Origin of the sequence: Nocardia sp. alder85J (assembly GCF_020176955.2) — a bacterium.
Taxonomy (GTDB): Bacteria; Actinomycetota; Actinomycetes; order Mycobacteriales; family Mycobacteriaceae; genus Nocardia.
The window spans coordinates 1-461,373 of record NZ_JAIUCZ020000002.1 but is presented as its reverse complement, the minus strand read 5'-3'; the positions used below and the strand labels follow the sequence as shown (position 1 = coordinate 461,373).

The 461,373-nt window shown below is 69.3% G+C and carries 357 protein-coding genes, 1 tRNA gene and 1 pseudogene (1 of these 359 only partly in view); 142 read left to right on the top strand and 217 right to left on the bottom strand.

Annotated features, from left to right (window positions below; translation table 11 throughout):
* The 8 genes from LBW94_RS08285 to LBW94_RS08250 all read right to left on the bottom strand — a co-directional run.
* A protein-coding gene (locus LBW94_RS08285) for an ATP-binding protein (RefSeq protein WP_225055355.1) crosses the window boundary here: on the bottom strand, window positions 1–1,048 show its start. 2,306 nt of this gene lie to the left of the window's left edge; only the first 1,048 of its 3,354 coding nucleotides appear in the window; its start codon is at window positions 1,046–1,048; the stop codon falls past the left edge of the window.
* Window positions 1,049–1,072: 24 nt separating this feature from the next.
* Window positions 1,073–2,188 carry a hypothetical protein gene (locus LBW94_RS08280; protein WP_225055353.1) on the bottom strand — a complete coding sequence of 372 codons (1,116 nt, stop codon included), beginning with the start codon at window positions 2,186–2,188 and terminating at the stop codon, window positions 1,073–1,075.
* The gene (locus LBW94_RS08275) at window positions 2,185–3,780 is read right to left on the bottom strand and encodes a dynamin family protein (RefSeq protein ID WP_225055351.1); all 1,596 of its coding nucleotides are present in this window, start codon (window positions 3,778–3,780) and stop codon (window positions 2,185–2,187) included. The genes LBW94_RS08280 and LBW94_RS08275 overlap by 4 nt, the downstream gene beginning before the upstream one ends.
* Window positions 3,777–5,819 (bottom strand): dynamin family protein, encoded by a 2,043-nt coding sequence (locus LBW94_RS08270; RefSeq protein WP_225055350.1) that lies wholly within the window; start codon window positions 5,817–5,819, stop codon window positions 3,777–3,779. Before LBW94_RS08270 ends, LBW94_RS08275 begins: the two co-directional genes overlap by 4 nt.
* A gap of 23 nt (window positions 5,820–5,842) precedes the next feature.
* On the bottom strand, window positions 5,843–7,405 hold the full coding sequence (locus LBW94_RS08265) for a hypothetical protein (RefSeq protein WP_225055348.1): 1,563 nt from the start codon (window positions 7,403–7,405) through the stop codon (window positions 5,843–5,845).
* Window positions 7,402–7,935 carry a hypothetical protein gene (locus tag LBW94_RS08260; protein ID WP_225055346.1) on the bottom strand — a complete coding sequence of 178 codons (534 nt, stop codon included), beginning with the start codon at window positions 7,933–7,935 and terminating at the stop codon, window positions 7,402–7,404. Before LBW94_RS08260 ends, LBW94_RS08265 begins: the two co-directional genes overlap by 4 nt.
* A gap of 20 nt (window positions 7,936–7,955) precedes the next feature.
* A complete protein-coding gene (locus tag LBW94_RS08255) occupies window positions 7,956–8,663 on the bottom strand; it encodes a C39 family peptidase (RefSeq protein ID WP_225055345.1) in 708 nt (235 codons plus the stop codon).
* Between the two features lie 68 nt (window positions 8,664–8,731).
* Window positions 8,732–9,493, bottom strand: coding sequence for a sigma-70 family RNA polymerase sigma factor (locus LBW94_RS08250; protein ID WP_225055343.1), 762 nt, complete (start codon window positions 9,491–9,493; stop codon window positions 8,732–8,734).
* 329 nt (window positions 9,494–9,822) lie between these two features.
* On the opposite strand from LBW94_RS08250, the gene LBW94_RS08245 reads away from it, so the two are divergent.
* The 3 genes from LBW94_RS08245 (at window position 9,823) to LBW94_RS08235 (ending at window position 12,715) form a co-directional block, all read left to right on the top strand.
* Entirely contained in the window at window positions 9,823–11,112 is a 1,290-nt protein-coding gene (locus tag LBW94_RS08245) for a hypothetical protein (protein ID WP_225055342.1), read from the top strand.
* On the top strand, window positions 11,109–12,086 hold the full coding sequence (locus tag LBW94_RS08240) for an ARPP-1 family domain-containing protein (RefSeq protein WP_225055340.1): 978 nt from the start codon (window positions 11,109–11,111) through the stop codon (window positions 12,084–12,086). Before LBW94_RS08245 ends, LBW94_RS08240 begins: the two co-directional genes overlap by 4 nt.
* A 242-nt stretch (window positions 12,087–12,328) precedes the next feature.
* Window positions 12,329–12,715, top strand: coding sequence for a nuclear transport factor 2 family protein (locus LBW94_RS08235; RefSeq protein WP_225055338.1), 387 nt, complete (start codon window positions 12,329–12,331; stop codon window positions 12,713–12,715).
* A 91-nt stretch (window positions 12,716–12,806) separates the two neighbouring features.
* Here LBW94_RS08235 and LBW94_RS08230 read toward each other — a convergent pair whose 3' ends face one another.
* Both LBW94_RS08230 and LBW94_RS08225 read right to left on the bottom strand, forming a co-directional pair.
* Window positions 12,807–14,615 carry a DEAD/DEAH box helicase gene (locus tag LBW94_RS08230; protein ID WP_225055336.1) on the bottom strand — a complete coding sequence of 603 codons (1,809 nt, stop codon included), beginning with the start codon at window positions 14,613–14,615 and terminating at the stop codon, window positions 12,807–12,809.
* A 282-nt stretch (window positions 14,616–14,897) separates the two neighbouring features.
* The gene (locus LBW94_RS08225; protein ID WP_225055334.1) at window positions 14,898–15,527 is read right to left on the bottom strand and encodes a TetR/AcrR family transcriptional regulator C-terminal domain-containing protein; all 630 of its coding nucleotides are present in this window, start codon (window positions 15,525–15,527) and stop codon (window positions 14,898–14,900) included.
* A gap of 80 nt (window positions 15,528–15,607) precedes the next feature.
* Between LBW94_RS08225 and LBW94_RS08220 the strand changes: the two genes are divergently transcribed.
* The 5 genes from LBW94_RS08220 to LBW94_RS08200 all read left to right on the top strand — a co-directional run bounded on the left by LBW94_RS08220 (window position 15,608) and on the right by LBW94_RS08200 (window position 21,493).
* Window positions 15,608–16,156 carry a peroxiredoxin-like family protein gene (locus tag LBW94_RS08220; protein WP_225055332.1) on the top strand — a complete coding sequence of 183 codons (549 nt, stop codon included), beginning with the start codon at window positions 15,608–15,610 and terminating at the stop codon, window positions 16,154–16,156.
* Window positions 16,157–16,267: 111 nt separating this feature from the next.
* Complete coding sequence (locus LBW94_RS08215; protein WP_225055330.1) at window positions 16,268–18,673, top strand: nitrate- and nitrite sensing domain-containing protein; 2,406 nt, start codon at window positions 16,268–16,270, stop codon at window positions 18,671–18,673.
* 19 nt (window positions 18,674–18,692) lie between these two features.
* Window positions 18,693–19,082 carry a DUF742 domain-containing protein gene (locus tag LBW94_RS08210; RefSeq protein WP_225055328.1) on the top strand — a complete coding sequence of 130 codons (390 nt, stop codon included), beginning with the start codon at window positions 18,693–18,695 and terminating at the stop codon, window positions 19,080–19,082.
* On the top strand, window positions 19,066–20,715 hold the full coding sequence (locus LBW94_RS08205; protein WP_225055327.1) for an ABC transporter substrate-binding protein: 1,650 nt from the start codon (window positions 19,066–19,068) through the stop codon (window positions 20,713–20,715). Before LBW94_RS08210 ends, LBW94_RS08205 begins: the two co-directional genes overlap by 17 nt.
* A gap of 343 nt (window positions 20,716–21,058) precedes the next feature.
* Complete coding sequence (locus LBW94_RS08200) at window positions 21,059–21,493, top strand: MarR family winged helix-turn-helix transcriptional regulator (protein ID WP_225055325.1); 435 nt, start codon at window positions 21,059–21,061, stop codon at window positions 21,491–21,493.
* A gap of 5 nt (window positions 21,494–21,498) precedes the next feature.
* Here the strand turns inward: LBW94_RS08200 and LBW94_RS08195 are convergent, their stop codons facing one another.
* From LBW94_RS08195 to LBW94_RS08175, 5 genes are all read right to left on the bottom strand, one after another.
* Window positions 21,499–22,434, bottom strand: coding sequence for a metallophosphoesterase family protein (locus LBW94_RS08195; RefSeq protein ID WP_225055324.1), 936 nt, complete (start codon window positions 22,432–22,434; stop codon window positions 21,499–21,501).
* Window positions 22,435–22,609: 175 nt separating this feature from the next.
* Entirely contained in the window at window positions 22,610–23,107 is a 498-nt protein-coding gene (locus tag LBW94_RS08190; RefSeq protein WP_225055322.1) for a MarR family winged helix-turn-helix transcriptional regulator, read from the bottom strand.
* Window positions 23,104–23,526 (bottom strand): EVE domain-containing protein, encoded by a 423-nt coding sequence (locus LBW94_RS08185; RefSeq protein WP_225055321.1) that lies wholly within the window; start codon window positions 23,524–23,526, stop codon window positions 23,104–23,106. The genes LBW94_RS08190 and LBW94_RS08185 overlap by 4 nt, the downstream gene beginning before the upstream one ends.
* On the bottom strand, window positions 23,523–23,984 hold the full coding sequence (locus tag LBW94_RS08180; RefSeq protein WP_225055319.1) for an SRPBCC family protein: 462 nt from the start codon (window positions 23,982–23,984) through the stop codon (window positions 23,523–23,525). Before LBW94_RS08180 ends, LBW94_RS08185 begins: the two co-directional genes overlap by 4 nt.
* A gap of 63 nt (window positions 23,985–24,047) precedes the next feature.
* On the bottom strand, window positions 24,048–25,643 hold the full coding sequence (locus tag LBW94_RS08175; RefSeq protein ID WP_225055318.1) for an ABC-F family ATP-binding cassette domain-containing protein: 1,596 nt from the start codon (window positions 25,641–25,643) through the stop codon (window positions 24,048–24,050).
* Between the two features lie 481 nt (window positions 25,644–26,124).
* Here LBW94_RS08175 and LBW94_RS08170 point away from each other — a divergent pair, with 481 nt between their 5' ends.
* On the top strand, window positions 26,125–26,949 hold the full coding sequence (locus LBW94_RS08170; protein WP_225055316.1) for a hypothetical protein: 825 nt from the start codon (window positions 26,125–26,127) through the stop codon (window positions 26,947–26,949).
* Between the two features lie 5 nt (window positions 26,950–26,954).
* Here the strand turns inward: LBW94_RS08170 and LBW94_RS08165 are convergent, their stop codons facing one another.
* Window positions 26,955–27,605 carry a nuclease-related domain-containing protein gene (locus LBW94_RS08165; RefSeq protein WP_225055315.1) on the bottom strand — a complete coding sequence of 217 codons (651 nt, stop codon included), beginning with the start codon at window positions 27,603–27,605 and terminating at the stop codon, window positions 26,955–26,957.
* Between the two features lie 274 nt (window positions 27,606–27,879).
* Between LBW94_RS08165 and LBW94_RS08160 the strand changes: the two genes are divergently transcribed.
* From LBW94_RS08160 to LBW94_RS08150, 3 genes are all read left to right on the top strand, one after another.
* The gene (locus tag LBW94_RS08160) at window positions 27,880–28,650 is read left to right on the top strand and encodes an SDR family NAD(P)-dependent oxidoreductase (RefSeq protein WP_225055313.1); all 771 of its coding nucleotides are present in this window, start codon (window positions 27,880–27,882) and stop codon (window positions 28,648–28,650) included.
* 138 nt (window positions 28,651–28,788) lie between these two features.
* Window positions 28,789–32,112, top strand: a complete 3,324-nt coding sequence (locus LBW94_RS08155; RefSeq protein ID WP_225055311.1) for a serine/threonine-protein kinase — start codon at window positions 28,789–28,791, stop codon at window positions 32,110–32,112.
* A 303-nt stretch (window positions 32,113–32,415) separates the two neighbouring features.
* Entirely contained in the window at window positions 32,416–32,607 is a 192-nt protein-coding gene (locus LBW94_RS08150) for a hypothetical protein (RefSeq protein WP_225055309.1), read from the top strand.
* A gap of 125 nt (window positions 32,608–32,732) precedes the next feature.
* Here LBW94_RS08150 and LBW94_RS08145 read toward each other — a convergent pair whose 3' ends face one another.
* The 7 genes from LBW94_RS08145 to LBW94_RS08115 form a co-directional block, all read right to left on the bottom strand.
* On the bottom strand, window positions 32,733–33,545 hold the full coding sequence (locus LBW94_RS08145) for an ABC transporter permease (protein ID WP_225055307.1): 813 nt from the start codon (window positions 33,543–33,545) through the stop codon (window positions 32,733–32,735).
* Complete coding sequence (locus tag LBW94_RS08140) at window positions 33,542–34,501, bottom strand: ATP-binding cassette domain-containing protein (RefSeq protein WP_225055306.1); 960 nt, start codon at window positions 34,499–34,501, stop codon at window positions 33,542–33,544. Before LBW94_RS08140 ends, LBW94_RS08145 begins: the two co-directional genes overlap by 4 nt.
* Before the next feature lie 26 nt (window positions 34,502–34,527).
* Window positions 34,528–35,373 carry a DUF4097 family beta strand repeat-containing protein gene (locus LBW94_RS08135; RefSeq protein ID WP_225055304.1) on the bottom strand — a complete coding sequence of 282 codons (846 nt, stop codon included), beginning with the start codon at window positions 35,371–35,373 and terminating at the stop codon, window positions 34,528–34,530.
* Window positions 35,374–35,455: 82 nt separating this feature from the next.
* The gene (locus LBW94_RS08130; protein WP_225055302.1) at window positions 35,456–35,980 is read right to left on the bottom strand and encodes a YlcI/YnfO family protein; all 525 of its coding nucleotides are present in this window, start codon (window positions 35,978–35,980) and stop codon (window positions 35,456–35,458) included.
* A gap of 354 nt (window positions 35,981–36,334) precedes the next feature.
* Window positions 36,335–36,967, bottom strand: a complete 633-nt coding sequence (locus LBW94_RS08125; RefSeq protein ID WP_225055300.1) for a hypothetical protein — start codon at window positions 36,965–36,967, stop codon at window positions 36,335–36,337.
* Window positions 36,968–37,131: 164 nt separating this feature from the next.
* Window positions 37,132–38,082: a hypothetical protein gene (locus tag LBW94_RS08120; RefSeq protein ID WP_225055299.1), complete on the bottom strand. Its 951-nt coding sequence runs from the start codon at window positions 38,080–38,082 to the stop codon at window positions 37,132–37,134.
* A complete protein-coding gene (locus tag LBW94_RS08115; protein ID WP_225055297.1) occupies window positions 38,079–38,633 on the bottom strand; it encodes a hypothetical protein in 555 nt (184 codons plus the stop codon). Before LBW94_RS08115 ends, LBW94_RS08120 begins: the two co-directional genes overlap by 4 nt.
* A gap of 388 nt (window positions 38,634–39,021) precedes the next feature.
* Between LBW94_RS08115 and LBW94_RS08110 the strand changes: the two genes are divergently transcribed.
* Together LBW94_RS08110 and LBW94_RS08105 are read left to right on the top strand one after the other, a co-directional pair.
* Complete coding sequence (locus tag LBW94_RS08110) at window positions 39,022–40,506, top strand: dihydrolipoyl dehydrogenase family protein (RefSeq protein ID WP_225055295.1); 1,485 nt, start codon at window positions 39,022–39,024, stop codon at window positions 40,504–40,506.
* Window positions 40,507–40,754: 248 nt separating this feature from the next.
* The gene (locus LBW94_RS08105; RefSeq protein ID WP_323137833.1) at window positions 40,755–41,108 is read left to right on the top strand and encodes a hypothetical protein; all 354 of its coding nucleotides are present in this window, start codon (window positions 40,755–40,757) and stop codon (window positions 41,106–41,108) included.
* A gap of 62 nt (window positions 41,109–41,170) precedes the next feature.
* On the opposite strand, the gene LBW94_RS08100 is transcribed toward LBW94_RS08105, so the two are convergent.
* Entirely contained in the window at window positions 41,171–42,643 is a 1,473-nt protein-coding gene (locus LBW94_RS08100; RefSeq protein ID WP_323137806.1) for an MFS transporter, read from the bottom strand.
* Between the two features lie 101 nt (window positions 42,644–42,744).
* Here LBW94_RS08100 and LBW94_RS08095 point away from each other — a divergent pair, with 101 nt between their 5' ends.
* Entirely contained in the window at window positions 42,745–43,215 is a 471-nt protein-coding gene (locus LBW94_RS08095; RefSeq protein ID WP_225055290.1) for a MarR family winged helix-turn-helix transcriptional regulator, read from the top strand.
* A 145-nt stretch (window positions 43,216–43,360) separates the two neighbouring features.
* On the opposite strand, the gene LBW94_RS08090 is transcribed toward LBW94_RS08095, so the two are convergent.
* Window positions 43,361–43,434: transfer RNA gene (locus tag LBW94_RS08090), tRNA-Met, on the bottom strand.
* Window positions 43,435–43,664: 230 nt separating this feature from the next.
* On the opposite strand from LBW94_RS08090, the gene LBW94_RS08085 reads away from it, so the two are divergent.
* From LBW94_RS08085 to LBW94_RS08075, 3 genes are all read left to right on the top strand, one after another.
* Window positions 43,665–44,081 (top strand): Zn-ribbon domain-containing OB-fold protein, encoded by a 417-nt coding sequence (locus tag LBW94_RS08085; protein ID WP_225055288.1) that lies wholly within the window; start codon window positions 43,665–43,667, stop codon window positions 44,079–44,081.
* Window positions 44,082–44,092: 11 nt separating this feature from the next.
* A complete protein-coding gene (locus tag LBW94_RS08080; protein WP_225055286.1) occupies window positions 44,093–45,235 on the top strand; it encodes a thiolase family protein in 1,143 nt (380 codons plus the stop codon).
* 611 nt (window positions 45,236–45,846) lie between these two features.
* Entirely contained in the window at window positions 45,847–46,386 is a 540-nt protein-coding gene (locus LBW94_RS08075; RefSeq protein WP_225055285.1) for a transglycosylase family protein, read from the top strand.
* Between the two features lie 74 nt (window positions 46,387–46,460).
* Here LBW94_RS08075 and LBW94_RS08070 read toward each other — a convergent pair whose 3' ends face one another.
* On the bottom strand, window positions 46,461–49,460 hold the full coding sequence (locus tag LBW94_RS08070; RefSeq protein ID WP_225055283.1) for a UPF0182 family protein: 3,000 nt from the start codon (window positions 49,458–49,460) through the stop codon (window positions 46,461–46,463).
* Between the two features lie 170 nt (window positions 49,461–49,630).
* On the opposite strand from LBW94_RS08070, the gene LBW94_RS08065 reads away from it, so the two are divergent.
* The gene (locus LBW94_RS08065) at window positions 49,631–50,230 is read left to right on the top strand and encodes a PPA1309 family protein (protein ID WP_255633831.1); all 600 of its coding nucleotides are present in this window, start codon (window positions 49,631–49,633) and stop codon (window positions 50,228–50,230) included.
* 4 nt (window positions 50,231–50,234) lie between these two features.
* Here the strand turns inward: LBW94_RS08065 and LBW94_RS08060 are convergent, their stop codons facing one another.
* Window positions 50,235–51,260: a PDZ domain-containing protein gene (locus tag LBW94_RS08060; protein ID WP_225055279.1), complete on the bottom strand. Its 1,026-nt coding sequence runs from the start codon at window positions 51,258–51,260 to the stop codon at window positions 50,235–50,237.
* Window positions 51,261–51,310: 50 nt separating this feature from the next.
* Between LBW94_RS08060 and LBW94_RS08055 the strand changes: the two genes are divergently transcribed.
* The 5 genes from LBW94_RS08055 (at window position 51,311) to LBW94_RS08035 (ending at window position 57,177) form a co-directional block, all read left to right on the top strand.
* Entirely contained in the window at window positions 51,311–52,720 is a 1,410-nt protein-coding gene (locus LBW94_RS08055; protein ID WP_225055278.1) for a zinc-dependent metalloprotease, read from the top strand.
* Window positions 52,721–53,066: 346 nt separating this feature from the next.
* Entirely contained in the window at window positions 53,067–53,924 is an 858-nt protein-coding gene (locus LBW94_RS08050; protein ID WP_225055276.1) for a hypothetical protein, read from the top strand.
* A gap of 71 nt (window positions 53,925–53,995) precedes the next feature.
* Window positions 53,996–55,339: an ABC1 kinase family protein gene (locus LBW94_RS08045; RefSeq protein WP_225055274.1), complete on the top strand. Its 1,344-nt coding sequence runs from the start codon at window positions 53,996–53,998 to the stop codon at window positions 55,337–55,339.
* Window positions 55,340–55,589: 250 nt separating this feature from the next.
* Complete coding sequence (locus tag LBW94_RS08040) at window positions 55,590–56,159, top strand: TetR/AcrR family transcriptional regulator (RefSeq protein ID WP_225055272.1); 570 nt, start codon at window positions 55,590–55,592, stop codon at window positions 56,157–56,159.
* Between the two features lie 286 nt (window positions 56,160–56,445).
* Window positions 56,446–57,177 carry a cupin domain-containing protein gene (locus LBW94_RS08035; RefSeq protein ID WP_225055271.1) on the top strand — a complete coding sequence of 244 codons (732 nt, stop codon included), beginning with the start codon at window positions 56,446–56,448 and terminating at the stop codon, window positions 57,175–57,177.
* A gap of 144 nt (window positions 57,178–57,321) precedes the next feature.
* On the opposite strand, the gene LBW94_RS08030 is transcribed toward LBW94_RS08035, so the two are convergent.
* From LBW94_RS08030 to LBW94_RS08020, 3 genes are all read right to left on the bottom strand, one after another.
* Window positions 57,322–57,606, bottom strand: a complete 285-nt coding sequence (locus LBW94_RS08030) for a WhiB family transcriptional regulator (protein WP_323137805.1) — start codon at window positions 57,604–57,606, stop codon at window positions 57,322–57,324.
* A 161-nt stretch (window positions 57,607–57,767) separates the two neighbouring features.
* Window positions 57,768–58,148, bottom strand: a complete 381-nt coding sequence (locus LBW94_RS08025; RefSeq protein ID WP_225055269.1) for a hypothetical protein — start codon at window positions 58,146–58,148, stop codon at window positions 57,768–57,770.
* Between the two features lie 67 nt (window positions 58,149–58,215).
* Complete coding sequence (locus tag LBW94_RS08020; protein WP_225055613.1) at window positions 58,216–60,414, bottom strand: ATP-dependent DNA helicase UvrD2; 2,199 nt, start codon at window positions 60,412–60,414, stop codon at window positions 58,216–58,218.
* Between the two features lie 138 nt (window positions 60,415–60,552).
* Here LBW94_RS08020 and LBW94_RS08015 point away from each other — a divergent pair, with 138 nt between their 5' ends.
* Together LBW94_RS08015 and LBW94_RS08010 are read left to right on the top strand one after the other, a co-directional pair.
* Complete coding sequence (locus tag LBW94_RS08015; RefSeq protein ID WP_225055268.1) at window positions 60,553–61,011, top strand: YbjN domain-containing protein; 459 nt, start codon at window positions 60,553–60,555, stop codon at window positions 61,009–61,011.
* 51 nt (window positions 61,012–61,062) lie between these two features.
* Entirely contained in the window at window positions 61,063–61,314 is a 252-nt protein-coding gene (locus LBW94_RS08010; protein WP_323137804.1) for a mycoredoxin, read from the top strand.
* A 92-nt stretch (window positions 61,315–61,406) separates the two neighbouring features.
* Here LBW94_RS08010 and nudC read toward each other — a convergent pair whose 3' ends face one another.
* Both nudC and LBW94_RS08000 read right to left on the bottom strand, forming a co-directional pair.
* Window positions 61,407–62,333: an NAD(+) diphosphatase gene (gene nudC, locus LBW94_RS08005; RefSeq protein WP_225055266.1), complete on the bottom strand. Its 927-nt coding sequence runs from the start codon at window positions 62,331–62,333 to the stop codon at window positions 61,407–61,409.
* A 64-nt stretch (window positions 62,334–62,397) separates the two neighbouring features.
* Entirely contained in the window at window positions 62,398–63,459 is a 1,062-nt protein-coding gene (locus LBW94_RS08000) for a potassium channel family protein (RefSeq protein ID WP_416276868.1), read from the bottom strand.
* Between the two features lie 90 nt (window positions 63,460–63,549).
* Here LBW94_RS08000 and LBW94_RS07995 point away from each other — a divergent pair, with 90 nt between their 5' ends.
* Together LBW94_RS07995 and LBW94_RS07990 are read left to right on the top strand one after the other, a co-directional pair.
* The gene (locus LBW94_RS07995) at window positions 63,550–63,921 is read left to right on the top strand and encodes a hypothetical protein (protein ID WP_225055262.1); all 372 of its coding nucleotides are present in this window, start codon (window positions 63,550–63,552) and stop codon (window positions 63,919–63,921) included.
* A 71-nt stretch (window positions 63,922–63,992) separates the two neighbouring features.
* Window positions 63,993–64,406 carry a DUF6924 domain-containing protein gene (locus LBW94_RS07990; protein WP_225055261.1) on the top strand — a complete coding sequence of 138 codons (414 nt, stop codon included), beginning with the start codon at window positions 63,993–63,995 and terminating at the stop codon, window positions 64,404–64,406.
* A 13-nt stretch (window positions 64,407–64,419) separates the two neighbouring features.
* On the opposite strand, the gene LBW94_RS07985 is transcribed toward LBW94_RS07990, so the two are convergent.
* Together LBW94_RS07985 and LBW94_RS07980 are read right to left on the bottom strand one after the other, a co-directional pair.
* The gene (locus LBW94_RS07985) at window positions 64,420–68,268 is read right to left on the bottom strand and encodes a UvrD-helicase domain-containing protein (protein WP_225055259.1); all 3,849 of its coding nucleotides are present in this window, start codon (window positions 68,266–68,268) and stop codon (window positions 64,420–64,422) included.
* Window positions 68,265–72,218 carry a PD-(D/E)XK nuclease family protein gene (locus LBW94_RS07980; RefSeq protein WP_225055257.1) on the bottom strand — a complete coding sequence of 1,318 codons (3,954 nt, stop codon included), beginning with the start codon at window positions 72,216–72,218 and terminating at the stop codon, window positions 68,265–68,267. The genes LBW94_RS07985 and LBW94_RS07980 overlap by 4 nt, the downstream gene beginning before the upstream one ends.
* 469 nt (window positions 72,219–72,687) lie before the next feature.
* Here LBW94_RS07980 and LBW94_RS07975 point away from each other — a divergent pair, with 469 nt between their 5' ends.
* Window positions 72,688–73,365, top strand: a complete 678-nt coding sequence (locus LBW94_RS07975) for a type 1 glutamine amidotransferase domain-containing protein (RefSeq protein WP_225055255.1) — start codon at window positions 72,688–72,690, stop codon at window positions 73,363–73,365.
* Window positions 73,366–73,378: 13 nt separating this feature from the next.
* Here LBW94_RS07975 and LBW94_RS07970 read toward each other — a convergent pair whose 3' ends face one another.
* The 7 genes from LBW94_RS07970 to LBW94_RS07940 form a co-directional block, all read right to left on the bottom strand.
* Complete coding sequence (locus LBW94_RS07970) at window positions 73,379–74,338, bottom strand: LysR family transcriptional regulator (protein ID WP_266270251.1); 960 nt, start codon at window positions 74,336–74,338, stop codon at window positions 73,379–73,381.
* A gap of 76 nt (window positions 74,339–74,414) precedes the next feature.
* Window positions 74,415–75,146 (bottom strand): HAD family hydrolase, encoded by a 732-nt coding sequence (locus tag LBW94_RS07965; RefSeq protein ID WP_225055251.1) that lies wholly within the window; start codon window positions 75,144–75,146, stop codon window positions 74,415–74,417.
* Window positions 75,143–75,685, bottom strand: a complete 543-nt coding sequence (locus tag LBW94_RS07960; RefSeq protein ID WP_225055250.1) for a type 1 glutamine amidotransferase domain-containing protein — start codon at window positions 75,683–75,685, stop codon at window positions 75,143–75,145. The genes LBW94_RS07965 and LBW94_RS07960 overlap by 4 nt, the downstream gene beginning before the upstream one ends.
* Window positions 75,686–75,721: 36 nt before the next feature.
* Window positions 75,722–76,477 (bottom strand): cupin domain-containing protein, encoded by a 756-nt coding sequence (locus LBW94_RS07955; protein WP_225055248.1) that lies wholly within the window; start codon window positions 76,475–76,477, stop codon window positions 75,722–75,724.
* The gene (locus LBW94_RS07950; protein ID WP_225055246.1) at window positions 76,474–77,166 is read right to left on the bottom strand and encodes a type 1 glutamine amidotransferase domain-containing protein; all 693 of its coding nucleotides are present in this window, start codon (window positions 77,164–77,166) and stop codon (window positions 76,474–76,476) included. Before LBW94_RS07950 ends, LBW94_RS07955 begins: the two co-directional genes overlap by 4 nt.
* A 6-nt stretch (window positions 77,167–77,172) precedes the next feature.
* Window positions 77,173–78,159 carry a hypothetical protein gene (locus LBW94_RS07945; RefSeq protein ID WP_225055245.1) on the bottom strand — a complete coding sequence of 329 codons (987 nt, stop codon included), beginning with the start codon at window positions 78,157–78,159 and terminating at the stop codon, window positions 77,173–77,175.
* A 409-nt stretch (window positions 78,160–78,568) separates the two neighbouring features.
* Window positions 78,569–79,726: an epoxide hydrolase family protein gene (locus LBW94_RS07940; RefSeq protein ID WP_225055243.1), complete on the bottom strand. Its 1,158-nt coding sequence runs from the start codon at window positions 79,724–79,726 to the stop codon at window positions 78,569–78,571.
* An 88-nt stretch (window positions 79,727–79,814) separates the two neighbouring features.
* Here LBW94_RS07940 and LBW94_RS44195 point away from each other — a divergent pair, with 88 nt between their 5' ends.
* The 6 genes from LBW94_RS44195 to LBW94_RS07905 all read left to right on the top strand — a co-directional run bounded on the left by LBW94_RS44195 (window position 79,815) and on the right by LBW94_RS07905 (window position 87,067).
* Entirely contained in the window at window positions 79,815–82,811 is a 2,997-nt protein-coding gene (locus LBW94_RS44195) for a helix-turn-helix transcriptional regulator (protein WP_323137802.1), read from the top strand.
* Between the two features lie 132 nt (window positions 82,812–82,943).
* Entirely contained in the window at window positions 82,944–83,705 is a 762-nt protein-coding gene (locus LBW94_RS07925; RefSeq protein WP_225055242.1) for an alpha/beta fold hydrolase, read from the top strand.
* Window positions 83,706–83,707: 2 nt separating this feature from the next.
* Window positions 83,708–84,022, top strand: a complete 315-nt coding sequence (locus LBW94_RS07920; protein WP_225055240.1) for an MGMT family protein — start codon at window positions 83,708–83,710, stop codon at window positions 84,020–84,022.
* A gap of 66 nt (window positions 84,023–84,088) precedes the next feature.
* Complete coding sequence (locus tag LBW94_RS07915; RefSeq protein WP_225055239.1) at window positions 84,089–84,820, top strand: VOC family protein; 732 nt, start codon at window positions 84,089–84,091, stop codon at window positions 84,818–84,820.
* 78 nt (window positions 84,821–84,898) lie between these two features.
* A complete protein-coding gene (locus tag LBW94_RS07910; protein ID WP_225055237.1) occupies window positions 84,899–86,632 on the top strand; it encodes an NTP transferase domain-containing protein in 1,734 nt (577 codons plus the stop codon).
* Between the two features lie 63 nt (window positions 86,633–86,695).
* Complete coding sequence (locus tag LBW94_RS07905; RefSeq protein ID WP_225055236.1) at window positions 86,696–87,067, top strand: nuclear transport factor 2 family protein; 372 nt, start codon at window positions 86,696–86,698, stop codon at window positions 87,065–87,067.
* A 30-nt stretch (window positions 87,068–87,097) separates the two neighbouring features.
* On the opposite strand, the gene LBW94_RS07900 is transcribed toward LBW94_RS07905, so the two are convergent.
* The 4 genes from LBW94_RS07900 to LBW94_RS07885 are packed head-to-tail and all read right to left on the bottom strand — an operon-like array spanning window position 87,098 to window position 92,365.
* The gene (locus LBW94_RS07900; RefSeq protein ID WP_416276856.1) at window positions 87,098–88,900 is read right to left on the bottom strand and encodes a dipeptide ABC transporter ATP-binding protein; all 1,803 of its coding nucleotides are present in this window, start codon (window positions 88,898–88,900) and stop codon (window positions 87,098–87,100) included.
* Window positions 88,901–88,950: 50 nt separating this feature from the next.
* On the bottom strand, window positions 88,951–89,823 hold the full coding sequence (locus LBW94_RS07895) for an ABC transporter permease (RefSeq protein WP_225055234.1): 873 nt from the start codon (window positions 89,821–89,823) through the stop codon (window positions 88,951–88,953).
* Window positions 89,820–90,779 (bottom strand): ABC transporter permease, encoded by a 960-nt coding sequence (locus LBW94_RS07890; RefSeq protein ID WP_225055233.1) that lies wholly within the window; start codon window positions 90,777–90,779, stop codon window positions 89,820–89,822. Before LBW94_RS07890 ends, LBW94_RS07895 begins: the two co-directional genes overlap by 4 nt.
* On the bottom strand, window positions 90,776–92,365 hold the full coding sequence (locus LBW94_RS07885; RefSeq protein ID WP_225055231.1) for an ABC transporter substrate-binding protein: 1,590 nt from the start codon (window positions 92,363–92,365) through the stop codon (window positions 90,776–90,778). Before LBW94_RS07885 ends, LBW94_RS07890 begins: the two co-directional genes overlap by 4 nt.
* 336 nt (window positions 92,366–92,701) lie before the next feature.
* Between LBW94_RS07885 and LBW94_RS07880 the strand changes: the two genes are divergently transcribed.
* The 5 genes from LBW94_RS07880 (at window position 92,702) to narI (ending at window position 102,605) form a co-directional block, all read left to right on the top strand.
* Window positions 92,702–94,999 carry an arylsulfatase gene (locus LBW94_RS07880; RefSeq protein WP_225055230.1) on the top strand — a complete coding sequence of 766 codons (2,298 nt, stop codon included), beginning with the start codon at window positions 92,702–92,704 and terminating at the stop codon, window positions 94,997–94,999.
* 486 nt (window positions 95,000–95,485) lie between these two features.
* Window positions 95,486–99,163, top strand: coding sequence for a nitrate reductase subunit alpha (locus LBW94_RS07875; protein ID WP_225055609.1), 3,678 nt, complete (start codon window positions 95,486–95,488; stop codon window positions 99,161–99,163).
* A gap of 10 nt (window positions 99,164–99,173) precedes the next feature.
* The gene (narH, locus tag LBW94_RS07870; protein ID WP_225055607.1) at window positions 99,174–100,946 is read left to right on the top strand and encodes a nitrate reductase subunit beta; all 1,773 of its coding nucleotides are present in this window, start codon (window positions 99,174–99,176) and stop codon (window positions 100,944–100,946) included.
* A gap of 244 nt (window positions 100,947–101,190) precedes the next feature.
* Window positions 101,191–101,871, top strand: coding sequence for a nitrate reductase molybdenum cofactor assembly chaperone (gene narJ / locus LBW94_RS07865; RefSeq protein ID WP_225055228.1), 681 nt, complete (start codon window positions 101,191–101,193; stop codon window positions 101,869–101,871).
* Entirely contained in the window at window positions 101,868–102,605 is a 738-nt protein-coding gene (gene narI, locus LBW94_RS07860) for a respiratory nitrate reductase subunit gamma (RefSeq protein WP_225055227.1), read from the top strand. Before narJ ends, narI begins: the two co-directional genes overlap by 4 nt.
* A 58-nt stretch (window positions 102,606–102,663) precedes the next feature.
* Here the strand turns inward: narI and LBW94_RS07855 are convergent, their stop codons facing one another.
* The gene (locus tag LBW94_RS07855) at window positions 102,664–104,313 is read right to left on the bottom strand and encodes a class I adenylate-forming enzyme family protein (protein WP_225055225.1); all 1,650 of its coding nucleotides are present in this window, start codon (window positions 104,311–104,313) and stop codon (window positions 102,664–102,666) included.
* Between the two features lie 138 nt (window positions 104,314–104,451).
* Window positions 104,452–104,787, bottom strand: coding sequence for a TfoX/Sxy family protein (locus LBW94_RS07850; protein ID WP_225055223.1), 336 nt, complete (start codon window positions 104,785–104,787; stop codon window positions 104,452–104,454).
* A 134-nt stretch (window positions 104,788–104,921) separates the two neighbouring features.
* Here LBW94_RS07850 and LBW94_RS07845 point away from each other — a divergent pair, with 134 nt between their 5' ends.
* Entirely contained in the window at window positions 104,922–106,625 is a 1,704-nt protein-coding gene (locus LBW94_RS07845; protein WP_225055222.1) for a metallophosphoesterase, read from the top strand.
* 79 nt (window positions 106,626–106,704) lie between these two features.
* On the opposite strand, the gene LBW94_RS07840 is transcribed toward LBW94_RS07845, so the two are convergent.
* The 5 genes from LBW94_RS07840 to LBW94_RS07820 form a co-directional block, all read right to left on the bottom strand.
* On the bottom strand, window positions 106,705–107,805 hold the full coding sequence (locus tag LBW94_RS07840) for an alpha/beta hydrolase (RefSeq protein WP_225055220.1): 1,101 nt from the start codon (window positions 107,803–107,805) through the stop codon (window positions 106,705–106,707).
* 40 nt (window positions 107,806–107,845) lie between these two features.
* The gene (locus LBW94_RS07835; RefSeq protein WP_225055219.1) at window positions 107,846–108,568 is read right to left on the bottom strand and encodes a DUF6875 domain-containing protein; all 723 of its coding nucleotides are present in this window, start codon (window positions 108,566–108,568) and stop codon (window positions 107,846–107,848) included.
* On the bottom strand, window positions 108,565–112,701 hold the full coding sequence (locus LBW94_RS07830; RefSeq protein WP_225055217.1) for a non-ribosomal peptide synthetase: 4,137 nt from the start codon (window positions 112,699–112,701) through the stop codon (window positions 108,565–108,567). The genes LBW94_RS07835 and LBW94_RS07830 overlap by 4 nt, the downstream gene beginning before the upstream one ends.
* Before the next feature lie 475 nt (window positions 112,702–113,176).
* A complete protein-coding gene (locus tag LBW94_RS07825; RefSeq protein WP_225055215.1) occupies window positions 113,177–113,626 on the bottom strand; it encodes a VOC family protein in 450 nt (149 codons plus the stop codon).
* Window positions 113,627–113,692: 66 nt separating this feature from the next.
* On the bottom strand, window positions 113,693–114,262 hold the full coding sequence (locus LBW94_RS07820; RefSeq protein ID WP_225055214.1) for a hypothetical protein: 570 nt from the start codon (window positions 114,260–114,262) through the stop codon (window positions 113,693–113,695).
* A gap of 14 nt (window positions 114,263–114,276) precedes the next feature.
* On the opposite strand from LBW94_RS07820, the gene LBW94_RS07815 reads away from it, so the two are divergent.
* Window positions 114,277–114,480, top strand: coding sequence for a hypothetical protein (locus tag LBW94_RS07815; RefSeq protein ID WP_266270236.1), 204 nt, complete (start codon window positions 114,277–114,279; stop codon window positions 114,478–114,480).
* An 863-nt stretch (window positions 114,481–115,343) separates the two neighbouring features.
* On the opposite strand, the gene LBW94_RS07810 is transcribed toward LBW94_RS07815, so the two are convergent.
* The 6 genes from LBW94_RS07810 to LBW94_RS07785 all read right to left on the bottom strand — a co-directional run bounded on the left by LBW94_RS07810 (window position 115,344) and on the right by LBW94_RS07785 (window position 123,566).
* Entirely contained in the window at window positions 115,344–116,063 is a 720-nt protein-coding gene (locus LBW94_RS07810; RefSeq protein WP_225055212.1) for a sirohydrochlorin chelatase, read from the bottom strand.
* Window positions 116,060–117,265 (bottom strand): uroporphyrinogen-III synthase, encoded by a 1,206-nt coding sequence (locus LBW94_RS07805; protein ID WP_225055210.1) that lies wholly within the window; start codon window positions 117,263–117,265, stop codon window positions 116,060–116,062. Before LBW94_RS07805 ends, LBW94_RS07810 begins: the two co-directional genes overlap by 4 nt.
* Entirely contained in the window at window positions 117,262–117,663 is a 402-nt protein-coding gene (nirD, locus tag LBW94_RS07800) for a nitrite reductase small subunit NirD (RefSeq protein WP_225055208.1), read from the bottom strand. Before nirD ends, LBW94_RS07805 begins: the two co-directional genes overlap by 4 nt.
* A 67-nt stretch (window positions 117,664–117,730) precedes the next feature.
* Window positions 117,731–120,316, bottom strand: coding sequence for a nitrite reductase large subunit NirB (gene nirB, locus LBW94_RS07795; protein ID WP_225055206.1), 2,586 nt, complete (start codon window positions 120,314–120,316; stop codon window positions 117,731–117,733).
* A 44-nt stretch (window positions 120,317–120,360) separates the two neighbouring features.
* On the bottom strand, window positions 120,361–121,854 hold the full coding sequence (locus tag LBW94_RS07790) for a nitrate/nitrite transporter (protein ID WP_225055204.1): 1,494 nt from the start codon (window positions 121,852–121,854) through the stop codon (window positions 120,361–120,363).
* A 314-nt stretch (window positions 121,855–122,168) separates the two neighbouring features.
* Entirely contained in the window at window positions 122,169–123,566 is a 1,398-nt protein-coding gene (locus LBW94_RS07785; RefSeq protein WP_225055202.1) for an MFS transporter, read from the bottom strand.
* Window positions 123,567–123,631: 65 nt separating this feature from the next.
* Here LBW94_RS07785 and LBW94_RS07780 point away from each other — a divergent pair, with 65 nt between their 5' ends.
* Window positions 123,632–124,300 (top strand): FadR/GntR family transcriptional regulator, encoded by a 669-nt coding sequence (locus tag LBW94_RS07780; RefSeq protein WP_225055200.1) that lies wholly within the window; start codon window positions 123,632–123,634, stop codon window positions 124,298–124,300.
* Here the strand turns inward: LBW94_RS07780 and LBW94_RS07775 are convergent.
* From LBW94_RS07775 to LBW94_RS07765, 3 genes are all read right to left on the bottom strand, one after another.
* Complete coding sequence (locus tag LBW94_RS07775) at window positions 124,297–125,148, bottom strand: TIGR02569 family protein (RefSeq protein ID WP_225055198.1); 852 nt, start codon at window positions 125,146–125,148, stop codon at window positions 124,297–124,299. The two genes, LBW94_RS07780 and LBW94_RS07775, sit on opposite strands and share 4 nt — an antisense overlap.
* 67 nt (window positions 125,149–125,215) lie before the next feature.
* Window positions 125,216–126,397, bottom strand: coding sequence for an adenylyltransferase/sulfurtransferase MoeZ (gene moeZ, locus LBW94_RS07770; RefSeq protein WP_225055196.1), 1,182 nt, complete (start codon window positions 126,395–126,397; stop codon window positions 125,216–125,218).
* A 106-nt stretch (window positions 126,398–126,503) separates the two neighbouring features.
* Window positions 126,504–127,472 (bottom strand): DUF3152 domain-containing protein, encoded by a 969-nt coding sequence (locus LBW94_RS07765; RefSeq protein ID WP_225055195.1) that lies wholly within the window; start codon window positions 127,470–127,472, stop codon window positions 126,504–126,506.
* Between the two features lie 317 nt (window positions 127,473–127,789).
* On the opposite strand from LBW94_RS07765, the gene LBW94_RS07760 reads away from it, so the two are divergent.
* A complete protein-coding gene (locus LBW94_RS07760; RefSeq protein WP_225055193.1) occupies window positions 127,790–128,464 on the top strand; it encodes a TetR/AcrR family transcriptional regulator in 675 nt (224 codons plus the stop codon).
* Here the strand turns inward: LBW94_RS07760 and LBW94_RS07755 are convergent.
* Complete coding sequence (locus tag LBW94_RS07755) at window positions 128,461–128,688, bottom strand: DUF3107 domain-containing protein (RefSeq protein ID WP_225055192.1); 228 nt, start codon at window positions 128,686–128,688, stop codon at window positions 128,461–128,463. The two genes, LBW94_RS07760 and LBW94_RS07755, sit on opposite strands and share 4 nt — an antisense overlap.
* Before the next feature lie 134 nt (window positions 128,689–128,822).
* On the bottom strand, window positions 128,823–129,521 hold the full coding sequence (locus LBW94_RS07750) for a ferritin-like fold-containing protein (protein ID WP_225055190.1): 699 nt from the start codon (window positions 129,519–129,521) through the stop codon (window positions 128,823–128,825).
* Window positions 129,522–130,096: 575 nt separating this feature from the next.
* Here LBW94_RS07750 and LBW94_RS07745 point away from each other — a divergent pair.
* Both LBW94_RS07745 and LBW94_RS07740 read left to right on the top strand, forming a co-directional pair.
* Window positions 130,097–131,920, top strand: coding sequence for a DEAD/DEAH box helicase (locus LBW94_RS07745; RefSeq protein ID WP_225055605.1), 1,824 nt, complete (start codon window positions 130,097–130,099; stop codon window positions 131,918–131,920).
* A 239-nt stretch (window positions 131,921–132,159) separates the two neighbouring features.
* Window positions 132,160–133,383, top strand: a complete 1,224-nt coding sequence (locus tag LBW94_RS07740) for a PQQ-binding-like beta-propeller repeat protein (RefSeq protein ID WP_225055188.1) — start codon at window positions 132,160–132,162, stop codon at window positions 133,381–133,383.
* A gap of 200 nt (window positions 133,384–133,583) precedes the next feature.
* Here LBW94_RS07740 and LBW94_RS07735 read toward each other — a convergent pair whose 3' ends face one another.
* The 3 genes from LBW94_RS07735 to LBW94_RS07725 form a co-directional block, all read right to left on the bottom strand.
* Window positions 133,584–134,972, bottom strand: coding sequence for an NtaA/DmoA family FMN-dependent monooxygenase (locus LBW94_RS07735; protein WP_225055186.1), 1,389 nt, complete (start codon window positions 134,970–134,972; stop codon window positions 133,584–133,586).
* Window positions 134,969–136,060 (bottom strand): LLM class flavin-dependent oxidoreductase, encoded by a 1,092-nt coding sequence (locus LBW94_RS07730; RefSeq protein WP_225055184.1) that lies wholly within the window; start codon window positions 136,058–136,060, stop codon window positions 134,969–134,971. The genes LBW94_RS07735 and LBW94_RS07730 overlap by 4 nt, the downstream gene beginning before the upstream one ends.
* A 184-nt stretch (window positions 136,061–136,244) precedes the next feature.
* Window positions 136,245–137,543: a serine aminopeptidase domain-containing protein gene (locus LBW94_RS07725; protein ID WP_225055183.1), complete on the bottom strand. Its 1,299-nt coding sequence runs from the start codon at window positions 137,541–137,543 to the stop codon at window positions 136,245–136,247.
* Window positions 137,544–137,598: 55 nt separating this feature from the next.
* On the opposite strand from LBW94_RS07725, the gene LBW94_RS07720 reads away from it, so the two are divergent.
* From LBW94_RS07720 to LBW94_RS07705, 4 genes are all read left to right on the top strand, one after another.
* Entirely contained in the window at window positions 137,599–138,171 is a 573-nt protein-coding gene (locus LBW94_RS07720; RefSeq protein WP_225055181.1) for a helix-turn-helix domain-containing protein, read from the top strand.
* 7 nt (window positions 138,172–138,178) lie between these two features.
* On the top strand, window positions 138,179–138,784 hold the full coding sequence (locus LBW94_RS07715; RefSeq protein WP_225055179.1) for an acid phosphatase: 606 nt from the start codon (window positions 138,179–138,181) through the stop codon (window positions 138,782–138,784).
* Window positions 138,781–139,257 carry a GNAT family N-acetyltransferase gene (locus tag LBW94_RS07710; protein ID WP_225055177.1) on the top strand — a complete coding sequence of 159 codons (477 nt, stop codon included), beginning with the start codon at window positions 138,781–138,783 and terminating at the stop codon, window positions 139,255–139,257. Before LBW94_RS07715 ends, LBW94_RS07710 begins: the two co-directional genes overlap by 4 nt.
* Before the next feature lie 154 nt (window positions 139,258–139,411).
* Window positions 139,412–140,965: an ArnT family glycosyltransferase gene (locus LBW94_RS07705; protein ID WP_225055175.1), complete on the top strand. Its 1,554-nt coding sequence runs from the start codon at window positions 139,412–139,414 to the stop codon at window positions 140,963–140,965.
* 389 nt (window positions 140,966–141,354) lie between these two features.
* On the opposite strand, the gene LBW94_RS07700 is transcribed toward LBW94_RS07705, so the two are convergent.
* Window positions 141,355–141,777 carry a hypothetical protein gene (locus tag LBW94_RS07700; protein ID WP_225055174.1) on the bottom strand — a complete coding sequence of 141 codons (423 nt, stop codon included), beginning with the start codon at window positions 141,775–141,777 and terminating at the stop codon, window positions 141,355–141,357.
* 98 nt (window positions 141,778–141,875) lie between these two features.
* On the opposite strand from LBW94_RS07700, the gene LBW94_RS07695 reads away from it, so the two are divergent.
* Together LBW94_RS07695 and LBW94_RS07690 are read left to right on the top strand one after the other, a co-directional pair.
* Window positions 141,876–142,916, top strand: coding sequence for a diacylglycerol/lipid kinase family protein (locus tag LBW94_RS07695; RefSeq protein ID WP_225055172.1), 1,041 nt, complete (start codon window positions 141,876–141,878; stop codon window positions 142,914–142,916).
* A 237-nt stretch (window positions 142,917–143,153) separates the two neighbouring features.
* A complete protein-coding gene (locus LBW94_RS07690) occupies window positions 143,154–143,408 on the top strand; it encodes a WhiB family transcriptional regulator (protein ID WP_019930908.1) in 255 nt (84 codons plus the stop codon).
* A gap of 130 nt (window positions 143,409–143,538) precedes the next feature.
* Here LBW94_RS07690 and LBW94_RS07685 read toward each other — a convergent pair whose 3' ends face one another.
* Both LBW94_RS07685 and LBW94_RS07680 read right to left on the bottom strand, forming a co-directional pair.
* A complete protein-coding gene (locus LBW94_RS07685; RefSeq protein WP_225055170.1) occupies window positions 143,539–145,053 on the bottom strand; it encodes a sensor histidine kinase in 1,515 nt (504 codons plus the stop codon).
* Window positions 145,054–145,095: 42 nt separating this feature from the next.
* Window positions 145,096–145,311, bottom strand: coding sequence for a biotin/lipoyl-binding carrier protein (locus LBW94_RS07680; RefSeq protein WP_225055168.1), 216 nt, complete (start codon window positions 145,309–145,311; stop codon window positions 145,096–145,098).
* Window positions 145,312–145,747: 436 nt separating this feature from the next.
* Here LBW94_RS07680 and LBW94_RS44380 point away from each other — a divergent pair, with 436 nt between their 5' ends.
* Complete coding sequence (locus LBW94_RS44380) at window positions 145,748–145,822, top strand: 50S ribosomal protein bL37 (protein ID WP_115061593.1); 75 nt, start codon at window positions 145,748–145,750, stop codon at window positions 145,820–145,822.
* Between the two features lie 69 nt (window positions 145,823–145,891).
* Here the strand turns inward: LBW94_RS44380 and rsrA are convergent, their stop codons facing one another.
* The gene (gene rsrA / locus LBW94_RS07675) at window positions 145,892–146,149 is read right to left on the bottom strand and encodes a mycothiol system anti-sigma-R factor (RefSeq protein WP_225055603.1); all 258 of its coding nucleotides are present in this window, start codon (window positions 146,147–146,149) and stop codon (window positions 145,892–145,894) included.
* Between the two features lie 107 nt (window positions 146,150–146,256).
* Complete coding sequence (locus tag LBW94_RS07670; RefSeq protein ID WP_225055166.1) at window positions 146,257–146,979, bottom strand: sigma-70 family RNA polymerase sigma factor; 723 nt, start codon at window positions 146,977–146,979, stop codon at window positions 146,257–146,259.
* A 285-nt stretch (window positions 146,980–147,264) separates the two neighbouring features.
* Here LBW94_RS07670 and LBW94_RS07665 point away from each other — a divergent pair, with 285 nt between their 5' ends.
* The 4 genes from LBW94_RS07665 to LBW94_RS07650 all read left to right on the top strand — a co-directional run bounded on the left by LBW94_RS07665 (window position 147,265) and on the right by LBW94_RS07650 (window position 150,623).
* A complete protein-coding gene (locus LBW94_RS07665; protein ID WP_225055164.1) occupies window positions 147,265–147,774 on the top strand; it encodes an aminoacyl-tRNA deacylase in 510 nt (169 codons plus the stop codon).
* A gap of 135 nt (window positions 147,775–147,909) precedes the next feature.
* On the top strand, window positions 147,910–148,470 hold the full coding sequence (locus LBW94_RS07660) for a MarR family winged helix-turn-helix transcriptional regulator (protein ID WP_225055162.1): 561 nt from the start codon (window positions 147,910–147,912) through the stop codon (window positions 148,468–148,470).
* The gene (locus LBW94_RS07655) at window positions 148,467–150,161 is read left to right on the top strand and encodes an MDR family MFS transporter (RefSeq protein ID WP_416276855.1); all 1,695 of its coding nucleotides are present in this window, start codon (window positions 148,467–148,469) and stop codon (window positions 150,159–150,161) included. The genes LBW94_RS07660 and LBW94_RS07655 overlap by 4 nt, the downstream gene beginning before the upstream one ends.
* Window positions 150,162–150,329: 168 nt before the next feature.
* Window positions 150,330–150,623: a hypothetical protein gene (locus LBW94_RS07650; RefSeq protein ID WP_225055161.1), complete on the top strand. Its 294-nt coding sequence runs from the start codon at window positions 150,330–150,332 to the stop codon at window positions 150,621–150,623.
* 47 nt (window positions 150,624–150,670) lie between these two features.
* Here LBW94_RS07650 and LBW94_RS07645 read toward each other — a convergent pair whose 3' ends face one another.
* The gene (locus LBW94_RS07645; protein ID WP_225055159.1) at window positions 150,671–151,465 is read right to left on the bottom strand and encodes an SOS response-associated peptidase; all 795 of its coding nucleotides are present in this window, start codon (window positions 151,463–151,465) and stop codon (window positions 150,671–150,673) included.
* Between the two features lie 163 nt (window positions 151,466–151,628).
* Here LBW94_RS07645 and LBW94_RS07640 point away from each other — a divergent pair, with 163 nt between their 5' ends.
* From LBW94_RS07640 to rsgA, 3 genes are read left to right on the top strand one after another with little or no spacing between them, the layout of a single operon-like run.
* A complete protein-coding gene (locus LBW94_RS07640) occupies window positions 151,629–153,131 on the top strand; it encodes an aldehyde dehydrogenase family protein (RefSeq protein WP_225055158.1) in 1,503 nt (500 codons plus the stop codon).
* 39 nt (window positions 153,132–153,170) lie between these two features.
* Entirely contained in the window at window positions 153,171–154,463 is a 1,293-nt protein-coding gene (aroA, locus tag LBW94_RS07635) for a 3-phosphoshikimate 1-carboxyvinyltransferase (protein WP_225055156.1), read from the top strand.
* Entirely contained in the window at window positions 154,460–155,563 is a 1,104-nt protein-coding gene (rsgA, locus tag LBW94_RS07630; protein WP_416276867.1) for a ribosome small subunit-dependent GTPase A, read from the top strand. Before aroA ends, rsgA begins: the two co-directional genes overlap by 4 nt.
* A 2-nt stretch (window positions 155,564–155,565) precedes the next feature.
* On the opposite strand, the gene LBW94_RS07625 is transcribed toward rsgA, so the two are convergent.
* The gene (locus LBW94_RS07625) at window positions 155,566–156,651 is read right to left on the bottom strand and encodes a phage tail tip lysozyme (RefSeq protein WP_225055152.1); all 1,086 of its coding nucleotides are present in this window, start codon (window positions 156,649–156,651) and stop codon (window positions 155,566–155,568) included.
* Between the two features lie 177 nt (window positions 156,652–156,828).
* On the opposite strand from LBW94_RS07625, the gene LBW94_RS07620 reads away from it, so the two are divergent.
* Window positions 156,829–157,347: a hypothetical protein gene (locus tag LBW94_RS07620; protein WP_225055150.1), complete on the top strand. Its 519-nt coding sequence runs from the start codon at window positions 156,829–156,831 to the stop codon at window positions 157,345–157,347.
* 15 nt (window positions 157,348–157,362) lie between these two features.
* Here LBW94_RS07620 and LBW94_RS07615 read toward each other — a convergent pair whose 3' ends face one another.
* The 6 genes from LBW94_RS07615 to LBW94_RS07590 form a co-directional block, all read right to left on the bottom strand.
* On the bottom strand, window positions 157,363–159,795 hold the full coding sequence (locus LBW94_RS07615; protein WP_225055148.1) for an ATP-binding protein: 2,433 nt from the start codon (window positions 159,793–159,795) through the stop codon (window positions 157,363–157,365).
* A 161-nt stretch (window positions 159,796–159,956) separates the two neighbouring features.
* On the bottom strand, window positions 159,957–161,639 hold the full coding sequence (locus LBW94_RS07610) for a hypothetical protein (protein ID WP_225055146.1): 1,683 nt from the start codon (window positions 161,637–161,639) through the stop codon (window positions 159,957–159,959).
* Window positions 161,640–161,746: 107 nt separating this feature from the next.
* Entirely contained in the window at window positions 161,747–181,066 is a 19,320-nt protein-coding gene (locus tag LBW94_RS07605) for a 4'-phosphopantetheinyl transferase superfamily protein (protein ID WP_225055144.1), read from the bottom strand.
* Window positions 181,067–181,268: 202 nt separating this feature from the next.
* Window positions 181,269–181,844: a dihydrofolate reductase family protein gene (locus LBW94_RS07600; RefSeq protein ID WP_255633826.1), complete on the bottom strand. Its 576-nt coding sequence runs from the start codon at window positions 181,842–181,844 to the stop codon at window positions 181,269–181,271.
* A 174-nt stretch (window positions 181,845–182,018) separates the two neighbouring features.
* Window positions 182,019–182,555, bottom strand: coding sequence for a hypothetical protein (locus LBW94_RS07595; protein ID WP_225055141.1), 537 nt, complete (start codon window positions 182,553–182,555; stop codon window positions 182,019–182,021).
* 139 nt (window positions 182,556–182,694) lie between these two features.
* Window positions 182,695–183,423, bottom strand: coding sequence for a MerR family transcriptional regulator (locus LBW94_RS07590; RefSeq protein WP_225055139.1), 729 nt, complete (start codon window positions 183,421–183,423; stop codon window positions 182,695–182,697).
* Window positions 183,424–183,606: 183 nt separating this feature from the next.
* On the opposite strand from LBW94_RS07590, the gene LBW94_RS07585 reads away from it, so the two are divergent.
* A complete protein-coding gene (locus LBW94_RS07585) occupies window positions 183,607–183,990 on the top strand; it encodes a DUF1707 SHOCT-like domain-containing protein (RefSeq protein ID WP_225055138.1) in 384 nt (127 codons plus the stop codon).
* 13 nt (window positions 183,991–184,003) lie between these two features.
* Here the strand turns inward: LBW94_RS07585 and LBW94_RS07580 are convergent, their stop codons facing one another.
* Together LBW94_RS07580 and LBW94_RS07575 are read right to left on the bottom strand one after the other, a co-directional pair.
* A complete protein-coding gene (locus tag LBW94_RS07580) occupies window positions 184,004–186,430 on the bottom strand; it encodes a serine/threonine-protein kinase (protein ID WP_225055137.1) in 2,427 nt (808 codons plus the stop codon).
* 193 nt (window positions 186,431–186,623) lie between these two features.
* On the bottom strand, window positions 186,624–188,162 hold the full coding sequence (locus LBW94_RS07575) for an amino acid permease (protein WP_225055136.1): 1,539 nt from the start codon (window positions 188,160–188,162) through the stop codon (window positions 186,624–186,626).
* A 238-nt stretch (window positions 188,163–188,400) separates the two neighbouring features.
* Between LBW94_RS07575 and LBW94_RS07570 the strand changes: the two genes are divergently transcribed.
* The gene (locus LBW94_RS07570; RefSeq protein WP_225055135.1) at window positions 188,401–189,441 is read left to right on the top strand and encodes an SPFH domain-containing protein; all 1,041 of its coding nucleotides are present in this window, start codon (window positions 188,401–188,403) and stop codon (window positions 189,439–189,441) included.
* Window positions 189,442–189,539: 98 nt separating this feature from the next.
* On the opposite strand, the gene LBW94_RS07565 is transcribed toward LBW94_RS07570, so the two are convergent.
* From LBW94_RS07565 to LBW94_RS07530, 8 genes are all read right to left on the bottom strand, one after another.
* A complete protein-coding gene (locus LBW94_RS07565) occupies window positions 189,540–194,381 on the bottom strand; it encodes an NAD-glutamate dehydrogenase (RefSeq protein ID WP_266270209.1) in 4,842 nt (1,613 codons plus the stop codon).
* 123 nt (window positions 194,382–194,504) lie between these two features.
* Complete coding sequence (locus LBW94_RS07560; RefSeq protein WP_225057487.1) at window positions 194,505–195,311, bottom strand: hypothetical protein; 807 nt, start codon at window positions 195,309–195,311, stop codon at window positions 194,505–194,507.
* On the bottom strand, window positions 195,311–196,402 hold the full coding sequence (locus tag LBW94_RS07555) for a hypothetical protein (protein WP_225057486.1): 1,092 nt from the start codon (window positions 196,400–196,402) through the stop codon (window positions 195,311–195,313). Before LBW94_RS07555 ends, LBW94_RS07560 begins: the two co-directional genes overlap by 1 nt.
* Window positions 196,403–196,486: 84 nt before the next feature.
* On the bottom strand, window positions 196,487–196,861 hold the full coding sequence (locus LBW94_RS07550; RefSeq protein WP_225057485.1) for a helix-turn-helix domain-containing protein: 375 nt from the start codon (window positions 196,859–196,861) through the stop codon (window positions 196,487–196,489).
* A complete protein-coding gene (eccE, locus tag LBW94_RS07545; protein WP_225057484.1) occupies window positions 196,861–198,609 on the bottom strand; it encodes a type VII secretion protein EccE in 1,749 nt (582 codons plus the stop codon). The genes LBW94_RS07550 and eccE overlap by 1 nt, the downstream gene beginning before the upstream one ends.
* Entirely contained in the window at window positions 198,606–199,970 is a 1,365-nt protein-coding gene (mycP, locus tag LBW94_RS07540; protein WP_225057483.1) for a type VII secretion-associated serine protease mycosin, read from the bottom strand. The genes eccE and mycP overlap by 4 nt, the downstream gene beginning before the upstream one ends.
* The gene (gene eccD / locus LBW94_RS07535) at window positions 199,970–201,484 is read right to left on the bottom strand and encodes a type VII secretion integral membrane protein EccD (protein ID WP_225057482.1); all 1,515 of its coding nucleotides are present in this window, start codon (window positions 201,482–201,484) and stop codon (window positions 199,970–199,972) included. The genes mycP and eccD overlap by 1 nt, the downstream gene beginning before the upstream one ends.
* Window positions 201,481–203,049 carry a MinD/ParA family ATP-binding protein gene (locus tag LBW94_RS07530; RefSeq protein ID WP_225057481.1) on the bottom strand — a complete coding sequence of 523 codons (1,569 nt, stop codon included), beginning with the start codon at window positions 203,047–203,049 and terminating at the stop codon, window positions 201,481–201,483. Before LBW94_RS07530 ends, eccD begins: the two co-directional genes overlap by 4 nt.
* Between LBW94_RS07530 and LBW94_RS07525 the strand changes: the two genes are divergently transcribed.
* On the top strand, window positions 203,011–203,814 hold the full coding sequence (locus tag LBW94_RS07525) for a hypothetical protein (protein WP_225057480.1): 804 nt from the start codon (window positions 203,011–203,013) through the stop codon (window positions 203,812–203,814). The genes LBW94_RS07530 and LBW94_RS07525 overlap by 39 nt on opposite strands.
* Before the next feature lie 1,150 nt (window positions 203,815–204,964).
* Here LBW94_RS07525 and LBW94_RS07520 read toward each other — a convergent pair.
* The 8 genes from LBW94_RS07520 to eccA form a co-directional block, all read right to left on the bottom strand.
* Window positions 204,965–205,873, bottom strand: a complete 909-nt coding sequence (locus LBW94_RS07520; RefSeq protein ID WP_225057479.1) for an ESX secretion-associated protein EspG — start codon at window positions 205,871–205,873, stop codon at window positions 204,965–204,967.
* A 14-nt stretch (window positions 205,874–205,887) separates the two neighbouring features.
* Window positions 205,888–206,181 (bottom strand): WXG100 family type VII secretion target, encoded by a 294-nt coding sequence (locus LBW94_RS07515; RefSeq protein WP_225057478.1) that lies wholly within the window; start codon window positions 206,179–206,181, stop codon window positions 205,888–205,890.
* A 46-nt stretch (window positions 206,182–206,227) separates the two neighbouring features.
* On the bottom strand, window positions 206,228–206,614 hold the full coding sequence (locus LBW94_RS07510) for a hypothetical protein (protein WP_225057477.1): 387 nt from the start codon (window positions 206,612–206,614) through the stop codon (window positions 206,228–206,230).
* A 47-nt stretch (window positions 206,615–206,661) separates the two neighbouring features.
* Window positions 206,662–207,987, bottom strand: a complete 1,326-nt coding sequence (locus LBW94_RS07505; protein WP_225057476.1) for a PPE family protein — start codon at window positions 207,985–207,987, stop codon at window positions 206,662–206,664.
* A gap of 50 nt (window positions 207,988–208,037) precedes the next feature.
* Window positions 208,038–208,364 carry a PE domain-containing protein gene (locus tag LBW94_RS07500; RefSeq protein ID WP_225057475.1) on the bottom strand — a complete coding sequence of 109 codons (327 nt, stop codon included), beginning with the start codon at window positions 208,362–208,364 and terminating at the stop codon, window positions 208,038–208,040.
* 156 nt (window positions 208,365–208,520) lie between these two features.
* A complete protein-coding gene (gene eccCa / locus LBW94_RS07495) occupies window positions 208,521–212,525 on the bottom strand; it encodes a type VII secretion protein EccCa (RefSeq protein WP_225057474.1) in 4,005 nt (1,334 codons plus the stop codon).
* A 27-nt stretch (window positions 212,526–212,552) separates the two neighbouring features.
* Window positions 212,553–214,109 (bottom strand): type VII secretion protein EccB, encoded by a 1,557-nt coding sequence (gene eccB / locus LBW94_RS07490; RefSeq protein WP_225057473.1) that lies wholly within the window; start codon window positions 214,107–214,109, stop codon window positions 212,553–212,555.
* 16 nt (window positions 214,110–214,125) lie between these two features.
* On the bottom strand, window positions 214,126–215,889 hold the full coding sequence (gene eccA, locus LBW94_RS07485) for a type VII secretion AAA-ATPase EccA (RefSeq protein WP_225057472.1): 1,764 nt from the start codon (window positions 215,887–215,889) through the stop codon (window positions 214,126–214,128).
* 305 nt (window positions 215,890–216,194) lie between these two features.
* Between eccA and LBW94_RS07480 the strand changes: the two genes are divergently transcribed.
* Complete coding sequence (locus LBW94_RS07480; RefSeq protein WP_225057471.1) at window positions 216,195–217,892, top strand: aKG-HExxH-type peptide beta-hydroxylase; 1,698 nt, start codon at window positions 216,195–216,197, stop codon at window positions 217,890–217,892.
* A 120-nt stretch (window positions 217,893–218,012) separates the two neighbouring features.
* Window positions 218,013–218,825 carry a hypothetical protein gene (locus LBW94_RS07475; protein ID WP_225057470.1) on the top strand — a complete coding sequence of 271 codons (813 nt, stop codon included), beginning with the start codon at window positions 218,013–218,015 and terminating at the stop codon, window positions 218,823–218,825.
* A 74-nt stretch (window positions 218,826–218,899) separates the two neighbouring features.
* Here LBW94_RS07475 and LBW94_RS07470 read toward each other — a convergent pair whose 3' ends face one another.
* Together LBW94_RS07470 and LBW94_RS07465 are read right to left on the bottom strand one after the other, a co-directional pair.
* Entirely contained in the window at window positions 218,900–220,735 is a 1,836-nt protein-coding gene (locus LBW94_RS07470) for a hypothetical protein (RefSeq protein ID WP_225057469.1), read from the bottom strand.
* Between the two features lie 15 nt (window positions 220,736–220,750).
* Window positions 220,751–221,668 (bottom strand): C40 family peptidase, encoded by a 918-nt coding sequence (locus LBW94_RS07465; RefSeq protein ID WP_225057468.1) that lies wholly within the window; start codon window positions 221,666–221,668, stop codon window positions 220,751–220,753.
* A gap of 298 nt (window positions 221,669–221,966) precedes the next feature.
* Here LBW94_RS07465 and LBW94_RS07460 point away from each other — a divergent pair, with 298 nt between their 5' ends.
* Window positions 221,967–223,046 (top strand): hypothetical protein, encoded by a 1,080-nt coding sequence (locus tag LBW94_RS07460; RefSeq protein ID WP_225057467.1) that lies wholly within the window; start codon window positions 221,967–221,969, stop codon window positions 223,044–223,046.
* A 100-nt stretch (window positions 223,047–223,146) separates the two neighbouring features.
* On the opposite strand, the gene LBW94_RS07455 is transcribed toward LBW94_RS07460, so the two are convergent.
* Together LBW94_RS07455 and LBW94_RS07450 are read right to left on the bottom strand one after the other, a co-directional pair.
* Window positions 223,147–225,249 (bottom strand): hypothetical protein, encoded by a 2,103-nt coding sequence (locus LBW94_RS07455; RefSeq protein ID WP_225057466.1) that lies wholly within the window; start codon window positions 225,247–225,249, stop codon window positions 223,147–223,149.
* On the bottom strand, window positions 225,249–227,156 hold the full coding sequence (locus LBW94_RS07450) for a type VII secretion target (RefSeq protein WP_225057465.1): 1,908 nt from the start codon (window positions 227,154–227,156) through the stop codon (window positions 225,249–225,251). The genes LBW94_RS07455 and LBW94_RS07450 overlap by 1 nt, the downstream gene beginning before the upstream one ends.
* 218 nt (window positions 227,157–227,374) lie before the next feature.
* Here LBW94_RS07450 and LBW94_RS07445 point away from each other — a divergent pair, with 218 nt between their 5' ends.
* Genes LBW94_RS07445 through LBW94_RS07435 form a run of 3 tightly spaced genes read left to right on the top strand, consistent with a single transcriptional unit; the run spans window position 227,375 to window position 231,012 of the window.
* Window positions 227,375–229,618 (top strand): hypothetical protein, encoded by a 2,244-nt coding sequence (locus tag LBW94_RS07445; protein ID WP_225057464.1) that lies wholly within the window; start codon window positions 227,375–227,377, stop codon window positions 229,616–229,618.
* Window positions 229,555–230,574 carry an alpha/beta hydrolase gene (locus LBW94_RS07440; protein WP_323137831.1) on the top strand — a complete coding sequence of 340 codons (1,020 nt, stop codon included), beginning with the start codon at window positions 229,555–229,557 and terminating at the stop codon, window positions 230,572–230,574. The genes LBW94_RS07445 and LBW94_RS07440 overlap by 64 nt, the downstream gene beginning before the upstream one ends.
* Before the next feature lie 12 nt (window positions 230,575–230,586).
* Entirely contained in the window at window positions 230,587–231,012 is a 426-nt protein-coding gene (locus LBW94_RS07435) for a YbaB/EbfC family nucleoid-associated protein (protein WP_225057462.1), read from the top strand.
* Between the two features lie 60 nt (window positions 231,013–231,072).
* On the opposite strand, the gene LBW94_RS07430 is transcribed toward LBW94_RS07435, so the two are convergent.
* The 8 genes from LBW94_RS07430 to LBW94_RS07395 are packed head-to-tail and all read right to left on the bottom strand — an operon-like array spanning window position 231,073 to window position 239,244.
* Complete coding sequence (locus tag LBW94_RS07430) at window positions 231,073–233,688, bottom strand: hypothetical protein (RefSeq protein WP_225057461.1); 2,616 nt, start codon at window positions 233,686–233,688, stop codon at window positions 231,073–231,075.
* A gap of 7 nt (window positions 233,689–233,695) precedes the next feature.
* On the bottom strand, window positions 233,696–234,013 hold the full coding sequence (locus LBW94_RS07425; protein ID WP_225057460.1) for a hypothetical protein: 318 nt from the start codon (window positions 234,011–234,013) through the stop codon (window positions 233,696–233,698).
* Between the two features lie 35 nt (window positions 234,014–234,048).
* Window positions 234,049–234,402, bottom strand: a complete 354-nt coding sequence (locus LBW94_RS07420) for a hypothetical protein (protein ID WP_225057459.1) — start codon at window positions 234,400–234,402, stop codon at window positions 234,049–234,051.
* Between the two features lie 8 nt (window positions 234,403–234,410).
* On the bottom strand, window positions 234,411–235,088 hold the full coding sequence (locus tag LBW94_RS07415) for a hypothetical protein (protein ID WP_225057458.1): 678 nt from the start codon (window positions 235,086–235,088) through the stop codon (window positions 234,411–234,413).
* Window positions 235,085–235,423: a hypothetical protein gene (locus LBW94_RS07410; RefSeq protein WP_225057457.1), complete on the bottom strand. Its 339-nt coding sequence runs from the start codon at window positions 235,421–235,423 to the stop codon at window positions 235,085–235,087. The genes LBW94_RS07415 and LBW94_RS07410 overlap by 4 nt, the downstream gene beginning before the upstream one ends.
* On the bottom strand, window positions 235,420–236,955 hold the full coding sequence (locus LBW94_RS07405; RefSeq protein ID WP_225057456.1) for a PPE domain-containing protein: 1,536 nt from the start codon (window positions 236,953–236,955) through the stop codon (window positions 235,420–235,422). The genes LBW94_RS07410 and LBW94_RS07405 overlap by 4 nt, the downstream gene beginning before the upstream one ends.
* A 45-nt stretch (window positions 236,956–237,000) precedes the next feature.
* Window positions 237,001–238,647: a hypothetical protein gene (locus tag LBW94_RS07400; protein WP_225057455.1), complete on the bottom strand. Its 1,647-nt coding sequence runs from the start codon at window positions 238,645–238,647 to the stop codon at window positions 237,001–237,003.
* Between the two features lie 9 nt (window positions 238,648–238,656).
* Entirely contained in the window at window positions 238,657–239,244 is a 588-nt protein-coding gene (locus tag LBW94_RS07395; RefSeq protein WP_225057454.1) for a hypothetical protein, read from the bottom strand.
* A 399-nt stretch (window positions 239,245–239,643) separates the two neighbouring features.
* Between LBW94_RS07395 and LBW94_RS07390 the strand changes: the two genes are divergently transcribed.
* Window positions 239,644–240,810 (top strand): transglycosylase SLT domain-containing protein, encoded by a 1,167-nt coding sequence (locus LBW94_RS07390; protein ID WP_225057453.1) that lies wholly within the window; start codon window positions 239,644–239,646, stop codon window positions 240,808–240,810.
* A 223-nt stretch (window positions 240,811–241,033) separates the two neighbouring features.
* Here LBW94_RS07390 and LBW94_RS07385 read toward each other — a convergent pair whose 3' ends face one another.
* The 10 genes from LBW94_RS07385 to LBW94_RS07340 all read right to left on the bottom strand — a co-directional run bounded on the left by LBW94_RS07385 (window position 241,034) and on the right by LBW94_RS07340 (window position 253,513).
* Window positions 241,034–242,482, bottom strand: a complete 1,449-nt coding sequence (locus LBW94_RS07385) for a C40 family peptidase (RefSeq protein WP_225057452.1) — start codon at window positions 242,480–242,482, stop codon at window positions 241,034–241,036.
* A gap of 218 nt (window positions 242,483–242,700) precedes the next feature.
* Window positions 242,701–243,585, bottom strand: coding sequence for a hypothetical protein (locus LBW94_RS07380; protein ID WP_225057451.1), 885 nt, complete (start codon window positions 243,583–243,585; stop codon window positions 242,701–242,703).
* A gap of 98 nt (window positions 243,586–243,683) precedes the next feature.
* A complete protein-coding gene (locus LBW94_RS07375; protein ID WP_225057450.1) occupies window positions 243,684–246,167 on the bottom strand; it encodes a hypothetical protein in 2,484 nt (827 codons plus the stop codon).
* A gap of 3 nt (window positions 246,168–246,170) precedes the next feature.
* On the bottom strand, window positions 246,171–248,681 hold the full coding sequence (locus LBW94_RS07370; protein WP_225057449.1) for an ATP-binding protein: 2,511 nt from the start codon (window positions 248,679–248,681) through the stop codon (window positions 246,171–246,173).
* On the bottom strand, window positions 248,681–249,178 hold the full coding sequence (locus LBW94_RS07365) for a hypothetical protein (RefSeq protein ID WP_225057448.1): 498 nt from the start codon (window positions 249,176–249,178) through the stop codon (window positions 248,681–248,683). Before LBW94_RS07365 ends, LBW94_RS07370 begins: the two co-directional genes overlap by 1 nt.
* Window positions 249,175–249,438: a hypothetical protein gene (locus LBW94_RS07360; RefSeq protein WP_225057447.1), complete on the bottom strand. Its 264-nt coding sequence runs from the start codon at window positions 249,436–249,438 to the stop codon at window positions 249,175–249,177. The genes LBW94_RS07365 and LBW94_RS07360 overlap by 4 nt, the downstream gene beginning before the upstream one ends.
* A 30-nt stretch (window positions 249,439–249,468) precedes the next feature.
* The gene (locus LBW94_RS07355) at window positions 249,469–250,386 is read right to left on the bottom strand and encodes a conjugal transfer protein (RefSeq protein WP_225057446.1); all 918 of its coding nucleotides are present in this window, start codon (window positions 250,384–250,386) and stop codon (window positions 249,469–249,471) included.
* Between the two features lie 167 nt (window positions 250,387–250,553).
* Window positions 250,554–251,699, bottom strand: coding sequence for a GAF domain-containing protein (locus LBW94_RS07350; RefSeq protein ID WP_225057445.1), 1,146 nt, complete (start codon window positions 251,697–251,699; stop codon window positions 250,554–250,556).
* Window positions 251,700–251,967: 268 nt separating this feature from the next.
* Window positions 251,968–252,861, bottom strand: coding sequence for an ROK family protein (locus LBW94_RS07345; RefSeq protein WP_225057444.1), 894 nt, complete (start codon window positions 252,859–252,861; stop codon window positions 251,968–251,970).
* A 49-nt stretch (window positions 252,862–252,910) separates the two neighbouring features.
* Window positions 252,911–253,513, bottom strand: a complete 603-nt coding sequence (locus LBW94_RS07340; RefSeq protein ID WP_225057443.1) for a hypothetical protein — start codon at window positions 253,511–253,513, stop codon at window positions 252,911–252,913.
* Between the two features lie 279 nt (window positions 253,514–253,792).
* Between LBW94_RS07340 and LBW94_RS07335 the strand changes: the two genes are divergently transcribed.
* Window positions 253,793–254,485, top strand: coding sequence for a MerR family transcriptional regulator (locus LBW94_RS07335; RefSeq protein ID WP_225057442.1), 693 nt, complete (start codon window positions 253,793–253,795; stop codon window positions 254,483–254,485).
* A gap of 148 nt (window positions 254,486–254,633) precedes the next feature.
* Here LBW94_RS07335 and LBW94_RS07330 read toward each other — a convergent pair whose 3' ends face one another.
* Complete coding sequence (locus LBW94_RS07330; RefSeq protein WP_225057441.1) at window positions 254,634–255,653, bottom strand: AraC family transcriptional regulator ligand-binding domain-containing protein; 1,020 nt, start codon at window positions 255,651–255,653, stop codon at window positions 254,634–254,636.
* A gap of 221 nt (window positions 255,654–255,874) precedes the next feature.
* Here LBW94_RS07330 and LBW94_RS07325 point away from each other — a divergent pair, with 221 nt between their 5' ends.
* Entirely contained in the window at window positions 255,875–256,972 is a 1,098-nt protein-coding gene (locus LBW94_RS07325) for a GAF domain-containing protein (protein ID WP_225057440.1), read from the top strand.
* A gap of 156 nt (window positions 256,973–257,128) precedes the next feature.
* Here LBW94_RS07325 and secA read toward each other — a convergent pair whose 3' ends face one another.
* Both secA and LBW94_RS07315 read right to left on the bottom strand, forming a co-directional pair.
* Window positions 257,129–259,993 carry a preprotein translocase subunit SecA gene (secA, locus tag LBW94_RS07320; RefSeq protein ID WP_225057439.1) on the bottom strand — a complete coding sequence of 955 codons (2,865 nt, stop codon included), beginning with the start codon at window positions 259,991–259,993 and terminating at the stop codon, window positions 257,129–257,131.
* A 161-nt stretch (window positions 259,994–260,154) separates the two neighbouring features.
* Window positions 260,155–260,676, bottom strand: a complete 522-nt coding sequence (locus LBW94_RS07315) for an Rv3235 family protein (RefSeq protein ID WP_225057438.1) — start codon at window positions 260,674–260,676, stop codon at window positions 260,155–260,157.
* Window positions 260,677–260,832: 156 nt separating this feature from the next.
* Here LBW94_RS07315 and LBW94_RS07310 point away from each other — a divergent pair, with 156 nt between their 5' ends.
* The 6 genes from LBW94_RS07310 (at window position 260,833) to bluB (ending at window position 267,737) form a co-directional block, all read left to right on the top strand.
* Window positions 260,833–262,215 carry a WS/DGAT/MGAT family O-acyltransferase gene (locus LBW94_RS07310; RefSeq protein ID WP_225057437.1) on the top strand — a complete coding sequence of 461 codons (1,383 nt, stop codon included), beginning with the start codon at window positions 260,833–260,835 and terminating at the stop codon, window positions 262,213–262,215.
* Window positions 262,216–262,240: 25 nt separating this feature from the next.
* Window positions 262,241–262,810 carry a DUF6912 family protein gene (locus LBW94_RS07305; protein ID WP_416276866.1) on the top strand — a complete coding sequence of 190 codons (570 nt, stop codon included), beginning with the start codon at window positions 262,241–262,243 and terminating at the stop codon, window positions 262,808–262,810.
* Between the two features lie 121 nt (window positions 262,811–262,931).
* Entirely contained in the window at window positions 262,932–264,080 is a 1,149-nt protein-coding gene (locus LBW94_RS07300) for a ferredoxin reductase (RefSeq protein WP_225057500.1), read from the top strand.
* Window positions 264,081–264,185: 105 nt separating this feature from the next.
* Complete coding sequence (locus tag LBW94_RS07295; RefSeq protein WP_225057436.1) at window positions 264,186–265,664, top strand: fatty acid desaturase; 1,479 nt, start codon at window positions 264,186–264,188, stop codon at window positions 265,662–265,664.
* A gap of 97 nt (window positions 265,665–265,761) precedes the next feature.
* Entirely contained in the window at window positions 265,762–267,018 is a 1,257-nt protein-coding gene (locus LBW94_RS07290; protein ID WP_225057435.1) for a fatty acid desaturase family protein, read from the top strand.
* Between the two features lie 80 nt (window positions 267,019–267,098).
* Complete coding sequence (gene bluB / locus LBW94_RS07285) at window positions 267,099–267,737, top strand: 5,6-dimethylbenzimidazole synthase (RefSeq protein WP_225057434.1); 639 nt, start codon at window positions 267,099–267,101, stop codon at window positions 267,735–267,737.
* Window positions 267,738–267,787: 50 nt separating this feature from the next.
* Here bluB and hpf read toward each other — a convergent pair whose 3' ends face one another.
* From hpf to cofD, 11 genes are all read right to left on the bottom strand, one after another.
* Window positions 267,788–268,621: a ribosome hibernation-promoting factor, HPF/YfiA family gene (hpf, locus tag LBW94_RS07280; protein WP_225057433.1), complete on the bottom strand. Its 834-nt coding sequence runs from the start codon at window positions 268,619–268,621 to the stop codon at window positions 267,788–267,790.
* A 180-nt stretch (window positions 268,622–268,801) separates the two neighbouring features.
* Window positions 268,802–269,446: a ComF family protein gene (locus LBW94_RS07275; protein WP_225057432.1), complete on the bottom strand. Its 645-nt coding sequence runs from the start codon at window positions 269,444–269,446 to the stop codon at window positions 268,802–268,804.
* Window positions 269,447–269,504: 58 nt separating this feature from the next.
* Complete coding sequence (gene lpqB / locus LBW94_RS07270) at window positions 269,505–271,328, bottom strand: MtrAB system accessory lipoprotein LpqB (protein WP_225057431.1); 1,824 nt, start codon at window positions 271,326–271,328, stop codon at window positions 269,505–269,507.
* Entirely contained in the window at window positions 271,325–273,244 is a 1,920-nt protein-coding gene (gene mtrB, locus LBW94_RS07265) for an MtrAB system histidine kinase MtrB (protein WP_225057430.1), read from the bottom strand. The genes lpqB and mtrB overlap by 4 nt, the downstream gene beginning before the upstream one ends.
* 44 nt (window positions 273,245–273,288) lie before the next feature.
* On the bottom strand, window positions 273,289–273,966 hold the full coding sequence (gene mtrA, locus LBW94_RS07260) for an MtrAB system response regulator MtrA (RefSeq protein ID WP_255634164.1): 678 nt from the start codon (window positions 273,964–273,966) through the stop codon (window positions 273,289–273,291).
* A 78-nt stretch (window positions 273,967–274,044) separates the two neighbouring features.
* Window positions 274,045–274,692 (bottom strand): dTMP kinase, encoded by a 648-nt coding sequence (locus tag LBW94_RS07255; RefSeq protein WP_225057429.1) that lies wholly within the window; start codon window positions 274,690–274,692, stop codon window positions 274,045–274,047.
* Window positions 274,693–274,862: 170 nt separating this feature from the next.
* Window positions 274,863–276,338 carry an adenosylhomocysteinase gene (gene ahcY / locus LBW94_RS07250; RefSeq protein ID WP_225057428.1) on the bottom strand — a complete coding sequence of 492 codons (1,476 nt, stop codon included), beginning with the start codon at window positions 276,336–276,338 and terminating at the stop codon, window positions 274,863–274,865.
* A gap of 91 nt (window positions 276,339–276,429) precedes the next feature.
* Window positions 276,430–277,551, bottom strand: a complete 1,122-nt coding sequence (locus LBW94_RS07245) for an alkane 1-monooxygenase (protein WP_225057498.1) — start codon at window positions 277,549–277,551, stop codon at window positions 276,430–276,432.
* Between the two features lie 539 nt (window positions 277,552–278,090).
* The gene (locus LBW94_RS07240) at window positions 278,091–278,609 is read right to left on the bottom strand and encodes an NUDIX hydrolase (protein ID WP_225057427.1); all 519 of its coding nucleotides are present in this window, start codon (window positions 278,607–278,609) and stop codon (window positions 278,091–278,093) included.
* A 55-nt stretch (window positions 278,610–278,664) separates the two neighbouring features.
* On the bottom strand, window positions 278,665–280,032 hold the full coding sequence (locus LBW94_RS07235; RefSeq protein WP_225057426.1) for a coenzyme F420-0:L-glutamate ligase: 1,368 nt from the start codon (window positions 280,030–280,032) through the stop codon (window positions 278,665–278,667).
* 52 nt (window positions 280,033–280,084) lie between these two features.
* The gene (gene cofD / locus LBW94_RS07230; protein WP_225057425.1) at window positions 280,085–281,098 is read right to left on the bottom strand and encodes a 2-phospho-L-lactate transferase; all 1,014 of its coding nucleotides are present in this window, start codon (window positions 281,096–281,098) and stop codon (window positions 280,085–280,087) included.
* A gap of 637 nt (window positions 281,099–281,735) precedes the next feature.
* On the opposite strand from cofD, the gene LBW94_RS07225 reads away from it, so the two are divergent.
* From LBW94_RS07225 to LBW94_RS07195, 7 genes are all read left to right on the top strand, one after another.
* Entirely contained in the window at window positions 281,736–281,969 is a 234-nt protein-coding gene (locus LBW94_RS07225; protein ID WP_026343708.1) for a WhiB family transcriptional regulator, read from the top strand.
* Between the two features lie 68 nt (window positions 281,970–282,037).
* Window positions 282,038–282,514, top strand: coding sequence for a metallopeptidase family protein (locus LBW94_RS07220; protein WP_225057424.1), 477 nt, complete (start codon window positions 282,038–282,040; stop codon window positions 282,512–282,514).
* Between the two features lie 81 nt (window positions 282,515–282,595).
* Complete coding sequence (locus LBW94_RS07215) at window positions 282,596–282,985, top strand: DUF3499 domain-containing protein (protein WP_255634197.1); 390 nt, start codon at window positions 282,596–282,598, stop codon at window positions 282,983–282,985.
* Between the two features lie 370 nt (window positions 282,986–283,355).
* The gene (locus LBW94_RS07210; RefSeq protein WP_225057422.1) at window positions 283,356–284,732 is read left to right on the top strand and encodes a phosphomannomutase/phosphoglucomutase; all 1,377 of its coding nucleotides are present in this window, start codon (window positions 283,356–283,358) and stop codon (window positions 284,730–284,732) included.
* 91 nt (window positions 284,733–284,823) lie between these two features.
* Window positions 284,824–285,996, top strand: coding sequence for a tobH protein (locus LBW94_RS07205; RefSeq protein ID WP_225057421.1), 1,173 nt, complete (start codon window positions 284,824–284,826; stop codon window positions 285,994–285,996).
* Window positions 285,996–287,243, top strand: a complete 1,248-nt coding sequence (gene manA / locus LBW94_RS07200; protein WP_225057420.1) for a mannose-6-phosphate isomerase, class I — start codon at window positions 285,996–285,998, stop codon at window positions 287,241–287,243. Before LBW94_RS07205 ends, manA begins: the two co-directional genes overlap by 1 nt.
* Window positions 287,244–287,372: 129 nt before the next feature.
* A complete protein-coding gene (locus LBW94_RS07195) occupies window positions 287,373–288,308 on the top strand; it encodes a cation diffusion facilitator family transporter (protein ID WP_225057419.1) in 936 nt (311 codons plus the stop codon).
* A gap of 270 nt (window positions 288,309–288,578) precedes the next feature.
* Here the strand turns inward: LBW94_RS07195 and LBW94_RS07190 are convergent, their stop codons facing one another.
* The 5 genes from LBW94_RS07190 to rfbD form a co-directional block, all read right to left on the bottom strand.
* Complete coding sequence (locus LBW94_RS07190) at window positions 288,579–290,039, bottom strand: phytoene desaturase family protein (RefSeq protein ID WP_225057418.1); 1,461 nt, start codon at window positions 290,037–290,039, stop codon at window positions 288,579–288,581.
* Window positions 290,040–290,172: 133 nt separating this feature from the next.
* The gene (locus LBW94_RS07185) at window positions 290,173–290,748 is read right to left on the bottom strand and encodes a TetR/AcrR family transcriptional regulator (RefSeq protein ID WP_225057417.1); all 576 of its coding nucleotides are present in this window, start codon (window positions 290,746–290,748) and stop codon (window positions 290,173–290,175) included.
* A gap of 93 nt (window positions 290,749–290,841) precedes the next feature.
* The gene (locus LBW94_RS07180) at window positions 290,842–291,936 is read right to left on the bottom strand and encodes a sugar phosphate nucleotidyltransferase (RefSeq protein WP_225057416.1); all 1,095 of its coding nucleotides are present in this window, start codon (window positions 291,934–291,936) and stop codon (window positions 290,842–290,844) included.
* Window positions 291,937–291,999: 63 nt separating this feature from the next.
* Window positions 292,000–292,893, bottom strand: coding sequence for a glycosyltransferase family 2 protein (locus tag LBW94_RS07175; RefSeq protein ID WP_225057415.1), 894 nt, complete (start codon window positions 292,891–292,893; stop codon window positions 292,000–292,002).
* A 73-nt stretch (window positions 292,894–292,966) separates the two neighbouring features.
* A complete protein-coding gene (rfbD, locus tag LBW94_RS07170) occupies window positions 292,967–293,893 on the bottom strand; it encodes a dTDP-4-dehydrorhamnose reductase (RefSeq protein WP_416276854.1) in 927 nt (308 codons plus the stop codon).
* Window positions 293,894–294,296: 403 nt separating this feature from the next.
* Between rfbD and LBW94_RS07165 the strand changes: the two genes are divergently transcribed.
* The 3 genes from LBW94_RS07165 to LBW94_RS07155 all read left to right on the top strand — a co-directional run bounded on the left by LBW94_RS07165 (window position 294,297) and on the right by LBW94_RS07155 (window position 297,817).
* Entirely contained in the window at window positions 294,297–295,706 is a 1,410-nt protein-coding gene (locus LBW94_RS07165) for an LCP family protein (protein ID WP_416276865.1), read from the top strand.
* Window positions 295,694–296,419, top strand: coding sequence for a TIGR03089 family protein (locus tag LBW94_RS07160; RefSeq protein ID WP_225057414.1), 726 nt, complete (start codon window positions 295,694–295,696; stop codon window positions 296,417–296,419). The genes LBW94_RS07165 and LBW94_RS07160 overlap by 13 nt, the downstream gene beginning before the upstream one ends.
* A 90-nt stretch (window positions 296,420–296,509) precedes the next feature.
* On the top strand, window positions 296,510–297,817 hold the full coding sequence (locus tag LBW94_RS07155; RefSeq protein ID WP_225057413.1) for a cytochrome P450: 1,308 nt from the start codon (window positions 296,510–296,512) through the stop codon (window positions 297,815–297,817).
* Here LBW94_RS07155 and LBW94_RS07150 read toward each other — a convergent pair.
* The 6 genes from LBW94_RS07150 to LBW94_RS07125 form a co-directional block, all read right to left on the bottom strand.
* On the bottom strand, window positions 297,810–299,393 hold the full coding sequence (locus tag LBW94_RS07150) for a carboxylesterase/lipase family protein (RefSeq protein ID WP_225057412.1): 1,584 nt from the start codon (window positions 299,391–299,393) through the stop codon (window positions 297,810–297,812). The two genes, LBW94_RS07155 and LBW94_RS07150, sit on opposite strands and share 8 nt — an antisense overlap.
* 287 nt (window positions 299,394–299,680) lie before the next feature.
* Window positions 299,681–299,953 (bottom strand): SelT/SelW/SelH family protein, encoded by a 273-nt coding sequence (locus tag LBW94_RS07145; RefSeq protein WP_225057411.1) that lies wholly within the window; start codon window positions 299,951–299,953, stop codon window positions 299,681–299,683.
* Between the two features lie 124 nt (window positions 299,954–300,077).
* Window positions 300,078–300,494, bottom strand: coding sequence for a YchJ family protein (locus tag LBW94_RS07140; protein ID WP_225057410.1), 417 nt, complete (start codon window positions 300,492–300,494; stop codon window positions 300,078–300,080).
* Window positions 300,491–300,712 (bottom strand): hypothetical protein, encoded by a 222-nt coding sequence (locus tag LBW94_RS07135; RefSeq protein WP_225057409.1) that lies wholly within the window; start codon window positions 300,710–300,712, stop codon window positions 300,491–300,493. The genes LBW94_RS07140 and LBW94_RS07135 overlap by 4 nt, the downstream gene beginning before the upstream one ends.
* A gap of 573 nt (window positions 300,713–301,285) precedes the next feature.
* Window positions 301,286–301,675 (bottom strand): hypothetical protein, encoded by a 390-nt coding sequence (locus LBW94_RS07130; protein WP_225057408.1) that lies wholly within the window; start codon window positions 301,673–301,675, stop codon window positions 301,286–301,288.
* Window positions 301,660–304,107 (bottom strand): AAA family ATPase, encoded by a 2,448-nt coding sequence (locus LBW94_RS07125; RefSeq protein ID WP_225057407.1) that lies wholly within the window; start codon window positions 304,105–304,107, stop codon window positions 301,660–301,662. Before LBW94_RS07125 ends, LBW94_RS07130 begins: the two co-directional genes overlap by 16 nt.
* A gap of 501 nt (window positions 304,108–304,608) precedes the next feature.
* Between LBW94_RS07125 and LBW94_RS07120 the strand changes: the two genes are divergently transcribed.
* From LBW94_RS07120 to LBW94_RS07105, 4 genes are all read left to right on the top strand, one after another.
* A complete protein-coding gene (locus LBW94_RS07120; protein ID WP_225057406.1) occupies window positions 304,609–307,491 on the top strand; it encodes an SWIM zinc finger family protein in 2,883 nt (960 codons plus the stop codon).
* Entirely contained in the window at window positions 307,488–308,591 is a 1,104-nt protein-coding gene (locus LBW94_RS07115; RefSeq protein WP_225057405.1) for an ATP-binding protein, read from the top strand. Before LBW94_RS07120 ends, LBW94_RS07115 begins: the two co-directional genes overlap by 4 nt.
* Window positions 308,588–311,104, top strand: a complete 2,517-nt coding sequence (locus LBW94_RS07110) for a DUF5682 family protein (RefSeq protein WP_225057404.1) — start codon at window positions 308,588–308,590, stop codon at window positions 311,102–311,104. The genes LBW94_RS07115 and LBW94_RS07110 overlap by 4 nt, the downstream gene beginning before the upstream one ends.
* A gap of 151 nt (window positions 311,105–311,255) precedes the next feature.
* Complete coding sequence (locus LBW94_RS07105) at window positions 311,256–312,443, top strand: VWA domain-containing protein (protein ID WP_225057403.1); 1,188 nt, start codon at window positions 311,256–311,258, stop codon at window positions 312,441–312,443.
* 317 nt (window positions 312,444–312,760) lie between these two features.
* Here LBW94_RS07105 and LBW94_RS07100 read toward each other — a convergent pair whose 3' ends face one another.
* Window positions 312,761–315,262, bottom strand: coding sequence for an ABC transporter permease (locus tag LBW94_RS07100; protein ID WP_225057402.1), 2,502 nt, complete (start codon window positions 315,260–315,262; stop codon window positions 312,761–312,763).
* Between the two features lie 17 nt (window positions 315,263–315,279).
* Window positions 315,280–316,035: an ABC transporter ATP-binding protein gene (locus LBW94_RS07095; RefSeq protein ID WP_225057401.1), complete on the bottom strand. Its 756-nt coding sequence runs from the start codon at window positions 316,033–316,035 to the stop codon at window positions 315,280–315,282.
* Between the two features lie 123 nt (window positions 316,036–316,158).
* Here LBW94_RS07095 and LBW94_RS07090 point away from each other — a divergent pair, with 123 nt between their 5' ends.
* Entirely contained in the window at window positions 316,159–316,881 is a 723-nt protein-coding gene (locus LBW94_RS07090; protein WP_225057400.1) for a phosphatase PAP2 family protein, read from the top strand.
* 7 nt (window positions 316,882–316,888) lie between these two features.
* On the opposite strand, the gene LBW94_RS07085 is transcribed toward LBW94_RS07090, so the two are convergent.
* A complete protein-coding gene (locus LBW94_RS07085) occupies window positions 316,889–318,256 on the bottom strand; it encodes a serine/threonine-protein kinase (protein WP_225057399.1) in 1,368 nt (455 codons plus the stop codon).
* Between the two features lie 383 nt (window positions 318,257–318,639).
* Here LBW94_RS07085 and LBW94_RS07080 point away from each other — a divergent pair, with 383 nt between their 5' ends.
* Together LBW94_RS07080 and LBW94_RS07075 are read left to right on the top strand one after the other, a co-directional pair.
* Window positions 318,640–318,885 carry a hypothetical protein gene (locus LBW94_RS07080; protein WP_225057398.1) on the top strand — a complete coding sequence of 82 codons (246 nt, stop codon included), beginning with the start codon at window positions 318,640–318,642 and terminating at the stop codon, window positions 318,883–318,885.
* A 75-nt stretch (window positions 318,886–318,960) separates the two neighbouring features.
* The gene (locus tag LBW94_RS07075) at window positions 318,961–319,728 is read left to right on the top strand and encodes a deoxyribonuclease IV (protein WP_225057397.1); all 768 of its coding nucleotides are present in this window, start codon (window positions 318,961–318,963) and stop codon (window positions 319,726–319,728) included.
* 284 nt (window positions 319,729–320,012) lie between these two features.
* Here the strand turns inward: LBW94_RS07075 and LBW94_RS07070 are convergent, their stop codons facing one another.
* From LBW94_RS07070 to LBW94_RS07045, 6 genes are read right to left on the bottom strand one after another with little or no spacing between them, the layout of a single operon-like run.
* Entirely contained in the window at window positions 320,013–321,962 is a 1,950-nt protein-coding gene (locus LBW94_RS07070) for a hydantoinase B/oxoprolinase family protein (RefSeq protein ID WP_225057396.1), read from the bottom strand.
* The gene (locus tag LBW94_RS07065; RefSeq protein WP_225057395.1) at window positions 321,959–324,007 is read right to left on the bottom strand and encodes a hydantoinase/oxoprolinase family protein; all 2,049 of its coding nucleotides are present in this window, start codon (window positions 324,005–324,007) and stop codon (window positions 321,959–321,961) included. The genes LBW94_RS07070 and LBW94_RS07065 overlap by 4 nt, the downstream gene beginning before the upstream one ends.
* Window positions 324,004–324,813 carry an ABC transporter permease gene (locus LBW94_RS07060; RefSeq protein ID WP_225057394.1) on the bottom strand — a complete coding sequence of 270 codons (810 nt, stop codon included), beginning with the start codon at window positions 324,811–324,813 and terminating at the stop codon, window positions 324,004–324,006. Before LBW94_RS07060 ends, LBW94_RS07065 begins: the two co-directional genes overlap by 4 nt.
* On the bottom strand, window positions 324,806–325,687 hold the full coding sequence (locus LBW94_RS07055) for an ABC transporter permease (RefSeq protein WP_266270165.1): 882 nt from the start codon (window positions 325,685–325,687) through the stop codon (window positions 324,806–324,808). The genes LBW94_RS07060 and LBW94_RS07055 overlap by 8 nt, the downstream gene beginning before the upstream one ends.
* Window positions 325,668–326,714 (bottom strand): ABC transporter ATP-binding protein, encoded by a 1,047-nt coding sequence (locus tag LBW94_RS07050; RefSeq protein WP_225057393.1) that lies wholly within the window; start codon window positions 326,712–326,714, stop codon window positions 325,668–325,670. Before LBW94_RS07050 ends, LBW94_RS07055 begins: the two co-directional genes overlap by 20 nt.
* Window positions 326,711–327,796, bottom strand: coding sequence for an ABC transporter substrate-binding protein (locus LBW94_RS07045; protein ID WP_225057392.1), 1,086 nt, complete (start codon window positions 327,794–327,796; stop codon window positions 326,711–326,713). The genes LBW94_RS07050 and LBW94_RS07045 overlap by 4 nt, the downstream gene beginning before the upstream one ends.
* Window positions 327,797–328,082: 286 nt before the next feature.
* Here LBW94_RS07045 and LBW94_RS07040 point away from each other — a divergent pair, with 286 nt between their 5' ends.
* Window positions 328,083–329,039 carry a TauD/TfdA dioxygenase family protein gene (locus LBW94_RS07040; RefSeq protein WP_225057391.1) on the top strand — a complete coding sequence of 319 codons (957 nt, stop codon included), beginning with the start codon at window positions 328,083–328,085 and terminating at the stop codon, window positions 329,037–329,039.
* A 114-nt stretch (window positions 329,040–329,153) separates the two neighbouring features.
* Here LBW94_RS07040 and LBW94_RS07035 read toward each other — a convergent pair whose 3' ends face one another.
* A complete protein-coding gene (locus LBW94_RS07035) occupies window positions 329,154–330,347 on the bottom strand; it encodes an amidohydrolase family protein (protein ID WP_225057390.1) in 1,194 nt (397 codons plus the stop codon).
* Window positions 330,348–330,619: 272 nt separating this feature from the next.
* Between LBW94_RS07035 and LBW94_RS07030 the strand changes: the two genes are divergently transcribed.
* Window positions 330,620–331,225, top strand: a complete 606-nt coding sequence (locus LBW94_RS07030) for a TetR/AcrR family transcriptional regulator (protein WP_225057389.1) — start codon at window positions 330,620–330,622, stop codon at window positions 331,223–331,225.
* 7 nt (window positions 331,226–331,232) lie between these two features.
* Here LBW94_RS07030 and LBW94_RS07025 read toward each other — a convergent pair whose 3' ends face one another.
* The 3 genes from LBW94_RS07025 to LBW94_RS07015 form a co-directional block, all read right to left on the bottom strand.
* On the bottom strand, window positions 331,233–331,571 hold the full coding sequence (locus LBW94_RS07025; RefSeq protein ID WP_225057388.1) for an MmcQ/YjbR family DNA-binding protein: 339 nt from the start codon (window positions 331,569–331,571) through the stop codon (window positions 331,233–331,235).
* An 82-nt stretch (window positions 331,572–331,653) separates the two neighbouring features.
* Window positions 331,654–332,151, bottom strand: coding sequence for a carboxymuconolactone decarboxylase family protein (locus LBW94_RS07020; protein ID WP_225057387.1), 498 nt, complete (start codon window positions 332,149–332,151; stop codon window positions 331,654–331,656).
* Window positions 332,148–333,227 carry a dihydrodipicolinate reductase gene (locus LBW94_RS07015; protein ID WP_225057386.1) on the bottom strand — a complete coding sequence of 360 codons (1,080 nt, stop codon included), beginning with the start codon at window positions 333,225–333,227 and terminating at the stop codon, window positions 332,148–332,150. The genes LBW94_RS07020 and LBW94_RS07015 overlap by 4 nt, the downstream gene beginning before the upstream one ends.
* 95 nt (window positions 333,228–333,322) lie before the next feature.
* Here LBW94_RS07015 and LBW94_RS07010 point away from each other — a divergent pair, with 95 nt between their 5' ends.
* Window positions 333,323–333,682: an HNH endonuclease family protein gene (locus tag LBW94_RS07010; RefSeq protein WP_225057385.1), complete on the top strand. Its 360-nt coding sequence runs from the start codon at window positions 333,323–333,325 to the stop codon at window positions 333,680–333,682.
* A 169-nt stretch (window positions 333,683–333,851) separates the two neighbouring features.
* Window positions 333,852–335,783, top strand: a complete 1,932-nt coding sequence (locus tag LBW94_RS07005; protein WP_225057384.1) for an N-6 DNA methylase — start codon at window positions 333,852–333,854, stop codon at window positions 335,781–335,783.
* A 409-nt stretch (window positions 335,784–336,192) separates the two neighbouring features.
* Here LBW94_RS07005 and LBW94_RS07000 read toward each other — a convergent pair whose 3' ends face one another.
* Genes LBW94_RS07000 through LBW94_RS06990 form a run of 3 tightly spaced genes read right to left on the bottom strand, consistent with a single transcriptional unit; the run spans window position 336,193 to window position 339,688 of the window.
* On the bottom strand, window positions 336,193–337,020 hold the full coding sequence (locus LBW94_RS07000) for a hypothetical protein (RefSeq protein WP_225057383.1): 828 nt from the start codon (window positions 337,018–337,020) through the stop codon (window positions 336,193–336,195).
* Window positions 336,986–339,352 carry a hypothetical protein gene (locus LBW94_RS06995; protein WP_225057382.1) on the bottom strand — a complete coding sequence of 789 codons (2,367 nt, stop codon included), beginning with the start codon at window positions 339,350–339,352 and terminating at the stop codon, window positions 336,986–336,988. The genes LBW94_RS07000 and LBW94_RS06995 overlap by 35 nt, the downstream gene beginning before the upstream one ends.
* 3 nt (window positions 339,353–339,355) lie before the next feature.
* On the bottom strand, window positions 339,356–339,688 hold the full coding sequence (locus tag LBW94_RS06990) for a hypothetical protein (RefSeq protein ID WP_225057381.1): 333 nt from the start codon (window positions 339,686–339,688) through the stop codon (window positions 339,356–339,358).
* 143 nt (window positions 339,689–339,831) lie between these two features.
* On the opposite strand from LBW94_RS06990, the gene LBW94_RS06985 reads away from it, so the two are divergent.
* The 4 genes from LBW94_RS06985 to LBW94_RS06970 all read left to right on the top strand — a co-directional run bounded on the left by LBW94_RS06985 (window position 339,832) and on the right by LBW94_RS06970 (window position 350,057).
* Window positions 339,832–340,269: a hypothetical protein gene (locus tag LBW94_RS06985; RefSeq protein WP_225057380.1), complete on the top strand. Its 438-nt coding sequence runs from the start codon at window positions 339,832–339,834 to the stop codon at window positions 340,267–340,269.
* Between the two features lie 628 nt (window positions 340,270–340,897).
* The gene (locus tag LBW94_RS06980; protein WP_225057379.1) at window positions 340,898–342,751 is read left to right on the top strand and encodes an N-6 DNA methylase; all 1,854 of its coding nucleotides are present in this window, start codon (window positions 340,898–340,900) and stop codon (window positions 342,749–342,751) included.
* Window positions 342,748–345,945 (top strand): DISARM system SNF2-like helicase DrmD, encoded by a 3,198-nt coding sequence (gene drmD / locus LBW94_RS06975; RefSeq protein WP_225057378.1) that lies wholly within the window; start codon window positions 342,748–342,750, stop codon window positions 345,943–345,945. Before LBW94_RS06980 ends, drmD begins: the two co-directional genes overlap by 4 nt.
* Before the next feature lie 2 nt (window positions 345,946–345,947).
* Window positions 345,948–350,057 (top strand): Eco57I restriction-modification methylase domain-containing protein, encoded by a 4,110-nt coding sequence (locus LBW94_RS06970; protein WP_323137828.1) that lies wholly within the window; start codon window positions 345,948–345,950, stop codon window positions 350,055–350,057.
* 14 nt (window positions 350,058–350,071) lie between these two features.
* On the opposite strand, the gene LBW94_RS44375 is transcribed toward LBW94_RS06970, so the two are convergent.
* From LBW94_RS44375 to LBW94_RS06955, 4 genes are all read right to left on the bottom strand, one after another.
* Complete coding sequence (locus LBW94_RS44375; RefSeq protein ID WP_225057376.1) at window positions 350,072–350,395, bottom strand: hypothetical protein; 324 nt, start codon at window positions 350,393–350,395, stop codon at window positions 350,072–350,074.
* Entirely contained in the window at window positions 350,368–350,970 is a 603-nt protein-coding gene (locus LBW94_RS06965) for a hypothetical protein (RefSeq protein ID WP_225057375.1), read from the bottom strand. Before LBW94_RS06965 ends, LBW94_RS44375 begins: the two co-directional genes overlap by 28 nt.
* A gap of 787 nt (window positions 350,971–351,757) precedes the next feature.
* Window positions 351,758–354,442, bottom strand: a complete 2,685-nt coding sequence (locus LBW94_RS06960; RefSeq protein ID WP_225057374.1) for a DEAD/DEAH box helicase — start codon at window positions 354,440–354,442, stop codon at window positions 351,758–351,760.
* 113 nt (window positions 354,443–354,555) lie between these two features.
* Window positions 354,556–355,449 carry a DNA-processing protein DprA gene (locus LBW94_RS06955; RefSeq protein WP_225057373.1) on the bottom strand — a complete coding sequence of 298 codons (894 nt, stop codon included), beginning with the start codon at window positions 355,447–355,449 and terminating at the stop codon, window positions 354,556–354,558.
* A gap of 175 nt (window positions 355,450–355,624) precedes the next feature.
* Between LBW94_RS06955 and drmA the strand changes: the two genes are divergently transcribed.
* From drmA to LBW94_RS06925, 6 genes are all read left to right on the top strand, one after another.
* Window positions 355,625–359,443, top strand: coding sequence for a DISARM system helicase DrmA (gene drmA / locus LBW94_RS06950; RefSeq protein WP_225057372.1), 3,819 nt, complete (start codon window positions 355,625–355,627; stop codon window positions 359,441–359,443).
* The gene (gene drmB / locus LBW94_RS06945) at window positions 359,443–361,341 is read left to right on the top strand and encodes a DUF1998 domain-containing protein (RefSeq protein ID WP_225057371.1); all 1,899 of its coding nucleotides are present in this window, start codon (window positions 359,443–359,445) and stop codon (window positions 361,339–361,341) included. The genes drmA and drmB overlap by 1 nt, the downstream gene beginning before the upstream one ends.
* On the top strand, window positions 361,338–362,054 hold the full coding sequence (gene drmC, locus LBW94_RS06940; RefSeq protein WP_225057370.1) for a DISARM system phospholipase D-like protein DrmC: 717 nt from the start codon (window positions 361,338–361,340) through the stop codon (window positions 362,052–362,054). Before drmB ends, drmC begins: the two co-directional genes overlap by 4 nt.
* A 25-nt stretch (window positions 362,055–362,079) precedes the next feature.
* Entirely contained in the window at window positions 362,080–363,594 is a 1,515-nt protein-coding gene (locus tag LBW94_RS06935) for a serine/threonine-protein kinase (protein WP_225057369.1), read from the top strand.
* A gap of 266 nt (window positions 363,595–363,860) precedes the next feature.
* The gene (locus LBW94_RS06930; RefSeq protein ID WP_225057368.1) at window positions 363,861–367,253 is read left to right on the top strand and encodes a hypothetical protein; all 3,393 of its coding nucleotides are present in this window, start codon (window positions 363,861–363,863) and stop codon (window positions 367,251–367,253) included.
* Window positions 367,250–372,175: a DEAD/DEAH box helicase gene (locus tag LBW94_RS06925; protein ID WP_225057367.1), complete on the top strand. Its 4,926-nt coding sequence runs from the start codon at window positions 367,250–367,252 to the stop codon at window positions 372,173–372,175. Before LBW94_RS06930 ends, LBW94_RS06925 begins: the two co-directional genes overlap by 4 nt.
* On the opposite strand, the gene LBW94_RS06920 is transcribed toward LBW94_RS06925, so the two are convergent.
* Window positions 372,176–374,407, bottom strand: coding sequence for a 3'-5' exonuclease (locus tag LBW94_RS06920; protein WP_225057366.1), 2,232 nt, complete (start codon window positions 374,405–374,407; stop codon window positions 372,176–372,178).
* Window positions 374,408–374,697: 290 nt separating this feature from the next.
* On the opposite strand from LBW94_RS06920, the gene LBW94_RS06915 reads away from it, so the two are divergent.
* Together LBW94_RS06915 and LBW94_RS06910 are read left to right on the top strand one after the other, a co-directional pair.
* On the top strand, window positions 374,698–375,279 hold the full coding sequence (locus LBW94_RS06915; RefSeq protein WP_323137798.1) for a DUF3558 domain-containing protein: 582 nt from the start codon (window positions 374,698–374,700) through the stop codon (window positions 375,277–375,279).
* 3 nt (window positions 375,280–375,282) lie between these two features.
* Window positions 375,283–375,432, top strand: coding sequence for a hypothetical protein (locus tag LBW94_RS06910; RefSeq protein ID WP_225057364.1), 150 nt, complete (start codon window positions 375,283–375,285; stop codon window positions 375,430–375,432).
* Window positions 375,433–375,466: 34 nt separating this feature from the next.
* Here the strand turns inward: LBW94_RS06910 and LBW94_RS06905 are convergent, their stop codons facing one another.
* The 4 genes from LBW94_RS06905 to LBW94_RS06890 are packed head-to-tail and all read right to left on the bottom strand — an operon-like array spanning window position 375,467 to window position 377,938.
* Window positions 375,467–376,054 (bottom strand): hypothetical protein, encoded by a 588-nt coding sequence (locus tag LBW94_RS06905; protein WP_225057363.1) that lies wholly within the window; start codon window positions 376,052–376,054, stop codon window positions 375,467–375,469.
* Entirely contained in the window at window positions 376,051–376,890 is an 840-nt protein-coding gene (locus LBW94_RS06900; RefSeq protein WP_225057362.1) for a hypothetical protein, read from the bottom strand. Before LBW94_RS06900 ends, LBW94_RS06905 begins: the two co-directional genes overlap by 4 nt.
* Window positions 376,890–377,213, bottom strand: a complete 324-nt coding sequence (locus LBW94_RS06895; RefSeq protein ID WP_225057361.1) for a hypothetical protein — start codon at window positions 377,211–377,213, stop codon at window positions 376,890–376,892. Before LBW94_RS06895 ends, LBW94_RS06900 begins: the two co-directional genes overlap by 1 nt.
* Window positions 377,210–377,938 carry a hypothetical protein gene (locus tag LBW94_RS06890; RefSeq protein ID WP_225057360.1) on the bottom strand — a complete coding sequence of 243 codons (729 nt, stop codon included), beginning with the start codon at window positions 377,936–377,938 and terminating at the stop codon, window positions 377,210–377,212. The genes LBW94_RS06895 and LBW94_RS06890 overlap by 4 nt, the downstream gene beginning before the upstream one ends.
* A gap of 276 nt (window positions 377,939–378,214) precedes the next feature.
* Between LBW94_RS06890 and LBW94_RS06885 the strand changes: the two genes are divergently transcribed.
* The 3 genes from LBW94_RS06885 to LBW94_RS06875 all read left to right on the top strand — a co-directional run bounded on the left by LBW94_RS06885 (window position 378,215) and on the right by LBW94_RS06875 (window position 382,701).
* A complete protein-coding gene (locus tag LBW94_RS06885) occupies window positions 378,215–379,165 on the top strand; it encodes an LLM class flavin-dependent oxidoreductase (protein WP_225057359.1) in 951 nt (316 codons plus the stop codon).
* Between the two features lie 12 nt (window positions 379,166–379,177).
* Window positions 379,178–380,470, top strand: coding sequence for an NtaA/DmoA family FMN-dependent monooxygenase (locus LBW94_RS06880; protein ID WP_225057358.1), 1,293 nt, complete (start codon window positions 379,178–379,180; stop codon window positions 380,468–380,470).
* Between the two features lie 179 nt (window positions 380,471–380,649).
* Complete coding sequence (locus tag LBW94_RS06875; RefSeq protein ID WP_225057357.1) at window positions 380,650–382,701, top strand: hypothetical protein; 2,052 nt, start codon at window positions 380,650–380,652, stop codon at window positions 382,699–382,701.
* Between the two features lie 6 nt (window positions 382,702–382,707).
* On the opposite strand, the gene LBW94_RS06870 is transcribed toward LBW94_RS06875, so the two are convergent.
* Window positions 382,708–383,148, bottom strand: coding sequence for a DUF4189 domain-containing protein (locus LBW94_RS06870; RefSeq protein ID WP_225057356.1), 441 nt, complete (start codon window positions 383,146–383,148; stop codon window positions 382,708–382,710).
* 224 nt (window positions 383,149–383,372) lie between these two features.
* Between LBW94_RS06870 and LBW94_RS06865 the strand changes: the two genes are divergently transcribed.
* Window positions 383,373–384,626 (top strand): CaiB/BaiF CoA transferase family protein, encoded by a 1,254-nt coding sequence (locus LBW94_RS06865; protein WP_225057355.1) that lies wholly within the window; start codon window positions 383,373–383,375, stop codon window positions 384,624–384,626.
* A 71-nt stretch (window positions 384,627–384,697) separates the two neighbouring features.
* Here the strand turns inward: LBW94_RS06865 and LBW94_RS06860 are convergent, their stop codons facing one another.
* Complete coding sequence (locus LBW94_RS06860; protein WP_323137797.1) at window positions 384,698–387,313, bottom strand: ATP-dependent Clp protease ATP-binding subunit; 2,616 nt, start codon at window positions 387,311–387,313, stop codon at window positions 384,698–384,700.
* A 281-nt stretch (window positions 387,314–387,594) separates the two neighbouring features.
* Between LBW94_RS06860 and ctaD the strand changes: the two genes are divergently transcribed.
* Window positions 387,595–389,358 (top strand): cytochrome c oxidase subunit I, encoded by a 1,764-nt coding sequence (ctaD, locus tag LBW94_RS06855; RefSeq protein ID WP_225057354.1) that lies wholly within the window; start codon window positions 387,595–387,597, stop codon window positions 389,356–389,358.
* A gap of 16 nt (window positions 389,359–389,374) precedes the next feature.
* Here the strand turns inward: ctaD and LBW94_RS06850 are convergent, their stop codons facing one another.
* Complete coding sequence (locus tag LBW94_RS06850; protein ID WP_225057353.1) at window positions 389,375–390,121, bottom strand: SDR family NAD(P)-dependent oxidoreductase; 747 nt, start codon at window positions 390,119–390,121, stop codon at window positions 389,375–389,377.
* Between the two features lie 432 nt (window positions 390,122–390,553).
* Between LBW94_RS06850 and LBW94_RS06845 the strand changes: the two genes are divergently transcribed.
* Together LBW94_RS06845 and LBW94_RS06840 are read left to right on the top strand one after the other, a co-directional pair.
* A complete protein-coding gene (locus LBW94_RS06845) occupies window positions 390,554–391,207 on the top strand; it encodes a class II aldolase/adducin family protein (protein WP_225057352.1) in 654 nt (217 codons plus the stop codon).
* A 180-nt stretch (window positions 391,208–391,387) separates the two neighbouring features.
* Window positions 391,388–391,903, top strand: coding sequence for a hypothetical protein (locus tag LBW94_RS06840; RefSeq protein WP_225057351.1), 516 nt, complete (start codon window positions 391,388–391,390; stop codon window positions 391,901–391,903).
* Here the strand turns inward: LBW94_RS06840 and LBW94_RS06835 are convergent.
* Window positions 391,890–392,951 (bottom strand): Fic family protein, encoded by a 1,062-nt coding sequence (locus tag LBW94_RS06835; protein WP_225057350.1) that lies wholly within the window; start codon window positions 392,949–392,951, stop codon window positions 391,890–391,892. The genes LBW94_RS06840 and LBW94_RS06835 overlap by 14 nt on opposite strands.
* 332 nt (window positions 392,952–393,283) lie before the next feature.
* On the opposite strand from LBW94_RS06835, the gene LBW94_RS06830 reads away from it, so the two are divergent.
* Window positions 393,284–393,619: a hypothetical protein gene (locus tag LBW94_RS06830; protein WP_225057349.1), complete on the top strand. Its 336-nt coding sequence runs from the start codon at window positions 393,284–393,286 to the stop codon at window positions 393,617–393,619.
* A gap of 36 nt (window positions 393,620–393,655) precedes the next feature.
* On the opposite strand, the gene yidC is transcribed toward LBW94_RS06830, so the two are convergent.
* From yidC to LBW94_RS06780, 10 genes are all read right to left on the bottom strand, one after another.
* Entirely contained in the window at window positions 393,656–394,489 is an 834-nt protein-coding gene (gene yidC / locus LBW94_RS06825) for a membrane protein insertase YidC (protein WP_225057348.1), read from the bottom strand.
* A gap of 89 nt (window positions 394,490–394,578) precedes the next feature.
* A complete protein-coding gene (locus LBW94_RS06820; RefSeq protein WP_225057347.1) occupies window positions 394,579–394,875 on the bottom strand; it encodes a DUF6412 domain-containing protein in 297 nt (98 codons plus the stop codon).
* A 202-nt stretch (window positions 394,876–395,077) separates the two neighbouring features.
* The gene (locus LBW94_RS06815; protein ID WP_225057346.1) at window positions 395,078–395,695 is read right to left on the bottom strand and encodes a hypothetical protein; all 618 of its coding nucleotides are present in this window, start codon (window positions 395,693–395,695) and stop codon (window positions 395,078–395,080) included.
* Window positions 395,696–395,710: 15 nt separating this feature from the next.
* A complete protein-coding gene (locus tag LBW94_RS06810; protein ID WP_225057345.1) occupies window positions 395,711–396,670 on the bottom strand; it encodes an MlaD family protein in 960 nt (319 codons plus the stop codon).
* Window positions 396,667–397,731, bottom strand: a complete 1,065-nt coding sequence (locus LBW94_RS06805) for an MlaD family protein (protein WP_225057344.1) — start codon at window positions 397,729–397,731, stop codon at window positions 396,667–396,669. Before LBW94_RS06805 ends, LBW94_RS06810 begins: the two co-directional genes overlap by 4 nt.
* Complete coding sequence (locus tag LBW94_RS06800; RefSeq protein ID WP_225057343.1) at window positions 397,728–398,825, bottom strand: MlaD family protein; 1,098 nt, start codon at window positions 398,823–398,825, stop codon at window positions 397,728–397,730. Before LBW94_RS06800 ends, LBW94_RS06805 begins: the two co-directional genes overlap by 4 nt.
* A complete protein-coding gene (locus tag LBW94_RS06795) occupies window positions 398,825–400,897 on the bottom strand; it encodes an MCE family protein (RefSeq protein ID WP_225057342.1) in 2,073 nt (690 codons plus the stop codon). The genes LBW94_RS06800 and LBW94_RS06795 overlap by 1 nt, the downstream gene beginning before the upstream one ends.
* Entirely contained in the window at window positions 400,894–401,919 is a 1,026-nt protein-coding gene (locus LBW94_RS06790; RefSeq protein WP_225057341.1) for an MlaD family protein, read from the bottom strand. The genes LBW94_RS06795 and LBW94_RS06790 overlap by 4 nt, the downstream gene beginning before the upstream one ends.
* Window positions 401,920–401,923: 4 nt before the next feature.
* Entirely contained in the window at window positions 401,924–402,790 is an 867-nt protein-coding gene (locus tag LBW94_RS06785) for an MlaE family ABC transporter permease (RefSeq protein ID WP_225057340.1), read from the bottom strand.
* Between the two features lies 1 nt (window position 402,791).
* Window positions 402,792–403,637 carry an MlaE family ABC transporter permease gene (locus LBW94_RS06780; protein ID WP_225057339.1) on the bottom strand — a complete coding sequence of 282 codons (846 nt, stop codon included), beginning with the start codon at window positions 403,635–403,637 and terminating at the stop codon, window positions 402,792–402,794.
* Window positions 403,638–404,264: 627 nt separating this feature from the next.
* On the opposite strand from LBW94_RS06780, the gene LBW94_RS06775 reads away from it, so the two are divergent.
* Window positions 404,265–404,834, top strand: a complete 570-nt coding sequence (locus LBW94_RS06775; RefSeq protein WP_225057338.1) for a YbhB/YbcL family Raf kinase inhibitor-like protein — start codon at window positions 404,265–404,267, stop codon at window positions 404,832–404,834.
* Window positions 404,835–404,850: 16 nt separating this feature from the next.
* Here the strand turns inward: LBW94_RS06775 and LBW94_RS06770 are convergent, their stop codons facing one another.
* Complete coding sequence (locus LBW94_RS06770; RefSeq protein WP_225057337.1) at window positions 404,851–405,447, bottom strand: TetR/AcrR family transcriptional regulator; 597 nt, start codon at window positions 405,445–405,447, stop codon at window positions 404,851–404,853.
* Window positions 405,448–405,531: 84 nt separating this feature from the next.
* On the opposite strand from LBW94_RS06770, the gene LBW94_RS06765 reads away from it, so the two are divergent.
* A complete protein-coding gene (locus LBW94_RS06765; RefSeq protein WP_225057336.1) occupies window positions 405,532–406,641 on the top strand; it encodes a Gfo/Idh/MocA family protein in 1,110 nt (369 codons plus the stop codon).
* A gap of 136 nt (window positions 406,642–406,777) precedes the next feature.
* A complete protein-coding gene (locus LBW94_RS06760; RefSeq protein ID WP_225057335.1) occupies window positions 406,778–407,500 on the top strand; it encodes a VIT1/CCC1 transporter family protein in 723 nt (240 codons plus the stop codon).
* On the opposite strand, the gene LBW94_RS06755 is transcribed toward LBW94_RS06760, so the two are convergent.
* Together LBW94_RS06755 and LBW94_RS06750 are read right to left on the bottom strand one after the other, a co-directional pair.
* The gene (locus LBW94_RS06755; RefSeq protein ID WP_225057334.1) at window positions 407,461–408,135 is read right to left on the bottom strand and encodes a response regulator transcription factor; all 675 of its coding nucleotides are present in this window, start codon (window positions 408,133–408,135) and stop codon (window positions 407,461–407,463) included. The two genes, LBW94_RS06760 and LBW94_RS06755, sit on opposite strands and share 40 nt — an antisense overlap.
* Complete coding sequence (locus tag LBW94_RS06750; RefSeq protein ID WP_225057333.1) at window positions 408,132–409,307, bottom strand: sensor histidine kinase; 1,176 nt, start codon at window positions 409,305–409,307, stop codon at window positions 408,132–408,134. The genes LBW94_RS06755 and LBW94_RS06750 overlap by 4 nt, the downstream gene beginning before the upstream one ends.
* Before the next feature lie 128 nt (window positions 409,308–409,435).
* On the opposite strand from LBW94_RS06750, the gene LBW94_RS06745 reads away from it, so the two are divergent.
* Window positions 409,436–410,722, top strand: coding sequence for an SDR family NAD(P)-dependent oxidoreductase (locus LBW94_RS06745; RefSeq protein ID WP_225057332.1), 1,287 nt, complete (start codon window positions 409,436–409,438; stop codon window positions 410,720–410,722).
* Between the two features lie 18 nt (window positions 410,723–410,740).
* Here the strand turns inward: LBW94_RS06745 and LBW94_RS06740 are convergent, their stop codons facing one another.
* The 3 genes from LBW94_RS06740 to LBW94_RS06730 all read right to left on the bottom strand — a co-directional run bounded on the left by LBW94_RS06740 (window position 410,741) and on the right by LBW94_RS06730 (window position 412,732).
* Window positions 410,741–411,388, bottom strand: a complete 648-nt coding sequence (locus tag LBW94_RS06740; RefSeq protein ID WP_225057331.1) for a pentapeptide repeat-containing protein — start codon at window positions 411,386–411,388, stop codon at window positions 410,741–410,743.
* Between the two features lie 43 nt (window positions 411,389–411,431).
* On the bottom strand, window positions 411,432–412,238 hold the full coding sequence (locus LBW94_RS06735; protein ID WP_225057330.1) for a hypothetical protein: 807 nt from the start codon (window positions 412,236–412,238) through the stop codon (window positions 411,432–411,434).
* A gap of 101 nt (window positions 412,239–412,339) precedes the next feature.
* The gene (locus tag LBW94_RS06730; RefSeq protein ID WP_225057329.1) at window positions 412,340–412,732 is read right to left on the bottom strand and encodes a nitroreductase/quinone reductase family protein; all 393 of its coding nucleotides are present in this window, start codon (window positions 412,730–412,732) and stop codon (window positions 412,340–412,342) included.
* Window positions 412,733–412,784: 52 nt separating this feature from the next.
* Between LBW94_RS06730 and mmuM the strand changes: the two genes are divergently transcribed.
* Window positions 412,785–413,651 carry a homocysteine S-methyltransferase gene (mmuM, locus tag LBW94_RS06725; RefSeq protein WP_225057493.1) on the top strand — a complete coding sequence of 289 codons (867 nt, stop codon included), beginning with the start codon at window positions 412,785–412,787 and terminating at the stop codon, window positions 413,649–413,651.
* Between the two features lies 1 nt (window position 413,652).
* Here the strand turns inward: mmuM and LBW94_RS06720 are convergent, their stop codons facing one another.
* Both LBW94_RS06720 and LBW94_RS06715 read right to left on the bottom strand, forming a co-directional pair.
* Window positions 413,653–414,681 (bottom strand): zinc-dependent alcohol dehydrogenase family protein, encoded by a 1,029-nt coding sequence (locus tag LBW94_RS06720; protein WP_225057328.1) that lies wholly within the window; start codon window positions 414,679–414,681, stop codon window positions 413,653–413,655.
* Window positions 414,678–415,115, bottom strand: a complete 438-nt coding sequence (locus LBW94_RS06715; protein WP_225057327.1) for a hypothetical protein — start codon at window positions 415,113–415,115, stop codon at window positions 414,678–414,680. Before LBW94_RS06715 ends, LBW94_RS06720 begins: the two co-directional genes overlap by 4 nt.
* Before the next feature lie 87 nt (window positions 415,116–415,202).
* Here LBW94_RS06715 and LBW94_RS06710 point away from each other — a divergent pair, with 87 nt between their 5' ends.
* The 5 genes from LBW94_RS06710 to LBW94_RS06690 all read left to right on the top strand — a co-directional run bounded on the left by LBW94_RS06710 (window position 415,203) and on the right by LBW94_RS06690 (window position 422,232).
* Window positions 415,203–415,991, top strand: a complete 789-nt coding sequence (locus LBW94_RS06710) for a helix-turn-helix domain-containing protein (protein ID WP_225057326.1) — start codon at window positions 415,203–415,205, stop codon at window positions 415,989–415,991.
* 72 nt (window positions 415,992–416,063) lie between these two features.
* Window positions 416,064–416,720, top strand: a complete 657-nt coding sequence (locus LBW94_RS06705; RefSeq protein WP_225057325.1) for a PadR family transcriptional regulator — start codon at window positions 416,064–416,066, stop codon at window positions 416,718–416,720.
* Window positions 416,721–416,906: 186 nt separating this feature from the next.
* The gene (locus LBW94_RS06700; protein ID WP_225057324.1) at window positions 416,907–418,112 is read left to right on the top strand and encodes an FAD-dependent oxidoreductase; all 1,206 of its coding nucleotides are present in this window, start codon (window positions 416,907–416,909) and stop codon (window positions 418,110–418,112) included.
* 251 nt (window positions 418,113–418,363) lie between these two features.
* Window positions 418,364–418,489, top strand: coding sequence for a hypothetical protein (locus LBW94_RS06695; RefSeq protein WP_255634162.1), 126 nt, complete (start codon window positions 418,364–418,366; stop codon window positions 418,487–418,489).
* Entirely contained in the window at window positions 418,486–422,232 is a 3,747-nt protein-coding gene (locus tag LBW94_RS06690; protein WP_225057323.1) for an AAA family ATPase, read from the top strand. The genes LBW94_RS06695 and LBW94_RS06690 overlap by 4 nt, the downstream gene beginning before the upstream one ends.
* Before the next feature lie 23 nt (window positions 422,233–422,255).
* On the opposite strand, the gene LBW94_RS06685 is transcribed toward LBW94_RS06690, so the two are convergent.
* The 5 genes from LBW94_RS06685 to LBW94_RS06665 form a co-directional block, all read right to left on the bottom strand.
* Window positions 422,256–423,008: an ESX secretion-associated protein EspG gene (locus LBW94_RS06685; RefSeq protein ID WP_225057322.1), complete on the bottom strand. Its 753-nt coding sequence runs from the start codon at window positions 423,006–423,008 to the stop codon at window positions 422,256–422,258.
* Window positions 423,009–423,011: 3 nt separating this feature from the next.
* Window positions 423,012–424,211 carry a WXG100 family type VII secretion target gene (locus tag LBW94_RS06680; protein WP_225057321.1) on the bottom strand — a complete coding sequence of 400 codons (1,200 nt, stop codon included), beginning with the start codon at window positions 424,209–424,211 and terminating at the stop codon, window positions 423,012–423,014.
* Window positions 424,208–424,720, bottom strand: a complete 513-nt coding sequence (locus LBW94_RS06675) for a hypothetical protein (RefSeq protein WP_225057320.1) — start codon at window positions 424,718–424,720, stop codon at window positions 424,208–424,210. Before LBW94_RS06675 ends, LBW94_RS06680 begins: the two co-directional genes overlap by 4 nt.
* A gap of 58 nt (window positions 424,721–424,778) precedes the next feature.
* Window positions 424,779–425,291 (bottom strand): DUF3558 domain-containing protein, encoded by a 513-nt coding sequence (locus tag LBW94_RS06670; protein WP_225057492.1) that lies wholly within the window; start codon window positions 425,289–425,291, stop codon window positions 424,779–424,781.
* A gap of 241 nt (window positions 425,292–425,532) precedes the next feature.
* On the bottom strand, window positions 425,533–427,542 hold the full coding sequence (locus tag LBW94_RS06665; protein ID WP_225057319.1) for an MDR family MFS transporter: 2,010 nt from the start codon (window positions 427,540–427,542) through the stop codon (window positions 425,533–425,535).
* Window positions 427,543–427,733: 191 nt separating this feature from the next.
* On the opposite strand from LBW94_RS06665, the gene LBW94_RS06660 reads away from it, so the two are divergent.
* The 3 genes from LBW94_RS06660 to LBW94_RS06650 are packed head-to-tail and all read left to right on the top strand — an operon-like array spanning window position 427,734 to window position 429,506.
* Window positions 427,734–428,609, top strand: a complete 876-nt coding sequence (locus tag LBW94_RS06660; protein WP_225057318.1) for an oxidoreductase — start codon at window positions 427,734–427,736, stop codon at window positions 428,607–428,609.
* A 58-nt stretch (window positions 428,610–428,667) separates the two neighbouring features.
* Window positions 428,668–429,123, top strand: coding sequence for a transcriptional regulator (locus tag LBW94_RS06655; RefSeq protein ID WP_225057317.1), 456 nt, complete (start codon window positions 428,668–428,670; stop codon window positions 429,121–429,123).
* Window positions 429,120–429,506 (top strand): DUF3817 domain-containing protein, encoded by a 387-nt coding sequence (locus LBW94_RS06650; protein WP_225057316.1) that lies wholly within the window; start codon window positions 429,120–429,122, stop codon window positions 429,504–429,506. The genes LBW94_RS06655 and LBW94_RS06650 overlap by 4 nt, the downstream gene beginning before the upstream one ends.
* A gap of 43 nt (window positions 429,507–429,549) precedes the next feature.
* Here the strand turns inward: LBW94_RS06650 and rdgB are convergent, their stop codons facing one another.
* The 10 genes from rdgB to clpS form a co-directional block, all read right to left on the bottom strand.
* Window positions 429,550–430,158 (bottom strand): RdgB/HAM1 family non-canonical purine NTP pyrophosphatase, encoded by a 609-nt coding sequence (rdgB, locus tag LBW94_RS06645; protein WP_225057315.1) that lies wholly within the window; start codon window positions 430,156–430,158, stop codon window positions 429,550–429,552.
* On the bottom strand, window positions 430,155–430,913 hold the full coding sequence (rph, locus tag LBW94_RS06640; RefSeq protein ID WP_225057314.1) for a ribonuclease PH: 759 nt from the start codon (window positions 430,911–430,913) through the stop codon (window positions 430,155–430,157). The genes rdgB and rph overlap by 4 nt, the downstream gene beginning before the upstream one ends.
* A gap of 63 nt (window positions 430,914–430,976) precedes the next feature.
* Entirely contained in the window at window positions 430,977–431,744 is a 768-nt protein-coding gene (locus tag LBW94_RS06635; protein WP_225057491.1) for a cyclic nucleotide-degrading phosphodiesterase, read from the bottom strand.
* Between the two features lie 60 nt (window positions 431,745–431,804).
* Window positions 431,805–432,455: a rhomboid family intramembrane serine protease gene (locus LBW94_RS06630; protein WP_225057313.1), complete on the bottom strand. Its 651-nt coding sequence runs from the start codon at window positions 432,453–432,455 to the stop codon at window positions 431,805–431,807.
* Between the two features lie 47 nt (window positions 432,456–432,502).
* Window positions 432,503–433,465, bottom strand: coding sequence for a PLP-dependent cysteine synthase family protein (locus LBW94_RS06625; protein ID WP_225057312.1), 963 nt, complete (start codon window positions 433,463–433,465; stop codon window positions 432,503–432,505).
* Window positions 433,466–433,468: 3 nt separating this feature from the next.
* A complete protein-coding gene (locus LBW94_RS06620) occupies window positions 433,469–433,774 on the bottom strand; it encodes a MoaD/ThiS family protein (RefSeq protein ID WP_225057311.1) in 306 nt (101 codons plus the stop codon).
* Window positions 433,775–433,817: 43 nt separating this feature from the next.
* Window positions 433,818–434,246: a M67 family metallopeptidase gene (locus LBW94_RS06615; RefSeq protein WP_323137796.1), complete on the bottom strand. Its 429-nt coding sequence runs from the start codon at window positions 434,244–434,246 to the stop codon at window positions 433,818–433,820.
* A gap of 272 nt (window positions 434,247–434,518) precedes the next feature.
* Window positions 434,519–435,580 (bottom strand): P1 family peptidase, encoded by a 1,062-nt coding sequence (locus tag LBW94_RS06610; RefSeq protein WP_225057309.1) that lies wholly within the window; start codon window positions 435,578–435,580, stop codon window positions 434,519–434,521.
* 10 nt (window positions 435,581–435,590) lie between these two features.
* Complete coding sequence (locus tag LBW94_RS06605; RefSeq protein WP_225057308.1) at window positions 435,591–436,160, bottom strand: DUF2017 domain-containing protein; 570 nt, start codon at window positions 436,158–436,160, stop codon at window positions 435,591–435,593.
* 22 nt (window positions 436,161–436,182) lie between these two features.
* Window positions 436,183–436,527 (bottom strand): ATP-dependent Clp protease adapter ClpS, encoded by a 345-nt coding sequence (gene clpS / locus LBW94_RS06600; RefSeq protein WP_416276864.1) that lies wholly within the window; start codon window positions 436,525–436,527, stop codon window positions 436,183–436,185.
* Between the two features lie 122 nt (window positions 436,528–436,649).
* Between clpS and LBW94_RS06595 the strand changes: the two genes are divergently transcribed.
* From LBW94_RS06595 to LBW94_RS06585, 3 genes are read left to right on the top strand one after another with little or no spacing between them, the layout of a single operon-like run.
* Entirely contained in the window at window positions 436,650–437,975 is a 1,326-nt protein-coding gene (locus tag LBW94_RS06595) for a nicotinate phosphoribosyltransferase (RefSeq protein WP_225057307.1), read from the top strand.
* Window positions 437,976–438,018: 43 nt separating this feature from the next.
* Window positions 438,019–438,600, top strand: coding sequence for an isochorismatase family protein (locus LBW94_RS06590; RefSeq protein ID WP_225057306.1), 582 nt, complete (start codon window positions 438,019–438,021; stop codon window positions 438,598–438,600).
* A 46-nt stretch (window positions 438,601–438,646) separates the two neighbouring features.
* Complete coding sequence (locus LBW94_RS06585; RefSeq protein WP_225057305.1) at window positions 438,647–440,701, top strand: ATP-dependent DNA helicase; 2,055 nt, start codon at window positions 438,647–438,649, stop codon at window positions 440,699–440,701.
* Window positions 440,702–440,845: 144 nt separating this feature from the next.
* On the opposite strand, the pseudogene LBW94_RS06580 reads toward LBW94_RS06585, so the two are convergent.
* Window positions 440,846–442,207: pseudogene (locus LBW94_RS06580) on the bottom strand (NCS2 family permease).
* Window positions 442,208–442,475: 268 nt separating this feature from the next.
* Between LBW94_RS06580 and LBW94_RS06575 the strand changes: the two are divergent.
* A complete protein-coding gene (locus LBW94_RS06575; RefSeq protein ID WP_225057304.1) occupies window positions 442,476–444,524 on the top strand; it encodes an AMP-binding protein in 2,049 nt (682 codons plus the stop codon).
* A gap of 367 nt (window positions 444,525–444,891) precedes the next feature.
* Here the strand turns inward: LBW94_RS06575 and LBW94_RS06570 are convergent, their stop codons facing one another.
* The gene (locus LBW94_RS06570) at window positions 444,892–445,023 is read right to left on the bottom strand and encodes a hypothetical protein (RefSeq protein ID WP_255634210.1); all 132 of its coding nucleotides are present in this window, start codon (window positions 445,021–445,023) and stop codon (window positions 444,892–444,894) included.
* A 137-nt stretch (window positions 445,024–445,160) separates the two neighbouring features.
* On the bottom strand, window positions 445,161–447,728 hold the full coding sequence (gene glgP / locus LBW94_RS06565; protein WP_225057303.1) for an alpha-glucan family phosphorylase: 2,568 nt from the start codon (window positions 447,726–447,728) through the stop codon (window positions 445,161–445,163).
* Between the two features lie 213 nt (window positions 447,729–447,941).
* On the opposite strand from glgP, the gene LBW94_RS06560 reads away from it, so the two are divergent.
* Window positions 447,942–448,316, top strand: coding sequence for a DUF2255 family protein (locus tag LBW94_RS06560; protein ID WP_225057302.1), 375 nt, complete (start codon window positions 447,942–447,944; stop codon window positions 448,314–448,316).
* A 209-nt stretch (window positions 448,317–448,525) separates the two neighbouring features.
* Here LBW94_RS06560 and LBW94_RS06555 read toward each other — a convergent pair whose 3' ends face one another.
* A complete protein-coding gene (locus tag LBW94_RS06555) occupies window positions 448,526–449,281 on the bottom strand; it encodes a dienelactone hydrolase family protein (protein ID WP_225057301.1) in 756 nt (251 codons plus the stop codon).
* Window positions 449,282–449,442: 161 nt separating this feature from the next.
* Here LBW94_RS06555 and LBW94_RS06550 point away from each other — a divergent pair, with 161 nt between their 5' ends.
* Entirely contained in the window at window positions 449,443–451,443 is a 2,001-nt protein-coding gene (locus tag LBW94_RS06550) for an alpha-1,4-glucan--maltose-1-phosphate maltosyltransferase (RefSeq protein WP_225057300.1), read from the top strand.
* 98 nt (window positions 451,444–451,541) lie between these two features.
* A complete protein-coding gene (gene glgB / locus LBW94_RS06545) occupies window positions 451,542–453,695 on the top strand; it encodes a 1,4-alpha-glucan branching protein GlgB (RefSeq protein ID WP_225057299.1) in 2,154 nt (717 codons plus the stop codon).
* A 13-nt stretch (window positions 453,696–453,708) separates the two neighbouring features.
* On the opposite strand, the gene LBW94_RS06540 is transcribed toward glgB, so the two are convergent.
* The 4 genes from LBW94_RS06540 to LBW94_RS06525 form a co-directional block, all read right to left on the bottom strand.
* Entirely contained in the window at window positions 453,709–454,086 is a 378-nt protein-coding gene (locus LBW94_RS06540) for an SSI family serine proteinase inhibitor (protein WP_225057298.1), read from the bottom strand.
* Between the two features lie 900 nt (window positions 454,087–454,986).
* Window positions 454,987–455,841: a tetratricopeptide repeat protein gene (locus LBW94_RS06535; protein ID WP_225057489.1), complete on the bottom strand. Its 855-nt coding sequence runs from the start codon at window positions 455,839–455,841 to the stop codon at window positions 454,987–454,989.
* A gap of 61 nt (window positions 455,842–455,902) precedes the next feature.
* Window positions 455,903–456,256 carry a DUF3817 domain-containing protein gene (locus LBW94_RS06530; protein ID WP_225057297.1) on the bottom strand — a complete coding sequence of 118 codons (354 nt, stop codon included), beginning with the start codon at window positions 456,254–456,256 and terminating at the stop codon, window positions 455,903–455,905.
* 129 nt (window positions 456,257–456,385) lie between these two features.
* Window positions 456,386–457,567 (bottom strand): acetyl-CoA C-acetyltransferase, encoded by a 1,182-nt coding sequence (locus tag LBW94_RS06525; RefSeq protein ID WP_225057296.1) that lies wholly within the window; start codon window positions 457,565–457,567, stop codon window positions 456,386–456,388.
* 109 nt (window positions 457,568–457,676) lie between these two features.
* Here LBW94_RS06525 and mce point away from each other — a divergent pair, with 109 nt between their 5' ends.
* Entirely contained in the window at window positions 457,677–458,156 is a 480-nt protein-coding gene (gene mce, locus LBW94_RS06520; RefSeq protein WP_225057295.1) for a methylmalonyl-CoA epimerase, read from the top strand.
* Between the two features lie 87 nt (window positions 458,157–458,243).
* Complete coding sequence (locus LBW94_RS06515) at window positions 458,244–459,245, top strand: hypothetical protein (protein WP_225057294.1); 1,002 nt, start codon at window positions 458,244–458,246, stop codon at window positions 459,243–459,245.
* Between the two features lie 90 nt (window positions 459,246–459,335).
* On the opposite strand, the gene LBW94_RS06510 is transcribed toward LBW94_RS06515, so the two are convergent.
* The 3 genes from LBW94_RS06510 to LBW94_RS06500 are packed head-to-tail and all read right to left on the bottom strand — an operon-like array spanning window position 459,336 to window position 461,128.
* The gene (locus LBW94_RS06510) at window positions 459,336–459,641 is read right to left on the bottom strand and encodes an ATP/GTP-binding protein (RefSeq protein ID WP_225057293.1); all 306 of its coding nucleotides are present in this window, start codon (window positions 459,639–459,641) and stop codon (window positions 459,336–459,338) included.
* A gap of 10 nt (window positions 459,642–459,651) precedes the next feature.
* Window positions 459,652–460,338, bottom strand: coding sequence for an endonuclease NucS (gene nucS / locus LBW94_RS06505; RefSeq protein WP_225057292.1), 687 nt, complete (start codon window positions 460,336–460,338; stop codon window positions 459,652–459,654).
* A gap of 52 nt (window positions 460,339–460,390) precedes the next feature.
* Complete coding sequence (locus LBW94_RS06500; protein ID WP_225057291.1) at window positions 460,391–461,128, bottom strand: rhomboid-like protein; 738 nt, start codon at window positions 461,126–461,128, stop codon at window positions 460,391–460,393.
* Window positions 461,129–461,373 lie beyond the last annotated feature (245 nt).

The following is a 461,373-nucleotide window of genomic DNA, read 5'->3' as shown; positions in this document are numbered from 1 at the left end:
GATAGATCGAGGTCCGCCACCACCCCGACGAACGCGCCGCCTGCAATCTGACGCTGTGATGGGTCAGCAACTCCTCACAGGCCTCGGCACCGGCATCGAGGAGATCCGTTGTCTCGCTGTCGGTCCGGTTGGTGCTCGCCGTCTCGGTGACCGAGGTCCGCGGCTCCCGGAACACCAGATTGGCCGTGGAGGCCATGCCCATCAACGCGGTCATCGCCGGCATCGGGAGGCTTCCGGCGATCCCGCAGAACGCCGCCAGACCGGCCAGCGCGAGCGGCACCGCCACCTCGCCGGCGCGCTGCCGTTCCGGGGTCGTCGTGCCGGTGCTGCTGCCGCTGCCTTCGGCGTGGGATACGGTGCGGCGCACCAGGGTATGGATTTCACTGCGCAGCTTCCGGCACCGGTCCAGCGTCTCGTCCAGCGCGGTGGCGGGCAGCGGTTCGGCGACGACGACCAGTGCGTACTGCCGTCCGGCGGCGGCCGCCGCGAGCCGGTCGATGTTCTGGAACACCGACGAATCCGCCCCGGCGCGGATCGAGGGCACCCCGGTCATGACGGCCGTCGCCGGAGCGGTGCGGAGAAAATCCGCCAGTTCGAGGCTCGCGGTATCGCCGAGCACCGCCGGCGGGGTGAGCACCAGGCCGGGAATGTGCGCGCGCAGCGCCCCGGACTGCCCGTCGAGGAACTCCTCGGTCGACTCGAGCGAGCCGTCCGGCAGCCGCCGGCCACCCACGAAGATCCGGTGCCGGTCGGCCGTTCCGTAGCTGACGGTGATCATGGCATGGCCCTGACCGTGCGTGCCGGTCAGCATGTGCGGCATGGCACGCGTCCAGTCCTCGCCCGGCTTTTCCTTTGCCATGCCGACGATTTCGCACAACTGCGGCGGGACGTTGTCGGCGGCGATGTCCAGGTTCCAGGTTCGTGGCTCGAAGTCGTGCAGGTAGCGCCGCTCGAGCAGCGCGATCAGGATGTCCGGCAGGTTCATCCCGAATTGGGTTGCCTGCGCGAGCGTCAGCCGGGGGGCGAGCAGCGGGAGATCATCGATCATGATGGGGTCCTGACGGGGGAGAGGTCAGTGCAGCCACGGCGGGGTCGATTCGGTGCCGGCCCGGCGGACGGGCGGATCGGGAACCGATGCCGGTGGGGCGCTGGATGTTCGGGGCTCGACGGAACTGCCGAGGGCGGACCAGGCCGCTCCGATGGCGATGTCGGCGCCGGGATCGTCGCTGATCCACACCTGCCCGAACTCGCGTGCCGCCTCGGCGACGCAGGGCCAGATCGCTCCCATCCCGCCGACCAGCACGATCGGCGTGTCCGCGCCGGCGGCCAGCGGCCGGATCGCGTCGCGAACCGCGCGGGTCAGCGCGACGACCTCGTCCCACTGCGCCATGGCCGCGCGTGACAGGCCGAGTGCGGTGAACATCCGATCGGCGAACGGCCCGTCCCACGTCGCGACGCGGTCGGGTGGCAGGGCACGCAGCATGGCCGCGAATTCGGCGCACCCGTCCAGCAACGCCAGCAGCATGACCGGCGGGACACCCTGTTTGCAGTTGAGCAACACGCGCCGCGCCAGCGCCGCCGACACCGCCCACGCCCCGCCCTCGGCGCAGGCCGAGTCCAGCACGGTCACCCGGGGCCGCTGCTTGGATCGCTCGACCCGATACCGGCCGGTGGCGATCTGTGTCTCCCCGCAGGCGACGGCCACGACCGTCGTGTCGGCCGCGGCGCCCGGCGGCAGGTCGCCGATCCAGCGGTGGACGAGTGCCTCGGCGGGATGCACGCGGATCGGCGCCGGGAGGCCCGCACCGGTGATCGCCGCGGCCGCGGCGGCCGAGAGGGGCTCGTGCCCGGCGAGGCACAGCCGGTAGTGCTCGAGCGGCGTCTGCGCCGTCACGCCCACATAGGCGCGGACGCGGTGTCCGATGCCGGTGAGACAGGCCGGATCCAGCGGATCGCGGCGCCAGGTGAGCAGATGCGGCACCAGCGCACCGGCCGAGCGCTCGTCGATTCGCGCGAGCCGCCGTTCGGCGGCGAGGCTACCCCAGTCACCGGATTCGCAGGCGTTGGGAATCAGCCGTCGCCTGCCGTCACCGATCTGCCTGGTGCTGGACAGACCGCCCCGCGGCCCTTCGGCCAGTGCGAGACCGGTGCGGGTGAACTGGGGGTCCAGCCCGAACACGCCGTTCACGAAACCACCTCCGCCACAGCGATTTCCGCCGCCGCGGCGAGCGTCGCGGCGAGATCGTCCAAGGCGCGGCGCAGGTTCGCCAGCGCACGCGGCTGCTCGTCGCCGGGTGCCGGCGGGATCGGCAGCACCGGGTGGAGGACCAGGTCGAGGGCATACGGCCGGCGGTCCCACAAGGCGTTCCGGATCCGTGCGTGGGCCGCATCGATGTTCGCGACCGCGACCGCCCGATCTGCGGCCGGATTCCCGGTCGACCACGCCGTGATGCCGCTCGCCGAGTAGGGCACCACAATCGTCTGCGGCCCCGGCCGCAGCAGATCGTGCAGCGCCCGAGCGGTGTCCGCGGTGACCGGCGGCAGCTCGCGGGCCCGCGCGCATTCGGCCGCGGCCGCGACGATCGCGTCGGCGAGTTGCGCGGTCAGAGCCGTGAGGGCCGCGGTGATCGCCCACCCGTAGCTGTTGTCGTACCGCAACGGATGATGGGCGGCCCACCGGCGCACGTTCGATATCTCGTGGTCGATATCGGCCAGCCGAGCGGCGTAGAGCGCGCTCGCCGCAGTGAACACGGTGCGCCGGTAGTCTTCTCGCCGCTGTTCGAGGGTCCGGATCCGGTCGGCGTGGGCCTCGATCAGGCGCCGGGTCCGTTCCCGTTCCCGCCCGGCGCACGCGCCGACGCGATCGGCCAGGCGCCGCAGCCGGTGGGCCGCCCGATGCAAGCGGGCCGGGGTGACCCCGGCCAACGCGGCCGCGAGGCCGAGCCGCAGCTGTGGTCCGCCGAATCCCGCACCGGCCGTGGTCATTCCACGGGCGGAGACCACGACGACCCGTGGTGGCAGTGGGCAGGTGAGTCCGGGCTCGGCGATCCGGTCCCGCATATAGGGCGCGCGGTCCGCCAGAAACGCGGCCCAGCGGTCCGGCGTGTCCTCGGCCAGAAACGCATTGACCACGAACAGCACACCGGCCGGTCCGTGACCGGCGATGTATTCGCCGACGAATTCCTGCTCGGTCTCGGCGAACGGCTGTCGGGAGTTGACCACCCACACCAGAATGTCGGCGTCCGCCGTGGCCGCTCGAGTGCGTTCGGTCATGGCGGCCGTGTCGTCGATACCGGGCGAATCGATCCACCACACCCCCTCGGGCGGATGACCGTCGCTCAGCTCGATCACCATCTCGGCGGTCGCACTCACCTCCGCGCGCTCGTTGCCGTCGTCGCCGATCAACCGGACCCGGCTGCTGACGGCGTCGGCCCCGAACGGCAATTCGGCGGTCGCGTCGTCGGCGGCGATCATCTCGACCCGGTCGACGGCGCCGCGGCGCACCAGACACGGCACGCCGGTCTCGGGCAGATCGCCGGTGGGCAGCAGCGGCCGCCCGATGAGCGCGTTGATCAGGGTCGATTTACCGCAACTGAAATGGCCCGCGAACACGATCCGGACCGGCTCGGCGTACAGCGCCGCGCAGATGGCCGCCAACTCACCGGCCACCTCGTCGGCGACGGATCGGTCGGTGACGGCGCGCAACAACGGGGCGAAGTGCGGGCCGTCGGGGCGGAGCGCGTCCACCGGGCTCGGATCGGTGCACAGTGCCGTGGTCATGCACCTGTCACCTGACGCGCGATGGTGGTCGCCTCCTTCAGCGCCAGCCGATATTCGGCAACGGTCACGGCAGTCTGCGCCAGATCGGCCAGGATCCGATCGCGCTCGCTCCGATCGCGCTGATTCTCCTCGACCATCAGGGTGATGTTGCGTTCCTCTTGTTCGATCAGGGCGGCGACCTCGTCGGTGATCGTGACCGCGATCGCCTGGAAGCCCGCGGACACCTTCGCTTCGATCGCGGGCAGTCCGCGCTCGCCCAGCTGGGCGATCTGCGGATCGCACTCCTTCACGACCGCTTTCTTGAGCCGATCGACGAAGCCGAGGCTACCGGCCCCCAGACCCACGGCCGCCGCCGCGATCAACGTGATCGGCAGGGCGACGATCGAGGTGGCCGCGATACCCATCAATCCGAGCACGAATGCCGAACCGAACGCGCCCGCGATCCCGCCGGCCGCGCCGCGCCACCCGCCCGCGCCCCCGGTGAAGGCGGCGCTGAGGTCGCCGAGGAACAGGCCGGTCGCGGAGGCGACCACCCGCTCGAACATGCTCACGGTGGCCACCTTGCCCGCGACGATCGGATCGACCTGCCACCCCGTCAGATGCTGGTGCAGCCGGCTGAAATCCTGCTCGATCTCCCCGACCTCCCGTTCCAGTTCGAGATACAGACGTTCCAGCAGCGGCTCCAGCACCCGCGACACCTCCGTTCGTCCCCAGGCCTCGATCCGATCGGTGACGAACTTCTCGACGAACTCCCCCGCCTGCCTCTGCAACTTCTTCTGTTTCAGCAGATCGACCGCGCCGAACCGGGAACCGAGCTCGTAGCCGGCCAATTCCTGGGGCAGATCGCGGCGGATGTCGGCGATCGCCTGCTGGAAGCCGGCGACGACCACGGCGATCCCGTCGGCGGTGAATTTCTCCAGCGTCCGGGCGAGGTCGACCGGTCGGGTCCGGATGGCCGCCAATTGCGGCTGGATCTCCTGGAACGCGATGTTCAGGCTCTCCCTGTCCATCTGGGCGGCCTGCCTGCGCTGTGCCACATGCTTCTCGACGGTGTCGCTGCACAGATAGGCCTGCCGGGCGAACTTGGCGACGTGGACCTGAGCGCGATCGTGGGCGAGGAAGTCGAACAGCCGTTCCTCGAACGCCGCCATCCCCGACAGCCGGATCCCGTCCGGATCGCCCGGAGACCGGCCGTAGCGGCTGTTGCTGGCACGCCGGCCGTCGATGAAGAAGAAACGCCGATCGGTGAGACCCTGTGGCCCGGCGTACGGAATGCCTTCCGCCCCCGCGGACCGCGACCAGACGAAGCGCAGCAGCCGATCGTCCACCGTCCGGCCGTCCCACAGGTTGATCACGCTGAACAGCGTCGCGCCGTCACTGAGCACCTCGCTCGCGTCCTGCATCTCGCCTTGGCCCATCAGCGTGTCGGAGCGGTAGACCACGATCGCCGCATCGCACTCCCGCGCCGCCTGCCGGGTGATCACCGTCCGTTCCGGGTGGTCGTCCAGTCCCGGGGAGTCGTACACCATCACCCCGGCCTTGCACAGTTCGGCGGGGTAGTGCAGCTCGAACACCTGGATGCGCTCGAACTTCCTACGGGTCTCGTCCGGGTCGGCCTCCTGGGTGGATTCGCGCATGTAGCGCTCGAGCGACCATTCCTCCGGGTTGTTGTCGAAGTCGTAGGCGATGACCTTGGGGGTGGGCGCGTAACGGACGCAGGTGAGAATCGCGGTCGCGGGCAGGTCGTCGACCACCATCGGCCCGGCCTGTCCGCCCAGATCCACCGGGCTGGACGTGCCGCCGAGGATCGCGTTGAGCAACGTGGATTTCCCGTTCTTGAATCGGCCCATCACCAGGATCTTGAATTGGTGGGAACCCAGATTGCCGTGGATGTGCGCGAGATCGTCCACGGTCATCGACATTTCGAGCCGCTCCGCGATCTGTGTCAGGCCTTCGATCGCGGTCAATGCCGACTGTTTCGCCTCCTGTCCACGGCGCGAAAGCTTGTCCGCCAGTGATTCGGTTGCGGGGGTAGACATATCGGATTCTTCCTTCGGTGCGACTAGGACATGGTCGAGGCGGCGCGGAGTGCGGACAATTCGGCCATCAAGGCCGGATCCGGGCCGCTGTGGGTGGCCTCGGAGACGGCGGCGGTCAGCGCGGAATCGAGTGCGACGAATTCGTCGACGATCCGGGCCGGGAGGATCGGGTCCGTCGTGTTCCGATGTGCCCGAAGGTCGGTGCGCAGCCGGTCGATCACGGCCGTGACACCTTGCCGGACGTACTCGACAGCGCCTCGCCGGTCACGGACGTGGCTGACCCGCAGACCGGCGAGCACCCCGCCGGTGGCACTCGCCGCGGTGACCACGAGTGCCCCGCCGAACAACGGCACCCCGACGATCGGCGCCAGCACGAGCGAGCCGAGGATCGCGGCGACACCGCCGTAGCCGGCACTGCGCAGAACCGGCGGCCAGGGGCTGGAATCCGGTTGCGGCGCAAGCGGATCGATCGGCGTGCCGACCGTGGGAGTGGAGAACCGCCGCAAGTGGGTGAGCAGCACCGCGGGATAGCGCTCGGTCCGCTCCCGTCCCAGCGCGGCGTTGATCGCGGGCCAGTCGACACCGTCGAGCAGCGCTCTGGTCTCCTGCTCGGTCCGCTGCATGCGGGCGGCCACGAGGTCGGTGGCCTGCCGCTGCCAGGTCCGCACGGCATCGGCCAGATACTCCGACGTCCACTGTCGCAGCGCCGGGCCGCTCACCGGCGCGTCCCCGGCGCCGACCCGATCGATCACCTCGGCGAGCAGATCCCGTTCGAAGGTGTCGAGGGTGGCGTCCAGTTGCCGGGCGAGCACGGCGAGATCACCGGTCAGGCGATCGCGCAGGCGATCACCGGCGCGCCGGGCCTGTACCCGCGCGGTGTCCACCGGTGACATGGCGCCGCGATCCCGCGCCAGCACATGTTCGGCGGCTTCGGTTTCGGCGAGCGTGATCGCATACGACAACCGCGCCGCGCCGAGCGGGTCCCCCGCGGGCGGGCCGTCCACCGACCATCGGGTCAGTCTGTCCATATCGGCGGTGATGGTTTCGCGCAGGGCGGCGTACGGGACGTCCGAACTCCACAGCAGGCAGCCGTGTGCGGCCAGATCCTGTCCGCGCCAATCGATCCCGGGACCACCCAGCAGGACCTGCCAGACCGCGCGCCGCACGATGTCGAATTCGTCGGGGCCGGTGAGGGTTTCCGCGCCGCAGAGCACGACGACGAAGGTGCCCGCGGGCCGGGCCAGGACGTCGGAGACGGCGTCGACGATGCTCTGCGAGAGCAGTTCACCGCAGGACAACGCGACGACCACACGATTGGCATTGTGGATCCCGGCCGGATCGGCGCCCGCGGACAGCAGCGTCGCGCGGCGGACCGGCGCGGCGGTGCCGCGTGATGTCAGCCACCGCGCGAGCGGCTCGGCGTCGATGTCGACGGCGTTCAGCAGCAGGATGCCGCGATCGTCGGCATCCGGTATCGCCGCGACGAAATCCGCTGTGCGGGAGAGCCCGTGGTCCGCCGAGAGTTCCGCGATCCGCTGCGCGGCGGCGGATGCCGGCCGATCGCCGCCGGTGGTTCGGACGGTCATCGCGGCCCGCCTTCGAGCCAGCCGAAGAAGTCGGGTGCCAGCGCTCGATACCACGGCAGCACGGCGGCAGTGACGTTGAGCGTCAACACTTCCGACAGATCCGCGCACAGCATCGGGTCGCCTGCCCGGTGCTCCAGGAACGGAGTCAGCGCTCGATCCATCAGTTCGTCGAGGATCCGCTGGTCCTCCTCGACGGCCGTGATGTCCCAGTTCGCGCGATCGACGACCACCAGGTCGTCGGTGACGGGTGCGCCGAAGTCCAGCACGCCGGTCGAGGCGTAGACGATCAGTTTGCCGGTGTACGGATCCAGTGCCCACCACCGGTCGGGTGTGGCCAGCGCCAGCGGCCGGCCCGGCCGGCGCACCGCGGCGCTCGCGAATCCGGCCATGCCGGGTAGCTGCCACCGGAACGTGGGCAGCGGCACCGAGATCGAGTGCTCGACCGGGACGGCTGCCCGCCGGACCGGATGCTGCGCGAAGTCGTCGCGTAGTTGCCGGTAGGGCGCGGTGACGGTCTTGCCGAATGTCATCACTTCTCCTGGAGATCGATTCACGCAGCGGTGGTCGCGGAGTCGCCACGGACCAGATCGGTGACCAGGGCCTGGCCACCGGTGTTCAGCCACGCCTTGGTCATGGTGGCCGAGTCGACGAATTCGCCGGACTTGCCCGTACCGCTGTCGTTGATGTAAAAGCCTTGGATCGCACCGGTTTCCGGATCGCGCGCCACGCCGGTGACGGTCACCGCGTGGTTGTCCTGGCCGTTCTCGACGTAGCGGCCGTCGTGCCAGAGGTATCCGGCGTTGGCCTCGATGATCACGCCGTGGCCCTGCTGTACCTCGGCCGCCAGATCCTCGAACGACTGCTGCTGCTCGGCATGAGCGGGAATCCCGTAGTCGGCCAGGACGGCCGCCTGATCACCGAGCGTGGTGCCGCCCGCGGCCTCCGGGTTGCCGGAGACGTCGCATTCCCCTTTTGCCACTGCGTGATCGACGATCTGCGCCTCGGTGACATCGCCACCGAACTGGGCGATGACGTCCTCGCAGGAACACAGCCCGCAGGTGCCCTGGAAGCCGTAGGTGTTGTCCCCCTGCTGATGATTGAACTTGGCGTCCCCGGTCACGTCGCCGAAGACGATCGCGGTCCGTCCGTCCGGCAGCACATCGGTGGACGTCGGAACCTCGTTCACGGCCTCCGGCCCGGGCTGACCCGGATCCGGTGGCACGTCGCCACCCGGCCATCCGGCACTGGTGAAATTCATGGCGTGGTACTCCTTTTCCGGCGCGCTACACCTGTATGGAGGCGGCCGGTCCCCGATTCATTGCAGAGTTACGAGTCCGCCTCGCGGTCTCGGTCGTCGACGTCGCCACGCAGGTGGACGGCGACGAGGGTGCAGGCCCGCCGCAGGTGTGCCTGCCAGCCGCGCCGCCGGTAGTCCGTGCGGCCGGCCAGCACGACGAACTCGAACGCCGCCCGTTCGGCGCCGGACAGCGGTTCGGCCGGATCGGCGCAGGCCCGCCGGTAGGCGTCGGCGATCACCGCGGGACCGCCCAGGGCGGACCGACAGTGCTGGAACAGAAAGACTCGCAGTTTGGGTATCGCCCGGCAGTGCACCACCGCACACGCCGCCGGGGACAGGCCGAACCGCGGGGCCAAGTCCTTCCAGGAGGAATCACCATCGGCCAAGCGCGCCAGTATGATTCGGTGTTCGATCGCGGTCAGCACGCCGAGGCCCGCGGCCCGGCCGACGGCCGCCGGCAGCCACTGCCCCGACTCCGGCGGTGGTTCCCGCGGCGCTCCCGGAACATCCCACTCGGGCTGCATCGGCACCTCGTGCCTGCGGCGCCGCTCGAACTCGGCCTGCATCCGCAGCGCCTCCCGCTCGCCGATCCGCACCACCCACGTGGCGAACGCCGACTCCCCGCGGAAACCGGCGTAACCACGCCATGCCGCGATCATCGTGCGCTGCAGGAGTTCGTCGGCGGCCTCGCCGGTGTCGGCGGCCCAGACACAGTAGGCGCGAACCGTGCGCTCCGCCCGGCGCCACGCATCCTCGAATTGTTCTGCCGCAGTGGAATTCGTCTCGCTCACCGCAACCACCAGCTACTCGGACGGCACCACGAACAGATGCCCTTGACGTCATGAATTCGCCCCGACCCATGCGCAGCACCTACGCGCCTTCCCGCACAGCATAACACGAGGCAAATTAAACCTACTGCCCCGCAATTACTTTCGAGTCGAGCGTGACAAAACGAATCAAGCGCCCGGGATCGCGCCGAAAGAGTCATCACTCGGAGCCCGGCGCGATCCGGCGACGGGTCCGGGCGACGCACCGGCATGTCCGTTCGGAATCAGCGAAAGGGGTTGGGCAGCAGCTAAATCAGTGGACCGTCCGGTATCCGGATCCCTACACTTCCGGAATGCATACCGTCGAGTTGCTTCAGCATTTCCGCACGCACGCGGCACCCCTGGGGTTGTCGCGCGGCGGCGCGCCGGAATGGGACGACGCGGAACTGCATCGTGCCGCCTACGCCGCGGACCCGGAGGGGTATCTGCTGCTGGCGCTGGTACCGGGAGTGCTGCCGGAGCAGCGGGCGCGGGTGTTGTTGCAGGCGCTGTCGGCATCGCGGGCCGGGGTCGGCGAGGAGACTCGCCGGGTGCTCGACAAGGTCACGCGGGCTGTGCTTTTCGATCTGCCACCGGGGCCGGTGCTCACCGTGTTGCTGGCGTTGCGGCGGCTGCGGGTCAATCACAAGCACAGCACGCGGGCCGTGCTGACCTTCGTGCTCGACCATCCGCAGGCGGACACGCTGATCGATGCGCGACGGCCCACCCTGGTCGACTGTTTCGAGCACGCGCTCGGCAGGGCCACGGCGCGCGGGTGCGCGCGGCGGATCGCCCAGGGCGAGACGGATTCCGGATATCTGCGCCGGAATCTGTTGCGGTTCAGTGCGAATCCAGGGCAGGCGGCGGCGCGGGTCGCCGCGCTGTACGGGCCCGGGGTACCCGGGGTCGGCACGCCGCATGCGGGTGTCGCGCCGCTGGATCCGGTGCGCGAGCGGGAGCAGGTGGTGACCGTGACCAATCGCGGTGACATCGCGGCCACGCTGGTGCATCTGTATCGCGGCGGGCCGGAGGCGGAACTGCGGCCGGCGCTCGGGCGCTACGTCGCCGAGGTCACGGCCGGGCTGCCGCCGATGCCGGGATATGTTGCGCTGGTAGCGGATACGTCCGAGTCGATGCGTGGCTACGGCGACCGGGAGTGGGCGCTGCTGTCGCAGGCGACGGCGCTGCGACTGGTGCTCGCCGAGGTGTGCCCGCGGCTGAGCGTCTTCGAGACGGGTGGGCCGGAGCCGACCGATCTGGCCGGTGGGCTGCTCGACGCGCTGGCCACCGAGCCCGAGCTCGTGGTGCTCGTCACCGACGGATACGAGAACCGGCTGTCCGGTGATCTGGCGCGGGTGCTGGCGACACTGCCGCGGATCGGCGTGCGAACCCCGATTGTGCTGTGCCGCAGCATGTTCACCGGACGCGACGAGATGACCCTGCGCGATCCGGCCCCGGGTCTGCCGCGCCTGGACTTCTGGCATCAGGACGACTTCGCCGGGCTGCTGCCCGCGTTGTTCGCCCATACGGCGGCGGGCCGGGACTGGATCAACGCCGCCATGCGGCACCGACTCGACCGACGGCGGCAAGGAGCTCAGCTGTGAACCTCACGACCACACTCTCGGCGCTGGTACCCGCCGGCGGCGACCTCACCGGCTATCGGATCGGTGCGCCGCAGCGGGCCGGTGCGCTCACCGTGCTGCCGATCCACGGACCGCAGCGGCCCGGCATCGTCGCGCCCCGGTCCGGGCTGAAGCTGCACCAGGTGGTCGGCTACGGCTCGGTCGAACTGCACAACGGCGCCGCCGCGGGGGTGGCTGTCGTGCCGCTGCACATCGGCTACATCCAGGAGGGGGCGCAGAACCACGCGCTGTGCTCGGCGGCGCTGCTGGCCGCGGGGCAGACCCGGCGTTTCCCGGACGCCTGCTGTGTGCAGGCGGCCCAGGGCGGTTATCTGGAGGGCCGCGACCAGTGGTTCTTCGTGCTGCCCTGGGAGCTGCGCGGCGCCGCGTTGCGGCTGCGCGGCCAGGAGGGCTACTCGAAGCTGTGGGGCGACATCAGCGCGCTCAACCGCGGCTACGGGCTGGCGGCGCGCGGGCATCTGGAGCAGATCGTCAGCCGGCAGCGAGCGGTGCTGACCCAGTTCCGCAGCCGGTTGGAGTTGCTGCCCGGTCAGCTCGGGGCGCTGTTCTTCGTGGGCGACACCTTCGCGGGGATCGAAATCGCCCCGGACCCCGGCTATTTCGCCGAGGTGTGGATGCCGTTGGTGTGCTTCGCCTACGGGGTCGCCGCCTGGCGGGCCGAGCCGGAGCCGGTCGCGGCCGAGCCGTTCGACGCCACCGATCCGGCGAGCCTGCGTGCGGAGCTGACCCGCGACCGGGACGAGTATCGCGAGCGACTGCTGGCGAGCCTGCCGAGCACCGCCGGTGCGCACGCCGACGAGGAGGAGCGGTACCTCGACCTGCGCCTGCACACCGTGACCGGCGGCGGTCTCGCGGGGCAGTTCGTCGCCGAGCAGGACCGGCTGGTGTACGCCTCGTTGTTCGCCGAGCGGGAGCCGGTCGGCGCGACGGCCTAAAAGCGGTTGCGCACCAACCGAATCCGAGATTGAATAGCAGCATACGGGAACTCCACCCGAGCCCAGTGTCAGCACCTTCGTACCAGATGAAGCGAGAATCGCACCAGAGCGATAACCATTAGGCACTACCGGCGTCGGGGACCTGTCCCGTTCTCACTTCCACGGCCGGTCCGCCCCCCTCGGGCGGATCGGCCGGTCGTAGGAGTCTTGCCGCATCGCACCGCCGCGCCTACCGTCGAGGCGTGCTGGATGAACAGACCGTGCAGAAATTGTTGTGGCACTGGGACGACGGCTGGAATTCCGGCGATCTCGACACCATCATGTCGCCCTTCGCCACGGACGTGCTGTTCAGTTCGCCGTTCGTGCCGAAACTCCTCGGCGATCCCACCCGGCTCACCCTGGCCGGCGCCGACGCGCTGCGCGACTACGTCCGGTACGCCCTGGAGCACGCCCCCGGCATCCGCTACACGGTGGACGGATCCTATGCGGGCACCGACACTCTCGTGATCGTCTACACCTGCCACAACCCGGACGGCAGCACTCGCAACGGTTCCGACTTCATGCGCGTGCACCCCGACGGCACCGTCGCCGAGTGGCGCTGCCACTACTTCCGCGAGCCGGACCTGTAACAGCCGGCGAGGCGGGCACCGTCGCAGGACGGCGCATCGAAGCCGGGTGCGGCCGGACCCTCCTCGGAGGTCCCGACCGCACCCGACGATGTCAGCGGCCTCGTCGACCGGCGCCGGCGCGGGAGAACCCGGCCACGCCACCGGTGCGGCCGGCGGGCACGATCCCGTGACCACCGGAATTCCGTCCGGCAGCGCCACTCTTGCGACCGCCGGTGTCGGCTCCACGCCCGGCCTCACCACGCGAAGCGGACCCGGCTGCGGCGCTACCGCGCCCGGTACTCCCGTGACCCGCACTCTGGGCGGCGCCGCCGCGACCGGCGCCCCCACGGCCGCTTCCGGTGCCGGTTGCCCGGGTGGCATTGCCACGAGCACCGTTATGGGAACCGGCACCGTCGGCGTGCCCACGACCGGCATTCCCGCGACCGAGGCTGTCGGCCGTACCTCGACGACCGCCGTTCGCACCACCGGTGCCGCGACCGGCGTTCTCGGCCGTGCCCCCGCGACCGGCGGAACCGCCGCGACCGGTACCGCCCGCCGCGACACCGCGACCGCCGCTCCCCCGGCCCGTGCCCTCGCTCACAACGGTCTCGCGACCGGCACGACGACGGCCGCCCGAACCACCGCCGCTGTCCCGCGCCTCGCCCGTACGCCCCTGTCCCGCAACGGAATTCTTCCGCGCGCCACCGGCGGAACGACCCGCCGGCTCCGGCGCCACGGCGGTGACCAGCGGAGCCACCTCACCGACGAGCCGGGTCACCGCGGGCGAATCGGCCGGAACCCGTTGCGGCGTCACGGCGATGTCGGCCTGGCGCATCAGGGCCGCGAGATCGCGGCGCTGCTCGGGCAGCACCAGCGTGACCACGTCACCGGAATTGCCGGCGCGGGCGGTGCGGCCCGAACGGTGCAGGTAGGCCTTGTGTTCGGCCGGCGGGTCCACGTGCACGACCAGTTCGACGCCGTCGACGTGCACACCACGGGCGGCCACGTCGGTGGCGACCAGCACCTTCGACGAACCCGAGGCGAAGGCCGCCAGGTTGCGGTCGCGGGCGTTCTGCGCCAGGTTGCCGTGCAGGTCGACCGCGGGAATGCCCGCCGCCGTCAGCTGTTTGGCCAGTTTGCGCGCCTGATGCTTGGTGCGCGTGAACAGGATGCGGCGGCCGGTGCCGGAGGCCAACGCGTGCACCAGATCTCGTTTGGCCGTTGCGTCGACCGCCTCGAAGACGTGGTGGGTCATCGCGTCGACGGGCGAATTCGCGTTGTCGACCGAGTGCCGGACCGCCCGCGACAGGAAGCGTTTCACCAGCTTGTCGACCCCGTTGTCCAGGGTGGCCGAGAACAGCAGGCGCTGGCCGTCTTCGGGGGTGGCCGCCAGGATCCGGGTCACGGCGGGCAGGAAGCCGAGGTCGGCCATGTGGTCGGCCTCGTCGATGACGGTGATCTCGACGGCGTCGAGGGCGATCAGCCCCTGTTTCATCAGATCTTCCAGGCGGCCGGGGCAGGCGACGACGATGTCGACCCCGCGCCGCAGCGCCTGCACCTGACGATGCTGTGAGACGCCGCCGAAGACCGTGGTGACCGTCATCCGGAACGCCGACACCAGCGGTTCCAGCGCCGCCGCGATCTGGGTGGCCAGTTCCCGGGTGGGAGCCAGGATCAGCCCGGCCGGGCGGTTGGGGACCGCGCGGCCGGAGTCGGCGAGCCGATCGACCATGGGGATCGCGAAGGCCAGCGTCTTACCGCTGCCGGTGCTGCCGCGGCCGAGCACATCGCGACCGGCCAGCGAATCGGGCAGCGTATCGGCCTGGATCGGGAACGGCTCGGTGATGCCGGCACGTTGGAGGGCCTGCACCAGCGGGGTCCGGACGCCGAGCGCGCCGAACGAAGGAGATGCGTTGTTCATGGGTGTGGCAGTGCCTTTCGGGCATGTGGTGCCCGGAAGGCCGCGGACATCGGTCCGCGCCCGGGGCACGAGATGGCGAGATTGCCGTTGGGCAAAATCGATCGCCGTAAGAAGTGCGTTGCTACGCGGCCGACGCGGCCGGGTAGCGCGGAAATTGCTATCCACGACGCTGGACATGACCCTTGTCACATCCGTGGCAGCAACGGCCCCGTCCGGGCCGTTGTGTTGCCCTCAGTGTAGCGGTCGAGCGCAAACCCGCCGACACCGGCCGGGCAACCGGGGTCACGAGTCGCCGGGCGAGTGCCCGCCGAGCCCGCGCAGCACGATGCCGGCGCCGCCGCGGAACTCCTCCTCGACCGACAGCGTGCGTGCCGTCGCGGCGGTCTGCGTCAGCAGCGGGAATTCGTCCACGGACAGTCCCGCGAGTGCGGCGGTGCCCGGCCCGGCGATCGACGCGTAGTGCTCGTTCTGGAGGAAGCCGAGCAGATATCCGACGATCGCGCGCTGGGCCAGCACCCGCTCGCGGCCGGTGAATCCGGCCGCGGTCAGCACCGTCAGCATCGCCTCCATCCAGCGCAGCACGGTCAGGTCGGACTGCCGATACCGCAGCACCAGCGGCACCGCCTCGGGATGGACCGAGACGGCCACGCGCACGCGGTCCAGCAACTCCGTCACCTGCTCGCGCCAGTCCCGGCCGGGCGGCGGCGTCACGTCGACCGCCGCCAGGACACGAGTGACGACCAGCGTCTCCAGTTGTTCCCGGTCGGCGACGTATCGATACAGGGCCATGGTCGCCATCCGCAGTTCGGTCGCGACCGCTCGCATCGTCAGCGCCGCCAGTCCGTCGCGATCCAGCACCGCGAGTGCGGCCGCGGCGAGATCGGCGGTGGTCAGCGAGCGAGGGCGGGGCACGGATCGACAGCGTACAAGCTACGCGTAATACTCGACGTAGGCGTATAACGTACGCCTACGTCGGAGCGTCAGGAGCTGTCATGTCTCTGTTGTCCACCGTGTCCAGCCGGACACTGACCACCGTGACCGGAACCGAGGTGCCCGTCCCCGACCCCGGGGGACTGATCCATCTCCAGTTCCGGCGGTTCGCCGGCTGCCCGGTCTGCCACCTGCATCTGCGGTCGATCGTGGCGCGGCGCGCCGAGATCGCCGCCGCCGGCATCCGTGAGGTCGTCGTATTCCATTCCAGCGCAGACGAATTGCGGAAGCACACGGCCGACTTCCCGCTGGATCTGGTCGCCGATCCGCAGCGGAAGCTGTACCGGGAGTTCGGCGTCGAGGCCGGGCGGCGCGCGTTGCTGGATCCGCGCGCCTGGCCCGCGATCGTCCGGGGCGTCGCCGCGACCCTGCGCGCCCATCGGCGTGGGGAGACGGAAATGCCACCGCGGCAACCGGAAGGCGGCCGGCTCGGCCTACCGGCCGATTTCCTGATCGGTCCGGACGGCCGGGTGATCGCCGCGAAGCACGGCGTCCATGCCGACGACCAGTGGTCGGTGGACGACCTGCTCGCCCGGGTGCCGTCCTTGTGACATCCCTGGTGAAGTGCTGGTTCCCGGGTTGACGTGAATAAGGGCGTATGGGATGTTTCTCGCAGACTTCCGTGAGCTGCCGGCCACGGCCGTTCGAGGGAGTGGCAGGTAGTGCGCCTACGGCAGGAAAAGCCCGAGGACCAACCCGATTCGCAATCCACACCATCGACCCCTCCACGGCGACTGTCCGGCCTGGTCACGACCGCGATCCTGCATCCGCGGACCATCGGCGGGCAGCTGTCGCGGATCCTGGTGTTCGCCCTGATCCTGGTGCTGCTGCTGGTGGCAGCCGCTGTGCAGCATGCGTATTCGGATTATCGCGAGTCGGATGCCACCCGGCGGGCGGTGTCACTGGCACTGAACGTCCAGGACCTGACCGACCAGATCCAGCGGGAACTGGGCCTCAGCAACGGGCTGCTCGGCGGTGACGGCAACCTGCAACAGCCGCTGGCGGCCCAGCGCCGCAACGTCGACACCACCCTGGCCGCCGTCGAGGGCGGTGTCGACTCGAATGCGCCGGGCGCCGACCAGGTCCGGTCGGCACTCGCCCAGCTCGGCATGCTGAACAGCATCCGGACCCAGATCGACACCCGGCGCATCAGCAGACCCGTCGCCTTGCAGTTCTACAACGACGCCGCGGGCGCGCTGAGCCACCTCACCCTCGGACTCGATCAGGCCAACGACCCACGGCTGCAACGCGGTTTGCAGGCGTTCTACGCCTTGGGCTCGGTGAAGGATCAATTCGACCGGGAGCGTGGATTCCTCAACGGGGTCTTCGTCGCCGGGCACTTCTCCGGCGGCGAGTACGGCCAGTTCATGGAGATCCGGGCCGCCAAACAGGATGCGCTGCAAATCTTCTCGCGCTACGCCGACAAGGACCGGCAGTCCGATCTGGACGCGGTGCTGCGCGGCGACGACGCCGCGGCGAGCGAGCAGGCCGAAAGCGTCGCGCTGGCCTCGGGCGACGGCCCGCTGGTGCGACCGGTCGACCCGGCGACCTGGTGGACGCGCATGACGACCGTGATCGACGCGCAGCGCGGCGTGCAGAAGGCCGTCGGCGCCGACATCCGCGTCCGCGCCGACGAATTGCGCGGCGCGGCCGAGACCAACCTGATCGTGTTCCTGGTCGGCGCGGTGATCGCGATCATCGCCATGATCGCGCTGGTGATCGCCTCGGTGCGTGCCCTGGTGCGGCCACTGGCCACGCTGGCGGCGGCGGCCGACGAGGTGGCGTCGCGGCGGCTGCCGCGGGTCATCGAGGCCTGGGCGCAGGCCGAGGACAGCGCACCGGAACCGCCGGAACCGGTGCGGACACCCCCGGGTGCCAGCGCCGAGATCGCCGCCGTCGCCGACGCGCTGGATCGGGTGCAGGCCACCGCATTCGAGCTCGCCTCCCAGCAGGCGTCGCAGCGCCGCAACACGATCGAGTCGATGGGCAATCTGGCCCGGCGCAATCAGAATCTGGTCCGCCGCCAGCTCGCGCTGATCAGCGAATTCGAGCGCGAGGAACTCGATCCCAAGGGCCTGTCCAACCTCTTCGAGCTCGACCACCTCGCCACCCGCATGCGCCGCAACGCCGAAAGCCTGCTGGTGCTGGTGGGCGAGAGCAGCCCGCGCCGGCTGACCCGGCCGGTCACCCTGATCGACGTGATCCGCGCCGGCATGTCGGAGGTGGACGACTATCGGCGGGTGGTGCTGCGCCGGGTCGAGAACGTGCTGATCGCGGGGGCGGTCGCCAGCGAACTGTCGCACATGCTCGCCGAATTGATCGAGAACGGGCTGGCCTTCTCCCCGCCGGACCTCGAGGTCGAGATCTATGCCCGGCCCGCCCCGCAGGGGTATCTGGTGGCCGTCGTCGACCACGGAATCGGCATGTCCGCCGAGCAATTGGCGCAGTCCAACGCGAAACTCAGCGGCGAGCAGGATTTCGTCGTGGCGCCCACCCGCTATCTGGGCCATTACGTGGTCGGCCGGCTGGCACAGCGGCTCGGCATCATGGTCGAGCTGACCACCTCGCCGGTCAGCGGTGTCGTCGCACGACTCACCCTGCCCGCGAGCATCCTTGCCGCACAACATGATCAGGAGCAGTACGCGACGGTGCAGGCACTCGCGCCCGGCACCTCGCTGCAACCCTCGTGGGGCTCGGACACCGAGGTCCGGGGCATCATGCCGGCGCCTCGCGCGGTCGCCGCGCCGCCGCCGGTCGCGGCGGTGACCGCCGCGCCCGCGCGGCGCATTCCCGACCCCGGGGCGCAGGGCAGCGCGCCGAACACCACCCGCAACGGCCTGGTGAAGCGCACCAAGCGGACCGGTGAGGCGGCGCCGAAGCCGCGCACCGAGACCCCCGCCGTATCGCGGTCGGATCCCGGTCCGGCCACCCAGCGCTGGGCTCCGGAGCAGACCCGGGATCTGTTGTCGTCCTTCCGCGCCGGCCACCAGCGCGGCGCCGCGGCCGCCGCCTCGCCGCCGGACACCCACGGCTCCTCCGGGTACCCCGGCGGTCCGGCCCGGCCGTGACCACCGCAGAGGAGTGCCGGTGACCACCGACGAGAGTTCCGGGCGGTTCGATCGCGACGGTCGCGACGATCTGGAGAACATCGACAGCGACGACGAATTCGTCCGGCCCTTCGTGGTCACCGGCGGTCGCACCACCCCGGTGATCGACGGCCTGCGGATCGAAACCCTGGTCCAGGCACCGCGATCCGCCCTCTCGGCGCCGCTGCAACTGGAGCAGCGCACCGTCGTCGAACTCTGCCAGGAACCGCTATCCATCGCCGAAATTGGTGCCGCACTTCATGTTCCGGTCGGACTGGCCAAGGTGATCGTGAGCGACCTCGCCGCCGCCGGATTTCTCACCGTGCAAGAATCGGCGGACCTGACCGTCTCCGCCATCGAGAGGATACGCAATCTTGTTCGGGCGCTCTGAGCTTCGCGGACCGATCCGGGCACTCGCGGCCGTCGCCGTCGCGATCGCGCTGGCGTCCTGCTCGTCGGCACCGCCGCCGGTGCACGTCGCCACGACGCACGCCGACGACTACGGCACTCCGGTGGGCGGGCAGAAGGTCCGTCAGGGCGGTGATCTGGTGATGGGCCTGTCCAACGAGCCCGACCGGCTCGACCCGACCACCTCCAGCTCGCTCTACATGCGTTACGTCATGAGCACGATCTGCGAGAAGCTCTACGACAACGACTCGTCCGGCAACCTGGTCCCGCAACTGGCGACGGAGCTGCCGCACTTCTCCGACGACGGCCTCACGGTCACCATTCCGCTACGCACCGGAGTCCAGTTCGCCGACGGCACCACCTTCAACTCCACGGCGGTCCGGACCAGCCTGCAACGCCACCTCACGCTGGAGGGCTCGCAGCGCACCGGCGAGATGGGCCCGATCACCGAGATCGACACGGACGGTTCGGCGTCGATCGTGCTCAAGTTCAGCACGCCGTTCGCGCCGATCACCGCCGCCCTGGCCGATCGGGCCGGGATGATCATGTCGCCGACGGCGCTGCGGGAGGAGGGCAAGGACTTCGGTGATCATCCGGTCTGCGTGGGGCCGTTCAAGTTCGCCGAACGCATCCCGCAGCAGTCGATCGTGGTCGAGCGCGATTCGCTGTACTACGACGCGCAGGATGTGCACTTCGATCGGATCGTCTACCGGACCATGACCGATCCGAAGGCCCGCGCGGCGGCGCTGCGCTCCGGCGACATCCAGGTCGCCGACACCATGTCCCCGCAGGACGTCGACGCGCTGAGCACCGATCCGCGCCTGCACCTGCTGGTCTCGGGTTCCTTCGGGTTCCAGGGGTTCTACCTCAACATCGGCAACGTCGACGGCGCCGGCAAGCCGGCCAAACCCATCGAGACCCCGCTGGCCACCGATGCCCGTGTCCGCCAGGCACTGTCGCTGAGCATCGACCGGCAGGCCCTGGTGGACCAGGTGTTCAAAGGCTGGTACGAGCCGGCCTGCACCCCCATCGCGCCGCGCACCTCGTACGCCACCCAGGCCGACACCGCCTGTCCCGCCTTCGATCCGGATCGCGCGCGGCAACTGCTGGCCGAGGCGGGCGTGCAGACCCCGTATCCGGTCACGATGCAGGTGATGAACGTCTCCGACCAGCTCCAGTACGCGCAGGCGCTGCAGGCCGACCTCGCGCTGGGCGGCTTCGATCTGCGCATCGTGCCCACCGAGTACTCGGCGATGCTGGAGGCGCAGAAGCGCGGCACCTACGAGGCACTGCTGCTGGGCTGGTCGGGACGACTCGACCCGGACGGCAACATCTCCCGCTTCCTGACCACCGGATCCAGCGGCAACTACAGCGGTTACAGCTCCGCCGCGCTGGACGAGGTGCTGTCCTGGGCGGCGCACACCACCAGCCCGGCCCGGCGCGGCGCGCTGTACGAGCAGGCGGTCCGCGCCGTGACGCGGGCCAACCCCTACGTGTACACCTACCGGCTGCGCAACCTCACAGTGCACTCGAACGAGGTGACCGGGATCGAGGTGTATGCCGACGGCGCGGTGCGGCTCGGCAAGGCGGCTTTCGTCGCCGACGGCAACAGCTGACGCGATTTCTGCTGGTGACGGCGTATTCTGGTGGTGGGACACCGGCGCCTCGGTCGTGCAACCGCCCGCGAATTCACCGGGCGCGTCGACCCCGGCTGCCGGTGACCTGCTCCTCGGACGCGGGCGCCCTCCCGGGCGCACCGCGGATCCGCGCTCCCGGGTGATCGCCGGATCGTAGCCCGCTCCGGCGGGGCCGACCGGAATCACTTGCGCAGCAACTCGAATCATCGGCCGCGTGATCGGCGGTCCGGGGCGGGACGCGGGCCCGTGACGACGCCGACGCCGCAAAGATGCTCCGGCACCGTGGTTTCCGCAGGGATAATGGCGGTGAGGAGGTGGCGCGATGTCGTCATCGATCGGTCACGACTATCTGAGCGGCACGGGGCGGCGCTGGCTGGAACTGGCCGCCGCCTACACCGCCGTACTGAACAGCATCGAACGCTCGATCCAGCAGCAGATCGGTATCGGCTATTCGGATTTCGTCGCGCTGCGCGCGGTGGCGCGGGCCGACGGCGGGGAACTGCGGCTACAGGAGGTGGCGCGGGAGACCGGGCTCAACCAGAGCTCGGTCAGCCGCCTGGTCGACCGCTTGCAGCGGGCCGGGCTGACCGAACGCCGCTTCTGCCGACAGGATCGGCGCGGCGTCTACATCGGGCTCACCGAGGCCGGTGCGGCGGTCCACCGCGCCGCGGCCGATGTCCTGAACGCGGCGCTCGCGGCGGCCCTCGCCGACGAGCGGGCCGCGGGCATCGCCGCCGCCTTCCACGCGACGGACTGAGCGGCTCAGTCGCTCTCGCCGTGTGTTCCGTCGCCGCCCTTGCCGGCCACCGCGAAGCCGGGGTGCTCGCGGGCGGCGGCCCGGGCGGCGGGCAACAGGCCGGGCGGGCCGGACAGGGTCCAGAGCACCGTGCGGGCGGTGGTCGAATACGCGGCGAAACGCTGCCGGATCTCGGATTCCGTGCCGGCGTGCAGCATCTCGCGCACGATCGGTGCGGTGTCGACCGGATGCGTGGTGACGGCGTCCGCGCAGCGGACCTCGACGAAGCCGCGTGGACCGCGCTCGAATTTCCTTGCCGGATGCGGATTTCCGGCGAAGCCCACCGCCGGTTCGGTGGCGATCACCAGCCGCTCGTGCACATGTCCCAGGGCCCAGTAGTCGTATCCGAATCCGGTCAGGGTGGGGACGGTGGTCGGTGCGCACACGCGGCGGCTGCGCTCGCCGCCGAGGCTGGTGTGCAGCAGGCCGATATTGGTCCAGCCCGGCGCCGCCTTCGGGTAATCGGCGGCGAGGTCGCGCAGTTCGTCGGGCACGGCGACGGAACGGGCGTGCAGCGCGACGCCGAGATCGGGCCAGTGCCGGGTGGCCGCCGCGCCGGCGGGTGCCACCCAGCAGCTCGGCGGCAGCCGGAGTTGCCCGGGTAGTGGCGATTCGGCGTCGTGATTGCCCCAGGCCAGCGCCACCGGAACACCCGCGTCGTGCAGATCGGCCAGGAGCGCGGCCGCGGCCGCCAGCGCGCGCGGGGTGGGCTCGTGGCGGTCGAACAGATCGCCGGCGAGCAGCACGCCGTCGTATCCGCCGGCGAGCAGCCGCCGCCGCAGCGCCTCGAAGGCGTCGTAGGCGTCACCCACCGGATCGATGGGCGGGCAACCGGGATAGTCGGGGATCGCCCGCAACCGGGCGCCCAGGTGCACGTCCGCGACGTGTGCCAGCCGGATCATCGGATTCGCTCGTCAGCGTGGGTGCGCCGCAGGCCCTCGACCACGACCCGGGTGCCGAGCCGGTCGATCGCCACAGCACACACGATTCCGGAAGGTAGAGGCCGATTCTGACGCGCCGGAGCGTGGCCGGTGAACGATGGATGACATCTCATGCACCATGCACGAGATCACACCGTCAGCCCCGGCCGGGCCCTTCCGGCACCCGCTGATCCCGGTCGCGCAGCCGCCGGAGTGCGGCGGTGAATTCGCCGACCCGGTCACCGAGCGGCCCGAAGAATTCGCGGTCGCAGGACTCCACCGCGGCGATCGCGCGATTCGCCAGTGCCACACCGCTTTCGGTGGGCACCAGCGATTTCGCCCGCCGATCGGCGGGGTGATCGCGACGCTCGATCAGCCCCTTCTGTTCCAGGGCGCGCAGCACCTGGGAGGTCATCATGGGGTCGGTGGCCGCGTGCGCGGCCAGATCACGCTGCTGCACGTGATCGGTGTGCGCGGCCGCGGCCAGGTAGGTGAGCGAGGCCAGCAGGACGAACTGCACGTGGGTCAGCCCGAACGGCGCGAGCGCCGCGCGCTGCGCCGCCTGCCAGCGGTTGGTCACCTGCCACAACAGCAGCCCCGGGCTCTCGTCGGCGCTGTCGAACTCGGTCCGCAGCCGGTCGTCGGCATCGCTCACCGTCCGACCATGGCCCGCGAGATGGCGGCGTAATCGTGGGCGGTGAGCTCGACCAGGCCGCGGCGCAGCACGATGCCCCAGTTCGGCGTGGCGGTCAGCTCCAGTTCGCCGCGCAGCCGGTCGATCGGAACATCCTGTGCCGCTTCCTGATACGTCACCGAGCGGCGCCAGGGGCAGAAGCCGCCGCCCTGATCCTCGGCCTGCCACGGCGAGGCGTCGTCGACCGCGCCGAGCGCGGTGAACGACCGGATCTGCTCCCCGTCGCGGATTCCGGTCCGCGGCGAGTAGTAGACCAGCCCGTCACCGGGCGCCATTCGCTCGACGGCCGCGCGCTTGCCGTGATTGGCCTGCGCGATACCGAGTTTCACGGCGCGGTGGACATGGTCGCGCGAGACGACGGCGAGCCAGTAGCGGGTCATCGGACCACCTCTTCCGGTCGGGCCGGCAGCGAGCCGGCGGCGGACAGGGCTTCGGCGGCACCGACCAGCGCGTCGAGATCACGGCCCACACCAGCGGCCAGGTCGGCGCCCATCACCTTGCGCCAGAACCAGCGCAGCGGGCCGGTGAGGGTGATCGACACCGAGACCTCGGTGCCCGCGGGGGTGACCTCGACGCGGTGCGCGAAGGTCAGCCGGCCACCCGGCAACCGGGACACGTCCACGAACTCGGTCTCGGTGAGGGTCGCCACCTCGAACGAAACCTTCGGGCCGCCTGCGGGTTTCAGGGTGCCGGTGGCGCCCTGGACGAACGGGCCGTCGAGCCGCACCCATTCGGTGTCGGCATTCCACTCCGGCCAGGTGGCCATGTCGGCCCACTTGGCGAAGAAGGCGGCGGGAGCGGCGGTCGAGGTGGCGGTGGCGGAAGCGATGTGCGTCATGTCATTAGTATGCGCGCTTAGTATTCTTCGCGCAAGTGCGGACCCGGACCGGGGCCGGGGCCGTCACCGCGCGGTGATCTCGGCCAGTCCGTCCGCGGTCAGCTCGAGCGAACGTGTGACGCCGATGTCGGACAGGAAGTGCGGGTCGTGGCTGACCACCACCAGCGCGCCCTGGAAGCTCGCCAGGGCCTCGGTGAGGTGCGCGAGGCTCGGCAGATCCAGGTTGTTGGTGGGTTCGTCGAGCAGCAGCAGTTTCGGCGCGGGATCGGCGAGCAGCAGCACCGCCAGAGCCGCGCGCAGCCGCTCCCCGCCGGACAGCGCGCCGGCCGGGATGTCGGCGTCGGCGCCGCGGAACAGGAACCGGGCCAATTGCGCCCGGATGCGTTCCGCGCAGGCGTGCGGCGCGGTGGCCGCGACGTTCTCGAAGACCGAGCGCTGCTCGTCGAAGATGTCGAGGCGCTGCGGCAGCATCCGCCACGGCACCCGCGGTCCGGTCGCGCGGATCCGGTGCAGCAGAGTGGTTTTGCCCGCGCCGTTGCGGCCGGTGAGGGCGATGCGCTCCGGGCCGGTGATGCGCAGCGTGACCACCGGGCCATTGGCCAGCCGGACCTGTTCCAGATCGACCACGTCCTGCCCCGGATACACCCGGGTATCGGGCAGGTCGACGCGGATCTCGCGGTCGTCGCGCACCTTCTCCTGCGCGGCGGTCAGCCCCTCCTCGGCGTCGCCCAGCTTGCCGAGGTGGTTGTTGCGCAACTTCCCCGCCGACACCTGGGCCGCCCGCTTGCGCGCGCCCATGACGATCTTGGGTTCGCGCTTCTGCTCGGCCATCTTGCGGCCGTAGCGTTGCCGCCGGTCGATCTTGATCTGTGCCTCGGTCAGCTCCCGGGCCTGTTTGCGCACATCGCTTCTGGCATCCCGGACGGCGGCGCGGGCGGCCTCCTGCTCGACTGCCACGATGCGCTGATATTCGGTGAAATCGCCGCCGAACACCCGGATTCCGCCCTCCCGCAGCTCCGCCACGGCGTCGACACGGTCCAGCAGTCCGCGGTCGTGACTCACGGTGACGACGGTGCCGGGGAACTGCCCGATCACCTCGTAGAGCCGTTCGCGCGCAGAGGAATCCAGGTTGTTGGTGGGCTCGTCGAGCAGCAGCGTGTCGGGCTCGCGCAGCAGTTCGGCGACCAGGCCCAGCAGCACCGTCTCGCCGCCGGAGAGGGTGTCCAGCCGCCGATCCAGTTGCGTGACATCGCTTGCGAGATAGTGCAATCCGAGCCTGCCGAGCAGCGCGACCGCGCGCTCCTCGACATCCCAGGCGGCGCCGACGGTCTCGAAGTCGGCCTCGCCGCCCGCGCCGGATTCGATGCGGTGCAGCGCCTTCCGGACCTCCGCGATGCCGAGCACCCGATCCACCCGCAGTCCGTCGGCGAGGCCGAGGTCCTGGCGCAGGTACCCCGATCGGCCCGGCAGCGTGATGGAACCGCGCGCCGGACGTAGCGCACCGGCGATCAACCGCAGCAGGGTGGATTTGCCCGCGCCGTTGGCGCCGACGAGCCCGATGTGCCCGGGTCCGAGTACGACGTCCAGACCGTCGAAGACGGGGGTGCCGTCCGGCCACGCGAAGCCGAGATCGGAAATGGTGACAGTAGACGATGACACAGGGACTCCCAGGGGCAAACGCAGGACATGCGGCGCGCATCTGCGGGCCACGCGGCGATCACCTCAGAAGGACAAGTCCCCACTCCGTTCGACGACAATAAGTCGTCGAGTAATTTATCAGACGGTACACATCGGTGCAAGCTTCACGATGCGGGACTCACGACTCGACGGCCGGCCCGACCCCTAACCCCGCAGGTGGCGGCCGGGCCACCGGCGCCCGCCGACTCTCCGGACGCGGCAACGCCACTCACGCGATCCACCCTCGGCGATGTCGAATTCCCGCCCGCGGTATGCACACTCGCCCAACCCGATCGGCCCGCCACCACGCCCCACCGCGCCGAGCCCAATCGACGCCACTTGCCGTTGTGTGACATCACATTGCGGCACACAGGTTTCCGACTTGCCACAGCACCCGATCGCCGGTACTAGTAGAGCGAATTACACCGATGTTCACTGCACGACACAAGGAGAGTGGGGGAACATGGCCGGTCGCCATCGCGCTGTGCCTACCGGGCGGGCGGCCATCGCCGGTACCGTACCGGTCGCACTTGCCGTCGCCTGTATCACCGACGCGGCATCTGCGCATGCGGCGGCCAACACGGCCTCGGCGATCGCCTCGGACGATACGGACATGCCGGGCGTGCACGATCTCTCGCGGCAGCCGAACACCGACACCGGCCGCTACGTCGCCCCCCAACCGGCCACTGCCGTCCCCGAGGTCGCCCCCTTCGACAGCCTGCCGACGGCAGCGGATGCGACCGACGCCGAGAACGGCCTGAAGTCCGCGGCGCCGCACCAGACCACGCAGCCCGACACGGCCACCCCCGCCCTCGACACCACCGACGCCGCTCCCCCGGCCCCCGCCCCCGCACAGATCACCCCGCCGCCCGGCCCCACGCCCGAGAAGATCGGCCGGCACGCGCTCGAGGGCGCCGGCGCCGGCGCACTGGTCATGGGTGTACCCGCCGCCCTGGTGGGCGGTCTGGTCGGTGGTGTGGCCGGCGCCGGAGTCGGGGCAGCGGCCGGACTCGTGGCCGGCACCGGTGGCGCCGCGCTGACCGCGATCGCCACCGACATCGCCCTGGGCTCCACCGGCGTCGGCGCCGCGGCCGTGATCCCGGCCGTGGCCGCCGAGGTCGCCGCCGCCCTGCCCGTAGCCGGTGGCGCCATGGTCGTCGGCGGCGTGGTCGGCGCGGGAGTCGGCGCCGCCGTGGGCGCCGCAGCCCTCGGCCTCCCCGCCGCCGCGGTGGGCGGCGTGGTCGGCGCCGGAATCGGCGCAGGCGCCGCCGCCGCCGGCCTGGACTGACCCGGTCAGCGCTCCACGACGGCCGGGGGCGGGGCGGGTTCGCCCATGGCGGTGGCCAGGTCGGTGTGGGGGCCGTAGAGGTGGCGGAGGCCGAGGGTGTCGATCAGGGGGGCGATTCGGTCGGAGGTCCAGTCGATCGGCTGGTCGGAGACGCGGTCGAGGTAGTAGCGGAAGACGTCGAAGTCCTCGACGATGATGTCGGTCATCGGCGGGCGCTGGGGGGCGTCCAGGCCGGGGACGTCCTGGCCGGGTAGCAGCAGAACCAGGATCAGGCCGTGGACGGCGCAGCGGACGCCGGTGGTCTGTTCGAGCCAGTTCTTGGTGGCCATGGTGTTGGCGTGGACCTGATCCATGGGGTTGTGGTCGTCGTCGTTGCCGTAGAGGGCGGCCGGTCGGCCGTCGGCCATGCGCCACGGGCCGTTCGGCGGGACCCGCAGCACGCCGTCCTGGCGGGTGCGAAAACCTTTGAGCTCCAACGTGATACAGCGTTGCGGGGTCCAGATCAGGGCGTCCAGCTGGCGCGTGCGGTGGGCGCGGTCGGGGATCTGGACGTTCATCAGGACCACGCCCGGTTGATCCGGGCTCCACCGAATCCATTCGGCGAAACGCTGTTCCGTGGTGGACAGCGCCGACTCGTTGTTCAGCAGCAGCAACACGACTACCTCCCCGCCTGGCACCACTTCGGGCACGTGGCGAACGAAAGCCGCGGGCCACGTGCGTTGTTCGAGCTTAGCGCGCGAAGGTGGGTCTGCGCGTTGGTGTTTCGGTATTCGAGGTGAGCGGGATCGGGTCGCGGGGCCGATCGTCCGGGCATCGGGTTCGGCACCGAACGGTCTCGATCCGGTCGAGGCCGGGTGAAAAGGGCCGGATCGCGACCGGGCGAGTGGATCGTGGGGACCAGTGCCCGATCCGAGCGGAAGGAACAACCTCATGGCTCGCTTGCAGGACAAGGTCGTGCTCGTCACCGGGGCCTCCAACGGCATCGGCGCCGCCGCCGTGGCGCGGTTCGCCGCCGAAGGCGCGGTGGTCGTCGGCACCGATATCGAGGAGGCCGCGGGCAAGGAGGCGGCCGAGCGGATCGCCGCGGGCGGCGGCCGCGCCGAATTCCTGGCCCACGACGTCACCGACGAGGACGGCTGGATCCGGATCACCGACCGGGTGCGCGCGGCGCACGGCCGCATCGACGTGCTGGTCAACAATGCCGGCATCTACCTCATCGCCCCGCTCGCCGAGACCTCGCTCGCGGACTGGAACCGGCTGATGGCCGTCAACGTCACCGGCGTATTCCTCGGGATGAAGCACACCGCGCCGAAGATGGCCGAGACCGGCGGCGGCGCGATCGTGAACCTGTCCTCGATCGCCGGTCTGGTCGGCGTGGCCGGGCACACACTGTACGGGGCCAGCAAGGGAGCGGTACGGGCCATGTCCAAGGATGTCGCGGCCGAGTACGCCGCGGCGAATGTGCGGGTCAACTCGCTGCACCCCACCTACGTCCGGACCGGCATGGCCGAATACGGGGCCGCGGCCGCGGGCAGCACCGTCGAAGCGCTCGGACCCATGCTGTCCCCGCTGGGCCGCATCGCCGAACCGGCCGACGTGGTCAATTTCCTGGTCTTCCTCGCCTCCGACGAGGCGGCCTACCTGACCGGATCGGAATATCTCGTCGACGGCGGCGGCACCACCCTGATCAGCCTGGGCTGACCCGCGGCACCGCGAACCCGACTACCCTGAAAGGCGAGGTCCGGACCCGATCGGAACGGCCTCAGCTCCGAACCGACGCACTGAGACGATCGTGACGAGGATATGGCCCTATCGAGCGGTGTCGCGACACAACGAGACATGTCGAGCGGGGTCGTCGCCGAACTGGCGGCGGCCGGTTTCGACGAGCCCCAGGAGATCGGGCGCGGTGGTTTCGGCGTGGTGTACCGGTGCCTGGAGTACGGCCTGGAGCGCTATGTCGCGGTCAAGGTGCTGCTGTCGGAGGTCCAGGGCGACGAGCGGGAGCGGTTCGTCCGGGAACAGCATGCGCTGGGCCGCTTGTCCGGCCATCCGCACATCGTGCAGGTGCTGTCGGTCGATGTCACCGCGAGCGGCCGGCCGTATTTCGTGATGCCCTACTTCGCACAGGGCTCCCTCGACCGGGTGCTGCACGCGGCCGGGCCGCTGCGCTGGCCGGAGGTGCTGTCGATCGGGGTGAAGATGGCCGGGGCGCTGGCGGCGGCGCACGCGCTGGGCATCGTGCACCGCGACGTCAAACCGGGCAACATCCTGCTCACCGACTACGGCGAACCGCAGCTGTCGGATTTCGGGATCGCCGAGGTCGGCCAGGCATCCGCCGCGATCTCGCCGATGATCGAGGGCACGCCCGCGTTCACCGCCCCGGAGGTGCTGCGCGGCCACGCCCCGACCCCGGCCGCCGATGTGTACGGGCTCGGCGCGACGTTGTTCTGCCTGCTGACCGGGCATTCACCGTTCCATCGCGGGACCGGGGAACCGCTCGAGGTGCAGTTGGCCCGGATCATGGGCTCCCGGCTGCCGAATCTGCGCGATTACGGCGTTCCGGATGCGGTCTGTGTGGCGATCGAGGCGGCGATGGCCGTCGACCCCGCGGACCGCCCGGCCTCGGCGACCACGTTCGGCGAGCAGTTGCGCGATGTGCAGCGCCGCGCCGGCCAGCCGATCGACGTGATGGCGGCGCCGGCGGATCTCATCCCGCACGCCGAACCGCGGGGTGCGTTGCCGTCGTACTCCGCCGGGTCGGTGTCCACCCCGCCTCCGCCGTTCGCGTCGACCAAGTTCCGGCCGCCGACCGCGCCCCGGACCGCGGTCGAGCGGACCCGGCTGCTGGAGATCCTGCGCCGCAGCGGCCGGCGGCGGCTGATCCTCGTGCACGGTCCCGCCGGATTCGGCAAGACCACGCTGGCCGCGCAGTGGGCGCAGGAGGTGGAAGCGGCCGGGACGCCGGTGGCCTGGCTCACCACCGACCCCGACGACGACAACGTGGTCTGGTTCCTGACCCACCTGGTCGAGGCGATCCGCCGGGTGCGCCCGGAGCTGGCCCGGGAGCTGGGCGCCCTGCTGGAGGCCCGGTCCTCCGACGCCACCCGCTCGGTGCTGTCCGCGCTGATCGACGAGATCCACGACAGCGGAACGCCGATGCTGCTCGTCGTCGACGACTGGCAGCAGGTGCACGGCCGCCGCACCGTGGAGGCGATGGACTATCTGCTCCGCAACGGCTGTCACCACCTGCGGGTCCTGGTGACCGGCCGCAACCGGTCCGGACTGCCGCTGGCCACCCTGCGCGTCCAGGACGAACTGGTCGAGATCGACGCCGCCGCACTGCGTTTCGACACCGGGGAGGCGAGGACCTTCCTGGTCGACCGCAACGGGCTGGAGCTGGACGCGAAAGAGGTGGACAAGGTGCGGCAGTCCACCGAGGGGTGGGCGGCCGGGCTGCAACTGGCCCAGCTGTCGCTCAACGGCCGCGACGACCCGGCCGGATTCATCGACAACCTCACCGGTCGCTATCACGTGATCGGGGAATATCTGGCCGAGAACGTGCTCGACTCACTGGATCCCGCGCTGCTGGACTTCCTGATGGCGACGACGGTCACGAGCAGGATCCGCGCCGATCTGGCCGTCGCGCTGTCCGGCCGGTCCGACAGCCAGGAACTGTTGCAGCAGATCGCCGACCGGAATCTGTTCCTGCAACGCCTGGACGACACCGACGAATGGTTCCGCTATCACCGGCTTTTCGCGGATCACTTGCAGCGCAAGCTCACTCAGCAGGCTCCGGACCGGGTGACGGCACTGCACGCCCGCGCGTCGACCTGGTTCGCCGAACGCGACATGCTCGTCGAGGCCGTCGATCACGCCCTGGCCGCCGGCGAGGCCGATCGCGCGGTGGATCTGGTCGAATCGCATACCGTCGGCCTGGTCCAGGATCTCCGGATGGCCACCTTCCTCGGCCTGATGGCGAAACTGCCCCGCCACCTGACCGAATCGCGGCCACGGCTGCAACTCGGGGTCGCCTGGGCCAATTGCGGTATGGAGCGCACCGATCAGGTGCGCTTCGCCCTGGACCGGGTGCTCGCCCTCGTGGCGGAGAGCGATCTGACGGAGGAGGAGGCACTCGCGCTGCGGATGGAGGCGGCCGTGGTGGCGAGCCTGGACGAGTACATGCGCGACCGGTTCGAGAAGCTGCCTGACATCCTGGCCGACAACGCCGACCGGTGCATCACCCCGATCATGGGGGTGGCCATCGCCGATCTCGCCTCCGCCGCCGCGTTGAACCGGTACGACTACGACGCGGTGGAGCAGTGGTTCCGCACGGCGGTCCGCTGCGGCGCGGTGGTCGGGCCGGTCGTGTTGCAGCACAGCCACTGTCTGGCCGGGCTGGCCGCGCTGGAACGATTCGACATCGCCGCGGCCGAGATGCACTACACCGCGCCGGTGCGGGTGCCACGCAACGCCGAACTGGGAGTTCGTCTCTCCCTCGAGGTCGGCGCGCTGCTCGCCGACCTGCGCTACCGGCAGAACCGGCTCGACGAGGCCGACCAATTGTTGCGCGCCGCCAGCACGTTGAATCGTCAGGCCGGAGCGGTGGACTTCATGGCGGCCACCTACATCATCGGCGCGCGAGTGGCCGTGCTGCGCGGCGACCGCGAGCGCGCCGAGCGGCTGCTGACCATCGGCGCCCAGCTGGCCGTGGACAAGTCGACGCCCCGGATGGCCGCGGCGGTCGTCGCCGAGCGGGTCCGCGCGGGACTGCCGGTCGCCGACGACGTCCGGGATCGGTTGCTGAATCGTCCCCCGTATCGTCGGCAGGACAACAGGATTCGCGCGGTCACCGCCGAGCTGGAGGAGGAGGCCGCGATCCGGTTGCTGCTCGCCACCGGGACACCGGAGGACACGGCGGCCGCCTGCCGGCGTGCCGAAACCATGGTGCGCGAGATCGAATCGCAACCACGTCCGAAGGCCCTGGTCCAGGCCCAGCTGCTGTATGCCTGCTGCCTGTGGGCGAACGGGCAGCGAGACGAGGCGAAAGCTCTTGTGCGCCCCGCTCTTACGCTGTGTACCGAACACGGCGTGATACGGCTGGTACTCGACGGCGGGCCGGGTATCGACGACATCCTCGCGTCCCTGGTCGACCGCATCGGCTGAATCGTCCGCCCGCTCGAGGTCGGGTGGCCTCCGCTGGACCGTTCACTCGCGCTGGACCGGTCGGCGGCCGGTGGTTCCGGCCAGGACGACGCCGAGTACGACGTGAGGGCGGTGGCCGTCGACCTGGATGTGCTGCTCGCCCGGCGCAAGATGCCCGTCGGTGAGTTCGCCGCCGTCGTGGGTGGAATGTCAGCCGGGCGACATCCTGCGCTGGGTGCCCGATCCTGGACGAATAGTCCGTTCCGAGACGGCTGCTCATGAATCACGCGGAAACTTGTCGGTACCTCGCGCCATGATGCCGCTATGGACATTGTTCCCAGTGCGCGGCGGCATCCGCTGCGTCCGGTCGACGACACGTTCGGCTGGGACCTCAACCCGAACTGCGGGCATCGCGCCGCCGAGTGGTGCGCCGGTTGCGACGCCTGCACCATCTGCGACGGTGAATGTTATTGCAGCGGCGCCGTCGACGAACCGTGGTATCTGCTCGCCGGTTGAGCAGGCCGACATGCGTTGCGGCTGTGGATGATCGGGTCCGGATCGCCGACGAGCCGGACCACCCACCGTCGCGGTGGGTGATCCGGCTTGCGGAGGATCCGGCGGGCACCGATCACGAGGCGCGGTCAGTGGGCGGGCTCGCGGTCGAACAGTCGCTTCGACCAGAGGTATCCGCCCAGCGCCAGGGCGGCGCTCCAGAGCAGCGCGATCCACCAGTCGTTGCCGATCGGCTGATCCATCAGCAGCCCGCGCAGGGTTTCGATGATCGGCGTGAACGGCTGGTACTCGGCGAACCAGCGCAGACCGGCCGGCATCGAGTCGGTGGGCACGAATCCGCTGCCGAGGAAGGGCAACAGCACCAGCGGCATGGGCAGGTTGCTCGCGGCCTCGACCGTACCGCTGGCCTGGCCGAGCGCGACCGCCAGCCAGATCAGCGCGAACGCCACCGCCAGCAGGAAACCGATCGCCGCCACCCACTGCACCGGCCCGGCGGCGGGCCGGAAGCCGGTCAGCAGCGCCACGCCGATCACGATCGCCACGGCGAGCATCGCCTGGATCAGGCTGCCCAGCACATGTCCGGCCAGCACCGAGACGCGGGCGATGTGCATCGTGCGGAACCGGGCGATGATGCCCTCGGTCATGTCCATGGCGACCGAGATGGCGGTGCCCTGCACCGTGGCCGTCACGGTCATCAGAATAATCGCGGGCGCAACATAATTCGCGTACTCGGCGCGGCCGCCGTGACCACCGAGCCCGGCGCCGAGCGTACCGCCGAACACGTAGACGAACAGCAGCAGGAACACGACGGGCATCCCGATGAGCGTCAGCGTCATCGACGGATAGGCCAGCATGCGTTCGAGGTTGCGGCGCAACATCGTCGACGAATCGCGCAGCGGATGGAAACGGAGGGGCGCGGCGGCCGGGGCGGCGGTGGTCATCGGGAGGTCACTTTCTCGTTGCTGGAATCGCCGGTGAGGGCGAGGAAGACATCGTCGAGATCGGGGGTGTGCACGGACAATTCGTCGACCTCGACCGCGCCGGCGTCGAGCCGGTCGATCAGGGTCTTCAGCGCGCGCAGACTGCCGTCGCTGGGCACGCGCAGGGTGAGCGCGTCGCCGTCGTGCGCGACCGGGCCCAGTGCGCGGACCGCCGCGTCGAGGCCGTCCTGATCGGCGAACCGCAGCCGCACGTGCCCGCCCGGGATGCGGCGCTTCAGCTCCTCCGCGGTCCCCTCGGCGACCACCCGGCCGTGGTCGAGCACCGCGATCCGGTCGGCCAATTCGTCTGCCTCGTCCAGGTATTGGGTGGTGAGGAAGATGGTGACGCCGTCGGCCACCAGTTCCCGGATGATCTGCCACATGGTGCGGCGGCTGCGCGGGTCGAGTCCGGTGGTGGGCTCGTCGAGGAAGATCACCTGCGGGCTGCCGACCAGCGTCATCGCCAGGTCGAGCCGCCGCCGCATGCCGCCGGAGTAGGTCGAGGCCGGCTTGTCGGCCGCGTCGACCAGATCGAACCGCTCCAGCAGCCCGCCGACCCGGCGGCGGCCCTCGTCGCGGCCGAGGTGGTGCAGATCCGCCATCATCCGCAGGTTCTTCGCGCCGCTGAGCAGGTTGTCGACCGCGGAGAACTGACCGGTGACGCCGATCGCGGCGCGCACCGCATCCGGTTCCCGGATCAGATCGTGCCCGGCGACCCGGACCGTGCCGGCGTCGGCGCGGATCAGGGTGGACAGGATCCGGACGGTGGTGGTCTTGCCGGCGCCGTTCGCGCCGAGCAGCGAGAAGACGGTCCCCCGTGCCACATTCAGGTCGAGTCCGTCGAGAACGACCTTGTCGCCGAAGGATTTCCGCAAGCCGGACGCGACGATCGCGGGCTCCGGTCGGGTGCTGGTCATGATGGGCCCTTTCACGAGGCGGGATGTCAGGAGCGGTGAATGGTGATGTCGCCGTACGAGGTACGGGCACGGACCTCGACGGTCCGATCGGTGTCCTCGGGCCGGATCGCATCGGTGAGCAGGTTGCGGACCCGGCCGAAGCCGGTGTTCACCTCCAGCCAGGCGGCGGTGCCGCCGGCCACGCCGATCTCCAGATCGCCGGTGGCAGTGGCGAGTACGATCGAGCCCTGCACCACCTCGCCGACCCGGATGGCGCCGTTGGAGGTCTTGGCGTCGACACCGGCCCCGGCATGCTCCACCTGGATGGCGCCGTTGGCGGAGCGCACCCGTACATCGCCGGTGACCGCGTCGATCGTGGTGTCCCCGTTGGAGTTCTTCACCACCGCGGCGCCGTCGATCGCGCCGACGCGGATTCTGCCGGTGCCGGTGGAGATGTCGGCGTCACCGGCGACGCTGTCGGCGGTGATGTGACCGGCCGAGGTGTCGATGCGCAGCGGGCCGGTGTGCTCGAGCGAGTAGTTCCCCGCCGAGATGTCGAATCGGCACTCCCCCAACTGCCCGGTGCTGCGGATGTCACCGGCTTGCAGGTGTCCGGTCACCCGGGAACCGCTGGGCACGGCGATGGTCACATCGACCGAGCGGGACTTGCGGGAGAAGTCGAACAGGCGCGCCTTCGGGCCGGTGACCCGCAGGACGCCGTTGCTGAAGTCGACCCGAACCTGCTGCGCGGCATGCACATCGGATTCGTCCGCGCCGTCGCTGGGGTTGATCTCGACGACGGTGTCGGCGCGATCGCCCGCGGCGATCCGCACCTCACCGGCGCCGAGTTCCACCATCACCGAAATCGGTTCCGGGGTCAGGTATTCAGGCATGGCTGTCTCCACATCGAAAAGGGGTTCGTCGAATCGCCCCCCGGCACATCCGGGGGACGCAGGAAAAGAGGATTGGCGGGAGCTACCGGACCCAGCCGGTGAAGCCCTGTTTGGTGCGTTTCCCGCCACCGCGCTGCTCGGCCCGCTGCACCTGATCCGCACGCTGCAATCCAGCCGCCGCCGCCCGGACCAGCCAGGCGTTGACCGATCGGCCCTCCCGCGCCGCGGCCTCCTCCACCGCGGCCTTCAGCTGTTCCGGCAGGCGCACATTGATGCGCGCCGCCGGACCGTCCTCGGCGAACAGCGGTTCACCGTCCGGCGCGCCGGCCACCACCGCCGCGACCCCGGCCTCGGCCGTCTCGGCCAGCGGCAGGGTCACCACGAAATCCGGATTCCGGCCACGCAGGCGTAGTTCCACCGAACCCGGCGCCAGATCGCGGGTGATCTCGTCGGCCGCGCCGGACAGCGCGTCCAGCAATGTCATCCGGATCGCCGATTCCAGTGACCCGGCCAACCGCTCGACGAGCGCGCGAGCCTCCTCCCCACCGGCTTCGGCAAGCGTCGCGAACTCGAGTCCGAGGTTGCTCACATACGTTGTCAAATCCATGATGCCATCATGGCACAGTCATGGCACCATAGCAAGCCATTGCGGCCCAGAATTTGTGCCATGGATGGCGCAACGTGGCTCAGGATAGAGAAGTGGCAGGTAGATCGCCTGAGATGATGCCGACGAAGCCCCACTCGCCGGCCGTCGATTCCCTGCGGGAACCGACACAAGAAGGCTCCACCAACCCCATCGACCACACCGGGTGCCATCTGCGGCACCCCGTGGCACCCGAAGTGGCACCGTCAATCGCGAAGTGGCGCCACGACACGTGCCGAGGGCACCAACTCGGCCATCGGCGGCGGCCGACACCCCAGCAGCGGCACGATGGCCGGCCGCATCGGTGGCGGGGCCGAACTATGCCGGGGCCGGGCCGGTCGCGCCGACCGGCCCGGTCGACAATCGCCGGGTGGCCGCGAGGAAGGCGGCTTGGGCGGCGGTGTTGCACAGTTGTTCGGCCCATTGCAGAGCGACGGTCTGGCCAGGGCGGGCGCCGAGTGGGCCGAGCACGAAGAAGGCCGCCAACTGGATGCCGATCAGGACGGCGGCGGTCGTGTCACGCTGCCGCCGGGCCAGCAGGATCAGGTGGACGCCGGTCGCGGTGGCGAAGACGGTGGTGCTCACCAGCATCGGCAACGGGTCCGCGGCCCACAGTGCGGCCAGGGCGCACACCGCGACGAGGACCGGGGCCGAGACGGCGAGCCACCGCGGCGTCCGGCCGATGGCACGGCGGACCAGAGTCCGGTACAGCAGCGCGAATCCGAGGGTCAGCAGCGGAAAGAGCAGGCCGCGCAGCCACGGGAGGTCGGGGCCGCCCAGCGCGACGATCAATTTGGCGGTGGCCTTGGCGAATCCGCCGGCGCCGATCAGGGACGCCGCCACGAGGACGCCCCGGCTTCCGGCACGACGGTACAACTGGAGGACGCCGCAGGTGGTGAGCAGCACCGGCACGAAATCCTCGCTCGCCAGCGCGATCATGGACACGCTCATCCGCGTCGTGCCACATCGGGATGTCGTTCCACATCAGGAAACCACGTATCCATCTGATGATGGTGCCTGGCCCGCGCGTACCTGTCCATCCGAACACGCGAGTGCGCGGCCTGCCCCTCGTACGGGAGCAGGCCGCGCATTCCTCGGTGCGGTACGGGTTTCCGTTACTGCCCGACGGTCAGCAGCTGATCGAGGAAGGCGCGGTAGCCGCGCAGCGCCTGCCGCAGGTCCTCGGTATCGCCCGCCTCGTCGGCGCCATGTGACCAGCGGCCTTCGAGCGATCGTTTGCGCTCGGAGACGACGGTGGTCAACTGCTGAATGGTCTCGGTGACGAGTTCGTCCGCCTTCGTCACGGCGTCACGCGGATCGTCCACGAAAGTGCCCTGCAATTCCCGGAATTGTGTCCGCAATCGGTCGATATCGGTGATGGCGAACAGGGCGTCAGCCGACAGACCGGACGGCGTCTGCGCGGCAACGGGTTTCGGTGCGTCGGCGGTGGCGGCACTGCCCGCGGCGCCGAAGCCCGGCTCCGCGTCGGCGAGCCCGGCCGGGCCGGACCCGGTGGACCGCTCGGCTTCCGCCGCGTCGGCGAGCCCGGCCGGTTCCGTATCCCCGGCCCGCTCGCTTTCGGCCGTCGGTTCCGAATCGAACGGCGCCGCATCGGTTTCCGGCTCGAGATCGGAAGACCGCTCGCTGACCACGTCCCGCTCGGACTCGTGCCCGGCACCGGTCACGGACTCGTATCCGGCATCGGCGACCGGTTCGTGCTCGGCCGCCGACTCCTCCTCGGCCACCGACTCGTACCCGGCCGAGGCCGGCGACTCGTCCGCACCGGCGGTCACCGGCTCGTACCCGGCGGCCGACGACGATCCGCCCTCCGCACCCGCAGACGACTCACCCTCGGCATCGGTGAGCGACTCGTCACCGGCGTCGGCGACTCCCCTGCCTTCGGCAGCGGCGTCACCGGCCGGTTTCCCGGCCTCGTGCCCGGATTCCGGCACCGGATCGACATCGATGATCTCGTGTTCGTCGTTGTCCCGGAACTCGTTGTCCCGCCAGGATTCCTGCTTCGAGGTGTCGTGGCGGTCGTGGGTCCGGTCGTATTCGGTAGTCATGAGCTGGCAGCTTTCTTGTTGCGGGTTTCGCCGTTGAGCAAGTCCTCGAACAGTTCTCGGTAGTTCACGATCGCGGCGCGCCGGTCCTCGGTGGACACCTCGGTATCACCGGCACGCGTCGAGATCTCGTGGGCCGAGCGATAATGCTCCAGGGGTTCGGCATGCCGCACCGACAGATCGGCGACCTGCCGGTCGAAATCCTCGGCGGGATAACCACGTTCGGACATGATCTCGGCGATCAGCCGGTCGGCGTCCTGCAACGCCGCCTCGGGATCGTCGACGAAGCGCTCCTGCACCTCGGTCCACTGCCCGGTGTAGCGTTGCCGCTCTTCGTCCGTCAGCTCGCGCAGGTCGTATTCGGCATGTCTGCGTTCACGTTCGGCGAGTTCGTGCTCCGCGCTGCGGCGGTCCCCGGTCTCGGTCACCACCCGGTCGTATTCGGGTCCGAACCGGGAGCGCAGGCGCTGACGACGCGCCATCGGCCAGGCCGCCGCCGCCAGCGCGGCAACGACCACCACAATCACTACGACGACAATCACCACGGATGACATCTGAACCTCCTTGTCCACCCTGAGGCGTCGACAGCGCTATTCCTCACACGCGGGTCTTCAAACGCTCACCACGGCAGCACTGTTCGCACCACGTGCGGACCGGCGGCGCCGGTGCGGAGCCGGGACGGCACGCCGACCGCGTGGTGCGGTTGCGATGCGAGCGCTCGCAGGCTGGAAGGATGTGCACGGTGGACGATTCCCGACCCGTGGGATCGTCGGCAGCGGCGGCACGGTCACGACGGTCGACGGGTTCGAACCGGTCCGCGATTGGTATCCGGCCGGAGTGGGCATGCGACCGTCCCCGCCGATGCCGGGCGCGGCGGCCGATTGCCGTGACCGACCATCCGGCTCGCAAGAGCCGCTGACCCGACGATCCGGAAGGCCTCTCATGTCCGACGAGAATTCCCGCAGCTACGACGTCATCGTGATCGGCGCCGGTCCGGTCGGCGAGAACGTCGCCGACCGGACCCGCGCCGCCGGGCTGGACACCGTCGTCGTGGAGGCGGAACTGGTCGGCGGCGAATGTTCGTACTGGGCTTGCGAACCCAGCAAGGCCCTGCTGCGTCCGGCACTGCTGTACGCCGAGGCCCGCGGGTTCCCGGGGGTCGGTCCGGCGGTCATCGGCCCGCTGGACACCGAAGCGGTCTTGCGGCACCGCGACCGCATGGTCTCCGACTGGGACGACAAGGGACAGGTGGACTGGCTCGATTCGGCCGAGGTCGCGCTGGTGCGCGGGCACGCCCGGATCGAGGGCGTGCGGGCGGTGACGGTCCTGACCCCCGACGGCGAGACCGTCCGGCTGCGGGCCCGGCACGCGGTGGCCGTCTGCACCGGCAGCCGCGCGGCCCTGCCGCCGGTGCCGGGCCTGGATACCGTGCGCCCGTGGACGAGTCGCGAGGCGACCAGCGCTCGTGCGGTGCCGCCGCGGCTCGCCGTGGTGGGTGGCGGCGTGGTCGCCGTCGAAATGGCCACGGCCTGGCGGGCTCTCGGCTCCGAGGTCACGCTCGTGGTCCGCGACTCACGGCTGCTGGGCCGGATGGAATCCTTCGCCGCCGACCTGCTCGCCGATCGGCTGCGCGAGACCGGTGTGGATCTGCGCTTCGGCCGCAGCATCACCCGCGCGCAACGGCCCGGTGGGCCCGGCGACAGCATCACGCTGACCTTGGACGACGGTGCGACACTGGCGGCCGACGAACTGCTGCTCGCGACCGGACGAGCGCCGCGCACCGACGATCTCGGCCTGGACACCGTCGGGCTGGCGCCGGGATCGTGGCTCACCACCGACGACACCTTCACGGTGTCCGGTGTGGCAGGCGAATGGCTCTATGCCGTAGGCGATGTCAACCATCGAGCGTTGCTCACCCATCAGGGCAAGTATCAGGCGCGGATCGCGGGGGCGGTCATCGCGGATCGCGCGGCGGGGCGGGAACTCGACACCGCGCCCTGGGGAAAGCACACGGGCACAGCCGATCTCGTGGCGGTGCCGCAGGTCGTGTTCACCGATCCGGAGATCGCCGCGGTCGGCCTGACCACCGACGAGGCGGCGCGCATCGGCCGGGTCGTCGACGTCGTCGACTACGAGATCGGGCAGGTGGCCGGGGCCGTCCAGTTCGACCCGGAGTACCGGGGCCACGCGCGCATCCTGGTGGACCCGGAACGGCACGTCATCGTCGGCGCCACCTTCGCCGGGCGGGGTGTGGCCGAACTGCTGCATTCGGCCACCATCGCCGTCACCGGCGAGGTCACCCTGGATCGGCTGTGGCATGCGGTGCCCTCGTTCCCGACCATCTCCGAGGTGTGGCTGCGACTGCTCGAAACCTACCGGGACCAGCGGCATCCCCGCGAGAATCCCGGAGCCGGTGCGCGATCGTGACGTCCGGGAGCGCCGGGGCGGCCACCACGAACTCCGCATAGGATGGGGCGATCTGTCCCGATCATGTCCGGGACAGGTGTTCGACCGGACCATCTCCCACTCGGTCGCCCCGCCGCGGCCGCCGGAAGGAGCGCTCGATGTCGACCACGAATACACCCGCCGACCCGGCCCGCTCGGATCCACCTGTCCCGGATACCGGCCGGACCACCCCTGCCCGCACACTGGCCCGATCGCTGCTGGCCGGTGCGATGATCTTCGCCGGGCTCAGCCACCTGTTCTGGGCCCGGGACTCCTTCCGGGCCCAGGTGCCGGACTGGGTGCCGCTGGACGCGGACGGCGTCGTCATGGCCTCCGGCGGCGTCGAGATCAGCCTCGGCGCCATGCTGCTGCTGGCGAAGCAGGACCGGGCCAGGGCCGGGCGGCTGCTCGCACTCTTCTTCGTCGCGGTGTTCCCCGGCAACCTCGCCCAGTACACCGGCCGGCGCGACGCCTTCGGGCTCGACACCGACCGGAAACGGCTCATCCGGCTGTTCTTCCAGCCGGTGCTGGTGCTGTGGGCGCTGTGGAGCACGCACCCGGTCCGCCGGCCCGGCAGGTCCTGAGTCCGTCCGGCGAACGGATGAACGGCCTTGCCGGCGGGCACGACCCGGCGGCCGGCCGCCGGTCAGCCGACTGCCTCGGCAACGGGCTCGGCGGCCACGGTCACCTCGTCGGCGCCGGCCCGGCGGCCCGGCACACAGAACGCGAAGGCCGCGCCGACCGCCGCGGCGACCGCACCGACGATGAAGCAGAGCCGGAAGGCGTTCAGCGTGGGGATCTCCGGCAGGCCGGGGCCGAGCCGGGACGTCTGGCTGGTCAGCACGACGGCCATGACGGCGCCGGCGATGGTGGTGCCCACCGAGCGCATCAGCGAGTTGACACCCACACTGGAAGCGGCCTCGCTCGCGGGGACGTTCTCCAGGATGATCGTGGGCATGGCGGCATAGCCGATGCCGACACCGGCCGAGGCGACGCAGCTGGCCAGCATCAACTGCCACGGTGCGTGCAGCAGCACCGCCCCGATCACGTAACCCAGGGCCAGCACGGCGGCGCCGAGCGTCAGCGCGGTCCGGCCGCCGAACTTCGTCAGCAGGTAGCTGGAGACCGGGGCGAAGAACATCATCATCAGACCGGCCGGGGCCAGCCACAATCCGGCCGCGAGCAGGGTCTGCCCGAGTCCGTATCCGGTCTGCTTCGACATCTCCAGCAGCTGCGGCACGACGATGGACTGCGCCATCATGCCGAAACCGATCAGCAGGGCCGCGATATTGGTCAGCAGCACGGGCCGCCGCACCGTGTTCCGCAGATCGACCAGCGGGTCGTGATGACGGAGTTCGTACCAGCCCCAGGCCAGCAGCACCACGACACCCGCGACGATCATGCCCAGCGTGCCGGCCGACCGCCAGCCCCAGTCGTTGCCCTTCGAGACACCGACCAGCACGGCGACCAGTCCGAGCGCCAGCCCGACGGCGCCGACGATGTCGAGATGTGCGGCATGCGTGTCGCGGATGTGCGGCAACGCCAGCGCGGACAGTGCGGTCATCAGGACGGCCAGCACCGTCGACATCCAGAACAGCACATGCCAGTCGTAGTCCTGCGCCAGCCAGGCCGCCAGCGGAAGTCCCAGTGCGCCACCGACTCCCAGCGTGGCACTGATCAAGGCGGTCGCCGAGTTGACCATGCGGGCCGGCACGACCTCGCGCACGAAACTGACGGCGACCGGGATGTACCCCATCGCCACACCCTGGAGCACCCGGCCGATGAGGACGGGCACCAGCGCGCTGGACAACGCGCACACCAGCGACCCGACCAGCAGCAGCAGCGCCGAGACGACGAGTACCGGGCGTTTGCCCAGGATGTCGGCCAGCCGGCCGGCGACGGGCATCGCCACGGCCCCGCCGAGCAGGGTGGCGGTGAGAACCCACGACGAGTTGCTCGCCGAGGTATGCAGCAGATGCGGCAGCTCGCTCTGGATCGGGATCACCAGCGACTGCATCAGCGCGACGCACAATCCCGAGAAGCCGAGGATCGCCACGATCAGTCCCGGGCTTCTGGTCCTGCCGCTCGCGGCGTCGACCTCGGTGGACGCTGTCTTCACGAAAAGCCTCCTTCGACGGTACCAATATGTAAGATACATACACATCTGATATGTATGGTACACACCAACGCGACGGGGGCAAGCCGGAGAGGACGACAGGCATGGACGAGGCATCGCTGGCCGCACTGGCCACAGCCGGAACCCCGGCGAGCAGGCGCCTCGCCGATATCATGGCACAGTTGGAGCGGCACCGCCGCCACCAGGAACAGCATTCCCCCCTGGGCACCGCCGATCTGCGGCTGCTGTGGCTGTTCAGCGACGGCACCCCGAGAACGCTGCGCGTCATCGCCGACGACCTCGGGCTGGAGCAATCGACGGTCAATCGCCAGGTCAATGCCGCGCTGTCGGCGGGCATCCTGCGGCGGTACCGGGAGACGGGCGCCAGCGCCCATCTGGTGGAGGCCACCCCGCGGGGAGTCGCGGCGTTCGAGCAGGGGGTGCAGGAGATACTGCGGTCCTACGATGCGGTGCTGTCACAGATGACGGAGGCGGACCGGGAGCGCCTGCTGGAGTTGCTCGACACCTTCGTCGGCATGTACACCCGCGCCGATCGTGTCACGACCGAACCCTGACGGCCCGAACGTATTTCGCGGCGGAGGCCGCCGATCACCCGGCGCGGCAGCGGAATCCGCCGAGGATGCGGAAAGGGTCCGGACGCGCAAGGGTCCGGACACGAAAAAAGCCCGGAACCGTTGGTTCCGAGCCCTTTTCGTTCAGTAGCGGGGACAGGATTTGAACCTGCGGCCTCTGGGTTATGAGCCCAGCGAGCTACCGAGCTGCTCCACCCCGCGTCGCTGAGGATTACGCTACCGCATGCCGGGCACTATTACCCAATCGCCTGATCAGGACGGGTTTCCCGAAACCGGCCGAAGCTTCGACCGGTGTGAACGGTCACTACTTACCCTCGACGATAACCGTGTGTACAATTCTGAGAATCACATTTCCAATATCGACATAGGTGATCGGCCGCTGACCGCGATCGGCGCGGTGACCTGGGCAAACGAATTACGGAGGACGGGACATGGCGAAGGCGCTCGCGCCCGAAGCATCCACGTGGCCGGCAGAGAACCCGCAGCTCATCGGCAGCCGGTGTGGTTCGTGCAGCGCGGTGACGTGGCCCAAGCAGGATCGCTGCCCACGATGCAGCGGGCCGGACATGTCGGAGCGGCTGCTGCCGCGCCGCGGCACCCTGGTGGCCTGGACGACGCAGGGCTTCGTCCCGAAGCTGCCGTACGCGGGCAAGGAGACCGCCGACACCTTCGAGCCGTTCGGCGTCGGCCTGGTCCAGCTCGGTGACGAGGTGCGGGTGGAGTCGCGACTGACCACCGCGAACCCCGACGAACTGAAGGTCGGCATGGAGCTCGAGCTGATCTTCGTCCCGCTGTACGTCGACGAGGCGGGCGACGAGGTCGTGACCGTCGCATTCCAGCCGGCCTGAAGGAGATCGATATGAACGACGTTGCCATCATCGGCGTCGGCCTGCACCCGTTCGGCCGATTCCCCAAGACCGCCATCGAAATGGGCGCCGACGCAATCCAACTCGCGCTCGCCGACGGCGGGGTCGAGTGGAAGGACATCCAGTTCGGCTTCGGCGGCAGCTACGAGGTGAGCAATCCGGACGCGGTCACCCGGCTGGTCGGGCTCACCGGAATTCCGTTCACCAATGTGTTCAATGCCTGTGCGACAGCGGCGAGTTCGATCGAGCAGACCGCCGAGGCGATTCGCTCGGGCCGCTACGACATCGGCATCGCGGTCGGGATGGACAAGCATCCGCGTGGTGCGTTCACCGACGATCCCGCGAAGCTCGGGCTACCGGGCTGGTATGCGGAGAACGGGCAGTTCGTCACCACGAAGTTCTTCGGCATCAAGGCGAATCGCTACATCCAGGATCACGGCATCTCGCAGCGCACCCTGGCGAAGATCGCCGCGAAGAACTTCCGCAACGGTGCGTTGAATCCGAATGCCTTCCGGCGCAAGCCGATCCCGGAGGACGAGATTCTGAACTCGACGATGCTCAATTATCCGCTGACACAATATATGTTCTGCTCGCCGGACGAGGGCGCGGCGGCGGTGATCATGTGCCGCGGCGACATCGCACACCGGTACACCTCGCAGCCGGTATATCTGCGGTCCACCGCGATCCGCACCCGCCGCTACGGCGCCTACGAGGTGCACAGCACCTGGGCCGCGGTCGACGAGGACGTCTCGCCGACGGTCTACGCCTCTCGGGCCGCCTACGAGGCCGCGGGCATCGGGCCCGAGGACGTCGACGTGATCCAGTTGCAGGACACCGACGCGGGCGCCGAACTGATCCACATGGCGGAGAACGGTTTCTGCGCCGACGGTGACCAGGAGAAGCTGGTCACCGAGGGCGCCACCGAGATCGGTGGCCGACTGCCGGTGAACACCGACGGCGGCCTCATCGCCAACGGCGAGCCGATCGGCGCCTCCGGTATCCGGCAGGTCTACGAGCTGGTGTTGCAGTTGCGCGGACAGGCCGGCGAGCGTCAGGTGCCGGGCAATCCGCGCGTGGGCTACGCCCAGGTCTACGGCGCTCCGGGCACCGCGGCGGCCTCCGTGCTGTCGCTCTGACACACCTCCGGCCGTATTACGGCACACACCATCGGGACCGAGGCACGCGCCTCGGTCCCGACGCATATCAGGACATTCCGGCGTACCGGTCGCGCCGCCGCGGTTCACCCGCAGCGCGGCGCGACCGGTACGCCGGTAATGTCTCAACGGCACACGCTGTGTGACGCTTGGTATTTCCGCTCGGAAAGACTTTGATCCCGTACGGAACCGGATATTTCGATTCTCGCGCCGCGCGAAATCATGCGTGTTTCGGCGTGCAGTCGCGCGCGTCGCCAGATTCGAAGCCAGCAAACGTGACGCAAGTCACCTCGGCTGTGTGATTAACAGCACATCACGTCCAGATAACAGACCGTCCAGAACTTACGCTCGAGGCATTGCCCACCTGCAACGAAACCCTTTACGCGGTTATGCGTTTCATACAATTACCTGTGTTATCAAGACGTGATCTGATCGAATTCCTTCGTTAATCTCGTGCTCGGCCCGGATTCGGGCTCCGACCCGAACCGCTGCACACCGGCACCCTGCCCCGCGGTTCGGGAGACCCCGACTCCTGGGGGCAGGAACGTGGGCGCTGCGGCGCCGGCACGGTGTGCACGGGGAGGGACACCACCATGACCAAGAACCGGAAGTTCTCGAATCGCGTCCTCGGCGCGGCCGCCCTCACCGGCGCGCTCGCCGCGGTGCCGTTCGGTCTGACCGCACTCGCCTCCGCCGCACCGGCCCACGACTGGGACGGCGTAGCACAGTGCGAGAGCGGCGGTAACTGGCACATCAACACCGGCAACGGCTATTACGGCGGCCTGCAGTTCACCCAGAGCACCTGGCGCGCCAACGGCGGCAGTGGCATGGCCAACGAGGCCAGCAAGGACGAACAGGTCCGCGTCGCCGAGAACGTCCTCGCCAGCCAGGGCGCCGGCGCCTGGCCCGTCTGCGGCAGATACCTGCGCTGGGGCCCGACGTCCCAGGAGCCGATCGTGGAGTCCGCGCCCGAGCCGGAACCCGTTGCGCCGCAGCCCCCGAACGACCGCCAGGCCCTCATCGACCAGGCGCGCGCCGCCGGCGATCAGATCGCCACCCAGTTCGGCGTCACCGGCGAGTACAACCACTTCCTCCAGGACAACGACGGCCTCATCCAGTCGCTGGGCCGCTGAACGAGTTCTCCCGCAACGGGAACGGCGCTGCCATCCGATCGGATGGCAGCGCCGCACGTTTCCTTCCGGGGCCGCTATCCTCCGGTCTTGTTGTAGTCGTCGATCGCCTTCTGCAAAACCTCCAGGGCCCGGCCGAGCTGGCCGAGATCGCCGGAGTGCTGCGCGTCCTCGACGGACTTCAGGGCGTCGTTCATCTCCTTGACCGCGGCGTCGCGGCCGGCCGACCCGGTGGGGGGCAGCACCGGCGGCGGCACCGAGGTACTCGGGGAGGGCTGGGTACTGGGCTGGCTCGGGGGCAGCACCGACTGCTGACCGGGCTGCTGGGTGGCGCCGCCGCCCAGACCGTCCTTCACGTCGTTGAGCGCGTCACCGAGCGTGGCCTGATAGCCGACCTTGTCGCCGTAGCTGGCCAGCACCTTGACCAGCTGGGGGAAGGAGGCGGCGTTCGGCCCGCTGTTGCGTTCCAGATACCAGGGTTCGACATACAGCACGCCACCGTCGCCGATCGGCAGCGTCAGCAGGTTGCCATACTTGATCTTGTTGGTATTGCCGCCGGTGAGCACCGTCCGGTCACTGGACACCCGGGCGTCCGTGGTCATCGACGTCTGAACCTGTTGCGGGCCCGGGGTCTGCGAATCCGTCGGCAGCCGCAGCACGGTGAACCTGCCGTAGTTGTCCGGGTCGGAATCCACGGATATATAGGCCGCCAGGAAGTTCCGGCGGAAGCCGACCATCGCGCTGGTCAACCGGAACTGGGCCTTACCGGTCTTCGGATCGCCCATCAGCACGTAGTACGGCGGTTGATGCGCGGTCGTCGGCGCGTCCGAGGTCGGATCGCTGGGCACCGACCAGAAGGCGTTGTTGGTGAAGAACTCTCGCGGATCGTTGACGTGGTAGCGGGCCAGCATCTCCCGCTGCACCTTGAACAGATCCTCCGGATAGCGGAAGTGCGCCCGCAGTTCCGGCGACACCGCGCTGGCGGGCTTCACCGTGCCGGGGAACACCCCGCGCCAGGCTTGCAGCACCGGATCGGTCGGATCGACCTCGTAGAGGGTCACCGTACCGTCGTAGGCGTCGACGGTCGCCTTCACCGAGTTGCGGATATAGCTGACCTCCTTGCGGGGCAGCACCCGGCCGGTGTTCTGATCGATCGAATCCTCCGCGACCCCGTCCAGCGAGGTGCGCTGCGCGTAGGGGAAGTTGTCGAGCGTGGTGTACGCGTCGACGATCCACAGGATGCGGCCACCGACCACCGCCGGATAGACGGCGCCGTCGGCGGTCAGCCAGGGCGCCACCTGCTGCACCCGGTCCCGCGGATCGCGATTGAAGATGATCTTCGAATCCGATCCGATGGCGCCGGAGAACAGGATGTTGCGCTCGGCGTACTTGGCGGCGAAGGCGAAACGGTTGAACCAGTTGCCGATCGGCACGCCACCCTGACCGGTGTAGGTGTATTGATCGGTGCCGGTGTCGTATTCGCGCGGCGGCTGGCCGTTGCCGCCGACGATCGCGTAGTCGGCATCCGACTTGGAGATCATCTCGCCGTAGTAGATGCGCGGCTGATCGACCTTGATGGCCTGCTTGTCCTTCGGCGTGAACAGGTCACTGACCGTGGACTGGTCCCCCAGGTTGAACACCGGATAGCCGTAACCGCCGGTGGAGGGGTTGCTGCTGCCGGAGCCGGTCGCCGCCTGCTGGGTCTCCTTGGGCGGCGCGACGTTCACCCGGTTGGCCGGCGCGGCCACGAAACCGTCGCCGTGGGTGTAGACGGTGTGCTTGTTGATCCAGTCGGTCTGGTTGCCGGACAGGTTCTGCGGCACCAGTTCCCGCGCGGCGACGATGTAGTCCTGCACCTCGCCGTTGATGGTGTAGCGATCGATGTCCAGCGGATCCGGGAAACCGTAGAAGTTCTGGAGCTGCTGGCGCTGGATGAAGGTCTGCGTCAACAGGTTCGGATCCAGCAGCCGGATGTTCTTGATGGTCTGCTGATCGGCCGGGATCGTCGACGGGTCCTTGGTCTCCACACCCTTGTAGTCGACGTAGGAGACCTTGTCGTCGGTGAGCCCGTACGCCTGCCGGGTGGCGGTGATGTTGCGCTGGATGTAGGCGGATTCCTTGGTGGCGGCGTTCGGCCGCACCTCGAACTGCTCCACGATCAGCGGCCACACCGCGCCCACCAGGATCGACGACAGCACCAGCAGCGCCGCCGCCATCGCCGGCACCCGCAGATCCCGCAGCACCACACCGGCGAAGAACGCCACCGCGCAGATCACCGCGATCGACAACAGGATCAGCTTCGCCGGCAGCACCGCGTTGATGTCGGTGTAGGAACCGCCGGTGAAGGTCGACTCCTTGCGGGTGCTCGACAGCAGCGAGTAGCGGTCGAACCAGTACGCGATCGCCTTGAGCAGCACGAACAATCCGGCGATCACCGCCAGCTGGATACGCGCCGGGCGGGTCAGCGTGCCCTCGCGACCGGACAGCCGCAGACCGCCGAAGACGTAGTGCGTGATCAGATTCGCGAAGAACGCGATCACGATCGCGACGAACATCCAGTTCAGCAGCATCTTGTAGAACGGCAGATCGAAGGCGTAGAAGCCGACGTCGAGGCCGAACTGCGGATCCTTGATATGAAATGCGCCACCGTGCAGGAACAACTGCACCGTCACCCAACTCGACTGTGCCACCAGCCCGGACAGCAGACCGACCAGGCCGGGGATGCCGATCCCGAACAGCCGCAACCGGCCCATCACCGTGGTGCGGTAGCGCGCGATGGGGTCGTTGGGCCCGGCGGTCGGCACGAACACCGGTCGCGCCCGGTAGGCGAACAGCATCGCCAGCCAGATCACCGCACCCACGGCGACCGCGACGACCAGGAACAACAGGATCCGGGTGAGCAGTACGGTGCCGTACACCCGCCGGAATCCGACCTCACCGAACCACAACCAGTTGGTATACGCGTCGGTCAGCCGCGGCCCGACCAGCAGCAGCGCCGCCAGCACGAGAGCCGTCAAAAGCAGCACCCGGCTGCGTCGAGACAGCGTTGGTAAGCCTGTCGGGGGGCGCATGCCCACGATGCCACTCTCCCAGGTCCGGCGGCGCCCATCACTGCACGCCGCTCCGATGTCGGGGTGGTCCCAGCGGACCATCGCGCCCCACTCTACGTAAAACGGCTTGCCTTGGATCGCAATGCCTCGCCACCAGGGCGCGCTGGGTGTCCGCGGGTGTGCTGGAGGCTTTACAGTTGCCACCCGTGACTCTTGGTAACCCAGCCTCCGCTCTCTACCGTTGCATCCGCGAGGTCGCGGAATACGCCGACGCCGAGGGCTGGGACCGCCCGCCGCAGATGTTCGCGCTGGTGCCGACCATGGATCTGGTGGCGGCCGAGCCGACGTTGCAGGACCAGCTCGACGACGGCGCCGAACTCACCCCGATCGCACAGGAGCCGTTTCCCGAGGACGTGGAAGGCGAACTGGCACTGGACGAATTCCTCGCCACCACCAGCTGGCCGGACGCGGTGACCGGATGTGTGCTGGTGCGGCAGATCGTGGTGCTGCCCCCGGACGCCGAACAGGCGCTGGACGACGCGATGCTGCCGGTGCTGGCCGATCGCGACGCGGCCGACCAGGCGGCCCGGGACGCCGCGGCCACCCATCCGGACCGCCGGGATGCCCGGCTGTACGCGGGGGTGCTGCGCGACGGCACCTCGCTGGCCCTGTTGCAGGTCAGGCCGGACGACGACGAGGAGGATCCGTTCGGCGACCTGGACCTGCGGACCTATCCCAACCTCGCCGGGGAGATCGTCGAGGCGCTGCGCAACACGCTGGAGAACGACCCGGAGTAGCGGCTCAGCCGCAGGTGGGGGTCGCCTGGCCGGCGGTGATCGCCTCCAGGGACTGCACGGCGGTGGTCAGGGTGTCGACCTTGACCAGCCGCAGGCCCGACGGGGTGCGCTGTTTGGCCTCGTTGCAGTTGTCGGCGGGGACCAGGAAGGTCTCCGCACCGGCCTCGCGAGCGGCGATCATCTTGTATTGGATGCCGCCGATCGGGCCGACCTTGCCCTGCGGGTCGATGGTGCCGGTGCCCGCGACGAACTTGCCGCCGTTGAGGGTTCCGCTGCTGAGCTTGTCGATGAGAGCCAGGCTGAACATCAGACCGGCGGACGGGCCGCCGATATCGGCCAGGTTGAAGGTGACCTGCAACGGGCCCTGCGCCGTCTCGTCCGGCGTCACGCCGAGATAGCCCTTGGTCGAATCATCCGGGCGCGCACCCAGTTTCACCTGCACGGTCTGCTCGGCGCCGTTGCGGCGCAGCACGATCGGCACCAGTGTGTTCGGCTGCGCGCCGCGCACCGCGTCCACCACGTCCTGCGAGGACGCGACGGGTTTGCCTGCGACGCTGACCAATTCGTCGCCCACGTTGAGCAGGCCCTTGGCCGGGCCGTCGTCGGCGACCACCCGCAGCCGCACCCGGGTCGGGTACTTCAGATAATGCAGAGCGGCGAGTTCGGCGTTGTCCTCGGAATCCTTGAAGTCCTGCTGATTCGACTTGTCGACCTGATCGCGCGGCACGCCCGGGGGGTACACCTCGGCACGCGGCACCAAGCCGAACCGGCCGTCGGCCCACAGCCCGAACGCCTCGAAGATATTCAGCCCGTCGCGAACGGAGACCGTGGTCATATTCAGGTTTCCGGAGGTCGGATCGACCGGTGCGCCCTGCACATCGACCACCTGTTTACCCTCGACCTCACCGAGCGTATTGAAAGTGGGACCAGGCCCCAAGGCGACGAAAGGCACCTCTACGGCACTGCCGACGACACCGAGCACGAGAATGGGCAGCAGGGCCGCGATCAGGGTGAGGATCCGACGGTTCACCCGGCCCACAGTAGCGGCTCGGCCTACGGCACCAGCGTAACGTTAGCTCTATGAGCGACGTGCCCTTCGGTTTCTCGAACCGCGACGACGACCCGGACAAGCGGGACGATCGGTCGGGTTCCGGCGCGAACAATCCGTTCGGATTCCCGATCGGTGGTTCCGGAGCCGGATTCGATCCGGCCGCGCTCGGCCAGATGTTGTCCTCGCTGGGTCAGATGTTCGCGACGATGGGTCAGCCGGGCAGCCAGGCCGGACCGGTCAACTACGACCTCGCCAAGCGGCTGGCCCGCCAGCAGCTCGGCTCGACGGTCGCCCCGGTCTCGGCCGGTTCCCGCAGCGCCGTGGCCGATGCCGCGCATCTCGCCGAGCTGTGGCTCGACGCCGTCACCACACTGCCCGCCGGCGCCTCGAAGACGGTGGCGTGGACGCCGAACGATTGGATCGAGGAGACGGTCCCCACCTGGAAGCGGCTGTGTGATCCGGTCGCCGCGCAGGTCTCCGGCATGTGGACCTCGACGCTGCCCGAGGAGGCCAAGCAGTTCGCGGCCCCGATGATCGGCATGCTCGGGCAGATGGGCGGTATGGCGTTCGGCTCACAGCTGGGCAACGCCCTCGGCCAGCTGGCCAAGGAGGTCCTGACCTCCACCGATATCGGCCTGCCGCTGGGGCCGGCCGGTACCGCGGCGCTGCTGCCCGCGGCCATCTCGGAATTCGCCCAGGGCCTGGAGCGGCCCGAGAGTGAGGTGCTGGTGTACCTCGCCGCCCGCGAGGCCGCCCACCAGCGGCTGTTCGCCCACGTGCCGTGGCTGCGGCAGCAGGTGCTGGGCGCGGTGGAGTCCTACGCCACCGGTATCCGGATGGACTTCTCGGCGATCGAGCAGGCCGCGCAAAACTTGGATCCGATGGCGCTGGCCGACCCGTCCAAGCTGGAGGAGCTGTTGTCGCAGGGCACCTTCGAGCCGCAGACCACCCCGGAACAGAAGGCCGCGCTGGAACGGCTGGAGACCCTGCTGGCGCTGATCGAGGGCTGGGTGGAGATCGTGGTCGCCGATGCCGTCGGCGACCGGCTGCCCGGCGCGAGCGCCTTCGCCGAGACCCTGCGCCGCCGCCGCGCCTCCGGCGGTCCCGCCGAACAGACCTTCGCCACCCTGGTCGGCCTGGAGCTGCGGCCGCGCAAGCTGCGCGAGGCGGCCACGCTGTGGCGGCGGCTGACCACCGACGCCGGCCTGGAGGCCCGCGACGCGGTCTGGGCCCACCCCGACCTGCTCCCCACCTCCGACGACCTGGACAACCCGGCCGGCTTCATCGACGGCGTGGTCGGCGGCGGCACGGGCCTGTTCGACGACCCGCTGGCCCAGCTCGCCGAGACCGAGGCGCGGGAGCGTGCCGAGCGGGAGCGCAAGGAACGCGAATCCGGTGACGACAAACCGGAATCCGACGAGGGCGGCACTCTCGCCTGAGCCCGGGTACCCGTCCCGGGCGGGAGACGTTCGGCGGCAACGCGATCGCCGCCGACGCCGCGTGAGCGGACTCCGGGGTACGCCCCGTGACGATCGACAACACCGACTCGCGACACATCGCCCGCCTGGTCCCGGTGCAACAATGGCCGGTCGCGTCGGCCCCGCTGTTCGGGGCACCGCGACATACCTTGTGCGAGGCGCCGACATGGTGGGCGGCAAGCTCCAGGGTCCGCGCGGTCGGTGACCGGTATGACCGGCGCGCGGGCACGGTATGCGAAATCTTGGTCGGTGTGCGGCTGTGGCCTGGGACTTTTCTCCGGGAGAGGCGCTGGGGATACTTCCCGGTATGACCATGTTCCGGCCTGCCGGGCCGATGCTGCATCCGCGGGTGGCCGTGCTGCGGCGGCCCGGTGGGGTGGTGCAGCTGGGGTGGGATCCGGAGCGGGCGGTGGTGCTGGAGCCGCCGGGGGTGGGGTCGGAGGTGGTGGTCGAATTCCTGCGGTTGCTGGACGGGTTGCGCAGTCATCCGGAGGTGGTCTGGCAGGCCGATCGGCTGGGGATCGAGCCCGATGCGACGCTGCGGTTGCTGGCGGAGATCGAGGCGGCCGGGTTGCTGTTGCTGCCGGAGGCCGGGGGTGGCCGGGTGCGGGCGATCCATGTACACGGGCGCGGGCCGCTGTCGGAGGCGGTGGCCACGGGGGTGCGGCGGCTCGGGCTGCGACCCACCCGCACGCGTGATCTCGACGGAGCCGAGACGGCGGCGCGAGGCGCGGACCTGGTGTTGCTCACCGATCTGCTGGTACCGGAGCCGCAGCTGGTCAGCGCACTCGTCGTGCATCGGGTACCGCATCTCCAGGTACGGGTGCGAGACGGGCGGGGCATCGTCGGGCCGCTGGTGCTGCCCGGTGGCACCAGCTGCCTGCGCTGTGCGGACCTGATCCGGGGTGAGCTCGACGCGCACTGGCCGCATCTGGCGGCGCAGTTGCTCGGGCGGGTGGGTTACGCCACACCCGCGACGGTGGCCGCCACCGCCGCGCTCGCGCTGCGGGAACTGGAGGTGATCCTCGCGGGCCGGGTCGCCCGGCCGCCACGGACGCTCGACGTCACGCTGGAACTGGATCCCGATTCGCATCGCATCCACAGCCGCCACTGGCACCCGCATCGGGCGTGCGGCTGCCGCCGTCTCGGTGAATCTGCACCATGAATCGCCCGGTCGGCGGATGCGTGGCCCAATTCGCGTGGCACATTCCGTGATAATTCCGCCATGATGGGAGGGTGTCAGAGATCGTAAGTCGCCGGTCGTCCCGCAATGCGAAGCTGGCCAAGATCCCGATCGGGATCGCCGGCCGCGCTGCGGTCGGGTTCGGCCGCCGCCTGGCGGGTGGCGACCGGCACGAAATCAACGCCCAGCTCAACCAGCAGGCCGCCGAGCAGCTGTTCAGCGTGCTCGGCGAGCTCAAGGGCGGCGCCATGAAGTTCGGACAGGCGCTGTCGGTCATGGAGGCCGCGGTACCCGAGCAGTTCGGGGAGCACTATCGGGAGGCGCTCACCAAGCTGCAAGCCGAAGCGCCCCCGATGCCGGCGGCCGCCGTGCACCGGGTGCTGGACCAGCAGTTGGGCACCGCGTGGCGCCGTCGCTTCCTGGAGTTCGACGACACGCCCGCCGCCTCGGCCAGCATCGGGCAGGTGCATCGCGCGGTGTGGTCCGACGGCCGGCCGGTCGCGGTCAAGGTGCAGTATCCCGGGGCCGACGAGGCGCTGCGCGCCGACCTGAAGACGCTGAGCCGGATGACCGGCATGATCAGCACGCTGTTGCAGGCCTCCGACGTGAAACCGGTGATCGCCGAGCTCACCGAACGCATGGAGGAGGAACTCGACTACCGCATCGAGGCCGGGAACCAGCGCGCCTTCGCCAAGGGTTTCGACGGACACCCGCAGTTCGTGGTGCCGAAGGTGGTGGCCAGCGCCCCGAAGGTGGTGGTGTCCGAATGGCTGGACGCCACGCCGGTGTCGGCGATCATCGCGCAGGGTATCGAGGACCCCGAGGGCACCCGCGAGCTGCGTAACCGGGTGGCGAGCCTGATGGCGGAATTCAACTTCTGCTCACCGGCGATCGTGGGTCTGCTGCACGGCGATCCGCACCCCGGCAACTTCATGATGCTGGCCGACGGCCGGCTGGCGGTCATCGACTACGGCGCCTGCGCGGCGCTGCCCGACGGCTTCCCGCCGATCCTGGGCCGCATGGTGGCGCTGGCGGCGGAGGACCGTTACGAGGAGCTCACCGAGCTGATGCAGGACGACGGCTGGGTGCTGCCGGGCCGCACGGTCACCCACCGCGAGATCGACAGCCTGATGCGCCCGTTCGCCGACCCGATCCGCACCGAGACCTTCCACTTCACCCGCAGCTGGATGCGCCGGGTCGCCGGCCGGGCCACCGACATCTCCGATCCGGACATCCGCACCTCGTGGTCGCTGCAACTCCCCCCGCAGCACGCCATGATCTTCCGCGTCCTGATGGGCTCCATCGGCATCTCCGCCCAGCTCGACGCCGAGGTCCCGTTCATGCGCCTGATGCACGACTGGGTTCCCGGCTACGCCGAATACCGCACCGCCGACTGAACTTTCACCCGGATTGCTCACCGGCCCCCACCGGTGAGCAACCACACCACCGGCGATTCAGCCTCGCACCCGGCGGTCGCGGCAGTGAGTCCTCACGTATCGCCCGCAGCCGCGGACGCCCGGCCACCGGCACCATGCCGAAAGGGAACGGGCCCGCACCCATGGGGATCGGTCAGGTTCGTGCCGACGCTCGGGTCCGGTCACGGTGGCCACACTAGTTTCTGTACCTATCAGTATGTACACTGACAGGGTGGGAACACGGGATCGCCTCATCGACAGCACTCGCGAATTGCTCTGGGAGCGTGGGTATGTCGGCACCAGCCCGAAGACCATCCAGCAGCGGGCCGGCGCTGGGCAGGGCAGCATGTACCACCATTTCACCGGCAAGGAGGAGCTCGCGGAGGCCGCCATCCGCCGGACCGCCGCGGAGATGCGAGCGGGCGTCGAGGCGCAACTCACAGTCCCCGGCACGGCCTTCGATCGCATCTCCGCATACCTGCGTCGTGAACGAGAAGTGTTGCGCGGCTGCCCGATCGGCGGGCTCACCCAGGATCCGGACGTGATGGGCACTCCCGCGCTCCGGGCGCCGGTGGAGGAGACGCTCACCTGGCTGCGTGAGCGGCTCACGCGGGTGATCCGGGAGGGGCTCGATCGCGGCGAACTACGGCCGCCGCTCGATCCCGCAGCCACCGCCGCCGCACTCGTCGCCACGCTGCAAGGCGGGTATGTGCTCGCGCGCGCGGCCGATGCGGCGGAGGTCTTCGATCAGGCCGTCGCGGGCATCCTCGCACTCCTCGCCGCGCACGCCACCGGATGGTGACACCCCTCCGCAGACCGGATCACCGGCCATGAGCGTGCGGCAGCAGGCCATTGCTGCCTCGACGGACCACCCCCACACAGCTGAATTACAGGCCACGCACACCGCACGGTTCGCGCCGCCGATCGAACCGTGGACAACGCTGCCGCACAGGCTGCGGCGTGACGCCGGAATTTCCGAGGCCCGCCGCCGGTATCGACCGGGACAGGGGCACCCGCGCGCGTCACGTGCATCGGCGACGCCGCGCGTGGAACACATTGCCGGACAGTACAACCGAAGGAATCGACACATGCGTATCTCACGGGCCGCCGTCACCGTTGCTCCCGCCGAATGGTTCACCGGTGACGCCTGGATCGAGCCGATCGTGGCGCCGGACGGGCGATCACGGACGCAGGTCGACAGTGTGCGGTTCGCGCCGGGGGCTCGCACGGTCTGGCACCGGCATCCGCTGGGCCAGACGTTGGTCGTCACGGCGGGTAGCGGGCGGGTGCAGCGGCGGGGTGGGCCGGTCGAGAATGTCGGGGCCGGGGATACAGTGCACATCGATGCGGGTGAATGGCATTGGCACGGAGCCGCTCCCGCCGCACCCATGACCCATCTCGCGATCGAGGAGATCGCGGCCGACGGCAGCGGGACCGAGGCCGGGGGCCCGGTCGGCGATGCCGAGTATCTCGACGGCGGCGCGGACGTCCTGCCGATCGATCGGGTGATCCTGCTGGATCAGGCGCTGACGCCGGCGCGGGCCACCGAGCGGGTCGAGATCCGGCGCATCACCCTGGCTCCGGGGGTAGAGGGCGGGCTGCATGTGCACAACGGGCCGGTGTTCGGCAGCATCGAGACCGGGTCGGTGGTCTACGGGATCGAGGGTGAGCCGGAATCGGTACTGCGGCCCGGGGATACCTTCTACGAACCGGAGGGGGTTCGGATCGCGCGGTTCGACGCGCTGGCGGAGGGGGTGACGTTCCTCGGGTATTTCCTGCTGGACCACGGCGAGGTTCCGGAGATCACCTTCCCGGCTTGATCGGCCTCGCCCCGGACCCGGCGACCCGGACACAGAACGAGCCCCGCATCTCGGGACAGAGATGCGAGGCTCGCTGGTCGTAGGGAACACGGGCGGCGCGGGCGGTACGCCCGGGGCGGTGTGACCGAGGGCCGGAACCGGCGCTCACACCAGGGCGATCTTGCGCGGGCGGCCACGCGGCCGCTTGCGGGCGATCACCTCACCCTGATCGAAGATCTCGCCGCCCCAGACCCCCCAGGGCTCGGCGCGATCCAGGGCCGCCCGCAGGCAGCCGGTACGGATCGGGCAGGTTGCGCACAGCGCCTTCGCCTCTTCCAGCTCGGCCGGGCTCTCGGCGAACCACAGATCGGGGTTACCGACTCGGCAGGGCAGGTTGAGCGCGACTCCCCGGGTACGGGGAGTGGAGGCCACGGTGTTTCGGCATGTCACGCGAGGAGTGGTCGCGGTGGACACGTCTTGCTCCTTCAGCTCGTTGCAGCGGTGGTTTCGTTGTCTTCCGCGAAACCGGGGCCGGGTGGCTGAAGGGCCTTAAAACTGTGGCCACGGTTTCGCTTCGAGCGATCCGTGGCCAGGAGGCTGGGTGGTGTTCCCTACCGTTGTCGACTTCGTAGTCGAACTCTGCTGATCACGGGCGCTGGGCTGGCATTGCGGAGGCGGGCTGCCTGCTGGTCGACCGGCCGGTCGGCTGCATAGGCATCGATGGCTGCTTTCGCGGCTACCGGGTGCCAACCCCACGCGTGCTTGTCCGTCTTGATTTCATGCTTCGGCGCTTGCATTCCGGCACCGAAAACGCTTGCAATCGACAGACCGGTCCCCTGCGGAGCGAGGACCCCCCGGGAGACGGACACGAACGTCATCTCGGACATGCCGGTGTACATACCGGCGCTCACGAAGTTCGTGATTCCGTTCATCTGTCTGCCTCCCTCCATGAACTCGTCGTGATGGTCGCTGTATTCGTGGTCTGAAACCACTGTGCGCACCGGGAATTGTTCCCGGTCCGTGATCCCACCCTAAAACGGGCTCACACGATCGCACAACTTATTTTTGACCTGCGGTTTTGGGGTCTTGCGCGGGATAGCGGGATCGCACGATACGCAGGATGTCGGGGCCGTACTGCCGCAATTTGGCAGCGCCCATCCCGGGGATGGCGGTGAGCGCCCGCTCGTCCAGCGGCGCCTGTTCCGCGATCGCGGTGAGGGTGGTGGCGCTGAGCACGGCGAAGGTCTTCACCGACAGCTCGACCGCCTTGTCCCGCCGCCAGTCCTGCAACGCGCCCAGCAGCGTGGTGTCCACTTCACCCGGACAGCCGGAGCAACGGCCGAGCAATGTATCGGTGGTATTGAGCAGTGAGCGACCGCACACCCGGCAACCCGGCAACCGGCGATTCCGGTCGCCGCGGTCGCTCGCGGGCCGGGCCACCAGCGACGCCGGGGAGTCCTCGGGTACCAGACCGGTGAGGAACCGGCTGCGGCGGCGCACCCGGCGACTGCCCTGGGCCCGCGACAGCGCCCACGACAGTTGCAGATACTCCCGGGCACGGGTGACACCCACGTAGAGCAACCGGCGCTCCTCCTCCAGCGCGGCCTCGTCGGTGACCGCGCCGCCCTCGCCGAGGACATGGGCGATCGGCAGCGTGCCGTCGGCCAGGCCGACCAGGAAGACCGCATCCCATTCCAGCCCCTTGGCGGCGTGCAGCGAGGCGAGGGTGACGCCCTGCACGGTCGGTGGGTGCCGGGATTCGGCGCGGGTCGCCAGCTCGCGCAGTAGGCCGGACAGGTCCAACTCGGGCTCCGCCGCGGCCAGCTCCTCGGTCAGCGCCACCAGCGCCACCAGCGACGCCCAGCGCTCCCGGGCCTGGAGACCGGACGGCTCCTCGGTGGTGAGGCCGAGCCGGGCCAGCACCGCGCGGACCAGGGTGACCAGTTCGGGGCCGCGGGCGTCCGGCAGATCGTCGCGGGCCGCCGCCTGCCGCAGGGCCAGCACCGCCTGCCGCACCTCGGGCCGCTGGAAGAATCCTTCGCCGCCGCGCACCTGATAGGCCACCCCGGCCTCGGTGAGCGCCTGTTCGTAGGCCTCCGACTGCGCGTTGATGCGGTACAGCACCGCGATCTCGGCCGCCGCGACGCCCTGGCCCAGCAGGCGGGCGATGGCCCGCGCGACGGCCGCGGCCTCGGCGGGCTCGTCGTCGAATTCGGCGAAGGTGGGCTCGGGGCCGTCGGGGCGTTGCCCGATCAGCTGCAACCGGGTGCCCGCGATGCGGCCGCGCGCGGCGCCGATGACCCGGTTGGCCAGCGACACCACCTGCGGGGTGGAGCGATAGTCACGTTCCAGCCGGACCACCGTCGCCTCCGGGAAACGCCGGGAGAAATCGAGCAGGAAGCCGGGGGTGGCGCCGGTGAAGGAGTAGATGGTCTGGTTGGCGTCGCCGACGACGGTCAGGTCGTCGCGGTCACCCAGCCAGGCGTCGAGCACCCGCTGCTGAAGGGGGGTGACGTCCTGGTATTCGTCGACGACGAAGCAGCGATAGCGGCCGCGGAACTCCTCGGCGACGGAGGAGTAGTCCTCCAGCGCGGCCGCGGTGTGCAGCAGCAGATCGTCGAAGTCCAGCAGCAGGCCGTCGGCGGTGCTCTTCAGCGACTCGTAACCGGCGTAGACATCGGCCACCTTGTGAGCGTCGTAGGGGGTCTCGCGGCGCAGCCGGGCGGCCACCGCGGCGTAATCCTCCGGGGCGACCAGCGAGGCCTTGGCCCATTCGATCTCACCGGCCAGATCGCGGACGCCCTCGGCGGCCCCGCCGCCGGCGCGCAACACCCCGCTGCGCTGCGCCGCCTGGGCCACGATCTGGAATTTGCTGTCCAGCAGCCGCCACGGCACGTCGCCGACGATCTGCGGCCAGAAATACTTCAGCTGCCGCAGCGCTGCCGCATGGAAAGTGCGCGCTTGCACCGCGGCCGCCTCACCGCCGAGCCCGAGCGTGCGTAATCGGTTCCGCAGTTCGCCGGCGGCACGGGCGGTGAAGGTGACCGCGAGCACCTGGTCGGCCCGGACATGCCCGGCGGACACCAGATTCGCGATGCGATGGGTGATCGTCCTGGTCTTTCCGGTGCCGGCGCCGGCCAGCACACAGACCGGCCCGCGCGGCGCGAGCACCGCCGCGGCCTGCTCCGGGTCGAGTCCGGCGGGCGGCGGGCGATGTGCGGCGGAGGTGGCCGGGACCGTGGGAGACACGGCCACCATCATGACAGCGCGCACCGACACGATGACGGGCACCGGCGTCGTGACCAGCCACCCGGCCGCATCCGGCAGGATGGTCAGCGAAGCACGAGTGGAAGGGGATAACCGGTGGCCGCGGACGTGTCGGGGGAGAATCAGTCGATGCCCGACGATGCGAAGCAGTTGGTGCGACCGAACCGGGACCTCGTCGCCGAGTTGCTCGACCAGATGGAGCTCACCTACGGGGTCGACGACGAGGGTGACCTCGTCGCGCCCTACGAGGGGTTCCGGATCTATTTCATCTTCCGGGGCACACAGCACGAGCTGTTCGCCATGCGTACCTACTACGACCGGGTCTTCCCGCTGGAGGCCAAACCGGTGCTGCTCGGCGCGCTCGATGCCTGGAACCGGGAAACCTTGTGGCCCAAGGCCTACACTCTCACCCAGGAGGACGGGTCGGTCCGGATGGTCACCGAGTACCAGCTGATCGTCCCGAACCGGGTCGACCTGAACTTCTTCGTCAGCAACATGACCAGCTGGATGGAGGCGTCCATCCAGTTCGACGGCTGGATCGCCGACCAGCTCGGCTGGGACGGTGATCTGGACGACACCGACGACTGAGCCCCGTCGCGCCGGGGGAACACGATCCACCGGCACGTTGTTGCAGGATGGGTGACTGCTACCGACCTGACCATGTACTCGACCACCTGGTGTGGCTACTGCCGGCGCCTCAAGACGCAGCTCGACGAGGCCGGCATCACGTACACCGTGGTCGACATCGAGGAAGATCCCGCCGCCGCCGAATTCGTCGGCAGCGTGAACAACGGCAACCACGTGGTACCGACGATCAAGTACCGCGACGGTTCCACCGCCACCAATCCCAGCCTGGTGCAGGTGAAGCAGGCCCTCGCCGCGATCAGCTGAGCGGCCGGGCCGCTCGCACCACGTCCCCTACCGAGGCGGGGCTTCCGGCCCCGCCTCTTTCCGTGTGCCCGGTTACCGGGGATGCGCCCGGGTTACTGCTCGGCCCACGCCTCGATGATGCTGCGGGCGATCGAGATCGAGCCCGGCAGGACGAGTTTGTGCTCCTCGGCCCCGGCGCTGCTGCGGCCGGTCACCGAGCCCCAGGCGCCGAGGGACAGCGCGTGCCGCACCTCGTGGCGGGTGAACCAGTGCGCCTCGGCGATCTCGCCGTCGGAAAAGGCCAGCGGCTGTTCGGGATCGGCGACGGCGGCGAAGCCGAGCATCAGCGAGCGCGGCAGCGGCCACGGCTGACTGCCCAGGTAGCGGATGTCGCGCACATCCACGCCGACCTCCTCCTGGATCTCCCGGGCCACGCAGCGCTCCAGCGACTCCCCGGCCTCCACGAAACCGGCCAGCAGCGAGAACATCGTCGGCGGCCAGGTGTGCTGACGGGCCAGCAGGACTCGCTCGCCGCCGTCGTGCACCAGGCAGATCACCGCGGGATCGATGCGCGGGAATTCCTCGTGACCGGATTCGCTGATCCGGGACCAGCCGCCCTTCACCGGGCTGGTGACGGTGCCGTCGCCGGCGCTGTAGCCGGCCCGGTCGTGCCAGTTCAGCAGTGCGATGGCGGTGGTCAGCAGGCCCAGGCTGATGTCGTCGGCGGGCAGCGATTCGCCGACCGCGCGCAGATCCACCAGGGTGCCGTCGATGTCGTTGTCCCGCACCGCCCAGACGTGGCTGCCGCTGTCGACGCCGAGGAACACCGCCTGCGGGACCGGTTCGGCCGCCAGTGTGCTCGCCTCGTCGAGCACCGGAACGCCGTCGGCGAGCCGGATCTGGCCGCGGCGGTTCATCCGCAACAACCGCGCCTGCGCCCAGCCTTCTTTCAACGCCTGCTCGTCATCGCGTAGCGTCTCGGCCCGGTCGAGGGCGGAACGCGACAGCAGCGGCACATCCTTCAGCTCAAATCCAGACACCAGACGAGCGTACTGCGCAACGGAGTACGGACCGGAGGCGGCGGCGAGCATCGCGGCCCGGGCGTCAGCCATGGACCCGGCGGAGGTAGAGCAGTTTGTCGCCGGCCTCGAGCGCGTCGACCCGCGAATCGCCGACCTCGATGAGCGTGCCCGCGCGGTCCACCCCCAGCACGATGTCGCCCAGATGCCGGGGCGACACCCCCACCTCGCCGGGTTCGATGTCGCGTTCGGTCACGGTCAGGCCCTGTTCCGGGGTGAGCAGATTCTCGATCATGTCGACCACGTTCGGGGTGGTGGTGGCGATGCCCAGCAACCGGCCCGCCGTCTCCGAGGAGACCACCACCGAGTCGGCCCCGGACTGCCGCAGCAGGTGGGTGTTCTCCGATTCCCGGATCGAGGCGACGATCTTGGTGGCCGGGTTGAGCTCGCGCGCGGTGAGCGTCACCATCACCGCGGTGTCGTCGCGGTTGACGGCCACCACGACCGCCGCCGCGCGCTGTACCCCGGCCAGCCGCAGCACGTCCGCCTGGGTGGCCGAGCCGTGCACCGTGACCAGACCCGCGTTGGCGGCGGCCTCGAGCCTGACCGGATCGGTGTCGACGACGACGATCTGATCGGGCCGGACCCGATCGCCGAGCATCGCGTCGACGGCCGTCCGGCCCTTCGTGCCGTATCCCACGATCACGGTGTGGTTCCGCACCTTGCGCCTCCAACGCTGGATCTTGAACGCCTGCCGGGACCGTTCGGTGAGCACCTGCAGGGTGGTGCCGACCAGCACGATCAGGAACATCACGCGCAGCGGGGTGATGACCACGATGTTGATCAGCCGGGCCGCCGGGGTGATCGGGGTGATGTCGCCGTAGCCGGTGGTCGACAGCGAGACCGTCGCGTAATAGGCGGCATCGAGCAGCGACAGTTCCGTGCCCTTCACGTCGTGATAGCCGCCGCGGCCGAAATACACGACCAGCGTGGACAACACCAGCATGCCGACCGCCGCCGACACCCGCCGGGTCAGCGAGGCCCAGGGGCTGGTCTCCAATTCGGGGACGCGCAGCACCCCGACCAGGGCGTAATCGGGACGGTCGGTCAATCGCGGCAGCCCGCGTCCGGGCTTGTCACCGAACACCGTGTTCACCGATCGTCTGCGGCACGACACCAGATGCTACCGGCGGTGGTCCCCTCGACGCCGAGGGCACGCGCGTGGAATGCTGCCTCCATGGCCGATCGCCGAGTACGATTCCTCACCAGTCTGCTGTTCGGTACGGGCGTGCTGCATTTCGCCGCGCCGAAACCGTTCGATTCGATCGTGCCGCCGCAATTGCCCGGCAGCGCACGCACCTACACCTACGCCTCCGGTGTCGCCGAACTCACCGTCGCGGCCGCGCTGGCGGTGCCGCGCACCCGCCGGCTGGGCGCGTCGCTGGCGGTGTTGTTGTTCCTCGGGGTCTTTCCGGCGAATATCCAGTTCACTCTGGATTCCCTGCGAAATCCCAAGACGTCCAAGCTGGTTCGGATCGTTTCGATACTGCGGCTGCCGATGCAGATACCGCTGGTCCGGGCCGCGCTGCGGGTGCGTGCCACGGCCTGACGGCCGACTTTCGTTGCGAGGTGGCAGGCAACGCCGTAGTGTCTCGGCCTGAATAACAGGGAGGCTGGTCGATGAAGGTTCTGCCGCAGGTGGATTCCCCGCTGTTGGTTCGCACTGATTTCTCCGACGAGACGGCGTGGCAAGCGCTGCTGGCGGTGGTCACCACCCCCGCCGCGACCGGCGCCCGCGCGAACACCCACATCGTGGACGACCCCGCGTACACGGATCTCACCGCCGCACAGGTCGTCGAGCAGGCGCCCGCCGGGCCCCTCGGCGATCTGCTGATCGTCGCCGACAAGACGGCGGTCACCGCCCCCGATGTGCCGCTGCTGGTGATCTACCGGCCCGGCACCCCGGATCAGGAGGGGCTGCGCGTGGTGGCCTCGCAGCTGTGGTCGGTGGAGAACGCGGTGACCGCGGGTACCCGCGCGTGGGACGACATCGCGGACGCCGCCGACGACGAGGGCGTCTTCCAGGGGTTCTGAACCCTGCTGCGGCTCACTCGGATTCGTCGTCGGCCGCGGAATGCCAGGCCGGAGCGGCGGATTCGACGAGACGGGCGAGTTCGTCCGGACCCGACAGGTGCCGGGGGGCGATGGTGCGGCCGGTACGCACATAGTGGAAGGCCGCGCCGATACGCGTGAGCAATTCCGCCTCCGGCGCGCCGGTGCGCGCCGCGATCAGGCGCGCCCAGGCCAGGCGGTAGACGGCCAGCTGCATCGCGACGGCGGCCTCCTCGGCGCGGGTGGGCTCGCTGCCGGTCTTCCAGTCCACCACCAGCCAGCGGCCGCCGGATTCGGCGAAGACGGCATCCATCCGGCCGCGCAACAGAGTGCCCGCGATCGAGGTCTCGAAGGCGATCTCGACCTCGACCGGATTGCGTTCGGCCCACGGCGAGGACAGGAACGCCTCCTGCAAGCGGACCAGATCGGCGTCGGTGTCGTCACCGTCGGCGGCGCCGGGCAGGGCGTCGAGATCCAGTAGCTGGGTCGCGCCGAACCACCGTTGCAGCCAGGCGTGGAACGCGGTGCCGCGGCGGGCGAACGGACTCGGCGGGAACGGCAGCGGACGGCGCAGGCGCGCAGCCAGTTTCGCCGGGTCGGCGCGCATCTCCACCAGCGCGGTGGCCGGGAGCTGGGCCGGGAGTTCCACTTCCGTCTCGCCGGATTCGGCGGCGAGGAATTCGGCCAGCAGGGCGTCGACATCGGCGGCCCAGCCGTCGGGATCGCCGTCGATGTCGTCCAGGAAGTGCGCGTCGGCCGGGAAGCGCTCGTCGGCCGGGTCCGCCGGCTCCGGATCGGGCGGAGGACCGAAATCCGCTGGGTCCGCGAGTGTGCCGGCTTCCAGGTCCGCGAACAGATCGAGTTGTCGCGGGCGGTCGAGTGGTGCTGGAACGTCCGGGGTCGGGGTACCCGCCTTCCCGTGCCCGGACGGTCCGGGGGCATCGGCCGACCGCTCCTCGACAGGCCCGGCCCCGCCCTGCCCGGATTGCGCGGAGACGGCCGACGAGCCCGGGACCGTGCGTATCTCGCTCGACCCGGGCTGTGAAACGGCTGCCCGCTCGAATTGCCCTGAGGTGGTGGCGGATTCGTGGCGACCGGTGGACGCCGGTGTCCGGGCGGGTGGGGCCGGTTCCGGGTCCACGGGTTGGGCGAGGGCCGCGCGGACCAGGGCGGCGCCGGATTCGACTGCGGCGCGGCGTTTGCCGAGAGGGTCGCGGGGCCAGGAGGCGCTGGTGGGGTTGTCGGTGAAGGGGTTGACGGCGTCCGCGTCGGGGGGTTCGGCCCAGGCGTCGACGCGGACGGCGGTGGCCGACGGGGAGCCGGGGATCTCGGTGGCGTGTTTCAGCTCCAGCAGGAAGTCCGAGGGGCCCTTCGGGGTCGCGCCGGTCTCGGCCCAGTGGTGCGCCGAAACGAACAGGGCGCGTTCGGTTCTGGTGAGGGCGACGTAGAACAGGCGGCGTTCCTCGTCGATGCGGCGGCGGTGCAGGGCGTCCTTGTGCTGGTCCAGGGCCCGTTGCAGATCGGCACGGTCGTACAGGTTCTCCAGGTCCAGGACCGGCACACCCTCGCTCGCGGCGGTGTCGCCGGGACCGTCCGGATCGCGTTGCCGGTCGCCACGCAGGGCGGTCGGCAGTTCGGCGAGCGCGCCCAGCCAGGTGCCCGCGGCGGTACCGGACGGGAAGACGCCGCGCACCACGTGCGGGACCGCCACCACCTCCCATTCCAGGCCCTTGGCGGCGTGCACGGTGAGCACCTGGACCCGGTCCCGGGCGACCTCGACTTCGCCCGGCTCCAAACCGTTCTCGACCTCCTCGGCGGCGGTGAGGAAGGCCAGCAGGCCGGGCAGGGTGGCGCGATGGTCGCCGGCGGAGTATCCGGCGACCACCTCGGCGAACGCGTCGAGATGTTCGCGGCCCGCACCGCCACCGGCGGCCGCGCGGCGGGCCTGGGTCTCCACACCGACGCCGATGGTGCGCTCCACGTCGGCGACCAGCTCCGGCAGTGACTGGCCGCTGCGCTCACGCAGGGCCGCCAGCTCGCGGCTCAGGGTCACGATCCGCGCGTGACCGGCCTCCGAATACTGGTCCGGCGCACCGGGATCGGCGATGGCATCGGCCAGTCCCGCCTGCTCGGCGGGTTCCGGGGCGACCGCGCGCAACGCCTCGGCCAGGGCCACCGGGTCCGCGATGGTGGTGACCTGTTCCGCGGGTTTCAGGATGGACAGTTCCCGGGCCCGGCGGGCCAGCGCGGCCAGATCGGAGACACCGATCCGCCAGCGCGCGCCGGTGAGGACCCGCATGGCCGCGCCACCGGACCCCGGATCGGCGATCAGGCGCAGGGTGGCCACCACATCGGCCACCTCCGGGGTGGCGAGCAGACCGCCGAGACCCACGATCTCCACCGGTAATCCGCGCTCGCGCAGGGCTTCCGCCAGCGGGGTGGCATCGGCGTTGCGGCGCACCAGGACCGCCGAGGTGGGGGGCGGCAGACCGGCGTCGGCGTGCGCCTCCCATTCGGCCGCTATCCGTTCCGCCAGCCAGTCCCGTTCCTCCGCAACGGTTTCGGTCAGCGCCAGGGCGACGATGCCGGGTGCGGCGTCCGGCCGGGGCCGCAGCGCGTCCACCGCGACACCGCTGTCGCGCAACGGGTCCGCCACCAGATTCGCCAGATCCAGCGCCTCCGGCGGATTCCGCCAGCTGGTGAGCAGCGGCAGGATCGGCGCGGGAACACCGGGGGCATAGGGGAAGTCGGTCGCGAAACGCGGCAGGTTCGCCGCCGAGGCCCCGCGCCAGCCGTAGATCGACTGCATGGGGTCACCGACGGCCGTCACCGCCAGCCGCCACCGGCCCTCGGGGACTGCGTCTCCGGGCGGGCCGGGGTCGGGGGGGTCGCTGCCGCGGGCGGCGGCCGGGTCGCCGAACAGGGCGGCGAGGAGGATGCGCTGGGCGTGGCCGGTGTCCTGGTATTCGTCGAGGAGGACCAGGCGGAAGCGGGTGCGTTCGGCTCGGCCGACCTCGTGGTGTTCGGCGGCGAGACGGGCGGCCAGCGACATCTGGGAGCTGAAGTCCAGGGCGCCGCGCCGGCGTAACTCCTCGGCGAGTCGTCGCACCAAGGGCAGCAGGGCGACTCGTTCGTGCTGGGCCTCGAGGATGCTCATCAGCTCCTTGCTGGGGCCGCCGCGCTGGCGTGGGCCCTTGGGCAGGGTGAGGATGAGTTTCTCCAACTCGGCGTGGGCCTCGACGAGCTGTTCGGGTTCCACCAGGTGTTCGGCCAGCTGGCCGGAGAGCGCGAGGACCGCCTCGGTGACCGAGACCGGCGTGCGGTCGGTGTCCAGGTCGCCGTCCCAGGCGGTGACGACCCGGTGCGCCAGCTGCCACAGCTGGGTCTCGGTGAGCAGGGTCGAGGACGGTTCCACCGGCATCAGCAGGCCGTGTTCGGACAGCAGGCGTCCGGCGTAGGAATGGTAGGTGCTGATCTCCGGTTCGGAGCCGGTCAGCAGGGCGCGCAGCCGCCCGCCGGGGTCGATCTCGCGCAGCAGCGGCGCGCCGGCCAGCCGGGACAGCCGGGTGCGGATGCGAGTGGTCAACTGCTGCGCGGCCTTCCGGGTGAAGGTGAGGCCGAGCACCTGGTCCGGCACCACGAAGCCGTTCGCGACCATCCACACCACGCGGGCGGCCATCGTCTCGGTCTTGCCCGCGCCGGCGCCGGCCACCACCAGGGTCGGGCCGGGCGGGGCCGCGATCACGGCGGCCTGCTCGTCGGTCGGCGGCGGCAGGCCGAGGGCGTCGGCCAGTTGGCGGGGGGTGGTGCGGTGGTGTCCGGTTCGCTGCGCGTCTTCGCTCACGAATCGGTCACCTGCCGGCCGGCGTCCTGCACCGGGCAACTGCCGGCGACGGGGCAGTGCCGGCAGCCGTCGTTGCGCATGGCCAGATAGCTGGGCCCGCGAGTGGCGGCGGCGGCCTCGTGGATGGTGGCGCGCCACTGCTGGAGCGCCTCGGCGTCCAGAGGCGGCTGCATGCGCTGGGTGGCGCCCTCGCGACTGCTCGGCTTCGCGACGTAGACCAGGCGCGCGCCACCGGGATCGGCCTCGCCGGGGCCCTCGTCGAGACCGCCCGCCGCGGCGGCGACCTGATAGGTGGCCAACTGGGCGTGCTCCTCGGCGGCCTGCCGGGAGATCGGCGTCTTGGCGGTCTTGACGTCGACGATCACGAAGCGGCCCAGCGCATCTCGCTCGACCCGGTCGACCCGGCCGCGAATCCGCACCGGATGGTGACCGGGTTCGGCCGCGGGCAGCACCAGATCCACCGGCACCTCGACGCCCATCAGGGTGAGTTCGTGGCGGGTGTTGCGCAACCAGTCCAGGAAGGTGTCCAGCATGGATTCGGTGCGGCGCAGCTCGAGCCGGGAGTGCCAGCTCTGCGGGCCGGTGTCGCCGGAGGTGGGGTCCACCGCCTTCCAGGCGCGCACCAGCGCCGCCTTCACCTGCGCCTCGGTGACCTGACCGGCCAGGGCCTGCACCAGGGTGTGCACCAGGTTGCCCTTGACCGCATGCGGATTCTCCGCGTCGCCGCCGCCGTGCCGTTCCAGCGCCCAGCGCAGCGGGCAGGTCTGCAACAACTCGACCGTGGACGGGGACAGCGACACCGGGCCCTCGTCGTCGCCCCACAGCGGCAGCTGTGAGCTGAGATCCGCGGTGCCGTACCAGTGATCCGGATGCGCGCTGCGCACTCCCGCGCGGGCGAGCCGGGCCAGTTGCTGCGCCGCCCGGTACCGGCGCTGCGGGATCTGCTCGGGATCGCAGGCCGCGCCGCGCAATTCGGCGATCAGCGCCTGCAACACCAGCGCCCGGCCCGGGTCGACCGGGGGCGGTACCCGGCCCGCCTCCCCCGGGCCCGCGTCCGGGTCGAGCTCGGCGAGGAATCGCGAGGGCACGAGATCCCGGTCACCGGTGACGGATTCGACGGCCGTCACCAGCAGGGAACGCCGGGCCCGGCTGCACGCGACCAGCAGCAGCCGCCGCTCCTCCGCCAGGATCGGCGCGGCCCGGCTGACCCGCTCACCGGAAGCGGCCACTCCCGCCAGCAGATCCACCAGATCCTCGACACCGAGCAGGGTGCCGCGCGGCCGCAGATTGGGCCAGATCCCCTCCTGCACAGCGGCAACGGCGACCACCTCCCATTCGCGGCCCACCGCGGCGTGCGCGCTCAGTATCGCGACCGCGTCACGCGGATCGGTCAGCGGCGCGGAATCCTGCGGAATCTCCTGCTGCTGAAGATAATTCACGAAAGCGTCGACGGTCGCGTGCGGCAGTCGATCCACATAGGCGGCCGCCGCGTCGAACAGCCCGACCACGGCGTCCAGGTCCCGGTCGGCCTGCATGCCGACCGCGCCACCGCGCGCGGACTGCCCCACCCAGCGCCGCTCCAACTGCGACGCCGTCCACACCGCCCACAACACGTCCTCGAGCCCGGCCCGCCGCTCCCGGACCCGCCGCCCCCGCCGCACCGCCTTCAGCACCCGCCGCAACGGCGCGGCCTCCACATCGGTGAGCCGATCCAGCACCGTGGCGTCCCCCACCCCGACGATCAGATCCCGCAACACCTCCGCCGACGACCGATCCACATCCGCGAGCAGATCGTCATCCCCCGCCATGGGGTCGAAATCGTCGTCGATGCGGCTCCCGGACCGCGCGCCGGGCACCCGGACGCCGGGCCGTTCGTCCCCCGAAATCTCGCTTCCGGCAGCGACATCGGCACCGGTGTCTGCCGGGTCGTCGGTCGTCGGCACCCGGTCCACCGATCCACCGGATCCGGCGGCCGACGCGCCGATCGGACCACCAGCCCGCGAGGGCGCGCTCGCCGGTCGATCCTGTGCCGCACCGGATATCTGCTCCGTGCCCGCAGGCCGACCGGACGCGATGTCGGTCACCGCACCTTCGGCCGCGATCGGACGCGGTTCGGTTGCGGCCGCGTGGCCGGGGAGGTCCGGGGCCGCCACTGGAGTCACACCATCGGCCGGTTCGGCCACACCGCCAACCGGTTCGTCCGTGCCGGTGCCCGGTTCCAGCAGGTCGGGCGCGTCCCAGTCGCCGGCGCGATCGGCGGTGCGCGGATCCTGTTCGCCGCGACCGCGATTGCCGCGTTCGACGAGGGTGCGGCGGATGCCGCGACGGAGACGGCGGAGGCTGATCTGGTCGGCGCCGCCGAGAGGGCCGGAGAGCAGGTCGAGGGCGTCGTCCTCGGTGAAGGCCGGCGGACGGTCGGGGTGGCGTTCGGCGTGTTCGGCGGCGAGCAGGGCGCGGAGGGTCAGCAGCAGCCAGGACGCGCCGCGACGGCGGGCCAGGGGGACGTCCGGTTTCGGTTGCAGGACCGGCACCCCGGCGGCGAGCAAGGCACGGCGGAGGGGAGCCAGTGACAGTGGCACCGAGCGCACCACGACCGCCATCTGCGACCACGGCACCCCGTCGGTCAGGTGGGCGCGGCGCAGGTGGTCGGCGATCAGCGCCGCTTCCTTCGCGGGTGTGGTGAGCACCTGCACCCGCACTTCTCCGGAAGGCGGATCTGTTGCCGCATCGACATTTCCACTCGGACGGGACGATGGCGCGGCGGAACTGTCTGTCTCCTCGGCCGGAGTCTCGGTGTCGCCGTCCGGTGGTGTTGTCCCGGTGGGGCTTACGGGTCGGGGTGCGGAGTCCGGGGCGGCTTCGGCCGGGGTGCGGAGGTCGAGGCGGTGGATTCCGGCGCCGGGGAGGCGGGCGGTGATGCGGGCGACGGCGGCGCGCACGTCGGGGGCGCAGCGACGGGTGTCGGGGAGGACCAGGCGGCGGTGCGGTGGGGTGTCGAGGTCCAGGAGGAAGCGGGAGTCGGCGCCGCGGAAGGTGAAGACCGATTGGTCCGGGTCGCCGGCGACGACCGTGGTGGCGGGGCCGAGGCCGACGGCGCGGACCAGTTGGGCGGCGAGGGGGTCCAGGTGCTGGGCGTCGTCGACGAGCAGGCAGTGGACGCGGTCGCGTTCGGCGGTGAGCAGGTCGGCGTCGAGGATCAGGGCGTCGAGGGCGGCGCCGACGAGTTCGGCGGCGTCCAGGGCGGGGGCGCTGGCCTCGGGGGCGTCCAGACCCACCGACCAGCGCAGCAGCATCGCCTGCTCGTAGCGTTCGGCGAAGCGGCCCGCGGCGGTCCATTCCGGGCGGTCGTGGCGGTGGCCGAGGGCGACGAGGTCTTCGGGACCGAGGCCGTGTTCGGTGGTGCGCAGCATCAGGTCGCGCAGTTGTTCGGCGAAGCCGGTGGTACCCAGGGCGGGGTGCAGGCGTTGCGGCCACAGTTCCTCGGCGCCGGCGGCGATGTCCTGGAGTTCGCCGCGCAGCATCTCGCGCAGCACCACGTCCTGTTCGGTGCCGGTCAGCAGGCGCGGCGGCGGATTGCCGTGTGCGGCGGCGTGGCTGCGCAGGATCGCGAAGGCATAGGAGTGGACGGTGCGGACCAGCGGTTCACGGACCGCACCGGGGACCGCGCCCAACTGCCGGGTCAGGGCGGTGCGGACCCGCAGCGCGGCCTGTTTGGAATGGGTGAGCAGCAATACCGACTCCGGGTCGGCCCCGCCCGCGATGCGGTGGGCGGCCAGATCGACCAGCAGCGCCGTCTTGCCGGTGCCGGGGGCGCCGAGTACCTGCCAGGGTCGCCACCCCGGCTCGGTGTCCGGCGCGTCGAACAGCGCCCGGACGTCAGCGCCCCACTCCAGGGAGTGGGGTGCCGTCTCGTTGCGCCGCACCAAACGCACCGAGTAATCCGATCGCATCACGCGAAGGATTTCAACACAGGCTGCCGACAGGTAGCCTCCGGGCAACCTCGTCGTGGAATTTCGATGCCCGAATCGGTGGTGGGCGGCCCGGCGAATTCGGGGCAGACGACGGCCCGGCGATGACTCGTGAACGGATCGAGCCGGTGTTTGTCACCGCAAGCCGGGCAGGTTTGTCATAACAAGCCGGGTCGCGAATTCGGGCCGATCGCCGCGGCGCGGCGGCCGTCCGGTCGACGGCAGGCAGTGCTCGTCCCGGGTAGCCGCCACTACCCCGCTACCACACCGAGAACGTGACCGGCCCCCCGGCGCGGCCGTCACACCGGAGGACCGCATCGACGTCGAATTGCCATGGCGAAACGGCCTATTCAATCTACTATGCCCAATATGCGATCAGCTATTTGATCACGCTTCGTCCGGTCGCCTAACGTCGGTTCCGTTCCGGCGCAATTCATTCGAGGAGATCGTGATGACCAAGAGGGTCCTGTTCGCACTGACCAGCCACGACACATTGGGAAACACCGGACGCAAGACGGGCTTCTACGTTCCCGAAGTCGCGCATCCGGCAGTGGTTTTCGATTCCGCGGGCTACGAGATCTCGTATGTCTCCGTGGCCGGGGGTCCGGTGCCCCAGGACGGCGTGAACCCCGATGACGCGGTCGTGACGGCATTCCTGGCGGATCCCGCGGCACAGCGGGCGCTGGCCGCCACCGCGACCGCGGATCAGCTGACGGCCACGGACTACGACATCATCTACTTCGCGGGCGGCCACGGCACCATGTGGGATTTCCCGGAGTCGAAGGAACTCGCGGAATTGGCGGCCGCCGTCTACGAGAACGGTGGCGTGGTCGCCGCGGTCTGCCACGGCCCGGCCGGGCTGGTGAACATCCGGCTCGGTGACGGCTCCTATCTGGTGGCGGGCAAGCAGGTTTCGTCGTTCACCAACGACGAGGAGGCCGCGGTCGGACTCGCCGAGGTCGTGCCGTTCCTGTTGCAGGACAAGCTCGTCGAGCGCGGCGGCCGGCACAGCCAGGCGCCGAACTTCGCCGAGCACGCGGTCGCCGATCGGCGCCTGGTCACCGGTCAGAACCCGGCCTCGGCCACCCTGGTGGCCGAGCTGGCGCTGAAGGAACTGGGCAAGGCCTGACGCCACCGCGCCGTCAGGTCCACAGCCGGCCCTTCGACAGCAGGTGGCCGTGCAGGATCCGGAGATCGTCCGGGGTACGGGCGTTGCGCCGCACCGCGAGATAGAAGGTGTTGATGGGTGGCACCTTGGGGCTCAGCAACACCACGATCTCGCCCCGGGCGATCTCCTCGGTGCACAGATAGGTCGGCAGCACCGAGATGCCCGCCGAGGATTTGACCGCGGCGAGCACCCCACGCAGGTCCGGCACGACGATCGCCGGCGCCGCAACCGGTTCGGCCTCGAAGATCGTGCGCCAGTAGCGGCGGATGATCGGCAGCGATTCGGCATAACTGACCATCGGCAACTCGGCCAGCACCGTGGGCGCGTCGGCGTCGAAGGCCGACACATCGATCCGATTCGCCACATCCGGCGCGGCGACCAGGACGAACTCCTCGTCGACCAGCGGTGTCGCGACCAGGTCGCGATCGCGCGGCCGCACCGTGGACAACACCAGATCCAGCTGGTCGTCCCGCAATTGCTGGAGCAGGTCGTCGGCCAGACCGAACACGAACCGGAACTGGAAGCCCTCGGCGACCAGATCGCTCAGCGCCGGGATCACGCGGGTGGTCATGAGCTCCACCGGCCCGCCCACACACAGTGCGCGCTGTGGGATCTCGCCGCCGAACGCCTGGTCGACCGCCGAGCTGAGCGCGTCGACCGGCCCCTGGATCTGCCGTAGCAGCCGTTCGGCGGCCGGGGTCGGCTGCGCCCCGTTCGGCATCCGCTCGAACAGGGCGCGGCCCGCGTACTTTTCGAGGTTCTGAATGTGATGAGTAACGGCCGGCTGCGACATACCCAGTCGTGCAGCCGCTTTCGTGAAAGATCCGACCCGATAGACGGTCACGAAGGTGCGCAGCCAGTTGAGCTGTACGGTCAAATGCACCCCGATCGGCTCGACAGCTATCGGCTTGGCTCGAATTCTGGTATCCGACAACCTGATTCCCTCCACAGCAAGATTACCATCGCGGGACGGGCGGCCCACCGCCGCCGCCCGTCCCGTGACGGCTCGATCAGATCGCGATGAACCCGGCCGGGTCCACCGGTGTCAACCCCAATTCCACGGCGGTCGAACGGTGTTCGGGTGTGGTCCACCCCCACGTCGCCCACCGGCTGGGCACGCCCGCGGCCTGTACCCGGTGCACATTGGTCACGTTGTCGTCGATGAACAGGGCCTCCGTGATGTCGACACCGCGACCCAGGCACAAGCAGCGGGCGGCCAGCGCCTTGTCGCTGACGTCCCCGGCGATACCCACCACATGCCGGTCGAGCCCGAAGTGCCGCAGGATCTCCCAGCTCGACGCGGCATCCTTGGCCGTGATCACGAAGACGTTCCTCGAATGTCGCCCGAGCACCTCGGCGACACCGTCGAACACCGTGTGCACTCCCAGCCATTCGGCATATCGGGTGGTCCGCCAATGCGCCCGCAACGCGGTCGCCCGGCGGGTGAAGGCCGTCAACTCACCACCGGAGATGCTGTCCTTCAACGTGTCGAACTCGGCCTGGCAGGTGACGGTGGCCCCCGGTGACCGCTTCGCGACCAGGAAGTCGTCCAGGGTCCGCGCGAAGGGGCGGAACTGCTGGAAGCGGTCGGCGAAATCGACCGGGACGGCCGCGATCTGCTCGGCCAGCGGCCGGTCCGCCGGTTCGGCATCGGAATACCAGGTCACCGCCATGCATTCGGCGACGGAATCGGCCAGGACGCCGTCGAAATCGAGCAGCAGCAACCGTGGCGCCACGGTCACCGGCCCGCCCCCAGCTTCTCGGTGGTCTCGAACACCGCGCGCATGAAGGCGCCCACATACGCGTAGTACGAGCAGGTGATGATGTTCCCGTCGACGATCACATCGGAATCCACCACCTCGGCGCCGGCGTTGATGACGTCGTCGCGTAGTCCGATGTAGGCACATGCCTTGCGCCCCTTCAGGACTCCGGCACTGACCATGATCCACGGACCGTGGCACAGCCCCGCGACGACCCGATTCCGGCTCGCCATGTCGGCGACGAATCCGGTGGCCCGCTTGTCCTGCCGGACCCGGTCCGGCGCCTCGTGGCCCCCGGTCAGGATGACCGTGTCGTATTCGTCGGCATCGAGGTCGTCGAACGAGACCAGCGGTCCCGCGGTCTTGTCCATGGGCAGCGGAGTGCCGTATTTACCGGCGACCGGACGGCCGTCCTTGGTCGCGATATCGACGTCCCAGCCTTCTTCTTTGCATCGGTACCAAGTGTAGATGAGGTCGTGGTCCTGGAATCCTTGCGCGGTGAGGATGACGGCACGTGGCATTTTCTTCGGTCCTTTCGGGAGTGGTGCGGGAACGAACTACCGGGCGGCGATCGCCAGGTAGGTCTGATCGGTGACGACGGGCGTCTTGATCCCGTCGACGAACGGCAGTACCGGGTGGCCGACGATGAAGGCCTCGAAGCCGGTCGGGACGTAGAACAGTTCCCGCGCGCGTGGCGTGTAGAAGATGTCCATGCCGGTACGGAGGGCGAATTCGAACTTGCCCGCGGTACTGGTCCGCCGCAGGTGGGTGTGCGGAATCTGGCGGACCGGCTTGAGCGCGGACTCGCCCGCGGTCGTGACCGCGGATTCGTAGGTGGTCTTCGATCGGTCGTAGTTGTCCCGCAAGCGGATCAGGTCGAATTTGTTGCGGGGGTGTTCGACCTCGATCAGATGCAGTTCCGGCGCGATGGACCGGGTGCGGTGGAACGCCCCCGGCCCGATGGTCATCACCGTTCCGGAGGTGACCTCGTAACTGCCGTGCAGCGTCTCGAACACGCCGGTCCCGGACAGGCACAGCAATTGGGTGGTCTTGCGCAGATGCGCGTGCATCGAGGTGGACCCGCCCTCCTTGATGCACAGATGCCACAGGTCGTAGACCGGGTCGGCGAAAACGCGCGACTCGTGGCCCCACGGTTTGACGACCACCTGGGACAGATCGTCACCGTGCGACTCGTTGAGGATCGGGGTCTCCGCGGTGACCAGTTCGCGGATGGCGACGAAATCGGCGGCCTTGGCCGTGACGCCGATCCGATTCCCGGCAACGGCTTCGGGATACGCAATGGCGGTACTCACAACACGGTCCTTTCCAGTGGCGCCGGCGCGGTCACCACTGCACAGAGTTCGGGCAGGGAGGACGGATTCTGGGCGGTGACGAGCGGGCCGTCGACAATGACGTTCGACCCACCGTCGGGACCGACACACACCTCGGCGCCGTCGGCGAGGAGTTGCCGTTCCAGCGAGAACGGCAGTGTGTCGAGGACGCCCCGGGCGGCCTCCTCGGCATCGGAGAAGGCGGTCAGGCGCCGCCCGGCGACGAACGGCCGGCCCGGGGATTCGGCCAGGCCCACGAAGGCGGCCGGGCCGTGACAGATCGCGGCGATGCGCGTCCCGCGGCGCAGTGCGTCGCGGATCAGCGCATGAATATCGGGCTGCCGCGGGAAGTCCCACAGACAGCCGAGCCCGCCGACGAAGTAGAGCAGGTCGTGGCGCCGGCCGACCTGCGACCGCACGGTGACGGTGGGGACGACGCCATGCCCCTCGAAGTTGCCGACGAACGACCGGATCGGTGGCAGCAGTTCGCCTTTCAACACCCCTTCCACACTCCCCCCGGCGACGGAGGCGAAGGAGATCTCGTGGTCGTGGTCGCGCAGGGCCGACCACACGTGCGCCGCCTCACGGATGTCGAATCCCGTCGGATTCGACATCCCGCTGACGCGTTCGGTATTCGTGACGATGAACAGTGCTCGACTACGGTGCGGCACGTTTCCTCATTCCTGTGCGGTGGAGACGAACTGAGCGGCCACGGGTTTCGGCACAGAGATGGCGGCGGGCACGGCCGGGAGCAGGGTGCCGCGGGCGAGCGCCGCGATCGTGCGCCCACCCACCACGACCACGAGCAGCGCGTTGACCACCAGACCGAGCCGGATCACCGCCCACCAGTTGCCGTCCGGCGAGATGACGGAGCCCAGCGCCAGGATCACCGCCGAGAAGGGCATGGTGAAGGCCCACCACGGCAGGCCGAAGGGGGCGCTCACCAGCCTCCGCCCCCGGATCACGAGGCCCGCGAACACGAATCCCGTGACACCGAGCGCGATCCGGTCGAACGGACTGTGCGGCAACAACTCCGCGAGGTCGACGCAGGCGACGGCCGGCGCGGCGAGATGGATCGCGGCGGTCGGGGCCAGCGGCGCCGGCAGCTTCGGGAAACCGACCGGCGCGGCCAGGTAGAAGGTCGCGAGCACGGCCGCCGCCGCACCGAGAATCGTCCAGCACCACCCCTCGGACAGAAAGTCGTGCGCGGTGATCGGGACCATCAGGCAGGCGATCCCGGGAATCAGTTGCGGTGGCATCGGATTTCCCGGCTCCGGCACGCGGTCGCGCGCGTGGACGAGGGCCAGTGCGGACGACGCCGCGATCACCGCCCCGGCCGATGTCAGCACCGCGGCGAAAACCCGCGCGGAGCCCTGGAAAATCTCGGCGGCCAGCAGGACGGTCACCCCGGGCTGTCCGTAGAAGCAGACGAACGCCGGAGTCCGGAGGTCATTTCTTCCCGCCACTGGAAAGCGAATTAGTTTGACAGCGTGCGCCAGCACGCTTATCGCGAGAATCAGGAGGGAGATACCCGACAGCACCATTGCCGCAGGATGCAGCCATTGCTCGGTGTGAAAAACCACCAGCGCCAGCCCCTGGATGCCCATCGCTGGGCCGAAAATCGCTGTGGGCAGCGCGGACATGTCGATACGACCAACACTCATTCGTCTCCCATGATCAGACGAAGCCCCGCCCCCGGGGCACACGGATCGGAAACACATTCGAAATCTCGAGCGTCGAGATCCACACCGACATTACGGCGATTCAAACCTCGACGCACCAACTTTTCCGCCAAGAACTCGAATGCCGCCGATAAGTTTTTCTATTCGCCCCCGAGGTTGTCGGCTGATACGCTTTGCCGCGCCGGGGGCGCGGCAACCCGATGTGCGCGAAACAGGACAATCGCCGGTCGAAGGCGAAAAGTTACACCCCTTCACCGAGTACCGTCCAGCCCCTCGGAACGTGCCCGAAAAAATAGGGGCAACGGCGATCGGGGCCATGGTGACCGCGGTCACGAATTGCGTGCCGCGGCTACCAATGGCGACCGGAAACCATCCCATGAATTACCCGGGGTCAACCTTTCACATGTTCGGTATACCGGTCCGTGATCAGGGTCCGGAAAAATTCCTGGATATCTCCGGTCAGCAGGTGCGGGACCTCGAGCGCCGGAAAGTGGCCGCCCGCATAGAACTCCGACCAGTGCGTGATGTGGTGCGTTTTCTCCGCGAATCGGCGGATGGCGAAGTCGGCGACGGGGAACACCGCGACCCCGGTGGGGGTGACGCCCTTCGGCGTCGGCGCGAACATCAGCGGGTCGTGGAACCGCTCGTAGTAGTAGGCGGCGACACTGCGCGCGGTGTCGGTGAGCCAGTACACGGCGGCCGTGGTCAGCACAGTGTCGAGGTCGAGCTTCCGCTCGGTCCACTCGTGGTACTTCTCCACGATCCAGGCCAGCTGCCCGGCCGGCGAGTCGGCGAGCAGTTGCGCCAGCGTGTCGGGGCGGGATCCGGCCAGTTGCATATAGGCGGAGCCGTCGTCCTGGAAGGCCTTCATGGCGGCCAGCCGCTGCCGGTCCGCATCGGACAGGGCCGCCATATCGGCCGGATCGCCGGTCGGAAAGGTGACCAGGGCGTTGACGTGGACGCCGACGATATGGGCGGCATCGTCGCGGCCGAGCCGGGGGGCCAGGAAGGCGCCGTGGTCGCCGCCGTGCACGCCGTACCGCTCGTAGCCGAGGCGGGCCATCAGTGCGGCCAGCGCGGCCGCGATCCGGCCGTCGTTCCAGCCGGTCTCGGTGAGCGGGCCGGAGAAGCCGTGGCCGGGCAGCGAGGGGATCACCAGGTGGAAGGGCGGCACATCCGGGTCGGCCGGCGCGGTCAGCGGTTCGATCATGGCGTGGAAATCGAGCACGGTGCCGGGCCAGCCGTGCAGCAGCAGCAACGGCGTGGCGGCGGCGTGCGGTGAGCGGATGTGCAGGAAATGCAGGCGCTGGCCGTCGATGGTGGTGATGAACTGCGGGTACGCGGCGAGCCGGGCCTCCACCCGCCGCCAGTCGAACTTCTCGGCCCAGTGGGCGATCAGCTCGCGCAGGTGGGCGGTGGGGACGCCGCGTTCCCAGCCGGTGCCCGGCACCGCATCGATGAAGCGGGTGCGCCGCAGCCGGTCGCGCAGGTCGGCCGGCGCGGTGTCGGGGATCTCGGGATGGAAGGGGCGAATCTCGTTGTCTGTCATGTCTTTCACGATTCCGGTAACGAGGGGCGCGGCGAATCACGAGAATTCGTTATCTTCGGCCCGCAGACCCGCCGGTATCGTTACGGCCGTGGTGAGCCTCCCGGTCAGCGGCACTTTCGTCGGACGCGCCGCCGACCTGGCGAATCTGGATGCGGCGCGGCGGGATCCGGCGGTGACGGCGGTGCTGATCACCGCGGCCGCCGGGATGGGCAAGTCACGGCTGGTCCGCGAGTTCGGCGACCGGCTGCCCACCGGCACCCTGGTGGCGACCGGCCGGTGCCCGGAATTCGGCAACGACGCAGTGCCGTTCGGCCCGTTCGTTCCCGCGTTGCGGGAGTTGCTGCGGACCGTCGGCGTCGGCGGGTTGCGGGAGGTGTTGCCCGCGCCGACGCCGGCTCTGGCCCGCTGGCTGCCCGAGTTGACCGGAACCGGCTCGGCGGCAGGCGATCCGGACCGCACCCGGCTGTTCGGCGAGGTGCTCACCGTGCTGGAACAGCTGTCGCAGACCCGGCCGCTGGTCCTGGTGCTGGAGGATCTGCACTGGGCCGACGCCTCCAGCCTGGATCTGCTCGCCTTCCTGGTCGCCAACCTGGACCGTGCCGAGGTACTGATCGTGGGCACGCATCGGCCGGTCGGCACGGGACGCCTGCGTGAGCTGACCGCCGAGTTGCGGCGGCTGCCGAGTGTGCTGCGGATCGAACCGCACCCACTGACCCGGTACGAGGTGGGCCGGCTGCTGGCGGCGCTGCTGGGCCGGGAGCCCGAACCGGGCCGCACCGCAAGGATATTCGAGCGCAGCGGCGGCAGCCCGCTGTTCGTGGAGGCGCTGAGCCGGGCCGCCGACGATTCCCCGGCCGAACTGACGGAACTACTGCTGGCCGGTCTGGCGGGGCTGTCGGCCGATGCCGTCACCACGCTGCGAGCCGCCGCGGTGGCCGGATCACCGGTCGAGCACGAGTTGCTGGCCGTGGCCGCCGATCTGCCGGAGGAACGGCTCGACGCCGCGATCGCCGAATCGGCCGACGCCCGGCTGCTGCTGCCCCGCGAGACCGGTTACGAATTCCGGCACCTGCTGATCCGCGATGCCGTGTATCAGGATCAGTTGCCCGCCAAACGAATGCGCACGCATGCCCGGCTGGCTGCGGCGCTGCGCGCGGACGCGGACCTGCTACCGCGCGAATCGCGCAGCGCGGAACTCGCCGAGCACGCGTACGCGGCGCGGGACTGGCCGGTGGCGTTGTCGGCGTCCTGGGAGGCCGCCGGTGTGGCCGCCGACGCGGGGGCGGATCCGGAGCGGTTGCGCCACTTGGAGCGGGTACTCGACCTGTGGGACCGGGCACCGCGGGTCGCCACCGCGCTCCCGGTGGACCGGGCCGCCCTGCTCGAGTCGATCGCCGAGATCTGTGCCCGGCGCGGCGCGGTCGATCGCGGCCTGGCGCTGGTCGACGAGGCGCTCGGCATGGCCGACCAGGCACCCGACTTGGGCAGCGAGGCGGCGCACAGGTTGGCGAACCAGTCCGCCCTCGTTGTGGTGTCGCCGACCACTCGGAACCCGGACGTCGGATCGACGGCCGCAGCGGATCGGCGACACAGCCCGAGCGGCACGCTGAATGCAGTGGTCGCGCCACGGGTGGACGCGGCCGATGCACGGCCGGGTGAGACGCGGTCGGCGCGCTTGGGCAGGCTGCTGCTGATCCGGGCGCGGCTGGGTAATCAGGCCGGTGGCGGGCTGGCGGATCTGCGGCGGGCGCTGGCGGTGCTGCCGGAGGAACCGTCCGAGGTGCGCGGGCAGGCGCTGGTGGAGCTGGCGTCGGTACAGATGTTCACCGGCGATGCCGCCGGTGCGGCGCGCAGTGCTCGTGCGGCGGTGGCCGTCGCCGAGCAGGTGCCCGGGTCCGCTGCGCTGGCCGCGCGGGCGTACACCTTCCTGGGCCTCGCGTCCGCAGACGAGATCGATTTTGCCGCAACGTATTTCCGGACCGCGCGGGAGCTGGCCCCGGATCCCGCCGCCCTGCTGACGGTGTCGATCTGGGAGTCGGCGGTGCAGGTGGCCGCCGGTGAGTACGACACCGCGATCGCGGTCGTGCGGCAGGGGCTGCGGGCGGCGCACGACAGCTTCCGGTTCGTGGAGAAGGGGCCGATCCTGATCGTCAAACAGGTGCAGGCACTTACGGCGCTGGGCCGGTGGACCGAGGCGGCGGACCTGATCGAGGAGACCCTCGCGGACCGGATACCGCCGATCGCCCGCGCCGCGCTGCTGTTGTGCCACGCGCGCATCGCGGTCGCGCGCGGCGATACCGATTCGGCGCGCACGGCCGCCGACGATGCCGAAGCACTACTGGGAAGCCATGATTGGGCCGTTCAATATCGACTGGAGCTGGCGGCCATCAGGATTCGCTGCACCGACGATGGGATCGACGAGCTGCTGACCGCGGCCCTGGCGGGGATCGACCCCGCCGCGCATCCGCACGAGGTGTGGCCGCTGCTGACGGTCACCGCCGACCGGACCCCGGCGGATGTCGACCCGCTCGCGCTGCCGTGCCGGACCCGGCCCGACATCGCCTACCGGCTCACCCGGGAGGCTGCCCGCACCGGCGACGCCGACGACTGGCAGGCCGCCGCCCGCGCCTGGCAGGAGCTGTGGCGTCCGTTCGAGCAGGCCGAGGCGCTGACCGAGGCGGCGCGTGCGCTACCGGCCCGCGGCGATCGGGCCGCGGCCGCGACGGCGCTGCGGACCGCGCACACGATCGGCACGGACCTGGCGGCCGAACCCCTGCTCCGGACGATTTGCGACATCGCCCGCCGCAGCGGCGTGCAACTCGGCGACGAGGCTCCGGCGGCCCGCCCCGCGCCCCGCAAGGGCTCCGAATTCGGGCTCACCGCAAGGGAACTCGATGTCCTCCGGCTGATCGCCGCGGGACTGAGCAACCGCCGCATCGGGGCCGAGCTGTTCATCAGCGGCAATACCGCCGGAGTGCACGTCTCGCGCATCCTCGCCAAACTCGGCGCCGCCACCCGCACCGAGGCCGCCGCACTGGCCCGCGCACACGGCCTGCTGTCCGGCGGCGACGAACTCGGCGCCTGACCCGGACGCCATCCACATGCCGACCAGCCGCACCGTCCGCCCTGCCACCCGGCGCGTTCGGCGACCGAACCGATCGGCCTCCCCCTGAGGTGCCGATATCGGCCCGGGGACTCCGCCCGGCACAATGAGGCGGTGAGCGATCTTCAGGTGTACCGGTTCGGGCCCGCCGACGGGCCCCGCGTCCTCGCCCTGCACGGCCTGACCGGTCACGGCCGCCGCTGGGAGGCGCTGGCCGCCGAGCAGTTGCCGGAGGTCCGGATGATCGCGCCGGATCTGCGCGGGCACGGCCGGGCGACCACGTTGCCGCCGTGGACCTTCGAGACGGTGGTCGAGGATGTCGCGGCGGTGCTGGACGGGCAACCCGCACTGGTCATGGGGCATTCGTTCGGCGGGGCGGTGGCGATCCGGCTGGCGCTGCGGTACCCGGAACTGGTGCGGGGGCTGGTGCTGCTGGATCCGGCCGTCGGGATGCCGGCGGACCTGATCGACCAGATCGCGGTGGCCACGCTGGCCCGGCCCGATTACGCGGATGTCGAGGAGGCCCGGCTGGACAAGCTGGAGACGGCGTGGGCCGATGTCGACAGTGCGCTGCTGGACGCCGAATTGGCGGAGCATCTGGTGCCCGCGCCCGGGGACCGGGTGCAGTGGCGGGTGCATATGCCGGCGATCGTGTCGTACTGGGGACAGCTGGCCCGGGAGATCGTGGTGCCACCCGCCGGCCTGCCGACGGTGCTGGTGCAGGCGATGAAGGCGCAGATCGTGACCCCGCAGTTCCGGGCCGCGCTCACCGCGCAGCTCGGCGATCGGCTCACGGTGCACGAATTCGACTGCGATCACATGGTGCCGCAGTCGCGGCCCGCCGAGACCGCTGCGGTCGTGCGGGCGGCGTTGTAGCCGTGCCGACCTCCGACGCCGAGATCGAGCGGGTCCGGGAGCTGGTCGCGGCGATTCCGCCCGGCCGGGTGGCGACCTACGGCGACATCGCCGCCATGGCCGGGCTTTCCACTCCGCGCACGGTCGGGTGGATCATGCGCACCGATTCGGCCGACCTGCCCTGGCACCGGGTGTTGCGCGCCGACGGCCGGCCCGCCGCGCAGCTGGCGCATCGGCAGCTGCGCAAGCTCGCCGAGGAGGGCTGTCCGATCCGGGACGATCGGGTGGATCTGGCCGCTGCCCGGTACCGGTTCGAAACCGGTCCCGGCACAAGCTGACCCGGCTCGGCGCGTCGAATCACCGAACCCGCCCCGCGCCCGGCACGGGTTGACTACCGTGGGGGTATGTCCACCCGTCTGGCGTGCGTGGTGTTCGAGGCGATGCGACCCAGGATCGCGGCCCGGTTCTGGGCCGATCTGCTGGGCTGGGCCGTCACGGTCGATCGGGACGGCGGCGCGGACGTCGCCGCGCCGGACCCCGACGGCCCGGATGTGGGGCTGAGTTTCCTCCCGGCCCCCTCGCCCAAGACCGGGCCCAACCGGATTCACCTCGATCTCTCCAGCAGATCGCTGGATCATCAACGGCTGCAAGTGGATCGGGCGCTGGCGCTGGGCGCGCGGCCGATCGACATCGGGCAGGGCGCGGTGCCGTGGGTGGTGCTGGCCGACCCCGAGGGCAACGAATTCTGTGTGCTGGAGCCGCGCGAGCAGTATGTGGACACCGGCGCGGTCGCCGCGATCGTCGTCGACACCGCCGATCCCGGACGGCTGGCACAGTTCTGGTCGGTGGCCTCGGGCTGGCCGGTCACGCTCGACGAACCGCGGTCGACGGGTATCCGGTCGGCCACCGGGATGGGTCCGTGGCTGGAATTCCTCCGGATCGCCGACGCCGCGCACGAGCACAGCCGCCTGCATCTGGACCTGATGCCGTTCCCTGCCGACGATCCGGCCGCGGAGGTGGCGCGGTTGCGTGCGGCGGGGGCGATCCCGATGCGCTACATCGGCTCACCCGCCTTCGATCCGCCGATGGTGCTCGCCGATCCGGACACCAACGAGTTCTGCCTGCTCCGGCCGTGATCGTGGCGGGGCCGTACGAGGCCGCGCCCACCCCTCACTACCATCGACAGACATGATCACGCTGCCGGGGACGAGTTCGTGACGACCGCCGACGCGATCGTGCTGGCCGGTGGCCGCGCCACCCGCATGGGTGGAGTGGACAAACCCGGAATCGTCGTCGGGGGGCGATCGATGCTGGAGGCCGCCGTCGCCGCCGCGGCGCGGTGCCGGCACACGGTGGTGGTGGGCCCGCCACGTCCCGACCTGCCGGCGGCGGTGCGCCAGGCGCAGGAGATGCCGGCCGGGTCCGGTCCGGTCGCGGCGCTGGCCGCCGGACTGGCGGCGCTGGACACCGGCGAGACGCCCGCGGACCTGGTGGTGGCGCTGGCCGCCGACATGCCCTTCCTGACCGACGCGGCGGTCGGCGCACTGCTCGAGCACCTCGAGCGATCCGGCGCCGACGCGGTCTTCGCCGCCGACGAGACCGGCCGTCCGCAGTATCTGGTCGGGGTGTGGCGGCGGGCACTGCTCGCGGACGCGCTCGCGGGGCTACCGTCGCTGGTGAACCAGCCGATGAAGGCGCTGGTGCCGACGCGCACCGCACTGCTGCCGCTGGCCGGGGCCGCCGACTGCGACACCCCCGACGACCTCCGCCGCGCCCGCGCCCGGACCGCCCCGCTCACCCTGGACGAGGCGCGGAACATCGTGCGCGACAAGCTGACCCGACTACCCGCCCGGGAGTCGGCGCTGCGCGCGGCGCGCGGCGCGGCGCTGGCCGCCCCGCTGGCGGCCGCGGACGCGTTGCCCCGCTTCGACGTGTCCGCGATGGACGGGTACGCGGTGTCCGGCACCGGACCCTGGCAGGTCCGCCACGACATCGGCTTCGCCGGTGGGCAGCGACCGGCCGGGCTGCTGACCGGGGAGGCGGTGCGGATCGCGACCGGGGCGCATGTACCGGACGGCGCGACCGCGGTGCTACGCGACGAATTCGTCCACCTGGACGCGAACCTGCTGTATCGCCTGCCGGACACCCCGATGCGCGACGATCGCCGCCGCCGCGGCGAGGACTGGCACGCCGGTGACGTGGTCGCGGCCGCGGGCACCGTGGTGTCGGCAGCGCTGATCTCGGTGGCCGCCAGCGCCGAGGTCGGCACCGCGCCGGTGCGCGGTCCGGTGCGGGCCCGCATCGTGATGACCGGCGACGAGATCCGCAGCGCCGGACCGCTGCACCCCGGCCAGACCCGGGACTCGATCGGGCCGGTGCTGCCGGAACTGTTGTCGCACTGCGGAATCACCGTGATGGACCGGGTTCATCTGCGCGACACCGCCACCGGCTTCGACGAGGTGCTGGCCGCCGGCGCCGATTGCGATCTGCTGGTGGTCGTCGGCGCCACCGGCGGCGGCGCGGCGGATCAGCTGCGCGATGCGCTGGACCGGGCCGCCGCGCGAACCCTGGTGCACCGCTTGCGACTACGCCCCGGCGGGTCCGGTGTGATCGCCGAACTGCCCGCCGGCACCGCTCTGCTGGGACTGCCCGGCAATCCGTTCGCGGCGGTGGCGACGCTGCTGGCGCTGGCGCCGGCGATCGTGTCCGGGCTGACCGGGGCCACCGCGCCCCGGGCGATCGTCGGCCCGCTGCGCAATGCCGCCGAGATCGCCGACACCGCCACCCGGATCACCTCGGCGCGGGCGGTTCCCGAAGGTGGCTGGATCGGCGACGCCGGCATCCGCACCAACCACCTGGCCGGGCTGCTGGACCGCGACGGCCTGGTGGTCGTGCCGCCGGGGGCGGCCGACGGCGCGCTGGTGGAGTTCATCCCGCTGCCGGTCTGACCCCCTTGCGGACGGGCAGCCCGCCCGGCATTGTGTAACACGTTTCAGAAATAGGAGGACATCATGGCCACCGCAGGCGAACTGGTCACCACCTTCTGCGCCGAATGGCGCACCGGGACACCGGAATCCATCGTGGAGTACTTCACCGAGGATGCCGTCTACCACAACATCCCGATGGATCCGCTGGTCGGCAAGCCGGCCATCCTGGAGTTCCTGCGCGGATTCATCGGCGCGTTCGGCAACATCCACTTCGACGTGCATCGGCAGGCCGAGATCGGCGACGTCGTGCTCAACGAGCGCACCGACAAGTTCGCCATCAACGGCAGCCCGATCGAACTGCCCGTGATGGGCAGCTTCGAGGTGCGCGACGGCAAGATCGCGGCCTGGCGGGACTACTTCGACATGGCGCCACTGGCCGAGCTGGGTCAGGGCTAGACCCGGCCCGGCCGGTGGCGCCCGCCGGAGTCAGCCGCCGGCGGCCAGCGGCGCGCAGCGGTGCATCTCGGCGGCCGGGGCCGGGCGGGCGCTCGGGTCCGGGATCGGCACCGCCGCCACCAACCGGCGGGTGTACTCCTCCCGGGGGGCGACGAAGACGTCGGTGGCCGTACCCGTTTCGACCACCGACCCGCCCTGCAACACGACCACCCGATCCGCGACCCGATGCACCACGGCCAGGTCGTGGCTGATGAACAGGCAGGCGAACCCGTACTCGGCACGCAGATCGGCGAACAGGTCCAGCACCTGGGCCTGGATCGAGACGTCGAGGGCGCTGGTGGGCTCGTCGGCGACCAGCAGGCGCGGCGCCAGCGCCAGGGCACGGGCCAGGGCGACGCGCTGACGCTGTCCGCCGGACAGTTCGGCGGGCCGCCGACCGGCGTAATCCCGTGGCAGGCGCACAGATTCGAGCAGGTCACCGACCTTGGCCCGGAGCAGTGAGCCGCCGGCGACCCGATGCACCTGCAACGGTTCGCCGATGGATTCGCCCACGGTGCGCCGCGGGTCCAGGGACGCGGCCGGATCCTGGTGCACCAGGGCCACATTCCGGCGCAGTGCGCGCAACTCCCGGCCGGGCAGCCCGGCGAGCGCGGTGCCCTGCAACACCACCCGGCCCGCGGCCGCGGGCACCAGCCCGAGCGCCACCCGGCCGAGTGTGCTCTTGCCCGAACCGGATTCACCGACCAGGCCGATCACCTCGCGCGGCGCCAGTGTCAGCGACACCTCCCGCAACGCCTGGAATGTCCGGCCCCGGCTGCGGTAGACGACACTCAGGCCCTCGATCCCCAGCACCGGTGGGGCGGTGACGAGTTCGGGCCGCAGCGCAGCGCCGGCTCCGGGCCGCGACGTCACCGTGCGCTCGGACCGCGACGTGGCAGTGAAGTCGGACCGCGAGGCCGCCGTCGGCTCGGACAGCGGTTCGGCCGCGCGCTCCGACGACGGTGCGGCCGGGACCTCGGGCGACGTTGCGGTCGTGGTGGTCCCGGGTAGGCGCGGGACCGCGGCGAGGAGGTCGCGGGTGTAGGGGTCGTGCGGGGTGGCGAACAGCTCACGGACCGGCTGCTGTTCGACCACGCGACCGCCGCGCAGCACCACCACGCGGTCGGCGATCTCCGCCACCACGCCCAGGTTGTGGGTGATGAACAGGATCGCGGTTCCGTTGCGGCGCTGAAGGGTTCGCAGCAGGTCCAGGATCTCCGCCTGAACGGTGACGTCCAGGGCGGTGGTGGGCTCGTCGGCGATCAGCAGGTCGGGTTCGCCGGACAGCGCCAGCGCGATCACCACGCGCTGCCGCTGGCCGCCGGAGAGCTGGTGCGGATACCAGTCCACTCGGCGGTCGGCCTCCGGAATGTCCACCCGGCGCAGGAGTTCGATCGCGCGGGCCCGCGCCTGCGCGCGGCCGATCCGGCCGTGCGCGCGCAGCGCCTGCACCAATTGGGTGCCGATCTTCTGCACGGGATTCAGCGCGGTCTGCGGCTCCTGGAACACCATGGCGGCGCGGGTACCCCGCAGTGCGCGCAGTTGTTCCTCGGTGGCGCCGATGGTTTCGGTGCCGGCCAGCAGGATCGAGCCCTCGGACCGGGCGGTCTCGGGCAGCAGACCGGCCACCGAGCGGGCGGTCAGCGACTTGCCGGAGCCGGACTCCCCCACCAGCGCGACGACCTCACCCCGGCGCACCCGCAACGAGACCCGGTCCACCACCGTGCGGGCGCCGAAGCGCACCGACAACTCACGGATGTCCAGGACGGTGTCGTGGTCCGTATCCTCGGGCACGGCAGCCTCTTTCGTTCCCGCGCGCAGGGCGGCGATGGTGACCACGGCCGTCACCCGACCCGGGCGGCGCGGCCGAGCGCCTGGGCGATCAGCAGGAAGCCGAGGGTCAGGCCCGCTACCAGCACCAGCGGGCCGGCGGCGAAGGCGGGGTTGGCGTCCAGATTCGGGATCGAGTCGGCGATGATCGAGCCCAGGGACGGCTGGGGTGGCCGCACGCCGATCCCGATGAAGCTCATCGCGCTCTCCACGAAGACGCCGAGTGACAGCGACAGCGCCAGCTGCACGATCAGCGGTTCGAAGACGTTGGGCAGCACGTGTTTACGCAGCGTCCACCAGGTTCCGGCGCCGATCACCGTGGCGGCCTCGACATAGGGCTGTTCCCGGACCCGCAGCACCGCTGTGCGGATCTGTCTGCCGAAGCCCGGGATCTCGGCGGCGATGATCACGACGATCACCGCGGTCGTGCCGGGCCCGATGATCGCGGCCAGTGCGATGGCGAAGATCAGGGTGGGGAAGGACAGGATCACGTCGAACACTCGCTGCGCCACCACATCCGCCACCGCGTTGGTGGTGGCGAGCAGCCCGATCAGCGACCCGATCACCGCACCGACCGGCACGGCGACGAACACGATCAGCAGATCGACCCGGATGCCGTGCAGCGCGCGGGAGAACACGTCCCGGTTGAGCTGGTCGGTGCCGAACCAGTGGTCCGCGCTCGCGCCGAGCAGGTTCGCGCCCGAGATCTGGGTCAGCGGATCGGCACTGGTGAGCACACCGGCGAACAGACCCGCGCCCGCGATCACCAGCACCAGCACCAGTCCGGCCGGCCCCTGCCCGCCGCGGAACCCGCGCAGGATCGAATGCCGTTGCCGCTGTTCGAGTTCGGCCTCGGCAATCGGGATGTCGACGACCGCCGCGCTCATGCCTCTCCTCCGATCCGGATCCGGGGATCCAGCCAGGCGTGTATCAGATCGGTGATCAACTGGATCGTCACGAAGATCAGCACCGACAACAGCAGCAGCACCTGCACCACGGGATAGTCCCGGCGGCTGATGCCCTGCTGGATGAGCTGGCCGATGCCCGGCCAGGCGAAGGTGGCCTCGACCAGCACCGCGCCGCCGAGCAGTTGCCCGGTCTGCACCCCCAGCGCGGTCAGCGCGGCCGGTGCGGCGTTGCGCAGCGCACCGCGAATCACGATCTGCCGGTGCGAGATTCCCAGCGAGCGCGCGGTGAGCACGTACTGCCTGCCCAGTTCGGTGCGCAGTGCCTCGGTGAGGAAGCGGGTCAGCGCCGCGAACACCGGCAGCGCCAGGCACACCGCCGGCAGGATCAGGTACTGCACGGCGATGTCCGGGCGAGCGATGAAGCCGTCCGGCGGCACCCCACCGGCGGGCAGGATCGGGATCGCGACCGCGAACACCAGTACCAGCAGCACGCTGGTGACGAAGGTGGGCACCGCAACCGCCACGGTGTTGACCGCCGTCGCGGCGGCGGTCAGCCAGCGGCTGGGCCACAGCACGGTGGCCGAGGCCAGCGCCACCGCCGCCACGATCGCCAGCAGCAGCGCCGATGCGGCCAGCACCAGCGTGTTGCCGAAGGCGGCGCCGATCAGATCGGTGATCTGCCCGCCGAGGATGTAGGAGCGGCCCAGATGCCAGGTGAAGATGTCGCCCAGCCAGGTCAGGTACTGGGCCGGGATCGAACGGTCCAGGCCCAGCTGATGCCGGATGGCGGCCACCGTGTCGGGGGTGGCGTCGCCGCCGGCCAGGATGTGCGCCGGATCGCCGGGCACCAGCCGCAGCACCAGGAAGATCAGCACCGAGGCCGCGAACAGCACCACCAGCAGGGAGGGCACGCGGCGCAACAGATATCGGATCATGCGAGGAACGCCTCCGTGTACAGGGTCTCCCGCCGCTTGGTCCAGCTCAGGCCGTGCAGTTTCGCGGCGGTGGCCACCTGCTGGAAGCGGACGCTGATCTCGATCAGGAACAGATTCTCCAGAAGTTGGTCGGACACCGCCTGATAGGCCTGCACCGCCTGGGCGCCGGTGCCGTCGGTGACCTGCCAGGCGGCATCGGCAGCAGCGACGTAGGCCGGAGAATCGAAGTGCGAGGCGTTCTTTCGCGCATTGAACGGATAGGCGCTGACGGTCAGCGTGGACGGCACGAACTGCGCCCAGGAGTGGTCGGTGACCCACAGCGCGGGGAAGTTCGCGCCGATCAGATTCTTCACAAAGGTCGCGTTCTCCTGCGGATCCAGCGTGGTCTCGATGCCGATCTCGGCCAGGTTCGCCTGCACGATCTGCGCGGTGGCCTGGTTGATCGGCGAGACGGTGCTGTAGGTCAGCGGCAGCTTCGGCACCGAACCGACCTGCGCCACCAGCGCTTTCGCCTTCGCCAGGTCGCGGGTGTACCGGGTGTTGCGGGTCTGGTCGAAGGCCGGGGAGGTCTTCGGCCACGGCAGATTGATCGCGTATCCGGCCCCGCGCTGCACCTCGGAGACGACCCGGTCCCGATCCAGCGCGTAGGCGACGGCCTGCCGCAACCGCACGTCGGCCAGCACCGGATTGCCGACATTGGCCCCCACGTACAGCTGCAATTCGGCGCCGTCGTAGTTGACGGACTTGAAACCCGCTGTCCTGCCGATGTTCTCGTTGTCACGGTAGTTGAGGTTGTCGGCGGCCAGGATACGACCGGACTTCAGCGCGTTCAGCTGCGCCTGCGAGTCGCCGACGATCTGGGCCTCGACCCGGTCCAGATAGGGCCGCTCCGGCACCCAGTAGTGCGGATTCCGGTCGAAGACGAAGCGGGTGTTGGGGGTGCGCTCGGTGAGCTGGAACGGGCCGGTGCCGACGTACTTGTCACCGGTGGCGAAGGCGTCGAAACTCTCCTTGTCGATGATCGGCACGGTGTCGAGCAGATCGAAGATGTTGCCGAGCGGATGCTCGAATTGCAGCACCAGCCGGTGCGGGTTGCCGGAGTCGTAGCCGCTGATCGCGGCGGCGGTGCTCTTGAGCTGGCCGGACCACTTCGGGTCGGCGTAGGTGCGCAGCGAGAATTCGGCGTCGGCGGCGGTGAACGGCCGGCCGCTGTGGAAGGTGACGTCGTCGCGCAGTTCCAGCGTCAGCGACTTCCCGTCCGGGGCCAGGGTCCAGGACTTCGCCAGCAGCGGCGCCGGCTGCACCGTGTCGTGCGGGTAGCGGATCAGCGACTCGTAGACCAGGCCGATGATCAGCACGGCGCCGGAGGTGTTGGTGAAGAAGTTGCCCGGCACCACGTCACTGGTGGTGCCGATGGTGAGCGTGCCGCCACGCACCGGCGTGGCATTGTCGCCGCCACCGGTCTGCTTGTCGCCGACGGCCGAGTTGCACGCCGCGAGCAGGCCGCCACCGGCGGTCGCCAGCGCGACGACGCTCGCGGTACGCAGGAAGGAACGGCGGCCCAGCACGCCGGGGGTCGAATTCATCTGGTATTCCTCGCGATACGGGCCGGTCCGAGTCGTCAACCGGATGCGGTGCGGTTGCGGGACCGGCCGTGGGATACAACGGCGGCGACGGACGCGCACCCGTGGGTGCGGTCACTCACATGCGACGCGACAGCAGCACTCCGGTTCCCGCGCGGAACCGGCGGTGCGCGCGCTGGGTCGACTCGTCTGCATGACCGGACGGTATCGACGCGGGCCGTGGCACGTCACCGGTTAATCGCAGCGTGCATGAAACCCTTGCGAACTGCCTGTAGTCGATTGTGTACACGGTGAGTGCAACCCTGGTCCGCACGCGGCCGCCGATGCTTGGCTGCCCGCATGCCCCTACCTGACCATGCCCGCGGTTACGAGGACTTCACCGGCGCCATCGGCCGCACCACGGCCGACTCCACCCCGCAATGGACCCATCCCCCGGCCGCGCCCGCCGGCGCTCCCAACATCATCGTGGTCCTGGTCGACGACCTGGGCTACAGCGATATCGGGCCGTTCGGGTCCGAGATCGAGACGCCGACGCTGAATCGGCTGGCCGAGAGAGGCGTCCGGCTCTCCAACTACCACACCACCCCGCTGTGCTCGCCCTCGCGCGCGGCGCTGCTGACCGGGATCAACTCGCACCGGGCCGGTTTCGGCTTCGTCGCCAATGCCGATCCGGGCTATCCCGGGCTGCGGCTGGAGCTCGCCGACGATGTGCTGACCCTGCCGGAGATTCTGCGGCACAACGGATATGCCACCTACGCGGTCGGCAAGTGGCATCTGGTACGGGATGCCACCCTGCATCCGGGGGCGCACCGGGATTCCTGGCCGACACAGCGCGGATTCGACCGCTACTACGGGTCGCTGGAAGGCTTCAACTCCTACTTCCATCCCAATCAACTGATCTCCGACAGCTCGCCGGTCGACGTCGACGAATATCCCGAGGGCTACTACGTCACCGACGATCTCACCGACAAGGCGATCTCGTATCTGAAGGATCTGCGCGCGCACGACGCGGCCAAGCCGTTCTTCCTGTACTTCGCGCACGTGGCGATCCACGGGCCGTTGCAGGCCAAGGACACCGATCTGGCGAAGTACCGCGGCCGCTACGCGGCGGGCTGGGACGCGTTGCGCCGCAGCCGCTTCGCCGATCAGCTGGCACAGGGCCTGTTCCCGCCCGGCACCGAGCAGAAGCCGCGCAACACCGAGCCGGGTTATGAAGCGCAGGAATGGGATTCGCTGTCCGCCGAGGAACAGCACCGGTTCGCCCGGTACATGGAGGTATACGCGGCGATCGTCGACAACATCGATCAGAGCCTGGGCCGGTTGCTGGACACCGTCGAACAGCTCGGCGAACTGGACAACACGATCGTGGTGTTCACCTCCGACAACGGCGGCACCGCCGAGGGCGGCCCGGTCGGCACCCGCAGCTACCTGGCGGAATTCGCGCACATCGACGATCCGGACTGGGTCGGCGATCAGCCGCACGACGTGGATCTGATCGGCACCGCCCGGCTGGGTGTGCACTATCCACGGGGCTGGGGGCAGGCGTCGAACACACCGTTCCGGTTCTACAAGGGCCAGACCTTCGCCGGCGGGGTACGGGTGCCGTTCGTGGTGTCCTGGCCGAAGGGGTTGCCGGAGAACATCATCCGCGACGAATACGTCTATGTCACCGATCTCGCGCCGACGCTGCTGAACCTGGCCGGACTGTCGCGGCCGGAGGTGCGCAACGGGTTGCCCGCCGAGGACTTCGACGGCGTGTCCGCGGCCGGCGTGCTGCGCGACGCCGACGCCCGCTCCCGGCACACCGAGCAGTACTCGGAGATCACCGGGCATCGGGGCTTCTATCGGGACGGCTGGAAACTGCTGGCGCTGCACGATCCCCGCCGTGATGTCGACGATCCGCGCTGGCAGCTGTTCGACGTGCGCGCCGATCCGACCGAGCTGCACGATCTCTCGCAACGGTATCCGGAGAAGGTCGCGGAGCTCGCGGCCGCCTGGGACGACGCGGCGTGGCACAACACGGTGTTCCCGCTGATCACCCGCGAGGATCTGGCCCGCCGCCGACCGGCGGAGGCACGCTGGTCGCAGCCGCTGCGCCTGCTGCCCGGCACCCCGACGCTGGAGCGGTACCGGTCGCAACAGCTGATCGCGTACCGGGACTTCACCGTCACGGTGGAACTGGGCAGTCATGTCGCGGGTGACGAGGGCGTGCTGGTGGCGCACGGCGACCCGCAGGGCGGCTATCTGCTGTACGTGGCCGACGGCCGGATCGTGTTCGGCTACAACGGATACGGTCACTACGAGGAGGCATCGGCGCCGATCCCGGCGGGCACGCGGCAGGTCGTGCTGTCGGCGGCCGTGCGGCCGAAGTTGCGCTGGGACTTCACGATCGCCGTCGACGGACTGCCCGTTGCCGAACTGCCGCACCGGGTGCAGCTGGTGGGCATGTCGCCGTGGACCGGGATCTCGGTCGGCGTCGATGCCCGCGGGCCGGTGGCCTGGGAGCTACGCGAGCGCCGCGGCCCGTTCCGGTTCACCGGCGATCTGCGGGCGGTGGTGTATACGCCGGGGCTGCGCCGGGTGCCGGACGCGGCCGTGCGCGCGCTGGAGACCGAGGCGGAACTCGTCGGGGAATAGCCGGCCGCGGTGGCGGGGATTCACTCCCCTGCACTCGTGCGGCTACCACTCGGCGAACAGGTCCGGCGGCCGTGGATATCGATGCCACGCGGCGCCGAGCGAATCCCCGTGCGGCGTCGCGGATGTGTAAACAATTGTTACCCACCAGATAATCGGGAGTTTCCGAAGTCTCACCGAATTACTCCGGAGGCGGCCGCCGGCCCGTCCATTACGCTCGCACGAAAGCGATCGACCCAGGTCGGGCAGGTATCGGAGATATTACGCGGCAATCGCGCGGTGACCGTCAGGTTTCCCCGATCTCACAGCTCACATTCCCCGCCGCGAGGGTGTGAGACAGATGTTTTACGCCGTACTCGCGACTCCCTACAGTCGGGACAACTACCCGTTTTCTCGCTCGTTGGGGGTGTCGTGGTTAATTCGCATGAAGAGGGTTCGGCACCCGTTCCCGCGGCGGCGCGGAGCGCCGGTCCGGCCGGGGACACCCTGCTGCGGCTGGGCAAGTACTTCACCCGCGGTGAGGTGTCGGCGGATCTGCGGACCGTGCATCGGACCGGTGGTCGCGATGCCGACGAGTTCTACCGGCACCGGTGGTCCCACGACAAGGTGGTGCGCTCGACCCACGGAGTGAACTGCACCGGGTCCTGCTCGTGGAAGATCTACGTCAAGGACGGCGTGATCACCTGGGAGTCGCAGCAGACCGACTATCCGTCGGTCGGCGCCGACAAACCGGAGTACGAGCCGCGCGGCTGCCCGCGCGGGGCGTCCTTCTCCTGGTACACGTATTCGCCTGCGCGCGTGCGGTATCCGTATGTGCGCGGGGTGCTGCTGGAGATGTATCGCGAGGCGAAGGCGCGGCACAAGGATCCGGTGACGGCGTGGGCGGACATCGTCGAGGATCCGGAGCGGGCGCGGCGCTACAAATCCGCGCGCGGCAAGGGCGGATTCGTCCGGGCGGAGTGGTGGGAGGCGGCCGAGATCGCGGCGGCCGCGCACGTCCACACCATCAAGCGGTACGGGCCGGACCGGATCGCGGGCTTCTCGCCGATCCCGGCGATGTCGATGGTGTCGCATGCCGTCGGCGCGCGGTTCATCTCGCTGCTCGGCGGGTCGATGCTGTCGTTCTACGACTGGTACGCGGATCTGCCGGTGGCCTCGCCGCAGGTGTTCGGCGATCAGACCGACGTGCCGGAATCGGCGGACTGGTTCGATGCCGGATATCTGATCATGTGGGGTTCGAACGTCCCGGTGACCCGGACCCCGGACGCGCACTACATGACCGAGGCCCGCTATCGCGGGCAGAAGGTGGTCGTGGTCTCCCCCGACTACGCCGACAACACCAAGTTCGCCGACGAATGGGTGGCGGCGCGGCCGGGAACCGATGCGGCCCTGGCGATGTCGATGGGGCACGTGATCCTGACGGAGTTCTTCGTCGAACGGAGCACCGCGCGCTTCACCGACTACGTCACCCGCTACACGGATCTGCCGTTCCTGATCGCGCTCGACGAGGCCGACGGCGGCTGGAACGCGGACGGGGAATATCAGGGCCGCGTTTGGCGGCCGGGGAAATTCGTCACCGCCGCCGATCTCGGGCACACCGGCGAGGGTGACGAATTCCGCACGGTGCTGCTGGACGGCGACGGGAATCCGGTGGTGCCCAACGGTTCTCTCGGTGACCGCTTCACCGGATCGGGCACCGCCCGCTGGAATCTGGACCTGGGGGACATCGACGTCCGCCTGACGCTGCACGGCCACACCGACGATGCTGTGGCCGTGCAGTTTCCCCGATTCGACGGCGGCGAGGCCCGGATCGCTACCCGGGGGGTGCCGACTGTCGTGGTCGGCGGCCGCCGGGTGACCACCGTCTTCGATCTGCTGCTGGCCCAGTACGGGGTCGCCCGGCCCGGCCTGCCGGGCGACTGGCCCACCGGCTACGACGACGCCACCGCCCCGTACACACCGGCCTGGCAGGAGACCGTCACCGGGGTGCCCGCCAGTCAGGCCGCGCGCATCGCGCGCGAATTCGCGGACAACGCCGAACGTTCCGGCGGCCGGTCGATGATTCTGATGGGAGCGGGCACCAACCACTGGTTCCACTCCGATCAGATCTATCGCGCCTTCTTCACCCTCACGCTGCTGACCGGCTGTCAGGGCGTCAACGGCGGCGGCTGGGCACACTACGTCGGACAGGAGAAGTGCCGGCCGGTGACCGGCTGGGCGACACTGGCTTTCGGGCTGGACTGGCAGCGGCCGCCGCGGCAGATGCAGGGCACGGTGTTCTGGTATCTGGCCAACGATCAGTGGCGCTACGACCCGTTCACCGCCGAGGCGTTCGCCTCCCCCCTGGGTTCGGGCCGATTCGCCGGGCGCACCGCCGCCGACAACATCGCGCTGGCCTCCCGGCTGGGCTGGATGCCGAGTTACCCCACCTTCGACCGCAATCCGCTGGATCTGGTGGACGACGCCGAGGCCGCGGGCCGCTCGCCGCAGGAGTACGTCATCGACGGGCTGACATCCGGGTCGCTGCGGTTCGCCTGCGAGGATCCCGATGCGCCGGAGAACTTTCCACGCTGCCTGACGGTCTGGCGGGCGAACCTGCTCGGCTCCTCCGGCAAGGGCAACGAGTACTTCCACCGGCATCTGCTGGGCGCGGACTCCAACCTCCAGACCACCGACGCCGCCGGGGTGCGGCCGCAGGAACTGGTGTGGCGGGAGCAGGCCGCCACCGGGAAGCTGGATCTGCTGTTGTCGCTGGACTTCCGGATGACCTCGACCACGCTGTTCTCCGATATCGTGCTCCCGGCGGCCACCTGGTACGAGAAGCACGATCTGTCCTCCACCGACATGCATCCGTTCGTGCACGCCTTCTCCCCCGCCATCTCGCCGCCGTGGGAGGCCAAGACCGATTTCGAGGCGTTCCACCGGATCGCGCGCGGATTCTCCTGGCTGGCCGAGAAACATCTCGGGGTGCGCAAGGACCTGGTCGCGGTGCCGCTGCTGCACGACACCCCCGATGCCCTGGCCCAGGCCGGCGGCCGCGTGCGGGACTGGAAAGCCGGTGAGTGCGCACCGATTCCGGGGGTCACCATGCCGAAACTGGTGGTGGTGGAACGGGATTACCCGGCGCTGGCGGAGCGGATGGCCGCGCTCGGGCCGCTGGTGGACACGCTCGGGCTCACCACCAAGGGCGTCACCACCTTTCCCGAGGCCGAGGTGGAATATCTGAAGGGCGTCAACGGGACCGCGCTCACCGGCGCGGGCCGGGGGCGGCCGTCACTGGCCAAGGATGTGCACGCGGCGGAGACCATCCTCGCGCTGTCCGGCACCACCAACGGCCGGCTCGCCGTGGCGGGCTTCCAGGCGCTGGAACGGCGCACCGGCACCGAATTGGCCGATCTGGCCGAGGAACACGCGGGCAAGCGCATCACGTTCGCCGACACCCAGGCCCGGCCGGTCCCCGTGATCACCTCCCCGGAATGGTCCGGCTCCGAGACCGGCGGCCGGCGGTACTCGCCGTTCACCATCAACACCGAGCGGCTCAAGCCGTGGCACACCCTCACCGGCCGCCAGCACTTCTATCTCGATCACGACTGGATGATCGAACTCGGTGAGCAACTGCCGATCTTCCGGCCGCCGCTGGACATGACGGCGCTGTTCCGGGAGCCGGGGATCGGCGCGGTCGGCGCGGACGGGGTCACCGTCAGATATCTGACCCCGCACTCGAAATGGTCGATCCATTCGGCGTATCAGGACAACCTGCACATGCTGACGCTGTCGCGCGGCGGGCAGGCGATCTGGATGTCGGAGCGCGACGCCGCCAAGATCGGTGTGGCCGACAACGATTGGATCGAGGCGACCAACCGCAACGGCATCGTGGTGGCGCGCGCGATCGTCAGCCACCGGATGCCCGAGGGCACGGTGTTCATGTACCACGCACAGGACCGGGCCGTCGACGTGCCGCGGATCGAGGGCACGGCCACCGCCGGCGCGGCGCGCGGCAAACGCGGCGGCATCCACAACGCGCTGACTCGCATCATGATCAAGCCGACCCATCTGGTCGGCGGCTACGCGCAGCAGTCGTTCGCGCTGAACTATCACGGCCCCACCGGAAATCAGCGTGACGAGGTCACCACGATCCGGCGGCGCAGCCAGGAAGTGGAGTACTGACATGCGGGTGATGGCCCAGCTCGCCATGGTGATGAACCTGGACAAGTGCATCGGCTGCCATACGTGCAGCGTCACCTGCAAGCAGGCGTGGACCAACCGCGGCGGCACCGAGTACGTCTGGTTCAACAATGTGGAAACCCGCCCCGGACAAGGGTATCCGCGGCAGTATCAGGATCAGCAGCGATGGAAGGGCGGCTGGACGCTGGATCGGCGGGGCCGGCTCACGCTGAAGTCCGGGTCGCGGCTGAAGCGGCTGCTGAACATCTTCGCCAATCCGGATCTGCCCACGGTGTCGGACTACTACGACCCGTGGAGCTACGACTACGGCACTCTGCTCGATGCCCCGGCGATGGACACCACCCCGGTGGCACGGCCGAAATCGCTGATCACCGGCCGGGATACGAAGGTCACCTGGGGCGCCAACTGGGACGACGATCTCGGCTCCGGCCCGGACCAGGTGGGCCGGGATCCGTTGCTGGCGAAGCTGTCCGAGCAGGTGAAGCTGGAATTCGAACAGACCTTCATGTTCTACCTGCCGCGGATCTGCGAGCACTGCCTCAATCCGGCCTGTGCGGCGGCCTGCCCGTCCGGCGCGATCTACAAGCGCACCGAGGACGGCATCGTGCTGGTGGATCAGGACCGCTGCCGCGGCTGGCGGCAGTGCATCACCGCATGTCCGTACAAGAAGGTGTATTTCAACCACAAGACCGGCAAGGCGGAGAAGTGCACCTTCTGCTACCCGCGGGTGGAGGTCGGCATTCCGACGGTGTGCTCGGAGACCTGCGTCGGGCGGCTGCGTTACATCGGGGTCATGCTCTACGACGCCGACGCGGTGCTGGAGGCCGCCTCGGTGACCGATCCGGCGCAGTTGTATCCGTCGCAGCTCGGCGTCTTCCTCAACCCGCACGATCCGCGGGTGGTGGCGGCGGCCGAGGCGGCGGGCATCTCCCCGGAATGGATTGCGGCGGCACAGGAGTCGCCGGTGTACCGGCTGATCGTGGACTACCAGATCGCGCTGCCGCTGCATCCGGAATATCGGACCATGCCGATGGTCTGGTACGTGCCGCCGCTGTCACCGGTGGTGGACGTGCTGTCGCAGACCGGGCACGACGGCGAGCAAGCCGGAAATCTGTTCGGCGCCATCGACGCACTGCGCATCCCGGTCGAATATCTGGCCGAACTGTTCACCGCCGGTGAGGTCGGGCCGGTCCGCGCGGCCCTGCAACGACTGGCGGCGATGCGGTCGTTCATGCGCTCGATCAATCTCGGCCAGGAGCCCGACCTGTCGATTCCGGCGGCGGTGCGGCTGGAACCGGAGGAGATCGAATCCATGTACCGGCTGCTGGCCATCGCCAAGTACGAGCACCGCTACGTGATCCCCAGCGGCGCGACCTCCCGTGCCCACGAACTGGATTCGCTGGCCACCGGATGCAGTCTGGACGGCGACGGCGGCCCCGGCATGACCGCCTTCGACGTGATGGCGGAGAAGTTCCACCTGACCGACACCAACGGCGCTGCCCCCGAACAGAAGTCGCGGCGCATCAACCTGCTCGACTGGGACGGGACCAGATCCGAGGGCCTGCTACCCGCCCGCAACGGCAACGGCGCCAACGGCTCCGGCGCCAACGGCAACGGCAACGGCAACGGCAACGGCAACGGCAACGGCACGATCCCGCACGGCCACAACGGCTCCGGCAACGGCACGCACGCCGACCGCTCGACCGATGCCGCCGCCCGCGACTCGGACGACAACGCACCGGAACCGACGGGCGCCACCCGATGATGCGGCACCACCATACGCACATCGGCCCCGGCCGAGTCCGCGACACGACAACCCACCGAGACCGACCGGCCGCCGCTCCGCTGGGTCGATACCCGGCCGCCGAAGGGCGACCGGCCGATTCGGGCCGGGCAGCGCAGCCGCAGCAGCGCGGTGCCGCGATCGAGAGGCGCCAGGAAATCCGTTGCGGCCCAGCTCATATCCGGTCAGAACAGTATCCGACCATCGCACGAAAGGTGTTCCGGCCGTGGCCCTGCTGACCCTGCGCCGCCGCCCTGTCCCGGCGGTCCCCATGCCCGAGCGCGATCGGTGGCTGACGTGGCGCCTCGCGGCGCTGCTGCTGGACTACCCGGCCGCCGGATTGCTCGCCATGCTGGACGAATTGTGCACCGCCGCAGCGGAACTCCCCGAAGCGGTGCGCGCGAACCTGATGACGCTCCTCACGCATCTGCGCGACACCGATCCGATCGTGCTGGCCCAGCAGTACGTCGAGACGTTCGACCTGCGCCGCCGCGCCAGTCTGCACCTCACCTACTACGCCTACGGCGACACCCGCAAGCGCGGTCTGGCGCTGCTGCGGTTCAAGCACGCCTACCGGCACGCCGGGGCCGAACTGGACGACAGTGAATTGCCCGACCATCTGCCGGTGCTGCTGGAATTCGCCGCCACCGTCGATCCGATCGGCGGCGAACGGCTGCTCGGCGAGCACCTGCCGGTCATCGAACTGCTGCGACTGTCGTTGTCCGACAGCGGATCTCCTTATGCCGCCGCGCTGGCCGCGGTGGTGGCGACGCTGCCCCCGCTGACCACGGCCGATCGCCGCCGCATCGCCGAACTCGCCGCGGCCGGTCCGCCGGAGGAGGAGGTCGGGCTGGAGCCGTTCGCGATGGATCCCGCGATGTTCGCCGCCGGGGAGGGTCGCCGATGACCGCCGCCGTGTGGCTGACACTGCCCTATGTCGCCTTCACCTCGTTCGTGCTGGGCCATCTGTGGCGGTATCGCACCGACCAGTTCGGCTGGACCACCCGGTCGTCGCAGATCTACGAATCCCGGCTGCTGCGGCTGGGCAGCCCGCTGTTCCACTTCGGGATGCTCGGGGTGATCGGCGGACATGTGCTGGGTGTCCTCGTCCCGCAGTCGTGGACGGACGCGATCGGCGTCTCCGAGCACCTCTATCACGTGGTGGCGGTCTCGGCCGGCTCGGTGGCGGGAGTGGCGGTGATCGCCGGGATCGCGATCCTGCTGTACCGGAGGATCACCGTGCCCGCGGTCCGGATGGCGACCACCACCAACGACAAGGTGATGTACGTGCTGCTCGCCGGCGCGCTGGTCACCGGCCTGCTCAATACGGTGGGCAGCAATCTGCTGTGGGGCGCCTACAACTACCGCGAGACGGTGTCACCCTGGTTCCGCAGCCTGTTCACCCCGCATCCGCATCCGGAGTCGATGGTCGGCACGCCGTGGACGTTCCAGGCACACGGCCTGATCGTGCTGGCGCTCATCGGATTCTGGCCCTACACCCGGCTGGTGCACATGTTCAGCGCGCCGGTGGGCTATCTGGTCCGGCCCTACATCGTCTACCGCAGCAAGGAATCCGACGCCGCCGATCAGCGCCGCTACGCCCGCGCCTGGCGGGCGCCGGTGACCCCGCCGACACGCTGAATCCCGGCTCCCGGCCCGGCGGCCGGAATACCGGACCGCCGACGGGGCACGGAGGTCCTCAGATCGTGATCTCACGACGAAGCACCTTGCCGGTCGCGTTGCGCGGCAACGGTTTGTCGGTGATCAGCCAGCGAGCCGGCACCTTGAAATAGGCCAGCCGGGACGCCGCGAAATCCCGCAGGCTCGCCTCGTCGACGGCGGCCGGATCGTCGACCACCGCCACCGCGGCGACCAGTTGGCCCAGATCCTCGTCGGGCACGCCGATCACCGCCGATTCCACGACCGCCGGATGGTCGTCGAGCACGCCCTCGATCTCGGCCGGGTAGACGTTCTCGCCACCGCGCAGGATCAGATCGCTGCGCCGCCCGGCCATGAACAGGCAGCCGTTCTCGAGGTGGCCGAAATCGCCGGTGCGGAGCCAGCGTTCGCCGTCGATCGCGGCGGCGGTGGCGACCTCGTCCTGCCAGTAGCCGAGCATCACGTAGGCGCCGCGGACGCAGATCTCGCCCTCCTGCCCGTCCGGCACGGGCCGTCCCTCGGCGTCGCGGATCTCGACCTCGGCGCCGAACACCGCGCGCCCCACGGTATCCGGATGCTCGGCCAGATCCATGGCGGTGGCCACGGTGGCCGCCGAACCCGCCTCGGTGAGGCCGTAACTCACCGCCAGCGCCACCTGCGCCACCGGCAGCCGTTCCCGTAGCCGCCGATGGAACGAGGCCGACGACGGCGCGGTGTTCAGCGAGAATCCGGCCAGCGAGGACAGGTCGTACCGGGACAGGTCGTGCTGCAACATCCGGTGCGCCATCGTCGGCACCGCCCCCCAATGGGTGACCCGCTCGCGCTGCACCAGGCACAGCACCCGGTCGACATCGAAACCGCCGGAATGGATCACGACCGCCGCACCGGTGGCCAGGCGCGGGATGGCGAGGTTGTGCAGGCTGGCGATGTGGAACAGCGGCGAGGTGAGCAGGTATCGCTTGTCGCTGGGTTCGATGAACGGCTGCCCGGCCACGCCGGCCAGGATGGCGTCCATGAAGCGGTGGTAGTCCGCGATGGCCAGCAGGTTGCGCTGGGTGGCCACCACGCCCTTGGGGCGGCCGGTGGTGCCGCTGGTGTAGAGGATCACCGCCGGATCGTCCTCGGCGACCGGGGTGCGCGGCCGCGGCCCGGGATGATCGACGATCAGCTGCGGCAGATCCGTTTCCATCGTGAGCACCGGCACCGCGGCCCCGGCCTCGGCCAGCGCCACCGCCCGTTTCGCGTCGGCGACGACCACCTTCGGCGTGGTGTGCCCGAGCCCGTAGGCGATCTCCTGCACCGCCCACCAGGCGTTGTAGCCGACCGCGACGGCGCCGAGCGCCTGGGCGGCGCCGAAGGTCACGATCCATTCGGGGGTGTTGGCCGCGAGAATGCCGACGCGGTCGCCCTTCCCGACCCCGTGGCGCTGCGCGAGGGCGCGGGCCAGCGCGGCCACGGCGGCCTCGTACTGCGCGAAGGACATCCGGCTGTCGGCGGTGACCAGATAGTCCCGATCACCCCACACGACCGCCTGATCGAGCAGCTCCTGGAGCGAGCGCCGGCGGCGCACCAGCACCGGCGTGGGCACGCCCAGCACGTCTTCCACCGCGGTCTCGAACGGTGCGCCCGGTTCGGACAGCCGTGCCCGGATCTGCGCCACGAACTCCCGCGGATCGACGGCATTCGTCATGCCCTGCCCCTCACTGTGTCGACGGTGGTGTGCCTTCCTCGATCATCGCGCGTGCGGCGCCCGTCACATCTGGACAATGCCGAACAGTGGACAGTGCCACCGCTCGTCGGCCCCGGCGTGGCCGGGCCGGACCGCCGGTCACTTCGGCGGCAGCGCCCGCACGAAACGGAGGCTGCGCTGCACCCACTGGTCCAGCACCTCGTCGGTGGCGATCAGCTCGGTGCCCACGTGCAGCCAGCCGGACCGCGGCCGGCCGCCCATCACCATGGGCACCACCAGCTCGCCGTCGATGAGCCGATCGGCGTCCTTCGGGTCGACCCGGGCCAGCAGGCCGCCGCGCCCGCTGGCGGCCACCGCCATATGGCCGCCGACCAGAAAGGCCAAGCCGCCGAACATCTTCTGCTCGACCACATCCGGCAGCGCGGGACCGAGCAGATCGCGGATCCGGTCGGCCAGTTCCTCGTCGTAAGCCATGCCGCCATTGTCGCGGTGGGCACCGACATTTTCGGCGCGCACGACCCGGTGAGCGGCCGTCGCGCCGACTATTCACCCAATGTTCTCGGTTCCGGATTTGCCTCGCGGATTCCGGTCGACCAGCATCCAGATTCATGCCGTCAGATCGCTTGACCTCCGCCGGTGAGATCCCCGATACCGGGATTCCCTCCGCCCTCGCCACCCGTATGACCATGGCCGAACAGCACGAATGGCACCGGGGGTACCTGCGTCGCAGGTCGGTGTCGCGCCGCAACTTCCTGCGCGGCTCCGCGGCGGCCGCGGCGGTCGCCGCGCTCGGCGTCACCCCGTTCGGCAAGCGCGCCTACGCCGACGACGGCCAGCTGCTCGTCGGCGGCCGGCACGTCGGCTACGGCGCCGACGCCGCCAGCCAGCTCCGCTTCGGCGCGCAGCTGTCGCGTAATCCGGGCGGTACCAAGGTGTTCCTGGAGCACGGCCCGACTCCGGCGCTCGGCGGTTCGGTCGAGGCCGAGGTGCGCAACCTGGTGACCCATATCCCCACCACCGACGGCGGCGTACTCGGCGCCGAGCAGTTCTACGTGCACGCGCCGGTGGACGGCCTGCCCGGCCGCGTCCCGCACTTCTACCGCTGGCGCACCGCCGACGGCTTCGTGGGTGACATCCGTTCGGCCGCACCGGCGATGGCGAGCGCACGGGATGCCGTGCTGCCCTTCCGCTTCACCATGCTGGGCGACCAGGGCACCGACGACACTCCGGGGCAGCCCGGCGGTCTGGCGCCCGGCGACTACGACGACGCCTATTACAAGGACGACAACGACCCGGCGGTGCCGCACACCGCCAACGTGCTGCGCCAGATCACCGCCAGCAAGTCCGATTTCCACATCCTCGCCGGTGACATCGCCTACGCCGACCCGTCCGGGGCGGGCAAGAAGCCACAGTTCGCTCCGCACGGCGCCAATCCCGCCGACGGCTTCGACAAGTACAACCCGTTCGTGTGGGACGTCTACCTCAACTCCATCGAGCCCAGCAGCTCGGTGACGCCGTGGATGTTCGCCACCGGCAACCACGACATGGAGGCCGCGTACGGCAACCACGGCTACGACGGACACGCCGCGCGCCTGGATCTCCCGGCCTCCGGCCCGGCGGGCTGCCCCTCGGTGTACTCGTTCACCTACGGCAACGTGGCGGTGCTGTCGCTGGACGCCAACGACGTCTCCTACGAGATCAAGTCCAACACCGGATACTCCGGCGGCGCCCAGACCGGTTGGGTGGAGCGGACTCTCGCGGCCCACCGCGCGGATCCGAACATCGACTTCATCGTCTGTTTCTTCCACCACTGCGCCTACTCCACCACCGATTCGCACGCCAGCGACGGCGGCGTGCGCGACGCGTGGTGCGCGCTGTTCGACAAGTACCAGGTGGATCTGGTGTTGCAGGGCCACAATCACGTCTTCGAGCGCACCGATCCGATCCGCGCCGGGCAGCCCACCAAGGCCGCGGGCGACAACTCGATCGTGTACGGGGCCACCGACGGCACGGTGTACTACACCGTCGGCGCCGGCGGCCGGCCGCGCTACGGATTCCAGCCCGGATCCCAGGAGACCTACCGTGGGCACGAGGTCGCCGACACCGGCGTGCCGAACAGCTACGTCTGGGGTCCCGACGGCAAGAAGCAGGACGAGGCCATCGGCTGGTCGCGGGTGCGCTTCCGCAACTACTCGTTCATCCGCGTCGACGTCCGCCCCGGCTTCTTCGCCAGCGAGATGGACGTGGTGGCCGTGGACGAGTACGGCCGCGAGTTCGACAAGGTCACCTACCGCCGCCAGGTGCACGCCTGAGCCGGTCCGCCGAGACGGCGAGGCCGGTCCGCGTCCGATGCGGACCGGCCTCGCCGGGCAACCGTTTCCGGGTTCCGGATCAGACCCCGAGCGCCGGGGCGAAGAGGTTCCAGGAGTTGTGCAGATCGTCCTGCCAGTACGCCCAGGCGTGAGTTCCGTTGCGGTGCACCACCGTCGCCGGAATGTGCAGCGAACCCAACCGGCCCAGCAGCGCCCCGTTGCAGTTGTCGATGAAGGTCTCCATGCTGCCGCCCACCGCGATCCGGTCCACCAGCGCGGAGGTGTTGCCGTTGATGGACGGATCCTCCAGCCGCTCGTGCTCGCCCAGATTGCCGTTGCCGGTGGAGATGTACAGCGCGGTGCCGCGCAACCGCTCCGCGTTCAGCACCGGATCGTGCGCGGACCAGTTCGGATCGGCGAGGCCGCCCCACATGTTGTCGGCGTTGGCGCCGTAGGGCGCCAGCTGCGAGTGGATGTAGACGCGGGCGACCGGATCGCTGACCCGCGGGCAGCCGCTGTAGGAGCCGACCGCCTGGTACAGCCCGGGTGAGTCGATCGCCAGATCCAGCGCCGAGGTTCCCGACATCGACGCTCCCGCAACGGCATTGCGGCCGGTCATGGCGAAGCGCTCGTTGAGCAGCGGCGGCAGCTCGCGGCTGAGGAAGGTCTCCCACTTGTTGCGGCCGAGCACCGGATCGTCGGCCACCCAGTCGGTGTAGTAGCTGGCCCGGCCGCCCATCGGCACGATGACGTTGACCGGCTTGTCGGCGAAGAACGCGGCCACGTCGGTGCGCTTCATCCAGGGCCCGCCGTCCTCGCCCCCGTCGACCGCGTTGAGCAGGTACAGCGCCGGGGCGGGACCGTCCGGATGCGACATCCACAGCGAGATGTCGCGATTCATGGCCGCCGAGTGCACGACGACGTCCAGTTCGCGACCGCCGATCGGCCGCACGGACAGGATCGCCGACCCGCCGGCATCCACGGCGGGCCGCTCGGCCGGTTCCGCGGCGGGCCGCTCTGCGGGTTCCGCGGCGGCCGGTCGCTCGGCCGGTTCGGGCGCGTCGGAGGCGACGTACGTATCCGGCGCCGCCGGGGCCTCGGGTTCGGCGTATGCGACTGCGGGCAGAATTGCAGCAAATGCCGCGGACGCTGCGACGAAGTAGCGTAGGAGCGGTTGCATGACGGCAGTATTCCACCAGTGAGACGGAATATTCGGACACTCAGCGGGCGTGTTCCTCCGGCAGGTGCACCCGCAGCGAGGTGATGTCCTCGACCGCCGGACCCTCGATTCGCAATCTCTTGGCAACTGCCCAGCGCAGCTTCTTCGGCAGATCCGGCGCCAGCGCGGTGAAATACGAATACAGCCAGTCCGTGCGCCCCACCAGGAACGGGAAGTCGGTGCTCATCATCTTGCGCAGCACCAACATCGGCACCGGCGCGTCCAGCGGGTGGAATTCGTGGTTCCACAGGCCCGGCACGGCACAACCGGGATAGAACTGGCCCAGCATCCAGCCCTTCGCCACCACCTCCGGCTTCCGGGCCCGATGCACCTCGTCGATCCGGTCGGTGCGGGTCAGCCCGGGGAACATGGTGATGAGCGTGAGACTGCGGACATCGGAGGGATGTTCACCGCGCAACCCGCGATAGATGCCGATGGCCTCGTCGACGACCGCGTCGATCTCCGGCACGGTGAGCGTGTCACCGCCGGGAACCATTCCGGCCCAGAACAATCGGCGGGTGCTGCTGTAGCGGACGAACGGGCACACCGCGCCGTCGCGGCCGAGCTCCGGATGCGGCCGCACCAGATGGTCGTCCACCCAGCGGGTGAGCCGACCGGCCGCCGGGTCCAGCCGGTCCCACCGCTCGAGATCGTCGTAGACGTTCCACCAGCAGGTTCCGCTGCCGGGCCCGACCCGCGCCGCCGGCGACGCCATGGTGGTCATCGCGCGCCCTCGGCTTCCAGATGCGCGGCCAGCAGCGGTCCGATGACGGTGACCACATCGGAGTTGGTGAGCTGGGCGTGGGTCGCGTCGACCGGGTGCTCGATCAACCGGCCGGTGACGTACGGCCGCCACAGCCCGGCATCCAGCGATTCGGTCTGCCCGCGGGTCGCCGAGAAGTACAGCAGGTCGCCGTCGAAGGTTCCGGGCCGGTAGCCGTGCGACAGCCGCACGCCGTCCACATAGCCGCGATGCAGCCGGGTCAGCTGATCGGCGCTGAGACCGGAACCCAGGGACGCGCCGGTGGCCAGCACCTCGGCCGCCTGCTCGGCGGTCAGATCCGCCAGCGCGTCGGCGTCCTCGGGTTCGTCGCCGAGCAGGTGGGTGAGCAGATCGCGCATCCGCGGGACCGGTGGCGGCGGCATGCCGTCGGGGAACACGATGCTGTCCAGCATCGCCAGCACCCGCACCGGATGACCCAGCCGCCGCAACCGGACCGCGATCGCGTGCGCGATCTGCCCGCCCAGCGACCAGCCCAGCAGGTGGTACGGCCCCTCCGGCTGCACCCGGAGGATCTCGGTCACATACCCTTCGGCGAGATCGTCGATGGTGGTGTCGCTGCGCGGCTCACCTGCCAGCGTCAGCGCCTGCAATCCGTAGACCGGGCGATCGCTGATGTAGCGCGCGAGGCCGGTGTAGCACCAGGCCAGCGGCACCGCGGAGTGCACACAGAACAGCGGCGGCCGGGTCCCCCCGGGGCGCAGGGTGAGGACCACGCCCAGCGCGTCGTCGGCGGCCGTGCCGTCGTCGGTGGCGATCCGCTCCGCCAGCGCCGCCACCGTGGGCGCGGTGTACAGCCAGCGAACCGTCACCGCCTTGCCGGTAGCGGCCACCAGTTCGGCCGAAAGTTCCACGCCCAGCAGCGAATCGCCGCCCAGATCGAAGAAGTCGTCGTCCAGGCCGACCCGGGCGGCGCCGGTGACCGCCGCGAACTGCTCGGCCACCAGGCGCTGCAACTCGGTCTCCGGGGCGCGATAGGGCCGCAGCACCACCGCGGGCGCGGGCAGCGCGGCCCGATCCACCTTGCCGTGCGCGGTGACCGGCAGCCGATCCAGCGCCACCAACTGGGTCGGCACCAGTGCGGCGGGCAGCAGATCACGCAGGCGCTGCACCAGATCCGCGGTGTCCAAGACGGTTCCGGGCTCGGCCGGCACCACGTAGCCGACCAGCCGGGCGCTGCCGTGGCCGCTGTCGACGGTCACCACCGCGCGGCCGACGCCCGGCAGCGCGGTCAGCGCGGCCTCCACCTCACCGGGCTCCACCCGGCGGCCGCGCAGGGTCAGCTGATCGTCGGCGCGACCCAGGAAGGTGAATCCCGCCGCCGCCGGCGCCAGCACGAGATCGCCGGTGCGATAGAGACGTTCGCCGCTGCCGAACGGGTCGGCCACGAAGCGCTCGGCGGTGGTCGCCGGGCGGCCCAGATAGCCGTGCGCGACACCGGGACCGCCCAGGTACAGTTCACCGCGCCCGCCGGGCGGCACCTGCTCCAGCCGCGAATTCAGCACCACCGCACGCACTCCCGGCAGAGCGGCACCGATCGGGGCCGGCTCGTCAGCGATCAGCGGCTCCGATTGAGTTGCCATGACCGTGGTTTCGGTCGGGCCGTAGCCGTTGAACAAGCGCAGCGCGGGCGCCCACTTCCGGATCAGCTCGGCCGGGCAGGCCTCACCACCCACCACCGCCACCCGCAGCCCGGGCACGTCCTCGGGCGACAGCGTCGCGAGTACTGCCGGGGTGGTGAGGAAGTGGGTGATCCGCTCGGCGTCGAGCAGCCGCCGCAGGTCGGCGCCGGCCACCACCGCGGGCGGCTCCACCACCAGATGCGCGCCGGAGGCGAAGGCGGCCAGCAACTCCAGCAGATGGGCGTCGAAGGAGGGGGCGTGCGCGTGCAGCACCCGGGAGAAGCCGTCGACGCGGTAGCGGTCGACGATGTGATCGGTGAGTGCGCCCAGACCGCGGTGGCCCACGATCACGCCCTTCGGCCGCCCGGTGGTACCGGAGGTGTAGATCAGGTAGGCGGTGTGATCGGGGTGCAGCGGCCGGATCCGATCGCGATCGGTGACCGGATCGCCGGATCGCCGCGCCACCCGCGCGGTCAGCTCCGGATCGTCGACGACCAGCCAGGCCGGTTCCGGCGGCAGCCCGCGCAGCATCGCGCGGGTCGTGAGACCCAGGCGCGCACCGGAATCCGCGACGACACCGGCCAGGAACCGGGCCGGGTCGGCGGGATCGACGGGGGCGAAGGCGGCGCCGGTGCGGGACACCGCCAGCAGTGCCAGCACCGATTCGGCGGAGCGCGGAATCGCCAGGGTCACCACGGTTCCCGGGCCGGCCCCGTGGTCGATCAGCTCCCGCGCCCAGCGCGCGGACTGCTGATCGAGTTCCCGGTAGGTCCAGCTGCGGTCGCCGTCGGACAGCGCGACCGCGTCCGAGCCGGCGTTGGCGCACAACAGATCCGGCAGCAGGCGGCGCTCGTCGGCGCGGGGACGACCGGCGGCGACCGGGGCAGGCGCCGGATCGAGGGTGTGCACCACCCGATCCGGTTCGGCGCCGAGGAAGCGGTGGAAGTACTCCAGGAAGGTACGGTGGTGCCAGGCCAGCGTCTCCGCCGAGTACAGCGCCGGATTGCCCTGCATGTCGATGCTGGCGGCGCGGGCATCCGGTCCCAGCTGGAATCCGTTGATCAGCAGGTCTTCCACCATGCCCAGCGACATCAGCCGGGCCTGCGCGGTCATCGCGCCCAGTTGCAGCTGCTCGATCATGCCGAGCGCGTTGAGCACCGGGCCGAATCCGCCGCGCACCACTTGCTGATCGCCGCGGTCGTAGAGCATGTCCTCGTAGCGATAGCGCTGATGCCGCAGCGCGCCGATCACCCGGGTCCGCACCTGTTCCACCGCGCCCGCGACGGTGCCGGTGCGAATTGCGCACAGCCGCAACGGAACCACGTTGGACACCGAACCCGCCGAACGGCGCAGCGCCGCCGACGCGCGCGCGGCCACCGGCAGCGACAGCACCACGTCCTCGTTACCGCTCATGGCGGCGAGGTAGCAGGCGAAGGCGGCGACGGTCAGCTCCGGGAAGCTGGCCCCGCTGCGCTCCTGCGCGGCCTCCAGGCGCAGCGCCGTCGCCTCCGGCAGGGTCGCCTCGATCCGGTGCGGACGCGGCATCGGCGCGGCGCGGCGGCCGGCCAGCCCGACCACCTCACCGCCACCGGACAACTGCTCGTGCCAGTACTCGCTGTCGGTGCGCGACCGCGACGAGTCCCGGTAGGCCCGTTCGTCGTCGAGCATCTCCGGCACCGTCATCGGCCGCGCGGTCGCGGTGATCCCGGTGCGCCACTTGGCCCGATGCTCGCCGGTGCGCATCGCGGTCAGCGCCCGCGCGGCGTCCTCGTCACCGAAGGAGGCCGGATCGACCGTCACGGCGTACAACTCGCTGGTGCGGCGCAGCACCGCGACCGTCCCGACCCCGTCGAGCACGATGTGATGGCTGCGCAGGTACAGCAGATGGTGGTCCGGGCCGACCCGGAACAGGGTGGCCAGCGACAGCCGATCGCGCAGCAGATCCAGCGGCAGCCGATAGTCGCGCTCCATGATCTCCGCGGCGGCCGCGACGGGATCGGGCCGCTCGCTGACGTCCTCGACCCGCGGCACGTCGAACGCGTTCGGGTCCAGGTACTGCCGCGGCTGCCCGTCGACCAGCCGGAAGCGCACGTGCGGGGACTGGAGTTCCCAGGCCGCCTGGGCGGCGCAGTGCCGCAGCAGATCCACGTCCATCCGGCCGACCATGTCGAGATACATGGCGATCGTGTTCGGGACGTCCGGATACAGCTGCTGGGCCACCCACCACCGCAATTGCGCGACCGACAGCGGATACTCGGCGCCGCCGCCGGCGGCGGGCCCGCCCGTCACCGGCTTCGCACCGTTGACGCACGGCATCCGATCGGCGAGGGTGACCGTCACCCCCGCCCCGCTGTCGCGCGGCCCGGCGCCGACCTCGCGCTCCGTGGCGACAACCGCTGTGGAGACCCGTGCACCCGGTGCGCCCTGCGGCGCGTCGTCAGCTCCCGTCACCATGCCTCCTCGCATGCGGAGAACACCTACAAGTACATATCCAGCAAATGAACGGCATACACGATGTAGCGGCGGGCTTTCGGCGACGCGCCCACGAAACGAGCACTCAGCCCAGGTTCTTCCCGTCCGGAACCGCAGAACACCAGCAGGCAAGCGCCGCCGATTCTATAGCTGATTTGTTGCCAAACTTCGGACCGGGCACGCAAATCGCCCGGCCGTGGCCCTGTCCCGGACGGCCGCGGGCGCCGCACCGAGCCCCGGCCAGGCGTCCGGCAGCGGCGGCGTACCCGCGGACCGCCGCCGCCATCCGCATCGAAACATCAAGGTCGACAACGATATTCACGACCGGGCGGCCGCCACCGCGGGTCCGGCGGCGGCACCCGGACCCGTCCGGCGACCCCGCGGCGGATGCCGGTGGTTCCCGCGACCACGCCCGCGACTCCGGGCGTGCCGGATTCACGGTGACACCGGCAGCGCGTCATTCACCGTCGCGGGCAGCGCGCAGACCCTCGATATCGAGCTTTGACATGGTGCGCATCGCGGCGCCGACTGCGGCGGCCCGGTCGCCGCTCAGCAGCGCGGGCAGCTCCGCCGGGACGATCTGCCAGGACAGGCCGTAACGGTCGATCAGCCAGCCGCAGGGGCCGGGCTTGCCGCCGTCGGCGGTCAGCGCGTCCCACAGCCGGTCCACCTCGCCCTGGTCCTCGACGATCACCTGCAACGAGGCCGCCTCGGAGAGCGCGTACGTGGGCCCGCCGTTGAGCAAGGCGACGGTGTGCCCCGCCAGCTCCAGCGACACCACGAACGCCGACCCGTCCGGATTGCGGCTGACCTCGGTGATCCGCGAATCCGGGATCAGCGCGGTGTAGAACTCGGCGGCCTCCTCGGCGCCGGCGTCGAACCAGAGAAAGGTGATGACGCTGGTCATGTGCTGCTCTCCTCGCGGATGTGGGGGAAGTCGGTCGAAACTACCGACGGCCCCGGCTGCCGGGATTCATCGGCCCGCGTCACCGCACAACATGTCCAGGGCGCTGCGGCTCGCCGCGTCGGCGGCCCGATAGATGACCACATAATGGTCCGGATGCTGCACCGGCACCAGCGACTCGAAGGCGACGGTGAATCGGCCCACCTCGGGATGCACGATGGTCTTCGCCCCGCTACCGTGCAGCCGGACATCGCGCTCGGCCCACATGTCCGCGAATTCGACACTGCCGGAGACGAATTCGTCGATCCGATCGGACAGTTCGCCATCGTCGGGATGGGCCGCCCAGGTGGCCCGCAGATCCGCGATGCACTCGCGCAGCCGCTCGTCGCGATCGGCGTAGCGATCGCGCAGTTCCGGATGGAACAGGAACAGCCAGATACCGTTGCGCTGACGCGGCGGCAGCTCGCCGTAATCCACGATGACCCGGGCCATCTCCGGATTCCAGGCCAGGATGTCGTTGCGGTGGTTGCGCACCAGCGCCGGCAACGGCGACAGCTCCGCGAGCAGCCGGACCAGCTCCGGCGGCGCGTGGTGCGCGAGGTGGACACAGCCCCGCCCAGGTCGCGCCGGCCTGGACACTCCAGAATCCCGCGGTGACGGCGCCGATCATCGGCGCGCGCACCGCTGCTCAACTGGAGGACGATCTCGGCGCGCTGGAGGTCGAGTTCGAGGCCGGTCACCTGGCCCGTCTCGACGCCGCGAGCGCCGTCGAACTCGGCTTCCCGCACGAATTCCTCGACCGGGCCATGACCCGCGCGGTCACCTTCGGCGACCTGAAGATCGAGGCCCGGCGCTGAGATGATGCCGGCAGCATCCCTCGGCCCGCACCGCCACACAACTCCGCACGGACCGCCCGGCGCACGGGATCGTGGCCCGAGAGCCGACGATGTCCGGTCGGTATTCATCCATGGTGAAACCGGGCGGGCTCCCGGAGCCGGGCCGCGCCGACACCGACGTGGCGGTCGATCTCACCGGATGTCGATGTTGTCAGCACCAGTGATAGTGACCGCCCCAGTGCGGACCGCAACCGTTCCAGTAATCACAGTCCCCGCCCCCGTGCCAGGACAGTTGCGACTGCTGATGCACGGGCACCTGGGCGAGGACCGGCCCGGCTACCGGCCCGGCGACCAGCCCACCGGCGGCCGCAACGAGAAACAGGCAAGTACACAGCTTTGATCTCATGTCGACACCCCTTCGGTATACATCTGAATATCAGGACCAGCAACGAGCGACGCCGAAGATTCGGCAACCTTCCAGCATACTCAGGTCGTGCGGCCGCGATCCCGGATGAGACCGAAATATGACGCGAGATCCGTGCGCGGTGTCTTCCCCCGGCGATCCGTGCGCGAGCCCAGGCTCGATGACAGCGCAACGTGCTGCGGATCAGCGCCGATCCCGTTGACACTGCAACGAGCCGCCACCTTCTCGCGGCCCTCGCATCCGCTGTGGCGAGCAGCTCACGACAACGGGACACCGGATCACCACGATCTTGCCGTCCTTGCGGGTGCAGGATGCTCTCACCAGGTCGAAAGATCCCGCACGGCATCGAGGACGCGGTCGGGCAGTGTGCGATCCGCAGCCCCGGAGCCCGGCCGATCGGCAGCGCACCGTGTCACGGCCGATCAGCCGGATGGCCTGCGCGGCTTCGGATTCACCGCGCTCAGGCGGCGGCGTCGAGCAGCATGCGAGCGGCGGTGTGGAACCGGTCGCAGAGCAGGCGGACGACGGCGGGGTGGGTCCCGACGGGTTCGGCGACGCCGTCGGCTCCTGCGGTGCGCAGACGCTGCTGGAACAGGCCGTCGGCGAGCAGGTAGGACGCGACGAAGATTCGTTTGCCGGTCGATTCACGAAGTCCGGCAACGACTTCGGGGACTCGCGGGCCGCCGGTGGCGATGGTGGCGACCGGCACGGTGGTGTGCAGCAGGTCGCCGAGCATCGCCGCCGCGCGCCGGACGTCGTGTCGCGCACGGGCATCCGAGGAACCGGCGGCGGCCAGCACCACCTCGTCGCCGGGCCGCCAACCGGCCGTGCGCAATCGGGCCCGCAGCACCCGCGCCAGCGCGAGGTCGGGGCCCATCGCCGGGGTGACCACCACGGCCGGATGCCCGCTGTCGGCCACCTCGCGCGGCACGTCCCGGTAGACGTGGTAGCCGGAGGCGAGAAAGGCCGGAACCAGCACGGCCGGAACCGAACCCAGATCGCGCAGCACTTCCGCCGGGGACGGGCCGAGGACGTCGACGAAGGCGGTGCGCACCAGCGGTGCCGGGCCGCCCGGGCAACCCAGTTCACGATCGACGGCCGCGGCGAGGTCGGCGATCATCTCCACGCCCCGGGTGCTCCTGGTGCCGTGCGCGACCAGGACCAGGGCGGGTGTGTTCACCAGACCCCCGCGACGGGCGCGAGCCGGTCGGGACGCAGCGACGGCCCGTATCCCACCGGCGGGCGCGGGCTGTCCTCGCCGCACTCGGCCGGATCCAGGGCCAGGCGGTAGCCCCGTTTCACCACGGTCTGAATGGCTTTCGGCGAACCGAGGCCGGCGCGCAGGCGGGCGATGCCGGTCTCCACCGCGTGGGTGTCGTCACCGCCGCCGGGCAGGGCGGACAGCAGGTCCGCGCGTGACACCACCCGGCCGGGCTGCCGGGCCAGCGACCGCATCAGGGCCATCGGCGCGGGGGCCAGCTGCCGGACAGTGCCGTCCACCACCACGCAGCCGCCGCGCACGCTCAGCACATGCCCGCCGGCGTGAATCCGGTTGGCGCGCCGAGGAAGTTCCTCGGCGACGTGCCGGGCCAGCGCGCCCAGCCGGGCGCGGCCGGGGGCGGTGGTCGAGACCCCGAGCTCCTCCAGCGGCGCCGCGGTGATCGGGCCGACGCAGGCGGGCAGCACCCGGGTGCGGAAGGCGTGCACGACGGCGTCCAGCAGCCCGGTTTCCTTGGCGCGCATCAGCAACGAGGCCACCGCCGGGGCGCTGGTGAACGTCACGCAGTCCAGCCCGAAGGTGACGATCGCCTCGATCATCCGGTCCATCGGCTGCCGATCCTCCGGCGGCACCCAGCGATACACCGGCACCGGCACGACATCCGCTCCAGCGCAGCGCAATACCTCGCAGAAGTCGGGCACCGGTTCCCATTCGGTGGTGGCGCCGTGCAATTGGACCGCGATGCGCACACCCTCGACGCCCTCGCCGAGCAGATGGTCGAGCACCTCGGCCGAGGACTCCGAGGCCGGCGACCACTCCTCACGCAGTTCCGCGGCGCGGATGGCGCCCTTGGCCTTCGGCCCGCGCGCGAGCAGGCGGGTGGAGCCCAGCGTGCTGCGCAGATTCTCGGCCAGGCCCCAGCCCTCCGCGGCCTCCATCCAGCCGCGGAACCCGATGCCGGTGGTGGCGACCGCCACCTGCGGCGGATCGGCGACCAGTTGCCGGGTCACCCGTTCCAGCTCGGTGTCGTCGGCCAGCGGGATGATCCGGATCGCCGGGGCGGCGAGGATGGCCGCACCCCGGCGGGACAACAGGGTGGCCAGTTCATCGGCGCGACGCGCGGCGGTCACGCCGATGGTGAAGCCGTCCAGTTCGTCGGTCATGGTCGTTCTGCCTGGCTCTCCGGCTCGATCGCCTCGTTCGAAACAGTGACGACCCCGTCGGCCACCTGCACCGCATGCACCGGCAGCGCGACCGCCTCGTCGTCCAGGCAGCGCCCGTCCAGCAGCGAGAACGCCTGCTTCAGCAGCGGCGATGCCACGATAGGCACCCCACCGCGGTCGCCGACGATGCCGCGCGAGATCACCGCGGCCCGGCCGAACGGGTCGATATTACCGACGGCGTACAGCGAACCGTCCGGCAGTAGGAACAGGGCGGCCTGCCGGCCGCCTTTCAGCAACACCGCCACACCGCGGCCGGGAATCAGATAGTCGAGCCGGCAGGCTCGGGTCCAGCCGGTGGTGGTGACCGGCGCGGGCACGGTCGTATCGATCACGGTCATCGGTAACTCTCCTCCGAACGCCCTTACCTAGTTGGTACCGGCGCGCTGTTTCCAGGCGATTACGCGCCTATTTCCCCTGCATGGCCCCAGCCGGGTCGGATGTGACCCGAGTCTCACCGGCTCCGGCACTTCCGGACAATCCAGGCATATCGAGTAGGACGGGCACCTTGCGCTCCCCGCTGTCGTCGAACGCGATGGTCGGGTCGGGCTCGTCGGGAGCGTTCACGAAGGACACGAACCGCGACAGTTTCGCGGGATCGTCGAGCACCGCCGCCCACTCGTCCCGGTAACCGGCGACATGCCGGTCCATCGCCGCCTCCAGCTCCGCGGCGATGCCGAGCGAGTCCTCGCAGACCACCGCCTTCAGATACTCCAGTCCGCCCTCCAGCGCCTCCTGCCACGGCGCGGTGCGCTGCAAGCGATCGGCGGTGCGGATGTAGAACATCAGGTAGCGGTCGATGTACCGGATCAGCGTCTCGTCGTCGAGATCACCGGCCAGCAGCACCGCGTGCCTGGGGGTCAGGCCGCCGTTGCCGCCGACGTACAGGTTCCAGCCGTGCTCGGTGGCGATGACGCCGACATCCTTGCCGCGGGCCTCGGCGCATTCGCGGGCGCAGCCGGAGACGGCCAGCTTCAGCTTGTGCGGCGAGCGCAGCCCGCGGTACCGCTTCTCCAGCAGCACCGCCATGCCGACGGAATCCTGCTGGCCGTAGCGGCACCAGGTGGAGCCGACGCAGCTCTTCACCGTGCGCAGCGCCTTGCCGTAGGCGTGCCCGGACTCCATGCCGGCGTCGACGAGCCGCTGCCAGATCAGCGGCAGCTGCTCCACCCGCGCGCCGAACAGGTCGATGCGCTGGCCGCCGGTCACCTTCACGTACAGCCCGAAATCCTTGGCGATGCTGCCGATCTCGATGAGCTGATCGGCGGTGACCTCACCGCCGGGCATCCGCGGCACCACCGAATAGGTGCCGTTCTTCTGCATGTTGGCCAGGAAGTGGTCGTTGGTGTCCTGCAACGCCGCCTGCTCACCGTCCAGGATGTGCTCGCTGGAGGTGGAGGCGAGGATCGAGGCCACCGCCGGCTTGCAGATATCGCAGCCCATGCCGCGGCCGTGCCGGCCGATCAGCTGCGAGAAGGTGCGGATGCCGGTGCTCGCCACGATGTGGAACAGCTCCTGCCGTGACTGGTCGAAGTGCTCGCACAGCGCCTTCGACATCGCCACGCCGGACTGTTCCAGCAGCTTCTTCAGCATGGGAACGCAACCACCGCAGGAGGTTCCGGCCTTGGTGCAGCTCTTGATCGCCGGCACGTCGCAGGCGCCGTCGTGGATCGCGCCGACGATGGCGCCCTTGCTCACGTTGTTGCAGGAGCAGATCTGCGCCTCGTCGGGCAGCGCGTCGGCGCCGAGTTCGGCCCCGGCCGGTGAGATCAGCGCCGCCGGTTCGGCGGGCAGTTCGCTGCCCACCAGCGGCCGCAGCGCCGCGTAGGCCGACGCGTCACCGACCAGGATGCCGCCGAGCAGGGTCTTGGCATCGTCGGAGACAACGAGTTTGGCGTAGGTGCCGCGGGCCGCGTCGTGCAGCACCACCGACAGCGCGCCCGCGGTGACGCCGTGCGCGTCGCCGAAGCTGGCCACGTCGACGCCGAGCAGCTTCAGCTTGGTCGACATGTCGGCACCCGGGAATTCGCCACTGCCGCCGAGCAATCGGTCCGCGGCGACCTCCGCGGTCGAATAGCCCGGGGCCACCAGGCCGTAGCAGCTGCCCTCGACCGCGGCCACCTCGCCGACGGCCCAGATGTGCGGATCGGAGGTCCGCATGCCGAGATCGGTGATCACGCCACCTCGCGGGCCGACCTCCAGACCCGCGTCGCGGGCGAGTTGGTCGCGCGGCCGGACGCCCGCCGAGAAGACCAGCAGCGCGGCGTCGATCACCGTCTCGTCCGAGAGCGTGATCCGAAGTCCCGCACCGTCTTCCACCGCCTCGACGGACGAGGTGCCGACGCCGGTGTGGATGTGCAGGCCGAGATCGCGCACCAGCCCCGCGAGGATGGCGCCGCCGCCCTCGTCGACCTGGGCCGGCATCAGCCGGGTGTTGTACTCGACGACGTGCGGGGTCAGCCCGAGCAGCCGCAGCGCGTTGGCGGCCTCCAGCCCGAGCAGCCCGCCGCCGACGACCACGCCGACCGCGCCGGGCCCGGCGGCCTGTGCGGCGGCCCGGATACCGTCGAGATCGTCGATGGTCCGGTACACGAAGCAGCCCGGCAGATCGTGGCCCGGCACCGGCGGCACGAACGGGTACGAACCGGTGGCCAGCACCAGGGCGTCGTAGCCGACGATGTCGCCGGTGGAGGTGGTGACCTTGCGGGCGGCGGGGTCGACGCTGTCGGCCCGCACCCCCACCCGTAGATCCACCAGATCGTCACCGGCGTACTCGTTGCCGGGCAGGGCCAGCTGCCCGGCATCCCAGCTGCCCACGTAGGACGACAGTCCGACCCGGTCGTAGGCGGCGTACGACTCCTCGCCGAGGACCACCACCTGCCAGTGGCCGTCCGCGTCGCGAGCGCGCAGCGCCTCCACGAACCGGTGGCCGACCATGCCGTGACCGGCGACGACCACGGTCCTGCGGCGGCCGGGTTCCACTGTGGCGTTCATGCTCTGTCCTCTGTGGGTCGAAAGTGGATCGGGTCGGCTCTCGGTCAGTGCGCGGTGTCCGGCACAGCCGTTGCGCCGCTGCGGGATTCGGCCTCCAGCACCAGCGTCTCGGCGGCGCTGACCACCGTGCCCGGGACGGGAACCTCGACGACCTCGAGGGCCGTGGCGCGGCCGCTGGGCCGGCGCAGGAACACCGCCCAGCAGACCACCGCGCAGAGCAGGTAGAACGCGGTGAACACCCAGAACGCCGTGGTGGCCGACTTGGTCGCGGAGTACGAGGAGCGCAGCACCAGGTTGATGCCCACGCCGCCGAGCGCACCGATCGCGCCGACGACACCGATCAGGGCGCCGGAGGTGTTCTGCGACCAGGCCGCGCGGGCGGCCGGATCCAGTTGCAGGCTGTGCGATTTCGCCTCGAACACGGACGGGATGATCTTGGTGACCGCGCCGTTGCCGATCCCCGACACCACGAACAACGCGATGAAGCCGATCACCAGGGCCACCATCACGCCGCCCTTGGGCGCGTGCTTGTGCCCGTCGGCGACGGCGCTGGCCGACGCGACCACGATCGCGGACACGGTCATCGCGAGGAAGGTGTACAGCGTGACCTTGCTGCCACCGATGCGGTCGGCCCACTTGCCGCCGTACGGCCGCGACAGCGAACCGAGCAGCGGCCCGATGAACGCGATCTGCGCGGCGTGCAGCGCGGCCGCGGGCACCTTCGCGCCACCGGCGATGAAACCGATCTGGAGCACCTGGCCGAAGGCGAACCCGTAACCGATGAACGAACCGAAGGTGCCGATGTAGAGGAAGGCGATGGCCCACGACTGCGGCACCTTCAGCGCGGTCAGCATGAAGCGGTAATCGGCCTTCTGATTGCGCACGTTGTTCATGTTCAGCGCGGCGCCGACCGCCGCCAGCACGATCAGCACCAGATACACCAGGCAGACCACCGAGGCGTGCCCGTAGGCGCTGCCCATCGCGGCGATGACGGCCAGGCCGATCAGCTGGATCGCCGGCACGCCGATGTTGCCGCCGCCGGCGTTCATGCCCAGCGCCCAGCCCTTGCGCCGCTGCGGGTAGAACACGTTGATATTGGCCATCGAGGAGGCGAAATTGCCGCCGCCGAGCCCGGCGAAGGCCGCCACGATCAGGAAGGTCGTGTACGAGGTGTGCGGCTGGTTGATGAAATACAGCGTCAGCAGCGTCGGGATCAGCAGCGCCAGCGCGCTGAAGATGGTCCAGTTGCGGCCGCCGAACTTCGCGGTGGCCACGGTGTAGGGAACTCGCAGCACACCGCCGACCAGGGTCGGAATCGCGCCGAGGAAGAATTTGCCGGCCGGATCGATGTGGAACACGTCGGTGGGCATGAACAGCACCATCACCGACCAGACGGACCACACCGAGAACCCGATGTGCTCGGCGAACACCGACCAGATCAGGTTGCGGCGCGCGATGGCCTCACCGCCCGCCTCCCAGGCTTCGACATCCTCGGCGTCCCAATGGTCTATGTCGTGATTGCGTGGCAGCGTGGACAACTCGGGCCTCCTGAAATCCGGTTGCCCCACGGTAGGAAACGGGTATTGCCGCGATGCTGCGCGAAATCACCGGTGAGTCAACGGTTGCTCACCCGGATTCGGGGGCGCCGGTGAGGGAGCGGCCATTGTTTCGCCTGTGTGACACCGACGTTTCCGTGCGTCAGGAAATGCCGACAGTGCCACGGCGGATCGGTGAGGTGCGCGAATTCCTGTGTTCTCGCCCACATTCGATGGCGCTCGACTGCCATATTGCCCCCGGCCTCACCGCTCGGCAAGTCCGGCGCTGAGCCCTCCGCGCGCCGTCCGATCGGGCGTCAGCGGGCGGCGACGACGTGCAGGGTGTCCTCCAGCAACCGCGGTTTGCACGCCTGCCACCCGGCCACCAGCAGCACCACCTGCACCGCCGCCAGCAGGGCGAACGGCGCCACCCAGCCGCCGGTGATCCCGTGCAGCACCCCGAACAGCAGCGGGCCGACACACGCGACGGTGTAGCCGACGCCCTGGGTGAAGCCCGACAACGCGGCCGATCCGGCCTGGGTGCGACTGCGCAGATTGATCAGCGTGAGCGCGAGCGGGAAGGTGCTCGGCCCCAGCCCGAGCAGCAGCACCCACACCAGCGGCGCCGCCATCGGCGCCAGCAGCAGACCCGCGAAGGACGCGAAATAGCAAGCGACACAACCGATCACCAAGACGAACGGATTGCGCATCCGAGCGGCCAGCGGCGGTGCGGTCAGCGCCGACAGCAGGCCGACCAGGGCGAAGATGCCGACCATGCTGCCACCGAAGGCAGCGCCGGCCCCGGCATCGGTGAAGATCTTCGGCAGCCAGGTGAACATGGCGTAGGTGGTCAGCGAGGTCATACCGAACATGCCGGCCATCCCCCACGCCACCGGCGAGCGCCACACCGCGCCGACAGGCGGGGTCACCGGAGCGAGCTCCGCATTCGTCCCAGGAGCGAGCTCCGCATTCGTCCCAGGAGCGAGCTCCGCATTCGCCCCAGCAGCGAGCTCCGCATTCGCCCCAGCAGCAAGCGCCGCATCGGGCCTCGTTCCCGGCCCCGGGGCGGGCACCGCGTCCAGCGCCGTGCGGTCCACCAGATCCCGGCCCCTGCGACGGCGCAGCACCCCCAGCCACGGCAGTACCGCCACGAACGCGAGCAGCGCCCACATTCCCAGCGACACCCGCCAGCCGTGCGCCTGCGCCACCGGCACCGCGACCAGCGCCGGCACCACCGTGCCCAGCTGCACCATGGTGATGTAGACCGAGCTCAGCACCGCGAGCCGATCCGAGAAGTATCGCTTGACCAGCGGCGGGATCACCACGTTGCCGACACCCATGCCGGCCAGGGCCAGCGCCGAGAAGCCCAGCAGCTCAACGGTTTCCGGCACCACGGCCCGGATCACCTGTCCGGCCCCGGCGGCCAGCATCGCCGCCAGCACCGTACGCTCCGGCCCCAGCCGCCGCACCAGGATCGGGGTGAGCAGCCCGGCGAGGGCGAACATGGCGGTCGGGATCATCCCGAAGACGCCGACGATGCCCGTCGAATAGCCGATGTCGTCGCCGATCCGCTCGGCCAGCGGTGTGAACGCGGTGACGGCGGTGCGCAGGTTGAGCGCCGAGAGCACGATCGCGACCAGGACGAGTACCCGCCCCTCACGGAGAGCGGGGCGGGTCAGGGCAGGGGAGGTCCGGCGATCGGCGGTTACGGTCACGTAAAAATCATAGGATGATTGGACGACCTGAAGCAACGGATTTCCCGCACGGTAGGCTGTGACGCGTGCAACCCGTCCGCCGCACCAGCCTCATCGCGCAGGTCACCGAGCAGCTGCGCGCCGAGATCCGCTCCGGCAGCTGGCCGGTCGGCTCCCGCATCCCCACCGAACCGGAGCTCACCGAGCTGACCGGCACCGGTCGCAACACCGTGCGCGAGGCCGTCCAGGCCCTCGTGCACGCCGGCATGCTGGAACGACGGCAGGGCTCGGGCACCTACGTCATCGCCATCTCGGATCTCGGTGGCACGCTGGCCAAATACTTCGCCGACGCCCAGGCGCGCGATGTCCTCGAACTGCGGCAGGCGCTGGACACCACCGCCGCCCGGCTGGCCGCCCAGCGCCGCGACAACACCGATATCGCCTCGCTGCGACAACTGCTGGAGGACCGCCGCCGGGCCTGGGACGAAACCGGTGTCGAGGCACTGGAAATCGACGTGCAGCTGCACCGGGCCATCGTGGTCGCCAGCCACAACGCGGTGTACCTGGAGTTCTACGATTCGCTGCTGCCGGTGATCGAACAGGGCATCCGGGTCAACATCGCCCGCGCCCTCGGCCCGTACCACAAGGAGCACACCGAACTCGTGCAAGCGGTGATCGACGGTGACCCGGACCGGGCCGCGCGGGCCGCCAATTGCTTCCTCGGCCTGCTGATCTCGGAATACAACGACCGCTAGACCATCAGGCGGACCATATCGGCGGTGCGGGCCAGCCCCGCGAACGCCTCCGGGGTGGAACGCGGATGCAGCGCGTGCACCGCGAGCCGGAACATGACCGCGCGCAACAACATCTGCGGCCACTCCGGCAGATCGGTCCAGCGCCGCAGCAGGCCGTCGTCGGCGCCGCCCCAGGACAGCGCGTCGACCACGATCACCCCCGCGGCCCAGGGGGCGGGCCGCCAATACGGGGTGATGTCGGTGAGGCCGGGCCCGTCGTCGCCGGCGAACAACACCGTCCCGAACAGGTCGCCGTGCACCAGCTGCGGCGGCGTGTGCACCGGCTTGCGCAGGGTGGACAGCTGCGTCAGCATCTGCAGGCTGCGCCGGCCGTCCGGCGAGGTAGCCGGTTGCATGCCACCGAGTTTCAGGGTGCGCAGCGGCACCGGTTCCCAGGCCGCCCGGTCGGCGGCGGCGAAGACGTCGACATCCGCCCACGGCGCGACCGGCGGCTGCGACAGGAACCGGGGGCGCTCCAGCGCCGCGGTCGCCCGGTGCAGCCGCAGCGACACCGACACCACCTCGTCGTGCCGGGCGTCCGGCATGCCGTCCAGGTAGGTGTCCGCGCGCCAGCCCGACACCACGTAGCGGCCGTCGGTGGCACGCACCGGGCGGGCCAGGCGCAGGCCGTCGACCTTCAGGTTCTCGCGCACCTTCGCCGACCAGGCCGCGCGGGCGTGGTCGGCCACCGGGCTCAGCACCACGTCACCGCAGCGCCATCCGCCCTCCCAGTCGCCGAGCGCGACCGGCGTCACCTCGCGAAGCCCGAACGTGCCGCGCACGTGCTCGGGAGGTTCCACAGAAGTCACGGACCGTACCGTATCCCGGACGCCTGTCCATCCACGGTAGCCGCGCCGGGCTGCTACCGCGGGGGCGTCAGTACACCGGCAGCGACGGGTCGACCTGGTTGGCCCAGGCCAGGATTCCGCCCTGCAGGTGGGTGGCGTCGGAGAAGCCGGCCTGTTTGAGCGCGGCCAGCGCCTCGGCCGAGCGCACGCCCGACTTGCAGTGCAGCACGATCGGGCGGTTCTGCGGCAGTTCCGACAGGGCCTCCCCGGAGAGGATGCGGTCCTTGGGGATCAGGGTGGCGCCCTCGATCCGGACGATGTCCCATTCGACCGGCTCGCGCACGTCGATGATCGCCACGTCCTTGCCGGCGTCGAGCATGTCCTTCAGCTCGCGCGCGGTGATCGTGGAGCCGATCGCGGCGGCCTGGCCCTCCTCGGACACCACCCCGCAGAAGGCGTCGTAGTCGATCAGTCCGGTGATCGGCTCCCGGGCCGGATCGCGGCGCAGCTTGATGGTCCGGTAGTTCATGTCGAGTGCGTCGTAGACCATCAGCCGGCCCAGCAGCGACTCGCCGATACCGGTGATGAGCTTGATGGCCTCGGTGACCATGACCGAGCCGATCGACGCGCACAGCACACCCAGCACGCCGCCCTCGGCGCAGGACGGGACCATGCCCGGCGGCGGGGCCTCCGGGTACAGATCGCGGTAGTTGATGCCGCGACCGTCCGGGGCGTCCTCCCAGAACACCGAGACCTGGCCCTCGAAGCGGTAGATCGAGCCCCACACGTACGGCTTGCCGGCCAGCACGGCGGCGTCGTTCACCAGATAGCGGGTGGCGAAATTGTCGGTGCCGTCGACGATCAGGTCGTAGTCGCGGAACAGCTCCACGGCATTGTCCGGCTCCAGCCGGATCTTGTGCAGCTGCACAGTGACATTGGAATTGATCTCCACGATGGAATCGCGCGCGCTGTCGGCCTTGCTGCGGCCGATATCGGATTCACCGTGAATGATCTGCCGTTGCAGATTCGACGAGTCGACCTCGTCGAATTCCACGATGCCCAGCGTGCCGACGCCCGCGGCCGCCAGGTACAGCAGCGCCGGCGAGCCCAGCCCGCCCGCGCCGATCACCAGGACCTTGGCGTTCTTCAAACGTTTCTGCCCATCGACACCGACATCGGGGATGATCAGATGCCGGCTGTAGCGGGCGACCTCGTCCCTGGTCAGCTCCGCGGCAGGCTCCACCAGGGGCGGCAGGGTTGCTGGTGACACGTTTCTCGGACTCCTCGAATCGACTTCGTTCGGCGCACGTGGCTGTGAACGCCACACGTGCAACGCCACGAATCGGATCGTTCTTCCCCACCATGGTGCCGCACGGCTAGTTGCGCGGATACGGCCAGGGGTTGAAGCGGCACTTCTTGCCGTCCATGGGCACCACGCCCTCGGGATCGAGGGCCGCGATGTCGTCGTTGGCGACGCCGAAGGTCTGCTGCATCATCACCGGCGCCAGCCCGCCGTCGCTGCCGCACGGCTGGTGGTCGTGATAGCCGATGGCGTGCCCGACCTCGTGATTGATCTGGTACTGGCGGTACGAGCCGACATCCCCGTCGAAGGCCACCGCGCCGCGCACCCAGCGCACGTCGGAGAGCACCACGCGGCCGTCGTCGGAGTTGTAGCAGGACGAGTCGATGGGGATCTCGAAACCGCAGAGCTGCCGGGTGGTCTGCCGCGAGGCGAGTGAGATCCGGAAGTCGGGGGTGCCGCCGGCGATGCGCTGGAAACCGAAGCGGGGATCGTGGATCCAGCTCTTCGGATTGGCCAGCGTCGCCTCCACCATGGTCGCGACGGATTCGTCGCCGCCGATGTCGGAGGTGTCGACGCCGTTCTCCACCTCGAGGGTGTAGGTGAACAGATGGGTCTGCGCCGCGCCCACCTGCGGGGTGACCCCGGGGACGAGATGCCAAGTGCCCGCACCGGACTCGGTGTACGGGCCGCCGGCGGGCAGCGAGCCGGACAGCCTGCCGGCGAAACTGCCGTCGCCCTTGGGCGGTGCGCCGATGATGCCGGCCTTGTCGGCGTGCCCGCTGAGCCGGCCCACCGCGGGCGCCGCGGCCGCACCGGGCTGATCCACCCCGCGCACCGCGTCGACCACCACCAGCACCGTGATCACCGACAGCACCGGTAGCGCGTAGGCCCGCCACCCGTAGGTGGCGACGAATCGGCGTAGCCGGCCCGGCTTCGCGACGTCCGGTTCCGGCAGATCTTCCGGCAGTGGGTCCCAGCGCGCTTGCAGCGGTTCCCCAGGCGGGCAATACCCGGCCGGGTCCGGTGCCCGTTGGTCGGTCACCCCCTCAGAGTCTCACAACCAGCGGCGTCGCATTCCGGCACCCGGCCCTCGATGCGCTACGGTGGCACCTTTCCCCGCGGAAATGCGACATATGCCGCAATCACAGTTACTGGCCGATTGCCAATGGCCGGGGCCGTCGAGCGTCCCGAACACCGCCGTAACCCACACCGCCGGACACCTCGATGCCGTAAGCTGCGGCCGCGGTGGCCTCGAGCACCAGCGCGGCGTCACCTCATGCGGGTATTGTTCATGGGATACCCCCTGGAGAATCTGCAAGGGTTGGCACCCACCAACGGGAAAGATTTGGGAGAAGCGAAATGACCGACCTCGTGGACCGGGGGACATCGCATCGACTGTCGTCCGAGGCCATGGCTCCGAACAAGCGCGGTACGCGCCTGCCCCGCGACGCGCGGCGGGCACAACTGCTAGCGGCGGCCAGCGAGGTCTTCGTGCTACGCGGCTACCACGCAGCGGGCATGGACGAGATCTCGCAGTGCGCGGGTGTCTCCAAACCCGTGCTGTACCAGCACTTCTCCAGCAAACTCGAACTGTACCTGGCGGTGTTGCAGAGCTACATCGACGTGCTGGTCTCCAGCGTGCGGCAGGCGCTGCGCTCCACCACCGACAACCGGCAACGGGTGCGCGCGGCGGTACAGGCGTACTTCGACTTCGTCGATCACGAGACGCAGGGCTTCCGGCTGGTCTTCGAATCCGATCTGACCAGCGAGCCGCAGGTGCAGCGCCGGGTGGAGCAGGCCACCGAGGCCTGTGTGGACGCGGTGTACGACCTGGTGTCGCACGATTCCGGACTGGACCCGTACCGGGCCCGCATCCTGGCCGTGGGGCTGGTGGGGGCGAGCCAGATCACCGCCCGCTACTGGCTGGAGGCCGACCGCCCCATCCCGAAGGAGGAGGCGGTCGACACCACGGTCGCGCTGTGCTGGGGCGGGCTGTCGCACGTGCCCACCCGCGGCCCCGGGCAGCGGGACTAGACGGCGGCGAACCCGACCCGGCCGCTGGTGGTGCTGCCGATCTCGATGTAGGCGACCTTGGCGGCCTGGATCAGGTACTTGCGGCCCTTCTCGTCGACCAGCGTCAGCACACCGCTGCCGCTGCTCAGCGCTCCGGACACCGCCGACTCGACCTCTTCCTGGGTCTGCGAGCTCGCGATGACGAGTTCGCGCGGGCTATCCGCAATGCCGATCTTGACCTCCACGGCCAACCTCCTACTAGGTGTGCTTGGTGTCCAGTTGCTGGTTCGTCCCAGGCTAGTGCAGTGGCGGGGCGGGCCGTTATCGGCGCAGGTGCGCTGTCAGCGAACGGATCCCGCGCCGCGTGGGCGGGGCCGGATCAGGCCAGCCCCAGCGCCCGCATGCGCTCGGTGTGGCGGGTCTGCATGTGATCGAACAGCGCCGCGATGCCGTTCAGGTCGCCGGAGACGCCGAGGACCAGTTCGGTCAACTCGTCGCGCTGGGCCATCACGTACTGGGCCTGGGTGATCGCCTCCCCGAGCAGCCGACGGCCCCAGAGGGTGAGCCGGTCGCGCTCGGAGCGGCTCACCGCGACCGCGCGGCGGACCTCCTCGACCACGAATTCGGAGTGGTTGGTCTCGGCGAGCACGTCGCGGACCACACTCGACACCTCGGGGGCCAGCGAGGCGGCCAGAATCGTGTAGAAATCGGCGGCGATGCCGTCGCCGACGTAGAACTTGACCATCGACTCCAGCCATGTCGACGGGTCGGTGGAGCCGTGATAGGCGTCCAGCGCGCGCACGAACGGCGCCATCGCGTCGAAGGCGTCGACCCCGCGCGCGGCGAGCGCCTGCTCCAGAGTCTGGAAATGTTCCATTTCGGCGGCGGCCATCTTGGCCGCCGCCACCTTCCCGCGCAGCGTCGGCGACAGCTTGGCCTCCTCGGCCAGCCGATAGAACGCCGAGATCTCGCCGTAGGCGAGCACGGCGAACAGATCGGTGACGCCGGGATGGTCGGCGGGGATGCGGGCTTCGGGTTCGTCGGACAGGGGCGGCGCGGCCGGCGGGTTCACTCCCATACCGTCCACCCTAACCGCCGGTACCTCGCCCCGGCACCCCGGCAGGGCCGCCGGAATTCGCGAAATGCAGCGAATTCCCGTGCGCCACAGCATCGCCACCGTGCTCCGCGCGGGACAGTTACCGTGCGCGGCGAGCGGCTGTCACCGACAGTCGCGGGAACCCGATCCGGAGCCGCTCGCAAAACCGCCCCTCATTTGCGGGTGGCGGAAATCGGGTGCGGAAAGTTATCACGCTACAATCTCCATGGGCAACGAAAATTTCGGCTCACAGACGCCGGCTCGCCGATCGAGCCGGAGCAGCCGAGCAGGGGTTGATCGTTACCCGCGAAAATGTGCGCGCACCAGATCCGCGACACCGTCGCGCCGCGCCGGCCGGCGCCCTTCACCGGGCCCGTTGCGCCGGACCGCGGCGCCCGCCGCCCAGCGTGGTTGCCCCGAGGCACCGCGTGCGGCCGGCACGAATGCCGGGAACGGCACAGGCGGGAGAACCGCCGGATCCGTGGTACGCCCTGGTGGCAAGCCGTCCGATCGTGGACCGGCCGCCGTCGGTGCTCCCCACACCTCGTGCGCGCGAGATGCGAGAACACGAGGAAGGCACGAACCTGAGCAAGATCACCATCGAACCGGAGCCCGGTCTGACCGACACGCTGCTGACAGCGGAACTCGACCCGACTCACACCGCACCCACCTTCGCCGAGCTGGGCGTTCGCCCGGAGATCGTCCGCGCACTGGGCGAGATCGGCATCGAACGCACCTTCGCGATCCAGGAACTCACCCTGCCGCTGGCCCTGGCCGGCGAGGATCTCATCGGCCAGGCCCGCACCGGCATGGGCAAGACCTACGGTTTCGGCGTGCCGCTGCTGCACCGGGTGGCCACCACCGGGTCCGGCACCACGCCGCTGGACGGCACGCCGCGGGCCCTGGTCATCGTTCCCACCCGCGAACTGTGCATCCAGGTCACCGACGACCTCGAGAAGGCCGCCAAATACCTCAGCAGCAGCGCCGGCCCGCTGCGGGTGACCTCGATCTACGGTGGCCGCCCCTACGAGTCCCAGATCGCCGCGCTGCGCTCCGGCGTCGACGTGGTGGTCGGCACCCCCGGCCGTCTGCTGGATCTGGCCGAACAGCAGCACCTGATCCTCGGCAAGGTCGGCGTGCTGGTGCTCGATGAGGCCGACGAGATGCTCGACCTGGGCTTCCTGCCCGATATCGAGCGCATCCTGACCATGGTGCCGGAGAACCGCCTGAGCGGTCAGGGCCCGGAGGCGGCAGCCCGCGTAACCACGGAGGGCACCCGTTCAGGCGGCATCAGATACCGCCAGACCATGCTGTTCTCGGCCACCATGCCCGGCCCGATCATCACGCTGGCCCGCACGTTCCTGCACAAGCCGACGCACATCCGGGCCGAGGAGCCCAGTGATTCGGCCGTGCACGACCGCACCGCGCAGTTCGTCTATCGGGCGCACGCGCTGGACAAGAGCGAGTTGGTCGCGCGCATCCTGCAGGCCGAGACCCGCGGCGCCACGATGATCTTCACCCGCACCAAGCGCACCGCGCAGAAGGTCGCCGACGACCTCGCCGAGCGCGGTTTCGCCGTCGGCGCGGTGCATGGCGATCTGGGCCAGGTGCAGCGCGAGAAGGCCCTGGACAAGTTCCGCAAGGGCAAGATCGACGTGCTGGTCGCCACCGACGTGGCCGCCCGCGGCATCGACATCGACGACGTCACGCACGTGCTGAACTACCAGTGCCCGGAGAACGAGAAGACCTACGTGCACCGCATCGGCCGCACCGGCCGGGCCGGGCGCACCGGCGTCGCGGTCACCCTGGTCGACTGGGACGAGCTGAACCGCTGGGCTTCGATCGACTCCGCCCTGGGCCTCGGTATTCCGGAGCCGGTCGAGACCTATTCGCGCTCGCCGCACCTGTTCTCCGAACTCGGCATCCCCGAGGGCGTCACCGGCGTGCTGCGCCGCACGCCGCAGCGCGAGGAGGACGCCGTGGTGGTGGAGCGCGAGCCCCGCGCCACCCGCGCCCGCTCGCGGCGCCGCACCCGCGGCGGCCAGCCGATCGATCAGCCGGAGGGTATCGAGCCCACCGACCAGGTGCGCACCGACGCGGATGACGCCGCCGTCGACCCGGAGGGCACGGACAAGCCCCGTCGTCGCCGTCGCCGCCGCCGCACGGGCAGCGAGGCGGAGGATGTCACCGCCGTGGAGACGGGTGCGGACACCGACGCCGGCACCGTCGACACCGACGGCGACGAGGACATCACCGCCGAATCCGACGGTGAGGCCGCGGACAAGCCGGCCCGTCGCCGGCGTCGCCGCCGCAAGCCGGCCGGCGCTGACGACGCCGACACCGCGGCCGAGGCCGACACCACCGTCGCCGCCTCCGCCTGATCCGAACGACGACGCTGCCCCGGACCACTCGATCCGGGGCAGCGTCGTCCCCGCACTCCCCCACGGCGCCCGACACGATCCGCCGAGGTCGCCCGCGCTGCCGCGGGGTCGGCTCGGACGCTGTGCCGTACGACTGCGGGGCGGGGCCGGTCGGCGCGGTCATGACGATGCGGTGTCGGCCGAGTCCGGGTGAACGGCGGCATTCGAAGACCGGGGCGGGATCGGATAGGCTCGCTGACGTGCTCGTACCCGAACGGCGGACGCGCGCCGACCTCGTTGCCGCAGCCGTGATCGCCGTCGTCGTGGTGGTCCTGGTGGTCGTCGTGTGGGCGAAAAGCGATGCGCGCGCGACGGTCTCCGAGCCGGCGGGGCGTGCCGCGGCCCCGGCGGCCGCGGCCGAGCGGCTGCCGCAGTCGCTACACGAGCTGTGGCATGCGCCCGACGGCGCGGCCGATCGTGCGCTGGCGGTCAGCGGGGTCGCCGTGACGGCCGACGACGGGACGCTCACCGGCCACGATCCGGTGACCGGTCACCAACTGTGGAAGTACCAGCGGGACATGCCGCTGTGCGGCGCGGAGACCCAGTACGGCGCGGTGATCGCCACCTACCGGGACCGCCGGGGGTGCAGTCAGACCACGCTGCTGGCCGCCGACACCGGGGCGCGGCGCACCGCGCGCAGCAGTTTCATGGACCAGCAGGTGATCTTCTCGATGGACGGCACGTACACCGTCGCGCAGGGGCCGGACCGGCTGGAGGTGTGGCGCTCGGATCTGGTGCGCACGCTGGAGTACGGCTACGTCGACGCCCCGGTGAATCCGCGCACCCAGCCCCGCAAGGGTTGCCGATTGTTTTCCGCCGCATCCAGTTCCACCCGGCTGGCGGTGCTGGAGCACTGCCCGGACGACCCCGCCGACCGGCTCACCGTGCAGAACCCCGCACCCAAGGACAGCACCGTGCCCGAGGAGTACGGCTCGCATGTGCTGACCGAACCCGGCGCCGCCGTCCCCGGCGCCCGGCTGATCGCGGTGTCGGAGAATCGGGTCGTCCTCTATCTGCCCGGAACCGATACCAGCGCACCGGAATTCGCCGTCTACGACGCGTCTGCGAATCTGGTGACGACCCACCGGCTCACCGCCGCGCTGTCGGAGAACACCACCGTCGCGCGGGTCGGCTCGGCGTTCGCCGTATACACCGGCAACAGTGTGATCGCCTTGAACGCAACGACTTTCGATCCGATGTGGACCGCCGCCGACGCCCTCGGCACACCCGCGCTGATGGCCGGGCAGCTGCTACTGCCGGTCACCGACGGGATCGCGGTGCTCGATCCCGCCACGGGTGCGCAGAACTCCAGAATCCCCTTGCAGCGTACCGACTATCACGGCGAATTGATCACCCTCGCGGCAACCGGATCGACCGTCCTGGAGCGCCGCGGTACCGAGCTGTACTGCGTCGGGCAGCCCTGACCGGTAGCGCTCGATCGCCTGGAGCGCCGCGACACCGAGCCGGCGGGCGGCGTGAGCCGCGCCGGCCGATGACGCGGGATGCGCCCGTCGGGTCAGCTGCGCACGCTACGCTTCGCCCTGACGTTCTGTTGCGTTGCAGGACAGGAGATTCGGCACCGGCGCAAGTCCGGGCAGCCCGATGCGACGCGGCCGCGGGCCGGTCAGCGGCGGGTCGTGGGCGGGCGCAGGCCGAGGTGGTCGCGCAGGGTGGCGCCGGTGTAGGCGGTGGGGTACGAACCCCGTTCCTGGAGTTCGGGAACCAGCCAGTCGACGATCTCGTCCAGGCCGGTGGGCACCTGGTAGGGCGAGATGTTGAAGCCGTCGGTGGCGCCGTGGCGGACCCAGCGGGTCAGCTCGTCGGCGACCTGGCCGGGAGTGCCGCGGAAGCCGGAGCGGAACGAGGTGGCGACGGCCACCTGGCGGAGGGTGAGGTGCTGTTCCTCGGCGAGGGCGCGCCACCGCTGGGCGATCTCGAGCCGGTTCTGGCCGTCGCGCTGGGCGCCGCGGGTGCCGGAGATCGCCGAATCGACCGGATCATCCTGCGGCAGTGGGCCGTCCGGGTCGAGATCGGAGAGGTCACGGCCCCACACCTGACCCACCAGCGACAGCGCGGTGGCGCCGGTGATCTGGTTCTCCAGCACCCAGCGGACCTTCTCCTCCACCTCGGACTGCTTCTCCGCCAGCACGATCTGGGTGCCGGGCAGGATCCTGATGTCGTCGGCGGGGCGGCCGTTGCCGGCCAGGCGGCGGCGGATGTCGCGGGAGAAGTCCAGGGCCTCATCGAAATTCGTGCCGTAGGGCGAGAAGATGACCTCGGCGTGGGCGGCGGCGAAATCGCGTCCGGCCGGGGAGACACCGGCCTGGAAGATCACCGGATGGCCCTGCGGACTGCGCGGCAGCGTGGGTGTGATCGAGACGCGGAAGTGCGCGTTGTCGCGCTCCACCGGGCGGATGTCGCCCTGCAACCAGGCCGGGCTGTGCCGCGACGGCGCGATCGCGTTGTCGGACCACGAATCCCAGATCTCGCGGGCGACGCGGAGGAATTCGGCGGCCCGCTCGTAGCGCAGCGCATGATCGAGATATCCACCGCGGCGGAAGTTCTCGCCCGTCCAGGCATTGTCGGTGGTGACGGCGTTCCAGCCGGCCCGGCCGCCGCAGAGCACATCCAGCCCGGCCAGGCGCCGGGCCAGGTCCGCGGGCTCGTTGTAGGTGGTGTTCTGTGTGGCGACCAGACCGATCCGCTCGGTGATCCCGGCCAGCGCCGCCAGCTGGGCAATGGCATCGGGGCGGCCGGCGATATCGGTGTCGAGCAGTGTGCCGTCCTGCTCCCGCAGCCGCAGACCCTCGCCGAGGAAGAACGCGTCGAACAGTCCGCGTTCGGCGGTGGTGGCGACCCGCCGGAAGGTCTCGAAGTCGATCTGTGAGCCGCTGGCCGGATCCGACCAGATGGTGGAGTGGTTGACGCCCTGGAAGAAGATGCCGAAATGCACTCGGGCGTCCGGGAACGGCACCTCGCCGGGCCCGGTGGCCGCCGCGTGGTCGTCGGTCATCGGCTGTGCTCCTTCGCATATCGGTTGGCGGGCCGGGACAGGCCGAGATTCGCGCGCAGCGTCGACCCCGGGACCGGACGCTGGATCAGGCCGGCGCGCGACAGTGCGGGCAGCACCAGCCGGTACAGCACGGGCAGTTCCTCGTCGACGACGGCCGGATGCAACCGGACCCCGTCGAGATCACCGGACAGTTCGGTGATCAACGCCACCAGCTCCGCCGCCGCGCCGGTGAAGCGCAATCTGCCCGTGTCCGTGGCACTCTCGTGCCCGTCGAGTTCGGCCAGCCGCTGCGCGGCGGTCGCCGACGGGGTGTCGAGCGCCACCTCCAGATCGGCGACAACCAGTGTCGCACCGGCGATCCGGGCGGCATCGGCGGCGGCGACCGTCGCCTCCCGCGTCGCACCGCGCACCACCACCACGTCGACATCGCCGGGCTCGTAGCCGAACACCACGACCTGCCCCTGCGGCGGCCGCGGCACGATGGCGGGCCCCTTCACCGAGAAGGTCTCCCCCACGAAGTCGATGTAGTGCAACCGATCCCGATTCAGGAACCGGCCGGAGGCGTAGTCGCGGACCACCGCGTCGTCCTCCCACGAATCCCACAGCCGCCGCGCGACCTCGACGGAATCCACCCGCTCCCGGCGTATCTCGTCGGCCGTCGACCGCGGCGCCGCACCCCAGGCGCGGGCGGCGGCCGGATCGTCGGCAACCAGCCAACCGGCCCGGCCGCGCGAGGCATAGTCCAGCGTCGCCAGTTGCGAGGACAGATGGAACGGCTCGGCATAGGTGGCCGCCGCCACCGGCACCAGCCCGAGCGTGCTGGTGGTGGCCGCGACGAACGTGGCGCGAGTGGTGGCATCGACCCGCCCGGCCGGCCCCGATTCGGGCGGCAGGATCGAATCGTCGAAGGTCGCGAACGTGAACCCGGCATTCTCGACAGCGGTCACCCGGGTACGCAACGTGGGCCCGGTCAGCAGCCGATCCGGCTCGTGCGCGGCCCGCCGCCACGCGGCAGGGTGGTACCCCTCCCCGTCCAGCTCGATCCCGACCACGAACGGATACGTCCGCGCACCGCTGTCGCTAGCCATAGGTACGACTCTCATCGAACCACTCCCCCAGCACCATGCTTTACCTCACCCTGATCCGAACCCCCGCACCCCCAGCCTATCTCGACCACACCACCACCAACCGGACCACGAGCCCGGACGACCTGCCCCGATGCACGGCAACGCATACAGGCCGCGAGTTCGGCGACCAGCGCCGGTGAGTGGTTCACTGCCTGAGGACGGACAGTATGCGGGCGAGAGGATTTCGTCGGTGGCCGGGGTGGACCCAGTCGGCGAGGTCGGTGATGACGGCCGGGTCCACATGGTGGGGGTTCTGGTAGTCGGCGGGCGTGGACGGGCCGGTTCCGGTGAAAAGCATGTGGTCGAGGGGGTCGTGTACCCGGATGGTGACGTTCGGGCGGTGGGCCAGTCCGGTACGCCAGCGGGCGAGGTCGTCGGTGACGGTCACCTGGTAGTCGCGGCCGCCCTGGATGATCAGGATCGGGCGGTCCAGGGCCGCGGCGGTTGCCACCGGGTCGTAGGCGCGTAGGTCCAGCCAGTAGGTGGCGGGCCAGCCGAAGAGGAGATCGGCGGCCGGGGTGTCCGGTGACAGTTCGGGGGCGTCGGTCACGGCGGCCTGGGTGGCCACCGATTCGACTGCGGCCGAGGCGGTTTCGCTCGGTTCGAGGTCGGCCAGGTAGCGGGTGACGCGGACGGCGGCGCGGGCGAGCGGGACGGTGTCGCCCGCCAGGATCGCGACACCGGCGATCGAGGGGTCCGCCGCGGCGACCCGCGGGGCGGCCTTGCCGCCGCCGCTGTGGCCTACGACGAACACCCGCGCCGGATCCACGCCGGGCTGTCGTTGTAGCAGGCGTACTGCCGAGATGGCATGCGGCACATACTCGTCGGCCATGGTGAAGCCGGGCTCGGTGGCCGCCTCGCCGTGTATCAGGGTGAGTTTGTCGAAGCGCAGGACCGCGATGCCGCGGGCGGCGAGACCGTATGCGAGATCCTTGAAGGGCTTGTTGGGGCCGGTGGTGGCGTCCCGGTCGGTGGGGCCGGAGGCCAGTAGCACCACGGCGGGGTGCGGGCCGCGGCCGCGGGGCATGGTCACGGTGCCGGGGACGGACCGGGGTGGTTCACCGACGGCTACTTCGTGGTCGGTGTGGTTGCCCCGGGCGTACGGGGGTGGCGTCCAGTCGCCGTCTGCGGCGGCGAGGCGGAAACCGTGCAACTGTCCCGCGGTGTCGACGGCGAGTACCACCGTCAGGCCGCCTCGAGCGCAGGTGACCGGGATACGAACGCGCACAAGGTTTTCCGCGGCCGGTTCGGGCCGACCGGCGGACACCCCGGCGACCGGGCCGACGCGGGCCAGTTCGCCGGTCCACGCGACGGCGACCGTGCGCGCGGAGACCGCCGCGCGCAGCCGTGGCGCGAACATCGCCTCCAGCTCGTCGAACCGACCGGCCCGCAGCAGCGCCACGGCGGATTCGGCCGCCGCCACCGGATCTGTCGACGTCGTCATCGGCCACACCTTTCTTATTTTTGAGAAAGGTAGCACGATATGAGAATGTTAAACAGTGGACGTCTTCGAACTGCTGGCACATCCGGCCCGGCTGCGAATCGTGCACGCGCTCGGCGGCGACCGGATCCTCACCACCTCGCAGTTGTGCGCCCGGCTGCCCGACGTGTCGAAGGCGACGGTGTATCGGCACGTCGAGTTGCTGGCCGGCGCCGGAATACTGGAGGTCGCCGAGGAGCGCCGGGTCCGGGGTGCGGTGGAACGCCGTTACCGGCTGCGGCGGGACCGCGCGGCCGTCGATGCCGATACCGCCGCAGCGCTCTCCCGCGACGACCATCGGCAGGTCTTCGCCACCGCGCTGGGGGTGCTGCTGGCCGAGTTCAATGCCTATCTGGACCACGAAACCGCCGACCCGGCAACGGATCTCGTCGGCTACCGGCAGCACGCGATCTGGCTCGACCGGGCCGAGTTGGAGCAGTTGATCACCGGGATGCGCGCGGCGATCGTGCCGCATCTGTCGCACCCGCCGGACGCCGGGCGCGGTCGATACCTGCTCAGCCCCATCCTGTTCCCGGTCGAGCCGCCGGACACCGAGCCGCCGCGGTCGCGGCCGGACACCGGTGGGGCATGATCGAACCATGTCCGAGACCGAATACCGACTGGTGTTGTTGCGGCACGGGGAGACGGCGTGGTCGGCGGCGCACAAACACACCGGCCGCACCGACGTGCCGCTCACCTCGCTCGGGGAGCGGCAGGCGCGCGCGGCCCGGGGGCTGCTGGCGGGGCTGCGCCTGCACCGCCCGCTGGCGCTGACCAGTCCGCGGCAGCGGGCGGTGCGGACCGCCGCGCTGGCCGGGCTGGCCGACGCCCGGATCGACGACGACCTGGTGGAGTGGGACTACGGCGACTACGAGGGGCTGACCACGCCGGAGATCCAGCGCACCGCCCCGCGGTGGACCGTCTTCACCGGTGACGTGCCCGGCGGCGAATCGGCCGCCGCGGTGTCGGCGCGCGCGGACCGGGTGCTGGATGCGGTGGCGCCGGCGTTGCGGGAGCGCGATGTGGTGCTGGTGGGGCACGGCCATTTCTCCCGGGTGCTGATCGCCCGCTGGAACGAGTTCGACGTGCGGGAGGGGCGGCGGTTCTTCATGTCCACCGCGGGGGTCTCGGTGCTCGGGCACGATCATCAGGCCCGTAGCACGCTGGCGCACAACCTCGTTCCGACCCTGGAGGACGACCGATGATCCGCCCGGCCACCGCCGCCGACGTACCCGCGCTGGTGGGTCTCGTCCACGACCTCGCCGACTACGAGAAGGCGCGCGAACAGTGCACGCTGACCGAGCAGCAACTGCACACCGCACTGTTCGGGCCCACCGCCGCGCTGTACGCCCATGTGGCCGTGGATGATTCGAGCGATGCGGTGCTCGGGTGCGCCATCTGGTTCCTGAACTTCTCCACCTGGGACGGGGTGCACGGCATCTACCTGGAGGACCTGTACGTGCGGCCCGAGGCGCGCGGCAGCGGGCTGGGCAAGGCGCTGCTGGTCGAGCTGGCCCGGGTGGCGGTGGCGCGCGGCTACAGCCGGGTCGCCTGGTCGGTGCTGGACTGGAACACGCCGTCGATCGACTTCTATCGGGCGATCGGCGCGCAACCTCAGCAGGAGTGGCTCGGTTACCGGCTGTCGGGGGCCGCGCTCACCCGGCTCGCCGACGCCTGAACTGCGGCTGAAGTCCGTTTCGCGGCAACGCAAGCCCGAGGAATGCCGGGCGAAACCCGCGGCCGAGGGGACGGTATCGTGCTGCCTGAGCCCACGTCCGGGGCCGCCGGCAACCGCCGGGGGGCGGTGTTCCGGTGGCTCAGGGGAGGATTCGATGTCAGCCGAGACGTTGTCCCGGCTCGATCCGAGCGCCGATCGGCCGCCGTTCGCGTGGTGGGGTGTGCTCGCCGTGGCCGGTGGCTTCGCGGTACTGCTCGGCGTGGCCGCGGCGAAGTACGAATTCTTCGGTGACGAACTGTATTTCCTGGCGGCCGGGCGGCGGCTCGCGCTCGCGTATCCCGACCAGGGACCGCTCGCGCCGGCGATCGCGCATCTGTGCGATCTGCTCGATCCCGGTTCGCCACTGGCGATCCGGATTCCCTCGCTGCTGATGATGGCGGCGGCCTCGATCCTGGCGGCCGCCTCCGCGCGTGAGTTCGGCGCCGGGCCGCGCGTCCAGATCCTCGCGGCCGCAGCCTATTCCAGCTCACCGCTGGCCTTCAACCACGGCCAGCTGGCGACGCTGACCTTCGACATCCCGTTGCAGGCGGCGATCGTCTGGCTGCTGATCCGCTGGGTGCGCACCCGGCAGGACCGGCTGTTGCTCGCCGCCGGCGTCGCCGCCGCACTGGCCTTCCAGGCCAAATGGATGGTTCCGGCAGTCTGGGCCTTCCTCGGCATCGGCGTGCTGCTGCTCGGGCCGCGCGCGATGCTGCACCGCCCGGCGCTGTGGCTCGCCTCGCTGATCCTGCTGGTGGCGATGATCCCCGGGGTGCTGTGGCAGAGCCGGCACGGCTGGGTGGAATCGCGGATGACCGCGGTGATCGCCGCGGAACAGTACGCCGCGCACACCGGCCCGGCGACGTGCGCGTTGCAGATCGCGTTGCAGTGCGGAGTGCTCGGCGGCGTGCTGAGCCTGGCCGGCCTGTGGGGTCTGGTGCGGTCGGAAGCGTTGCGCCCCTACCGTTTCGCGCTCGTGGCGGGCCTGCTGCTGCTGGCGACGGTGCTGATCGAGAACGGCCGCTCGTATTACATCGCGGGCTTCGTCCCGGCCCTGCTGGGGGCCGGGGCCTTCGTGCTCGGCCGGGTCGACGCCCGGCGCTGGGTGCGCGCGCTGTTCGCCGGACTGGCGGTGGTGTCGGCGGCCGCGCTGACGGTGGCCGTGATGGTGCTGCCGTTGCCGCAGCACCGGATCGCGCAGCCGGTCACCTCGCAGTGGGAGTACGGGCAGCGGGTCTCGCTGTACGGGCAGGGCGCCGGATTCACCCGCAGCACGGCCGCGGTACACGACGCGCTGGCGGCGCTGCCGGAAGCCGAGCGCCGCGACGCCGTGGTGGCGGCGGGCTCCTACGTGGAGGCGAGCGCGCTGGAGGAATACGGCCGGTCCTACGGACTACCGGCGGTGTACAGCCCCAACCGCGGGTACGGATACTTCGGGCCGCCACCGGATTCCGCGCGCACGATCGTGTACGTGGCCGTCGACGGCGTCGGCGATCGGGCCTTCCTGGACCGCTTCGCGAGCAGCACGCCGGTGGCGCGGCTGGACGAGCCGCTGGGCCTGCCCGGTCTGGAGCGACTGGTGACCGTCTACGTCTGCCGCGACCCGCTGCGGCCCTGGGCCGAGGTCTGGCCGAGCCTGATGACCCTGACCTTCCCGACCGGGCTCTGACCTGCGACAATTCCGGCACCGAGGTCGCTCGTGCGGAAGCGGGGGTGCGGCACGGCCACCAGGTCGCCCACGCGGCGGTGAGGATGCGAACGACTCGGTTGCCGGTCGTTCGCACTGCGCAGCGGTGCGGGCAGCCGCTCGCCGGCGGAAGGCGCCGTGGCCGACCGGCCGCAGGCCGAGCAGGGCCCGGGGCCGGGCGACTCGGGCGCCGGAGCCGACGGGCCCGGCCTCCCCCACACAACACGCGGGGCCGTTTCGCTGCCGAGAACGCCGCTGCACGCGCGTTCCGGGTCACCCGGCCATCCGAACTGGGCAAACGACCGGGAAGGCGGCGAGGCGGCGTTCGGGGGGCTTCGCGCACCCCGGCGTGGCGCACGGCGTGTCGCCGGTCAGGCGGTGGCGTCGTAGCCCCGGGCCATCCACTGGGTGGAGGCGGGGGCGAACAGCAGGCCGAGGGTGAGCAGGGCGCCGAGGCCGACCGGGATGCCGAGTTCGAAGCGATGCGAGCGGAGCATGTACCAGGCGGCGGGTAGCAACAGGATCTGCGCGATCACGACGATGGCACGTCCCCAGCGGCGACCGCGGAACAGGCCGATACCGGCGGCGAGCACCGCGCCGGCCAGGATGGCGAACCAGGCGGCGGTGCCGTAGACCTGCCCGGCCGAATGGCCACCGCCGGTGGCGCCCTGGACCACCAGCACGATGGCGATGATCACACCGATCAGGCCCTCCAGCGCGGCCAGTGCCCCGGCCGCCCGCACGGTTCCCGGCGTCTGCTCCGGGACCGGATCGCCCGCCTTCTGCTCGCCCACGCCGCCAGCCTACGGGGACGGGCCGTCCGGCCGGGCATCGGCGTGCGCGGATGTACGCGCGGCACTGGGAATCCGGGTCTCCCATTACGCTGTCCGGCGTGCGGACGTTGCTGATCGTCAATCCGAATGCCACCTCCACCACGCCGGCGACCCGCGACCTGCTGGCCCACGCGCTGGAGAGCCGCACCCAGCTCACGGTCGCGCACACCCAGCACCGCGGTCACGCCGCCGAACTGGCGCAGTGGGCGGCCACGCAGGAGATGGACCTGATCGTGGTGCACGGCGGCGACGGCACGGTCAACGAGACGATCAACGGTTTCCTGCCGGTGCCGGAGGTCGACGACGGACAGGCGTGGACGCCGCGGCTCGGCGTGATCCCCGGCGGCTCGGCGAACGTGTTCGCCCGCGGGCTGGGCATCCAGCCCGATCCGGTCGCCGCCACCAACCAGCTGATCGATCTGCTGTCGCTGGACTCGCGCGGCGAGCCGGAAACAGGTGGCGCGGCGGGGACCGGCGGCGCGGCGGGGACCGGCGGCGCGGCGGGGACCGCCCCGGGCGATCGCCGCATCGGCCTGATGCTCACCGACGATCGCTGGAGTCTGTTCAGCGCGGGCGTCGGACTCGACGCGGACGTGTGCGAGGCGATCGATCGCAGTCGTGCCAAAGGTCACACCGCGACACCTGCCCGTTATGTGCGAACCACGGTGCGGGAGTTCTTCCGGGCGAAACGCACGCCGCCGACTGTGACGTTGCACATTCCGGATCGCGAACCGGTCACGGACGTGCATTACGCATTCGTGACGAACACCAACCCGTGGACATATCTGGACGGAAGGGCCGTACGCACCAACCCCGGTACCACGTTCGAAACCGATCTCGGCGTGTTCGCCATGCGCAGCATGTCGGTGGTGTCCACCCTGCTGGTGACCCGGCAACTGCTCTCCACCAGTGCGGATCCGAAGTCTCGCAATCTGTTTCGCCTGGACGATGTGCCATCCGTCCGAATCGAGGCAAGTGAGCCGATCGGGCTGCAAATTGACGGTGACTTCATCGGGCAGCGCAACGTGGTGGATTTCACTTCGGTCCCGAAGCGGCTCTCCGTGATCGCGCCGCAGCCCGGATCCGGCCGACACAGATGAGAAACATCGTCGTTGCGCTGCAAAAACCACCAGCAGGGGGTACAAAGGACAGCGGTAGACCCCCGATGTAGGGGTCTTACAGCGTGAGCTTCCCCACGGTGCACCGCAAAGCTATTGACATCTACGGTGTTCGTGAAAGCATTCACAAGCAACCGTGCGGAAACATTCGAGTCGCACAAGTGAACGGATCACAAACCGGTGGCGCCTTGCGGCGCCCAGCAAAGGAGCAGAGGAACAATGGACTGGCGCCACAAGGCCATCTGTCGCGATGAGGACCCTGAACTGTTCTTCCCTGTGGGTAACAGCGGTCCCGCACTCGCGCAGATTGCCGATGCCAAGCTGGTCTGCGCTCGCTGCCCCGTCACCGCCGAATGCCTGTCCTGGGCCCTGAAGTCCGGGCAGGATGCCGGCGTGTGGGGCGGTATGAGCGAAGACGAGCGTCGGGCGCTGAAGCGTCGTAACGCGCGCACCCGAACCCGAAGTGCCGTGTAAGCACGGCACACCCGCGTTATCGCCACAGCTGGAACTGCACGATCCGGCGTAACGCTTTTCAGCCCGGCACCTCAGGTGCCGGGCTTCATTGTTTCCGGGGCCCAACTCGCAGTACAGGATCCGCGAAACCTCACCGAGCGGCGCGGCGGCCGAGCGGAACCCGAAGCACCGCATCGGTACCCACATCCGTACCCGGATGCAGCCCGATGGAACCGCCGAGTTCGGCGGTGACCAGAGTGCGGACGATCTGCAGGCCCAGGCGATCCGACTTCTCCAGGCTGAAACCCTCGGGCAGACCACGACCGTCATCGCTGATTATAACGTCCAGCCAGCGCGCCGACCGCTCCGAACGGATTGTGACCGTACCGTTTTCACCCGCGTCGAAGGCGTGCTCGATGGCGTTCTGCACCAATTCGGTCAAGACCATGACCAGCGGGGTGGCCCGCTCCGCGGAGAACACGCCGAGCGATCCGGCGCGGCGCACCTTGATCCGGGCGGTGTGCACGGTCGCCACATCGGCCATGATCGGCAGCAGCCGATCCACCACCTCGTCCAGATCGACCTCTTCGTCCACCGACATGGACAGCATCTCGTGCACCGAGGCGATCGAGGTGACCCGCCGCACCGACTCGGTCAGCGCGGTCAGCGCCTCCGGATTCTCGGTCCGGCGCGCCTGTAGTCGCAGCAGGGCGGCGACGGTCTGGAGATTGTTCTTCACCCGATGGTGGATCTCGCGGATGGTGGCGTCCTTGGACAGCAGCGCGCGGTCGCGGCGCTTCACCTCGGTGACGTCGCGCACCAGCACCGCCGCGCCGGCCAGTTCGCCGTGCGGGCGCAGTACCAGGGTACGCAGCAGCACCGTGGCGCCGCGGGCCTCGACCTCCATGCGGCGGCCCGATTTGCCCGCCAGCGCGGCCTGGATGTCGCTGACCACCTCCTGGGCGTCGAAGGGGTCGGTGATCAGCGAGCGGGTGGTGAGCGCCAGATCCTGACCGGCCAGATCGCTCTGCAGGCCCATGCGGTGATAGGCCGAGACCGCGTTCGGGCTGGCGTAGACGACGGTGCCGCCGGTGTCGAGCCGGATGAACCCGTCGCCGGCGCGCGGGCTGGAATGCGAGCCGGTGCGGTCCTCCAGCACCGGGAAGGTGCCGTCGGCGATCATCTGACACAGATCGTCCGCGCAGGCCATGTAGGCCTCTTCGAGATCACTGCGGATCTTCGAGCGCCGGACGTCGGTGTCACGGCCGAGCACCGCGATCACATCGTTGCCGGCCCGGACCGGAATCGCCTCGCGCACCGCGTGCACCGGTTTCGGGTGGTAGACACCGGTCGACTCGGATTCGGTGTCGACCCGGACGATCTCACCGCTGAGCAGCGCCTCGAACACCTGCGGGTGATCGGCCTGCATGGCGACCGAGCCGACCAGATCCTCCGAGTGCACGGTGGTGGCGGTGGTCGGGCGGCACTGCGCCACGCAGACCACATCCGCGCCGTCGGACACCGGCCCGGCGCCCACCCACAGTTGCAGATCGGCGAACGACAGATCCGACAGCAACTGCCAGTCACCGACCACTCGTTGCAGGTGGTCGACCGCGGCACCCGGAAGATCGGTGTGCTCGGCCAGCAGGTCACTGAGTGTCGACATCTACTTTCCTTCCGCCCGCCGGCGCGCCCGATCGTCCCGGTGTCAGGAGATCACAGCGATCAGATCGCCCTTTTTCAGCACATCACCGGGCTTCACGTTGATCGAGGCCACGGTGCCGGCCGATTCGGCGACCACCGGGATCTCCATCTTCATCGATTCCAGCAGCACGAGCGTGTCGCCCTCCGCGATGGGGGCGCCCTCGGTGGCGACGATCTGGAACACCGTCGACACCATCTCCGCGTGCACTTCCTCAGCCATGACACCCTTCCCGGTCGAACAGCCATTCTCCGCTGACGGTACAGAGGTAATCACACCCGAAACAACGATGTCGGATCGGCAGTAGGATACCGGCCCGTAACCGCGCGCGGCGCAGCCGGACCGGGCGAACGGGGTACACCGGATTCCCCGCCCCGGCCGAGGTCCGCGGTTGCGGTGCGGCCGAGAGTTTTCCGGCCGGGCGGGGCCGAATCCCGCACGGCCACGCGGCGATTCGGCGGCGCGGGCGGCAGGAGGTTGGCGCGCATCCCCCCTGGACATCGGGCCCGGGTGCGGGCCGCGCTACCACCTGCCCGCACCCGGCGGGCGAGCGGCCCCTCGGTCGGCCGCGACCCGATGGGTTGTAGCCTGTAACGCTATGGACACGCTCCTGCGGCGGGTTCACCCCTGGTTTGCGGGTTAGAAGGGAGAGAGACCTATGGGTAAGCGTGGTCGTAAGAAGCGCAGCCGGCGTAAGAACGGCGCCAACCACGGCAAGCGTCCCAACGCCTGAGCCGTGACAACGCGAACGGCACGCCATCCACCCGGATGACGTGCCGTTTCCGCGTCGGCCGAGGGCCGGTCAGGACTCGGTGTGGGTCTCGATGATGGTGACTCGGCGGTACTCCAGGGTCAGGCGTTGCCGCAGGGATTCGGGGGCGCGCTCGCCGCCGCACTTCCGGCTCAGCAACCGCTTCAGCTTCTCCTCGAGGCCGTACGCCTCGATACAGGGCGAGCAGTTGTCGATGTGGTGCTGCAACCGGGCCCGGGTCGAGTCGTCGCATTCGCCGTCGAGCATCATCCAGACGTCGGCCAGCACCGCCGAACAATCCAGTTGCAGGTCCAGATCCCTGGCCTCCTGGACGGCGGCCTGGTCGGACGGCTGCGTCTCGGCCGGCGCCGACGAGTCGACGCGCTCCGGCGCACCGGAGGTGTAGTCGTGCTCGCTCACTGGGTTACCTCCTGACGCGCGCCGTTGCCCGTGCGGTCCCGGTCGAACCCCCGCTCGTGCGCCACGCCGGCCAGCAGTCCCTTCAACTGCTTGCGCCCACGGTGCAGCCGGGACATGACCGTACCGATCGGAGTACCCATGATCTCGGCAATTTCCTTGTAGGGGAACCCCTCCACGTCGGCGTAGTAGACCGCCATCCGGAATTCCTCGGGCAGCGATTGCAGCGCGGCCTTGATGTCGTCGTCCGGCAGCGCCTCGAGCGCCTCCACCTCCGCCGAGCGCAGACCCTGCGAGGTGTGCTCGGCCGTGGCGGCCAGCTGCCAGTCGGTGATCTCGTCGGTGGGGTACTGCGCGGGCTGCCGCTGCTTCTTGCGGTAGGAGTTGATGTAGGTGTTGGTCAGGATGCGGTACAGCCAGGCCCGCAGGTTGGTGCCCTCCCGGAAGGACCGGAAACCCTGGAACGCCTTGGCGTAGGTCTCCTGCACCAGATCCTCGGCGTCGGCCGGATTGCGGGTCATCCGCAACGCGGCGCCGTACAGCTGATCCAGCAGCGGGAGCGCGTCGCGCTCGAACCGCTGCCCGAGATCCGCGTCGTCGACAGAGGGCGCGGCCACCTCGTCCTCGCCCGCGAACTCGGCCGGATCGTCGAGATCGTCCCGCTCACCGGCGTCGCCGTAGCGGCGGTCGGCCGCTAGTTCCTCGTCGCTCGTCACGCCCATCCCTTCGGTCGCCGTAGCTACCGAATCTACCGTGAGCGAGTGAAGCGGCGGGAACCCGGTGACCACTGCCCCGGGATCCGGCTGTGGGTGCGACATCGACCGTTCGGCACGGGCCGGACGATCCTGGAGCAGCACGGTCACCGGCGATCTCCTTCGGTCCTACGAGGTGGGAGGCGTACCGCGTGCAACAGGCGCGGTGCCCGGTGTGTTCCCGGCGCCCGAATGTCCGGGCAGTCCCGGTTATTCGTTGGCCGGGGAATTGCCCGGCCCTCTAGGGTGTCCCGCATGGCAGGTGCATCGACCCCGGCGATCCGCGCGCTGACCCAGGCGGGGGTGGCGCATCGGGTGCACTCGTATCCGCACGATCCGCGCAGTGACTCCTACGGGGCCGAGGCGGTCGCCGCACTCGCCACGCAGTTGCAGGTGACCGACCGGCAGATCTTCAAGACGCTGGTGATCGAGCTGACCGGCGGCCCGATCCGGACGGCCCGGCTCGCGGTCGCGGTGGTGCCGGTGCCCTGTTCGCTGTCGCTGAAAGCGGTCGCGACCGCGCTCGGCGCCGCCAAGGCGGCGATGGCCGACCGGGCGGCGGCCGAGCGCACCACCGGATATGTGCTGGGCGGTATCTCCCCGCTGGGGCAGAAGCGGGCATTGCCGACAGTCGTCGACAGGTCCGCGCTGGACTGGGATCGGGTGCTGTGCAGCGCCGGTCGGCGGGGGCTGGAGATCGAGCTCGCGCCCGCGGATCTGGTCCGGCTGGCCGCCGCGGTGACCGCGCCGATCGCCACCAACTGACGCCGAGACCGGCTCTACCAGGCCGGATGTGGCGGGAATAACAGCGCCATCATATGTGCTTGATACAACTAGTTGGTGTACACAATTAATTGTCGAAAGCTAACCAGTTGATCAATGCAAGGAGGTGACGGTCCCATGGACGGCAACGACTCGATCGACGTCATCGCCCAGCAGCTGATCCGGTTGGGCCGCATCCGCGATCACACCAGCTCGCAGATGGCCGCGGCCTCACACGGCGAGTTCGAGGTCGCCGCCTACGGCATCCTGTTCCGGCTGCTGCACGAGGGCCCGATGCGCTCCGGCGCACTGGCCGACGCGCTGCACTCGGACGCCTCCACGATCAGCCGCCAGGTCGCCGGCCTGGTGAAGAAGGGCCTGATCGAACGCCGCGCCGACCCCGACGACGGCCGGGTCAGCGTGCTCGCCGTCACCGCCGCCGGCCGGGAGAAGGCCGGCCGCATCCGCGAGCTCCGCAACGCCGCGATCGGCCGGATCCTGGACAGCTGGAACGGGGACGATCGCGACCAGCTGGCCCACCTGCTGCGCCGATTCGTCGACGACTTCGAGGCGGCCCGCACCGACCTGCTCGCCGCCAAATTCGACCTGCCTCAATCGGCTCGACAGCAGCCCGCCCCGCAGCACACCGCATCTGCGCACCCCAGCCCCAAGAACACCGCACCGGAGAAGATTTCGTGACAACCGCAACCGCACCGAACGAAACCGGCGTCAACAGCGCCGGATTCACCCACAGACAGGTGCTCGTGATCATGAGCGGCCTGATCCTGGGCATGCTCCTGGCCGCCCTGGACCAGACCATCGTGTCGACCTCGATCCGCACCATCGCCGACGACCTGCACGGCTACTCGGCCCAGGCGTGGGTCACCACCGCCTACCTCATCACCTCGACGCTCACCACCCCGCTGTACGGCAAGTTGTCGGACATGTTCGGGCGCAAGCCGTTCTTCCTCGCGGCGATCACCATCTTCGTGGCCGGATCGCTGCTGTGCACCATCTCCACCTCGATGTACGAGCTGGCCGCGTTCCGCGCGTTCCAGGGCCTCGGCGCCGGTGGCCTGTTCTCGCTGGCGCTGACCATCATGGGCGACATCGTGAGCGCCCGGGAGCGCGCCCGCTACCAGGGCTACTTCCTGGCCGTGTTCGGCACCTCCAGCGTCGTCGGGCCGGTGCTCGGCGGTCTGCTCTCCGGTCAGGCCGACATCCTCGGCATCGCCGGCTGGCGCTGGGTGTTCCTGGTCAACGTGCCGCTGGGCCTGATCGCGTTCGCCGTGGTCACCCGGGTGCTGCATCTGCCCGAGCGCTCCAATCCGGGCGTGCGGATCGACTGGTGGGGCACGCTGATGCTGGTCGTCGGCATCGTGCCGCTGCTGGTCGTCGCCGAGCAGGGCCGCCAATGGGGCTGGACCAGCGCCGGTTCGCTGGCCTGCTACGTGATCGGGGTGATCGGCGTGGCCGCGTTCATCGCGGTGGAGGCGCGGCTCGGTGACGCCGCGCTGATCCCGCTGCGGATGTTCAAGAACAAGACCTTCGCGCTCGGCGTGGTGATCTCCTTCGTCGTCGGCGCGGGCATGTTCGGCGGCATCAGCCTGCTGCCGCAGTACCTGCAGGTGGTGCGCGGGGCCAGTCCGACCCTGGCGGGCCTGCAGATGCTGCCGATGGTGCTGGGCATGATGTCGGCGTCGATCGTCGCCGGTCAGATCATCTCCCGCACCGGGCGGTACCTGATCTTCCCGCGCATCGGCGCGGTGCTGATCACCGTCGGCCTGTTCCTGATGCACTACATCGACGCCGACAGCCACCTGTGGCTGGTGATGATCTTCATGGCCATCACCGGCTTCGGACTCGGCAACATGATGCAGCCGCTGGTCATGGCGTTGCAGAATGCGTTGCCGCCCAAGGACATGGGTGTGTCGACCGCCTCGGCCACCTTCTTCCGGCAGATCGGCGGCACGCTGGGTGTGGCGGTGTTCCTGTCCATCCTGTTCTCGCAGCTGTCGCCGAACATCGGCAGCGAACTGCGTGCCTCGGCGACCCGGCCCGCCTATCAGCAGGCCATCGCCGCGGGCCTGCACTCGGCCAACCCGGCCGACGCCGCGTTGTCGAAGGGCCTGGCCTCGCACGACACCTCCGCCGCCGCGAGCGTGCTCGACGACAGCTCGGTGATCCAGCACCTGAACCCGACGCTGGCCCGGCCGTTCAAGGTCGGCTTCGCCGAATCGCTGTCGCCGGTGTTCCTGTCGGTGTCCGGGATGGGGCTGCTCGCCCTGGTGCTGGTGATGTTCTGGAAGGAGGTCCCGCTGCGGACCTCGGGCGCCATCCAGGCCAGTGCCGAGGCGAAGCCGGAGGCGGCGGTCGCCGCCGACGTCTGAGTCCTCTTCCGTCGATGCCCCGTCGTTCCAGCCGGAACGACGGGGCATCGCCGTGCCGGGGCCGCACGCCGGGACACGCGGACACACAGCCAATCACCAGGTTCGCGCCCCGGGTGTGCGTTACTTGGCTGGCCCGAATCGTCTCGATTGTGAGGATGTGATGCAGAAATGTCCGGCCGACAACGTTTCCGCACCATGGTCGTCGCCGTTGCCGGTGGTGTGATCCTCGCCCTGGGATCCGGTACCGCGCTCGCCGACAACCAGTTCCCGCTCGGCGATGTCCAGGCGCAACCGGGTCAGCCGCAACAGCAGCAGCCGCCGCAGGACAAGCGGCTCGAGAAGGCCCCCGAGAAGGCCGAGAAGCTCGGCAACAACGCGCTCAGCAAGACGATGGATCTGGGCGCGAGCCTGTTCAAGTGCGCCCTGAACATCGTCACTCCCTCGATGAAGTGCGAACTGTAGGACCACGCGCCGACCGGCCGGCGGGCGCGCGCCCCCGGCCGCCGCGGCTAGCGGAAGCTCAACTGCCCGGAACCACCGCCGGCGGGCGATTCCAGCAGTTCCGGGCCGTTGTTGCGGACGCTGTTCACCAGCGGTGACACCGGCCGCGCGACGATATCGGAAATCGCTTGCACGGCAGGGGTTTCCAGCAGTTCGCGTGGGGCCGGGTGATCCGGGTCCAGCCAGGCGGACCAGTGTTCGCGGGGCATCGGCAGCGGCATCCGGTCGTGGATGCGGGTGAGATCGCCGACCGCGTCGGTGGTGAGGATGGTGCAGGACAGGATCGGCGGCAGCTCGCTGTGGTCACGATCGCGCCAGACCGACCACAGGCCCGCCATGTACAGGGTGGAGCCGTCCGCGTGGGCCATGTACCAAGGCTGCTTGACGGCCTTGCCCTTCGCGGTCGCCTCGCCCTCGACCACCCATTCGTACCAGCCGTCCATCGGGACCAGGCAGCGCCGCTTCTTCACCGCGTCACGGAAGGAGGCGGTGGTCGCGGCGGTGTCGGCACGGGCATTGAACAGCGGCTTGCCCTTGGCCGGGACGCCGGGTTCGGCAGCCTTGGCCCACAACGGGATCAGACCCCAGCGCATCCGGCGGACGCGCAGCCGCGGCTCGTCCTCGCCGCTCGCCTCCGTCTCGTGACCGTGCCGCTCGACCACGGTCAGCACCTGGTTGGTGGGCGCCACGTTGTAGTTGGGACCGGCGTATTTCGGGTCGGGCCGATCGCCGGTCTCGTCCAGAGCGTCGAGTTCGGCGGCCAGCCGGGCCGGGTTGGTGGTGGTCGCGTATCTGCCGCACATATCTCCCATGCTGCCACCGAGGGCCGGCGCGGCCGGTTGATCGGGTCCGCGCGGTGCCGGAAAGCGGTCCGTCAGAATGGCCGGAAATGCATCTGCGGGCAGTTGACATCACTTCTATGGTGTGGGAGTTTCGAGCCAACATCGTCGTACAAGGGGTTGCCGCATGTCCACCACCGAATCCGCACAGGACACCTCCGTTCTGACCTCGGTCGACCCGGCCACCGGCGACACCGTCGCCACCCATCCCGTCGCCGACGAGCAGGCGGTCCGCGCGGCGGTGGCCAAGGCCCGCGCCGCGGCCGTGATCTGGAGCGGGCTGAGCTTCGACCAGCGCAAGAAGCATCTGCTGCGCTGGGCCACCCGCATCACGGCCAAGGCCGACGAATTCTGCGATCTGATCCACGCCGAGAACGGCAAACCCCGCGACGACGCCTTCCTGGAGCTGATGCTGGCGCTGGAGCACATCTCGTGGTCCGCCAAGAACGCCGAGAAGGTCCTGAAGCCCAAGCGGGTCTCCCCCGGCGCGCTGATGGCCAATTTCGCGGCGCATCTGGAATATCGGCCGCTGGGCGTGATCGGGATCATCGGCCCGTGGAACTACCCCGTCTACACCCCCAACGGCTCCATCGCGTACGCGCTGGCCGCGGGCAACACAGTGGTGTTCAAGCCGAGTGAATACTCCACCACCATCGGCAACTATCTGGCCGCGCTGTTCGCCGAGGCCAATCCGGAACTGCCGGACGGGGTGTTCGTCACCGTCAACGGGTACGGCGCCACCGGCGCGGCGCTGGTGCACGCCGGGGTCGACAAGATCGCGTTCACCGGCTCCACCGCCACCGGCAAGAAGATCATGGCCGCGGCGGCCGCCGACCTCACCCCGGTGCTGCTGGAGTGCGGCGGCAAGGACGCGGTCGTGGTCGCCGCGGACGCGGACATCACCGCGGCCGCCGACGCCGTCGCCTACGGCGCCACCATGAACAGCGGCCAGACCTGCGCGGGGGTGGAACGCGTCTACGTCGACAAGTCGATCAGCGAGCCGTTCGTGGCCGAGGTGAAGCGCATCCTGTCCACGATCCGCCCCGGGTCGGACGCGGACGCCTCCTACGGCCCGATGACGATGCCGAGCCAGATCGATATCGTCCGCCGCCACATCGAGGACGCCCTGAAGAACGGCGGCCGTGCCGTGCTCGGCGGCCCCGAATCGGTCCGGGCGCCGTACATCGACCCGGTCGTCCTGGTCGACGTCGACGAGAATTCGGCCGCGGTCGCCGAGGAGACCTTCGGGCCGACGGTCACCATCCGCACGGTGAACGGCATCGACGAGGCGGTCGAATTGGCCAACTCGTCGAATTACGGCCTGGGCTCGGCGGTCTACTCCCGCAGGCACGGCCTGGAGATCGCCCGCCGGCTGCGTGTCGGCGCCACCTCGGTCAACTCGGTGCTCGGCTTCGCGGCCATTTCCGCGCTCCCCTTCGGCGGCGTCGGCGACTCCGGGATCGGGCGCATCCACGGCGCCCCCGGCCTGCTGGAATTCAGCCGCGCGCACTCGATCGCGGTGCAGCGCTTCACGATTCCCGGCATGGCGCTGCTGAGCTACACGCGGACCGAGCGGACCATGAAGCTGCTGCGGCGGGTGGTCCCGCTGCTGCACGGCCGGCACAAGTAGCGCACGAGTTGGGGACCGTATGGGTTGGACGTCCGGTTGATGAGTAAAGATGGGAGGGTGAGTTTCTGGCCCGCACCCCATTCCAGCAGTCCCGTGCATGCGACCGTCACGCTGCCGGGGTCGAAGTCGATCACCAACCGGGCGCTGATCCTGGCCGCGCTCGCCGATCGCCCGTCCGCCATTCGCGGCGCCCTGCGCAGCCGCGACACCAATCTCATGATCGAGGCGCTGCGTGCCATGGGCGCCGCGATCGAGGGGGACGGTGACCAGCTGACCGTGACACCGCGGCCGCTGGGCAGCGCCACCGTCGACTGCGGGCTCGCGGGCACCGTGATGCGCTTCGTGCCGCCGGTGGCCGCGCTCGCGCAGGGCGATGTGGCCTTCTACGGCGACGAACAGGCCAAGCTGCGGCCGCTCGGCACCATTCTGGAGGCGCTGCGCGGGCTCGGGGTCGACGTCGACGGCGATGCGCTGCCGTTCGTGGTGCACGGGACCGGCGCGGTGCGCGGCGGGCCGGTGCGGATCGACGCGTCGGGCTCCTCGCAGTTCGTGTCCGGGCTGCTGCTGTCGGCGGCCCGCTTCGAGCAGGGGCTGACCGTCCACCACGAGGGCGCGCCGCTGCCGTCGATGCCGCACATCGAGATGACCGTGCAGATGCTGCGGCAGGCCGATGTGGTGGTGGAGGCGCCGACCGACCCGCGCGAGCCGCAGGTGTGGACGGTGCAGCCCGGCCCGATCCACGGCGTGGACTGGGAGGTGGAGCCGGATCTGTCGAACGCGACGCCGTTCCTGGCCGCCGCCGCGGTCACCGGCGGCGTGGTCACCGTCCCGTACTGGCCGCAGCTGACCACCCAGCCCGGCGACGTGATCCGGGAGATCCTGGTGCGGATGGGCGCGGAGACCCGGCGCGGCGACGGCAAGCTGGTGGTGCGCGGTCCGGAGCGGCTGGCGGGCATCGATATCGACCTGCACGACGTGGGCGAGTTGACGCCGACGGTGGCGGCCCTGGCGGCCCTGGCGGATTCGCCGTCGCGGCTGCGCGGCATCGCCCATCTGCGCGGGCACGAGACCGACCGGCTGGCGGCGCTGGCCACCGAGATCAACCGGCTCGGCGGCAAGGTCGACGAGACCGACGACGGGCTCTACATCGTGCCCACGACACTGTCCGGCGGCGACTGGCATTCCTACGCCGATCACCGGATGGCCACTGCCGGAGCGATTCTCGGGCTGGTCGTGCCCGGGGTCCGGATCGAGGACATCGGCACCACCGGGAAGACGCTGCCGAATTTCGTGCAGCTGTGGGAGGGCATGCTGACGGGATCCACCTCCTGAGGCGGCGCGAGTACGACGAGTCCGATGCCCGGGTCCGCCCGGGCAGGGGCTCGCGGCCGCGCACCAAGACCCGGCCGGAACACCGGGATGCGGTGCCGGGCATGGTCGTTGCCGTCGACCGGGGACGCTGGAGCTGTGTGCTGACCGACGAGGTCGACGCCGAGGTGTCGGAGGCCGACGGTGCCGTCACATCGGATGTCGGTGCGACCGCCGGATCCGACGGCGGGGTGAATCCCGGCGCCCCGGCGACGCCGGACGGCTACCGGCGGGTGGTGGCGATGCGGGCGCGCGAATTGGGACGCACGCCGATCGTGGTGGGCGACAACGTGGATCTGGTGGGCGACCTGTCCGGCCGGCCGGACAGCCTGGCTCGGATCGTGCGGGTGGCCGAGCGGCGAACGGTGTTGCGCCGCACCGCCGACGACACCGATCCGTTCGAGCGGGTGGTGGTCGGCAACGCGGAGCAGCTGTTCATCGTGGTGGCGCTGGCCGATCCGCCGCCGCGCACCGGATTCGTGGAGCGGGCCATGGTGGCCGCGTATGCCGGTGGGCTACAACCGATTCTGTGCCTGACCAAGCACGATCTGGCGGGTGAGTCCGAATTCGCCTCGGAATTCACCGATCTCGATCTGACCATCGTGCACGGCGGCCGCGACGATCCGCTGGAACCGATCCGGGAGTTGTTGCACGACAAGCTCACCGCACTGCTGGGACATTCCGGGGTCGGCAAGTCGACACTGGTGAACCGGCTGGTGCCGGATGCGGATCGGGCGGTGGGCGAGGTGTCCGGCGTCGGCAAGGGACGGCACACCTCGACCCAGTCGGTGGCGCTGTCGCTGCCCGGCGGCGGCTGGGTGATCGACACCCCCGGGGTGCGGTCCTTCGGGCTGGCCCACATCACCGTCGATGATCTGATCCACGCCTTCGCCGACCTGTCGGACGCCATCGAGGACTGTCCGCGCGGCTGCACGCATCTGGGCCCGCCCGCCGATCCGGAATGCGCGCTGGACGAACTACCCGGGAAACAACGGCGTGTCGCGGCCGTGCGGCTGCTGCTGGTGGCGCTGAAGTCCAACGATTCGTGGTCGACCGGCGGTTGAACTCAGGCCGATGTGGTCACCAGCGTGGACGAGAGGTTGTTCGCATTGGCCACCCGCTGAGCGTACGACTCGGGCGCGCAGATCTCGTAGTCAGCGGCCCACGAGATCGCGGATCCGCCGGCCGAACTGGACGACGCCTGCAATGCCGTCCGTGCCTTCGCGGCCTGTGAGGCCGAGAAGTACTGCGGCTGTTTGCCCTGCAACTCGCTCATCGCGTAATCGACCTGTGTCTTCCAATCCGTGACCGACGTGCCGTTGGCCTTCGCGAACGCCTTCAGGCCGTCGAGCCGACCGCCCTCCCACTGGCACAGGCCGAGTGCGCCCTCCTTGGAATTCCAAGCGCCGGTGTCGAAGCCGGATTCGGTCTGCATGTTGCCGACGATGCCCGCGGCCTGCGCGGGGGTCAGGTGGTACTGCTTGATCAGATAGTCGTAGATCTCCTGGGCCTTGACCTTCTGGCCGCCGGAGATCTCCTGCGGGCTCGCCGAGGCGGTTCCCGCCGGGAGCGAGGGAGCGGACGGCGAGGCGCCGGAGTCCGCGCCGCTCATGACCTTCGACTTCTCCTGGAACTGGTTATAGGTGGTGTCGAGGTCATCGGACACGTCCGTCACGGCCGCGATCAGGGCATTCGTCAGCTTCGCCTCCACCGCGGCGGGCAGATATTTCGCGCCCGTCTTCTTGTCCACGATCGGCACATTGTTCTCGGGGTCGCTCAAGGTCGCCTGTAGCTCGCCGATACGCCCCTTGATCGTCACCCACGTACTGTTCGCGAGCTCACCAGCCTCGTAGGTGGAGGTCCGGATGCCGTCGTCGTCCTTCGTCATCTGGGCCGCCAGCGCATCCAGTTGCGCCTTCTTGCCGGCGTAGTCGTCGGCCATCTTGGCCGTGCCCGCCGACTCCGTCACCAGCCCCTTGTTCTCGAGCTGCACGAGCAGCTTCGGGGGCGGATTCGGATCGTTGTTGCCCAGCAGGTCGACCGAATCCTGGAGCCAGGACTGCACGGTGGCGGTGAGGGACTTCAGAGCGGCCGAGGCATACGAGGGTGGTACGAGCTTCACGTCGTGGAAGTGCGGATCGCTCGCAGCCATCCCGACAACACCCCGCCTTCAGCAATCGTCCGTTCAGACCCGAGTATCGGGCATTCCCAGGCCTGGGGAAGCACCCGCGCATTGGTGCCACATTCGATGTACCGTTATCTGACGGCACGATAAACGGATCGGGAACGTCAGGGTTCCGACCGGTACAGCACACAGGAAGAAGCAGCCATGGCCCTCTCGACCAGAGCCAAGAAAATCGCGGTGGCTACGGCGATCGCCGGTTCGCTGGTGGTGGTTCCCGCCGGCTTCAAGGGCATGTCGTTCGCGACCGGTGGATTCGGCGGCGGGCACAGCAGCTCCGGCGGCAACAACGGCTACAGCGTGGGCGACAGCCACGGCAACAGCCATGCCGTGGGCGACACCAACGGCAACAGCCACGTCGTCGGCGACGCGCACGGCGACAGCCACACCGTCACCGACGATCACGGCGGCAGCCACGGTGTCGCGGGCAACGGCAACGGCGGCGTGGTCGGTCACGGCGTCGGCACCGGCTACGACAACGGCCAGCCGGGCGCCCCGCGGCCGGTCCTCCCGCCGCCGCCCCCGGTCAACCCGGTCGACTCCGCGCTGAGCAACATGTACAACTTCTGGTTCGGCAAGCACGACGGCAAGCCGCAGGACGACCAGAACAACGGCACGATGGGCGTCGGGAACTGCCAGCCGCCGGCCGACACCACCCACTGCTGACGGCCGCGCCGGGACCTAACCGGTTCCGGCGCGCCGCGATCCCCGGCGCGGGCGGCGTTGCGCCTCGAGCCGCATGCGCTCGGCCAGATCCGGGGGGACGTAACCGATGATCTCGGTGCGGGAGTTGATCATCAGCTTCTGCCGGATGGTGGCCACCTGGGCGTCGACCGTGCGCACCGAACTGCGGCGGCGCGCGGCGATGGCGCTGTTGGACCATCCGGCCGCCGCCAGCACCGCGACGTCGCGCTCCGCGCGCGACAGCACGGTCCAGCGGGTCGGCTCCTCCGGCTCGAACGCCTCGTCGGCGGGCTGCGCCTGCAACCCGTACTGCCGCAACTGCTCGAATTCCGGCCGCAGCCGGGCACCCTGATTCTCCGCCGCGGCATAGGCCGGTGCGCCCAGCACCATCGCGGAAACCTGTGCGGCCAGCTCGATTTCGACCGACAGCAGCGGGAGCTGATCGATCGCCACCCCCATCACGCGATGGCAGGTGCGCAGCGCGCCCACCAGTTGCGCCACCCGGGTCGCGACCCGCACCGCCTCCGGCCCGCCGTCACCACCGTCGCCGAGATATCCGGCCAGCTGGGCCGTCGTGGCCGCGATGCGCGCCCCGACCGCCAGGCTCGCGGTCCACATGTCGCCGTCGATCAGATGGTGTTCGAGCACCTCGCCGGTGAGATCGATGGCCTCACGGGCACAGCCGTTCTTGGCCAGCGCCACCGCGCGGGCCAGCATCGCCCACGCCCGGGTCAGATCCGAGCCGGACGACCGCGACCGCTCCAGATAGCTCGCGGTCACCTCCAGCGCCTGCGCGCCCGCGGCGGTGAACGCCGAGGCGATCGCGACCAGCATGGCGCTGACCTCGGCGCCGGTCCGGTCCCCGGAGGCGGTGAACTTGTCGCGGGCCCGCGCGAGCACCAGGATGGCCCGGGTGTCGCGGCGGGTCAGCATCAGTTCGGTGCCCCACATCCATTCCACCGGGGCGGGCAGGCCGACATCCTGCTCCGGGATGTCGCGCCAGTCCGGCGGCAGCGGGCCGCAGGCGGCGGCGGCCTCGTCGAGCAATCGGCCGGCCTCCCGGGACCGGCCCTCCCACAACGCGATCCAGCCCAGCACCGCCATCGCGCCGAGCCGCAGGTCCAGCGACGCCAGGTCGGCGGGCGCGGTCGCGGTGAGGGCGTGCTCGGTCAGCCGGGTCAGCGCCGGGCCGTCGACGGTCACGAACGGCACCCACATCCACAGCAGCGCGGTGGCGATCTCCAGCCCGACCACCGCCTCGATCGGATCGGCGAGCGCGCTCTCGACCGCGGCGAAGATGTCGTCCCAGCCCGACTGTGACCGGTCCAGCCAGGTCTGATCCTGCGGCCGGTCCCAGATGAACTGACCGGCGACGATGCGATCGCGCCAGAAACGCCGGTGCCGGGCCGCGGTCCGGGTGGCGTCGGCCGGGTCGCGCCGGGACAGCCTGTCCCGGGCGAACACTCGCACGCTCTCCACCAGATACCACTGCGCGACATCGGAATTCAGATGGGTTGACAGCAGCGAGCATTCGGCCAGCCGCTCCAGCAGCGCCTGCACCTCCGCCGCGGGCAGGGTCTCGTCCGCGCACACCGCGATCGCGGCCTCGGCGGTGATGCCGTTGCGCAGCGTCTGCTCGTCGTCGGTGACGTAGCCGGCCGCGAACGTCGACAATCGTTCCAGCAGTAGCTGTTCCCACGGACTGCACAGATCGAAGGACCACGCCACCACGTCGTACACGCCGCGATGGCGGGCCTCGACCCCCAGCCGCGGACCGTGCGACCAGCGCAACCGCTGATCGTCGTCGTCACCGCTGAGTTCGCGCAGCACCATCGCCGGCGGCTGATACCGCAGCCGGGCCGCCGCGAGCCGGATGAACAGCGGATTGTGGTCGACGCGCCGGCAGATCTCCTCGATGACCTCGAGCTGGTCGGCATCGGCGGCGGGCCGTCCGGTGAGCTGCATGCGCTGCTGGAACAGCTGTACCGAATGCGTGACCGACAGCGGCGGCACCGCGACCAGATATTCGTCCACCCAGCCGATCGCCTCCCGGCTGGTGGCCAGCACGGTCAGGCCGGGCACTGCCTCCAGCAGTGCGGTGATCGTGGCGCCGACCTCGCTCAGGATGTGTTCGCAGTTGTCCAGCACCAGGATTCGATGATCCTCGGGATCGCCGCCGGTGACCGACGGCACCCCGGACTCCAGGCGGTGCCCGGCGGCAGGATCGATCGAGGCCGCGGAGCGCACCGCGTCCTCGATACCGGTTCCGGCGACGAGTTCGGCCAGCGCCGCCCAGAAGACGGGGACGTGGTCGCGCCGGTGCACCCGGCCCGCGGCCTCCGCGGCCAGCCGGGTCTTGCCGATGCCGCCGGGGCCGGTGAGGGTGATCAGCCGGGCGCCTCCGGACAGCAACGCATCGACCCGGTCCAATTCCGGTTTCCTGCCGATGAATCCACCGGCGGCTGCCGAGGGAATGCCATCACCACCTACTGCCACAACTAACCGAAGTTAGTCGACTCGCGAGCGGGACGCCCGCGAATAGTTGTTTCACACCACCGGTTCCCAGTATGCGCACACCGGATACACCGTGATCACCCAGGTGCTTGCAGTGGTTCCCGGCGCCGCCACGGCAACGGCCGGGAACCTCCGGTCGGTGGCCGTTCCGCCACCGTCGTCAGCAGGCGGTGCAGCGCGCGCACCGCCGGATGCGCCCGCTCCGGGCCGTCGAGTTCCACCGCCGCGAAGGAGTTCGCCAGGGCGGCATCGGGATCGAACACCCCGGCGGTGAAACACTCGTCGCCGAGCGCGCTTCGCCACCGGCGGTAGTCGGTGACCAGGCGCGACAGCGAATCCCGCGATGCTCCGGTGCCGTGCAGGAATTCGAGCAGCAGGGTGCGCTGCGCCTCGCGCCGCGCGCGGCCCCCGCCCGCCAGCTCGAGTGCGCGGCCGAATTGCCGGACGACCGTGACGTACATCGGGGCCGCGGCCTGCGCGCCGATGTCCCGGAGCAGCAGCCGGGGGTCGGCGACCGCGGCCGGATCGAGTACCAGCCACCGGGTGGCGTGGTCGTCCTGCGGGTCGCGTTGTTCCACCCGGGCGTACGGACCGGATCGGCCGGCCACCGCGATGCCGTGCAGGACACCGGGGTACCGGGGCGCCAGCAGGTCGACCGCGTCCACCAGGTGCTGTGCGGTGTCCGGTTCGATCGCCGAGGTCTCGAAGCCCTCGACCAGCAGCTGATGCCGGTTCGACATCTCCCGGATCAGCCACAGCGCTTCCGGATTCGGCTCGTCCCGCTTCGGCGCGGCGGGGCCGGACGGCCGCTTGCGCTTCGATTCGGATTCCGGGGCAGCGGATCTCCCGGCGTGCGGCGGGCGGTCCTTGCGCTTCGGCGGCGTCACGCGTGGCGGTTGTTCGGTGCGCGACGGCGCGGGCTCGGCCTTCGACCACGGGGTGTTGGCGGTGTTCCGGGCACCGGGGCCGGACTGCCCGGCGGGGGCGTCGCGGGTGCCGGCCGGGGCCGAGATCCGCGCGGGACCGGCCGCCGCGCCGTCGCGGGACGAATTCGCCTGTGCGGCAGCGGCCGGCGTGGCCGATCCACTCGCGGCCGGTGCCGCGGTCGTGGAGCCGCGGCCGGATGCGCCACCGGCCTGCGGCTGCCGGGTGCCCGGCTGCTCGCCAGCCGATTGCCGGGGTGTTTGCTGCGGTTGTTGCGAGGGTGAACCGGGCTGCGACTGCGCGCCCTGGTGTCCGGCGGCGCCGTCGGCCGCCGACGATGTCCACGGTGTCGCACTGGTGGTCGTGGCGGCCGGAGCGGTGGAATTCCCGGTGGGTGCGAGGGTGGACCCGCCCGCGGCGGCCGCGGCGCCGGTTCCGACGGCCGGCGTGGCGAGGGCGGCGGGGGCGGGGGCGGCGCCGACGGTCGGCACCACGCCGGGCCCGGCTGCGGTACCGTTCGGCGACCCCGCGGCGGCAACCGCATGCGCCGCCGCGGCATCCTGATCGCTGAGCGCCCGCACCGCCTGCGCCGCCGTGTTGCCCAGCGAGTCCAGACCGGACATCAATGTCCTGATGCTGTCCAGCCCGCGATCGGCAGCCGGTACATAGGTTTTCGCGAACTGATCCCCCGTCTCGTCGTCACCCCAGGGCCTCCCCGCCGCCTCCAGCCGGTAGTGCAGCGCCGAGACCGCCTGCGCGCCGTCCTGGGCCAGTTGCAGCAGCCGGGCGAGGGCCGCCTGCACCTCGCCCTCATCGATCCGCAAGGAGTCCGTCACCGCCGCGTCTCCGACCGTCTTCCCCCCGTTTCCCGTCGAATCGAGTATCGACTATTCCCACGGGTGGGACTATTTTCTCAGTCGCAATCTAATTACCTGTGCCACAGCTAATTTCGGTCCGGATCCGTGGTTGCCGGGCTCGGGAACCACGTACCGTACGGACCGAACAGCCGGGCACGCACTCGCCCGCCGCCCGGAGCGAAGTCGGAGACCCCCGCACTGATGTCGAGTTCACGCACCTCGTCCCCGGACCGCCACAGCGCGAACACCCGGTCCCCGAGGTCCCGCAGCATCAAGTACACGTCCGGGCCCTCCCCCGCGGCGGGATCGACGACCACGGCGCACATCCCCGGTTCGGCGCCCGCGAGGAACGCGACGAGCTGATCCGGCGCGTACTCGTCCACGGCGGATTCGACGAGCGGCGATCCCTGCGACAGCAGCCCGATCTGCGCCGCGGTCAGCTCCCGGGCACCGGTCGCACGGATGGTTTGCGCGAATTCGGCGATGAGATCCAGCCGGCGTGCCGTCTCCGGCGCCCGGCGCGGGCCGAATCGGTCGAAAACGGCCTCGTACATGCGTATCGGGCCCTGATCCACGGGTATGGATTCGTCCACCAGGGGCATCCCGGCCAGCCCGGCGCCATGCACCAATTCGTACATGCTGTGGTGCCACCAGAGCATGATGGCCAACCGCAGGGCGATCATGTTCTCCTTGGGGAACCGGCTGTCGTCCATCAGCCACCAGGCATGCAGGTATATCCGCGCTATGGAGCCGGAAACGCCGGCCGCCATGGCGATCTCCAGCTCGTTGCTCAACCGGAGATATTCGGCGTATTCGGGCCTGCTCGGATCGAACTCCTCCCGCACCACGCCGGGTATCCACGGCACATGGATGGCAAAGCGGGTGGTATCGATATGCTGCGCGGCCTCGGGATCGATGTCGCCCTCGTCGTAGTCGAGCCGGACGGCCCGCACCACGAATCGCCCGGTCCCGTTGTCGCGGATCCGCTTCTCGTTCCCGTCGTGAGAGTAGATCGGCACGACCCGGAACAATTTCGTCTCGCCCGTTGCCCGCAACTCTTCCGCCCGCAACCGGTCCTCCAGCGCGTTGCTGTCGACCTGGCCGTCCTCGCGATAAGGAAGTTCGTGAGCCGGGTCGAGGTACCTGAAGCTCAGCAATCTCAGGCTGCCGGCCAGCGCCTCGTATTCGCGCGGCGACAGCGGCATACCCGCCCGGTTGTAATCCTCCGCGGTGAGCAGGCGGCGCTGCACCTCGCGGGGATCCCGCAGCCTGAGCGCCTTCCGCCACCGGAGGTATTCCTCATAGGCGTAGTCCGAGCCCCGGACCCTGATGAACTGGTGATTCTTGAGATCCGTGCGGGTGATCCGGGCTCCGGGATGCTCCACGTGGAATGCCTCCAGAATCGCCGTCAACGCGGGGACGTTCAGCTCGAGCTCCGCCGCCCGATCCCAGTCCTGCGCGTTCAGCAGCAGGACGATGCCCTCGTCCAGAGTGAAGCCCGTACTGTTGGGCTCCTCCTGCTCCGCATTCCGGATCGCCGCGTTGTAGAACGCCTCCGCCAATTCACGCAGGTTCCCCTCGCGCAGCAACACCTCCCACGGCACCGAGGGCAGCACCATGCCGCCCACCGAGGTGTCCTCGCTGGCGTCGAAGGTGGCCCGGAGCTGCTCGTCCGTCGCCTCCGGGAACAGGCCGTGCAGCACCTCCCACAGGCGTTCCAGCAGCATGACCATGGTTTCCCGCAGCTCCGGCCGATGGGCGAGGTACCGGCTCATCTCGAGCTCCCACCGGCGGCCGCGCTGTCGGCTCGGGGCGCGCGACAGCGGGACGGACTCACCCTGCACCGGGATGGAGACACCTTGTGCCGCAGGCGTTCCCGGACCGTCGCCCGGGTCGCTCGAGCCACCGGGGTGGCGGGCCGTGTGACCCGTCACCGCGTCCCGCAGTCTCGCCGCTATGGACTGCATCGCCTCCGCGGCGGTCCGGAACTGCGGACCCGACGCGGACGATGCGGCGGCAGCGGTGGTCGCGGGCGCGGCGCCGGGCCGGGCCGTGGGCCCGGCCGGCGTGGACCGGGCCGTCGCAGACCCCGAGCCGGGGCCGGACTCGGCTGTCCCGGAACGCGATCGATCGGCCGCGGGGCCGGAGACGGGCTGCGGCACCAGGATCGCGGTGAGGATCCGGCCGCCGGTGACGAGGTACCGGCCCGTCAGGTCGCGCAACGCCGGATCGATGTCCGGGTGGCCGTCGATGTCCGCGTGGAACTCACCCGCCCCGGGGCCGAAGGTCACCCGGACGTCCTTGAAGCCGATCTCGCGGCCGGTCAGCGGGAACCAGGCCTTGTACACGGCCTCCTTCGCGGAGAACAGCATGCGGTCCCAGTGCACGCCGTCCCGGTCGCCGACCTCGGCGAGCCACGCGACCTCCGCGGGCGTCGCCATCCTGGTGACGCCTCCGGCCGACAGCGGCGCGTTGTCCTCGGCGTCGATACCGACCGCGCGCCACTGCCCCGCGTCGGCGACCGCCGCCGCGTAGTAGCCGTCCTTGTGCGTGATGCTGCCGACCACGCCGGCGGGCCACTGCGGCACGTTGCGGTCACCGCGCAGCACCGGGACGTCGCCGTGGCCGAGCCCGGCCATGGCCCGCCGGGCGGCGGTGCGGCCGTTGATCACCTCCAGCCGGCGCTTCGCCACCTCCCGGCCGGTGAGCAACCCGGCCTCTGCGGGCAGCAGGTCCCCGGCCTGCTCGGTCCCGACGATCTCGGCGGAGTGCAGTTCCGGCAGCAGTTGTGCGAGCAGTTGCCCCGGTTCCGTGCTCCGCAGCGGGACCCCGAATGCGGCCGAGATCGCATGCACGGCGCTCTCGACGGTGAACCCGGACCCGGTCGCCCACGGCCGGACCGCGTCCGCCTGCAATATCCGGACAGCGTCGACGGCACGGCTCACATTCGTTCCGGCGGTGATGTTCGACCAGCGGACGACCCTCCGGTCAGCGGTGCGGATCAGCTCGAGTTCCGCGCGTTCCGAATCCCCCGGGTCCATTGTCAGCAGCAGCCCCACCGTGATCCGGTCGGCGGACTGCTCGACACTGGTGAGTTCGGGCAGGCAGACGATGTCGCCGACGAGAAACGCACCGCGCGATCGGATCGCGGCCAGCATGCTGATCAATTCGATATCACCGAGCAGACCGGCCGATGCCGACGAGTCCCCGTGACCGTCCGTCTCGGCGGCCGCTGCGGCCGCGGGCCGAAAGGTCGGGAACGGCTCCCAGTACTGCCCGAGCCGATCGGCGATATCACCGAACGGGACGCCGGCCGGCCACACGCCCCACGGAATTCGCAGCCGACCGGCAATGGCGGACAACGCGATTCCCTGCGGATGCCGCGTCTCCGGCTTCGTGGCGTCAGTGCCGGAATCGAATCCGCCGGGCAGATCCAGCACGTAGAGGACGGTGTCACCGTTCGCACTGCGCGCGAACACGCTCGCCCAGTGGGGATCCGGTGATGCGCTCACCTGGTCCGGTTGGGTGACCGAATCCGGTCGCGACCGGAAACCTTCGCGCCGAATCATCTCTTCCCGGTCGGGGTCACCGCGGAACAGCAGGGTGCGGTCGGTGCGCCAGCCCGCTGTCGGCCGCACAGCCTGGAACCGCCAGCACTGCGCCAGCGCGCGCAGCATGCGGACGGTATCGAGGGGTTCCGCGGCGGTTGCGCCGACATCGCGGAGAACGTCGGGCAGCGAATCGCCGGACAGCCGGCGGCGGGGCCGCGGCCGGTCCTGTTCGGCCCGGAATCTGCGCAGGATGTCCGCCCAGCTCGGGCCGGCGGCCGCCACGAGGACGGCGGCCGCCCGCTGCCCGATGTGGTCGAAGACGACCTGCTCGCCCTCGGTGAGGGGCCTGCCGATCACCGCCGCCAGCACGGTTTCCGCGTCGGCCTCGTCACTGGTGAGCGCACCGTTGTCGAAGTAGCCGTACCTCGCGAACTGCTCGGCGAGCCAAGCCCGGAATTCCGCTTCGCGGCCGTCGAAATGGCGCCGCAGCACCTGGTAGCTGTCGGACATCGGTTGCGTGGGATCACCCTGTGCTCGCCAGAGCAGGCGGCGCAGGCGGTGGGTCAACTCGTGCACCGTGAGCGAGAAATACGGCCGGTCCGGGTCACCTCGGGAGAAGCCCGAGCCGACCTGTTCCGCCAACAGCGTCCGCAGGTATTGCGGTGCGGTCAGGAATCGCTCGTTGTACACGATCTCGGACTCGGATTCGTACGCGAGGTGATAGATATCGCCCCCGGCGTCACCGGGCCGATCGTCCGAAAACCGCCGCTCCAGCCGGATCTCGGGGACTTCGAGCATCGGGAACAGTTCCCGCATCCGGACGACCGCGTCACCGATTTCGGCAACGGTCGCCAGGGCGACACCGGGATTCTCGAAACCGATCAGACGCAGACCGTGCTCGCGCGCGAGCCGTTCGATCAACTCCAGTTTGGCGCGTTGTTCCGCCGGGCCGACCGGACGATATTCCGCCGCCAACCGGCGGGTGGTCGCACGATGCTCGGCCTGCTCGATCGCGGAGTCGATCAACAGCCGGTGCAGCACCGTCTCACCATCGGTGAGGACGACCGGATCGTCCTCACCCGCGGCCCGGCGGTGTTCGACGGCCGCGAAGGCACCGGCCGCGGCCGTGACCGGATCGAACTCGCCCGCACGGTAGCCGTAGGTCCGGAATTGCCGCTGCCGCCAGTCGGATATCTCGGACGGCCGTGCACCCGGATCCTCGGATTGGTAGTACGTACTCAGCGCCAATCCGGCGGCCTTGACCCGATTCGCGCCCATCTCCGCCAGTACGAAGCCGAACTCCCGGCGGATCAGCCCGGCGATCGGTTGCTCCACCGCGCCCACTGCCCGGCCCGTGTTCACCATCCCTGTCCAGGCGGAGGTCATGATGCTCGCAGCGGTGGCGAACGCGGACCGCACGATCAGCGAACGCGCCCGTGGTATCCCGTCGGCGTCGACACCGGTGTCGTGCCCGGCCAACATCTGCCCGCCCGGCACGCGTCCGAAACCGACCGTATCGAGCTCCACGAACGGGAACCGGGTCAGCAGATCGTCGATGGTACGGGCGAATTCACGCACGGATTCGAGCAACAGATCGGGCGTGTCGAAGCCCACCACCCGGACACCGTGGCGCCGGACGAGTTCCGCGGCGATCCCGTCGAGAGTATCGAGTTGCGCGAACGGATCCGCCGCGCTGGATTCCTCAGAGCCTGTACCCCAATCGAATTCGTGTAATCGGGCGGCGGTGACGAACTCGGCCACGGCCCGCGCGGCGGCCCGGTGGTGCTCGCGCCGGCCCTCGGGGACACCGGGATCGCCGAAGGGCAGCCATTGCTCCGGCGGCACATCGCGCCAGGTGGCCTGCAATTCGTGGTGGTGGATCCGCGCCGCCACCTGCTCCACGAACGCCGGGTCGTGCACGTCGGCGCCCGCGCGGGCGGCGGCGTGGACCAGCGGCAACGCCACCTCGGCGGCGCGCAGGTGCGGCTGCCACTGCTCGATCGGCCGATCACGGAGGTCGCCGGACGCCTCGGGGAGCAAGGCGTACAACCGGGCCGCCAGCGCGGTGACCTGGGTGCGGAGAGCGGAGACATCGGCGGCGGCGGCCGGTCCGGTCGTGGATCCCGAAGTCGGCGTGGAACTTTCGTCACCCTCGTCGCCCGGCTGTCCGTCCTCGCCGGCCGCCGTCGGCCCGGTCGAGCCGTCCGGTGTCGCGGGTCCGGAGACCGCTGGCATCCGATCCTTGTGCGAGACAGCGTCATCCGGTCGTTCGGTCGGCAGCGATTCCCAGTAGTCGTCGGCGTCGAAGTGCAGCCATTCACCGCCCAGGTCGGTGACGATCGGCTCCATCGGCGTGCCGTCCCGCTCGAACCGGACCACCCGCAGAGCCTCGACCGCGCCCGCCCGCGCGGGGTCGAAACGGAAGGGTCGCGGGTACCGGCCGGGGTCGACGACGAACAGCTCACCGTGCCAGTTGACGACCAGATAGGTGTGCGCCGACGAGGTGCTCTCCCGGTCCATCATGACCACCGCCCGGCCGTGGTGCGCCGCCCGTTGCTCGGCGCTCGCCGGACCGGTCTCGTCCTCGCCGAGCCCGAACAGGAACCGCTGTACCTGCCGATGCCCGGCCGTGCCGCCGGGTAGATCGACGCCGTGCCCGCCGAGCAGATACGACCACGCCACCGGGTCGACCTCCCGCTCACCGGGATCCAGCACCGGCAGCTCCCGGTCCCAGGTGTTGCCCAGTGCCGCTTGGAATTCCCGGAGTTGCGATCCGGCGATCACGGCGCAGGCGACATCGTCCCAGTGCCGCAGGACCGTCGGCCGGATCGTCGCGGATTCGGCGGCGGCGTTCAGCGACCGCGCCAGCTCCCCCAGCTGCACGGGCTCGGAGGTCTCCAACTGCCCCGGGGGCAATCCCTGGTCGAAGACCACCGCCTGCAAGTCCTCATCGGGCCATTCGGGATCCACACCGGGCCGGTGACCGGTGTCGACGGGCACCACGGACGGCAGCTCGTGTGGAGTGGTCTGTAGATGGGTCCACCAGCGATGCCGGATCTCGCCGCCGGCGGTGACCCACATCAGCCAGGCCCCCGGAGTGTCGTCGCCACGGCCGGGGTGCCGGCCGAAGACCACCGCGAACGCGCCCGGTCCCGCGGAGTTCAGCCGCCGGGCGATGCGGTCGCGCGCGGTCGTCCACGGACCGTCGGCCGGGGTAGCCGGGTAGATCCCGAAGGGCGTGTCCGAGCCCGCCGCGGGATGGCCGAGCAGTTCGGCCGCCTGCGCCGCCGCCGGCGGACCTTTCCGCGTGTCGTGGACATCCTCGCCCCCGTCGACTCCGGGCCGGCCCGCACTGACCAGCTGTGCGGCGATCAACCGGAAGTCGGACGGCGTGCGCAGACCGAGCAACGTGCCGGGAGGTACGTCCGCCAGCCGATCCGGCATGCTGGACCAGAGGCCGACGTCGAGTCTCGGCTTCTGGTAGGTCTCACCCTCCTCGAAGATCCCGTCCAGACCGTGTAACCGCAGCTCCGGGTCCCCGGGCAGGTCGGGGGCGCCGGCGAAGGAGTAGCACAGGCGACGCCAGACCAGCGACCGCATCACCCGGATGAGCATCGCTCGGGCCTGCTCGTCGGGAACATCGGGAACGAGCCACACCATGGTGGCGGCGTCGCGGTCCCGCAACGCGGATCGGACGGCCTGGTCCAGCGCCGCCCGCCGCTGCTCCGGATCACCGTCACGCAGGCGGACGGCGACGACGTTCCGAATCGGCGTGCGCTCGGGATCACCGACGGCGATCCACAGACCGTTCTCGATGTCGTAGAGGGAGGCGGGACGCCGTCCACTGACCTGCCACACCGGTCGGTGATGACCGTCGAGTGCTTCCAGATACCCGAGCACCGACCCGATACCGCCGATTTCGGGCAGCGCATCGAGATCGGCCACCGCGGCCAGGTGCGCGTGCCGCCAGAACGTCGGCAGGTTCGCTACCGGAACCTGTTCGGGCGCACCGGCGACCAGCATCGCACGCATCTCGGGGCCGAGCAGGAGATAGTCGAATGCCGGCGCGGCTCCGGTCCGCAGCCCCAGGGCCATCGCCGTCGCGACGGCCCGCAGTTCCGCCGCCGGACCGCCCGGTGGCCGCCGCACCGGATGCCAGCCCGGCACCGGTGACGGGGTCACGGCCGGCGCGGGCGGGAACACCGCGGCCAGGGCCTCGCGCACCCCGGCCGGCTCCGGCACCGCCGCGTCCTGTATCCGATCGCTGAGCGCGCCGTCACCCAGGACGATTTCGGCCGCCAGTTGCTCGAACATCTCCTGGGACTCGGGACCGGTCAACTCGAACAGTTCCCAGGCCCGCCGGACGATCCCGAGGCGCGCGTCCGGCCCGGTCGCCGAACCGGACAGATATTCGCGCAGCGCCTTCCGATACTGGAGACGAAGCGTTTCCGGATCGGTCATCGATTCCGGCCCCAGGGCCCGGAATGTATCGAAGCCGCCGAATTCGGTTCCGGCCGCCAGGGGCGGGGCCGGTGCGACCCGGTATCGCGACCCGAATATCTCGAGGTCCTGCAACTCCAGTCGGATCCGGGCCCGATCGTCGTCCCGCACGAAGTCTCCGGGCCGCGCCGACGGCGAGTCCCACTTCCGCTCGTAGACGGTCCAGTTCGCCTCACCGTCCGGGCCGATCCACCGGACGTCGACCCCGGTGACGGCGGATTCGGCGACCGCGGCACACAATTGCGAGGCCGAGATCAGGGGGACATCCGTCACCGGCAGGTACACCACCAGCCGCCGTTCCCGGCCGTCGGGAGCGGAGGTGATGAACGCGGAGCTGCCCAGCGGTTCCACCCCCCAGCCGAGGCCCGCCATATCGGCCCGATGCAGGGTCGCCAGCCGCAGCGCCGCCGTCGCCGCCATCTGCCGCCGCGTATCCGTCCACTTCTCGGCGAGCATCGTGAGGCGACCGGCGAGGCGGCGCTGTACCCGCTCCGCATCGGCCGGCAGCGCACCGGCTCTCGTCGCACCGAGCGTCCGGCGGGCCTCGTCGAGGAGGCGGGTCAGCTCGGCCATGGCCGGATCGAGTTGCACGACCCAGGGATCGAGCCATACCGCGGCGGGGAGCGCCGATGACGGCCGGTCGGTGTCGGTCGGCCAGAGTTCTTCGCCGTTCAGCGAGGTCCATGCCTCGAGCAGGGCGTCGGCACAGACAGCGGGCTCGGTCCAGCCCTCGCCGTCGATCGCCCAGGGCAATCCGGCCTCGGACAACGTGGCGGTCGTGGCTCCCACCGCGGCCTCGAGTCGCCGCCGGACCGCGGCCTGCTCCTGGAACCCGTACTGCCCGGTCTCCGGCGGTGACAGCGTGACCCGGCCCGTCTGCTCGAGACGGACCGTCCGAGCGAACACCGGCAGGCCCAGCGGTGCCAGCGCGGCGCGGATCCGGCCGACCGGATCACCCTCGGCATCGGCCATCACCAGCACCTCGACCCGCTGCCCCGCGGCGGCGTGGACCGCCACCCACTGTCCGGGCACAGCCGCCAGAACCGGTGCCGGCGCGGCGATTTCGGTCAACAGGTCCGCGGCCGCAGCCAGCGCGGTCGCGCCGTCCTCGCCGGCCCGCCATCGGTCGATGCCGCGTTGCGTCTCGCCATTCGGGTGATACCGCCGCTGCCCCACCGGGTCCACGCCACCGGCGGCGGCGACCCGGCCCTGCGGGTCCAACCCGGGGATGCGCTGTCCCGGTTCGACTTCGGCCTCGTGCGCGGTCCGCAGCGGTGGCAGCAGGCGGTCCGGCTGCCACGCGAACCATTGCGCCACCACCCGGTCGCCGGACCGGCGGAGCACGTACAGATCCGGTCGGCCCGGCGAGCCGGGGTGCTGTCCGTACACCGCCACCCAGGCGTCCGGACCGGCGGCCGCCAGCGCTTCGACGAGTTCGTCCCGCGAGACCGGATCACCGAAATCCGGTTCGCCGTCCGCCACCGGCCCGATCGAGCCGTCGGGAATGCCGAGTTCCGCTGCCGACAACAGCAACTCGACCGGCCGCGAGCCGGCGAGCAACTCGCCGAACGACCGTTCTTCCGGGAATGATGTATCTCGCAGGGGCGCTGCGTCGTTCCGATCGGGCCATGGGGTGTCCGTCCGATCGACCATGCCGGTGACATCCGGCTGCGGCGTCCACCGGAGGAACCAGGTCGTCCGCGGGCCGGACTCGGCGCCCGGATAGGTGGTGGGGCTGTTCGCGAGGTAATGGTCCTGCCGCGCCCGGAGTTTCGCGTTCTGCGTGTGCAGTGTCTCCGAGGTCGGACCGGCGGCGCCGATCGGCACCAGCGTCGGAATTCCGTCGGCGGCGAACATGTCCGCCGCCGCCCGGATCGCCTCGCGCATCGCCCGGGGCGACGCCTCCGGACCGATGTCGAGGTATCGCAGCTGCGCGGCGGCTTCGGGATCACCGAACGCCAGCGTCATACTCTCCTCGCCCAGCGCGAGCACGAAATACGGCTGCGCGCCGGCCGCCGTCCGGGCCTCCGTGAGCAGATCCCGCAGTCCTTCCGGTCCGCCGTACGCCTCGAATTCACTTCCCGCCGTGATCATTCGGGCCAACTGATGCAGGTGGCGCGCATGGGCCCAGGGAGCGGGGAGCAGGTCGCCCGGCAGGGCGTCCGGCGCTGCCAGCACCACGGTCCAGCGGTCGGCGGCCGGGAGACGCAGGAAGTTCCGCAGCAGGTGCTCGGGTCCCTCCCGGCCCATCTCCTCGACCAACAGCGATGCCCACCACCGTAGTTCGGGGTAGTTCTGCGGCCTCGGGAGTGGATCGGATCGGGCCCCCGCGCGTGCCGGCGCACCGGCGCGCGCCTCTCGGTCGGCGGCCACCACGGTACCGAAGACCTCCGGATAGCGCTCCCCGCCGTCGGTCTCGGGTGGACCGGCCACGAAGTGGAGCAACCGCCGGGCCATCTCGTATCGTGCCTGCGGCAACCATCCGGCCGCGCCGGGCCGGTCGCGCAGCGCTTCCCGGATGCGGACGGCACGGTACAGCTGATCGGACTCGGAGATCTCACCGCGCGCCTCCATATCCGGCGCCTCTTCGATACCGGACAGGTGCAGCAGCACGGTGAGATCGTTCAGCAGCGTCCGGCACCGGTAGGCGACCGCGGCGGCCGGCGAGCCGGGCTCGTCGGCCGCCGCGGTGGCGGCATGCGGCGTACGGGTCACCACGCGGACGTCGCCGTCCGCCCGGAGTTCGACACTCCGATATTCCAATTCCACGCCCAGCGCCCGGAATTCGGCCAGCGCGGCGGGGCCGAACACCTGCCACGGATCCGCGAACGGCGCGTACACGAGCAACCGATTTCCGTCGAGTTTCGCCAGCGGGTTCAGCCACTCACCGGCCTCCTCCGCGAGCTGGGCTCGCGCCCAGTGTGCGGCGAGCTGGATCCGGACCAGCCGGTCGACCTCGGCGAGGAATTCCAGTTCGCGCAGCCGGTCGGCGTTCTCCTGTTCCGCCTGCGCGGTCCACCGCCGTGGATCGGTGACGGCCGCGAGCCCCTGCCACACCGCCGCCGCGGCCGCCGCGGCCCGGAACCCGCCCAGCGCGGACAGCACCGTGGCGCTGTGCTCGTCGGCGAGGTGGGCGACGTCCTCGGGCTCGGTCCACTGCCCGGCCTCGCCGCCCGCGGCGAGTTCGTCGGCGTGCGGTGGCGTGTCCGCCGTGACCGCATCGACGGACCGCCACAGCGCCTCCCACAATGCCGTGCGCCGATCACGGACCTCCACCGGGAGATCAGCGGCCCGCACCGACTCACCGGGGTCCGCTCCGGACACCGCGACCGGCCCGCCGGACCAGATCACCGCCTCGGGGGACCAGGGCCAGTGCGCCCGGCGGAAGTCCTCCTCGTGTACGACGACGGTCCGGTCCCCGGTGCGCTCCCACCAGCGGACCCGGATCGCGCCGCCACCGTCGTGCCACACCGCGTACATGGTGACGCCCGCCCGGGTCACGACGTCGGAGCGCCCGTGCCCGGCACCGGGCCGCGCCGGATGCGACCCCACCACCAGTGCGAAGGATCCGGCCGGTTGCCGGGTCAGCGTGTCGATGATCCGCTCTCGCGACGGCGCCTCGCCCGGCCCGGCCCGAACGTGGCTTTCGGCGCCGAGCACGGCCTGGATCACCGCCAGACCCGGGAAGGTTGCGGAGCCACCGAGCGAGGCCCGCTGTCCCGGCGAGAGCACTTGCGCGGCAAGAAGTTCGAAATCATCGCCGAACTCGGCGACCGTCTCGGCCGAGCCGGGCTCCGTGGTGGCCACCGCCGGAGCGTCGGCGGACCGCCGGGCCAGCAGTTCCGCCGGTACGGATTGCCATGCCAGGGTGTACTCCGCCCGCAGTGCGGCGAGCAGTTCGGCGGCGTGCTCGGCGTTGTCGGCCCGTTCGATCAGTTGCCAGGTGAGACTTGCCGCCAGTTCCGGGAATTCGTCCCGGCCGGTCGTGAGCCGGTTCCACACCGCGGTCCGGATCGCGTTGCGCGCGTGGGCCGTCAGCGTGCCGATGTCCGATGTCGCACCGGCGGTGTGCATTCCGAACTCGAACAGCCGATCGTCCAGCTCCTGCTGCACCGCCGATATCGCCTCGTGGCCCGGCACGCCCGCGGCCGTCGCGGCGATATCCGTGCGCCACTCGGTGATCCGGGTGGAGCCGTCGAGTTCGACGTCCACCCGCTGGTACACCACCTGCCGGATGCCCTCCGCCGCCATCCGGGTCAACGACCGCAGGGTGAGCAGCGATCCGGGATCGGCCGCCGGGACCACCAGCCACGCGGTGCCGTCGGCGGTCACCCGTGCGTTGCCGGATTCCCACACGAGGGGGTGCCCGGCGCCGACGGTCCCCCGCACGGCCCGCGCGGCCTCGGCGGCCGCCAGCACCCGCATCCGATCGCGGGCCGCCAGCCGGGCCTCGAGTTCGGCGGACGCCAGCCAGGCCGCCCGCTCCTCGGCGAGGGTCCACGACCGCGGATGCACGAGCCCGGCCCGCAGCCGCCGCACCCGGTCGGCCACCGCCCGCAGGTCCGCCTCGGCGAGCGGAATATGCTGCGCCAGTGCGGCATTAGATTGCCGGGTGACCGGCGCCGCGCGGGTCCAGAGCTGTTCGCCGGCGGAGGACGGTGGCTCGGCCAGGTCCGGATCGAGGGGGAACTCGGCGGCTGCCACACCCGTGTACAAGCTCGCCCAGAGGGCTTCCTGCCACGTGTGCACCCGGTCGAGCTCGTCGGCGCCGGCCTCATCCCCGGCGAACACGACCTCGCCGGCCGGTTCGGTGGCCACCCGGTACCGGAGGATCGGTACGCCCCGCTCGGTCCGCTCCGCGCCGAGGCCCCCGGGCAGATCCGCCGGATCGCCGGAGGTGTACACCTCCCACCGCGGCATGCCCGAATCGGCGAGGACCTGCCACAGTCCGGGCTCGATCTCGGTCGGGACGCCCGCGCGCGCGGCGGCGGCTGCCGCCACTGCGGTGAGCGCGAGGCCGGCGAGCGCCCGCCCGGCGAGGAACTCACGTAATTTGCTGCGCTGGAAGGTATCCCATGCCTCCAGCTGGGCCAGGTCGGTGGCGGCCAACTCGGCCTGTAGCCCGGCGGCGAGGCGTTCGGCCGACGGGACGTCGAACGCCCCGATCTCCCGCCACAACCACTCGTTGAGGGCCGCTTCCTGGGCGAAGATGTCACCGGCGACCGTGGACAGCAACTCCTCGCCGACGGCGGCCCGCCGTCCCGCGGACAGCCACAGGCGTCGCGCGTCCGGCTCGGCCAGGGCCGCACCGGTTCCGGCATCGTGCAGGTCGCCGACAGTCCGCCGCAGCGCGTCGTCCACCGTCTTCCGGATCTCTCCGATGTCCGGCGGCCGGTCGACCGGGGGTGTGGGAGTGTGCTTCGTCCAGGTGACGGTCCGCGTCGTGCCCTCGGCGTTCACATAGGTCCCGGTGAATTCGACCGCACGGATGCCCAGCGAACCCAGCTTCGTCAGCTCCTCGTCCGACAGCAGCGACCACGGCCGGCCCAGCGGTACGGTCAGCGCCAGCACATCGTCGGTGACCTCGAGTGGCCACGAATCCGTTGACGGGGGAACGGATTTCCGGGCCAGGGCCGCCGTCGCCTGGAGCACGGCGACCGCCCGGCGGGTGCCCAGCGCGGACAGCCGGGTGAACAGTTGCCGGCACCGGTTCTCCTCGTCGACAGTCCACGACGGCGACCCGGTCAGTTCCTCTGATACGGCGCGGGCCTCGGCCAGCAACTCCGAGGCCGCTCGCTCGACAGCGGCCACCCACACCACACGTGGCGAATCGTCGGCCGCCGACACGTCCGCCGCGAGCGCCCAGCCGTCCTGTTCCGCGCCGGGCCACCACATCGAGGGTGTCGATTCGAGCATCTCCCGGGCATGATCCAGGTCCTCGAGCAACATCCGCCGCCGCTGATCGACGACCGGTTCGTCGGCCACGAGCACCCGGCCCGCGGCATCGATGCGGACCCGGCGCAGCACGACATCGAACCCGCGGTCGTACAGCCGTCGAAAGTCGTCCAAGGAGGGTTCCACGGCGCCGGCCGACCGGTAGATCTCCAGCCGGGGCCGCTCGCCGCCGACGAACACCCAGCCCGGGCCGACCTGCTCCCCGCCCCGGTCGGTGGCCACCGCACCGATCGCCAGGGCGGTGGCGACCCGTTCCGATTCGGACATCGCCGATCCCGTCGACATCCGGCGTACTGCCTGCAACACCATGACGGCCTGCCGCAGCTCCGGCGACCGGGGCTCGAATACCCGCCATCCCCTCGGCACCGTGGCGGGGGCGGCCGGAGACGTGTCGCCGTCCGGCGCTGTGACGGAACCGGACGGGTCGGCGGCGAACAACTCGTCGAACAGGCCCGTGGCGGCGGCGACCATCACCGAATGCACCATGTGCCCGGTGCCCAGCCTCCGCTGGATCTCGGCGAGGTGTGCCTGTACCACGCCGGGCGAGGCGCCCAGCAGCCCGGCCACCTCCCGGCCGGTGGCACCGGCGGCGAACATGGCCAGGACGGCGAGTTCCGTGGTGGACAGGTCGTGGGCGGTCCGGCGCCTGGACTCGGTGATCGCGACGGGCAGCAGGCCGTGGCGCACCGCGGCGGCGGCGAGCGCGGGTCGCGTCGAGCGGCTGCCGAGTCGCCCGGCCAGCGATTCGATCATGAGGTGCAGTTCGGCGACCGTCACCGACAGCTGGGTGGCGAGTTCGGTGTCCTGGGTGGGGGCCCGCAACGCGTTCAGGATCTGTAGCTCCGCCGCAGTGAGGGTGGCGGCCGCCGGACCGGTCGGCGCGGTCGCCGCTCCGGCGAGGGCGGTCGGGGAGTTCGTGCCCGCGGTGGTGTTCGCTCCCGGACGATCCGGGTCCGACCGGCCCGGTTCGGTGGTGGCCGGCTGCTGCTCCGGCGTGGCGGGGCCGGGCGCCGGGCGGCCGGGCGAGTCCTCTCGCTCCGATCCCGGCAGTACCGCCTCCTGTCGACCGTCCTGTGCGGCTGCCCCGGGCCCGGCGCCGAGTGTCGAACCCGCGGCCCTGCGGGTGTCGGCGGGCTGCCCGGGATCCGCCGACGCGGCAGCGGTCCGGGCCTGCACGCTGTCCGACGCATCGCGCGGCGTGCCCTGATCCGTTCCGGCGGCGGCCGGGCCACTGTTCCCGCCCGACGCCGGGGCCGTGGTCACCGGCTGATCGGACGTTTCCGCGCCACCGGTGGTCGTACTCCTCGGCCCCGCAAGACCTTCCGCACCACCGGCAGCCGTACTCCCGGACCCGGCGCGACCTTCCGCGCCATTGACGGCGGTGCTCCCAGGCCCCGCACGACCTTCCGCAGCCCCGGGGGCAACGTTCGCCGATCCGGCACGGCCGTTCGCGGCGCCGGGGGCCGTGTCGTCGGAACCGGCCGGCGTACCGGTGCCCGGGGCGGCGCTTCCGGACTGCCCGTTCACCGGCGGAACACCCTGCGGTGCGGTGGCTTCCGGTGTCGCCGGGTTGCCGGCAGCGATCGGGGTCGATCCGGGCGCGGGATTCGCCACCGGCGGCGAGGTGCGCGCGAGCCGTTCGGGCACGGCGCCGGGGCCCGCGTCCGGCTGCCCCGCTCCCTCGCCGAGGAAGGACGGAAGTGGCAGCACCACATCGGGATTGACCTTCGGCACCAGCTGCCGCAGGCCGAGTTCGGCCTCCTCCAGGGCATGTCGCGCTTCGCGGGTCGGGGTGACCTCGTATTCGGTTGCCGCATCGGCATACCGGATCACCGCGATCTGGACATTGGGATCGGGGGACAGGACGATGTCGTCCCTGGCCATGTAGACCTGCACGCTGCCCTCCCCGCCGCTGCGTGCGGTGCGGTAGGCCGCCTGGATCAGATTCGTCCGGGCCAGCACCGGATCATCGGCCGACCAGTGGGTGATCATCACATGCAGGCCACCGATCTCGTTCACCTCCGGCGACACCGGAATATCCACGCCGCGCGCGCCTTGCAGGTTGATGATCAGCACCTTCCCCCGGGCACCCGCCTGGTCGAAGATCGCCTGCAAATCGGCTTCCCAGGTGGCGTGATGCTCCAGGAACCAGGCGCCGTCGACGGCGTCGGCCTCGATACCGCGAGCGTCCATCTCGGCCTTGTAGACCGCGACATCACTGTTGCGGGGGCAGATTGCGACGATCGGCCGCTGGCTCTCGCGGATCATCTCGATGTCGGAGGCGACCGTCGCCACCTTCTCCGCATGCGTCTCGAACGCCCACGGCACCCCCTCCCGCAGCTTGGATGCCACGAAGGCGGGGATCTCGACCACCTTCTCCGTGCCGAACGTGCCCTCGAGCACCGGCGCGACATCCTTGTTGGTACCGGACGCGCCGACCTTGGACACCAACCCGTCCGTCATCTGCCGCACCGTGCGACTGTCCGAGGAATCGGCGTCGGCGCGGATCTGCATCCCCTCCTTGGCCTCGATCGCCTGCGCCAAGCCGTTGTTCCACCTGCTCTCGGTGGATTTCTCGACGTCGATCATCGGCTTGCCGGCCTCGTTGAGGATCACCACCATGTGGCCGCGGTCCGGGTGGTCGAAGTCCAGGTAGTGGTCGCCCTTCAGGTATTCCCATTTCGCGGCGGCGGCCATCTCGAGCCGATGCCGCTCGGCCGGAGTCATCTCGACACCGAGATACTCCTCGACCTTGGCCACGACCCGGTCGGTCAGCGGGGCCGGGCCGCCCACCTGTCCCGGCAGCCGCCCGAAATCGGCCTCGGTCAGCACCGGTGTGAGGCGCTCGTCCTTCACCCCGTTCGCGTCGTTCCCGAGCAGTCGCTCCAGCACCGTGTGCGCCGTCCGCACCTCGTGTGCCGTTGCGGCATCGGCATTTTCGGCGACGCCCCGGGAGATGATGAACGTCGACCGGCTGTGCACCAGCGCGGCATCCATCTCGTCGTACAGGGCATGCTCACCGGAGACCTGGAAGCCCTTCATGTCGGCGAAGGCCGACTCCTCCAGCAGGCCGACGGCGATACCCGGATGTCCTTCTCGCGGTTCGACATTCGGCCCATCGCTCTGGATGCGGGAGATGTCGTAACCGTAGTCGCCCAGCACCTTGACGAAATGCTGGAAGTCACGACCGGCCAGCGAATCCAGGGTCGTGTACAGCTGGACGAATCCGGTGCGCCGCGAGATGAGCGCGGCGGACGCCAGGAACACCAGCGATTTACCCTCGCCGGCCCGCATGTCGATCGGATGCCCGTCCACCATCGCCAGCGTCGCCATCACCTGCGTCCACCGCAGGGTCTTCTGGTCCTTGCGGCTGATGGCCTCCAGCACGGCCAGCATCGCTTCCCGGTCGTCACCGTGCAGCATCATGTCCGACAGCTGCCGGTCGGACACCTGGGTCCAGTCCCGCGCCCCGTACTCGGTCAGTATCTCCTCGGCCTGGGTGCGGTAGTGCGCCTCCAGCGATCCGGGCTGATCGGTGGGTGTGCCGAGCACGCCGGTCGCGACGCCGGGGGCCGCACCCTCCGGGCCGGGCTCGTCGACGGCGCGGTCGCCCGGCTCGTCCACCCGGGTCGCCGTCACCTGGTCTCCGGCCGACGGCCCCTGCTCCTGCACCGTCGTGTCGCCGCGGGCGCCGGGGCGCTCCCCTGCCGACTCGACCGGCGGACCCGCGGCCGGCTGCTCCGCGCGCCGGGGCGAATCCCGGCCCGGCCGAGTGGTATCGGTCCCCTCGACGCCGGCCCGGCCCTCGTCGGTCACGCCGGGTGGCGGTGCGTCCCCGTCCGGCCGCACGCCCCGGGGGGCCGGACCGGTGTCCGCACGACCGCCCCGAGGAACCGGTTGCCCCTCGGATCCGTCGGCCCGCGTCGCCGCGGGGGCGCGGCCCGTCTCCGCACCGCCGACGGGCGCCGTGCGATCGCCGCCGACCGGCGCCGCGGCGGGCTGGACCGCTTCCGGCCGCGCGCCGATCACGTCGCCGCCGATGTCGACCGGCTGCCGGTACGGCGCGGCGATCGTGGGGATGCCGTCCGCGGCCTCCGGGATGTGCTCCGGCACGGATTCGGTCGTCGCTCCGGCCTGCCCCTCGCGTGTCCCGGCATCGCGGCCCGTGAGCTCCGCCGTTTCCGCCTCACCCCGGTTCCCGGATGTCCGGCCGTCCGGGCCGGACCGGGCCGTGGTCTCCGCGTCGCCTGCTCGATCCGGCGGTGCGGCCACCGTCTCCGCTTCGGTCACCGGCGCCGAATCGTCTGCCGCGGAACGATTCCCGCGCTCCGCCACGGGGACCAGGAAATTCTCGTCGACCGGCCGTTCCGCGGCGGCCGTCGGCGCTTCGCCGGGGATCCGCACGCCGGCGGGGCTTTCCGCCGTCGGCTCGTCGGGGATTCGCACGGTGGCGGCCCGACCGTCCGCCGGAAGTTCCGGACCCTTCATCCCGGCGTGCAGGGCGTGCATCGAGCCGCCGAGCATGCCGCCGAAGAAGCCGGTCATCAGCAGGCTCAGCCCGTCCCTGCTCCACAGCGAATGCAGCTGTCCGGTGGCCACTTCGAGGCCCGCCATGCCCGCGGCGCCCGCGACGCCGCCGAGAGCGGCGACCACCAGCGTCGACAGCACGGTCGCGACCACCGGGCGCTCGATCCGCTCCGCGATCATCCGCATCAGCGTCGGCCCGGCCAGCGTCGCCGCCAACCCGCCCGCCAGGCCGCCCACCGCACCGCTGAGCATCCCCATCCCGATCGACTTCAGGTCGAGGTGATCGCGGTGGCCCTCCCACTTCTGCAACTCCTGCGCACCCAGTTGCACCGCACCCATCGACAGGCCGCCGAACAGCGTGGCCCGCATCAGCATTCCCGCCCGGGTGGCCTCGTAGGTCAGACCGCTACCGGCCATCCGATCCAGCAGTTGCACCAGGAACCGCCGCCATCCCGCCCGCGCGACCGCCCGATCCGCGGCCGCCTTGACCACACCGGCGTTCAGCAACGCCGCATCGACCGCCAACTGGGTGACGATGACGACCGCCATCCCCTCCCAGGTCAGCTGCCCCAGACCGATACTGTTGGAACCCTCGAAACACTGCTCGGCCAGACTGTCGGCGTACGCCGCCGCCTCGCGCACCGACTCGGCGTATTGCTTTGTCGCGGAGACAATTCCGTCGATGGTGCTGGAGCTTCCGGCCTGCTGGATCGCCGCTGCCGTCACCAGCAGTTCGTCGGCCTGCGCTTTCAGCGATTCGCTCTGACTCGACCAGGATTCGCCGACCCGCCACAGTGCATCCGCATGCCCGTTCGGCCGCGGGCCCAAGACCAGCTCGGCCAGATCCATCGGGAAGTCGGACGGCAGTCCCATCAGACCATCCGGTCACGATTACGCCCAGCCACCTGACTCTCCTCGCCGCCGGTCACCCGCATACCACTGAGGACCCGGCTCGGATGTAGCGGACAGTGCACGCTTCCGGCAATTGTGCGCCGAGCCGCGGCCGCGCGATTTCCCACCGGTGGTGAATCGCGGCGCGAAAAAGCCTGTGGCAGCGCGGCGGCGCCGGGGACCGCTACGCGGCGGAAAGCGGCTGCCGGTAATGCATTCCGACCACCGCGCTGTCGAAGGTGGTCACGTCGATCAGCCGCAGTCCGGTGGTGTCGTGGGTGGCCGGGAACAACGGCACCCCGCCGCCGAGCCGGATCGGGTGGACGAACAGCCGGTACTCGTCGACCAGCCCCTGTTGCAGGAATATCGAGGCGATCTCGGCGCCGCCGAACAGCACCATGCGCAGGTCGGATTCGGCGCGCAGTGCGGCCACCTCCGCCGCGGGCCGGTCGGCGACCACCCGGGTGTTCCAGTCCGCGTGTCGCAGGGTCCTGGAGAATACGATTTTCGGTTTCTGTTTCCAGCATCGGGCGAAATCGACGTAGAAGGGGGAGATCGCGGGATCACGATCGGCGGTGGGCCAGAAGTCGGCCATGATGTCGAAGGTCTTGCGTCCGTAGAGGAACAGATCGGCGGCGCGCAGTTCGTCCAGGTGCGAGGCACACAATTCCTCGTCGACCACGGGCCAGTGCACCTGCTGGTCGGCGCCCTCCGCGAAACCGTCCAGCGACATCTGCATCCAGAGTGTTACGCATCCCATCAACCGCAGCCCGTCTGTCGCAGATCGAAAGTCGGAAGTCCGATTATGCTCCCGGCGGGCGGCCGGGCGCATCCGCAGACGGCGGTGAACCTACCTAAGCAGGTCCACCGCTGTCCATCGAATTCGATTCCGGTAATTCGGCTGTGCGACTGCCGGTCGTGCGGCTGCCGATCGCTACATCAGCATGCCGTCCACGCAGGACCGGCCGGTCCACCACTGGTACTGGTGCCGCGCACCGTCGTTCCACTGGTTGATGCCGCCGGACGCGCGCCAGAACACGCTGTTGTTGAACGGCACCGCCTCGAAGACGTAGTCGGCGCCCGACATCACGGAGTCGGCCACACAGAAGTCGAAGAAGGAGGTGCCGGGCTGCCAGGCGCCGAGGCTGAAGCCGTTGGCGGCGTACTCGTCCGCACCCGGATTGGGCACGGTGCCGCGGTGACCCGGGGCCGGCGCCCGGTTCCACCGCACACTCGGGAAGGCGGCCGCGCAGGTGAACGCCCAGCCGCCCGCGTAGACGGTGCTGCCCTGGTTGTAGTCGTCGCCGGCCCACTGGCAGGGGATGCCGTCCGCGGCGGCGCGGGTCGACATGCCACCGAGCCCGAGGCCGATACCGAGCACCGTCGTGACGACCGCTACCAGCAGTGCCAGGACGCGGACAGCGGAGGGGGATCGTCGGATGGTGGTCGGGCCTTCGGTGTACTTGCTCATCGGGGACTCCGTGTCGATCTGTGGGCCTCCGTTGTGCCGATACCCGTCAGGCCGTCACGGAGGTTGTACCCGATTAATGTACCGCTATCTAGCGGCACGTTGTCGGCGGTATTTTCCCACCGGTGGGAGTCCGGACCGGTCAGGCCTGGGCCAGCACCTCGGCGACCTCGCTGTCCTGATCCAGGTAGTGGGTGAGCAGCCGGGTGGTCAGATCGGCGCCGGCCTGGCCGGGGACCGCCCGGACCACCTCCAGCTGCGCCTCCAGGATGGCGCGATCGGTCGGGCCGCGATCGGACTGCTGGAAGGCGACCCAGCCGGTGCGCCGGAACAGATCCGCGAACCGGCGCGCGACGCGGTCGCAGTCGGCGTGCAGCTTCTCGATCTCGACCAGCGCCTCCATCACCGGGACACCGACGTCCACCAGCCGATCGAGGGTCCGCAGCAGCTGGCCGTCGGCGACCCGGTAGACCGTCGCGTCCACCGGCTCGTAGAGCCCGAGCGCGACCACCCGGGCCAATCCGCTGGGCACGCCGCGGAACCGCTGTTCCAGCTCGGTGGCGGTGATCGTGCCGTTGTCCGGTGTACCGGTCCCCGCGGGGTCCTCGGCCACGCCGAGGATGTGCCCGAGGTCGTCGCCGCGGTCCCAGGCGTTGAGCAGTTCCTTGATGCCGTTGAGCTTGATCCCGCGATCCAGCAGCCGGCTGATGGTGCGCACCCGGTTCAGATGGTCCGGCCCGTAGAAACCGGTCCGGCCCTTCACCTGCGGCGGCGGCAGCACGCCGCGCTCGTGGTACACCCGCACACTGCGGACCGTCGTGCCGGCAGCCCGCGCGAGTTCATCGATCGTGTATTCGTCACCCCGCTGCATACCTACAGGAAACCACACCGAAACGGCACCGGCCATCGGCGAACCTGCGACGAGAAGAAATATTCCTCGGGGTTCCGTTTTTCATCATGGAAATTGCGTGCCGAAAAACGGCGAGCGCCGACTTCCCGCCGGTGGAAATCCCGCGGATCGGGTCGCGGGTCCGATCCGTCTACCCTTTTTCGCATGACCGAGCTGCCGAGCGTACGGGTGGGTGCCGCGGAACGGGAACGCGCACTGCGGGAACTGGCACAGCATTTCGGCGCGGGCCGGCTCGCGCTCTCCGAATTCGACCGCCGCGCGGCCCTGGCGGCCGCCGCCGACACCCGGGCCGAACTGGGCCGGCTGTTCGCGGACCTGCCGGCGCCGCAGGCGCCCGAACCGGCGCCGCACCCACCCGCCAACCCGTTGCCGGCTGTCGCGACCGGGGTGGTCGTGCTGATCCTGCTGGCCGTCGTGCTGGCCTCGGTGTCGAGCGCCTACTGGCTGTTGCTGGTGCTGTTCGTGCTGCCGCTGGTGGCCGTGCCGGTCGCCCGGCTGCGCCGCCGGGACGACCCGCCGCTGGGCTGACCGGCCCGCCCGCTCACCACCGGGTGCGCGGCCGGACCTGATTCGCCAGGTCGATGAGCCGGTAGCGATGTGCCGGCTCCGGCACCGTCCGGGCCAGCGAGCGCAGGCACGATTCCAGGCCGCGGCGCAGTTCCGGCAGGCTGAACCGGAAGCCGAGCAGGCTGGCGTCGCGATGGGCGGGCTGCCCGCCGGCGCGCACCCATTCCAGCGCGGCGCCGACGACCACCACCCGCAGCGGCACGGTCCGCAGTTCGCCCGGCAGCGCGGCCAGCCGCGCGGCGGCGGCCGCGATATCGGCCTCGGTGATCTCGCTGACCGGCCGCGAGACCAGCAGCAACGAGCCGGTGAGGTGGGCCACGGCGTAGTGCCGGGACGCCGAGGGCACCCGGTCCAGCACCCCGACGGCGCCCAGCAGGTCACCGTCGGCGGCCAGCCGCCGCGCCAGCCCGAAGGCCGCGCTGACCACCCCGTGGTTGATCTGCCACACCCGCCGATAGCTGTCCACCGCGACGGCGTGCCAGTTCGCGGCGTCGGCCGCGCCCTGATCGGCGCGCTCCTGGTGGGTCAGTTCGGCGCTCGCGGCCAGCGCCAGGGTCGGCGCGATCTCGCCGGGCAACATGGTCTGGACCGCGTCGAAATGCCGGTAGGCCCGGTCGTGGTAGCCGTCGAGCAGCGCCGCGATGCCCACGTACCACTCGATCCGCCAGTCCGCGCCGTATTTGGGCCGCAGATCGGCCAGCAGCGCGCACGCCTGCATGGTCTGGCCGAGGTCCAGGTGCGCGCGCACCGCGGTCAGCGTGCCCTCCAGCTCGAACGAGGCCGGCTCGGCGATGGTGCCGGTGACGATGCGATCCGCGGTGCGGCGCAGCGAGTCCAGCGCGTGCCGGGGGTCACTGTGCAGCAGTGTGGACAGCAGCGTGGCGCTGGGATCGTCGGGGGCGATCAGCGGCACCGGCAGCGCCGCGGCCACCCCGAAGGCGTCGAGTTCGGGGGCGGCCTCGCTGCCGTCGAGCATCCGATCGGTGCCGTCGATCAGCGTCTCGACGCCGAAATCGCCGCGCATCGTGCCGAATTCGACCGAGGGCTGGGGATGTTCACGGCCGGTGTCGATGGCCAGCACCGCCCGCAGCACGCCCGCGAGCTGGGAGTGCATCGAGTAGGCCGAGGGGAACCGGCGGGCCGGATCCGGATCGGTGGCCCGGCGCAGGCAGCGGTACAGCGCCGGATAGCGCTGCAACAGCGGCTGGGACTCCGGCGTCGGCAGTTCCGGCAGGAAGAAGCCGTTGGCGTCCCGGGGCAGTTCCAGCACCAGCGCCGCCAGGGTGCGGCCCACGGTGTAGATGTCGGAGGCGACGGTGGGCCCGGTCTCGATGATCTCCGGCGCCTGATAGCCGGGCGTGCCGTAGATGCTGCCGTAGGACTCCACCGCGGCGACCGCGCCCAGATCAATGAGTTTGACCTCGTCCTCGCCGACCATGATGTTGTCGGGCTTCAGATCGTTGTAGGCGAGCCCGAACGAATGCAGATAATCGAGGGCCGGCAGGATTTCCATCGTATAGGCAATGGCCTCCGCCACCGGAATTCGATGCTGCTCGTGTTCGTCGAGCATCGTCTTCAGCGAACGGCCGCCGACGTATTCCATGACGATGTAACCGTCGGCGCCGTCACGGACGGACCGGTGTTTGACGAAGTTGTGGATCTTCACGATGCCGCTGTGTGTCACCTCCGAAAGAAATTGTCGTTCGGCGACTTCCACGACATGCGCTTCGAAATCCTGTGGATTCTGCAAACCTTTCAGGACCACCCAGCGATCGCTGACGTTGCGATCCACCGCCAGATAGATCCAGCCGAGCCCGCCGTGCGCCAGACACCCCTGCACCTCGTACTGATCGGCCACCAGATCGCCGGGCTGCAACGCGGGCCGGAAGTTGTACGACGCGTGGCACGCCGAGCAGTCGCCGACCGCCGGTCCGGGCCCGTCGCCGTCGGCGCGCCCGACCGGGGCCTGGCACCGCCAGCAGAACCGCTTGTCCTCGGGCACTTCGGGATTCGTGAGCACCGCCGCGCGCGGCGATACCGCGGGCACCCGCGGGATCTCCACCAGCCCGGCGCCCAGTCGCCAGGCCCCGGCCCGCGCCCGGACCGCCCGGGCCGAGCCGCCCTCGTCCTCGAGTTCCATTGCTTCGCTGAACAATTCGGCCGCATCCGCCATCACGGCCGCCAACTGCTCGGCGAACGGGTCGGCGCGACGGGCGAACTGCTCGGTGGGATCGGCGGCCACCACACTGGGTCGCGACCAGGGGTGGGACCGCGTCGCCGGGTCCGGCCGGCGTGGTGCGCGCGATCCGGGCTCCGGCTGATAACGGGGCACCCAGGACGTCGGCGCGTTCGCGGCCACCTCGGTGCCACGCATCCGCCGATCGCCCCACGGGTGCGCCACCGTGTGATCGGATGATTGGTCCGGCATGGGAACCTCTCGAGCCCGGCACCATTGAGTCGAGTCCTCATTCTGGTCGTGGACGGTCCGCTGCGCACCCGCATGATTTCCCCACTGTGGGAATGGGTCCGCCCCGCGAGGTGCGGGGCGGACCGGATATCGGCTACCGACCGGCACGAGCCGGCGGCGTACGCCCTTACTCCCGACCCTCGGCGTCGGACAGCTGACCCTCCTCGGCCAGCGGACGCTCGGCCAGCACCGGGAACTGCCCGGTGTAGCCGACCCGCTCGGCGGCCACGGCCTGCACCCGCTTGCGGGCGAAGAACCAGCCGATGACGAAGGCGGGCACCACCACCACGACCATGGCGATGACCGCACCGCGCTGCACGTCGTCGTCGCTGGTGGCCATGAGCACCACCACGCCGGCGAGGAAGATCAGCGTGGCCACGCTGGTGTACGGCGCGCCGAACAGGCGGAACTTGGGACGCTCGGCCCGGCCGCTGCGCGACCACCGCCACAACTGCAACTGGCACACGATGATCGCGGTCCAGGCGGCGATGGTGCCCAGCGCCGACATGTTCAGCACGATCTCGAACGCCTTGTCCGGCACCATCGCGTTCAGGCCGACACCGAGCAGTGCGATCGCACCGGTGGCCAGGATGCCGACGTAGGGCACACCCGTGCTCGACATCCGCGAGGCGACCTTCGGCGCACTGCCGTTCATCGACATCGAGCGCAGGATCCGGCCGGTGGAGTACAGGCCCGCGTTGAGGCTGGAGAACGCCGCGGTGAGCACCACCAGGTTCATGATCGAGCCGGCGCCGTGCAGTCCGAGCTTCGAGAAGAAGGTGACGAACGGGCTCTCGCCGGACTTGAACACGGTGTACGGCAGCAGCAGTGCCAGCAGCACCAGCGAACCGACGTAGAACAGGGCGATGCGGGCGATGACGGAGTTGATCGCGCGCGGCATGATCTTCTCCGGGTTCTCCGTCTCACCGGCGGCCGTGCCGACCAATTCCACTGCGGCGTAAGCGAAGACGACGCCGGTGGTGACCGTCACCAGAGGTAGCAGCCCGGTCGGGAACAGACCGCCGTGCTTCGACATCACCGAGAATCCGGTGACCTGGCCGTCCAGCTTGAACCGGCCCGCGAGGAACACCACGCCGATGATCAGGAAGGCCACCAGCGCGACGACCTTGATCAGCGCCGCCCAGAACTCCAGCTCGCCGAACCACTTCACCGAGATCAGGTTGATGCTGACCACGATGGCCAGCGCGATCAGCGCGATCGTCCACTGCGGTATCACGTGGGTGGCGCCCCAGAAGTGCACGTAGGTGGCGATCGCCGTGATGTCGACGATGCCGGTCATGCACCAGTGGAAGAAGTACATCCAGCCGACCGCGAAAGCCAGCTTCTCCCCGTAGAACTCGCGAGCGTAGGAGACGAACGAGCCGGAGGACGGGCGGTGCAGCACCAACTCGCCCAGGGCGCGGAGAATGAAGAACACGAAGATGCCGCACACCGCGTACACGATGAACAGGCCGGGTCCCGCGCTGTGCAGCCGAGCGGCCGCACCGAGGAACAGGCCGGTACCGATCGCACCGCCGATGGCGATCATCTGCAACTGACGCGGACGCAACGCCTTGTGATAGCCCGCGTCCTCGGCGGCCAGGGCATCGGCCGAGACCTGCGCCGGCGCCGCCGGACTCGTCTCGGGGGGTCGAACTGTGGTCATGACGTGAACCTTTCACGTGACGGCGATCATATCTGTCATTAATGTACCGTCAACCAACGGCACATTCAATACCGAGCCACAACTCGAAACATGATGGAAACCGCAGGTTGCCCGGCCGTCACCGGGAACACATCCGGTTGATAGTGCCAATGACTAGCGGTACGCTCGCCCGGTACAGTTCGGCCGCGCCGGGCGCGACGGCAGATTTCCTGGCGGCCGCACGATGAGGGAGGCGCGCATGGCCTGGTTCGAGCGGGAGTTCGTCGCCGTTCCCGACCGGCAGAAACATCAACTGATCTACAAGTGGCCGGATCAGAACCTGCGCCGCTTCAGCCGCGCCCAGGTCGACGCCGATCAGCTGGCGCTGTTCGTGAAGTCCGGCCGGGTGATGGCCACCATGGGCCCGGGCCGGCATCGCATCGACGCCGAGGAACTCCCGGTGCTCGGCGCACTGGTGGACACGCTCACCGGCGGCAACTTCTACCGCGCCGAACTGTATTTCGTCTCCACCCGCGAGTTCCCGGGGGTCAAGTTCGGCGGCCGGCTGGCCGACATCGTCGACCCGGCCAGCGAACAGGTGGTCACGCTGCGGGTGTTCGGTGAATTCGCGCTCATGGTGCGCGATCCCGAGCTGCTGATCGCGACACTGACCGGCACCACCGATCTGGCCGATCCGGCCGCCGTGCAGTCCTGGTGCGCCGACATGCTGCTGAAGTCCATGAAAATGACTGTCACGCAGGGTATCTCGAAGGGCGACTGGCAGGTGCTGGGCCTGTCGGCGCAATTGCAGGCGATCGAGGCCGCGGTGCTGCAACAGACCAACGTCACGCTCTACGAGTACGGCCTGCGGGTCCCCCGGATGGGCAACTTCGACATCACGCTGGCCCCCGAGGACGCCGACCGGCTCAAGCGATTGGCCAAGGACGTCACCTACATCCGGCTCGCCGGTGGGTTCCAGCCCTATGCCGCAGGCGAATTGGCGCTCGGCGCGGGCCAGGGCCTGGCCCACGGCGGGGGTGCGGCCGCACCCGGATTCCTCGGCGCCGCACTGGGTTTGAATGCCATCCAGCCGCAGGTGCAGTCCACCGCACCGGCGGCGGCCACGGGCCCGGTGTGCGGCGGCTGCCGCACCGCGAATCCGGCCGGGGCCAAGTTCTGCATGCACTGCGGCACGGCCCTGACCGCGGCCCTGCCCCGGCACTGCACCGACTGCGGTACCGAACTGGCGCTGGGGGCCCGGTTCTGCGGTAACTGCGGCGCCCCGGCCGCGCCGCGCTGAGTTCCGAAACGACCACCGCACCCGGCCTTCCCCTCAGCCGGGTGCGGTGGTTTCCCCGGGCCCGGACGACCGTGCGATCGTCCGGGCCCGGCGGGTGTTCAGCCGACGGTGGCCTCCGCGCCGCCGACCATGCCGCGCACCTGGCGGGCCGCGACCGACAGGGTTGCCAGGTCGTAGTGGTCCAGGGCGAAGATCTGGGCCAGGGCGGCGCGGGAGCGGGCCAGCCGGGAGCGGCTGATCGACTCCCAGTACGCGATCTTCTCGGCCGCGGACTCACCGGAATCGCTGGCGGACAACACGTCCAGGGTCAGCGAACGCAGCGATCCGTACAGGTCGTCCCGGACCGCCAGCCCGGCCAGGGTGTGCCAGCGGTCGCCGTGCTCCACGCCGTCCGCCGCCTCGACCAGGCGCTGGATCTCGAAATGGTCGTCGAGGGCGTAGTAGAGGTCCGCCACCTCGTGGGCGTCGCGGTCGGCGATCTCGGCCAGGTCCAGCACGTCCAGCAGCACCGAGCGGTGCAGCAGGCCCGCCACCTCGGCCGCCAGGGCCGCGGGGGCGCCGAGGCGGACCCATTCGTCGCGGCGGCGTTGCGCGCCACCGCGTTCGGCGGGCACCCGGTCGGCCAGCGCCCGCACGCCGTCGCGGTAGCGAGCGATGTCGGCGCCGACGGCGATCGGCTGCGGCCGGTTGGCGAGCAGCCAGCGGGCGGTGCGATCGAGGGTGCGGATCGTCTCGGCCTCCAGCTGATAGCGGGTGGCCGCGGGCATCACGGTGCTGCGGATGCGCGCCCACAACTCGCGCAGATCGTGGATCTCGGCCGTGGCGGTGAAGGCGCGTACGACATCGGCGGTGTCCGCACCGGTGTCCTCGGTCAGCCGGAAGGCGAAGGTGATGCCGCCGTGGTCGACCAGATCGTTGATCACCGAGGTGGCCGCGATCTGCCGCCGCAGCGGATGCCGATCGATCCCGGCGGCGAACCGGTCGCGCAGCGGCGCCGGGAAGTACCCGGCCGGCACACCGGCGAAGGCGTTGCCGTCGAGCAGATCGCCGGTGAGCAGATCGGCCTTCAGCGCCAGCTTCACGTGCGCCAGGATCGTGCTCAATTCCGGTGAGGTGAGCCCGGTTCCGGCCGCGATGCGCCGCTCCAGCTCGGCGTCGGCGGGCAGCGCCTCCAGCCGCCGGTCCAGGCCGTGCCGCTGCGTCAGGTCGGCGAGCACCCGCCGGTACACCGGCGCCTGCTCCCGGGCCCCGGCGCGGGACAGGCCGAGGCGGTGGTTCTGCGAGATATTGTCCGCGAGAACCAGTTCCGCGACCTCGTCGGTCATCGAGGCCAGCAGGGCGGTCCGCTCCCCCGCGGGCAGCTCACCGGCGGCCACCGCGCCGTCGAGCAGGATCTTGATGTTGACCTCGTGGTCGGAGCAGTCCACCCCGGCGGAGTTGTCGATGGCGTCGGTGTTGCACTTGCCGCCGTGCCGGCAGAACTCGATGCGGCCCAGCGGCGTCACGCCCAGGTTGCCGCCCTCGCCGATCACCGTGACCCGCAACTGATCCGCGTTCACCCGCACCGCGTCGTTCGACTTGTCGCCGACGTCGGCGTGGGTCTCGCCCGCCGCCTTGACATAGGTGCCGATGCCGCCGTTCCAGAACAGGTCCACCGGCGCCAGCAGGATGGCCCGGATCAGTTCCGGCGGTGCGAGTTCGGTGATGTCACCGGCCAGGCCGAGGGCCGCGCGCATCTCGGGGCTCACGGGGATCGACTTGGCGGTGCGCGGCCAGACGCCGCCACCGGGGCCGATCAGCGCGGCATCGTAATCCGCCCAGGACGACCGCGGCAGCGCGAACAGCCGCTGCCGCTCCCGGAACGAGACATCCGCCACCGGAACCGGATCCACGAAGATGTGCCGATGATCGAACGCCGCCACCAGGCGGATGTGCTCCGACAGCAGCATCCCGTTACCGAACACGTCACCGGACATGTCGCCGACACCGGTCACGGTGAAGTCCTGGGCCTGGGTGTCGACACCCAGCTCCGCGAAATGCCGCTTCACACTCTCCCAGGCACCCCGCGCGGTGATCCCCATCGCCTTGTGGTCGTAGCCGATCGAACCGCCGGAGGCGAAGGCGTCACCGAGCCAGAAACCGTACTGCCCCGCAACATCATTGGCGATATCCGAGAACGTCGCCGTGCCCTTGTCGGCGGCCACCACCAGATAGGTGTCGTCACCGTCACGCCGCACCACCCGCTGCGGCGGCACCGTCTGTCCGGTGGCGCGGTCGATGTTGTCGGTGAGGTCGAGCAGCCCGGACACGAAGGTGCGATAGCAGGCGATGCCCTCGGCCTGGAACGCCGCGCGGTCGGCCACCGGGTCGCCGGTCGGCGCGGGCGGCTGCTTCACCACGAAACCACCCTTCGCACCCACCGGCACGATCACCGCGTTCTTCACCGCCTGCGCCTTCACCAGACCCAGAATCTCCGTCCGGAAATCCTCCAGCCGATCCGACCACCGCAACCCACCCCGCGCCACCGCACCGAACCGCAGATGCACACCCTCCACCCGCGGCGAATACACGAAGATCTCGAACTGCGGACGGGGCTTCGGCAATTCGGCGATCCGCTGCGGATCGAACTTGAACGACAGGTACTCCGGCGGGTTCCCGGTAGCGTCGCCGCGGAAGTAGTTGGTGCGCAATGTCGCCGCGATCAGTCCGTGCACCGCGCGCAGGATCCGGTCGGCGTCCAGGCCGACCACCGCGTCGATCTCGGCGGCCACCTGCTCCGACAGCGCGGCCGCCCGCGCGGCGGCCTGCCCCGGCTCGGCGTCCGGGTCGAACTGCGCGGCGAACAGGTCCGCGAAGGACCGGGCCACCGCGGCGTGGCCGAGCAGCACCCGGGTGATCGTGGCGCCGGCGTAGGTGAATCCGGCCTGGCGCAGATATTTCACGTAGGCGCGCAGGATCGCGATCCGATGCCAGGCCAGGCCGGCGCGCAGCACCAGCTCGTTGAGTCCGTCGATCTCGGCGCGCCCGAACCACATCGCCTGGAACGCCTGCGAGAACAGCTGCCGCGCTTCGGTTTCGGCATCGGTGCCGGCCACCGGCGCGACCGGCAGCCGCAGGCCGAAATCGTAGATCCAGCACGGGGTCTCGTCGGCACGGCCGATCCGGTACGGCCGTTCGTCGACCACCTCGACACCGAGACCGTGCAGCACCGGCAGTACCCGGCTCAGCGACACCTCCGCCCCCGCGACGTAGAGGGTGAACCGCCACCGATCGGCGGCGCCCGGCTCCCGGTGCAGGTCGGTATCGATCCCGCCCGCGGCCAGCCGGTGCAACCGCAGGGCGTCGGCCAGCCCACGGGCCGGTTCGTGTTCCTGCTGGTAGCCGATCGGGAAGCCGGCGGCGTACTGCCGGGACGCCGCCGCGGGCAGCCGCTCGGTCCCGGGCCGCCGGGCCAGCTCCGCGAAGCGGTCCGCCCAGGTCGTGACCGTGCCGAACAGTTCGGCCTGCAACCGCTCGCGCCGGGATTCGGACATGTCGACCGGTCCGGCGCCGGGCAACCGGTGCACTGTGAACAGCAGCGCCGCCAGATCGGAATCGGTGACCCGCGCCGAGTACGTCACCTGCTCACCGTCGAATTCGGCCAGCAGGATGTCCTGCATGCGGCGCCGGGTCTCGGTGGAGTACCGGTCCCGCGGCAGGTACACCAGGCAGTACACCGCGCCGGTGCGCGCGTCCCGGCGCAGGAACAGCCGGATCCCGCGCGAGCGGCCGAGATTCATGACCGCGGTGACGGTGTCGAACAGCCGGCGCGAGTCCGCGGCGAACAGTTCACTGCGCGGGAAGGTCTGCAACAGCTCCAGCATCGCCTGCCCGGAGAACGAGTTCAGGTCGAAGCCGGCCCGCTCGATCACCTGCCGCACCCGGCGGGAGATGACCGGGATGTCGAGGATGTCCTCGTGCAGTCCGGTCACGGTCAGCGAGCCGACGAACACGTGCTGCCCGCGCACCCGGCCCGCTCCGTCGGAAGTGCCCGCGGTGGAGATCGTTTCGAGATCGGCCACCCCGACGGCGTACAGCTCGGAGGAGACCGGCAGCACCGTCTCCCCGGCCGCGGCCATCCGCAGCACCGGAAGCTGGTCACCCAGCGCCGGAATCGTCACCGCGGCACCGGCATCGCGCAGCACCCCGAGCCCGGTACCGGGCACCTGCCAGGTGCCGCTGTCGTCGGTGGCGTCGACCGGCCGGCAGTAGTAGCCGTAGCCGAGCACGGTGAAATGGCCACCGGCCAGCCAGCGCAGCAGGCGCGCCGACTCGGGCGGTTCGGCGGCGGCGGTGTCGCCGGCGGCGGTATCCAGGCGGTCGGCCACCGACTCGAACGCCGCCAGCATCGCGGAGGTGTCATCGGCGACGCGGCGGACCGTGTCCAGCACGCCGATCAGTTCGCGTTCCAGGTCGGCGGCCACGGCCCCGGTGGGCCAGGCGGCCAGTTGCACGTGCATCCAGGACTCGCGGACGCTCCGCGCGCCGGCGGACCGCCAGACCGCGGTGGGCCGCTGGTCCTCCCCCACCAGGACCCCGCGCAGCCGGCCGCGCGCCCCGCGCACGACGTCGAACACCGGATGCACCACATCGGCGACGGCCAGGCCGCGCCGGCGCAGCGTCGCGGTCACGGCGTCGACCAGCAGCGGCATATCGTCGTTGATGATCTGCACCGCGGCGTCGAGCCCGCTGCCGTCGTCGGGCGCGTACACCCGGACCACCGCCGTGCCCGGCTCCCGCAGCTGCGCGAGATCGCGGTGCGCGGTGAAGATCTCGGTCGCGCGCGTGGTGATCGCGGGCGCGGCGCCGGGCCGGATCCCGCGGAGGTACGCGGCGCCGAGGTCGGTGGGATCGTCGCGGAACACGGTCCCTGCTGTCGAGTGTCCAGTGCCTGCAACCATCGATCCACACCTTCCCGAATGCCGGAACTTCGCTGCTCCAATGCTACAACGATTAACGTGCCGTTGTTCAACGGCTCATTAAAAGTGGGCAGCGTCACGATGGGGAAGACCGCGAACGTGGGGTCACTGCACCAGACCGGCGCGATTCAAGAAGGTCCGGGCCGCCGACTGACCGGCGAACGCCGCCGTCTCGATGCGGATGCCGGTGCGGTTGTCGGCGTACCACACGGTGGCCGACGGGCCGATCGCGGCGAAGACGGTGCCGTCGGTCAGCAGTACGCCGCCACCCGCTCGCCAGCTCGCGATGGATGCGGCCAGTTGGTCCGGATGCTGCACCTGCAAGGTGAAACTCAGTTCCCGGCCGCCGGTCACACCACCGGCCAGCAGCGTACTGGTGGCCGGGATCACGCAGCGGTCACCGGCGCCCGCGCCCGGCAGCGGGCCGCAGGAGGCCGCGGTGTGCAGGGCGACAGGCAACGCCTCCGCCGCCGAAACCTGGCCCACCACGGGCATGTCCAGTTTCGAGCAGCCGTGGATCAGCAGCAGCGCGAGCACGGCCAGCACCGCCAGGATGAGGGCGACCGGACGCCAGCCCAGCCCCTCCAGCCACCGCGCGATCAGCGCCTCCAGCCGGTTGACGGGCGCCGCGTCCGCACCGGAATGTGGTGGCGGCGCAGCCGAATGCGCCGCCGCCACGGCATCGCGCCCGTACATGCCCGCGGCCGCCGCGCCCTCGAACGGCAGCCGCCGGAAGTCGTCGGCCACCCGGGCCACCGTCGCCGCGTCCCGGGCCCCGGTCGCGGTGTCGTGGATCGCGGCCGTCGCGTCGCGCAGCACCGTGGCGGCCAGCGGCGCACCGCAGTGCAGGCAGCGGGATTCGGCGGCGCCGTTGCGGTGCGCGCAGTACTGGCAGATCAATTCACCGATCATCAGCGCCCGGTTATCACGATGGAGGAGACGGCCACGGTGTTGGAGGTCGGGTCACCCTTGGACTCCAGCACGGTCAGCACCACCTTGGAGGCGGTGATCGGCGTGCTCATCTTGGTGACCACCAGCCCGCGCTGGTCCAGGGTCTGCTGGGTGTAGACGGTGTTGGCGGCATCGTTGAACTGATACGAAACCCGGCTCGCCGTCCGGTATTTCGTCCATTGGTCGACGCCGTCGGCACCGACGCTGTCCCAGCCCGGCACGATCCCGATGGAGTCGATCTGATAGGTGCGGCCCAGGTCGATGGTCAGCACCTGACCGTCCACCTTGAAGGCCCGCACACAGGACCAGGCCTTGCCCTGTCCGGCGAAGGCGTCCATACCGGGAGTACTGCCCGGCGGACAGTGCGACGTCGCGGCCTTCGCGGTGAGCGCCGAGGAGGCCACCGAGGTCGGCGCGGGCGCGGAGGCCGACGATGTGGCCTGTCCCGCACCGGAATTGGCGATGTACACCGGCCCGGAGGGCTGTGATCCGCCGCCGGAGGTGGTGACCAGGGCGATCACGAAGGCCAGCGCCACCACGGCGACGAGGATCAACGCCACCTTCGGCTTGCGCAACTGCGTGATGATCGTCTGCCGGGTGCTCGCGGGCGCGGCGGGCGACTGGTTCACCGCCGGCTCGGGCGCCCGGGGCTGTTCCGGGGCCGGCTCCTCCGGATTCGTGCCGTACCGCTGCGAGAACTCCGTACCGAGGTTCATCGCCGACCCACCGCTGTCCGGCGTGGTGCCGTTGAGCAGGGCCAGGATTCGCTCGCTGGCCTTGGGGCCCTCGGCCGCGCGCGGCGGCAGCAACTGCGCCGCCGACGCCGGATCGGTCATCGGCTCGCCGCCGGTGGGCTGCGCGAACAGCGGCCCCGAGGTCTCACCGATCCCGACCGGCGGCGGCGCCGTCCCGGTGGCCGCCGAGGGCCTCGACACACTGCCGGAACCCGGGCCGGGCGCCGACGACGGCCCCAGCGCGGGATCGGACAGCAGCGCGTCCAGGACCGCGTCCCGGTGGCGGAGAAAGACGTCTCCCGACTCGTCAGCGGGCATGTCCCGAATCGTATCCGGCGAATCCGCGAAACAGCCGAATTACATTCCCAGCAGCGGGAAGCCGATTGCGCACGGTGACGCGTGTCAACGCTTTTTCTCGGCGGTGACGAAATACTCCGGCGGCACATCGAATACCCGGGCCAGTGCGATGATCAAATCGAGTCGCGGTATCGCCTCACCGTGAATGAGCCGATACAGGCCGGACTGTGAGACGGGCACGTCCGGATAGGCCAGTTCCAGGTGCTGCGCCAGCGAATACAAGGTCAGCGACCTGGTCGAGCCGTCCTCGGTGGACACCACCGATTCGGCGATCAATTCCGACAAACGACTGGAGAATACGGCGGCGGCGGCCTGTCGCGGGCTGAGGCCGTCGGCGCCGGCACGGCTCTCGGAAACACCGGAGATGTCGTCCAATGCGCCTTCCGGCTGCGAGAATTCGGATTCCACGTTGATCAACATTACTGTCCCATCACCCGTGCCGATGGGCGATCGGCGAGCGGTACGGTCGGCGCACTTCCCAGTGCGGGCGGAAAACCGTCGGCCGGCGGCGGCCCGGCGGCGGACTCGGTACCCGAGTCGAAATAGCGGGTCTCACCGTGCGGTTCGATCAGGTCCACGCGCACCGTGCGCATCGGGATGCGCACGTCCACCGAGGTGTCACCGACCTGGGTGATCAGCAGATCGGCGGCCCGCCGCGGCGGGGTGTCGGGATTGCTGATGGTCACCGTGGTCTGCGCCGCCGAGGAGCGCGGCGGCAGCTGATCGAAGACGGTGATCGTCGGCGGCTCGAAGCCGGCCTGGTTCCCGTTCTGCGCGGGATCCGGCGCCAGCCGCAGCGCGCTGGGGTCACCCACCGCGGACACCAGCTGCCACCAGCGCTGCGGACGCGCGGAGTGCACCTCCACCTCCGCGCCGACGATCATGGCCCGCAACACGATCTGTTGTGCCACCGGCAGATCCGCGTGCACATCGATCGAGCGCCGGCGCGGGTTGTAGCGGGACGGATCGTACAGCGGCAACGCCAGGGTGTGCCGTGGATGGCCGCTGATCGACCCGAGGATCTGGCCGTTCGGCCCGATCGGGAGCACCAGCTCCGGCAGCACCTCGTCCGGGACCACATCGGCCCCGGACTCGTCGGACGGCAGATCGCGCACCGAGACACCGGTAGGCAGCGTGGCCCGGAAAGCCTGCGACTGCTGCCCGCGCAGCGGTCGCAGGTAGTCCGGTAGCTCGTCCATCGGCGGGCCGACGTACCGGACCAGCACCCGCGGCGCCGCCTGCGACCCGGAATCCGCGGGCAGGCTGATCACCACGGTGGTCCAGCCCCGGTTCCAGGTCCAGCAGTCCTCCAGGCCCAGGCCACCGAGCCGGGACCAGTCGACGATGCCGGTGGTCACGACGCGGTTGGGAATCGGCGGCTCCAGCCTGCTCCAATGCTCGCGCAGGTCGGCCGGTTCCACCCCGGCGTGCAACAACCGGCTCGCGCCGCGCAGTTCGTCGGCGGGCAGCGGATGCGCGGCGATGCCGTGCTCGCGCAGCTGCGACGCGATCCGCACCGCCGCGGTGGCCAGCGCCTTGGGCGCCACCGTCGCCACCGGTCCGCGCCGGGCCAGCGCGGTCAGATTGCGCTCCTGGTCCAGGCGCACCACCAGCCAGGTCAGCCGGTGGCCGATCACCGGCTGCGCGCCGATCAGCTGGTCGTACAGCATGCTGTAACTACCGGTCGGCCGCACCCGGCGCCCGGTGGTCACGATATCGATGTCCACGTCGATGCCGTACTGCTCGCGCAGCGGCAGCAGCAGATCCACCGGCACGGTGTCCTCGGTGTAGATGGTCTCGTCCGCGATCACCGTGGGCAGATCCAGATCCGGCGCCAGCTGCACCATCGCGATCAGCGTGGCGCCGTCGGCGCCGATCCCGCAGGTACCGGCGGGGACCTCCACGTCCCGCAGTTGCGGCGGCGTACCGCGTTGCAGCGCACGGGATTCCAGCCCGAATCGGAAGGCGGCCCAGTTCAGCAGCCAGCGCACCACCGTGTGCCCGCCGATCTCGACGGCCACCAGCAGTACCGCCACACCCACGACCACCGGGCCGATCCACCACATCGGACGACCCCACAACGCCGCCACCAGCAGGCTGCCGGCCAACACCACGATCGCGAACGGCACCCGCTCGCCGCTGCCGGTGCCGGGGTCCGTGGCGGTCATCGGGCCCACCTCCGCTGCCACCGGCTCACGCCAAGGCCCAGCACCAGTGCCACGGCCGCCACCCCGGCCGCCACCAGCGTCGGCCGCCGGTCCGGTTGCCGGACCGGGTTCGGAAGTGCCAGCGTCTCACCGCGATTCAGCCCGCCGGGCGGTTGCGGCGGAGTGCGGTAGCTCAGCGCCGCCACCGGATCGATGATGCCCGCGCCGACGGTGTTGTCGACGCCGCGGGCCGGCGCGTGCGCACTGGCCTCCAGCCGCGCGACGATCTCGGCCGGATTCTCGCTCGGGTAGCGGGAGCGCAGCAGCGCCGCCACCCCGCTGACGTAGGCGGCCGCGAACGACGCGCCACCCACCGGAGTCAGCTTGTCCGGCGTGCCGACCGCATTGATCAGGCCGCCACCGCCGGGCCCCAGCGACTCGATCCCGGTCCCGGGCGCCGCCACCGACACCCAGGGGCCGGACAGCGTATCCGGCACGGGAGCGCCGGTGGCCGTGGTGAATCCGACGGTCAGCACGTCGTTGTAGAACCAGCCGGGCGCGGACAGGGTCTTCACCCCGGACCAGTTGCGCCGATCGGTGGGATGACTCGGATCGATGTCCGGATTCTGGTCGCAGCCACTGTTTCCGGTGTTGCCCGCCCCGGCCACGACCAGCGCCCCGCGCAGTTCGGTGGCGTACCCGACGGCCGCCGACAGCATCGACTGGTCGACCGGCGCCGCGGCGGCCACGCAGATCGGCAGCGTCACGCTGATCACCTGGGCACCCAGATTCGCGGCGTGCGTGATGGCCCGGGCCAGGGTCCGGATGTCCATCGACACCTGCGCGGACGGATCGTAATTCGACGGCTGATCGAGGCTGAACGCGCCGGAGCGGTACCGGACCGAGACGATCCGGGCGTCCGGGGCCACGCCGCTGAACCCGTCCGCGGGATCGGCCGCCGCACCGATGATTCCGGCCACCAGCGTGCCGTGCGCATCGCAGTCGGACAGTCCGTCGCCGCCGGCCGTCACGTAATCGCCGCCGCCGACCAGGTCGGGCAACCGCGGATTCGGGCCGACCCCGGTGTCGACCACCGCGACCGTCACCCCCGCGCCCCGCGACAAGGCCCGCGCCTGCGTCAGATTCAGCATCCGCTCCGGCGGCGGGACCTGTTGCAGATCGCTGTCCGGCAGCACACCGGTGCCCAGACAGCCCTTGTCCTGTTTGGTGGGCTGTTCCGGGCCGGGCGCGCCGTCCGGCGGCACCACGCCGACCACCACCTGCGGTGGGTTGATCGCGGAGGCGGGCGCGGCGGCGACCGTCACCAGCCCGCAGGCGGCTGCCGTGCACACGGCCGCCCGCAGGCCACGAGCAATTCCCATCAGATGGCCCGCATCGCCGTGTAGACACCCATGATCCAGAAGGCCAGCACCGGAACCACCAGGATCAGCGCGTACTCCAGCAGATCGATCGCGCGGCGGGTCACCGGAGACAGTCTGCGGCCCGGAAGACTCATCGCGGCAACACATCCCAGACCGGCGAGGGCGGCAACCACCAGCGCCACCAGCAGCCGGGCCAGCGGGGTGTGATAGGCGCCGACCAACTCGAATCCGGTACCGATCGTGGTGAGGGCGGCGCCGGCGAGCAGCGCGACGGCCTGCACCCGATCCGGATGCCAGCGGGCGCGCAGGGTGAGAGCGCCGGCCACCGCCGCCGCCATCACGATCTCGCGCACACCACCCGGACTCGCCGCGGCCGCCACCACCGTACCGCCCGAGACCAGCGCCGTCATCCCGATGATCAAGCCGCGCAACGTGGTCACCGCGGTGCGGGCCCGGCTCTCGATGGTCTCGACCGGCAGCGCCTGCTCGTCCTCGGCCGGCTCGACGCCGGTCTGCGCGTCGAAGATGTCGGTCAGCGTGGCCGGGGCCACCTCGGCGCCCGGGTCGGGCAGATCCGGCGGACGGATCCGGGCCGCCACCACGGCCAGTCGCGGCGCCGAGGTCAGCAGCACCACGGCCACGAAAACCACGCCGGCGGCCACCTGCCGGACCGAGACGTCCAGATAGGCCGCGGGCGCCACCGCGATCGCGAGGACCACGCCCAGCGTCGCCACGGCGACCAGCGCGGTCGTGCCGATCCGGACCAGCCGCAGCATCGTCAGCGCGGCCACCGCGGCGACCACCAGCCCGGCGGCCAGATTGGCCGGGGCCAGCGGGCCCGGCCGTCCGTAGGCCGGCGGCACCAGCATGGCGGCGCCCGCGAACAGCAGCGGCAACGCCGACAGCGCCAGGCCCAGCCCGAGCCGGGCGGAGTTCTCCCGGCGCTGCACCGGCACCGCCGCGAACCAGCACACCAGGCCCAGCAGGATCGTCGGCAGACCGCACCACAGCCAGGAACCGGTGCGCGTCCACGACCAGCACATCATGGTGGCGACCGACAGGGCCGCGACGCCGAGCGCGGTGACGCCCGCGGTCTGCACGGTGACGGCGTCGAATTCGGCGAATTCCCGTTCGTTGATCAGCGCCAGCGCGTCGGTGATGTCCTCCACCACCGGGGTGAAGACCTCGGCCGACTCCACCACCGACAGGGTCAGCACGGCGCCGTCGGCGATCTCGTGATCCTCCAGGCTGCGCCAGCGTGGGATCGCCGGCTCCCCCGGACGAGCCAGACTCCACTGGCCCACCGGCGGGGTGAAATCCACGTTCTCGTCCTCGACCGCACCGGCCAGCACGCCGATCAGATCGTCGATGAAGGTCTCGATCGCGAATTTCGTCGGCAGCACCACATCGACCTGATAGGTCGCCACCATGATCGCGATGCGCGCACGGGCCACCTCCGCGGAGGATGCGGGTGCCGCGTTCGCCGCGGTGGTGGGCGCGAAGGCGGTACTCATCGCCATCCTCCTCGGTCGGCGCCGTTCAGATACGAGGTCGGGAAGCCGTCGGACAGTCCGGCCGCCAATTCCTCGAACGCCAGCAGGGTTTCCTTGTCGAGCAGCCGGAGGTCGATCTCGCCGCCCTCGGCCAGGTGCGGGTCGTACGGGATCAAGCGGGTCGGGCGCTGGGCGGTCTGGAACAACTTCTCGATCGCCTCGACCTCCACGATCGGCTTGGTCGGCTGGTGGTGCACGATCGCCACCACCGACTTCGCGATCAGCTGGCTCAGCCCGTGGGTGTTCAGCCAATTCAGGGTGGCCACAGCGCCTTTCACCCCGCCGACGGTCGCGGGCGTGACCACCACCACCGCATCGCTGGTGCGCAGCACGGAGGTGGTCACCGAATCGAGCACACCGGTGCCGCAGTCCACCAGCAGCAGATTGAAGTGCCGGCGCAGCGTGTCCATGGCGGCCATGTACTCCCGCCCCGACAGCGCCTCGATCGCCTCCGCGTTCCAGGGCGAGGCGATGACGGCCAGATCCGCGGAGTTGATCGACATGAACGACTGCACGGTGGCGAACGAGTCCAGACTCGATGCCTGGGCCAGGTCGCGCAGCGACAGACCGTACGGATGCGGGCTGGTCCGCGAGGGCAGATCGCCGAAATCGGGATTGGCGTCGATGGCGACCACCCGGTCCGGCCGCAGCGCGGCGAAGGTGGAGCCGAGCGTGGCGGCCGTGGTGGTGCGGCCGACGCCGCCCTTCACGCTGATCACGGCGATCTGATAGGTGCTGAGCAGTTGCCTGCGGATCCGGCCGCGGCGATCCTCCACCCGCTGTTCCGCCGGTGACAGCCCGAGATTGAAGCCGACCTTGTTCAGCGCGCCGCGCACGCCGGTGGAGGACTTCAGCCGGGCCCGGTTGGCGGCCGAGATGTCGGCCAGCAGATCCGCCGAGGTGAGCGCGGCCGGCAACACCTCGATGAAGGGGGCACTGTCGGCGGCCCGCTGATACCGCTCGGGCACCCAGATCGACGCATCGGCCGCATCGGTTTGCTGCCACGCAGCGGGAGCCTCGGACTGCTGCCAGGTGGCAGGGGCCTCGGCTTGCTGCCAGGTGGCGGGCGGTGCGGTGGTCGCTTCGGCGGCCGCCCCCGAGCCCGATGCCGCCTGCGAAACTGCTTGCGCAGCAGCGGATTCGGAGGCCGCCGCGTATCGGTCCGCGGCGGTCGTGTACTGACCGGTCGCGGTGTACTGCCCCGTCTGCGTGGCGGCGTATCGAGCCCCGGCGTACTGCCCACCGGCCGCGTACTGGCTCGCCGCAGCGGCCGTCCACGGACCCGCGACCGGCGCGCCGGTGGTGGCGGCATAGCCGGTCGGTGGCGCCCAGCCGGAGTTCGGCTGCGCCGTAGTCGATTCCGGACCGGCGGTCGTGGAACCCGATCCGCTCGGGCGGGCGGCGGACTGCTCGGCGGACGCGAAATGTGCCGCGTACCCACCGGTTCCGGCCGAACCTGGCCACGACGCCGAACCCGGCGCGGCGCCGTGACCGGCGCCGGATCCGGAGGACGCGGTCCCGTACACCGAATTCGACGTGGTCGCAGCGCGATCCGCCGCACCCGATCCCGCGGAACGATCCGCCTGGCCGACCTGACTCGCCTGTCCAGCCTGGCCACCCTGGCCCGGCTGGCCACCCTGGCTCGACTGGCCACCCTGGCTCGACTGGCCACCCTGGCTCGACTGGCCACCCTGGCTCGACTGGCCGACCTGGCCCGGCTGGACCGTCGGGCTGGGCTGGACCGTCTGGCTGGGCTGGACCGTCTGGCTCGCTTGCCCAGCCTGGCCCGGCTGAAACGCGTGACTCGGCGGGCCGAACGAACCGTATTGATTCGGCTGGCCCTGCTGACCGAACGACTCCTGCTGACTCGCCTGGTGCGGCGAGCCGAACGAGCCCGGCCGACCACCTTGACCTTGCTGACTCGGCTGGCCCTGCTGGCCTGCGGGGCCGCCTTGTTGGCCTGCTTGGCCCGGCTGGCCGCTCTGTTGGCCCGGCCAGGCCTGCTGGCTCGGCTGGCCCTGTTGGCCGTAGGAATTCTGCTGGCCTGCCCAGCCCTGCTGGGCGAACGAACCGGTTTGGCCCGGCCGGGCGGTGTGGCTCTGCGCGGGGCTCTGGCCCACTCGTTCGGCCTGGTCCGGTTGAGCGAATTGACCTGTCCGGCTTGCCGAACCGTTGGTCCGGTTGGCCGCACCCGGAGACTGTGGCGCACCGGAGGGCTGGCCGGATGCGGACGACTGGCCGGCGCGGGCGGCAGCCTGCGCGGCGGCAGCGCGAGCAGCGGCGGCACGTAGCGCCGCCGCACGCAGTTCGTCGGCGGTCATGGTCGCGGTGTCGGCCTGATCGGGTTGGGCGGCAGCCGATTGCGGGGTCCGCGATGGGGCCACGACCGCCCGCGACGCGGAACGCTGGACCGCGCGCGAGGCGAGCGCGGGCGAGGAGGCAGCGCCCTGGTCGGACGCGGCCTGCGACTCGATCGCACCGTACGAGACCGGATCCGTTCCGCGCGTGGCGGATTCACCGGCACCGGGCGCCGAACCACCCGGCTGAGACGCGGCCGACTCACTGCCACGGGGCCCAGAGTTCGGCTGGGAGGCAGCGGGTCCACCACCGGCCGGGGCGGACTTCGACTGCGACTCCGCGGAGCCACCACCGGCGGCGGTCGAGTTCGGCTGCGAAACGGGGGACCCACCACCGGGAGGTGCGGAGTTCCGCTGCGACGCCGCGGATCCGCCGCCTGCCGGAGCGGAGTTCGGCCGGGACGCGGCCGATCCACCACCCGGTGGGACCGAGTTCGGCTGGGACGCGGCCGATCCATCACCTGGAGGGGCGAAGTTCGGCCGGGAGGCAGCCGATCCACTCGGTGGGACGGAGTTCGGCCGGGGCACAGCGGGTCCACCGCCTGGGGCGGAGTTCTGCTGAGGGGCGGCGGGAGGGGCGGAGTCCGGCTGGGGAGCTGCGGAATCCTCGGACTCGGTGGGTGGGGCCGGAAGTGGATCGTTCGGTGTGGCAGCGGAGTTCGGGGGGCGGACCGTGGATGAGGTCGGCGCGGACTCGGTGGCGGCGGCCTGTCGGGCCCGCCGCCAGGTGGCCGTGGTGTTGGAGGAGGACGAGCGCGGGGTCTGGGCCGCCGGCTCGCGTTGTACCGCTGCGGTTCCCGTGCCGGCCTGCGGCGGGGCCGCTGCCTCGGGCGGGAAAGACGACTGTGGCGACCCGGATTCCGGGTCGCCGCTGGCGGGAGTCGAAGGACCTGGTGGCGGGCTCGGAGGGGGTGGAGGGGGTTCCGCGACACTGTGATTCGACGAATTGTCATCGCCGAAGAATGCGTCGTACCCACCTCGGGTCCGGCCGCTCCGGACCGAGTTGCCGTTGGTGCTCGGCGCTCGGTTCATATCCCTCAATCCTCTCGAAAAGCTCAGCACCCCGGGCGCTGGAGCCAGTGGCTCACTCGGTCCTGCGGGTACCGAACCAACTGCGGCCGGGCAGCAGATCGACCAGCGCCGCGACACCCGAGTGCAGCGTGATGTCGTCGCCCGGCGCATAGGTCGACCAGAGCTCGCCGTCCAGCGCGACACTGGGCGTCACGACGATCCGGCCGGATTCGGTGTCCAGCACACTCAGGCCCACCGTTGCTTCCATCGTGCCACCGTCACGATGTTCGTTCACCACCACTTCCGCTTTCCGCACCATCGCATCCATTGCTCGCGTGAGCACGCTCGCAGTATGCGCCACCGCACCCAGCTCCACCAGCGCCAGATGCCGCTCCACCGGGTCCGGCGGCACCTCGGCGAACTGCCGATCGGTCGCCCGGACCGGCTCGAATTGCACTGCGGGCCACGGCCCGAGCGCGGCGGCCAGCGCCGCCGTCACGGTCTCCAGCCGCTCCTGCGACTCGAAGACCGGCTGGATCACGATCTGGTCGTCGCAACGCAACGCCAGCACGTGGGTGTCACCGGCACGCACCAGCGACATCCGGAGCATGCCCCGCAACTCACCGTCCGGACCCGGATCCAGCACCAGGGCGGACATTTCGACGTCCGGCCGGTCCAGGCAGCGCAGCCAGTGCGCGACCGCCGGGTGCGCACCACCGGCGACGAGAACGCCCACCTCGGTGAGTCGTTCGGCGACGGCTGTGCGCACCCGGTCCGGATCGTCGAGCAGCAAGACGTTGGACAGAATCGCCAATACTGCTGGGTACCCGTCGATGCCGACCATGTCCTGCAGCAACAGGGCGGCATCGACGTTCAACTCGATCGCAACCGGATCGGTGTCCACGTCCTCGCCGGAATCCGGCTCGGCGGGGGCAGTCCGGCCGCGCCGATCCGACGTCGACGGAGCGGGCTGAGACTGCACGATCGCGAAAACTCTCAGATCGCCAGGAACATGCTGCCGTTTTGCGTATCGGTCAGCTGCATCAGACCCTGGCTGCCCGCCGTCGTGCTGATGGCCTGGTGCACCTGGGCCAGCGTGCCCTGGTAGTTGGACAGGTCGCCTTTCAGCTGATTCATGATGCTCTCGTACCCCGACGCACCGGCACCCGTGAACGCGGTCAGCAGTTCCTGCGCCAGGCTGGAGATGTGCTGGGAGTTCGCGTCCATGTTGGAGATGATCCGGCCGAGCGTGACCGAGTGATCGTCGACCTCGCTGAAATTGAATTTCATGGTATTTCGGTCCTTTCGAGAATTGAATCGTTCCGGCCGGAATCGGTCAGAAGTTGAAGTCCATCTTGTTCCAGGTGCCGCCGGTCGCACCGGCGTTCAGGACACCGCCCGAGCCGGAGCCGAGACCGGCCACCGCGTCGACCTTCGACCCACCCTCCAGGTCCTGGGTGTCGACCTTGACGCCGGCCTGTTGCAGCGCGTTCACGATCTGATCCAGCGTGCCGGCCAGCTTGGTGCCGGCCTGCTGGGCGTTGGCGAGCGCGTTGTAGATGGCCTGGCCGGTGTGCTGGCTCTGCACCGCGGTCTGGAGTTCCGCTTGCGTGCTCATCAACGCCTTCAGATAGCTCTCCAGCTCTCCGAGGCAGGTGGCGGTATCTTTCGAACTCTGCGACAGCTGAGTGGGATCGGCGATCATCAAACCAGAGGCAGCCATGTGGTGTTCCTTTCAGGACGGTCTTTCCATCGACCTCGGGACAACTGTCACCGAGGACGTTCTTCGGTCGACGACCAGTCGTCGTCGTGTTCCAGGACTCCGATCAGATCGGAGTCGTCCTCCGAGGTCTCGTCCCACAGCGGATCGAGGTCGTACTCGAGCACGCCGATGGCCGGCGGTTGCTCCAGTTCCGGCACCTCGTCGAGTTCGCCCGGTACGAAAACCTTCCCGGACACCTTGGCGGCCGCCTTGCGCTTCTTCTCCTCCTCGCGCTTGCGGCGGCGCTGCATTTCGGGTGCGGTGATTCCCCGCCGCTGCATCGCGGGCTCCGGTTCCGCGAGGCCGGTTCCGGCGCCGAACGCCCGGCCGCCGGTCAGCTGCCCCCAGTTGGAGGGCATCCGGAATCCGGTGGCCGCACCCGCCATGGACCCCAGCCCACCGCTGGACAGGCTCAGTGCCGCGTACGCGCCCGCGCCCATCCCGGCCAGATCGTCGGCGGAGTACGACGAGGAGGAGTCCGGTAGTTGGCTCGGATCGAATCCGAGATTGTTGTCCGGCGCGCTCAGATCGTTCGACGGCGCCGAATCCTGAACACCGGTGGTCTGCTGCGGATCCGAGGGGGTCGGATTGCTGCCGGGATCGGTGTTGCCCGGCTGCGAACCGGTCTGGGTCGCACCGCTGCCGGGATCGGTGGTGGTCGGACCGCTGTTGGTCGGACCGCTGGTGCTGGGCGGATTACTGGTCGGGGAGGTGCTCGTCGGCGGCGTGGAGCCGGTGGGCGTGGGACCGGGACCGCTGCCCGAGGGGCCGCTGGTGCTCCCGCCCCCGCCGGGACCGGTGGGGCTGCTCACGATGGTCGGGGCCGGCGCCGGGATCGGCGGCAGGCCCATCACGATGCCCTGCATCGCGGTCGTGTACGAGGAGTAGGCAACGACCGCTTCGACATTCGCCACGGCCAGCGCGGTGGTGGTGGCGGCGATGGGGATCGTGTTCACGTTCATCGCGTTGGACGCCGACAGCGCGGTGATGGTGGCGCGCAGGCCCGTGAACACCTCCGGCGGCGGAGTTGCCGACTTGGTGCCGATGAACGCCGAAGCAGCCAGTCCCGCCTGATGCGCCGCGGTGTGAGCGTGGCTCGCCTGCTTCCGCACCCAGCTGGAGTGGTTCCGGAAGGCCGATTCGGCACGGTGGGCCGAGGGTCCCTTCCAGATGTTCTGCATCCCGTCCATCGTGCCGTCGGAGTTGTCGGCGCCGTTGTTCATCGCATTCGCGAGGGTCGTATACGCCTGGGCCGCATCCAGCATCGGGCCCGCGCCGGGACCCTTGTAGAGCTGATTCGCGATCGTTTCACCGGGGCCTACCAGACCGGGCATGATGTCACTTCCGCAAGTTCACGATGGATCGGGACGAGCCGGAGGCCGAGTCAGACGGCTTCGCCTGCGAGCCCGGCGCCGGACGCCGTGACGACGCCGCCACCGGCGACCTCGGTGCTCGTGTACTCCGTGGAGACCGGCACCAGCATCTGCGCGCCCTCCAGGAGGTTGCCGAGCCCCGGCGAGGTCTGCGCATAGAAATAGGCGTGGTACGCGGCGAACCGAACCGCTGCATTCTGACTGACCGGATCCGATGCTGCCGCAACGGGTTTCGCCGCAACGGAGGTGCCCTGCACCACACCCATCAGATCGGTGTGAACAGCGAGCAACTGCTCCATGACGGCGGGAAAGTCCTCGGGGGTTACTTCGAGAGCCATGGGATGTCTCCTCGCGACTGGTGCGAACTCGAAGGGTCTACATGGGAAACGCTAAGTCATTCCCAATCTTGGGAAAGGGACATAGGCTGTTTCGGCCGACACGAACCGAGAAGTCGGTTCCGATCGGATATCCCGGCAGGCCGGACGCGAATTCGCTCACTGCGACTCGGGAACCCAGGCCGCCTGCACCAGATCCTTTCGCGAATGCAGGGGCTCCACCAGGATGCCCCGGCCCACCGGCTGTTTCGTCGCCTTCACATCGCCGATGAGGACGCCGTCGAGCTTCGAGCCGTCCATGATGAATCCGGACGAGTTGAGATTCTTCATCTGCCCCAGCACGTTGTCGTACATCGCGGTGTCGGCCTGGGCGATGTTGCGGGCGGCGATGATGTGCAGGCCGGTGTCGCGGCCGTCGACGATGATGTCCTTGATCGGGTCGAGCGGGTTCATCATGCCGCGCGCGGCCACCATGTGGTAATCGTCGATCACCACGAAGATCTCCGGTCCGGTCCACCAGGACCGCTCCCGCAACTGCTGGGAGGTCACGTCGTCCGGTGGGCGGCGGGAACGCATCTTCGCCGCGAACGGCGGCAGCCCTTCCATCAGATCCCGCTCGCTGGTGAGGTATCCGATCATCATCTCCGGTGGCAGCGCGTCCATATGCTGCCGCCGGTAGTCGATCAGCAGCACCCGGGCCTGCTCCGCGGTGAACTGCCGCCGGATCGACGCCAGCAGCGCCGCGATCACCGTCGACTTCCCCGAGCCGGAGGAGCCGACCACGATGAAGTTCGTCGATGCGCCGAAGTCGATGGCGGCCGGGCTCAGATCCGACTCGCGCATGCCGTACGGCAGCACCAGTCGTTGCGCCGCGGTGCTCGGCGCGGGCCGGCCCGCCATGATCTCGTCGAGGGTGACCCGGGCGGGCAGCAGTTTGACCTCCGGCGCCCGCCGGCCCGGATAGGTGCGGTCCAGCTGCTCGATCGCGGCCGCGATACCCGCGGGCACCGAATCGGATTCGCCGACACCATCGTTGCGCGGCAGCGCGGTCAGCATGTGCAGGCCGTCGACGGAGATGCCGCGGCCGGGCCGGTTCGCCGGAATGGACGCCACGATCGCGCGGTGCGCGCCGAAGACGGTGTCGGTCAGGTCACCGAGCCGCAGTTCCAGCCGGGTCTGCAACAGATCCTTGATGGCCGGGCGGATCGCCGCCCAGCGCGAACTGCTGACGACGAGGTGGATGCCGTAGTTGAGGCCTTGCAGCGCAATGGCTTCCATCATCGGCAGATATTCGTCGAAATACGGTCCGGTGACCGCGAATCCGATGTCCCAGCCGTCGACGACCAGGAACACGTCACCGTGCACGTCGCCGCGGGCGGTGAGATCCCTGGACTCGCGCGCCGATCCGCGCCGCCGCCGGAACTCCCGCATGCCGTCGATACCGAGTTCGGTGAACAACGCCTGCCGGTGCGCGATCAGATTGTTGATCAGCGCGAAGGTGCGCCGGATCCGGTCGACGTCGCGCGCCGACGCCACCGAACCGACGTGCGGCACATTGCGGATGCCGGACAGGCCGCCGGAGAAGTCGAGGCAGTAGAACTGCACCTGTTCCGGGGTGTGGGTGAGCGCCGCCGACATGATCAGGGCCTGCAACGCCGTCGACTTGCCGGATTGCGGACCGCCGACGACCGCCACGTGGCCACCGGCCCCGGACAGGTCCACCGACCACACGTCCTGCCGCTGCTGGCGCGGCATGTCGATGATCGCCCAGGGCAGCCGCAGGCCGCCCTGCTGGGTGGCCGACACCATCCGGTCCAGGGTGGGCGGAACGTTCAACGGCGGCAACCACATCCGGTGCGCCGGTCGGCCGTGCCCGGCCAGCTGTTGCAGCACCGTCTCCATGACGGTGATCACCTCGGCGTCCGGCGTCTCCGAAACGTCCGGCGCCACCGCGGGTTCGACGACCGCCGGCCGGGCGTCGGAGATGTGCGCCGCGGTGAACAACTGCGGCGGCCGGTAACCACCGCCGGCCCGGCGGGCCCGGCGCGCGTCCGAAGCGGTCACCTGGGCCGGCGCGGTGTAGTTCGAGCCCACATAGGCGGCCTGGAAGCGTTGCAGGTCACCGGCGCCCACGCGCAGGTAGCCGGCGCCGGGCTTCTTGGGCAGGTGGTAGGCGTCGGCGGTGCCGATGGCGTCGCGGGAGTCGCTGGTCTGGTTGGTGCGCAACGCGATCCGATACGACAGGTGGGCCTCCAGCTCACCCATCCGGTTGGCCGGCACCTTCTGCGAGGCGAGCAGCAGGTGGATGCGCAGCGATCGGCCGAGGCGGCCGATCGCGACGAACAGCTTCGCGAAATTCGGGTGCTGCTCCAGCAGTTCGGCGAACTCGTCGAGGATGATCAGCAGCGTCGGCATCGGCGCCAGATTCGCGCCCTGCTCGCGGGTGCGCTCGTAGTCGGCGACACTGGCGAAGTTCCCGGCGTCACGCAGAATGCGTTGCCGCCGGCCCATTTCGCCGTTGATCACGTCCTCCATGCGGGTGACGAGATCGGCCTCCTCCTCCATATTGGTGACGACCGCCGTGACGTGCGACAACCGGTCGAAACCGAGGAAGGTCGCGCCGCCCTTGAAGTCGACCAGCAGCAGATTGAGCACATCCGGGGAGTGCGTCGCCACCGCCGAGAGGACCAGCGTGCGAAGGAATTCCGACTTACCCGAGCCGGTGGCGCCGATGCACATGCCGTGCGGGCCCATGCCCTCCTCGGCCGACTCCTTGATGTCCAGGTACACCACCTGGCCTGCCGGGTCGTGCCCGAACGGGATGTTGAGCCGGGAGCGTTCGGCGTCGCGGCGGGGCGGCCACTGCTGATCGACCCGGATCGCGCCCGGATCCGGCAGGTGGACCAGTTCCTCCCAGGAGGTGCCGGCGCTGGACTGCTCGGCGACCACGGCCTCCACCACACTCGACAGCCGGTACGGGGAGATGCTGCGGGACAACGCGGTCACCGCTCCCACCGACATGATGTCGGCGCTGCCGATGCGCCGGATGCCGCGCGCGGTCAGCTCCTGCAGCGTATGGTCCGCGGTCACCTCGAATTTCAGCGCGCGCGGCAGCGCCTGCTCGGTGTGGCCCAGGCGCAGCCAGGTGCAGCCGTCGATACCGGAGATGTCGCGATCCACCGCCGCGCCGGTGATGTCGACGATCAGCAGGAAATGCTTGCGCTCCAGGCTGGGTTCGCTGTTGGCGGAGAACGGGCCCCGGTTCAGGCCCGCGAGCACCTTGGCGCGCAGTTCGGCGACGTTGCGGTACACCATGCGCGCCGAACCGATGCCGTCGGTGTCGCTGGTGTGCTGGGTGTGCGGCAGCCATTTCAGCCACGACCATTGCGGCGCATCGGGATCCGACAGCACCGCGGCCACCGCGACCTGATCGGGTCCGTGCAGCACGGCCACCTCGGCGACCATCGCCCGCACCAGCCCGGCGACCGCCTCCGGGTCACCGTCGAAGCCGACCTGCGGGGTGGACAGCAGATTGATCGCGACCGGCATGCCGCCGACGGTCGAGTACGCCTTGGCGAACCGGGTCAGCTCGACCACGCCCACCGGATCCAGATCCGAGGTGGGGGCCGCCTCCGGCACGATCACCCGCACCTGGTTGGCGATCCGGCCGCGGCCGATGCGCACCCGCAGGAACTGCGGCGCGGCGACCTGGACCTCCCACATCCGCTTGCCGCCGACCAGCCGGGGCAGTTCGGCGGGGCCGGGATGGGTGTACCGGAGATAGGTGAACAGCTCGGTTTCGGCGTCGCGCACCTGTTTCCGGTTCTCCGCGATGCTGCGCAGATAGTCCTTGCGCTCCTCGTTGAGATTCGCCGATCCACCGCCGCCGCCCAACGAGCCGCCGATCATGCCGAACATCGACACGACCATCATCATCGGGAACATCAGCGAGGTCGGTGAGAATCCGCCACCGGAGCGGAGCATGATCACCATCATGCCGCCCATACCGGCCATCATGACCACCGGCATGATCATCTTGATCCGCGACGGCGGCACCGGTTTCGGCAGCTCGGTGGGTGGTTGCAGGCGCAGCTCGGTGACCGCCGGCGCCTTCGGGCCGCGGACGATCCGGGCCGGACGAACGAAGCGACGGGTACTGGTCACCTGCTGCCACCGCCTCTCATGCGGATCTCATGAATTGCCACCGAAACCGGCCACGGTGCGGTCGGGCGCGATGCCGTCGTGGGCGATCCGCGCGTCGCGCTGCGACAGCGTCGGCCCGACGGCGAACAGCGACACGATGCTCCACGGCGCGGGCACCGGGGCCCGCAGCGCCAGCGCGGCCATGGTCGGGTCCTGGGTGTTCTGCCCCACCTGGACCTCGACGCCGTACCGGACCCCGGTGTCGGAGATCCAGAACATCGACTCGCGCCGCGCCGAGGAAGGGTCGGCGCCGGTGGCCTGGACGAATCGGCCGGCGCCGTTGGCGAGATAGGCCGCGTCGGCGGTGGCGCCGTGCGACAGCGGCGCGGTGACCAGGTCCACGGTGCGGTTCTGCTGGTCCGCCGGCAGTGGCAGCTGCCGGCCGACCAGCACAGTGGTGGACGCGTTCTGCGCGCTGGGCGCGCGCGACCACTCGTAACAGGTCACCAGGAAACGCGCGGGGTCGACGACCCGCAGCGCGTGGGTGGGATAGGACTCCGTCCCCGGCCAGCCGCCGGGCCGCAGGTTGGCCACGATCACGTCCGGGCCCACCGACTGGCTCGACACCGTGCCGCGGGCGTTGGCGTTGCGGATCATCGCGGCCAGCACCGGCCCGATCTGCACCACCCCGGACTGCGCGACCACGTAGTACGACGCGCCCCGGTCCGGGGTGTTGCCGGTGAGCACCGCGCCCACGGTGACGGTCAGGCCCGAGGTCAGCGTGACCGTGCTGCCGGCGCCGGGGATCTCCGGCACCCGGATCGGCGGCACCTCCGGAATCGCGCCGATCAGGCCCTTGGAGGCGGCCGGCACCTGCATGGTCGAGTCGATGCCCAGGGCCAGCATCACGGCGGTGTCGCTGGTGCTGACCGCGGCGCGGACCACACCCTTCTCCGGGTCGTTGTAGATCAGCCAGGTGGTGGTGTCGTCGCGCACCATCCGGGCCTCGCCGTCGGCGAGCGGACGGATGAGATCCCCGCCGTCGACGGACAGCGCGCCGCCGATCACCGTGGTGCGCATGGCCGCCCGGGCCATGGTGGGCAGTCCGGTCTGCTGATCGACCGGCGCCGCGGCGCCGGTCTGGGAGGTGTCGCACACGGTCCAGGTGGAATCGCGAGCGCCGCTGTCGGTGATGCTGTTCGGGGCGCCGGGAATGCCGACCATCGGGCCGCGCGGATATTTGGACAGCTCGGCGCGCGACACCGGCACCGGGGTGTCCGCACTGCCGACGATCAGCCGTGCGGAGGTCAGATTCAGCGCCGGGTACAGCCGGGTGCCCAGGTGCACGTAGAGGGCGCCGGTGTCCTTCTCGGACACGATCTTCGCGTTGCCGACCAGTTTGGCGGGTTTGAAGAACGCCAGCGCGGCCGAGCCCGCCAGCACCACACAGGCCAGGGCGATACCCACCGACAAGGCCGTGGAACGCCCGCGCTGCGGGTCGTCGATCATCGACGCGTCCCGGCGGACCAGGGCATGTTCGATGCGGCGCAACAGGAATCGCCAGCCCGAGATCTGGTGCCTGGTCACCACCCGGAAACGTGCCACGGCGAATCCTCGTCGGTCAGGCCACGCCGGCGCTGCGGCTGAGGCTGTCCAGTGCCGCGGTGATGTCGGACTCGGAGATGGTCATCAGCTCCTCGTCGGTCAGCGACAGCACATCGACGTTGTCCCGCGTGAAACGGTAATCCCGTTCCGACTCCGCCGATTCTACGACGTTGCGCACGAAGCGGCCGTTGCCGACCAGGTCGATCAGCTTGCGGCCGTTGCGCATCTGGCTGCACAGCCGTTCGCAGTGCGCGTGCAGTACCTCGCGGCAATCGAAGGAGAAGATCGAATCCTTCTTCTTCGCAATGAATTCCGCGATCCGCACCAGCTCCTCGGGATCGTAGCTGGAGAACCGCACCCGCTTGGTGAAGCGGGAGGCGAGACCGTCGTTGGAGGCCAGGAAGCGGTCGATCTGATCCTCGTACCCCGCGATGATCACCACCAGCTTGTCGCGGTCGTTCTCCATCCGGGCCAGCAGGGTGTCGACGGCCTCCTTGCCGAAGGCGTCACCGCCGGACAGGCCCTCCTGCACCAGGGTGTACGCCTCGTCGATGAACAGCACGCCGCCGAGCGCGGAGTCGATGAGCGCGTTGGTCTTCGGCGCGGTGTGGCCGAGATGGGTGCCGACCATGTCGTTGCGGGACGCCTCGACCACCTCGGCGTTCTCCACGACGCCCAGGCCGGCGAAGATCTTCGCGATCACCCGGGCGATGGTGGTCTTGCCGGTACCGGGCGGCCCGGAGAAGATCAGGTGGTGCGAGCGGGAATCCACCGCCAGCCCGCGCTTGGCGCGCACCTGATCCATCAGCACCCCTGACTTCAGCCGGTCCACCTGCTCCTTGACCGAGGCCATGCCGATCTGCGATTGCAGGATCTCCGACGCCTCGGCCAGCAGCGCCTCTCGCTCGGTGCGAGCGGCGGTGGCGGCCACCTCGCTCGGATCGTCGCCGGAGCGCGGATCCCAGCGATTGGTCCGGGTGGCGATGACCTCGGCGGTGGCGACCTCGAGCTTGTAGGTCTTGTCCTTGACCGCCTTCTGCCACTCCTCACGCTGCGGCCACAGCGCGGAACCCTGCAACCCCTTCAGAATTCGCTCGGCGGCCTCGTGATCGCCGTTGTGCCGCAACACCATTCCGAGCAGGAAGTGCGCATCGGCCCAGATGTAGGACAGATTGCCGGAGGCGCTGTCCTCCACGATCCGCTGGGCACGCGGCAGCGCCTCGCCGAAGCGGCCCAGATGCGCCAGCGAGCCCGCGGCCATCAGTTCGGCGGCGATGTCGAGCAGGCCGTCCTCGATCATCGGCTTGGCGAGGCGGGCCTCCAGCACGTCGTTCCAGCGCTTGGTGCGGTAGTAGAGGGTCATTCGCACGAAATCGGAGATATCGTCGCGCGGCACCTGATCCAGGATCGCCACGGCCTCTTCCCATTCGCCGCCCTCGGCGTACTGGCAGGCCTGGGCGATGGCGATCTGATCGCGGTCGGCCATCGCCACCCGCAGCCCGTAGATACCGATCTCCACCTGGCACCACAGCGTCCGGTCCACCAGACCGGCCCGCTGCTGATCGCGGTAGAGATTGTGCACGGATCGGTAAGCGCCGTAGATGACTTCGGAGTTCACCTCACCGGCCATGGCGCGGCCCAGCCACGCATCACACATGTCGGGATCGAGATTCGTCGCCGCCCGGAACGCGGCCAGCGCATGCTGTTCATTCCGCACGCCGCCGGCCACCAACCCGAGACACTGCACACCCGTATAGAACGCGTCCTCGGCCGCTGACAACTCGGATTCCTTCCACCTCGCGCCTGCTCGAACGATAGACACTTTCACCCGGTGATCGTTGTCGGCTGTTCCCCCGGCTGGGAAGTTCCGTTCGGAACCGGGGCGGGCATTTCCCGCCATTTACTCCACATCGGCACGACACACCATGAGCCGTTATATGACGGCTCATTATTTGTCGATACGATGAGCGGACCGGTCCGCCGAACCGATCCGCTGCCGGGTCCGCCACCATCGCCGCCCGCCACTGCCCGAATGCGAGTTCCGCCATGGCCGATACCACTGTCCGACCGCTCGGGGCCTCAGCCATGGACATCGACGACCTCGTCGCCCGGCTCGCGACCGCGCCGGGTGATGCAGCGCTGGCCGAACTCCTCGCCGAGGATCAGGCGCGCAGACGGCTGGACCGGGTAACCGCGCTGGTGCGGCGGCATTCAGCGGCACAGGCCGAGGCACTGGGCCGGGCCTGGGCCGCCGCACCCGACGCACTGCGCCGGTTGCTGCTCGATCCCGGCGTCGTCGACGCCGCCCGGCGTGATCCCGGTGCGGTGGTCGCGGCGGCGGCGATCCACGCGGGCGTCCGGGCGGTGGTCACCGTCTGCCCGCACGATCACGCCGTCCTGCTTCCCGGACTCGGCATCGTTCGAATTCCACTGTCCGGCAATCATTCCCGGCCCGAACCGGTCGCCCTCGAGGTCACCGGACGGCGGCTGACGATCACCGTGGGCGGCGAGACGATCGGTATCGCCGCGGATCCGGGCACGGCGGGGCCGCACTGGGAGCCGTTACCGCGCATCACCACCGGCCGCATCGCGACCCTGGACGTGATTCTCGCCCCCGGCTCGTGCGAATCCCCCGGTGCTCCGGGGGATTTCATCGATATTCCGGTGGCGGACCGGCGCCGGGCGCTCGTCGAGGGCTGGCGACTGCTGGAGCGGGAACTACCCGAACAGGCGCGCGCGATCGCCGCGGGCCTGCGGGTGGTGGTGCCGGTCCCGGCGGCAGCGCGCCGGGCCGAGCGCGGCACCGACGGCACGTTCGGCGCGATCCGCCTGCCGTACACCCCGATCGCCGAGGCGGTGGCGGCCACGCTGATCGCCGAGTTCCGGCACGGCGAGTTCGCCGCCGCCGCGGACCTGGTCCCGATGTACCGCACCGGGTACGGGGACGTGGCCTATGCCCCGTGGCGGGCCGATCCCCGACCGCTGCACGCGCTGCTGCCCGGGGTGTACGCACAGCTCGGCGTCGCCCGGTTCTGGGAACGACGCAGGGCGGGAAACCGCGAGAACGCGCTGCACGCCGACGTGCGGTTCGCCCGCCGCCGGGCCGATGCCCGGCGGGCCTGCCTCGGCATTCTCGGCGCACCCGGGCTCACCCCCGCCGGGGGAACCTTCGTGGCACTGCTGGCCGCCGAACTGGACCGGCTCTGCGAAGCCGAGGTACATCCCGAGGCGTCGGCTGCCGCCGCTCGCTTCGCCCTCGACGACGCCATCTCCTGGCGACTGCGGAACTTCTCGATCGACGCGGCCGCCGCCGGCCGGCTGGCGACGGCCTGGCTGGAGCGCCGGCCTCCGGTCCTGCCGGAACTCGACACCATCCGGATCCGGCTCCCACAACCCGTGCTCGGCAGCAGGATTCGCACTCGCCTCACCTATCGGGAGCTCAGCGGAGGCACGCGTGACAACTCCGGCCCACCGGCGGATACGCCACCGCCGGAGGCGGTACCCCGGGCCGACCTGCTGTACGCGCGCGGCGACTACCGCCCGGCCGTGGACGCCTACTGCGCGCGGCTGCGGCGCGATCCCGACGATATCGACGCCTGGGCCGGACTGGCCCTGTCACTACCGGCCGACGCACCCGCGCGGGCCGCCCTCGTCGGCGCCGCCGACCTGGTCGCCGAGATCTATCGGCGGGTGGCGGCGTCGCTGCCGCCCGAGGACCGCTCGGCCCCGCTGCGACTGGCCCGCTGGATCGCCGCGGGCCGCCGGGCGGTGCGCCGGCGATGACAGCGTGCGGGTGAGCGCGGCGGCCGCACCGGACCGATCGCGCCGGAACCGATCTCGGCCCCCTCGGCTGGGAAGGCCGGTGCGGCAACCGTTCACCTCGATCATCGATCATCCGCGGCGATGATGGGCAACCGGCTGACCGAGCTGATGCGTTCGGTCCTGCAACGCCTGACCCGGACGCTGCCCGAGGCGGGCGGCGCGGCCGCCCGTGCCACCGACGAGATCGGGCAGGGCATCGGAACCGTCGCCGGGACGGCATCGGCCGCGGACCGGACCACAGCGTTCGACGACCTCGAACGGCAGATGCTGGCCCCGGTTCGCGGGCAGGACCTGATCCGCACCGCGACCCCGGACGATCTCCGGCGGCTGGCGGACCGGATGTCGGTCGAGGACCGGCTCGGTGCCGGCGCCGCCACGGATCCGGCGCTCACCGAGATCGCGCGGCGACAGGGTTTCGACGGCCTGCCCAGCCTCGTCACCCGCGAACAGTTCGACGCCGCCGAGGGCACCGAACTGCACCTGGTGACCGGCGAATCACATGCCGAGCAAGTGATCTCGGGCACCTACCCCGCGACCTACGACCCGCTCGACGGCAGCGGAATCCACCTCGGCTGGGGCACGGCCGCCGACCGGCCCGCCGGCCCGGGCGCCGTGACGCTCCGGATCAAGCTGAAACCCGGCGCCCGCACGGTCGACGTCACCGATCTCGCCGTCGACTCGTCCGACCGCCGCGCGGCGCTGCTCGGCGCGATCCGCCTCCTCGGCGACCAGAGTTCCCCGAAGGTCTGGGCCGCCAGGAAGCGGGAGTTGTACGCGCAGCGCGACGTGTACGCGAATCTCGGCCGCTTCGCGGCGCTGCGGGGTTACGACGCCTACTTCGCCAACGGCCGCTGGGTCGTACTCAACCGCACCGCGCTGACGATCACCCGCTGAGCCGGGAGCCGCACCGGGGACCACCGCCGCGATCGAGCCACCGCGGCCCCCCGATCACCGGCAGGCGCTGCCGCTCAACGGATGTCGGGTGCCGACACTGCGGGGTGATCGGGCGAATCCGGAGGTTGCGGCGGCACGAGCCGATCCGAATCCGGCGGCGCGACTTCCGGTCGCTCCGCAGACGCGACCTCGTCGCCGACGGCACGACCCGACCGCTCGCCGACGTCACGGGCCTGCTGCGGCGGGACCTCGCCCTCCGTGGTGTGGCCCGGCTCTGTCCCCACCCGTGGTGCGCTGTCGGCCGAGGTCGGCGCGAAGACCTGTTCGCGGCCGTCCCCGTCCGGAACCTGCTCGGTGCGCCGGGGTTTCGACCACGGCGTGCCGGATCGCCGCCGGTCCGCGGTGACCCGGTCGCGGTCCGGTGCGACGGTCGGCACGGTATCGGGACCGGGCGACTCGGAGGCTGGGGCGGCCGGGCGGCGGCGCGTCTGCCGCCACGGTGTGGCGCGTTCGCCGGGCGGGCGGCCACCGCGCCACGGGCTGTTCTCGCCGGGCTGTCCGTCCCCGGCGGATTCGCCGAGGTCCGTCGGCGGTGGCACGGTGCCGTCGGCCGACGGCGTCGCCCCGGGCAGGCTCGTGCCCGGGTCCGCGACGGGTCCGCTGCTGCCGGGCACCTCGCCCGAGGTCGTCGGTGAATCCGGAAGTTGCTGTGACACAGCCTGTTCCGCACCGAGCGTGGCAACGTTCGCGGTGGTGTCCGGGGTGACGCTCCAGGCCGGCGGGCGCCCGGAGGTGCCCGTCGAGACATCGGCCGGTGGCCGATTGTCGGAGCCGGCCGAGACCGGCGATCCGGTGTTCGACGGCGACGAGCCGGTCGCCGGGGCGTGCGCGGCGGCCGGAGCATGGGCGGCGGACTGCCCGTCCGCTCGGGTCTGTCCCGGAGCCGATTGCGGGGCCTGCTGCCCGCGCGCGGCGGCATCGGCGGGCGCGGCGGAGCGGTGCTGCTGCGCCGCGCGCGGGTCGGCCGGGTTGTTCTGTGCTGCCGGTTGATTCGCGGTCGCCGCCGGTTGGTTCGTCGCGGCGGGCGGGTAGGTGGACGCGGCCGGCGACGAGACCGACGGTGGCGGCCGCCCGGAGTCGGACTGCGGGGTATCGGCCGGATCGGCGCCGGGTGCGGTGGGCGTGCTGAAATCCATCGATCCGACGTTGTCGGCGAAATCGGAAGCATGTTTCAACATGTCGTCCGCGTATTTGTCGAGCAGCCCGGCATAACGCAATACTTCGTCCGGTTCGATGTGCAACGGCATCACCGAGGAACTGCTCGGCGGCGGCACGCCCAGCAGATCCTCGACCGCGTGATGCAGTACGCCGCTGATCATCTGGTCCACGACGTGTTCGAGCGGTTCGATCGCCTTGCCGACCACCTCCATGAGGATGTACGCCACGAGGTACTGCTCCATCGCGGACAGAATCCGTTTGGCGGCCTCCTCGATCAGCATGGTCATCGCCGCGGACAGGCCTCCGGTGACGAAAACGGCCGACAACGAGGCGAAATACGAGGCGGCCAGGGCGCCGAGTTCGGCCAGCACCGCCACCTTCACCCCCGCGATGACATCCGCCGCGACGTCCAGCGCCCGGCCGACCACCTTGCAGGCCATGTCGAGATCGCGCATGTGGCCCGCGCTCATCCGGCCCCAGGCCGCCAGCAACTGTTCGTACGAGTATCCGGAATAGACCGAGTTCATGTCCTTGATGGCGCCGGTCGCCGCCGAGTGGGTATTCGAGACGTTCGTGGCGAAATTCTCGACCTCCCGGCCGAGTTTACGGACCTCGTCCTCGTTGATATCCGGATACGGGACGCCCATGTAATTGAGGAAAAGCGCCACGTCATGCGGAATTTCGATAGGCACAGCGGGCTCCCCGCGTCAGAGGACCCGGACGACCACGGCACTGCTCGGCATCCGTGACCACCGCACGGTCGCACCCGAATGCGGCGCCTCGATGACCATGCCGTTCCCGGCGGCCAATTGCACATGTTCGGGCCCGCGCGCGCTGAACGAACTCGCCGGGAAAACCAGATCTCCAGGTCGGACGTCCGATGTCGGGACCCGCACACCGCTGTAGATCTGTTCGTATGTGGTGCGCGGTAATACGACGTGCCCACCGGAGGCCTGCGCGATCGCGTATTGGGTCAGACCGGAGCAGTCGAATCCACCGCCGCTGGCCCCGCGGGCGCCGCCGCCACCCCAGACGTACGGCGTGCCGACCGCCGCGTTGGCGGCGCGCACGGCCGAGCCGCCGGCGGTGGCGTCCGAGGGCAGGTTGCGCCGTTTGGACCGGGTCCGGCGGGGCCTGGTCGCGGAGACGGTGTGCACGCGCATCGGCGCCGACGCGGCCGGCGGCATGATCTGTGCTGCGTGTTTGCGCGCCGCGGCCACATCCGCGCCGACCTGATCGGCGGCCCGGCCGATGGTGTGCTGGGCCGCGTCCAGCAGTGCGGCCCCGGTGAACGGGGTGTCGCCGAGCGACGTGATGGCCTGCGCGCGGGTGCGGAAATCGGCGATCTGATCGGCCAATTGGCTGCGCCCGGCGACGGTGGTGTCGGCGGCCGCGGCGACCGCCTTGGCGACGACCGCATCCTTGTGACCGTGCCCGTCGGCGACCGTGGTCTGCGTGCCGCGCGCATCGGTGTAGCCATTGATGGTGTGACCGGAATGGGCAGACAAATCGCCGGAAATTGCATTCATGGCAACAGCGTCGACCGAACTGGGCTGAGTCTGTCCGTAGAGACCGAGCAGCGATTGCAGCACACCGTTGAGATCATCGGCCAGTGCCGGCGCCATTCATCCTCCCGTTCTCGCGACCCACCCCGAATTATCACTGCGGAAGATCTCATTGTGACGCCTGGCCGATGTCACATCGTTCCCAATCCTGGGGGCGTATCGTCCGAACGGACCGATCACACTTCGAATCGGACCGCTTCCCAGGTTCGGGAACACTCCACAATGAGTGAGATCGGGCAGGGAGGCGGTGACAGATCGGATGACGACGAGCACGGCGACGGGCGTGGGGCAACATTATGCGACCGTCCAACTCGTCCGGCCCCCAGGCGGTTCCGCAGCGCTGACGAGCTTCATCGGCATGGCGGAATCCGCCATTCAGACCGCGGTCGATCTGCTCGGCCGCGGCACCACCTTCGCCCCGCCCAACGTCGATGATCTGCTGACCAGCGTCCAGTACGACGATCTGGAGCAGGGCACCGCCACCAATGCCTACAAGACCGTGCTCGCCGCGGTCCAGGCCCGGCAGACCGCCTTGCAGAGCTACGACGGCACGGTGCTTCAGGCCGCCATCGTGATGTCGGCGGGCAAGGACACCACGCTGTCGGCCATCGGCTCGATCGTCTCCGAGTTGAACGCCCTGCTGAGCGGGGTCGGCAAGGCGAAGCTGACCAGCACCCAGGAGACGACGCTGATGAAGGCGATCGGCGACGCGGTGGACGCGGTGTACAAGAAGGTCACGGCGGTGGCGGAACAGAATGCGGCGATGGCCGGTTCCGGCAGTTCGTCCGGCAGCGGTACCGACAGTGGCGGTTCCTCCGGGAGTTCCGCCGACAGCGGCTCGTCCGGCAGCGGTTCCTCCGGTGACGGCAGCGGCAGTGGAACATCCTCCGGCAGTACCAGTTCCGCCAGTACCGGCAGTTCCTCCGGCAGCGGCCTGTCGTCGCTGCTGCCGCTGCTGATGATGATTCCGATGGGCCTGATGGAGCTGGCGCCGCTGGTTCCCGAATTCCTGAAACGACAGCAGGACAGCCAGCACGACCAGCAGGGCCAGGGCGACGGACAGCAGCAGCCCGGCGGTCCCGGCGGCCAGCAGCAGCCCGGCCAGCCCGCGAGCGACGCCACCGCCGGTGACTCCGGCGCCGCACCCGCCGCGGACGGTCCGCAAACCGGCGCCGCCACACCGCAATCCGGCACCACACAGAATCCGAGTATCAGTGCGCCGTCTGGGAACACGGGCCAGCCCGGTACCGCCCCGCAAACCGGCGCCACGCCGCCCACCGGCGCTCCCGCGGTACCCGAGGATCCCAACAGCCGGACCCCCAAGGGGCCGAACAGGACACCGCAGACCACCCCGATCCCGGCGGCCACCGGCACCGAGGAGCAGCCCGACACCGAGGACGGCGCGGAGAATTCGGCCGTCCCCGTCTACGGGACCTGACCGTCCGGAATCCACCTCGGCCGGTCGTCCGGCCCGGGCACGAATCTCACTGTACCGAAGCGCAATTCACTGTGACACAGCACAACGCGCGAGGCCGCCCCTAGGAGGAGTTCGGCGCGATCACGGCTCCCTGCGGCCCGGTGACCTGTTGCACACCGGGTGAGGCCGGTACCGGCTGCGCGTTCTGCGGCTGCTGTCCCGGCGCCGCGGCGGCCGGCGGTTGCGCGGTCTGCTGCGGTTGCACATCGGCTCCGCTCGGATGGTAGAAACCACGGAAATCCCCGTAGCCGCCGTGGCCGCCGTCCGGTGGGTTCTGCGGATCCAGTGGCACCAGATGCCCGTTCACGATCATCTGCAACGAGCCGTTGTCGACGACCACCACCGCGCTGCGGTTGTCCCACTGCACGACGTCACCGGTGTGCAGATGCGAGCTGTCGATCTGGTTCCACGGACTGCCCGGCGTCGCCTGCCCCGGCGTGCCCTCGTAGGCGGCGCGCGCATCGCTGCCGTTCGGATTGTTGAACTCGTGGTGCACGGCATCGGCCACCACGGACGACACCTGCTGCGACGATCCGTCCGGCAGTTTCATGTTGACCGGATTCTGGGCGCCGGCCACCGCCGGCGGCGCGGACCCGTCGGCCGACACCGGGGTCGGCGTGGCCGCGCCCGGATCGGTGGCGGGCACCGCCGTGACGCCGTCCGGTCCCATCTGACCCTGGCCGTCCTGGCCCTGGCCGTCCTGGCCCATCTCCCGGCGCCGCCGGTCCTCCTCGTCCTGCTTCTTCTTGTCCGCGTCCTGCTGCTGCATCTGCTGCAACACCATCTGCACGATGGACGGCAGGATCATCAGCGGCATCATCAACAGCATCAGCATGCTGCTGTCCATGCCGGACGAGCCCGAGGAGGAGCCGGCGGCGGTGCCGTCGCCCGTGGCCGCCGTTCCGGTGGAACCGGTATCGGTCCCCGACCCGGTGCCGGAGGTGGTCCCGCTGTCGGACCCGGTGCCCGTACCGGTCCCGTCGCCGTTCCCGCTCCCGGTGCCGCTGCCCGAGCCGTCGCCGCTGCCGCTGCCGCTGCCGGAATTCGTACTCGACCCGGACCCGTCACCGTTGCCGGACCCGCTACCGGTCGACGTACCGGAGCCACTGCCCGAGCCCGAACCCGAGCCGCTGTTCGCCGCCTGCCCATCCTTGTAACCCTGGTTGTAGCCGTCCTGGTAGCCCTGCTTGTAGGTCGGCGAATTCTTGTCGATGTCGGAGGCGGCGTCCTCCATGTCCTTGTGCAGCTGGGTGACCCGCGTCTGCACCTTTCCGATCGTGCCGTAGACCTGGTCGTAGATCGGCGTCTCCGCGCGGATCGCGGCCTGCGAGGCGCGGATCTCCGCCATGTCGTTGTACCCGGTGCTGTCATCGATGGTGACGGTCCGGGAAGTCGTGGGCTCGATCGCCTTCAGGCTATCGTTGAGAGTTCCGACATATTTCGTGATATCGGACATCGCGTCGGCGGGTTTGTCTTTGAGGCTCGCCGCCGTGGCGGTGATGTAATCGTCTTCGCCCTTGAATTTGTCCTGGACGCCCTTCAATTTGTTCAGGTAATCGGTGTAGACGTCGGTCATCGTCGAGTGGTCCTTCGAATCCTCCAGTTTCGAGGAGACCAGCAGTGCGGAAACATCGGGCGGCGCCGTCGGATGTCCGGCCCGCAGCGGATCCGCCAATGCACCGATCGCCTGCTGCGCCATGTCCAGCAGGGCGAAGAGCGCATCCGACCCGCCCAGCGGGTGATACAGCGGAAAGTTGACGTCCTTGGTCGTGTAGATATCGGTCTTGACGCCGTCGATGGTCATGACGAACTTGCCGGTCTTGGGATCCAAGATCAGCGAGCGCGTGGTGTCGCCGGTGCCGGCCGGCGCCTTGAAACCTGCGGGGTCGACGGTCTTACCGTCGTCGCTCAAACCCGCCAGGGCCTGGTTGTCGGTATTTACCAGGTACAGTTTCCCGTCCTGGCCAACCTGTATTCCGCCGATATCGGTGTTCTTGGGAATGTTGTTGGCGACGTAGGTCGGTTCCCAGGTGTTCAGAACCCCGGTTTTGTCGCTCGACAGCACCAGGCTGCCACCGGGCTCCGCGGTGAGCGTGTAGGTGGTGCCGTCGACCGTGTTCGTGATCGACTGCCCGGGCTTCAGTTCGGTATCCGAGCCTCCCATCAGAAGCTGTCCGGACCGGCCACCGGCGGTGCGTCGGTACGCGGCGCACTCACCCCGAACACCGGCGGTACAGCGCCGCCCGGCGGTCCGGCGGTGACCGGTGCGGCGACCGCACCCGACACGGTCTGGACGGCGACGTGCTCCTCGGTCACGGTGACCGCGGCCGGCGGGGCCACGAACTGCGGATGCGCGGTGATCTGGTCGTACACGTACACCGCGTCACGCAGGGTCTGCCGGGACTCGCCACCACCGGCCAGCAGCAACGCCAACTCGTTGCAGCGGCGCTCGAAGACCATGGCGCGCAACGCGGCTCCCTCGTCGCTGACGCGCAGGCCGCCCAGATCCACCCGGCCCACGTCGACGCGGCGGGAGAGCATGGCGGCGGCCAGCAGGTCGTCGGCATCGCGCAACTGATCCCAGAGCATTCGCTGCACGGGCTGCCCGGCCTGCACCATCGCCAGGATGCGGCCGCGCACCGCGCGGGCCTCCACGGCTTCCGCGGGGGTGGTGGTGGCCCGGCCCACCTGGGCGTGGGCCTCGCCGGCCAGCGTCAGGCATCGGCCGTACACGGCCGAATCCGGCACCGCCGCAACCTGTTCCAGCGCTCCGACCGAGCCGAACAGGCCGAGCCGATCGTTGGTGTCGGGGGTGGGGTGGCGCAGGTCGACGTCGTAGATCGGGCCGACCATGCCCTGCATCGGCACCTCGTTCAGGCTCAGCCGCAGGCTGGAGTCGATCGGGCCGGAGGACACCAGGGCCGAGAGTTTCGCCCCGGCCTTCGGTCCCCACACCAGTCCGAATTCGGCCAGCACGCGGGCCGGGTCGGCGACGCCCTCCCACGGCGAGCCGCCGTCCGCGGCGAGCAGTTCGTCCCACATCCACGGGCTGGACACCTCGCGCGGCAGGAACAGTCCGGCCGGCATCCAGCCCCGGCCCTCGTTGGAGGTGATGAACACCCCGGCCCCGGCCGGTCCGCGCATCACCGACACCGCCCAGGTCATGCCGACCGGCGAATCGACCGCGGCGAGCACCGCGCCCAGCAGGGTGCGGGCCAGCACCAGATCGTCGCTCGAATCGGCGTTGACCACGAAGTCCGGTCCGCGCTCCCGGTCCGCGGCCGCGGCGACCGCGGCCGCGAACGGGCTCATCATCGGGACCGGGGCGCCGAAGGTATCGATGGCGTCCTGGGTGGACCCACCGGCCGTCGCACCCGACGGCGGGCCGGAGGGGCCGCCGCGGCCGTCGTCGCCACCGCCGGCCATGACGCCGGCACCGGGACCACCGGGACCACCGGCGCCCAGGTTGTCCAGCGACGTGGTCGGCGGCCGGTCGTTGGAGTACGGCGCGTCCGCACCCCGGCCCGGCAGGCTGGGCATTCCGTCGCTGCCGTTGCCGGGACCGGTCGGCGAGTTGTCGCCGCCGCCCTGACCGGGGGCGCTGCCACCGGGCCCGCCGGGCGCGGCGCCACCGGGCGCCTGCGGGGAGCCGGTGGTGCCGGGACCACCGTTCGGGTTGGTACCGGTGTCGCCGGGACCCGGGTGCGTCGGGCTGCCCGTGGTGCCGGGGGCGCCCGGCGGCGCATGGCTGCCGCCGAACTGATTGCCGTTGTTGTTGATCGTCTGGGCGCCGTGCTGGTCGGCCAGTTCGTAGGCGCGCGCGGCGTCGCGCAGGGCCTGCGCGGTGTTGTCGTGCTCCTTGGCGAGCGCCTCCCCCGCGCGCTGCCGGGCACCGTAGTAGTTCACCAGCGCCTGCCGGACCGGGTCCGCAATCGCTCCGTAACTGTCGTGGAAGCCGTCGAGCCATGCCTGGGGCGGCTGGGCCCAGGTCCGCGTGTCAGCCGCGACCCGGTCGTGCTGGCTCGCCAGTTGCCGCAGTACCTCAGGGTCGATATCCAAGCTGTCAGGCATGTGCGATCAACTCCCTTCGGCCACCCCGACTCGCTCATTGTCGAGCCTTCCCACCCATGGGGACCGGACCGAGGACCGCCGCGGGCCCGCCCGCCAGCGCTGGGAGGCCGAATTCCGCAGCCCGCCCATAGGATTGGCGAACTCAGCGCACATCGATCGGCGCGACGGACCGCTCCCGGTGATCCCGGTCCCGCGCCCGGACCACGAATCCACAGGCAATGACGAGCCCACTGTCCGGTATTCCCCTGCAACTCGCCGAAGCGGTGCTGGGCCCGCGCCCACAGGCCCACATCGGCGAGTGGCGCCGGGTCGGCGACGCCTGGTCGGAAGCCGGTGACCGGCTGAAAGGGCTGGCCGCCGAGATCGCCGCGCTCGCGGACCGGCTGCCGGCCTCGGGATCCGGTGCCACGGTGAGCGCCATCAGCGACACCCTGCACCGCACCTCGGCCACCGCGGGACAGCAGGGTGCGTTCAGCGACAGTCTCGCCGCGCAGAACTACGAGGGGGCCAACACCGTCGAGGCGGGCCAGTTCACCTGGGACGGCATGGCCGTCGTCACCGTCGCCCAACTGGCCGCCGACGCGGCGCTGCTACAAGCCGGCGCGGTGAAGGAGGCGGCGGACCGGGCCGCCGCCCGAGCCGGCTGGCGGCAGAGCCTGTTCCGGCTGCTGGATCGGCTCGCCGGCACGGGACTGACCTATCGGACCTCCCGCGCGGGCATGCTGCTCCATGCGGGACTACTCGGCGGTGGCATCAACACACTGGTCACGGTCGGCGCGGAGCTGAGACAAACGGCCGCGGGGCATCGGCACGGCCTGGACGCGCGGGCCGTGATCACCGCCGCGGTGAGCGGCGTCGCGGGCGGAATCGGTGGCTCCTTCCTGGCGCATCGGGCCGCGCCCGCGCTGTCCCGTTTCACCACAACACGTTTCGGTCCCCGGGCGGCATTGCTCGCGCCACTGCTGCTCGGCGGCGTCGGCGGTCTGGGCGGTGCGGCCGCCGGGAGCGCGGCCGGTGCGCTGACCGATTACGGGTACACCGGAACCTGGTCCCTGCCGTGGGACGCGCAAGCGCGGGGCGGTCTGATCGCCGGCATCGTCGGCGGCGCGCTCGGCGGCACTGTCCACGCGGTGCACAACGGATTCGCGGCACTGCGGGATCCCGCCGGTGGCACGGCGCCGGAGCTGCCGGAGCGCCTCGGCACGATGCCGGCGGTAGACGGCCGAGCGGACCCGGTCGGCAACCCCGGCACGGAACCGGACACGCCGGGACGGCGGGTCGTTCGCGGCGGACCGGTCGATTCTCACAGTGCCGCAGGCACATCGGCTCGACCGGACGCACACCCCGGCGCATTCACCGAGGGGCCGGGGGCGGCGCGCATCCGGCGCGGCGGCCGCGACCCGGGCACCGTGTACGCCTACGACCCGGAACTGGGGCCGGAGGCACAGGCCCACCGGCCACCCGGCAGCGGCGAACCCGCGCCGGGCTCCGGGGAGAACCACGGCCGGGAGGCGGAGGCGGCCGGACTACCGGACGGTCACGATGCCGCCGCCCGGACACCGTCCCACGACGATGTCGGCCCGACCGAAACTCGTTCGGCGACAGTGGAAGTCCCACCCGGCGCCGCCCGCGACAGCGCCGAGGCGGTGCGGGCGCGAATCGACGAGCTCAGGCAGCGGCATCTGACCTGGTCCGTGGAGGGAGCGCAACGGGCGAGCGCCGGTGACCGAATGTTCAACTCGGACCGGTTCGACACCGCCACCAAGCAGATCATCGCCGAGTTGGACCGGCTGCATGCGACCGGGCGCATCGTGGACGACCTCCAGCTGCCGGTGGCCGCATCCGCTGATGCGCGCCGCGCCCGGGAGTCGGTGTTCCAGCCGGATCGCGCCTTCCGGGAAGCGCTCGACAACGCTCGCAACGACCTCGGCTCATATCTGTACGATCGCGCCATCCTCGGCGGAAACGAGGTTTTCGATGCCGAAACACAGTTGACACTGGCACGCCGGGAGATCGAGACCGCGACCGAACTCGTGCGCGCGGCGGTGGCGAACGCCGGCGAGATCACCGAGCTCGCATCCATGTCGGCGCTCTTCTCGTGGGCCGATCGGGTCGGCATCGACGGCCACGTGCGGCCGGAGCTCATCGATCCCGGCGACCCGCACGGCGGTGGCCTTCCCGATCCCGCCCATCTCGAATTGCTGCCGGCGTCGGTACCCGCCGCCCGGCCGCACTCCTGGGAGGATTCCGTGGATCCCGAGCTGTATCGAGCGGTCCACGAATCGGTGGCCCGGCGGCGAGCGGCGGGCCAGCCGGGCGTCCACGTGCGAGCACTGGATCATCGCATCGTCCACGAGATCCCGGACGACGCCCCCTCGAACAGGTCTACGCGGTGCGGATGCCGGACGGCCGGACGGTCCACATGCGGGTGCTCGGCGACTCGGACGGCCACCCGGTGCTGATCTCCCCGGGCTCGCCGGTGGGCATCGACGGACCGATGCCCGATCCGATGCGACTGCGCGACGAGGGCATCTTCGCGGTCGTCGTCGAGCGGCCGGGCTACGGCGACTCCACCCCGCTGCCGGGCCGGACGGTGGCCCATTGCGCCTACGACATCACCTACATCGCCACGGAGGTCTTCGGTTTCGAGCGTTACTCGGTGCTGGGACGTTCCGGCGGCGGCTCGGTCGCCCTCGCGGTCGGCGCGCTCGACCCCGAGCATGTCGATCGGGTGGCCGCCGTGGTCGGCACCTCACCGTCACTGGTCGACACCGAGACCTGGACCGCGGGCATGGGTGCGGAGAACCGTGCCGTCCACGCCGCGGAACTCGAGGAGAAGCTCGCCGTGATCCGGCGGATGGCGGCGGCGACCCGGCTGGACGGACGCTGGCTGCTGAACCACAACACCCCGTCGTTCACCGCCACCGACCATATGTGGGTCGGCGAGAACCGGGACCGGCTCGTCCGCGGCTACGAGCGCGCACTGCGCAACTACCCGGACGCCTGGACGGACGACGCCGTGCAGTTGGCCATGAACTGGGGTGTCGACCTCGGCGGCTACCGGGTACCGGTGGATCTGGTGCACGGCACCGACGACCGCTTCTCACCGACCAGCCACAGCCGGATGAACGCCGCCCTGATCCCCACCTCGAAGCTGTACCTGTTCCCGGGTACCTCGCACATGATGGGTATGGACATGGACACGGTGCTCGTCGGGCACTTCGATGCCGAGCGCAAGGCGTACTTCGCCCGCAGCACCGGAAACGTGCACCTCGATCGGGACAACGCGCGGACCCTGGCACGCATCCACGACCGCACCGGGCCACCGATCCTGCCGGACTGGTTCTACTGGCGGCACGGCCGCTGGGATGGCGACCTGGTCGCCGGGACTCGACCACCACCGAACTCCGCACGGTAGAAAGGTTTTCGTATGGACCGCTGGGAACGGGAGGGACTGCGCTCGGCCAACAACGGGTTGCGCAATCAGATCGACCACGTCATGGACGATTTCGAACGGCAGCGCGACAAGCTCGGCGAGGTGTTCACACAGCTGGAAAACCTTCGGCTGCAAGCCACTTCGCAGGACGACCTGGCCGAGGTGGTGGTCGACGGGTCCGGGGTGGTGGCCGAGGTGCGGCTGTCCGCGGCGGCGATGCGGTCCACTCCGGAGCAACTGGGCCGGTCCATCACCGAGGCCGCGCGGGCGGCCGCCGGACTGGCCGCCGCCCGCGTCCAGGACCTGACCGCGGAGCTCACCGCCGACCTGGAAACCCTGCCTGACCTGCCGGATTTCGCCCCGGAGGCGCCGAGCCTGCGTGAGGTGCGAGATTGGTTCCGCGGCACCGGGCCGCAGTGACGACGACCCGCCTCGGTTGCCGCCGCCGCGGCGCCATGGCCGCCCGCGCGGCGAACTCCGCTACCGCCCGGTGCTGATCGAGGCGCGCTGTGTGGCGGGATCCGTTGCCGGCGTAGTGGTTCCGGACAACGACGGATGTTCGGTCAGTTGCCCGTGGGCGTAGACCACGTCGCGCAGTACCTGACGGCTCGGGTTCTCGGCCAGGAACAGCACCAGCTCGTTGCACCGGCGCTGGAAGGTCAGCGCGCGCAGGGCCGCGAGCTCCGCGACGTCCCGGCTGCCTTGCTCGGAGCGCAACTCTCCCAGGGGAATTCGGGAGACCTCCAGGCGATGGGTGAGCGCCGTGGCGGCCAGCAGGGCGTCTGCGTCGCGGAGTTCGTCCCACTGCTCGGCGGCGACCTGCCGGCCCCGGCGCAACACCTCCAGGATCCGGCCGCGCAGCTCCGGCACGCCGAGCGCGGCCACCGGCACCTGACCGGTCCGCGCCACCCGGCTGTGCCCGTCGCGCGCGAATTCCCGGCAGCGGCGCGCGATCGCCTCGGCGGGCAGCTGCTCGACCCGGTCCAGCAGCGGTTGCGCGGCGGCCAGGCCCAGCCGGTCCACCAGGCCGGGACCGGGTTCGGCCAGGTTCATCTCGGTGGAGGCGGTCACCTCGCCCTCCATCGGCACCTCGCCGAAGGCGGCGCGCAGCGCGGTGGCGATCGGCAGCGAGGAGGTCAGCGCCGCCAGCCGGGCCCCCGAGCGAGCCCCCCAGGCGAGGGTGAACTCCGCCAGGATGCGGGCCGGATCGGCCACCCCTTCCCAGCCGGAACCCACCGACACCTCCCACAGCCACGGCGTGGACACCTCGCGCGGCAGATACAGGCCGGTCGGCAGCCAGCCCCGCCCCTCGGTGGAGGTGACGAAGGCCGACAGTCCGCCCGGATGCCGCAGCACCGCCACCGACCAGTCCGGTGCCAGCGCGGAATCCTCCACGGCGGCAAGGATTCCCGCCAGCAGGGTGCGGGCCAGCACGAAATCCCCGTTGACCCGCTCACCGAGCAGGAACGCCGGGGCGGCGGCCGCGATCATCGCGGCGCCGACGGCCTCCCGGACCGCGTCGGAGCCGTCCTCGTCGTCGGAGCCGTGGCCGTGGGTGTCCTTCGGTGATGGCGCCGATTTCCCGGGGACCACGGGGACCTGGCCGGGATGTCCGGGCGATCCGGCCGCGCCGGGCGCCGTGACGCGGGGCGCGGCGGTGCCGTGTGTGGCCCGGGCGTCCGCACCCGGATGCGTTGCCGCCGCGGAGGTTCCGGCGGCCGCCGCCGCAGCGGCAACGCCCGGATTCACCGCGGTGGCCGCGGCCGGGAGATCGCCCGGCGGGGCGAACACCGCCGGATGATTCAGCGGTGCCGCCATACCCGCCGCGATGCCCGCGGCGAGATCCAGTGGTGACAGCTCGCTCTCGACCGGAAACCCTTCGGGGGCACCGAGTTCGGCCCCGGGGCCGGCGTGCCCGGCGGGTGGCTCCACGCCGCCGGCCTGATATCCGCCACCGGGCTCCGCGCCGACCTGCCCACCCGGCTCGCTCCGCTGGAACGATCCCGGGTCGTATTGTCCGGCACCGGTTTCCGCGGGCTGCTCGGAGATGTCACCGGACGGTCCGGGGGACTCGGCATAGTCACCGGAGTCCGCGCCGTCGCCGGACCAGTTCGCCGCCGATCGCACCGAGGCCGCGCCGACGTAGCCACCCGAATCCAGCGGCGCCACCACACCGCTCGAATAGTCGTTGTACCCGGATCCGTTGTCGTATCCGGAACCGTTGTCATAGCCGGAGCCGTTGTCGTACCGGGAACCGGTGTCGTAGCCGGAATTGCCGGCGTACCCGGAACCGTTGTCGTACGTGGTCGTCGGGGAATTCGTCGGCATCCCGTCGAGTCCCGGCATGTCCGTCGCCATCCGATTCAGCGGATCGCCCTGCGGATCGAGCATGTTCAGCAACAGATTCGCCAGCGCCGACGGGCCCGAACCGGGCGGCAGCATGCCCGGCTGCCAGAGCCGGGGATCGTGGAACAACTGTTGCAGTGGGTTGTCGCGCCCACGCGGGCCGCCGTGCCCGTTGACTCGAGTACGCGGACCCGCACCCCCGCCGCCGTGCAGGGTCCAGGGACTCGGCTGCCCGAGCAACTCGGCGATCAGCGACAGTCCCGGCATACTCTGCGGCGTGATGGAATTCCGTGCCGCGGTGACGATGTCGTCGACCTCGGCCGCGGCGCGCTGTTTGATGCCGTCGACGGCGGACCGGACCTGCTGCTCGTCGGGTTCGGAGCCGTCGTCGGGATTCTCCGCCTTGCCGATGTTCGAGTCCGCCGCGTCCACGACGTCGAGGATGCGGTGCCGGGTCCGGTACACCAGCCCAGACATGTCGGAGAAGGTGTCCGCGGCGGCGTTCATCGCCCGCTCGTAGGCGCCGAGATGGCCCTGCTGCGTGCGCATTCCGTCCTTCACCGGCTCCAGGCTCGCGCTCGACCGCACCCGGTCGCCGAAGCCCCGCCGCGCCTGATCCACATCGGACAGGTCCAGATCGCCGGCGGCGGTACGGGCCGTGGACTCGAGCCCGTTCCACGTGTCGGGACCGATCTCCGGCCAGTTGTCGCCGACGATCTCGTCCCAGTACGGGCTGGTGTGCGGAGCCATCCGCGGGTCAGACCGACTCGGCGCCGGTGACCGTGGTCCCGCCGAAGATGTCCGTGCCGGTCAGCGCGTCCACCGCGGTGACCGTGTCGCGGAGGATCATCCCGGTGCGGCCGTCGTCGGTCCGGACCGAACTACCGAAGGCGGACACCATCCAGTTCAGCTTGCCGACCAGGTCCCGGTCCAGCGGCGAACTCGCCCGCACCGGCACCGTGAAGTCGTCCACGGTGCCGGTGACCGATCCGGTGAACGTCGTCGCGGCGACGCCGAATTTCCCTGCCGCTCCGACCACCTCGGTCGCCTCGTCGATATCGAGCTTGTCGACCATGCTTGCTGTCCCGTCTGTGGAGGGGTGTGGATCTATCAGGATCCGGCGGAACCGAATTCGGCCATCTCCATGGCCCGGTAGGCGGCCTCGGTGGGCAGATCGAACGAGTCGATGGTGTAGGGGCGGGTGCCGTTGTACTCCATCTCGGCCCGCAGACCGACCCGCGACTTCAGATGCGCCAGCCGGGCGATCCGGACGATCTCGGTGGACAGCCAGGTCTCACCGTTCTCGCAGGCGTCATCGGTGATGTGCATGCCCACGATCTCCCCGTCGCGGTTGCACGCCACCCCGACGCTGTTCTCCGGATTGAAGACCTCGTAGATCATGTGCCGCCAGTCCGGTTCGGCGGACCGGTCCTCGAAGTCGTCGAAATCGTGCACATCCGTCACCTGAACTCCTACCTGCTCACGCCGGGCTCCGCCGCGGCCGATTCCAGCTGCTCGGTCAGCAACGCCCAGCCGCCGTCGTCCATGGTCAGCACCAGCCGCAACTGCCAGAACCGGCTGCCGAGATACAACTCACCACTGCCGTCGCTGTCCACATCGAGATGATCGGCGCCCTCGGTGACCGGGTTGAGCGTGACCGTCGACGCCGGCGGCTTGCGATCGTCCACCGTGAACAGCATCGCGCCGCCACCGGGGATGAAGGTCTGCCGGCACCGGTTTCCGGCCGACACCGCCAGTCCCCCGCTGTTGGTGGAGATCGTGATCTCGGGATTCAGCAGCAACTGCATGAGCCAGGCCCGCGCGATCGGTTCCGGGCGAGAGGCGTTGACCCCCAGCGCATACGCCACCGCCAGGTCGACGACCAGCACGGCCTCCTGTGCGGTGACGCCGACGACCACCAGCCGCCGGGGCGTGCCGGTGGGATACGGCAGATCGTCGGCGGCGAAAGTCTGTGTCTCGGCGCCGATCCCGCCGGAGGGGTAGGCCGTGACCACGCCGGTCGCGACCGAGACGGTGTAGGCCGCGACGGGTGCGGCGGACCGGTCACCCACGCCGGTGAGCCGGACCAGTCCCTCGTCGTGCAGCCAGCGGATGGTGTCGGCGACGGTGACCTCACCCGGCGCCGTCATGAGCTCTGTTGCGCGGGAGCCACCGACTCCGGCGCCTCCCACGTCTCGTTGTCCATGACGGTCCGGTACTGGAGTCCGGCGTCGGCGGTGCTCTCCCGGATCGCGGCCATGATCTCGGTGACCAGTTCGGCGCCGGTGAATGTCGCGGCCACGCCCGGCGCCAGGTACAGCCCGGTCAACCGGCCCATGGCGTCGACCTCCGGAACGACGGAGCCGCTCGGGGAAGGCCGGCGGGCGCGGATGCCGTCGATGCGCTCCCGCAGATCGGCGATCCGGTGCCGCAACTCCCGGGCGGCGTCCAGCGCGGCCTGCACATCGGGATGTATATCGGTCATGCGTTGCCTCCGGATTGGGTCTGATTTCCGATGCCCGGTGTGGTCGGCGGCGTCACGGTCGGCGCGATGGTCGGCTTCTCGCCGATCACCTGTTCGGTGAACGGTGTGTCGTCGACGTACATCAGCCGATCCGGATGCCAGGCCACCACCCGGTTGCGTTCGCCGCCACTGCCACCGGCGCCGCCCGCACCGCCCATACCACCCATCGGCATGTACGGCATGTACGGCGAACCGCCTGCGGCGGTGGCGGATCGCGCGGCGGTGGTCGCCACGGCCGCGTCGGGCACCGCCGTCCTGGCCGCGGTGGACGCCACCTGAGCATTGAGGCCGGCGGTGGTCGCCACCATCGGCATGGTGCCGACGCTCACGGAATCGGCGCTGCCGCCGCCACCGAAGTCGGAACCGCCACCCCCGCCACCCCCGCCGCCGTCCAGCGAGCTCGGGATGATCGGGGAACCGTAGTCGCTGCCGAGGCCGGAATCGCCCAGGGCGTCGGCATTCTGGTCCTTCTGCCCGGCCAGCCCCTGCAAACCGCTGGCGCCCTGGCCCATCGAGCTCATCAGACTCTGCAACATCTGCATCAGGCTGCTGATGTCGCTGGAGCTGCTGGAACTGCCGCTGCCACTACCGGTTCCGGTGGTGCCCGTCGTGGTCCCGGAGGTCCCGGTAGAGCCCTTACCGGTCCCGGTCCCGGAGCCGGAGCCCAGTTTCGAACCCACGGTGGAGGTGTAGTCGGTGAACGCCTGCTGCGACTGCGCCATCACCTCCTGGTAGTGCGCGAGCGCCTTCGCCAGCCGGACCTTGTCCTTGCCCTTCATCGCGGCCAGCAGCTCCTGGCGGGCGGCCTGGATCTCCTGCGGCGTGGGGTGCCTGCTCTTCACCGTGCTGAAGGCGTCGGTGTAGGCGTCGATGTTGTCGGCCAGCCCGGACAGGTGGGAACCGTACTGGCCCAGCGTGTTCAGATGCTGCGCCACCTCGGTGGCGGCGGCCGACGCGCCGGTGGTCCAGTTCTCCAGGATGTTCGCCGCATCGCCGAGTTGCCCGACCGTGGTGGCGTAGACGCCGCCGAGGTAGTCCCGGATCGAACTGGCGAAGCCGGTGGCCGGACCGATTCCGGGCCCGGTGTGCAACTGCTGGGCGAAGGTCATCGGATCGACGGCCCCGCTGCCGGTGGCGCTCACCGGCGCCTGCCGGAAGTCCAACGGGCTCACCGACGACACCGGGTTGGTCAGAATGTCACCGCCGGAACCGCCGACGATCTGCCCGCCCTCGGAGTCGGTGGCGGTGTAATTGCTTGCCGACGTACCGATCTTGTAGGCGGTCTGGTGAATTCCGTTGAGGGTGTCCAGAGTTCCGTTGAAGATCGACTCGGTCTGCCCGTTGAGGAACGGTACGGCGGCCGCGGACACCGGATCGGCCCCCGCGTGCTGCACCCAGCCGGTGGGCAGCGAAAAGCCGGTGGTGCCGGCGGTTCCCGCGAGCGCGGACGCCACGCCCAGCAGCTCCTGCGGATCGACGTTCAATTCCGGCACGACAACCTCCTCTCCCGGTCCGGTTCTCGACGGTCGGATCCCGGCCTAGGCCGGGGCCGCGACCGTCGGCGCCGCGGCCGCCGCGGTGCCACCGGACGGATCGCCGGCCACCCCGGTCGTACCGTTGCCGGTCCCCGAGGTGTCGGTGGCATTGCTGACCTCGATCCCGTTGGGATGCTGGAATCCGGTGAACTCCCCGAATTCGCCCGTGGCGCCCGACATGTCGGGGGCGAAGGGCTTCAGCTGACCGTCGACGATCACATCCAGCGTACCGTCCGTCCCGGAACCCATCACGCGAACGATCGCGGTCGCGTTCTCCCACGTGGCGATGTCGCCGGTCATCAACTGGTACGGATCGACCCGCGCGCCGATCTGCTTCTTGTCGGTCCACTTCGCGGACGTGCCCGCGTACGCGGTCTGGGCGTCGGTGTCCTTCTGATTGCCGAACGCCGCGTCCAGAGCCTTTGCGACAGTGACGGACACCTTCTGGGTCTGGCCGTCGGGGAAGGTATAGGTGACGGTGCCGTCGGGCCCGGGGGTCCGGCCGGCGGGCACGTTGTTCGTGGGCTGATCCGAGGTGGCGCCGCTGGTCGGGCCCTGCGCCGGCGCGGCCTGCGACGAACTGGACTGGCCCGGCTGGGTCTGCTGCTGCGTGGGCTGCTGCTGCGCGTTCTGCGGGTACTGGCCGTACCGGTCGCGGTACGGGTCGTTCGCGTACGGGTCGGTGTTCTGGGTCGGATCGGCCTGCTGCCGGTTCAGCAGTCCCGACATCAACATCGGCAACAGGCTGTCCATCATGGAGCCGATACCCGGATCGCCCGCACTGGTGCCGGCGCTGGCCGGGGTCGCATTGCTGCCGGTGTCGGTGCCGTACGGGTTGGTCCCGGTGCTGCCGGTACCGGTATTACCGGTGCCGTACGGATCGGTCGCCGTCCCGCCGGTGGTGGTTCCATTGCCGGTGGTGTTGCTGGTGACCGGCGTGTAGCCATCGTACGGATTCGAGGAATAGGGGGAGGAAGTGTACGGCGAGGACGTGGTCGGCGAGTAGTTCGAATACGGCGAACTGGTGGTCGGCGTGGCGGGGGTGGGTGTGGTGGGGTCTGTGGGCGTGGGCGTGTTGGTCTTGACGTTGTTCGCCGCCGTCTGAGCTTCCGTCTGGATACCGGCCGCGTCCTTGGCGTACGTCTCGATCGCATCCGCCAGATAGCCCGCGACGTACTCGATCTCGGTCTCGTTCGCTTTGTCGGGCGGATTCCCGGCCTTGGCCGTCATATCCTCGAGCATGGAATTTATCGAGCCCTTCAACGCCGTAGCCTGATCGCCGTACGTTTTCACGGTGTCGATCACGGTCTGGTCGGCCGTATTCAGGTTGTCGGCGGATTTATTCACATCGGCGACTATCTGACCGTAGTTGACCAACAGCGCCTCGGCCCCCGTCAGCTGGCTCATGTCCGGATTGAAGGCCCGCAGATTGCTCAGTTTGGGTGTCGTCTTGCTGGCATTACCCAGGCCGTAGTACAGATCACCGACATTGTTGTACAGTTGCTGAAAATTGTCTTTCAGCGTTCCCGCCACCTCGGGCGTGACTACGTAGTCCTGGTCGTTCTGAACCTTCTGCCCGCCCTTCTCGAGCGTCTCGATCTGCTGTATCAGCCCAGCGAACGAAGGAATCCACAGGTCGGCAAGTGGCATCGTTCACCCTCATGCAGACTTTGTATAGTGCAACTGTTCGACCGGAACGCTCTGCAATGCAATGGTAGCGGGGCTGCCGTTACCGTTACCGGCCCCGGATCCGGTCTGCGGGTTCGAGTGGCTGGTGTTGAAATCCGCCCAGACCGTGCCACCGGCGCGGCCCAGAGTCTGCCCGACGTACTTGAAATCGGCGAAAGAGTGCGTTCCGTTCACCAACCCGGTCCTCAGATTCGAGACGATCGACCCGGCCGGATCCCTGGCGAGATTCTTGATCGCAGGTATCAGCTCTTTGATCCCACCGCTACCGACGACATGGGACATCAGGGGATTCATGGACCTGGTGGCGATCTTGGTGCCGATACTCGCGAGCCCCTTACCGATCCCACCACCGATCATGTCGTACATCGCCCCCTCACCACCGGCCTTGACGACGTCGCCGAACCCGTGGATATTGCCCTCGATCGCCTGGGAGGCGATATTGCCGATCGCGCCGCCGATCAGACCGCCGGCGCCCGGGAGAATGATATTGCCCGCGATCGGCAGAGCGGTACTCACGGCCACCGATGCGACCGTCTTCAGGATCGATCCCCAATGCATCAGAGCACTCCTGTTCCATCGATATGCGACCGACAGGCGCGCCCCAGCAGCAGGTCACGGCGCCCGGAGCTGCGGCGCGTGGACGATCCACGCACGTCGCGCATTCTGAGCACCGTCACTATCGGGTTCACCTTCCAGTGGAGCACGCCCCCGTGAGGAGGCTGCGATCACCTGCACTCCACCCCGGCGTACGGGGTCTTGTCTCGACGACTTCATTCTCTTGGATTCCCATCCGTGGGAACGACGTCCGCACGGCCCGGGCAGCCATGATGGGAGGGCCGGTTGCCACCGCCGCAGACCGCACCGGCGTCGGCCGCGATCAGGAGGGAGGTACCCGGTGCCGCTCCGAGATGGATCCACCGTCGAGTACCGCCCGGTCGCGGCGCCGGGATGCCGCCGATGACCCAGCCCCGGGACACCACCGAACCCGAGGCCGGGCAGGCCGTTCCGCCGCCGCCCAGCGCAACGACCGCGACCCGGCAGCGCCCCCGTGCCCGCCGCGGGACTCCGCGTCCGCCGAAGCCCGCGGCCGCGGCCCCGGCCCCGGCCGCCGCCGAGAACGCCGCACAACCCCCACGGGCCGGTACCCCCGCCGGATCCGCCCCCAGCTCCGCTCCCCTCGGAACCGATTCCGGCGCAGCGGCGTTGGCGGGCAGCGCGGGCATGCTCGGGGCGACCATGATGGCGCTGTCCTCCATCTCGGCACAGTTCGGCGGCGGGCAGCCGACCGCCGAGACCGGGCAGCCCTATGCCCCACCGACTCTGCCGAGCGATGCCCCCACGGTGCCCGTGCTGTGGGACGGCAACATCGGCAGCGGATACGGGGCCGCGTCCGCGACCCGAGCCGGTGGCGCGACCGCGATGGAACAGCTGAATGCCGAACTCGGGCAACTGCTCCGGGGTTCGACGGACGACACCGCGCGCGGGCGGGCGGCGATGGCGGCCATCCTCGCCGACGTGGACGCCGCGATCACCGCACTCGGTCCGCTCGAGAACACCACCACCGGAAGGCAATTGCTGTCCTCGACGCTGTCCAACGCGTTGCAACGAGCGAATTCCACTCTCGGACAAGGACAATCGACAGCGGGTGTCACCGCAGACAAGGTGCAGGCGCTGGCCGACCACTATCTCCAGTCAGCGAACCGTACGGGCGGCGGATATGCCGGTGCGGCAAGAGGATCCGGCGGCCCACCGCTGGCCCGGCCGTCCGGGCAGATGGGGCAGTGGATCGGCGATGCACTACAGATCCTGCAAGCCAGCGGGGTCGATCCGCAGCTGATGGACCCGGCGGCGATCGCGGCGATCATCGACCACGAGTCGGCGGGCAATCCGAACGCGATCAACAACTGGGACAGCAACGCCGCGGCCGGACATCCGTCGAAAGGCCTGATGCAGACCATAGATCCGACGTTCAACGCCTACGCACTGCCCGGGCACACCAACGTCTGGAATCCGGTGGACAACATCATCGCCGGAGTCCGGTACGCCATCCATCGCTACGGTTCGCTGGACAATGTGCCGGGCATCGTGAACCTGCACCACGGGGGCCATTACGTGGGCTACTGAGATGCGCTCACGGCTGGGGCACAACTGATCTCGCGCATGATATTCCCGTGCGTGCCGATACCCTGGGGTTGTCCCATGATCCTGAACACACGGCGCAGGCGCTGGGCACGGTCATCGAGCGGCTCACCACCGTCACACACGACATCGGTGACGCCTCGTGGATGCAGTGCAGCGTGTTACATGAGACGACCCGTCCACATTCCGAGAATGCCCGCCGGAGAACTCAACTCCAGCGGCTGGCCGCGAAACTACTGGGCAGACCGACGATTTTCACGACGTCGCCGGTGTGCGGGGCCTCGATGCACCGGCCGTTGCCGATGTACATCATGACGTGCCCCGGACTGCCGTTGTCGAATTCGGCCGCCGGGAAGATCAGGTCGCCGGGCCGGATGTCGGCCGGGTTCACCTTCGGTAGTTGCTGGTACTGCTGGGAGGCCGTGCGCGGGATGGCGACGCCCGCCGACGCGGCCGAGTACTGGGTGAGGCCGGAGCAGTCGAACGAGTTCGGCCCCTCCGCCCCGTACACGTACGGCTTCCCCAACTCGCTCAACGCCGTCGAAATAGCCCGCTGCGCAGCCGAACTCGCCGCCGAACTCGCCGCCGGGACGTTGACCTCCGCCTGATAGTCCCGGCCGGAGACGTTGTAGACGTACTGCCGGGTGAGTTCGTTGATGGCGGAGGCCGCATCCGCCGCGGAGACGCCGGTGTTGCCGGTGATGACCTGGGCATCGTGCAGGGCGGTGGCCAGCAGCGCGTGCACCCGGTACTGTCCGGCGACGCTCGTCGCGTCCGGACCGACCTGGCTCAGCGCCGTATTCACCTCGCCCAGCAGTCCGTTCACCGCCGACCGATTGGCCGTGGTCACACCGCCGAGTTCGTTGATGTAGTCCACCAGCTTGTTGTCCAGGTTGCCGAACGCGGTGGAGACGCTGCGCTGATAGATCTGCTTGGCGTTCAACGCGGAAGCGGCCGAGGAACCGGACGGCGCGGCTCCCGCCGAGGTCGTACCGGTCCCCGGCACCGTGGTGACGCCACCCGTCCGCGGCGCGGTGGGGTCGCCGTTGCCGTGGGTGTCGGCGAGGTTCTGTAACGCCTGCCGGGCTTGTTGCGGGGTCGAGCCGCTCCCGCTACCCTTCCCGCTGCCCAGTCCGGACATGGCCGCGGCCAGCATCGGCAGCATGCCCAGCATGTTCTGCGCCGCCGTATTCGGTGGTGCCGCAGCGGCCGACGCCGACGGTGTACCCCTCGATCCGGCGTCGGGTGCGGTGGCGGCCGGTGCGACCCGGCCCGCCACCGGCGTCGCATAGTCGTTGGCGGCCGGTGCGGCCGTCGCGACGGGGGCCGAATCCACCACCCGGCCGGATCCCGAACTCGCTGCGGCCGTTCCGGTTCCGGTCCCGGCGGCCGTCACCCGCTTGTTTCCCGTCCCCTCTCCCGGCTGGGCAGCGGTACTCGCGGCCGTCTCGGCGACACCGACTCCGGTCGGACCGCCCGCGACACCCGGGTCCCGGGCCGCATCGACCGACCCGGACTTACCGGAATCCTTGGCGATGAGCGGATCTCCGGCCGCCGCGACGCTGCCGTCCACCGGGGCATCGCCGGCGCCGGTATCGACGTCCGACGTGCCGGTCAGCGGAGCACCGGAACCACGGTCGACCGAATCATTCTGCACGGCAGTCGGATTCGCGAGTGCTGTGGATGTCTCGGCAGCCCCGGGCCCGGCGGCCGTGCCCGCATCCGACCCGCTCGCTACATCACCACCGGACTGCCAGGGATGACTCGGCCGGCTCCGTACGGTCCGCACCGTCCACGGCGTACTGACGGCGACCGAATCCACCGCCCCCGCAACGGCGGCCGCGCCGGCATCATCGTCGGTCCGGGTAGGCGTCATCAGGATCCGCCGAGCACCCGCTTGACCCGGACGTCCTTCCCGGACGGCATCGACTGCTCGGTCAATCGGCCCGAGGACGAGTCGAATGCGACCACCTGCCCCCTGCTCACAGCGATGCCGACCTTGGTCGGCGTGTAGTTCTGATACCCCCAGTAGACGAGATCCCCGGCGGACACCGCCGAGGAATCCACCCGCTGACCGCAGAGCGACTGGGCGGCAATGGTGTTCGGCAGCGCGATCGGAGCGCTCGGGTCGGTGGCCGGGCACGCGGTACCCGGCACCGATCCATAGGTATTGTCCGACATCCCGGTGCTGCTTCCCGTGGTCGATACCGACGTGGGGATACAGCGTCCGGTGCTGGACACCGACGATGCCCCGTACACCACGCCGACTGCCGCCAGCGCCGGATCGCTGACCGTCGAGCCACTACCGGACCCGCTCGTACCGGACGGGGGGTTCAGCAGCGCCAGCGCGAGCTGCTGCGCACACTGGGCCGACGACCCGGCGTTGGCGGAGAACAACGCGGGCAACTGATAGGGCGCGGACTTCATCGCGGACACACAGGCCCGCTGCCAGTCCGACACATCGGTCTCCCCGGCGTCGAAGGTCAGTGAGGCGTACGGGTTGGTGGTCGGAATCTCCGTGCCCTCCAACGATTCCGCCCCCGTTGTGGGAGCCGCCGCGGTGGTGGCGGTTTCGGTGTCCGAGGGATCCGGTCCCACCGCGCTGTCACACTGATAGTGGAAGTCCGCCGAGCCCGAACTGACGATGCTGCCCGTGATCACCGCCAGCGCCACGAAGATCCCGCCGAGTGCCCCGATCACGCCGATCCCCACCCAGATCCAGGCCGGCATCAGCGCGAACAACACCAAGCGTTTGATCATGGCGGCCTTTCTGCGAGCATCCGGGTCCGATCGTCACTACCCCAGCGACTCACAGCTCGCTCTCATCATTGTCCGGCATGCCCACCAGCGGGAACCGATCATCGCCTGGGATGGATCCAGCTGTCGACCGCGCCCATCCGCTCGCGCGCCGGCGGATCGGTCATGGTGGTCGGCCCCAGCCGCGACGGCGGTAGCCGCTTCCACAGATCCGGATCGAAGGAGTCGGTGAGCTGAGCCTTCACCCCCTCGTTCCGAAGCTCACGGAGCAGTTGCAGATCGCGCGGATCGGCAACCCACGCATCGGCCTTCTCGAGGATCCGGCTGGCGTGTTCGTTCGACAGGAACGCTCCGATGCGGCGGGCCCCGATCCCGTCCACCGTGAATGTGGTGCCGTCAGCGAATGTGAGATTCCCGGCCGCTGAACTGCGGCCCTTGATGCGGGCGGTCAGCTCTTTCATCCTGTCCTCGTTCGGATCATCGAGATATTCGTTGATCCAGCGCTCCTCCTCCGCTGTCACGCCCTCGACGCCGCCAGGATTCGCCATCCTGAAGGTGTAGGCGGCCGACTGGAGTACACCCATCGAGGCCGCGACCTGCTCGGGGGTCGCATCACCGGCGAGGTAGCGCCGCACGAGGTTGTCGCTGCGCTCGGTGGCGGCGGCCACCCGCGCCAGTCGTTCGTCACCGAGTTTGAAGCCGTCGGCGATGCGCGTCACCGAACCCCATTCGTTGACGACGTGTCGCATGACCGATTGGTCGGTGAAGCCCGCACCCATCAGCGCACCCAGGAAATCTCCCTGCCCGGCTCCCACATCCGCCGCGTGCTGCAGGGCCGCGGCCGCGCCGCGCATCGTGTTGAGACCACCGTAGGCGCCCGCGCCGTCGCCCGCGGCGTCCGCGAACAGTTTGCGGTTCAGATAGGACTGTGTGTACCAGCCCTCCGCGGCACCGAATCCCGGATTTCCCCAGACCCCCCACTGCGCCAGCAGGGACCGTCGCTCCATGCGGGAGTACGGCGACAGCGGATTGCGCGTCTTGCCCCACAGCCAGGCCGTGGCCGGCGATCCGCTCACGGTGCTGAACGCGCCGAGGGTCGCGAGCATCCCCATGTGCATACCCCGGCTGGCGCCGATCTGCCCCATACCGATCGCCGTACCGGAACCACCCGAACCACCGCCGCCCTGCCGGGCCATGCCGTTCTGGATCGCCAGGGCGAACCGGTTCGCCACGAAGTCGTTGCCCTTCTCCAGGCTCTTGGTCAGCCGCTTGAGCTGGAAGATGGCGATGATCTCCACGATCGCGCCGATGACGAACACCGCCATCACCTGCCCCTGGGCCTGCTGGAACAGGTCACCGAGGAACAGCAGATAGACCCCCAGGAAGATCACCTGCGCGGCCATCTTGGCGCCCGCGAACAGCGAATGCACGACATTGCGCACCAGGAAGGTCTGCGGCGCCCCGTAGATGAATCCCGCTGCGGCGAAACCGAATATCGCGAGAATGCCGTGATACACCGAATCCAGCGCCGACCAGATGATCTTGGTCGACAACACCACCGCGAACAACAACAGCAGCGTTCCCGCCAGCAGCAGCAACAACCCGGCGCCGATCTGGCCGACGCTGGGACTGTTGGCCGAGCTGAAGGCCGCGCCGTCACCGCAATTCTTCATGCCGCTGCGCACCTGGTCGCCGTTGGCGGCGGCCATCCCCGAGGTCCACGCGGCCCGGCAGGCCGCCGAATCGTCGACCACATGTCCGAAATTCCAGACCTGCAACGGTTTTCGCGCGAAATTGTCGGCCATGTTCTGCTGAATGGTGATCACGAGCTGAGTCGGATTACTGGTGCTGGCGCCGTTGAGTCCGGCGGCCACCTGGATACCGAGATTACGGCCCTGCGCCAGGGTCCCGTCCGAGGACAGCACGTCGGCCAGCGGTTCGGCCAGGAACAGCGGGCCGAGCACGGCGACCATGATCATGGTCGCCACCTGCATCACCGATTTCGCGTAGTACCCGCGAATCCAGAACCACGCCACGAAGAACGCGCCGAAGGTCGCGGCCGTCACCAGCACGATCGGCAACGCGATCTGACTCGTGAGGGAATTCGCCACCGCGTGCATCGGCGAGGCGAACAGATCCAGCCACTTGAAGCTGAGCGAGTAGCCGACGATCCAGATCCCGGTGGTGACGATGATCAGCCAGCCCGCGAACTCGATGGTGATCACCGCGGCCAGCACCGTCGTGAACGGATGCAGCAGGCTACCGTCGTTGGTGGCGAACGAATAGTTCGACAGCAGCACCCCGGAGGAGTCCTTCACCCCCATCCAGCTCAGCGCGCTGTTGATCGAGGTGGTCGTCGACTCCGTCGTCGAGGTGGTGGTCTGCGCGGTCGCCACCGCGCCCAGGATCGCGGGCACGACGAACAGCAGCACGAACGCCACCACCAGCCGCACCGTCCAGCGCCGCCGCCGCGTCGCGAAAAGCCAACCGCGACAGCGCCGCACGACCGCGGGCAGGCGCCAGTACTCGAAGTCCCACGAGTGGGGGCCGGAGAACCGGCCGACGGTATTACCGATGGTGACCATGACTCATACCCGTCGATCCAGTGCCCGCATCGCCCCCGGCGTACTGGTGATCGCCGCGGCCCGGTCGACACGCGCCGGCCCCAATACCTTGCCGCGCCCGATGCGGTTGAGCGCGTCTCGCATGAACATCTCGCCACGCCGTTCCTCCGGCACCGATCGACCGGGGCCGACCGGTGGCGAGGTCTCCTCGCGCAGCACCTGCAACAGGAACGGCGCCTCCTCCAGATCCACACCGAGCCATTCCAGGCTGTTGCGGGCCAGCGTCTCGTCGCGCTGCCGGAACACGAAGCGGTTCGGGATCAGGTTGTGCGCCGCGCCCTGGAAGTCGGCGGCCGGATCGTGGGAGGCCAAACCGATGGCGGCCAGATGCTTTCGGCCGTCGCGGCTGAAATCGGAGGTGACCGAGGATCCGACCTGGGTCTGGGTGAAGTGGTGCGCCTCGTCACCGACCAGCAGCCCGAAGCGGCCGTTGTCGGTGAGGAACGCCTCCCGCGCCGCGACGCCGACCAGTTCGTACAGCGCGGTGCCGAGCCGTTTGGTCAGCGGCAACCGGGCATACAGGTGTGGTGTGGTCAGTTCCTCGGCGCTCGGCAGCGCCAGATGGTGGCTGCGTACCACCGTCGCCGACGCGTCCAGCCGCAGCGTGGGCAGCCGCGGATCGAACAGCACCGGCACCCGGTCGACGACGGTGCCCATCCGCGCCGCGAGGTCGGCGTACTCCGGTCCGTATTGCGGATCGTCGGACAGCCGCCGCACCACCTGGAACATGTCCAGCAGACTGCGGATCCGGTGCTCGGCGATCCCGCGCGGGGTGAGCAGATTCGACGCCGCCGCGCCCGCACCGGAGGTCGGCGACAGATCCAGCAGCGGCAGCAGCGAATCCAGGGTGCGCTCGCCCGCGATGCGCGGATCGAACAACCGCAGTGGATCCAGCGACACGGTCGGATTGGCCAGGTCGATGATCACCGCGTCGTCGATCGAGGTCGCGAAGTGCTCCCACTCCCCCACCTGACTGCGGTCGATCGCCAGGAATTGCCCGCCCATATCGTGGACGAGGACCGCGATCAATTTCAGGAAATACGATTTGCCGGAACCGAGTTCACCGGTGACCGCGAAGGACGCGGACAGGTCGTGCAGCGCCGCCTCCATGATCCCGAAATGGATCGGCTCGAAATTGCCGGACATCAGATTGACGCCGATCACCGGCCCGGAATCGTCACCGATCTGGCTGGTGATGAACGGCACGAAACCGGCCCACATATCCGAGGGCACGATATGCGCGTAATCGTCGAAGGCCCGCCGCGGCGGGCTGCCCGGAATCAGCATGGACCACAGGTCGACCTGCGCGCCGACGGGGGCGGTGAGGTCGATCTGGAAACGCTTGTAGCGGCGCTTCAGGGTGTTCACCGCGTCCATCGTGATGTCGCGGCTCGCACCGCCGACCGCGACGACGGTGGTGAACGAGACCTCCGATTCGGCGCCGTTCACCTCGAAGTGCTGGTTGTACTCGCCCAGCATCTGTGCCTTCGACATCAGCGTGTTCTGCGCGAAGGACACCTCCTGGTCGCGCTGATCCATCTGCTCGCCGAGTCGCCGCAGGCTGGTCTCGTTGTGCTTGAGCACCTGATCGGCCGACCGGGTGGACACCCGGATGCCCCAGTCGACGGTCACGTTGCCCAGGCCCTCGAGCACGTTCAGGAATTCGCTGCCGCCGGGAAAGGTCATGCCGGCGTAGGGAAACGAGTGCGGGGTGAGCATCGACTGGTAGGAGGGCATGAATTCGAAGTCCGGCTGCACCACCTTGACCACCGGCACGAACGACGGCCGCAACCGGTTCTTGTGGTCGGCCTGCGCGCCCTCGTCCAGCGCGGCGGACCGGAACACCGCCGCGGTCGCGTCGTCCAGGGTGCCGGCCCGGGTGGGCGCGATCGGATCGCCGGCCGCACCGCGGGACAGGTAGTGCTCCCACAGCCACTGGAACAGCGCCGCCGGTACCGGCGTCGGATCGAAATCGCCGCCGATGCGGGACAGGATCTCGTCGGCCTTGTCCTGGTACGCATCGAGTTCCGCGCGGGACAGCGCGGTGGCGTCGATGGTGGTGGTGCTGCCCCGCCACATCCGCGACAGCGTGGAGATGCTGCCCGCGTTGGCGGCGCCGACCGGGATCGACAGCAGGTAGATCCGGGTCTGCGGCACGATCGACCGCACCCGCTCGTACGAGGAGACCACCTCGTCGGCGTAGTCCTCGCACTCGTCCAGATCCACCCCCTCGACCATCTTGCTCAGCACGTCCAGGGTGTTCAGCCGGGCCTGGATGCCCAGCAGCAGTGAACCGTTCGGCAGGTGGTTGATCAACGCGTGGTGCGCCATCTTCACGTCGAACTTGTCGGACGCCTTGCGCAGTCCGTACCCCAGCGGGCTGATGAAGTAGGTCGCCGTCACCAGTCCCGAATGGGTGAACTGGAGATTGCCGCGGATCGCCGCGGTCGGCTGGAGATCCCGATCGAAGGCCATCAGGCGCGCCCTCCGCTCAGCGCGGCCGGGCGGGCCGCGATCGATTCGAGGAACAGCCCGTTGGTGCGGGCGCCGGCGGCCTGGCGCTCCCGCACCCGGCCGTCGGGCAGGATCACCACCACGGTCTCCTCGATGAACAAGGTTGTACGCGAGGAGTCCTCGACATCGATCGGCATGCCGGAGGCCGAGACCGGGCGCCGGCGCGCCAGCAGCCGGGCCACCCAGAACACCCGGGAACTCAGCCGCACCCCGGTATAGGGCACCAGCCCGAGCGCGAACACCGTCAGCACGGTCAGCGCCAGCCCGGCAATGAAGGTGATCGCCGGGTTCAGCGGGAACGTCATCGAGCACACGGCGGTCAGCAGCAACAGCACCACCGCGGCGCCGACCTGCGGCAGCGTATAGGGACCGAACGGCAGCTTCTGCCCGTTCTGGGCCTTGCCGATCATGGTGGGCACTCGCTTGATCGGCGTGAACACCTTGATCACTTGGCTCATCGGTACCCCCCGATCGGCTGCCCCGGAACGAGCGTGGTGGCGTCGACCCGGGCGTAGTTCACGATCGACGGCAGCACCCAGAACACCACCGCCGCCACGATCGCCGACCCGGCGACCGCGAGCACCTTGCCCGGCGAGAGCTTGGCCTTGGCCGACTCCGAGATGAGGATCGCCATGCTGGCGATGGTCAGGATGATCAACCCGATCCAGCGGAACGCGACCAGAATGTTGTACAGGAGGGTGGCGAGGTTGGTGCCCATGCGGAGGGTCCTTTCCGATCGGTGTCCGGATCAGTTCTGGGTGGCAGGCGGCACCTGGACCGCGCTGGCCGTCGGCTTGGCCGCACTCGACGCCGCCGCGGCGTCGCGACCGGCCTGCTGCCCGGTGACCACGGTCATCGGACTACGCAGGTAGGGAACGGAATCCATCGCCTGCACCTGCCACTGGCCACCGGTGCGCACCATGGTGAGCGGGAACGCCAGGCTCGGGGCCACCCCGCCGTCGGCCTTCGGATTCACCGAGGCCAGCACGTGCGCGGTCGCCGAACTGGCCCCGCATCCGGAATCGTCGGCCATCACGGTCGCGACATCCATCGCCGAATAGGGCGACGGGTGCAGGGCCGTGATCCCGGAATCGGGGGTGACGTAGCGGGCCACGTCGCCGTTGCCGGCGGCGTAGGCGGCGAGGAATCCGGCCGCCACCTGGGTCAGCGGCGTATCGGGTGAGCAGGTGGTCTGGTAACCCAGCATCAGGTCGTCACCGCGCAGCGGCGGCCCGACCACCTCCGGCAGCGACAGCGCGCGCAACCGGCCGTCGGCGACCGAGACGGCGACCCGATAGAACTGCTTGTCGCCCCCGATCGCCGCACCCTTGGCAACCCGCACCGAGACGGTCACCGTCCACACGTCCAGCGCCTCGCTCGCCGACATCCGCGCGGCATAGACGACCTGGCCGTCGGTGATCTGCCGTCCGATGGACGGCAGCGTCACCTGCTGGCCGCTGCTGACGTACTCCGCCAGCTTGTCCTGCTGCCCGGAGGTCGCGCTCAGATAGGTGACCACGAAATCGCGGGCGTACGACTGGGCCAGCTGCTCGTGGGCGATTATCCGGGTGGTGGAATCCTCGGACGGGCCCGGTGGCGGGGACGAGAAGAAGGAGAGAATCGCGTGACCGCCACCGAGTACGGCGAGCACCGCGAACACGCCCACGAGAATATTGTCCCGACGGCGCCGTACGGCCATTCGGCGAAGTAATTCCTCGCCGGAATCCGCAGTTCTGCCAGACACTGTCAGCACTCCCGAAATGGTAGAGCGAATTCAATTTCGCTATTCGTTCATTTGTTCCCAACGCTGGGAGTTCCGGCCACCGGGGTGGCTCAGTAGGCGGGGCTGCGCTTCATCCGGCCTGCCAGCCAGTGCCACAGCTGTTCGTCGTAACCGATCGGGGTGCGATCGGGGTCGGGGACGGGTCGTTGCGGCAGCGCTACGGCCGGGGTGTCGGCGGCCCGGACCACCTCGGCGATGGTCAGCGGCCGGCTCGAGTAGCCCGGATACGGATACAGCAGCAACGAACTCGGCGTGTAGTCGCCCGCGTAATTCAGCGTGCGCACGGTGATGCCGGCGGTATCACCGGCGCGCAGCCGGGTGCCCAGTTCGATCAACCGGCCCCGGTCCTCCGGATGGAAGACGTCGACCGGGCGGAACAGGTAATCCCATCGAATCCAGGGCGCGGGATCGGTCAGCCAATGCGAAATGCTGGTGTGCTCCAATTGGATCACCGCCAGATGATTACCCGCCCGGCGATGCGCCTCGCGCAATCCGACCCGTTCCAGGGTCGGCCACTCCAACGGCGTCGTCGGCGAGGTGACATCCTCGATCAGCCACCACGCGCCCTGGGCGCGCTCGTCGTCGCGGCCGCGCATGCTGATCCGCCAACGCCCCGGCCGGCCGGTGCCGGCCAGCAGGTTCACCTCGAATTGCATCTTGTCGCCGGGCTTGTGGTCGTACAGCAGGTCGAGTACCTCGGCGTGCCGATCGAAACCCACGGTCCGATAGAAGAATTCGGCGATCGACATCCGCGGCACGTATTCCTCGACGGCGATCCCCGGCATCCGGGTGATGCCGCTGGGCAACTGGATGGTCTGGGTGGGCAGATCCCAGATCGCGCCCACCACCATCCCCGGCTCGGGAATGCGAATCCCCGCCGGGCCCAGCCACATCCGGATGGCGTGCACCGCGCCGGTCGGCCCGAACACCGGCCGCAGGCGCAGCAGATGCGGGCCGGCGCCGGTGGGCACCCGCAGGTCGACATCGGTCGCCCCGGTCAGGCACGACTGCAACGCCTCGCCGATGCCGGCGGTGTTCAGGCTGTCGTAGAAGGCCGGGGTCTTGGCGAGCAGCCGCTGGAGAACCCGCTGGACACCGGCGAATTCGCGTGGGGCGTTACCGACCGACGCGACCGTCATGGTGTCCGGTGTCAAGGTCTCCACCGTCACCCACGGGATCACTGCGCCATTTCGCATCGCACTCGTCCGCATCCGCCCGCTCCGGGTCTCGACCTCGGAGCCTCCAGCTAACGTATCTAATGTACCGTTAGATAGCGGTTCATTCAATAGTGGGAAGGACCGAGCCACCTCTCTACCTTCCACGGCTTCGCGGCAACCGCAACACGGACCGCCGATCCTTAACCTGCCGCTAAGGTTCCCGGCATCCGTGCGCGCCGGACCGGTGCCGGGAACAGCAGAACGCCCGGGCCACAGCGGGTCCGGGCGTTCTGTGTATCGACGTCGATCAGTCCTGGTTCGCGGTCACCGCCAGCACACCGGCACCGGCCAGGACGCCGAATTCGCCCAGCGGCGAGAGCACCACGCGCAGGCCGTGCAGATAGCTGGCCCGGGCGTGGGTCGCCACCGCCTCCTGCATCGGCTGCCACAGCGCCGAACCCGGTTGCGCCAGTACCCCGCCCACGACCACCAGATCCAGATCCAGCAGGGCGGCCACCGACGCGATGGCACGGCCCAGCGCGGTACCGGCACGGGTGAGGGCAGCGACGGCGGCCTCGTCACCGGTGCCGGCGGCCGTCACCAGATCCGCCGGAGTCGTTCCGGTCCAGCCCTGCTCGCGGGCGAAGCGGACCGCGGCGAGGCCGCCGGCGACCGCGTCCACGCAGCCGCGGCCGCCGCAGTCGCACAGTTCGTCGAAGCCGGGCACCAGCACGTGGCCGATGTTGCCGGCGTTACCGGTCCGGCCCACCACCGCGAAACCGCCGACCGAGATACCGCCGGTGATGTGGTACGACGCCGAGATCGACAGTGCGTCCATCACCTGGCCGACCGCACCGAAGTTGCGCTCCGCCAGCGCGATACACACCCCGTCGATACCGAGGCGGACCTCCGCCGACGGGAACAGCCGGCGCATCTCCTCCACGATGCCGAAACCCGCGCGCCACTCCGCGATGTCGCCGGGGGCGATCACCCCCGCGGACATGTCGATCGGGCCGCTGGAGCCGATGCCCACCGCGGTGACCTGCTGGCCGCCCGCGGCCTTCAGCAGCATTTCCCGGCACTGCTGCCAGGCCCCGCGCGCCGGGGCCGGAGCGCGCAGGACGTCTTCGTCGTCCACATCGTCGTCGAGGCGGCTGACCGCGAATCCGGCCGAGCCGATCTCCAGAGCCAGCATCGTCATGAATTACCCACCGTCACAGAAGTCCTCATCGTTCGCGGCCGTGGTGCGGTCAGCACGCAGCGGTGCCGGTGGGACGCAACGGACGACCGAGAACGAGATGCCGCCGCGGCGTCGCCGGGGCCGGTTCGACGGCCTGCGGCCGTACCCCGTGCCGGATGATACGCAGAGGACGACGGTTGTCGACCGAATTGGTGCGGTGGCAGTCCAGATTTTCCACGACCTTGCCCGCGCTGTCATAGGCGACGGCCGCCCAGATCACCGCGCGCGGCCCGTCGCCGCGGGCGATCAGGGCCTGCGCCTGCCGGCCGCACTCGGCGAAAAGCGGGCAGCTGCGGCAGGTTTGGACGGCGATGCGCCAGGAATCCGGGGTACCCACATCGAGATCCCAGGTGTTGGGGCTACCGGCGCACGGCGGCTGTTGTCTCGACTGCGCGGTCCGCGCGGCGCCGGTCTGGCTGCCCGCCGGGGCCGTCGGCGTGCCCGTCGCCGGGCGGCCGGTGGACGCCGCGCGGGTGCGGCCGTTGGCTACCGTCGCGGCGCGGCCGGCCGGAGCCGGCTCGGGAGCGGACGCGGCGGTGCCGGAGGTAGGAGTGAGAGGTGCGTGCGAACGACGCGTCTGAATCGCTGGTACGAGATACCGAGTGGTGGTCATGGCCGTCTCCGGTGCCGAGGGTGCGCATGACGAACAGCGCGTCCCAAAAGTCAGGCGTCGTCAGGGCTGCTCGACAGTCCCCGGTAATACCAACGCTCTACGTCGGTGAATCGAACGGTAGTCCACCTCGCGCAATGCGGCAACCACTTCCGCCGTTATGTAACGGTACGTTGACAAACCCTTTCCAAGCTACGTATCGTCATTTAACGAGTCGTTTCCCTGCGGCTCATTTTCTGCGGCAACACTACGCAGCACTCGACAGATGGGGGGTGCACCCAGGTGGCGGAATACACGATCGATGAGCTCGCGCGGGCGGCCGACACCACCGTGCGTAGCGTACGCGTGTACCACGAGCGTGGCCTGTTGCCCTCACCCGACGTTCGCGGCCGGATCGGTTACTACGGCGCCAATCACCTGGAGCGCTTGCAGACCATCAGCCGGCTGCTCAGCCGGGGCATGAAACTCAACGGCATTCGCGAACTGCTGGAGGCGTGGGACCGGGGGGACGGCCTCGCCGACGTGCTGGGTGTCGCGGACGCACCACCCACCGCCGACGCACCGGACCAGCTCGAGCACCATGCGCCGGAACTGCCGGGCTACCTCCAGGACGCGCTCGCGAGCAGCGACGACCCGCTGGACGCCTACCGGCTGAACAACCCCCGCTGCTGGGATCTCGCGAGCCGGCTGGTCGACGCCGGGCTCCCGGTGGCCGTGACGTTCGAACTGGTGGAGCGGTTGCGCACCGACGCCGAACGCCTCGCCGACGACCATGCCACCGAATTGTTCTACCACCTGGCCGGTCACACGTACGAGCAGTCCGAGCGGACCTCGCGCGACCGGGCCAAGCTGGAGACCGATCTCGCCATCACCCGCCTGATCGTCACGCGTGCGCTGGACGAACTGGTCGGCCAGGCCTTCGAGCGCCGCGCCGAACTGCCCGCCCCGCCCGCCAATCACCGCGCCTCGCAGTAGATTCCGCGCCACACGACAGACGACGCCCGCGCCGGGCACCACACCCGGCCCACTGCCGCCCGCACGACCGCATCCTCCACCGTTCAGCCGCCGGCCGTGCGCACGACCGGTCCTTCACCGGAACGCCACCCCGCCATCGGCCACGTCGTCAGCTCGACCACCGCTCGGCCGCGCGTCGCGCGGACCGGCTGTCGTGGTAGCCGAGCAGAGCCGCCTGCTCGGAGCGCGTCAATTTCTGCTCGGCCACGGCCTTTTCGTAGCGCTTGCGGCGCGCGCGATCCAGCTGGTCGCGCCAGCTCGTCTCGTATTCGGCCAATCGGCGTTGCAGCGAACGGGAACTCATCAGCATGTCGCGGGCGATCTGGTCGAGAGTGACCGGGCCGCGGTCCAGTGCGGCCGTCAGCGCCGCGACGAAGGTGTCGAGCCAGGTGGTGGGCCGGGTCGGCGGTGGGAGCGTGGCGGCGAATCGGCGCAATACCTCCGCCAGCCGCGAATCGGCCGTCCGCATCGGCAGATTCAGGTCCGCGGCATGGAACACGACGGTGTCCGCGGGTGCGCCGAACTCGATCTCCGTGGTGCCGAAGGTCTCCACCAGCCGGTCGTGATGACGCGGCGCACGCTGGCGGAACGCCACCCGCGCCGGATTCACCGGACCGTCGACCACGAGCAACCGGGTGCGGGTGAAGATGGCCGCCAGCGCGAACTGCATCGCCAGCTCCCGGCCCCGGCCGGCGCCGTCGATCAGCGTGACGTCGAAGGCGACCTCGGTCTCGGACTCCGGGCCCGGATCGAATCGGAAGTTGGTGCTGATCGCGCCGATGAACGGACCGCACACCGACAATCCGTCACCCAGCGTCGCCGCGGTCGAGAACAGGTAGTCGTACAGACCCAGTTCGCCGACCACGTACCGTTCCGCCATGATCATGGCGATGTCCGGATCACCCAGCCCGTGTTCGGCGGTCTCCCAGGCCCGCAGATACCGCTCGCTGTCGATGCGGGCGCCGTCGGCGGCCGTGGACCAGCCGGGAAAGCCGCACTCCAGCGACACCTGCTCCGGCGACATCCCCCACTCGATGGCCCGGCGCATCACGAAACGCGGCAGCAGCACACTGTCGGTGGGCCGCAGGTCGTCACCGGCACCCTTCGCCGAATCCACCGGCTCCGACATCTGTGCCACCTCCGCCACGACCCACCATCCCCAGCGGGACGGAACTCCACCACAAGTCGCCGGTACAACGCCATACCGCGACGCGTTATTGCAACATTGTGGCGCGTTCTGGCCTTCTGCCTCAACGGTACATCGATCAAGATCGACGAACGTGTCCGGCGGTGACGGCGTCCCCCCTCCGGATCACGAGTCCCCACACCAGGTTCGAACAGAGGGATGGCATGCGTAACTCCGCGACGCCGTGGATCACGATCGAAACATTGCTGCCCGGGGCCATGTCGGTGGCCTCGGTGGGTGAGACCGCCCGGAACTTCGCGGGCTGGCCGCGCGTCCTGCAGCGGCAGCTGGCGAGGACACCGGCCGTCTACGACAGTCTGTCCGCCGCCGACATCGGTGAAGCCGTGTGGGCCACCAGAACCCGCGCGGCGACCATCGACGCGACGATTCCCACCCGCTCGGGTCCACACGTGTTGCGGACCCGGCCGGTGTTCGGTCCCGCCGGTGACGTGCACGCGGTGCGGTTGTGGGTCGGCGCCGCCGGAACCGGGGCGCCGGAACCCGCGGCCGTCGGCGCGAGCTGGGATCTGGCGAGCCAGACCATCGCACTGCCCTCCGGCATCACCCGGCTGTCCGGGATCGCGGCGACGGACTACGCCCCCCGGATCTCCATCGCCGAACTGTTCCAACAACTTTCGGACTTCGACCGGCACGCCGAGGTGCTCGATCTGCTGTACGCCCCGGAGCCCGGCGCCGCATTGCAGTTCGAGGCCGATACCGCACCGGGCCCACAGCCGCGGGCCCGGTGGCGGATCACCCTGCGCGCCCGCCCCGATCTCGCGGGCGCCTGGTGGCTGATCGAGGACATCGACCCCGATGCCGCGACGCCGCGCCGGCTCGCCCTGGAATGGGTCGGCCTGCGCGAGGCCCACCGGCGCGCGGGTAACTATCTGGCGATCGTCCAGCTCGAACATGCCGGTATCGCACACTGGCTGACCGATCCCGCACCGTGGATCCGCTGGGACCGGCTGCCCCGGCCCACCGACGTCTTCCATCCCGACGACCGCCGCCGGCTCGCCGAACTCGGCGACCGGATCCGCGCGGGCGACGCCGCGGGCACCACGGTCCGGGTCCTCACCACCACCGGCGACTATCTGCCGACCTCGGTCCTGGTCTATCCCTATCCCGGCTACTCCGCCCGGCCGCTGATACTCGCCCAGTTCGTCCGGATCGCCGACGACCTGTGGCCCGAAATGCCTTCACAGCGAAGCGCTTTCCTCGACTGGGTGCCGGACTCCGCCGTAGCAGGCTGCTGCACCTGAGCCCGATCATATTGTGCGGCAATACTTCCCGGCCCGCACGGGGCACGAAGACGACAGCGCAGGACACGAAGACGACAGTGGCCGGGTGCGATCGGCACCCGGCCACGTCACGATGACGGCCGATCCCCTCTCGCCGGACGCGAGGGGGTCACGGAACTACTTGCGGCGCTTGGACTTCGGCGCACGATCGGTCTTGGTCTCGGCACGGGCGGCCTCGCGGCGCTCGCGCCGGGTCTGGCCGTCCGCCTGATGCGGCGCGCCGTACTCCTCCGCGTCGCTGTGGACCGCCGCATGCCCGCCCTCGTCCGGGCCCGAGTAGCGCAGGCCACCGACGGTCGGCGCGTCGATGCCCCGGGCACGCAGAGCCGCGGGGATCGCGGTGCCGTTGGCGGGTGTCGGCATGTCGTCGCTGGGCAGCGCGGGCCGCCCGCCACCGACACCGGCGCCGACCGGGGAGCGCAGGCCCGGGTCGACCGGCAGGCTCGTCGGCTGCGGCGGCGCCTGCTGCACCTCGACCTGGAGGTTGAACAGGAAGCCGACCGACTCCTCCTTCAGACCCTCCAGCAGACCCTGGAACATGTCGAAGCCCTCGCGCTGGTACTCGACCAGCGGATCGCGCTGCGCCATGGCCCGCAAGCCGATGCCCTCCTTGAGATAGTCCATCTCGTAGAGGTGCTCACGCCACTTCCGGTCCAGCACGGTCAGCAGCACCTGGCGTTCCAGGTTGCGCATACTGCCGGATCCGGCCAGCCCGTCGATCTCCTTCTCGCGCCGCTCGTACGCCTCGTGGGAGTCGTCGAGGATCGCATCGAGCAGCTCCTCGCGGGACAGATCCTCGAATTCGCCGAACTCGTTCTCGCCGGTGAGATCCTTGTGGTTCAGGCTGACCGGGTACAGGGTCTTCAGCGCGCCCCACAGCTTGTCCAGATCCCAGTCCTCCACGTAACCGTCGGCGGTGGCGCCGTCGACGTACGCGGTGACCACATCCGAGATCATGTTCTGGACCTGGCCCTCCATGTCCTCACCGGAGAGGATGCGCTGGCGCTCCGCGTAGATGACGGTGCGCTGCTGGTTCATCACCTCGTCGTACTTGAGGACGTTCTTGCGGATCTCGAAGTTCTGCTGCTCGACCTGGGTCTGGGCGCTCTTGATGGCGCGCGACACCATCTTCGCCTCGATCGGCACCTCGTCGGGCAGGTTCAGCCGGGTCATGATCGACTCCAGCGCGGCGCCGTTGAAGCGCCGCATCAGCTCGTCGCCCAGCGACAGGTAGAACCGGGACTCACCCGGATCGCCCTGCCGGCCGGAGCGACCGCGCAGCTGGTTGTCGATGCGGCGGGACTCGTGCCGCTCGGTGCCCAGCACGTACAGGCCACCGGCGTCGCGCACGGCCTCGGCGTCGACGTCGGCCTGCTCCTTGACCCGCTCCAGCGCCGGCAGCCAGTGCGCCTGGTACTCGTCGGGGGTGTCGACCGGATCCAGACCCTGCTTGCGCAGCAACAGGTCCGCGATGATGTCCGGGTTGCCGCCCAGCACGATGTCGGTACCACGACCGGCCATATTGGTGGCGACGGTGACCGCGCCCGGCCGACCGGCCTCGGCGATGATCTGCGCTTCCTGCTCGTGGAATTTCGCGTTCAGCACGTTGTGCTGGATCCCGCGGCGGGTCAGCAACTTCGACAGGTACTCCGAGCGCTCCACCGAGGTGGTGCCGACCAGCACCGGCTGGCCCTTCTCGTTGCGCTCGGCGATGTCGTCGGCGACGGCCTGGTACTTGGCCTCTTCGGTCTTGTAGATCAGGTCGGCCTGGTCCAAGCGGACCATCGGCTTGTTGGTGGGGATCGGCACCACGCCGAGGGCGTAGATCTGGTGCAGCTCCGCCGCTTCCGTCTCGGCGGTACCGGTCATGCCGGACAGCTTGTCGTAGAGGCGGAAGTAGTTCTGCAGGGTGATGGTGGCCAGCGTCTGGTTCTCGGGCTGGATCTCCACCCCCTCCTTGGCCTCGATGGCCTGGTGCATGCCCTCGTTGTAGCGACGGCCCGGCAGGATGCGGCCGGTGAACTCGTCGACGATGATGACCTCGCCGTTACGGACGATGTAATCCTTGTCGCGGGTGTAGAGCTCCTTGGCCTTCACCGAGTTGTTCAGATAGCTGACCAGCGGCGAATTGGCGGCCTCGTACAGGTTTTCGATGCCGAGCTGGTCCTCGACGAACTCCACGCCCGCCTCGTGCACGCCGACCGTGCGCTTCTTGATGTCCACCTCGTAGTGGACGTCCTTCTTCAACAGCGGTGCCATGCGCGCGAATTCGGCGTACCACTTGCTGGAGGCGTCGGCGGGGCCGGAGATGATCAGCGGGGTGCGGGCCTCGTCGATGAGGATCGAGTCGACCTCGTCGACCACGGCGAAGTTGTGCCCGCGCTGCACCAGATCGTCCAGCGAGTGGGTCATGTTGTCGCGCAGGTAGTCGAAGCCGAACTCGTTGTTGGTGCCGTAGGTGATGTCGGAGGCGTAGGACTGGCGGCGCTCGGCCGGATTCATGCCACCGAGGATCACGCCGACGCTCAGGCCGAGGAAGCGGTGCACGCGGCCCATCCACTCCGCGTCGCGCTTGGCCAGATAGTCGTTGACCGTGACGACGTGCACGCCGTCGCCGGAGATCGCGTTGAGATAGGCGGGGAGCACACAGGTCAGGGTCTTGCCCTCACCGGTCTTCATCTCGGCGATGTTGCCGATGTGCAGGGCGGCGCCACCCATGATCTGCACCTTGTAGTGCTTCTGGTTGAGCACGCGCCAGGACGCCTCGCGCGCGGTGGCGAAGGCGTCGAGCAGTAACTCGTCCAGGGTTTCGCCGTCCGCGTAGCGCTCGCGGAACTCGTCGGTCTTGGCTCGCAGCTGGGCATCGCTGAGGGCGGTGTACTCGTCGTCCAGAGCGATGACCTCGTCGGCCAGATGCGCGAGCCGCTTGACGGTGCGACCCTCACCAAAACGTAGCAACCTCGTCAGTGTCAGCGCAGGCACGGGTCTCGTCAGTCCTCTGGTCGGTTGTCGTTCTCTTTCGGTGCTACTCCCAGCAGCAACGTTCATGGTAGTGCGGCTTCCATCGTAGGCGCCGTGAGCTCACCACCGCGGGCGCCGGACCAGCCGCCGCAGGTGCGCCGGCCGATGCCCCGCACTCGATCTCACCGTAGTCGTAAAACCGCCAGCCGCCACCCCCGGCGGCTGTGTATCACTCGAGCGGCGAGTGCGAATCGCCGTCCGCCGCGTTCGTAACTGCCGAACACCTCGGCCACGTGCGGCCGGACCACCGCCACGTTCACCGCCAGCGCCACCGCCGGGCCCAGCCGCCGCTCCGCCGCCGCGGTACGCACCACGGTCGTCACCGCGGCGATCACGGCCGGATCGGCGAGCGGCGCCAACTGCGCGACCGGGCGGCGGCCGTCCACCGCTTCCAGGACGACCCGCACGGCCCGCTCCGCGAACCGCCGCACCGCGGTGTCGGCGGCGGAATCGGGTGCGGGTCCGGCACACTGCGGAGCCGACGGCCGCTGCCGCTCCGGCCGGGTGCGGCACCACCGCTCCGGCCTGGTCGCGCACTGCCGCACCGAATTCGCCGCGGTGCCCGACACGCCCGGAACATCGGCCAGTGGAGGTTCGAAGACCGGCGCGGGCGCCAGCACGCGGGACGGCTCCCGATCGGACATCCGCAACCCCCTCGCTGTCGAGCCCCCTGCACCGCGAACGGCCACAGCTTGCCACTCGATCACGAAATGCCACAACTTCGCCGAAGGTTTCCGGAATAAGGGTCGGTCAGGCACCACAATGGAGGGCGGTATCCGGTACCGAAGGAGCCCGGCACGGTGATCACGAGGCTGACGCCGCAGGACGCGGCGTGCTATCGGCTCGAATCGAGTCGCAACCCGATGCATGTCGGCTCGCTGGCGATCGTGGGAGACCCCGACGACCCGGCGCGCCCTCCGCTGGACTACGGCGGGCTGACCGATCTGGTCGCCGCCCGGCTGTCGCTGGTCCCGCGCTACCGCCGCAAGGTGCGGGAGGTGCCGTTCGCCCTGGGCCGCCCGGTTTGGGTCGACGACGGCCGCTTCGAACTGGGCTTCCATCTGCGACGGGCGACCCTGGCCGGTCCGGGCGCCGACGATCGGCTGTTCGAACTGGTGGCGCGGCTGACCGCCCTGCCGCTGGACCACACCCGGCCGCTGTGGGAGATGTATCTGATCGAGGGCCTGTCCGGCGGCCGTCGCGCGGTGCTCACCAAGACCCATTCGGCGCTGGTCGACGGGCGCGGCGCGGTCGAGATCGGCCAGGTGCTGTTCGACACCGGCCCGGCGCCGCGCACGGTCACCGGCGACCGCTGGGCCGCCGCGCAGGAGCCGGGCGAGGCGCAGTTGCTGGCCCGCTCGCTGGTCGAGCTGGCCGGACAGCCCGGCACCGCGCTGGAACTGCTCTGGCAGGCCGGATCGGACGCCTCGCCCCTGGTCGGCGCCGCCGGCCGCGCGGTGGAGAAGATGGTGTCGGCGGTGCGCGGCGCCGTCGCGCCCGGCAGCCCGTTCAACACACCGACCTCCCCGCACCGCCGCTTCGACGTGGTGCGCACCGATCAGGCCGACTACCGCACGATCGGCCGGTCCGCGGGCTGCTCCCTCGACGACGTCATCCTGGCGGTGGTGACCGGCGCGCTGCGGATCTTCCTGCAGGCGCGCGGGCAGGTGCTCACCGAATCCGAGGTGCTGCGCGCGGTGGTCCCGGCCTCGATGTGCGAGCGGCCGCGACCGGCGCAGTCCATCCTGGTGGATCTGCCGGTCGGCGAACCGAATCCGGTGATGCGGCTGTCGCACATCCGGCACGCCACCGCCGCGCACTCCCGGCGCCGGCTCGACGCGGCGCACCGGACGCTGGTGCAACTGCCGAATTTCGCACCCGCCAGCCTGCACGCCCTGAGCGTGCGCTCGGCCAGCACGTTCGCCGGCAACACCTTCAACCTGGTCATCACCAACGCCCCCGGCCCGACCCAGCCCATGTACCTCGCGGGCGCGCGGACACTGGAGATGTATCCGGTGTCACCCCTGCTGCGCAACCAGGCGTCGAGCATCGGGATCACCGTCTACGACGGTCAGGTGTTCTACGGACTGAACGCCGACCGCGATGCGATGGCCGATATCGGAGTACTGTCCGCGGCGATGCACGAATCCATGGAGGAGATGCTCGGTGCCTGCGCCCAGTGAGGACAAGCGGTCCACCAGCGGCACGCTGCGGGTCTACGTCCCCGCCACCGTCGCGATGCTGCGCGAGCTGGTGACCGCGCGGGAGATCCGCGCGATCAACGGCACCGCCTTCGCGGTCACGCCCTCGCTGCGCGAGGCGTACGCCTACGGCGACGACGAGGAGCTCGCCGAGGTCGCGATGAGCGAGGCCGCCCGCGCGTCGCTGCGCCTGCTCGCCCAGGAGCGCGAGGACGCGGCCGCCGCCGACACCGAGCCCGGCGACACCGCACCCGAGGACGCCGGCGAGGGCGGTGGTCATTACATCGCACCGGTGTACCGCCGCGCGGTGATCGCCGCCGACGTCACCGGGGCCCGCTTCCGGCCCGATCTGGACGTGGGCGTGGTGCGGCTGTCCGATCCGATCGGCTACGACCGCATCGCCTCCGTGCACGTCGACCTGGCCGAGGCCGAGCCCGAGGTGGCCAAGGCGGTCGCCGTGATCGACGCCGCGGATCTGGGCAGTGAGGACGCCGAGTTCATCCTCGGCGACGCCGAGGACCATCAACTGGCCTGGTACGCCGCCCAGGAACTGCCCTTCCTGCTGGAATTGCTCTGACGATCGCGGGCCCGACCGGGGCGTGAGCCAGCTCCCTGCCCGGACCAACCTACGTTCCCGTAACCTTGGTGTCGAAACGCCCGTCGGCACATCGTCAGCAGAGGAAATGAGCAACAGCGCAATGGTCCTGAAATCGGTACACGGCCTGCGGGAATGGCTGGAGGCCCCGGTCGCCGAGGCGAAGACGGCGGGCCGGACCCGGCTCAACGCGCTACGCGGCGCGGCCGCCCGCATCACCACGCCGTTGCTGCCGGACGACTATCTGCATCTGGTCAATCCGCTGTGGTCGGCCCGCGAACTGCGCGGCCGCATCGTGGAGGTCCGCCGGGAGACCGCCGACGCGGTCACCCTCGTGATCAAGCCGGGCTGGGGCTTCGATTTCACCTTCACCCCGGGCCAGTACATCGGCATCGGCGTGCTGATCGACGGCCGCTGGCACTGGCGGTCGTATTCGCTGACCTGCCCGCCGAACTGGACCGATCCGGACAATCGCGGCAAGCGGCTGATCTCGATCGCGGTGAAGGCGATGCCGGAGGGTTTGCTGTCCAGCCACCTGGTCAGCGGCGTGCCGGTGGGCACGATCGTGCGCCTGGCCGCGCCGCAGGGCGGTTTCGTGCTGCCCGAACCGCCGCCGGCGAAGACGCTGTTCCTCACCGCGGGCAGCGGTATCACCCCGGTGATGGCGATGCTGCGCACGATGGATCGGCGCGCCAACATGACCGACGTGATCCACGTGCACTCGGCCCGCACCCCCGAGGACGTGATGTTCTCGGCCGAGCTGAGGGCATTGCACGACCGGCATCCGAGCTTCACCTCGCACGTGCACCTGACCGGCGCGAACGGCAAGTTCGACCTGGACAGCCTGGACAGCCTGTTCCCGGACTGGCAGTCGCGGGAGACCTGGGCCTGCGGTCCGCTGGGCATGTTGACCGATATCGAGAATCATTGGGCCGCAGCGGGTCTGGCCGACCATCTGCATGTGGAGCGGTTCGAGATCCCGCGGTCGTCGGTCGGCGAGGGCGGCACCGTGACCTTCGCCCGCACCGGTCGCAGCACCGCCGTCGACGGCGCCACCAGCCTGTTGCAGGCCGGTGAGGACGTCGGCGTGCAGATGCCGTTCGGGTGCCGGATGGGCATCTGCCAGACCTGCGTCGTCACGATCACCGACGGGCACGTGCGCGATCTGCGCAACGGTGTCGAGCACACCACCGGCGAAAAGGTGCAGACCTGCATCTCGGCCGCCGCCGGTGATTGCACGCTGGACGTATAGAAATTCATGCTCGACGGATAGGACGGCGTTCACCGGGAACCGTTACCCTGCGTGGCGGAGCCCGACTGGATCCGCTCACACTTTCGGACACGGAAGGACCGGCCGGTGGCGATCACCGACATCAAGGCGTACGCCCATTTGACGGCGTCGGATATCGAGGCGCTCGGGCACGAGCTCGACGACCTGCGCCGATCCGTGGAACAGTCCCTGGGTGAGCGCGACGCGAAATACATCCGGCGCACGATTCGCGCCCAGCGGATTCTCGAGGCGGCCGGGCGCGCAACCCTTTTCGCCGGCCGGAAACGCTCGGCCTGGCTGGTCGGCACCGCCATGCTGTCGGTCGCGAAGATCATCGAGAACATGGAGCTCGGGCACAACATCAGCCACGGGCAATGGGACTGGATGAACGATCCGGAGATCCACTCCACCACCTGGGAGTGGGATATGACGGGCACCTCCGGGCAGTGGAAGCGCGCACACAACTACTCGCACCATACCTACACCAACATCGTCGGCATGGACGACGATGTTGGCTTCGGCATCCTGCGCATGACCCGCGACGAGCAGTGGAAGCCGATCAATCTCGCCCAGCCGGTGGCGAATCTGATCCTGGCCGCGCTGTTCGAGTGGGGTATCGCGCTGCACGATCTGAAGATCGAGAAGCAGCAGAGCGGTGTCCCGCGCTCCGATCTCCTCTCGGAGCCGAACAAGGCATTCCTCCGCAAGGCCGGGCGGCAGGTGATGAAGGATTTCGTCATCCACCCCGCGCTGACCGGACGAGGCTGGAAGCGAACGCTACAGGCCAACCTGACCGCGAACCTGATCCGGAACCTCTGGGCCTACGCGGTGATCTTCTGCGGCCATTTTCCGGACGGCGCCGAGAAATTCACCGAGGAACAGTTCGGCGACGAGACCCGTGCGGAGTGGTATCTGCGGCAGATGCTCGGCAGCGCCAATTTCCGCGCGGGCGCCCCGATGGCGTTCATGAGCGGCAACCTCTGCTATCAGATCGAACATCACCTGTTCCCGGATCTGCCCAGCAACCGGTACGCCGAGGTGGCCGTGCGGGTGCGGGAACTGTGCGACAAGTACGACCTGCCGTACACCACCGGCTCGCTGGGCAAGCAGTACCTGCTGGCCTTCCGGACCATCCACAAGCTGGCCCTGCCGGACCGCTTCCTGCGCCGCACCGCCGACGACGCGCCCGAGACCTCCTCGGAGCGCAAGTTCACCGGGCTGACGCTGCCTGCCCTGTCGGAGCGCACCGAGCAGTGGGCGGAGCAGCATTGGCCGGGCACCGATCCCGCGACCGGCCGCCGCCGCGGACTGCGGTCGGCGATGATCGAGGCCAAGGCCGCACTGCGCGACAAGGCCCGGCAGGAGAAACAAGCACTGCGGGAGGCCAAACAGGCCTTGCAGGAAAAGGCCAGACAGGAAAAGGAAGCGCTGCGCGAAGCGGGGCTGGCCTTCCAGGAAAAGGCCCGGCAGGAGAATTCGGCGCGGCGGTTGCGGCGGGCCCGGGGCCGGCGGCGCAGCATAGCGCCCACGCCGGCAAACTTCCGGTATGCCGACGGCAATAATTAGGCACACTTCGGTGACGACCACAATGCGGCGTACGCCACAGCTGTGAATCGATACGGAGACAACCTACGCCGCCGTAACCTACGGTAGTGTAACCCGCATGGCGATATCGGATGTCAAGGAGTACGCCCACCTCACCCCGGAGGATGTGGAAGCGATCGGCACGGAGCTCGATGCGATCCGCCGCGAGATCGAATCCTCCCGGGGCGAGAAGGACGCACAGTACATCCGCAAGGTGATCCGGGTGCAGCGCGGGCTGGAGCTCTCCGGCCGTGCGGTGTTGTTCGCGAGCATCTTCCCGCCGGCCTGGCTGGCCGGCGTCGCCCTGCTGGGCACGGCCAAGATCATCGAGAACATGGAGATCGGCCACAATGTGATGCACGGCCAGTGGGATTGGATGAACGATCCGGAGGTCCATTCCGCCAACTGGGAATGGGACAACGCCGGTCCGTCCGAGCACTGGAAGATCACCCACAACTACCTGCACCACAAGTACACCAACGTGCTGGGCATGGACGACGATATCGGCTACGGCCTGCTGCGCGTCACCCGCGACCAGCGCTGGTCCCCGTTCTATCTGGGCCAGCCGGTGTACAACCTGCTGTTGCAGATGTTCTTCGAATACGGCGTCGCCATCCAGCATCTGGAACTGGGCAAGCTGGCGAAGCGGAAATGGGCGCAGGGCAGCCCCGAGCGGATCGCGTTCGAACACGATCGCGCCACGGTGCTGAAGAAGATCGGTAAGCAGATCACCAAGGACTATGTGGTGTTCCCGCTGCTGACCGGTCCTTTCTTCCTATCCACCCTGACCGCCAACATCGCCGCCAACATCGTGCGCAACGTGTGGACCAACGCGGTCATCTTCTGCGGCCACTTCCCCGACGGCGCCGAGAAATTCACCAAGTTCGACTGCGACAACGAGTCCCAGGGCGAGTGGTACCTGCGGCAGATGCTCGGCAGCGCCAACATCTCCGGCGGCTGGCTCATGCACTTCATGACCGGCAACCTGTCGCACCAGATCGAGCACCACATCTTCCCGGATCTGCCGAGCAACCGGTACCGCGACATCGCGGTCCGGGTGCGGGCGCTGTGCGAGAAGTACGACCTGCCCTACACCACCGGCTCGCTGCCGGTGCAGTACGCCAAGGCGTGGCGCACCATCATGAAGCTGTCGCTGCCGAACAAGTACCTGCGCCGCGGCACCGACGACGCTCCGGAGACCAAGTCGGAGCGCGCCTTCGGCGGCCTGGCCACCGTCGACGCGAACACCGGCCGCCGCCGCGGCCTGCGCACCGCGCTGCGGGAGCGCCGCCGGCGTACCGCCGAGCGGGTCCCCGTGGCCGCGAGTGTGGGCTGACCGGCGAGTCCGGCGCGGTCAGCGGCCGGGTTTCCACCTACCGCCACGAGCGGGAACGGCATTCTGCTTCACTGGTACGCGTGTCTGCTGAAGGTTCGAATGTCTACGACGTGATCCGCCGTCGGCGCGATGTGCGCGCCGAGTTCACCGGTGAGGTCGTGGACGATGCCACCCTGCTGCGGATTCTCGATGCCGCGCATCAGGCGCCCAGCGTCGGGAATTCACAGCCCTGGGATTTCATCGTCGTGCGCAAGCCGGAGACGTTGCGGCGGTTCGCCACGCACGTCGCCGACAAACGCCTGGAGTTCCGGGAGTCGCTGCCGCCGGAGCGGGCCCGCACCTTCGAGCCGATCAAGATCGAGGGCATCACCGAGAGCGGTACCGGCATCGTGGTGACCCACGACGACGGACGCGGCGGTCAGCACATCCTCGGCCGCGCCTCGGTCCCCGAAACCGGTTTGTACTCCACCATTCTCGCGATCCAGAACCTCTGGCTCGCGGCCACCGCCGAGGGTGTCGGCGTGGGCTGGGTCAGCTTCTACGACACCCCCTTCCTCACCGAACTGATCGACCTGCCGCCGGGCATCCGCCCGGTCGCCTGGCTGTGCGCCGGGCCGGTGCACGAATTCCAGCAGGTCCCCGATCTGGAGCGGTTCGGCTGGCGAGATCGCCGCTCCCTCGACGACGCGGTGCACTGGGAGAACTACCGCCATCACTGAGTGATGTGAAAGGGTGTGCAGCCCGGCCGCATTCGGCCGGGCCGGTCTGATCAGGTGAGACGGATCAACCCGTAGTCGAACGCGTGGCGACGGTAGACCACCGACGGCCGGTCACTTTCCTTGTCCTGGAACAGGAAGAAGTCATGGCCGACGAGCTCCATCTGATAGAGGGCGTCGTCGACGGACATCGGAATCGCCGAATGCACCTTGGTCCGGACGATATGTCCAGGCCCGGCGTTGTCTTCCGCGAGCGAGTCGATGGACCCGGGCTCAGCGGTGCCGGACGATCCTTCGGGGCGCAGCGCGATAGTATCGTCGATCAGATCGGCGGTGGCCTCGGCGACGGAGACGGGGGTCTTGTCCCCGTAATGCACTCGTCTGCGGTCCTTGGTGCGCCGCAATCGGCTCTCCAGTTTCTCGGTGGCCAGGTCGAGGGCGGCATAGAAACTGTCCGCGCAGGCTTCGGCCCGGGCCACCGGCCCCTTGCCGCGGGCGGTGATCTCCACCCGCTGACAGTTCTTGCGCTGGCGGCGATTGCGTTCGTGGAAGAGTTCCACATCGAACAGGTAGATGGACGAATCGAAGCGTTCGAGTCGCGCCAGTTTGTCGGCGACATGGACCCGATAGTGGTCCGGAACCTCGACGTTACGGCCCTTCACCACGACGTCCGCACGTGGTATGCGGGGCGGTTCGGCCGTCGGATGCCCCGTGTAATCGAATCCGGCGGATTCCGCCGCATCGATACGAACCGTAGAGTCTGCTTCTTTCACTGAAGGACGTGAAGTCGTCACGCGTACCTCCCGGATCTGGCCGCACTGCCTGATCTCGTGCGGCGGGAATTCATTCGTGCCGAATCGGCCGATGCGATGCTCGGGGAGGCCCATCGTGGTGACGCCGGCTGCCGCCTGGTCTCGCAGGTCCGGTTCCGCTGGTATCGCAGCTGGGAACTCGGCACGAAGGTCGTTCGAGGCGCCACCTCCAAACTCTGAGTTCGGGTTCGCTCTAAGACCTCACGCTAGGCCGCCAGCGACCGATCCGCCAGTGTTCACGCAAATTTCTCCCATTCACGCGGCACAGGTCACCACGACGGCACGAACGTGTACTGTGGCACCGGTCAGAGCACGGACCGACTCGCTCGCCGTGGCCCCTGTGGTGAGCACATCGTCGACCAGCACGACCTCGGCCTCCGGGTGTCGGAGGGCCGTCGGCAACGAACCGGTTGGTGCCACTATCCGCCCTGCCAGATTGCGCCGCCGCTGCTCCGGGCGCAGTCCCACCGAGTCCCGTACCCCGGGCCCCATGCGCAGTACGGGAGCCACGGCGCAATCGGAGAGCAAACTTGCGGCGACCCGCGCCACCCGGCCCACCGGATCGCCCCCGCGCTGCCGGATCGCGGCGCGCCGGGCCGGAGCGGGCACCAGCACCAGGGGCCGCCGCGGCGTCCGCAACGCGGCCAGCCCCCTGGCCAGCTCCCGGCCCAGCGGCGCCGCCAACTCCCGCCGATGCTGCTCCTTGACCGCGACCACCGCGCGCCGCCGCGGCCCGGCATAGCGGCCCAGCGCCCAGCACGGCACCCCCGGATCGGCCCGGGGCCACACCCGGAACGGCTGCCCCGCAAGGCTTTCCGCACAGTCCGCACACCAGCCCACCCCGCACCGGCCGCATCCGGCACAATCCTGCGGGAGGATCAGATCCAGCAGAGTTCGCATCCGCCGATTATCGCGACCGGCCCCGACAACACCGCTCCGAACGAGCAGCTTCGCACACCTATCCCGGCAGCACCGGGGTCGCGGTGGGCCCCAGGCCGGGCACCTCGCGCCAGAAGCGCTCACTGTTGGGCTCCGCGGCCTGCAACTGCATGACCGCCCGCGCGTCGGCGATGTACTGACCGTCCGGCGAGGCGCTCACCACCCGCAGCGGCGAGGTCAGATTCTGGCTGGTTTCCGGATTGGGCTGGAAGCCGTCGATGTCGACCCGTTCCACCGGGTCCACATTGCCCTCCCGCACCACCACGATGCTGTCCTCGGTCACCCAGTCCAGCGAGACCGCCGAGGTGCTCAGGGTGGCGGCGACCGGCAGCGGTGAGGTCAGCGCGTACTGCCCGTCCGGCTGCGGCGCCACCGTCGCCACGAACACCTTGCCGCCCGCGATCAGCGCCACCCGCGCGCCGGACCGCGAGATCCGCAGTTCGGTGATCGGCAGCCGTGGCGCCGGATCCGACACCGAGACCGGCACCGACAGCAGGGCGGAGATGTCCACGTCCTGGGGTGCGACATTGCCGGTGCTGTGATCGTGGACGGCCCGGATCACATGGTCGCCGTCGACGACGGTCCACGCGGCGCTGCCGTCGGCGGTCCAGGACGGCCGGGTGAAACTGGTGCCCTGGGCCAGCGAGAAGAAGGCGTTGCCGTCGTAGGTGCCGATGATCAGGGTGCGTGACGGTTCGGGCGCGGGATGGCCGCTGTCGGCGATCGCCGCGACCAGTTGCCCGTCCTGCGACAGGGCCACCGATTGCAGGTTCTTCGCGGAGCCGAAATAGCCCGGCGTCGGAACCACTTCGGGCTTGGCCGGATCCACGCGCACCAGCGAGCCGTCGCGCACGGCGTGCAGGCCGATCTTGTTGTGTACCACCGACGGATTCAGATAGCTCACATCGTTCTGCGTCCAGCCGCTGGCGGCGAAGCGATCGTCGAGCGGTCGGCCGTCACCGGTCAGGAAGTAGGGGCCGAAGATCTCGGCCGCGTAGAGCGTGAGCGTCACCTGCCCGGCCAGCAGTTCCCGGCTGTGCTGGTCCAGCGCGGCGGCGCCGGTGAAGTCGATCTGCACCCCGCCCGGGCCGACCCCCACCCCCTCCGGATCACCGTTGGGTTTGGTGATCGGACCGTGCACGGTGACCGAGCCGGACAACATGTTCCGCACCGCGGGAGCGAGCGTCTCCTGCGGGCCGTCCTGGAGCATGGACAGCAACCGTGGCGCCAGCTGATCCTTGCGCAGCGCGACCCAGCGCAGATCGGGCACCACCGCGGTGCCGGCGTTGTTCGGGAAGAACAGCGGATAACGCCGATAGGACTTGGTGAACGCGGCGTCCTCGATGACCACACCCGCGGGTAGTTCGTCGATACGCCACTCGCCGTCGACCTTCGTCATGTCGAAGCGGTACTCGACCGAGGTGGTGGCGGCCCGGAACGAGCCGTCCGCGCCGAGATCACCGAGTTTGTGGGCGCGCACGTGATAGGTGGCCGTATCGGGGGTGCCGGATTCGCGCAGGGTGTCCGGCTGTTTCTCGATGATCACCGTGCCGGCGGTGTCGTCCCAGGTCGACGCGGCCCCCGGGGTCAGGTACTGGCGAGCGGTCTGATGATGGTTGGTCGGATCGGCGGTGGCCTGCAGGAAATCCCGTAGCAGCGAGTCGGGCTCCCGGCCGGCCACCGGTGTCGGCGGCCCCGCCGAGGTCGGCTCCTTGTCGAGGGTGCCGAGCGCCTGTGGCGCCGACGAATCGGGCAGGTTCGCGCATCCGGCGGCGATGAGCAGAGCCGACAGGACCACACCGAGACGAACGCGGATCTCACGCGGTCGGGACCGCACTCTCATGACGCATCCCCGGTATCGGTGTGCTCCGGGGTACCGGATCGGTCACCCCCGGCCACGCCGTTGCTGGAGCCCGGTGCCGGACCCCGGTGCGGGGCCGAGCCATTGGAATTCGAGCCGTCGGCGGTACCCGCGCCCGGTTCGCCGGGTGGGCCGTCGTCGAGCAGGTCCGGGTGCTGACCCAGGGCCGGATCGACATCGGCCAGCAGCTGGTGCACCGGCGGCACGGCGGCCGGATCGACGCGGCCCTGGCCCGGTCGCGATGCCGCGTCCGAATCCTCCTGTGCGGCGGGATTTTCCAGCACCTGCGGCGTTTCCGCGGATTCGGCGGGCGGTTCGGCCGCCGGCGCCTCGACGGCCGGGCGGCGGCGCGGCGGCTCCAGCGACAACGGGCTCGCTCCCAGCTTGCGGCCCCGCACCATCGGCAGGGTCAGCCGGAAGCTGGCGCCGGCACCGGGTTCGCCCCACGCCTCCAGCTTGCCCTCGTGCAGATGTGCGTCCTCGACACTGATCGACAGGCCCAGGCCGGTACCGCCGGACCGCCGCATTCGCGACGGATCCGACCGCCAGAACCGGTTGAACACCAACTTCTCCTCACCGGGCCGCAACCCGACACCCTGATCACGCACCACGATCCCCACCGCGTTGGCGTCGGCGTCACCGCGCATGCGGATCAGCACCGGTTTGCCCTCGCTGTGGTCGATCGCGTTGGCGAGCAGGTTGCGCAGTACTCGTTCCACGCGGCGCGGATCCACCTCGGCGACCACCGGCTCCTCCGGCAGGTCCACCACCAGTTCGACGCCCGATTCCTTGGCCAGATGCCGGACCATCGACAATGCCGCCCGCGCGCACATCCGCACGTCCAGCGACTCCACCTGCAACTCGGCGACGCCGGCGTCGTGGCGGCTGATCTCCAGCAGATCGTTGAGCAGGCCCTCGAAGCGGTCGAGCTCGGTGACCAGCAACTCGGCGCTGCGGGCCAGCGCGGGATCGAGGTCGTCGCTGGAACCGTGGATCAGATCGGCGGCCATCCGGACGGTGGTCAGCGGGGTCCGCAGTTCGTGGCTGACATCGGAGGTGAAGCGGCGCTGTAGGTTTCCGAACTCCTCCAGCTGGGTGATCTGCGTCGACAGGCTCTCGGCCATCTCGTTGAACGACATCGCCAGCCGGGCCATGTCGTCCTCGCCGCGCACCACCATGCGTTCCTTGAGGCGGCCGTCGGCGAATCGGGTCGCGATCCGGGCCGCGGACCGGATCGGCAGCACCACCTGCCGGGTGACCAGCGCGGTGATCGCGGCGAGCAGCACCAGCAGGACGACACCGCCGACGAGCATGGTGCCGTGCATCAGCGAGAGACTGCGTTCCTCGTTGGTCAGCGGGAAGATCAGGTAGACCTCGAGCGTGGAGACCTGCGAACTCGGACTGCCGATCAGCAGCACCGGCCCGTGATAGCCGTCGGCATCGGAGACCGTCGCGAATTGATAGCTGACCTGGTTCTGCTGCACGAATCGGCGCAGCTCCGCCGGGACCTCCTGGGTAGGACCGGCGGTGATCTCCTGGCCGTTGTCGTTGGTCATCAGCAGCGCGGCATCGAAACTGCCCGCCGCGGCGCTGCCGGCCTGCGGGCTGGAACCCGAGGACAGCGCGCGCAGGGCATCGTCCAGCCGCGACTGCTGGGTGCTGGAGTCGTGCACCCCGTTCAGCTGGGTCTCCACCGTGCTGCGGGCACGGCCCATCTCCTCGACGGCCGCGTTGATCTTCGCGTCCAACAGCCGATCGGTGATCTGGCTGGTCAGAACCACGCCCAGGATCACGATGACGATCAGTGACAGGGTGAGCGTGGATACGACGACGCGCAATTGCAGCGAGCGTCGCCACACGTGGCCCAGGGACTCGCCCACGGACTTGAACCAGGCCACCGCTGCTGCCAGTAACCGCTCGAGGCGGTTTCTGGGCGCAGCGATCACGGCGGTCCGGCCTTGTAACCGACACCTCGGACCGTCAGCACGATCTCGGGGTTCTCCGGATCCTTCTCGACCTTCGCGCGCAGGCGCTGAACATGGACGTTGACCAGACGGGTATCGGCGGCGTGCCGGTAACCCCAGACCTGCTCCAGCAGCACCTCACGGGTGAACACCTGACGCGGCTTACGGGCCAGCGCCACCAGCAGATCGAACTCCAGCGGGGTCAGCGAGATCTGCTGACCACCACGGGTGACCTTGTGTGCGGGCACATCTATGACGATATCCGCAATGGAGAGCAGCTCCGCCGGCTCCTCCTCGGTCCGGCGCAACCGCGCCCGGACCCGGGCCACCAGCTCCTTGGGCTTGAACGGCTTGACGATGTAGTCGTCGGCCCCCGACTCCAGACCGAGCACCACGTCCACCGTGTCGGTCTTCGCCGTCAACATCACGATCGGCACGCCCGAATCCGCGCGCAGCACCCGGCATACATCGATACCGTTCATGCCCGGCAACATCAGATCCAGCAACACCAGATCGGGACGGATCTCCCGGACCGCGGTGAGCGCTTGCGTGCCGTCGCCGACCACGTGCGGGTCGAAACCCTCGCCGCGCAAGACGATCGTGAGCATCTCGGCGAGCGCCATATCGTCGTCGACGACCAGAATCTTCGGCTTCATAACTACTATGTTGTCATCTCTCCGGCTCGGAACGGGCAATCCCGCCAACACTGGTACGGTACCGACGCACATCCAACCCTATCGGGCAAGTATTTCCGATAGGCACGCGGTCAATGATGCCGGATTGTCATGGACCCCGTGCACCCGCCACGGACCGTGCCAGTTCGATTCGGCCAACACACGATAGACCGCCGCGGTGCGTTGCTGCAGGAGTTCGTCGCGTTCGTAGGCGTCCAGCGCTCGCGCACTGTCCAGTTCGCCCCGATGACGTGCCCGCTCGGCGGCCAGCTCGACCGGGACGTCCAGCAGCACTTGCAGATCGGGCACCGGCAGCTCGAATCGCCCGAATTCCAATTCCGCGACCCACGAGGCGATTTCCCCCTCGGCCGACTGCCCGGTGCGAGCCGCATTGTAGGCCGCGTTCGAGGCCACATAGCGATCCAGCAGCACGATGTCGTTGTCCGCCAGTAGTTTCGCCAACTCGTCCCGCGCCCCGGACCGATCCAGCGCGAACAGCAATGCCATGGCATTCACCGAACCCGCCAGATCACCGTGCCGCCCGCGCAACGCCTCCGCCGCGAGATCGGCGTGCACCGACCGCCCGTACCGCGGAAACGCCAGCGTGGCCACCCGCACCCCGCGCGCCCGGAGCTCCCCGACGACGGCCTCGATCAACGTGCGCTTACCCGCACCGTCGAGCCCTTCCACCGCGACCAACGCACCCATGCCACGGAGGGTACAACCCACCCCCGACAACCTCGCCACCCCACCACCGCGGCGAACTCCGGAATCGGCGGTGGATCGGATCCCGGCGCCGGCCGGATCCCGGGCATCCGGCCGCGGATCCCGTGGGCATTGCCCCGCCGAGCTCGGAAAGCCCGGCGGGGCAACAGCTCTCAGTAGCGGTAGTGCTCCGGCTTGTACGGGCCCTCGACGTCCACGCCGATGTACTCGGCCTGGTCCTTGGAGAGCTTGGTGAGGGTGCCGCCGAGCGCCTCCACGTGGATGCGGGCGACCTTCTCGTCCAGCACCTTCGGCAGGCGGTAGACCTCGTTGTCGTACTCGTCCGGCTTGGTCCACAGCTCGACCTGGGCGATCACCTGGTTGGAGAAGCTGTTGGACATGACGAACGACGGGTGGCCGGTGGCGTTGCCGAGGTTCAGCAGGCGGCCCTCCGACAGCACCAGAATGGACTTACCGGACTCCTTGAAGGTCCAGAGGTCCACCTGCGGCTTGATATTCAGCCGCGCGGCGCCCGAGCGCTCCAGGGCGGCCATGTCGATCTCGTTGTCGAAGTGGCCGATGTTGCCCAGGATGGCCTGGTCCTTCATCGCCTTCATGTCGTCGAGGCTGATGATGTCCTTGTTGCCGGTGGCGGTGACCACGATGTCCGCGTCGCCGATCGCCTGCTCGACGGTGACCACGTCGAAGCCGTCCATCAGCGCCTGCAACGCGTTGATCGGGTCGATCTCGGTGACCTGGACCCGGGCGCCCTGGCCGGCCAGCGACTCCGCGCAGCCCTTGCCCACGTCGCCGTAGCCGCAGATCAGCACCTTCTTGCCGCCGATGAGCACATCGGTGCCGCGGTTGATGCCGTCGACGAGCGAGTGCCGGGTGCCGTACTTGTTGTCGAACTTGCTCTTGGTGACCGAGTCGTTGACGTTGATCGCCGGGAAGCTCAGCTCACCCGCGGCCGCGTACTGGTACAGCCGCAGCACACCCGTGGTGGTCTCCTCGGTGACGCCACGCACCGACTTCGCCACCTCGGACCACTTGGTCTTCTCGGTGTCGAACCGCTCCCGCAACAGGTTCAGGAACACCTTGTATTCGGTGGAGTGGTTCTCCTCGTCGGGCGGGATCACGCCCGCCTGCTCGAACTGGGCGCCGCGCAGCACCAGCATGGTGGCGTCGCCACCGTCGTCGAGGATCATGTTGGCGGGCTCACCCGGCCAGGTGAGTGCCTGCTCACAGGCCCACCAGTACTCCTCCAGCGTCTCGCCCTTCCAGGCGAAGATGGGCACGCCCTTCGGCTCCTCGATGGTGCCGTGCGGGCCGACCACCACGGCCGCGGCCGCGTGATCCTGGGTGGAGAAGATGTTGCAGGAGGCCCAGCGGACCTCCGCGCCCAACTCGACCAGGGTCTCGATCAGTACCGCGGTCTGGACCGTCATGTGCAGCGAACCGGAGACGCGCGCGCCCTGCAGCGGCCGCACCTCCGCGTATTCCCGCCGCAACGTCATCAGGCCGGGCATCTCGTGTTCGGCGAGCCGAATCTCCTTGCGGCCGAACTCGGCCAGGGACATGTCCGCCACCTTGAAATCGATCCCATTGCGGTGGTCGGCAGTCATCTTGCTGCTCACTGCGATCGTCATCTGCCTCTCCTGGTCGGCGTGTACACATGAGAGACTAGCCGCCCGGATGCGTACACGGTACGCATGGGGGGCCATCGGATTTCGAGCGGTGTCAGGCGGCGGCGGTCAGACCGTCCTCACCACCGTGCGCCGCGAGGATCCGAGACCGCTTGCGCGGGGCGATATTGGCGCGGGAGACATCGCCCTCGTAATGGGCCAGCACTCGCGGGTCCATCACCCGGCGCCAGATCGCGGGGACGATGGCGAGCACGATCATGGTTGCATACCCGGCCGGCAACTGCGGGGATTCCGCGGTGCTGCGCAGGGTCTGGTAGCGACGCCCCGGGTTGGCGTGATGATCGCTGTGCCGTTGCAGGTGGAACAGGAAGACATTGGTGACCAGCCGATCGCTGTTCCAGCTGTCGGCCGGCGAACAGCGCGCCCACATCCCGTTGGGCCGCTTGCTCCGCAGCAGGCCGTAGTGCTCGATGTAGTTCACGGCCTCCAGCAGCCACGCGCCGATGACGGCCTGCAACAACAGATACGGCAGGATCTTCAGGCCGAAGATGCCCACCAGCGCGCCGAACAGCACCAGGGTCATCACCCACGCCTGAAACAGATTGTTGTGCACACCCCAGAAGCGCTGACCCTTGCGCCGCAGGCGATCCCGCTCCAGATGCACCGCCGACCGGAAGCTGCCGACCACGGTCCGCGGCAGGAAGCCCCACAGCGACTCGCCCAGCCGGGCGCTGGCCGGATCCTCCGGGGTGGCGACGCGGGCGTGGTGGCCACGATTGTGCTCGACATAGAAATGGCCGTACGCCGACTGCGCCAGCGCGATCTTGGACAGCCACCGTTCCACCGACTCCACCCGATGGCCGAGTTCGTGTGCGGCATTGATGCCGATGCCGCCGACGAAGCCGACGGTGCTGGCCAGGCCCAGTTTGTCGACCACGCTGAGGTCGTCACCGGCCCACATCTGCGCGGCGATGAGCAGGCCGATGAGCTGCATCGGCAGGAACATATAGGTACACCATCGGTAGTACCGGTCACCGGACAACCGCTCGTAGTCCTCGTCACGCGGATTGCTGCCGTCCACACCGACGACCCAGTCCAGCACGGGAATCGCGATGAGAATGATGATCGGGCCGATCCACCACAGCACCGTGCACTGCGTCCAATACACCAACTGCGAGGGCAACAGCGCACTGGCAGGCGCGATCAGCCCGAGCATCCACAGGTACCGCTTGGGATCCGCCGAAGCCGACTGTTTGCCTACCGTTTGCACGCCCACTCCACATTAAGAAATCTCTGAACCACCGCCAGTAGATATGTACAGACCAAACGTCCATGACGCCAGTCGGATCCGTTCGAAAGTTGTATCTGATACATACTGGTTGGTCTTTTCTGGGACTGAAGGACAGTCGTTTACTATAGCTCCGTACAGTCAGCGCACAGCGAGCAAACTCTCGGTAGCACTGGGTTCGCACCGTGGCACCGCGAGTCGCGGGAAACATCCGGTTCACAAACGGTATGCAGCCGACGACCGGCATCCCGGCGCGGGTTGGCCGAATCGTTATATACCGGCGACCGGATTTCGCGCGCCGGGCGATGTTGCCGGAAATGGCCGGGCCGGACGCCGCCTGTCGGCCCATGGCAGGCCGCCGATCCGCCGCCGCTCGGCCCGGGCCGCCCTCACATCCCGTCCCGCGAGCAGCGCGCCCGGAACCGTCGGGATTCCACCACTCGGTCCCGAAGGCGCGTCCCACCCGGTCAGCGCAGCAGCACATCCGCGTGGTCGGGCAGGGCATCGACCGGCCACCACCGTAGATCCAGCGACTCCGAGCTGCACACCGGAACAGCCCCCTCCGGCGCCTTGATCCGGAACAGCAGATCCAGGTGACGAGTCGGCACACCCAGCGAGCAGGTGATCGGGTGGGCCTGCGCGCCGTACAGCGCCGGTTCGATCGACAGACCGTCGATACCGGACTCCTCGGTCGCCTCCCGCAGTGCGGCGGCCGCGACGGAATCGTCGGATTCCTCGCAGTGGCCGCCCAGTTGGATCCAGCGACCGACCCGAGGGTGCAGAGTCAGCAGCAACTCGCGCTCGTCGTGGGAGAACACCAGCGCGGACGCGGTGATGTGCCCGGGAGCGTGTTCACGCAGGCAACCACGGGGTGCGGACCCCAGGAAGGCCAGCAGCGCCTCGCGCAGTGATCGATCCGAACCGCTTGCGGGGAGCCAGGATTCGATGAGATCGCGGGCCGAGGTGTGCAGCGACTCCGCGCTCATCGCCGCCCGCCCCGGGTCATCGGCCGCGCCGGCTCGCGAAAGAGTCCGCCGCCCTTCACAGTTCGACCAGTCCCGAGCCGGGATCGCGCGGGGCGCGCGGGGCCAGGTCCTCGGTCGGGTAACCGATGGCGATGGCGCCCAACGGGTTCCACTCCTCCTCCAGGCCGAGGACGGCCCGGGTGGCCTCCGCGGCGAAGATGGTCGAGCCGATCCAGCAACTGCCGACGCCACGCGTGGCCAGCGCCACCAGCAGCCCCTGGACGGCGGCGCCCACCGCGACGGTGAACATGGTGGATTCCGCGGCCCGGCGACGCTCGTCCGGATAGTCGTGAGCGCCGTCCGGGACACAGAACGGAATCACCACCTCGGGAGCATCGAAGAGGATGCGGCCGCGGGCGACCCGGCGTTCGACATTGTCGGGGGCGCGTCCGTCGCCGGTGAGATCGGTCCGCCAGGCGTCGGCCATCGTCTCCAGCAGGCGGGTGCGCAGCGCCGGATCGCGGACCCAGACGAACCGGACCGGCCGGGTGTGGTGCGGGGCCGGGGCGGTCAGCGCGTCCGCGACGGCGGCCCGGATCAGCTCGGGATCGACCGGGGTGTCGGCGAACTGCCGCACCGAGCGCCGCAACAACAGCGCCTCACGACGACCGCGGTCCAACGCCTCGGCGGTGCCCAGCCAGAACAGATCGTCCTCGCCGCCGCGCAGCAGATCGGCCGCGCGCGAACCGTCGTCGTAGGGAGTGAGGCCGCGGACGACCGCCACCGGGACGCCGCCCAGCTTGCCCTTCGCCAGGTCGGCGGCGGCGGCCAGTTCGTCGGCCACGGCCACCTGGGTGACGAACAACTCGTTGCCCTGGCCGTCGACCGCGCCCGCGTAGTCGTGCAGCACCCGCAGGCCGGCGGCCCCGATGGCGGCATCGGTCTGGCCGTTGCGCCAGGCGCGGCCCATGGTGTCGGTGACGACCACCGCGACGTCGACGCCGAGACGATCGGCCAGCGCGGACCGCAGCGCCTTGGCACTGGCATCCGGATCGGTGGGCAGCAGCACCAGCTCACCGCGTTCGACATTGGAGCCGTCGACGCCGGACGCGGCCTGCACGATGCCGATCTTGTTCTCGGTGATCAGCGTCCGGCCCTTCTGGGCCAGCACCCGCACCGCCTCGGAGCGAACCAGTTCGCGCCGGAGCGCGTCGCGTTCCTCCGGATCGTCCGGCGCGGCGACGATCCGGCCCTCGACCTTGGCGACGATCTTGCTGGTGACCACGAGGATGTCACCGTCGGCCAGCCACGGCGCCCGGGCGGCCAGCTGTTCGGCGAGATCGTCACCCGGCCGGAACTCCGGCAACCCGGTCACCGGCAGGATGCGCAACTCCCCACCGGGCGCGTGATCGCCGCCCGCGGGCAGCACCAGCGAATCGCTCACACCACTCACGCTGTCCTTTCCCGGCGTGGACGAGGCGCCCGCCTTCCGGCGTTCACGCCTTCACCCCCGCGATATCCAGTGCCTCCCGTGCCATCTCGGCGGTGGCGTCCGGGTCGGTCATCAACAGCGGTACGCTACGCACCTCGACGCCGGGAACTTCGGCGCTGTCGGTGGAGTGCACCAGCCAGCCGTCGAGGATACCGGTGTCCGAGCGGGCGCCGTAGTGCCGCCCGATCGCTTCGGCGGAGGTCTCCACCCCGATCACCGACAGACACTCGTCGGCCATGCCGCGCAGCGGCTTGCCGTCGATCACCGGCGACAGCGCGACCACCTTGGCCCGGGTGGTGCGCAGCGCGCCCCGGATACCGGGCACGGCGAGGATCGCGCCGATGCTCACGACGGGGTTGGAAGGGGCCAGCAGGACCGCGTCCGCCTGATCTATGATTTCTGTCACACCTGGGGCGGGCTTTGCCTGATCCGCCCCGATTGTGACGAATCCATGGGTCTCGACGTCGGCCCGATAACGTACCCACCACTCCTGGAAATGAATCGCGCTACGTTCGCCAGGGTTGCCGGGGTCGGTGATGACGACATGTGTTTCGCACCTGTCGTCCGTTGCCGGCAGCAGTTTCACGCCCGGCTGCCACCGGTTGCAGAGCGCCTCGGTGACCGCCGAGAGCGGGTATCCCGCGCGCAACATTTCACTGCGCACGAGATGGGTGGCGATATCGCGGTCACCGAGCCCGAACCAATCCGGCTGGGCATGGTAATTCGCCAGCTCCTCCTTGGCGTGCCAGGTCTCCCCGACCCGGCCCCAGCCGCGCTCGGTGTCGATGCCGCCACCGAGGGTGTACATGCAGGTGTCCAGGTCGGGACAGATGCGCAGACCGTGCATCCAGACGTCGTCGCCGACGTTCACCACGGCGGTGACGTCCGCGTCCGGCAGCAGGGCCCGCACCCCCTGCAGGAACCGCGCGCCACCCACTCCGCCGACCAGCACGGCAATCCGGGCTTTACCCTCGGCAGGCCCGCCCGCGAGCCCCGAGTCCGCTTCTTCTCGTGTCACAGCCGCACAGCCTATGCCGTGACACGCGGGTCACGCTCCGGAGCATATTTGCCGGTCATTTGCTGATTCCTGTTACCGTACCGAGGCGAAGGCGACGGCGGATAGTAACGGAATTGTGTCGGCAGCTTGACCATCGCCGCGTCCGGCGTGTCTAATCACAGTCATGTCATTCCGGGCCTGCGCGAGACGGCTAGGCGCAGGCCAGCTTTCGAACGCGCGTTCGAATCGGAGTGGCCGGCTCGGGGAACCCGCGGGACAACACCGCGGGGTTGGGCCGTCGGTGGGCAGATGAGGTCCGACGGATAAATCATTCTGCGCTAACGAACAGTGAGGAGGCGGAGCGATGGCCGAGGAGCTGGCCCCGTCGGGGTATCCGGGCGGTGTATCGCAAACCGATTCCACAACAGGCGCAGCACCTGTCTGCGCCGAAAGCCGGAATTACGAACGAGAGACGGACCGTTCGGTGACCGCCGGAGTGGATCCGGAGTACGACGCCCCGGAGCACTTCACGGATAGACCGGAGCACCTCTCGGACCGAGACCAGCCGGGTATCTGGGCACAGGGCGGGCAGTGGGCGCGGACCCAGCGCAAGCCGGAGCCCCCCAAGCTGAGCCTGGTCGTCACCAATTTCGATGCGATGTTCGACACGATCGAAGAGCAGTGGCAGGAACGCGCGTTGTGCGCCCAGACCGATCCGGAGGCGTTCTTCCCGGAGAAGGGCGGCTCCACGCGCGAAGCGAAGCGGATCTGCATGGGCTGTGAGGTACGTGACGAGTGCCTCGAGTACGCGCTCGCGCACGACGAGCGGTTCGGCATCTGGGGCGGGTTGTCGGAGCGCGAACGCCGTCGCCTCAAGCGCGGCATCATCTGATCAGCGCGGAACTCCCGCCCCGCCGTGGCACTGGGCACGGCGGGGCGCTCGTTGACTAGATTCGAGTCATGACTCGTTCACGGAAGCGGCGGCCGCCGACGGCGCGATCGGTGATCCGCCGTGGGCGTGGGGTGCGTGGGCCCATGCTGCCGCCGACCGTACCGGCGTGGCGCACACGTGGACAACAGTTCGACCGGCTGGTGCTGGAGGCGTTCGCCCCTTTGGACGGACGCTGGCACGACCGGCTCACCAAATTGGATATCGCCGTCGACGATGTTCCGAAAATTCGCCCGCTGCAACCGGATTCGGTGACCTGGCCGGACGAGGTGGTGGCCGACGGACCGGTGCCGCTGTCCCGGCTGGTACCGGCCGGAGTCGACCGGCACGGTGTCGCCACCCGCGCCCGGGTGGTGCTGTTCCGCAAACCGCTCGAATTGCGGGCCAGCGATCCGGACGACCTCGTCGATCTGCTGCGCGAGGTGCTCGTCCAGCAGATCGCCACCTATCTCGGCGTCGACCCCGATGTCATCGACGGCGCGGAGTGAACCGAACGAGGATCGGCCACTGTTCGCGTGTCTGCTACGCGCGTGGGCGTGGGCGGGGTTACTCTCCTTGGCGTGATCCCCATGCGTCGTTGCTGCCGTCCAGGCTGCAAGAACCCGGCCGTAGCGACGCTCACCTATGTGTACTCCGACTCGACGGCAGTCGTCGGGCCGCTGGCCACCGTCGCCGAACCACATTCCTGGGATCTGTGTGAGACCCATGCCTCCCGGATCACCGCCCCCAAGGGCTGGGAACTGGTCCGGCACGAGGGCAGCTTCTCGACCGGCTCCCCGGACGACGATGATCTGACCGCGCTGGCCGAGGCGGTCCGCGAGGCCGGGATGCGCAGGCGCACAGCCGAACCCGATCCGCGCGGTTACGCCGAGGGTCCCCCGGCCGCGCAGCGCAGCAGCCGTACGGGCCGCACCGGCCGCCGTGGCCACCTCCGCGTTCTCCCCGATCCGCCCAACTGATCCGGCCGCCGCGCGCATTTCGCCCCGTCCGGCGCCACCGCGGTCGCCCGCGTGGCCTCGAACATCAGGCTCGTCCCTCGACCCGGCCATCGGTACGCGAGACCGCGGGCACTGCCGCACCTGCCGCCGAGTTTCCCGCGCACTCGCATCAGAAGTCGTCGCACAAGGCCCGCAGCCGTTGTCGCGCACCTCCGCAGCCGTTGTCGCATACCCCCGCAGCCGTTGTCGCACAACACAGCCCACCGGTGCGCTCGACCGGGCGCGCGGTCTGTTGCCTCATCACGAATGAGGTCTGTGTTCGCTGGTGGCGTAGCACCGAGGCCGTCAGCTCGGTTGGTCCGGGCACCGGGGCTCCGACTAGGGTGGGGGCATGACAGTCGCCCGATCTGCCGAGTCCGTGAAAGCAGTCGTCAAGGCATACGACGTCCGGGGTGTGGTCGGTGAGCAGATCGATACGGAATTCGTTCGCGACGTGGGGGCTTCGTTCGCGCGGCTGATGCGCGACGAGGGCGCGGGCCGGATCGTGATCGGGCACGATATGCGGGAATCGTCGCCGGTGCTGGCGGCGGCCTTCGCCGCGGGAGTTCTCGCACAGGGGCTCGACGTGACCCACATCGGGCTTGCGTCCACCGACGAGTTGTACTTCGCCTCCGGGCATCTCGGCTGTCCGGGGGCCATGTTCACCGCCAGCCACAATCCGGCTCGCTACAACGGCATCAAACTGTGCCGGGCCAATGCGCTGCCGGTCGGCCAGGACACCGGACTGGCCACGATCACACAGGAACTGATCGACGGGGTCCCGCCGTTCGAGGGCGAGCACGGCACCGCGACCGAGGAGCATCTGCTCGAGGCGTACGCCAGTTTCCTGCGCAAACTGGTCGATCTGAGCGGGATCCGCCCGCTGCGGGTCGCCGTCGACGCCGGCAACGGCATGGGTGGCTACACCGTCCCCGCGGTGCTCACCGCGGTGCCGCAGCTGACCGTCGAGCCGCTGTACTTCGAGCTCGACGGCGCCTTCCCCAACCACGAGGCCAACCCGCTGGATCCGAAGAATCTGGTCGATCTGCAGAAGTTCGTCCGCGAGACCGGCGCCGACCTGGGCCTGGCCTTCGACGGCGACGCGGACCGCTGCTTCGTGGTCGACGAGCGGGGCGAGCCGGTGCCGCCGTCGGCGATCACCGCGCTGGTCGCGGAGCGGGAGCTGGCCAAGGAGCCGGGCGCGACCGTCATCCACAACCTGATCACCTCCAAGGCGGTGCCGGAGCTGGTCACCGAGCTGGGCGGCAATCCGGTCCGCACCCGGGTGGGCCACTCCTTCATCAAGCAGCAGATGGCCGCCACGGGGGCCATCTTCGGCGGCGAGCATTCCGCGCACTACTACTTCCGGGATTTCTGGGGAGCCGATTCCGGCATGCTGGCCGCGCTGCACGTGCTGGCCGCGCTCGGTGGCGGCGACCGGCCGATGTCCCAGCTGGCCTCCGCCTACTCCCGTTACGCCGCCTCCGGGGAGATCAACTCCACGGTCGCCGACGCGTCGGACCGGACCCGGGCGGTACTGGCCGCATTCGACGGCCGGGCCACCTCCGTCGACCGGCTGGACGGGGTCACGGTGCAACTGCCCGACCACGCCTGGTTCAATCTTCGGGCCTCCAACACCGAGCCGCTGCTGCGTCTCAACGTCGAAGCCCGGTCGCCGGAGGAAGTAGACGCACTCGTAACCGAGATCCTGAGCATCGTCCGCGGCTGACTGGAATAGTGGAATCACAGAGCCCGAATTCACCCGGGAGAGCGACATCCCCCGGCCTGGTGACCCGATTGAGGGGAGGTGGCAACGCCCGATGATCGCAGGGACACCGATACTCGACCTCGATGACGTCGCCTCACTGGAGGCCGCCGATTCCGGAGGGTTGTTGCGTTCCGCCGCCTCCGCAGGCGCGCAGGTGCGCGCCACCGCGGCGGCGGTCGGTGAGCACGCCCTCACCCGATTACAGGACCTGCGGCCGCGCAGCCTCGTGATCGTGTCCGGGCCCGGGCGCGCCGCCCGGGCCGCCGCGCTGCTGGTCGCCTGTCTGGGCGACAGCGCCGGGTTGCCGATCGTGCCCGCCACCTCGGTCCCGCCGTGGGTGGGCCCGCTGGACGCGGTGCTGGTGGCCGGTGACGACGCGGGCGATCCCCGGTTGGTGGAAGCGGTCGACCGGGCGTTGCGCCGCGGCGCCGAGGTGGTCGTGGCCGCACCCGACGAGGGCCCGATGCGGGCCGCCGCGGCCGGTCGTGCGGCGATGCTGCCGCCGCGGGTGCCGGTCCTGGACCACAACCGGCTGCTGCGTTACCTGGCGGTCGGCATCGCGGTGATGGGCGCCATCGATCCCGGCCGCAGCGGGCCGCTGCTGCCCGACCTGGAGGCGCTGTCCGACGCCCTGGACGCCGAGGCGCTGCGCGACGGGCCGCAGCACGAGGTCTTCCACAATCCGGCGAAGACGCTCGCCGCCCGCATGCGGGACCACCGCGTCGTGCTCGCGGGCGACACTCCCGCCGCCACCACGGTCGCGGAGCACGGGGCCGAGGTGCTGTTGCAGGCCGCGGGCCAGATCTCGACCGCCGCCGACCTCGCCGTCGTGGTGGCCGGTCACACCCGGCTCGCCGAGGCGGCCGGCGGCGCCGCGGCACCCGGCTTCGATCCTCTCTTCCACGACGAGGAACTGGACGGCCCGGCGCCGGTGCAGCGGGTGCGGGTGTTCGCCGTGAGCGCCGAGTCCGATCAGGTTGCGGTACACCGGCGGCTGGCCGTGTTCGGTTCGGCCGGCGGGCTGGTCGACGCCGATCTGGTGACGGTCGAGGCCGAGGCGCCGCAGGCCGGATCGCAGCCGATCCCGCCCGGTCGCGGCAACGAGCTGGAACACTTGGCCCTACTGGTGCTCAGACTCGAGATGGCGGCGGTCTACCTACACCTGCTCGGTCGCCCACCGATCTCCACCGATCGTCCTGCCCACTACGACGGGGGCCATTACTAGTGCACGAACTCGTCGGTGCGCTGCGTACCTATGCCTGGGGTTCACGCACCGCGCTCGCTCAACTGTGCGGTCGTCCCGTTCCTTCGGCGCATCCGGAGGCCGAATTGTGGTTCGGCGCGCATCCGGCGGATCCGGCCCACGTATGCGTGGACGGGCACAAGCGGTCGCTGCTGGATCTGGTCGGCGCCGATCCGCAACACGAATTGGGACCGGTGGCACCGGCTTTCGGTGGCCGGTTGCCGTTCCTGTTGAAGATCCTGGCGGCGGAGGAGCCGCTGTCGCTGCAGGCGCATCCCAGTGCGGTCCAGGCGCAGGCCGGTTTCGAGCGCGAGAATCGTACGCGGGTGCCGCTGGATTCGCCGATGCGCAACTATCGCGACGAGAACCACAAACCGGAACTGGTGGTGGCGCTGGAACGGTTCGAGGCGCTGGCGGGCTTCCGGCCACCGGTGCGTACCGTCACGCTGCTGCGCGCGCTCGGCGTCGACGCGCTACGCCCGTACGCGGATCTGCTTGCCGCCCAGCCGGATTCGGCCGGGCTGCGCACACTGTTCACCACCTGGATCACGCTGCCGCAGACGGCGCTGGCGGCGCTGCTGCCGAAGGTGCTCGACGGCTGCGTACGCTATCTGTCCGAGAAGACCGAGCCGCGCAGTGGCGGCAAGGAGTTCGCCGCCGAGGCCCGGACCACCCTGGAACTGGCCGAGGCGTATCCCGGTGACGCGGGGGTGCTGGCGGCGCTGCTGCTGAACCGGATCACCTTGCAACCCGGCCAGGGACTGTTCCTGTCTGCCGGTAATCTGCACGCCTACCTGCGCGGCATCGGGGTCGAGATCATGGCCAACTCCGACAATGTGCTGCGCGGCGGGCTGACGCCGAAACATGTGGACGTACCGGAACTGCTGCGGGTACTGGACTTCGAGCCGAACGAACTGCCGATCATCGAGCCGGAGCCGATCGAGCACACGTCCGACGGTTCCTGCTCGTTCCGCTATCGCACTCCCGCACCCGAATTCGCGCTGCGTCGTTTCGAACTGGCCGCCCATGCCGCGCCGATGACGATTCCGGACAGCGGTCCCGGCATCCTGTTGTGCACCTCCGGCGAGGTACGGCTGTGGCAGGGCACGGACGACCTGCGGATCACCTCCGGCAATGCCGCGTGGATCTCGGCCGGGGACACCGTCGTCCGTGCCGCGGCGAGCACCGAACCGGCTCAATTGTTCTGCGCCTGCGTGGGAGCGCCGTGAGGCTGCCACATCCCGCCGGTCCGGCACCGGCGCCCGCCGATTCGATGCCGGGTGCGGTGAGCGGGTGCGCGGCGGTCCGCCGCAAGATCGTTCAGGATGAACGGGCAGACCGCTCGAGGAAGGACCAGTATGTCGGCGGACGGCAGTAAAACCGCGATCCTGGCGGCGCTTGTCGCGAATGCCGGGATCGCCGTGGCGAAGTTCGTGGGTGCGATGATCACCGGCTCCGGCTCGATGCTCGCCGAATCGGTGCATTCCCTCGCCGACACCGGCAACGAGGCGCTGTTGCTGGTGGGGCAGAACCGTGCCGGCCAGGAACCCACCAAGCTGCACCAGTTCGGGCACGGCCGTAACCGGTACTTCTACTCCTTCGTGGTCGCCCTGGTGCTGTTCAGCATGGGCGCGATGTACGGCATCTACGAGGGCATCCACAAGATCGCCCACGCCGAGGATCTCACCTCGCCGATCGTGGCGATCGTGATCCTGGTGGTGGCCGTGGTGCTGGAGGGCTTCAGTTTCGCGACCGCGGTGCGCGAATCGGCGCCGCTGCGCGGCAATCGGAGTTGGTGGCGCTTCATCCGCACCACCCGCAACCCTGAACTGCCGGTGGTGCTGCTGGAGGACTCCGGCGCCCTGGTCGGCCTGGTGATCGCGCTGGCCGCCATCGGGCTGACCATGCTCACCGGCAATCCGGTCTGGGACGGCATCGGCACCCTCTGCATCGGCCTCCTGCTCGGCGCGATCGCCGTCCTGCTGATCGTGGAGATGAAGAGCCTGCTCATCGGCGAAGGAGCCGTCGGCGAGGAATACCGCCGAATCGTCGACAGCCTCGTCGATGGCACCCGCATCTACCACGTCATCCACGTGCGCACCGAATATCTGGGACCGGACGAACTCATGGTCGCGGCCAAGGTGGCGATCGTGCCCGGCCTCGGGATCACCGAGATCGCCGAGGCCATCGACGCCGCCGAGGCCCGAGTCCGCGCCGCCGTCCCCAGCGTCGACCTCATGTATCTCGAGCCGGACCTCTACCGCACCCAGCCCGAAGCCAGTACCTCCAGCTGAGCCTCGTCGCCGAGCCGCAGCGCGGCTACGGCCGACCGGTCGGCCTCACCGAAGGGCGGCCTCCACCGAAACCTGCGGGCCACGAGCCAGGTGGCAGGTAAGCAGCCCGGCTTAACGATGCGGGTGGTGCACGACAATCCGATCAGCGGACGACGACGGCGCAGCCGAGAGTTGCCGCAGACGCGGCAAACCGGACGAGCCGAGTCGAGTGCCCACGACGACCGGGCGCGGAGGTATGTCGCTGCGGTACGGCATCGCGAGTATCTGTGGTCAGCGTGGTGCGGCCGGTTCGGTGGCGGGGAAATCGGCGTGGCGGCCGAAGCGTTCGCGGAGGGCGGCGGTGGCGGCGTGCAGGCCGCACATGCCGTGCACGCCCGGGCCGGGCGGGGTGGCCGAGGAGCACAGGTAGACGCCGGGCAGGCCGGTGGCGTACGGATTCCAGCGCGGGGCCGGCCGGAAGACGGTCTGCCGGAACGTCATCGCTCCGGCCGAGATGTCACCGCCGACGTAGTTGGCGTTGTAGCTCGGCATGGCGGCGGCGGTACGGACATGGGTGGCGAGGATCAGGTCCCGGAAGCCGGGTGCGAAGCGTTCGACCTGGGCGGTCACCGTAGCGGTGAGATCGCGATCCGAGCCGTTCGGCACGTGGGCATAGGTGTAGAGGGTGTGCCCACTGGCCGGTGCCCGCGACGGGTCCACCACACCGGGCTGGATCGCCAGCACGTAGGGGCGCTCCGCGTGTTCGCCTGCGGCGACGGACTTTTCGGCGGCGATGGCCTCGGCGCGGGTACCGACCAGATGCAGTGTGCCGGCCCGATCACACCCGTCCGCCCGCCACGGCACCGGACCCGACAGCGCGAAATCCACCTTGCAGGCGGCTCCCCCGTATCGGAAGCGGCGCAGGGCCGCGGCATAGCGCGGAGGCAGCCGATCACCGGCCACGCGCAGCAGTTCGGCCGGGGCGATATCGAGCAGAACCGTTCGCGCGCCGGCGAATTCGTCGAGCGAGTCGACCCGGCGGCCGGTGTGCACCCGGCCGCCGAGCCGCCGCACCTCGGCCGCGAGCGCATCGACGATGGCCTGGCTGCCGCCGCGCGGTACCGGCCATCCGCCCGCATGGGCGAGCGAGCCGAGCAGCAGCGCCACTCCCGCGGCCGCGAACGCGCGCGGCGGCGCGATCGCGTGCGCTGCCACACCGGTGAGCAGCGCCGGCGCGATCTCGTCCCGAAAACGTAGGCCCCACAACGGCGAACACTGTTCCAGCAGCCGCCGGCCGAAGCGCACGCCGATGCCGGGGTCCAGGGGCGGATGCCGCAGATCCGACATCGCCAACGCCACCAACTCCGGCCACCGCGACACCAGCGGTGCGAACAATCGACGCCAGGCCGCGCCGTCGCGCCCGAGCCCGTCGACGGCGCGGTCCAGATCCCGCCAGGCCAGCCCTGCCACTCCCCCGTCCAGCGGATGCGCGTACGACACCTCGGGAACCAGCAACTCCACCCCGCGCGCGGGCAGATCGAACATCCGGAAGAACGGGGAGGCCACCGCCATCGGATGCGCCCCCGCGCAGACATCGTGCCGATACCCGGGCAGGGTCAGCTCGGCGGTGCGGCACCCCCCACCGACACTGTCACCGGCCTCGTACACCTCCACCTCGAGCCCCGCCCGCGCCAGAACCACCGCTGCGGCAAGCCCGTTCGGGCCGGTTCCCACCACCACCGCGTCCACCATGAGCACCACCGTACGCCCGGACTCGGACGGGCTCGCGTGTCGAGTACGGCAACGCGCTGGGTGGTCGGACCTCGCACCCCGTTCCCGTTCTCGCACCCCCACAGTCCGGCGACAAGACCTCCGCCAGGACACCTCAACCCGACGCGCGGGCCCATCGCATCAGGACCGCGAGCCGCTGTTCCTTCAGTTCGGGGCGCAGCCGGCCGCCGCGATCCAGGGCCGCCAGCCCGTGCAACAGACTCCAGTAGACCTCGGCGTAGGCGCCCAACGCGGTGGCGTCGACCAGCGGCTGGAACAGCGCCTCCAGTTCGGCGAACGCGTCCCGCAACGGTTTCGGCGCCTCCAGCCCGAAATTCAGGTCGGTGTCCATCAGGAACATCGCGTCGTACAGCGCCGGGCTCGCCGACGCGAAATCCAGGTAGGCCCGCGCCACCGCCTCCATCGCGGCCTCGGGCGTGGGGGCCGATACCCGGGCCGCCCGCATGATGTCGGTCAGCTCGGCGATCCCTTCCACCGCCACCGCGGACACGATGGCGCGCTTGCCCGCGAAATGGCTGTACAGCACCGGCTGGCTGTATTCGATCCGATCGGCCAGACGGCGCACTGTCACGGTATCCCAGCCATCGGATTCGGCCAGCTCACGAGCGACATCGATGATGCGCTGATGTCGCTGCGCTCGTTCGCGTTCCTTGCGTGTCTGCGGGGTCACCCACCCATACTAGCGATGCTAGATATTCGAGCGATACACAGCGGGTGCGGGGGCCCGGCCCGGCACCCGCCGACCATGTCGCCGCCGGACGGGCTACACGTCGCTGGAGAAGCGCAACCCGCCGTCGGGGAGGTCGACTCCCGGCCACACCCGCGCGCCGCTGAGCAGCTCGCACCGCGCGCCGATATTGGCGCCGTCGCCGATCACCGCATCCCGGATCAGGGCACGCGGGCCGATGCGGGCGCCGAAACCGATGATCGAACGTTCCACCGTCGCACCGGCTTCCACGCGCGCGCCGTCGAACAGCACCGCGCCGTCGAGCCGGGCGCCCGCCCCGACCTCGGCCCCGCGGCCGACGACGGTGCCGCCGATCAGCAGCGCGCCCGGCGCCACCCCGGCGCCGGAATGCACCAGCGATTCACCCCGCTGCCCCGGCAACGCCGGCGAGGGCGCGATACCGCGGACCAGATCCGCGGAGCCGCGGATGAAGTCCTCCGGAGTGCCCATGTCACGCCAGTAGGAGTTGTCGACGTGGCCCTGGACGTGCGCACCCTCGGCCAGCAGCGCGGGGAACACCTCACGCTCCACCGACACGGCCCGCCCGGACGGGATCTTCTCGATGTACTCGCGCCGGAACACGTAGCACCCGGCGTTGATCTGATCGGTCGGCGGATCCTCGGTCTTCTCCAGGAAGGCCGTGACCCGGCCCGTGTCGTCGGTCGGCACACAGCCGAACGCCCGCGGATCGCTCACCCGCACCAGATGCAGGGTGACATCGGCGCGGCTGGCCACGTGCGTGTCGAGCACCGCGCCCAGATCGGCGCCGCCGAGCACATCGCCGTTGAAGACCATGACGGTGTCACCGCGCAGCCTGGGCAGCACGTTGCGGATACCGCCACCGGTACCCAGCGGCTCGTTCTCGGTGACGTATTCGAGGTCCAGGCCGAACTCGCCGCCGTCACCGAAGCGCTGCTCGAACACCTCGGCCTTGAACGACGTCGCGAGCACCACATGGGTGATGCCCGCGTCCGCGATCCGGGCCAGCAGATGTTGCAGGAAGGGCAGACCGGCCACCGGCAGCATCGGCTTGGGCGCCGACATCGTCAGCGGCCGTAGCCGGGTGCCCTGGCCACCCACCAGGATCACCGCGTCGGTGGAATTGCCCACCGCCAGCGGGTCGTCAGCCATTACTCTCCCCTGTTCAGGTTCTGTCACGCCGCGGCGTGGCCGAGAAATGTCGTCGCGCTTTCGCTACGCCGCGCGGTCGCGCTCGCGCAGCGCCGATCGAACCGCAAGCCTGCAACGAATGGCAAGTCCGAGCCGCAATGCCAGCCGCAGCGGCGCCTGCCACCAGTGCGGATGCCGGTCGGCCTGGAAACGGTACGCCGAGGCGTGATGGGCGGGCAGCATGATCTCCGGGTGACGACCCGCCGCATGCCCCTTGGCGTGCGTGACCTCCGCCGACGGCACAAACACATTGTGCCAGCCGGCCTTGCCCATCCGGTCGCCGAAATCGACGTCCTCCATGTACATGAAATATCGCGAGTCGAATCCATCGATGGCGTCGAAGGCGGCCCGGCGTACCAGCAGGCACGACCCCGACAGCCAGCCGACCGAACGCTCGGAGATCTCCTCGTTCTCCTGCCGATAGCGCCGGGTCCACGGATTCGACGGCCAGACCGTGCCGAGGATCGCGTGCCCGGCGCCGTCGAGCAGATTCGGCACCGATCGGGCGGACGGGTAGACGCTGCCGTCGGGCTCGCGAACCAGCGGGCCCACCGCACCGGCCCGCGGCCAGCGCTCGGCGGCGGCCAGCAACTCGTCGATGGCGTCGGCGCCCCAGCGGATGTCCGGATTGGCGAGGACGACGAACTCCACCTCCGGATCGATCTCGGCCACCGCGCGATTGATCGCACCGCCGTAGCCGATGTTGCCGCCGGTACGCAGCAACCGCACGTGTTCGTTGGATTCGGCGGCTAATTCCGGGGTGCCGTCGGTCGACCCGTTGTCGGCGAGGATCACCTGCGGCTTCTCGCTCGCGGCCGTGGCCAGCGTGCTGATGAAGTGCTCGAGGTGCTCACCGGGGGAATAGGTCACAGTGACCACGACCACAGCGGGCCGTCCGACAGTTTCCGAAGCGCTCACGCCGATGCAGCCTACCGGCTGTCATCGAATTGTGATGGTGGTGGACGCCACCTGACCGAATCGCCCGGCCGGATCACCGGATCCCGGCCGACGCGGCCGTCAGCGCGGTCCGCCAATGCCGCAGCGGTGTCAGCCCCGCCTCGACCCATACCCGATCGGACAGCACCGAATAGGCGGGCCGCCGCGCCGGACGGGGGAAGGCCGCGGTACCGCACGGCCGCACCCGGTCCACATCCGCGCCGGCCTCGGCGAACACCGCCCGGGCCAGTTCGAACCAACTCGCCTGCCCGGTGTTGGTGAGGTGCAGGATCGGCGGCAGCGCGCGGTCGCCGCGGGCGACCCGACCGGCCAGTTCCAGCAGTCCGGCCGCCAGATCCACGGCATAGGTGGGCGAGCCGATCTGGTCATCGACCACGTCCACCGTGTCGCGTTCGCGTTCCAGCCGTCGCATGGTGGCGACGAAATCGCCGTGCTCGCCGGTGTACACCCAGGCCGTCCGGACGATGTGCGCATCCGGCGCGGCCCGTCGCACCGCCTGTTCACCGGCCAGTTTCGAACAGCCGTAGACCGATTCCGGCCCGGTCGGATCGCCCGGCTCGAACGGGCGCGGATCCGGGCCCGCGGGCGTCGCGAAGACATAGTCGGTGGAGAGGTGGATCAGCCGGGCGCCGACCGCGGCGCAACCGGCCGCCAGCACGGCCGGGCCGGTCTCGTTGCCGGCGAACGCCGCGGCGACATCCGATTCGGCCGCGTCGACGGCGGTGTACGCGGCGGCGTTGAGGACCACGTCGCCGGGCCGCAGCAGCGACCGCACCGCGGCCGCGTCGGTGATGTCGAGATCGGCGTGGCCGAGGCTCAGTAGCTCGGCAGTCGGCGCGTCGCCCGAACACGCCCGGATCGCCCGGCCCAGTTGCCCGTTGGCCCCGGTGACCAGCAGCCGGTACGCCGCGGCGGCCGCCGAGTTGTCGGCGTTGCCGGCGGGAACGGGTGTGGAAGTCACGCGGGCAAGTCTGGCACGGCGCGGTTGAACCCCGCGCGCGGCCGCGTTCGTTAGCCTCGTCGGGGAGGGGGTAGCCATACCACGCGCGGTTCGCCGGGATTCCGGATTGCCGGAATCCCGGGAGTATGCCTGTTTTCGAGGGTCGAGATCCGGGCCGAGCCCGGCTCGTACGGCCGGAAAGGGGACGACCAACGTTGCCGCTGAGCAGAAACTGTTGCCGCACAGTGGAAGCGCACCGGTGCTGACGCCCGGTGATACCGCATCGGCAGCGGGCGAGTCGCGCGGCCTCGGTTCCGGGCCGCTGCGCAGCGACCGGGAATCGGGGCCGCTGCGCAGCGACCGGGAATCGGGGCCGCTGCGCAGCCCGCGGCCGCCGCGTGCGTCCCGCCGGCCCGGCCGGATCGTGGCGGCGGCGATCGCCGCGCTGGTCTTCGCGCTCACCGGGCTGGCCTGGCACGACACCGGCAATCTGATCGCGGGCATCACCCGGATCGGCAACCTCGGGCTCGGCGGCGGCGCCGACGGCGCGATCGACATCCTCATGGTCGGCATCGACAGCCGCTCCGACGCCCGTGGCAACCCGCTCACCGCCGACGAGCGGGCGATGCTGCACGCCGGCGACGAGGACGGCGCCACCAACACCGACACCATCGTGCTGATCCGGGTGCCCAACGACGGCCGCTCGGCCACCGCGATCTCGATCCCCCGCGATTCCTATGTGGACATCCCCGGAATCGGTATGGGCAAGATCAATTCGGCGTACGGCGTGACCAAGGCGGCCGCCATGGACAAGCTGATCGGCCAGGGCGTTGCGGAGGCCGAGGCCGAGCGGCAGGCCAATCAGGCCGGGCGGCGCGCGCTGATCCGTACCGTCGCCAACCTCACCGGCATCACCGTGGACCATTACGCCGAGGTGGGGCTGCTCGGCTTCGTACTGCTCACCGATGCCGTCGGCGGGGTCGACGTCTGCCTGAACAACGCCGTGTACGAGCCCATGTCCGGCGCCGACTTCCCCGCCGGTCAGCAGCGGCTCGACGGCGCCGACGCGCTCAGCTTCGTGCGCCAGCGCCACCGGCTGCCGCGCGGCGATCTGGACCGGATCGTGCGGCAGCAGGTGTTCATGGCCTCGCTGGTGCATCAGGTGGTCAGCGCGCGCACCCTGGCGAATCCGAAACGTCTGCAGGAACTCGGTGACGCGGTCGGCCGCACCATCGTGCTCGACGACAACTGGGACGTGCTGCAATTCCTGAACCAGCTGGAGGACCTGTCGGCCGGGCAGGTGAAATTCGAGACCATCCCGGTGCAGGACATCAACGGCACCACCTTCGACGGCGAATCGGTGGTCCGGGTGGATCCGGGCACGGTGCGGTCCTACGTGGCGGCGACGGTGAACACCCGCCCGGCCGACCCGGACACGGTCGATCCGTCGACGGTCACCGTGGACGTCTACAACGCCGGCGGCGTCGGCGGCCTGGCCGGTCAGGTGGCACAGGCGTTGGCCACCAAGGGTTTCCGCACCGGCACCGTGGACAACTGGATCGCCGGCGGTATCCCCGGCAGCCGGGTGCTGTCCGGTAACGCCGGCGACCGGCGGGCCAAGGCGGTGGCGAAAGCCCTCGGCAATCTGCCCGTGGTGGCGGACGCGGGGCTGCCCGAGGGCACGGTCACGGTGGTGCTGACGGCGGACTATTCTGGGCCGGGCTCGGCGGCGGGCAGCCTGTTCGACCTGTCCGGAGCCGTCGGCACGGCGGTCCCGGTGCCGCCCGGACCACCCATCGATGCCGGCCAGAACGGACCGAAATGCGTGAACTGAACCAGACCGTCACCGAGGCCCTGCTGGACCCGATCCTCGCCCGCGACCCGGGTGGACCGCGCATCACCTACTACGACGACAGCACCGGGGCCCGCATCGAACTGTCCGCGCTGACCCTGGCCAATTGGGCGGCCAAGACGGCGAACCTGCTCCGGGACGAATTCGGTCTCACCCCGGGCGCGCGGGTGGCGGTGCTGCTGCCGGCGCACTGGCAGACCGCCGCCGCGCTGCTGGGCTGCTGGTGGGCCGGGGTCGAGGTGGTGCTGCAACCCGACGCGGACGCCGAACTGGCGCTGGTGACCCTGGATCGGGTCGACGACGTGGCCGAGGTCGCCGAGGTGGCGGTGCTGTCGCTGGATCCGATGGGTGCTCCGGTGCGCGGATTGCCGGTCGGGCTGACCGATTTCGCGACGGCCGTGCGGACCCACGGGGACCGCTTCCATCCCGGCGGGGCCGGGGTGGCGCTGTCCGGTCTGCCGGTCGCCGAGGTCCTGAACCGTGCCCGTAAATCCGCTGCGCGCCAAGGGTTCACCGCCGACGACCGGGTGCTGTCCGAGGGCGGGTGGGGCACGCCCGGGGAATTGATCGACGGGCTGCTCGCGGTCTGGTCTTCGGGCGCGTCGCTGGTGCAGGTGGTCGACGCCGATCCGGCGCAGCGGGACCATCGCAGGGCCAGCGAGCGGGTCACGATGATGCGTGTCCTACCCAGGTAGGGGGCCGGAGTCCTTCCGCAGCACGTTTTGCGGCGAGACCCGGATGCCTAGGGTGAGAACCGACATCGACGACGAACGGGGGCGATAGGGATGGGGCCGTATCACTGGTTGCGTTGGCTCGCCGCACAGGGTTTGCCACGGTTCGCGTTACGTGCGTGGGCGCGGCGCGGCGATACCCTCTCCCAGCTGACGACCGAACCGTCGGCGCTGGAGAATCCCTATCCGCTGATCGAATCGCTGCGGCAGCGGGGCCGGTTGGCGCGGTCCTCGCTGGCCTGGGCCACCACCGACTACGAGCTGAGTCGGATCATCCTGCGCGACAACAGGTTCGGCACTCGCGCGGCCGAGGGATTCGACATCCCGCGGCCGTTGGCATGGATCGTGCGGAAGGCCCCCGTGCCACCGAATCCGGTCGAACCACCATCGATGCTCGTGATCGACCCACCGGAGCACAACCGGATGCGACGACCGGTGGCCTCGGCGTTCACCCCGCGCGCGATCGCCCGACTGGAGGCGCGCGTCGAATCGGTCACGGAGGAGTTGCTCGACGCACTACCGTCCGACGGCGATGCGGATCTGATCGCGGACTTCGCCGCCCAGGTGCCCATCGCGATCATCTCGGAGATGCTCGGATTCCCCGACGACTCTCGTGATCTGTTCCTGGACTGGGGCGACCGGATGACACCGCTGCTGGATATCGGCCTACCGTGGCCGGTCTGGCGCGATGCGATCGTCGCCATCGGGAAGATGGACCGCTATGCCGATCAGCATCTGGCGCGGCTGCGCCGGGAGCCGGGCGAGGACATGCTGTCCGCCCTGGTCGGTGCGGGGGAGCTGAACGACAGCGAGTTGAAGGCGACCGCGAGCCTGCTGATGGGCGCCGGTTTCGAGACGACGGTCAATCTGATCGGCAACGGAATCGTTCAGTTGCTGTCCCATCCGGAGCAATTGGCCCGGCTGCGGGCTGAGCCCGAGTTGTGGCCGAACGCGGTCGAAGAGGTGCTGCGCATCGATGCGCCCGTCCAGTCGACGGCCCGGGTGCCCATCACCGACGGGGTGGAGATCGACGGGGTGCGACTGCGGCGCGGCGCCACGGTCGTGGTCTCGCTAGCCGGGGCCAACCGTGATCCGAAGGTCTTCGACGATCCGGATCGTTTCGACGTGGGTCGCGCGAATGCCAAAGAGCACCTGACCTTCTCCACCGGCATCCACGCCTGTCTCGGCGCCAGCCTGGCCCGCATGGAGGCCACCCATGCGCTGCGGGCACTGTTCGGGCGCTTCCCCGATCTGCGGCTCGCCGGCGCCCCGGAGCGCCGGCAACTGTTCACCCTGCACGGTTACCGCAGGTTGCCGGTGGCGCTGGGCCGGCGAGCGGAGCAGCGCGCGACCGTCAGCTGAAGCCGACGACCTTGTCACCCCAGGCGGTGTGCAGGTCGTGATCGGGGTCGTCGACGATCCGGTCGACACCGTCGACCAGCAGTGTGGTTCGTTCGGACTCGTGATACGGCGGCCAGTGTTTCGAGCCGTCCAGTGCTGCGGGCACACCGTGTTCGGCGAAGGCCACCCAGCGGCGCATCAGCCGTCCCGATACCTCCATCGCGGCCTTGCGGCCGCCGAGCCAGAAGGTCGGATCATGGTTGAACGAACCGAAATTACCGAATACGTACGGCAATTCGGTGGCATGCCCGGCACCGACCCGGGCCGCCTTCAGCATCGGCGTGGCCTGATCGAACCGATACATCCAGGTCCGGCTGTGCCGCGAATGCGCGTCGGCGACCCAATGGGCGGGCATCCGGAACGCGGCATCGGTCGACATCGCCAGCGCCCCACGGGATTTCGCCAGATCCGGGTAGGCGGAGGTGATCTCGGCGATCCGGTGCGCGGACAGCGTCGGATGCTCCTCGGCGATGGCGGCCAGCATCGCGTTCACCGCCTCGGGCGTGACCGGCATGATGGGCGAGCGGAACAGTCGGAACAGCGACGCCTCGTCGCGGTTGGTGCCGATGATCAGCGGCACTCGATGCGAACCGCCCACCTGGAAGACATCCGTCGGGTACGTGGGCAGCAGGTCACCGTCGACCACCGGGGCCGCGGCGAGCCGGCCGGGCGACTGCATCGGCACCTCGTCCAGCAGGACTCCGGCGGCGTCCACGATCCGCTCGATCGGGCAGTCCCACAGTTCCGCGGCGCGCGCGACTGGCAGTTCCATGAGTTCCAGGAATCGCTGTGCCATCGCGACCCCGTGCGCCGGTCCGAACACGGTCGTCGCGGGCGGACTCTGCGCGATGGCCCGATGGAACAGGCCGGTGGCCGCGGGCGAGGTCAGCAGCGCGGTGACGCATCCGGCGCCGGACGATTCGCCGAAGATGGTCACATTGTCCGGATCTCCGCCGAAGCCGGCGATATTCTCCTGCACCCATTCCAGCGCCGCGATCTGGTCGTGCAGGCCGAGATTGGGGACGAAGTCGGGCCCGAGCGAGGTCAGATCGAGGAAGCCCAGCGCACCGATGCGGTAGTTGATCCCGACCACGATCACGTCGCCGGTCTCCACCAGCTTGTGCCCGTCGTAGATGGCCTGGGCCGCGGTGCCGAGACAGTAGGCACCACCGTGCAGCCACACCATCACCGGGCGTGGGCCCAGTCGTTCGCGCCGCGCGGCGGCCGGGGCCCAGACGTTCACCCAGAGGCAGTCCTCACCCATCCGCAACGACGGGTCGATCGGCACGGTGTTGCCCATCGTCTGCGGGGCGATCTCACCGAATTCGGTGCAATCACGCACTCCGTCCCACCGAGCCGGCGGGCGTGGGCGGCGGAAACGCAATTCACCGGTGGGCGGGGCAGCGTAAGGGACGCTGCGCCAGATGTCGACAGCTCCGTCCCGGAATCCGCGTACCGCTCCGGCGGTGGTCCGCACGATCGGATCCGAACCGTCCCGGTCCGCCTCCGGCGCCGCCTCGAAGAACTGAGTGCTCACCGCGCACCTCCTCACCCGATGCGACGCTCGTCGAGACCCGTCCTGGCAATGACACCGTCGGTCACGGATCCGTCGACCGCCGTCAAACTCCTGTCTATCGAGAGTACGTCGGAGATCAAGTTGCCCGACCCGGTGGGCGGTCACAACCGGCGCTCGGCGCGAGCACATTCGCTGCATGTCACCGTTCACAACCAGGTATTATGTGAGGCAAATCACATATCGCGCGATCTCCGCAACCTGTGCGCACATTCCGCCGGGCAGCACGGGCCCACCACCGCGAGGATCGGTCAGGGCCGGTCGATATGGCCCAGATCCCGGTCCGGGGCGACCCGGTCCCGCACACGCTGCTTCAGCACGGCGACCTCGGGGAAGCCGCCGTCCGCTTTGCGCTCCCAGATCTGCTCGCCGTCCACGGTGATCCGGAACACACCGCCACTGCCGGGCACGAGGGCGACCTCGGTCAGATCGGTGCCGAAGGTGTTGAGCAGTTCCTGCGCCATCCAGCCCGCGCGCAACAGCCAGCGGCATTGGGTGCAGTATTCGATCGCCACGCGTGCCATACCGGCACCCTACGGGCCCGGCGCCCGCGCTTCGACCGGCAACGAGACCGGCAACCCTCACCCGGGACGGCGACGCCCCCACCGGCAGCCGGTCACCCGCCGGCGTCACGCAGCGATCGAGCGATCACTCGGTGATGTCGCCGTCCACGTACACCCATCGCCCTTCGACGCGGCTGAACCGGCTGGCTTCGTGCAGCGATCCCCGGCCGCCGGCTGCGCGGTAATGGGCGCGGAACTCCACCACGCCGGTGTCGTCGAACGGCCCGCCGTGCTCGGTCCGCAACACCTCCAGCAGCAGCCAGCGCTGATCGGGATCGAGGGTCAGCCGACGAGGGCGGGTCCGGGGATGCCAGGACCGCAACAGGTAGTCGGTGTCGCCGACCGCGAATGCGGTGTACCGCGACCGCATCAGAGTCTCCGCCGTCGGCGCCGGAGTCGCACCGGACAGCCGCGGCCCGCAGCAGGCACCGAAAAGATCACCGCTGCGACATGGGCAGCGGTCGGTATCGCTCGGATTCGAGCCGGTCGCAGCGCTGGTCATCGCTCGATTATCCGTTGTCTGATCAGCTCCGGCCCGATCAGCTCCAGCGTGGGACGCGCTCCGACCCGATCAGTTCCCGCTCGATCAGCTCGAGCGGGGTCGCGCTCCGGCCCGATCAGTTCCCGCACAGTCACCTCCGCCTCGGTCAGTTCCCGCACGGTCAGCTGCGGCCCGGCCAGCTCCGGCCCGATCAGCTGCGGCTCGGTCAGTTCCCGCACGGTCAGCTGCGGCCCGGCCAGCTCCGGCCCGATCAGCTCCGGCTCAATCGTGTTCCGGCCGGATCAGTTCAAGCTCCATCGTGTTCCGGCCGGATCAGTTCCAGCCCTGCCCGTTTCGGATCGATCGTCCCTGTGCTCGATCGTGCCAGGGTCGATCGCCACGGTCCGACCAGGCCATGTCTCATTGCACGGGACCGGGCGGCGGCAATGTGCGGCGGCCGCCCGGTCTCGCGGGTTACCGAAGGTCACGCGCCGCTGAACATCCGCAGCAGCGTCATGACGTTGACCATCGCGGTGGTGCCGTTGGCCGCCATGGCCGACCCGGTGTCGAGCAGGTTGAGCGTGCTGAGGAAATCCACGATGCCCTCCTTCATCCGAGCGCGATGCCCGTTCGAGTTCGACCGCATTCGTGCCGCAAACGACGCAGCGTCTCGGACGGTACCGGTCCCGCGACCTCCTCATCAGCGAATTCGCAGTCTTGGCACCATATTTCGATCCTTCATATCCGAAATATCGGACATTACAGTCGATTTGCGCAGGGCTTGCCCGGGCGCTGTCAGCGCGGCGGAACACTCAGCGTGCGGCGGAACGCACAGCCTCGAGCAGATCGACGAGGCGGACGGTGTCCTCGTACCAACCACGCAATTCCTCGACCGTCGGGGCGAGCTCGTAATCGTGATGGTGACCGGCCCGCGACAGCACCGCCCACAGCGCCGAGATCCGGGCCGCGGTCTCCGGACCGGTGTAGGCGTCCAGGGCCAGCAGTTGGGCCCGCATGCTGCATCGGGCCAGCGGCGGCGCCACCCGCAGCCACAATTGGTCGATGGCCTGCTCCAGGGTTATCCGCAGGATCCACACCGTCGCCCGCGACCAGAGGCCACCGGCGTCGGTCACCGCGCCGCGCAACAGGTCGTCGGCGGCGGCGAGCCGCTCCGGCACGGTGGGTGTCACCTGTTCAGCCACGTGATCAATTTCTTGGTGCCGGACAACAATTCGCTGCCGCTGCGGCCGATCCGGATGTGCGCTCCGGCCGCGACGTCGCCGAGCACCGACTTCGCCCAGGGTGCGTCCCGGTCCAGCAGGTCGTTGAGGTCGTCGACCATGTTCGGCTCGCCGAACACCGCCAGCGAGACCTTCTCCCGGGTGGTGCGCGCCGCGTCGACCCGGCGCTGCACCTCGCGATGATCGACGCCGTCGGCGAGCAGTTGCGCGCGGGCCCGGGCCAGCGCGGCCGCCTCGACCGCCGACCGGCAGCAGGTGACGACCAGTTCGGTGGCGATCGCCTTCGGCAGTTGCCGGGTGCGCAGCAGCGCGTTCGCGTCGTCGAGGTAGCGGCGCACCGGATCCTGGCCCACCCGCACCTCGACCACCGAACGCTCCCGGCGCTGGACGTCGAGAACCGTTGCCCCCAGACGCAATCGGCGGACCGCCTCGGCCAGCCGCTCGTCGTGGGTGAACACCACCACCTGACGGCCGCTGCGGGCGACCGCGGCCAGCACCTGCGCCAGGCCGTCCACCTTCGCCGGGTCCATCGCCTGCACGGGATCGTCGATGACGACGAAGCCGAACGGGCTCTCCGGCACGGTGGCCCGGGGCAGGAACAACGCCAAGCCCAGGGCGTGCAGTTCGCCCTGGCTCATCACCCCGAGCGCGGTGGCACCGGCATCGTCCACGGTGACGTCCAGCAGTACTTTGCGCGTCGCGCCCGCGGTGCCCTGCAACCGGACCACGCCGAGATCCACATTGCTCTGCTGCCGCAGACCACGCCAGATCCGCCGGGCGTGCTCGGCCAGCGGCGCCATCCGTTCGTCGCGCAGCCCGGCCGAGGCCGATTTCAACCACTCCTCGGCCCGTTTGACCGTCCGCAGTTCCGGCTCGGCGGCGACGACCACGCTCATGTCCTGGAGCCAGGCGGCGATCCGTGGCACCAGCGGCATCCAGGCCGCGTCGAGCCGGTCCAATTCCTTACGGGCCGAACGGTGCAGCGCGGCCAGGCAACGGACCGCGTCGGCGTGCGCACTGCGCAGCCGATCACCTCGCGCGGCGGCCCGGCACGACAGACCGGGCGGGCAGGACTCGTCCACCACCGTGGTCCAAACCGACCACGCCCACCGCGCCGCGCCGGTCTCGACGCCGGTCCCGTCCAGTGCCGAGGGGTCCAGCTCCGCCGGTACCGGCTGCACCAGCGCCCGCACCCGGCGCAACGCCGCTTCCAACTCGCTGCGCGCCGCGGTGAGCGCGGCGGCCCGCTCGGTCAGTCGCGCGATCTGCGCGTCGGCTTCGTGCTGCCACTGCTGGTCGAGCGTGCCATGGCCGCACAGCGGGCACGGCGCCGCGCCGACGGCATGGGTGTGGATCCGGGCGCGCTGTAACAGGTCCAGGACCCGCAGTTCCGCCTCGGTGTCACCGGTCGTGCGGGCGGCCAGCCTGGCAAGGCATTCGTCCAGGACCGTGGCCGCCGCGTCGACCTCGGCGGCATCGGGCAGCCGCAACCGCAGCAGGGCCTGCAATGCGGCCGCACCGGCCGGGTCGTGCCGGGCGCCGGCCAGTTCCCGGCCGATCTCCGTCAGATCCTGATGCGATTCCCGCAATAATCCGGCAACCCGCACCGCGCGCTCATCCGCGACGGCCTCGAGATCGCCGAGCAGGACCTGGCGCTGGTCCTTGCACTGCCGCGCGGCACGCTCCAACTCCAGCCGCCGCGCCCGGGTGCGTTCCTGCGCCGCGGTCAGATCGTCGAGACCGAGGAGCTGGTGCAGCGCGTCGAACAGGTCGCTGGGACGGCCGTCGACGAGGGCGCCGAGTTCGCTGTAGGACAGGAACGGCCGGTACAGCTCGAGCGCCCGTGCCCAGTCCCCGGCCACGAAATCGGCCGGTGGCCGCCCGTCCTGCTGGACGGTCCAGACGCCGTCCGCGAGGTCGGTACCGCCGGGCCACAGCCGCGTCACGGTCAGCGCGCCGACCGAGCCGGCGGCGGTCAGTTCCAGATCGATGCGGGACTCGCCACCGTCGTGCAGGTTCCGCCAGCCTTCGCGCCACACCGACGAACGGCCCGACCAACGGCGATTGTGGCCGGTCAGAGCAAGTTCGGCGGCCTCGGCGAAACTCGACTTGCCGGATCCGTTGCGCCCCACCACCAAGGTCAGCCCGGGGCCGGGCGGCAACTCCAGCACCGCTTCCGGGCCGATGCCGCGGAATCCGCGAACCCGGATGGCGCGCACGAAGATTCCCGTGTACTCGGGGCCCGAGCCGGCCCCACCGGATGAGATGTCGAGCGCATCCAGCACCGCGCGGGCGACGTCGTCGGTGATCGACGAATCCGCTGCCAAACGGCGCGAAACCAGATCGAACAGGCGCGGCGCGGCCCGCCCGGGATCGTCCGGGACATCCCCCACCTGGCCACTCCCTCTGCCTGCATGCCCGCTGCCTTGCGTGTCACCACGCCCTGCATGTCCTCACGCCCCGAGCCGGTTTCCCGTCCGGCCGATCGCGAACTCCTTCGCTCACGGAACGAGGCTGTGCGGGAACGGTACCCGATCACTGCCGGATCCGCGCGATCCGAAGAACACGATCCGAAGAACCGGCCCGGCGGGACGCTAATGGCCATCGATCGGTCCGTTCCGGCCGATGTCCACCCCTCGGTCGTCCCGGCCGGGGCAGTTCCAACGAAATGCACCCGAAGTGGGTGGCCCGGTCTGAACCGAACAGAACAGAATGACAGAAGACCTTCTTCGCGGCAAGGGTTCTTGACGGACCCAATCCCGCACCGTGCCATGGCAATTCATCAGCAATCAGCGTGTGGCGGATCCCTCGGACCGGCCGTGGCGCGCGGTACCCGATTCTTGTCGGTGGGTTCGGATACAAATCCGGGCAAGCGAGCGGAGGGGGGAGCGACGATGACCACAACTGCCACCGGAGTGGACACCATGAGCTGGACCGCGGATCGAATCGCCGCCTTGGCGCCGGATGCCGCCTCCCTGTCCGCCGCCCGCGGGCTGCGCGGCCGGTGGAGCGGTACCGGCCGGCACCGGGCGGCCTTGTGGGGCCTGTGCGCCGGCAGCGGCGCCACGCCGTATCGGACCGTCGTGGATCTGGACGGACCGGCCTACACCTGCACCTGCCCGAGCCGGAAATTCCCCTGCAAGCACGCCCTGGCACTGCTGCTGGTCTGGTCCGAGGGCGCGGTGGCCGAGGCCGAGGCCCCCGCGGACTTCGCCGCGACCTGGCTGACGGCGCGGGCCGCCCGCGCGGCGAAACCCGTTGCCGCCGTTGATCGGGCACCGGATCCCGGCACGGGCGGGCAGCGCCGCGCCCGGGTCGCCGCGGGACTGGCGGACCTGGAGGTGTGGTTGTGCGATCAGATCCGTACCGGCCTGGCCCAGTCCGATCGCTCGTTCCCCGCCTTCGAGGCCGTGGCCGCGCGGATGGTGGACGCCCAGGCGCCCGGGGTCGCCGCGGCGCTGCGGCAATTGCCCCGCGTCGCCCTCGTCCGGGAGGACTGGCCGGTGGTGCTGCTCCGCGAGTTCGGCCGGCTGCACCTGCTGGCCGCCGCGCATCGGCGGCTGGACGAGCTCGCACCCGGTCCGGCGGCGAGTGTCCGCACGCATATCGGATATCCGGTCACCGCCGAATCGGTACGGGCACAGCCGCCGGTGCGGGATCGCTGGATGGTGCTGGGGCAGCGGCACACCGAGGAGGAGCGGCTGCACACCCGGCGAGTGTGGTTGCGTGGCCGCACCTCCGGCCGGTGGGCGCTGATCGTCGATCACAGTTTCGGCAGCCCCGCGTTTCCGCCCGATATGCCGTTGCCCGGCACGATGATCGACGCCGATCTGCATTTCCATCCGGCGGCCGCGCCGCTGCGGGCCGTCTGGGGGGTACGGCACGACGTCCCGGAGCCGTTCACCACCGTGCCGGTCGCTCCCGCGGAATCCGCTGCCGGGGAACGTCTCTCGGGTATCGCCACCGCACTCCGCGAGCATGCCGCCGCGCTCGGCGCCGACCCGTGGCTGCGCGGATGGCCGGTCCTGCTCCCCCAGGTGGTCCCGGTGGTGACCGAGACCGATTGGTACGTGCGCGAATCCGACGGCAGCGCACTGCGGCTGGCCCGGTGCGCCGAGGCGCCCTGGTCGCTGCTGGGGGTGTCCGGCGGGCATCCGGTGACCGTGATCGGCGAGTGGACCGCCGACGGCCTGGTGCCGATCTCGGTGTTCACGGCCGGCGACATCGCCGGTATCGTGGCCGACCCGGTATCGGGGGCGCCCGGCGACACCGCGGCCGATCCGATGTCGACGGCATTACTGGGCACGGCACGACGCGGGGTACGGACGGCGGATCTGCCGGGACCGGTCGCGGCGGCGGCGCAACACCTGTCGGGTGATCCGGCGGCCGTCCTGCTCGACATCGCCGTCCTGTACGACCTGTTCACACGGGCAGCGATACTGCCGGACAGTGTGCCCGCACCCGAACCCGCCGCCGACGACGAGCGCCCGGTCCTGTCGCAGGCCGCCGCGGCACGACTGGCCGGACTGCTCACCGGTGGCTCGCCGTTCCTGCCCGAATGGTTCGAAGCAGCGGAGCGACCGGCCTTCCGGGCCCCCGACGCGCTGTCGTGCCTGGTCCTGGAGCAGGCCCGCACCCGGACCGAGTTACGCGAGTCGCTGCTGCGGCTGGCGAGCGTGCGCGGGGCCTGGCTGGCGCGGCACAATCCGGCCTGGCGGAATCTGGTACGTGACGCCGCGACCGCGGACGACATCTGGTCGCACGGCCGCGCCGCCGAGCGCCGGGCCTGGCTGGCCGCGCTGCGCACCCGCGATCCGCAGCGCGCCCGGGAGACGCTGGCCGCGTCGTGGTCCCGTGAACCCGGCCCGGCCCGCGCGGAATTGCTGGCGGTGCTCGGCGAGGGGCTCACCCTCGCCGACGAATCCCTGCTGGAGTCCGCGCTGGACGACTCCCGGGCGGAGGTCCGGTTGATCGCGGCGGATCTGCTCGCCCGGCTGCCGGATTCGGCGTTCGGCGGCCGGATGGAGTTACGTGCGGCCCAGTGGGTGCGCCTGTCCCACGGCAGACTGCTGGCGCGATTACCACCGGAACCGGATGCGAGCGCGCGCCGCGACGGACTGGCGGCCCGCCCGGCCGGTACCGGCTACCGCCTCGGGGGCCCGCAGGACCTCCGGGCCGAGCGATTGCACCGGCTCGTCGCGGCGACCCCGCTGCGGTACTGGGAATCGCTGTCGGTGACCCCCGCCACCGTGATCGATGTCGAGTTCGACGAGGGCATGCTCGAACCCTGGTTCGCCGGACTCGCGGAGGCGGCCCTGGCGCAACGCGATCTCCGCTGGGCGACAGCGTTGTTCGAGCTGTTCGGCAAGGCCCCCGCACTCGGCCCGACCGTGGAGGTGCGGCGGGAACTGTTCGCGCTGCTGCCCGCCACCGACCGGCTACGACAGCTGCGCGCGCTGGACAGCAGCTGGCTGGCCGAGCTGGAGTTGCTGGTGCCCACCATGCCGCGGCCGTGGCCGTTACCGCTGGCGGAGCACGTGCTGCGGTTGCTGCTGGATCGGGCCCATCTGGCGGCGGCGCGCCCCGGCGCGCCCGGCCTGTCCCCGGTCTCCTACCGCAGTCTGTTCCACGCGGCGGCGGTGAACTTCCCCACCGAGGCGAGCGCCGCGGCGTCGGGCGCCGGCCGCCGCAGCGGAGATCCGCAGTGGGAGCACGCCTTCGATCAACTCGTCCACGACCTGACCCTACGCAAGACCATGCTCGAGGAGCTGCGATGACGACGACCGAGACCACTTCCGGCGCGCTGCTGCGCCCGCATGCCGAACAGTCCTTCGCCGGCGAGTTGCGTGCGCTCGCCGCCGCCGACGACCGTCCCCGGCCGCCGGCGTGGCGACTGTCCCCCTGGGCGGTGGTGACCTATCTGCTCGGCGGCGTGCTGCCCGACGGCACCGCCGTCAGCCCCAAGTACGTGGGCCCGCGCCGGTTGATGGAGGTGGCGGTGGCCACCCTGGCCACCGATCGCGCCCTGCTGTTGCTCGGTGTGCCCGGTACCGCGAAAACCTGGGTGTCGGAACATCTCTCGGCCGCGATCAGCGGCTCGTCGACCCTGCTCATCCAGGGCACCAGCGGCACCGCGGAGGAGGCGATCCGCTACGGCTGGAACTACGCCCGGCTGCTGGCCGAGGGACCCAGCACGGGCGCGCTGGTCCCGTCACCGGTCATGACCGCCATGCGGCTGGGTTCCCTCGCCCGGATCGAGGAACTCACCCGCATCCCGTCCGATGTGCAGGACGCGCTCATCACCGTGCTGTCCGAGAAGACCCTGCCGGTACCGGAACTCGGCACCGAGGTGCAGGCGGCCAAGGGATTCAACGTGATCGCCACCGCCAACGACCGCGACCGCGGGGTCAACGAATTGTCGTCAGCGCTGCGGCGACGGTTCAACACGGTGGTGCTGCCGCTGCCCGCCACCGAGGACGAGGAGGTGGCGATCGTGACCCGGCGCGTCGAACAACTCGGCGCCGCACTGGAATTACCCGCGGTACCGGCCGCCGCCGAGGAGGTCCGCCGGGTGGTGCGGGTGTTCCGGGAGCTGCGCTCGGGGCTGACCGCCGACGGACGCACCAAACTCAAGTCACCGTCGAGCACACTGTCCACCGCGGAGGCCATCTCGGTACTCACCAGCGGCCTCGCGCTCTCGGCGCATTTCGGCGACGGCGTACTGCGCGCCGCCGACGTGGCCGGTGCGGTCCTGGGAGCGGTGATCAAGGATCCGGTCGCCGACACCGTGGTCTGGACCGAATATCTGGAGGCGGTCGTCCGCGAGCGTGAAGGATGGTCCGACTTCTACCGGGCCTGCCGTGAGGTGCACGAATGACCGGATCCACCCACCCGCGTCCCGCCGACGACCCACCGGCCCAGACCCGGGTGTTCGGCATCCGCCATCACGGCCCGGGTTCGGCCCGCTCGGTGCGGCTGGCGCTGGAACGCTTCCGGCCGGACGCCGTGCTGATCGAGGGACCGGCCGACGCGGATCCGCTCATCGGCTACGTGACGGCCGCCGGTATGGCGCCGCCGGTCGCCCTGCTCGCCTACGTCCCCGATACTCCCGCGCACGCCGCGTTCTGGCCATTCGCAGTGTTCTCCCCGGAATGGCAGGCGCTGCGCTACGCTGTCGACCACGAGATCCCCGTGGGCTTCTGCGATCTGCCCGCCGCCATGGTCCTCGCCGCCGAGTCCGAACCCGGCGACCGCACCGACCCGCTCGCCGAACTCGCGGCCGCCGCCGGCTACGACGACCCGGAACGCTGGTGGGACGCCGTCATCGAATCATCCGCCGACGCCGACGTTTTCGATGCCATCACCGAGGCGATGGCGGCGCTGCGTGAGCCTTCCGACTCGGGCCCGGATGCCACCGACCGACCGGCGGATGCGATCGACACGCCGGAATCGTCGCTCCCCGCCGATTCGTCCACGACCGTCCACACCTCCGGCACGACGGCCTCGGAGCACCCGGCAACGACCGACCGGATACCACTGCGCCACCGAACCCGGTCGTCCTCGTCCACCGACCGCATCACCACCGACCGGTATCGCGGCGGTGCACAGCCGATGCCCGCCGCCCCGGCATGCTCCGGCCCTTCGACCGGTACGGAGACCGATCCGGCGTCGCCACCGGCACGATCCGCCGGGCCGCGGGTCGATCTGCACACCCTGCGGCGCGAGGCGTACATGCGGCAGGTGATGCGGCAGATGCTCAAGCGCGGGGCGCGGCGGCTGGCGGTGGTGTGCGGGGCCTGGCATGCGCCGGCACTGGCGGGCAAGCTCGGGCCGGCGGTCGCGGACGCCCGGTTGCTGAAGGGGCTGCCGAAGACGAGGGCGACGTTGACCTGGGTGCCCTGGGCGCATTCACGGCTCGCCGACGCCTCGGGGTACGGGGCCGGTGTCACCTCGCCGGGCTGGTACCACCATCTGTTCACCGAGACCGAGCAGCCGATCGTGCGGTGGCTGACGAAGGTCGCCGGGCGGTTGCGGGTACAGGATCTGCCGGTGTCCAGCGCGCACATCATCGAATCCGTCCGGCTGGCCGAGACTCTGGCCGCACTGCGCGGACGGCCGCTGCCCGGTCTGTCGGAGGTCACCGACGCGACCCGGGCGGTGCTGTGCGAGGGCGACGAGTCGCTGTTGCGGCTGATCGGCGCCGATCTCGTCGTCGGTGAGGCGCTCGGCTCGGTGCCCGACGACACTCCGACGGTTCCGCTGGACGCGGACCTGCGCGCCCAGGCGCGGACCTTGCGGCTGAAACAGCAGGCGTCGGAACAACGCCTGGACCTCGACCTGCGCAAGGATCGCGACGTCGCGCGCTCACATCTGCTGCACCGCCTGAATTTGCTCGGAATAGATTGGGGCACACAGGTTTCCAGTGACGTGCGGAATATCGGCACCTTCCGGGAGACGTGGGCGCTGCGCTGGGATCCACAGCTGTCGATCGCCGTGGTGGCGGCGTCCCGGTGGGGCACCACGATCCGGAGCGCGGCCCGCACCACACTGCTCGATCTGGTCGCCGCGCCGGAGGCCACCGTCGACTCGGTGGGCCGGGCCCTCGAATCGGCCCTGCTCGCGGCCCTCGACGACGCGATCGAAGGGCTGGTCACCCGCCTGGAATCGGTGGCGGCGCTGGATCACGATGTCACCCACCTGCTGTCGGCCCTGCCCGGTGTCGTGCGTACGCTGCGGTACGGCGACGTGCGCGGCACCGATGTGGGTGCGCTCGCCCGGGTCGCCGACGGCCTGCTGATCCGCATCTGCGCCGGTCTGGCCGGTGCGGTCACCGGATTGGACGCCGACGCCGCCGTCGCCGTGCGCACCCAGCTCGACGCGGCCCATCTGGCCATCGCCACCCGCGACGACGCGCACGCCACCGATCAGTGGCTGGCCGCGCTACGCGCCCTGGCCGACCGCACCGACGTGCACGGCGCACTGATCGGCCGCGTGGTCCGATTACTCTGCGACGCAGCGATTTTCGATGATGCCGAGTCGGCCCGGCGGCTGTCGGCAGCGCTGTCGATCGGCCACTCCCCCGCCGAGAAAGCCGCGTGGATCGATGGTTTCCTCGGTGGCCGCGGCCTGCTGCTGGTGCACGACCGGGAACTGCTCGGCCTGATGGACACCTGGCTGCGCGGTCTCGACGACGACCAGTTCACCACCACCCTGCCCCTGCTGCGCCGCACCTTCGGCGCCTTCGAGATCGGTGAGCGCCGGGCCATCGCCCACGCCCTGCGCACCGGCCCCCGGGCCGACCACACCGCCACCACGACAGCCGATCACGATCTCGAACGCGGCGCACTGGCCCTGACCACTGCCCTCGACATCCTAGCGGTGGCGCGATGACCACTCCGGCAACAACGACGGATGCTCCACCAGCACATCGCAATCCGGCAACGTGGCCGCCGACCATGATCGACAGCTACAACACCGGCCCATTCTTCACCGGCACGGCGCGATCCCATCGATCGCCACGCAGAGAGACGGACGAGCCACGATGACCGGCACCCCCGAAGCAGGATTGTCAGGAACGGATGAGGGCGAATCCCGTTCCCGGCGTTGGCGTCTGGTGCTGGGCGCGCCGGCCGACACCGACCTGGGTGGCCTGGACTCGGCCGACGACGTGGTCATGGACCGGGCGCTGTCGGCGCTCTACAACGCCGATGAGCAGTCCCCCGGCACGAAACGCTCTGCGGGCCTGGGTGGTTCGGCGCCGAGGGTGGCGCGCTGGCTCGGCGATATCCGCAGCTACTTCCCGTCGACGGTCGTGGAGGTGATGCAGCGTGACGCGGTGGAGCGGCTGCACCTGACCCAGTTGCTGCTGGAGCCCGAGTTGCTGGAAGCGGTGGAGCCGGATGTGCATCTGGTCGGCACACTGCTGAGCCTGAACCGGGTGATGCCCGAGACCACCCGCGCGACCGCCCGCACGGTGGTGGAGAAGGTGGTGCGCGACATCGAGAATCGGATCGCCGACCGCACGGTCGCGGCGGTCTCCGGCGCGCTGGACCGGGCCGCGCGCACCGCCCGCCCCCGGCTGCGCGACATCGACTGGGATCGCACCATCCGCCGCAACCTCGCGCACTACCTGCCCGAGCAGCGCACGGTGGTGCCGGAACGGCTGGTGGGTCACGGCCGCAAGGCCAAGACGGTGCGTCGCGACGTCGTGCTGGCGATCGACCAGTCCGGTTCGATGGCGTCGAGCGTCGTCTACGCCTCCGTCTTCGGCGCGGTACTGGCGTCGATGCGCTCACTGCGCACGTCGCTGGTGGTCTTCGACACGGCGGTGGTCGATCTCACCGAACATCTGCACGATCCGGTCGACGTGCTGTTCGGCACCCAACTCGGCGGCGGTACCGATATCAATCGCGCGATCGCCTACTGCCAGCAGTTGATCACCCGACCGGCCGAGACGTTGTTCGTGCTGATCTCCGACCTCTACGAGGGCGGCGTCCGTGACGAGATGCTGCGCCGGATCGCCACCGCGCGGGAGGCCGGGGTCCAGGTGCTGGTCCTGCTGGCCCTGTCCGACGACGGCGCGCCCGCCTACGATCACGACAACGCGGCGGCGCTGGACGCCCTCGGGGTACCCGCCTTCGCCTGCACCCCCGACGCCTTCCCGGAACTGCTCGCCGTCGCCCTCGGCCGCGGCGACGTGGCCGCCTGGGCACGCACCGGAATCCGTTGAGCAGACGCCGGATACGGAAGGAGGCGCCGCCCGCGGTATCGCACCGCACCGGCGACGCCTCACGTCACGACCGGGAACCCGGCATCCGCACCGGGAATCGGCGGTTCCGTCAGCCACCCACCATCAGGGTGAGCAGTTGCCCGGCCGCACCCATACCCTTGGTGGCCAGGTCGAGCACAACGGTGAGTACCTCCATGACCGATCTCCTGTCCGAGCATCGTTGGAACAGACAGTTGGAACAGGTTGAAGAGACAGCAGGCGGAATGCTACCGCCGCGACCCGGCCGGGCTCCGGCGCAGCGGAGCCCGGCGCGCCGTCTACAAGTCGGCGATGGCGGCCAGCGGCGGGGTCCGAGCCGCCCGGACCGCGGGCCACAGCGCGGCCAGCACCCCGACCACCCCGGCCCCGACCAGCATCAGCACGACCTGACTCCACGGCACCGCGATCGTGGCCAGCCCCAGATCACGCAACGTGCGCAGGAATCCGACGCCCAGCCCCAGCCCCAGGGCCACCCCGGCCACGGCGCCGAACACCGCGATGAGCATCGACTCCAGATAGATGGCCCGCCGCACCTGTGGTCGCAGGGCGCCGACCGCGCGCAGCATGCCGATCTCCCGGCGCCGCTCCACCACCGACAACGCCAGCGTATTGACGATGCCGAGGATCGCGATCACCACCGCCAGCGCCAGCAGCCCGTACAGGATCGCCAGCATGGTGTTGACCTGTTTGCCCTGCGCACCCTTGAATTCGTCGCGGTTCTCCACCTGCACCACCACGTAGGGCGCGGTCGCCTTCTCCAGACCGGTCCGCAGCGCCCCCAGGTCCGCGCCGGGAGTGGCGGTGATCAGCACCACCACATCGGTGCGGAACGCCACCGGCATCACCTGGTTGTACAGCGCCGGCGCCACCACCAGCGGCCCGAGCAGCTGGGTGTCCTTGTAGATCCCGGAGACGTTGAGCGTGAACTTCTTGTTGTCGACGCTGGTCAGCACCACACTGTCACCGGCGTGCCAATTCCGTTTCCCGGCTTCGGTTTCCGAGACCAGGATGTCGGTGTCGCCTAGGGTGCCGGTGCCGCGCCGGACGTCGTAGTTCAGCACCTGATTCATCGCGCCGTCGGGTGAGATGCCGGCGATCTGCTCGTCGCCCGCCTTCATCACCACACCTCGGAACGAGACGATATTCGCCACGCCCGCAACGGATTTCGATGCCTGAGCAGCGCCAGGGGGCACCCCGATCAACTGCGGCCCGGCCAGGATGTAGTCGGCCTTCACTCCCTTGTCGACCAGTTCGCCGACACTGGCCTTGGCCGACGAGCCGAGCATCCCGATCGCGGTGACCAGCATGAGCCCGAGGGTGAGCGCGAACGCGGTGGCGGCGGTCCGGCGCGGATTGCGCACCGCGTTGTTGCGCGCCATCCGGCCGATCGCCCCGAACGGCCGCACCAGCACCCCGATCACCCCGATCACCGGCCGCGACAGCGCGGGCGAGGCCAGCAGCACCGCGAGAATCAGTGCCAGCGCGCCGATTCCGACCACGATGGCGGCGTTACCACCGGTACCCCGCGACGCCGGGATCACCAGCGCCACCCCGGCCACCGCCAGTACCGCACCGGCGATGGTCCGCGTCCGCAGCGAATCGCCCACGGAGGCGAACTCTTCGCGCATGGCCTCGACCGGTGGGATCCGCGCCGCGCGCCGAGCGGGCGCGTACGCGCTGACCACCGTCACCAGCAGGCCCACACCCAGCGTGACCAGCACCGTCCGGGGCCGCACCTGCATGGTCCCGGTCGGCAGGCCCAGGTTGAAGGCATTGAGCAGCGCCGACAGCCCGAACGCCAGCCCGACGCCGCAGGCCAGGCCGATCAGGCTGCCGAGCAGGCCGATGACCGACGCCTCCGCCACGACGGAGCCGCCCACCTGTCCGCTGCTCGCCCCGATCGCCCGCAGCAGCGCCAACTCCCGCAGCCGTTGCGCGACGATCATCGAGAAGGTGTTGTAGATGATGAACGTGCCGACCAGCAGCGCGATGGCGCCGAAGGCGAGCAGGAAGTAGTTCACGAACTTCAGGGCCTGCGCGATCTGCTCCTTCAGGTCCGCACGGACCTGCGCGCCGTCGAGGACCTTGTCATCGGGCAGCGTCTTCGCGATCCGGTCGCGCAGCGCGTCGGCGCTCACCCCGGGCGCGGCCGCCAGATCGACGAAGGCGACGTGCTGCCCGTCGGTGAACAACTGCCGCGCCTGCGCGTCCTCGAACAGCAGGCCGATGTATCCGCCGGTGTCGGAGGGCAATTCGTAGATACCGCTGACGGTGACGTCGACGATGCCGTGCGAGGGCACCAGCACCTTGGCCTTGTCGCCGACGGTCAGCCCGGCCCGGTTCGCACCCCCGACATTGATCGCGACCTGGCCGTCGGCCGGCGGCGCCCCGGTGACGAACTTCTGTGGCGGCGACACCGCCTGTCCCGGCGGCAGATACGACTGCCCGAAGGTCGGCGCGCCACCGGTCTGCACCGCGTGCCCGTCCTTCAGCAGCACGGTCGGCCCCTGCACCGCGGGCGCCACCGCCCGCACGCCGCCGGTCGCGGCCAGCTTGCTCACCACGTCCAGCGGAATACCGAGCGACTGCCGTTCCTTCGGCTCCACCCGGACATCCACACCCTTGGCCTGATCGCCGAAGATGCCGTCGAAGGTGCTCTGCAGGGTGTCGGTGAACACGAAGGATCCGGCGATGAAGGCGGTGCCCAGCACGACCGACAGCAGGGTGAGTACCAGCCGTAGCTTGTGCGCGGCGAGATTGCGCAGAGTGACCTTGCGCATGGGCGAAGCGGCGACGCTCACTTCATCCGCTCCAGCACCGATTCGGCGGTCGGATCGCGCAGTTCGTCGACGATGTGGCCGTCGGCGAGGAACACCACCCGGTCGGCGTAGGACGCCGCATGCGGTTCGTGTGTGACGATCACCACGGTCTGCCCGAATTCGTCCACCGCCGCCCGCAGGATCGACAGCACCTCCGCCGAGGCGCGGGAGTCCAGATTTCCGGTGGGCTCGTCGCCGAAGACGATGTCGGGACGTCCGGCCAGCGCCCGCGCGCACGCCACCCGCTGCTGCTGCCCGCCGGACAGCTCGCTGGGCCGGTGGCCGAGGCGATCGCGCAGGCCCAGCCGCTCGATCACGGTGTCGAGCCACTGCTGGTCGGGTTTGCGGCCGGCGATGTCCAGCGGCAGGGTGATGTTCTCCAGCGCGGTCAGCGTGGGCACCAGGTTGAACGCCTGGAAGACGAAACCGATGCGGTCGCGGCGCAGCCGGGTCATCTGCTTGTCCGAGAGGCCGGTGAGCTCGGTGTCACCGATGTGGACCGAGCCGGAGGTGGCACTGTCCAATCCGGCCAGGCAGTGCATGAGGGTCGACTTGCCGGAGCCCGAGGGACCCATGATCGCGGTGAATTCGCGCTGTGCGAATTCGGCTGATACTTCGTCCAATGCCCGGACCTGAGTGTCTCCCGATCCGTACAGCTTCACCAGATTTGTCGCGCGGGCCGCGGCGGTGGTTGCGCCAACGGCAATTTCGGTGCCAAGAGCTTCGGCGGTCATGATCCCCAGTCTTCCGGCCGGTCGCCGTACGCGCCATCAGGGTTGTCCCCCAATCACGGGCGCGCACACCGCCGGGAGTTCGCCGTGCCGATCGTACGCCGCGGCATCCGTATGCTGGTCGCCATGGTTCTGCTCGTGCTGGCCCTGTTGACCGCCGTTGCCACGACGGTGCTCGTCCGCCGCGGTGTGTTGCGCTGGGCGGGCAGCCTGGCGCTGATCGCGGTCGCGATGCTGACCGCCGGCGTGGCCGAACTCACCGACAACGTGGTCGATCGCGACGGCGCCACCGGTATCGACACCACCACCATGAACTGGGTGGTCCCGCATCGCACCGGGTGGCTGACCCCGATCGCGAAGGCGATCAGCGATCTGGGCGACACCACCACCATGGCCGCGGTGGCCGCGGCCGCCTGCGCCTGGTTCGCCTACCGCCGGCGCTGGCCGCAACTGCTGCTGACCGGCACCGCGACGGCCGGCGCGGGCCTGATCGTCGTCACGCTGAAGGCCATCGTGGGCCGGCAACGGCCGCCGGTGGTGGACCGCCTGGTCACCGAGACCAACCAGTCGTATCCTTCCGGGCACACCCTCGGCTCCACCGTCGTCGTCGGCGTGCTGACCGCGCTGGTGATACTCGCGGTGCGGCGCCGGGCCGTGCAGATCGCGGTCGGGGTGACCGCCGCGGCCTTCGTCACGCTGGTGGGCCTGTCCCGGCTGTATCTGGGTGTGCACTGGCCGACCGACGTGCTGGCCGGCTGGGCGATCGGCACGCTGTGGGCGACGGTGTGCCTGGCCGCCTACCTGCGGCTGCGGCGCCCGGCTACGACCACCAGCGCGCAACCGGCCTGATCGATCCTCAGTTCCGGCGGTCGGGCGCCGGGTGGTGCACCAGCACCGAGGTCGAGGCCGCGCCCGGCGGCCGATGCGAGGACGAGGACTGGCTCTTGTTCGACATCGCGCCGATGACGGCCAGCACGATCAGCAGCAGGACCACCACCACCGCGATGATCCCGATGATCAACCCGCTGTTCGATTTCCGCCGCGGCGGCGGTACCGGCCGCGGCGGGTAGTAACTGCCCTGCTGTGGTTGGGGTTGCTGGTACCGCGGCGCCGACTGCTGGTATACCGGCTGCGGCGCCGGGGTCAGCGGGCGCGGGGGCTGCGGGATCGGGTTGCCCGGTCCGGTGGCCGGTCGCGGCGCGACCGGAGTACCCGGACCGGTGGCAGGCCGCGGGGCGACCGGCGTGCCCGGACCCGTGGCGGGCCGCGGCGCGACCTGATGCCCAGGACCGGTGCCGACCGGATGCCCAGGACCGGTGCCGGGCATGCCGATGGTCGGCATCGACGGCCCGGTGGACGGCCGCGGCGCCACCTGCATGTGTGGTGCGCTGGTGGGAGCGAAGGCCCGCCGGGCGGCGACCGCGAATTCGGCACAGGTGCCGAACCGTTCGTCCGGCCGCTTCGACATCGCCTTGATCAGCACGGCATCCAGCGCCGGCGGCAACCCGGACCGCACACTGCTCAACGGCGGTGGCGGCGACTGTAAGTGGCCGCGGATCACCGCGGCGGGGTTGGGCGCGGAGAACGGCCCGGTACCGGTGAGCAGCCAGAACAGACTGCACGCCAGCGAATATTGATCGGCGCGGCCGTCCAGCGACGCGCCGGTGAGCTGTTCCGGTGACGCGTAGGCCAGGGTCGCGGTGAAGGTACCGGTCTGGGTGAGATGGCCGCCGTCGTCGCGCAGCCGCGCGATACCGAAGTCGGTGAGATAGACCCGCTCGCCCTTACCGCCGGTGGACCGCGCGAGCAACATGTTGGCGGGCTTCACGTCCCGGTGCAGCACACCGTTGCGGTGCGCGTAGTCCAGCGCCTCGGCGACCTCGGCGATGATCTGCACCGCGCGCTCCGGCGGCAGCCGCTGCGGATCGACGCTGGCGCCGTCGATACCGTCGATGAACTGCATGGAGATCCACAGCTGCCCGTCTTCGAGGCCGCGATCGTAGACGGTGACGATGTTCGGATGATCCAGTTGCGCGACCAGATCCGCCTCACGCTCGAACCGCGCGCGAATCTCGTGATCGGACACCATCTCCCGGTTCAGCAGCTTGAGAGCCGTCATCCGGGGCAGGCGAGGGTGCTTCGCCAGGTACACCTGGCCCATGCCGCCCCGGCCGAGCAGCCGCTCGATGACATACCCTGCGAAAACGTCACCGTTGGCTTGCATCCCCGCTCCCAAATCCGGTGCCGCACCTCCGCAGCCGGTGCGCAGCAAATACCACACGAACAATTGACCGTCGTCACCGCCGACCGCCGAACACGGCAACCATACAACGCGTCCCGACCTTCGCGGGCAGTGGTCACCGTCCCCGACGGAACACCGCCGACCACCACCGTAGCGGCCGGCACCGACGGTCCGCGTCGACGAACCTTGGTACAAGCTGAAGACCCGCTGAGAACACCGTCGCCCGCCCGGAGCCGTTGCGCGCGCCGTTTTCGCATGTGGGAAGGCATTTTTCAGCGGTCCGGCCCGAACCACCGGCCGATTACGCTCGGATCGGGTCGTGCTCGCGACCCACGTCGACACCTCGCACAGGAAGTGTGAACATCATGCGGATTTCCAAGTTCCGGCTGGCCGTCGCCGGTGTCTGCGGAGCCCTGCTCTTCACCGGCATCGGCGCCGGCACGGCAGTGGCCCTGCAGCCCCATATGACCGCCGCCCGGGGCGACCTGCAGGCGGCCCACAGCGAACTCGAGCAGGCCATTCCCGACAAGGACGGCCATCGCGTCAACGCCATGAACCTGATCGACCAGGCCATCGCCGAGGTGAACCTCGGTATCGCCGCCGGCTCCTGACCTCCGGCCCCCGCTCCGGGGTTCGCTCGGAGCGGGGGTGACGATGTGTCGGTGCCACCCGATACGCTCCTGGCCATGATTGGTGCGCACCTGAGGCAGGACGAGGATCCCATCGGTTTCGCCGAGAAGCTCGGCGCCGAGGTCATCCAGCTGTTCGTGGTGGACCCGCAGAGCTGGGACAAACCGCAGCCGCACCCCCGGGCCGAGGAGATCAAGGCCAGCCCGATCCAGGTGGTGGTGCACTCCTCGTACCAGATCAACGTGGCCAGCACGAACAACCGGCTGCGCATGCCCTCGCGCAGCGCGGTGGCGCAGCAGGCGAAGGCCGCGGCCGACCTCGGTGCCTTCGGCCTGGTCGTGCACGGCGGCCACGTCCGCTCCGACGCCGAGATAGAGGCCGGAATCATCAACTGGCGCAAGCTTTTCGAGCGCCAGGAGGAGAAGGGCGGCTTCGCGGTCCCCATCATCGTGGAGAACACCGCAGGCGGAAATCACGCCATGGCACGGCATTTCGACTCGATCGGTCGGCTCTGGGAGGCGATCGGCGATTTCGGCGCGGGCTTCTGCCTGGACACCTGCCATGCCTGGGCCGGCGGGGAGGAACTGGTCGGCGTGGTCGACCGCATCAAGGCGATCACCGGCCGCATCGACCTGGTGCACCTGAATTCCTCACGCGACGAGTTCGATTCGGGTGCGGACCGGCACGCCAACTTCGCCGAAGGCACCATCGATCCTCAACTACTCGCCGAGGTGTGCCGCACCGCAGGCGCACCGGTCGTCCTGGAAACCCCGGCCGAGGGCCTCGCCGACGACCTCGCCTACCTGCGCGAACACCTCGGCTGAGCCCCGGCGGCCACCGGCTGGGCAGAAATGGCATCGCGGCCGACCCGTGCCACCACTGTGGCTGTGCCATCACCGCACCGCCGCCGGACGGTCACCCGCAGCACGGCCGAATCCGGCCACCCGACAGCAGCGCCGCCACCGCACGGCGGCCGGGCATCCCGTGGCGGGTGAGCCTTGCCGCACCACGACTGAGCCGTCACTAATGGCGCGGTTGAACCCCGCCGAGCTGCCGTCGAGTACTCGGCACCACGACGAAGCCGGTCCCCGCACCGCGTACTCGACTTTCACCGCGCTGTCGCGGCGATCCCGTCGCGCAATGCCGCACGGGCACGGTCGATCTCGGCCGCGCTCGCGGCGGAGCGCGGGAAATCGTCCGGGAGTTCGGCCAGCACCACTGCGACGATGTCGGCCCGGCGACGGTACCGTTCGCGCGGCGGCAGAGTGAACAGGGCGTTCACCAGGGCGTCGGCGCTCGCGAGATCGAAGACCGATTCCCAGGCGACGCGCTCGGGACCGAACCCGAAGCCGGAACCGCGCGAGCCGGATCGGGCACGGGCGGTGGCGTTCTCGTCGACCCGGCCGCCGCTCAGCACCACGCCGTAGTCGCGCGCCGCCACCGTCTCCGACACCACCCCGCGGCGCACATCGCGGGCCACCGCCTCCGAATCGCGATCGAAGGGATCACCGTAGCCACCCGCACCCGACGTACACAGCGTGACGATGTCCCCGCGCCGCAGCGGCAGCACATCGACCTTGGCGACCGCGGAACCGTTGACCGACAGCCGAGCCGGTGCACCGGGTCCACCACCGGAGACACCCCACGGCCGGAAGCATTGCCGTTCCAGGCCGCGCGCGAGCAGCCGGGCACCGTCGTCGAGCACCCGGAAGCTCAGCTCCAGCCCGCAACCACCGCGCCAGCGCCCGGCACCGCCGGAGTCGGGAATCAGGCCGTAGCGCAGGATCTCCACGCCGATCTCGGTCTCGACGGTTTCGATCGGATTGTTGGACAGGTTGGAGATGCCGCTGTCGCGGCCGTCCACCCCGTCGGCGCCGAATCGGGCGCCGGTACCGCCGACCATCGGCTCCAGCACCTGCACGTTGTCGTGCTCCGCCACCACCACCGGGACGACCAGGCCGCTGGACGCCGCCGGAAGCACCTGCGGCGCGGCCAGTCCGAGCGCACCCCCGAGTGCGTCGTTGACCCGGGACGCCGTGGCGTGCCGGACACCCACCGCCGCCGGTCGCACGGCGTTGACGACACTGCCTTCCGGAGCGTGCACGCTGATCGGCCGCACCAGGCCCGCGTTCAGGGCGATCGTCGGGTCCAGGGTGCAGATCAGCGCGAGCACCCGCGTGGTGATCCACGCGTGCGGGCGGCCCAGGCTGGCGATGTTGAAGGCGGCGGCCACCTGCGGATCGGTGCCGGTGAAATCCAGATGCAGATCACCGCCGGCGAGAGTGGCGGTGACGGAGATACGCACCGGAATCCGGGACACCGCATCGTCGTCGAGGTAGTCGACGAATCGGAATTGCCCGTCGGCCAACGTCGCCAGCGCGGCGCGGGCCTTGGCGGCGGTGTACTCGACCACGTCGACCTGGGCGTCGAGCACGTCCCCGACACCGTGCCGCGCGACGATCGCCGCCAGCCCGCCGCGTCCGGTCCGCAGCGCCGCCAGCATGGCCTGAAGATCGCCCCGGTTGGCGTCGGGCGTGCGGGTGTTGGCCGCCAGCAGGCGTTCCACCGCCTCGTCGGGCACCCCCGCGCGGACCAGTTTCACCGGCGGGATCTGCAAACCCTCCTGGAAGATCTCGTCGTTGGTGGGCGACAGACTGCTCGGCACCCGGCCCCCGATATCCGAGCAGTGGATGAAGGCCCAGCCGTATCCGATCAGCTCACCCTCGTGGAAATACGGCGCGATGAGCTGGATATCGGTCAGGTGCGTGGCCAGCCCGCCGGAGGTGAACGGATCGTTGGTGATGATCACATCGCCGGGTTCGAGCGGCCCCACGGCCGCCGCAGCGGTGGCGACATCCAATCCGACGAAACCGGACACCCCGATCCCGCGCGGATACGCGAAGAACCCGCCGTCGGGACCGGCCAGCGCACAACAGAAGTCGGCGGTCTCCTTCACGTACAGCGACCGGCTGGTGCGTTGCAGGGTCAGGCACATCTCCTCGGCGAGCGCGGCGAACTTGTTCCCGACGATCTCCAGGGTGACCGGATCGAGTTTCATCGCCGCACCCGCAGATTGCCGAATTCGTCCACGGTCACCGTCCAGCCTCCCGGCACGACCACGGTGGTGTCCTCCTGTTCCACGATGGCGGGACCATCGAATCGATCCCCCGCCCGCAAGCCCGCCCGATGCAGAATCCGCGCGGAAACCCATTGCCCACCCAGGAATGCCGGCCGCGTTGCCGCGGGGACGGCTGTCTCGGGGCGGGCGGCCACGCCACCGGACGTCGCCCGCGGCAACGCCGTGACCAGCGGCCCGACCACCGTCAATCGCGCTGTCCCCACACGAATCGGCGTCTGTGGATCCCGAAAGCCGTACAGCCGTTCGTGTTCGGTGTGCAGCGCCGCGCTCACCGCGTCCACGGTCAATACGTCCAGCGGCACCCGTAGTTCGAAGGCTTGGCCGTGGTAGCTCAGATCCGCCGAGACGGTAAGGCGCGGCTCGCCGGTGGCGACCCCTTGTTCGGCAAGCCAGGTCCGGGCCTGCTGCTCCAGGTCGGCGACGATCTCGCGCAACCGGGCGATCCCCGCCTCGTCCAGCGGCCGCCGCAGGCTGCGGGCGAAGTCGCGGCGCAGGTCGGCGGTCGCCGCGCCTTGGGCGCAGAAGGTGGCGGCGGCGGGCGGTACGACGATCTCGGTGATGCCGACCTCCTCGGCGAGCGCCGCGGCATGGGTCGGACCGGCGCCGCCGAATGGCACCAGGGTGAATTCGGCGGGATCGAAACCGCGCTGTACCAGCACTTTCCGCAATTCGACGGCCATACCCGCGGTGGCGATCCGCAGCGCCGCGGCGGCGGTCGCCAGGCCGTCGAGCCCGAGCCCCGCGCCCACCTCCGTCAACACCCGGTCGGCAGCCGCCGCGTCCAGCGTCATCCGGCCGCCGAGAAAGCCTGTGGGCGAGAGCAATCCGGTACGCAGATAACAGTCGGTGACGGTCGGCCGGGTACCGCCACGCCCGTACGCGGCCGGACCCGGATCCGCGCCCGCACTGTCGGGACCGACCTTGAGCAGGCCCTGATCGTCGACCCGCACCACCGAACCGCCCCCGGCCCCGATGGCGTCGACCGCCACCACCGGCAGCACCAGCGGCAACCCGCCGATCGTGGTGCTGGTGGTGATCTCCGGAACCCCGGCCACGGCGACGGAGATATCGCTGCTGGTACCACCCATGTCGAAGGTCACCAACCGCGCGATGCCCGCCTCGGCGGCCAGCGCGGCCGCGGCGGTCACCCCGGACGCGGGCCCGGACAGCACCGTCTCCAGCGGACGATCCCCGGCGGCCCGCACACTGAGCGCACCGCCGTTGGATCCGGTGATCGTCACCGGGGCCGTGATGCCGAGTTCGGCCAGCCGCTGTTCCAGCCGGGCGAAATAGGCGTGCATCAACGGCTGGATGTAGGCGTTCATACAGGTGACGAGGGTGCGCTCGTATTCGCGCACCTCCGGCCACACCGTCGCCGACGCCGCGACCTCGGTGCCGGGCAGCAGCTCCGCCAGCCGCGCGGCCACCCCGGCCTCGAATCCCGGATCGGTGTGCGCGTGCAGCACCACGACCGCGACGGCATCCGCGTCGATCCCGGCGGCGGCCGCGGCCAATTCGGCATCGGAGGGGATGCGGGCCGCCGTCCCGTCCGGCCGCAGCCGGGCGGGCAACTCCACCACCGCTTCCCGCGGCACCAGCGGCTCCTCCTTGGCCGCGTGCAGGTCGAACGACGACGGCATCCGGCTGCGCCCGATCTCCAGAATGTCGCGATAGCCCTCGGTGACCGCCAGCGCCAGCCGGGCGCCGCGCCGCTGGATGATGGTGTTGAGCCCGATGGTCGTGCCGTGCGCGATCGCACCGAATTCACCGGGCGCGATACCCGCCCGCGCGGCGATGGCCGCCAGCCCCCGGGCGACGGCAACGGTCGGATCGCCGGGCGTGCTGGGCTCCTTGTGGTGCAGCACCCGATCGGGTAGCACCAGCACGAAATCGGTGAAGGTCCCGCCGACGTCGATACCGGCACGCGCCGCGATCGAGGGATCGGCGATCGGTCGAGAGGTCACAACAGCTCCGACAGACGTACGAACCGTTCCAGCACCAGCATCACGACGACACTGATGAGCAACAGCAGGGTGGACACCGCCGCGACCGAGGGATCCAGCTCGAACTGGACCGCCGAATAGATCCGCAGCGGCACGGTGGTGGTGTTGGCCCCGGCGACCAGCGCGGTGATCGCCACCTCCCCCAGCGAGGTCACCGCGGCGAAGACGGCCCCGGCGATGATGCCCGGCCGCAACAGCGGCAGTGTCACCGTCCGGAACACCCGGGCCCGCCCGGCGCCCAGGCTCGCGGCCGCCCGTTCCAGCGTCGGATCCAGTCCGGCGGCGCTGACCAGCGTCGCGCGCACCACGTACGGCAGCGCGATGAGCGAATGCGCCAGCCACAGGCCGGTGATCGTATTGGTCAACCGCAGCCCTTGCAGGTAGTACAGCAGCCCGAGCGCGACGATGATCTCCGGAACCAGCAAGGGGCTCAACGCGATTCCGGACAGCACCCCGCGCCCCGGGAAGCTGCCGCGCGCCAGCCCGTAGGCGGCCGCGGTGCCCAGCAGCACCGTGGTGATCACCACCGACACCAGCAGCAGCCCGGACAGCTGGAACGACACCAGCCAGTCCCGCGACGAGAGCACCGACGAGTACCAGCGCAACGAGAAGCCGCTGGGCGGGAACGCGACCGAATCCGCGGCGTTGAACGACGCCACCACCAGCACCACCAGCGGCGCCAGCAGGAAGACGAAGACCAGTGCGACGGCGATCCGGCCGCAGATCACGGCCGCCCGGCGTCCCGCGGCCGACCACCGGCTAGCCATGGAGCCTCCGCGCCCACAGTTGCAACCCGCCGCCGAAGACGGCCGTGCAGATCCCGGTCAGCATCAGCAATACGAAACTCAGCGCCGCCGCCATCGGATAGTCGTATACGCTCGAAACCTGGTCGTAGATCCGGATTCCGGCCAGCGGCTGATTGGTGCCGCCGATCAGTCGCGGCGTGATGTAGATACCCATCGACAACGCGAATACGATCAGCACCCCCGCCGCGATGCCCGGCAGGCTCAACGGCACGGTGACCCGCCAGAAGGTGCGCACCGGCCCCGCTCCCAGCGACAGCGACGCCCGGGTGAGATTCGGTTCGATGCCGCGCAGCGCCGTGGTGAGCGGGATGATCGCGAACGGCAGCAGTACGTGGGTCACCGAGACGACCACCGCGAGGGTGCTGCCCAGCAGATGCGCCGGCTGCGACCGCAGCCCCGACCCGACCAGGATCCGGTTGACCAACCCGTTGCCGGACAACAGGATCGACCAGCCGTAACTGCGCACGACCACGCTGGTCAGCAGCGGTGAGACCACCACCAGCAGCAACAGGGTACGCAGCACGCCCGGCCGCCGATGCGCCAGCACGTAGGCGGCGGGATAGCCGAGCACCAGGCACAACACCGTCACCACCAGCGCCACGTACACACTGTGCACCAGCGCCTGGGAGAAGAAGGATTCGGTGAACACCCGCCGGTACTGCCCGGTGGTGAAACCGGACTGCGCCTGCCCGTATTCGTCCACCGGCCGGAAGCTCATGATCAACATCCGGATCATCGGCAGCACGAGCATCAGCACCAGGAAGATCAGCGCGGGCAGTACCAGCGCCGCACCCCGCCACCGGCCGGACCCGGTCTCACCCGAGGACGATGACATCGTCGTCCTCCCAGCTCACCGTCACCACACTGCCCACCTCGGGCGCGTGTTCCGCCCGTGCGGTCAGGTGCGGGCCACCGGCCGGTTCGAGTTCGAGCTGCCAGCCGTCGCCGAGGAAGGAGCGCAGCCGCACCGTCGCCCGCGGCCATCCTGCGGCGGCGCCCAGCCGGATCCGCTCGGGCCGCACGGCGACGGTCAGCGCACCGGATGCCGAGCCGCGCCAGGGGATGCGCACCTCGCCGACGGTCAGTACGCCGTCGGCGGCGACACCGTCGAGTACGTTTGCCGCGCCGAGGAATTCGGCCACGAACCGGGTGGCCGGCGCCCGGTACACCGTCTCCGGCGTGCCGACCTGTTCGACCCGGCCCGCGTTCATGACCGCGATGCGATCGGACAGTGACAGCGCCTCTTCCTGGTCGTGCGTCACGAACACCATCGTGATGCCGAGCCGTTGTTGCAGGGCCCGCAGTTCGATCCGCATCTCGCGGCGCAGTTTCGCGTCCAGGTTGGACAGCGGTTCGTCGAGCAGGACCAGCTCGGGCCGGATCGCCAGCGCCCGCGCGACGGCCACCCGTTGCTGCTGCCCGCCGGACAGCTGACGCGGACGGCGATTCGCGTACCCGGCGAGGTCGACCAGCCGCAGCGCCTCCTCGACCCGTTGCGCGCGTTCGGCTTTCGGAACGCGCCTCACCTTCAAGCCGTAGGCGACATTGTCGGCGACGCTCAGATGCGGGAACAACGCGTAGTTCTGGAACACCAGCCCCAGCCCGCGCCGATGCGGCGGCACGCCGGTGAGGTCCGCCCCCGCCAGCCGGATCGTGCCGGAGTCGGGGCGGACGAAGCCGGCGAGTGTGTTCAGCAGGGTGGTCTTCCCGCAGCCGCTGGGCCCGAGCACCGACAGGAATTCGCCCCGCGCCACGGTCAGCCGGTCCACGTTCAGGACGCCGTGCCCGTCGTAACCCGCGGTCAGACCGGCGATCTCGAGATGATCGCCGGTCCGCACCGCTGCCTCGTGGTGCTCGCTCACCCGAAGATCTGGTTCCATCGCTGCTGCCAGCGGTTCAGGTTCGGCGTGGCGGTGTTGTAGTCGACCCAGGTGAAGGTCTTGTACACGTCCTCGCCGTGCTTGATCTTGGCGTCGAAATCGGCACTGTAGGTGATGGTGTTGTTGCCCGCACCGTAGAAGGTGGCCTCCGCGAACGGTTTCTGATGCGCCGCGGCGGTCAGGTAGTTCAGGAACTTGTACACCTGGTCGGAGTGGGTGGTGCCCGCGGGTACATAGTAGGAGGTGAGCGCGCCCACCGCGCCCGAGGCCGGGTAGGTGAACCCGATCGGCTGACCGGCCTTCGACATGGCCAGCGCCCGCCCGTCCCAGTACGGCACCAGCCAGGCGTCACCGTTCTGCACGGCGGTCGCGACACTGCCCGCATCGGCGGGGAACGACGACACGCAGTTCTTCAGTTTCGCCAGTTCGGTGAAGGCCCGGTCGACGGCGGCCGGATCGGCCAGCGTGCCGCCCAGGCTGTGCACCAGCGCCGAGAAGAACTGCATGCCGGCGTTGTAGGTGAGCGGCGCCAGCGCGATGTGCCCGCAGTAGGCGGGGTTGAAGACGTCCTTCCAGTCCGTCGGCGGCGTGCTGATCTTGTCGGTGCGATACAGCCAGCCCAGCGATCCGGTGGTCAGCGGGGCGCCGTAGGCCTTGCCGTCGACGACGGACTGCTGGATCAGCGTGTTCGACAACTGATTCCAGGCCGGGATCTTGCCGGTGTCCAGCGGTTGCAGCAGATTGCCGCCGACCGCCGCGCGCACCGACTCCGAGGTGAACGCCACCAGATCGAACGGCGGATTCTTACCGCCCGCGGCGCGCAGTTTGGTCAGCCAGTCCGCGTCCGCGCCGAGCACCAGGTTCACCTTGATGCCGGTGTCCTGCTCGAAGGGTGCCACGAATGCCGACGTGAAAGCCTCGCTCCAGGCGCCGGCGAAGGCCGTCACCGTGATGGCGCCGCCGGAATCGCCACTGCCGCCGGTACTTCCGGTATTCACCGAACAGGCCGCAGCGAACAGTGCTGTCGTCGCGGCCAGGATCGCGCCTACGCGCTTGAACATCATGCCTCGTCCTCGGGCCGAAGGGACCCTCGCGTGCCGGGTCCGTGGTTGCCGTACTCGAAAATAACACCGATCGGTCTGATCGGAATTCTCAGATGTCTACCCACGGAGTATCAGAACCACCCCGAACCGCGCTCCGCCACTACGGTTTCCGCTGGTGAGAGGTCTGTGAACCGATTCGGCCGACAGCCCCGCCGGGATTACGATCCAGCTGACGGTAATCCTGGCCCGCGGCCGCCGCTCGGTGGTGTGCTCGACGGCGGCACTACCCCCGATCGAAAGGGCCCTCATGTCTGTCGAATCCGCCACCGAGACGTTCGGTGTCGTCAAACTCGGCCAATACATCGGCGCCCGCATCGAGGGCGTGCGGCTCGGGGGCGACCTCGAACCCGAGACGGTGGCGGGTATCCGCGCCGCGCTCAACGAGCACAAGGTGATCTTCTTCCGCGGCCAGCACCATCTGAGCGAGGACGGGCAGTACGAGTTCGCCCGGCTGCTCGGCACTCCCACCACACCGCATCCGACGGTGAAGTCCCACGGCGTGAAGTCCTTGGCCATCGATTCCCAGCACGGCCGCGCCAACAGCTGGCACGCCGATGTCACCTTCGTGGACCGGCCGCCGAAGGCGTCGATCCTGCGCGCGGTGGAACTGCCCAGCTACGGCGGCTCGACCACCTGGGCGTCGACGGTGGCCGCGTACAACGCGCTGCCGGAACCGCTGAAGCGGCTGGCCGAATCGCTGCGCGCCCGGCACACCAACCAATACGACTACGCGGCCCGGCACGCGGTGGAGCAGCGGTTGCAGGCGGTGCCGGAGGAGTTCGCCGGCAATGTGCAGGCCTACCGGGACGAGTTCGTCTCGACCAACTACGAGACCGAACATCCGGTGGTCCGGGTGCATCCCGAGACCGGTGAACGCGCCCTGCTGCTGGGTCATTTCGTCGCCGATTTCATCGGCCTGTCCAGCACCGAGTCGCAGACCCTGTACAAGCTGTTCCAGGACCGGGTGATCAAGCTCGAGCACACCGCGCGGTGGAACTGGGAGCTCGGCGACGTGGCGATCTGGGACAACCGCTCCACCCAGCACTACGCGATCGATGACTACGACGCCCGCGAGCACCGCAAGCTGACCCGGATCACGCTGGCCGGCGACATCCCGGTGGGCATCGACGGCACGCCGAGCAGGATCATCGTCGGCGATGCCACCGACTACTCGATCGTCGAAGACGTGGCCGCGGCGGCCTGAGCGCCGACCGCGACCGCACCGACCGCGGGCCGTCCGCGGCAGCGGCAGGGAACCCGGGACACGGCGCCGATACCCGTCCTCACCTCGGCCGGTCCCGGGTTCCCCGCTGTCGCCTCAGGCGGCGGCCGGCTGTCCGATCTTGAACAGCTCCAGCATATTTCCGCCCATGATCTTCGCCTTCTCCGGATCGGAGAGCCCGGTCAGTTCGTCTACGAAGCTGATCGGATCGCTCATGCCCTCCGGATGCGGCCAGTCCGAGCCGAAGACGACTCGGTCGGTGCCCATCTGCCGTGCGATGTCGACGAAGTTGTCCTCCCAGAACGGCGTGATGTAGGTGCAGCGCTTGAACGCCTCGACCGGATGCTCGGAGAACTCCTGCGGCATCTTCTTCCACACGCTCTCGAAGCCGTGGATCAGGTTCGGCACCCAGTCCGCGCCGTTCTCGATGGACAGCACCCGCAGGTCGGGGTTGCGCGAGAAGGCTCCGTGGCAGACCATCGCGCTCAGCGTGTCCTCGATCGGCCGATGCCCGACGGCCATCATGCGGAACGCGGTGGGCTTGAACGGCAGGTATTCACTGCCGCCCTCCCAGTCGTTGAGGTATTCCGCGTACCCGCTGTCGGAGGCGTGCATCGAGACGGGAATTCCGGCCTCGACGACCGCCTGCCAGAACGGATCGAATTCGGGCAGACCGGGTGACCGGCTGCCGCGGTAGCCGGGGACCGGCGCCGGCCGCACCAGCACCGTGCGCGCCCCACGCTCCAGACACCACTGGAGTTCCTCGAGCGCCCGATCGACGATCGGCAGCGTGATCACCGGGGTGGCGAAGATGCGGTTCTCGTAGTTGAAGGTCCAGGTCTCGTACATCCAGCGGTTGAGCGCGTGGATCACATCGTGAGTGAGCTCGGGGTCGTCCTTCATCCGCTCCTCGATCAGGCTGGCCAGCGTCGGGAACATCAGCGCGTGATCGAGGCCGAGTTCGTTCATCACCTCGAGCCGCGCCCCGGGCTCCCGGAAAGCCGCGATCGACTTCATCGGCTGGCCCATCACCTCGCGGAAACTCTTGCCGCCGCTACCGTGCCGGAAATACTCCTCCTGCGCACCGGGCCGGGCCACGACCTCGAAGGTCGGGTTGGGGATGTACTCGCTGATCTGCCCGCGCACCACGATCTTGGTGCGGTTGCGCACCTGCACGTAGTCGATCACGTGCTTGCGGTTGTCGGGCAGGAACTTGGTCAGCGCCTCCTGCGTCTCGTACATGTGGTTGTCGGCGTCGAACACCGGGAACGGGAGCTGGCGGGACGGCATGGTCGACCTCCGGAATATGCCGATTCGATTATCACGGCCGGGCAGATTCGCCGCGGGCCGCCCGCGCGGGGCGGCACCACCGGCGACGGGCGTCGCGGTTCACATCCGCGCACTCACTATCTACCGACCGTCGGTAGATAACTTAGAATGGCGGTGCACGGCCTGTCAATGCACCACCCCGGGCACCATCCCGGGCACCACCGGATCGCACGCCGACACGCCCGCACGCGGCTGCCCTAGGATCGGCCGCGGGACGAGAACGGAGCACACACGTGGCAGACCAGCGGGGACGCAACCGGCTCCCGGCGCAGTCGCGCCGGGCGCAGATCATGCAGGTAGCCACCGACCTGTTCGCCGCCGGCGCGTACGAGGACACCTCGATGGAGGCCATCGCGGAGAAGGTCGGCATCCGCAAGGCCTCGCTCTACTACTACTTCACCAGCAAGGACGACCTGCTGACGCAGATGCACAACGAGCGGGTCGAATCGATCGTCACGGCCCACAACACCCTGGTGTCGGCCGGAGAACTCGACCCCCGCACCCTGCTGCTGACCATGATGACCGACCTGGTCACCCTGGTCGGCAACCATCCGCGCCACCTGCGCCTGTTCTTCGAACGCGTCCGCGACCTACCCGGCGACCGCCGCGACCGCATCTCCGAACAGAGCAACCAGTACCGCCGCATGCTCGCCGCCGTACTCGACCGCGGCGTCGCCGAGGGCACCTTCGCGATCGCCGACACCAACCTCACCGCCCTGGCCATCCTGGGCATGTGCGATTCGGTGTACTACTGGTTCCGCCCCGACGGCCCCCGCACCGCCGAACAGATCGCGAAGTACTTCTACGACACCGTGATCCACGGCCTCGCGAAGACCTGAGCCGCCCTCACTCCCCCGCCTCCACCAGGTGCCGGGGTGCGGCCTGCCGCCACGAGTCCAGCACGATATCCCGCAACTCGTCCCGGTCCTCCAGCGCGGCCAGCCGCACCCGAACCCATGCGTTCCACGCCTCGTGCGCCGCGATCCAGAACTTCTGCGGCTCGGCAACCACCAGTTCGTCCCGGTCGACGATCGGACACCGCACCGCCATCGAGGTCTCCTCCTCCGGCAAGGTGAGGAACAACTTCCCCGCCACCCGGAAAATCGGCATACCCCAAGCGAATTGCTCCACCGTCTCCGGCAACGACAGCGCCAGCTGTCTGACATCGTTTCCGGTCACGCTCATACCGGGATCCTGCCAGGCCGCACCGACAGGTCCCGTACGAGCGGACCGGTCAGAGATGCCCGCGCCGACCGGACCGACGGCGTCACGCGTCCCGGGTTTGCAGATGCCCCGGCAGCACGCACACCGCGTCGAGTCCGAACACTCGATTGAGCCGCCCGAATCCCAGCCAGGAACCCAGGCACATGGTGAGCTCCACCGCCTGCCGCTGCGAGTAGCTCGCCAGGAATCGATCCCAGAACTCGTCGTCGATGCCGTGGTGATCGAGCGCGTACCGCTCCGCGTACTCGGCCGCCAGCCGGGTCCGGTCGTCGAACAGATCCGTTGTGCGCCAATCGGATACCGCCATCGCGAACTCGGGCTCCACCGTCACCCCGGCCCGCTCGGTGCGCCAGTCCTGACAGAACAGGCATCCGTTGATCTGCGCGATCCGCAGCCGGGCAGCCTCGAACTCGCGCAGTCCGAGGGTGCTGTGCGAGTACACGGCCATCGCGAATTTGCCCGCGGCAGGACCGATTCCGGGGACCATCTCACCCCAGACGTACTCGATCGGGTCCCGCCCCTCGGGCACATCGATGATCATGTCCTGCTCCTTCCGAAGATGCCGACCGGTGGTGGCACCGGAACGTCGAGCGCGTCGTAGACTCCGGGCTCCGCCTCCACCAGCCATGCGATCGCCCCCACGAGACGCCCCACCGCCGTGGCGTTTCCGCCGGCCGACCGGCTGCCGCCCTCGTCCTCGGCGGTGACGGTCACCTCGATCCGCGGCCGCCCCTCGATGATCACCCGATGCGCCCCGTCCCCGTCCGGCGGCACCGGCCAGTCCGGCGCGCAACCCGGATCGATGCGGGTGACATGCTCGATCACCAGCCGCGGCACCCCGTCGACGATCCCCTGCACCTCGAACCGCACGGCTCCCTGTGTGCCGGAAGCGAATTCCCCCATCCGCTCGGTGACGACGGTGCGCTCCAGGGCACGTCGCTCCAGCGTCTCCCGGATCTCGTCCAGCGGCGCCCCCAGTGCCCGCGCCAGCAACCGAATCTGCCCGCCCCACACCATGGTCGGGACGCCCGCGGCGAGCATCGGCGGCTCGTAGTCCATCGGCTGCCCCATCCCGACCAGGTAGCGCACCGAATCCGGCTGATCGTAGGTGGTGTAGTCGAAGATCTCCTGGCACCGGATCACCTCGATCGCTCCGCCGAGCCCGCTGAGCAGCAGCGGCAGCACATCATTGCCCCAGCCGGGATCCACCCCCGACACGAACAGCGACCCGCCGCCGGCCGCGATCGCCGTCAGCACCCGCTCCCGCTCCGCGTCCGGCGCGCCGTGCCGGTCGTAGAAGGCGTACAGCGCGGGCGTCACCACCACGGCCCCGGCCCGGATCGCCGCGATCACATCGTCCAGCGCCGCCTCGGGCCGGATGTCACCGGAGGCCGCGTACACCACCGCCACCGGCCCCGCCCGCAGCACGGCCTCGACGTCATCCGTCGCGAGCACACCCAATTCCATTCCCACACCGGCCAATTCACCCGCATCCCGCCCGACCTTGGCGGGATCGTGCACGAGTACGGCGGCCAGCGACAACGCCGGATGCGCCGCCACCGCGCGAATCGCGGCCCGGCCGACATTGCCGGTGCCCCAGACAACCGTGGGGATCATCGACCGAATGTAGCAAGCGCTTGGTAGAGAAACCTCAAAATGGGCTGATCACCCCCCAACTCGGCCCGCCGAGCCCCCCGAAAGCTGGCGAACCCATGAACTTCAACTTCGCGAAGGAGACCATCGAACACGTGTTGCCGCAGCATCCAGGCCCAGATGTCCTGGCAGCGCCGGCCGCGGAGATCGCAGCGGGCCAGACTCCCGAGGATCTGAACGCCGAGCTGGTCCACTCCCTCGAAAACCTCGCCCTGAGCACATACAACGGGAAGCTCGGCAACCACGATTTCAGCCGTGAACGCGAGATACCGGGCGACAGCGGACTTGCGATGAACCGTTGGCTGTTGGCACCCGGCTCGGGGCAGTTGCGCGACCGAATGCTCACCGAGTACCGACTCTGCGGGGTGAACTGTGGAACGCGCGGTGGCCCGACCCGAACCGATGCGATCGAGGACTGACCAATCCCGAGCCGATTCCCGGCCTCGGATCGGCGCGCACAGCCGAGTACCCGACCGATGATGAAAGCTAAGTCAACATAGAAGACAGATCGGCAACCCGGTACATTGAATTCGATGTCAATGGGTCTCGGACCCTCCGCGCAAGAAGCCCGCCGGCGGAAGGAGGGTCGTGACCGAACCCGGCCCCAGGGTCAGCGCCGCGGAGATCTCGCGCATGGCAGGCGTCACCCGGGCCACCGTCAGCAACTGGCGTCGTCGGCACTCCGGCTTTCCCAAGCCGGTCGGTGGCAGCGAATCTCGGCCCGAGTTCGACCTGAACGCTGTCCAGGACTGGCTGAGCGGACACGGCAGCAACGCAACGGAGTCGCCGCCGACCGAACTCCGGATGCTCCTGCGCACAAGACAACCCGCAGATGTCGAACAGCTCATGGCGAAACTCCGCTACACCGATGAACATTGGTCGCTGCGAGGCAGGCACGCCGACACCGCGCTCGTGCCGGTGATGGATCGGGTCACCGCTGTGGAAGGTCCTGTCGCGGTCCTCGACGCGCTGGCCGAACGAGCGCTGGAGGACACACCCACGACCGGCCTCTACCCGACCCCCACCGTCGTCGCCGAACTGATGGCGGCACTTGTGCCCTCCGCAGACACGGTGTTCGATCCAGCCTGCGGTGGCGGTGCACTGCTGTTGGCGGCGGCCCGAACCGGAGCCACCGAGCTGTACGGCCAGGACGTCCTGACCGCGCAAGCGCAGCGCTCCCGGCTGCGCATCCAGCTCGAGACCGGCCTGACGCCGACCGTGCACACCGGTGACAGTCTGTCGGCGGACGCCTTCCCGGACCTGAAAGCCGTTGCGGTCCTGTGCAATCCACCCTACGGGCAACGCGACTGGGGATCGAGCCGGTTGTCGTTCGACGACCGCTGGGATTTCGGCGTCCCACCGCGCGGAGAATCCGAACTCGCCTGGATACAACACGCGGTGACCCACCTCGCACCCGGCGGCACGGCGGTGATGCTGTTGCCCCCCGCCGTCGCGGATCGCGGCTCAGGACGCCGCATCCGGCTGGAATTACTGCGCAAGGGCGCGCTGCGCGCCGTGGTCGGCCTGCCGCCGGGAGTCGCGCAGCCGTGGCACATCGGCCTGCAACTGTGGCTGCTGCGCAACCCCGCAACAGATCCGCCCACCTCGGACACGGTCCTGTTCATCGATACGACCGGGCTACCGGGAACCGACTGGCCGAGCGCGTCCGAAGCCGTGATCGGCGCGTGGCGGGCATTCGACGTGACATCACCCGATGACGCGGTGATTCCGGGCGTAGCCGCGGTCGCCCGGGTGATGGACGTACTCGGCGACGAGGTCGATCTCACCCCCGCACGCTATGTACGGTCTGCGCTGGATCCCGAGACCGTCGCCATTGCCGTCTCGGATTGGATGGCCCGGCTGGCCGACCAGCTGAACCAGCTGCAATCGACCGTCGCCGCGCTGGGCGACTGGTCCACCGGCGCCGCACCGCAGCGGCGCGACGGCACCATCGCCGATTTCGCGAATGCCGATGCACTGCAATGGTTCCGCGCGACGCCTCCCGGCTCGGAGCACTCCCGCGACCCGCGGCGGATACTCACCGCAGCGGATATCGCCACGGGTGGGCCGCCATCCGGGAGTTTCACCACCACGCCGCCCGGTGACATCGTGGTGATCGAAACCGGGGACGTGCTCATCCCAGCGGTGCGCAGCGGCCGCACCGATGTTCGAGGCGCGCACGTAGCCGGGCCGAAAGAGGCTGGCGCGATCTGCGGCCCTCAGATCCACCTGCTGCGGACGAATCCCGACCGTCTGGACGCCTGGTTCCTGGCCGGGTTCGTCACCGGCGCAGACAACGTGACCGCTACCCGCACGGCCACCATCCGATTCGACCCCGGCCGCATCCGAATCCCTTTGGTGCCGTTGGAACAACAGCGACGGCACGGCACGGTGTTCCGGCAACTGCGAGAACTGCGCACCGCTGCGGCGCTGACCGACATGTATGCCGCAAAGGTCGCACAAGCGGTCACCTCAGGGCTCACCGCCGGAGTGTTGATGACGCCGACCGAGCCGCCTTGACCACTGGATCATTGACCGGCATCGCACATGCGAGTCCCGAACAGAACTTTCACCTCGCCGGTTTCCGGACCACCGGCTCGACGGTCTGCACATCGAAGACTGCCGGGGCGGCGGCCGTACCCGACGTCGTCGGGTGAATGCGCGTGATGCACTGGACATCCTGTGCACCAACGGCTTCGGGAATGTGCTGCCGGTCGGCGAGGGCGGCAAGATGGTACTGATGCCGTCGCACTGGACCGTGACCTCGATCTCTCCTGCGGCCGGATCGCTGGTCGACCCCACCACCGAGATCGATATCCGCTGCCGGAAATACACGAACATCCCGGGTCATCGACCGACAGTTCGGGACACGAGCAACCGGATGGTGTGGCAGCCAGTTTCGGAAATCCGCACTGAGCACTCCTGCGAATCACCCAGAGGTACTCGGCCCGATCCATTCGGGGAACTGCTGGGCTACCGGATGGTGTGGGGCGGTGTATCCAGATGGAGCCACCAAATAATTGTATTCAGGGTCCTTGGTGAAGCCGGGAAACTGTTGCTGATACCAAGGAATACACTCGGCCGGATAATCTCCCGCACCTGCAGTGCCTGTGATCGCCGCAATCTCCCAACTGCCGAATATGTCCCACTTGGGTGGCATTTGAGCTCGCGGATCGCTATAGGCCGGATCTCTGTTCGCTATTCCCGGCCGACCCTTGTCCCAAGTGTTGTTTTGGAGATCTATACGGATTCCGCCCCCGACAGTCCGGTCGTTCTCGCCGGGCAGTTGCGCAGGCCATATCGTATAGCTGCAAACTACAGCATCGATCTTCGTAGCGTTTACAACGAAACCTGTAATATGCAGGTATCTCGTGCCCGCTTGGAGCTTATCGAGCGATATGACCGGATGCTCGGACACGAACGATCTCGTCTTGAGGTCCGAAGTTCGTTCCACTTCATCGGCGAGAGCGGCGACCGCTTTAGCGTATCCAGGATAGGTTCCGCCGGTTCCGACGAATGCGGAGTAGTTCCCCGCTTCTTCTGTCGCACGAACCAATTCTGCCTCACGAGAAAACAGATCGATACCCGGATCGGCAGACCACACATTAGTGTAGGGCACACTCGGGTCGTGAGCACCAGCAGCAGGACCGGCAGGCTTTATCGACTGACCGGAGCAAGCAGCCAACACTATCCCGGCGGCCACAATCGGCACACTTCGGCCTTTAACGTCCTTGATTGTGCGGCGTTTGACCATCATTCTTCCTGTAGGGACCCGTGACATTATCGTATGCATTCTCGAGCGCGGAGCTGTGGCCATCCTGGGGTCCCAGTTGATTGAATAGCGTAGTGACCTGCTTGACTGGAGTCTGATCCGAGTCTAGAACCGGCATGGTCTGAATTTCATTCCACGATAGGATGTTACCATTGCTATCGAATAATTGACTGTATTTATGACGCAGGGATTCCGGAATATCCGAACTCGCAACCGAATTGTATGCCTGTTCGACAAAATTTGGAGGATTCAAGCCGATATCGTTGTTGACCGCCGATGGAGGGGCCCCGATAATTGCATTCTTGAGTGGATCTCCGCCGAGGCCCAACAGTTTTCCAACCTGATCGCCGACTACAGACTTTGCCGCGACACCATCGTACGTCGAATTGTATCCGGCAGATTTCGCAATCAGGTCGTAGGCGGCCTTCTTCTGGTTGTATGCATCTTGGGCAACCTTGCCGGCGTCGGTTACATGGGAACTGATCTCGTCACGCAGACCAGAATCGACCAATCCGTACAATTTCCCAGCTTTGTCGAGATGATCGGTTGCATGCGCATCGGATGGGTCCTGACCGTAGGAGACCTCAGCCTGAATTGCGTGCGCCATGGCCGCCGCATTGAAATTCTTACCGGCGACATCATCGGTGTCCATCAACGAAAAGATGTTCTTCGACCCCATCATGGTATTGTTGTCGGACGGATCAGTCCAGCTGTGCAGACCGGTGGCGTCTGTATACGTCACTCTGAACTCATCGGCCGTCGCGTTCGAGGTATTTGTCAAATCGTCTATGAACGGGGTCATACCGGCCGAGAGTGTCTGGAGCAGTTTGGGGTTCAAATCCCCGACTGTCTTGTGGTCGGTGTTGGGGATGTCGTAGAGCTTCCACTTGTCATTGCTGCCGGCGATATGAGCAGGCGCGTCGTCACCGGCAGCGAACTGGCCGACGGCACTCATGATGGCAGCTTGACGATGTGCGTCCACCGAACCGGCTTGGTAGTCACCGAAAGAGAACAGTTTCGACGCAGCATCACCCCCATCGGTCCATCGATGCGTGAGCACGTCGTGAAGAAACGGCTCATTGGGTTTCCCATTTGCGTCGACCACGAGGTTCTGTAGTGCCGCTTTGTCGTCCGCGACGGCCGCGAAGATGGGCTCAGTCAGACCTGTCCCGGTGTCACCGCGCCCGTCAACGGTGAAACCGATCTGGTTGTGCCCAGGATCCTGCTCATGATGAACCTGTGCCTCGAGATATCTCGCGCCGACATCGAGGACCTGCTTGTCGAGAGCGGTGCCGGCGCGATACCGCGGATCTGCCCCGCCGGCGAGTTTTGCGATGATCTGGTTGTCCTTGACGCCATTGAGCCTGACCTCCTCCACGAGCATCGTGGATCCGGGGGCCGGAGGGCGCTGGACGACATCGACCAGATCCGCCCGGGTCAGTGACTCCTCGATCTTCTTCGGCAACAGGTCCTGTCCCCCGCGATCGGGAATCCCGGGACCCCCTTTCACCGCCGGACCGATATTGCTGTTCGAGATCAGCTGGAGTGAATTCTCCAGGGCTGTCCGCGCATTGGGCGGAAGCTTGTCGACGACCGCTTGGATCTCTTCGGGACTCTTGTCGTCCATGGACCTGGACAGCTGGTTGAGATAGTCCATCTGTGCTACCGGAATAGCGACCGGTTTTCCGTTGTGCAGATCGGCGAGTTGCTGATCGGTGAGCGATCCGGCGTCGATGAGACGTTCGATCTCGACATCGGTCAGATGCGTGGGATCGGTGACCAGGTGCTTCCCGTCGTCCTTGCCTTGCGCACCGCCGAGTGACGCGGCAGAGGCGAAAGCCACCGACAGTGAGCTGCGGGTGAGTTGCAACGCGGCGTGTACTCCCTGGTCGGTGGCTACGGCAGCGTGGTACGCGGCTATCAGGTCCTTGTTCATCTGAGCGAGATCACGGGCGCTCCCCGAACCTATCACCGTCAGGCCCTCGGTCACCGACCAGCTCTTGTTGGCGCATTCATCGAGCAGCCCCCTCGCCTTGCGAAGCGCCTCACCGATTTGCGCCGCTCCGGTGCGAGCCTGCCCGGCCACTCCACCGAGCTTGTCCGCCAAGGCCTGTACGGTCCGGAGATCCCCGGAAGCACGGTCTTGAGCCGCCTCGGCGGCCTTGCCACGCCAGTACAGGTCATCGACCTTGGCGACCGCGTCGACATACTTCTGGTACACGCCTTCGAGACCGGTACCGATCTCCTCCCATTCCATGGCGTACTGCGCCAGAATCTGCGGGTCGGCCGTGCGCAACCAGGACAACGGCGTCGACATGGCCTATTCCCCCGGCTGCGCTGTCCACGAACCGGTTCCACCGTTGTAGGCCGCCACGAAATCGTCGTAGTTGCTGTCTTCCGCGTTCTTGAACTCGGTCACGCATGCGGTCATGACCGTGCCGGTCTCGTCCAACCGCTGTCTCGCGGTGGCCACCAGCGCCCCGTACACCAACTCCCGGGTGATCTCACCGGCGCCGGCCACGGACACCAACTGCGCCCCAGTGGTGTTCGGATCCGGCGCGTCTTTCGGCTTGATGGCAGCAACTTCCTGCGCGAACCCGTGCAGCGTTGACGCCAGCCTACCGAGAATGTCCAAGTCTACCGCGATGCCCATGAAATGGCCCCCAAAGCCGATGTCGGCGAACAGAACTCATCGACATCGGACCACCTGCACCCCGTCCGCTCGATTCGTAGACAGATTACTCTGGGTAACAGCTTCGAGCCACCCGGTGCATTCGAATCAGAGTGGAGCCATTCATGCCGGACACCGACCCCCCGCTCCTCAGCGGTGTGCAGACGCTGTCGCCCGAGGACGCCGATCTGTTCGAAATCGCCTGGCAGACACACATATCCACTGCGACTTCCGCCGACGGCGCGATCACCGTACAGGTCAGCGCCGATGGCACGATCCACCGCTGGGAGCTGAACGAGTCCTTCCGCAGCGCTGTCCCCGAGCAACTCATCGCTACCGTGATCGAACTGATCGGGCAAGCACGTGTCGCCGCAGGCAACGCGGTTCATTCCGAGTTCGGCTTGCGCCCACCCGTCGAAATCTCTACCAGCCGAGGCACAGTCGCTTCCGCGCCGTCGTCAACCCCCGGACCGACACCGACCATCGACAGCGACCACTGGGACGAGAACGAGGACTACCATCACCCCGGCGCATCTCGCGTCGCCGACGAAAGCGCCTGGTGAATTGTCCACCGACGCGGGCGTATGCCGACAGCTCAGCGCCGAGCGACAGCTACATTCGGCAGACCCGTATCCTCTTTGCGTCGGGGTAGCAACGCCGATACCTGCCGTCGGTCGCGCTGTGAAGACTTCACAGATGACGCGGAATTCCCGGGGCGAGTTCTGCGTGTCCGCGCCCAGCCCGGATCGCCTGAACTCCGCGGAGTTCGAGCGGAACCTGTTGCACAGAATCGTTATCCGATCACCGACAGCAGGTCCTCGATATCAGTAGCACCGGCCGATCCTCGACGGCCTTACGAGCTCGGATGCGAGCGCCGCTGCGCTCAGCGGCGGCGACGATGATCGAGGCCACCCCGTACCTCGACATTGTGCGGCTGCGCTGCGCGAACCCCGTCTTGGAGCGTACGCCGAATACGGAATTCAGCCAGTGATCTCGGTCTTGACAGCGATCTACCCGAGCCGATCGACACCACACTTTCCGCTATTTCTTCCGAGGAAGTGGTCGTGGTTCTGCACGACGAGGGCGAGGAAGGTCGGCTTTTCCGCATGCAATCCTGGTGACCTGAAGCTCCGTGAACTCCATACACTAGGATTGGGATTCGATGTACGGTCTGATGTGAAGGGTAGGGTGATGACCGGCCACGACACGACCCTCACAGCAGCGGACATCGCCAGGATGACGGGATACGGCCGTGCCGCCGTGAGCAATTGGCGGCGGCGCTATGCCGATTTCCCTCGTCCGGTGGGCGGTACGGCCGCCAGCCCCCAATTCTCCCTGGTCGAGGTGGAGCAGTGGCTCATTCGGACGGGGAAGAAGACTGATGTGTCCGACGAGGAGCGTATCTGGCAGCAGATCAGGTCCGAGACCGAGGACCTGCGGCTGGCCCGCGCGATCGCGGACATCGGCCACCGGATGGCCACCCAGCAGACCGAGGGCTCTGCACCTGCCCTGTTGCAGCAGCTGATCTCGAAACTCGGCGCCTCTCCCAGCTACGAATTCATCGTGGCGCGCTACCTCGAGGCCCATGCGCGCCGCGTCGCGGTCACTCCTGCCGAGACGGCAAGGTTGATGGTCCAGATAGCAGAAGTCGACGCCGCGTATGTCTTCGATCCCGCTTGCGGAGTCGGAACCTTGCTGAAAGCAGCCGCCGATGCAGGCGCGGGCTATCTGGCCGGCCAGGATCACGATGCCGACGCGGTTGCCATCGCTACTTCGCGCCTGTCACTGGCAGGCGGGAAAGCGGACTTTCGCCACGGAGATTCCCTACGCGAGAACTTGTTCGAGCAGGCCACGTTCGACGTCGCGGTGTGCGATCCGCCTTTCCGGGACCGATTCTGGGGATCCTCCGAGTTGTCGAGCGACCTACGCTGGGCCCATGGGCTGCCGCCCCGCGGGGAGCCGGAACTGGCGTGGGTACAGCATCTGCTCTGGCATCTCAAACCCGGCGGCAGAGCGGTCATCCTGCTCCCCGCAGCCGTCTCCGCCCGGACTTCGGGACGACGGATACGGGCAAGTCTCATTCGCGCCGGCGCATTACGCGCGGTCTTCGCCTTGTCCGCGGGGGCCGCTTCCGGCTCATCGGCCGCACCACACCTGTGGGTACTCAGGCAACCGGTCCAAGGCGACCCGCTACCCGCCCGAGTACTTCTGGCGGATGTAGCCGACAAACCGATCGGCCACGTCCTCGACCTGTGGCGCCGCTTCCTGGCCGAGCCCGAAACCGAGCTGCCGGTGGGATGCGCTGTTCCGCTCATTGTGCTACTCGACGACCGGGTGGATGTCACGCCCATCCGCTCCGAAGAGACTGCGGGACAAGGCAATCGGGAGTTATCAAAGTCCCGTTCGGAACTGAGCGGCCTTCTCGCCGAGGCCACCCGGGCCATTACGACGTCTTCGGATCTCGTGCCCGTTTCGGAGGTCGCGGCGACTGTCACTCTGGGCCAGCTGCTCCGTAGCGGAGCGCTCTCACTGTTTCAAACCCCGGCCCGGATGGAAGTCTCCAGCGGCGACCTACCCGTCTTGACCGTCACGGATATCGTTGCGGGGAGACCACCTTCGGGCTGGACGACCGATGCGCCGGGGCTGATCGTACTCGAACCCGGAGACATCGTGGTCAGTGTCACCCGTATCCAGACGGAGCCCCACGTCGTCACGACCGGTGGGGTCGCCGCCGGCCCGCAGCTGCAAGTGCTACGCCCGGAACCGGATCGACTCGACTCCGATTTTCTCGCTTGCTCGCTGCATGCTGCGTTGCGAGCGCGACCGGTTTCGTCCTCGGCAAGTTCCCGCTCCGAGCTGCACCGCACTCCCGTCGCGCTGCTCGCGATCGCGGATCAACGGAGTTATGGCGCTGCGTACCAACGGCTTCGGTCGGCTGCCCGAGCACTCCAGCAAGCCCGGGACCAGGGCGACCTTCTCATCACCCAGGGAATCAGCTGCCTGGCCGAAGGGACGCTACGCCCCAAAACCGACCATGAAGTGTGAATTATGTACACACGCAAAACAATCGATCTTACTGTGATTTGTTAGCTACAGTAGCAACTGTCGTATATGGCGGATGTGCCGATTTCCAGGTGAGGAGAGTTGTGACGGGCGCCGTTTCCGCCGGGGTCGAACCCGGGAAGCTCGTGCAAGTCCGAGGCGAGCGCTGGGTGGTCAGGGACGTCGACTCCCATGCCGCGAGCACCTTGGTCACTCTTCAGAGCGTGGAGGGTGATCGCTACGATGACACGCTCCAGGTGATTTGGGAGATCGAGCGGGATCCCATAGTTCTGCCCAGCGGCTCTCTCCCGGAAATCGGACCCGGCTCTTTCGATCGGCCGATCACCCTGCAAGCGTTCCTGGACGCCGTCCGCTGGTCGGCAGTGACGTCGGCGGATGTGAAGACCTTGCAAGCGCCGTTCCGCTCCGGCGTGGCGATCGAGGACTACCAGTTGGAGCCCGTGGCCCGCGCGCTGGACGCCCCCCGCGTCAACCTCCTTCTGGCCGACGACGTCGGCCTCGGCAAGACCATCGAAGCCGGGCTCGTCACCCAGGAGCTTCTGTTACGACAACGCGCCAAGCGGATCATGGTCGTGTGCCCGGCCGGGCTGACCACCAAGTGGAAAGCCGAGATGGCCGAGAAATTCGGTCTCGATTTCACGGTGATCGACTCGGAGCGCTGCGCCGAGGTGCGCCGCACGCACGGTAGTGCCGCAAATCCGTTCGAGGTGTTCGGTCAGAGCATCGTCAGCCTGCCCTGGCTGCGCGGCGCCAAGGCACAGCGGCTGCTGGACGAAATCCTCCCCGCCGACGGCCCGACCTATCCACGCACCTTCGATCTGCTCATCGTGGACGAGGCGCACCACATCGCGCCGGCGGCGCCCCAGCAGGTGTATGCCGTGGATTCCCAGCAGACCAAGCTGATTCGCCGCCTGGCCCCGCACTTCACCCACCGGCTGTTTCTGTCCGCCACCCCGCACAATGGTTATCAGGCCAGCTTCACCGCGCTGCTCGAAATCCTGGACGACCAGCGGTTCGCCCGCGGCGCCGCGCCGGATCGAAAGGCCGTGGACGACGTGGTCGTGCGGCGTCTCAAGCGGCAGATCGGCGATCAGTTCCCACCGCGTGACACCCAGGTGCTGTACGTCGACTATCCGGAAGCCGAACGCGAAATCCACGCCCTGCTCAACAGGTTCGCTGCCGCTCGGCGCACCCGGCTGAAGCAGACGAAAGGGCGCAAGGCCGCCGATCTGGTGACGCTGCTGTTGAAGAAGCGAATGTTCTCCAGCCCATACGCTTTCGCCCGGACCGTGCAGGCGTACTCCGAAACCCTTCGGACCAAGGGCACACGCCGGGTCGACGCGGCGGACCAATGGCTGGACGAATTCATGGACGACGTCGCCACTCTCGACGACGAAGCCCTGGACGAGGCGGAGACCGACGCGCTGTCCCGGACGACACCCCTCACCGACACCGACGACGACGAACTGGCCCTCCTCGCCCGGATGAAGGCGTGGGCCGACACCCACGAGGCTCAGCCGGATGCCAAGGCGGCGAAGCTCATCACCTATCTGCAGGCCTACTGCCGGCCCGACGGCCACACGTGGACCAACAATCGGATCATCATCTTCACCGAGTACCGCGACACCAAGAACTGGCTGCGCGACCTGCTGGCTGCCGAAGGGCTCGGCCATCCCTATGTCGCGGAACTCGACGGTTCGATGAACAACATGCAGCGCGAAGAGCTGCGATTGGCATTCCAGAAGGCGCCGAACGAGCACCCGGTACGGATCCTACTGGCCACCGACGCCGCCAGCGAGGGCATCGACCTGCAGAATCACTGCCACCGGCTGATCAACTACGACATCCCCTTCAACCCCAACAAGCTGGAACAGCGGATCGGCCGGATCGACCGGTACGGGCAGAAATATCCTCCGCTGATCTACCACTTCGTGGGCAGCGGTTTCGGCAGCAAAGTCGATCCGTACGAGGCGGACCTGGAGTTCCTGTCCCGGGTGGCCACCAAGGTCGCCCGCATGGAGGAGGACCTCGGTGCGGTGAATGCCGTACTGGCCGCGGCAATTCAGCGACGACTCACCGGTGGCGGCGATTACGACGTCGAATCCGCGGGCCGTACGAGCGCGGGCGCCGAACTGCCGCTCGAACGGAATGTCGGCGAACAGGTCCGCAAACTCCGCGAGAATGTGAAAGAGACTGTGGCAGAGCTGCGGATCACTCCGACCTCGGTCAAGCGGGTCGTCGACACCGCGCTGGAGGTGGCCCGGCAACTCCCGCTCCGCGACACGGTCGACCCGGACGAGATCTACGAGGTGCCGGACCTGACCGGTACCTGGCAGCGCGCCACCGAGGTGCTGCTCGAAAAGCTGCCGTCGGCAGGGCAATTGCCGCGGCGGCTGCCGGTGACCTTCGACCAGCAGGTAGCGAAGGATCGCGACGATGTCGTGCTCGCCCACCTCGGACATCCGCTGGTGGCGATGTCGACACATCTGTTGCGTACCGCGGTCTCCAACAGTGAGGTCAACCTGCACCGGGTCGCCGCCGTCGTGCACGACGACCCGAAGCTGGATAGCGTTCTGGCCGGCGCCTACTCCCGGTTCGTGCTCGTCGGCAGCGACGGCATCCGCCTGCACGAAGAGGTGCTGCACGCCGGCGGGTGGCTGCCGGGCACCGGCCGGTTCCGGCGCTGGGAAAACGTCCAGGATTTCGGCGCACTGCTGGACCGCGCCCTCACCGCGGGTTCCGCGGCCACCCCTCGGGTGCAGCAAATGCTGATCGACCGGTGGAACGCCACCAGCGCCCGAGACGGTCTCGACGGCGCCATCAACTGGCGAGCCCGCGACAAACAGCAGCAGTTGCTGCGCAAACTCGCGCAACGCCAGGAGGCCGAAGAAAAGCGAATCATCGCCAACCTCAGCCAGTTCGAGATATCGCTACGGGCTCAGTTGGCTCGCGGCGACGAGGGCGACGCCCTGTTCAGTCTGGCGTTCGCCGAGCGCAGCCGCGACGAATTGCGGCAGTACGAGCAGGATCGCAAGAATTGGCAACTGCGCCTGGAACAGCTGCCCGCCGAGCGGGATCGCGAGTTGGAGCAGATCGCCGCGCGCTATCGTGCTCCCCGGGTCCACGTCTTTCCGGTCGCAGTGATCTTCGTCGTCCCGTCCCATGAGGTGCAGTGACCATGGTTACCCGCTCGCCACGCCGCCCCGGATCGACCGAGTACGACCATCGCGACTGGCTCGCGCTCATCGACTACTCCGGACCGTTCTTGTCCGTCCCGGTGCTCAAACGGCATTTCAGCGCCGGCCTCGATCCCTTGGCGAAGCCCGAACGGGAGCGACTGCGCCGGGCCCATGCGACGATGCCCGGCCCCGAGTGGATCGATTACGTCCTGCGCGATCTGCTCGAGTGGGGCGACGCCCTGATCTCCGGCGGCCTGTCCGACCTTGCCGTCGCCTATCCGGAGCACGACACCGTCCTCACCCCGGACTTCGCGCTGCGTGACCCGTCCAGTGGCGAATTCCGGCTGCTCGGATTGATCTCCGACGGTTCCCCGACCCAGCGAATCAAGGATTCCGAGTGGTCGGCGACCCCCGCCGACCGGTTGATGAAGTTGTTGCGCCACCACAAGATCGAGCTCGGTCTGTGCACGGACGGACGCTGGTGGGCACTGCTGTGGTGCCCGGTCGCAGGTGGCGCGACGACGATCGCAGTCTTCGACTCCGTCAACTGGCAGGAGGCCGCGGAACGCGAAGTCGTCAAAGCGTTCCTGTCGATCCTGCGCCGGTCCCGCTTCTTCGCCGTACCCGAGGGGGAGACCCTCCCGGCACTACTCGCCGCCAGTATCGACAGCCAGGAGGAGCTGACCGAACAGCTCGGCGTCAATGTCCGCCGCGCCGTCGAACTTCTCGTCATGGCCGTGGGCCGCGCCAATACCAGGCAGCGCGAGACCGGGCATCCGGGATTCCTGTCCGGGGACGGCGGCGCGGGCCGGGTGACGGCCGAAGAGGTCTATCAGGGCGCCGTCGCGGTGATGATGCGAATCGTGTTCCTGCTCTTCGCCGAAGAACGCGGCCTGCTGCCCTCGGACAAGGAGCTGTACCGGAAGTCCTACAGCGTCGGCCCACTGCTGTCGGCACTACAGGACCGGGTACTCGCCGCCAGCGAAACCGAATTGGAGCACACATACGGCGCCTGGAACCGGCTGCTGGCCACCTTCAACGCGGTCTATCACGGCATCGACCATCCCGAACTGACGATGCACGCCCACGACGGCTCGATCTTCGACCCGCAGCGCTTCCCGTGGCTGCCCGCCACAATCGACGACCGGACGGTCCTGCACATGCTCCGCGCAGTGCAGGAGATCACGATCGGCAGAGGTAAGAATGCCGAGCTGCGCCGGCTGTCCTTCAACCAGCTCGACGTGGAACAGATCGGCTACGTGTACGAAGGTCTGCTCGCTTTCGAGGGCCGCTACGCCAACGAAACCGTCCTCGGCCTGATCGGAAAGCCCGGCCTGGAGGCCGAGGTGCCGCTGCGCTCGCTCATCGAGGCTCGCCGCGGCACCGACGCCGAATTCGCCGCGAAACTGGCGGCCGACTACCAGGTCGGCACTGTCACCGCGATCATGAAGAAACTCCAGCCGCTGCCGCCGCAGGAGCGCGAGATCGCGCGCGGACGGTTGCTCGCCGTCACCGGCAACGATCACGCTCTGGTCGAGCAACTGCTCCCCTTCGCCGGCCTGCTCCGCACCGACCTGCGCGAACAGCCGTACGTCATCCTCGCTGACGCACTGTACGTGACAGAGTCGGCGCTGCGCGGCAGCACCGGAACCCATTACACCCCAAAGTTTCTCGCCGAACAGGTCGTCGAGGGTGCGCTGGAGCCCCTGGTCTTCGACCCCGGCCCCCTGCAGACCGCGGCCACCACGCTGTGGAAGCCGGTCGATTCCGCGACGATCCTCTCCCTGAAGGTCGCCGATATCGCCGTGGGCTCGGCGGCATTCCTCGTCGCCGCCTGCCGCTACCTCGCCCGGCATCTGGTCGAAGCCTGGTCCCGCGAAGGCGATTCGCGCGCAGCCGATTACGTGACGCGGCCGAAGGAGAACGCGCTCGCCGACGACGCCGACCCCGTCGTCATCGACGCACGTCGGCAGATCATCGAACACTGCCTGTACGGGGCCGATATCAACCCGATGGCCGTGGAGATGGCCAAACTCTCGCTGTGGCTCGTATCCATGGATCCCGCAAGGCCTTTCACCTTCCTCGACGACCGGCTCGTCTGTGGTGACTCCCTGCTCGGCATCACCTCCGTCGACCAGATCGAGTGGATGCACCTCGATCCCGCCGCCGGTCGCCGCCTGTACGCCGACGACAAGGCGCTGTTCGATCTGACCGCCGGGATGCGCGGGCTCGTGGACGATTTGGCTCGGGACCGGAAGGCGCTCACCGAGCTGGACGGCTCGACCCTCAACGCTCTCGCCGAGAAGCGCCGCATCCTCGAGCAGACCACCGAGAAGGCGGCCCGCCTCGATCTGGCCGCAGACCTCGTCGTAGCCGCGGCGCTCGGGATGCGCGACGGTTCGCTGGATCGGGCTTCCGGACACGCTGTGCAGGCCGTCACCGCCTTCCTAGGTGACGGCGCCGGCCTGGATGGCAGCATCGCCTCCGACGAGGACCTGGCCCGGCGGGAAACCGCTCACAAACGGGCTCAGGAATGGCTGCGCACGGACTTGCCGGTCGGCGCGTTCACTCGGGATCCGCTGCATTGGCCGCTGGTATTCCCTGAGGTATTCGACCACGGGCGAGCCGGAGGCGGCTTCGACGCGATTATCGGAAACCCGCCGTTTCTCGGTGGAAAGAAGATCAGCGGCGCAGCTGGCGCAGCGTACAGAGAATTCCTTGTGCGAACGATTGCCGAGGGCACAAAAGGTAATGCCGACCTGATAGCATACTTTCTCTTGCGGACCCATGACATGCTGCATGATAACGGCCAAGTCGGGCTTATTGCCACCAATACTCTTGCCCAAGGCGACACCCGTGAAGTCGGCCTGGACCGCTTATGCGACTCCGGCGTCACCATTCGTCAGAGTGTCAAGAGCGCGCCCTGGCCGTCTCGCTCTGCCGTCCTAGAATACTGTGCCGTCTGGACTAGCAAACAGATCGTCAGTGACCAAGCAGATCGCCTCGCCGACGGCATCAGGGTCACTGGTATAACCTCGTCCTTGGACCCCAAATCTAGAATGACTGGCCAGCCTCATCGGCTTCACGCCAGCAGTGGTATCTCATACATCGGGTCGTACCTCCTCGGCCTTGGATTCATCATGGAGCCCAGTCGAGCCCAGGAGCTGATCAGCGAAGACCCGCGCAACGCGGATGTACTATTCCCCTACCTCAATGGCCAGGACCTCAATAACCGTCCTGACTTCTCGGGCTCCCGCTGGGTCATCAACTTTCATGACTGGACCGAAGACCGCGCCCGTACGTATGGTGACGTTTTTTCTATCGTCGAGCATAACGTTAAACCAGAACGACAGCGAATCAAGCCCGACGGTAGCTATGTGCTGCGAAGGCCGCTGCCAGCACGATACTGGATCTATGCCGACAAAAGACCGCTACTCTATAGAGAAATTGCAGGCATGGAGCGTGTTATCGCGATAACGCTGGTGAGCAAGACTGTGATGCCGGCAATGGTGCCTACTACGCAAGTCTTCGCTCACAAGCTCGGCGTGTTCGCCACAAATGACACGGCAATGCTGGCGTTGTTGAGCAGTGCACAGCATTACTGGTGGACTGCCAGTCGGAGTTCGACAATGAAGGCAGATATCAATTACTCACCATCAGACGTCTTCGAGACCTTACCGCTACCAGAACTCACCAACGAGCTGCGCACATCCGGCGACCGTCTGGACCAGCGGCGGCGCGAGGTCATGCTGACCCGGGATTCGGGCTTGACGAAAACTTACAACCTCGTGCACGCCCCAGCCTGTCAGGACCCCGACATCATCGAACTCCGCGAAATTCACCGCGATATAGATATGGCGACGTGTCTCGCTTATGGCTGGGACGATTTGACGGACAATCTCGGCCACGACCATCACGACCTCGGCCGGGAAACGCGCTACACTGTCGCCCCAGGCATTCAGCGCGAATTCATCGACCGGCTCCTCGAACTCAACCACGCCCGTTACGCCGCCGAGGTCGAAGCTGGCCTCCACGACAAGAAACAAAACAACAAGAAGGCCAACTTCCCTCGCAAGAAGATATCTGCTGAGCAAGGCGACCTCTTCTGATCAGCTGCTTCTGTTCACGATTCAGTTGATCGCCCGCCATACGACACCGCGATCTCCACTGCGCAGTGATTCCACGCGGCGATGAAGTTCGATGGCGGCCCGTGGCGCGCTCGGAGCGAGCCGGATATAGGAACCGAGCGAGTGGTATTCGGTGATATCCCGCAGCAATGGCCAGTCGGACCATTTGGGCAGGTCGTAACCGTAGGCGTTGACGAACTCGGCGCGGTCGGCGTGCGGGGTGTGGAAGTGCCGGGCAACGTGCCGACCAGATCGAGCTCGCGTGGCCCGAAACAAGCGTTGTCCCAGTCGATCAGCACCCACCGGCCGCCGTCCGGCACGACATTCTCGTCGTGTGCGTCGGCGTGCACCAGGCCCGGGCCGAGGGGAACCGGGTTGTGTCGAACGCTGCGATCAGCCCGCCGACCCGGGTACGAAGCCAGTCACCCTCCTGACTGGTCAACGCAGGTTCCGCCCGTGCCTGGTCGGCATCGAGCGCATCGCGTAATCGCCGCAGCGGCTGGTATTTCGGGAAGTCGAACGGCGGCGCCGGTCGCGCGTGAAGCTGCCGCACGAGGCGGGCAACGTCGGCGGCATCAGGCCGTTCCGAAGTGGGCCGGTACGGCCAGAATGTCGCCACCGCGGTACCGGTCAGCACCGACTGTTCGCCGGGCAGTGGGCACAGCCCGATCGGCTCGCTCGCGGTGGCCGCGAGCCATCGGGTGACAGTGATGCTCGTGGCGGCGCGGGTTCGCCGCAGGGACGTGTCCGACGCAAGCCGAACCACCACATCGCCGACCAGCCAGGCCGCATTCGACCGCCGATGCAGAAGCCGGGCATCATCTGCACTGAAACCGTATGCATGGCAAGTTTTTTCAAGTTCCGTCCGACCGGGAAGCGTGCTGTCGATCACCACCGGTCACACCGCCAGAGCGGCGGCGATGCCGGCTCGTAGCTCCGTCACTCCCGGTGCGCGCTGATGGCGTGCGGCGACAGCGTCCAGGTCGCGCAGGCGTGCGTAGCAGCGCTGTGAGGACAGCGAGGTGATCGCGGTGACGGCGTCGTGACCGACCGTACGGCGGAGTCGGTGTCGCCGGCTTGGAAGTGCGCGATGGTGACTGCGCTCATCGAATCAGCGAGCGCGGTCAACGGCGAGGGTCGGCAGGACCACGGCGCGGCTGGGCTCGTGCTCGGCCGGATGCTCCCGCACCGGAACGGTCAGTTGAGCAGCGGCGGACTCGGCGAATTCCGGATGTGTCAACGACAGCAGATACAGCGAATGCCTCTGCTGTGCAGCGATTTCGGCGCTGGTGACGAACCATGCCCACGGTGGTGTCGTGGCGGCGGTTGCCGCGGCGTAAAGGTCTCGGGATCCGGCGAGGGCTCTGTGTGTCGGTTCGGGTTGGCCGAGCGTGGCCCAGCACCACACGGTGACGGCGTGGATGTAGCCGGCGGTGATCTGCGATACCGGATGCCGTCGGCTGGTGGAGGTTGCCGCGGCCAGTCAGTGAAGGTCAGGGCGTCTTCCGCGCCGTCGACGGTTACCAGGTCGAGGTTCATATTCCCCCTCCCCCACCGAAGGTTTGGCCGGACTCGGACGACATCAACGACATTCCATAATCCCTCCGGGACGAGGCCGACCACCACCGCCATGCACCGCATTTCACACCGACAAGAGCCGAGAGCTCGATTGATGCGCGAACTCAGACCGGTGACCTTGCGGGAACAGAGATTCCGTCGTGGAAGATATCGGCGGCGCGGATCACCGTGAACTCCGGTCGTCCTTCCAGCCGCGCGATCGCCTTCATCCCAGGACTCGTCGAGCGACGGACGAAGTTCCAGTCCCCGATGAGGAACAGCGAGCGTTTGGCGCGTGTGATGGCGACATTGAGCAGCTTGGCCGCCGACACCTGACGGCGGTTGCCGTGCAGATCGGCCCCGGCCACCCAGCGGGCCTGGTTGGCATCCTGCATGAGATCGACGATCACCGTGTCGAATTGACGACCCTGGAAACGGTGCGAAGTGCCGCAGGGCATACCGTAACCGCGATCGCGAGCTTGCCCATCGGCGCGGCGGGCGTGCGCCCGGTAGGGGCACACCATGCCGATACTGCCGGCACCACGCCGACCGTAGAGCGGGTCGAGCAGCCGCAGCCCGAGCGGATGAACCCAGGACGAATCTTCCGGCCGCAGTTCCTGGCCGGGATGACCGGACGTATCGACGAACGTGATCACCGGATTCTCCACCAGCCCGGTCCAACTGGTGCGCAACAGCCCGTCGTAGCAGAACTCGTTGACGATATCGGCGATCACCGGCGGATACCGGTACTGGGTCCGCAACGCGATGCACCGCGGGTGGCTCGTGGCGGTGGCACGGTCATGGATGCCGAGCAGGGCGAAGATGTCGTCGCGTTGCCACGGCAACAGCCGCTGCTGCTCCTCACCGATCGCATCGTCAGTATCGGTGATCGGCGAATTCTGCAGGAAGTCACCGACAAAGGCCAGGCATCGATCGGCTTTCGACCCCGCGTAGACCAACTGCCCAATCTGCGCCGAGGCGGCCTCGTCGACGATGACTGTGTCGAATCGGCGGCCGGCCAGCTCACTCTGGGTGGTCAGCGCGGTGAGCGTGCAAGCGATGACCGGCGCCGTGTCCAGTAGTCGGCGTTTGGTATCGGCGTACTCGTCGTCGAGACGACGCTTTTCGTTGTCGAGTTCCTTCAGTTCGGCGTCCAGCCGGCCGCATTGCGCATTGAGGTCGTCGCGTTCGTCGATCAGGGCGAGGATGCCCTCGGCCTCCGCACGGGCGATGATCGAGTCGCGGCGTGGAACGGTTTCGGCAATGGCTCGAGCCTGCTCGATCTCGGTGCTCAGGCTGACGATCTCGTGCTTGAACCGGTTTCGCGCCTCGCCCATCTCCTCGGCCTGTTTCCACAGCATCTCGACCTGCTGTCGAGAACGGCCCGCCTCGATGATCAGGGCGTCATAATGCTCAACTTCGTTGTTTATCGCATCCAGGTCGACGCGAAGATCGTCGAGCATCGGTTCGTACTCGGCGATGTTTCTTCCGATTTCGGCTACCGCAGTCAACGTCCGCTCGAATTCGTCCCCGGCGTCCGGACTTGCTTGCACCGCACGCGACAAGGTGATCATTCGCCTGCGCAGTAATTCTTGTTCGTCGATCAGCTCGTCCACGAACGCCTGTTGGGTCTGCATGAACCGTTCGGCCTCTGTGCGACGCTGCAAGATGATGTCGCGTTGACCGAATAACAACGGCAACCGATCCGCTATGGTCAACCGGACCGAGGCGGCCTCGAGCACATCGCCAAGTCTCTCTTCGAGCCTATCCAGTTCGTCCGACATCTCTTCGAGCCGATTTGCCAGAGACTCGCATTTATCCGCGTATTCTCTTGCGACATAGGCTTTCTCGATCATATCGAGGTCGGCCTCGACGAGTCGGCGAATCACCGTGTCCAGTCGCCCGCGTACCGAATGCCTCTCATTGGCCCGCTGTCGATCGAGAATATCCCGGAGCCGCGCGACCCGATCGGTGATGACCGCCGCAGCCTTGTCCAACATCAGCCAGTCGTGTGCGACCACCTCGGGATCGGCCTTCTCGGGGCTCCCGACCCGCACGACACTACCGGCTTCGCTCACGACCGAGGCCAGATCCTTGACCACGTTGTCCACTGCGACGTGGGTATGCGAGGCGATCAGCACCGATCGCCCCCGGGCCAGAGCATCGGCCACAGCCTTCCCGATGACCGTCGTCTTGCCCGTCCCCGGTGGCCCCCACACCAGCCAGCCGCCACCGGCGGTCATCGCCGAAAAGGCTTGCGCCTGCTCGTTATTCACACCATCGACCGGCACGCTGTGTTCGAGACTCCGCGAAGTCCACAAATCGGCCACCCGGGGCGCACGAGTAGCCTTACGCAGGCACTCGAGGAGCTGACGCAGCAGATCGAGTTCCAAATCGTCGGAACACACCACGTGCACGCGGCGTATCGAACCCAACTCGTCGCGGATCTCGCGAGTCACATCCAGAACGATGCGACGACCTCTCGGCTCGTACTTCAGAAACACCGGAATCAATTGTGGCGCCGATCTTCTCGTGGTCTCGGCATCCTTCAGGAAGAACATCTGCTCCGACCAGCCCGCACGCGGCGGCTCCACGGTGTTCTCGACGATCAGCAGTCGCCGTTCGGGGATCTCCAGCGCAGTATTCGACACTGCCTTCACCTGTATGAGCTGCTGCCGCCGCCGAATAAGCGCCTCGACCCCGGCCACCGACCTCGCCTTGACCCAGTCCCACGGATCCTCGAAGCCCACCGGCGGCATCTGCCCCTGCGGCACAAGGTTATCGGCTGCACCCGATGTCCCATCCGACATGCGGACACCCTAGCCGAGCCCCCGCCCCCGCGACCCGGCTGCGTATGGCAGTCACCACCGGTGAAGGGAACAGATCTCCGGGTAGTCGGATCGAGAGCTGTGGCACCGAACCGCTATCCGATCGCCGACACCAGGGCCTGGATCTGCCGGGATCGATCGAGAAAGCTGTCGATGACGGACAAGACCTCGTCGGTATTCGACGCCACATGGACGTCCGGCTCGGTGGCCGTCTCCCGACCCCAGTCGGTGCCCTCCACTACGCCACGCATCAGGACCACAGGCCGGCCGTGCTCGACGGCCTTACGGGCATGGATCCGGGTGCCACTGCATTCGGTGGCCTCGACGATGACCGTCGCCAGGCTGTATCCCGACATCGTGCCGTTGCGCTGCGGGAACGTCGTCCGGTCATGGTGCTGCTCCGGCCAGAACTGCGAGAAGACGGCCCCCCGCTCGGCGATCTCCCGGCACAGGTCCCGATTCTGCGGCGGGAAGTGCTTGATCCCGGTGCCGAGAAACGCGACCGTACGGCCACCAGCCCGGATTGTGGCGTTGTGGGCCGCCGTGTCCACTCCGGTGGCCAGACCGGAGACGACGGTCAGCCCACGTTCGACCAGACCGACGGCCAGCGCCTCAGCCGCAGCACGGCCCACCGGACCGGCATTGCGTGATCCGACGATCGCTGCCCCGAGATCGTCGGCGAGAACCGTTCCGCGCGAGAACAACAGCGCCGGTCGGTCGAACACATCCAGAAGGCGGTTCGGGTAGCGCACGTCTCCCAGTGGAAGAACCTGGATGCCGTCGCGCTCCCATCCGGCAACCTCTCGGCGGGCCCGGTACAGGGCATCCGCTACCGGATTGTCGAATGATCCGAGCCGCTCGTGCAGTACAGACAGCGCGGTCTGTCCCTGCATCGTCGCCGATACCAATTCGCGGCCGGCCTTCTCGATGCCGCCGTGACGGAGTAGCGCGACCACCGCCGCAGCCTCAGCTCGGTCCTGCCCCACCATGGCCCGCAGCGTAATCTCTGAGCATCGCAGCGCAAAGCTCGAAACAACGGGCGGGTGGCCGACTCGGTGTGTATACCCAGTTCACACGAAGTTCGCGTGAACTGTCAGTGGGTGGGGTTAGTCTTGTTCGCATGATTCGAGGGGTAGGGAATTGGCATGTGCGACAGGAGATCCTATGACGCCGACGGTAGATGACGACGGCTCGCTGGAGCTGTTCGACGCCGGCCGACCCAAGCAGACGAAGCTGGATCTGTCGGCTTCCGCGGCGGCCGCCGGGTCGTCCCCCGAGACCGTCGTGCATCCGCTCGACGTTCCCCAGGTCTTCGAGGAAGCCGACTCGTACGAGGTCCGGGACGAACTGCAGAAGCTGATCGTCGACGATCTGCTGGGCCCGTGGGACGGGCCGCTCGAACAGCGGCGCCGGGGACCGCGCGACAGCTACATCGTGGGGATGCTGGGGCCCAAGCACCGTGCCGAGTCGGTGGTGCGCCAAGCCGACGAGGTACAGGATGCCGATGCCGGCGAGGGCGGCGGGGCCGAGCAGGAACTCCCGGAAATCACCTCACCACAGGCGCTGGGCCGGATCTGGGCGTCGTCGATGGGCTTGTCCTGCTGTGTTCCCGGTGACGTCGACGCGATCGTCGTCAAGGCCGAGTGGGGCTGGTATCACCAGCACGACCAGTTGGACGACGACGGTAAGAGCACCCGGGTGTGGGCCAGGGAACCATTCGAATACGAGCGAGAGCTCCGGCTCGATGCCGAACCGTCCTACGCGGTGCCGCTCACGGCCGACCACCCGGACCATCCGGGCATCTACCTCGCGGTGTCGGTGCGGCTCAACGGCGGCCGCACCGTGGTGGACATCGCCCTGGTGAACAGCCAGGACGAGCCCACCTCCAACAAGGACACCGCGTGGATATTCCAATCGCAGTTGACCGTGACCGCCCTCGACGGAGCCAGGGCCATATTTCTCCCGATCGACGATCCCGAGGATGGTCTGAAAGCAGTCGAAGGTGACCTGGAGGAGTTGCACCTACGCCTGCTCTATCGGAGCGAGCGCCGTTACGCGGCCGGGCGGAATATCGCCGTACACGCCGATGTCCGCGCCGACGAACGTCGCGCACACCGGCTGACGACCACCTGGGTTCCGACCTACGATGTGCCCGCCACCGTCGCGCCGTCCGGGCGAGGCACCGCGATGGAACACGTCGAACTGTCGATGGACGCGCTGGCCACAGCGACACCGGAGGTACTGGAGCGAGGGCTGCGGCCACTCGTCGACGAGTACGCGGCCTGGCTGGATCTCCGTGCAGCAGAGATCGACAGCGTGCCCGAGGCACTGAAGCCCGCCGGTATCAAGGCGGTTCACGACGCACGAACCGCCTGTCGGCGGATCGCCGACGGCGTCCGGCTGCTGACCGACCCCGGACAACCGCATCATGCCGAGGCGCTCGCGGCCTTCCACTTCGCGAACGAAGCAATGGCGTCCCAGCGCCGCAACACCGCGCTCGCGCCACTGCGGGAGAGCGGGCTCGGATACGCCGAAGCCGCAGCGGCAATCGAAGAGCAAGGCGCGAAAGCCGCCAGCTGGCGGCCGTTTCAGCTCGCGTTCGTCGTGCTGAACCTGCCGTCGCTCACCGATCCGGGGCATCCCGAGCGCGCGGCCGACCATACCGCCCTGGTCGATCTGCTGTTCTTCCCGACCGGTGGCGGCAAGACCGAGGCCTACCTCGGTCTCACCGCGTACACTTTCGCGATCCGCCGCCTGCAGGGCGTGCTCGGCACCGGCGTGGAGACCCGCAATGGTCTCGCCGGAGTCGCGGTGTTCATGCGATACACGTTGCGGCTGTTGACCGCTCAGCAGTTCCAGCGGGCCGCGGCACTGGTCTGCGCCGCCGAGGTGATCCGCCGGCGCGAACCCGCCGCCTGGGGGGAAGATCCGTTCCGGATCGGCCTCTGGGTCGGAGAAAGCGTGGCGCCCAACTGGTTCGAAGGCGCGAAGGAACAGGTGGTCGAGGCGAAGGCGGCGGCGAACGGGCGGCGCGCCAACGTGTTGCAGACCTTGAGCTGCCCATGGTGCGGTAGTCAGCTCACCGCACAGCGCGACCTGCACGTCGACGACGACCGGCGGCGCATCCTGCTCTACTGCCCGCGCGCCGAGGGCACCGACGCCTGTCCCTTCTCGAGGAAGAATTCCCCGGGTGAGGGGTTGCCGATCATCACCATCGATGAGGAGATCTATCGGCTGGCACCCAGTCTGGTGATCGCCACCGTCGACAAGCTCGCCCAGCTCCCGTGGAAAGGGCAGGCGGGCATGCTTTTCGGCCGCGTCGCCTCCTACTGTCCACGACACGGCTACCGCCACGAGGACATGGACGCCAAGACCGGCTGTGCGAGCAGGCACCGCAAGACCTATGAACAGCCCGCGGTCTCAGCGCACCCGGTATCTCGGTTGCGGCCACCGGATCTGATCATTCAGGACGAATTGCATTTGATCGCAGGCGCTCTCGGCACCACCGTCGGATTGTTCGAGTCGGCGGTCGCCGAACTCACGGCATGGCCGTTCGACGGCCGACTCACCGCGCCGAAGGTCGTGGCCTCGACAGCGACCACCAAGCGGGCCCGGGAGCAGGTGCTCGGAGTATTCGGGCGCGAGCTCGCGGTCTTCCCGCCACAGGTGCTCGACGTCGCCGACACCTTCTTCTCCCGGCAGCAACCGATCACGAAGACCCATCCGGGGCGCCGCTACCTCGGGCTGTGCGCGCACGGCGTCCGGATGAAGTCGGCGGAGATCCGGGTCGCCGAGATCCTGCTGCTCGCCGGGCAAACCATGTTCGACCGCTTCGGCAAGGCAGCCGACCCCTACATGACGATGGTCGGGTACTTCAATGCCACCCGCGAGCTGGCCGGTATGCGTCGCTATCTGGACGACGACGTGACCACCCGGGTTCGCCGCAGCAACCGCGGTCCCCGCCTGTCCGACCGATTGCACACTCGCTCGGCGATGCTGTCGATTCAGGAGCTGACCTCCCGGATCTCCTCCGGCGACATCAGCGACGTGCTGAAACACCTCGAATACGAGTTCGATCCGGATCTGGACACCTCGTCGCGCCGCCGGGACGCCCCCGCCGAGTATGTCCGATATCGCAAGGATCTGAAGGAGGCGGGCTCGAGACAGCCGGTCACTCCGCTGCACGAGATCGCGAACCGATTCGGCCAGCGGGAGCGGGATTTCCTGCGGCCGGTCGATGCGGTGCTGGCCACATCGATGTTGCAGGTCGGCGTCGATGTATCCCGGTTCGGACTGATGGTGATGACCGGGCAGCCGAAGAACACCGCCGAGTACATCCAGGCTTCCTCGCGGGTCGGCCGTGATGCCACGCGCCCCGGTCTGGTGGTGACCCTGTACAACTGGTCGCGCCCGAGGGATCTCGCTCATTACGAAGATTTCGAGCATTACCATGCCACCTTCTATCGCCAGGTCGAGGCGTTGTCGGTGACTCCGTACACCCGTCGATCCGTCGATCGGGGCGCGGCGGGGATGTTCGTGGCGGCGGTCCGTAATGCCGTCGAGGCATACTCACGCAACCCCGACGCCTATGACGTCGATCTCAGCGGGTCACTGGTGCGCGACATCAAGAACCGGATGCTCATCCGCGCCGAGGCCGTCGCGGGTGAGCGGGGCCGCGCCTATCTGGACGAACAGCTCGAGGTCATCGGCGACCGCTGGGCCGGCCCGGAGGGACAGAGCCACCCGACGGCCCGGCTCGGCTACACCGACGGAACCTGGAACAAACAGCACCTGAAAGGGCTGCTCGAGCCCGCCGGCAGCGGCGTCTGGGGGACGATGACGGTGGGAATGTCCATGCGGGAGACCGAGAACGAGATCAACCTGCTGTTCCCTCGGAAGGAAGCCGTATTCGCACCGCCGCTCGATGCGCCCGAGTGGTACTTCGGGACACCGTCGGACGACGACACCGAGGAGACCCACTGATGCCCGAGGGCTTCGACTACTTCCGGCGCGTCGGCAGCGTCCGGCCCAGCCACCTGATGTTCACCACGGGAGTCGGCTCGCTGGTGGATCTGCCGAATTTCGCGGTCCTGGTGAAGGGGCTGGACGACTGGGACACGAGGAAGACGCCGCAGATGCCGATCGCTGAACCACGGCTGTTGGAGGCGGCACAGAAGATCCTCGGCAGAGGGGTCAAGAACCTCATGCCCGCGCCGTGGCTGGAAGGCATGGACAGCAACCCGAAAGGCCTCGCATCGACGGTCGGCGTTCCGGTCACACCGTTCCCGGCCTGGTTCCGCTGCACCCGGTGCGACGAATTGGCGCCGCTGAGCGGGCACGCCTTCGACTTCGAGAACCCCAATCCGCGGCGCCCGTACGAGGCGCGCTTCGTGCACGAACGGTGCGCCAAACCCGGCAAGAAGCCGCTGGCGGTCACCGCTCGTTTCGTATTGTCCTGTGTTAAAGGACATCTGGACGAGTTTCCCTACCGTGAATTCGTGCACCGAGGCGTGCCGTGTCCCGGTGCCGCGCACCCGCGGCTCACGATGGAGGACCGGGGCGGAAATGTCAGTGCGGATGTGAAGATCTCCTGCCGGCACTGCCCGGCATCGCGGAACATCCGGGACGCCATGGGAACCCGCGGCGAAGAGAACCTGCCGCCGTGCCGGGGCCGGCATCCGCATCTGCAGACCTTCGATCCACGAGGTTGCGATCAGATGCTCAAGGTTCTGGTCGTCGGTGCGTCCAACCAGTGGTTTGCCGACACCCTGTCGGCGCTGGCCGTGCCGCCCGCGGCGGGCAGCCTGCTCGACGCACTGGTGGAGAAGTACTGGAATGCGCTGGATCCGCTGCCGCCCGGGATGTACTCCTACGCGCGGACCAATGTGCCCGCTTTCAAGGAGCTGGGCGACTGGACCGATGAGGAGATCGCAGCAGCGGTCGAAAGGCACCGGATCGAGCTCGCTTCCGGGGACGACAACGGCGACGAGTCCACTCGGGACCTGAAAACTGCGGAATGGCAAGCCTTCTCCGCGGACCGTCTACCAGAACCCAACCTGGACTTCGCGCTGTACCGGAATGTGGACGGCGTACCGAAACAGCTGGCCGGCATCTACGACGATGTGATTCAGGCCGAACGACTGCGTGAGGTCCGGGCGCTGGTCGGCTTCACCCGGCTGGACGCCCCCGATCCGCAGGACCCGACGCTGGTGACGATGGCTCCGCTGGCACGCGCCAGGCCCGACTGGATACCTGCCAGCGAGGTTCGCGGCGAAGGTATCTTCTTCAAACTGCCAGAGGCGTTGCTGCGCGATTGGGAACAGCGGGTCGAGAACTCCGAGGCCATGCAACGGCATCGCGAGGCGTACGCGCGGTATCGAGGCAATCGCCGCTCGGATCGCATCCGCGGAGACTTCGACCCGATGGCACATTGGCCCGGTCTCCGGTTCTACGCCCTGCACACTGTCTCTCACCTGCTCATCCGCACGATCGCGCTGGAATGCGGATACAGTTCGGCGTCCTTGACCGAGCGCATCTATTCCGGCGACGCCGACGACGACCCGCGCAGCGGCATCCTCATCTACACGGCGGTGCCCGATGCGGAGGGCACGCTCGGCGGACTCGTATCGCTGGCCGAACCGGAGCAACTCGTTCGGCTGACCCGCCGTGCGTTGCAGGACGCCAGGAACTGCTCGTCCGACCCCCTGTGCGCCGAGCGGCTACCGGAATTCCCGTCGGACTTCCTGCACGGGGCCGCCTGCCACATCTGCCTTTTCGTCTCCGAGACCACGTGCGAACGCGGCAACAAGTTCCTCGACCGGAGGTTCGTCGTCCCCCTCGGCGACCATCCGGAGCTCGCGCTGTTCCCCGACCTGCCGTGAACCTGGAAACAGCGGCCGGGCGTCTCGGTCCGTCCCGGTTACGAAAGTTCGCCGATCTGATCACGGCCGGTGCGGAGCCGGTGGTGATCGTCCAGTCGTTTCCCGGATTCGTGGACGAAGCACATGTCGTCATCGATGCGATGCTCAGCCTCGGGTCCGGCGAGACCTCCGCATTCCTGCGCGGCTTCGCGGGTGGCCTCGATCATCCGCAACTCCGGGTGGAGTCGGTATGGAGCGGGCCGTCGGTGCACGGAGTTCCGGTCCGTGCCACCGCACACGTCCTCACCGAACTGATCGAGCGAGCCGACAAGGAGTTGCTGTTGGCGACCTACTCGGCCAAACCCCATGCGCAACTACGCGATACGCTGGCACAGGCGATCCGGCGAAACGTTCGGACCGTGATCGTGGTGGAGACTCTGCAAGGAGCCGCCGGAGCGATCAGCGGTGACGAACCCGCGCTGGCGTTCGACGGTATCGGGGCGGAACTGTGGCATTGGCCGCCGGGTGCGCGGGACAAGGGCGCCAAGATGCATGCCAAGCTCGCCGTCGCCGACCGGCGGGAATTGTTCGTGACCAGTGCGAACCTGACACAATCCGGGGTGGGACAGAACATGGAGGCAGGTCTGCTGATCCGGGGAGGGTCCGCGCCGCAGCGCGCAGCCGAGCACCTCACCGCTCTCAAGGCCGCTGGCGTACTGAAACGATTGCTGTGACGGACGCGGCGGTGACAGGAGGATCGTGCGCGGATTGATGATCGGGGAACGGTATCGACTGGACGAGCCCCTGGGCAGCGGCGGTATGGGTGAAGTGCACCGCGGCACCGACATCCTCTTGGGCCGGCCCGTCGCGATCAAACTCATCAAGAAGGCGCACATCGGTGACGACGAAGTCGTGCGGCGCTTCCTTCGGGAGAGCCGGATCACCGCACGACTCGACCATCCCGGGGTCCCCGCCATCTACGGCCAGGGCCAGATCGCGGATGCCACGCACCCGCTCGACGGTCGGCTCTACCTGGCTATGCAGTACATCGACGGCTGGAGCATCGAAGACCTCGCCGCCACATACGAACCACTTCCGATCGCCTGGGCTGCGGCGATCACCGCCCAGGTCTGTGCCGTCCTGCATTACGCGCATCAGCGTCAGGTGATCCACCGGGATCTCAAGCCCAGCAATCTGATGATCACCTCGGACGGCTTCGTCAAGGTGCTGGACTTCGGTTTGGCCACGGCACTCGGCGACCCGACTCAATCGAAGATCAGTCAGACCGGTATACCGGTCGGCACCTGGCTGTACATGGCACCTGAGCAGTTCGGCGGCGGCAACGAGATCGGACCGGCCACCGATCTCTATGCTCTGGGCCTCGTACTGCACCGAATGATCGCGGGCGCACCGCTTTTCGAGGGCCGGTCCTTCGCCGACACCGCGGCAGGCCATATCTTCCAGGATCCCAGTCCCCTACGACCCCTGCGCGCGGACGTTCCGGAGGAGATCGAGCAGCTGGTGCTGCACATGCTGGCCAAACTGCCCAGCGACCGCCCGGACAGTGCTTACGAGGTGTTCCGTCGCCTGCGGCCGTACGCGACCGGGCTGACCGATCTCCCCGGCGCGATCACCTCGGAGCCGACGGCGACTCGGATGTACACCGACGTCTTCGCCTGCTCGGCACCGTTGTCCGCGTCCGCGCCCGCATTCACCCGCGGTGATCTGGATCGAGCCCGGCGGCGTGCGTCCGGACTCGCACGAGCCTCGAAGCACGGCGAAGCGGTGGATCTGCTTCTCGATGTCGCCGACAAGGCCGCAATGTCCTTCGGCGCCAACCACTCCGACGTCTTCGCGGTGCGTCGTGCAGCTGCTGAGCTGATGCTCGGCGACGGCCGGTACGCCGAAGCCGCCGACGCGTTCGCCGACTTGGCGTCCGATCTGGCTCGTCGTGACGGCAAAGACGACGAGCAGGTCCTGAATCTCCGCCAGCAGGAAGCGGACTGCCTGGTCTACGCGTCCCAGCCGAACCTCGCACTCGCCAAACTTCAGGATCTGATGGCCGACCAGGTCCGAGTCTTCGGAGCATCGGACAACCGAACATATGAACTGCGGCAGCGAATCAGCTTGCTGTTGAACGGGATCGGCCGAACCGCGGAAGCCGTCGACACCCTCGAAGAACTGGTGGCGGCGGCGAGTACCGAGTTCGGTCCGGAACACGGCCGGACACGAGCGCTCAGGAACGATCTGGAAAGAATGAAAAAGAAGCTCTGAACCACGGCGCAGTTGCGTTATACCCCAACTACGTCCAGCGCGAGGTCACTGCCAAGCAAAGCACTCTTGACAGCAATACTAGTTGTTGACATAGTTTTCATACGTCGCTACGACGTGCTCACATCCCGAGCAACTCTTCGGATACCCACCGGTCGGACTGTGTGCACCAGGACATCTGGGTCTAAGTTCTCCAGAACTGACCACGTTGAACAGTTGCCGCAGGCGGCGGGGCAAGGGCCGGCACGGAAGTAGGAAGTAGTACACGCATGGGCGGGGCGTACCTCGAGAATCACGCCGGTGACCAGGAGTTCGAGCTGGCACGCGCATTGGACAAGGTCGGGCTCGTCATCGAGCTGAACCTTGACGAGAACGCGATCCGCGACGTGCAGGAACTGTTCGGACGGCTCGCGGCCGAGACCGTGCCCAAACACGGCCTGGCCCCGCTCATCCGGAAATATCCCGCCCTGACCCTGATTACCTTGGTCGGCCATGCGGTCCTGGCCTACGAACAAGGCCGATACTGGGAGAGTTTCTGGGCGGAGATCGAGCTGGAGCGAGACCAGAAGTTCGAGAACGCCCTGCGCGCGGCACTGAGCACCCTGCTGCGAAAGTTCCGGCTGCGCGAATTCCCCGAGCTGGCAGGCGAATACGTACAGGTGATGACGCTGCACGCCGGGATCCCGGTGCACTGCCTGGGCGACCTGATCGAAGTCATCGAAGCGCATCTCGTGTGCGGCCGCGAGCCCACCGGCGCCGCTGTCTACGAGTGGCTCATCCAGCCCGGCCGTGAGTATCGGATGAACATTCTGGACGTGCCGGTCCGGAATTTCCTGCGCTACGGCGGCGAGATCGCGGTGGACATCCTGGACCGCACCATCGATTTCCTGGCCCACACGGTCGAGAATCCCGAGGTCTGGAACGATTTCAACCTCGACACGTCCACGACCGGCCTGCCCACCGTACTGTTGGATGAATTGATCGAGCGGCTGCGCAAGCAACCACTGGGCCAGGATTCCATGGTGTCGGACGTGTCGTCGCGCGAACGCAAACCGGTCGTCACGTATTCACTCGGCGACGACCAGATCACCGTGGGTGTTCCCTACCCCGCGGTCGCACCCGAACGGCCTTGGCGGATCTCGTTCGACGGCGACACCCACGAGGTGTACGCGGAGGCGGGCTGGGGTGTGACCGGGACGAGCGACCACCCGCTGACCCCGGTACTGGTCCCGCGACCGACCAGGGAGGTGGTGCTCGAGCACAAGGGCAGCGGCACGAAGACCCAGATCTCCGTCGTCGACAAGTCCGATCCGCTGCTGCTGTTCGACAACGACGGCACCCTGATCCCACGCCACCGCGCGTTGCCGCGCGATGTCGTGATCGCCGTTCACCCGCACGACGCCGAACTGACGGACGCGATCACCGGCCTGACGATCACATCGCAGGGCGATGTGCGGACGCCGTCCGGCTGGCGCGGCTGGCGCGCCCATACCGTCGAGCTGATCGGACACGACTCGATTCAGTTGCGGCGCAGGGGCGTATCTGCCGGACCTCCGCGCGGTGTCCGCGCCGTCGGGTCGCCACGGCTCGAGCCGGCCGATCCACTGCCCGGGCTGACGACCGGCAGCGGCCTGCCCGTGTTCGGCGAACGCCCCGAGATCACGCTGCCACCGCACTCCCGCTCCGGCTCCCAGCAGTGGCATGTTCACGTGTGCCGATCCGGCAGCAGCGCGTGGGAAACGCAGGGGCAGTGGGAGTCCGCGGCGGAACCCACGAGTGTCGATCCCTTCGAAGGGCTGCCGGCCGGGCAGCTCGGCCTGTTCGACATCGTGGTCACCGGACCGCTGGGCGCCGGCCTGCGGTGCACTCTCTTTCTGGCAGAGGGCCTTTCGATCGAGTACGACGCCGAATTCCGCCGGCCAGTCCCGGGCGGGCTCTCTCCGGCCGTCGCCTTGATCTCCTGCCCTGCGACACTGACCGTCGACCGGGACCTGATCGAGCTCGCCTCCGAGGAACCGGCCACCCACCTGCACGTGACCGATGCGTCCCACACCCACCACCTCACGATGCGCCCACCGCACTTCCAATCGCGGATCGACACGATCGGCTCGGCGGCTCAGTGGCGGACCACCCCGGCGGTCGTCCACGCGGGCGATCTGGCCGGCCACATGACCGTCGCGGCCCGGGTGCCCGGTGACGTCTTCGTCGACTTCGCGCTCCTCGACGCCACGGGTCAGCCGCATCAGATCGAAGTACCCTCGGTACCGTCGGACGACGTATTTCAGCTCCCCGCAAGCAAATTCGCCGATACCGCACGCCGCCTCGGCGTCGCACGGCTGGTCGTGCGGGCCGACACTGCCGATGGGCACAGCCATGAGATCACCATCGCGCAGATCCGCCCGGCCCGGCTGTGCGGCGACGTCCGCATCGACGGCGACCAGCTGGTGTTCGACGGGCTCGCCGAGGAGGATCTGGCGGCGTTCGTCTGGTTGACGACCGCGCCGTGGGAGCCACCGGTGCAGCTGCCGATCACCGGGCCGCGCACCGAGCTGCCGCCGTCACTACGGCGAGCCGGGCCACTGCTGGTTCAGGTGTTCGTCGACGACCCGTGGGCGACGATCACGCCACCGCGGCAGCCCGGGGACGCGCTGCGCGCCGACCAGCCCGGCTGGTTCACCGATACCGATCCGGCCCACGCGGAACTGTCCCGATACCTCGCCGGGGTCGGAGCGCCGCCGCGCAACAGCTCGGCCATGCCGGCGCTGTGGTCGGCGCTGTCCCTGCTGCCGGTCGGCCGGAGCGACCGGGGTATCACGTACCGGCGGGGTGCGCTGCTCCGCGCACTGGCGGTGAATCCTCGCGCCGCACTGGAAGCGCTCGGCGACAGCACGATTCCCGCCGAGGAGATGCCGGCCCTGCTCATCCGTGCCGGGCTGGCCGAGACTTCGTATGCCGCGGACTCCACACTCAACGAGTTGCATCACAACCCGTGGGTCGGGTGCCTCGTGGAGATCTCCGACCTGCCGTCGCTGTGGGCGCGTCGCGACGAGGTGGCCGACGAACGCGCCGACACCCTCGGATATTTGCGCATCCAGGGTGGCGAGTGGCTGATGAACCTCCTGCGCGGCAAGCTCGGGGACCCACGCGAGGGCGCCTTCGACAGAACCGTCGAACGACTGCACGGAATGCCGCGACAGCGAGTGGACGAACTGTTCGAGGCATTCCAACTGGTTCCCGGCGCACTGCTGGACCTCGACACTCGGACCAGCGGTGTCATCGGCGCCTTCCACAACCGGACGGCCTGGACTCGCGATCCGGCGCGCACCGTGCTCGAGGAATACGTGCACCGCGCCCTGTACTCGGTCCGGACCGTGGCACCGCTGGTCTACGACATGATCCGGGCGCGCAACGAGGCGCTGGACGGCGTCGACGTGGTCGGACACCCGTGGATGCTGTTGTCCGTACAGTCGCTGACGCTGGCAGCCCTGGCCCGGTTCGACGCGCGCGGGCTGTTCGACACCCCACCGATCGCGCCTGATATGCGCGAATCCTGGGCCCGGATGGCGGAACTGTGCCCGGCGATGGTCGCGGCCGATCTACTGATCGCCGACGCACTCGCCACCGTCGTCACCCACAGCGACCTGATCGGAGCCGACCAGTGACCGACCGCCTCGACCCGCTCGCCGTCGGCGCCGACGTCGAATCCTCGTATAAGCGATACCTGAAAACTCTTCTGGCACCGCGTGTTCCGGCACTCGCGACGGCGTTCGAACGGGCCGTGGACGATACCTCACTGCTGACGAGGGGTCCGCTGCTGGAACTGACGCCGCCGTACGCGACGGGGGCGACCCTGCGGGAGCTGATCGGGACCGGAGTGCTGCATCCGGGCTTCGAGGAACTGGGCGCGACGATCGACCTCGATCGGCCGCTCTACCGCCATCAGGAGACGGCGGTATGCAAGGCAGTCGCGGGGTGCAACCTGGTCGTCAGCACTGGTACCGGTTCCGGAAAGACCGAGAGTTTCCTGCTGCCGATCCTCAACGCCCTGGTCGCCGAGCGCGCCGCCGGAACCCTCGGGCCGGGAGTACGCGCGTTACTGCTGTATCCGATGAACGCGCTGGCCAACGACCAGTTGAAACGGTTGCGGGAGATGCTGTCCGGCGTACCCGACATCACCTTCGGCCGGTACACCGGTGAGACGAAAACTGGTTTGCGAGAGGCGGAGTCGACTTTCCAGGCACTGCACCCGAGTGCCCGCAGACTACCGAACGAACTGCTCAGCCGGGAGGAGATGCGCGCGACGCCGCCGCACATCCTGCTCACCAACTACGCGATGCTGGAATATCTGCTGCTGCGGCCCGACGACCTCGACCTGTTCGAGGGTGACCATGCCGGCACCTGGAAATTCATCGTGCTCGACGAGGCCCACGTCTACGACGGTGCGCAGGGCGCCGAAGTGGCGCTGCTGCTGCGCCGCCTGCGCGAGCGGGTAGCCCACGACCGGACGTTGCAGTGCATCGCCACCTCTGCCTCGCTGACCGGCAGCACGGCCGAGGCCCAGGGCCGGGAGGCCACCGACTTCGCCCGTCGACTGTTCGATGCCTCGTTCGAATTCGACGCCGACGACCCCGGTCGGCAGGATCTCGTCACGGCCACCCGGCAACCGCACCGCGACGCACCGACGTGGACGATCGATGATGGCGAGCTGGCCGTCGTCGCCGAGCCGGCGGCCGACCTCACCTGGATCGGCGCGCACGCGCCGACCGGCGACGTCGCCGATGCGCTCCACGACGAATACCGCATCACGGAACTGAAGGCGCACGCGTCGCGTGGACCCGTGGACATCCGGATCCTCGCGGAGAAACTCTGGCCCGGCGATCCGGAAGGCGGGGCCAAACTGGCCGCGTTGGTCGCATTGGGATCGAAAGTGCGTGACACCGGCGGCAATCCGGTGCTGTCGGCGCGTTATCACATGTTCGTGCGCGCGACCGAGGGGGCATTCGTCAGCTTCGCCGACGACGCGCCGCGCGTCCTCCTCGGCCGCCATGAGATCGATCCCGACAGCGGGCGGGCGGTCTTCGAATTCGGCACCTGCCAGCGATGCGGCGCGGTCCATCTGGCCGGGGAGGTGTCCACGCATCGGGGCATTCAATTCTTCCGGCCCGCCAAGAGCGACACCTCGGTGCGCTGGCTGGTGCTGACCGACGCACGGGCCGACGGGATGCTCGACGAGGACGAGGTGGTGCTGTCCGAGGACTCCGTCGCGGAGTCGTCCACCGGGGTGCGATATCTGTGCACCGGGTGCGGCGCGCTGGGCCCGGCGCCCGGTTGTGTCCTGACGGACTGTCCCGGCGGGCCGGTTCTCCAAGTCCGCGAACATCCCGTGAAGACGAAGGTGATGAGCACCTGTACCGAATGCGGTGCGCGCTCACGCCAGGTGATCCGGCGGCTGCGGACCGACCTGAACGCCGCCCCCGCAGTGATCACCACGGCGCTGTACCAGCACATTCCGGCGGCCACGGACGAGACCGCGCAGCAGGTCGGCGGGGGCCGGAAACTGCTGATGTTCTCCGATTCCCGGCAGGCGGCGGCCTTCGCGGCGCCCTATCTGCAACGCACCTACGGGCGGTTGCTGGAGCGGCGCTACATCACGCAGGCGCTGCTGGACCCGAAGAATGCCGACGAGCCGCTGTCGGTGGCGGATCTGGCCGATGCGACCCGTGCGGTCGCGGTGCGCGCGGAGCACTTCGACGAGGACGCCACCCGCCGGGAGACGTTGCGCGCGGTGCATCCGTGGGTGATGGCCGAGCTGATGACCGTCGACCAGCGGCAGTCGCTGGAAGGCCTGGGGCTGCTTCGGGTCTCGCTGTTCCGCTCGCGTAAGGCAGTACTGCCCAGAGGTTTCGCGCAGATCGGACTCACCGACGAGGAGACCTGGACGCTACTGGAAGAGTTGGTGCGCAGCGCCCGGTTGCAGGGTGCGGCGACGCTGCTGCCGGAGGTGGACATCAAGGATCCCATCTTCGAGCCGCGCAACATCAGGATCCGGATCCGGTTGCGGGATTCCGATCGTGCCAAGAAGATCATCAGCTGGCTGCCGGCCGGCAAGCCCGGCACCACCAACAGCCGAATCCTCTTCGTGCAGAAGGTACTCGGCGCACTGGGCGCGAAGGTATCCGCCGACAAGGTGCTGAAAAGCTGCTGGGACTTCCTGCTCGAGTGCGGATATCTCTCGCTCGAAGCGGACAAGGCCGCCGGTGACACCTATCAGGTGAACCACGAACGGTTACGCCTGCGATCCGGTCACGACCTCCCGTGGTATCAGTGCTCGGCCTGCCGGCGCCTGAGCGCGGGCACCATCCGCGATTTGTGCCCGCACGGCTCGTGCGACGGCACGCTGGCGGAATACACCGTGCCGGACCTGGCCGACGACAGCCACCACTATCGGTCCCTCTATCGCACGCTCGCCACCGCACCGCTGACAGCGGCCGAGCACACCGCCCAGTGGGAGGCCGGTGAAGCCGCGCGCATCCAGCACAGATTCATCACCGGCGAGGTCAACGTGCTGTCCTGCTCCACGACGTTCGAACTCGGGGTGGACGTCGGCGATCTGCAGGCCGTGATGCTGCGGAACATGCCGCCGAAGACCGCGAACTACGTGCAGCGCGCGGGCCGGGCCGGGCGCCGTGCCGATTCCGCCGCGCTGGTGCTCACCTACGCCAAGCGCGGATCCCACGACCTGTCGAAATTCCAGAAGCCGGAAACGATGATCGCGGGCGAGATGCGCATCCCCTGGGTACCCACCGACAACGAGCGGATCGGCCGGCGGCACGCGCATTCGATCGCGCTCGCCGCTTACTTCCGGCACCGGTTCCGGTCCGACGAACTACGGTGGCGCCATGCGGGTGCGTTCTTCACCTCGGCTGCCGACGGCGAGGATTCGCCTGCGGCTGGGGTACGCGCCTTCCTGACGCCGGTGCCGGGGCCGATCCGCAACGCGTTGCGCACCGCCCTGCCGTCGACCGTCGCAGCCGCCATCGGGGTCGACGACGATGCCTGGGTGGAGCGCCTGTGTGAGCTGCTGGCCGGTGCCGAGCAGGAGATCCGCAGCGATATCGCTTTGTTCCGCGCGCTGATCGATGATGCCGCTGCCGCACAGAGCTTCACCCTCGCCGGGCGATTGCAGAAGACCCTCGAGACGATCACGGGGCGGCAACTGCTCGGATTCCTGGCAAACAAGAACATCCTGCCGAAATACGGTTTCCCGGTCGACACGGTCGAATTGCGTACTGCCCATTGCGAAGACGTCGTGGGCGCCAAACTCGAACTGTCCCGCGACCTCAGCCAGGCGATCTTCGACTACGCGCCCGGCAACCAGGTGGTCGCGGGCGGCCGACTGTGGACTTCGCGTGGGCTGCACAAACTCCCGAAGCGGGAACTGGAGGAGTTGCAGTACCGGGTCTGCCGCAGCTGCAATCATTTCGAGTGCGGGCACGTACTGGACTCGGACGCCGTCTGCCCCAACTGCGCACAGGATTTCGGCGCGATTCGTACCTGCGTGGTGCCGGAATTCGGCTTCGTCGCCGACCGTCAGGTCGAGGACGTGAAATCCGAACCCCCACAACGTTCCTGGAACGGCGCCAGCTACGTGGAGCACATCGGCGACGTCACCGGCACCTTCGACTCCAGTCCCGGCGGCGTCCCGATCCGCGTCCGAGCCGGCACCCGGGCCCGGATGGCGGTCATCTCCGAGGGCGACGGTGGCGGCTTCCAGGTATGCCGCTGGTGCGGCTGGGCGGAACCACGACGGGGGCGTGCCCGCGCCGCTGCACACCACCGCCCGACGACCGGCGCGCCGTGCGAAGGGCAGTTGCAGACCGTCTCCCTCGCACACCGTTACGAGACCGACGTCGCGGAATTCACCTTCGAGGCCATGTCCTACGACGCGGATTCCGAGAAGAAGTGGCTGTCGGTCCTGTACGCGCTGCTGGAGGGCGCCTCCGAGGCGCTGGAGATCTCCCGCGACGACATCGACGGCACCCTGTCGTGGAGTGCCGACGGCCGGCGCAGCATCGTACTGTTCGACACCGTCCCGGCCGGGGCGGGCGCCGCGAAGAAGATCGCCGAAAACCTCGACGGTGTCCTCGCTTTCGCGGTGGACCGGGTCGGCGCCTGCGATTGCGGTGTGGAGACCTCCTGCTACGGCTGTCTGCGATCGTTTCGCAACGATCGTGTGCACGAACAGCTTTCCCGCGCCGGCGCACTCGACATCTTCCGGCAGCTCGGTCTGAGCGGGAGCAGCCCGCAGCCGGCGCCCTGGGGAAACACCGTGGTGTACATGTCCGATGCGGCGGTGTCGCTGCTGTGCGAACTCGACCGGCTGGGTGTGGGCGAGCCGGAGATCGGCGTGGATGTCGGAACCCACTATTGGCCGGTCGAAGCATACTGGGCGGATGCCACACTCGTCCTCGTCGAAGGCGAGGAACCGGATCGCGACAGCGGCCTCACCGCCGACGGCTATCGGGTGGTGCACGTCGAGGGCTGCGACGCGGCTCTGCTGGCGAAGGAGTTGACGCGCGGGTAGTCATGCCAGCAGTGTGGACCGCTGTCCCGACCAGGTCACCACCAATTCGTCGCGGGCCCGGCTGGCCGCCACGTAGAGCAGCGACCGCTCGCGCAGCAGCAGGTCCGGCCGGTCCTCCTCGGGCGCGTCGCTCAGGGGCGCGCGGGCAGGGACCTGGGATTCGTCGACACCCGCCAGGATCACCCGGGAGAATTCCATCCCCTTGGCGCGATGCATGGTGAGAACCTGAACCCGGCCGGGCGCGACGGTGGCACTGCCGTCCAGGGTGTGTGCCGCGATATCGTGCGCGTCCAGCAGGCGGGCGAGGCGGTCGCGCGCGGTTTTGTTGCGGGTCAGGATGGCGATGGCCGACAGCTCAACACCGGCGCCGTTCCACTCACCGATCAGCGCGATAATCTCCTCGAATTCCCCTGCCGAGGAGGCACATTCGATCAGCCTCGGTTCGGGGCCCAGGCGTGCCGATCGGTAATCCCGGGTCGATTCCGGGCCGTGTTCCAGATCCTGGTAGTCGCCGCCGTCGAGCAGGCGGACCGCGAACTCCAGGTTCTGCCGGGTGGTCCGATAGTTCAGGGTCAGCCGGCGAGACCGCCCGACGATCTTGATGCCGTGGCGTCCCAGCACGACCGGCTGGTTGTAGATCCGCTGATGTGAATCCTCCGCGATGAAAAGATCATTGGGCTGTTCCGGGACCAGGGCCCGCAGCAATTTCCAGTGCGTGGCGTGCAGATCCTGAGCCTCGTCGATGATCACATGGTCGGCGAAGAAGCCGGCGCGGTTGTGGAGGTATTCGGCCGCCACAGCGAGCACCTCCGGAAAACTCAGGGTCCGATCGTCGTGACTCTGCCGACGGAATGCCTCGACCACCTTCCAGACCGCGATGCGTTGCGGCCGGCTCAGCCGGACACCGCGGCCCGGCCTCGCCGCCTTCACGTACTGGTCCGCTGTCGTGACCAGATTGCCGAGTATGACGGATACATACTCCTCTTCGAAGAAGGCGGGGGTGGCCAGGCGCCGGTCCAGCCCGCCACCGGCCGTGTGCAGTGCCCGACGCCAGGCGCTTGCAGTGTCGGTGCGTTTGTTCGTGTAGCGGCGGTCGTCCGAGCCGAACACCGTGCCGAATGCCGGCTTCAGATCCCCGGCCCGGCCGAGCAGTGCATTGGCGAGCCGGTCGATTCCGGTGACGAAGACACCGGGTTCGCCCGGCCGTTCTGCGATGGGCAGTTCCGGATCGAGCCCGCGCAGACTGTTGTGGAGTTCGGCCGCGAGCGCGGTGTTGTAGGTGGTCAGCACGATGCGCGCGGTGGGATCACGGCGGGCCAGATTCCGGACCCGATGCAGGGCCACCACCGTTTTCCCGGTACCGGCGCCACCGGACAACCGGAACGGGCCGCTGTAGTCCTGCTCGGCGAAGTTCCGCTGTTCCGGATGCAGATAGATTCGCCAGGCGGCAAAGTCACCGGCCTCGATGACCCGACGCAATTCCTCCGTGGAGTCGTCCTCGCCGACGAACGTGAACTGCATCTTCGCCGCGGGGTGTTGCGCGGCGAGCAGGATCCGGTCGTACTCGTCGAGGGAGTCGTCGACCGGTGCATCGCTGAAACCGAGTTTGGTCCGGATCGTATCGATGCCGGTTCCGACCGCCAATTCCAGCAGGGCGCTGCCCTGCCAGCCGTCGGCCACCGCTGCGATTTCGTTGAGCACGTAATCGTCCGGGGCGGCGAACGCCTGCTCGGCCACACCTGGGTCGAGTCCGAGCCGATCCGTCAGATCGCCGATGGTGAGCCCGATTTCGGCGAGATACGACACCGCCGGAGGCTCCTCGGCCAGCTTTCCGATCCGGCCGGTGGGATCGGGGACCACAGAACGTTTCTTGCGGTCCGCGGTGCCGTCCAGTCCGCCCAGGATGGCCTCGAGGACATGATTGACCGGATTCACCCGCAGTACCGACTTCTCCGCCAGGATGTGGGCCGCCTCGAGTGGCCAGGTGCCCAGGTAGATGTAGGTCGTCTCGCCGGTCCTGCTGTCGATGCGGAACATGATCGCCGAGTGGTCCGGGTCCACCCGGCCGATCCGTACTCGCGGGTCGGCTGCGTCGGCGACTCGTTCGATGTCCGGTTTGGTGGCAACGCCTTCGGTGCGAATGCTGTCGAAGAAGCCGTAGATCTTGTCCGTAGTCGACCCGTCGAGCTTCGGCATCGACTTACGATTGGTCGCCAGCACCAGATTCGCCACGCACAACACCCCATTCGTCCATGAGGTGGCCCGATCGACACCTGCGGATCCGGCCATCCCTGGCAAATCATCCTATGAGCTTTCGGTGGCCACCGGGCCGGACCGGGCAGGTCGGCCCGGGGTGACCGCCGTCGCGACTTGCCGTCGGCGAGGAGGCCGGCCGATCCGGGCGCGTGTTGACGAATGTGCGTCGGTGCGGGAGTTTGCAGGGCCGGCGCGGGCGAGTAGGGTCGAACGCAGCTTCGCCGAGGCGAGAGTTGGGGCGACCTCGGCACCTGCGATCAGGCCTAATGAGTCGGCGCCGAGGGGGATTCGGAATGAACCGGTGGAAACGGGGTCTCGGCAGCGTCTGCCTGATCGGCGTTGCCGGGCTCTGGTCAGCCGGGTGCGGAAGCAATGGAAATGCGCCCGCGACCGGGACCAGTACCTCGGTGTCGTCCACACTCTTGCCACCTGCGCCGACCGCATTCGATCCCTGCTCGGATGTGCTGAAACCGGCGTTGGATTCGGAGCAGTTGCAGAACAAGCAACGAGACGACTCCAACGGCAACGGCGGCACGCAGTGGCGAGGATGCCAGTGGGTGCAACCCGATGGGTACTCGGTATCCATCCGAACCACCAACATCACGCTGCCGATGGTCCGTGCCAACACCGGCTTCAAGGTCGCCGAAGAGTTGACCATCGGCGGCAGGTCCACGATCACCTACCACGACAGTGAAGCGACCGATCTACGATCCGACTGCGTGCTCGATGTCGAGTTGACAGGTGGAAGTCTGGAATTCCTGCTCGACAACCCGGCCTCCAGACGCAAGACCGGCAGCATGGATACTTGCGATATTGCGAAAACCCTTGCCGGAAAAGTGGTTCCATAGGAGTTGCACCGGACGATCGCCCAGCGGTACGTCGAAGCCGATGAGGTGTTCGCCGCACGCTACCGCGAGTTGCTGGCCAACATGCCAGCCAGCCCGATCGGCAGCGCCCCGATCCAAGGCCCGATGCAGACCGGCGAAGGAAGCTGGCGTTGAGAATCCGAAATAATCCACGAAATTCCGGTTGACATTATTTGGTCGGGGAAAATTCTTCGCGACGGCTACCCTTCAGTTTCGATATCATATCGACGAGCACCTTACCGCCTGCATGCACTGTTGCATCGTCACGTCCCCAGAATTCGAAACTCCCGTACCAGCCGTCGATATCGGCATCCAGTTGGATGAACGGCCGCAGGCCGGGAGCCGAGGTGTTCAGACCGGGCAGCGATGTTTCGACAACCTTCGAACCGTCGACGATAAATGTATCCAGGACCTCACTGCGGGCCGAGTGGTCTTCGAGCGGGAAAGGACCCAGCAGTAATTCTCCTACTTCTTCTCCGTTGGTCGAGGAATCTGCCGCGTCATCGAAATAAGTACACGCATTACCGACGTCCAATTTTTTGTCCATAGACGCCGGTGACATCAGGTCGATCCTGAAATCACGATAACCGAATTTCTCCGCAAAAAAAGGCTTCGGGAAGTCACACAGCTCTTGAACAGTATGCGTACTGAACCCCGGAATTTCGGTACTCGACACGGAGTGGTGGCCGATACCACAACTCGCAACAGTGGGCGTGATGACTGCTGCGGTGACGAGCAGAATCATCCGGCCGCTCATCGAGGTTGCCATCCTTCACCAGCCGAATTGACATCGAATTTCCCGCCCGCCCCCGCCGGCGGCCACTTGTTACCGAGCATCCCAACGGGATTGTCGATAGCCGAATCGATCACCCCCGTGCCATCTTCCTCTTTCATCAGTACGCTACCGAGTTTGAGACTCAATTCGCCCATATCGTTTGCCGCCGCTTTGGCTGCGGCGATTGCATCGGAAGCTCCTTGATAGGCTGCTACGAGACTTTCGATTTTAGCCAGGGCAGAAGCCAACTTCACGAGAAATGAGGCCAGCTTTTCGACGACGGCCGAATAGAAGTCCCAAGCGGCAGTGGCGATAGCATACATGCAGTCGTGCAAGATACTGCACAAACCTTCCACGGAAGCCAGCGCCGCGTTCTGCGCCTGTCGTGTACCTGCATATTTCTCCGCCGCGAGCCCCTGCCAGCTGTTCAGCCCGGCCTGGATGACCTCGAAATTCTGCGCACCCTGGATAGTCGATCGAAGGCTGAGCCACAATTCGCCCGTCTCGACGAAGGCCACGGGTGCCCGCATGGATTCGATCGCACCGTGCAAATTTTCCAGAAGCTGGCGAATGCCCTCCTTCACCTCTGCCTGATGGTGCCGCAGATAGGTTGCGAGATCGCTCGAGGCGAGTGCCAGCCCGGCATCGAACACGAACCCGGGAGACGCGGGATCTCCGAATTCTTCGCCGTACGCCGAAGCAACAGCCGTATCGAATGCATTGTCGACGTCACCAGGCGTGTTCCGCACCTGCTCGACTTTTCGAGCAAATTCGTCCAGGACGGAACCCAAGGTTTCCGCAGTGATAGTGGGCGCCATCAGGAACCTGCCTCCAGTTTGAGGATGGCATCGGCGAAACGGGAGTCCTGATCGGCATACACCTTCGCGACATGGAACAAGATATCGCGGATGTCGCGCGCCGAATCACGTCCTTCCGCCAACCTGTCGCGAACATAGATCGCGGCCTGCTGCTGCGCATCCCAGGCCTGCTGAAACAGTGCCCATTTTATCCCCGAGTTCGCGTAGGCATCATGGATGTTCTGCGCACCGTTCGACGCCGTGGCGAGATGATCGCCGACATCTCCCCAGCTGCCTCCGGCCCTCATCAAATCGTCCAGGTCGGCCTGAAAATCCGGCATCATCTGTTTCTCTCCAGGTAAGCCCGATACTCTCGGACTTCGTATTCGAGTTCGTCATCCGATCGCACCGACCACGAACCGGTCTCATGGAACCGTGGGCGTTGCTCCCGTATCCGGCCCGCGCAGTCGACCATGTCGGCGGCAATGGCGTATGGCGGTGCCGAAGCCGCCCATTGTGAATCGACTGCGATGTCGTGGATGTATCCGAGACCGGCGGTGATAGTCATCGACGGGCGATCGAATCGGGTGATGGGCCCACGTCCCGTGAATGTCGAATCACCGCGCATCGCGTGCTCGATCGCCTGGAATTCGGCATACGAGCCGGCGTCGAGAGCCGTGATCAACTGCGCTCGCCGGGACGGATACGGGTCCAGCGCCGCATAGTCCCCACGTGCGATCGCGGCGGCACTCCTGCGCCAGACGGACAGCTGATATGCGGCGATCGCCGCCGCCGCGAACTGGCGGGGATCCAACCTGTCCGGCAGACTACGATCCACGTCGACTGCCGTGGGCAGGTAGCCGTCATCGAGCTGCATTTCGAACAGCTCCCAACCCTCCGCCAACGAAACAGCCACTCTCACCCCCTCGCTCCTACACGCGCGTATCCGAGCAGGCTCCGATCGCGCACGCCGCAGTTGGGACGTTACGCGAATCTGATACCGGCCGCAACAGATGTGCTGGTGCACAACACTTTTCGCGCATCGATACCGTTCACCCGCGGCGGCCACAGGATGTCCGACCCAGGCGGCAGCCGCGTGCCGGGGCTCCCCGTCGGAACGCACCCGGCCCGGCCGGGCCCTCGTTCCACCGGATCAGCATGCGCCCCGGACAAGCCGCCCGCTACCAACGGTGAAGCCCCACTGCACGATTCGGTTAATACTCCTACGGAGAGCAATCATTGTCCCGGCCCACCGGCCCCGATAGCTTCTGCGCATGTCCGGCGCACAAATCCCAGCCCGATGGGCCGGGGCACTTCGGACCAGTCGACCGGAAGCGAGATTGTTGTGACACTTGTTCTCGGAGTAGAGATTCCGGACGAGCAGTTGGCTCGCGTGGCCGTGACCGGATTCGATCGGGTGCCCGAGTTGCTCGACGCGGCCGGGGTGGGGTACGTGGTGCTGGGGGGCGATCGGGCCGGGGCGGTGGCGCGGTCGCTCGATCCGTCGCTCATCGGGGTGGTGTTCGCGCGGCGCACGCGGGGGCTCGGGATCGTCACGGCGGGCGCCGCGCAGCGGGACCATCCGTACAATCTGGCGCGGCGGGTGGCGTCGCTGGATCACCTCTCGGGTGGACGGGCCGGGTGGCTGGCGTTGCGGGCCGATCAGGGGATCGCGCTCGGCGCAACCGGACAGGGTAGTTGGGCGCCGGCAAGTGCGCCGGTGGGAGCGGAGCTTGCGGCCGAGGCGGTTGCCGCGGCGCGGGCACTGTGGCGGACCTGGCCGATCGAATCGCTCACCACTGCCGATGCGGCCGGCAGGCCGGCGGACGCTGAAGTGCGATATGCCGACCATACAGGGGTTTTCGCGACCACCGGGCCGCTGAACGTGCCGACGACGCCGCAGGGGGAGCCGGTGGTGTGGTGGGATTATCGGCCGGGTGATGTCGAGCATGCCGCAGTGGCCGATATCGCGCTGGTGAGTGTGCGCGATCGGGCGGCGGCCGACGCGGATCTGGCGGGGACGGTGGCCGTTCATCTGCGCGCCGATGGGCGGGATCCCGAACTGGCCGTGCGCCTGCGGAGTTGGGTGCACGGATCGGATCCTGTTGCGGGCGTGCTGATCCGGCTCGATCTTGCCGATCTCGGCGGGTTTCTGGAGCGGACCCTGCCCGTGCTGGCCGATGCGGGGTTGGTCCGGTTGCGTTCCGGGGCAACGACACTGCGCGATCAGCTCGGTATCGCGCGTCGGGCCGAGCCCGATCCGCTGCGGCTGCGTCCCGTCTATGTCTCTGCGTGAAGGAGTTCCGGCGTGAACCATGTGATCCTCAACATCAATGTCCTGGACCTGGGTATCAGTCCGGTCGCCTGGCAGTTGTCCGGGCTGCCGAAGACGGCGGTGACCACGGGTGACTATTTCGCCGAGATCGGGCGCATCGCCGAGCGCGGCACCCTCGACGCGTTCTTTCTGGCCGACAATCCGGCGATCCGGGAGGATCCGCTGGTGCGGCCGGGTGGGCGGGCTTTGGAACCCACCGCGATCCTGGCGACGGTGGCCGCCGCCACCAGCCGGATCGGGCTCATCGGAACGCTGTCCACGACATTCAACGATCCTGTCGAGTTGGCCGCACGGTTTCTGTCGCTGGACCAGCTCAGTGGCGGACGGGCCGCCTGGAATGCGGTGACCACCTACAACCCGGCGGCCGGGGGCAATTTCGGGCTCGCCGCGAATCCGGATCGGGCTTCCCGGTATCGCCGCGCCGACGAGTTCGTCGATGTGGTGCTGGCGCTGTGGCGGGCGGCGATCGACGGGCGCGAGATCGGCCATCATGGCGAATTCTTCGATGTCCGTGGTCGTTTGCCGTTGGACGGGTCGACGCAGGGGCATCCGTTGATCGTGCAGGCGGGCGGCTCGCCGCAGGGGCGGGATCTGGCCGGGCGCACCGCCAATGCGGTTTTCACCGCGGAGTGGACGTTGCCGGCGGGCCTGGAGCACTACGAGCAGGTGAAGCAGGTTGCCGTGCGACACGGGCGGCCACGTGGCGATGTGGCGATCCTGCCGGGGTTGATCACCGTCATCGGCAGCACCGAGGCGGAGGCGGCCGAAAGGTACCGCACCGCACGGGAACTCCAGGGCATCGAGCAGGAATTGGGGATTCTCGGTACCCAGCTGGCGCGCGATCTGCGCGGCTACCCGGTCGATGAGCCTTTTCCGCAGGAGGTGCTGGCGGACCTCGATGATCCGAATGCCTTCACCGCCTCGCTCGGGTTCCGGGAATCGCTGGTGCGGGCGATCCGGGATCGGCTCGCCGACCGCCCCGGCTACACGCTGCGCGATACCGTGCTCGAATTCGGTGCGGGCGGGCATCGCCGGATCATCGGCACCCCGGAACAGGTGGCGGACACGATCGAGGAATGGTTCCGGGCGGGGGCCGCGGACGGATTCAATCTCATGCCGGACGCGTTCCCGTCGGGTCTGGAGATCTTCGTCGACGAGGTGGTGCCGATCCTGCGTCGGCGCGGGCTGTTCCGGCACGAATACGCCGAGACCACCCTGCGCGAGCGCTACGGAGTCGGTCCGGCGCAGGCGCGCACCGCCGCTTAGCGTCTCGACGGGCATCCGTCACGACACCGAGCGGACGGCCCACCCACGCCCGACCGAAATGGCGGCCGTTGCCGCCGCGATCGCGGTGCACGGCCGGGAGATCGGGCCCGACCATACGGCTCGCCCGGCCGACCGACGCTGCCCCGAGCGACCGGATCGCAGGTCTACGCTCTGCCCTCGTGTCGGTGGGTCGGTTCGGCAGCCGGATCGCGGTGGCGGGGCTCGTGGGAGCGCTCGTCCTGACCGCGGGATGTGGGGTGCGGGCGCACGACTCGGTGTCGCGGTTCGAGGTGCGGGAGGGCCTGAATCTCAACTACTTCCTCCGCGACGGCGACACGGCGGGGCATTTGGTGTTGCGGTCCGGGCCGCAGCCGCGGCTGCTGGTGGCGTTCCCGGCCGGTGACAGCGGGACCGGGGTATGGTTCGACCGGCTGCCCGCACCGGCCGAATGGGTACTCCACGAGGTGCCGAAGGCGCGGCGGGACAACGATTCTCGTGGCCGGACGCTGCACGGTATGGAATTCGTCGCGTCGATCGCGGCGCCGGAGTTGCGGCCACGACAAGGGATCCTGTCCAGTGTCCGGATCCTGCGCGACTACGAGGAGAAGGGGGCACTGCCCGCCGAAGTCACTGTGGCGCCTGTGGTTTCGGGCGACACGGTCACCTGGGCACGCGATCGGCTGGACGGTGCGCCGGGTTATCTGCTGCGCATGCGGGTGCTGGACGGGCGGCTCGGCCCGGCCGGAGTGATCACCGCCGGGGCGGACGGGCGGATCACGCTGCGGGTCGACGCGTTCAGCGGGGAGCCACCGCTGACGCCGCTCGCGGGCGGGCAGTTGCTGAACGGGCGGCAGCACGAGCTCGGTGGTGCGATCGATACGCTCGGATTCCTCGGTTACCGAGAGAAGTTCCTGGCCGGTTCGTGGCGGTTCGACACATATTTCGGGCGGGACACCCTGATCTCGCTGATGCTGTTGTCGCCGGTGCTGACCGGGGACGCGATCGAGGCCGGGTTGCGGTCGGTGCTCGCGCGGCTGGCTCCGGACGGCGCGGTCGCGCACGAGGAGAGCATCGGTGAGTACGCCGTGCTGGCCAATCGCGACAAGACTGGAAAAGCCACGGATGCACCGATTTTCGACTACAGCATGGTGGACGAGAGTTATCTGCTGGCGCCGACTGCGGCCGCGTATCTGCTCGACGAGCCGACGGCACGGGCAAGGGCCGCGGCATTCCTGCGCTCCGATGCCGAGATGCCCAGTGGTCCGGGAACGCCGATCGGGGCAGCGCTGGTGCGCAACCTCCGGCTGGTCGTCGCGAGCGCCGAGCCGTTCGCCGACCGGCCCGGGACGGATACCCTGATCGCCCTGCAACCGGGCCGTGACGCCGGTGAATGGCGGGACAGCACAAGCGGTCTGGGCGGCGGCCGGTACCCGTACGATGTCGACGCCGTGCTGGTCCCGGCGGCGCTGGAGGCAACCGCTCGGCTGCTCGACCACGGACTGCTCGATCCCTATCTGACCCCGGACGACCGCGCACGGCTGTCCCGTGCCGCCCGTCACGCGACGGTGTGGCGGGCCGAGGCGCCGAAACTGTTCACGGTCACGATCGATCCGGAGCAGGCGCGGGCCGCCCTCGCGGCATACGCCGAGACCCTCGGGGTCCCCGTGGCGGACGCGATGGCGGCGCTCGGCCCGGACCCGGTCTCGTTCCCGGCCCTCGCGCTCACCGCGGACGGAACACCGTTGCCCGTGCTGCATTCCGACGAGGTGCTCGATCTGCTCTACGGCACACCTGCGCCGGCGGACCTGGATACCGAGGTCACCGCGATGATCCGGCCCTTCCCGCTGGGCTTGATGACCGGGGCCGGTCCGGTCGTGGCCGACCCCGTGTTCGCCGATTCCGCTCTCCAGGCACAGTTCACGACCCACCACTATCACGGCACGGTCATATGGTCCTGGGTGCAGGCGGCATTCGCGGCCGGGCTGGATCGGCAGTTGCACCGTGCGGATCTGCCCGCTCCGGTGCGCGAGCACCTCGAGACCGCGCGCCGCACCCTGTGGCGATCGATCGATGCGGTCCCCGACATGCAGAATTCGGAGTTGTGGAGCTGGCGCTTCGACGAAAACCGTTACCGGCCCGTTCCGTTCGGCGCCCAGGCGGGCGATGTCACGGAATCCGATGCGGCACAACTGTGGAGCACCGCCTACCTCGCGCTGACGCCACCTTCGTAGCGTTGATCAGTCCTGACAGAACGATGTCACGATGCGGGCACCGTTACCATTGTTGCTCACCAGGGCGTCGTAGTCGGCCTCCGAGATGGACTTGCCGACCCCCGGCGAGTAGTACCGGCTGCCGGACGTATCGGCGCGCCCATCCGAGTCGAGGTCGTAACCTACTGCCAGCGCACCGCAGTCACCGCTGTGGAACACGACCACCCACGAACAGTCATGTGCGGCCGCATGGCCACCACCCGAGCCGGTATCGATCCACGTCGTCCCAATAGTGTTGTTGCAGTTGGCTTCCGCCTGGTCTATCGCTTCCTGCCGACTCCCCGCGTTCGCCGCCGTTCCCCAGCTGTAGACATCCGTCTGAGTGAGAGCGATCGCCGACCACAGCGTGTCGGCATGTGCCGGCGCAGCCCCGAGCATGGTGACAGCTGTCGCTGCGACGGTGGTCAAGCCGGTGCCGAGAATACGTGTCCGCACCCTTCCCCCTTCATGTTTCGAACTCGTCCTGCCGGACGCCACTCATGTCGATATCACAGTCTGTGCGCAGCTTGCACACCCACCCCGCCCGACGGGGATGTCGCAGACGGCGGTGACGCGGTAGCCGACCACTACCAGCGAAGAACCCGTCGGCTCACCCGATCCCGAGGTCCGGCCAGCGTACTAGGGTGTCACCCGTGACCGACAGCCAGAACGCCACCGCACCCCAGCCCGATTCCAGTGCGTTACCGCTGGCAGGCGTGCGGGTGCTGGAGTTGGGCAACTACATCGCGGCCCCCACCGCCGGCCGCATCCTCGGCGACTTCGGCGCCGAGGTGATCAAGGTTGAGCGGCCGAAAACCGGCGACGAACTGCGTAATTGGCGGCTCTACGGTGGCGACACCTCGATGCTGTACCGGACGGTCAACCGGAACAAGAAGTCGATCGTGCTGGATCTGCGCACCGAGGCGGGGCGGGCGGTGGTGCTGGAGCTGGTACGGCAGTGCGATGTGCTGCTGGAGAATTTCCGGCCGGGCATGCTGGAGAAGTGGGGGCTGGGGCCGGAGGCGCTCAGCGCGGCCAATCCGGAGCTGGTGATCACCCGGATCTCCGCCTACGGGCAGACCGGGCCGATGGCGCAGCGGGCCGGGTTCGCGGCGGTGGCGGAGGCGGTCGGCGGGCTGCGGGAGCTGGTGGGGGATCCGGATCGGCCACCGGTGCGGGTGGGGGTGTCGATCGGCGATTCGATCGCGGGGATCTACGCGGCGTTCGGGACCGTGATGGCGTTGTTCCAGCGTGGCCGGACCGCCGCGCCGATCCCGTTGCCGCAGCGGATCATCGACGTGGCGCTCAACGAATCCATTCTGTCGGTGATGGAATCGCTGGTGCCGGACTATCTCGCGTACGGGATCCGGCGCGAACGGGTCGGCGGGCGGATGGAGGGCATCGCGCCGAGCAACGCCTATCCGTGCTCCGACGGGCTCAGTGTCATCATCGGCGGCAACGGGGATGCGATCTTCCAGCGCTACATGCAGGTGATCGAGCGGCCGGATCTGGCCGCGGATCCGGAGCTGGCCGACAATGCCGGGCGCTGGCGCAATCGGGAACGGCTGGACGCGAGCATCGCGGAGTGGACGCGCGAGCGCACCCGCGACGAGGCGCTGCGGGTCCTGGAGGCCGCGAGCATCCCGTGCGGGCCGATCTACACCGCCGCCGATATCGTCGAAGACGAACAGTACAAGGCGCGCAACATGATTCAGGATTTCACGGTGGATGTGGGTGCGCCGGAACCGAAGTCGGTCGGATTTCCGGGCATCGTCCCGGTGATCGGCGAGCGGTCGCTGCCGATCCGCAATGTCGGACCCGATCTGGGTGAACACACCCGGGAGGTACTGGCACGGCTGCTGGGTATGTCCGAGGCCGAGATCGACACGCTGACCGGGCCGAACTGACCCGGCGAGGCCGGCCCGGGGATCGGCGGGCCCCCGACGAGCCCGCCGATCCCGGCGCCGGCCGCGCCGGGTCAGCGTTCCGCGGCGGGAGTACCCGCGCGGGCTTCGGCGGAATCCTTTGCGGCGGAGTCCTTCTTGCCACGCGCACCGAGGTCGCTGCGGCGCGGCTCGTCCCCACCGCCGCGGCGGGAGTCACCGCCGCGCCGCTGGCCGCCCCGGCCCGGCACCGCGGCCACCGATTGCTGTTTGCCCGTCTTCGGCGATACCGCGGCGACCAGCAGCCCGTCGTCGTCGGCGTCCACCCGCAGGGTGTCGCCGTCGCCGATCTCGCCGCCGAGCACCAGCCTCGACACCCGGTTCTCCAGTTCCTTCTGCACCGTGCGCTTCAGCGGGCGGGCGCCGAATTCGGGCTGATAGCCGTTGTCCGCCAGCCAGTCCCGGGCCCGATCGGTGACATCCATCCCGATGTCCTGGGCGTGCAGCCGGCGCCGCGGGCCGTCCAGCACCAGATCCACGATGTGCCGCAGTTCGTCCCGGTCCAGCCGGTGGAAGACGATGGTCTCGTCGATGCGGTTGAGGAATTCCGGGCGGAAGTGCCCGCGCAGCCGCTCCATCAGCTTCGGCAGCAGCGAATCAAGGTCTCCCGCAGGTGCTTTCAGGATCATGTCGGAGCCGATGTTGCTGGTCATGATGACGATGGTGTTCTTGAAGTCGACGGTGCGGCCCTTGGCGTCGGTGACCCGGCCGTCGTCGAGCAGTTGCAGCAGCACGTTGAACACGTCCGGGTGCGCCTTCTCCACCTCGTCGAACAGGATCACCGAATACGGCTGGCGGCGAACGCGATCGGTGAGCTGGGCGGCGTCGTCGTAACCGATGTATCCGGGCGGGGCGCCGACCAGCCGGGATACCGTGTGCTTCTCCTGGAATTCGCTCATGTCGAAGCGGATCATCCGGTCCTCGTCGCCGAACACCGCCTCCGCCAGCGCTTTCGCGAGTTCGGTCTTGCCGACGCCGGTGGGCCCGAGGAACAGGAACGAGCCGATCGGCCGGTTCGGGTCCTTCATCCCGGAACGGGCGCGCCGGACCGCCTCGGCGACGGCCACGATCGCCTCGTCCTGGCCGATCACCCGGCGGTGCAACACTTCCTCCAGGCGCAGTAGTCGTTCCCGTTCCTCCACGGTGAGTTCGGCGACCGGGATGCCGGTCTGCCGGGAGATCACCTCGGCCACATCCTCGACCGTCACCGTCGGCGATTCCGCGTTCTCGAGGTGGTCGACGCGGTCCTCCGCCGTGGTGATCTCGGCCTTCAGTTCGTCGGCGCGGGTGTAGTCCTCGCCTGCGACCGCGGCGTCCTTCTCGCGCCGCAGCCGGGCCAGTTCCTCCTCGGCCTCGCGCAGATCCGGTTCGGGCATGCGGGTGCGCAGCCGCACCCGGGCCCCGGCCTGGTCGACCAGGTCGATCGCCTTGTCGGGCATGAACCGGTCGGTGATGTAGCGGTCGGACAGTTCGGCGGCGGCGATCAGCGCCTCGTCCTCGTAGCGAACCTGGTGATGCTCCTCGTACACGTCGACCAGGCCGCGCAGGATCTCGATGGTGTCGCCCACCGACGGCTCGGACACCATCACCGGTTGGAACCGGCGTTCCAGCGCGGCGTCCTTCTCGATGTACTTGCGGTATTCGTCGATGGTGGTGGCGCCGATCGCGTGCAGTTCACCGCGGGCCAGCGCGGGCTTCAGCAGATTTCCGGCGTCCATCGAGCCCTCACCGCCGGATCCGGCGCCGACGATGGTGTGCAACTCGTCGATGAAGATCACCAGTTCGTCCGAGTGCTCGCGCACCTCGTCCAGCACCTTGGTGAGCCGCTCCTCGAATTCGCCGCGATATTTGCTGCCCGCCACCAGCGAGCCGACATCGAGGGCGACCACGCGCCGGTCGGCGAGGGTGCTGGGGACGTCGCCGTTGACGATGCGCTGCGCCAGGCCCTCCACGATCGCGGTCTTGCCGACGCCCGGGTCACCGATCAGCACCGGGTTGTTCTTGCGGCGCCGGGACAGGATCTCCACGGTCTGCTCGATCTCCTGAGCCCGGCCGACCACCGGGTCGACCTTGCCGGCGCGGGCTTCGGCGGTGAGGTCGCGGCCGTATTCGTCCAGGGTCGGGGTGTCGCTGGGTTTGCGCTGCCCCTCCGTGACCGGCAGTTTGGCCCCGGCCAGCGCCTGCGCGGCGGGCGTCTCCGGATTCTCGGCGAATCCGACCAGCAGATGTTCCGGCCCGATATAGCTGCTGCCCGCCTCGGCGGCGCTGCGCTGCGCGTTGCGCAGGGCGAGTTTCGCGGCGGGGCTGAGCACCACCCCGCCCTCGGCGGTGGTCGCCGTGGCCTGACCGCTGCCGGCGGCGCTGCGCATCTGCGCACCCACCTTGTCCGGATCCAGATCGAGCCGGGAGATGACGCTGCGCGACGGCTGGATCTGGGTGGCCGCGTACAGCAGATGCTCGGGAGTGATCTCCGCGTTACCCCATTCCGTGGCCGCGTCGCGGGCCTTGGCGACGACCGCCTTCGCGTTGTCGCTGAGCAGGCGGCCGACGTCGATGCGCTGCACCGGGGGCTGCGCGGACATCCCCGGTCCGAAGAACCGGCTGAAGATGTCGTCGAACGATCCGAAGGATCCCGGCCATGCTGCGGTCATGTCCACCTCGTCAGGTCGTCGGCGGCTGATCCGGCACACACGCGGAAATGCCGGAACCACGGAAAGTGGCGAATCTCCAGCTATCTCTGACACCGTACTCTCGCCCCCACCTGCCGCGCCTGCGATCGTGATCCAACCGCGACCTCGGCCGACGGCCGGCGGCGACGGCGGCGCGCGTCATTCCCACCACTTGATCTTTCTCCGGTGCCACACTCGAAAGTCGTTGGACACGAACCACAGTGCGGTGCCCGGAAAGCGGGGATCCGAGTGGAGGAGGATCCGTGACCACAGCACCGCCGACCGGACCGGCGCCCGAATCCACCCGGCCGTATCCTGCCCGGCGCCGGCCGAAGGGCGCCTACATCTGGGACGTGATCACCACCACCGATCCCAAGCTGCTCGGCGTGATGTACATCGTCACCTCGATCGCGTTCTTCCTGATCGGCGGCCTGATGGCGCTGCTGATGCGCACCGAGCTGGCCCGGCCCGGATTGCAGTTCCTGTCACCGGAGCAGTTCAACCAGCTGTTCACCATGCACGGCACGATCATGCTGCTGTTCTATGCGACGCCGATCGTGTTCGGATTCGCCAATTGTGTGCTGCCGTTGCAGATCGGCGCCCCCGATGTGGCCTTCCCGCGGCTCAATGCGCTGAGTTACTGGCTGTACCTGTTCGGCGCGGCGATCGCGACGGCGGGCTTCGTCTCCCCCGGCGGCGCCGCCGATTTCGGCTGGACCGCCTACACGCCGCTCAGCGAGGCCGCACACTCCCCCGGGGTCGGCGCGGATCTGTGGATCATGGGCGTCGCGGTGTCCGGCGTCGGCACCATCCTGGGCGGGGTGAATATGCTCACCACCGTGGTCTGCCTGCGCTGCCCCGGCATGACGCTGTTCCGGATGCCGATCTTCACCTGGAATATCGCGGTCACCAGTGTGCTTGTGCTGCTTGCCTTCCCAATCCTCACCGCGGCGCTGATGGCGCTGGCCGTCGACCGGCACCTGGGCGGGCACATCTACGATCCCGCCACCGGCGGGACATTGCTGTTCCAGCATCTGTTCTGGTATTTCGGGCATCCCGAGGTGTACATCGTCGCGTTGCCGTTCTTCGGGATCATCACCGAGATCCTGCCGGTGTTCAGCCGCAAACCGCTGTTCGGTTACACCACACTGGTATACGCGACGCTGGCCATCGCGGCGCTGTCGATCGCGGTCTGGGCCCACCACATGTATGCGACGGGAGCCGTTCTGCTGCCGTACTTCTCGTTCATGACGTTCCTGATCGCGGTGCCCACCGGCGTGAAGTTCTTCAACTGGATCGGCACCATGTGGCGCGGCACGCTCACCTTCGAGACGCCGATGCTGTGGGCCCTGGGCTTCATCGTGACCTTCCTGTTCGGCGGCCTGTCCGGGGTGATCCTGGCCAGCCCGCCGATCGATTTCCACGTCTCCGACACGTATTTCGTGGTCGCCCACTTCCACTACGTGCTGTTCGGCACCATCGTGTTCGCCACCTTCGGCGGCATCTACTTCTGGTTCCCGAAGATGACCGGCCGCTACCTCGACGAACGTCTGGGCCGGGTCCACTTCTGGACCACCTTCCTCGGCTTCCACACCACCTTCCTGGTGCAGCACTGGCTCGGGGCCGAGGGCATGCCCCGCCGCTACGCGGACTACCTGCCCTCGGACGGATTCACCACGCTCAACACGATTTCCACCATCGGCTCCTTCATCCTGGGCCTGTCGATGATCACTTTCGTCTGGAACGTCTTCAAGAGCTACCGCTACGGCGAACTCGCCACCGCCGACGACCCCTGGGGCTACGGCAACTCCCTGGAATGGGCCACCACCTGCCCACCACCCCGCCACAACTTCTACGAACTGCCCCGAATCCGTTCCGAGCGACCGGCATTCGAGCTGCATTACCCGCACATGGTGGCGCGGATGCGATCCGAGGCGCATGCGGGCTGGGGTACGCCGCACCCGAGCCCCGCCGGGTCCACCGCCGTCGCGGAAGTCGCAGCGGAGGGTGCGGAACCCACGGTGTGACAGGAATCAGCGCCACTCAGCCCCGGCCGAGCAGGGTGCCGCCGTTGATCTGGAGGATCTGACCGGTGGTCCAGGCCGCCTCGGCCGAGGCGAGATGCGCGACGCCCGCGGCGATTTCCTCCGGCGTACCGGCCCGGCCGAGCGGGATCTGCGCGATCCGATCGGCCGCCAGCTCCGGAGTGAGCCGCTCGGACCAGAATTCGGTGTCGGGCACGAAGCCGGGAGCGACCACATTGACCGTGATGCCCTCCGGCGCGAGCCGCTGCGCCAGCCCCAGCGCCCAACCGTGCAGCGCGGCCTTCGCCGCGCCGTAGGCGCCCGCACCCCGCAGCGCGGCAATCGAACTGATCGAGACGATCCGGCCCCCGGACCGGGTGACATGCGGCAGCAAGGCCTCGGTGAGCAGCACAGCGGTCACGACATTCAACCGGTAGGACTCGAGATATGCCTCGGCGATCGCGCCGAGATCACCCTGCCCGGCCGCCGGATTGCCCCCAGCATTGTTGATCACCACGTCGATACCGTGGCCGGACGCGGTGATTCGCTCGACTACCGCCCGAACCTCCTCGGGTACGGTCAGATCCGCGACCGCAATGTCGACACGATCGGCCCCGATCTCGGTATTGATCCGCGCCGCAGCGGCTTCCAGTACCGCAATACGGCGGCCGACGATGACGACCTCGTCGCCGTCGGAAGCCAGCCGGCGGGCCACCGCCTTACCGATACCGGTACCACCGCCGCTGACCACCGCACGCCGCGCCATCGTCTCTCCCACTCTCCACCGATCGTGAACCGGACGAATCTACGCCACCACACCGGGATCGGACGAGGGTAGGACGCCGGCAGATCGAAATCCCGCCCGCGCGGAGGCAACCTCGAGCAGCGGTCAGGTGATATCGAGTGCCACTGCTGCCCTGGACCCAACTCGCCGAGAGGCCATGCTCGGCCTTCAGCCCGACGCTGGTGTAGCCGGCTTCGAATTGCGGGTGCCGCAGCCAGGCCGGCGCCGAACGGCGCGCGCACGGTCGTCTCGTCCCCGTCGAGCAAGCCGTCGTAGACATTGTCGAAAGCGGGCCGACAGGCTGGTGACCCGACGTTTTCGATCTTGAAAGCGAGCCTGGCATTCCCCGGTTTCCGCCGAGCCGGTCACCGTGGCCGCGATCCCGTGGAAAACATCACCTCGTAGGCTCACCCCATGTCGGGTATCGCGGCGGCCGAGCGGGCCGAGGTGGCGGCGGCGTGCCGGGAACTGGCAGCGGCGGGGTTGTTGATCGGGACCGCCGGGAATGTGAGTGTGCGGGCCGGGGAGCTGGTGGCGGTGACCGCGACCGGGACGGTGCTCGGTGAGATGACCGCGGAGGAAGTCACCGTGGTCGATCCGGACGGGACGGTGGTGTCGGGCCGGCTGGCGCCCACCTCCGAACTGGAGCTGCATCTCGGGGTGTACCGCGAATTCCCGGTGGGCGCGATCGTGCACACCCATGCGCCGCACTCGATCGCGGTGGGTTTGGTGTGCGACGAGTTACCGGTGATCCACTACCAGCAACTGCCGCTGGGCGGCGCCACTCCCGTGGTCCCGTTCTTCCCGTTCGGCACCCCGGAATTGGCTGCCGCCGTTCGTGATTCGCTGGTGGACCGGAGCGCGGCCCTGCTGTCCAACCACGGTGCCGTCACCGTCGGCGCCACCCTGCGCCAAGCGGTGGAACACACCGAGTTGCTGGAATGGGCCTGCGGGATCTACCTCGACGCCCACGCGATCGGGACACCACGAGCACTGTCGGCCGCACAACAGGACGCCGTGCGCGCGGTGATCGCGCGGACGGCATACGGCACCACGAAACCCGTGTAGGCCCGCACCGCGACCATCCGGCCACCGTCGACCAACCCGGGAACCCCCGGAAATACCCATTCACCTGCACCGATACGCACCACCGAAATGTGTCGTACCCCTCTGGCACACTCATGACCATCGGACGCCGATCAGGTTGCACCACAAAGTAATCAGCAACCACACGAAAGGCGTGTTCACATGTCCGAGCTGTACTCGACGTCCGATGCCGATGACCGGCTGGCCACCGTGGCCGACCGGCACCGGGAGCTGCTGCGTGGCCCCGTCTCGGAATATCGGGAACGGGTGGCACAGCGGGCTCGGTACTTCGGCCAGGCCGGGCCGATCCTGATCGAGCAGGCAGAGCGGCATATCGCCACTCTGATGATCGATCCGGAACGAGACCGGAACCTGGACGTGGACGCCTACCGGGCCATGCGCGACGGACTGCCCATGCGGTACGACACGCAGTCGCGTGTCTTTGTCGCGCAACGGGGCAAGTTCGAGGTGGCGATCCGCCCGGACGGCCCGGAGCGGCGCCTGGGCATCATCGCCCGGCTGGCCGCCGCCGGTGTCGATCTGGACCAGATCCTCACCGTCGCCGCGGTGGTCGCCACCCACCCCGGCGACCCGGGCGCGCCGATCGGCGAGCACGCCCGGACCGGGAGCGGTGAACACCTCGCCCCGGGCTGCACCCGAGCGGTCACACCCCGCTGAACGCCGATCCCCCGCCGAGCGGCCGGTGCCTCGCACCGGCCGCTCGCATCGCAGGAAATGTCCCGTTCATTTCGGCCGATGCCTCGTCCTGCGGTAATCTTCGACCGCCTTCCGGGCTCAGCCATATGCCGTCGCCACCCTGGACGGCATCCAGTCGGCCCCGCTGCGCAGCTTGGCGCAGCGCGGCAAGCGAAAATTCCGAGTCGGCAAGCGAAGCCAACGGAACCATCCGGGCCGGGCCTGCCACATTCGGCACGATGAAGCGGACGAGATTGTCGTACATCGCGCGCGCGATCAATTCTCCCAGCGCACCGTAGTCGGCGATGTCCGCTCTCTGAAGTGCCGCCAGATAGGCGTTCCGTTGACGTTTGAAGATGACCACAGGAGGATAACCGAGCCGGACGAGCACCAAGTTCAGTACAAGGCGACCGGTTCGGCCGTTACCATCGAGAAACGGATGGATGCACTCGAATCGATTGTGTATTCGCGCCAATTCCTGAGGTAGCGGCGCAGGCGGCAAGGCACCGGTGCCGATAGCCTCCCCCAGTCGACAGACATCCTCGACCCACTGCTGAATTTGTTCCGGCACCAGCGGCCAACTGGGGGGTTTCATACCCGCCGAGAACGGATGGATGTCGTGCTCCCGGATACTTCCGGGCTGTTCCCGCTCGGTCGCCTCGGGGTGTGGCGCCACATCCCACACCGGAGTCATGGCCATGTGATGGATCCGCCGAATCTCGGTGATCGTGATCAGATGACCGTCGTGCCACTCGTCAGGCTCCAGCGCCTGGCGATACACCCACTTCGCAGCGTCGGCGTACCCCCGAACCTCGTTGTATTCCGCCAGCGGCTTCGATCCCACGGCGCGCCCCTCATCGAGAAGCGCCTGCACCTCCCGCATTACGAGCGTGTTGCCTTCGAGCGCCGTCGAATGGTGGGCTTCCAGATGCCAGATGTCATCCCAGATCGACTGTGCCTCTTTGGGATTCGGTAGTCCACCGAAGCGCTCGTTCAGCTCGGACAACGCCTCGTCGAGTCGGCGGTACACCGGACAACAGGACGCCGTGCGCGCGGTGATCGCGCGGACCGCTTACGGCACAACGAAACTCGCGCAAGCCCCGGCCGAATGATCGTTCCGACAGCCCGGCCCGCCACGTGGGGCGGGCCTCCAGTGGGACCGGGGCCGTACTGCGCGGCAGAAATACTCCGATGGTTCGGTCTGGGGTATCGAGAACTGCGGCGGGCTCGAACAGCGTGTGCTGCTCGGCTACTCCTGACCGAGGATGAGCAGCCTGGGTGCCCGTGAAGCGCGGGCACCCAGGTGTTCGGTGAGACCGGGCTACATTCGTTCGCCCCGGCACGATGCAAAGGAACACTGCGTTGATCACCAAGATTCAGATCGTCGCCGAAGTGAGTGGTCCCGGCTCCGACAGTCACTTCCTGCGACTGACCGAGGACGTGCCGAATCCTCCTACTCTGGCCAACCTCACCAACGAGTTCGGTGTCAGCGGCAGTGCGGACATGGAGATCGAGTGGTACGACGGCTTCGGGCTGAAGCAGCGGTTCTCGCTGTCTCCCTTCGCCGGACTGGATCCGGATACCTACATCAAAATCACGTTCCTCAGCGCGCCGGCTGAACGGGAATTCCCCGATCTCGAGCCGGGTGCGGTGCTACTGAAGGAATATCTGGTCGCTGATCCCATGAACGAAGCCTGAGCCGCGGCATCGTCTCCGAGAGGGCTGCTCGCTCGCTCAGTCCTCCTGCGGCTCCACCACCGGCACCGCTTCCGACACCGGCCCCAACCTCCGGTGGACCCAATACTGCTGCGCGAAGGTCCAGGTGTTGCTGGTGGCGAAGTAGATCAGGATGCCGATCGGCATCACCAGGCCGGCGACGATGGTGCCGAGCGGGAACAGCCACAGCGTCATCCAGGTGATCAGGCGAGTTTGGGGGGTGGTGGTCAGCTGGCGGGTGGCGGCGGCGCGGGCGGTGGAGTGGGTGGCGAAGGCGGCTATCGCTATGAGGGGCAGGGCGACTGCGGCGAGGGCGCCGAAGGTGCCGGTGGAGATGGCCAGGGTTGCGGTGAGGGGGGCGGAGAGGATCTTCGCGTGCAGGAAGGATTGCACCTGGTCGGCGGAGAAGACGTAGTTCGCGGTGATCGGGGCCGGGGCCGAGCGGGCGGTGGTGCCGAACAGCAGGTTGGTCATCGGGCCGGTGCGGTCGAAGGAGCGCAGGACGTGGTAGAGGCCCAGGAAGATCAGGAGTTGCACCAGCATGGGGGTGAAGGCGCGGAGCACGCTGAACTCGTGTTGTTGCTGGAGTTTCCGGACCTCGGCGGTCAGACGTTCGCGGTCGTCGGCGAATTCGGCCTGCAACCGCTTCATCTGCGGTTGCATGATCGCCATCGTGCGGGAGAACTTCACCTGGGCGAGGAACGGGCGGTAGAGGGCGGCGCGCAGGGTGACGACCAGGGCGATGATCGCCAGCGCCCAGGACAGCCCGCTGGCGGCGCCGAACAAGGCGGCGAAGGCGGTGTGCCACAACCACAGGACGGCGGACACCGGATAGTAGACGAAATCGAGCATGGGACGACACCTCGTCGGGGAAGCACCCGGGCGGCGGGTGAGAAGTGAACGGGGGCAGCGGGTTCGCCGATCACGTCACGCGGACGTGCTCAGCCTTCGCGGCCCGGCGCCCGGGGTCGCGCGCGACCTGCGGTGTCCGGATTGCTCTGTCGTAGAAAGGATCCGCGGCGGCGGCGCTGCGCCGACCCCGGCGGACCGGTGCACACTGCCACCGGTAGCGGGGTCATACGGTGCGGTTGTGCGGCGGCGACGGCCAGTGCGAGCAGGGCCGCGGCGCTCATCGCGAGCAAGGCGTTCGGCTCGCTGGCGGGCAACAGGACGGCCGCCCAGCCGGATACGATCATCGCGCAGAGCATCAGCGCCGCCGATCGGATCCGGGTCATCATGGGGTCGAGCGTACTCGCCCGCTGCGCACGGCCGTCCGCGTGAACCGTTCGACACGCCACAGCGCCGGAATCGTCCGGTAATCGATTGGGCGATAGCCGAACTCCGGGCCGGCGACGGCCGGGCTCGGCTCGGCCGCCGGTCGCCTCGGGGGCGAGTTCCGGCCGGTCGCACTCGATCACCGGCAGCTGCCCCGGGCCCGGTTCACTGCTTGGGCAGCGCCCCCGCCATCCCACCCACGTCGGTGACCTTCCATCCGCTGCCGGGATCCACGTTCACCGTGTAGGTGACGGTGGTCTGAGCGCCGTCGGGGGTCTGGGCGCTGGTGGAGGTGACGTTGAGGAATACGTCGACCCTGTAGACGCCGTTGTCCTTGCTGATCACCGTGGAGGCGATCGGGGTGGCGCTGGAGGTCCACTGCAACGGGACCAGGATCTGTTGCAGTTTGGGGCCGGTGGCGTCGAACTTGGTGGACAGCTGTGGGCTGGTGTTGGCCTTCAGCTTGCCGATCCAGGTGTTCACGTCCTGGTAGTTGATGGTGGACGCCCCGACCGCGTAGTCGGTGGCGACCTGTTCGGCGTGCTGGTCGGCCGCTTGGGCGGCGTCGCGGTCGTGCAGGTGCCCGCGGGCGGACAGCCACAGTCCGCCGAAGGTCACCGACACCGCCACCAGCGCTACCACGACGACGGCGGTCAGCACGGTCGACAGGCGCAGCGATACCGTGCGCGGAGCGCCGACAGCCGGGCTTTCCGAAACGGAGGACTCGACGGTCCCCGCCGCGTCGACTGCCCGCTCCGGTTCGGTTCCCATGTCGTCCGACATCGGAGTCCTCCAGTTCTATTTGACGGTGACCCGCAGCCGCACGGCGCCGTCGGGGGTGACGTCGTCGAGTGCCTGCGTGATCAGGGCGGAAATATCCAGGTTCGGGGCGGCGGTGGTCGCGGCGTCGGCCAGTGGTTGCAGCGCCGGGGTCAGGGATTTCAGCTCGGGGCCGAGTTGGTGCAGCGCGTCGGTCAGCTTGCCGAGGAACGGGACCAGGCCGCTGCCGCCGGTGTAGGTCTGCGGCGGCTGGGCGTCGACCAGGCGGCCGACGGCGGCGACCAGATCGTCCAGAGTCCGGGTGAAGTGCACGAAGGCGGGGGCCGCGGCACTGGTCGCCGGTCCCGCCCAGTCGATGTCGGCCGCGGCGGCCTGGAAACTGTTGAGCAGATCGCCGATTCGCGGGCTGCGGCTCATGATGGCGGCGGCCAGCAGATCACCGGAGCGGGCCAGGTTCGGGATGGCGGCGTCGGTGCCGGTGAGCGCCTGGCCGGCGGTGCCGACCAGGGAGCCGACCACGGCCGGATCCAGCTGGTCGATCGTCTTCGCGACCAGCCGCGCCACCGCCGGAATCGACAGCGGCATACGGACGTTCGCGGTCTCGAGGCGCTGCCCGTCGCGCAGGTACGGCCCGGCGCCGGTGCGGGAACGGAATTCCACGTAGGGCTCGCCGAGGGCGGACAGGTGCTCGATGGTGACGGTGCTGTCGGTGGGGACGTGGCGGTCGGCGGCGATCCGGAGGCCGACCTCCACCCCGGCGGCGGTGTGCCGGACGGTGGTGATCCGGCCGACCTCGATGCCGGTGAGCAGCACCGGCGAACCGGCGCCCAGCCCACCGGAATCGGTGAGCACCATGGTGGCGCGGGTGTAGTCGGCGAACGGATCGGCGCGCACCACACCGAAGGTCAGATAGCTCGCGCCGACGACGGTGATCGCGGCGATGCCGCCGAGGGAGGCGAGGGTGCCGGGCTTGATCATCGCACCACCCCGATCATGCGCAGTGTGGCGACCATGCCGTCGGTCTGGTCCTGTGTCGAGACCGCGGCCGCGTCATCGGTGCGGATACCGGTGACGTTCACCTTCGGTCCGTGCTCGACGAAGGGAATGACCCTGTCGCGCAACAACTCCAGCAGTGCTTGCAGATTCGACGGGCGGCTCAGGTCCAGCGGCCGCGCACCGGCCACCAGCGGCACGAACGCCTGCACGGCCCCGTCGGCGCTGCCCAGCAGCGGACCCAGCCAGGCCAGCGAGGCGCCGACCGGCCCCAGGGCGCCGAAGATTCCGGCGACGCCGACCACCGAGGCGGCGATGCCGTTCAGCTCGTCCACCGAACGCTGACTGAGGATGTCGTCCAGCTGGGGCCGGATGTCGTGCAGCACTTCGGCATTCGAGGCGATGCCGTTCAACAGCGCGTCGACCTGATCGAGATGGGCCGCCAGATCCACCGCGTCGCCGCCGAGGGTGCGCGAGATGCGCGCGGTGTCGGCGGGGTCGCGCGGCAGCACGGCGTTCAGCTTGCCGATGATGTCCTGCAACTGGGACACCGCGCCGCCCTGGGTGAAGGTGGCGACAGCCGCCATCGTGTCCTCCAGTTGCACAGGCGGTTTGGTGTGTTCCAGCGGGATGGTGCCGCCGTCGGCCAGCAGCGCGCCGAAGCCGTCGGTGGGGGTGGTGAGGGCCACGTGGATGTCGCCGAGCACCGTGTCCTGCCGCAGCTCCGCGACCGTGTTCACCGGCAGCCGGACGGATTTCGAGATGTCGGCGGCGACCACCACGTAGCCGGCGGCGCCGGCGGCCGGCGGTACCACCGACACCGCGGACACCGTGCCGACCTGGGCGCCGTTGGCCATGATCTTCGCCTTGGCGGGCAGATTCAGCGCGCTGCTGAATCGGATGTGTACCCGGTAGGTCGGCCCCGGCACGGTGGTGCCGGGCATCGGGACCGAGGACGGGTCGAAGGCGCAGCCCGCCGCCGGCAGCACCGCCACCAGGCCCAGGGCCGTGGCCGCCACCCAGCGGCGGCCGATCCGGATCCTCATCGCGCACCTGCCGTTGCGAGCACCAGCGGCACCAGATCCACTTTCGCGAGCCCGTCGGCGGCATCGCAGCGGCCCGGCGCGAGAGCGTTCACCACCGCGCACACCTGATCGGCATTCGCCTGCGGGACAGCCACTCTCGGCGGCGCGTAGCCGATCCCGGACGCGCCGGCGGACCGGAACGCCTGAGCCAGAACCGGTGTCATCGTGATGATCTGGGCCAGCGATCCCACATCGGCGCGCAGGAACTTCACCAGCGGCACGGTGTCGTCGAGGGCCTTCATGATCGGGTCGCCGAACGCGGTGGTCAGGTCGTTGAGCATGGGCAGCACCTGGCGCAGCCCGTCCATGATCTGCGCGCCGGGCGCGAGCAGGTCGGCGGCGGCCTGGTCCAGCACCGGAGCCAGCCGGGTCAGCATGGTGGTCAGATCGCCCCAGTGCCGCTCGACCTGCTGGGCCACCGAGGCGAAGGCGTCGAAAATGCCCGCCAGATGCGCGATGTCGGCATCGGGCGACGACAGCGCACCGCTGAGTTTCTGCACGATCGCGTTGATCTGCGGGCCGGTGCCGGAGGTGGCGTCGTTCAGCGCCGACAAGCCGCGGGCGAGGGCGTCGGGGTGGTCCTGATCCGGCCCGTCCAGCTGGGCCGACAGCTGTGCCAGCGCGGTCAGCGTTTCGGTGATGCTCTTGGGGGTCAACGTCTTGGTGAGACACTGCCCGCGGTTCCAGCGGCCGGTGGTCTGCCCGCCGGTCACCACCGCCAGCTGCCGGGAGGCGACGACGCTGTCGGACAAGGTCGTGGCGCCCGCGTCGGCGTACACGGGTTTGTCCGCGGCGACGGCGAATTCGACCTTCACGGCGCCGTTCTGCGGGGCGATCGAGGTGACCGAGCCGACCGGGATGCCGCGCATCGTCACCTGATTGCCCACGTACAGCCCGATGCTGTCGGGCATGATCGCGCAGTACGACTCGGTGCGTTTCACCGGCTGGAAGATCACCAGATAGCCGACGACGACGAGCGCGACCAGCGCGACCGCCCCCACGATCGACATGAAGGCCCGGGAGCCGAGCATCCGGTGCAGTGATGCGGCGGCCATCAGCAGTCCTTCCCCGGCACCGGCACACAGACGCCGGGCAGCGCCGCGAGCGGATCGGCCCCGGCGGGCGGGGTCACCGTGCGGCCGGACTGGTCGACGGTGACGCCACCGGGAATCGCCCACTGCCGCAACGTGTCCTGGAGACCCGCCACGGTGCCGATCACCGGTTCCAGTTGCCCGCCGAGCTGTTCCAGCCGCGGCAGTGCGTCGGTGAGCCGTCGCAGATCCGGTTTCAACGTCGAATTCCAGGCCGGGGCGAGCGCGGCCAGCCGGTCGATCAGCGCTTGCAGCAGCCGGATGCCCTCGCGCAGTTCGCCGCGCTTGTCCTCGAGCACGGTCTCCAGCAGGTTGACGCTGTCCATCAACCGGCCCAGATCGGTTTTGGCGCCGTCGTACATGGTGACGTACTCGTCGGCGACCTCGAGGGCGTTCGACACCTGGGTGCGCTGCCGGTTCAGCGCGTCGACATAGGTGTTCAGCGTGTCCAGCGTGGTCCGCAGCGCGTCCGGCGCCTGCTGGATCGAGGAGTCCAGCGCGGACAGATTGCGCCGCAGGGTGTTCCCGTCGATGGTCTGCAACGGCCGGATCGCGTCCTGGAAGGTCTGGGTGAGGCTGTACGGCAGCCGTACCCGCTCCAGCGGAATCGCCTTGCCGCCCAGCGGTTTACCCCCGGAGGGGAACAACGCCACGTAGTGGCCGCCGACCACGGTGAGCATCCGCACATCCAGCGACGATTCGTCGCCCACGAACACCCACGAGTCGACGGTGAACCGCATGACCACCCGATCCGGTTTCAGCTCCAGCGATTTCACCGCGCCGACCACGATCCCGGCCACCCGGATGTCGTCTCCCGCCTGCACCGACTGCGCCTCGGACAGTTCGGCGGTGTAGGTCTTCTTGCCGAACGGCACCACGTACAGCACGCCCGCCGCGACCGCGCACACCAATACCAGTGCGGCGCCGATCAGGCCGAGCCGCAGCTCCCGGCGCTGCGCGCGGGCCGCCTGCGCGGCCCCGTCGGCATGCCGGCCGGATCCCTTGCGGAACAGGCTCATCCGTTGCATATCGCCACCTGCTGCCCGGCGACCAGCACCTGCACCACCGGCGACCAGCACCTGCACCACCGGCGGCACGTCCGCGGCACCCTTGCGGCACTGCGGTTTCCAGCCCGCCGGCCCGTGCGGGGTGGCCGCGTCGACACCGGCCAGCAGGCCGGGCAGTTTGCCGAACACGTCGACCGCCTCCTGCGGATCGGGGAACACCTTGCGGATCAACGCGTCCACATCACTGCCGGTGTCCAGGCCGAGCGCGGTGAAGAGACTGTCCAGCGGGCCCAGCACCGACGGCGCGGCCATCGCGAACTGCGCCAGCCCGCCGATGTTGCGCTGCAATCCCTGGAACACGTCGGTGAGCCGGGCCAGCAACGGCACCAGATAGTGCACCCGGCCGCCCACCTTGTCGGACAGGTCGGACATGTTGTGGATCAGGGTGCCGATCACCTGCTGCCGGTCGTCCACGTAGGAGGCGAGCTTCTCGATGGCGTCCAGCGCCGGTCCGACCCCGCTGCCGTCGCCCTCGATCAGCGCGACCATGCTGGCGCTGAACTGGTTGATCTCCTCCGGGGAGATGGTGGCCAGCACCGGCTTCAGCCCGTTGAACATGCTGGTCACGTCGAAGGACGGCACGGTGCGCTCGATACCGACGGTGGTCCCCGCGGCCAGCCGCGCGCCGGGGTGGTCCTGCTGTTGCAGGTCGACATACCGCTGTCCGGTGAGGTTCTGGTAGCGGATCGCCAGCTTCGAGTTGTCGTAGACGGGCGTGTCGGTCTTCAGCGACAGGCGGACCCGGGCCAGCGTGCCGTCCAGCCGCACACCGCCGACCTTGCCGACCTGCACCCCGTACATGCGCACGTCGTCGCCCACCTTCAGCCCGTTGGCGTCGGTGAACAGCGCGTCGTGCGCCTCGGTGGGGCCGGACACCGGCCGCTTGATCGCGGTGAACACCATGGTCAGCACGAGGATCATCACCACCGCGAACAGCACCAGCCGCCACAGCGCCGCGGTCGTCTTCATCGGGCGCCTCCCAGCAGCGGCGCCAGCACCGGAACCCCGCGCACGTCGATCTCGGTGTTCAGCACCGGCCCGTTCGGGGTGTCCGGCAACGCCGCGCCCAGCCGGCGCAGCAGTTCGGCGAGGTCGGCGCCGGATTGCCGCGGCTGCGGCACCATTCGGGCCAGCATCGTCAGGATCGGCGCGAGAGCGTCGGTGGCGCCGGACAATTGCGTTCCGGCCTCCCCGGCGAAGGTCGCCAGCCCGGGCAGCAGCTGCCCGGTGAGCACCGAGACCCCGGCGTCGTAGTCCGGCCGATCCTGTTGCAGCCGTGGGATGTTGCGCAGCAGATCCAGGACCTGGATGGTGGCGCCCGCGAACTGCCCGCCGCCGGCGAAGGCGGGCCCGAGCCGGCCCACCAGCTCCGAGGCCGGCATCCGCTGGTTGTCGGTGATGGTCTGGGCGACGGAGACGATCGCCTGCACCAGCGGAGTGAAGGCCCGCACATCCCCGGAGAGCTGCGAGATCACGGTGGCCAGTTGCGGTGTCAGCAGCGCGTCCCCGGTCCGCGACAGGCCGCGCAGCAGATTGCCCATGGTGGCGTCGTAGACCGCGGCGGACCGGTCGCCGGTCAGGTCCACGACGCCGCCCGCGCGCAGCGGCGCACCACCGGAACCGCGCCGCAGTTCGATCTCGCTGATTCCGAACAGGTTCGCGGGCGCGTAGTCGACCCGCAGACTGTCGTCGATGCCGTGCAGTTGAGAAGGGTCCAGCCGCAAGGTGATTCGCTGGGTGCCGCCGTCGTCGGGGGTGATGCCGGTGACGGTCCCCACCTGCACGCCGTCCACCCGCACCGGGGTCCCGGCCAGCACCCCGTCGCCGATCTGCTCGGTGTGTAGCGCGATGCGCAGCGAATCATCGGTGCGCACATGGCGATACAGGGTCACCGCGGCCGCCACCGCCACCACGACGGCGATCGCGACGGTCCCCACGATCAGCGAGCGGCGCTTGTCGACGGCCACTCCGGGCATTCCGTAACCAGGCATCGCGCTACCCCGTGAACGTGACGGTCGAATCGACACCCCAGAACAGCAGGGTGAGCACCATGTCCAGCGCGATGATCGCCACCGACGACGCCCGCACCGCGCGCCCGGACGCGATCCCCACACCTTCGGGGCCACCGGTGGCGAAGAAGCCGTAGTAGCTGTGGATCAGGATCACGACGGTGGCGAACACGGTGACCTTGAGCACCGCGGCGATCACGTCGAATCCGGACACGAATTGGAAGAAGTAGTGGTCGTAGACCCCCGCGGACTGCCCGTGCACCACGGTGATCAGGCCCCGGCAGGCGAAGTACGACAGGATCAGCCCGATCAGGAAGGTCGGCACGATCGCGATGGCGCCGGAGATGACCCGGGTGGTGACCACGAACGGCACCGAGCGCAACCCCAGGCATTCGATCGCGTCTATTTCCTCGGAGATCCGCATGGAGCCGATCTCGGCGGTGATGCGGCAACCGGCCTGCGCGGCGAATCCGATGGCCGCGATGATCGGGGCCAGTTCCCGGGTGGTGGTGTAGGCGGAGACCAGGCCGGTGACCGGGCCCATACCGAGCAGGTTCAGCAGGGTGAACGATTCCACCGCGACCGAGGCACCCATCACCAGGCCCAGCACGATCATCATCGGCACGGTGCCGCCGCCGACGATGACCGAACCGCGGCCCCAGGTCATATCGGAGATGATGCGCAGCGTCTCGGCGCGATATCGCTGGAGCGTCACCGGAATCGACGACAACACCTGCCACACGAAGGCGAGCACGAAGCCGAGTCCCTCGACGCGCGCCAGGACCAGGCCCCGGCGCCGGTAGAGGCGGCCGGCCCAGGCCAGCCCCTTGGGACGGTAGGCGGAGACGGTCATCTCACACCAGCCTCGTCGGCAGGAACATCTCGACGACCTGGGTGATCCCCAGATTCACCACCACGATCGAGACCACCGACAGCACCACCGCCGCGTTGACCGAGTCGGCCACCCCGCGCGGGCCGCCCTTGGCCTCCAACCCGCGCTGGCAGGCGACGACCACCACGATGAAGCCGAACAGCACCGCCTTCAGCAGCGAGACCCACACGTCGGCGGTGGTGGTGAACGAGCCGAACGTGGCCCAGTAGCTGCCGGGGGTGACGTGCCGGCCGCCCACGGCGACGGCGTACCCGGCGACGATGCCCACGAAGATGATCAGGATGTTGAGCAGCGGCGCGACGAACAGCATCGCCGCCAGCCGCGGGATCACCAGCCGGTGGATCGGGCTGATACCCATGGTGTTCAGCGCGTCGATCTCCTCGCGGATGGTGCGCGCCCCCAGATCCGCGGCGATCGCGGCGGCACCCGCGCCGCCGAGCAGGAAGCCGGTGGCCAGCGGGGCGCCCTGTTTGATCACCCCGAGTCCGCCGGTGGCGCCCAGCAGCGAGTCCGCGCCGAGGGTGTGGATGAGGTTGCCGACCTGGACGGAGACGATGACACCGAACGGAATGGCGATGAGCACGGCCGGAATCGCCGTCACCGTCACCAGCCGCCAGGCTTGCAGCACCGCTTCCCGCCACTGGAAACGCCCGCGCGCGATGTCACCGAGGGCGCCGAACACCGACCCGCGGGCGATGTCGACCGCCCGGCCGAAGGTACGCAGCGACGACAGGATGGTTGCGGAGAAATTTCTGCGGACGATACGCACTGCCGATGCGCTCGAGCGGACCCGAGTCACCGGCGCCATACGCAACTCCGGTGTGCGGGGTGGGTCTCGGGCGTCAAGGCGGAACTCTTTCGTGATCGGCGACACTGCCACCACGAAGCTATCGGTGACCATTGGTAACAGTAAAGTCGATCACGGTGTGAGATACACCTCACAGAATGCCCCCGGAGGCTTCCTGAACTCGCCGGTAACTTACTGGAATTCTGATTCTCTATCAGGTGATATGCCGCTAAATCAAGAGCTGTCAGCTATCAAGATGATCTGCGTCACCCTTCGCGGCCGACCGATATCCGGTTCCCTACCGACCCGTTCGGGCTCGACCGCGGGGCCCGGAGGCCGAGGGCGGCAACCTACGGAGACCCTGCGGGACGAACCGCACCCCGATGCCCGGCCGGATATCGGACACCGATCGACCGAGCCCGGACACCCCCGGCCCCGTAGGTTCACCAAAGATTTGCTGTCACCTTGTGGACCGGATCCGCAGACGGACCCGGATCGGCTCTCCGGGGTGAGCTGCCGAGTGCCGGTAGAACGACTCGCGGCCCCGGCCCCCAGGGTGATCCCGCCCCTCGATTCCGGCGCACCGCACCCGGCCTCTGTTACGATCCGCGCGCGACAGCAGCGCCACTCACCCCGAGGAGTCTCGTGATGGCCGTTCTCGGCACCCTGCTGCGGAACAGGCACGCCGGCGAAGCCCACATGGCCTGGAACCTGCCGAACCTGTCCTGCGACACCGTCTTCGAACTCACCAGCCCCGACTTCACCCACGAGTCGCCGCTGCCGCCCGTGCACGCCGCCGACCGCGTCGGCGGGGCCGATCTGTCCCCCGCCCTGACCTGGGCGCAACCGCCCGGCCGGACGGCTCAACTGCTGCTCGTCGTCGAAGATCCCGACGCCCCGACCCCGCGGCCGTTCGTGCACTGCGTGGCGCTGCTCGAACCGGGGCCCACCGCCCTGCCGCAGGACGCACTGCGCGCGGGCACCGCCGTCCCGGGCGTCCGGGTGCTCCGTTCCGGCATGGGCCGGGGCTATCTCGGCCCGGCGCCGATCAAGGGCCACGGCCCGCACCGCTACGCCTTCCAGATGTTCGCGCTCGCCGACCCGATCACCTCGGTCGGCGGACGGATGCCCGAGGCGGCCAAACCTCGCGCTCTGCTCGCCGCCGCCACGAATCCGCTGGGCCGCGGCCGCATCGACGGTTTCTACGAACGACCCTGACCACCGCCGCCACGAATCAGCATGGTGCGCCGGACAATCCGTCGAGCACGACGGCGAGGTTGCGCTCCCACTGCCGGTCGTCGGCGCGCAGGCCGATGGTGTGCGGATCGGTGGTCACCCCGGCCAGCACGAAAGCCACGTCCGCCCAGTCGATATCGGGTCGCATCGCGCCGGCGGCCTGTGCCCGCTCCACCAATTGCCGCAGCCGCGAACGAATCTCGGACAGCACCCCGTCCAGCCCCGGGAAGCCCGCTCCGCCCAGCGCCTCGTTGACCCCGCAGCTCTCCGCCCGCAATCGCACATAGGCCGTGGCGAATTCGCGAAACCCCTGCCCCGGATCCGGCCGGGTCAGGGCACGGTCGGCGACGGCCAGCGCCTCGGCGAGCACCTCTGCCAGCACCGCCTCCAGCAGGATCTCGCGGGACGGGATCCGGCGATAGAAGGTTCCCTTCCCGACCCCGGCGCGCCGGGCGATCTCCTGCGCGGTGACCTCGACGCCGACCTCGGCCAGCGCGGCTCGCGCGGCCGCGACCAGGCGTTCCAGATTGCGTCGGGCATCGGCGCGCGGGGACCGGTCGGCGTCGTCGGCCAGCAGTCTTTCCACAGCCGTCATCCGCTCAGCCTAGCGAAGTGGACTCGGCGAGTCCGATTCGGCTATAAACGGACTCGTATGGTCCGTTTGATGAGAGGAATCGCCATGGACCCGATCCGAGTCGGCATCGTCGGCGCGAGCCCCGACCGCGGCTGGGCGATCCGCGCCCACCTCCCGGCCCTGCGGGCACTGCCCGACTACCGGATCAGCGCGGTCGGCACCAGCCGCCCCGACAGCGCCCGCGCCGCGGCCGACCTGTTCGATGCCCGGCCGTTCACCGATCCGCGCGCGCTCGCCGAACATCCCGAGGTCGATCTGGTCGCGATCACCGTCAAGGTGCCCGCGCACGCCGAGTTGATCCGGTCCGCCCTCGCCGCGGGCAAGCACGTCTACTGCGAATGGCCGCTGGCGCTCACCACCGGCGAAGCCCGGGAACTGGCCGCGCTCGCCGCCCGTGCCGGGGTCCGGCACGTCGCCGGATTACAGGCCCGCTACGCGCCGGCCGTGCGGCGGGCACGTGAGCTGATCACCGAAGGTGCTGTCGGGCAGATCCTTTCGGTGACCGTGCACGAGTCGCGTGGGAAGGGCGCGGGCGGCGTGATTCCGGCCTGGGCCACCTACACCCTCGACCGCGACAACGGCGCCGGGCTGCTGGAGGTCGCCGGGGGCCACCTCCTGTCGGCGGTGCGGTACCTGCTGGGCGACCTCACGGAATTGTCGGCGCGACTGGCGATCCGCCTCCCGTACGCCACCGTCCCGGAGTCCGGCGCGGTGATCACCGTGACCAGCCCCGACCAACTGCTGCTCACGGCCACCGCCGGCGGGGTACCGGTCAGCGCCCACATCCACGACGGCCGGGCCACCGGGGCCGGAACCCGGATCGACATCTCGGGCACCGCAGGCGATCTCGCCATCGTCTCCGGCGCGGGCGGACCCGGTGGCATCCAGATGAGCGCACTGCACCTGTCCGGCGCCCTCGGCCCCGGCCGTGCGCCGCAGCCGATTGCGCTCGGCAATCACGGTCCCGCAAGCGATCTCCCGCTCGAAGCGGTCAATGTCGCGGCCCTGTACACGGCCCTCGCGACCGACCTCCGCACCGGTGCGCACACCGTGCCGGACTTCGAGCTCGCCGTGGACCTGCACCGCCTGCTCGACGACATCCGCCGCTCCGACGCCGAGGGCGTACGCATCCACCGCGACCCCCGGGCGGCGTGATCACCTCACCCTCGCCACACCCGGACATGGACCGCCACCACGATGGTCGCCGCTGCGCCGGTCGGCGCAACCGGCCCGAAATCCGGCTGCGCGGGCAATCACGGGCTCGGCCCCGCTGCGGGCCTACGCTCGGGGAGTGAACGAGATCGCTCATCGCACTCATCCCCGCGAACCACACGGCGGAAATTTCAGCGCGCGGTTGAACTGGCTGCGGGCGGGGGTGCTCGGCGCCAACGACGGCATCGTGTCCACGGCGGGCCTGGTCGTGGGGGTCGCGGCGGTGTCCGCCGATGTCCGGGCGATTCTCACCGCCGGGCTGGCGGGGCTGGTGTCGGGCGCGCTGTCGATGGCGGTGGGCGAATACGTGTCGGTGAGCACGCAGCGCGACACCGAGCGAGCGGTGCTGGCGAAGGAGAAGCGCGAACTGGCCGAGGAGCCGGATTACGAACTGCGCGAGCTGGCCGCGATCTATGTGGGCAAGGGGCTTTCCCCGGAGACGGCACGGCAGGTGGCGCGGGAGCTCACCGCGCACGACGCGTTCGCGGCCCATGCCGACGCCGAATTGGGTTTGAACCCCGAGGATCTGACCGATCCGTGGCAGGCCGCCGCGTCCTCGGCGGTGTCGTTCACTCTCGGGGCGCTGCTGCCGCTGCTGGCGGTGACCCTGCCGCCGGCGTCGTGGCGGGTGCCGGTCACCATCGTCGCGGTACTGATCGCGCTGGCGCTGACCGGCACGGTGAGCGCTCGCTTCGGTGGCAGCCGGCCGCGGCGCGCGGTGCTGCGCGTGGTGATCGGCGGGGCGCTGGCGATGGCGGTCACCTACGGTATCGGCCGGTTGCTGGGCGTCTCGGGGCTGTGACCGAGGGCCAGCAGCGCCAGCCGCACCCGGTTGGCCGCACCGGTTTTCGCCAGCAGGCCCGCGACATGGGTCTTCACCGTGGTGATCCCGACGTGCAGCCGGGCGGCGATCTCGGCGTTCGACAGTCCTTGCGAGATCAGGTGCAGCACTTCGGATTCCCGGCCGGTCAGCGGCGGTAGCGGGGCCGGTTCCGGCGGTGGCGCGGCGGTGCGGGCGGCGACCGCCGAATCCACCACCCGGCCCAGCACCGGCGCCGAGAAGGGCCGCTGTCCCGCGGCGGCGCGGCGGATACCGTCCAGCAGTTCGGCGGGCGAGGCGTCCTTCACCAGGAAACCGCAGGCTCCGGCGGCGAGCGCGGGATACAGATGCTCGTCGTCGTCGAAGGTGGTCAGCACCAGCACCCGGGCCGCCGGGTCGGCTGCCAGAATCTGTGCGGTACAGCGGATTCCATCCATGCCGGGCATCCGCAGGTCCATCAGCACGACATCCGGCCGCAACCGCCGCGCCAGCCGGACCCCGTCGGCGCCGCCACCGGCCTCACCCACCACCTCCAGATCGCCGGCACTGTCGCACAACATCCGCAGGCCCGCCCGGACCAGTTGCTGATCGTCGACGAGCAGTACCCGGGTGGTCACGACGCGCGCCCCGGCAGGTGTGCGCGCACTCGCCACCCCGCCTCGCCGGGACCGGCGGTGAACGTACCGCCGAGCAGCGCCACCCGTTCGGCCAGCCCGATCAACCCCAGTCCGGTGGTTCCCGGTCCCGGCGCGCCGCCGGAACCGTTGTCGCACAACGTGAAATCCACGCCGTCGGCCACGGTGACGGTCAGCCGCGCGGTCGCCTCACACCCGGCGTGCCGCGCCACGTTCGCCAGTCCCTCCTGGGTGAGGCGCAGCAGGGTGTGGGCGGTGACCGGGTCGATCGCGCGCACATCACCGATCTCCGCCACCACCGCCGGGCCCGCCCGGCGGGTCCGCGCCACCGCCGCCTCGATCGCGGCGGGCAATTCGGCGGCGGTCATCATCACCGTGTCCGCCTGCGCCGGATCACGCAGCACCGCAACCAGTTTGCGCAGATCGGTGAGCGTCTCCCGGCCGCTGGAGTGGATGTCGTCGAGTACGTCCCGCACGGCCGCCGGGGCCTGCGGCAGCGCGTGCCGCGCCACCCCGACCCGCAGCACCGTCGAGGACACGTGATGGGCGATCAGATCGTGCAGTTCGCGGGCGATCGCGGTCCGCTCGGCCGTGCGCACGGCGGCGACCTCCGCGCGCCGCCGCGCCGCCAGTTCCCCGGCGATCCGATGCGCCCGCGTGGCGCTGTCGAGCGCACTGCGCAACAGCGCGCCGATCAGCAGCGGCAGCCCCGCCATCACCACCGCCCGATACCCGAGCGCGGCCACGCCACCGGCCGGATGCAGCAGATAGGCCGCGGCCAGCGCGACCGCACCCAGCCACGGCCGCCATCCACCGCGCCGCGCGGCCAGTTCGGCGAGGGCCACCGCGGCGGCCCCCTTACCGACCAGCGGCCCGGTGTGCCCGAGCAGGAACCCGGCCGCCAGCAGTCCCGTGGTGAGCAGCGAGGTGGCCAGCGGCCGGCGCACTCCACCGGCGGTCACCAGCACCGCGAGCAGCCCGAGCACCCAATCGGCGACCGTCGGCGAATTACCCAGCCACAGCAGGCATCCCGTGGCCAGCAGCAACCAGACCGCCAGCCGCACCGGCAACGACCGCACGTCCAGCAGCCATTCGATCCCACGCGCGACCCCGGTCGTCTCCGGCCTCCGGTACCGCGCCGCCGACACACCCACCCCACCATGATGCCGCCCACCAGCCCCACCCGACTCCTCCCGAAGGAGGAGAACCCCTCCTCCCCCGGCCCCGCAACCCCGGCCACCGGCCTGATCCCCGGCGCCCTTCCCGCCACGACAGTGAACCCATGACCGACGACAACCACACCGACGAACCCGGCACCGGTGACGATGCCACCGCACCCGACGACGACAACGAGCGCCCGGAACACGACAATCACGCCGCCACCGGCGAACTCGACGCTGCCGGCGGCCGGGTCACCGGTGACGTCGGCCCATCGCACGAGCCGGGTGACACCACCGCGGCGACCGTCGTCGACGATGACCACGGCACCGGCGATCGTACGAGTCGTGCCGACACCGGCGGTCACCGAATCGGGCACGAAAGCGGCACGGGCCGGGCCGAATACGGCGGCGATGCGAGCGGGACGAGATCTGCCGATATGCCGGACCGGGACGACAGCAACGAAGGCCACACCGGCGCGGACGGAGGGAGTGGCCGGCGGTCGAGCCGTCGCCGTCTGCTCGGGGCGCTGGCGGCGACCGGGGTGGCGGCGGGGGCGGCCGGGCTGGCCGGGGGTGTGGCGCTCGGAATCGACGCCACGCCGCCGCGGCTGCACGCGACCACGCTGCGGCGGTTCGACGGCAAGGTGGTGGTGATCACCGGGGCCACCTCCGGGATCGGTGCGGCGGCGGCGAAGCTGTTCGCCGCCGAGGGTGCGCGAGTCGCTTTCTGCGGCAGGCGGACCGAGCGCGGCGCGGCAGTCGAGCGGGACATCCGGGCCGCCGGTGGCGAGGCCACCTATATTCGCGCGGACGTGCTGGTGGAGGACGATGTGCGACGGTTCGTCGACACCGCCGCCGACAGGTACGGCGGGCTGCACGTCGCTTTCAACAACGCGGGCATCACGATTCAGAAGAAGCTGCACGAGTACAGCGCAGAGGAGTTCGACCGGGTCGTGCACACCAACCTGCGCGGCTCCTTCCTGGCTCTGAAATACGAAGTGCCACACATGCTTCGCGGAGGCGGCGGCACCGTCGTGATCACCGCCTCCTCGAACGCCCTGGCCACCGACGCGAACCGCGGCGCGTACACCGCGAGCAAACGCGGCCTGGTCGGTCTGGTGCAGGCGGCGGCCCTGGACTACGCCGGCGACGGGATCCGGGTCAATGCCCTGGTTCCCGGCACCACCGACACCGAATTGGTCCGGCGCGCAGCGGGAATGGAGAACATTCCCGACGATGCCTGGGAGGTGTTCGTCCGGCAGTGGGCGAGATCGAACGTGCCCGGTATGGGCCGATTGGCCACCGCCGAGGAGATCGCGACCTTCGCGCTCACCCTCGCCGCACCGGACTATCCGTATCTCACCGGGGCGCAACTGGTCATCGACGGCGGTAAGACCGCGCACGCCTGACCGGTGGAGCAGCCGCGATCAGGCGTCCCGGACGTCGATGCCCGCCGCCAGCGCGAAAGCCGGTGCCAGATCGAACAATTGGCCGGTGCTGATGATCGCGCCCCGCATCGCGCCGATACCGCCGGACAGCCCGAGGGTCCGGGCGCCGCGGAGGTCGACATCGGTGAAGCTGGTCCGGTTCAGCGCGATGTCCTCCAGCCGGGAGCCGGGGAACGACACCCGCGACAGCGCCGCCTCACCGAAATCGGTGCCGCGCAGCAGGCAGTCGGTGAAGGTGACGTCGCGCAGCCGCGCGGCGCGGAAGTTCACCGACTCGAATTTGCAGCCGGTGAACCGGATCCGGTCCAGCCGGGCGCCGATGAGCTCGACCCCGGTCAGCGCGTTGTCGACGAGTTCGGTGTCCAGCCAGCCGGATTGGCCGAGATCGCTGCCCACCCAGCGGACCGCGCGCATCAGCATCTCGTCGAAACGGGCCTGCCGGAACTCGCCGCCGGTGAATTCGACGGCGGTGAACGCCGAGCGGGAGAACCGGATGCCGTGCGCGTCGAGGTCGGGGCAGATCCGGTCGTCCAGGTGGATGTACTCGTAGTCGGTGTCGTACTCCGGTTCGCCGTCCATCACCTCGAGGCGGCCGGCGTAGGGCAGATCTGCGAGGTCACGGGGCACGGCTGCACCCTACGCGACCATCGGGGACGATCCGGCGGCGGGCTCAGTGCCAGAGGAACGGGATGAGCCACGGCGGCGGAGCGGGCGCCGGGAGCGCGTCCGGTTGTCCGGGATCGATGTTCGGGGCCGGCGCCTCGGGGACCGGCTCGGGCGCCGGGGGTTCGGGCATCGGCGGGGCCATCGGCGCCGGGATCAGCGCGGGCGGGGCCGGCTGCTCGGGGGCGCCGGGCACGGGGGCGGCGGGTACCGGCGCACCGGGTACCGGGGCGACGGGACCGGGCGAGGCCGCGGGCCCCGACGGTGTCGCGGGCCCGGTGGGCGTGCCCTGGATCCGCTTCGGGTCCGGGGCGCCGGGCACACACTCCCAGCCGTGGCCGACCGGACGCTCCAAGTGCGCGGCGATGCCGTTGTGCCAGCAATCGTCGCCGTCGCGATGCGCGCCGCCGTTGTCCACCTGTGAGACACACTCCCAGCCGTGGCCGACCACCAGGCCCCATTGCGCGACCAGGCCGTCGTGGCTGCAATCCTCGCCGAGCCGGTGCTCCTCCAAGCGGACCAGGGGCACGCATTCCCAGTGGTTGTTGCGGGTGGTCCACTGGCCGGCCGTGTTGTCCTGCGAACAGTCGTCACCGTTGTGCCGGGTGCCGTCCCCGGCGTTCGCACTCACGATCGCACCGGTGGAGGCGACCGATTCCGGGTCGACGTCCTTGCCGGAGCGGTCGAACAGCACCCCGATCAACGCCGCGACCGCGACGGTCGCGACGGCGACCGCGATGATCGCCACATTGCGTGCGGCGGTGCTGTTCCCGTCTGCCGAACGGGTACGCTGCGAATCCTCCGGTGCCGCCATTCTCGGAACCTTTCGTCGACCAATGCGTTACCCGCCGACACGAAAGACCATCGGCCGGGACGCTATCAAGACGACCACAGTGCGGCGGTTGTGACGCGTAATCAGTTCAGATCGATGCGCACCGTGAGCAAATCGGTACCGACCGCGCGTACCGCGGCGCTGTTGGCCCGGGGCAGTTCTTTCAGCCGCGCTTTGACATCATCACCGGTCAGAATGTGTGCGGTCCCCGAATGCCAGTGCCCGTGCAGGCGCAGCCGAACGCGATTGTCGGCCCGGATATTACGAATATATTGCGACCGTTCGCCGAATTCGGAGACGAACCAGAAGGAATCTCCGACACGCCGTCCGCCGAGCGGCGTGACACGCGGTTCGCCACTCTTCCGGCCGGTCGTCTCCAATAGCGTCTGTGTGTTCAAACTTCGTGAAATCGGATTGGCCACATGTCGTTGGAAAGTCGTGATGATCCGGTGCTGGAGTTCGCGTCTGTCGACCATGTGCCAACGGTATTACAGTGGTGGCGTGGTTTTCGACCCCGATGCGCATCCGGTGATCTCCGACGGCGGGCTCGCCACCGAACTCGAGGCGCGCGGCCACGACCTGTCGGACGCGCTGTGGTCGGCCCGGTTGCTGCTGGACGATCCGGAGGCGATCCGGGCCGTGCACACGGCCTACTTCCGGGCCGGCGCCCGCATCGCCACCACCGCGAGCTATCAGGCGTCGTTCGAGGGTTTCGCGGTCAGAGGGCTGGATCGTGTCGCCGCGACTCGGCTGCTGGCCCGCAGCGTGACGGTGGCCCGGGAGGCCCGCGACGCGGCCGACGACCGGCCGCGCTGGGTGGCCGCGTCGATCGGCCCGTACGGTGCGATGCGCGCCGACGGCTCGGAATATCGCGGCCGCTACGGTCTGAGCAGCGCCGCTCTGCGCGACTGGCATCGCCCCCGGCTGGCGGCGTTGCTCGCCGCGGAGCCCGATCTGCTTGCGCTGGAGACGATTCCGGATGTCGACGAGGCGGTAGCGCTGGTGGAGCTGGTCGCCGAGGCGGCCTGCCCGGCCTGGCTGAGCTACACGATCGACGGTGACCGCACCCGCGCCGGGCAGCCACTGGCCGAGGCGTTCGCCGTGGCCGCGAGCACCCCGCAGGTGGTGGCGGTCGGCGTGAACTGTTGCCACCCGGCCGATGTCGCGCCCGCGATCACCGCCGCACGGGCCGCCACCGGTAAACCGGTCGTGGTGTACCCGAACAGCGGTGAGGGCTGGGATGCGCACGGCCGCCGCTGGACCGGAGCCTCGGAGTTCTCCGAATCGCTGGTACGCGAATGGATTTCCCTGGGCACCGACATCATCGGCGGATGCTGCCGGGTCGGCCCCGCCGATATCGCCCGGCTGGCGCGGATATCAGCCGGGGCCGGCTGATTCAGCCGCGCTCGAGCACCACCTTCCCGAACGGATTGCCGTCCCGGAAATAGCGGTAGGCCTCGGCGGCCGCCTCGAAGGGGAACACCCGATCGATGACCGGCCCCAGCCGGTGCGCGGTGAGAGCGCGGTTCATCTCCTCGAAATCGGCCCGGCTGCCCACCGCGATCCGCCGGATCGACAGATACCGGCCGCCGAACGGATCACCGGCCGCCGGGCCGTCCGAGGGGAATACCCCGATCACCGTGACGCGCGCGTTGAAGGCCGACGCCGCAACGGATTTCGCCAGCGTCGGCGGGCCCACCGCCTCGACGACGTGGTCCACCCCGTGACCGCCGGTCAGCTCGACCACCACCTGTTCCCAGTCCGGATGCTCGCCGCGGTCGATCGTCTCGTCGGCGCCGAGGTCGCGCAGCCGCTTCGCCTTCTCCGCACTGGAGGTGACCGACAGCACGCGCGCCCCGCGCAGCCGCGCGAACTGCACCGCGAACAGCGCGACGGTGCCGGTGCCGACGGTCAGCACGGTCTCCCCCGGCAGGACAGGAGCCGGATCGGCCAGGGTCTTCCACGCCACCACCCCACCGCAGCTGAGGCTCGCGGCTTCGGCGTCGGTGAGGTGGTCCGGCACCTCGATGGCCGAATCCTCCTCCAGCACGACGTAATCGGCCAGCCAGCCGTCGTGATTGGCGCCGTACTGCTCGCGGACGTGCGCCAGCCGCTGCGGGCCGTGCAGCCAGTGCAGGTAGTAGGTGGCGGTGACCCGCGCACCGACGGCGACCCGGGTGACCCCGGCCCCGACCGCGATCACCTCACCCACCCCGTCCGACAGCGGCACCACCCCGGGCGTCGCGGGCAGCGGATAGGCGCCGTCCATCAGCAGCAGATCGCGCCGATTGAACGACGCGGCCCGCACCCGCACCACCACCTGGGTGGGACCCGGTGTCGGCACCGGCTGCGGCGCGACCCGCAGACCGTCCAGTCCTTGCAGCGGGAACAGGTGGTAGGCAACGGAATTCACGGACGCGGTCATGCCACGTACTCGTGGTCGCTGTGCACCCGGCCGTCGGGGCCGAAGGTGAGCACCTCGAGCCCGGACCCGGCGACGGATTCGTCCGCCCGCGAACGCATCACCCAGGTCACCGCCACCGCCGCACCGGCGTGCCGGATCGGCTCGCCCTGCTGTTCGAAGACATGATCACCGGCGCCGACGAACATGTCGTAGGCCCGGCCGACGCGCTCGAAAAGGGCGTCGTGGCCCCGGATTTCGAGACTCGGGAAGGGGACGGACAGGTGTGCCGCGGCGGCGCGCACGGCCTCGGGCGGATTCACCAGGATCTGGTAGCCGTCCTCGGCCCACAGCTCGCGAATCATGCGGCGGCGCTCGCCCGGATCGGGTTCGTTCCACTGGGCGACCCAGCGGTCGGCCAGTTGCTTCAGTTCGATGTCGGTGAATTGCTGACTCATGCCGCCGAGTCTGGGCCGCGCGGCGGTGGCCACGCGATTCCCTGCGGGGTATCGCGGGGTGCCGGTGCCACGGGTCAGGATGGTGTCGTGACCACAGTGGCCGAACCCGGATCGTTCGCGCGTGAGCTGCGCCGCTGGCGCGGGCTGCGGCGGTTGAGCCAGCTGGATCTGGCGATCCGCGCCGACACCACCCAGCGCTATCTGAGCTTCCTGGAGCAGGGCCGGTCCCGCCCCGGACGCGCGGTGGTGGTCCGGCTGGCCGAATCGCTGGAGCTGTCGCTGCGGGAGCGCAACGCCCTGCTGCTGACCGCCGGCTATGCCCCGGCCTTCACCGAATCCGATTTCGACGCACCGGGTCTGGCGCCGGTGCGGGCCGCGCTGCGGACCGTGCTGGACGGTCACCTGCCGTATCCGGCGGTCATCGTCGACCGGTACGGCACCCTGCTGGAGGCCAATGCCGGATTCGCGCTGTTCACCGAGGGCTGCGCACCGGAGCTGCTGCGTCCGCCGATCAACGTGCGCCGGCTCGCGCTGCATCCGGCGGGCCTGGCCCGGCGGGTCCGCAACCTGCCGGAATGGGGCCGGCACGTGACCGAGGCGCTGCGCATGCGGGTGCGGGCCAGCCCCGATCCCGCCCTCGAGACCATGATCGGCGAACTGGAGTCGTACCTGCCGCCCGCCGACCTCGGTCCCGGCTATCTCGGCTTCGCCGTGCCGCTGCGCCTGGCCGCCGGCGCCGCCGAACTGCGCCTGATCACCACCCTCACCTCGTTCGCCACCGCGACCGATGTCGCCCTCGCGGAACTGCATCTGGAGGCGTTCCTGCCCGCCGACGATGCCACCGGCGCCTACCTGCGCGAACGATTCCGGGCCTGATTCCCGCCGCCGACCACTTGCCGACAAATACTCGTAGACGTATATTCGTCTACGAGTAAGGAGGTGAGCCTGATGGCGAAGAAGCGGAAGGTCGGCAATCTACTGGCCCTCGCGGTCCTCGCGCTGCTGGTCGAGCGGCCGATGCATCGCTACGAGATCGCGGCGGTGCTGAAGGAACGCGGCAAGGACCGCGACATGGACATCAAGTGGGGCTCGCTCTACACGGTCGTCCAGAACCTGGAGAAGCACGGCTTCCTCGCGGTCGTCGGCAGCGAGCGCGACGGCGCCCGCCCCGAGCGCGTCATCTTCCGTATCACCGACGCGGGCCGGGCCGAGGCCGTCGACTGGACCCGCGAGCTCATCTCCACTCCCGAACCGGAACACCATCGCTTCGTCGCGGGCCTGTCCATCGTGGGACTGATTCCGCCCGACGAGTTGATCGCACTGCTGGGCGTGCGGCTGGACAAACTGGCCGCACAACTCGAGGTCGCCCGGCAGGAAATCGCCGAGTACACCGCCGTGCTGCCCAGACTGTTCCTGATCGAGGCCGAATTCGGCGTCGCCATGCTCGAGGCCGAGGCCGACTGGGTCCGCGGCTTCCGCGACGAATTGACCTCCGGCACCTTCCCCGGCGTGGATTTCTGGCGGCAACTACACGCCAGCGGCGTCCTCGCCAACGGTGACCACCCGGCCGAAAGGGGGCAGCCCGACCCACCGGCGGACAACTGATCCGCCACCGACCGGCAACCGGGCCCGGCGAGGTGCGGCAACACCTGCGCCGAGCCCGATCGAAATACCGTCTCGAACCACATTCGTGCAGCGAATCCGGCCCAAGGCTGGCAAACCAAGGATAACCGCGCTCCCTGCACGCCCGGTTCGGGCATTCCGACACGTTTCAGCAGGGAGAAATTCGTCATGTCCATTCGTTCCGCACTCGTCATCGGCGGCGGCATCGCCGGCCCCGTGGCCGCGACCGCACTCCAGATGGCCGGCATCGAGGCCCGCGTCTTCGAGGCGTATTCCGGTCCGGCCGTCAACATCGGCTCCGGCCTCGGTTTCGCTCCCAACGGCCTCGCCGCCCTCGATGTCATCGGCGCCGGCGACGCGGTCCGCCGGATCGCGCTGCCGATCCGCCGAAGCGTCATGTCCTTCGGCCACAAGACGGTCGAACTGCCCGTCGACACCGAGCTGGAACCGCAGCAGGTGGTCGACCGCAGCGATCTGCACACCGCTCTGCACGATCATGCCGTCGCCGCGGGCATCGCCTTCGAATACGACAAACGCCTGGTCGGGGTCGACGAGCATCCGGACCACGTGACCGCCCGCTTCGCCGACGGCAGCAGCGCCACCGCGGATGTGCTGATCGGCTGTGACGGTGTGAAATCCGTGGTCCGCACCCTCATCGATCCGAAGGCGCCCGCCGCGAACTACACCGGCATGCTCGGCTTCGGCGCCCTCTCCGAGCACACCGTGGACGCACCCCCGCACACCATGGTCTTCGCCTTCGGCAAGAACGCCTACTACCTGTACTGGGTGACCGCGGACGGCCGGGCCGCCTGGGGCGCCAACCTGCCCAGCAAGAAGTACATGTCCTTCGGCGAGGCGCGCGCGATCCCCAACGAGCAGTGGCTGCGCACCCTGCGCGACACCTATGGTGAGGACGTCCCCGGCGCCGATCTGGTCCGGCACACCAGCCCCGCGGATCTGGTCGTCATCGGCGGCCTGCACATCATGCCGCCGGTGCCGAACTGGTACCGGGGCCGCATGGTGCTGGCCGGCGACGCCGTGCACGCCCCCAGCAACAGCACCGGCCAGGGCGCCTCGCTCGCCATCGAGAGCGCGATCCAGCTGGCTCGCTGCCTGCGGGACTTCGACGATCCGGCAACCGCTTTCGCGGCCTACGAGCGTGTCCGCCGGCCGCGCGTCGAGGCCATCGCGGCGCGCGGCGCCAAGATCAACCACGCCAAGGCGCCGGGCCCGCTGATGCGCCGGATCATGCCGGTGCTGATGCCGATCATGTTCGGCTCCTCGAAGATCCAGCAGACGATGCAGCGTGAGCAGCACTATCGCATCGACTGGGACGCCCCGATCGACGAGAAGGCGGAACTGGCCTGGGCCTGAACGGAATTGCGGCCGGGCCCGGAATCCTCGGGATTCCGGGCCCGGCCCGTTCCCGGGTCCGGCCGCGGTACGCCACGAGATTGCCGGAGGTATTTCGCAGCCGCCGACGAATGACTACAGTATGGAACGGCGCAAGGCATCGGTGCACCTGCGACAGTCGGCGGCAGGCAGGGGATCGTCGCGAAACAGCTACCGCGGGCACGTATTCACCGCGATCGCCGCGCCGGATCCGGTGGTGAAAGAGGCGGGACATGTCCGAAGTTCGGCTGACGCTCAGCGGATGCCACGACCTGCGCCTGCCGATAGCGGTGGCCCGGCGACGCGGCCGCGGCACGATGGCGGCCGGCCCACTACGCGCCGCCGGGGCGCCGAGATGAACGAGCAGCAGCGCAAGGCGCTGTCGGCCATCCGATTCGGCGGCGTTCCCGGCGCGGAGGGCGTCTGGAATCCGCTGCGGTACCACGTCGACGGGCTGCATCCACTGGCCACCGCCGCACTCCGCCGGGCCGTCGACACCGCCGCGAACCGTGCCGGCGACCGGCCGGCCGGGCTGGTGCTCAGTGGCGAGCACGGGACCGGCAAGACCCATCTGCTGGGCCGGCTGCGCGAATACGTACAGCAACAAGGCGGTTCGTACTTCATGCCCGCCCTGCTCGACGGCGACTCGTTCTGGCCCGGTGTGGTGCACGGCATCGTCGACCCACTGCGCGACACCGACGGCGGGCAACTCGGGCGGATCATCGACCGGCTCAGCGAACTCGCCGGATGCGGTAAGGAACTGCGGGTCCGGCTGCACGGCACGCTCACCATCGGCCGGGAACACCTCGATGAATTCCTCGGCCGGATGGACGATTTCGACAACGGGTCGATGCGGGAGTGCCGGGACACGTTGCGCGCACTGGTGCTCTATCAGGCCGGACACCTCGAGCTGTGCGAGATCGGGCACAGCTTCCTGCTGCTGGAACACGGCGTCGACGAGTCCGACCGTGCCACTTGGGGTTTCCGCGAGCCGCGGCGGGCGCCGGAGCAGATCTGCCACGACCTGTTCCGCTTGTTCGCCCTCACCGGCCCGATCGTGCTCGCGGTCGACCGGATCGACACCGTGATCGCCCGATCCGGGCAGGCCGGCACCGTGGCCGACGCCCTGATCCGCCTGCGTGAGCAGGCCGAACGCGCGATCCTGGTGGCCGCCGGCGGCCCGGGGGCGAGCCGACTCCTCGTGCAGCACACGGTGAATGCCGACGTGCCCTTCATGCTGCTCGAACTGTCCGCCGCGCTGCCCGGCGCGGACACGGCGCGCACACTCGTCGAACGGCGCCTGGCGACGCGCTACGAGGAGATCGGATTCGAGCCGCCCCGGCCGGGTTGGCCGGTCTCCCCACTGGCCTTCGAGGACCGGACCGCCGCGGACCACACCCCGCTGCGGCTGCTGCGCGACGTCCACGACCACGTGCGACAGTGCCTGGACCACGACACGATCACCGAGCTGGAGCATTTCGCGCCACCGGGCACACGGCCCGCCTCGGTGATTCCCCAGCCCGGCGATCCCACGGCCCTCGATGCCGAATTCGAGCGCCTGCGCCGAGCCGCGGACGTGGTGACGCCACTGGATCCCCGCGACGAGGACGAGCGGATGTCCGCACTGCTCGCCGCGGCGCTGCACTGCCACGTGCTGGAACAGCACAGCGCCACACAGGATCCGGCCGTCGACGCCACCACCGGGCCGCGCTCGGCCCTGCATGCCCGCCTGCGCCGCACACTCGACGAGGCGACCGGCGCCGAGGAGCACTGGAGTTTCCGATCCATCGGCCACACCGATGCCCGCGCGGTGCTGACCCGATTACGCGCGGCGGCCCTCGACGCGGAGATCCAACCGGGTTCGGGCACACGCCATCTCGTGGTGGTGCGGAACACACCGTTCCCGCCGGGGCAGGCCACCGCCGAGATGCTCACCGCCTTCCACGCGGCAGGCGGTGTGGTGGCGCCGATCTCGGAGGAGGACCTCCGGGTGTTCGCCGCACTGGATACGCTGCTCACCGATTCCCCAGCCGGATTCGAAGGCTGGCTCGACCGCCGCCGACCGGCGACCCGCTCGGACCTGCTCACCCGCGCACTGACCCCGCCGGTGCCCGATCCCCCCGGCGACGCGCCGACCCCCGACACCGATCCGGCCAGGTCCGAGTCACGTTCGGCCGCACCGCCGTCCACCGGCATCTACCGCAGGGCGAAGACCCGCACGGCGCCCACTGCCGCGGCCGGAGGAACACCGGCCACGCGCGTCGAGCGAATCGGCGGCGAGGTGACCGCGGCCGCGACACCGCCGCCTCGAACCACCCCCGGTGAAAGAGCGGCGACGCACGTCGAGCAGGCCACCGGAGAAGCAAAACCCGCCACGTCGCCGACGACCCTGATCCCACCCGGTGAAGCGGCTGCGATCCGTGGCGAGCGGATCCCCATCGACGTGGAACCCGGCACTGTGCCAACGTCTCTGACCATTCCCGGAGAGACGGCGGTGATACGCATCGAGGAAACCGCCGAGGAGACACAGACGGGCACGGCATCGGCCTCTACCACCACATCCAGCGAGCCAGCAGCGGTCCGTCACGAGCGGACCGCGGAGACGGCGCAGACCGGTACCGCACCGACAGCCACACCCATCGACGCGGCGACGGTCCGCCACGAACGGACGGCCGGAGAGACGCGGACCGGTACACCGGCATCTCCCACCGCACTTGGCGACGCAGCGCCGCTCCGGCTCGAGCGCGTCACCGAGGAGACGCAGGCTGGCACCGCGCCGGCATCGCGAACCGCAGCCGGTGCGGCGGGAGCGATTCCGCTCGAACGGGTTCCCGGGGCGGCGAAGGCCGGCACAGGGTCGGGGGCGCGAATCGGATCGGGTGAGGTGCAGGCCGTGGGTCTCGGGCGGATCACCGACGGTGGGGGCGAATTTCGGGTTCCGCTCGCCCTGTTGCGCCGGAGCACCGTGATTCTCGGCGGGAACCGGTCGGGTAGCACCATCCTGCTTCGCCGGCTGGTGGAAGGGGCGGCGTTACAAGGTATTTCGTCGGTTGTGATCGACACCCGCGACGAGTTGACCCGGTCGGGTGACCCGTGGCCGGCGCCTCCGGCGGGCTGGGGCAGTCACGATGCCGAGCGGGCGGCCGAATATCTGGAGAACACCGACGTGGTGGTATGGACGCCCGGCCGCGAGGACGGGCGGGCGCTCGTGCCGAATCCACTGCCCGACTTCCACGCTGCGCTCGGTGATCCGGAGCGATTCGGGGCGGCGCTGGATGCCTCGGTGGCGAGTCTGCTACCGCGATCGGGGTTGTCCGAGCGTCAGATCGAGACGGGCGCAATGATATTGCGGCAGGCGGCGACCTACTTCGCCCATCGTGGTGGGAGTAGTTTCCGGGATTTCGTGGCGCTGCTGGCGGATCTGCCCGACGGGGCGAGCACGATTCGCAATGCGGCCCGGCGGGCCTCCGACATGGCCCGGGGTCTCGCGGACGATCCTGTATTCGGCGGAACGGGCGAGCAGCTGGACCCGGCTGCTCTGTTGACACCGGCCGCGGGTAGACGCGCCCGCATCTCCGTCGTCAGTTTCGTCGGTCTGCCCGACGACGACCAGCGGCAGACGTTCGTCGATCAGTTGCAATCGGCGCTGCTCGAATGGGTCGGTCACAACGCCGCCGACGATCGGCCGTTGCGCGGGCTGCTCGTACTGGACGACGCCGAGGTGTTCGTACCGGCACACGGCCGCGCAGCATCGGCCGAGAGCGCGCTGAAGCTGGCCACCCGGGCCCACGAGTACGGACTCGGCATGGTCTACGCGACCCGGTCCCCACATGCGTTGCACCCCACGGTGACCGGCAGCGCGACCACCGGATTCGTCGGAAGGCTCGACGAATCGGTGGAAGCCGAGGTGGCAATCACGCTGATGCAGGCCGAAAGTGTTCGAACAGAGCATATTTCGGGACTACCGGCAGGCCACTTCTACGGCGCGACCGAAGGCGCAAGCTTCGAGCGGATCACGGTGCCGATGTGCCTGAGCCACCACCCGGCGTACGCGGTCACCGATGCGGAAGTGATCCAACGCGCCAGACGCCGCGCCGGCTGACACCGGCATCCGAGTGCTGCCGGTCACCAGGATTCGTTGTCGCGGCGGCGTTGCAGCGTGTGGTCGATCCAACCGGCGAACAGCGCGGTGAGGTCGGTGACGGCGACCGGGCGGAGGGTGAGGTGGTCGGCGGACAGTTGTTGCAGGTAGCGGCCGTCGCCGGGGATGTCCAGCCACTGGGTGGTGTATCGGGGGGCCGGGTCGGCGTAGAGAGCGCCTGTGGTCAGGGCTGCGACGCCGCCGCCGTCGGCGCGGTGGGTACGGCGGTGCAGGCGACGCCGTGGGTCGGGGCGGTGGTCGTCGGGTGCGGCGGCGGTGGTGAGGTCGGTGCGGTGGAAGGTTTCCGGCGGCTCGGCGCCCGCCGGATGCCGGGGCAGAATGTGGGCCAGGCGTGGGGCGAGGTCGTCGGGGCGGAAGATCCGGCAGCGGATGTGGCCGTCCACCCCGACGGTGGCCGTCTGGGTGAGCAGGACGGCGTGCTGGGCGGTGCGGGCGCCCAGCACTCGGTACTCGCGGGGCGTTCCGTTGCCGAGACTCGACGAATCACCGCGTATCTCGATGCGCAGGTCGGCGGCGTCCAGCGTGTGGAAGGCCAGGCGGATGCGCTCGATTTCGTCCCGGTCGTAGCGGGTGTGGACGGCATCTCGGTGCGCGGCCACACCGCCGACGGTGCGGAATCGGCTGGTGTAGGCCAGCGGCCGGGGGAAGCGATCGTGGGCGTCGCTGTGCCAGAGGACCGCGAAATCATCCGGTTCCCAATCCCATTCACTTGCCATCGGTCAGGGATTGTCCGGGGCGGGTGCGGGATCTTCGGCGCCGATCACACCACCGGGCAGGGTGCGCGGGGGTGTGCCCAGGAGTTCTTCGGTGTTCTTCTTGTTCTTCAGCCAATCCGGAGTGTTGTGCGTCCGGTCGTCCTCCTCGGACTTCCCCTTTCCGGGCGGGGCCATCGCGGGCATACCCATGCCGGGGACGCCCGGGGCGCCGGCGCGGGCGGCCATCGGTCGTACGGAAGTGCCTGGTGCCATGGGCTTTCCGGGGAGGCTGCGGCCGGGGGTGGCGCCGGGGGATTCGCTGCCGGGGCCGTGGCCTCCGCCGCCGTAGCCGCCACCGGGCAGGCCGGTGGGGTCCACCCCTGTCGGCCTGGTCAGGCTGTCGCCGGGATTCGTTCCGGCCGAACGAGTGTCGTCCGGGCCGAGGCCACGGGGCCCAGCGGAGGGGTCGTCCCGGCGATCCGGTGAGGTGGCGTCCGAGGACGAACCGCTCGCGCCGGTGGGCTGGTCGGAGGTGTCGTGTTCGTCGCCGTGATCACCGGAACCGCTGGGGCCGTTGCTGTCCGGGCCGGTGTGCCCGCTGCCGCCGGGACCGGCGGGTCCGTGGTCGATGCCGCTCTGGCCGGGCTGCCAGGAATACAGCGGGTTCGCCGGCGAGACCGGTTCGGGGAGGACCGGGATTCGCGAATCGGCGCGGACGAAGTCGACCAGATAGTTGTTCTGCATCGCGGCCTGGGCCTTCTCCTTGGCCTCGTTGATCTTCGAGACCGAGCGCGGGCCGTGATACAGGAAATCCCAGCCGTCGGTGTTGAAGGCATGCTTGTACCAGGGGCCGACCGTGGTCTGTGGTTCCGGTTCGACGCCCTTCTTGGTGTTGACGATTCCGATCGCCGCCGTGGTCACCTGTTCGGCCAGGGCCATCAGCGCGGGGGTCAGATCCTGCGCCCGCTGGGCATAGGTGTTGATCGCTTCGCGGGACGCCTCGGCGGCCGGCCCCTCCCAGGCGGAGGCGCTGGAACGCTGGATCCGGGCGGCGAAGGTGGCGACATCGGCGGCCCAGGATCGGGCCATGTGGTCGTACTTGTCGGCGGCGTTGTGGGCGTCGGTGGTGTCCTGCGGATGGAAGGCGTCGTAGAGGTCCCGGTGACTGAACCCGAACGGGTTCTCGTGGTCCTGAATGTGCGGCGGCTCGTTCGACACGCTCATCGCCAGTTCCCTTCCCCGGTCTGCATCGGTCCCTGCACCGGCGCGGTGCCGATCGAACTCGGCGGCATGTCCGCCATCAGTTCGTTGTACCGCGCCGCGAACACCTGATCGGCCTCGACGTACCGTTGTGCGATCGTGCGGTGGAGTTCCTGTAGTGCGTCGACGATCTGGTAGTGCTGCTCCAGGATGTCACGGACATTGTTCGAGCCGTCCTTGCCTGCATCCACGGATGCGGCTTTGGCACGGAATCTGTGGACCAGTGTGGTCGCCGATGTCAGTCGCGCCTGATCCTCACCGAGACCCCATTTCTTCTGGTCCGAAACCTCCTTCGCAATCTGCTGCAGCTTTCGGATCGACTCTTTGAAGGCATCACAATCACGAATGATATAGGCGAATTCCTCGGCATTCACCCGCATGTCGGAGGTGAAGTTCACATTGAGCTGACCATCCCTCGCCCGAGAAATCAGTTCAGCCAACGGCCGGGGCGCAGGTGCTTCAGATTCTGCCATCCGAATCAGTCCTGTCGCCGGAAATAGTCTGTCGATTTCATTCGAGACCCCTTCGAGCTCAGGCCGTCGCGGGAATCAGCGGAACAACCTTGCCCGCCAGGCTTTTGCCGATCTCACACGTGTCTGTCGATCCCGTGCGACGATTCGATGCCGGATTGTTCAGGTTGAATTCGACACTGCCACCTTTGATCTGGACATCCAGTATGCAATCGTGGCTCACATCCGTAGCATCACTGTCGTGATAGGTGATAGCCGCCCGTCCACCGATGGTCAACTCTTCGGCGACCTTGAAACCGGCATTGGCACGCACCATCGGCAACGTGATATTCGTAGTTCGAATAGACACGGTGTACCCGTCGGATTGGATCCACATGCACCCCCTCCACTGAGTACCCCCGTTCCCATTGGAATCGTCTTTTTCCATGCCGTGCAGCTGCTCCGAATCCAGCACCGGCTTCAACACATCCGAACAAGGATCGAACCCCGTCGGCGCAGGCGCCAGCGTCGTGGGCGAAACCGCAGTACTACTTCCGGATCCCGTCCCGCCACCCCCGGAACTCCCGCACCCCATCAACCCCAGCCCCAAACCGCCGATCACGCACACACTCCCGAGAGCCCGCCCCCAACGGTTCATGCGCATCCCCTCGGCGCCGGCGCGACGGACCTGGTCACCGGGGTCGGCCGGCTCCCGCCCCAGATCGGCTGCGGCCGACCCTACTCGCCCGCGCGCGACGCCTGCAACCCACCGCACCGAACATTCACTCCGCGCACACTCTGCACCGGAAACCCACACTCACGCACCCCGTTCGGATTCATGCGGCAATCCGGAGCTGGTCCTCCTCCTCGTCGAGCATGCGGGCCGCGATATTGTCCATTGCCTGGTCGAGCAGTGCTCGATCGTCGGCGTTCGGGCAATCCCAATCCTCCAGCCGGCCGCCGACCCACTCGCGCAGCGCCGCCCGCAACCGGTCCGCCTCCGCCTGTCCGGCGGGCGTGAATTCGATGCGGTCGCCGAAGAATTCGATACGCCCCTCCTGGACCGCACGGCCGAAGGCCGGTTGCAGCACGTCCGGTGGCATGTGGTGCGAGCGGGCAATGTCGACGAGGGTCACGTGGCCGCGGACCCGGTTGTACTTCCGCACCTGCCCCAGCACCCACGCCTGTCCCGGACTGAGCGAACTGCCCGCCAGCTCCAGCAGATTGGGGGCGGCCACCTCTCGGGTGCGGACCTTGCGCAGCAACGCGCCCAGTGCGTTCTCCAGTAGCACCAGCCGGTCCGGCGACTCCGGCATCGAGAATCCGCTCCCGACGTCCGAGGCCTCCGCTCGCGCGCTGTCGCGCAGCGGCACCTGCTTCAGGAACCACGCCACCACGAATCCGAGCAGGATCACCGGCAGCACCCAGCGGAACACGTAGTCGATGGTGTCGGCGTAGGCGTCGATGATCGGAATCGCCTCCGCGGCCGGAAGCCGGCGCAGCAGTTGCGGATTCTGCGCCGCGGCGGGTGGCACCTGTGGCACCTCCGCCAGCGCGGTACGCAGGTTCGGCCCGATCCGATTGTTGTAGAGGGTGCCGAAAATGGCGGTGCCGAAGGTACTTCCGAGGGTCCGGAAGAAGGTGACGGCGCTGGTCGCGGTGCCGAGGTCCGCGTACGGCACGGTGTTCTGCACGACGATGGTGAGCACCTGCATCGCCAGGCCGATCCCCAGGCCGAGGATCAGCATGTACAGCGATTCCTTCCATACGCCGGTGTCGCGGCCCATCGTCGACATCAGATACAGGCCCAGGCCCATCACGGCGGTGCCGGCGATCGGGAAGAGTTTGTACCGGCCGGTGCGGCCCACCACCTGCCCGGACAGGATGGAGGTGCCGAACAGGCCGACCACCAGCGGCAGGGTGCGAATGCCGGAGGCGGTCGCGGTCACGCCGTTCACGTATTGCAGATAGGCCGGCAGATAGGTCATCGCGCCGAGCATGGCGAAGCCGACGATGAAACTGAGGACCGAACAGACCGTCACGACATTGGACCGGAACAGATGCATCGGCAGCATCGGCTCGGCGGCCCGCAGTTCCACGAAGACGAAGGCCGTCAGCAGGACCGCGGCGGCCACGAACAATCCGATGATCATCGCCGATTTCCACGGATATTCGTTGCCGCCCCATTCCAGCGCCAGGATCAGGGAACTCACGCCGACGGCGACCAGCGCGATGCCGAGGTAGTCGATCACCGGCCGCTGTGCGGACTTCATCGCCGGGATGGTCCGGGCCGCGACCACCAGCATGACCAGGGCGACCGGCACATTGATGTAGAAGCACCAGCGCCAGCTGATGTGATCGGTGAACAGCCCGCCCAGCGTCGGCCCGAGCACGGTGGTGACGCCGAACACCGCACCCATCGCACCCTGGTACTTGCCGCGGTCGCGCAGCGGGATGACGTCGGCGATCAGCGCCATGGAGGTCACCATCAGCCCGCCCGCGCCGACGCCCTGGATGGCACGCGCGACGATCAGCAGGAACATGCCGTGCGCCATGCCCGCGACGATCGAGCCGATGATGAAGATCAGGCCGCTGGCCTGGAACATCAGTTTGCGGCCGAACAGGTCGCCGAACTTTCCGGCCAGTGCCGTGGCCACGGCCTCCGCCAGCAGATACGAGGTGACCACCCAGGCCATGTGCCCGGCGCCGCCGAGATCGGCGACGATGGTGGGCAACGCGGTGGAGACGATGGTCTGGTCCAGGGCCGCCATCAGCATGCCGAGCATGATGGTGACGAAGACCACGATCCGGGACGAGCTCGTTTGCGCAGCGTGGGCACCGGCCATGCGTCCCAGTATGGGTGTGGCGATACCGATCTCCGGTCAAAGACACAACATCGCACACAGCGCATTCACCCGGGCAGCCGACCACCTCGGCGACGTCCGATATCGCCTGAACTTACTCTCGAGTAAGGTTTTCGTGAAAGAATGTGGCAGCACATCTCCGACCACTCCGGCAGCAGTGAGGTCCGACAACCATGGCCTGGAAGCCCCGCGACATCCCGGATCAGACCGGGCGCACCTTCGTCATCACCGGCGCCAACGGCGGCATCGGCAAGCACACCACCGAGGCCCTCGCCGGCAAGGGCGCGACCGTGATCATGGCCTGCCGGGATACCGCCAAGGCCCAGCGGGTGGCCGACGGCATCACCGGTGACGTCCGGGTGCGCGCGCTGAACCTCGCCGATCTCGCCTCCGTCCGCGCCTTCGCCGACGCCACCGGCGATATCGACGTGCTGATCAACAACGCGGGCCTGATGAACATCCCGTTCTCCCGGACCGCCGACGGCTTCGAAACCCAGTGGGGCGTCAACCATCTCGGCCACTTCGCGCTGACCGGGCTGCTGCTGGACCGGATCGGCGACCGGGTGGTCACGCTGGCCAGCATCGCGCACCGGCAGACCCCGAAGCTGTGGATCGACGATCTGAACTACGAACACCGCCGCTATCACCGCAACCTCGCCTACGCGCAGGCCAAGTTGTCGAATCTGATGTTCGCCCGCGAACTCCAGCACCGGCTCGCCGACGCCCGGTCGCCGAAGCGCTCCTACGCCGTGCATCCGGGCGTCGCCGCCACCGATCTGTTCGCCCGCACCGAGACCCCGCTGGACTGGGTCGCCAAGCCGGTGGTCGCGGTGTTCGGCCACTCCCCCAGACATGCGGCCGAGTCCAGCCTGTTCGCCGCCACCACCGCCGGCGCCGACCCGGACACCTATTGGGGTCCGACCTGGCTGTTCGGCTCGCGAGGCCCGGTCCGCCCGGCATCGTCGAGCAAACTGTCCCGGGACCGGGACCTGCAACGGCGGCTGTGGGAGCAGTCCGAGCGGCTGACCGGGGTCGAGTACAAGTTCTGAGCGCGGCGACGGGTGCCCGGCCCTACGCTGCGGTGTAGTAGACGAGTACCGTGGTGGGGTGCCCGCTCCACACCGCCGCCCGGCTCTGATCCTGTTCGTGGTCGTGGCCGCGCTCGGGTGCCTCGGGCTCGGCTGGTGGCAGTGGGGCCGGTTCGAATCCGCGAGCGGCACCGCGCAGAATCTCGGTTACGCGTTGCAGTGGCCGTTGTTCGCCGGGTTCGTCGTCTTCGCGTACATCCGCTTCGTGCGGCTGGAACGCGAGGCCGGGCAGCCGGACCGGGCCGCGGAGCCCGAGCAGCCCCGATCTGGGTGGCTCGGTACCCTGGCGAAACCGGCCGGGCCGCGCGAGATTCCGGCGGGCATCCTGCCGGAGCGCCCGGTCGCGGCCCGCGACGACGATCACGTGCTCAACGAATACAACCAGTACCTGGCCGAATTGAACGCGCGCGATCTGCACCGGCAGCTCCGCGCCGCCGGGCTCGACGCCCGCGACACCGAGAGGAGCGCCGGATGAGCGCCGACAACTCCACCGACACCGCAGCCGGCCGCACCGAGGTGCGGGCGCCGGGGCCGGTGGCCGCGACCACCGCCGCGAAGGTGAAGCCCGCCCTGCTGCGCTACCGCACGCTGGCGTGGGCCACCGGTATCTGGCTGTTGCTGCTCACCGCCGAGATCATCGCGAAGTACGGCTTCGACGTGCACACCCCGAACTGGATCGCCGTCGTGCACGGCTGGGTGTACTTCGTCTATCTGATCGTCACCGCCGACCTGGCCATCAAGGTCCGCTGGCCGCTGGCCCGCACCATCGGCACCCTGCTCGCGGGCACCATCCCGCTGCTGTCCTTCTTCGTGGAGCACTGGAACGCCAAGCAGGTCAAGCAGTCCTACGGGCTGTGACCGCGGCGCCGCGGCCGGGTGATCCCGGCCGCGGGCCCGTGGTTCAGGACTGCGCGAGTTGCTCCAGCGCCGGGAGCAGGGCGCGCAACGCGCGGCCGCGGTGCGAGGCGGCGTCCTTCTCGGCGGGAGTCAGTTCGGCGGCCGAGACGCCGCCACCGTCGGGGACGAACAACGGGTCGTAGCCGAAACCACCGGCGCCGGCCGGTTCGCGGGCGACGCGACCGGGCCATTCCCCGATCATCACCACCTCACGGCCGTCGGCCACCAGCGCGCACGCGGAGACGAAGCGGGCGCCGCGGCGCTCGTCGGGTACGTCCCGCAACTGCGCGAGCAGCAGTTCGTTGTTGGCCGCGTCGTCGCCGTGACCACCGGACCAGCGGGCCGACAGCACCCCGGGCATACCGTTGAGCGCGTCCACCGAGATACCGGAATCGTCTGCGACACAAGCCAATCCGGTGGCAGCGGCGCCGTCGCGGGCCTTCGCCAGCGCGTTCTCCTCGAAGGTCGCGCCGGTCTCGGGGGCCTCCTCGTAGGGCGGCACCTCGTCGAGGCCGATGATCTCCAGCCCCTCCACGCCGTCCTCGGCGAGGATGCGGCGCAACTCGTTCAGCTTCTTCGCGTTGCGGCTGGCGACCAGGACCCGGCGGCTCACTTCTTCTTCTCCGGCAGCGCTCCGGGATACGGCAGCGCCAGCGCCTCCTTCTGGACGGCGAACAGCCGCTCACAACCGGCCAGCGCGGAATCCAGCATCTTGTCCAGGGTGGAGCGCGGGAAGGTGGCGCCCTCACCGGTGCCCTGGATCTCCACCAGGGTGCCGGTGTCGGTGGCGACCACGTTCATGTCCACCTCGGCGCGCGAATCCTCCTCGTAGGGCAGGTCCAGGCGCACCCGGCCGTCGACCACGCCGACGCTGACCGCGGCGATCATGCAGGACAACGGCTGTGGGTCGGCCAGCGCACCGGCGGCCTTGAGGTAGGTCACGGCGTCGGCCAGCGCCACGTAGGCGCCGGTGATCGCGGCGGTGCGGGTGCCGCCGTCGGCTTGCAGCACATCGCAATCGATGGCGATGGTGTTCTCACCGATCGCGGCGAGGTCGATGCAGGCGCGCAGCGACCGGCCGACCAGCCGGCTGATCTCCTGGGTGCGGCCACCGACCTTGCCCTTCACCGACTCCCGGCCGCTGCGGGTGTGGGTGGCCGCCGGTAGCATCGCGTATTCGGCTGTGAGCCAACCCGATCCGGAGTCGCGGCGCCACGGCGGCACGCCGTCGGTGACGCTCGCGGTGCACATCACCCTGGTCTGCCCGAACTCCACCAGCACCGAACCCGCCGGATGCGTGGTGAAACCCCGGGTGATCCTGACCTCGCGGAGCTCGTCGTCCGCCCTGCCGTCTGCTCGTCTGGACACGGACCCACCCTAGACGGTGCCCGGTGCCCGGCTTCGCACGGCCGCGCGGGACCAGCGGCGCGATCAGGCCAGATCGATGACCTCGCCGGGCGACACCGCGTGCACCGGGCCACTGAACTGGGCCTTCGCCTCGGCGATGACATCCTCGCGGGCGGTCCACGGCGGAATGTGGGTGAGCAGCAATGCACCGACCTCGGCCTCGGCGGCGATCAGCCCGGCCTCGGTGCCGGACAGATGGATACCGGGCGGGCGGTTGTCCGGATCGTGGGTCCAGGACGCCTCGGCCAGCAAAACGTCCGCGCCCGCGGCCAATTCGAAGACCGCCGGGCACAACGCGGTGTCGCCGGTGTAGACCAGGGTGCGACCGGCCGGGCCGGTGATGCGCAGGCCGTAGGACTCCGGCGGGTGATACATGCGGCGCGCGGTCACGGTGTACCCCGCACCGAATGCGGTGGTCGCGCCCTCGGCCCAGGTGTGCAGATCGATCACGTCGGACCAGTCGTCGGATTCGCCGCCGACCTCGGCCGACGCGTTGCCGATGCGCAGCGCCGAATCCGTCGGCCCGCGCAGCGTGGCGCGGCCGCCCGGCGGATTCGGGTGGTAGCGCCGCCAGACCAGCAGGCCGGGCAGGTCCAGGCAGTGATCCGCGTGCAGGTGGGTCAGGAAGATGTCGACCTCGCCCGGATCCTGGAATCGTTGCAGCGCACCCAGTACGCCGGGACCGAAATCGATCACCGTCGGTGTCATCCCCGGCCCGGTGAGCAGATAACCCGACGCGGGCGAATCCGGGCCGGACACACTGCCCGAGCACCCGAGGACGGTGAGGCGCATGCCCACATGCTGCCACGCTGCCTGCTCGCTCACGATGCGATCCCCCCGATCACCGGGCCGCTACACCTGACCGAAGGGAGGCACGACCGGTGCAGGGGTGCCTTCGCGGCGGCGGCGACGTTCATCTCCGGAGAGTACCCAGCCGGCCAGCAATCCACCCACGGCGCCGAAAAGATGACCTTGCCAAGAGATTCCGGGTTGTCCGGGCAGCACACCCCACAGGATGGAGCCGTAGAACACGCCGACCAGCACACCGATCAGGATCTGCCAGAGGTTGCGGGTGAACAGCCCGCGCGAGATCAGATAGGTGAGCCAGCCGAACACCAGCACCGACGCGCCCAGATGGATCGTGCCGCTCGCGCCGGTGAGCCAGGTGCCGAATTCGCCGACCACCCAGACGATCGCGGTGGCGGCCAGGCCGCGGCCGATGCCGGTGAGCAGGGTGAGCAGCCCGAGCACGATCACCGGCAGCGTATTTCCGATCAGGTGCTCCCAATCGGCATGCAGCAGTGGGCCGAACGCCACCCCCTCCAGCCCCTCCAGGCTGCGCGGCCGCACCCCGCCCTGGTCCAGTTCGTGGCCGGTGGCGGTGTCGATACCCTCGATCGCGTACAGCAGCGCGACGAAACCCAGGGTCAGTACGATCGCCTGCTGCCACAGCCGGGCCAGCGCGCCGGGGCGCCGGTCGGTTCCGGCGTTGTCGAGCGTCATCGCCCACCACCTCTCCGCGGGGATCTCCCCCGAGGGTACCCGGCGGATCAGGCCCAGAGCTGGCCGTCGAGTTTCTCTTCGGCTTCTTCCAGGGTGCCGTCGTAGGCGCCGGTGGAGAGGTACTTCCAGCCGCCGTCGGCGACGACGAACGCGATGTCGGCGCGCTTGCCCGCCTTCAGCGCCTTGGCGCCGACACCGAGCGCCGCGTGCAGGATCGCGCCGGTGGAGATGCCCGCGAAGATGCCCTCCTCGAGGACCAGCTCCCGGGTGCGCCGCACCGCGTCGTAGGGGCCGACGGAGAACCGTGAGGTCAGCACCGATTCGTCGTACAGTTCGGGCACGAAGCCCTCGTCGAGGTTGCGCAGGCCGTACACCAGCTCGCCGTAGCGCGGCTCGGCCGCCACCACCTCGATGCCGGGCACGTGCTCACGCAGGTAGCGGCCGCTGCCCATCAGGGTGCCGGTGGTGCCGAGGCCCGCGACGAAATGGGTGATCTCCGGCAGGTCGGCGAGAATCTCCGGGCCGGTGCCCTCGTAGTGCGCCTGCGCGTTGGCGGGGTTGCCGTACTGGTACAGCATCACCCACTCCGGATTCTCGGCGGCGATCTTCTTCGCCATGGCCACGGCCTGATTCGAGCCGCCGGCCGCGGGCGAGCCGATGATCTCGGCGCCGAACATGGTGAGCAGCTGCCGCCGTTCCACCGAGGTGTTCTCCGGCATCACGCACACCAGCTTGTAGCCCTTGAGCTTCGCGGCCATGGCCAGCGAGATGCCGGTGTTGCCGCTGGTCGGCTCGAGGATGGTGCACCCGGGGCGCAGCCGTCCGTCGGCCTCGGCCTGTTCGATCATGCGCAGCGCCGGGCGGTCCTTGATGGATCCGGTCGGGTTGCGATCCTCCAGCTTGGCCCACAGCCGCACGTGATCGTCGCCGTCCCAGCGCGGCGACAGCGCGCGCAGACCCACCAGCGGCGTGTTGCCGAGGGTGTCGATCAGCGATTCGTAGCGCGCCACGGGTCAGCGAGCTCCGCCGGCGGCATCACTACTGCCGGCTCCACCGGCGACAGCCGGGAGGATGGTGACGGTGCCGCCCTCGGGCACCTCGGCCTCGAGCCCACCGGCGAAGCGGACGTCCTCGTCGTCGACGTAGATGTTGACGTACCGGTTGAGCTTGCCGTCGGACAGCAGCTTCGCCCGCAGGCCGGTGTAGTTGGTCTCCAGGTCGTCGATCACCGCGGCCAGGGTGGCGCCGCTGGCCTCGACCCGCTTCGCACCCCCGGTGAGGGTGCGCATGATGGTCGGAATGGACACGGTCACCGGCATGAGTACTCCTTGTTTCGTGTTCCGGTTGTCGATCCGACGGGCGTCAGGCCACGGTGTCGGAGTAGGCGGGGACGACCTGCACCGGTTCCTCGGTGATCACGCCGTCGCGGATGCGATAGCTACGCAGCTCGTGCTGCTCCGGATCACGGGTGGAGACCAGGACGTAGTGCGCGTTCGGCTCGGAGGCGTAGGAGACGTCGGTGCGACTGGGGTACGCCTCGGTGCCGGTGTGCGAGTGGTAGACCACCACCGGTTCCTCGTCCCGGTCGTCCATCTCCCGCCACACCCGCAGCTGCTCGCCGGAGTCGAAGCGGTAGAAGGTCGGCGAACGCTCGGCGTTCGTCATCGCGACGAACCGCTCGGGCCGATCGGAACCCTCGGGACCGGCGATGATGCCGCAGGCCTCGTCCGGATGGTCGGTGCGGGCATGCGCCACCATCGCGTCCACGAGGTCCGCCCTGATCACCAGCACAGTCGCCATCCTTCCGCTCACAGCCCGACACGCCCGGCCGAGGAGCCGTGCCGCTGTCGTCAACGGACCAGGATATTCGCCTATTCCCGGCACCCCACCCCCAGGTACCTCCCGCACCCCCTACTGCCGGGCCCGGTCCGGAATGCTGCTCCGCCCCGACGCGGCGACGACCTCCGATACCCGTTGCGCAGGCGAAATCTCGCGCCGCGGCGGCGTGCCAGGGAGTGCGGCCTCGGGCCGCCACGGAGGCCGGGTGCCCGGTGGTGCTCCGCTCAGGAGCCGAAAACCTCTGTGTAGGAAGGGATTCCGGCGATTCCATGGGCCGACAGCACACCGTCGACGATCGCCCGCTCGGTCGCCAGCGCGGCGGCGGCGCACAGGTCGGCGACGCGGAGGATGTGCGCCATCGGGGCCTTGGGGCCGTACTCCTCGGGGTCGAGGACGCGGGCGCCGGTGGCCAATGCGAAGAAGGTGTCGCCGTCCAGCGGGGTGTGGGCCGGGCGGACGGCCCGGGACAGGCCGTCGTGGGCAGCCATGGCCAGTCGTTTCGCCTCGCCGGATTCCAGGACGGCATCGGTGGCGACCACGCCGATGGTGGTGTTGAGCGAGGTGCCCTTCGGCGGTAGCGCGGCGGCCCGGGCCAATTGGTCCGGCGTGCCGGGGCTCAGGCCGAAGTGGTCGGCGCCGTCGCTGCCCACCCCCCACGGCAGTCCGGTGCGCGGATCGAAGACGGATCCGGCGGCGTTGACCGCCACCAGCGCCGCGACCGTGCATCCGGCGGCGGTGCCGTCGGCGATCCGGACGCTCGCGGTGCCGATCCCGCCCTTCAGCACCCCGGCCTGAGCGCCGGTGCCCGCGCCGACGCACCCACGTGCGACGTCCGTCCCCGCCGCGGCGGCGGCGCGGTAGCCGAATTCGGCGGTGGGCCGGATGTCCCAGGCGCCCAGCGGAAGGTCGAAGATCACCGCGCCGGACACCACCGGCACCACCTTCGCCGGATCGGCGGCGTCCATCGCGAGGCCCTCGCCGTGTTCCTCCAGCCAGCGCATCACGCCGTCGGCGGCGGCCAGCCCGTAGGCGCTGCCGCCGGTGAGCAGGATCGCGTGGACGCGGCGCACGGTGTTGTGCGGGTCCAGCAGATCCGTCTCGCGGGTGCCCGGACCACCGCCGCGGATGTCGACCGCCGCCGTCACGCCGCCGGGTGCGCGGATCACCGTGGATCCGGTGGCGGCTCCGGCGCCCTTGGTGGCCGTCGCGTCCAGTTCGTGGTGGTGACCGACGAGCAACCCGGCGACATCGGTCAGGGCGTTGCGCGGCCCGGTCTCGATCTTCATGTCCGACCGTTCACGAACTCATCGCCTGGAGCAGCGAATCCTGCATCCAGGTGAGCCAGTGGTAGACGTCCAGGTGCGGGGCGCGCGGATCGTGCGGGTCGAGATGGTCGGGGGTGTCGGCATCGACGCCGAGCGCGGTGCCCAGGGCGAGCCGGACGTCGTTGAGGGCGGTCAGCCAGGCGTCGGCCTGCTCGGGGGTGAGCACGATCTTGCCGCCGTGGGCGGGCAGCGTGTCCAGCAGCACCGAGCCGGCCGCCACCTTCGCCTCGATGATGTCGGGCTCGTGCAGGCTGCGCAGCGCGCTGTTGAGATCGGCGCGGTCGGCATCCGGCGAGCCCGGTTCACTGCGATGGAATTCCGGTAGCAGCCGGGCCAGTCGCGGATCGTCCGGCGGTGTACTGTTGCCGGTCCGTAACCCGGTGAGGGCGGCCAGATCGTCTTCGGGGGCGGAGCGGGCCCGGTCGGCGAGCAGGCCGGTCACCGCGCCCACCAGCGAACGCAGTACCTCGGCCTCTCGCGCATCCATTTCGGACCGCAGCTTGAGCCCGCTCAGCGAGTTCTTCCTGCTCCATTTGCGCACGGGCTTACGGTAGTCGCCCCGATCAATCGTCACGCTGCATGGTGGCCCAGAGTCCGGCCGCGTGTAGTCGTTGGACGTCGTGCTCCATCTTGTCCCGGGAGCCGGACGAGACGACTGCCTTGCCCTCGTTGTGGACCTTGAGCATGAGTTCGGTTGCCTTGGATTTGCTGTAGCCGAACAGCTTCTGGAAGATGTAGGTCACGTAGTGCATCAGATTCACCGGGTCGTCCCAGACGACCGTGACCCACGGCCGATCCTCGGCCTCCAGGATCTCGGTGACCTCGACCGCTTCAGGCGTTGCCTGCGCCGCCGACATCCGTTCGACAACGTCGGCCGGACAGACGACGACCCGGACAGCGTCCTCCATGCACAGACCCATAACCTTCAGGGTACGACTCGGCTCGCGGGAAACAACACTCGCGGCATGCGGATTGTCCTTTTCGAGATGACGGCCTCCACCCACCGCCGGGACGTGTCTACAGTGACGTGGTGGACACCTCGGATGCCAACGGCACCGCCGCGGCCAGTACCGCCCTACTGACCGATCAGTACGAACTGACCATGCTCTCCGCCGCGCTGACCGACGGGTCGGCGCATCGGCGTTGCAGTTTCGAAGTATTCGCCAGGCGTTTGCCAAATGGTCGTCGCTACGGTGTGGTGGCCGGCATCGGACGAGTGCTGGACGCCTTGGCCGACTTCCGATTCGGCGAAGCGGAACTCGCGGTGACGGCCGGGGTGCTGGACGACCGCACACAGGAATGGCTGCGCGAGTACCGCTTCGGCGGTGACATCGACGGATATCGCGAGGGCGAACTGTATTTCCCGGGCTCGCCGATCCTGTCGGTACGCGGCAGTTTCGCCGAATGCGTGTTGCTGGAGACGCTGATCCTGTCGATCCTCAACCACGACAGCGCGATCGCATCGGCGGCGGCCCGCATGGTCAGCGCCGCCGGGGGCCGCGGCATGATCGAGATGGGCTCGCGGCGCACCCACGAAATGGCCGCACCCGCCAGCTCCCGGGCGGCCTACCTGGCCGGATTCGACGCCACCTCCAATCTGGAAGCGGTGCGGCGCTTCGGCGTTCCCGGCGCCGGCACCAGCGCGCACGCGTTCACCCTGCTGCACAGCGGGCCGGACGGGCCGAACGAGGCCGCCGCGTTCCGCACCCAGATCGAGGCGCTCGGCCTCGGCACCACACTGCTGGTCGACACCTACGACATCGCCAAGGGTGTGGCCACCGCGATCGAGGTGGCCGGGCCCGGATTGGGCGGTGTGCGCATCGACTCCGGCGATCTCGGCGTGCTGGCCCGGCAGGTGCGCGACCAGCTGGACACGCTCGGCGCCACCGGCACCCGGATCGTGGTGTCCGGGGATCTGGACGAATACGCGATCGCCTCGCTGCGCGCCGAACCGGTCGACGTATACGGCGTCGGCACCTCGCTGGTCACCGGGTCGGGCGCGCCCACCGCCGGGATGGTCTACAAACTGGTCGAGGTGGACGGCACGCCGGTGGCCAAGCGCTCCAGCCACAAGGAGTCGCGCGGCGGCACCAAGGCCGCGGTGCGCCTGGCCCGCCCGACCGGCACGATCGTGGAGGAGATCGTCTACCCGGTGGCCGGGCCCGTCCCGGAGCCGGACGGTTTCGAGGCCCGCGAACTGCTGGTCCCGCTGGTGCGCGGCGGCCGGATCGCCGATGATCGGCACACGCTGCGGGAGAGCCGCGATCTGGTCGCGCGCGGCCTGGTGAGCCTGCCGTGGGAGGGATTGAAGCTGTCCGCCGGAGAGCCCGCGATCCCCACGACCTTCCTACAATGAAGCCGTGCCCGTTCGGTGCGGGCGAAACGAGGTGTGCGAGACCATGACTTCCCCGACCGGTACCAGGGCGCTCATCGTCGTCGACGTGCAGAACGACTTCTGTGAGGGCGGTTCGCTGGCCGTCGCCGGTGGCGCCGCGGTGGCCGAGCGGATCAGCGAGTATCTCGGCGTCGCCGACTACGCCACGATCGTGGCCACCCGCGACTACCACATCGACCCGGGCGCTCACTTCTCCGCGGAGCCGGACTACGTCGACAGCTGGCCGCCGCACTGCCGCGTCGGCACGCCCGGCGCCGATTTCCATCCCGATCTCGACACCGCCCGGATCGCGGAGGTCTTCTCCAAGGGCGCCTACAGCGCCGCGTACTCGGGTTTCGAGGGCAGCGCCGCGGACGGGGCCGGCCTGGCGAACTGGTTGCGCGCCAACGGGATCGAGACCGTCGACGTGTGCGGTATCGCCACCGACCACTGTGTCCGGGCCACCGCCCTGGACGCGGCCGCCGCGGGGTTCGGCACCCGGGTGCTGCTGGGCCTCACCGCCGCCGTCACACCCGCCACCCTGGACCGGGTGCTGGGCGAAATGCGTTCCGCCGGAATCGAACTCACCGGTAACCTGGAGTCCTGACCGGGCACCGGCGGCAGTTGTCGGCGGGTGGCAGTAGTCTGCCTGGGTGCCCGAACTCCCCACCGTCCCGGCCCTGCTGGCAACCGCCGTCGAGGCGCTCGGCGGTAAGGCGCGCACGGGTCAGCAGACCATGGCGGCGGCGGTCGCGCACTCCATCGACACCAAGGAACATCTGGCGGTGCAGGCCGGCACCGGCACCGGCAAGTCGCTGGCCTACCTGGTGCCCAGCCTGCGGCACGCGGTGCAGACCGGCCGCACGGTGGTGGTCTCGACGGCCACCATCGCACTCCAGCGCCAGCTGGTCGACCGCGATCTGCCGCGGCTGTCGGAGGCGCTGTCGAAGGCGTTGGGGCGGGTGCCCAAGTACGCGATCCTCAAGGGGCGCAACAACTATCTCTGCCTGAACAAGATCAACAGCGCGATCCCGGACGAGCCGGGCGACGCGGAACTGTTCGACGCGTTCGCCATCTCCAAACTCGGCCGCGAGGTGCAGCGGCTCAACGAATGGGTCTCCGACACCGAGACCGGCGACCGGGACGAGTTGGTACCCGGTGTCACCGACCGGGCGTGGCGGCAGGTCAGCGTGTCGTCGCGGGAGTGCCTGGGCAAGGGCCGCTGCCCGTTCGGGGTGGACTGCTTCGCCGAGAAGGCCCGCGCCGAATCGGGTCAGGCCGATGTCGTCGTCACCAACCACGCCCTGCTCGCCATCGACGCCATCAGTGGTGTCCAGGTGCTGCCGGAGCACGACGTGGTCGTCGTCGACGAGGCGCACGAACTGGTCGACCGGGTCACCGGCGTGGCCACCGCGGAGCTGTCGACGGCCGCGATCAGCGCCGCCGCCCGCCGCTGCGCCAAGCTGATCGACGAGCAGGAGGTCGACCGGCTGGAGGCGGCCGCGGAGTCCTGGCATCAACTGCTGGAGGAGCTACCGCCCGGCCGCTGGGACCGGTTGCCCGAGGGTGCGGCGCCGGTGCTGGCGATGATCCGCGACGCCGCCTGGAACTGCCGCACCGCGCTCGGGCCGCAGAGCGGCGGCGGTGCGGCGGCCGATCCGGAGGGCGCCGCGGCCCGCAATCAGGCGCTGGCCGGAGTGGAGGAGGTGCACGACGCGGCGGTGCGGGTGCTCACCACCTTCGAGGACGAGGATCCCGCGGCCCGCCGGGACGTGATCTGGCTGTCCGCGGAGGAGGTGCGGGGCATCGCCCGCCGCAGCCTGCACATGGCGCCGCTGTCGGTGGGCGGGCTGCTGCGCAGCCGGTTGTTCGGCACGTCCACGGTGGTCATGGCCTCGGCCACCTTGCAGATCGGCGGCTCTTTCGACGCGCTGGCCGTCACCTGGGGGCTGCCGCCGCAGTCGGGCCACACCGTCGATCCGGCGCTGGCCAACGGGGCCGAGGCGCCCTCGGATTCGGGCCCGGTGCGCTGGAACGCGCTCGACGTCGGCTCGCCGTTCGATCACGCCAAGTCCGGCATCCTCTACGTGGCCAAACATCTGCCCACCCCGGGGCGCGACGGCCTGCCCCCGGCCTATCTGGACGAGATCGAGCGGCTGGTCAACGCCGCCGGCGGTCGCACACTCGGCCTGTTCTCCTCGATGCGGGCGGCGAAGGCGGCCACCGAGGCGCTGCGCGGCCGCCTGGACACCCCGATCCTGTGCCAGGGCGACGATGCCACCGGCGTGCTGGTGCGGCGCTTCGCCGACGATCCGGCCACCTCGCTGTTCGGCACGCTGTCGCTGTGGCAGGGCGTCGACGTGCCCGGCCCGTCGCTGAGCCTGGTGATCCTCGACCGCATCCCGTTCCCGCGGCCCGACGACCCGCTGCTGGTGGCCCGGCAGAAGGCGGTCGAATCCCGCGGCGGCAACGGCTTTCTCGCCATCGCGGCCAATCACGCGGCGCTGCTGCTGGCGCAGGGCACCGGCCGGCTGCTGCGCAGTGTCGATGATCGCGGCGTGGTGGCGATTCTCGATCCCCGGCTGGTCACCGCGCGCTACGGCTCCTATCTGCGGGCCTCGCTGCCGCCGTACTGGGAGACCTCGGATCCGGAGGTCGTGGCGAAGGCGTTGCGGCGGCTGACGGCCGCCGCGGTGGGCACGGTGTGAAAATCACCATCCCGCACTACCTTCTGAACGGAAGTAAACTGGGCGGTGGTACTCCGATGTTCCCCCAATTCCCTCATCGGATGTGCCACGTCCCCGCGCCGCGCCCTGCAACCTGGCGCGGGGACCTGGGGGAAGGGGTGCATGCTACTCGGCGAGGAAGAAGAAGTAGCCGAGGAACACCGCCATCAGCACCCACATCACCGGATGCACCTCACGGGCCCGGCGCTTGGCCACCATCACCACCGGATAGAACAGCAGCCCCATCGCGATGCCGTTGGCGATCGAATAGGTCAGTGGCATCATGATCACGGTGAGGAATGCGGGTATCGCGTATTCCAGCTTGTGCCACTCGATGTCGCCGAGTGAGCGGGCCATCAGCACACCCACCACGATCAGCGCGGGCGCGGTGACCGCGGGCGCGCCCGCCACCACCGCGAACACCGGGAAGAAGAACATCGCCACCGCGAACCAGCAGGCCGTCGCCACCGCGGTCAGCCCGGTGCGGCCGCCCGCGCTCACCCCGGCGGTGGATTCCACGTAGGCGGTGGTGGTCGAGGTGCCGATGATCGCGCCCGCGGTGGTGCCGATCGAGTCGGCGGCCAGCGCCTGCGCCGCGCGCGGCAGTTTACCGTCGGGGCCGAGTAGTCCGGCCTGGTTGGCGATGCCGATCAGCGTGCCGGAGGCATCGAAGAAGTCGACGAACAGCATGGTGAGCACCACGATCGCCATCTGCCCGGTGAAGGCGTGCGGCAGGTGCACGATCGCCTGCCCGAAGGTCTGGTCCAGCCCGTGTGGGGTGTCGACCACCGCGTGCGGCAGGTGCACCAGCCCGCTGACGATGCCCACCACGGTGGTGGCGACGATGCCGTACAGCACCGCGCCGTGCGCGCCCAGCACCAGGAACACCACGGTCACCAGCAGCCCGAACAGGGCCAGCAGGGTGCTGCCGCGGTTGAAGTCGCCCAGATGCACCAGCGTGGCGTCACTGGCGACCACGATTCCGGCGTTCTTCAGGCCCAGGAACGCCACGAACAGGCCGATGCCCGCGCCGACGGCCAGCTTCATCTGCAACGGGATCGCGTCGATGATCTTCTCGCGAATCCTGGTGATCGCCAGGACGAAGAAGATCACACCGGACAGCAGGGTGCCCGACAACGCCTCCTGTCAGCGGATACCCATACCCAGCACCACCGAGTAGGCGAAGAAGGCATTGAGCCCCATGCCCGGCGCCAGCGCCACCGGGTAGCGCGCCCACAGCCCCATCACCAGCGTGCCGACCACGGCGGCGACCGCGGTGGCGGTGAACACCGCCTGCGTCGGGATGCCGCGGGCGCCGAGCGGGCCGTGGTCACCGAGCACGGCCGGATTGACCGCCAGCACATAGGACATCGCCAGGAAGGTGACGGTGCCGGCCATGATCTCGCGCTTCACGGTCGATCCCTGCCGCGAGATGCCGAAATACGCGTCGACGCGACCGCGGGACCGCGGCTGGACGTCGGTTGTCATCTGAGGTCTCCACACCGCCGAACGAAGGAGCTGCCTCCGGCACGGTAGCCGTCGCGACACGCCGGAGGGAAATCGCCACAGCTAACCAATGGCAATCGGTGCTGTCACCCGTTGTACGAGACGGACGTTCACATGCAATTACTGGGCAATTTACCGAAAGATTCACCTAAAATCCGACTTTCCTTGACCCATCCTGTGAGGGCCGTTACAAATACGTTATTCCGACCATCCGCGCCTCCGCGCCCGGCCCAGTGAGGAGTGCAAGCTGTTGGTTACCGATATCGTCGACGCGACCGTGGACCTCCCGGTCGCCCGCAGCGCTGTATGGAAGCTCCTGCGCGACCCGCACGTCTACCCCCGGGTCTTCCCGGGTATCGGGTCGTGCGAACAGCTCGGCACCGACCAGGACAGCACCCGGTTGCGGCTGCGTGTCGGCCGCGACGCCACCGACATCCAGGCCGTCGAGGTGCGGCTGACCGTCGGGCGGCACCTGGAGAATCTGGACCTGCGCTGCGCCGACGGCGCCTTCGCCGCGATTCGGCTGGACGAGAACGGCAGCGTCCGGCGCACCCGCGTCACCGTCACCGTGTTCGCGGCCGATCGTGTGCATCCGGTGGTGGCCTCGGCGAGCAACCGGGCCGTCGCCGACTGGGTGACCGCGGGCCTGCACCGGCTCGCCGATCTGGTGCGCGGCGCACCCACCTCGACCGTCACCAACGCCGAGGACACCTCGCTGCGCCAGCAGGCCGGGGTGGCGCGGCAGATGGTCGCCACCGGCGTCGTGCGCACCTACCGGCTCGACCGCGGCCTGCGACAGCTGGGACGACTGGCCAAATGGGGGTTCACCCTGGCCGGCGGGTACGCGGCGGGCGCGGCCCATTCGCCGCATCGCTTCGCGATCGTCGACGACCACGGCGACCGCACCTTCGCCGAGGTGCACGACCGCACCCACGCGCTGGCGAGCGCGCTCGCCGACCTCGGTTACGGGCCCGGCGACACCGTGGGTGTGCTGTCCCGCAACCACGCGGAGATGGTCGAGATCATGGTCGCCGCCGGGAAACTCGGCGTCGACGCGGTGCTGCTCAACACCGGGGTGGCGGCCGCGCGGCTGGCGGAACTCGCGGACAAGCATCGGATGGCGGCCATCTTCGCGGATCCCGCGCTGGAATGGCTGGTGCGGTATCTGCCGCCGGAGATCCCTCGGTTCACCACCACCGGGCCGCCGCCCACTTCGGAACGTCTCACCGTCGCCGATCTGATCGCCGCCGGGGCCGGGACGTTCGAACGACCGGACACGCCGGGGCGCGAGATCGTGCTGACGTCCGGCACCAGCGGCTCGCCGAAGAGTGCTCGGCGGCCGCAGCCCAAAGGGTTCGGGACGGTGGCGGCGCTGCTGTCGCGAATTCCGTTGCGGATGAACGAGACCATGCTGATTCCGGCGCCGCTGTTCCACACGTGGGGGCTGGCGGCCTTGCAGATCAGCACGCCGCTGCGGGCGACGGTGGTGCTGCCGGAACGCTTCGACGCCGAGGACTGTCTGCGGCTGATCGAGGAGCACGGGGTCTCCTCGTTGATCGTCGTGCCGGTCATGGTGAATCGGATTCTGGATCTGCCCGACCATGTTCGTGATCGTTACGACCTGTCCAGTCTGCGGGTCGTCGCGAGTTGCGGGGCGCCGCTGTCCGAGGCGGCGGTGTTGCGGTTTCTCGACGGGTTCGGCGACATTCTCTACAACGTGTACGGGTCCACCGAGGTGTCGTGGGCGACCATCGCGGATCCGGCGGACCTGCGGTTGTCACCGGCGTGTGCGGGGCGGCCGCCGCTGGGCACTCGGGTGGCGGTGCTGGGGCCGGATCGGCGGCCGGTGCCGATCGGCGCCACCGGGAGCATCTTCGTCGGGAATCACATGTTGTTCGACGGGTATACCGATGCGCATGCGCCTGCGGAGGCTGATGGGATGCTCGATACCGGTGACGTGGGGTATCTGGATGCCGGTGGGCGGTTGTTCGTCGCGGGGCGGGGGGACGAGATGATCATCTCGGGTGGGGAGAATGTATTTCCCCGGCCTGTGGAGGAGGCGCTGGCACACTTGCCGCAGGTGAGCGAGGTGGCGGTGGTGGGGGTGCCGGATCGGGAGTATGGGCAGCGGCTGGCGGCTTTCGTGGTTGCCCGGGATGGGTCGCGGCTCGATGCGGATATGGTGCGGGATTACATTCGGCATCGGCTCGGGCGGTTTTCGGTGCCTCGGGACATTACTTTTCTGGATACTCTGCCGCGTAATGCGACGGGCAAGATTTTGAAACGGACGTTGGCTTGAAGGGGGTGGGGGCTGGGTGAAGTATTGCGCCTGGTGTGCCGGTGGGCTGGGCCGGAGTCAGTAGCCGGGTCGAGCGGGGCCGGACCGGAGTTGGAGGTGCGGGCACTGAGGGTTTTGCCTTCTCGGTGGTGACCGGCTGTGTTTTTGGCCTCCGCTTCGCTCCGGCGGGTTCTCGGCCCCTCAGTCTCGATTCTTCCCTCCTCCGCTCCTCCGCTTCGCTCCCCCGCTCCGTCAGTCCAGAATCGAGACGGGCCGAGAACAGTCGGGCAGCGGGCCTGCGGCGAGAAAGTCGGCGACTGTCTGGCGGATTGGCACGAAGTTCTCCTGATCGGCGAGATATTGTCAGGACCTTATGGATCGGCGAGTTTCAGGCGGCCTCCTTCTCGGCTGATCGGTCGGCCGGGCGTTCGACGAGTTCGCCCTTGACGAAGGTGGCCCCGGTACGGACCAGCGGGACCAGGTGGGCGCCGTTGATGGCGCGCCAGCGGGCCTCGGGCAACCACTGGAGTGTCTGGCCGGAATTCGTGGACGGGGCCCAGGGTGGGCAGGCGTTGAGCCTGCTCGTTGGGGCTGGATGGGCCCGGCCCTGGGGCGATTGCTCTCGGGGAGGTAATCGCTGGGCCGGGGATCGGGTGGTTAGGGGGTGGCGGCGGCCATCAGGCCCAGTTCTGCGGAGGAGGACAGGAGGGGGTGGCGGGGGAGGACTCGCACGGTGTAGCCGACTGCGCCGGAGAGGGGGACGGGGGTTTCTATGGTGAAAATTTCTGTGCCGCTGCCGGTTCCGGTGTGGGGCATTTCGATGGCGGTGACGTCGGAGAGGTCGTCGGCGCCGGAGACTCGGCCCAGGACTGCCTGGACCACCACGTCTGCCGGGGAGAGGCCGTCGAGGTCTATGCGGGCTCGCAGCCACAGGTCGTTGCCGATCACGGGGGTGTCGGGGAGGCCGGCGCTGTCGACCTGGACGACTTTTACCTGGGGCCATGCCGTTTCCACTCGGCGGCGGTAGTCGGACAGTTCTCGGGCGCCGGCGAATTCGTCGGCGGAGATCTTCGCGTAGGCGGCTGCGGCGGGGCGGTAGTAGTCGACGGCGTAGTCGCGGACCATGCGGGAGGCCAGGACCTTCGGGCCGAGGGTTTGCAGGGTGTGGCGGACCATTTCCAGCCAGCGGGTCGGCAGGTCGTCGTGGTCGCGGTCGTAGAAGCGCGGGAGTACCGAGCGTTCCAGAAGGTCGTAGAGAGCGCCTGCCTCCAGGTCGTCGCGGCGGTGGTCGTCGTTGACGCCGTCGGCGGTGGGGATGGCCCAGCCGTTCTCGCCGTCGTACATCTCGTCCCACCAGCCGTCGCGGATGGACAGGTTGAGGGCGCCGTTGAGGGCTGCCTTCATGCCTGAGGTGCCGCAGGCTTCCAGGGGGCGCAGCGGGTTGTTCAGCCAGACATCGCAGCCCCAGTACAGGTAGCGGGCCATCGACATGTCGTAGTCGGGCAGGAACACGATGCGGTTGCGGACCGCGGGGTCGTCGGCGAATCGGACGACTTGCTGGATCAGCGCTTTGCCGCCGTCGTCGGCGGGGTGGCTCTTGCCGGCCACCACGAGTTGCACCGGGCGGTCCGGGTCCAGGAGCATGGCGCGCAGGCGTTCCGGGTCGCGCAGCATGAGGGTCAGGCGTTTGTAGGTCGGGACTCGGCGGGCGAAACCCACGGTGAGGACTCGGGGGTCGAAGGCCTCGTCGATCCAGCCCAGTTCGGCGGGGGCCGCGCCGCGCTCCAGCCAGGACACGCGCAGGCGGCGGCGGATCTCCTCGACCAGGGTGGCGCGCAGGTCGTTGCGTGTCGACCACAGTTCGCGCAGGTCGACGTCCTGCAACTGCTCCCAGCCGCGGGCTTCCTCGACCAGTTCGGGGCCGACGAATTGCCTTGCCTTGTCTATCCATTCGCGGGCGGCCCAGGTGGGGGCGTGCACGCCGTTGGTGACCGAGCCGATCGGCACCTCGGCCGAGTCGAAGCCCGGCCACAGGGCCGCGAACATCGCGCGGCTCACCTCGCCGTGCAGTTTGGACACGCCGTTGGCGCGCTGGGCCAGGCGCAGGCCGAGGTGGGCCATGTTGAACACCGAGGGGTCGGCCTCCCGGCCCAGGGCCAGGATGCGATCCACGGAAACGCCCGGCAGCAACGCGGATTCGCGTTCGCCGTGGGCGCCGCCGAAGTATCGGCGCACCAGCGCGGCGGCGAAGCGGTCGATGCCGGCGGGTACCGGCGTGTGTGTGGTGAACACGGTGCCGGCCCGCACCGCGGTCAGCGCGGCGTCGAAATCCATTCCGGTGGCCATGAATTCGCGGATGCGCTCGATGCCGAGGAAGCCCGCGTGGCCCTCGTTCATGTGGAACACGTCCGGGTCTGGCAGACCGTGTGCGCGGGTGTAGGCCCGCACCGCGCGGACGCCGCCTACTCCGGCCAGAATCTCCTGTTTGATCCGGTGGTCCTGGTCGCCGCCGTACAGCCGGTCGGTGACCGCGCGCAGTTCGGCGTCGTTCTCGGCGATGTCGGAATCCAGCAGCAGCAACGGGATTCGGCCCACCTGCGCGATCCACACCCGTGCGCGCAGCACCCGGCCCTCCGCCATCGGCACGTGCACCAGCACCGGCGCTCCCGATTCGGTGAGCAGCCGCAGCGGCAGGCCCTGCGGGTCGAGCGCGGGATAGTGCTCGACCTGCCAGCCGTCGGCGGTGAGCGACTGCCGGAAATAGCCGGAGCGGTACAACAATCCGATGCCGATAAGCGGCAGGCCCAGATCGGAGGCGGCCTTCAGATGGTCGCCGGCCAGGATGCCCAGGCCGCCGGAGTAGTTCGGCAACACCTCGGTGACACCGAATTCCATCGAGAAGTAGGCGATACAGCGCGGCCCGGACTCCTGGCGGCCGAACCAGCGCGGCCTGGTGAGATAGTCCTGCAGGTCGGCGGCCGCGGCATCGACGGCCCGCGTGTACGCCTCGTCGGCGGCCAGCTCGTCCAGCCGGGCGGCGGGCACCTCGCCGAGCATGCGCACCGGATCGTGACCGACCTGTGGCCACAGCTCCCGATCGAGCTCCGCGAACAGGTCCTGGGTGGGTGAATGCCACGACCAACGAAGGTTGGTGGCGAGCTCGGCCAGCGCCGCCAAGCGTTCGGGCAGATGGGCGCGGACGGTGAACCTACGCAGAGCCTTCATCGGCCAAACCCTACACGTCAGTGCAGGTACGCGCTGGTTCAGCGGCCGGTCACAGACCTTTTCGACACCCGCACACGATCAACATCCCCGGACCCCCGCCGCGAGATTCCGGCGGCTCTGCCACACTCGCAGGAGGGCCCCGATCGGCGCCCCGCGACGACACCGACAGCGGATACGGAGACACGCGGCAGACCGCAGAGGATGGAGGCAGTCATGACCACATGGACCACCGACGAACTCACCCGCCTCGGCCACGAGGACGAGATCGAGATCTCCTCACGGCGTCGCGACGGCTCGCTGAGCAGCCCCCGCGTCATCTGGGCCGTCCGCGACGGCGACGCGGTCTACGTCCGCTCGGTCAACGGACCGACCGCGACCTGGTACCGCGGCACCCGCCGAAATCACGAAGGCCACGTCAGCACCGACGGCGTCGAGCGCGACGTGACCTTCGTGGACGCCGGCTCGGACGTCAACGACCGGATCGACGCCGCCTACCGCAGCAAATACCATCGCTACGCGGCAAACATCATCGACTCCATCACCGGCCCCCAAGCCGCAGCAACCACCATGCAACTGGTCCCGCATTAGAGTGTTCGCCAACCGGCACCGGGTTCCCAGCCCGGGCCGGCGGTTCGCGGCCCGTCCCGACTCGCCCTCCCTCGTCACCCCCCACGTTGATGTTCTCGGCCCGTCTCGATTCTGGACCGACGGAGCGGGGGAGCGAAGCGGAGGAGCGGAGGAGGGAAGAATCGAGACTCAGGGGCCGAGAACCCGCCGCAGCGAAGCGAAGGCCGAAACTACAGTGTGCGGCCGAACAGGGCGATCAACTCGGTCCAGTGCCGTTCCGCGCCTTCCTTGTTGTAGACGGAGGTGTCGGGCATCGTGTAGCCGTGCGAGGCGCCCGCGTAGACCTCGGAGCGGTGGCGGACACCGGCTTCGTCCAGCGCCTTGCTCAGGCGGTCGATCTGCTCGGGGGGCATCGACTGGTCGTTGTCGGCGTGGCCGAAGTACAGTTCCGCGGTCACGCGGTCGGCGACCAGGTGCGGGCTGTTCTCGTCGTCGGTGGCCAGGCGGCCGCCGTGGAAGCCGGCCGCGGCGGCGACGCGGTCCGGGTAGGTGCCGGCGGTGAGCAGGGCCAGGCGGGCGCCCATGCAGTAGCCGTTCAGGCCGACGGGACCGGCGGCGACGCGGGAATCGTTCTCCAGCCAGCGCAGGTAGGCGCCCGCGTCCGACATCGCGAGTTCGGTGGTCAGCGATTGCATGATCGGGCCGATCTTCGAGAACGTGCCCGCGCGATCGCCGTGGTCGATGAAGTCCGGGAGCTCCACCACAGGAGCCCGGCCGTGCCGGTAGAACACGTTCGGGACCAGCACGGTGTAGCCGGCGGCGGCGAGCCGGTCCGCCATCTCACGGATGGCCGGGCGCAGGCCGAAGGCGTCGACGAAGAACAGCACGGCGGGATGCGGCGCACCGTCGTCGGGGTGGGCCAGGTATGCGTCCGCGATCCCGTCGGGAGTCTCGATGTCGACCGAAATCCCTTGTACAGCCGTCATAGTGGAAAACCTCCTTGCGGTCACCGGGTTCGGCCACCGAACCGGGGCAACCGTTCCGTCTCAGTGTGAGCGAGGCAACCCTCGCACATCCACCCGCACCGAAACCTGGCAGCATCACCCTCGACATCCGTTCGTGTCCGAATTCTCGGTAGGGTTGTACAGTGACCGGTCGCATCGCCATCGATGACACCTCCCCCAGCATTCCCGGCGGCTATCCGGCGAAAGCGGTGGTGGGTGAGATCTTTCCCGTCCGGACCGTCGTCTGGCGCGAAGGGCACGACGCGGTGTCCGCCAACCTGGCCGTACGCGGCCCCGACGGTGGACGCATCCAGCGCATCCGGATGACCCCGGATTACGAGCCCGATGTGTTCAACGCCACCTTCACACCCGATCGCCCCGGACTGTGGACGTTCCGCGTCGAGGGCTGGAGCGATCCGCTGGCCACCTGGCGGTCGGCGGTGGAGGCCAAGCTGGCCGTCGGCCAGAACGCCGCGGATCTGGACAACGACCTGGAACTGGGTGCCCGGCTGCTGGAGCGCGCCGCCCAGGCAGCGCCGAAACAGCAGTGGCAGCGGCTGCGTGCCGCCGCCGCGGCGCTGCGCGGCGACGCCCAGTTGCCCGCCCGGGTGGCGCCGGCGTTCAGCGCCGAGGTGGCCGAGATCCTGCGCGATCGACCGGTGCGGGAGATGGTCACCCGTGGCAGGCAGCACACCGTGCTGGTGCAGCGCCGGCGTGCCCTCTACGGCGCCTGGTACGAGTTCTTCCCCCGTTCCACCGGCGGCTGGGACGCGGCCGGAAATCCGGTGCACGGCAGCTTCGTCACCGCCGCCAAGGAACTGCCGCGCATCGCGGCCATGGGCTTCGACGTCGTGTACCTGCCGCCGATCCACCCGATCGGCGAGGTGAATCGCAAGGGCCCCAACAACTCCCTGACCGCCGCACCCGGCGATCCGGGCTCGCCCTGGGCGATCGGCTCGGCCCGCGGCGGCCACGACGCCATCCACCCGGCGCTGGGCGACGAGGAAGATTTCGTCGAATTCGTCGGCAGCGCAAGGCAACTCGGCCTCGAAGTGGCGCTCGACCTGGCGTTGCAGTGCGCCCCCGACCACCCCTGGGTGACCAGCCATCCGGAATGGTTCACCACCCTGCCCGACGGCACCATCGCCTACGCCGAGAACCCGCCGAAGAAGTACCAGGACATCTACCCGCTCAACTTCGACATCGATCCCGACGGGCTCTACGCCGAGGTGCTGCGCGTGGTGCGGCACTGGATCACGTTGGGCGTCACCATCTTCCGCGTCGACAACCCACACACCAAGCCCGCCGACTTCTGGGAGTGGCTGATCGACGAGGTGCGCCGCATCGACCCGGACGTACTGTTCCTGTCGGAGGCGTTCACCCGCCCGGCCCGGCTCTACGGTCTGGCCCGGCGCGGATTCGCGCAGTCCTACACGTATTTCACCTGGCGCACCGGCAGGCACGAACTCGCCGAGTTCGGCAGGGAACTGGCCGCCAAGGCCGACGAGGCGCGCCCGAACCTGTTCGTCAATACCCCGGACATCCTGCACGAGAGCCTGCAACACGGCGGTCCCGGCATGTTCGCCATCCGCGCCGTACTCGCCGCGACGCTCGCCCCCAGCTGGGGTGTCTACTCCGGCTTCGAACTCTTCGAGCACCAGGCGGTGCGCCCCGGCAGCGAGGAGTACCTGGACTCCGAGAAGTACCAGCTGCGCCCCCGCCGCTTCACCGAGGCCGCCGCGCACGGCGAATCGCTGGAACCGTGGCTGACCCGTCTCAACGAGATCCGCCGCGCCCACCCGGCGCTGCAACAGTTGCGCTGCATCGCCTTCCACGAGACCGGCAACGACGCGCTGCTGGCCTATTCGAAGGTGTGCCCGGCCAGTGGCGACGCCGTCCTGGTGGTGGTGAACCTCAACCCGTACGGCACCGAGGAGGGCATGGTCTCGCTGGACCTGCCCGCGATCGGCCGGGAGTGGCACGACCATCCGGTGGTCCACGACGAGGTCACCGGCGAGGAATACCACTGGGCCCAAAGCAATTACGTTCGCCTCGACCCGGCGCACGCCGTCTCCCACATCTTCGCCCTGCCGCCGGTCCCGGCGGCGGCCCGCGCCGGACTGTCCTACCGCCGCACCTTCTGAAAGGGGTGCGGAATACGGCTCGACCGGTTGAACGGCGATCTTGTGGGTAAGTTGGGGGACATCACTGCCGTCGGCGGGCCGAACCGGAGGGAGCGCGGATGAATCGCCGCGATCTGATGTTGCTTGCGGCCGGAACCCATGCGGACCCGCACACCGTACTGGGGGCGCATCCGCACCCCGAGGGCACCGTGGTGCGCGCGCTGCGGCCGCACGCCGACAGCGTGTCCGCGCAGGTAGGGGCCGAGGAATATCCGCTGAAGCACGTGGCACACGGCGTGTTCGAGGGCGTGGTGCCGTTCGCCGAGCTGTGGGACTACCGCCTGCTGGTCTCCTATCCGGGTGGGCAGACCGTGCTCGATGCCGACGGGTACCGGTTCCTGCCGACCATCGGCGACCTCGATCTGCACCTGATCGGCGAGGGCCGGCACGAACGGCTGTGGGACGTGCTGGGCGCGCACGCGCGGCGCTACACCACCCTCGACGGTGAGGTGACGGGCACCTCCTTCGCCGTGTGGGCGCCCAACGCGCGCGGTGTGGCCGTCATCGGCGACTTCGACGGCTGGAGCGGGCAGAGCGCCCCGCTGCGCAAGCTGGGCGGATCCGGGATCTGGGAGGTGTTCGTGCCGGGCGTCGGACCCGGTACGAAGTACAAGTACCGCATCCACGGCGCCGACGGCCGCACGGCCGACCACGCCGACCCGTTCGCCTTCGCCACCGAGACACCTCCGGCCACGGCCTCGATGGTCACCGAGAGCCACCACGAGTGGCGCGACCACGACTGGCTGGCCACCCGCGCGCAGACCGACCCCACCCGCGCCCCGATGAGCATCTACGAGGTGCACCTCGGCTCGTGGCGGCCCGGCCTCGGCTACCGGGAGTTGGCCGATCAGCTCGCCGACTACCTGCTCGACCACGGGTACACGCACGTCGAACTGCTGCCGGTCGCCGAGCATCCCTTCGGTGGTTCCTGGGGTTACCAGGTCACCTCCTACTACGCGCCCACCGCTCGCTTCGGCAGCCCGGACGACTTCCGCGCCCTCGTCGACCGGCTGCACGCCGCCGGTATCGGGGTCATCCTGGACTGGGTGCCCGCGCACTTCCCGCGCGACGAATGGGCCCTGGCCCGCTTCGACGGCACCCCGCTGTACGAGCACGCCGATCCCCGTCGCGGCGAGCAATTGGATTGGGGCACTTTCGTTTTCGACTTCGGCCGGTTCGAGGTGCGCAACTTCCTGGTCGCCAACGCGCTGTACTGGATCGACGAGTTCCACATCGACGGCCTGCGGGTCGACGCGGTCGCCTCCATGCTCTACCTGGACTACTCCCGCCCGGCCGGCGGCTGGGAACCCAACGTGCACGGCGGCCGCGAGAATCTGGAGGCCGTCGCATTCCTCCAGGAGATGAACGCGACCGTGCACAAACACCATCCGGGTGTGGTCACCATCGCCGAGGAGTCCACCAGCTGGCCCGGCGTCACCCGGCCCACCGAGGTCGGCGGGCTTGGTTTCACCATGAAGTGGAACATGGGCTGGATGCACGACACCCTCGGCTATCTCGGCCGCGACCAGGTGCATCGCAGCTGGCACCACAACGAGATCACCTTCTCCGCCGTCTACGCGTGGAGTGAGAACTTCGTGCTGCCGATCAGTCACGACGAGGTCGTGCACGGCAAGGGCACGCTGTGGACCCGGATGCCCGGCGACGATTTCGCCAAGGCTTGCGGGGTGCGCACGCTGCTCGCCTACATGTGGGCGCATCCGGGCAAGCAGTTGCTGTTCATGGGCCAGGAGTTCGGGCAGTTCCGGGAGTGGTCACACGACCGGGGGCTGGACTGGGAGGAACTGGGCAATCCACTGCACCAGGGGATTCTTACGCTGGTCGGTGATTTGAACGCCACTTATCGGGCGCACTCGGCGCTGTGGTCGCAGGATTCCTCGCCTGGCGGTTATTCCTGGATCGAGGCCGACGATCGGGGCAACAACACGCTGGCCTTCCTCCGGCACGGTAGTGACGGCTCGGCCGTCGCGTGTGTGTTCAACTTCTCCGGGTCCGAACATCGCGACTATCGGATCGGGCTGCCCAGCGCCGGGCGCTGGCGGGAGATTCTGAACACCGACGCCTACGCTTATGCGGGTAGTGGCACGGGGAATCTGGGGGGAGTGGAGGCGACCGGGCAGCACTGGCACGGGCGGCCGGCTTCCGCCGCGATCACGCTGGCGGCCAACAGCGCCGTCTGGCTTGCGCCGGAGTGACCGCGGTCAGCTGTCAGAACTGCCAGGGGGGCGGGAGATCCGGGACCACACAGCTGTAGGTGCGCTGCTCGGTGATCGGCCGGCCGTGCAGAGTTCCGGTGGCGCGCAATGAGACCGGGTTGTAGCGGATACACCGGACCTCTGGGCTCTCCTCCGGGAGGGTGAGATCGGCGGTGGCCTCCAGATACCGGCAGGCGGCATCTATGTCGGGGTGTGAGCCGATATCCGGGTCACAGCTCAGTGTCACCGTCCGCAGCGGTTGATCGGCTGCGTCCCGGGTGAAGGTGAGCTGAGTGGGGCCGTCTTGCGCCATCGCTTGCGCCGCCGGCGTGAAGATCAACGCTGTCGCCGCCACGCATCCGAGCCAGCCTGCTGTCGAGATTTTCCGCACGGCCCCCGCCTTCCTGTACTGGGTCTTGCCGGATTACTTGCTCGTGGGCGTTCACTTGGTGACGTTCTTGCTCGAGCTCACCCGGTTCTGCACTTTCCTGGGGCACTGTTCGGGGCGATTCTTGGACAGTGCCATCGTGGAACCAGCCTGCCAGAGACTTCACCGGGTGCCTACGACCGAATCATGGATGTGTGGGTTGAACCTTGGAATCGGGTCGTGCGGGATGGTGGGTGTGGCTGCTGTGTGCGCACGGGGGCTGTGTCTGAAATCACTCGGGGGGTGCAGCAGGGCTTTGCCGAGCGCTAACCGGTGCTCCGGAGCACACTGAAGGGGGGTGCGGGTACTGAGGGTTTGCCTTCTTGGGGGTGACCGGCTGTATTTTTGGCCTCCGCTTCGCTCCGGCGGGTTCTCGGCCCCTCAGTCTCGATTCTTCCCTCCTCCGCTCCTCCGCTTCGCTCCCCCGCTCCGTCAGTCCAGAATCGAGACGGGCCGAGAACATTAACGTTGGGCCGTTTTCCGCAACCGCCCTGGGCGCAGGGCAGGGTTCGGCAATCGCGCTGGGGGTCGGGGCTTGTCGGGCCTGTGGGGGGTGGCCGCGTTGGAGAGTGGGGCGTGAAACGGCGGCGAGTCGGGGTGAGCCTGCGGAACGGTGACCGTTGGTTAGGGTGGGCCGGGCAACGAACCCGGGGTGTCTGGCCTGCTTGTCGGTGACCGTGGCACGGGGTGAGCCGGGTGGTGGGCCTGTTTTTTTGAGGAGACCGTGGCCGAAGGTGGGCGGGCGACGAACTGGATGCCGGGCCTGCGTGTTGGTGGCACAGGGGTGGGGAGGTGGGGAGCTTGTGGGCGGGTGGGTTGTTGGGCGTCCGGTCAGCGGGGGGCGCTGGCCGGACGGCCTGGGGGCTAGTACAGGGCTGACGCGAGGCGGCGGCGGGCGGCTACTACTACGGGCTCGCCGGTGTCGAAGAGTTCGAACAGCTCTACCAGCCTGGTGCGGACACGGTTGCGGTCGTCGCCGGCGCTGCGCTTGATCAGGGCGATGAGGCGGTCGAATGCCTCTTCGGGGAGTTGGTTGAACAGTTCCATGTCGGCGGCGGCGAAGGCTGCGTCGATGTCGGTGGGGGCGGCGTCGGAGCGGGCTATCGCGTCGTCGGGCAGGCCTTGGGCGCGGTCGAAGAAACGGACCTGGCGGAGGGCGGCGGTGGCGTCCACGTTGCCGGGCTCCTCGGCCAGGATCTTCTCGTAGGCGGCCTCGGCGCCGGCGATGTCACCGCGCTCCAGCGCCTCCTCGGCGGCTACGAAGCGCGGATCCTCGGGCGCCTCTTCCTGTTCCGGCGGCGCTTCGCCGTCGACACCGGGCAGGCGGCCGCGTACTGCCTCGATCACCGCGGCGAGCCATTGCTTCACCTGGGGTTCCGGTTGCGCGCCTTGGAAATCCGCCAGCGGCTGACCGGCCGCGACGGCGATGACGGTCGGGATGCCCTGCACTCCGAACGCCTGCGCGATACGCATATTGGCCTCGGCCTCCACCGCGGCCAGATCCCAGCTGTCGTCGCCCTCGGCGACCAGCCGCTCGAACAGCTTCACCAGTTCCACGCTGCCCGGACTGCGCTGGGAGTACAGAACGACGACCACCGGCACCTGCAGCGAACGCCGCAGCACCTTGGTCTCGAAATCGGCCTCGGTGACCGCGTGCCCACTCGGCACATCCGTGGCGGCGGGCTGCTTCAGAGCAGACAGATCCACCGCACCGGACATGGCAGCGGCAACGGCGGGCGAGGGACGACGTGCAGCAGGTCGAGTCACGACTTCCAGTGTGTCACGCCGGTGCGACGGTAGGCGCCGGGGCTTGGCTCAATTCGCCCAACTGCCCACTGCGGATGGCCCAGCGCTCGAACCAGATCGAGGTGAACGGCACCACCGACGACAACAGACCGAGCAGCACGGTCTTGCCCGGCCACTCGAACTCCCGCCAGGCCATCAGCAGGCTCACCGCGTAGACCAGGAAGATGACGCCGTGCAGCATCCCGAACACCATCACCGGCCAGGTGATCGGATCCGGCAGCCGCTTCAGCACCGACCCCGTCAGCAGCAGCGCCCAGGACGGCGCCTCCAGCAGACCGAACAGCCGCACCCGCTTCGCGACGGTGCTCACATCGAAGAATTCACCCATGGCCTCCATTCTGCCCAATGGCTACGACGGTCTGTCGTTGACCTGTGTCACACGGGTGGGCAGACGACAGCACCCCGTCCGGTGTCCGCGCGAGGCGGACCGGACGGGGTGCTGTCCGGAGTTGCGGGCCTACGGCACCCGGATGATCAGGGCGTCACCCTGGCCGCCACCGCCGCAGAGGGCCGCGGCGCCGACGCCGCCGCCGCGGCGCTTCAGCTCCAGGGCCAGGTGCAGCACGATCCGGGCGCCGGACATGCCCAGCGGGTGCCCGATCGCGATGGCGCCACCGTTGACGTTGACCTTGTCGCTGGAGATGCCCAGCTTGCGAGCCGACGCGACACCGACGGCGGCGAAGGCCTCGTTGATCTCGACGACATCCAGATCGGCGGGCGAGATGCCCTCGCGCGCACAGGCTTTCACGATGGCGTTGGCCGGCTGATCCTGGAGGGTGGAGTCCGGACCGGCCACCGCGCCCGAGGCGCCGATCTCGGCGATCCAGCTCAGGCCCAGCTCCTGCGCCTTCTCCTTGCTCATCACGACCACCGCGGCGGCGCCGTCGGAGATCTGCGAGGCCGAGCCGGCGGTGACGGTGCCGTCCTTCCGGAACGCCGGGCGCAGCTTGCCCAGCGATTCCACCGTGGTGTCGGCGCGCACACCTTCGTCGGCGGTGAACGGGATCGGGTCGCCCTTGCGCTGCGGCACCGCCACCGGCACCACCTCGTCGTCGAAGACGCCGTTCTTCCACGCGGCCGCGGCGCGCTGGTGCGAGGCGGCGGCGAACGCGTCCTGGTCCTCGCGGGCGATCTTGTCCAGATCGTTACGTTCCTCGGTGAGCAGGCCCATCGCCTGGTCGGTGAGCACGTCGTGCAGACCGTCGTAGTTCATGTGGTCGTGCAGGGTGAGGTCACCCAGCTTGACCCCCTCGCGGCCCTTGAGCAGCAGGTGCGGGGCGCGGGACATCGACTCCTGGCCACCGGCCACCACGATCTCGAACTCACCGGCCCGGATCAGCTGATCGGCCAGAGAGATGGCGTTGATACCGGACAGGCACACCTTGTTCGGGCTGATGGCGGGCACGCTCATGGGAATGCCGGCGGCCACGGCGGCCTGGCGGGCGGGCAGCTGGCCGGTGCCGGCCTGCAACACCTGACCCATGATCACGTAGTCGACCTGGTCGGGGCGCACGCCGGCCTTCTCGAGAGCGGCCTTGATGGCGATACCGCCCAGCGCGGAGCCGCTGAAATCCTTCAGGCCACCGAGCAGTTTGCCGACCGGGGTCCGGGCGCCGGAGACGATGACTGTTGTGGTCACGAGGGGCCTCGCTTCGTTGTTCCGAGTAGAGCTGGTGACGGAAACGTCGTTTTCACGGTAACCCGGCCGATCGATCGTGCTCTACGCAGGTGGAGTTACCGTCGTAAGGGTGAGCACCACAGATTCTTCCGCCACCAGCCCGTTCATCCCGGCCGACTACGTGATCGCCGTCGACCACATCGGCATCGCCGTGCCGGATCTCGACACCGCCGTCGCGTGGTACAGCGACAACCTCGGCATGGTCGAAACCCACCGCGAGGTCAACGAGACCCAGGGCGTGCACGAGGCGATGCTGTCGTTGCCGGGCGCCGGCGACGACTCGACTGCTGTGCAGTTGCTGGCACCGTTGAACGAGAACTCCACCATCGCCAAGTTCATCGACCGCAACGGCCCGGGTATCCAGCAATTCGCCTATCGCGTCACGGATGTGGAGGCGGTAGCAACCTATCTGCGCAGTCGCGGCCTGCGGTTGCTGTACGACGCCCCGAAGGGTGGAACCGCCGGAGCGCGCATCAACTTCTTACACCCGAAGGATGCTGGCGGTGTGCTCATCGAGCTCATCGAACCGGCGACCGATCCTACTCACTAGTACCCCAGGTCCGACCGCGGAAACTTGTCGTAACGACATTCGCGGTCGGGTCACCATGGCCGGTCGGCAGGCTGTAGTTTGTTCGGCATGTCGTCCACTGAGCCCGATCGCAACCGCTTCGTCGCGTTGCCCTTTACCGTTGTTCGTAAAGGGTACGACCGCGACGAAGTGCGCAATTACTTCGACCGATTCGACGCAGAACTCCGGGTTACCGCCACCGATCGCGATGCCGCCGCCGCGCAGGCTCGCAACCTGGCCGCCCAACTGGAGGATGCGCGCGACGAAATCGACGAGCTGCGCAAGGAGGTCGATCGTCTGTCCGTGCCGCCGACCACGGCGGAGGGCATGAGCGATCGCATCTCGCGCATGCTGCGCCTGGCCTCCGACGAGGCCTCCGAGGTCCGCGCCCAGGCGCAGGCCGAGGCCGCCGAGATGATCTCGATCGCGGAGCAGCAGGCCACCGAGATGCGGGGCAAGTACGAGTCGCTGCTCTCGGAGACCAAGGAGAAGCGCGAGGCGCTCGAGGTCGAGTTCGAGCAGACCCTGGCCAACGCGCGCACCGAGTCGACCAAGATCAACGAGGCCGCGCTGGCCGAGGCCGACCGGATCACCAAGGAGGCCGAGGCCAAGCGCAAGGCCGCGCAGCAGGACTTCGAGGTCACCATGGCCGAGCGTCGCACCAAGCTGACGCGCGCCATGGAGGAGCTCGAGGCCTCCAGCCGCTCCGATGCCGCGCAGCGCATCAAGGAAGCGACCGACGAGTCCAACCGCCTCGTCTCCACTGCCACCCAGCAGGCCGATCGCAAGATCGCGCACGCCAAGGAACTGGCGGAGGAGATGCGGGTGCTGCGTGGTCGCGTCCTGGCGCAGCTGCTGGGCATCCGCGGCCAGCTCGACTCGGTGCCGGCCATGCTCGCCGCCGTCAACCGGGAGAGCGAGCTGCTCGACGGGTCCCCCGAGCCGCGCTCGCTGGGTGCCAGTTCCCCCAAGCCCGCTCAGGGCCGTCAGCAGAAGGCGATTCCCGAGGCCGCGGCCGACGAGGACGACATCCTCGACGACCACCGCGAGAACGCCGAGATCTCGGGCTAGCAGAACCCGAACACCGCCGGGCGACACGATTGACCGACCGCGGTGCAGGCCGTCCTCCGGGGCGGCCTGCACCAGCGTGTCCGAGAGTCTCTAGGACCAGCGCCGGGTGATCGTGCGAGTCTGCCGACCGCGCCAGCATCCGGTGTGCCAATGTCGGCGATCGTCCTCGCCGCCGTATTTCGCCCATGCCACGATGTGTGCGGTCCCGGGCGGAATCTCGTGATCACATCCCGGGCAGCGGTACATCTTCACCGCGCGGGCGCCCGGTACCGTACGGACCACGTAGTCCTCGCCGTTCGGCCCCGCTTCGGTCTGCCCGAACACGTCACCCATCGGCCGCGGTTGCGCGGAGAGACGCCCCGAGGGCTGCTGGGGGCGCGGTTTCCGGCGAGGCATAATTCCGAGCTTAGAACAGCAGGAAATCGGTGCTCTGCATGCCGCGGAGCGCATCGTAATCCAGGGTCAGGCAGCGGATCCCGCGGTCCTCGGCGAGGGTGCGAGCCTGCGGCTTGATCAGCTGGGCCGCGAACACACCCGAGACCGGGGCCAGCAGCGGGTCGCGGTTGAGCAGCTCCAGGTAGCGGGTCAACTGCTCGACGCCGTCGATCTCCCCGCGCCGCTTGATCTCCACCGCCACCGTCCGGCCGCCGTCGTCGCGGCACAGGATGTCCACGGGCCCGATCGCGGTCATGTACTCGCGGGAGATGAGTTCGTAGCCGGCGCCGAGGGTCTCGATGTGCTCGGCCAGCAACACCTGAAGGTGTGCCTCCACACCGTCCTTCTGGAGGCCCGGATCGACGCCGAGTTCGAATGCCGAATCGTGTTCGATGTTCTCGATGGTGATCTGCAACTGCTCACCACCCTTGTTGGTGACGATCCATCGAGTGGCCGGCTTTCCGTCACCGTCGGTGTCGGATTCCTCCTTCAGCCAGCACGGCGGACTCATCCAGTTCAGCGGTTTGTAGGAACCGCCGTCGGAATGAATGAGAACCGAACCGTCGGCTTTGATCATGATCAAACGTCGGGCCATCGGCAGATGAGCTGTCAGCCGTCCGGCATAGTCGACCTGGCACGTAGCGATGACTAAACGCACGCGTGAAACTCTAGGCCAATGAACGATGAAATTGATATCCGGCTGGCCATTTTCATCCGACCAGAAGTAGATATCCGAGAAGTGCCCCGGTGCCGAGCAGGCCGGATTCCGGCCAGGTGAGCCGACGCAATCCGTCGGCGCGGCCGCTGCGGATCGCCCAGCAGCCCGCGGCCAGTCCGATGGCCACGGCGAGCAGATGGCCCACATTGGTGAAGGTCCGTCCCATCACCACCCCGGCGACGGCCACAGCGAGCCAGCAGATGGCCCAGGTCGGCCTCCAGCGAGACGGGAGCAGCGCGATGAAGGCTCCGATGAGGGCCATGGCGCCGTAGCTGATACCGACGTCCTCGGCCTGGCTGATGCTCCACGGCAACCACTCGGCTTCGACCGCCACCCAGAGCCCGAGCGCCACCAGCAGAGTGGCGCCGATATGACCCGCGACGAAGATCCGGAGCAGCCGGCGGGAGCCGAACCGTAGTTCGGCCAGGGCGAGCACACAGACCAGCAGCGGGATGATCATCAGCGCGGCATTGCTGTCGCCGATGACGAACGCGCTCGACAGCAACGTCCCGATGTGGCCGCGGAGGAGATTGTGCAGGTTGGTGCTGGCATGCAGGACCACGCGGGACTGATCGTCGTCGCTGAGCTCGGACACCAGCACGGTGACGGCCACCAGCAGGGCCGCGTAGGTATAGGTGACAGGGAGTACGAACCGTCGCCAGCGGGGCCGGGTCACCGCACCGCTCTCGATCACTGCTCGCTGCGCCGGTGCTTCTTCGAGCACGACCATGAGCCCTCCTTCCCCATCAACCGGCAACCGAGCGCCGGACCTACATCTCCATGATCCACAAAACGGCTACCGAGGGGCTGGTTGTTCCTCGAGAGGACTCTGAGAAGTGCGCGGACTGCCAGGTCACCTACCGGGTGTGGGTGAGACATACCACTGCCGGCGCAGCCGAAACGGGCCCGGCCGGACCTCCTGGTGAAACGAGACAGGATGCCGGGGGCGATCCGGATCTCCTGGTGAAACGAGAA

Coding starts and splice junctions, on each gene's coding strand:
- LBW94_RS08275 (WP_225055351.1), bottom strand. CDS start 3,780: ATGACCACGGCACTGTGCACCGATCCGAGCCCGGTGGACGCGCTCCGC.
- LBW94_RS08270 (WP_225055350.1), bottom strand. CDS start 5,819: ATGTCTACCCCCGCAACCGAATCACTGGCGGACAAGCTTTCGCGCCGT.
- LBW94_RS08265 (WP_225055348.1), bottom strand. CDS start 7,405: ATGACCGTCCGAACCACCGGCGGCGATCGGCCGGCATCCGCCGCCGCG.
- LBW94_RS08260 (WP_225055346.1), bottom strand. CDS start 7,935: ATGACATTCGGCAAGACCGTCACCGCGCCCTACCGGCAACTACGCGAC.
- LBW94_RS08255 (WP_225055345.1), bottom strand. CDS start 8,663: ATGAATTTCACCAGTGCCGGATGGCCGGGTGGCGACGTGCCACCGGAT.
- LBW94_RS08245 (WP_225055342.1), top strand. CDS start 9,823: ATGCATACCGTCGAGTTGCTTCAGCATTTCCGCACGCACGCGGCACCC.
- LBW94_RS08230 (WP_225055336.1), bottom strand. CDS start 14,615: ATGAACAACGCATCTCCTTCGTTCGGCGCGCTCGGCGTCCGGACCCCG.
- LBW94_RS08220 (WP_225055332.1), top strand. CDS start 15,608: ATGTCTCTGTTGTCCACCGTGTCCAGCCGGACACTGACCACCGTGACC.
- LBW94_RS08200 (WP_225055325.1), top strand. CDS start 21,059: ATGTCGTCATCGATCGGTCACGACTATCTGAGCGGCACGGGGCGGCGC.
- LBW94_RS08195 (WP_225055324.1), bottom strand. CDS start 22,434: ATGATCCGGCTGGCACACGTCGCGGACGTGCACCTGGGCGCCCGGTTG.
- LBW94_RS08185 (WP_225055321.1), bottom strand. CDS start 23,526: ATGACCCGCTACTGGCTCGCCGTCGTCTCGCGCGACCATGTCCACCGC.
- LBW94_RS08180 (WP_225055319.1), bottom strand. CDS start 23,984: ATGACGCACATCGCTTCCGCCACCGCCACCTCGACCGCCGCTCCCGCC.
- LBW94_RS08170 (WP_225055316.1), top strand. CDS start 26,125: ATGGCCGGTCGCCATCGCGCTGTGCCTACCGGGCGGGCGGCCATCGCC.
- LBW94_RS08160 (WP_225055313.1), top strand. CDS start 27,880: ATGGCTCGCTTGCAGGACAAGGTCGTGCTCGTCACCGGGGCCTCCAAC.
- LBW94_RS08155 (WP_225055311.1), top strand. CDS start 28,789: ATGTCGAGCGGGGTCGTCGCCGAACTGGCGGCGGCCGGTTTCGACGAG.
- LBW94_RS08150 (WP_225055309.1), top strand. CDS start 32,416: ATGGACATTGTTCCCAGTGCGCGGCGGCATCCGCTGCGTCCGGTCGAC.
- LBW94_RS08145 (WP_225055307.1), bottom strand. CDS start 33,545: ATGACCACCGCCGCCCCGGCCGCCGCGCCCCTCCGTTTCCATCCGCTG.
- LBW94_RS08140 (WP_225055306.1), bottom strand. CDS start 34,501: ATGACCAGCACCCGACCGGAGCCCGCGATCGTCGCGTCCGGCTTGCGG.
- LBW94_RS08135 (WP_225055304.1), bottom strand. CDS start 35,373: ATGCCTGAATACCTGACCCCGGAACCGATTTCGGTGATGGTGGAACTC.
- LBW94_RS08130 (WP_225055302.1), bottom strand. CDS start 35,980: ATGGATTTGACAACGTATGTGAGCAACCTCGGACTCGAGTTCGCGACG.
- LBW94_RS08125 (WP_225055300.1), bottom strand. CDS start 36,967: ATGAGCGTGTCCATGATCGCGCTGGCGAGCGAGGATTTCGTGCCGGTG.
- LBW94_RS08120 (WP_225055299.1), bottom strand. CDS start 38,082: ATGACTACCGAATACGACCGGACCCACGACCGCCACGACACCTCGAAG.
- LBW94_RS08115 (WP_225055297.1), bottom strand. CDS start 38,633: ATGTCATCCGTGGTGATTGTCGTCGTAGTGATTGTGGTGGTCGTTGCC.
- LBW94_RS08110 (WP_225055295.1), top strand. CDS start 39,022: ATGTCCGACGAGAATTCCCGCAGCTACGACGTCATCGTGATCGGCGCC.
- LBW94_RS08105 (WP_323137833.1), top strand. CDS start 40,755: ATGATCTTCGCCGGGCTCAGCCACCTGTTCTGGGCCCGGGACTCCTTC.
- LBW94_RS08095 (WP_225055290.1), top strand. CDS start 42,745: ATGGACGAGGCATCGCTGGCCGCACTGGCCACAGCCGGAACCCCGGCG.
- LBW94_RS08085 (WP_225055288.1), top strand. CDS start 43,665: ATGGCGAAGGCGCTCGCGCCCGAAGCATCCACGTGGCCGGCAGAGAAC.
- LBW94_RS08080 (WP_225055286.1), top strand. CDS start 44,093: ATGAACGACGTTGCCATCATCGGCGTCGGCCTGCACCCGTTCGGCCGA.
- LBW94_RS08075 (WP_225055285.1), top strand. CDS start 45,847: ATGACCAAGAACCGGAAGTTCTCGAATCGCGTCCTCGGCGCGGCCGCC.
- LBW94_RS08055 (WP_225055278.1), top strand. CDS start 51,311: ATGAGCGACGTGCCCTTCGGTTTCTCGAACCGCGACGACGACCCGGAC.
- LBW94_RS08050 (WP_225055276.1), top strand. CDS start 53,067: ATGACCATGTTCCGGCCTGCCGGGCCGATGCTGCATCCGCGGGTGGCC.
- LBW94_RS08035 (WP_225055271.1), top strand. CDS start 56,446: ATGCGTATCTCACGGGCCGCCGTCACCGTTGCTCCCGCCGAATGGTTC.
- LBW94_RS08020 (WP_225055613.1), bottom strand. CDS start 60,414: ATGGTGGCCGTGTCTCCCACGGTCCCGGCCACCTCCGCCGCACATCGC.
- LBW94_RS08015 (WP_225055268.1), top strand. CDS start 60,553: ATGCCCGACGATGCGAAGCAGTTGGTGCGACCGAACCGGGACCTCGTC.
- LBW94_RS07995 (WP_225055262.1), top strand. CDS start 63,550: ATGGCCGATCGCCGAGTACGATTCCTCACCAGTCTGCTGTTCGGTACG.
- LBW94_RS07990 (WP_225055261.1), top strand. CDS start 63,993: ATGAAGGTTCTGCCGCAGGTGGATTCCCCGCTGTTGGTTCGCACTGAT.
- LBW94_RS07980 (WP_225055257.1), bottom strand. CDS start 72,218: ATGCGATCGGATTACTCGGTGCGTTTGGTGCGGCGCAACGAGACGGCA.
- LBW94_RS07975 (WP_225055255.1), top strand. CDS start 72,688: ATGACCAAGAGGGTCCTGTTCGCACTGACCAGCCACGACACATTGGGA.
- LBW94_RS07960 (WP_225055250.1), bottom strand. CDS start 75,685: ATGCCACGTGCCGTCATCCTCACCGCGCAAGGATTCCAGGACCACGAC.
- LBW94_RS07945 (WP_225055245.1), bottom strand. CDS start 78,159: ATGAGTGTTGGTCGTATCGACATGTCCGCGCTGCCCACAGCGATTTTC.
- LBW94_RS07940 (WP_225055243.1), bottom strand. CDS start 79,726: ATGACAGACAACGAGATTCGCCCCTTCCATCCCGAGATCCCCGACACC.
- LBW94_RS07915 (WP_225055239.1), top strand. CDS start 84,089: ATGTCCACCCGTCTGGCGTGCGTGGTGTTCGAGGCGATGCGACCCAGG.
- LBW94_RS07905 (WP_225055236.1), top strand. CDS start 86,696: ATGGCCACCGCAGGCGAACTGGTCACCACCTTCTGCGCCGAATGGCGC.
- LBW94_RS07895 (WP_225055234.1), bottom strand. CDS start 89,823: ATGAGCGCGGCGGTCGTCGACATCCCGATTGCCGAGGCCGAACTCGAA.
- LBW94_RS07890 (WP_225055233.1), bottom strand. CDS start 90,779: ATGATCCGATATCTGTTGCGCCGCGTGCCCTCCCTGCTGGTGGTGCTG.
- LBW94_RS07885 (WP_225055231.1), bottom strand. CDS start 92,365: ATGAATTCGACCCCCGGCGTGCTGGGCCGCCGTTCCTTCCTGCGTACC.
- LBW94_RS07880 (WP_225055230.1), top strand. CDS start 92,702: ATGCCCCTACCTGACCATGCCCGCGGTTACGAGGACTTCACCGGCGCC.
- narH (WP_225055607.1), top strand. CDS start 99,174: ATGGCCCAGCTCGCCATGGTGATGAACCTGGACAAGTGCATCGGCTGC.
- narI (WP_225055227.1), top strand. CDS start 101,868: ATGACCGCCGCCGTGTGGCTGACACTGCCCTATGTCGCCTTCACCTCG.
- LBW94_RS07855 (WP_225055225.1), bottom strand. CDS start 104,313: ATGACGAATGCCGTCGATCCGCGGGAGTTCGTGGCGCAGATCCGGGCA.
- LBW94_RS07850 (WP_225055223.1), bottom strand. CDS start 104,787: ATGGCTTACGACGAGGAACTGGCCGACCGGATCCGCGATCTGCTCGGT.
- LBW94_RS07845 (WP_225055222.1), top strand. CDS start 104,922: ATGCCGTCAGATCGCTTGACCTCCGCCGGTGAGATCCCCGATACCGGG.
- LBW94_RS07840 (WP_225055220.1), bottom strand. CDS start 107,805: ATGCAACCGCTCCTACGCTACTTCGTCGCAGCGTCCGCGGCATTTGCT.
- LBW94_RS07835 (WP_225055219.1), bottom strand. CDS start 108,568: ATGACCACCATGGCGTCGCCGGCGGCGCGGGTCGGGCCCGGCAGCGGA.
- LBW94_RS07830 (WP_225055217.1), bottom strand. CDS start 112,701: ATGGTGACGGGAGCTGACGACGCGCCGCAGGGCGCACCGGGTGCACGG.
- LBW94_RS07825 (WP_225055215.1), bottom strand. CDS start 113,626: ATGACCAGCGTCATCACCTTTCTCTGGTTCGACGCCGGCGCCGAGGAG.
- LBW94_RS07805 (WP_225055210.1), bottom strand. CDS start 117,265: ATGACCGACGAACTGGACGGCTTCACCATCGGCGTGACCGCCGCGCGT.
- nirD (WP_225055208.1), bottom strand. CDS start 117,663: ATGACCGTGATCGATACGACCGTGCCCGCGCCGGTCACCACCACCGGC.
- nirB (WP_225055206.1), bottom strand. CDS start 120,316: ATGAACGCCACAGTGGAACCCGGCCGCCGCAGGACCGTGGTCGTCGCC.
- LBW94_RS07760 (WP_225055193.1), top strand. CDS start 127,790: ATGACCGACCTCGTGGACCGGGGGACATCGCATCGACTGTCGTCCGAG.
- LBW94_RS07750 (WP_225055190.1), bottom strand. CDS start 129,521: ATGGGAGTGAACCCGCCGGCCGCGCCGCCCCTGTCCGACGAACCCGAA.
- LBW94_RS07745 (WP_225055605.1), top strand. CDS start 130,097: ATGCGAGAACACGAGGAAGGCACGAACCTGAGCAAGATCACCATCGAA.
- LBW94_RS07735 (WP_225055186.1), bottom strand. CDS start 134,972: ATGACCGACGACCACGCGGCGGCCACCGGGCCCGGCGAGGTGCCGTTC.
- LBW94_RS07730 (WP_225055184.1), bottom strand. CDS start 136,060: ATGGCTAGCGACAGCGGTGCGCGGACGTATCCGTTCGTGGTCGGGATC.
- LBW94_RS07725 (WP_225055183.1), bottom strand. CDS start 137,543: ATGACGACGTCGACAGATCCGGTGGCGGCGGCCGAATCCGCCGTGGCG.
- LBW94_RS07715 (WP_225055179.1), top strand. CDS start 138,179: ATGTCCGAGACCGAATACCGACTGGTGTTGTTGCGGCACGGGGAGACG.
- LBW94_RS07710 (WP_225055177.1), top strand. CDS start 138,781: ATGATCCGCCCGGCCACCGCCGCCGACGTACCCGCGCTGGTGGGTCTC.
- LBW94_RS07705 (WP_225055175.1), top strand. CDS start 139,412: ATGTCAGCCGAGACGTTGTCCCGGCTCGATCCGAGCGCCGATCGGCCG.
- LBW94_RS07690 (WP_019930908.1), top strand. CDS start 143,154: ATGGACTGGCGCCACAAGGCCATCTGTCGCGATGAGGACCCTGAACTG.
- LBW94_RS07685 (WP_225055170.1), bottom strand. CDS start 145,053: ATGTCGACACTCAGTGACCTGCTGGCCGAGCACACCGATCTTCCGGGT.
- LBW94_RS07680 (WP_225055168.1), bottom strand. CDS start 145,311: ATGGCTGAGGAAGTGCACGCGGAGATGGTGTCGACGGTGTTCCAGATC.
- LBW94_RS07670 (WP_225055166.1), bottom strand. CDS start 146,979: ATGGGCGTGACGAGCGACGAGGAACTAGCGGCCGACCGCCGCTACGGC.
- LBW94_RS07665 (WP_225055164.1), top strand. CDS start 147,265: ATGGCAGGTGCATCGACCCCGGCGATCCGCGCGCTGACCCAGGCGGGG.
- LBW94_RS07660 (WP_225055162.1), top strand. CDS start 147,910: ATGGACGGCAACGACTCGATCGACGTCATCGCCCAGCAGCTGATCCGG.
- LBW94_RS07650 (WP_225055161.1), top strand. CDS start 150,330: ATGTCCGGCCGACAACGTTTCCGCACCATGGTCGTCGCCGTTGCCGGT.
- LBW94_RS07645 (WP_225055159.1), bottom strand. CDS start 151,465: ATGTGCGGCAGATACGCGACCACCACCAACCCGGCCCGGCTGGCCGCC.
- LBW94_RS07640 (WP_225055158.1), top strand. CDS start 151,629: ATGTCCACCACCGAATCCGCACAGGACACCTCCGTTCTGACCTCGGTC.
- aroA (WP_225055156.1), top strand. CDS start 153,171: ATGAGTAAAGATGGGAGGGTGAGTTTCTGGCCCGCACCCCATTCCAGC.
- LBW94_RS07625 (WP_225055152.1), bottom strand. CDS start 156,651: ATGGCTGCGAGCGATCCGCACTTCCACGACGTGAAGCTCGTACCACCC.
- LBW94_RS07620 (WP_225055150.1), top strand. CDS start 156,829: ATGGCCCTCTCGACCAGAGCCAAGAAAATCGCGGTGGCTACGGCGATC.
- LBW94_RS07605 (WP_225055144.1), bottom strand. CDS start 181,066: ATGGGACTGCCGTCCGACTTCCCGATGGATCTGGCCGAGCTGGTCTTG.
- LBW94_RS07600 (WP_255633826.1), bottom strand. CDS start 181,844: ATGGGATGCGTAACACTCTGGATGCAGATGTCGCTGGACGGTTTCGCG.
- LBW94_RS07595 (WP_225055141.1), bottom strand. CDS start 182,555: ATGAGCAAGTACACCGAAGGCCCGACCACCATCCGACGATCCCCCTCC.
- LBW94_RS07590 (WP_225055139.1), bottom strand. CDS start 183,423: ATGCAGCGGGGTGACGAATACACGATCGATGAACTCGCGCGGGCTGCC.
- LBW94_RS07585 (WP_225055138.1), top strand. CDS start 183,607: ATGACCGAGCTGCCGAGCGTACGGGTGGGTGCCGCGGAACGGGAACGC.
- LBW94_RS07575 (WP_225055136.1), bottom strand. CDS start 188,162: ATGACCACAGTTCGACCCCCCGAGACGAGTCCGGCGGCGCCGGCGCAG.
- LBW94_RS07570 (WP_225055135.1), top strand. CDS start 188,401: ATGGCCTGGTTCGAGCGGGAGTTCGTCGCCGTTCCCGACCGGCAGAAA.
- LBW94_RS07565 (WP_266270209.1), bottom strand. CDS start 194,381: ATGGTTGCAGGCACTGGACACTCGACAGCAGGGACCGTGTTCCGCGAC.
- LBW94_RS07560 (WP_225057487.1), bottom strand. CDS start 195,311: ATGATCGGTGAATTGATCTGCCAGTACTGCGCGCACCGCAACGGCGCC.
- LBW94_RS07555 (WP_225057486.1), bottom strand. CDS start 196,402: ATGCCCGCTGACGAGTCGGGAGACGTCTTTCTCCGCCACCGGGACGCG.
- LBW94_RS07550 (WP_225057485.1), bottom strand. CDS start 196,861: ATGTTGATCAACGTGGAATCCGAATTCTCGCAGCCGGAAGGCGCATTG.
- eccE (WP_225057484.1), bottom strand. CDS start 198,609: ATGACCGCCACGGACCCCGGCACCGGCAGCGGCGAGCGGGTGCCGTTC.
- mycP (WP_225057483.1), bottom strand. CDS start 199,970: ATGGGAATTGCTCGTGGCCTGCGGGCGGCCGTGTGCACGGCAGCCGCC.
- eccD (WP_225057482.1), bottom strand. CDS start 201,484: ATGAGTACCGCCTTCGCGCCCACCACCGCGGCGAACGCGGCACCCGCA.
- LBW94_RS07515 (WP_225057478.1), bottom strand. CDS start 206,181: ATGAAATTCAATTTCAGCGAGGTCGACGATCACTCGGTCACGCTCGGC.
- LBW94_RS07510 (WP_225057477.1), bottom strand. CDS start 206,614: ATGGCTGCCTCTGGTTTGATGATCGCCGATCCCACTCAGCTGTCGCAG.
- LBW94_RS07505 (WP_225057476.1), bottom strand. CDS start 207,987: ATGCCCGGTCTGGTAGGCCCCGGTGAAACGATCGCGAATCAGCTCTAC.
- LBW94_RS07500 (WP_225057475.1), bottom strand. CDS start 208,364: ATGGCTCTCGAAGTAACCCCCGAGGACTTTCCCGCCGTCATGGAGCAG.
- LBW94_RS07480 (WP_225057471.1), top strand. CDS start 216,195: ATGGACATCGACGACCTCGTCGCCCGGCTCGCGACCGCGCCGGGTGAT.
- LBW94_RS07475 (WP_225057470.1), top strand. CDS start 218,013: ATGATGGGCAACCGGCTGACCGAGCTGATGCGTTCGGTCCTGCAACGC.
- LBW94_RS07465 (WP_225057468.1), bottom strand. CDS start 221,668: ATGGCGCCGGCACTGGCCGATGATCTCAACGGTGTGCTGCAATCGCTG.
- LBW94_RS07460 (WP_225057467.1), top strand. CDS start 221,967: ATGGCGGAATCCGCCATTCAGACCGCGGTCGATCTGCTCGGCCGCGGC.
- LBW94_RS07455 (WP_225057466.1), bottom strand. CDS start 225,249: ATGGGAGGCTCGGATACCGAACTGAAGCCCGGGCAGTCGATCACGAAC.
- LBW94_RS07450 (WP_225057465.1), bottom strand. CDS start 227,156: ATGCCTGACAGCTTGGATATCGACCCTGAGGTACTGCGGCAACTGGCG.
- LBW94_RS07445 (WP_225057464.1), top strand. CDS start 227,375: ATGACGAGCCCACTGTCCGGTATTCCCCTGCAACTCGCCGAAGCGGTG.
- LBW94_RS07440 (WP_323137831.1), top strand. CDS start 229,555: ATGCCGGACGGCCGGACGGTCCACATGCGGGTGCTCGGCGACTCGGAC.
- LBW94_RS07435 (WP_225057462.1), top strand. CDS start 230,587: ATGGACCGCTGGGAACGGGAGGGACTGCGCTCGGCCAACAACGGGTTG.
- LBW94_RS07430 (WP_225057461.1), bottom strand. CDS start 233,688: ATGGCTCCGCACACCAGCCCGTACTGGGACGAGATCGTCGGCGACAAC.
- LBW94_RS07425 (WP_225057460.1), bottom strand. CDS start 234,013: ATGGTCGACAAGCTCGATATCGACGAGGCGACCGAGGTGGTCGGAGCG.
- LBW94_RS07415 (WP_225057458.1), bottom strand. CDS start 235,088: ATGACGGCGCCGGGTGAGGTCACCGTCGCCGACACCATCCGCTGGCTG.
- LBW94_RS07410 (WP_225057457.1), bottom strand. CDS start 235,423: ATGACCGATATACATCCCGATGTGCAGGCCGCGCTGGACGCCGCCCGG.
- LBW94_RS07400 (WP_225057455.1), bottom strand. CDS start 238,647: ATGCCACTTGCCGACCTGTGGATTCCTTCGTTCGCTGGGCTGATACAG.
- LBW94_RS07395 (WP_225057454.1), bottom strand. CDS start 239,244: ATGCATTGGGGATCGATCCTGAAGACGGTCGCATCGGTGGCCGTGAGT.
- LBW94_RS07390 (WP_225057453.1), top strand. CDS start 239,644: ATGACCCAGCCCCGGGACACCACCGAACCCGAGGCCGGGCAGGCCGTT.
- LBW94_RS07380 (WP_225057451.1), bottom strand. CDS start 243,585: ATGATCAAACGCTTGGTGTTGTTCGCGCTGATGCCGGCCTGGATCTGG.
- LBW94_RS07375 (WP_225057450.1), bottom strand. CDS start 246,167: ATGGTCACCATCGGTAATACCGTCGGCCGGTTCTCCGGCCCCCACTCG.
- LBW94_RS07370 (WP_225057449.1), bottom strand. CDS start 248,681: ATGGCCTTCGATCGGGATCTCCAGCCGACCGCGGCGATCCGCGGCAAT.
- LBW94_RS07365 (WP_225057448.1), bottom strand. CDS start 249,178: ATGAGCCAAGTGATCAAGGTGTTCACGCCGATCAAGCGAGTGCCCACC.
- LBW94_RS07360 (WP_225057447.1), bottom strand. CDS start 249,438: ATGGGCACCAACCTCGCCACCCTCCTGTACAACATTCTGGTCGCGTTC.
- LBW94_RS07350 (WP_225057445.1), bottom strand. CDS start 251,699: ATGCGAAATGGCGCAGTGATCCCGTGGGTGACGGTGGAGACCTTGACA.
- LBW94_RS07345 (WP_225057444.1), bottom strand. CDS start 252,861: ATGACGATGCTGGCTCTGGAGATCGGCTCGGCCGGATTCGCGGTCAGC.
- LBW94_RS07340 (WP_225057443.1), bottom strand. CDS start 253,513: ATGACCACCACTCGGTATCTCGTACCAGCGATTCAGACGCGTCGTTCG.
- LBW94_RS07330 (WP_225057441.1), bottom strand. CDS start 255,653: ATGTCGGAGCCGGTGGATTCGGCGAAGGGTGCCGGTGACGACCTGCGG.
- LBW94_RS07325 (WP_225057440.1), top strand. CDS start 255,875: ATGCGTAACTCCGCGACGCCGTGGATCACGATCGAAACATTGCTGCCC.
- LBW94_RS07315 (WP_225057438.1), bottom strand. CDS start 260,676: ATGTCCGATCGGGAGCCGTCCCGCGTGCTGGCGCCCGCGCCGGTCTTC.
- LBW94_RS07300 (WP_225057500.1), top strand. CDS start 262,932: ATGGTCCTGAAATCGGTACACGGCCTGCGGGAATGGCTGGAGGCCCCG.
- LBW94_RS07290 (WP_225057435.1), top strand. CDS start 265,762: ATGGCGATATCGGATGTCAAGGAGTACGCCCACCTCACCCCGGAGGAT.
- hpf (WP_225057433.1), bottom strand. CDS start 268,621: ATGGGCCTCCCCGAGCATCGCATCGGCCGATTCGGCACGAATGAATTC.
- LBW94_RS07275 (WP_225057432.1), bottom strand. CDS start 269,446: ATGCGAACTCTGCTGGATCTGATCCTCCCGCAGGATTGTGCCGGATGC.
- lpqB (WP_225057431.1), bottom strand. CDS start 271,328: ATGAGAGTGCGGTCCCGACCGCGTGAGATCCGCGTTCGTCTCGGTGTG.
- mtrA (WP_255634164.1), bottom strand. CDS start 273,966: ATGAAGCCGAAGATTCTGGTCGTCGACGACGATATGGCGCTCGCCGAG.
- LBW94_RS07255 (WP_225057429.1), bottom strand. CDS start 274,692: ATGGGTGCGTTGGTCGCGGTGGAAGGGCTCGACGGTGCGGGTAAGCGC.
- ahcY (WP_225057428.1), bottom strand. CDS start 276,338: ATGACGATCGCAGTGAGCAGCAAGATGACTGCCGACCACCGCAATGGG.
- LBW94_RS07245 (WP_225057498.1), bottom strand. CDS start 277,551: ATGCTCGGGCTGATCGCGCCTGCCAGTGCGCTGTTGCCCTCGCAGTTG.
- LBW94_RS07240 (WP_225057427.1), bottom strand. CDS start 278,609: ATGAGCGCGGAGTCGCTGCACACCTCGGCCCGCGATCTCATCGAATCC.
- LBW94_RS07225 (WP_026343708.1), top strand. CDS start 281,736: ATGTTCGACACGATCGAAGAGCAGTGGCAGGAACGCGCGTTGTGCGCC.
- LBW94_RS07220 (WP_225057424.1), top strand. CDS start 282,038: ATGACTCGTTCACGGAAGCGGCGGCCGCCGACGGCGCGATCGGTGATC.
- LBW94_RS07215 (WP_255634197.1), top strand. CDS start 282,596: ATGCGTCGTTGCTGCCGTCCAGGCTGCAAGAACCCGGCCGTAGCGACG.
- LBW94_RS07210 (WP_225057422.1), top strand. CDS start 283,356: ATGACAGTCGCCCGATCTGCCGAGTCCGTGAAAGCAGTCGTCAAGGCA.
- LBW94_RS07205 (WP_225057421.1), top strand. CDS start 284,824: ATGATCGCAGGGACACCGATACTCGACCTCGATGACGTCGCCTCACTG.
- LBW94_RS07195 (WP_225057419.1), top strand. CDS start 287,373: ATGTCGGCGGACGGCAGTAAAACCGCGATCCTGGCGGCGCTTGTCGCG.
- LBW94_RS07190 (WP_225057418.1), bottom strand. CDS start 290,039: ATGGTGGACGCGGTGGTGGTGGGAACCGGCCCGAACGGGCTTGCCGCA.
- LBW94_RS07180 (WP_225057416.1), bottom strand. CDS start 291,936: ATGGCTGACGACCCGCTGGCGGTGGGCAATTCCACCGACGCGGTGATC.
- LBW94_RS07160 (WP_225057414.1), top strand. CDS start 295,694: ATGCGTGAACTGAACCAGACCGTCACCGAGGCCCTGCTGGACCCGATC.
- LBW94_RS07155 (WP_225057413.1), top strand. CDS start 296,510: ATGGGGCCGTATCACTGGTTGCGTTGGCTCGCCGCACAGGGTTTGCCA.
- LBW94_RS07145 (WP_225057411.1), bottom strand. CDS start 299,953: ATGGCACGCGTGGCGATCGAATACTGCACCCAATGCCGCTGGCTGTTG.
- LBW94_RS07140 (WP_225057410.1), bottom strand. CDS start 300,494: ATGACCAGCGCTGCGACCGGCTCGAATCCGAGCGATACCGACCGCTGC.
- LBW94_RS07120 (WP_225057406.1), top strand. CDS start 304,609: ATGACCACAACTGCCACCGGAGTGGACACCATGAGCTGGACCGCGGAT.
- LBW94_RS07115 (WP_225057405.1), top strand. CDS start 307,488: ATGACGACGACCGAGACCACTTCCGGCGCGCTGCTGCGCCCGCATGCC.
- LBW94_RS07110 (WP_225057404.1), top strand. CDS start 308,588: ATGACCGGATCCACCCACCCGCGTCCCGCCGACGACCCACCGGCCCAG.
- LBW94_RS07105 (WP_225057403.1), top strand. CDS start 311,256: ATGACCGGCACCCCCGAAGCAGGATTGTCAGGAACGGATGAGGGCGAA.
- LBW94_RS07100 (WP_225057402.1), bottom strand. CDS start 315,262: ATGCGCAAGGTCACTCTGCGCAATCTCGCCGCGCACAAGCTACGGCTG.
- LBW94_RS07095 (WP_225057401.1), bottom strand. CDS start 316,035: ATGACCGCCGAAGCTCTTGGCACCGAAATTGCCGTTGGCGCAACCACC.
- LBW94_RS07090 (WP_225057400.1), top strand. CDS start 316,159: ATGGTTCTGCTCGTGCTGGCCCTGTTGACCGCCGTTGCCACGACGGTG.
- LBW94_RS07085 (WP_225057399.1), bottom strand. CDS start 318,256: ATGCAAGCCAACGGTGACGTTTTCGCAGGGTATGTCATCGAGCGGCTG.
- LBW94_RS07080 (WP_225057398.1), top strand. CDS start 318,640: ATGCGGATTTCCAAGTTCCGGCTGGCCGTCGCCGGTGTCTGCGGAGCC.
- LBW94_RS07075 (WP_225057397.1), top strand. CDS start 318,961: ATGATTGGTGCGCACCTGAGGCAGGACGAGGATCCCATCGGTTTCGCC.
- LBW94_RS07070 (WP_225057396.1), bottom strand. CDS start 321,962: ATGAAACTCGATCCGGTCACCCTGGAGATCGTCGGGAACAAGTTCGCC.
- LBW94_RS07060 (WP_225057394.1), bottom strand. CDS start 324,813: ATGGCTAGCCGGTGGTCGGCCGCGGGACGCCGGGCGGCCGTGATCTGC.
- LBW94_RS07055 (WP_266270165.1), bottom strand. CDS start 325,687: ATGTCATCGTCCTCGGGTGAGACCGGGTCCGGCCGGTGGCGGGGTGCG.
- LBW94_RS07045 (WP_225057392.1), bottom strand. CDS start 327,796: ATGATGTTCAAGCGCGTAGGCGCGATCCTGGCCGCGACGACAGCACTG.
- LBW94_RS07040 (WP_225057391.1), top strand. CDS start 328,083: ATGTCTGTCGAATCCGCCACCGAGACGTTCGGTGTCGTCAAACTCGGC.
- LBW94_RS07035 (WP_225057390.1), bottom strand. CDS start 330,347: ATGCCGTCCCGCCAGCTCCCGTTCCCGGTGTTCGACGCCGACAACCAC.
- LBW94_RS07025 (WP_225057388.1), bottom strand. CDS start 331,571: ATGAGCGTGACCGGAAACGATGTCAGACAGCTGGCGCTGTCGTTGCCG.
- LBW94_RS07020 (WP_225057387.1), bottom strand. CDS start 332,151: ATGATCATCGATGTGCCCGAGGGGCGGGACCCGATCGAGTACGTCTGG.
- LBW94_RS07015 (WP_225057386.1), bottom strand. CDS start 333,227: ATGATCCCCACGGTTGTCTGGGGCACCGGCAATGTCGGCCGGGCCGCG.
- LBW94_RS07010 (WP_225057385.1), top strand. CDS start 333,323: ATGAACTTCAACTTCGCGAAGGAGACCATCGAACACGTGTTGCCGCAG.
- LBW94_RS07000 (WP_225057383.1), bottom strand. CDS start 337,020: ATGATGGTCAAACGCCGCACAATCAAGGACGTTAAAGGCCGAAGTGTG.
- LBW94_RS06995 (WP_225057382.1), bottom strand. CDS start 339,352: ATGTCGACGCCGTTGTCCTGGTTGCGCACGGCCGACCCGCAGATTCTG.
- LBW94_RS06990 (WP_225057381.1), bottom strand. CDS start 339,688: ATGGGCATCGCGGTAGACTTGGACATTCTCGGTAGGCTGGCGTCAACG.
- LBW94_RS06985 (WP_225057380.1), top strand. CDS start 339,832: ATGCCGGACACCGACCCCCCGCTCCTCAGCGGTGTGCAGACGCTGTCG.
- LBW94_RS06980 (WP_225057379.1), top strand. CDS start 340,898: ATGACCGGCCACGACACGACCCTCACAGCAGCGGACATCGCCAGGATG.
- LBW94_RS06970 (WP_323137828.1), top strand. CDS start 345,948: ATGGTTACCCGCTCGCCACGCCGCCCCGGATCGACCGAGTACGACCAT.
- LBW94_RS06960 (WP_225057374.1), bottom strand. CDS start 354,442: ATGTCGGATGGGACATCGGGTGCAGCCGATAACCTTGTGCCGCAGGGG.
- LBW94_RS06955 (WP_225057373.1), bottom strand. CDS start 355,449: ATGGTGGGGCAGGACCGAGCTGAGGCTGCGGCGGTGGTCGCGCTACTC.
- drmA (WP_225057372.1), top strand. CDS start 355,625: ATGACGCCGACGGTAGATGACGACGGCTCGCTGGAGCTGTTCGACGCC.
- drmB (WP_225057371.1), top strand. CDS start 359,443: ATGCCCGAGGGCTTCGACTACTTCCGGCGCGTCGGCAGCGTCCGGCCC.
- LBW94_RS06930 (WP_225057368.1), top strand. CDS start 363,861: ATGGGCGGGGCGTACCTCGAGAATCACGCCGGTGACCAGGAGTTCGAG.
- LBW94_RS06915 (WP_323137798.1), top strand. CDS start 374,698: ATGAGTCGGCGCCGAGGGGGATTCGGAATGAACCGGTGGAAACGGGGT.
- LBW94_RS06905 (WP_225057363.1), bottom strand. CDS start 376,054: ATGAGCGGCCGGATGATTCTGCTCGTCACCGCAGCAGTCATCACGCCC.
- LBW94_RS06900 (WP_225057362.1), bottom strand. CDS start 376,890: ATGGCGCCCACTATCACTGCGGAAACCTTGGGTTCCGTCCTGGACGAA.
- LBW94_RS06895 (WP_225057361.1), bottom strand. CDS start 377,213: ATGATGCCGGATTTTCAGGCCGACCTGGACGATTTGATGAGGGCCGGA.
- LBW94_RS06860 (WP_323137797.1), bottom strand. CDS start 387,313: ATGACCGCAGCATGGCCGGGATCCTTCGGATCGTTCGACGACATCTTC.
- LBW94_RS06850 (WP_225057353.1), bottom strand. CDS start 390,121: ATGGCGCGGCGTGCGGTGGTCAGCGGCGGTGGTACCGGTATCGGTAAG.
- LBW94_RS06845 (WP_225057352.1), top strand. CDS start 390,554: ATGTCGGGTATCGCGGCGGCCGAGCGGGCCGAGGTGGCGGCGGCGTGC.
- LBW94_RS06840 (WP_225057351.1), top strand. CDS start 391,388: ATGTCCGAGCTGTACTCGACGTCCGATGCCGATGACCGGCTGGCCACC.
- yidC (WP_225057348.1), bottom strand. CDS start 394,489: ATGCTCGATTTCGTCTACTATCCGGTGTCCGCCGTCCTGTGGTTGTGG.
- LBW94_RS06820 (WP_225057347.1), bottom strand. CDS start 394,875: ATGATGACCCGGATCCGATCGGCGGCGCTGATGCTCTGCGCGATGATC.
- LBW94_RS06815 (WP_225057346.1), bottom strand. CDS start 395,695: ATGTCGGACGACATGGGAACCGAACCGGAGCGGGCAGTCGACGCGGCG.
- LBW94_RS06810 (WP_225057345.1), bottom strand. CDS start 396,670: ATGATCAAGCCCGGCACCCTCGCCTCCCTCGGCGGCATCGCCGCGATC.
- LBW94_RS06805 (WP_225057344.1), bottom strand. CDS start 397,731: ATGAGGATCCGGATCGGCCGCCGCTGGGTGGCGGCCACGGCCCTGGGC.
- LBW94_RS06800 (WP_225057343.1), bottom strand. CDS start 398,825: ATGGCCGCCGCATCACTGCACCGGATGCTCGGCTCCCGGGCCTTCATG.
- LBW94_RS06795 (WP_225057342.1), bottom strand. CDS start 400,897: ATGAAGACGACCGCGGCGCTGTGGCGGCTGGTGCTGTTCGCGGTGGTG.
- LBW94_RS06790 (WP_225057341.1), bottom strand. CDS start 401,919: ATGCCTGGTTACGGAATGCCCGGAGTGGCCGTCGACAAGCGCCGCTCG.
- LBW94_RS06785 (WP_225057340.1), bottom strand. CDS start 402,790: ATGACCGTCTCCGCCTACCGTCCCAAGGGGCTGGCCTGGGCCGGCCGC.
- LBW94_RS06780 (WP_225057339.1), bottom strand. CDS start 403,637: ATGGCGCCGGTGACTCGGGTCCGCTCGAGCGCATCGGCAGTGCGTATC.
- LBW94_RS06775 (WP_225057338.1), top strand. CDS start 404,265: ATGGCCGTTCTCGGCACCCTGCTGCGGAACAGGCACGCCGGCGAAGCC.
- LBW94_RS06770 (WP_225057337.1), bottom strand. CDS start 405,447: ATGACGGCTGTGGAAAGACTGCTGGCCGACGACGCCGACCGGTCCCCG.
- LBW94_RS06765 (WP_225057336.1), top strand. CDS start 405,532: ATGGACCCGATCCGAGTCGGCATCGTCGGCGCGAGCCCCGACCGCGGC.
- LBW94_RS06745 (WP_225057332.1), top strand. CDS start 409,436: ATGACCGACGACAACCACACCGACGAACCCGGCACCGGTGACGATGCC.
- LBW94_RS06735 (WP_225057330.1), bottom strand. CDS start 412,238: ATGGCGGCACCGGAGGATTCGCAGCGTACCCGTTCGGCAGACGGGAAC.
- LBW94_RS06730 (WP_225057329.1), bottom strand. CDS start 412,732: ATGGTCGACAGACGCGAACTCCAGCACCGGATCATCACGACTTTCCAA.
- LBW94_RS06720 (WP_225057328.1), bottom strand. CDS start 414,681: ATGACCGCGTCCGTGAATTCCGTTGCCTACCACCTGTTCCCGCTGCAA.
- LBW94_RS06715 (WP_225057327.1), bottom strand. CDS start 415,115: ATGAGTCAGCAATTCACCGACATCGAACTGAAGCAACTGGCCGACCGC.
- LBW94_RS06705 (WP_225057325.1), top strand. CDS start 416,064: ATGGCGAAGAAGCGGAAGGTCGGCAATCTACTGGCCCTCGCGGTCCTC.
- LBW94_RS06700 (WP_225057324.1), top strand. CDS start 416,907: ATGTCCATTCGTTCCGCACTCGTCATCGGCGGCGGCATCGCCGGCCCC.
- LBW94_RS06695 (WP_255634162.1), top strand. CDS start 418,364: ATGTCCGAAGTTCGGCTGACGCTCAGCGGATGCCACGACCTGCGCCTG.
- LBW94_RS06690 (WP_225057323.1), top strand. CDS start 418,486: ATGAACGAGCAGCAGCGCAAGGCGCTGTCGGCCATCCGATTCGGCGGC.
- LBW94_RS06685 (WP_225057322.1), bottom strand. CDS start 423,008: ATGGCAAGTGAATGGGATTGGGAACCGGATGATTTCGCGGTCCTCTGG.
- LBW94_RS06680 (WP_225057321.1), bottom strand. CDS start 424,211: ATGAGCGTGTCGAACGAGCCGCCGCACATTCAGGACCACGAGAACCCG.
- LBW94_RS06675 (WP_225057320.1), bottom strand. CDS start 424,720: ATGGCAGAATCTGAAGCACCTGCGCCCCGGCCGTTGGCTGAACTGATT.
- LBW94_RS06670 (WP_225057492.1), bottom strand. CDS start 425,291: ATGGGGTGCGGGAGTTCCGGGGGTGGCGGGACGGGATCCGGAAGTAGT.
- LBW94_RS06665 (WP_225057319.1), bottom strand. CDS start 427,542: ATGGCCGGTGCCCACGCTGCGCAAACGAGCTCGTCCCGGATCGTGGTC.
- LBW94_RS06660 (WP_225057318.1), top strand. CDS start 427,734: ATGGCCTGGAAGCCCCGCGACATCCCGGATCAGACCGGGCGCACCTTC.
- LBW94_RS06650 (WP_225057316.1), top strand. CDS start 429,120: ATGAGCGCCGACAACTCCACCGACACCGCAGCCGGCCGCACCGAGGTG.
- LBW94_RS06635 (WP_225057491.1), bottom strand. CDS start 431,744: ATGCGCCTCACCGTCCTCGGGTGCTCGGGCAGTGTGTCCGGCCCGGAT.
- LBW94_RS06630 (WP_225057313.1), bottom strand. CDS start 432,455: ATGACGCTCGACAACGCCGGAACCGACCGGCGCCCCGGCGCGCTGGCC.
- LBW94_RS06620 (WP_225057311.1), bottom strand. CDS start 433,774: ATGCCGGTGACCGTGTCCATTCCGACCATCATGCGCACCCTCACCGGG.
- LBW94_RS06610 (WP_225057309.1), bottom strand. CDS start 435,580: ATGAAGATCGAGACCGGGCCGCGCAACGCCCTGACCGATGTCGCCGGG.
- clpS (WP_416276864.1), bottom strand. CDS start 436,527: ATGGAGGACGCTGTCCGGGTCGTCGTCTGTCCGGCCGACGTTGTCGAA.
- LBW94_RS06590 (WP_225057306.1), top strand. CDS start 438,019: ATGACTTCCCCGACCGGTACCAGGGCGCTCATCGTCGTCGACGTGCAG.
- glgP (WP_225057303.1), bottom strand. CDS start 447,728: ATGAAGGCTCTGCGTAGGTTCACCGTCCGCGCCCATCTGCCCGAACGC.
- LBW94_RS06560 (WP_225057302.1), top strand. CDS start 447,942: ATGACCACATGGACCACCGACGAACTCACCCGCCTCGGCCACGAGGAC.
- LBW94_RS06555 (WP_225057301.1), bottom strand. CDS start 449,281: ATGACGGCTGTACAAGGGATTTCGGTCGACATCGAGACTCCCGACGGG.
- glgB (WP_225057299.1), top strand. CDS start 451,542: ATGAATCGCCGCGATCTGATGTTGCTTGCGGCCGGAACCCATGCGGAC.
- LBW94_RS06535 (WP_225057489.1), bottom strand. CDS start 455,841: ATGTCCGGTGCGGTGGATCTGTCTGCTCTGAAGCAGCCCGCCGCCACG.
- LBW94_RS06530 (WP_225057297.1), bottom strand. CDS start 456,256: ATGGGTGAATTCTTCGATGTGAGCACCGTCGCGAAGCGGGTGCGGCTG.
- LBW94_RS06515 (WP_225057294.1), top strand. CDS start 458,244: ATGTCGTCCACTGAGCCCGATCGCAACCGCTTCGTCGCGTTGCCCTTT.
- LBW94_RS06510 (WP_225057293.1), bottom strand. CDS start 459,641: ATGCCTCGCCGGAAACCGCGCCCCCAGCAGCCCTCGGGGCGTCTCTCC.
- LBW94_RS06500 (WP_225057291.1), bottom strand. CDS start 461,128: ATGGTCGTGCTCGAAGAAGCACCGGCGCAGCGAGCAGTGATCGAGAGC.